This is a genomic window from Hyphomonas sp. (assembly GCF_041398465.1).
GTDB lineage: Bacteria > Pseudomonadota > Alphaproteobacteria > Caulobacterales > Hyphomonadaceae > Hyphomonas.
Map to the genome: position 1 here is coordinate 112,636 of NZ_JAWKUS010000002.1, position 461,373 is coordinate 574,008.

Consider the following 461,373-nt stretch of genomic DNA (forward strand, 5'->3'; position numbering starts at 1 on the left):
CACCGCGTTCGTTGAAGACGGCGCCCAATTGGGCACGGACGTCACGATTGGCCCCTTCTGCCATGTCAGCGCGAACGCCGTGATTGGTGATGGGTGCAAACTCCACTCCCACGCCGTCGTCGCGGGTCACACTAACCTGGGAAGAAATGGTGTCCTGTTTCCCCACGCGACGCTCGGGTGCAGCCCGCAGGTGATCGGCTTCGAGAGTACGCCGGAATCCCGTTTGGAAGTGGGCGAGAACTGCACTTTCCGTGAATACGCGACCGCTCATGCCGGGATGCCGAAGTTCGGTGGCCTGACGAAAGTCGGTGATCATTGCTACATCATGATCGGAGCCCACATCGCTCATGACAATGTTATCGGCAACCATGTCGTGATGGCGAACAATGTATCCTTGGCCGGCCATATCGAGGTTGGAGACCATGTTTGGTTCGGGGGGCTCGCCGCAGTACACCAGTTCTCTCGTATCGGTCGAAATGCTTTCATCGGCGGCGGCGCGATTGTGGTGGAGGATGTCATCCCGTTTGGCTCCGTTGTCGGGAACCATGCGAAGCTTTCCGGACTCAATATGGTCGGGCTTAAGCGGCGCGGGTTTGACAAGAGCCAGCTGATGCAGATCCGCAGCGCCTATAAAGCGGTATTTTTTGGAGAAGGTCTGTTCAAGGAACGTCTGGCGAAAGCTGCGCAAGATTTTGCGGATCAACCGCTCGCCATGGAACTTATTTCATTCATTCAGGCAGGTGGCGACCGGCCGATCTGCAAGCCGGCCTGACAGATGACGACACCGCTGGGACTGATCGCTGGACTGGGAGAACTTCCCGTCGCCATTGCGAGCAACGCCACGGCAAGCGGCCAGGGGGTTTACGTGCTTCGCTTGAAGGGGTTCGAAGAGCCTGCGCTTGCAGAATATCCGGGTGCGGTAGTTGGTCTTGGAGAAATCGGCGGCGTGATCGATCGGCTTAAGGCTGCCGGCTGCAAGGATGTTGTCTTCGCGGGGATCGTCAAGCGTCCGAACTTCAAGGACCTCAAACTGGATATGCGCGGAGCGATGCTTTTACCCAAGGTGGTCTCCGAAGCGCGCAAGGGTGACGACGCGTTGCTAAAGGTGCTCGTCAAAGAGTTCGAAAAGCACGGGTTCAATGTCATCGGGAGCGAAGAGGCCAACAAGACGCTGCTGGCACCATCCGGATTGATCGCAGGCCCGGCGCCGACGGAAGATCATCTTGCCGACATACGCGCTGCAGCAAAGGTGGCCTCCGCCACAGGTGCGCTGGACATCGGTCAGGGCTGCGTGGTTTGCGACGGGCTCGTCCTGGCGGTTGAGGCTCAGGAAGGTACGGACGAAATGCTGAAGCGTTGTGCGACGCTACCAGAAGAAATCAGGGGCAAGGCAGGCGCACGCCGCGGTGTTCTCGTCAAGCGGCCCAAGCCGGATCAGGAGCGCCGCATCGACTTGCCGACGACAGGAGTGTCTACGATCGAGCTCGTAGCTGCGGCAGGGCTCGCCGGGCTCGCGGTGGAGGCCGGAGGAGCATTGCTCCTTCGCCGCGTGGAAATGGAAGCGGCAGCAGACCGTCTTGGTGTCTTCATTTACGGTTTTTCGCCGGACGAGGTCTCGTGAGCCCGTTGCGTTTATTCATGGTTGCAGGCGAGGCGTCGGGAGACCTTCTCGCGCGGGAAGTTGTCGAGGCGATCCGTCAGAAAACGGAAGATGTGGAGTTCGCCGGAATCGGCGGTCGTGAATTGGCCTCTGTTGGCATTCAATCACCGTTCGATATATCGCCGCTTTCCATCCTCGGCTTTGCTGAAGGTATTCGGGCCTATGGCACGGTCGTGAAGCTCGCAGATGCAGCTGCCGACGCCATTGTTGCGTTCAAACCCGATGCCGTGGTGTTGGTGGATTCCTGGGGCTTCATGTTGCGTGTGGCGCAGCGGGTTCGGGCAAGGGCTCCTGAAATCAAACTGATCAAGCTGATCGGTCCCCAAGTGTGGGCGACACGGCCGGGTCGGGCAAAGACGCTGGCTGCCACGGTCGATTACCTGCTCTGCATGCATGATATGGAGGCACCATTTTATGCACCCTACGGCCTGCCAACAACGGTCATTGGCAATCCCGCCTTGTCGCGGAACACGCCTGGTGATGGACAGAAGTTTCGTGCCGCGCGGGGTATCGGTTCTGACGACAAAGTCTGTCTGGTCTTGCCTGGTAGCCGCAGGAGCGAGCTCGTCAAAGTCGCGCCAGCGCTGATTGATGCTGCGAAGCGTGTGGCGGCTTCGGTGTCGGGTATCCGGATTGTCATTTCACCTGCAGGAAACATGGCTGATGCATTCGACGCCGCTTTTCCGGATGTGTCCGACTGGGCCGAGGTACTGCACGCACCGGAGGAGCGTTATGACGCTATGGCGGCTGCCAATCTTGCGCTCGCCTGTTCGGGTACCGTAACGAGCGAACTCGCCATGCAGGGGGCGCCCATGATCGTGGCATACCGAACCGGCTGGCTGACTTGGGCATTGGCGCGTGGGCTGCTCTACAAGAAGCATCATATCACGCTACTGAACATCGTTTCTGACGATCAGGAAATCGTGCCGGAATTCGTTCAGACCAAACAAAAGCCTGAGCTGATCGCGGACACCGCAATCAGATGGCTGAAAGATCCAAAGCTACTGGACAGTCAGAAGCAAGCACAGAACGAGGCGTTAGTCCGGATGCAGGGTGAGGGGCATTCTTCTGCAGACATAGCCGCAGATGCCATTCTGTCAGTCGCCAGGGGGCAGGCTGTGCTCCCGCAGGAATGAGAAATCGATATATTTCTTGAGGTGCCAGACCCAGCGGCCTTTCAGGGTAAATCCGAACTTTTCCGCCACGGCTTTCTGCTCACCCAGGCTGACGAGCTTCAGATAGTCGGACTGGGGATGGAATTGGGATAGCGGAGCGTTTTCGGAGTACCGGCGGATATTCTCTGCGATGACAGGACCGGCGCGCACTGCGAACACTCCCGCAGGTGCCAGAGGATCCGGCTTGAAGTAAGAGGTGTCACCGGCGGCCCAAATTTGCGGGTGGCTGGTCGATCGAAGGCAAGCATCTACTTCAATGCGGCCGTGATCTGTTCTTAAACCTGTTTCGCCAATCCATTCATGCGGAGCGGATCCGGCACAATTCACCACGAGCGCGGCTTCGGCTTTTATGCCGGATGAAAAAGTGACCGTTCGGTTGTGCACGGATCGAACATGAGTTTGCAGAAGTGTTTCGATTCCGGCGCTTTTGAGGGAATCGCCAAGTTGCTTGCGAAGTGCGGGCGAACTGCTTCCGGAAATCTTTTCTCCTGCATCCACAAGGAGTGTCCGCGGTTGCGGAATACCTTCCTGACGGAGGCAATAATGAATGGCTAAAGCGACTTCAACGCCGGCAAGGCCAGCCCCGACCACAACAATCGTCGGCGGTGCGGTTCCGGATTTTATCTGCTCAAGTGACGATTGCCATCGTTGCAGAAACGGCGCGATCGGTCGGATAGGGACAATTTGGTTATGACCTATTTCTAGACCCAGAGGCCGGATGCCAGACCCTATATCAAGGCTCGCCAAATCATATGGAATGATCTTTCCTGACGCGAGGCTGGCTGTGCAAGCTTCCGGATCGATCATGTTGATCCTGTCCAGCACGAACTGAACACCTGCGGCGTCACATAGCGGTTGCAGCGGGACGGCAATGCCTTCGGCCGGCCAATGACCAGCAATCACGCCGGGCAGGGCGCCGCTGTACAGATTGTGGGTCGTTGGAGAAACAAGGGTCAGCCGGATGCCGGGCGGGGGCGGGCTCTTTGCAAGATTGCGAAGGGCAACTGCATGGGCATGTCCGCCGCCTGCAAGCAGGATATGTCGAGGTTCTGCGGTCAGCGTGCCCACCATGACTGCAAAGCATTCGCGATGTTCAGTGATGCTTCTCGTGCTTTCGCTGGTGCGCGGTAAGCAACGATCGCAGAACCTTCGAGGGCGCCCTCATCCAAAGGGTCCATTGGCCAGCGGGCACCGGCGACGAAACAATCGTCTAGCTCAGTCAGGTACTCACCGAACTCGATTTCACGACCATCCTTGAAGAGCGGCAGCCACAGGACGAGCATGCCCTTCGGCCAGCGCTTGAGTGCACGTGGTGTCCACAAAGCGAGTGCGTCGATATCGCGGCTGGTCTCGTAACTTGGATCGACAAAGCAGACCATGCGTTCATTGCTGCGAGGCGAAAGCTTCAGCGCGCCGGAATAGCCGTCGGCATGTTTGACCTGTAGCCGAGGGTCACTCTCAAGCGCTTTGACAAGTTCCCTGTTTTCGGTCGGGTGTTTCTCGAAAAAGATCATGCGGGAAGATGCGGGCAAAATCTGCTGCGCCAGCGCGGGTGATCCCGGATAGTCTGCCCGACCGCGCTCCTTCACCAACTCTAACCAAGGCTGAACAGGTTTCGGAGCGCCATCGGCCAATAGTGACAGGACTCCATCCACCGCTTCTCCGCCTTTGGTGGCCTGTTCTCCATCCAGATTGTATCTTCCGCGTCCTGAATGGGTCTCGACATAAAGCGTGTTCGGAGACTCTTTGGCAACGGCCCCCAGTATGGCATGCAAAACAGCATGCTTCAGGACGTCCGCCCGATTGCCTGCGTGAAAGCCGTGCTGGTAGGAGAGCATTCCTGAAAGTTTCCGGTAGAGGTGGCTGTCTGCCGGCAAGAACCGGCAGACAGAATAAGATCATTTCCCGTCGAGGCTGGCCTTGCGGATGGCTTCGAATTCATTGCCGGGATACCAGGTCGGCCACGCGTCTGACTGGGCGATGGATTTGCCGACTTCGAAGAGTGCCGTGACATCTTCCACATTGCCGGAGAGATCCCAGTCGTCGGAGTACTCGTCCATGGGCTTGTGGTAGCGTTGCTCATTATAGGCTTGGGCAATGGCTTTGCCTGCCGCGATGCCGCCGTCCAGCTTGTCTTCACCGCCGTCTGCATACAGCATCGGAACACCGCGCTTCGCGAGTGAGACATGATCGGACCGATAGAAAGAACCGGCTTCAGGTTTCGGGTCTGGCTTCACAACGCGGTCTTGGGTGGTGAGATATTCGGTCAGCATGTCTTCCAGTTCGGAAGCACCGTAACCGACAACGACCATATCATGCGTACGGCCGACAGGGAGCGATCCATCCATGTTGATTCCGGCCACGATCTTGTTCAGCGGCACGGTCGGATGCTGGGCAAAATATTCGGAGCCGAGCAGGCCGGATTCTTCAAGTGTGACGGACAAGAACAAGACCGAACGGTCGACCGGCTGCGAAGCCATGGCCTCGGCAATCTCCAGCAGCGCGGCCGAGCCAGTCGCGTTGTCCACGGCCCCATTGAAGATCTGATCCTGGTAGAAGTCCTCACCTGGCGCTCCGGTCTTCTCGCCGGACTTCTTGCCGAGGTGATCCCAGTGTGCGGTGTACAGAACGTATTCGTCAGGCGTAGTTTTTCCCGGCAAGACGCCGATCACGTTGTGGCTGGCGAGTGGTTCGATTGATTGGGTTATTCCGCCCTGTGCCTTGATGCCTGTCAGCGGAACAGGCTTGAAACCACGTTCCTTTGCGGCGTCTTTCAGGGTCTGGAAATCCAGCCCGGCGGCGCGGAAGAGTTCCTCGGCCTTGTCGCGGGTGATCCAGGCTTCCATCGTGGTGCGGTCTGCACCGCCATCCGTGCGAACGAGGTCCGACTGAGCGCCTGACCAGGAGTTTTCGACGACATCCCAGCCATAAGCTGCGGGTGCCGTTTCATGCACGATGATCGCGGCAGTTGCATTTTGCCGTGCGGCCTCTTCGAACTTGTAGGTCCAGCGGCCATAATATGTCATGGCTTTGCCCTTGAAGAGGGCCGGATCCTGGGTCGCGAAGCCCGGATCATTGACGAGCATGACCACCGTTTTTCCGGTGAAGTCCTGACCGTCATAATCGTCCCAGTCGTATTCCGGCGCGACGGAACCGTAGCCGACGAAAACCACGTCGCTCGGATCGAAGGAAAGCTCGGTTGCGTTCTGGCGCTTGGTCCAGATGACACTGTCTTTTTTTAACGTGGTGGGGATTTCGGTGCCGTCGTCGGTGCTGAAGCTGAGGTAGGATTTCTCCGGATCGATGGTCTGGTTCACCATCTTCACTTCCTGGAAAAAGCTACCGTTCTCGCCGGCAGGCTCAAGACCGACGCGGGCCATTTCGGCCGCGATCCAGTCTGCAGCGGCTTCGCCGGTTGGGGTACCCGGGCCGCGGCCTTCGAACGTATCGTCGGCCAGAGTCTTGATCCGCACGGCAAGGTCTTCTGCGGTAATGTCCGCCACCGTACTTTCGGGGAGCGGCAATAGCAGATCCGGTGCAGGCGCGTTATCCACCGCTCCGGTGGTCTCGACTTCAGCGGCCTGCTGCCCACAGGCGGCCAACGCGAACAGTGAGGCTGCCAGGAACAGCTGCTTCATGAGATTCTCCCTAAATTCCGCACTTGGGGGTGTTGCACGTGGCCGGGCAGGGGGCAAGCTTGTGCCTCACGGGAGAGGAATCCACTCATCCCTATCGCCCGGAACTTTCGGAAAGCGGTCAGATCCACCCGAACCAGCCGATTTTTGCCAATCTTGTTTGGCTTCGTCGATGAGGGCCTGGTTGCTGGCAACGAAATTCCATTCGAGCTTGCGCGGGCCATCCATGGCCGCACCGCCGCAGATCACGCCTTTCGTGCCGGGCTCGAAGCGAATGGCGACATCGGCGTTGCTGGCCAATACGAGCATCTGGCCTTCGCTGAACGTCTCGCCGTCGATCGTGGCGCTGCCGCAAACCAGATAGATCGCACGTTCCTCGGCGAGCGTGTGCGGCAGGATCAGGTTGGCAACGGCGTCTACCTCGAATGCCACGTACAGGATCGGCCACGGAAATTCGACGGGCGAGACTTGTCCGAATGCCTCGCCGGCTAACACTCGCATTCGAACGCCCTTGTGTTCGAACTCCGGCAAACTGTCTGCCGGGTGGTGGACAAAGGCCGGCGGTATGTCTTCATGCGTTTTTGGCAGGGCGACCCAGGTCTGCAGGCCGTGCATGCGCTGACCGGTTTGGCGTTCCGGTGCAGGGGTTCGTTCAGAATGGACGATGCCGTGACCGGCGGTCATCCAGTTCACGGCGCCGGGACGGATAACGAGGTCTGTGCCGAGGGAGTCTCGGTGTTCGATGGCGCCTTCGAACAGATAGGTGACGGTGGACAGGCCGATGTGCGGGTGCGGGCGTACGTCGAAGCCTTCGCCAGGGGCGTATTTCACCGGACCGAAATGATCGAAAAAGACGAACGGACCGACCATACGCTGTGCATGGAACGGTAAAACCCGCCGAACACGGAATCCCCCGCCCAGATCGCGTGCTCTTGGTTCAATTCTCCGCGAGATCAGTTCGCTCATGTTCATCGCTCCTTTTCGCGGCCATAATCACCGTCAAATATGATCTCATGAGCCATGATCTCCAGCCCTTGATCGAGCAGATGCGCAATTGCCGTCTCTGCGAAGCGGATATGGAGCGCGATCCAAACCCGATTTTTCAGCTGTCAGCCGACGCCAATATACTGATCGCCGGTCAGGCCCCTGGTAATCTCGCTTATACCACAGGCACGCCTTTCAACGATCCGTCTGGTGATCGCCTGCGTGATTGGATGGGCGTCTCGAAAGAGGAATTCTATGATGCTTCGAAGGTCGCCATGTTGCCGATGGGATTCTGCTTTCCGGGATATGACGCGAAGGGCGGCGACCTGCCGCCGATGAAACGGTGCGCAGAGGTCTGGCGCCAGCGGGTGATGGACCAGCTCCAGCAGATTGATGTGATCCTGCTCGTCGGCGGGTACGCCCAACGCTGGCATCTTGGTCACCGCGTGGAAAAGACACTCACCGCAACAGTGGCGAACTGGAAATCATATACGGGTGATCTCATGTTTACGTTGCCGCATCCAAGCTGGAGGAACACCGCATGGCTGAAGCGCAATCCCTGGTTCGAGGCAGACGTTCTGCCCGAACTCAGACGCGCGGTCCGGTCAGCCTTGTCCGAAAACTGAAAGCATTATCGATATTGCTCGTGACCTCATGCGCCACACCCGAAGTGCAGGAACCGCTCTCCATGACGCAAACCGTGACATCAGACCTGCTCGTTGAGGAGAACGCGTTCATCTCATTTGATGGCGCAAGGCTCGGTCTGACCTACTGGGAGGGTCAACGCGAAGGGCCAGCGGCGGGACATGTGGTTGTCGGTCTGCACGGCATGAACGACTACGCCAACGCTTTCCATATGGCAGCACCTTATTGGGCTACGAAAGGCGTGACCGTTTATGCTTATGACCAGCGCGGATTTGGGCGTTCGCCTGAGAGGGGAATCTGGCCGGAAGAGGAGCTGATGCGCGAGGACCTCCGTACCGCTGTCGACCTTGCCAAAATGCGCCATCCTGATGCGAAGATCACGGTAGTAGGTATCTCCATGGGGGCGGCCGTTGCGATGTCGGCCTTTGGGTCAGACCGCCCGCCAGCCGCCGATCAGTTCATTGCGTCTGGACCTGGCCTTCGAGGCTGGGGTGCTATGAACATGACCTACCGGGCAAGTCTCTGGATGTCCGCTCATGTCCGACCCGGCTGGATTGTGCAGCCACCACGGCGTTTCGTCCGGATCGAGCCATCAGACAATATCGAAATGCTGCAGCGGACCTGGTCGGATCCGCTGATGATGCCGACGAACCGTATCGATCAGGTCTATGGGCTGGTCTCGCTGATGGAGCGGGCGCATGAGCGGGCCCCGAGCCTTCCACAGAGCCTGCCGACGCTCATGTCGTATGGGGCGAATGATTATGTGGTGCCAGTGAGGGGAGTGCAACGAACCGCGAAGGTGCTGCCGTCGCACGTCCGGACGGTCTACTATGAAAAGGGCTTTCACATGCTGCTCAGGGACCTGCAGGCGCAGACGGTACACGACGATTATCTGGAGTTTATGCTGGATCCGGAAGGAGTTTTGCCTAGCAGGGCTGCCGAATGGCCGTTTCGCTAACGCTTTCCACAGCGGAACGCCTCTTGCAGCACTGCCTGCGTGGACAAATATCAGCCATTCTGCCAGTTCTGGCAGAGTAGAGATTCCTTTTATCGACGCCCGAGGCCCGACTTATGTCAAATCCGTATCAGACTGCCCTGAACCTCGTCCCCATGGTGGTGGAGCAGACCAGCCGTGGCGAGCGGGCCTTCGACATTTTTTCGCGCCTTTTGAAGGAGCGGATCATCTTCGTGACCGGCGGCATCGATGACGGCATGGCCGCGCTCATCACGTCGCAGCTGCTGTTCCTCGAATCGGAGAACCCGAAAAAAGAGATCGCCATGTATATCAACAGCCCGGGCGGTTACGTTTCGTCCGGATTGGCGATTTATGACACAATGCAATTTATCCGCTGCCCGGTGTCCACAGTATGCATCGGTCAGGCCGCCTCGATGGGCTCGCTCCTGCTGGCGGCAGGGGAGGCGGGCGCCCGTTTTGCGCTGCCGAATGCCCGTGTGATGCTGCACCAGCCGTCTGGCGGTTACTCCGGTGTCGCGACCGATATCGAGCGCCATGCCGAGGAAATCATTGATCTTAAGCGGCGCCTGAATCAGATTTACGTCAAGCACACCGGTCAGGAGTATGACGTTATCGAGCGAAAACTCGACCGGGATACGTTCCTCACCGCTGAGGAAGCTCAGGAATTCGGCATCGTAGACAAGGTGTTCGAACGCCGGGCTGCCGAGGATGAGAAATAGTCGGGGCGTCCCCGCGCATTGCGGCCTGGCACTTGCAGTGCCGGCCAATGCCCATATTGTTCTGTTAAGGAACTGGGTTTGGGCGTTTAAAACCACGTTAAGCCTTAACCGGCATTGAGGATGGCATGACCAAACAAAACGGCTCAGGCGACTCCAAGAACACGCTTTACTGCTCGTTCTGCGGCAAAAGCCAGCATGAGGTGAAAAAGCTCATTGCTGGACCGACCGTGTTCATCTGCGATGAATGCGTTGAACTCTGCATGGACATCATTCGCGAGGAAAACAAAACCTCGCTGGTTCGCTCACGCGAAGGGGTGCCGACGCCTCAGGAAATCTGCGACGTGCTGGACGATTACGTCATCGGCCAGACCTATGCGAAGCGCATCCTGTCGGTCGCCGTGCACAACCACTACAAGCGCCTGTCTCATGCCGGCAAGACTGACGGCGTCGAACTGTCGAAATCCAACATCCTGCTGGTCGGTCCGACCGGGTGCGGCAAGACGCTGCTCGCCCAGACGCTGGCGCGCATTCTGGATGTGCCATTCACGATGGCCGACGCAACGACGCTTACCGAAGCCGGTTACGTCGGTGAGGATGTCGAGAACATCGTCCTGAAACTGCTCCAGTCGGCCGACTACAATGTCGAGCGCGCTCAGCGCGGCATCGTTTATATCGACGAGATCGACAAGATTTCCCGCAAGTCTGACAATCCGTCCATTACACGCGACGTGTCGGGCGAGGGGGTTCAGCAGGCCCTCCTGAAGATCATGGAAGGCACTGTGGCGGCTGTTCCGCCTCAGGGTGGCCGTAAGCATCCACAACAGGAATTCCTGCAGGTCGACACCACGAACATCCTGTTCATCTGTGGCGGTGCGTTTGCTGGTCTCGATAAGATCATCTCTGCGCGCGGTGAAGCTGCGTCGATTGGTTTTGGTGCGGCTGTGAAAGATGCGGAAGACCGCGGCGTCGGCGAAGTCCTGCGAGAAGTGGAGCCGGAAGATCTTCAGCGCTTCGGCCTCATCCCGGAATTCATCGGCCGTCTACCAGTCATCGCGACCTTGGAAGACCTTGACGAGAAGGCGCTCATCCAGATCCTCACCGAGCCGAAGAACGCCCTGCTCAAGCAGTACCAGCGCCTCTTCGACATGGAGAACGTCCAGCTCACCTTTACCCCGGACGCCCTCACAGCTGTCGCTCGTCGCGCCATCACGCGGAAGACCGGCGCGCGTGGCCTGCGCTCCATCATGGAAGGCATCCTGCTCGACACGATGTTCGAACTGCCGAACCTGCGCGGTGTTGAGGAAGTGGTCATCAGTGGCGAAGTCGTCGAGGGCAACGCCGAGCCGCTCTACGTTCACGCCAAGAAGAGCCAGCCTGAAGCCGGCTGATCTGGCCGCCGACAAATTGGAAAAATAAAAAGCCCCGGTCGTCAGGCCGGGGCTTTTGTTTTGTGCACCGGAATACAGGGCGGAGCAGGCCGCGGCTGAGTCTGAAATTTGAAACGGTAAGGGCCGGTACCTTTCGGTACCGGCCCCGCCTTCCCCCGTGTGTCGGGCTATTTGATCGGATGAGCGATCAGTATTTGTAGTACATGTCGAACTCGACCGGGTGAGGGTGCAGTTCGTATTTCATGTTCTCTTCCATCTTCAGATCGATGTAGGCGTCGATCTGGTCGTCGTCGAAGACGCCGCCCTTCTTGAGGAATTCACGGTCAGCGTCGAGTGCCGCCAGGGCTTCGCGCAGAGAACCGCAAACCTGCGGGATGGTTTTCGCTTCTTCCGGCGGCAGGTCGTAGAGGTCCTTGTCCATGGCGTCGCCGGGATGGATCTTGTTCTCGATGCCGTCGAGGCCAGCCATGAGCAGGGCTGCGAAGGCGAGATACGGGTTTGCCATCGGATCCGGGAAGCGGGTTTCGATACGCTTGGCTTTCGGGTTGTCGCCGAAAGGAATACGGATCGAGGCCGAACGGTTGCGAGCCGAGTAGGCCAGCATGACCGGTGCTTCGTAGCCCGGCACCAGACGCTTGTAGCTGTTGGTGGACGGGTTGGTAATCGCGTTCAGAGCCTTGGCGTGCTTGATGATACCGCCGATGTAGTAGAGGCAGGTCTCGGACAGGCCTGCATATCCGTCGCCGGCGAACAGCGGCTTGCCGCCATTCCAGATGGACTGGTGCACGTGCATGCCCGAGCCGTTGTCCTTGTACATAGGCTTCGGCATGAAAGTGGCCGTCTTGCCGTAGGAATGAGCGACGTTCTGGACGACGTATTTGTACAGCTGAAGGCGGTCAGCCATCACGGTCAGGGTCGAGAATTTCAGACCGAGTTCGTGCTGTGCCGGAGCCACTTCGTGGTGATGCTTTTCCGGGTCGAGGCCGATATCAGCCATGACGGACAGCATTTCGCTGCGCATGTCCTGTTCGGAATCGATCGGCGGCACCGGGAAGTAGCCACCCTTAGGACCAGGGCGGTGGCCCATGTTGCCCATCGGGTATTCCTTGGCCGTATTGATCGGCAGCTCGGTGGAGTCGAAGGAATAACCGGTGCTGTGCGGCTCAACGCTCCAGCGAACGTCGTCGAAGACGAAGAATTCAGCTTCCGGACCGAAGAAGACCGTATCGCCAACGCCGGACTGCTTCACGTAAGCTTCGGCTTTCTTGGCGGTCATCCGCGGGTCGCGGTTGTAGGCCTGGCCGCTGATCGGGTCCAGAACGTCACACATCACCGCGAGTGTGGTTTGCTGGAAGAACGGATCGATGATCGCCGACGCCGTATCCGGCATCAGAAGCATGTCCGACTCGTTGATCGACTTCCAGCCAGCGACGGACGAACCGTCGAACATCTGACCATCTACGAAGAAATCCGCGTCGACCATGTCCTTGTGGAATGACACGTGCTGCATCTTGCCGCGCGGGTCAGTGAAACGAAGGTCCACGTACTGGACGTCTTCGTCCTTCATGATCTTCATGAGGTTTTCAGCCATTGAAAATGCCCTCCATCAATATGTTGCTGAATCTTGTTGTCTTTTTCGCTGGATCAAAGCGCCGTTTCGCCGGTTTCGCCGGTACGGATCCGAACAGCGTCGATAATATCCGAAACGAAGATTTTGCCATCACCGATCTTGTCGGTGTGTGCGGCTTTCTTGATCGCTTCGACGGCACCGTCGACGGCGCTGTCGGCCAGGACGATCTCGATTTTGAGCTTCGGCAGGAAATCGACCACGTATTCTGCGCCGCGATAGAGTTCGGTGTGCCCCCGCTGACGACCGAATCCTTTTGCTTCGATGACGGTCATGCCCTGCAGGCCAATCTCCTGCAGTGCCTCTTTCACATCGTCGAGTTTGAACGGTTTGATGATTGCCTCAATTTTTTTCATGGCCCGTGTTCTCCCAGCCGCTGAGTGTCTGTCTGTAGACTCCGGTAGGCGGCTTCCCGTGCCTAGGCGAGACATTCATGCGTGTCAGGTGGCATGAGGTTAAGGCGTGGTCGATTATTGTGCGCCGATGCATCAATATTGGGCATCAGTTTTCTGCCGGGAAGGGCATATTGTTGAAAATCCGGCAGGCCCAATCAGGGGAATGTGCTGTGACACCGGTGGATCGCAACGTAAATGAACTGGCGTTTCGCGAATCCCGGCTGGCCGAATTCCGTTCAGATGGGCTGCGTGAGGTTCAGCTTCATGCCGCTCAAGGCGTAGGCATCCGGGGCAGAACAGCAAGGCCCTTGCTTCGTTGCGGTCCGATCACGTTTCGCGGAACTGGAGCATACGGGCCGAAATCCCGAGGTCTCGCTGCTTAACATCTATGGGTCGGTGGTCTATCAGCGGTCTGGCAACGAACGGGGCAGGGCTTAGTTACCAGCCCACCCGGCACGAACGAACAGAGGGCACCATCATGATCTATCTCGTCCGTCATGGAGAAGCGGCGGCGAGTTGGGGCAATCACCCCAATCCGGGTCTCAGTGATCTTGGCCACAAGCAGGCAGAAGCGGCGGCCACTGCGCTTGTTGACCTTGGCGCCCGGAGTGCTGTCAGCAGCCCGATGCAGCGGTGTCGCGAAACGGCTGCGGCTTTCGAAAGGCTCGCTGGCGTAACAGCGCAGATCGAGCCTGTGGTGTCGGAGATAGAAACGCCGGAAGGCGTGGGAGACCGGGTCGAGTGGCTGCAGTCCTACATGGCTGGTACCTGGGATGCTGAAGGTGCAGCACATGATGCCTGGCGCAAAAAGATTGCCCAGGCGCTGGCACTGCTGCCGGACAATACGGCCGTTTTCTCTCACTTCGTTGCAATCAATGCCGTGGTCAGCCTGATTGATCAGGATTCCCGCACCACCGTGTTCAAGCCGGGCCATTGCTCGATCACCAAAGTGGACTTCAGTGGCGCGGTTCCGCGCGTCATCGAATACGGGAGCCAGGCCGCGACTCGCGTGCTATGAGCCCGCCATGGGCAGACCGATACTTACACCGCAGGAAATGCAGGCCGCCGAACAGGCGATGTTTGCAAAGGGGCTCGACAGTTTCGAGCTGATGCAGCGCGCTGGCGATGCCGTGGCCGAGTTCGTCCACGCGAACTGGCCGGAAGGGTCGATACAGGTTCTATGCGGGCCGGGCGGCAATGGCGGCGACGGCTTTGTGGCTGCAGCCAAGCTGTCGAAGCTTTGGCGGGATGTGAAAGTCTACTGCATGGTCCCGGTCGCCGAACTGACCGGCGATGCGGTCAAGGCTGCTGCCTTGTGGGACGGCCCGGTCGGCACGTTGGAAGAGGCGGTGGAGGCGCCGCATGACCTTGTTCTGGATGGCCTTTTTGGCGGCGGCCTGACCCGGCCTCTTGAGGGGACAGCCGCGCAGCTGGCCCAACGCGGCGGTCGTGTTATCTCGATCGATGTGCCCTCAGGCATCTGCGGACTGCGGGCAAAGCCACTCGGACCATGCTTCATTGCGGAAGGGACAGTAACCTTTGCGGCGCTCCGTCCTGCGCACGTACTCCGACCGGCTTCCGCCTATTGTGGCAACGTCCTGGTCGCTGACATCGGCGTGCCCGTGCAGACGCGGCTCATGGAAAACAGCCCGATGCTGTGGCTGCGCATGCTGCCGCAGCCCGGCATGGCAGATCATAAGCACAGCCGCGGGCACCTGAAAGTGCTGAGCGGGGGTGTTTCATCCACTGGCGCAGCGCGGTTAGCAGTCCGCGCGGGTCTTCGGATTGGTGCAGGGCTCGCAACGCTGCTGACACCGCCTTCGGCGCTGATGGTCAATGCCAGCCAGCTGACGGCAGTGATGGTGAAGCCCGTCGACGGGGCCGAAGCGCTTTCCGAGGCGATCAAGACGGCCTCGGTCGTCATTGCCGGGCCGGGCGCCGGCATTACCCCTGCGACGCGCGCCAATATCGAGACGATCCTGAACGGGCCAGGGCGGGCTGTGCTCGATGCGGATGCGCTGACTGTGTTTGAGTCACAACAGGATGAGCTGTTCAAACGCCTCCGCCCGACAGACCTGCTGACCCCTCATATCGGCGAATTCAACCGCCTGTTCGGAGACCTGCTGGAGACCGCGACAAACAAGGTCGAAGCCGTGCGTCAGGCGTCGGTCAAAGCCGGGTGCACCGTTCTCCTGAAAGGACCGGACACAGTAATCGCCCAGCCGGATGGCGGCGCTGTCGTCAATATTCACGCCACGCGCTGGCTCGCCACGGCTGGTTCGGGCGACGTTCTGGCAGGCTTTGCAGGCGGCCTGATGGCGCAGGGGATCGACACGCTGGTCGCGGCCAGCATGGCGGCCTGGATCCATGGCGAAGCAGGCCGGCGAGTCGGGGCGGGCCTGATCTCGGAAGACCTGGAGCGTCAGGTGCCAGACATCCTGAGCGCGCTGCATGGCGAGATCGGCTGACGCAGGTGGTGGATAAGTGGCCGCTCAGGCAATGTAGAACACCATGTATACACCATGTAGGGACCATATATAGCGCGCCTTCCGGTGCAGTGCCCCGTTGTGCCCGCGCGCGTGCTCGCTTAAGTGTGCGCCCGGAACGCGGATGTGGCGGAATTGGTAGACGCACTGGATTTAGGTTCCAGCGCCGCAAGGCGTGGAGGTTCGAGTCCTCTCATCCGCACCATTCACTCGCAGTGAGCGCATCGCACTCAGCCCCATACCGCAAACCTTAGTCGGTGCCCGCGAGAATTTGCCCGGCAATATCTACGAGGGACGTCGGGATCTCCGGGTGAAATACCGTGTCGTCGATGCATTCGACTGGCACAATCAGGCGCAGGCTGTTGGTCAGGAAAACGGTATCGGCTGTTTTCAACGTCGCGAGGTCCAGGCTTTCCTCGACAGCCTTGAAGCCTGCTGCGGCGGCGTGCTCCAGAATCCAGCCTCTCATCACGCCGGCGACTACCCCGTCGGTCAGAGGGGGCGTGATCAGGCGGTCGTCATACCGGGCGAATATGTTGGCAATCGAGCTGCAGGCGACGCGTCCGTCTGTCGTGCAATAGAGCGCATCATCGAAGCCGTCAGCCCGGGCCTGCCGTTGGCCGGCCACGGCATCAGTGTAGGCGAGGGTTTTGTGGCGAGCGGAGGGCGCCGTCGGATTGCGCCGGATCGTGCTGACGCCGAGGCGTACGGGCTGTGCCGGCCAGGTCAGCGGTTGGGATGAAAAGCTCGCAAGCAGCGTCGGCTTTTGCCCGGCTGGGCCTTCGAGACCGCGTCCGCCCGGTCCGCGGGTCACGGTCAGCCGCAGCGCGCCGGTTTCGCCTGGCGACAGCGCGCTGTCGGCGAGTGAATCCAGATCGGCGCGCGATACAGCAAGACCAAACGCATCGCAGGCATTCAGCAGGCGCTCGATATGCCGTGTACGCAGGATCATCCGGCCATCGATGATGAGCGATGTGTCGAATACGCCATCGCCCAGCAGCAACCCTCTGTCGCTGAGGTCGAAGGGTTGGACGGCCTCGCTCGAAGAGACGGCTTGTTGAAGGCGGATGACTGGCATCACTTGCTCCGGCAGAGTTTGAGGAAATTGCCAAGCACGGCCTGGCCATGTTCTGTGAGAATGGATTCAGGATGAAACTGGATTCCGAATACGGGATGCTCCGTGTGCGACAGAGCCATGATCGCGCCGTCGGGGGCGGTGGCATCGACCCGCAGCCCTGTGGCAGCAGGGTCGAGATTGCAGACAAGGGAATGATAAAGCCCCACTCTCAGCGGCGCGGGCAGGCCTTCAAACAGGCGCTCGCCATTATGCGTGAGGCTTGCGGTTCGGCCGTGCACCGGGGTTTCGGCGTGTTGCACAGATCCACCATAGGCAACCGCAATTGCCTGATGGCCAAGGCACACGCCGAGGATGGGAATGTGAGGGCCGAACGCCTGAATGGCGGCGACGGATATGCCAGCCTTGTCAGGGGCGAACGGGCCCGGAGAAATGACGATGGCTTCCGGACGCAGGCGCTGGATGTCTTTGAGAGTTAGTCTGGCGCTGTCCGCAACCTCAACCCGGGCGCCCGCAATTGTCAGGCAGCGCGCCAGATTGAAGACAAAACTGTCCCGGTTGTTCAACATCAGGATCATCAGGAGACCAGCGGCACTGAATTGCGCGAAAGGATCCGTTCTGCCTTCAACTGAACTTCGGCCCATTCCGCTGCGGGCTCGGAGAGCAGCGTCAAGCCCGCGCCCGACCAGTAGCGTGCACCCGACGGCAGAAGCTCGATCGTCCGGATCATGATGTTGAAATCGCAGGCCCCATCAAATCCGATATAACCGAGGGCACCACAAAATGCGCCGCGGGCAGCCGGCTCGAGGTCGTCGATGATTTCCATCGCCCGTGATTTCGGCGCGCCTGTTACCGAGCCTCCGGGAAATACTGCGGCCAGCAGGTCAATTGCGTCGCGGCCCGGCTCCAATCGCCCATCCACCGCGGAGACAAGATGGTGCAGGTTCGGCAAGGTCTCGACACGGCACAGATCTGCAACGGTGACAGACTCCGGCAAGCAAACGCGGGAGAGATCGTTGCGCATAAGGTCAACGATCATGATGTTTTCCGCCCGGTCCTTTTTCGATCGGGCCAATGCTTCCGCAATCTTGCGGTCCTGCTGCGGGTCAGTTGCGCGTCGCGCAGTGCCCTTGATCGGTTCGGCCCGGACATGACCTTCCGGGTCCATTTTCACCAGCCGTTCGGGAGACAGGCTCAGCAGCGTGCGCGCGCCAAATGTGCCGAAAGCGGAAAACGGCGCTTCGGTCTGTGTGCGCAGCCGGAGGTAATCGCGGAATGGGTTACCGGAGGCCTCGGGCGGGCGGGTCCACAGGCTCGCGATATTCGCCTGGTAGACTTCACCATCCCTGATCGCGGTCTGCACCTGCCTGACGAGTCCGGCATAATCCGTCTGGTTCGGAGCGGGCGACCAGTCATCGCCGCGCTCGCCGGATCTGGATTCGGTCAGGGGGGCCGTGCCGAGCGTCTGTTCCAGCGCGGCAATCCGTTTGCGAGCCAGATCATTGTCAGGCGGGACGCCGGGGGCCGAGAGGCCGGAGGCGTATACCGAGAGCGTCCTGTTCAGGTGATCGAAGGCGAGAACCGTGTCGTACAGTGCGAACGCGACCGTATCGGCAAGGCTGGGCGGGTGGCGCGACTGGAAATCGGGGACCCAGATATTGGCAGCATCGTAGCTGATATAGCCGATCGCACCGCCCTGGAACGGGGCCCCTTTGTCCAGCACTGTGGACCGGAAACTGTCTTTCCATGCCCGGAATGCCGCTTCAAAGCCGCTGTTTCCGTCCGCCTGTGGCCAGCGGAAATCGGAAACGGGCGCCGCTGCCATGTAGGAGTAACGCCCCGAAACCTGGCCGCCGCCCGCACTGTCCAGCCACACAAATCCCGGCATTTGGTGCAGAATCCCGGCGATTTCAGCGGGTTCTCTCCAGCGCAAGTCCTGATGTTCCAAGCAACCATCCACGTTGAGGGTTGTGATCCGGGGCTTTTAGCTGGGTCACCAATTGCTGTCATGCATTGTGCGCAATGCGGCGCAATGGGCCGGCGCGGATGAGCCGATCTGACGGAGACCGCAGGCGTGTCTGTTTTCGTCCCGGTATCGGGCTGGATGGGTCCCGGGCTGCAAGACGCGGCGGTACGTAAACACCCTTGGCTTACGCCCGCTGCGAAACCCGCAGAACCCGCGTGGACAGGGCGTTTTCCGTGTGACATAAGCCGCCCCTTCAGACACAGATCAGATGGCTGCCGGAAGGGCATGACCGTGCCTGATCGCCAGAACGGATGAATGAACCGATGGAAGTGACCCAGACAAAGGCAGAAGGTCTCAGCCGCACCTTTGCCGTCAAGGTATCTGCGAGCGAACTGCAGTCGAAGCTCGATGCCCGGATTGAAGAAATCCGCCCGACCATGAATCTCAAGGGCTTCCGCCCGGGCAAGGTGCCTGCGTCGCACGTGCGCAAGATGTTCGGTCGCGACCTGATGGGCGAAATCATCGACAAGACCGTCAACGAGACCAACCAGAAAGCTATTGAGGACGCAGAACTGCGCCCCGCCAGCCAGCCGGATGTGCATCTGGAAGGCGAGATCGAAGACGTCGTGAAAGGTGAGGCCGACCTCGCCTATCACATGCATGTCGACGTGATGCCTGAATTTGAGCCTGTCGACGTGAAAACGCTGAAAGTCACCCGCCCGGTCGCCGAAGTGGCAGACGAGCAGGTCGACGAGGCACTGAAGAACCTCGCAGAGCAGAACAAGCAGTACGAGCCGCGCGGCAAGACCGCGAAGGCCAAAGACGGCGACGCGGTCGTGATCGACTTCGTCGGCAAAATCGATGGCGAACCCTTCGATGGCGGCACCGCTGAACAGCAGACCGTCGTGCTCGGCTCCAACCGTTTCATTCCGGGTTTCGAAGAGCAGCTCATCGGCGTGAAGACCGGCGAAGAGAAGAATCTCGAAGTCAGCTTCCCGGAAGACTACCCGTCACCGGCTCTGGCCGGCAAAGCGGCCGTTTTCGAAACCAAGGTGCACGAAGTGCGCGGTCCGAAGGAAGCCGAGATCGACGACGAGTTCGCCAAGGGCCTCGGCATCGAATCGCTCGAACAGCTGACGGGTCTGATCAAGGACCAGCTGAAAGGCGAGCTGGACCAGGCTTCCCGCAACAAAGCCAAGCGCGACCTTCTGGACCGCCTCGATGAAGCCCACAGCTTTGATCTGCCGCCGAACATGGTCGAAGCCGAATTCGGCCAGATCTGGGACCAGCTGCAGCGTGAAATGGATGCCGGCCGTGTCGACGATGAGGACAAGGAAAAGTCCGAAGACGAGTTGAAGACCGAGTATCGCGCGATCGCCGAGCGCCGCGTGCGCCTTGGTCTCGTCCTGGCTGAGATCGGCCGCGTCAACAACGTCCAGATCACTGAGCAGGAAGTTCAGCAGGCCCTGATCCAGGAAGCCCGCCAGTATCCGGGGCAGGAGCGTCAGGTGATCGAGTTCTTCCAGAAGAACCCGAACGCGATGGCTCAGCTTCGCGCTCCGATCTATGAGGACAAGGTGGTCGACTACATCCTCGGTGAAGCGGATGTGACCGACAAGACGGTCTCCCGCGAAGAGCTGTTCAAGGAAGACGAAGAGTAAGCCTCTTCCGACCTCACAGAAATTTAACGACGCCGGGCCCCAAAGCCCGGCGTTTTGCTGTTCAAGACCGGTGGGAACCGGTTGGTAAACCGCCTATTAACCGTGCCGGGCGAAGGTGCTTCGAATCGTTAATGAGGGGTTTCGGTTCTAATGAGCGTACAAGCCATCCGGCCGCAGCTGACCGAGCAGGATATTCATCGCCTTATGAAGGGCGAAACACCCGAGCAACGCGCTTCGGTGGCGCACCGTTTGTGCCGCCGTATCGCGCTCGACGTACTGAGCGAAGACGAGCAGAAATACGCCGAAGAAATCATGGCGATCCTCGCGGACGACGCGGCAGACCTCGTGCGCCGCACGCTTTCTGTCACGCTGCGCAATTCGCCAATCCTGCCGCGTGAGATTGCGCTGAAACTGGCGCAGGATATCGAGGCTGTCGCGATTCCGGTGCTGCAGGATTCACCGGTTTTTACTGAGGAAGACCTGATCGAGCTGGTCTTGTCCGTCACCGCGGCCAAGCAGGCCGCGATTGCCGCGCGGGACAATATCTCTGTCACCCTGACGGAAGTGATTTCAGAGCACGGGCAGGTGGATGCCGTCCGGGCGCTGGCATCGAACTCCCATGCAGAATTCACCGACCGGGCCTATGATGACACGCTGCGCCGTTTTGGCAGCGACGAGATCGTCCAGAAGGGCCTGATCCGGCGGGAATTTATTCCGACCCATATCGCAGAGAAGATGGTCTCGCTGGTTTCCGGCCAGCTGTTCGACATGCTGGTGAACCGCCACGAACTGCCGGCGCAGATGGCGATCGACCTGGCGGCGGGGGCACGCGAGCGGGCGACGATCGACCTGGTCGAGCAGGCCGGGCGTTCAAATGATCTCGTGCGGTTTGTGTCGCAGCTGAACCTCAATGGCCGTCTTAGCCATTCGCTGATCATGCGTGCGCTCTGCTGCGGGCAGATGCCGTTCGTGGAGCATGCTCTGGCGGAACTGTCGGGCGTCGCCCACCAGCGTGTCTGGCTGATGATCCACGATGCGGGACCGCTAGGCCTGCAGGCTGTGTTCGACCGGGCGGGCCTGCCGCGCAAGATGCTGCCCGCGTTCAAGGCAGCCGTGAATGTCTACCACGAGACCGCCTATGATGGCGGGTCGAATGATCGGGCCCGGTTCCGCGCCCGCATGATCGAGCGCGTGCTGACGCAGTTCCAGGCGATCCCGAAGGATGACCTGGAATACCTGCTCGACAAGCTTGATTATTATTCGGAGATGGCTGCGGCCGAAGAGGCAGACGACGCCGATACAGACGCCGCTTAAGCGTCTGCGCGCAGGCGGGTACCGGCAGAGATGCCAAGGCGGGACAGCACGTCCGCGTCACGCCAATTCGCATTTTCAGCGATCACGAGAATGCCGGCACCAGCGGCGGTCTCGCAGGCGTCCATGAGCTGATCGCAATCGAGGTTGCGGGCATCGATGCGCAGCGTGTCGATCAGGAGGCGCATGCCTTCGGCGAGCGGTGTCTGCCAGGATTTGCGCATGTCGACGGATACGCGGAAGCCGTGGCGGCGGAAATGAGCAATGCGGCTGGTGCAGTCGGCCGGGTCCCCGGCGAAGGCCGTGTCGGTAAACTCGAGGCAGAATTCCTGCTGGCAGAACACGCTGCGGCGCACGCGGGCATCGCAAGCCAGCGCTGTGTCCGGATTGGCCAGCGCGGCGACCGGTGCCGGTACGATGATCGGGCGATGGTCGTGGTGGAATTCGTGTGCGACGCTGGAAATCTCGCCGATCCGGTCAGCGACCCACTTGGCGGAGTTCGTTTCACTCTGGCGGCCCCGGGCCGGGCCGAAGGAGGGTCCGTCCTCGAAACAGAAGGGCAGCTCAGCTGTCATGCCGAGAGCGTCACCCGTCGCCAGGTCCAGAACCGGGTCAAAGCGGACAGCCGGCGTGGGAAGGGTTTGGACGGAAGTGTTTGCCCAGGTCTGTTTCATCATGTCCCGCTCGTGTGTTGTGTTGGTCTTGCTTTCCCTAGGGGCTGAGGCTGAAGATCACGCGTAAGAACAGAGGCACATTTCGATAAAATTTGCCCGATAGGGGGAACCACCATGGACAAAACGCCCGCTGAACCGAGGCTTTCCGCCACAATCCTGATGCTTCGCGAGGCCGCCTCCGGCCCGCCGGAAGTGCTGATGGTGAAGCGGCATTACGAGATTGACTTCGCGGCTGGCGCACTGGTGTTTCCGGGCGGCAAGGCAAGCGCCGACGACTCGCGCACGGAGTGGGATGCCTACACCGATGGCGACTATGGCCCTGTTCAGCAGGATGCACGTATCGCGGCGGTTCGCGAGGCGTATGAGGAAAGCGGCCTGCTGTTGGCGCGCCCTGCCTCAGCCCGTGGACCCGGTGCAACGCTGGTAGGGCCTGACATTGCAGAAAAGCTGGCGCCACATCGCCATGCGGTGGACAGAGGCGAAATGAGTTTCCTCGATCTGATCCGTGAACATGATCTTGTGCTGGCCCTCGATAGTCTCGTGCATTTCGGTCACTGGATCACACCGATCATGATGCCGAAGCGTTTCGATACGCATTTCTACATTGCCCCGGCCCCGGAGAACCAGGTTGCGGCCCATGATGGACGCGAGACGACGGACGCCGTGTGGCTGTCCGCCGAGGAAGCGCTGGCTCAGGAAGCCGATGGTCGGGCAACCATCATATTCCCGACACGGATGAACCTGAAGCGCATGACGATGGCGACGTCCGTCTCAGATGCGCTGGCACGTTTCGGGTCTATGGACGTGCCGACCGTGCTGCCGAAGCCGGGCAAGAATGATGAGGGGCAGGCGTGCCTGTTCATCCCGAAAGTAGAGGGCTACGGCCAGACGGTGGAACTACTGTCCAACGTCAAAGTCTAGGGCCGTCCGTTAAAGGATAAATTTGGACAGATCGGCATCGGCGGCGAGGCCGCTGACGCGTTCGTTCACATAGTCCGCCGTGATGGTGACGGTTTCGCCCTTCTTCTCGGGCGCGTCGAAGCTGATCTCGTCCAGCAGCCGTTCCAGAACGGTCTGCAGGCGGCGGGCACCGATATTTTCGACGCTGTTGTTCACAGCCTCTGCGAGATCGGCCAGCCTGTCGATCGCGGCGTCTTCAAACACCAGCGTCACGCCCTCGGCAGCCATCAGGGCCTCATATTGGCGGATCAGGCTCGCTTCCGGCTCGACCAGGATGCGGCGCAGGTCGTCTCGGGTCAGGGCATCCAGTTCAACGCGGATCGGCAGGCGGCCCTGTAGCTCTGGCAGCATGTCCGACGGCTTGGAGACGTGGAAGGCGCCGGAGGCGATAAAGAGGATGTGGTCCGTCTTCACGGCGCCGCGCTTCGTCGAGACCGTCGTGCCTTCGATCAGGGGCAGCAGGTCGCGCTGGACGCCTTCACGGCTGACATCTGCGCCGCCACGCTCTGACTTGGCAGCAATCTTGTCGATCTCGTCGAGGAACACGATGCCGTCCTGCTCCACCGCGTTAACGGCTTCACGGGTAATGCTTTCCTCGTCCAGCATCTTGTCGGCTTCTTCGTCGAGCAGGGGTTTGTAAGCCTCTTTCACGGTGGTGCGTACGCGCTTGGTGCGTCCGCCCATGGCCTTGCCCAGCATGTCGGAGAGATTGATCATCCCCATCGAGCCGCCTTGTCCCGGCAGGTCAAACATCTGCATCGGGCCACCGGTCTCGGGCATGTCTATGTCGACTTCCTTGTCATCCAGTTCGCCGTCTCGCAGCTTGCGGCGGAACACTTCGCGCGTGGAGGACTGCGCCTCCTCGCCGACAAGCGCATCCAGCAGACGCTCCTCGGCCGCGTCCTGCGCGGTTTGCTGGACTCCAGCCCGCTTCTGTTCGCGGATCATGCCGACGGCACTCTCAACGAGGTCGCGGATGATCTGCTCCACATCACGGCCCACATAGCCGACTTCCGTGAACTTGGTGGCTTCGACCTTCAGGAAGGGCGCATTGGCGAGACGGGCGAGGCGGCGGGAGACTTCCGTCTTGCCGACGCCGGTCGGACCGATCATCAGGATGTTTTTCGGCGTGATCTCGCCCTGCAGGTTTTCCGGGGCCTGCTTGCGGCGCCAGCGGTTGCGCAGGGCGATGGCGACCGCGCGTTTCGCGCCGGTCTGGCCAACGATATGGCGATCAAGTTCAGCGACGATTTCGCGGGGAGTGAGTTCAGTCATGTGGTCTTGTGGTCCGGTCAGATGTCGAGCGTTTCGACCGTGAAATTTGCATTGGTGTAGACGCAGATGTCGGCGGCGATCTGCATGGCCTTGCGTCCAATGACTTCTGCATCTTCCTCATAATCAATGAGGGCGCGTGCAGCGGAAAGGGCGTAATTCCCGCCGGAGCCGACGGCCACGACATCGTATTCAGGTTCCAGCACGTCACCGGAGCCGGTGAGCACGAGCGTGACTTCCTTGTCGGCCACGATCAGCAGGGCTTCTAGTTTCTGCAGGTATTTCTCGGTACGCCAGTCCTTGGCGAGTTCGACGGCGGCGCGGGAGAGCTGGCCGTTATGGCGCTCCAGCTTTGTTTCCAGCCGCTCGAACAGCGTGAAAGCATCTGCCGTGGCGCCTGCGAATCCTGCCAGTATCTTGCCGTCGGCGAGGCGACGCACCTTGCGGGCGTTGCCTTTCATGACGGTCTGACCCATGGACACCTGCCCATCGGACATCATGACGAGTTTATTGTTCTTGCGAACGGCCAGAATGGTCGTGCCATGCCAGCCGGGTGAAGTTGTATCGGTTGCGCCAGTCATGCCGGAGATGTGGACGATCAGGCCGTCTGGTGCAAGGAGTCGGCTGGGCCGTAATGTCGGCACGTTTTGTCACATAAGTGTCGCGGCACTCCAGTATGGGGGCACAGCTGACAGTTGAATGGAGACTGGATGCTCTCGCAATTGAGCCACCTGCCAATGGACTTCCTGCTTCTCGCGGCGGCAGTGACTCTCGCATCCTTTGGATTCATTGCAGGACGCCTGCGCGCGGAGCAGTTTTCCTTTCCAGGTGACATCCACCCCAACTCCCGGCCGAACGCGCACGGTTACTTCGTCCTGATGTGGAGCCTGGTGCCGGTCGTGCTGGTCGCGCTTGGTTATATTTTCTTTGGTGAGGGCACATCCCGCGCCATCCTGCGCAGCGAGCTGCCGGACGGGTTTTCGATCCTGACATCTGGCGAGCTGACGACCTATCTGGATACAGTTGCCCGTGCGGCTCGCATTCCGGACTTCCTCAGCGGGGAGCACGTTTTCGATACGGTCACAGAGCGGTATGGCGAAATTCGGGGGACGGTGAACATCTTCACGCTGGTCTTTGCGCTGGCCCTGTCTGTCGCAGGCATGTTCCTCTCCCGCCGTTGCCTGTCACCGGGTTTCCGGGCGCGCCAGCATGTCGAAAGCGGAATTGAATGGTTCCTGTTCCTGTGCGCGGCGCTCGCCATTGCAACTACTGTTGGCATTGTGGCGTCGCTCGTTTTCGAAAGCCTGCGTTTCTTTGCCGAGGTGCCGGTGTGGGATTTCCTGCTGGGAACGCGCTGGAACGCGCAGACAAGCGCTGAATTCGGCGCGCTGCCGCTGTTTTTCGGCACCTTCATGATCTCTTTCTTCGCCATGATGGTGGCGGCCCCGATCGGCCTGTATGCCGCGATTTACCTGTCGGAGTATGCGAGCGGGCAGGTGCGGTCGATCATCAAGCCGGTTCTGGAGGTGCTCGCCGGAATTCCGACCGTCGTCTACGGCTTCTTCGCTTTGCTGGTCATCGCACCGGCCGTGCGGTCTATCGCGTTGTGGATCAATCAATTGCTGATCGCGTGGGGCTTTGCCGACGGAGCTGTCCTCGCGGCCCAGCCGACGAGCGCGCTCGCCGCCGGGATCGTTATGGGCATCATGGTGATCCCCTTTGTCTCGTCGCTATCCGATGATGTGATCCGCGCTGTGCCGCAGTCGCTGCGGGACGGAGCCTATGCGATGGGCGCGACCAAGGCGGAGGCCGTGCGCCAGGTTGTGGTACCTGCAGCGCTGCCAGGCATCATCGCAGCCTTGTTGCTGGCAGTTTCGCGCGCCATCGGTGAGACGATGATCGTGGTCATGGCAGCAGGTCAGCGTGCGCGGATCTCACCTGACCCGACTTCGGACCTGACGACCATTACCGTCCAGATCGTGTCCCTTCTGACCGGGGAATCCGAGTTCGACAGCCCGAAGACGCTGTCGGCTTTTGCGCTGGGCCTTGTTCTTTTCGTCGTGACTCTGCTCTTCAACCTTGTCGCCATCAATGTCGTGAAGCGGTTCCGGGAAAAGTATGAGTGATCCGGCCGTCTCCCCATTCGCCAATGAAAGGGCGTTGAAACGGCTGCGGCGCCGACGGGCGGCAGACCGTCGTTTCAAATGGTATGGGCGTATGGCCATCGGCTTTGCGCTCGCGGCGCTGGCACTGTTGTTAGCCTCGATCACCACACAGGCCATGTCGGCCGCAACTTATCATGTCGTGACGTTCAATCTTGACCTCGAGAAGGAAACATTCGGCGGACTGAAGCCGGACGATCCGCCACCGGTGGACAAGGTGTATGGCCTGGTCCGCGCTGACCTGCTGGCGCAATTCCCGGAAACTGCCGACAATCCCGTGCTGCGCCACGACCTGACCGAGCTGATCACCCGGCTGGCTGTTTTGCCCGTTTCCCGGGACATCGTACGCAATCCGCGTAGTGTGGGGACTGTGCGCGAGGTGGAACTGCCTTTGTCGGATGACCTGGACCTTTACCTGAAAGGGGCCAATGCCCGGCATCTGACCGTTCCGATCGGACGCGTCAGCGCGGAGGAAAAAGATGGCATCCTGACCCTAACGGCAGAGGGCGCCTACAAACGACTGATCGCGGCGGTATCGCTGGAGGGCATGCTGGCGCCGGAGGCGCTAAATACCGGATCCATCCTGATGACGGCCGGCCAGTCGACACTCAAAGTCTCCACGCTTGACCCATCGCGCATCACTGGCTCCCTCCTGACCGGAAACCTGCAGGATTTCGGGACTTATCCCGTGCGAGCCCGATTGATCACATCCCCGGAATCGGAACGCACGGTCAGCGACCAGCAGATCGCCTGGCTTTTGGCGCTCAAGGCTGAAGGCCGGGTATCCCGCGTGCCGCACTGGAGCCTGCTGACGCATACGGACAGCACCCAGCCGGAACTGGCCGGGGCGCTGGCTGCGATCATGGGCTCGTTGCTGACCCTGCTGGTTACGGCGTCGATGGCCATTCCGGTCGGGATTCTTGCTTCCATCTACCTCGAAGAATTCGCAACGCGAAACCGGGTGACCGACCTGATCGAGGTGAACATCAACAATCTCGCCGCGGTGCCTTCCATCGTGTTCGGTTTGTTGGGGGCTGCGGTGTTCCTCGGCGCCTTCGGCCTGCCGCGGTCCGCGCCGGTGGTAGGCGGGCTGGTTCTGGCCCTGCTGATCCTGCCGGTGGTCATCATTGCATCCCGCACAGCCCTTAAGGCCGTGCCCCAATCGATCCGGGACGCAGCCCTTGCCATTGGGGCCTCCCGCATGCAGACCGTGTTTCATCACGTCCTCCCGCTGGCGGCGCCGGGCATGCTGACCGGGGCCATTCTGGGGATGGCGCGGGCGCTGGGTGAAACGGCGCCGCTTCTGCTGATCGGAATGGTCGCGTTCGTGGCGGAGGTGCCGCGCAGCCCCACCGACGAGGCGACCGCACTGCCAGTGTTGATTTATTCCTGGGCGACACAGGCCGAGCGGGCCTGGGAGCCGATGACGGGCGCGGTCATTTTGATCCTGCTCGCCTTCCTGATAGCGATGAACGGCGTGGTTGTGTTCCTGCGCCGGAAGTTCGAGCGGAGATGGTGATGGACGGAACCCTCGGGAACGAGACGACGATGGAGAAGGGCGTCCTGCCGGACGCGCCTGAGGCCTCCGTACGCATGTCGTGCCGAAACATCGATGTTTTCTATGGAGAGAAGCAGGCGATTTACGATGTCTCGCTCCAGATTGCAGATCGTTCGGTGACCGCCCTGATCGGGCCATCCGGTTGCGGCAAGTCCACCTTCCTGCGCTGCCTCAACCGGATGAACGACACGATCGAAGGCTGCCGTGTCGAAGGCGAAATCATGATGGAGGGGAAGGACATCAACTCCCCGGCGATTGACCCTGTCCTGCTTCGTTCACGCGTCGGCATGGTGTTCCAGAAGCCCAACCCGTTTCCGAAATCGATCTATGAGAACATTGCCTACGGCCCCCGCATCCATGGCTTGGCGCAGGGGCGTGAAGACATGGATGAGATCGTCGAGAAGAGCCTCCGCCGTGCGGGTCTCTGGGAAGAGGTGAAGGACCGCCTGAACCTCGCCGGCACCAGTCTCTCCGGCGGGCAGCAGCAGCGGCTCTGCATCGCCCGGGCAATTGCCGTGCGGCCGGAAGTGATCCTGATGGACGAGCCGTGTTCCGCCCTCGACCCAATTGCCACGGCACGTATCGAGGAACTTATCGATGAATTGCGCAAGCGCTATTGCATCATCATTGTGACCCATTCCATGCAACAAGCTGCGCGTGTTTCTCAGCGTACGGCTTTTTTTCATCTCGGCTCTCTGGTTGAGGTGGGTGACACTGATCAGATTTTCACAAGTCCCCGTTGGTCTGCCTCCCGAAAAGTGGTCCGTTATTTGAGTTAGTTCCGGCTTCAGATATGGAGCTGAGACATGGGCAAGAGAGCCAAGCCTGAAGAGATTATTGCGAAACTGCGGGAGGTGGAGGTTCGCCTCGCTCGCGGTGAAACTGCAGCTTCGGCGGCGCGCGCCGTCGGTGTGACCGAACAGACCTACTACCGCTGGCGCAAAGAGTATGGCGGCCTGCAGGTCGACCAAGCCAAGCGCATGAAAGATATGGAGAAGGAAAACGCCCGGCTTCGGCGCGCAGTCTCTGATCTCACGCTGGACAACCAGATCCTTCAGGAAGTCGTGCGGGGAAAGTTCTAAGCCCTTCGCGTCGTCGTGCTGCAGTCGATCACGTGGTGGAAGAGCTTGGCGTCTCCGAACGCCGGGCTTGCCGTGTGATCGGCCAGCACCGTTCGACCCAGCGCAAGCAGCCCATACGGCGAGATGATGAGGACGCCCTGACATCGGCGATTATCCGCCTGGCCGAACGGTTCGGCCGGTATGGCTATCGCCGGATCACGGCGCTCCTCAGAAATGATGGCTGGCATGTGAACGAGAAGCGGGTTTACCGCATCTGGCGACGGGAGGGGCTGAAAGTGCCGATGAAACAACCAAAACGCGGTCGTCTCTGGCTGAATGATGGCTCGTGTGTGCGGCTGAGGCCGGCGCACAAAGGCCATGTCTGGTCCTATGACTTCGTGCAGGACCGCACCCATGATGGACGTGTGTTCCGCATGCTGTGTGTGGTCGACGAGTTTACACGGGAGTGCCTCGCCATCCGAGTCGAGCGAAAGCTGAACTCACGGGATGTCCTCGACACGCTGGGTGAGCTGTTCGTTCGGCATGGGCCGCCGGAACACATACGCTCTGACAATGGCCCTGAGTTCATTGCAACAGCCCTCCGTGACTGGCTGGCACGTATCGGCGTGAAGACGCTCTATATCGAACCGGGAAGCCCATGGGAAAACGGATACTGCGAAAGTTTCAACTCCAAGCTCCGGGACGAGTTGCTGGCGAGGGAAATCTTCTTCGATCTCAGGGAGGCCCAGATCCTGATCGAAACCTGGCGGCGGCACTACAACACCGCGCGCCCGCACTCTTCTCTGGGCTACCGGCCACCCGCTCCACAAACCATCTTGCCCGCGGCGTTCATACCGCCTTACTGTGAGGAGGTAGCGGCATGAACGCCGCTACGTGAAAACCGCCGGACTAACAAAACCGGTGGACCACCCCTGTGGGGCAGAGCAGCGGCTGCTTTGGACGCATCGACCCCCGGCTGGGCCTTGGCGGCCGAGAGGCCGCCCGCGAGGCGCTTCTGAAGCTCGGCCCGGTTGCCGACCAGCGGATTCATAAGGGCCTGGTTTTCCTCAACCGTCGTACCGCGCTTGCCTTTACCGTAGACGTCCATGGCGAAGGCTGCATAGCCGAGTTCGTTGACGACGCGGCCGGCTTTCTGGATCTCGTTGTCGCTCAGGCCGCCCCAGGCGTGCGCGATTGCCACGACTGGCAGATTGGTCTTGCCTTCGGGGGCCAGGAAGTAACCTTCATAGGTCTGGCCATCAACGGTGTAGTCGACTGCGCTCATGTTGAAATCCTCTCTTTCTGTTGGGGCATTCATAGAGAGGCTGGGCCACGCCAATCAAGGGTGTTGGCAAGGGCGATGGTGATTAGTATGCGGATTCTAGACTTTTTCCTTATCTCTGGCGTCATGGACAAACCCGTAAGGAGTCATTCCCATGGCTAAAGACAAAAAAGCGAAAGCCAAGAAGGCGAAGAAATCCGACGCTCGCGTAAAGGCAGAGCAGCTCGGCAAAGCCATCGAGGCACAATCGGCCGAGATGGCGCACAAGATCTGGCTTGCCGGCGTTGGCGCCTATGGCAAGGCCTATGACACCGCACTTGCAAACGCGAATACGTTCAACAAGCAGTCGACAGAACTGTTCGACGAATTGGTGAAGCGCGGCGAAAAGATCGAGACTGACGTGAAGGCCCGCTTCGCGGACGATGAACGTGTCACCAAGGCGACCAAATCCGTTGCCAAGGCAAATGCGGCAGCCCGCCAGTTTCAGGCTGAAGCGTACGACCGCTTTGAAGCCCGCATGGAACGCATGCGCGACCTGCTGGGTGTAAAGCAGATGAGCGAGCGATCCGCGAAAATCGCCTCGAAGATCGAAAAGCTTGAGGATGAAGTGGCCGAGACGGTTGCGAAGTCGAAAGATCGCCTCAGCAAAGTGGACCTGAAGGCTCGCATCGCGCGCCTTTCGGCGGAGATCGAGGCTGTTGCTGGTGAAACAGGTGCGGACCTCGCCAAGACGGCCAAGAAGGCTGCGGGCAAGACCAGCAAGGCCATGAAGGCCGCCGTGGCTGTGCCGGAAGCTTCCGACGATCTCTCGCAGATCACCGGCGTTGGCCCGGCGATGGTGAAGAAGCTGAACGATGCCGGTATCTACGGCTTCGCACATCTGGCGTCACTGAAGAAAGCCGAAGCTGAAGCGCTCGACGCGAAGATCGGTGCCCGTGGCCGCGTAATCCGCGACGAGTGGGTCAAGCAGGCCAAGGCGCTCGCGAAGAAGTAGGAAGTAACAGGGCAGGCGGCTGAAAAGTCGCCTGCCGCTATTTCCTGTTCGCCTCGTAGTGCGTGATCATTTGGGAGAGGGCGTCGAAGCCGTTCTCGCCCATGTACGGTACGATCAGGCACATGACCTGGAACACGGTCTTGTGGATCAGATCGGCGCCATCAAGTTTGCTCCGGTTCATGGCGTCCGCTTCCAGCCAGAATGTCAGAGACATCATGATTTGGTCGGTCAGGGCGTCGCTGAGGCGGGGATCGATGGTCAGGACGTCGGCTTTGCCGAGATCGGCCAGGACATTGTGGATCGTGGTGCGCTGTTCAGCGACGAGAGTGCGAAAGCGGCTGGCAAGGTCAGGATAGCGGTCAAGCAGGACGCCGAGGTTCCGGTAGAAAAAGCGGAAATCGTAGATTTCTTCGAGGATGATGTAGAGATAAACCCAGTTGTCTTCAATCGAAGTGACCCGTCCGCGGGAGCCGCGCAGGATGACTCGCATCTCTTCTTCGAAGGCATCGAACAGGGCCCGGATGATCGCGTCCTTGCCCTTGAAATGGTAGTAGAGATTGCCCGGGCTGATGCCCAGCGCATTCGAGATGTCGACAGCCGTCTGCTGGGCTTCCCCTTCTTCATTGAAGAGAAGCAGGCTGACATGGAGGATGCGATCGCGTGTCTTCATCGGCTTGAAGACGGAGTTTGACACGCAATTCTGACTATGGAACGAATTTTCTTTCAAAGTTTACAAGTAACTCTTTCCTCGAATGAAAGAGAAAAAAGATAAACAACAGCCAGCGGGCGGCGAATACATGCTCTCTGGAAGTCTCGGGGAGGGACTGATGACGACGCCGAAGGATGAAATCGCCCGAAGTGCAGCTGAGACGACACTTTCGATGAATCCGCTGATGGGCGGGATCAACCGCGAGGAATTGGTGGGCGCCGTGGCGATGATGCTGCGCTCGACGATGACGAACCCGGTCACCAGCGCCAAATCTGCGGCGAAGATCGCGAAGGAAAACGCGGAAATTCTGCTGGGGAAATCCAAGCGAAAGGCGGATCCGAAGGATCGCCGGTTCCGCGACCCGGCCTGGGAGCACAATCCGTTCTACAGGCGCGGCATGCAGGCCTATCTCGCGACACAGGAACACCTGAATGACTGGGTGGCCGACCTGAAAATGTCTGAGCTGGAGCATGCGCGAGCGAAATTCGTCATGGGCATGATCACCGATGCGCTGGCGCCAACCAATTCCCTGATCGGCAATCCGGCGGCGACTAAGCGCGTGGTCGACTCCGGCGGGCTGTCACTGCTGAAAGGGCTGAAGAACGCTTACACTGACCTGACGAAGAATGGCGGCATGCCGGCCCAGGTCGACAAGCGGCCGTTCAAGGTCGGCAAGAACCTGGCCGTTTCCGAAGGGCAGGTGATCTGGAAGAATGAGATGCTGGAGCTGATCCAGTACGCGCCGACAACGGAAAAAGTGCACCGGACGCCGATCCTGATCATTCCGCCACAGATCAACAAATATTATGCGATGGACCTGTCGCCGATGACGTCCATGGTCCAGTTCCTGCTCGCCATGGAGCAGCAGACATTTGTTGTGTCCTGGCGAAACCCGAAGCGCGAGCATGCGGACTGGGGCATGCAGGAATATGTCGACAGCCTCATCCAGGCGAGTGAAGTCGTCCGTCAGGTGACGAAGTCCAGGAAGATCAATGTTTCGGGGGCCTGTTCCGGCGGCATCACGACGGCTACGCTTGCGAGCTTGTTTGCCGCTGCAGGTGATGACCGCATCAATTCGATCACCTTCATGGTCTGTGTGCTGAATCCGCAGAAGGAAGACAGCGAGCTTGGCCAGATCGTGTCGGATGGCAGCCTCGAAATCGCACGTGCCTATTCCAAGAAGAAGGGCATTCTGAAGGGGGATGACCTCGCGCGCATGTTTGCGTGGATGCGCCCGAACGACCTGATCTGGAATTATGTCGTCAACAACTACCTCATGGGTGAGGACCCGGCGCCGTTCGATGTGCTCTACTGGAACAACGATTCGACAAACTTGCCGGCTCAGCTGCATTCCGATTATCTCGACATGGGGCTGAACCAGCCCTTCGACCATCCGGGCGAGTTCGAAGTGGCCGGTCACATGCTGGATATGTCCAAAGTGAAGGCGGATGCCTTCATTGTTGCCGGGCTGACGGACCACATCACGCCATGGAAGGCTTGCTACCGGACCGCTGGTTTGCTGGGGTCGAAGAATGTGGAGTTCATCCTGTCGTCTAGCGGTCATATCCAGTCTCTGCTCAATCCGCCGGGAAACCCAAAAGCGAAAATGTTCCGTAATCCGAATATTGAACCGACTGCAGACGAATGGGCGGCCGGGGCGACCGAAGAGGCAGGCAGCTGGTGGCCAGTCTGGGGCGAGTGGCTTAAGGCGCGCTCAGGTACAGTAAAAACTGCGCCCAAGGCTTGCGGGAACGAGACTTTCCCGCCTCTCTATCCGGCACCGGGCCGTTACGTCTTCGACGAATAGCCGGGCAAGGTAACAGCGGAAGTGTCAGGCATGCCGGAAAAGCGCCCACAGATTACGATGCAGGATGTCGAAGGTATCCAGCTGCGGACGGCATTCTGGCCGGCCAAACTGGCAAATGACAACCTGCCGCTGCTGTTTTTCAATGGTATCGGGGCAAACCTGGAGCTGACGCAGGGCCTCGGCGACATGTTCCCGGACCGCGACATCATCACGTTCGATGTGCCGGGGGTCGGCAAGAGCCCGGTAACGCAATGGCCGTACCGTCCGTGGATGCTGGCCCGCTGGGCGCGCAAACTTCTGGATCAGTTTCATATCGATTCAGTCGACGTGATGGGCGTGTCATGGGGCGGGGCGCTGGCCCAGCAATTTGCTTTCCAGTACCGCAATCGCGTGGGCAGGCTGATCCTGTGCGCCACCAGCGCCGGTATGACGATGGTTCCGGGGCGACCGAAGTCGCTCTCGAAAATGGTGGACGCACGCCGCTACTCTGATCCCGAATTCATGCGGGACAGTTTCAGCACATTGTATGGCGACGCAGTGGACGGAGAAGTCGGGCGTCACATCGACAATCTGCTACCGCCGCATCCCCGCGGATATTTCTATCAGCTGCTGGCCTTCATTGGATGGTCCAGCCTGCCGTTCATTCGCTTCCTGAAGATGCCGTCGCTGGTGATCATGGGGGACGAGGACACGATCGTGCCGGTGGCGAACGGTCACATACTGAAGCTGGGCTTGCCGAACTCACGCCTGCACATCATCGAAGGTGGCGGGCATCTGTTCCTTGTATCGCGAGCCGCCGAAACTGCGGTTATCATTCGCGAGTTTCTGGATACGGAAGAAATTCTGGCTGAAGCGGCCTGAAACGCTCAGGCGTTTGCGACTTTCAGCGCCACGCGCTCTTCAAGCGCTTCGCAGACAGCATCGGCAATCGACTGGCCGTCGCTGCCCTGACCGATCGAATTGAAGGCGGCCCGGCAGGCCTCGACATGAAGATTGATCAGCGCGGCGTTTTCGCCAGGCCGGGTGTCGCCAAGCAGGCGGCTCAAGGATCCGCAAAGCCGGGCAATCGCCGGATAACCGTATGAGTTGGCGGCCCCCTTGATGTTGTGGGCTGCGGTGAAGACGGCACGGTAATCTTCTGCTGTGGCGCCCGGTTCACGGGCAACGCTCCAGGCGCGGACGAGTTCGTCGAGGTCACCGCGCATCCAGGTCTCGAACTGACTGGAAAGGGAGTCGACAGCCTCTTCCGCAAGGCCGCCCAGAAATTCTGTGTCGGCGGGTGCGGTGTTTGCAGGCTCGGTGATGGTTGCTGCGGGTTGGGGCGTCCGGACCGGCTCGGCTGATTTGATCACACGGCTAATGTCGATGGCGACTTCGGCGGTGTTGGCATTCGCAGATTTACGCCGTGTCGGCAGGGCGGTCAGCAGATTCTTGAACATCGGGCACTCCTGAGCGCCCAATTAACCGTCCAAGCCTTAAAAAAATCCTAGGAAATCAGAAGCCGAACTGTTCCCGAAGAATTCGCTCATCGAGGGCGTGGCCGGGATCGAACAACATGGTGAGGCGTTTGCTGCGATCTGCTTCGACACGTACTGTCGCAATGTCACGGACTTCCTGATTGTCGGCCGCTGCGGCAACTGGGCGGCGGTCCGGTGCGATGACTTCGATGGTGACTTTTGCATCGTGGCGCAGAAGTGCGCCGCGCCAGCGGCGAGGCCGGAATGCGCTGACAGGCGTGAGCGCCAGAAGATTTGCACCAATCGGCAGGATCGGGCCGTGGGCCGAGAGATTGTAGGCGGTCGAGCCTGCCGGTGTGGCGACCATGACGCCATCGCAGGAGAGTTCCTCCATGCGCACCTTGCCATCGACCGTAATGCGCAGGCGGGCTGTCTGGGCCGTCTGGCGGAACAGGGAAACTTCATTGATCGCCAAGGCGTTGTGTTCCCGCCCCTGGATATCCGTGGCGACCATCCGGAGCGGCACGATCTGGGCGCGTTCCGCTGCGTTTACGCGTTCGACGAGGCCATCTTCCCGGTATTCGTTCATCAGGAAGCCGATTGTGCCCCGGTTCATGCCGTAGACGGGTTTGGAATCCCCGAACCGCCGGCGTAGTGAATCCAGCATCGCGCCATCACCGCCAAGCGCAACAACGACGTCGGCATCGGTTTCGCTGTGTTGACCATATCGCTGCACAAGGGACGGCAGAGCTTCCTGGGCTTCAGGGCGCTTGGAGGCGAAAAAGGCAAAACGAAGAGAACTCATCGGGCCCATGTGGTTGATGTTCCGTTGCGGCGTCAAGGAGTTGGATTGCAAGTGATTAGCCATACGTGACGCGGGCGTCACCATGATAGTAGCGAAGCCCGGTCATTTGGGCTAAGTTACCCCCGTAGAACAAAGGGAGATAGAGAGATGGCAGACGGCAACCAGACGGTCGACATGCGCGGTTCGGTGAGTGCGGAAGAGTGGCAGGCGCGCGTGGATCTCGCGGCGCTATACCGTCTGACAGCCATGTATGGCTGGGACGACATGATCTTCACCCACATCTCCCACCGCGTGCCGGGACCGGATCACCACTTCCTGATCAATCCCTATGGCTATTTCTTCGAGGAAATCACCGCGTCTTCGCTCGTGAAGGTCGATCTGGACGGCAATGTCGTTCAGGAAACCGATTCCATGATCAATCCGGCCGGTTTCACCATCCATTCCGCAGTTCATGCGGCGCGCGAAGACGCGAAGGTCGTAATGCACGTTCATACCGATCAGGGCGTTGCAGTGTCGGCCCAGAAAGAGGGCCTTCTGCCGATCAGCCAGACGGCGCTCGCCGTGCGGGCAGACGTGGCCTACCATGACTATGAAGGCATTGCGCTGGATCTCGACGAGCGGGAGCGGCTCGTGGCCGATCTGGGCCCCAAAAAACACTCAATGATCCTGCGCAATCACGGTACGCTGACCTGCGGCGAGACGGCAGCGATCACATTCACGCGGATGTTCTTCCTCGAGCGTGCCTGCAAGATGCAAGTCATGGCGCTCACGGCGGGCCGTGACGGCGTTCTGGAGTGCGATGACAGCCTCAAGGACAAGGTGGCAGGTCAGGGCGGCATGACTGAAAACAGCAATGGCATGTCCATGCTGACGGAAAAGCTGGTCTGGCCGGCGCTCCTGCGGAAACTGGACCGCGAATATCCGGGCTATGCCTCCTAGGTAGTCTCACGGATGCGACAAAAACGGCGAAAGCGCTATCAGCCCATTAAATGTCGTGCCGGAAGCGTCTAAGTAAACTTCCCGGAGCTTATAAGGGATAAGCAGATGAAACACCTGAAGGCCTTCGAGGATGCCCTCGGCACTATTCATTCCGAGGGACGCTACCGGGTCTTTATCGACCTCCAGCGTCACAAGGGGCGTTTTCCGAAGGCCACTGCGCGCTTCGAGGATGGCGAGCGCGAGGTGACGATCTGGTGTTCCAACGACTACCTCGGCATGGGGCAGGACGACGGCGTGATTCAGGCCATGCACGAAGCGATTGATAGCTTCGGGGCTGGTTCAGGCGGTACGCGCAATATTTCTGGCACGACACGCTTCCACGTCGATCTCGAACGGGAACTGGCGGACCTGCACCAGAAGGAAGCGGCGCTGCTGTTCACGTCTGGCTACGTGTCCAACGATGCGACACTGTCGACCCTCGGCAAGATCATGAAAGACCTGATCATCTATTCCGATCAGCTCAATCACGCCTCGATGATCGAAGGTATCCGCCGTTCAGGCGCAGATTACCGTGTGTTCCGTCACAACGACGTCGATCACCTGCGCGCCCTTCTTGAAAATGACGATCCGGACCGTCCGAAAGTGATCGCGTTCGAAAGCGTCTACTCCATGGATGGCGACTTCGGCCGCATGAAGGAAATCTGCGACCTGGCAGATGAGTTCAATGCGCTGACCTATCTGGACGAAGTGCACGCCGTAGGCCTCTACGGCAGCCAGGGCGCAGGCGTTGCCGAAATGCTCGGCCTGTCCGACCGGATCGACATCATCGAAGGTACGCTCGCCAAGGGCTATGGCGTGATGGGCGGTTACATCGCTTCCAAGGCGACTGTGATCGATGCCATCCGCTCGATGGCGTCCGGATTCATCTTCAGCACGTCGACGTGCCCGGTGATGGCCGCAGGCGCGCTGGCCAGCATCCAGAAGCTGCGCTCTGATGAAGGCCGCAAGCTACGCGCGATCCATCAGGCAAAGGCAGCCGAACTGAAGCAGAAATTCCGCGATGCCGGTCTGCCGGTTATGGAATCGCCGTCTCACATCGTGCCACTGCTGGTTGGTGATCCGGAGCGTTGCAAGGCGCTGTCCGACACGCTGTTGTTCGACTTCGGCATTTATGTGCAGCCGATCAACTACCCGACCGTGCCGCGAGGTACCGAACGTCTGCGGTTCACGCCGAGCCCGGTGCACGATGCGGTCATGATGGACGAGCTCGTTGAGGCGATCCTCGCCGTCTGGAAACAGCTCGGTCTCGACAAAGCCGCCTGATAAGGCGCTGAAAACGTTGAAGGTTATTGCAGAATAGGCGCCTTCTGGCGCCTATTTCTTTTTCTTGCCGAGCCCGATGTTTTTGGCGTGCTTTGAGCGGAGCTTGGCGTAGTTTGGCGCAACCATCGGATAGTCCGCCGGCAGGTTCCATCGCTCGCGGTACTCCTCCGGCGTCATCGAGTACCGGGACCGCAGGTAACGCCGAAGCATTTTGAGCTTCCGGCCGTCTTCCAGGCAGATCAGGAAGTCCGGCGTGATGGATTTCGATATCGGCACAGCGGGTGAAAGGGCTTCGGCACCGCTGGTCGCTTCCTCTGACAGGGAAGAAATTGCATCATGCACGGACCGGATAAGACCTGGCAGTTCTGACGCTGGAACTGTATTGTTGGAGACAAAGGACGAGACGATTCCTGTCGTCATGCCCAGCACGTCAATCTGTTTCGGGTCACCCATCTTGCCACCACCGTTATTGTTATAATTCTACGGTAATTCGAAGCACAATGTCATGAAGAGCACGGGAAGACCAGAAGAACGTAAGTATTTGAGCGCGAGTACCGGTGATACATCAAACAAGATTGAGAAAATCTGCCGACTGCTATGCGGGATTGTCCAGTTGCGAGCGCGCGCCTCTGCGCGTAAACAGCGCTCGGAAAGCAGGAGATTCCCATGGCAGATACCGCCCAGACGCAACGGTTCGATAGCAGCGGTTTCTTTTCGACAGGTCTCGAAGAGAGCGATCCGGAAGTTTTCGCTGCAATCGGCAAGGAGCAGGGGCGCCAGCAGCACGAAATCGAGCTGATAGCTTCTGAAAACATTGTCTCCAAGGCAGTTCTGGAAGCACAGGGATCAGTCCTCACCAACAAATATGCCGAAGGCTATCCGGGCCGCCGCTATTATGGTGGATGTGAATTCGTCGATATCGCTGAAAACCTCGCGATCGACCGCGCAAAGCAGCTCTTCAATTGCGAGTTTGCCAACGTGCAGCCGAACTCCGGCAGCCAGGCCAACCAGGGTGTCTTCCAGGCTGTTCTGAAGCCAGGCGACACCATACTCGGCATGAGCCTTGATGCTGGCGGTCACCTGACCCATGGCGCCCCGCCTAACCAGTCGGGCAAATGGTTCAACGCCGTTCAGTACGGCGTGCGCCGCGAGGATGATCGTATCGACTTCGAGCAGGTCGAGCGCCTGGCCAAGGCGCATCGGCCGCAGCTGATCATCGCCGGCGGCTCGGCTTATCCGCGCGAGATCGATTTTGCCAAATTCCGCGCCATTGCCGATGAAGTCGGTGCAGTCTTTATGGTCGACATGGCGCACTTTGCAGGCCTCGTGGCAGGCGGCGCCCACCCGAACCCGCTCGACTTTGCGGACGTGGCAACGACCACCACGCACAAGACGCTGCGTGGCCCGCGCGGCGGCATGATCCTGACCAATGACGAAAAGCTGGCCAAGAAGATCAACTCGGCCATCTTCCCCGGCATTCAGGGCGGCCCGCTGATGCATGTGATTGCGGCGAAGGCTGTCGCGTTTGGAGAAGCGCTGCGCCCGACGTTCAAGGAATATGCGGCACAGGTCGTCACCAATGCACGCGCCATGGCAGCCGCGGCAAAGGCAAGCGGGCTGGACGTCGTTTCCGGTGGCACTGATACGCATCTCGCATTGATCGACCTTCGCCCGAAGAAGGTGACCGGCAAGGATGCAGAGGCGGCACTCGGCCGCGCCTACATCACCTGCAACAAGAACGGCGTGCCGTTCGATCCGGAAAAGCCTACGATTACCAGTGGTATTCGTGTCGGTTCACCGGCAGGCACCACACGCGGTTTCGGCGAAGAGGAATTCACCCAGATCGGTAACTGGATCGGTGAGATCGTCGATGCCGTCGCCACGGGTGATAGTGCGTCAACGGAAGACCGTATCCGCGAAGAAGTCAAAGCGCTGACGGCGCAATTCCCCATCTATGGTGGCCTGGGAGGCTGATCCGGTTTGCGTTGTCCTTTCTGCGGGTCTGAAAACACATCGGTAAAGGACAGCCGTTCGGCTGAAGACGATACCGCTGTGCGCCGCCGCAGGGTCTGCGAAAGCTGCGGCGCCCGCTTTACTACATTCGAACGGGTCCAGCTGCGCGAAGTCACCGTTGTGAAGCGAGATGGAAAACGTGTGCCGTTCGACCGGGAGCGGCTTGCGAGGTCGATCACGATCGCTCTCCGTAAACGGCCGGTCGACCGTGAGCAGATCGACCAGATGGTGTCCGGCATTTTGAGGAAGCTCGAGAGCGCGGGCGAACCGGAAGTCGCATCCAATGATGTTGGTGAACTGGCGATGGAAGCGCTGCGTATGGTCGATCCTGTCGGCTATGTTCGCTTTGCAAGCGTCTACAAGGATTTCCGGGATCCGAGCGATTTCGCCCAGTTCATCGAAAAGGCAGCACTCGAGGACGAAGAGGACATGGGAGGCGAATGAGCGGCGTGCGGGTCACGCTGAAGCTTGCCACCTCGCTGGACGCACGCATTGCCCTCGCTGACGGTACGAGTCAGTGGATCACTTCCAGTGAATCCCGCGCGCGGGGACATCAGCTGCGGGCATCGCATGATGCGATCCTGGTTGGGATAGGTACCGTCCTTGCCGATGACCCATTGCTCACCGCTCGCACGGTGCCGATGCCGAAGAAGCAGCCGGTGCGCATTGTGGCTGATTCCAATGGGCGCACGCCGCTCAGCTCTCGCCTGGTGCAGTCTGTGTCCAGCGGCCGGGTCGTGGTGGCGACCAATGGTCAGCCGCAGGATTTCCTGACGCGGAGCGGCGTGGAAGTCTGGCGTTGCGGAAATGGCGTGCGGATGGATGTGCAGGATTTATTGCGCCGCGCCTCTGCGGAAGGCATTTCCTCTCTGCTGATTGAAGGCGGCGGGACTGTGGCTGCAAGCTTCATCCGCGCTGGCCTGGTCGACGAAATCGCATGGTTTGTCGCGCCTATCCTGATTGGTGGCGACGGATTGCCGGCTCTGGGGGGGCTCGGCCTGCAGACCCTGTCAGATGCGACACGGTGGAAACCTGTCGCGACGGAACGCATTGGGGATGACGTTCTGAACACTTATGTTCGTTTTTAGCAAAAGTCGCCCGAAGGTCTTCCCATGTTCACAGGTCTCGTCACTGATGTTGGCACTGTCCGCAAGGCGGAGCACCGTAACGGCCTGACGCGGTTTGAAGTCGAGAGCGGCTATCCGCTGGAAGACATCGCGATGGGCGCGTCGATTATGCACTCCGGTGTCTGCCTGACTGTGGTGGATATGGGGCAGGGTGAACGTGGCGCCTGGTTCGCCGTTGAGGCGGTTCCTGAGACGCTCGCGAAAACGGTTTTGGGCGACTGGAACGAAGGCGCCCGCGTCAATCTGGAGCAAAGCCTTAAGCTGGGCGACGAATTGGGTGGCCATTTCGTGTTCGGTCATGTCGATGGTGTCGGCGAGATTGTTTCCATCGTACCGGAAGGCCAAAGCCGCCGGATCACGATACGTCCGCCGGCCGATCTGGCGAAGTATTTTGCGACCAAAGGATCTGCAGCGGTGAATGGCGTTTCGCTCACCGTGGCGGACGCTCTTTCAAATGGCGACTTTCAGGTCGCCGTTATTCCTCACACATGGGAGGTGACCACGCTGGCTGAACTGCAGCCGGGCAGCCGTGTGAACCTTGAGATAGATATGCTGGCACGGTACGTCGCCCGCATGATTGGTGCCGATGCACCTGAAGGGCAGTGAAACAATGTCAGACGACTTCAAACACGCGATCTCCTCGATCGACGAAATCATCGAAGACGCCCGTAATGGGCGCATGTTCATTCTGGTGGACGCAGAAGACCGGGAAAACGAGGGCGACCTCATCATCCCGGCGAATTTTGCCACACCGGAGCAGGTCAACTTCATGGCGCGCCATGGGCGGGGGCTGATTTGTCTCGCCATGACGCAGGAGCGTGCCCACACGCTGAACCTCGACATGATGACCCGGAATAACCGGGAGAGCATGGGCACCGCCTTTACCGTTTCCATTGAGGCCAAAGAAGGCGTGACGACGGGAATCTCCGCGCACGACCGCGCCAAGACCATCGCCGTCGCCATCGACCCGACCAAGGACTACGATGATATCGTCTCACCCGGCCACGTTTTCCCGCTGGTCGCCAAGGATGGCGGCACGCTGGTCCGCGCAGGGCATACCGAGGCAGCCGTCGACATCTCCCGTATGGCCGGCCTCTATCCCGCTGGCGTGATCTGCGAGATTATGAATGAAGACGGGTCCATGGCCCGCCTCCCGGACCTCGTCGCGTTCGCGCAACTGCATAATCTGAAGATCGGCACTATTGCTGACCTGATCGCCTGGCGCCGCCAGAATGATCGTTTCCTTGAGCGCCGTGTCGAGGCGCCGCTGGAGTCAGCCTATGGTGAAGGCTTCCGTACGGTGTGCTTCCGTAACGTGCTCGACAATTCCGAGCACATCGCCATCGTTCACGGCACAATCAAGCCGGAATCGACCACGCTGGTCCGCGTCCACCGGACTGACGTGCTGGCGGATATCCTGGGCGAGCAAGGCCCCCGCCAGGGCTTGGTCGAGCGCGCGATGCGGATCATTGCCGAAGCAGAAGAGCCGGGCGTTGTCGTGTTCGTAAATACGATGCAACCGAACGCCATTGCAGAGCGATTGGGCCTGAAATCGGCCAGCCCGAAGGATGCGACCACTCCGCTGCGTGAGTACGGTGTCGGTGCGCAGATCTTGCGCGAACTGGGCGTACGGAAAATGATCTTCCTGTCTGACACGCAGCCCACCCGCGTAGCAGGGCTTGACGGATATGGCATGACGATAGAGGGGTGGCGCCGCCTCAATGAGGAGACAAACTGATGGCTGACCGGGTTCTGATTGCGGTTTCGCACTATTACAAACATATTTCCGAAGAGATGCTGGCTGGCGCGATGGAAGTGCTGGAAGCTGCCGACGCGAAAGTCACGGTGATGGAAGTGCCGGGTGCTTTCGAGCTTCCGGGCGTGATTGCCATGGCAGCAGACTCGGGACGTTTCGACGGTGCCGTCGCCCTCGGCTGTGTGATCCGCGGTGAGACGACCCACTACGACTATGTTTGCGGCGAGAGCGCGCGGGGCCTGATGGACCTGATCGTGAATCGCCGTCAGGCGATCGGCTATGGTATTCTGACCGTAGAGAACGAGGCGCAGGCGCTGGCCCGTGCAGACCGCAAACGCGGTAACAAGGGTGCGGATGCGGCCAATGCCTGTCTCTCCATGATCAAATTCCGCAAGGAACTCATTCGTTGAGCGATCAGAAATTTCCGTTTGAAGTCACTCGCGCGCGCCGGGCTGGTGCGCGCCTCGCGGCCGTGCAGGCGCTCTACGCGATGGAGCAGACCGGCAAGTCGGCGCGCGAGACCATTCGTGCCTTCATGGAAGACAAGCTTGGCATCGGTCCGAATGAGGAACCGGTGGAAGAGGCCGATCCGGATCTCTTCAAGTCCATCGTCAACGGCGTGGTGGACAATCAGGCAGCGATCGACAAAGCGATCCTGAAGCGCCTTGCGGCCGGTTGGAAGCTGACCCGTCTCGACGCCACAATGCGTGCTTTGCTCCGCGCAGGTGCCAGCGAGTTCATCGTGCACCAGCATCTCTCCCATGCCGTTATCATGGATGAGTATGTGTCCCTCGCGCACGACTTCTTTGAAGAGTCAGAGGCTAAATTCGCCAATGCCGTGCTGGACAATGTCGGGCAGGATCTGCGCGCCTAATCGAATGCGCGTGCCCAGGTCCTGACTTCATCGACAAAGAGGGTGGGTTTTTCCATCGCTGCAAAGTGACCGCCTTTCGGCATGTCACGCCAGTGCACGAGATTGTACGCCCGTTCGACCCAGCTTTTTGGCGGGGCCGTATAAACCTTTTCTCCCGGGAAATTGGCGAATCCGGTGGGTGTCTCGCAGCGGACGCCTTCCGGAAGCTGTACGCCGCCTTCTTGGAAGAGGGCATTATAATACCAGACGCTGGTCGCGACGGCGTCGTTGACGAGGTAAAGCATGACGTTCGTCAGAAGCTGATCCTGTGTGTAGACGGAGTAAAGGTCACCGTCTCTAAGATCTGACCAGCCATGGAATTTCTCGATGATCCAGGCGGCTGCTCCCACAGGTGAGTCCATCAGGGCCATGGCGAGTGTCTGGGGTTTGGTTGCCTGCTCCATGAAGTAGGCACCTTCAGCTTGCATGGCTCCTTGCATGTGCGTCAGCCAGTTGCCTTCTTCCTCCGTGGCCGGAGTGGGAGGCGTCGGACGAAAACCGATCATGTTGAGGTGAATGGCCCGGCAACCGCCTTTCTTGTCGTGCGCGCTATGGTTCATGCCAAGCCATGAAGTCACCAGTCCGCCCCAGTCACCTCCCTGCGCCAGGTAGGTCTTGTAGCCGAGCACGTCGCGCATCAGCTTGTCCCATAGCCCAGCCGTTGCGCGCTGGCCCATGGGAGAGGCAGGCTTCTCCGAAAAGGCATAACCGGGCAGGCTGGGAATGACGATGTCGAAAGCGTCAGCCGCATCGCCGCCATGGCGGGAGGGGAAGGCGAGCGGTTCGATTGCGTCCCAGAACTCGAAGAACGAACCCGGCCAGCCATGGGTGAGAAGGAGTGGACGCTTGCCCTCGGCTTCGCCAACCACATGAACGAAATGGAGTTCCATGCCGCCGACATCGGCCTTGAAGCTCGGATATTTGTTGAGCACGTCTTCTTGCGCGCGCCAGTCATAATCGTTCAGCCAGTATTTGCAGAGTTCCTGCAGAACCGGCGTCGACATGCCGTAGGCAAAGCCTTGCTCATTCTCTGGGGCCGGAAACCAGCGATATGCAGCGACCCGTTCTCGGATGGCGGCGAGTTTTGCGTCGGAAATGGAGATATTGAACGGGCGTATCTGGCTCATGAGCGTCCTCCTGGAAGGCGGACCCTAACGTGAAGGCTCAACCAGCGCGAGCGGTGCCCCGGCGTCAGATTGAAAAGCTGGTTCCGCAGCCGCAGGCCGCTGTGGCGTTTGGATTGTTGATCTTGAATGCGGCGCCGATCAGCTCGGTCGAGAAATCGATCTCGGAGCCATTCAGGAATTCAAGGCTCATTTCGTCGATCAGGACTTTCGCGCCGTCGCGCTCCACCATCACATCGTCTGAATTTGCCTCAGAGGCGAAATCGAACTTGTAGGAAAAGCCGGAACAACCGCCGCCTTCTACGGAAACGCGCAGAAAGGCTGCACCGTCCTGTTTGGCCAGAATCGCATTAATGCGCTTGGCAGCCGAGGCGGTAAGGGTCACATCAGGGGCTGTTGTCGTGCTCATAGGCCATAGATAGGGGCGTTTGGACCAATGGAAAAGAGAGCGGTGTATGCGACGCGCCACGAAGACAGCCGGGGACGCTACCATGACGAGGCACCGTCTGCCACGCGCACACCGTTTCAGCGCGACCGCGATCGTATCATTCACTCTACCGCTTTTCGCCGCCTGAAGCAGAAAACACAGGTCTTTGTGGCGCATGAAGGCGACCATTTCCGCACCCGCCTGACGCATTCTCTTGAAGTGGCGCAAATTGCACGAAGCATCGCGCGTACGCTGGGGTTGGACGAGGACCTCGCCGAAGCCATGGCCCTGGCCCATGATATTGGCCATCCGCCATTCGGGCATGCCGGGGAGGATCAGCTGGATGCCTGCATGGAGCCGTTTGATGGCTTCGATCACAATGCGCAGACACTGCGCGTAGTGACCCGGCTGGAGGTGCGTTACCCGAATTTTGATGGGCTCAACCTGACCTGGGAAATGCTGGAAGGCCTGGTGAAGCATAACGGCCCGCTGATTGACGCTTGTACCAGTGTGGTGGACCTGCCGGCGGCTTTCCGGGAATTCTCCCGCATCGAAGACCTGGAGCTGGACCAGTTTGCCGGGCCGGAAGCCCAGGTCGCTGCGCTGTCGGACGACATCGCTTACAACAATCACGACATTGACGATGGCATCGCTGCGGGCCTTTTCACCATCCAGGAGCTCATGGAGCTACCCATCGTCGGAGACGTCTTCCGTGGTGTGAAACTGGAATATCCGCACCTGACGGATCGGATGGTCACATACGAAGCCGTGCGCCAGCTGATCGGCATCTGGATCAATGACCTGGTCGATGAAACCCGTCGACGGGTGAAGCGCTTGCAGCCGGCCAGCGCGGCGGAAGTGCGCGCTCTGGGCGAGCCGCTGATTGGTTTCAGCGACGAACTTGCTGACAAGCAGCGGGCACTCCGCGCGTTCCTGTTTGAGCGGATGTACAAGCACTACAAGGTGAATCGCATGCGCTCGAAGGCGAAGCGGATCCTCGCCGAGCTGTTTGAAGGATTTGCTGCTGAGCCGCAGACCTTGCCGTCGCCGTGGCGGGAGGCGGCAACGCAAGCCGATGCGTTCCGCCGGGCACGCATCGTGTGCGACTACATAGCCGGCATGACGGATGGCTATGCCATCGAAGAGCACAGGCGGCTCTGCGACCTTACCCGGCTGGCATAGGGCGACTGATTCCGCTGCAGTAATTGGGGAAAATCCCTTGAATCGCCGGGTGCAGGAGCGGTCCCGTTCAATTGCCGTTAACGAAACGCGCCTAAAAATTAACCTCAGGAAACAGGACTGAAGGGGCGTTTCATGAGTCGCTACCGTTACGGCGCCGATGAGGCTTCACCATTCGAAGATGACTATCGCGGATTCGACATCCGTGATGATGAAACCGCGCGTGGACCTCTGATCCTGGCGCTCGCAATCGGCGTCTTGCTCGTGTTTGGCGCGGTCGTCTGGAACACCTACCGGCAGGGCGTGCGCTCCAATGGGGCGGGCCTGCCAAGCGTGATAGCAGATGCCCAGCCCTACAAGCGTGTTCCGGATGAGCGTGGCGGCCTGGAGGTGCGGGATACTGACAAGCGCTTCTACGACCAAATGGATGCGTCTGAGCGCGTGCCTGATCTCGCCAATCTCGACAATGGCGATGGATCGGACCTGTTGCAGGGTGGACCGCCCATCGATTTGCGCCCGAACGACGACGATATGGACGGCAGCGATCCTGACAATGGCATGCCGAACTCGGTGGCTGACGAAGTTGCAGAGCTGGCGGATCTCAGCCGTCCGGACCGGAGAATCGAATCGGAGCCGCTCGCACCGATGTCGGTCACCCGCGCGCCGCCACCGCCACCAAGAGACATGTCACCTCAATTCGCCTTCAGTGAGGGTGGGCTGTACCTGGTACAAGTTGCGGCATTCCGCACTGAGGACGCTGCGGAAGCCGCGTGGCGCAAATCTGCGGCTGCACACCCGGATCTCTATCGGGGTGCCGGAAAACACATCCAGCGTGCCGATCTCGGCGCCAAGGGTGTGTTCTACCGCTTGCGTGTTGGTGGCTTTAGCCAAAAAACGGAAGCGGACGCCTTCTGCGACGCGCTGAAGGCGCAAGGCGACAACTGCATTGTGGTGACCGGATAGTGGCGAAGGCCTGTATTCTCAGCGTATCAGGACCCGTTCTGACACAAGGCGAAGCGGACCTGTTCAGGACGCAGAATCCCTGGGGCGTGATCCTCATGGGCCGTTCCTGCGTGTCGAGGGACCAGGTGCGCAGGCTGGTCGCCGACATCTGGGACGCCACAGGCCGGGCAACACTGATCTTCATCGACCAGGAAGGTGGCCGCGTGGCGCGGCTCAAAGCACCAGAATGGCCGCTTTTTCCGCGTGGGGCGGACTACGCAGCAATTTACGGAAAAGACCCTGAGCTGGGCCGTGAGGCCTGCTGGCTAGGACACCGGCTGATTGCATCGGAACTTGCTGGCCTGTCCATTCACGCCGATTGCTCGCCAGTCGTGGATCTGCCTGTCCCGGGGGCGCACGACGTCATCGGCGACCGGGCATTTGGGACGCAGCCCGAGCAGGCCGCCGACCTCGCCAAATCGGCAATCGCCGGTCTCCACGCGGGTGGCGTCGCGAGCGTGATCAAGCACATTCCCGGGCATGGCCGGTCAATGGCGGACAGCCATCTTGAGCTGCCGCGCGTGACGGCCGGAGACAATGAGCTGTCGAAGGATTTCGAGGCCTTTTCCCGGGTTGCCGATGCGCCGATGGCTATGACAGCGCATATTGCGTACGAGGCTTACGACCCGGGCAAGGCCGCGACTGTATCCCGCTACATGATTCAGGAGATCATACGGGGCCGAATCGGGTTTGATGGGCTTCTGATGACCGATGATCTGGGGATGAGGGCACTGGGCGGCAGCCTCACCGATCGCGCGCATGCGTCGATCGCTGCAGGTTGTGACGTGCTGTTGCACTGTTCCGGCTTTCTGAAGGATCCGGCAGACATCCTCGCTGAAATGACGGAAGTCGCCGAAGCAGCGCCGGTTCTGAACGGGCGCTCCGCCGAGCGAGCAGAGGCTGCTGACGCCATCGCGAAACAGGCTGAACCGCTGGAGCCAGCTACCGCCTGGAAGCGGTTCCACGAACTGTTCCCGCATGTGGGGGCAGGCGTATGAGCTCTGATACCGTCACAATGGAGACGCTCTCTTCCGACATGGAAGAGGCCGATATTCAGGATATCTTCCGTGTTGATGTCGGTGGATATGAAGGCCCGCTGCACCTGTTGCTGGAGCTCACCCGCCGTCAAAAGGTCGATTTGCTGCATCTCTCCATGCTCGAATTGGCAGAGCAATATCTCGTATTCATCGAAGACGCGAAAAAACGCCGGATGGATCTTGCCGCCGATTATCTGCTGATGGCCTCCTGGCTGGCCTTCATGAAATCCCGGCTCCTTCTTCCGAAGCCGGAAAAGCTGGAAGAAGACGAGCCGACGGGCGAAGAGATGGCGGCGCGCCTCGCCTTCCGACTGAAGCGTCTGGACGCCATGCGCGATGCGGTGAAGGAACTGCAGAACGGTCCCATCCTGGACAATGTCGTCTTCCTGCGCGGTATGCCGGAACAGCCGAAGGTTATCCGCCACACGGAATGGAACGCGAGCCTCTACGAGCTGACACAGGCTTTTGGCGCAATCCGTGACCGCAAAGAAAAAGAACGTCCTCACGTGATCGAACAACAGATGGTCCTGCCGCTGGAATTGGCACGGACAACGCTCCGTCAGCTCCGAGGACAGTTGGCACAGTGGTCTTCGCTTGACGAAATCAGCCTGACCATGACGGATGTTGACCCGGAGCTGCCTACTCGGTCGGTTACGGCGAGCGTTTTCTCCGCGGCGCTGGAACTTGTGCGCGATGGTGAGGTCGATGTCCGGCAGGACACCCATTTCGCGCCGCTGTACCTGCGAAATGCGCAAAACCACCCGCAAGGGGGCGGCCATGCAGATGTTTGAGAAGATTGAGATGAACGACGAAACGCCAGCCGAAAAGAAACCGAGCGCGGTCACGCAGCTCGCGCTGGCTTTCCGCCGGTCGGAAGAGGCGCTGCATGACGACATGACCGACGCGCTGGCCGAAGCCGTGCGCCGGGCGGAAGCTGTGCTGTTCGCAGCCGGAGAGCCGATGTCGGCAACGCAGATCGCCGAGATCCTGCCGCACGGTGTAGAAGCCGCCGAAGTGCTCATGACCCTGCGGGCGCTTTATGTGAACCGCGGCGTGAACCTCGTGGAAGTGGCGGGCAAGTGGCGATTCCAGACCGCGCAGGACCTGTCCTACCTGTTTGTGGAAGAACGTCAGGTCCAGAAAAAACTCAGCCAGGCGGCACTCGAGACACTCGCGATTATCGCCTATGGCCAGCCGGTGACGCGAGCGGAGATCGAAGCCGTACGCGGGGTTGCAGTTTCCAAAGCGGTAATCGATACGCTGATGGAAACCGGATGGATCAAGATCAAGGGGCGCCGTAAGACGCCTGGCCAGCCGCTGACCTATGGTACGACCGATACGTTCCTTGAGCATTTTGGCCTCGAAAGCCTGAGCACACTGCCGGGCAAGGCGGATCTCGAAGCCGAGGGCCTTCTATCCGACGTAATTCCTGACGGCTTCCAGATGCCGGACGAAGAAGCGCTCAGCGAAGAAGAGCTGTTGGTTGATGCCGGCGGCGATACCGAAGAGATAGAATCTTTCGTCACAGACTTCATGGATGATGCTCCGGATGAAGAGGATGTTGAGGCAACAGCTGAAACGGTCCCTGAACCGGAAGATGTCGTGGGAGGACCGGGTGAGGATGAAGACGACGGCATCAGCGTCTTTGCCTATACACGCGCGCCCGTCCGGTCCGGGGAAGACGAACAGGAATTCGACCGTGATAATATCAAGGCGGCCGTAATGCGCCTCCGCAAGGAAGAGCGGACACCGGAACAACCAATCTCCGAGTGGACCGACGACGATTAGGCGTCAGCCGGTTACTTCAAAACGGAAACGACGTTCATCGTCGAACATTCCGAGGATGTCCTCTTCCTGCGTGCCGGCGCCGATATTGTGGATCACATATGGATGGCCGGAAGATGTCCGCCTGTCCGAAACGATCCCGATATGGGGAAGGCGTCCACCTAAACGCATCGTATACAGATCACCAGGCTGCCAGCCATCAAGTGTGCCGGGCAAGGGCAAACTGGCACCTTGTCGTTCGAAATAGCGCTCAAGATTCGGGACTCGGCGGTGATCGATGTTCCGGTCCGGACGGCTAAGGCCCCAGATCGTGGGATAGTCCACAAACGCGGCTTTCATGTCGTCATGGACGAGCACTTGCAAATCGACGTCAAAAGCATCTCGATAGGCGCGGATGACAACATCGGTGCAGACGCCGGTTGATCGGGCAACGTCCCCCAACGGATAGTTGAGGCTGGCATAGGCGGCATCATAGGTGCGCGTCACGCCGATCTGGGATCGGGCTGCTTTCGAGAGCCGCGCCTCGAATGGCAATGACCGCTCTCCGAGCGTATCCGGCAGGAGCGGCAAAGCCACAATGGAGGCGAGCATGGACCGGCGCGTTTGCATGCGCAGATCAGATCAGGCAGTTCCGGCAGGATTGCGGCGAAATCTAGAAGCCGTGAAACTCGGCGATTTCGTCAATGTCGGCGCGTTCGGCCCGCAATGAATTAACCGGATGTGCCCTGTCCGGCTTTCCGACGGCGACACCGCACCAGATCATTTCGGTTGGAGCGAGTTTGAAATGCTCTTTCAACGCCGGGCGCAGCACACCCCAGCATTCCTGGAAGCAAGTCCCCCAGCCGCGCTCTTCTGCGAGCAGGGCGAGGGTCTGCAGATACATGCCTGCGTGCCCCCATTGTCCGTGACCCATGCGCTCGTCGATCACCAGGAAAACGGCAAGCGGGGCGCCGAAGAAGCGGAAATTGTTCGAGAACCAGGCAAGACGCGCGGCGCGGTCCTCGCGCGGAATGCCGAGGGCCTCATACATCATCTCTCCGACGCGCCGGCGGCGGGCTTCATACGGCTCCCACAGGTCTTTCGGATAGATCGGCCGGTCTGTCTTCTGGCCACGGGGATCTGCAGCCAGGATCGGCGCCGCCATGCCGATGACATCGTCCTTCGCCTGTCCGGTCACGGCGATCGTGCGCCAGGGCTGGACGTTGCCGCCGGACGGCGCGCGCTGGGCCTGAGTCAGCCATTCGCGGACTTCGGCTTCGGAAAGTGCATCGGGCAGGAATGCCCGGGTCGAAATGCGCTGGTCGACTGCTTTGGAAACGTCCATGAAAAACCTCCCATCAGGATCTGAAGGGAGGTCTAACGGCTTATCGCCGGGTCAGCCAACAGGCTTGTGGCCCGGACCTATTTTTTCGGGTGCAGGATTACCGGCATCCAGGTGTAGCCGTGGACAAAGGCACCCGCGGTGTAGGAGGGCTCGTCCAGAACTTCGATATGATCGAAGCGTTCCATCAATTCCTGCCAGAGGATCTGCAGCTGAAGCTCGCCAAGACGATTGCCGACGCAGCGGTGAATTCCGAAGCCGAAGGACAGGTGGCGGCGGGCGTCTGCACGGTCGATGATGTAATCGTTCGGTTTGTCCCAGAACTTCTCATCGCGGTTGCCCGAGATGTACCACATGGCGACCTGCTCACCCTTTTTGATGAGCTTGTCGCGCAGCTGGACATCTTCCAGAGCCGTGCGGCGCATGAAAGCCAACGGCGTTTGCCAACGGATCGTTTCCGACACCATGTTCGGGATAAGGGAAAGGTCGCCCTTAAGCTTCTCGAACTGTTCCGGATACTTGTTCAACGCCCAGACCGAGGCCGTCATCGTATTGCGGGTCGTGTCGTTGCCGCCGACGATCAGAAGGATCACGTTGCCGAGCAATTCCATCGGCGTCATGTTCTTCGTCTTCTCGCCGTGCGCGAGAAGGCTGATCAGGTCGTTCTTTTGCGGGATGGCCTGGCGTTCCTGGTAGATCTGCATGAATGTCGTCAGACACTCGAGCATCTCGCGCTTCCATTGCTCTTCGCCGCCGGGACAAATGTCCGGGTTGTTCATGTTCGTAACGACATCCGACCAGCGAGTCAGCTGGCGGCGGTTTTCGAAGGGGAAATCGAACAGGGTGGCGAGCATCATCGTGGTCAGTTCGATGGAGACCGTGTCGACCCAGTCGAAGGGCTTGCCAACCGGCAGGCTGTCTAGCAGGCCCTGTGTCCGCGAGCGGATGAGTGGCTCGTACTCTTTCAGCATGTTTGGCGCGACGGCCGGCTGGACCGTCTTGCGCTGTTCGGAGTGACGCGGTTCGTCCATGGCGATGAACATCGGCATCTCGAAATCCTCGAGTGGTTCGCCGAGCGTGATGCCGCCATGCTCCCAGCTGGAAGAGAAGCGCTTATGGTCGGTATCCACCGCCATGATGTCTTCATAAGTGGTGACCGACCAGTAGGGGCCGACGAAGGAGTCGGGCGTGTAGTGCACCGGGTCTTCCTTGCGCAGGCGGTCGAAACGGTCCCACATTTTGTTCTGGCGCCAGACTTCCGGGTCCACGACATCAAGCGTTTTCAGGTCGAGGCTGGATGCCGGCGGTACTTCTTCGCCAATGCGGAGATAACCTTCATGAAGGGGATCCCGGTCGGAAACTTTCGGCCGTTCGAGGGCCGGATGGTCGATGGAATGAACGGTATCGGCAGCCATTTAATATCCTCCTTTTACCGGTCTCCCTTGGCACCGGTCTGCTCGCTTGGAATCTTTATACCACGGTCGTTTTGAAAAAACCATGACGCTTGCGTCATTTTTATGCGGTGTGGCGTTCAAGTCGCGCTTTGTGGAGGGCGGTTTTCATGGCGTCAGCCAGGGATTTGCGTTCCGGGACGGTCAGGAAGCGACCTATGACCCATCCGGTGCGGCCATGTTCAATACGCAACCACGAATCAGGACGGAGCGGCTCGTCGAGTTCCACACGTGCAAATCCGGCCGGGAGGGAAACGCGTTTTTCGGTCCCGTTAGCCTTGCGATGCATCATGTCGACACTGCTGGCCGTAATGCGAATCCGGGTTTCCTCGCGCTGTTTCCGAAATGACCAACGGAATGCGAGCCAGATGGCCAGAGCATCCAGACCGAAGAAGCCGATCACCGGAATGGCGCCCATGGACAGGAAAGCCATGCCGGTCAGGAAACTGACAGCACCGACAATGCCCATAACAACAGCGAAGCCGCGTTCCGACAGGGAGCGGTTTGGCGTCAAAAGCGCGTCAAAATAGATGATTTCATCGGTGTCGGGCATCAGGAACAATACTTATCACGCTCTTGCCCCGCCGGAAGCGGCCTGACAGACAATTTGCATGACAGAATCGCCGCAGAAGAACCCTCCCTCGAAACCCAGGAAAAAGCGGGCCGCCCGGACGCTTGGACCTGAGAAGACGGAGAAGATCTTCGCCGCGCTGGCGCATGACCGGCCGGACCCGAAGACCGAGTTGGAGTATTCCAATCCTTTCACCCTTGTCGTGGCTGTGGCGCTTTCGGCACAGGCGACCGATGTCGGCGTGAACAAGGCGACCCGGAAACTATTTGAGATCGCGGACACGCCGGAAAAGATGCTGGCGCTCGGCGAAGAGGGGGTTGCCGATCATATCAAGACGATCGGACTGTGGCGCAATAAGGCGAAGAATGTGATCGCCCTTAGCCAGAAGCTCATCGACGATTACGGCGGTGAGGTGCCGCGAACGCGCGAAGAGCTGACGACTCTGCCTGGTGTAGGCCGCAAAACCGCAAATGTTGTCATGAATGAAGTGTTCGGCGAGCCGACCATTGCGGTCGACACGCACATTTTCCGCGTCTCCAACCGGACTGGGCTGGCGCCTGGCAAGACTCCGGACGATGTTGAGGCGGGTCTGGAACGCGTGACGCCACCTGAATGGAAAAAGGGCGCGCATCACTGGCTGATCCTGCACGGGCGGTATGTCTGTAAGGCGCGGACACCCGAATGCTGGCGGTGTGTGATCGCTGAATGGTGCAAATACTCGCCGAAGACTCCTGATCCCGCTACGGTTTCATCGCTCGGGCCAAAAGCACCGAAATCAAGAAAGAACAAATAGATGCCGATCCGCTCGCCTGGGTGAGGCGTATGAAGGCGTGTATTGGCGAAGATTTACATCCGAACACGGAAGTATTGGGTGAAAGAATATTTAAGTGCGCATTTACGACAGGATGCGATGCTTGAAGAGGTGGAGTGGCCGCACGAATCGCTGGCCTCCAGTTCGCCTCATTTTCGCTACGCTTGCGTCACGCCAAGCATGAAGAGCGAACGAAAGAATAAGGGAAGTAGCAATGAAGTATATTATCTGCGCGGCAGCGGGCGTTGTTCTGTCAGCATTGGTCTTGTCCGCTCATGCGGAAGATGAACGGGTCGAGGGCTGGTCCGGCGAAGGTGCACTCAGCGCCGGTATGACAAGCGGCAATACGGACACGCGTGATATCGGTTTGACCTTCGATGTGGATCACATCACAGGCAAATGGGATTATGGCCTTCAAGGTCAGGTCGATTATGGCGAGCAGGACGGCCTCGAGAGCCGAAACCGAGCCTTTCTTGGCGCCAATATCGACTACGCGATCAGCGACCGCGTTTTCTCGTTCGCTCGCGCTTCCTATGAGGTCGACCAATTTACCGGCTTTGACAGCCGATCCTTTGTTGGTGGCGGTCTCGGCTATCGCTTCCTCGGTCTGGACCCTGTGACGTGGGTTGTGCGTGGCGGTCCGGGTGTGAAGGTGGACGAGGTCAAGCGTGTCGTGACGGTGGACAATCTCGGCGCGCCTCTGGTCATTCCGGCAGAAACGGTGACGTCGGTCGGTTTTGTTGGCAAGTCCAAGTTTGCCTGGGCGCTCAACGACAAGGTCGAACTCTCGAACGTTACCGACATCCTCTATGCGGAAGAGTCGACGCAGATCAGTAATGGCCTCGCGCTGACCGCGCAGATCAACGGCTCGCTTTCAGCCCGCTTCGGATTCGATACGCGCTACGATACGAATCCGCCAGACGGCTATGAGACGACCGACACCGCGACCAAGATCGGCGTCGTTTACAAATTCGGCAAGCACTAGACGGGCGCAGTTTCCAGACGCTTCTTCACGGCCTCGGCGATCATGTCGCCGAGGCGCGGGCCTTCGACGGGATAGAGATAAGGCTCGATCGCTTCGAGCTCCATCAGCACGAGGTGACCATCCTCGCCGCGCACCATGTCGACACGGGCATAGAGCGGCGCTTCATCCAGCATGGCGATGATGGCCGAGGCATCGTTGAGGTCTTCCGCAGGCGGATCGACTGGCGTTTCCTTGCCGCCATATTTCGACTGGATGCGATAGTCACCCGGCACGGCGCGTTTCACCAGCGCGTGGCAGAAATCGCCGCCGATGAAGATGAAACTGTATTCACCTTCGCTCTGGATGGAGGGCAGGAAAGGCTGGACCATCATCGGGTGGGGCATGTCTGGTACGGCGTCCCCGGGTTTCAGGCGATGCTGGCCTTCGGCACCGGCACCAACCTGGCGCTTGAAGACGAGGTCTTCGGCCTGCAGCATCGCGAAGGCCGCAGCTATATTTTTGGCGTCGGCTTTGTCCAGCCAGACAGTCGGTATGATCCGCGCGCCTTTTGCTTCAAGTTCCCGCAGATAGGATTTGTGGATGTTCCAGCGGATGAGGCTGACCGGATTGTAGAGCCGGGTTTTGGATTCGATCCGGGCGAGAGCTGACAGGAACTCATCCTGCCGGTCCCAGTAGTCCCATGTTGTGCCGACAATTGCGGCGCCGTAGCTGCTCCAGTCGGCGTCTGAATTGTCCCAGGCGATGTCTTCGATCGTCATGCCGCGGGCCGCGAAGGCCGGACGCAGAGAGTCCATCATGAGATCATGTTCGAATGCATCCTCCCGCCGGTTCGGAGAACTGGGAAGGGTGACCTGGGAAGCGATGTAGGCGATTTTCATGGCCGCGCATTTAGCACGCCTGCCGGTTGCGTCCAGCGCCTGCCTCTGGCAATGGCGCCGGGGTACTCAGCAGGAGAATCCGAATGGTGGAAGTCCGTTACGATGTTGTAGGCCTCGGCAATGCGATCGTGGACGTCCTGTCCCGTGCGGACGAGGTCTTCCTGGCTGAATGGGGCATTCACAAGAATGCGATGAACCTGATCGAAGAACCGCGCGCACACGAGTTGACCGAAGTGGCCAAGGATCCACTTTACACGTCCGGCGGAAGCGGTGCGAATACGATTGCCGGTCTCGCCAGCTTCGGGGCCTCTGCGGCCTATATCGGCAAGGTGGCGGACGACGAACTTGGCGCCCAGTTCAAGCGTGAGATGGAAGCCGGCGGTGTGCCGTTCCCGACCCCGCCGCTGACAGATGGTCCTGCGACTGCGCGCAGCATCATCTTCGTGACGGAAGATGGTCACCGCTCGATGAATACCTTCCTCGGCGCTTCCGTGCTGTTCTCCAAGGAAGACGTCGATGCAGATGTCGTGAAAGCGGGCGGCATCCTTTATCTGGAAGGCTATCTGTTCGACAAGGATGAAGCCAAGGAAGCGTTTATCTTTGCTGCGGAGACCGCAAAGGCATCGGGCCGTAAGGTTGCGCTGACCCTGTCGGACCGTTTCTGCGTTGACCGTCACCGGCCGAGCTTCCTGCAGCTGGTTCGGAACAATGTGGATATCCTCTTTGCGAACGAGGAAGAGCTGCTTGCGCTCTACGAGACGGAAGATTTCGACGCGGCGATGGCCGCGCTGCAGGCGGACACTGCCGTGGCAGCGGTGACACGCAGCGAAAAGGGCTCGGTCGTCATTGGAGACGGGGAACCGATCGCGGTCGAAGCCGTGCCTGTGAAGGAAGTCGTTGATACGACTGGCGCGGGTGACCAGTACGCGGCGGGTTTCCTGTTCGGTATGTCACGCGGCTTGCCGCTGGCGACCTGTGCGCGTCTCGGCCACATCGCGGCAGCGGAAGTGATCAGCCATTTCGGGCCGCGCCCGGCGGTCTCCTACAAGGTGCTGGCCGATGCGGCAGGCATCTTCGTCTGAGCCTGAGACATTTGTCCCAGCACCTGCGGCGCCGGTGAGGGCGCTTTGTGGATGGGTTGGATTTGCAGGGATGTGAATCGGCGTCAGGTTTCCGGCAGAGGCAAGGTTCCCAGACCGCCCTCAGCCGGGCGAAGGCCGGGATTTAGTGCGGCAAGCATCACACGCAGTGACTCTGGATCCCTGCCTGCGCCAGGGTGAGCGGAGATTGAGAGGGTGGTGATGTGGGTAGGGGCGTAGGCCTTTCCGTTGCAGGCGTCCGCGAGGCGGGCATTTGAATATGCGGCGGGCTGCAAGTGCACCCGCCGTTTCTTTTGCCCCGGAATCCAGTCGATCGAGGCCAGGAAAACCCGGCCATTCGGGCTGACGCTCCAATGATACTTCACACCCTTCCCATAAGCTGCGCGTATGGCGGCGCGAAGCATCAAGATCTGGACCCAGATCAGGGGCCAGAAACAAACAAGATGGGCCGGGAAGCCGGCGGGTGGCGAGAGGAGTGACATCGTGCGCACTATACGTCAGTGAGCGGAGGTGCCGGACAGGTTTCTTTTTGCGGCAATGACTGCTGCAGGATGGGGAGGCTGAAGTGGTGGACAGAGTTTGCCGCAGACACCTGCGCAGGCAGGTATTTGCGGAGAGTTGGTTTCTTTAGAGCGCCGGGTCCCGGATATTTGCGGTGCAAATTCCGGGATGACACGTGATTGGCGCAGGATCACATATGACTGCGCCATGATCATAACGGACTTAGCCGGATTATGCCGGACGATAGCGGATCAAGCGGTTAGCGCCTCGGCGGCATAGTCCAGCCGGTCATGCCCGAAGAACATTTCGTCGCCTACGAAGAAGGTGGGTGAACCAAAGGCGCCGCGTGCCAGGGCGGTGTCGGTGTTGTCCTTCATGATCGCCTTGTTTGTTTCGTCGCCGGCGAGCGCTTTGATTTCGTCGAAGTCGAAGCCTTCCGCGTCGCACATCGCCTTCAGCGAAGTATCGTCATCCGGTTTCAGGGCTTCCGGCGTTTCCCACATGTGGCTGAAGCAGGCGTCGATGAAGCGCTGTTGCTTGGCCGGATCTCCAGCAAGGCCGATCGTGGCGCGCAGCAGGTCGCGCGTGCTGACCAGCGGGAAATAGGGGTTCATGCGAACCTGGAGGCCGTAGCGCTTTGCGCAGCGCTGCAGGTCAGCCAGCATGTAGGTGTTCTTGGCTGGCACCATGCCTGGCGGACGGTTGCCGGTGCCTTGCATGATGGCACCTAGGAACATGGGCTTGATTTCGACGGGCGCGCCGGTGCGTTCCTTCAGCTGTTTCACTGCTGCATTGGCAATGTGGGAATAGGGGCTGATATAGTCGAAATAGAACTCAAGCGCCTTGGTCATCCGGTCCTCCATAAGTTTCATTTTGGAACTAAGGCAAATCAGGTTAGGCATGCAAGTATGAAATGGACAGAACTCTCGGATAATTGGTGCCCGGTCGCGCGAACGCTTTCTGTCGTGGGCGACCGGTGGACGCTGCTGATCCTCAGGGATTGCTTCCTCGGCCTGTCGCGGTTCGAGCAGTTCATTGAGTCGAGCGGCATGACCCGGCACATTCTCGCCGAACGCCTGAAGCGGCTTGTCGAGGCGGGCATCCTGGAACGGCGGCAGTATTCGGCCGGGCCGAAACGGTATGACTATGTCCTGACGGAGAAGGGGCAGGAGCTTGCTCCGGCACTCATGACTCTGAAGGACTGGGGCAAGAAACACATGCCGGTGCGCCGGTCGACGAACGCCTGATCTCGATCAAGCTTCTGCGAGGTCGACGGCTTTCTTCTGCACAGACCCGTAGTCGATCTTGCCGGTGCCAAGCACGGGGATCTCATCAACATGATAGACCCGGCGCGGGACTGAGATTTCCGGTACGCCATGGCTTTGCGCCCAGGCAAGGATCTCTTCGCGGTTACAGTCGGGACAGTCGCTGAGCAGGATGATCTGCTCGCCCTTGCGCGGGTCTGGCATGGCGACGGCCGCGTGGAGATTGTCTGGCCAGATGGCGCTTGCGCAGTTCTCAACGACAGCGAGCGAGACCATTTCGCCGCCAATCTTCGCGAAGCGTTTCACACGCCCCATGATGCGGATGAAACCGTCCTCGTCGATGGCGACGACGTCTCCGGTGTCGTGCCAGCCATCGTCGGGGGCTTCGAGTACGCCGGGAGCGGATGGGCGCAGATAGCCCATCATGATGTTCGGGCCCTTGATGTGAAGTCGGCCACCTTCCGGGATGCCGTCCACCGGCAGGAGGCGATGATCCATGTCTGCCATCAGCACGCCTACTGTGCCGGGCTTGTTGCGTTCCCACTGGTTCGCCGCGACGACGGGAGAGGCTTCGGTGGCACCGTAACCTTCCAGGATTTCGATTTCGAACTTCCGGCGGACCAGGGCGCGCGTTTCGTCTTTCACGCGTTCAGCACCGCAAACGGCGAGACGGATAGAGCTCATGTCGCCATCGGCTCCAACGCGAGCGTATTGGGATATGAAGGTATCCGTCGCCAGCAGGATCGACGCACCAGTCTCGCGGATACGTTTCACGATCTCGCGCGGTTGCAGCGGCGAGGGGTGGAAGATGACCGGAATACCAGCGATGAGCGGCAGGATCGCGCCTACGGTCAGTCCAAAGCAATGGAACGTCGGCAGCGGGTTGAACAACTTGTCCGTATTTACGTCGAGGCCGATATGGGCGCGGACCTGCTCGACATTTGCCATGACGTTCTCATGGCTCAGCACGACGCCCTTGGGCTCACCTTCGGTGCCGGACGTGAAGAGAACGACGCCGGGGCTCTTGTAGCGCGCCTTGCGTCGGATCAGGTTGGGGGCCAAGGGGCCGATCACAGCTGCAAGCTTGTCCTTCAGAGAAAGGTTCTCGCGAACGTCTTCCAGATAGATGATCTCGGCAACGCGGGAGAGGTCTTTCACCAGGGCTTCGAGTCCCGCAATTTCGATAAATTTTCGTGCAGTCACGATTTTTGTAATTTCGGCTGCACGCATGGCAGCTTTGAGGTTCCGGGAACCCGCGGTGAAATTCAGCATTGCCGGTACGCGATTATATGCCGACAGGGCGTAAAAGCCGATCACGGCACCCGCACCGGTCGGCAGCATGATCCCCACCGATTCGCCGGCTTTCGTCTTGGCAGCGAGCGCGGAGCCCAGTCCGAACGCGCCGCGCAGCACGTCCTTGTAGCTCAGCAGCCGCTCTTCGCCGTCGACCATGTCGTAGATGATCGTCTTGTTGCGGCCAAATTCGCCCGCAGCCCGCATGAGGGCGGCAAACAGGTCAGTGCGGGTTCGCGCAGGGCGATACGGCAATGGTGCCGGGATCGGTAGCGTGGTCATAAGCGGCTCTGGTTTCCTCGTGGGCGGTTTCCGCCTCACATGTTTGTAACATTCTGTAGCCAAGCAGCCAGAGAGCGGCAAACATTGCAAGTTTGCATGCGCAGATTGCAGTCTCTTCGACTTGAGTTCGGCCGCGGGTGAGGCCATGTTCCGGCGATGGCAAATCTCATTGATCTCAAGGGCGAAAAGGCCCGCGTGCGGCACCCGGAGAAGCAGTCCCGGCCGGACAGTCCGGTTCAGCGCAAACCGGAATGGATCCGCGTAAAGGCGCCGGGGTCCAAGGGGTATTCCGAAACCCGCGAGATCGTGAAATCCAAGGGCCTGGTCACGGTGTGCGAAGAGGCTGGCTGCCCGAATATCGGGGAATGCTGGGACAAGAAGCACGCCACGATGATGATTCTGGGCGAGGTCTGCACCCGCGCCTGTAGCTTCTGCAACGTATCGACGGGCAAGCCGCCCGCCGGGGTCGACGAAGACGAACCGCGCCGCGTGGCCGAGGCTGTCGCGGAAATGGGCCTCCAGCATGTCGTCATCACATCGGTCGACCGGGATGACCTGGTCGATGGCGGCGCGATGCACTTCGTCAACACGATTGAGGCAATCCGTGCCGCCTCTCCGGGGACAACGATCGAGATTCTGACACCGGATTTCCTTCGCAAGGATGGCTGGGAGAAGCGGGTCATCGATGCGAAGCCGGACGTGTTCAACCACAACCTCGAAACGGTGCCGCGTTTGTACCTGTCGATCCGGCCGGGCGCGCGTTACTTCCATTCGCTGCGCCTCTTGCAGAAGGTGAAGGACCGCGATCCGAACCAGTTCACCAAGTCCGGCCTGATGGTTGGCCTCGGCGAGACGAAGGAAGAGGTCATGCAGGTGATGGACGACATGCGCTCCGCCGGCGTCGACTTCCTGACCATCGGCCAATACCTGCAGCCGACCCGCAAGCACGCGCCCGTCGACCGGTTCGTCACGCCGGATGAGTTCCGGTCCTACGAAGAGATTGCGCGCGCCAAGGGCTTCCTGATGGTTTCGGCAACACCGCTGACGCGCTCGTCTCACCATGCGGGTGAAGACTTTGCCCGGCTGCGTGCTGCGCGTGAGGCGCTGAACGCCGGTAAGTCCGCCTGATCGCATGGCGCGGTTTTCCAAATCGGTCCGGCTGCCCTACACGCCAGAGCAATGCTTTGATCTGGTGTCGGACATCCGCCGCTATCCCGATTTCATCAAATGGATCACCGCGATGCGCGTCTCGGAGGAGGCTGCGCTGGGTGATGGGGCATCTTCCTGTCTCGGCGAAGCTGTGATCGGCTTTAAAGGTTTTACCGAGCGGTTTTCCACCCGTGTCACAAAAACACCTGCGGCTGGGAACGTGATCGCCTCGCTGGTGAAGGGTCCGTTCCGCCGCCTGCGGGCTGAGTGGAAGATCACGCCCCAGGACCGGGGCACGGATGTCCGCCTCGATATCGACTACGATTTCAAGAACCCGTTCATCGGCATGCTGGCGGCCGCCAACCACGATCTTGCCGTTACCAAGATACTCGACGCTTTCCTTGATGAGGGCCGCCGGCGTTTTGCGGCGCCCTCATCGCCGATTGCAGATACCTAGCTCATCTGGAACTGGATCAGTTTCAGAGCACATTCCACTGCGGCCATACGGACTTCCGTCCGTCCAATCTCGCCGACCTGAAGCATCTCATGGACCACGGCCCGGTTCTCGCGAGCGCAGGCAACGTGGACCGTCCCGACCGGCTTCATGCGCGTTCCGCCACCAGGGCCAGCGACTCCTGTGATCGCGACGGCGATGTTCGCCCGACTGGCTTCCAGCGCGCCCTCAGCCATCATGCGGGCAACCGGTTCCGATACCGCGCCATAGTCTGCCAGCGCGTCTCCTGGCACACCGAGCATCTCTTCCTTGGCGCGATTGGAATAGGTGATGAAGCCGCGGTCGAACACGGTCGACGAGCCGGGAATGTCAGTGAACAGGGCAGCCACGAGGCCACCGGTACAGCTTTCAGCCGTGCAGATCTTGAGGCGCGCCTGTTCGGCGTCGTCGAGGATCAGCATGGCGAGATTACGGAGTCGGTCTGGGAACATGACGTTGACGTTATGCCTACATTACTTGCCGGTGAAGACGGGATTGCGCTTTTCGATGAAGGCGGCTGCGCTTTCTTTTGCATCGGCAGTCTGCATCAGGCGGCGGATTTCCGTGATCGCCATCTTGCCGACGTCGCGCCATGGTGGATCGACCGTCTCCCGGAGGCCTTTCTTGATCGCCTGCACGGCCAGCGGCGGGTTGGCAGAGATCTTGTGGGCGAGGGCGAGTGCGGTAGGCATCAGGTCTTCATGCGGGACGACACGGGAAGTGAGGCCGATCTCCTTCGCTGTCGCGGCGTCGATGACGTCGCCCGTGAACAGGAGTTCGCAGGCTTTCTCCCGGCCAACCAGCTGGACAAGGCGGCCGAAGCCGGGGGCATCGCAAGTCAGACCTCGCGTGACGAAAATCTCGCCGAACCGGGCTTTCTCGGAGAAGACGCGAATATCAGCCATGATGGCAAGCTCCGCGCCCCAGCCAAGGGCAAAGCCATTCACGGCCGCGATAACCGGAATGTTGGTGTTGAGGAGGGCATCTGCTGCCGGTGTCAGACCACCCGTTTTTTTCGCACGTTCCACCATCTCTGGAGTGGTCGGGGCGCCCTTGGAAAGAATCTGCTTCACGTCATCACCGGAACAGAAGGCCCTGTCTCCCGCGCCCGTGATCACAATGGCCCGAGCATCCGCATCGCGCACGGCGTCTTCAAGCGCCATATAGGTCGGATAGTCGAGCGCATTCATCGCCTCCGGCCTGTCGAGTGTGAGAATTGTGACGTGGCCGTCCTGTTCGATTTTCAATCCACCGGACATTTGCGTCCTCCCTTTTTGCGAAGGGGAGCACGCGCAGGGCGATTTGCAAGAGGGGACGCGGCGTCAGGCCAATGGCGCGAGGACGGCGACAGCCTCTGCCGCGATGCCTTCGCGCCGACCGGTGAAGCCGAGGCTTTCGGTCGTCGTTGCTTTGACGCTGACTGCCTCCAGAGACAAGCCGAGCAGCTCCGCAGTCCGAACGCGCATCGCTTCCCGGTGAGGTTTCACCTTGGGTGCTTCGCAAATGATAGTGATGTCGCAACTGGAGAGCGCGTACCCAGCCTCTTCTGCCAGCAATTGTGCATGTTTCAGGAAGACGCTGCTGTCTGCGTCTTTCCATTGCGGGTCTGAAGGCGAGAAGTGGTCCCCGATATCACCCAGCGCAACCGCTCCGAGGATGGCATCTGTCAGCGCATGCCAGGCCGCATCCGCGTCGGAGTGGCCCTTCAGTTTGGCCGTATGAGGGATTTTTACGCCACAGAGGGTGACGTGGTCGCCCGGTTCGAAAGCATGGACATCGAAGCCCTTGCCCACCCGGGGAACGGACTGAACAGGGGAGAGCAATCTGGCCATCAGGTCGAAATCCTCAGCGTAGGTTATCTTGTGAAGGCGTTCATCACCCGGCACCAGCGTAATGCGTGCACCGGCGGTTTCCACGGCTTCGAGGTCATCGACGAAAGAGTCGGGTGCCTTCAACGCCGTGCGGATAGTGCCGAGCCGGAAGGCTTGCGGCGTCTGGACCCGGTAGAGCCCCTCTCTGGGCACGGTCGACAAATGACCGGCAGCCTGAGTTTTCAGCGCATCCGACACGGGCAAGGCTGGCGCTGCCGCATCGTAATCCGACAAGGCGGACACGAGCGAGTCGATCATAGCGAGATGTAATCCTGGACGGGCGGCGTCATGAATAAGGACTGGCGCGCCATCGGCGATCGTCAGAACCTCAATTCCTGCGCGAACGGACGCCGTCCTGGTCTCGCCGCCGCATACGACTTTAGTCTTAGATGGAAAGCTGGTTGCGATTGTCAGGTCGTCTACAACGACCACCAGTTCCAGAAGGTCTGGATGGTCAAGGAATGTGTCGACAGACCAGTCGATTACGCGCTTCCCAAGCAGCATTTCCCACTGCTTGGGGCGCTCAAGACCTGTGCGGGCACCTCTGCCGCCGGCGACGATGATTGCAGCGAATCCGGTCATGAGCGCCTTCTAAGGCACCTGTTGTATCTATGCCATGCTGTTTCAGCTTATGCAGCTTCGGGTTGCTGCTTATGTTTTGTGCACTTGCGAAGTTTCAAAAAGGTGCAAGAATGAACAAATGGTTAGTTTCGAGGCACCCAAGGTCTGGTTAGCGCCCATGTCAGGCGCAACGGACGCCCCTATGAGGCGGCAGGCGGTATATTTTGGCGCTCCGGCAGTGGTGTCGGAGATGGTTGCCGGGGAAATGCTCGCGACGCAACGCCCTGATGTTGTGCGTCGCACATGCAGGCACGAAGGCGGCGGGTACTGGATCGTCCAACTCGCTGCTCGACGGCCGGAAGATATGCACCGCGGTGCCGAATTGCTCGCCGAGAGCGGCGTCGATGTGATCGACATCAATATGGGCTGTCCATCCCGACAGGTGACGGGCGGCCAATCAGGTTCGGCGCTCATGCGTGATGTTTCGCTGGCGAGTGACATCATGGATGCTGCGATTGAGGGTGCCGGCGGACGGCCTGTTACCCTGAAAATGCGTCTCGGTTGGGACGACACAATGCTGAATGCTCCCGAGCTTGGTGCGATTGCGGAAGCCAAGGGCATCCGGATGTTGACGGTGCATGGCCGCACCCGGTGCCAGTTCTATAAAGGAGCTGCGGATTGGGCTGCCGTCCGGGAGACGGTTGAGGCAGTCAGCCTTCCCGTCATTGTGAACGGCGATATTCGTTCCGTGGCGGATGCGCAGCAGGCGCTGGAATGCTCCGGGGCGCATGGTGTCATGGTGGGCCGGGCGGCTATGGGACAGCCCTGGCTGGCTGGCGAGATCGCTGCCGCCCTGGATCAAGCCTGCTGGCATGCGCCCTCCCGCTCCGAAAAGCTTTCATCCTTGTGCGAGCAGATCGAGGATTCCGTTTCGTTGTATGGTCCGAAACTGGGTGTTCTGACGGTACGCAAGCATGTCTCTGCTGCCATCGATACGCTGGATCTTCGCATGGCTTCGTCGGAGCGCCGGCGCATGCGCTCTCAACTCTGTCAGATTTCGGACTGGCAGGAACTCATCGCCGCTCTGCGGCAAGTATATTTGAAACCCGACCTCGTGGAGGCCGTCTGACATGCCGGTGGACACTTTGCTGGACGCACGCTCTCTAGCTGATCTTTCTCCTGTTGCCTTGCTCGTTATCGACGACAGGCGGCGTATTGTGGATGGAAATCCGGAAGCCGAAACGCTTTTCCAGCTTTCCCGCAGATCCCTTACGGGCAAGCCCCTCAGTGAGCTGATTTATCATGACTCGTTGATCTGGGAGTTGCTGGACCGCGCCCAGCGACAGGTGGGTGATATTGCTTCGCCGGGCACGCCTGTGACGGGTCCATCGATCACGTCGCGGCTCGTTTGCGACGTCTGGGTTCGAACCACCGGTGACGAAGGCTTTGTCATTGCGTTGGTCGAGACCGCCGTTCGCGAAGGGAACGATTCTTCGGCAGGGGTTGCGGGATTTGGCCGTATCCTTGGGCACGAAGTGAAAAACCCGCTCGGCGGCATAATAGGGGCTGCGCAATTGCTGGAGCGCCAGGGCGTTGAAGGGCAGTCGGAATTGCTGGCAATCATTCGCGATGAAGCGCGAAGGATTGAGCGTCTGGTCAACCGCTTGTCCGCATTCGAACTTTTCTCCGCGCCGCGGATGAAAGAGTTCAATATCCATGCGCTGCTTGACCGGGTGATTGCATCCGAACGCGTGGCAATCGGCGAGAAGGTAGATATCAAGCGCGATTTCGACCCATCACTGCCGGAATTGCTGGGCGATGAAGATCACTTGCAGCAAGCCTTCCAGAATATCATTCGAAACGCAGCTGAAGCGGCCCAGGAGGGTGGTGGCGGACAGGTAACGATCCGCACGGCTTATGCCACCGGGCTGGCGTTCAAGCGGTCCCGGTTCGGCGTCGGTCTCCAGCGCGCCATGCTGGTCACGGTTGAAGACAACGGCCGCGGTATTCCCCGCGAAAAGCTGTCGCGCATTTTCGATGTTTTCCAGAGTTCCAAATCCGGCGCACGCGGATTGGGACTTTCGGTTGTGAAAGAAGTCATCACCGCCCATGGCGGCCAGATCCGGGTGGACAGTGAGCCGGGCACAACCCGTTTCACTGTTCTTCTGCCAATTCGTACAGGAGGCCTTAATGGCTGATAAGACCGTTCTTCTTGCTGAGGACGATGCCAGCATCAGGCTGATCGTGAACCAGACGCTTGTTGCGGCTGGCTATGAAGTCCGCGCGACCAGTTCTCCGGAAGCGCTGGAGCGCTGGGTACGGAATGGCGAAGGCGATGTGGTCGTCACCGACGTGTATCTTGGGGATGCGTCGATCTTTGACCTGTTGCCGTCGATGCGTCTGTCGCGTCCGGAGTTGCCGTTCATTGTCATGAGTGGTCAGAACACGATCCTCACAGCAGCCAATGCCGCCCAGCACGGGGCGTTCGATTACCTTCCCAAGCCGTTCGATATCGATGCATTGACGAGCCTGGTTCAGCGCGCACTGAAGGCGCCGCCGAAAACCTCGGTACGGTCCATCAATCCGGAATCTCAGAAAGCCATCAGCGATGCCGGCCTGCCACTGATCGGGCGGTCTGATGCAATGCAGGAGGTCTACCGGATCATCGCGAAAGTGATGAATACAGATCTGACGGTCCTCATCGAAGGTGAGAGCGGAACCGGCAAGGAGCTTGCGGCACGCGCGATCCACCAACTCGGTTCAGCAAAAGACGGCAAATTCGTTGCCCTCGACCTCGCAGCGTTGCCGGCGGCCGAGATCAATCGCCAGCTATTCGGTGCAAATGGGGAGCCGGGCGCTGTGCATCAGAAGGGCGGCACGCTTTATCTCGACGAGATCGGCGATTTGCCGGCCGAGGCGCAAACCCAGCTTGTGAAGTTCCTGCGCGACGCGAATGGCGCCCGCCTGATCGCATCCACCCGGCGCAATCTGGGTCGGATGGTCGAAGAAGGAACTTTCCGCGAAGATCTCTACTACCGTCTGAATGTCGTGCGACTGGCCATGCCACCGCTCCGGCTGCGCAAGGAAGATATACCGGAACTGGCCCGGGCTTTCCTGATCCGAGCCCAACGTCAGGGCCTCTCGGCGAAGAATTTCGACAAGTCTGCGATTGACCTCATCATGGCCTATGATTGGCCGGGTAACGTGCGTGAGCTTGAGAATCTCGTCCTGCGCCTCGCCGTCCTCAGCCCGGATGACACAATCACGCTGCGAGACGTGGAACGAGAGCTGCGCGCAGGCGCGAGCGAGCAGAAAGGCGCGAGCGGCGGCTTCGAGAAAGATATCGAAACGCTGCTGCACCGGCACATCATGGGCGATCTCATTTCCAGCCGGGAAGACGAGGAAAGCACCGTTTACTCCCGGGTAATCGACCAAGTGGAGCGGCCATTGATCCGCCTTGCGCTGTCGGTTACCGCTGGCAACAAGGTCAAAGCAGCGCAGCTTCTGGGCATGAATCGTAACACGCTGCGGGCGAAGATTAACGCACTCGGCATTGCAGAAGAGTGATTGACCATTGCCAGAACTGTGGCTCTAATGCATCACTGTTGCCGTAGAGGCACGATTGTGTGATCTTGGAGCAACGGGCCGGGGGGCCTGTACAGAGCCGGTAGATTGTCGAACCCGTTAAGCCAGCATGCACCGAAAGCGAGTTGGGCCCTTTTCGAAGGGCTCTTCATCATTGCGGCGCTCGTTGCGGTGTTCGCCACCTTCATCACGATCGCGGGCGTAAATCCGGACAACCCGACGGCAGGCTCGACACCGTGGCTGCTGGCGCTCAACCTGGTCCTGATCATCGCGCTTGCTGCGATTGTGATCCGCGAATTTCTGGCAATCCGAAGCCGCTCACGCGAGGCAGGCGAGGGGCGCCTCGCGCAACGCTTTGTGATGCTGTTCGGATTTTCCGCCCTGGTGCCGTCGATGGTCGTCGGCATTTTCCTTGGTGCCGTCGTCACCCGCGGACTGGACAACTGGTTCGGCGATACGGCCGAAGCGGTGATGGAAAAGAACAAGCAGATCTTTCAGGACTATGTCGACAACTTCAAATCCTCGTTTGATGTGGATGTCCGCCTTGCAGCGCTGGACGTCGAAAACTTTGCGCGTGATGTGAAGTCACAGATGGCCGCCGAAAACGGGGGGCAGGCGGTGGAGAGTGACGCGTTTGCCGCCAATGCGTCAGCGGCCCTGTCTGAGGGTTTGCGGCAGACGCTCGCCTACCGGGAATTTGTCACGATTTCGATCGTGAGCGCCGACGGACAGGAAATCATCGCAGAAGAGAATGCCGGCACGCCTGTGCGCTTGCGCCCGCCACCCGACGCATTCGACGAAGCCCGTAGCGGCGAAGTCGTCACCACTCTCTATGAGCCCCAGGGTATCGGCACCGCCCTCATCCGGATTTCCGAGCCTGTCGATGGCTACGTCTATGCGGCCAAACCATTCGACCGGAACCTTTTCGCGATGCTTCGGGACGCCGAGGACCAGTTGGCTCAGTACAACAATGCGAAGCTACGCAGCGGACGCCTGCAGACCATCTTTGCGATTGGGTACGCCCAGATCACCGCACTGATCCTGTTGCTGGCCGGACGGCTAGGACTGGAGGCGGCCGGGCGAGTGACCGGCCCCATCGGGCGCCTGGCGTCAGCTGCTCATACGGTACGTGATGGGGATCTGACGGTGCGTGTCCCAGTCAGTGGACCAAAAGACGAAGTTTATGCGTTGAGTCAGTCATTCAATGCGATGACGGAACAACTGTCCGAGCAACGAAACGCTCTAATTCGGGCCCGTGAAGACGAAGAGGATCGCCGCCGTTTCGTGGAAACGCTGCTGGCCGAAGTCAGCGCCGGCGTGATCCGAATGGGCGCGGACATGACAGTGACGCTCGCCAACCGTTCAGCAGGTGATCTGCTCGGAATTGAAGAAGTGCAAGCCGGCGAAGCGCTGGAAATGGTTGCACCCGAATTCGAGCGCTTTGTACGCGATACGCTGGAGCGGAATTCTCCAGTCGATGCATCCATTGAAATCAGCAGGAATGGGACCACCCGACACATCCGCCTGAAGACGGCGCCAGACCCGGCGGGTGGATGCGTTCTGACGTTCGATGACACGACGCGCCTTATCAATGCACAGAGACAGATGGCATGGCGCGATGTTGCCCGGCGCATTGCCCATGAAATCCGCAATCCGCTTACTCCGATCATGCTGTCGACCGAACGCCTGCGTCGCCGCTATGCCAGCAAGATTGATGACCATGACGGCGTGTTCGAGAAGTGTATCGACACGATCCTTCGTCAGGTGGGTGATATCGGCCGTATGGTCGAGGAGTTTTCCAGCTTTGCCCGAATGCCGAAACCGAGTGTTGCGCCGTTCGACATGAAAGACCTTCTGCAGGAAGCCAGTTTCTCGCGAAGCGTCGTCAATCCTGACATCGATTTCGAATTCAAAAGTGTCGCTGAATCCACCAGCTATTCTGGAGATGAGCGTCTTATCGGGCAGGCAATCGGCAACTTGTTGAAAAATGCTGCTGAAGCCATTGAAGGCATGCCTGAAGAGGCGGATGTGCAGGGCCAGATAAGGATCGCGCTGAGCGGTGACGAGCACGGTTTGGAAGTGACCATCGAAGACAATGGTCCCGGTTTTCCTGAAGATGTGCGTGAACGCCTGCTTGAGCCTTATGTGACGACACGTGAGAAGGGTACAGGCCTCGGTCTTGCCATTGTGAATCGCATCATTGCGGACCATGGTGGCTCCATCTCGCTGCAAAACCGTCTCGATGGGTTGCGCGGTGCCAGGGTGCGTGTCTGGCTTCCGCCACATGATCAGTCCAGAGAACAAGTTATACCAACCGGTGAAGATATGGCCGGTGTCAATCCGCATTCCCCACAGACAGTCCGCGTAGAGGAGCCAACGCCATGGCGTTAGATATTCTGGTTGTTGATGATGAGCCTGATATCCGGGAATTGATTGCCGGAGTGCTGGGGGATGAAGGATATTCTGTCCGTACGGCGGCGACAGCCGAGTCGGCGCTTGAGGAGGTTCGCACACGGACCCCGCGCCTCGTGGTGCTTGACGTCTGGCTTCAGGGCAGTGGCATGGACGGGCTGTCGCTGCTGAAATACCTGAAATCAATTGATCCGCTTCTGCCCGTCATCGTGATCAGTGGGCATGGCAATATCGAAACTGCTGTTGCTGCCATCCGACGCGGAGCCTACGATTTCATTGAAAAGCCTTTCAAGACAGATCGCCTTTTGCATCTGATCGACCGGGCCATTGAGTCGGCTGCGCTGAAATATGAAAATGCGACACTCCGCAATCGTGCAGGAGACGATGAGCGCTGGATTGGGCATAGTCATGCCGCTGCGAACCTTCGAGCGGCGATCGAAAAAGTTGCCCCAACCAATTCTCGCGTCATGATCACGGGTCCAGCTGGCGTCGGCAAGGAACTCGCCGCGCGCCTCATTCATCGCAATTCACTGCGCGCGAATGGCCCATTCATCGTGGTCAACGCAGCAACTATCGCTCCGGACCAGATGGAAATTGCCCTCTTCGGTGAAGAGGATGCTCAAGGACGTACGACTCGTATCGGTTTGTTTGAAAAAGCTCATCTTGGCACCCTTTTGCTTGATGAGGTTGCCGACATGCCCCCGGGGACGCAAAGCAAGATCCTCCGTGTTTTGACGGAACAGCGTTTCCAGCGTGTGGGTGGTCGGTCGGACGTTAGCGTAGATGTGCGTGTAATGTCTGCCACAACGAAGGATCTGAAACAGGAAATCGAGGAATCCCGGTTCCGGGAAGACCTGTACTATAGACTGAACGTGGTTCCGCTTCGTGTGCCTTCATTGGCTGAGCGTCGCGATGACATTGCGGATCTTGTGAACTACTTCATAGAAAGGATCGCGGATTCTTCGGGGCTCACGCCGCGGACATTCTCTCAGGAAGCCATGGCGGTGCTGCAATCGATGGATTGGCCCGGAAACATCCGGCAGCTGCGCAACGTGGTTGAGCGGATCCTGATTCTTTCGCCATCAGACTCCAGCCGTCCGGTGAGCGTTGATGAGCTTCCGCGAGATGTTGGCAGCAATGTTCAGACGTCCAAGGCCGGATCAGCTGACCTGGTGGGACTGTCGCTCCGCGATGCGCGTGAGCAATTCGAACGAGAATATCTGGCCCTGCAGATCACAAGATTTAATGGAAACATCTCGAGGACTGCCGAATTCATTGGAATGGAGCGCTCAGCGCTCCATAGAAAATTAAAGGCTTTGGGCGTAGCGTCCGGGGCGAGTCGGCAAGATAGCTGATGCCAGCGGAAGGCTGAGGAATGCGCGTTCTTATCTGCGGGGCTGGCCGGGTCGGACACGGCATCGCGCGGCGTCTTGCGCGCGAAAAGCACGACATCACCATCATCGATGAAGATCCGGACCTGGTCGACCAGGTTTCGACGGACCTCGATGTGCGAGGTTACACGGGCCACGCGGCACACCCGGACGTGTTGAAACGTGCCGGTGCGGCCGATTGCGAAATGATTATCGCGGTCACGCACTTCGACGAAATCAACATGGTGATCTGCCAGATCGCCCACACGCTCTTTTCGGTTCCCTTCAAGATCGCGCGTGTGCGCGACCAGTCATATATTGATCCGGCCTGGAAGAACATTTTCTCCCGCGAAGGCTTACCGATCGACATGGTGATTTCACCGGAGGTCGAGGTTGGTGAGGCCATCCTGCAGCGCCTCCGGACGCCTGGCGCCATCATGTCGGCGACTTTCGGGCGAGGAAAAGTCCGCCTATTGGGCCTGGAAATCGCCGAGAACAATCCGCTGCTCGATACCGCCGTAGATCAGATCCGAGGGCTGTTCCCGGACCTCTCAGCGCGGATCATTGGCATCGGGACCGGGGATATTGTCCGCGCTCCAAAAGGCAGCGACGTGCTGAAGCCGGGTGACCGCGCCTACATTGCCGTACTCGACACCCACGCCGAGCGGTTGACCTCCATCTTCAACCGCAACGTCGAACGGTCCGACCATATCGTGATCGTCGGCGGCGGGAATGTCGGCCTTTATGTTGCCCAAACGCTGGAACGGGAAAGCAATAAGCGAATCCGTCTTATCGAGAATGACCCTGAGCGTGCGAACACCGCAGTGGCAGGGGTGAAAAGGTCCATCGTGATCCAGGGCGATGGATTGAACCCGGATATCCTGACCGAAGCAGGCGCCTCGAAGGCCGATTTCGTCGTCGCGATCACCAACGATGACAAGACCAATCTCCTGATCTCCAATCTTGCCAAGCGTGCAGGGGCCAGACGAACATTGGCGCTGGTCAATGCAACAGAACTGGCAGGGCTCGCACGCGACATGCGCGTGGATGCCGTGCTCGACCCGCGTGCGCTGACCGTATCCCAGATCCTTTTGCGCATGCGCCGTGGGCGCATTCTTGGCCTGCAATCGCTGGAAGACGGGCAGGCGGAAGTGGCAGAGGGGGTGACCCTCGAGTCTTCATCCCTGATTGGAAAGCCGACCGGCTATGATGATCTTCCAGATGGCGTGACGGCAGCCGCTATCGTGCGTGGTGACGATGTCATTATTGCCGGCCCTGAAACGATTGTACGGACAGAAGACCGGCTGATCGTGTTCTATGAGGAGGAGATGGTCCGGAAAGTGGAGAAATTCTTCCGCGTCAGTCCGGACTTCTTCTAGGCCCATGAATTACGCGTCCGTCGTCCGTATCCTGGCCCTCGTGATGCTGATCCTCGCGGCCTCCAGTGTGCCTGCAATCCTTACGGCGCTGGCTTATGGAGAGAATGAGCAGGTTTTCGCGTTCCTTGCCATGGTGCTTGGAATTAGCGTCATCGGTACGAGTATTCTGTTCCTTACTCCTCGCCCTCGCCAGAAGTCCCGTCCTTCGGATGCTCTGGGCCTTGTAATCCTGTGGTGGTTCCTGGCGCCCGTGGCGGCCTGCCTGCCATTTGTTGTGGGCGTTCAGAACGCCTCTTTGCTTCAGGCAATCCATGAGGCAGCGGCCTGCCTGACCACGACAGGTCAGTCTGTCATCGCGGTGGAAGGAAATTTGTGGCCCGCCAGTCTGATTGTTTGGCGCGGCACCCTTCATGTACTGGGGGGCGCGGCATCCATCATCATGGCTGCCAGTGTGCTGGCAGCGCTCAATCTGGGTGGTCCGGGAATTCACCGGAGTGTGCTTTTTGTCATGCCGGAGACCAGTTTCTTCGATGCTGTTCCAAAAGTTGCGCGTTCAGTCCTTCTGATCATGGTGGTTTCGATCACAACTACGGTTCTGGCGCTGGAACTAGCCGGCGTATCCGCGGGGCGCGCCCTGTCCGATGCTGTGAGTGTCTGGACCACCGGCCTGGTAGATCCGGCGCCATATGGCCGAGCAAATGCCGGTGCGGTTGCTGACGTAATTCTGGCGATAGGTCTGACAGGGGGAGCGCTGGGTCTGGCAATCGCGCTGCCAATTCGGGAACGTCGATTTCTGAAGGTGTTTACAGACCCCGAGACGCGCGTTTTTGCCTTTTTGGTCTGCATTTTCACAATCATGGCAATTTTGTCAGGCCTCAGTTTTCTCGAGTCGCTCGGCTGGTCGATTTCGGCACTCGCAACGTCCGGACTACCGCTGGGCAGCGCGGATACGTGGGACAAGGTTCCATTGCCGGTGTTCGTGTTGCCGGCGCTGATCGGTGGCTCGGCTTTGTCAGCGGCTGGCGGCGTCAAGATCGCGAGATTGATCGTATTGTCCCGCCGCGCGGGCGTGGAATTCCGGCAGCTGGGCTATCGGCGTTCGGTTCTGGGGTTTCAGTTCCGGGACAGGGAAATGGACGAACGGAGTGTGATTGGCGTTTGGGTCTACCTGATAGCCTACATCCTGACTGTTTTCCTGGTGATGGTCGGGTTCACCTTTACCGGACTGCCATTTGAGTCATCCATCAGACTGGCGATTGGCTGTCTAACCAATTCCGGCGGCCTTGTTGTCGGCCACGTCGCACAGCTCGACCAAGCTGCCTCTATTTTAGCCATTTTTTCCATGCTGCTGGGCAGGTTGGAGATTCTGGCGATCATTCCTGCTATTTCTATCAGTTTCTGGCGGGGGTAGATGGGGTTGGCCCTTGCGAAACCCCTTCAATCCAGTTAGCCCGCGAATATAACAAGAACAACAGGACTAACCTGCTATGTCGGCTGAGAAAAAACAGAACCTTCAGGATGCCTTCCTCAACGCTGTTCGCAAATCGCGTACGCCTTTGACGGTTTTCCTTGTAAATGGTGTGAAGCTGCAAGGTGTGGTCACTTGGTTTGACAACTTTTGTGTGTTGCTGCGGGGCGATGGCCGCCCGCCGCAGCTTGTCTACAAGCATGCCATTTCCACGATCGCTCCGAGCGCGCCAGTACAGCTCTTCGATGAAGAGATGGACAAGGATTAAAGCCTTTTGGGCGACAAGCTGATTGATCGGCTCCCAGCTCCGGAAATTGCCGGTGCGATCATCCCCTGGTTCACTCCAGCAAATCGACCGTCAACAGACCGGCTGGAGGAGACCGCTGGTCTGATTGAGGCATTGGGCTGCCAGCTCGCGTTTCTGCGAGCCGAACATGTCCGGCAGGTGAACTCCGCACAACTTCTGTCAGGCGGCATCCTGAACCGCTTCGCCGAGGACCTGGAAGCGCATGATTGCACGCTTGCAGTGGTCGATGGTGCCCTGACGCCGGTTCAGCAGCGGAACCTCGAGAAAAAGCTCGGCGTCAAGGTCATTGATCGGACAGGCTTGATCCTCGAGATCTTTGGCCTTCGTGCACGAACAAAGGAAGGCCGCCTTCAGGTCGAGCTTGCGCGCCTCTTGTACGAACGGTCGCGGCTTGTTCGGACATGGACCCACCTTGAGCGCCAGCGGGGTGGCGGAGGCTTCCTGTCCGGTCCGGGCGAGAGCCAGCTGGAAGCCGACCGGCGGATGCTGGACGACAAGATCGTGCGCCTCAAAGGCGATCTGGACGATGTCCGCCGCACTCGCGCCGTTCAGCGGGCTGGCCGCCAGCGGACCGGTAAGCCGGTCGTCGCGCTTATCGGGTATACCAATGCCGGCAAATCAACGCTCTTCAACCGTCTGACCGGTGCGGATGTGTTCGCCAAGGACATGCCGTTTGCCACGCTGGACCCGACGATCCGGCGCCTTGACTTGCCGACGCTCGGCGAGGCAGCGCTCATCGACACGGTCGGCTTCATTACTGACCTGCCCACGCACCTGATCGACAGTTTCCAGGCCACGCTCGAAGAGGCGATGCAGGCCGATCTGCTGGTGCATGTCAGGGACCGCTCCAGTCCCGCTGACTTGGAACAGGCAGATGATGTGATGCGCGTTCTGGAACGGCTGGAAAAGGAAACCGGGTTGCCATTGCCGCCTATGATCGAAGCCTGGAACAAGGCAGATCTATTGCCGCCAGACCGGGCAGAAGCACTCGCATTGTCGGCTGCATCACAGGAAGAGCGTCCAGCTGTGCTGCTTTCCGCGACTACCGGGCAGGGGGTAGATGCGCTGTTCGCTGCGATCGAACGCGGATTGCTTCGCAGTGCCACAAAGGTTCGAATTATTTTGAAGCCTCAGGATGGGCGTGCCCGAGCCTGGTTGCACCGGAATGGGGAAGTGCTGGACGATGAGCTGCAGGATAATGCCATTTCGTTGATGACAGTCCGACTCAGGACAGACCGGCTTGGACAGTTTCAGTCGGAATTTCCTTCAGTTCAGATTGAGCCGGCTGACTAGGCTGATCGTTCGTCTTTCTTCACTGCTTGCCAGAGGCGTTCCTGAGAATCGAGATCGAGATCAGCGAATTCGTCTCCCTGATTGGTAGCCAATGCTTCCATGGCGCGGAACCGTCTTTCGAACTTCGCATTGGCCTGGCGAAGGGCGACTTCAGGGTCGACGCCCAGACGTCTGGCAAGGTTTGCGGCAACGAACAGCAAGTCACCGATCTCGTCCAGGATCTCCTCGGGTTTGCCTGATGCGATGGCTTCTTTCACTTCCAAAGTTTCTTCTTCCAGCTTTACGAAGATGTGCTCAGCTTCCGTCCAGTCAAACCCTGTGCGGGCTGCGCGCTTCTGAAGCTTTTCGGCACGAAGCAGCGCAGGCAGAGACAGCGCGACACCGTCCAGCGCGCTGGTTGGTTCTGCCCCCTTCGCTTTGGCGGCTCTTTCTTCGGATTTCACGACCTCCCACGCCACGATCTGGTCATCGGCGGTACGGTCGTCGGCGTTTTCGAAAACGTGCGGATGACGCCTGATCATTTTTTCATTGATGGCGGCAGCCACATCCGCTGCTTCGAAAGCTCCATCTTCTGCCGCCATCTGACTGTGGAAAACGACCTGAAAGAGAAGATCCCCCAACTCTTCTCGAAGTTCCGGCATGTCGTGGCGCTCGATAGCATCTGCAACTTCGTAAGCTTCTTCGATAGTATAGGGGGCGATCGTTTTGAACGTTTGTTCCAGGTCCCAGGGACAACCGCCTTCGGGACTGCGCAAGCGAGCCATGATATCGAGCAGACGAACGAATTCCTCTGCGGCGCGTTGATGACGGGACGTGTCTGGTGGAGCCATGAGGCTGCTCCTGCTGATTTCACGGGGCCTAAGTAGACCACAAGGGGCCACGGACGTGGCGATGATGACTTAGCCGGAATGGATTGACTTTCCCGGCGGTGCAAGAGACGTGAAGGCATGCGACCTGTATTCTGTAGATCGATCAAGCCTATGACGGGACGTCGTACATGAAAGACCGCACGATCCTGATTGGCATCGACTGGGGCGCCTCAACATTTCGCGCCTGGGCATTTGATGAAGAAGGGGACGTCATTGGCGGTATTTCGGTACCGGATGGGATTCTCACGCATTCGGGCGACGCCGTCGGGCGATTGAAGTTCCATATCAATGAGTGGCTGAGCGAGTGGCCGGATGTGCCGATCATCGCCTGCGGTGGAATTGGTGGAACCCAGGGTATTCACAAGACAGATCACCGCGCTGTTCCCATGATGATCGCAGACCTTCCCAAACATCTCGTTCAGTCGAACGGCATCCACATCGTGCCGGGGCTAAAGCAGGCTTCGCCGCCAGATGTGATGCGGGGTGAGGAAACTCAACTGTTCGCACTGGATGATCCGATCGGTGCGGTATGTATACCCGGAACCTACACGAAACATGTAACTGTGGAGCATGGACGCATTCTGGGCTTCACGACCGAGATGACCGGAGAATTGCGAGCTTTGCTGCTGGCTAATGGCGGCCTTAAAACACCGGCTGATGTGGAGCAGGAATTTAGCGAATCGGTGTTCCGTGAATGGGTGGAGTATTCCCTGGACACCGATGATGCCGCATCTCCTTTTGCTGTCCGTGCCGCAAGGATGACGGGTGTTCTGGATCCGAAATATCATGAAACTGCTTTGACAGGTTTGCTGATCGGCGCAGACATTGCGGCCCATTACGACCCTGGTGATGAGCTTACATTGGTCGCTGATGGAGCCGTCCTTGAATCGTATCGATTGGCGCTCGATACGCTGGGGGCCGAGTTTGAAGAGTGCTCAGCTGAAGAAGCAACTCAGGATGGCCTGTTTGAACTTGCTGAAGAGGCGGGATTGATTGGATGATGCTGGCGCCGGAATGCGTTGCCCCAACAGGGTGTGTGCTGGGTGAAGGCCCGGTGTGGAGCGAAACCGAAGGCTTCCTATGGTGGGTCGACATCAAGCGTGCAAAGCTTCACCGTTACAATCCTCGCACTGGTAATACGCGCCGGTATGATCTTCCGGTGCGGGCGAGCGCCTTTGCTCTTTACCAGGGTAGCTTCCTTATGGTCGGGGATCAGGAGATTGGTGTCTATGATCCGTCCACAGAGGTCTATGACCGTGTTTGCGGCATTGAAGGCGAGCCGGAGGGAAACCGTGCCAATGATGGCGGCGTGGCGCCGGATGGCTCGTTCTGGTTCGGGACCATGGATGATTCTGAGAAAGAAGCTCGCGGCAACTACTTCCGGTATGGCGCAGACAAGTCGCTCACCCAATTGAGATTGCCGTCCGTGATGGTGACCAACACGATGCAGTTTTCTCCTGATGGGCGCACTTTCTACACCTGTGACAGCGCCGAACAGGAAATCCTCGCCTACGATTTTGATCCTGAAACGGGCACTTTGAGCGGCCGGCGCGTGTTTGCCTCTACTTATGAATTTGGTGGATTTCCAGACGGCTCGGCAATCGATTCGGAGGGGTGTCTCTGGACATGCCTTTGGGGAGCGTCGCGGGTGGTCAGGCATACGCCAGAAGGGGAAGTAGATCAGGTCATCATTCTCGCTGCTCCGCGGCCTACGAGTGTCGCTTTTGGCGGGCCGGATTACAGAACGATGTTTATTACGACCGCTAGATCCGGGATGACTTTCCCCCAGTTGGATGCGCGTCCGCTGTCCGGGAGCCTGTTTTCGGTTCAGGTTGATGTTCCGGGGCTACCTGCGCGCGAGTTCGGACAATCGGCGACGTAAGTGGGCGAGAATTGCCCGCTTGAAAAGCCGGATCCGGTATCTCACATGCCTTCACATTGAAATTGGTGTAGTTTAGGCGTGGACGTAGCGGCTCAAAACCGCTAACCCCCCGCTTTTCAAGAGAGTGTCGGAATGGCCGATAAGGTTAAGAAGAAACGGGTCGGGCCCATCACGTTCCTGCGTCAGGTACGCGCGGAAGGGAACAAGGTGACCTGGACGTCGCGTCAGGAAACGGTTCAGGCAACGATCTTCGTTGTCGTGATGTCGGTTCTTATCGCGCTCTTCCTGTTTGCCGCCGATTTCTTGATCAACCTGTTTGTTAAAGCGATCACCGGCCTTTAGAGGCTTATGACCGACCGATTTCAAGGAGTGCGCTGGCCCCATGGCTGAAGCGAAATGGTACATCGTCCATGCTTATTCCAACTTCGAAAAGAAGGTGGCGGCAACGATTCTCGAGCAAGCCCAGCGCAAGGGGCTGTCTGATCTGATCGAGGACATTCAGGTTCCGACCGAAGAAGTGGTCGAAGTCGCACGCGGCAAGAAGAAAACCGTCGAGCGCCGGCACTTCCCTGGTTATGTGCTCCTGAAGACGGTCATGACCGACGATGTGTACCACCTCGTGAAGGACACGCCGAAAGTGTCGGGCTTCCTCGGCGCTGAAGGGGGCAAGAAGCCGCTTCCGGTCCGCCAGCGCGAAGTGGACCGCATTCTCGGAACTGCGAGCGAATCGGGGGCCGATCGTCCGCGTCCGAAAATCTCGTTCGAAGTCGGCGAGCAAGTCCAGGTCAATGATGGCCCGTTCCAGGGCTTCGAAGGCGCTGTCGAAGAGATCGACGAGGCCAATGGCCGTCTGAAAGTCACCGTTTCGATCTTCGGGCGTGGAACGCCGGTGGATCTGGAATTCGAACAGGTCACAAAAGTCTGATCCTGTCGCGGGATTTTGGGCGCGAACGTCTGCCGGTTGCGCTTGAATCCTCTGAACATGGGTTGTATTTGCCAACCCCAGTGCCGCCTTAGCTCAGTCGGTTAGAGCGCTAGATTGTGGATCTAGAGGTCCCCCGTTCGAACCGGGGAGGCGGTACCATTTCTTCCGGGCATTTTGCTGCGATACCCTATATTTTCAGAGATCGATTGAACGTTTTTCTGTCGCGGGCGTAATTTGACGAGCTAGACGCAATCTGTTGCAAAAGGGCCGCGGTAGGTAGGAAATCCCTGCTGTTCCGGGGCTTTCTCTCTCAAAAGGGGCTCGCGGCGAGAGTAAATAGAGTTTAAATCAGGAATCATCGGGTTTGTTGCCCGTTTGAACCTGCGGCCGAGGACAATCCCGTCAATCGGCACACAAAAGGGGATAGAGTATGAAGAAAACTCTTATGTGCGCGACAGCCGCGGCCGCTTTCGCGACTGCCGGTCTCGCCGCTCACGCGGAAGAAGGCTGGTACGGCCGCGCCGATGTCCAATATGGATTCTCCGGCGATCTGGACCATGACCCGGAGGGCAAGAACCTTCCCGGCACGCTTGAAGGCAGCTCGGACGCCGACGAGGACCTTGGCGGTCAACTCGGCCTTGGTTACAGCCTGAGCAACGGCTTTCGTTTTGAAGGTACGCTTGGCTTCCGCGGTGGCGACCTTGATGTCCCAGCCACATTCGGCCCAGGCGTTGTCGGTGTAACCTCCGATCCGCACGGCACTGTGCAGGTCGCTGATCTCATGCTGAACGGCATCTATGACTTCAATCGCGGCGGTAGCCTCCAGCCCTATATCGGGCTTGGTGTCGGCGCTGCGCGTGTAAGTGCCAAGGCCAGCAACATCAACGTTGGAACGACGGGCAGTTTTGCTGCTGCAAACGGTTTCAATGGCGACGACACAACCCTGGCATATCAGGGCCTCCTCGGCCTTGGTTACAAGGTCTCTGATCGTCTGACGCTGGATCTCGGCTACAAATACTTTGTTGCTGACGACCTGCGCTACGAAGCCAATCCGCTGGATAGCAACCCACGGTATGACGCGACCCTTACGGAGCACCTGGCAACGGTAGGCCTCCGCTACGCATTCGGCGCAGCTCCGCCACCTCCGCCGCCTCCGCCGCCGCCACCTCCGCCTCCGCCGCCACCTCCGCCGCCACCGCCACCTCCGCCGCCGCCGCCGCCTCCGACAGAGGTTTCGACCGCTCCGGAAGTCGTGTGCTCGGATCTCGGCCAGAGCTTCGTGGTGTACTTCGAGTGGGATCGTGCAGATCTGACGAGCCAGGCTTCCGCCGTGATCGATCAGGCTGTCGCGAACATCCAGTCTGAAGCAAGCTGTGCTACCAGCTCGGTCAGCATCGCGGGTCACACCGACACGTCGGGTGCCAGCGCCTACAACCAGCGTCTGTCTCAGCGCCGCGCTGATATCGTTGGTCAGGCTCTGATCGCCCGCGGCATCGATGCTTCTCTCATCACCGAAGAAGCCAAAGGTGAAACCGATCTGGCTAAAGCAACGCGCGATGGTGTTCGCGAGCCGCTGAACCGCCGTTCGGAAGTTGTGATCACCGTTCAGTAAGACGGTACACAAAAGAAATCAGGAACGGCCCGGCCTTGAGCTGGGCCGTTTTTGTTTTGGCCTCCAGCGCAGGCCTTGCCGGAATTCGTTTCCTGTGAAACCAAGAGCCATGATTGATCTGAGCACTTTGAGCCATGAAGATGAGGCGGCGCGAGAACGTCTCTATTCGCGCGCTTCCAACATGATTTCCCAGACGCAAAGCTGGGCATCCATCAACACAGGCAGCTGGAACGTCGAGGGCTTGCGGAAGCTGGCGCCTATCCTGGTAGATGCGTTTTCAGAGCTTGATGCTGAGGTGCGCCTTGAAGCAGGTGATCCGTTTGAGGCGGTGAATGATGCAGGTGAAACCGAGGCGACTGAAACCTCTTCGGTTATACGTGTCTCCGCCCGGCCAGACGCGCCGGTTCAGGTGATCATGTCGGGGCACTATGACACTGTCTTCCCGCCTGGAACGTTTGAAACGATTCGTGATTTAGGTGACGGTCGTTTGAATGGTCCCGGATTGGCGGACATGAAGGGCGGTCTCTGCATAATGCGAGAAGCGCTGCTGGCGTTTGAATCTGGTCCGCTGAAACACCGGCTTGGATACCAGATTGTCATCACACCCGACGAGGAGATTGGAAATTTCGCCAGTGCCCGCGCGCTAACTGAAGCCGCACGGTCGGGTGCGCACATCGGCATGACCTACGAACCATGCATGGACACAGGGGCCATGTCCGGTGGACGAAAAGGGTCTGCTGTTTTCGATATTGTCTTGCATGGCCGTGCCGCTCACGCTGGACGGGCGAAGAATGAAGGCCGCAGTGCGATCGAAGCAGCTGCTGAACTTGTGGTCGGACTCGAAGCGCTAAACGGTCTTCGAGATGGCGTAACCCTAAATGTTGGCTCCATTGATGGTGGAGGGCCGGTGAACATCGTGCCCGATCTTGCGATCGTACGGTTTGGCGCACGTGCTCCTGATGCAGATGCGGCGGCTTGGGCGACTGAGGAAGTTCAACGCCTGTTCGCCAAGGCAACAGCGCGGGATGGAATTCATGGCCATCTGCATGGCGGCTTCTACAGGCCACCAAAGCCTCGCAATGCCGCCCAGCAGGCATTGTTCGATGCAGTCCGGGAGACCGGGCAGGCGATCGGTCTTGATCTGGTATTCGAGGACACCGGCGGTGTCTGTGAAGGGAACAACATCTTCGCGGCAGGTGTTCCAAACGTCGACACGCTGGGTGTTATGGGCGGGCGTATTCATTCCAACGAGGAATATGTGCTTACGGATAGCTTTTCAGAACGGGCAACATTGTCGGCGCTACTTCTCAACAGACTGGCAGATGGCCGGCTGGACGGCGCAGCCATCAAAGCGCTGATGGATCGCTGACCATGGCAGAAAACTATGTGATGCGCCCTTCGCGGCTCGGCGATCTGCAATCGCTGATCGAACTGGCCGAACTGTCCGGACCCGGATTTACGAGCCTGCCAGTTGATGTGCCAATCCTTCGGGAACGTTTGCAGAAGTCAGATGACGCCTTTCTTGGGCGCCTCCATCGCATAGAGTACGGCAAATATCTCCTGATGATGGAGGATGCTGGTACGGGTGAAATTGTCGGCTGCTCCGCGGTGAAAGCAGGCACCGGCATTGACCAGCCATTTTTTAATTATCGTGTCATAACATTGGCGCAGGCAAGTCAGGCCGCAGGAAACCTCCGTTTTGACATGGATGCGCTGGTCCTAACCAACGAATATGTGGGGTATACGGAGGTCGGAACGCTATTCCTGAAGCCAGAGCACCGTGGTGGTGGAGCAGGGCGCCTGGCAGCTCAGTCGCGTTACTTGCTCATGGCAGCAGCGCCTGAGCGTTTTGGCGACAAGGTGCTGGCAGAGTTGCGGGGCGTGGTGGACAATGAGGGACGCTCACCATTCTGGGAATGCCTCGGCCGGCACTTTTTTCGAATGGATTTCACCGAAGCGGACAGGCTATCAGCTACCACCGACAACCAATTCATCCTGGACTTGATGCCGAAGTACCCGATCTATGTAGACCTGCTTCCCCCCGAAGCTCGTGAAGTTATCGGCCGGTGCCATTCCGACGGTGTGGGGGCATATAAACTGTTGCAGTGGGAAGGATTCGAATTTGACCGGACAGTCGACATCTTCGACGGTGGGCCGCTGGTCACTGCCCAGCGCCGCCATATCCGAACAATACAAGAAAGCCGCTGCGTGCGGTTCGAAGTCGGTGACGTCGCTGATGACCCGGACGCAAAGCAGGGCCTCGCGACAAGCGATACGCTTTCGGAGTTTCGGGCGAGTCTCGCAAACAGCATTCTGAAAAATGAGGACACCGCTGTGATGAGCTCTCATACGCTCGAACTTCTCAAGCTGAAGCCGGGAGCAGAAGGCCGGATCTGGCAACGGAGCAAGACGTGATGGATGGTGCATATATAGATGGCCGCTGGCAAACCGGGCATGGGGCGCATTTCCAGAATTTCTGCCCCGCCACCGGTGACGTGGTCTGGGACGGACAGGGGGCAGATGAGTCGGATGTTCAGACTGCGGTAGCATCCGCCCGAAAGGCTTTCCAGCATTGGGCCAGCTTGCCGCAAGGTGATCGGACTGCGGTGCTCGAACGTTATGCCGACGAAATCGCAATGCGTTCAGACGCAATTGCGGAAACCGTCAGCCGGGACATGGGCAAGGTGCTCTGGGAGTCGAAGGCCGAAGCCGCGACCATGAAAGCCAAGGTCGCGGTCTCAATCGCCGCGCAGGTGGAACGGGCCGGCACAAAATTCAGTGCAGCGGCATTCGGTTCTTCACATCTCACGCATCGGCCGCATGGAGTCATGGCCGTCTTCGGTCCGTTCAACTTCCCCGGACACCTTCCGAATGGACATATCGTTCCGGCATTGCTGGCCGGCAACACATGCGTGTTCAAACCATCAGAGCTTGCACCAGGTGTCGCTTACCACATGGCCGAAGCCTTTGCCGCAGCGGGCCTTCCGGAAGGATGCCTGAACATCGTTCACGGCGGACGGGAGACTGGTGGCGCTCTACTGAACTCTGATATTGATGGGCTTTTGTTCACCGGATCAGCTACAACCGGTGTGTTCTTCCACAAACATTTTGCCGGGCGTCCGGAAGTTATTCTTGCTCTCGAAATGGGCGGAAACAATCCGCTGATCATCTGGGATCCTGCAGATGTTGATGCTGCGGCTGATATTGCTGCCCAATCGGCGTTCCTTACGAGTGGCCAGCGCTGTTCATGCGCAAGACGTGTCATTCTGCCGGAAGGGGCATGGGGAGATCAGGTCGCAGAGGCAATCGTTGCCCGGGCCGAAGGGCTATCCATTGGTGCCTGGAACGAAGATGGCATGTTCATGGGGCCGTTGGTTTCGGAAAAGGCTGCCGTGAACGCCGTTGAATTTCAGGCCATGTTGGTCGCTCGCGGAGGGCGGGCATTGAAGGAACTGAAGCGTCTGGACCGTGGTGGCGGCTTCGTATCGGCGGGTGTAATCGATGTCAGCGATGCGATCGATATTCCGGATGAGGAATTGTTTGGTCCGGTGATGCAGATCACTCGCGTGGCCGATTTTGAACAGGCGATCATCAGGGCGAATGCAACCCGCTACGGCTTGTCCGGTGGTCTTGTCAGCGATGATGATGCGCTCTGGGTGAAGGCTCATCATGAAATGCGGGCAGGTATCCTGAATAGAAACCGGCCAACTGCCGGGGCGAGTGGCTCCATGCCGTTTGGCGGGCCTGGCCTTTCCGGGAACTTCCGTCCAGGGGCTTACTACGCAGCAGACTATTGCGCTTGGCCGCAAGCGAGCCAGGTCTCTGACAAAGCGGTTCGGATGAGCGCGCAGGGGTTCCCGAAGTGAAGGCCAGAGAAGTCAACTTTGATGGTCTGATCGGCCCGAGCCACAATTACGGCGGACTGTCTGACGGAAACCTTGCAAGTTCCCGCAATGCCGGTGATGTCTCCAATCCTAGAGAAGCAGCTCTGCAGGGGCTCGAGAAAATGCGTACCCTGTTGAAAGCAGGCCTCACGCAGGGGCTTCTTCCGCCATTGCCGCGTCCAAATTTCGACTTTCTTGTTTCTGCCGGGTTTCATGGCAGTGACCGGCAGATCATTGAGCAGGCCGCCGCACGGGCACCGCGCTTGTTGAAAGTCGCCTATTCAGCCAGCAGTATGTGGACGGCAAATGCCGCTACCATCTCTCCAGCGGCAGACACGCAGGACAAGCGTCTTCATCTCACGGCTGCCAATCTTTCCACGATGCTGCATCGCTCTACAGAGCATCCCGACACAACCGCATCTCTTCAGGCCATTTTTGGTGATGACGAGCATTTTGCCATACATGCGGCGTTGCCGATGCATGCGGACTTTGCCGACGAAGGCGCAGCGAACCATGTCCGCCTGTGCGCGGCGCATGGTGATCCCGGTGTGGAGTTGTTCGTCTACGGCCGTGAAGCGGGAGAAAGCACAGCAGGTTTTCCAGCGCGGCAAACAAAACTGGCAGCGGAAAGCATCGCGCGAGCCCATGGTCTGTCGTCAGACCGGACTGCTTTCATCCGGCAATCTTCTGAAGCTATCAATGCAGGCGCCTTCCACAATGACGTGGTTTGCGTCGGTGCCATCGACACACTGTTCTTCCACGAGGCAGCTTTTGAGGACACAGCTGGCACGCTGCAGAGTTTACAGAAAGCCGCAGACGGTTTGTTTGAACTGAAACCTGTCATGGTCCCCACTTCCGAGGTTTCTCTCGAAGACGCCATTCGATCCTATTTGTTCAATTCACAACTGCTCGTCATGCCTGGAGAGTCACGCCTGGTTCTTGTTGCGCCGACAGAAGTTCAGGAAACAAATTCGACGCGAGCGTACTGTGAGCGATTGGTCAGTGGCAACGGGCCGATTGGCCGGGTTGAATATGTCGATGTCCGGCAGTCGATGAGGAATGGAGGCGGACCCGCCTGCCTACGCCTGCGGGTGGTTATGACGGATGAGGAAATTGCTGCCTGCCACCAGGGTGTATTGCTGAATGAGGAACGCATTGACTCTCTGCAAGCAATTGTCCGGAAGACCTACCGTGATCGGCTTGCGCCGGAAGACCTCGCAGATTTGTCATTTGCCGATGAGTGCCGAACTGCACGAGAAGCATTGCTTGATGTGCTCGATCTGAAGGAACTGGCATGATCCGTCTCTACGATTACTGGCGCTCTTCAGCGGCTTACCGCGTGCGCATCGCCCTGAATATCAAGGGCGTTCCGTATGAGCAGGTGTCGGTGAATCTCGCTCCGGGGGCTGACGAGCAGAAATCGGATGACTATCGTGCCGTGAATCCACAAATGCGGGTGCCTACGCTCGAAGTAGGAGGGGCGCGGGTCGGTCAGTCTACGGCGATCTTCGAGTGGCTGGAGGAAACCTATCCAGATCCCGCGATCTTGCCTGCCGATCCGTGGGAACGGCTTGAGGCGCGATCATTCGCAAACACGATTGCTTGCGATATCCACCCTTTGAATAATCTTGCAGTCTTGTCGACGTTGAGAAGCGAGTTTGGCGCCGACGACACCACAGTTACACGCTGGTATCATGATTGGATCCGGCGCGGGTTCGAAGCGTTGGAAAAGTTCGCCTCTGGTCAGGACAATGGCAGCTTCCTGTTCGGTGATTCCCCGACGATCGCGGAGATTACTCTTGTCCCGCAGATCGCAAACGCGCGCCGTTTTGATATGGACCTTTCGGCCTTTCCAGCGCTTCTGAGGCTGGATGCTGCCTGCATGGAACTTGATGCCTTCAAAAAGGCATCGCCCCAGGCAAACAAACCCACCTAGTCGCGATTGTTCTTCGTTTCGCGCCGCTCGTCGGTGTCACCCGGGCGGCGGATATCGACGATTTCGACTTCTTCCAGGTCACCGAGCGGTTCGGCCATGGGGGAGGCATTCGCTTGCAGCCATTCCTGGAACGCTGCTGCTGAAGCTCCAATGTCAGACTCCGGCGCGAGAACCGCAAACCCGCCATCCCGAACAGTTGTCACGTCCCGCACGCAATCTCCGCTCTCATTCAGATAATCCGGGCAGTAGGTTTCAACCGGCTGGTCGGGATTTTCCGTAAGCGCCAGAGAATCCGGATTTTTGCCTACGCGGTAAAAGCCACCAAAGCGTTCCGTGAGGTCCGGCTCGAACTGGATTTCAGCGAGCAAGGCGTCAGGCAACGGGGTATCTGAGGCGATCACCAGGGCGCGGCCATGATTGTGCTTTCTGAGATAGATCAGAAAGGCACGGGCCAGGTCGTCACCTTTTGCGTCGGCGCGGTAAAGGGGGGCATACACCGGGCCAATGGCGGAGAGACCATCTTCGAGCATACGTCCCTGGAGGCGCGCTTTTTGTTCTTTCTTGTCGAGTTGCTTTCCGGTGCGGCCCTGCAATTCAGAAGCGCTGTCCACGAGAAAGACATCGATTGCCCAGCCGTCCTGCCAGACGGCCGGCGGCGTTTCTTTGGGAATGACGGCCCAGCTGGCATAGTCAGTATAGCTGAGTGGATTCACTTCGATAAAAGGTGGCGGGGATATCACGGTCCGCCAAAGCCAGGCGCCCAATCCAGCAACAATAATTGCGGATGCGATCCATAGAGCAGGTTTCTTCATTGTGGCGTGTCCGGTTGCGGTTGCGGCTCAGCCACGTGATTGCAACGCGAGAGCCAGCCCTGAATAGCGAGGTTGGTCGACAAACAACTGCGCAATTGTGGTGGTTTTTAGGTGGTCCAGCAGGCCGTCTGTGGAAAGGTCCATCTCTCCTGCCTGAATGCGGGCACACAGGTCCCGGTTGAGGGCGTCCAGAGTCGTTTCCCGATCGGCATCGAGTAGGGCGACCAGCCGTGCCTTCTCCTCGACTTCGGCGCCGGGCCGTTGCTCAAGTTCACGCAGGATTGTCGCCAGAACATTGGAGGCGACCCGGGCATGAAACGCCGCGTGCCCGGTCAGCTGGGGCGAGGCCGTGTCATCGATGAAGCGTTTCACGGCTTCGACGAGTTCAGCCGTTGAGGGGGCGTCATGCATGTCAGCGCACTCCTTCCAGCAGGTTTACGAGGTCGATCTCGGTTTCCGAAACCCGGCGGCCGATGGCGGCCCGCTCAACGCTCGGGTCAGCGCCTGAGCGGAAGGCCTCGTACATGGTCATGCACATGATGCCCCATTTCAGGCTACCCATCATCTCCCACCAGTCGATATCCCGCGGAGTCAATTTGGGACCGCCTGCAGCAGCATAGGCGTCCAATAGGTCTGAAAGTTCGCCGAATCCGCCAACGCGCTTGTCGGCATGTCCGAAACGCCAGGAATTCACGCAAAGCCAGGCGATGTCTTCGCGCGGATCTCCGATATGGGCGAGTTCCCAATCGAGGACAGAGGCAAGACCAGTCTCGGACACCATCAGGTTACCGAGGCGGAAGTCTCCGTGCACCAGGACGACGGGCAGCGCTGCTGGAGCGTTTGCTTTCAGCCAGGAAATAGCCAGTTCGAACACCGGACGGGGCAAATTGTACGCCCGGTAGATCGATTCATATTTTTCGAGCTGAGTTAGCCCGTCGCTGACCGGCAAATCCGGCAGTGTATCGAGCGGAATAGAGTGGATACCGGCAAGCGCTTCGCCGCATTGGCGGGCGAGCACGTCACGCGCACCGGCAAACTCGTCGTCGCGCAGGATCTTCCGGCCCAGCGTTTCGCCGTCGATGCGGTCCATCACGAAAGCCTGGCCAAGCTCAGGATCGTCCTCGAACACGCCGAGAACCGGAGGGACCGGGACGCCCGCTTTCGCGGCGTGGGTCAGAAGCGTCGCTTCCATTGCCAGACCGATGGCCTGAGACGACCGGGCTGCTTCCACTCCGCCCGGCGCCCGCCGCAGAATCATGGGCATTTCCTGACCGCCACTGGAGACGTTGAAAGCCCACGTTTCCTGGCTTGCGCCGCCGGAAAGGCGCTTGAGACCGCTGACTTTGATGCCGGAACCGAATTTACCTGTGGCCCAGGCCTCTAGCGCGCTTGTGATCTGTTCGTTACTTCCCATCTTCGCCACAATTGCAGGGAAGAAAGGTCGCGCCAAGCTCTTCCCTTGCGAGAGCATGACGCGCGGTCGGGAAGGAGTTTCATTAGATGGCCAAGAAGCCAAAAAAGGACATGGGCATTCTTGAGGTGGAGAAACTGCCTCGAGTGAGTGCCTGGGCCTGGCTGCGTGCGCGCTTCTTTGCCGGGATGGTAATTGCGCTCCCGATCGTGGTGACGTTCGCGATCCTGCAATTCTTCATCAATTACATCGACCAGCGCGTTGTTCCGATCCTGCCGGAATCCCTGAGGCCGGAAACCTATCTGAACTACGCGGTTCCGGGATTTGGCGTCATTGTGCTGGTCCTGTTCCTCACCATACTCGGTGCGATCACCACCAACCTGCTCGGCAGATCAGTCGTCGTGATCACGGATCGCGTGCTGAGTCAGATTCCGATTGTCAGAACCGTCTATTCTTCCTTTAAACAGCTCGTCGATGTCTTCGCGAACAATCCGACGGAACAGTTCCGTGAGTGCGTGCTGATCCAGTTTCCCAGAGCGGACAGCTGGTGTCTTGGCTTTGTCGCCGCCCCGGCGAGGGGCGAAGTCAGGACGCACCTCAGCGAAGAATATATCGGTGTGTTCGTGCCGACGACGCCGAACCCGACCTCGGGCTTCATCATGTTCGTGAAGGCCGAAAACACGATCAAGCTGCACATGAGTGTTGAAGAGGGCGCGCGCATGATCCTGTCGGCTGGACTTGTTGTCCCTGAGCATCCCGATGTGAAGGCCGCAATCGATGCGGCGAACAGCAAGGCTCCTACGACAGAGTCCGGGGAACCATCAGCTCCCGCGCCAGACGGAGCGCCCGGCCCCGAACCGACTCAAGATCAGGATCCGAATTGACGAGGGCTTCGGCATCCTTCGCCGCAATGGCGAGGAGCGCCGCGTCCTTCGACAAGTCGATCACCCGGTAGTCGGTCGCGCCTGCCTGACGCAGGCCCAGAATGTCACCCGGCCCCCGCAGTTTGAAATCCGCTTCAGCGATTTCAAAGCCATCATTGGTGCGCCGTAGCGTCTCGATCCGTTCGCGGGCCATATCACCTAGAGGCGGGCGATAGAGCAGCAGGCAATAGGAAGGCTTGTCGCCGCGGCCCACGCGGCCTCTCAACTGGTGGAGTTGTGCGAGGCCGAACCCTTCCGCCCGCTCGATGACCATGATTGTCGCTTCCGGCACATCGACACCGACTTCGATGACGGTCGTTGCGACCAGCACGCGTGTGGCGCCGGTCCGGAAGTCTTCCAGAGCTGAGTCTTTTTCCGCAGCTTTAAGGCGTCCGTGCACCAATCCCACGGGCACTTTCAACTGCTTTGACAGCATCGCATGGCGCCCAACAGCGGTGGAGTCGTCATCGTCGATGTCCACTTTCGGGCAAACCCAGAACACCCGTTCGCCGCGTCCGATGGCGCGTCCGACGGCATCGACGACTTCGTCCATGCGCGTGTCGGGAATGGCACGCGTTTCAACTGGTTTTCGCCCGGCGGGCTTTTCGTCGAGAATGGAGACATCCAGGTCGCCGTTCACGGCCTGCGCAAGCGTTCTCGGGATGGGAGTCGCGCTCATGACCAGCATGTGCGGGCTCTCGGCCTTGCCGGCGAGTTTCATGCGGTCAGCCACGCCAAACCGATGCTGCTCATCCACAATCACCAGTCCGAGGTTCCGGAACCGGACAGCTTCCTGGAAGAGGGCGTGCGTTCCGGCGACAATCTGGATGGAGCCATCGGCAAGCCCCATCAAGGTCGCTTCACGGACCGTGCCTTTGTCGCGTCCGGAGAGGGCTGCGACCGTATAGCCGAGAGGCGATAAAAGTCTGGTCAATGTTTCGTATTGCTGCCGCGCCAGTACTTCCGTTGGCGCCATGAAGGCGGACTGAAAGCCCCCAGCAGCCGCTTGAACGGCTGCCATCGCACCCACAAGAGTCTTGCCCGCACCAACGTCGCCCTGGAGCATCCGTCTCATCGGAGACGTTCCGGCCATGTCCTCGGAAATTTGATCCGACGCCCGCATCTGAGCGCCGGTTGGTGCAAATGGCAGGGACCGTATCAGTTCGGCGATCCGTTCATCGGCGTGAGGAATGGAAGGCGACGAGCGGCGTTTGCGCGCCATGCGGGCGAGCGCGAAGGCGCTCTCCCGGGCCAGCGCTTCGTCATAGGCGAGCCGTTCCCGCGCCAGCGCGAATTTCTCTTCGTCATAGGTTTCGGGCGTGTGCAGCCATTGCAGCGCTTCCTTGAACTCCGGCCATCGCTTGGCTTCCACCAATCCGCTGTCGGCCCATTCCGGCAAGTCGTCCGGCACGCGCCCGAGGGCCTGTTCGGCAAAACCATGCACGCGTTTATTCGTGAGGCCAGCCGTGAGCCCGTAGATCGGCTCCACAGCGGGCGGCAGGGGGCCGCGCGCGGGATCCACAATGTAATCCGGATGGGTCATCTGGCGTTCGCCGCGGTAATCCTCGATGCGTCCGGAAACGACACGCTCCTTGCCCATTGGGAACTGACCCTGCAGCCAGCGTCCGTCTGCCCGAAAAAAGGCAAGTGTCAGAAAGCCGGTTCCATCAAACAGCTGGATCCGATGAGGCGACTTGTCATTGTAGGGTGGGTGATAGGCGTGGACCTCACCTTTCACCGTTGCGACTTCCCCGAACTCTGTCTCGTCAATCGAAGCACGGACCCGCCTGTCGACCCAGCGCTCAGGCAAGTGAAGCAGGAGGTCCCAGACGTGCTCTCCGCCGACCAACCGCTCCAGAGCCGGCTTCAGCTTCGGCCCGACGCCCGAAAGGGAATCCAGAGGCTCGAACAGGGGGAAGAGTCGCTCGTCTCGCATTGAGGCGAACCTAAGCTGCGCCCCTCGATGGCACAACGCCGCTTTGATCCGGGGAGGAAAAGCCTTATGTCATTCTTCAGACCAAGGAGCCGCCCATGGATGCCCGCCGCCGCAAACTGAAGTTCCGTGCATGGCGCAGGGGATTCCGGGAAATGGACCTTCTCATGGGCAGCTTTGCGGACCAGCACCTTGATACCTACGGCGAAACCGAACTCGACCAGTTCGAGGCGCTTTTGAACCTGCCAGACTGGGAAGTTTATGCCTGGCTGGTGGGCCAGGCTGACGTTCCGGAAGATCAGAGCAGCCCGGTTCTGGACCAATTGATCGCATTCAAGTACGCCGCGCAGGCCGGTTGAGCAGACGCTTCGGCATCCGGGCTCACGGCCTAACTGCGTCTGAAGGTCTGGCATGACACCTGTCGAACTCCTGAAATCCCTGAGTGGCCCGGCAGCGCTGGGCGGCGCACCATTTGGTGCGGACCTGATGGCCTTCATCCCGGCGCTTCAGGCGCGCGGCGGTATCGGGGTGTATGTCGCCCGCGACGACAAGACCGCAGCAACCGCCCGGCGGCTTGTGGAATTCATCGCACCACGTCTGGACCAGGTGGACCTGCCGGGGTGGGATACGCTTCCCTATGACCGGGTGAGCCCGACCGCCAGCGTCGCCGCCCGTCGCTGCGCCGCGCTTGCGCGCCTGTCCCGCTACGAAGCCAGCCAGGGGCCGCTTCTGGTGGTCACCACGGCGACATCCATCGTTCAGCGGGTGCCTCCGCTCGACACAATGCGGCGGTCTTCCTTCTCGATGATCGCGGGCCAGACCGTCAGTCAGAAGGAGTTGAATGAATACCTGCTGGTGAACGGTTATGTCCGCGCCAGCACCGTGCGGGAGCAGGGCGAATACGCGATCCGTGGCGGGATCATCGATATCTTCCCACCAACGGCAGGTGAACCGCTCCGCCTCGACTTCTTCGGCGACACGCTGGAAACAATCCGCACCTTCGACACGGAGACCCAGCGGTCCACAGGCGACACGCGGTCAGTCGCGTTCGCACCAGTCAGCGAGATCCTGTTTGACGATGATGTACTCAGCCGCTTCCGCGAGAAGTACCTCGATGTCTTCGGGCCACCTTCTGGTGATCCCATGTATGAGGCCGCGCGTGCATCGATCCGCAGGCAGGGCGTGGAAGCATGGCTGCCACTGTTCCACGCATCGCTGGATACCTTGTTCGACTATATTGGCGCTGATGCGTTGATCGGCTTCGGACATCTTTCGGGGGAGGCTGCAGCGGAGCGCCTCGCACAAGCCACCGACTACTATCAGGCAAGGCTCGAAGCCGGCGGCGGTGATGCCAGCGCAGCGAAGGTGCTGGCACCTGAACAACTTTATCTCGATCCGACGGAATTGGAGCAGGGGCTCAGCGTCCGTGCTGTCGCCCGGTTCAATCCGGCAGACCCCGCGCCAGGGCACTACGACATGGAAGTACGCCGTGGCCGCGACTTCGCGCCTGAGCGGATGATGAGCCAGGAGAACATCTTCGAAGCGACGATCACGCACACGAAGGATCTCCAGAAATCCGGACGCCATGTCGTCTTCGCGGCGTGGTCCACCGGCTCAGCGGACCGCCTGATCAACGTGCTTGCCGATCATGGCCTCGAAGATCTCGTCCAGGTGCATTCTCTGGAAGCCGCCCGAAAGGCAGAGACCTCGGTTGTCGAGATACCGCTGGAAACCGGGTTCGTCACTAAAGACCTCGCCATCATCTCGGAAGCGGACATTCTGGGGGACCGCCTCGCGGCACCGCGCCGCAAACGGAAGACCGCGAACTTCATCACCGACGCTGCCACGCTCAACGCGGGCGATCTTGTCGTACACGTCGATCACGGCGTCGGGCGCTATGTGGGCCTGAAGACACTCGAAGTCACCGGCGCGCCGCACGATTGCCTCCAACTGGAATATGCGGGTGGCGACACGATCTTCCTGCCGGTCGAGAACATCGATCTCATTTCCCGGTATGGATCGGAAGAGGCCGAGAGCCAGCTCGACAGGCTTGGCGGAGCGGGCTGGCAGAACCGCAAGGCCAAAGCCAAGAAACGCATTCTTGAAATGGCGGCCGAACTCATGGCCATTGCCGCCGCACGTGAGTTGAAGCGAGCTGATGCGGTCAATGCCGGGCAGGGTATCTACGAGGAATTCGCCGCACGTTTCCCGTATGAGGAAACCGACGATCAGTTGAACGCCATTGAAGATGTTCTCGGGGATCTCGGCTCCGGCAGACCGATGGATCGTCTCGTCTGCGGCGATGTGGGTTTCGGGAAGACCGAGGTTGCCTTGCGCGCCGCTTTCGTCGCGGCGATGAGCGGCAAACAGGTCGCCGTCATCGCACCGACGACGCTTCTGGCTCGCCAGCACTTCAAGACATTCGAGGAACGCTTTGCTGGCTGGCCGCTTAAGGTTCGACACCTCTCACGCCTCGTCAGCTCGAAAGAGGCCTCGGAAACCCGCGAGGGCCTGACAAATGGCAGTGTGGATGTGGTCGTCGGCACCCACGCGCTGCTTGCCAAAACGATTGAATTCAAGCGCCTCGGCCTGCTGATAGTAGATGAAGAGCAGCGCTTTGGCGTGAAGCACAAGGAACGCCTCAAGGAACTGAAAGCCGACGTGCACGTACTGACTTTGTCGGCAACTCCGATTCCGCGGACCTTGCAAATGGCGCTCACGGGGATCCGTGACCTCTCCATCATTGCTACACCACCCGTCGACCGCCTTTCGGTGCGGACCTATATTACCGAGGAAGATACGGTCACACTTCGAGAAGCGCTGCTGCGGGAGAAATACCGTGGTGGACAAGCCTTCTTCGTGGCGCCGCGCATCCAGGATCTCGACAAGCTCGAACGTTTCCTGTCGGAGAATGTGCCGGAAGTGTCCTTCATCGTCGCGCACGGCCAGATGGGCGCCGGCGAACTGGAAGACATCATGACGGCCTTCTATGAAGGCAAGTACGATGTATTGCTGTCGACGACCATCGTTGAAAGTGGCCTGGATATTCCGCGTGCGAACACTCTGATCATCCACAGGGCGGACATGTTCGGTTTGGCGCAGCTCTACCAGCTGCGCGGACGGGTCGGACGGTCGAAGCTTCGCGCGTATGCCTATTTCACAACGCCGAGAGACAAGGTCATCACCGAAACGGCCGACCGCCGTCTTCGCGTGCTCCAGTCGCTCGACAGTCTCGGGGCTGGCTTCCAATTGGCAAGTCACGATCTCGACATGCGGGGATCTGGTAACCTTCTGGGCGACCAGCAATCTGGCCATGTCCGGGAGGTCGGTGTGGAGCTCTACCGGTCCATGCTGGAAGATGCCGTGAATGCGCTGAAAGCCGGCGCACAGGGCGATGAGGACGTCGCCGACGACTGGTCGCCGCAGATCAATATGGGTGTCGCGGTCCTGATCCCGGAGGACTATGTCGAGGACCTCTCGATCCGGCTGTCGCTGTATCGCCGCCTGTCCGAAATCTCGACCAGCCAGGAGCGGGAAGGCTTCGCGGCAGAACTGATCGACCGCTTCGGGCCGTTGCCAGACCCGACGAAGCAGCTGCTCGAAGTCACCGCCATCAAGGTGCAATGCAAGATGCTCGGCATCGAGAAACTGGACGCAGGAGACAAGGGCGCTGTTTTCGCGTTCCGTCAGGATACGGTGCTCGACCCGGCCAGGTTGATGGAGATCGTCCGGTCGCGCCCGAACGTGCTGCGCCTGCGCCCGGATTCGAAACTTGTGCATTCCTTCACAGGCGGAGACGCGCCGACGCGGCTCGGCCGGGTCCGTGCGTTTCTGAAGGAACTGGAAGCTGCTGCCGGGCTGGTGAGCGCCTAGGCAGCGTATTCGCGGGTGTAGGGGCCTGAAAGGCCTTCGGCGAGGAGCGTGCCTGCCGTATGGTAGGATCTCTTCTCAACGACCCGCCAACTGAGACGCAAACCCTCAAAATCCGATTTGCGAGCGAGCGCTGTCATGAGGCGCTCCGCCAGCCGAACAGCACCCCGATAGGGCGTCAGAGGTGCGGAGACGATGACTGTGCCACTGCCAAAATGAGCAATGCAGTCGGTATCCCGAACACAGGCGCGCGTTACACGCGCAAACTCAGGCAGCAGCGAGATGAATTCCTCATCCAACTTTATGGTCAGCACACAGAGCGGTTCGCCGCGATCCGACGATAGAGATATCTGACGGTCCAGGTGGGACTTGATGAAATCCCGATGGAACAGGCCGGTATGGGGATCCACCGATGGTGTCGCCTGAAGCTGTGTGGGCAAGACCGGAGCACAGGCTGCATGATTGGTGATCGCGCGAGAAATTCTTCCAGCCAGCGCTTCGGCATCGCCGGACTGTTCGACAAGGTCGGTGCTGACCATCAGCGCGTTGAGGTGCGCTTCGGAGAGATCAGCGCCAGGTTGGGTCAGCACAAACAACGGTGTGCCCGACAGCAATCCCTCGGCCCGGCTCCAGTCGACATGATTGGCAGCATCTCCGCCACTGGGGGTCAGGTCAGCAAGGACGGCGGAAAAGCGACCTGACTTCAGATAATCCGCGGCGGTACGCAGGGTGAGCGCCGCCGTGACAGAAATGTCGTGTCCCTTGAGTGCGGCACGCAAGGAAAAGAAGCCCACGCCGCCGTCCCCAAGATAGAGCACCTCAGGCCGCCGTTCAGGCGTAGGCTCTATGTCGCTTGCACCGAAGGTCTCGGCGGTCTCCAAGCGAATTCTGAATTCTGCTGTGCGGGCCTGACGCCGGACGAGCGAGGTCAGCCGCGCGCGTAGCATGTCCAGGTCGCTGTCCCGGCTGACGATCAGCGCATCAACGCCGTCGGCGATTTGCGTATTGCTCGTCAAAAGCACGAGTGGGCGCCGTTCTGCACCTTCACTCAGTTTGATGTCGCGATCACGCAGGCCTTCAGGAAGGCTTTCCATATCGATCAGGAGGGGCTCAGTCGCGTCGAAATCGATCGGATCGCTGGCCGGGTAGGCGCGCATGCCATTTGCGCGAAGCCGGGCCAGAATCGTCTCCAGACGGGGGCCGGAGGCCGCCACTTCGATAGGAGGATCGAGGAAAGACAGATCAATCATACGCAACTCTGGAATCGCCGCGTCGGGCGACGTCGGGGTACCCCTTCCTTTTGGGGCGCACCGCCTTAATGATCTGCTAATACCGAGATTACGGCTTAGAAAGGGAGTTTGGAGATGGCTCAGGGACCTCTCAGCGGAGTTAAGATTGTAGAGTTTGCTGGAATTGGCCCGGGGCCTTTCTGCGGCATGCTGCTTTCAGACATGGGTGCTGACGTGATTCGCATCGATCGTCCGGGTGATGGCCGTCCCGGCCGCGCGGCTGACGTCACGGGCCGCGGGCGCCGCTCAATCGGTCTCAATCTGAAAGACCCGGCTGATATCGAGACCGCACTGAAGCTGTTGGAGAAAGCTGATGGCTTGATCGAAGGCTTTCGCCCTGGCGTCATGGAGCGTAACGGCCTCGGGCCGGATGTGGTGCTCGCGCGCAATCCGAACCTCGTCTATGGCCGCATGACCGGCTGGGGCCAGACCGGTGCACTTTCGCACTCGGCAGGCCATGACCTGAACTACATTGCCATTACAGGCGCATTGCATGCCATGGGCGACGGCGAGGGCCGTCCACGTCCGCCGCTGAACCTGGTGGGTGATTATGGTGGCGGCGCACTCTACCTCGCCATGGGCCTGCTGGCCGGCATTGTGAGCGTGAAGAACGGTGGCAAGGGTCAGGTGATCGATGTTGCCATGTCGGACGGTGCAGCTTCACTGGCAGCCATGTTCTACGGCATGCGTGCCATGGGCGTCTGGACTGACGACCGTGAAGCCAACATGCTCGACGGCGGCGCACACTTCTACGACACGTATGAATGCGCAGACGGCAAATGGGTCTCCATCGGTTCCATCGAGCCTCAATTCTACGCCATCCTGCGTGAAAAGGCGGGTCTGACCGATTCCGCCTTCGACGCCCAGATGGACCGCTCAAAGTGGCCAGAACTGAAACAGAAGGTCATGGACGTCATCAAGACGAAGACGCGCGATGAGTGGTGTGAGATCATGGAAGGCACGGACATCTGCTTTGCTCCGGTCCTCTCGATGGCAGAAGCGCCGAACTACAAGCACAACACCGACCGCCAGACGTTCGTGGAACTGGAAGGCGTGGTCCAGCCCGCCCCGGCACCGCGCTTTTCTGCCACGCCGTCCGCCATCCAGCGCCGGCCGGCAGGGCTTGGTGAGCACACGGACGAGATTCTGAAGGACTGGGGCGTCTCCAAATAATGAGCGCCCTGCCGGGAACGACAGGCCGGCGCCGCATCTATCTGATGCGGCACGGCTTCGTCGATTACACTTCCGAAGAAGTCCGCCGGACGCGGGATCCGTCGATTGTCAGCCTGACCCCGGAAGGGGAGGAAGAGGCGAGGTCGGCAGGCGTCGCCTTGTCGGAGGTTCACTTCGATCTGGCGATCTGTTCCGGCCTGAAGCGCACGCGGCAAACTGCGGAGATCGTCCTGGCCGAGCACCCGGACGCGCCAGAACTTGAAGTAGAGGAACGGTTTCAGGAGCTGAGGTCGGGCCAGTACATCAATTTCAATTCGGCCGAACATCTCGCAGCGACCATGACCTTCCTGTTTGAGCAGGCTGGAGAGCCGGACGCAGAATTCCTGCCTGGAGGGGAGAAATTCTCGGATGCGATGGTCCGCATCATGGATGGGCTGACGGACCTGTTGAGAAGGCCCGGTTGGGCGACGGCTCTGGTCGTCGCGCATGAAGTGGTCAACCGGATGGTGCTAGCCTCGGTGATCGGTGCGCCACTCGGTGCCAGTGCGGGCTTCGAGCAAGACACCGGTTGCGTCAACATCATCGATTTTGACCTGGTGCCTGATGAATCGGGTAATCGGACCAAGATTGAGCGGGGAATGATCAAGGCGGTCAATCTGACGCCCGCCAACTATCTCAAAAACGGCATGAACCTGCGGAGCGTGGAGGCTATCTTCACACGCGCGGACGCAGATTCGTAAAAGGGTTGTGAAACCTGGGGCCCCACTCGCCTGAAAGGTGAATGGAAGACAACGGTAGCCAGGTCATCCTGTTCAGACTCACTTCGCTAGAAATATCGATGTCGGCCGGGAGCCTCGGCTGCTTGCAAAGGCATCAGGTCGACGTCCTTCTTGCTAAACCTTAGCCGCTCCTTCGGGAGCGGCATTTTTCTGCTGCTTGAATTCTTGCCACGCTGTCATGAACCTCTACGGTTCGCCCAGCATTGGAAGGAAAGACTCATATGCGCAAAACGCTCCTGGCTGTTTCAGCCCTTGCCCTTCTGGGCGCCTGCGCCCCGAAAGCCGCTGAAACGGAACCTGCCGCGCCTGCAGAAGTGGCTGAGGCCGCAACACCAGAAGAAATTCACGAACGCCTGATGGTTCTGGATTCGCACCTCGATACCCCTGCGAACCTGTCCAAGCCTGATTTTGACATCATGGCCGACAATCCGAGCGAACTTGGATCGGTGCAGGTGGACGTACCCAAGATGGATCGGGGCGGCCTGGATGGCGGATTCTGGGTTATCTTCACCGCCCAGGGCCCTCTGACGGACGAATCCTATGACGCCGCGTTCAAGGCGGCGTCGGCGCGTCAGGACGAAATCCTGAAAATGGTCGCCGACCACCCGGATACGTTCGAACTGGCATATACCGCGGACGATGCTGAGCGGATCGCAGCCTCTGGAAAGAAAGTCGTGCTGCAATCGATCGAGAACAGCTACCCGCTGATGCTCGATGTCGATAACTTGCAGACTTTCTATGACAAGGGTGTTCGTATGGTGGGCTTGATCCACTTCCGCGACAACCAGTTCGGCGGCAGCGCGACGGATTTCACCAGCCCCGAAGATACAGGCCTCACCGACCTTGGTAAGGACCTCGTCCGCGAAGCAAATCGCCTTGGCATGGTGATAGATGGGTCTCACTCCTCCGACGCGTCGGTGAAGGACATGATGGAAATCTCCACGACCCCGATCGTGCTGACCCATACGGGCCTGAAATCGGTTTATGATCACCCGCGCAATATTCCAGATGAGTTCCTGGAGGAAATTGCGGCGCAGGGCGGTGTTATCCAGATCAATGCCTACGGAACCTACCTCGAAGCATTGGAGGACACGCCTGAGCGCCGCGCCGCGCTCGAGGAGCTGCAGTCCGAATTCGAAGGCGTGAACCCGTTCATAGCCGATGACGAGACCCGGGCGCGCTACATGGAAAAGATGCAGGCTCTCAATGCTGAATTCCCGCCGCCGCGCTCGACCTTCGAGAAATTCATGGAGCACATGCTCCGCGCGCTGGAGCTGGTTGGTCCGGATCATGTCGGCATGGGCGCTGACTGGGATGGCGGCGGTGGCGTGACGGGCATGGAAGACGTGTCCTTCCTGCCGAAAGTTACCGAGCGCCTGCTCGCGGAGGGCTATACCGAGGAAGATCTGGCAAAGATCTGGGGTGGCAACCTGATGCGCGTGATGCGTCAGGCGGAAGCTGCGAAGGAAACAGCGGAATAGGGCGAACCGGCCGGGCTGAAGAAAAGCCCGGCCGGATGCCGCTCAAGCCTTGCAAAGTCCGATTCGGCTCTGTATGACGCGCGTTTCCAATTCACATGTGCCATCTGGCGCAACAACTCCGGATACCTGTCATGGCAGTCCCAAAGAGTAAGAAATCGAAGTCCCGCCGTGGCATGCGCCGCGCGCACGACCGTCTTGCGATGAACACCTACATCGAAGATGCAAACTCCGGCGAGCTGCGCCGTCCGCACCACATCGACCTCAAGTCGGGTGAGTATCGCGGCCGCCAGGTCCTCGAGCCTCGCGACGATATCTAGCATTTAGCGGCTGTTGCGCTTTCGGGCGCACCCGACTAAGGCTTCAGGCGCCTCCTGCCAGCGGGTAGGGGGCGCCTTGCATTTTGGCCAGATAAAACACGGAAAGCCTGACATCCATGAGCGAGATCATTGACATCCACGCCCGCGAAATCCTCGACAGCCGGGGCAATCCGACCGTCGAAGTCGATGTGACCCTGGACGACGGTTCCACGGGCCGCGCCGCTGTGCCATCAGGTGCCTCCACCGGCGCCTACGAGGCCCATGAACAGCGCGACGGCGACAAGGATCGCTACCTCGGCAAGGGCGTGCTGAAGGCCGTTGATGCCGTGAATGGCGAGATCTGCAACGAGCTGACCGGCCTCGACGCCACCGACCAGCGCATGCTCGACATGCTCATGATCGATCTCGACGGCACGGACAACAAATCCCGCCTCGGCGCTAACGCCATCCTCGGCGTATCGCTCGCGCTCGCCAAGGCGGCTGCCGAATATTCCACGATGCCGCTCTACCGCTATGTCGGCGGACCGAACGCCCGTGTCCTGCCGACGCCGATGATGAATATCATCAATGGCGGCGCGCACGCAGACAATCCGATCGACATCCAGGAGTTCATGATCATGCCGGTCAGCGCGGAGAGCATGTCCGACGCAGTCCGCATGGGTGCTGAGGTCTTCCACGCCCTCAAGAAAACGCTCCATGACGCCGGTCACAACACCAATGTCGGCGACGAGGGCGGTTTCGCCCCGAACCTGGCTTCCACTGACGAAGCCATTGGCTTCATCATGAAGTCCATCGAGAAGGCTGGCTACACGCCGGGCGAGGACATTGCGCTGGCGCTCGACGCCGCCTCCACCGAGTTCTTCAAGAACGGCAAATATGAGCTGGCCGGCGAGGGCAAATCCCTCGGTTCCGACGAGTTCGCGGCCTACCTGGCCGATCTCTGCGCCCGTTACCCGATCGTTTCCATCGAAGACGGCATGGCTGAAGATGACTGGGATGGCTGGATTGCCCTGACCAATTCCATTGGCGACCGCGTTCAGCTGGTTGGCGACGACCTGTTCGTGACCAACCCGGACCGCCTGTCCATCGGCCTCCAGAAAGGCGCCGCAAACTCCATCCTCGTGAAGGTCAACCAGATCGGCACGCTGTCTGAAACGCTGGACGCCGTGGAACTCGCACATCTGCATGGCTACACGGCCGTCATGTCCCACCGTTCGGGCGAAACTGAGGACTCGACCATTGCGGATCTCGCCGTCGCGACGAATTGCGGCCAGATCAAAACCGGTTCGCTGTCGCGCTCCGACCGGATCGCCAAGTACAACCAGCTGATCCGAATCGAGGAAGAGCTGGGCCCGGTGGGCATCTATGCCGGCCGCTCGCGTATCAACGCTGAATAATGGCTGTTGAGGGCGGCTCGTTGCGGGCCGTCCTCACCCTCTCTTAACCAAAACACGCCAAGCTTTAACCCATGACCTCCCGACTCGAGGCCTTGGGCCTTTGCCTTGTGATTCTCTACTTTGCCTACCACGCCTTTGCGGGGGAGAAGGGCCTCGGCCGTTGGACCGATGCGCAGATAGAGCTGCAGGACCGCAAGGCGGAGCTGGCGAAGATCAATACCGAAATCGAGCATCTGCGTGGTGATATTCGACGCGTCACCCGTGGCTCGGAAGACCGGGACTATATGGAAGCGCTGGCCCGTGAGAAGCTGGCATTTGTCTATCCGGACGAGATCATCCTGCTGGCTTCGGACAGCACCTCTGCAAAATGACATAGCTCGCCGGGCTTGCCCTCACGGAACTGCCCCCACATAACGGGATAAAGGCAGGAGGAACCATGGCCAGCAAGCCCAAGAGTACCAAAAAAGCACCCACTAAGGCTTCCAAAGCCGACATGCTGCACTTCTACCGCGAGATGCTGCTGATCCGCCGCTTCGAGGAAAAAGCCGGCCAGCTCTACGGCATGGGCAAGATCGCGGGCTTCTGCCACCTCTATATCGGACAGGAAGCTGTCGTGACCGGCATGCAGGCCTGCCTGAAAGAGGGCGATCAGGTCATCACCGGTTATCGCGACCATGGCCACATGCTGGCCTGCGGCCTGGACCCCAAGGGCGTCATGGCTGAGCTGACCGGCCGGATCGGCGGCTTGTCGAAAGGCAAGGGCGGCTCGATGCACATGTTCTCCAAAGAAAAGAACTTTTTCGGCGGCCACGGCATTGTTGGCGCGCAGGTGCCGATCGGCACGGGTCTGGGCTTTGCCAACAAGTATCGCGGCAACGATCATGTCTCTGTCGCCTATTTCGGCGATGGCGCCTCGAACCAGGGCCAGGTCTATGAGTCCTTCAACATGGCGTCGCTGTGGGACCTGCCGGTCATCTATGTGATCGAGAACAACATGTACGCCATGGGCACGAGCGTTGAGCGTGCCTCTGCCGAAACCGAACTCTACAAACGCGGCATCTCCTTCGAGATCGAGGGTGAAGAAGTGGACGGCATGGATGTGCTGGCCGTGCGCGAGGCCGGTGAGCGCGCCGTAAAATACGCGCGTTCCGGCAAGGGGCCCTACATTCTCGAAATGAAGACCTACCGCTATCGCGGCCATTCCATGTCCGACCCGGCGAAATATCGCAAGCGTGAGGAAGTGGACGATGTCCGCAGCCATCACGACGCGATCGACGGGCTGAAAGCGCAGATCCTGGAAGCAGGTTATGCCGACGAGGCCGAACTCAAAAAGATCGACAACGAGATCAAGGCCATCGTGAAAGAGGCTGCAGACTTCTCGCTCGAAAGTCCGGAACCGGACCCGAGCGAGCTGTGGACCGACGTCCTGAAAGAGGTTGAGAGCGCGTGACGAGAGGAACTGGCCGGTTCCCCGCGCATTCGGCTTGTGAGGCCCCGGCGGGCCGAGGGAGGAGCAGTGTGATGACTGACAACCTGATCAGGGTTTCAGCTGGCGGCGCCGTTAGCGGCTACGCGCACGACAAGACAAAATACAATTTCAGTTCCGGAGCCTTTTGATGTCCGTTGATATTCTCATGCCCGCACTGTCTCCGACGATGGAGGAGGGCACACTCTCGAAATGGCTGAAGAAGGAAGGCGACCAGATCTCTTCCGGCGATGTCATTGCCGAGATCGAGACCGACAAGGCCACGATGGAGGTCGAGGCTGTCGATGAAGGCGTCCTGGCAAAGATCCTTGTTCCCGCTGGCACGGAAGGCGTGAAGGTCAATGAAGTGATCGCCGTCCTCGCCGAAGATGGCGAAGACGCCAGCACAGTCACCGCGAAGAAGGCTTCCGGCGGCAGCGCGGCACCAACTCCGGCGGCTGAGCTAGCGCAGGAAGCCCAGGTGCAGGCTCCTGTTCAGGCCCCGGCTCAGTCGGAGGCCGCCGCCGCGCCAGTTGCCGAGATCCTCTCGGACCCGTCCATTCCGGAAGGCACCACATTCACCGAAACTTCCGTGCGCGATGCCCTGCGGGACGCCATGGCGGAAGAGATGCGCCGCGATGAGAACGTTTTCCTGATGGGGGAAGAGGTTGCGCAGTATCAGGGTGCCTACAAGGTTTCCCGCGAACTTCTGCAGGAATTCGGCGCGCGCCGTGTGGTCGATACGCCGATCACGGAGCATGGCTTTGCCGGCCTTGGCGTCGGCGCAGCCTTTGCGGGCCTCCGGCCGATCGTCGAATTCATGACCTTCAACTTCGCCATGCAGGCGATTGACCAGATCGTGAACTCCGCCGCGAAGACGCGCTACATGTCCGGCGGGCAGATGGGGTGTCCCATCGTGTTCCGCGGGCCAAACGGCGCCGCTTCGCGTGTGGCGGCTCAGCACAGCCAGGACTACTCCTCCTGGTATGGTCATATTCCGGGCCTGAAGGTTGTCGCGCCTTATGATGCGGCGGATGCCAAGGGCCTGCTGAAAGCGGCAATCCGCGATCCGAACCCGGTTATCTTCCTTGAGCATGAATTGCTCTACGGCCACACCTTCCCGGTGCCGGACCTTGACGATTATGTCCTGCCGATCGGCAAGGCCGCGATCAAGCGTCAGGGCACGGATGTCACGCTGGTCGCCCATTCCCGCATGGTCGGTTTCGCGCTGGAAGCCGCCGAGAAGCTGGCGGAGCAGGGGATCGACGCCGAAGTTGTGGACCTTCGCACCATCCGCCCGCTCGACACAGACACCGTGATCGAGAGCGTAAAGAAGACGAACCGCATCGTATGTTGCGAGGAAGGCTGGCGCTTCATGGGCGTCGGCGCGGAGATCGCCGCGACCGTCACGGCCGAGGCCTTCGACTATCTCGATGCCCCGCCGGCACGTGTCTACCAGAAAGACGTGCCGCTGCCCTACGCCGCCAACCTCGAAGCCCTGAGCCTGCCGAACGCCGACGACATCGTCGAGGCGGCGCTGAAGGTGTGCTATGTCTGAAAACATGCCATATCGGACCGGAGCATATTTGATTGAGCAGGTGATCAGTTGCGGTTGGTGCGACGGTGAACTGACTGCCATTGTGGATGTTGTGTCTGCTGAGCAAAACGCGGGTTATACGGGACCGCAGGTGCTCAAATGTCAGGACGTTCAGTACATTACTTTTGCAGAAGAGGCGGTCGCCGACCGGGCGGACCTCTTTGTGGCAGAGGAAAGCGCAAAAGTATTTGAGGGCTTGTCTGGTCTATGCGTGTCTAGTTCAAGCGCCCTCCTTGAGCGTCTGAAGCGGGGCAGGGATTTCGGTGAGTACGTGGACTTCAGTGCAAGGCACTACGTAGTACGCGCGCCTTATAACAGTTTTGAATTCGTCTCTCCAAAAACACCAATCTTGGCAGGTTTCCATGCCGATTAACATCACTATGCCGGCGCTCTCTCCCACGATGGAAGAGGGCACACTGTCCAAATGGCTCGTCAAGGAAGGGGACACGATCTCCTCCGGTGACGTCATCGCCGAGATCGAAACCGACAAGGCCACGATGGAAGTCGAGGCCGTGGACGAAGGCACCGTCGCGAAGCTCCTCGTCCCGGCCGGGACCGAGGGCGTGAAGGTCAACGCCGTGATCGCCGTCCTGGCGGAAGACGGTGAGGACGTTTCCTCGGTCAGCGTGCCTGAGACGAAGGCCGCTCCGGCCCCTGCGCCGAAGGCTCCGGAAAAGCCCGCTGAAGACATGCCGAAGTCCGATATAGTCATGCCCAAGTCCGATATGGTCATGGCGAAGTCATCGGAAGTCGCCGCTAATCAGGCCAAAGCCCCCCTGGCGACGACGCCTCTGCCGAGCGCCAACACAGCCGACGGACGCATCAAGGCAAGCCCGCTGGCGCGCCGGATCGCGGACATGAAAGGCATCGACCTTTCCGCAATTTCCGGCACTGGCCCGCGTGGCCGGATTATCAAGCGCGATGTCGAAAATGCGAAACCGGCAGCCGCGCCTGCTGCAGCATCTGCAACAGCGCCGAAGCCGGATGGCCTGATCCTGCCGCAGGTTCTGGACGACCGCATCTATGCGCCGGACAGCTATGAGCTGAAGCCCCTCGACGGCATGCGCAAGACGGTCGCGCGGCGCCTCACCGAGAGCTTCATGCAGGTGCCGCATTTCCCGCTCAACATCGACCTCAACATCGACCGGCTGCTTACCTCGCGATCTGCAATAAATGCTGCAGCAGAGAAGGGCGTGAAGATCTCCGTCAACGACATGCTGATCAAGGCCGCCGCGCTTGCCCTGATGGACGAACCGGACTGCAATGCCAGCTATACTGACAAGGGCATCGCCTACCACAAGCACGCCAATGTCTCGGTCGCTGTGGCCATCGACGGGGGCCTCATCACGCCGGTGATCTTCAAGGCCGAGACCAAGGGCCTCGCCGAAATTTCCGAGGAAATGAAGGACTTAGCCGCCCGCGCCCGGGACCGGAAACTGAAGCCGCAGGAATATACCGGCGGCACATTCAGCATTTCGAACCTCGGTATGTTCGGCATCAAATCCTTCGCCTCCATCATCAACCCGCCGGAAGGCATGATCCTGTCCGTAGGCGCAGGCGAGAAACGCGCTGTCGTCGATGCCAAGGGCAACGTCACCGCCGCCACGATCATGACGGTCACGCTGACCTGCGACCACCGCGTCATCGGCGGCGCAGAAGGCGCGAAATGGCTCGCCGCCTTCAAACGCTACGTGGAGACGCCGGAGGCGATGCTGCTTTGATATGGCGGAGGCTGCTGTTTGTTGCTTACGCCATCATAGCGCTTTCGCCGGCGCTGTATCTGGTGCTCAGCCAGTATGAAGGCTGGCTTGGGATATTCCGGCCTGAAACAACAGAGTGGCTGTGCGGTAGGACAGGGCGTTTCGACCTCAATCCTTTCGACGCCGCCGCTCTTGGCACGTACTATCTCTTGCCAACATGGCTTCTGATAAGTGGCACGTTCGGAGTGATCGCCTGGAAGCTGGTCAGGATGAACGGATGGGTCGTTCTGGCATTGTTTGTTTGCGGTGCCGCCATGGGCGCTTTCATGTTGTTCGGTGCCGGATGGATGAGCGATCGGTACGAACACGTGCTCCAACGACAATGCGAAATATACGGATAAGGGAGAACTGAATGTCCACCCAATACGACCTCATAGTGATCGGTTCCGGCCCCGGCGGCTATGTCACGGCGATCCGCGCGAGCCAGCTCGGCATGAAGACGGCTATCGTGGAGCGCGAGGCGCTTGGCGGCATCTGTCTCAACTGGGGCTGTATCCCCACCAAGGCGCTGCTGCGTTCGGCCGAAGTGCTCTACCTTGCCAAACACGCCCGGGATTTCGGACTCGTCATCGACAAGGCGGACTTTGACCTTCAGGCGGTGGTGAAGCGCTCTCGCGGCGTGGCGAACCAGCTGTCGACTGGCGTGAAGTTCCTTATGAAAAAGAACAAGATCGACGTGATCGAAGGCACTGCGCGGCTGGAAAAGGGTGCGCCTGCCCCGAGAGTGATCGTGAAGGGCAAGGACGGGAAGGACACATCCTACCAGTCCAAGCACGTCATTCTCGCCACCGGTGCCCGGGCCCGCGACATCCCGCAGGCGGGTCTCGTGGCGGACCACAAGCTGATCTGGACCTATCGCGAAGCCATGACGCCGGACGTGATGCCGAAACGCCTGCTGGTTATCGGCTCCGGCGCGATCGGGATCGAGTTTGCGAGCTTCTACAACGAGCTCGGTGCCGAAGTGACCGTGGTGGAGGTCATGGACCGCATCCTGCCGGTTGAGGACGAGGAGATCTCGAAGCTCGCCGAGAAGGAATTCAAGAAACAGGGCCTGAAGATCCTCACCGGCACACAGGTGGCAAACCTGAAGGCGGGCAAGGATACCGTCACGGCTGAAATCACCGGCAAGGACGGCAAGAAGGAGACGCAGGAATTCGACCGCGCCATCCTCGCCGTCGGGATCGCCGGCAATGTCGAGAATCTCGGCCTCGAAGCACTCGGCGTGAAAGTCGAGAAAACGCACGTCGTGGTCGACGGCTACGGCAAGACAGGCGTTCCCGGTCTCTATGCCATCGGTGACCTCACCGGGCCGCCCTGGCTGGCCCACAAGGCGAGCCATGAGGGCGTGTCATGTGTCGAAGCCATTGCCGGGAAGGGACATGCCGGACCGTTTGACGCGTCGAACATTCCGGGCTGTACCTACGCCCATCCGCAGGTGGCCAGTGTCGGGCTGACCGAGAAGGCTGCCAAGGAAAAGGGCTACGACATCAAGGTCGGCCGCTTCCCGTTCCTCGGCAATGGCAAGGCGATTGCCCTCGGCGCGCCGGATGGACTGGTCAAGGTAATCTTCGACAAGAAGACCGGAGAGCTGTTGGGTGCCCACATGATCGGGGCCGAAGTGACGGAACTGATCCAGGGCTATGTCATCGCGCGACAGGGCGAACTGACCGAGGAAGATCTCGCTCATACCGTCTTCCCGCACCCGACCATTTCGGAAACCATGCACGAAGCCGTGCTGGATGCCGAAGGCCGCGTCCTGCACATCTAAAGGCGGCTACAGCGCCTTTATTGCCCTGATAGCGCCTGTCCTGTTACGCAAGAGGCTGGTGAATCTTGCAGGGGTAGCAGATGATTGGACGAGTGCTTGCCGGATGGGCTCTGGTGGTCGGGGTGGCTGCTTGTGCGCCTGCCTCCGCGCCGCATGAGGAGGTCGAAACCGTGACGGAGGCGGCGTTGGAATTGCCTGCTCCACGCGATGGTATCGTAACAGACCGCTTCGCGCGTCTCGCACTCGCCTGTGTGCACAAGCAATATCCGAACAAGATCAGCCATTTGCTGAATTCGGATGCGGATGTGGCGACGCCGCGGGACCTCTATCCTGCGTTCTATGGCTGTTTCGACTGGCACTCTTCCGTGCACGGGCACTGGCTGCTGGTGCGCATCCTGAACACCGACCCGGAAACGCCTTATCGGGATGCCATCGTTTCGGCCCTCTCGGAGAGCTTCACGCCTGAGAACATTGCTGGCGAACTCGCATATTTCCAGGGGGCAGACCGGGCGAGCTTTGAGCGGCCATATGGCCAGGCCTGGTTCCTGCAGCTGATGACGGAACTTCGTGAAGCGGACTTCCCTGAAGCGGCACAGTGGGTGGAGACGCTGGCCCCACTGGAGGACTTCATTGAGGGGCAGACATCTGCCTGGCTCGACAAGCTCGTCTATCCGATCCGCATCGGAACACACAATCAGACGGCCTTCGCCTTCGGTTTGATGCTCGATTGGTCGGATACAGCGATGCGTCCGCAATTCCGCGAGAAGCTCGCTGCCAAGGTGCTGAGCTTCCACGAAGCGGATGTGAACTGCCCGCTGGCTTATGAACCGTCGGGCGAGGACTTCCTCTCGCCGTGCCTTATGGAGGCGGACCTCATGCGCCGCGTGATGGGGACGGAGCAATATGCCGCCTGGCTCAGCCTGTTCCTGCCGCAGATTCCTGTGAATGGGAGTGGTGATTGGCTGGAGCCTGGCATGGTGCTCGATCCGACCGATGGCAAGCTGGTTCACCTTGATGGTCTCAACCTTTCCCGCGCCTGGGCATTGGAAGGTATCGCATCCGCCCTGCCGGCTAGCGACCCGCGGCGCCCAGCATTGCTGGCTGCCGCAGCGCGCCACAAGGAAACCGGTATCGCTGCTGTGAGTGACAAACATTATTCCGGCAGCCACTGGCTTGCCAGCTTCGCGACCTATCTTGAAACTCGCCGGGGCATACGCATCGAATGAAACTGCCTTTCGGCCCCGGTGCGCTCGTCGCCGCAGCCTTTATCGGGCCGGGCACCGTTACAGCGTGCACACTCGCCGGGGCCAATTTCGGATACGCACTGATCTGGGCGCTCGTCTTTGCAACTTTTGCAACGATGGTGCTGCAGGACATGTCGGCCAGGCTGGGCATCGCCGGGGGCATGGGGCTGGGGGAGGCGCTGGTAGCGCCGGGAACGCCAGTCTCGCTGAAATGGCTGTCCATGGTTCTGGTTCTTGCGGCCCTTGCGCTGGGAAATTCAGCCTATGAGGCTGGGAACCTCTCGGGAGGGGCGCTTGGGGCTGGTGCCGCCTTTGGCTTGCCCGCGGAGCGGCAACGCTGGCTCGTCTGGGCCCTGGCTGCCCTGGCAGGGGCATTTCTGCTGAATGGCCGATACAAGGTTCTTGAAGGGCTGCTGATTGCACTCGTCCTGCTGATGAGCCTGGCCTTCGCTGGAAGCCTTTTCCTCGTGCGACCAGAGCTGGCAGCCATGATCAGCGGATTACGGCCCAACCTGCCGGAAGGCAGCCTGCTGACGGCGATCGCCCTGATCGGGACGACGATCGTGCCATACAATTTGTTCCTGCATGCCTCCTCGGTCAGGGAAAAATGGCCGAAGGGGGGGGCTTCTGCCATGAAGGCGGCCAGCTCGGATACGCGGGTCTCGATCGGGCTTGGTGGATTGATATCGATCCTCATCCTTTCCACGGCAGCCGCGAGCCTGTTCGGATCTGGTCTGGTCATTCAGGGGGCAGCCGACATGGCGGCCAGCCTGGAACCGGCATATGGGCCCTTTGCTCGCCTGCTCGTAGGGGTGGGCTTGCTTGCTGCCGGTCTGTCTTCAGCGGTAACGGCCCCGATCGCGACTGCCTATGCTGTTTGTGAGATGACTGGATTGTCCAGAAAAGGCCGGGCGTTTCGTGGCATCGCGCTGGGTGTGCTGGCGATAGGGACGCTCGTGGCATCCCTGGGGTTGAAGCCGGTGAACCTCATCCTCATTGCACAGGTCGCAAATGGCATCCTGCTCCCAATTGTAGCGGTCTTCCTTATCGTGACAATGAATCGCCGGTCTATTCTGGGAGCCAATGTGAACGGCCTGTGGAGCAATCTTCTGGGGGGAGGTGTCGTCCTGATCGCAACAGGGTTTGGCCTGCGTCTGGTTCTGCGTGCATTCGGGGTGTGGCCGTGAAGAACCGGATTTGCCTCAATGCCGATGTCGGTGAATTGCCTGGGTCTGAAGGACGCGCACTGGATCGTGCGATCCTGGATGTTGTCACGCGCTGCAGTATCGCTTGCGGTGGGCATGCCGGAGACGAAGATACAATGGCCGCGACGATCCATGCAGCACAATCGCGAGGCGTGCTGATTGGTGCGCACCCATCCTATCCAGATCGAGAGGGATTCGGTCGCTCAAGGGCTAATGTCAGCAATGAAGAATTGCAGCAATCGCTACTGTCGCAAGTGCGTATGCTGAAATCGATCGCGCGCGAGCGGGATGTCACTGTTTCGCACCTGAAGCCTCATGGCGCGCTCTACAATGACGCCGCCAAAAGCGATGCCCTGGCTGAAATGGTAGTGTCTCTGTGCGTCCATATGGGTATTCCGGCATTGATAGGACCTCCGGGGTCTTTGTTGGAAACATACGCAAGGCGGGAGGGGCTGGAATTCATAGCGGAAGCCTTTGCTGACCGTGCTTACGAAGCTGACGGAAGCCTTACCGCAAGGTCCATGGAAGGTGCGCTTCTCGTGGATGAAGCAGAGCAGATAGCTCAGGTCATGCGTCTGATCATTTCAAAAGAGGTCATCGCACGGACAGGGGAGCGCGTAAGTGTAGAGGCCGGGACTGTGTGCCTGCATGGTGATACACCCGGAGCGGCGAGATCAGCTTTCTTGCTGAAGGAAGCCTTGCTTGCACGCGGAATTTCAATTGAGGCATAAATGATTGAATGCCGTTTGTTTCTACTCGGCGACGATGCGGTCGGGGTGCAACCTGCGGACAGACAGCTGAGACATGCTCTCGCACTATCTTTGCGGGAGACATGTGAGTGGGTTGATGTCGTGCCGGGCAAGGAGTTCATAGCCGCGCAATTCAATCCTTTCGATATACGGCCGAGCGAAGCCATCCGCAAAATGGAAGCGTGGCTGTCGACCTTTCAGGAAAAGGCTGACAGTTCATATGCACCAGTCGAGCTGCATCTGGACGTGTCCAATGACTGGGCGCCGGACCTTAGGGCTCTGGCGGTGGAAAATAATCTGTCAGAGGAAGAGTTTCTCGAGAAGGTAGTCCAGAGCGAGCTGGTTATCGATATGCTGGGGTTCATGCCCGGCTTTGCCTATGTCGAGGGTATTGACGGGGCGCTTACAGGTGAACGGCTCGCTGTGCCACGCCAGCGGGTGGTGGCCGGTTCAGTCGGGTTCGTCAGCGGGCAACTAGGTCTTTATGGACTATCCGGACCGGGCGGCTGGCCAATCATTGGACGTTTGCGCGAGACACTCTTCGATCCAGCAAGGGAAGATCCCTTTCTGCTCAGGGAGGGCCAGCTCATACGTTTGAAGCTGGTGGGAGTCTGAGATGTCTTTCACCGTTCTGCAGGCGGGCATTCAGTCTACGTTGCAAGAAGCCCCGCGGCGCGGTGTGCGGTATATGGGGGTCCCGGCATCCGGGCCAGCTGACACGCTGTCGATGGCGCTCGCCAACAGGCTTGTGGGGAATGCAGCATCTGAATGTGCACTGGAGATCCCTTATGGAATGATCTCCTTAAAGGCCATGACAGATCATATCGTTGGTATTGCTGGGGCTATAGCCGCGATAGATGTTGATGGTCAGCCGGGGCTTATGCACCGGACATTGAAGATCAAAGCCGGACAGACTCTCAACATAGGCGCGCCGGAGTATGGCTTGCGTGTTTATGTGGCAGTATCCGGTGGCTTTGCAGCTGACACTTTTTTGGGAAACAGATCGACTTGCCTCCCTGCCGGGTTCGGCGGCCTGAAAGGGAGGGCATTACGCAAAGGCGATGTGTTGAATACCCAAAATGGGGGAGGGGGCGGATCTGCAATTCTGGAAACACCCATGAAGATGCGGCAGGTGCTTTCACATAGTTTCGCGCTTCGGTGTGTGCCCGGGCCGGATGAAGGCCGGATCCCTGACTGGGAACACAAGCAAGACTTCAAGGCCACACGCAGGGCGGATCGGATCGGGATTGAGATCGCCGGAAGCTGGCCAATGCTTAAGGGGGCTGGTCTCAAGGCAAGCGCGCCAGTGTTTCCGGGCGCAATACAGCTCACACCGTCAGGAACGGCTTTTGTGCTTTTACCAGATGCCCAGACGACAGGTGGATATCCGCACGTGTTGCAGGTCGCGCTAGCCGACAGGCATTTGCTGGGGCAAATCCGTCCGGGTGACAATATTCGCTTTTTGAAACGCAGCGCGGAAGACGTGGCACATGATTTGCGCCTGAAGCAGACCTTTTTTAAGGACTGGTTGCCGGATCTCTCCCTCTAAAGCGGTTCGTCCTCATCAATCAGGATACGGTTCGCAGAGCCGATTGGGTCGTCGAATTGGCCGGAGCGGACAGCCCAGATGAATGCGCCCAGACCAAGCAACCCCATGAACAGGGCGATCGGGATGAGGAAGAGGATGCCGCTCATATTATTTCCCTTCGGAAAAAGCCGCCAAACGGATTGCGTTTAGCGATACAGCCACAGACGAGAAGGACATGGCAAGCGCGGCGACAAGGGGGGTGGCATGACCTGTCACGGCAATGGGGATGGCGACGAGGTTGTATAGTGCGGCAAACGTGAAGTTCTCAAGCATCACGCTCCGCGTGCGCCGAGCAAGTTTCAGCAGGACTGGCAAGGAAGTGATGCCGCCGGAATACACTGCATCACTGGCGGCCTGACTAATGTCTATAGCGGTACCAGGCGTAACCGACGCGTGTGCGAGGGAAAGCGCTCCGGCATCATTCAGGCCATCGCCAACCATGAGAACTTTGTGGCCTTGCTCCCTCAGAACTTCCAGATGGGCGGCCTTGTCACGCGGGGAAGCAGCCGAGGTGTACCGGGACACGCCGAGCTCTCTGGCGACTTCGGAAACACGCTCATTCGTATCGCCGGAGAGGATTTCGGTTTCATAACCGGCTTTTTCCAGTTGCCGGATTGCATCCTCTGTTCCGGGAATGAGGCGGTCTGCGAACTCGAGCGCAACCGGCGTTTCATCGCCGCGCTGCAGGTAGAGATTGCGCGTGTGTGTATCGCCGCTGTCTACACCGATCCAGCGGCCAGACCCTAGGCGCCACAGGACGCCATCTATCGTTGCTTCCAGACCGCAGCCAGGAATTTCCTGTACGTTTGACGCGACAGGCCCCGAACCCGCAGCATCCGAAATGGCGCGCGAAAGAGGGTGACGGCTTGAGCGTGCCAATAAGGCTGCGTCCGAAATGGTGCGCTCATCTGTGGCATCACTGAGTTGCGGTACACCCAGAGACAGAGTGCCGGTCTTGTCCAGAACAATCCGGTCAACAGATGCGAACCGTTCAAGCGCATCGCCCGATTTTAGGAAAATGCCGAGTTGAAACAACTTGCCCGCCGCAACGACATGCGCCACCGGCGCTGCCAATGCGAGAGCGCACGGGCAGGTGATGATAAGCGTCGACACCGCAATCAGGATCGATTCACGGAAACCGGCACCCGCAAGCATCCAGCCAATAAAGGTCAGTGCGGCTGCAGAATGTACAAATGGTACATATAGAGCCACGGCCTTGTCAGCGATTTTTCGGTAAGCCGACCGCCTTTGCTCGCCTGCGTCCAGCATGCGGCCAATATCCGCAAGCAGGGAATCCGAAGCGCGCGACAACGCCTTCGCCTGGACTGGGCCGGACAGGTTCACTGCACCCGCATAGATACGCATGCCTTTCGACAAGAGGTGAGGGGCGCTTTCCCCGGTAACCAGGCTTTCATCGAGTTCGCAGAACTCATCGTTGAGCGCCATGTCGACAACGGCTCGCTCGCCTTGAGCAAGGAGGATCGTATCACCCGGGGCGACCACGCCGGGGTTCACCTTGATCGCATTCCCATCGCAATCGATGCGGGTCACGGCACGGCTGGACATGCCGGCGAGATCGTTTGCGGCTGAACAAGCCCTGCGTCTTACGCGGGCTTCCAGGAAGCGGCCGATCAAGAGGAAAAAGATCAGCATTGCGGCCGCATCGAAATAAGCGTGTTCGCCGCCGCGTATTGTTTCGACGACACTGACCGTAAAAGCGAGGATGATAGCCAGTGAGATAGGCACATCCATATTGGCGCGTCCGCGCTTCAGAACGGACCAGGCAGAGCGGAAGAATGGGCGTCCTGAGAAAGCGACAGCCGGAAGGGCAATCACGCCAGAGATTGCGTGCATGATCTGCTTGGTGTTGGAACCCATCTCTCCGGCCCCGGCCCAGACAGAGACAGACAGCAACATAATGTTTGCCGCAGCGAATGCTGCCACACCCATTGCCAGCAACAGCTCGCGTTCTTCCTTGCGCTGAACTTCGTCTGCATCAGTCTCCGCAGCAGCGCTTACACCATATCCGAGACCGGAAACCGTTTCGGCGATGTCGGAAGCGGGCAGGGGGCCCTGCCAGGTAACATTGAACTTGCCAGTGGAGAGATTCAGGCGCGCCTCTGAGACGCCATCCAGCGCACCCACAGACTTTTCGATCTTTGCGAGACAGCCCGCACATTTCGCACCCGAGACGTGAAGTTCCAGATGTTGGGATTTCCCGCTTTTCTGGACGAAGGCAGAGAGGCCTCCGAAGGGGCTATCTTGATCCGCCGCATCACCAAGGGACCAGTCACGCGTGTGCGCGAGAACGTCCGCCGAACTCATGGGATGATCAGTTTCTTACTCGCTGAGAACTCCACCGCTTCGGTGCCGTAGGGGACATTGGCATGAACGCGTGCTTCCCAGACGCCTTTTTCCAGAAGACTGACGTCAGCGAAGTAGTCGCCTTCTGCTCCACGTTGCAGAGTGATCGGCTGGTCTGCTGCGCCCGTAACGGTACGACGAAGTTGCGCGTCAATATCTGTCACGTTGAGGGGCGCACCGGCCCGGTCAAGCAAGCGGATGACCAGACGGTCTCCGGAGTCCGTAGGTGTCAGACCGATTTGAGCCGACCAGCCTTGCTCTTCCTGGATCCTGCGCGCTGAGATCGCATTATTATAATGCAGTCCTTGCAGATACGACTTGTGCTCGTCCTCACCCGGAAAAGAGCTCAGTGCCGCCCAGAGGAAAATACCATTCACGATGAACATGAAGCCGAAGAAGATGCACATCAGCATAAAGACGTGCCATCCAGTCAGGCGAAATGGCTTACGGCTCATGGCTGCGGGCATCAGTTTGCTCCCTGGAACACGGCGGTGGCATCTTCGACCTCTCCGGTCGCGAGATCCCGCACCAAGACAGTATAGTCGACACGAGGTTCCTTGTCGTCCGCGTGTCGTGTGACGAGCATGCGGAACCGGTCAACACCGTGCGCACCAAGCTCCAGATCGACTGTACCGTCAGCGTTTGTCTCCAAGCCGATCATCTGCAGGTCAGCACCATCCAACCCCTCGATTTCGATAGCCACATGGCGTTTCGAGGCAGCTTTATTGACAAGCTTCAGGGTGTAGCCGTTGCGGACATTCCCATCGGACAGGCGGACGAATGGCGGTGAGCGATCTTTCAGGACGTTCACTTCGAACGTGGATTTATTGAAGTAACCGAAAGCGACCATGGCTCCGATAAGCAGCATGAGTGCCGAATACAGCATGGTGCGGGGACGCAGGATCTTATACTTTGGCTTGCGGCCCGCAACGCGCTCGCCGATGGCAAAATCTGTATCGTAGGCGATGAGCCCGGTCGGCCGGCCGATCTTTTTCATGATGTCGTCACAGGCATCGATGCAGAGAGCGCAATGGATGCACTCCTGCTGCGCACCGTCACGGATATCGATACCCATTGGGCATACTTGTACGCATTGCTTGCAATCAATGCAGTCGCCTCGGCCCTCCCAACTCTCACCTTTGCGATGTGGGCCACGGGGTTCGCCGCGATCATAGCGATAGGTAACGTTCAGAGCATTCTCATCCGTCAGAGCGCCCTGAATACGCGGCCAAGGGCACATATATGTGCAGACCTGCTCGCGCATCCATCCTGCCAGGAAGTAGGTCGTGAATGTAAGGATGCCCGCGAAGAAGTACGCAGTAAGCGGCGCTTCGCCAGTGAACCAGCCTTTGGCGACAGTTGGTGCATCATGCCAGTAAAGAACGAAGGCGCCACCGGTCCAGAAGGCAATTATGAGCCAGACAAGGTGCTTGCCCAATTTGCGCCAGGCCTTGTTGAAAGACCAGGGCTGAGCGTCGAGACGCATGCGGGCTGCGCGGTCCCCCTCAAAGGCACGTTCAACCCAGATATAAAGGTCTGTCCAGACAGTCTGAGGGCACGTGTATCCGCACCATGCCCGGCCGAACAGAGAGGTCACCAGGAACAGGCCCAGCGTTGCCACAATGAGCAGGCCAGCCAGATAATAGAGTTCCTGCGGCCAGATCTCGAACCAGAAGAAATAGAATTTCTCGCCTGATAAATCCGCGAGAACCGCCTGATCGGGAATACCTTCCCCGCGCGGCCAGCGTATCCAGGGCAGGATGTAATAGATGCCCAGGGTGACGGCCATCACGACCCACTTGATCGTCCGGAACTTGCCATGCGCGAGCTTCGGATAGATCTGCTTGCGCCCTTCGTAGAGTGAAGGTGGGGGCGCATTAGATTTTGTGTGGTCAATGACGGTTGTCATATCCTGGGCACCAAGTAATTAGAGAAATATACTTACTCACCACCACCGAGTGAGTGCACGTAAACTGCTAGTGCCTTGATGGTGGCGTCATCAAGACGACCCTGCCAAGCCGGCATATGGGAGTTACGAGCATTCGTGATGGTCGCGCGGATATCGTCCGGGCTCGAACCATAGAGCCAATCAGCATCCGTCAGGTTAGGAGCCCCGACATCCCTGGAACCCTTCGCATCCATGCCGTGGCAGCTGGCGCAGTTCGATTGGAACAGGCTTTCACCACTTGCAGCCATACCGACATTCGCTTCGTGACCGCTGACACTGAGGACATATTGGACCAGGTCGTCGATCTGAACAGAAGTCAGCAAGCCATCTCTCCCAAATGCAGGCATTGCGGAGAAGCGGGTGTCCGCATCTTCTTCATGCCGGATGCCGTGGCGGATCGTTTGCTCAATACCATCCAGAGTGCCATCCCAAAGCCAGACATCGTCTGCCAGCATCGGGTAGCCTTTTGCTCCCCGGCCACCAGCACCATGACACGTAGCACAGTTATCCCCGAAGGCACTTTCTCCCATCGCCATCGCAAATTGCTGCAGGTCCAGATTGTTCTGGATGTCCTGAAGCGATGCAGTCAGCAGTTCGGCTGAAGCCGCGCTGCGTTCAGCGTGAAGAGTGGCGACACTCTCGGCCACGGCGGAACGGTCAGACATTCCAAGCACGCCGGGTGTGTTGCGACTCCCGAGCCCCGGCAGCGATGGCAGGGCGGGCATGGCGATCATGTACAGGATGGCCCAGAAGATCGTGCCATACCAGACATACAGCCACCAGCGGGGAAGGGGGTTGTTCAGCTCCTTGATGCCGTCCCAGGAATGGCCGGTTGTTTCCACACCGGACAGGACATCAACTTCCTTGTCGGTCTCACTCATCTCCAGGTTCCCCTTCATCGAGCGGCCAATGGGCCGCTGCTTGGAATTTTTCCTTGTTCGACGGCCACAGCGCGTAGGCGACTGCGACAGCGAACATCAGAACGAAGAAGCCCAGGCCCCATGTCTGGGCAAACTTTGACAGAATCTCATACATAGCCCTGCCCCTTACCTGCGGTTGTCCAGGTCGTCGGCCTCATAGGTGGAGAAATCCACCAGAGTGCCGACCATCTGAAGGTATGCGACAAGGGCGTCGAGCTCGGTCACCTTGTCAGGATTGCCATCATAGTCCGCAATCCTGACCGTCCCTTCGCGGCCAGCGGCCTCTTCATAGCGGGCGACGAGTGCATCCTGTGCATCGTAGTCTGCATCTGGATCGGCCTGAGCGATGAGATCCGCCTTGGCGTTCTCGATCATCTCGTCGGTGTACGGAACCCCTTCGAAACGAAGCGCCTTCAGGTGGTCGCCAATCGTTTCAAAGTGAAGCTTGTTGTCGGCCAGGAATGCGTAAGGTGGCATCACCGATTCCGGAACCATGGATTGCGGATCCTTCAGGTGATCCACATGCCAGGCATCAGAATACTTGCCGCCTACGCGGGCAAGGTCGGGACCTGTCCGCTTGGAGCCCCATTGGAATGGGTGGTCGTACATGCTTTCCGCTGCCAGCGAGTAGTGGCCGTAGCGTTCGACCTCATCTCGCAGAGGACGCACCATCTGCGAGTGGCAGACATAGCAGCCTTCGCGGATGTAGACGTTGCGACCGGCCAGTTCGAGCGGCGTGTACGGACGCATCCCTTCGACCTTCTCGATGGTATTTTCGAGATAGAAGAGTGGTGCGATCTCCACGATACCGCCGATCGCGACGGTGACGAGGATGCCGAGCGTGAGTGCCAGAGAATGACGCTCAAGCGTTTCGTGCTTTTTCATCAAGCCCATCAGTAAGTCTCCTATTCAGCGGGCTGAAGCGTCGCGGTGGCAGGAACATCAACCGGGCGGGTGCCTTCAGCGGCAGCGCCGTGGCCGAGAGCCGTGCGGACGAGGTTGTAGGCCATGATTAGTGCGCCGGTGAGGTAGAGGCTGCCACCCACTGCGCGGATCACATAGCTGATGTGCTTGGCTTCGACGGTCTCAATGAAGCTGTACTCCAGGAAGCCGTACTCGTTGTACGCGCGCCACATCAGGCCTTCGAGAATGCCTGCGAAATACAGGGCAACGATGTAGAAAAGAATGCCGATCGTTGCGAGCCAGAAGTGCCATTCTACAAGCCGTAGCGAGTACAAGGCAGGCCGTTTCCAAAGCCACTGCGTTGCACAGTAAAGTGCACCGAAGGAGATGAAGCCGACCCAGCCCATCGAACCCGAGTGCACGTGGGCGATGCCCCATTCTGTGTAGTGCGACAGGGCATTGACGGCCCGGACGCTCATCAGAGGACCTTCGAAGGTCGACATGCCGTAGAAGGCGAGTGCGACGACCATCATCCGGACAACCGGGTCAGTCCGCAGACGATCCCAGGCACCAGACAGCGTCATCACGCCGTTGATCATGCCGCCCCAGCTAGGCATCCACAGCATTACCGAGAAGGTCATGCCCAGCGTTTGCGCCCACTGCGGCAGAGCCGTGTAGTGCAGGTGGTGCGGACCCGCCCAGATGTAGATGAAGATCAGCGACCAGAAGTGAACGATCGACAGACGGTACGAGTAAACCGGCCGCTGAACCCGCTTCGGAATGAAGTAGTACATGATGGCCAGGAAGCCCGTGGTCAGGAAGAAGCCCACGGCATTGTGTCCATACCACCACTGGGTCAGTGCGTCCTGAACCCCACCGAAGAGCTGGTAGCTCTTGGAACCGGTCAGTGTAACTGGCAGCGTGAGGTTGTTCACGATGTGCAGCATCGCAATTGTCACGATGAAGGACAGGTAGAACCAGTTCGCCACATAGATGTGAGGCTCTTTGCGTTTCCAGATCGTTCCGAGGAAGACCAGAAGGTAGGCCACCCAGACGATGGTCAGCCAGAGGTCGGCATACCATTCCGGTTCAGCGTATTCCTTCGACTGGGTAACGCCCATCAGATAGCCGGTGCCGGCAATCGCGATGAAGAGGTTATAGCCCCAGAAAACGAACCACGGCCACATGCCGCCGGCCAGACGTGTCCGGCAGGTACGCTGAACGACGTAGAAACTGGTGGCGAGCAGGACGTTTCCGCCGAACGCAAAAATGACCGCTGATGTGTGCAGCGGACGAAGCCGTCCGAAGTTCGTCCAGCCAAGCTGTTCGAAGTAGAAAATATTGGGGAAGGCCAGCTGGAGGGCGATGATCAGCCCGACCAGGAAACCGGCAATGCCCCAGAACATGGCAGCCACGACACCAAATTTTACAATCGTGTCTTCGTAGACCGTTTGATCGAATGGATCCCGGTCACCAAGGCTGCCCGCCCAGAGTGCAAGTGCCAGAAGGCCGACCACGGCGAGGCCGAGGAACAGCCAGGCATGGGCGCCCATAAGCGGATCGGCAGCGTGGCTGGCGATCAGCAACGCCAGGATGGCGAAGATGCTGGTAAATGCCGCGACACTGCCAATGCTGGCAAATGCCGACGACCGTCTTGTTTGTAACGTGCTCACGTTATTGACCCCCTGCGAGTCGTTGGAATTCTGGCGCCTAATTGCCGGTGTCGACTTCGAACCGGTATACGGTATTCTACGGATGGGCTTCGCTGTCGCATCCGCCTAGTTCACGAAGCGTATTGGAACATACTCGAAGGAGCAAACAGATGACAAAATGGCTAATGGCGGGAACAGCCCTTCTCGTGGCCGGCTTGTTGAAGATCTGGCAACATACCAGCGCTCCTCTGACTCTTCAGGACTATCTCGCGTTTCGATGCGGATCTGCGACAGAGGCGCATGGGGACACATTCCTGACTTTTGCAGGCCATTGCTGGGGCTGTCCGGTTGCAGCAGGTGGAGCGGCTATGATCATTTATGCTGCTGTTATGATCATGACATCGTCGCGCCGTGCGCCTGTGCCGGTTCGCAGATAGGCACCTCTAACACCTCTTCCGGCACGGCTTTCGGGATATGAAAATTTGACCGATCTCACCGGCGATGCAGAATCAACTGAACTAGAAGCGCTCCAGCTCCACTTACGGTCAATCCTGGCATCCGTGCCCGATGGAATGATTGTGATCGATGAGCAGGGCAAGATTCTGGCGTTCTCCAGCGCCGCTGAAAAACTGTTTAATTACAAGGCAGAAGAGGTAATTGGTCGAGATGTAAGCCTGCTGATGGGCGGGCACGATGAGGCCAATCACCAAGCCTATGTCAACAACTACCTCGAGACTGGCAAGCGCCACATCATTGGGGTCGGCAGGGTCGTGTCTGCAAAGAAGTCCGACGGCACGATCTTTCCAATCGACCTGAAGATTGGCGAAGCGAAGGTGGGAGAGCACTACCTCTTCACCGCCTTCGTGCGCGATCTTTCTGACCAGCGCCGCAATGAATTGCGCATGCAGGAAATGCAGGCGGAGCTTGTGCATTTCTCGCGGATGAGTGCTGTGGGCACGATGGCTTCGGCGCTGGCGCATGAGTTGAACCAGCCTCTGACCGCTGTGGCGAACTATCTGGAAGCGGCGCGCGATTTGCTCGAATCCGATTCGAAAGATGCGAAGGAAATTCTACACGAAGCCCTGGATGAGGCCTCCCGCCAGGCGGTCCGGGCTGGCGAAATTGTGCGCAAGTTGCGCGGCTATGTGTCTCGAGGAGAGATAGATGCGCGGTCAGTCCCACTTGCTCCGTTGCTCATTGATTCGATCGCGCTTGCTCGAATCTCTGGCGACATGGCGGATATCCCGATCGACAAGGATATTGAGCCGGAACTCGGCGCCGTGCTCGCAGACCCAATTCAGGTTCAACAGGTCGTCATCAATCTGCTGCGGAATGCAGCTGAAGCGCTGACCGGTTCAGATGCGCCAAGAATACGGGTGAGTGCGCACAAGGGACCGGAATCGTTGGTAACGGTGGAAGTCTGCGACAATGGTCCTGGTATGTCTGATGAGGTTCGAAAGACCCTGTTCAAGCCATTCATGACGTCCAAATCCCAGGGAATGGGACTTGGGCTCTCCATTTGCCAGACAATCGTGGAGGCTCATGGCGGCAAGATTGAAGCTGTTCCGGCCGAGCACGGTGGAACGTGTTTTCGGTTCACACTGAGGCGTGATACGGCTAGTTCATCCTTATGAGTGAACAAAAACTGATCCACCTCGTCGATGACGACGACGCCGTACGGCACTCGGCCAGCTTCATGCTGCGCCACGCCGGATTTGCCGTGAAAACGTATACGGATGGCGTGGCTTTCCTGGAGGTCGCGGAAGAGGCTGCTGCTGGGTGTATTCTGCTGGACGTGCAGATGCCTAGAATGGACGGACTGGAAGTCCAGGAACAGCTGAACGCTCGCGGCGTTGCCATGCCGGTGATCGTACTGACGGGGCATGGGGATGTGAACGTCGCCGTAAAGGCCATGAAGGCTGGCGCCGTCGACTTCGTCGAAAAACCGTATGAAAAACAAACGCTTGTTGAAGCGCTCAATCGCGCTTTCCAGCGTCTGGAAGAGCGCTCACAGCGCGATCTTCTGGTTGATGAGGCGCGCGGCAAGATCGAGCATCTCACGCCACGAGAACGCGAGGTTCTGGAAGGCCTTGTTGACGGCCACACCAACAAATCGATTGCCGATTCGCTCGATATTTCGCCGAGAACGGTTGAGATTCACCGTGCGAACCTGATGGAAAAGCTTGGTGCGACGAGTCTTTCCGGCGTGTTGCGGATCGCTTTTGCCACCGGTATCGGGTTCGAAGGCAAGGTTACGGACTAGTACCTAAAGACAGCATACAGGCCATGCGCCAACATGCAGGCTCGATATTCCTGTTGTTGGGTGGCCATGTCGAACGCTTTGCTGAACAGACCGAAAAACGTAGCTGTCATTGACGACAGCGAAGCTGTCCGTCGCTCACTTGGCGTACTTCTTACGGCTCGTGGATATGCTGCCATGGGCTTTGCCGGAGGCGCAGAGTTTCTGGAATCACCGCTTCGCAGGTCATTCGATTACCTCCTCATAGATTACAAGATGGAGGAAATGTCCGGTGTCGATGTTCTTCACTCTCTAAGGGGAGAGGGGGTCAACACACCGGCGGCGATGGTCTCGGGCTGGGAAACATCAGGGCTGGAACGCTTGGCGTTGGACGCTGGCTTCACCGCGTTCATCCGGAAACCGATGCTGGATCATATTTTATTCTCGCTCATTGGGCCGCCGAACAGTGGGGAAGGGGTGCCCCGTCGAGCTCCAAAAACCAAGGGCGCCGCTTAACAAAACCTTTCTAGCGCTTCTGGACACCGCAGCAGCCAACGAACCAATGATGGGTCGAAAGTCTCCTGACGATGGTCACAAGGGCGACCTTGATTTCGTCGTGCCCATAGCCGCGGTCTATAAGACCTTGAAAAGTCAGGCTCTTTATATCCCCAAGTCGCATAATCATCATTATGGGAAATCATAATGATGGGCAGATTGGCTTGGCTTACCGGATCTCGACCACCATGCCGTCGAAGCCTGGCTGGACTTGCTCCGGCAACTCCCCCTTCAAGGTTTCGTAATCCAGATCCACGTGCATATTCGTCAAAATGGCTGTTCGAGGTCTCAACTCAGCGATCCAGTCTAGCGCCTTCGCCACATTCGCGTGCGTCGGGTGATCGGTGTAGCGCAATGCATCAATGACCAGCGTGTCCAGCCCCTTAAGCGCAGACTTTGTTGCGTCGGGAAGCCCGCTGACGTCGTTACAATACGCGAAGTCCCGTATTCTGAAGCCGAGGCAGCGGATACGGCCGTGCTCCATGTCGACCGGCAACAATTCAATCGGCCCGCCCGCGCCCGAAATCTGGAAAGGCTGGTTCGGTGAAATGTCCGGCTGCAGGTCCAGAATGGGCGGATAGCCGCCCTTGCCTACAAAACAATATTCAAACCGCTTTGTCAGAATCTCGCGAGTTGCCGCGTTCATGAATGTGGGCAACGGGGCGCGCTGACGAATGACGAGCGGTCGTATGTCATCGATGCCGTGTACTTGATCGGCATGTTCATGCGTATAGACCAGCGCATCCAGGTGCGTGACCTTAGCGTCTAGGAGCTGTTCACGAAGGTCCGGTGACGTGTCTATCAAAACCGACGTTACGCCGCCTGATGCGCCGTCTTTCTCGACCAGCACGCAGCAACGACGGCGCCGGTTCCTGGGCTCATTTGGGTCGCATGCGCCCCAGTCACCACCGACTCGAGGAACGCCGCCCGATGAACCAGTCCCAAGGAGCGTGCACCGGAACCCTGCCTTGTTCATTGTAAAACCTTGCTGAACAGCCTGATCGCATTGGCTTCTGTCACTTGCTGGACTGCTTCGAGGGGCATCGATTTCAATTCCGCCAACGCTTCTGCGACATGCGTGAGATAGGCTGGTTCGTTGCGCCGGCCCCGCATCGGCACTGGCGCAAGATACGGACAATCCGTTTCCAGAATAATCCTGTCCATCGGTACCTCAGCAATGACTTCGCGCACTTCACGCGCACTTTTGAATGACAGTATTCCGGACACGGAAACGTAGGAGCCAAGTGCGAGCGCCCTATGGGCGAGCTCATGCCCGCCAGTGTAGCAATGCAGAAGTGGCTGGAACGCGCCGCTGACAAACTCCTCTTCGAGAATGTCTGCCATAAGAGTATCGGCTTCTCTTGTGTGCAGAATGAGCGGCAAACCTGTTTCGCGTGCCGCCTGAATATGCTTTCGCAAACTAGCAACCTGATCTTCCTCGGCGCTGTAGCCGTAGTGGAAATCAAGACCCGTCTCACCAATTGCGATGACTTCAGGGTTGGCCGCAGCCTCCACAAGGTCGCTTACTTGCAGGTTCTTGTAGTCATTGGCGTGATGTGGATGTACGCCTGCCGAACACCAAATGTCACCATGCGTTTTGGCGATTTCGAGTACCGCTGGAAAATTGTCGAACCGGTCACAGATTGCGAGAAACCGGCTCACTCCGGAAATCCTGGCCCGCTCAAGAACTTCCTCCAGATCGTCAGCGAACGTCTCGCCGTGCAAATTTACGTGCGTATCAAACATGTTTGCGACCTAGCTTCGTCCAGGTGCGGACACTAGTCCTGAAATGAGCTTTGCCGCTGCCTGCTCCGGATCCATGTTCAGCTCATCTGTTTCGCCGATGAGTTTGACGGCATTCAGCCAGACCCGGGCTCGTTGAGGCGCATCGATCGCTGAGTGGGCCAAAGCGGAAAGAACCTCATCCCGAAATGCTGCGAACGAGGAACCGTCTGCTCCTGCCGCCTGTATAGCTCGTGTGACGATCGCATCGTTCGGGCGCGGCATCGACTTCATGAGTGTTCGAGCTGCGTTCGTCGCGATGCGGCACGTCTCTGACGAACGCTCAACAGCGAGGCCCGGTCGCCCATGCGGGAACTCTGTCGGTTCGCCATGAAATTCCAGCAGCTGCAAAGCGGCGGCCATTTCCTGTTTAGTCAGGGGATGGAGTCGAAGTGTCCGGCACCGGGATCGGATCGTCGGCAATACTGGTTTTGAGCCGTGATTGATCAAGAACATGATCGCCGCGCTCGGTGGCTCCTCCAGCGTCTTGAGAATGGCGTTGGAAGAGTTGCGGTTCAACTCGTCTAACGAATCCACTATGCCGACGCGCCATCCGCCGAGCGCTGGACGATAGGTGAAAAACTCGTTGAAAGCGCGGATTTGTTCGATCGAAATGTCCTGCTTCAACTTTCCCTTGTCATTTTGTTCCCGCGTCAGGATACGCAGATCCGGATGCCCGCCGGAGAGGCATCGTGACATGACTGGATCATTGGACCCTGCATCAAACGGTGCCTCTGCCGGACCTCGTGCACCCAGTAGCCAGGCTGCGCAACGCAAGGCGAAGCGCGACTTGCCGATGCCCGATGGCCCTTCGATCATCCATGCGTGATGCATCCGTCCACTTGCCGCAGCCGACGCGAAAGCAAGTTCCGCTTCTGAATGACCGAAGAGCGGCAATGCGGCGGTCATGATGTTGCACCTTGCTTTGCAGCGAGCAGCCGGTTTTCAATTGCTTTCCACGCTTGAGCGGAGACTTCTTTCGCGCTCCGGGATGCGTCCAGTAATACGCAACGGTCCGGATCGCCCCTCGCGACGTCGACAAAGGCTTGCCGCACAGCTTCATGGAAAGCCTTGTCTCTCAGTTCAAAAGCATCAGCTAATCCGCCGCGTTCGGCCCTTCGGTGGGCGGCCTGTTCAACAGGCGCATCCAGCACCAGCGTCAAATCCGGAGAAGTGTCACCGAGCACGGACCGTTCCAACATTTTCAGAACTTCGACGCTGACCCCGTTCTGGACACTCTGATATACCCGCGTGGAGTCCGCAAACCGATCACACAAAACCCAGCTTCCAGACGACAACGCTGGACGGATCTTTTTCTCGAGATGGTCCGTGCGCGCTGCATTCATGAGGAGTGCTTCGGCCATGGATGACCAGACCTGATCCTCCGGCGGATGCAGCACAAGGTTACGTATCGTTTCAGCTAACTCGGTGCCTCCGGGCTCTCTGGTTACAACGACCGAACGTCCCGTCGACTCCAATTTGTCTCGCAATGCCTCAAGCAGTGTCGACTTTCCGGTGCCTTCACCGCCTTCAAGCGTTATGAAGTGTCCACGGTTCACGACTGGCTTTCGCTGCCTCCCAGCATGTGGCTGAGGCCTTCGATTGCTCGTCCGAAGAAACCGAGTTTCCCGACATCCGCATCGGCCACCACCGGAGCTTCCACAGGCTTCTGTCCGGCGATCGTGATCACCAGTTTGCCAACTTCGTCACCCTTTTTGACGGGGGCTTCAATGGGTCCCGGCAGCACAATTTCTGCCTTGGCTTTCTCCATGCTGGCCTTGTAGCCGGCAACTTGCAGTTCACCGCCCAATTTGACCGGTACTTTCTGGCTCTCGCCAAGCAAGACCGAGACTTCAGGCAAGTCAACGGACTCGGGCGTCAGCGTTTTCAGATCGAAGCTGTTAAACGCAATCCTCATCAGCCGTTCGCCTTCAGCTGCGCGAGCGGCCATGGAAGGCAGTCCATTGATCACGATTGTCCTGCGAACGCCGTCACGAACAGCCGAAGCCGTCAGACCATAGCCAGACACTTCAAGATGGCCGGTCTTCACGCCGTCAGCACCAGAAACTTCCAGAAGAGGATTCCGGTTCGCCTGGGTAAAATCGCGCCAAGTGTAAGAGGGCAGCGAATACCAGGCATAGTATTCGGGGTAGTTGTCGATTGTCAGCTTCGCGAGCTTTGCGAGGTCTTCGGCTGAAATAACGTGGCCGACGGCCTCCAGACCGGTGGCATTCAGAAAATTCGCGGAGTTGAGGCCTAGCTCATGTGCGAGATTTGTCATGCGCTTGGCAAAAGCTTCTTCCGAGCCAGAGATGTTTTCTGCGAGTGTGATACAGGCATCGTTCCCGGACATGATGATGATGCCGTGGAGCAATTCTTCGACTGTCGGCGTGTCTTTGGGAGCGAGTCCCATCGTGGAGGTGCCGGACGGGAAGCCGCCTTTACGCCAGGCGTTTTCGCTGACCGTGAACTTGTCGCTCATGGACAGTTCGCCGCGCCGGACCATTTCAAAAACCGTATATGCGGTCATCATCTTGGTCATCGAGGCAGGGACCATCGGTTCTTCACCGTCCTTGGAGAAGAGAATGGCTCCTGTTTCGTTGTCCATGATGACGGCATGGCTTGCTGGCGTGTCCAGTATCTGAGCGTTCGCCAGACCGGCCAAGCCTGCAAACGCGAAAGCTGCTGCGGCGACAGTGTTCCGGGTGATCTGCGGCAAGTTCATGGAAGGGGCCTCCAACGTTCTGTTCGGAGGCCGGAATCAAATCCGGCCCCATTTCCGATTACACAGGAAAAAGGGCCGGTTTGTGGTCTGGGTCAATGGTGGGCCGTGAGGTTATTCACCGACAACGATGCGTCCTCGCGAGATGCCCGCATAAGTGAGATCCTGCTGTGCTCGTTCGGCTTCGGAACGATTCAGCAGAGGTCCGACACGGACCCGGAAATAGTCAGCGCCGTTCACGCGCGCCGGTACGATCGTCACCGGCAGGGATGCCTGGACCTGGTTGCTGAGAGTCTGGGCATTCGAGATATCGGTGAAAGAGCCGATCTGCACGAAGTAGTCAGCAGCCGCTGTGGTGGTCTGGGGCGCATTGTAGGAGTAGTCAGGTTCTGCCTGGCGAGGAGTTTGTACCGGCGCAGGATCATACGTCACCGGAGTCAAATATTCCGCCGCATCGGAAGTGGCATCCGTCATCATTTGAGGCGCCGGAGCTGGTGCTGGCTGAGGTATGGCGACAGCGGGAGCGACTCCGAGATATCGAACACGAAGCGTGGCCTTCCCTGCCCCGGACATGCCGAGCTCGTTCGCCGCGCGTGGAGAAACCTGCAATGAGGCGCCGTCTTCAAACGGGCCTCGGTCGTTCACGCGAACGACAACTTCCCTGCCGGTCTCCATATTCACGACCTGGATCAGGCTCGGCAGTGGCAATGTCGGATGAGCTGCCGTCATGGCATTCGGATCAAACGTCTCACCATTGGCTGTGGGCAGGCCGTTGAATTCCGCGCCATAAACAATCGCGACACTGGTTTCGTCAAAAACCGGAACCGGCTCACCGGATACTGCATAGGATGCGGCCGGGGTCAGGTTACGTGCTGCGGGCCGGAATTGCTGAGGCGTTACGATGGGTGCAACAGCAATGGGAGCCGGCGCCGTTACCGGTTGAAGGCTTGGCAAAGCTTCGCTTTCCACCGCGGACACGGAACGCTGAGCTTCGATACGGTCCGCAGCAGCGCGGGCATCAAAGCTGTTCGGGCTCGCACCGGAAATGGAAGAATAGGATGGAGCGGGGGTCTCGATGCTCGCATATTCGCGGGCGGCCGGTTCCGAATAATCGCTCCCCTGCTCTGTGGTCACGCCAGCGCTTCCAGCCGTGCTGACGGAGCCCGGATAGCTGAACTGAATGCGAGCCTGTTTCTTCAGCTTCGCATCAGGTGTGCGGCTTGGTTCGATGTACTGAGGTTTGCCCTCCGGATAAGGCGACGTTCCGGTGGCATAGACAATCGGTGCCGGATCGCGCTTGCCGGCATAAGCCGGAGCTGCGAGGGCAAGTGCAATCGCGCCGGCGAGCGCCAGCGACGGAAAATGCAACGATTTCGATGCGGTAGAAACGGTCTTCAAGGTTCACCTCATTCTGAGCTGCGGGTCATGTGATGACCCTTTGGGACGGCTTTTCTGCCCTCCAGCGAACCCTCTGTAGCATAGTGTGGTGCAGGCCTTATGAACCTCACCTGAAGGATCCGAAGAATACGGTTACCGCTTGTTTACGGGTTTGCAACAACAGCCGCCCGTGACGAGAGTCCGCCCGGCGGACCAACTCGATTAAGCGACTCAGACAGGAAAATGGCGGAGGAGGAGGGATTCGAACCCCCGGAACCGGTAAAGGCTCAACGGTTTTCAAGACCGCCGCATTCAACCACTCTGCCACTCCTCCGCAGCAAACGGCTGTTTTCACGATCCGGGCCCGGCAGGCAAGCCCTCTTCTGCGCTCACCCTGCCCGGCTCACTCAGCGGAAGGTCTGGATATTCCTTCCGGACTGTCCGAAGGTTCTCGGGAAAACGACATAATATCCGGAGGAGTGAGCCCATGCTCGAGGGCATCAAGGTCATCGAATACGCAACCTATATGGCGGCCCCTGGCGCAGGATCTATCCTCAGCGACTGGGGCGCGGATGTCGTGAAAGTAGAACCTCCCGGCGGAGACCCGATCCGCCTTTTCTTCCGGACGATTGGTACTGACATCCAGGATAATCCGGTCTTCGACTTCGACAATCGCGGCAAGAAGTCGATTGCTATCGATACGTCGAAGCCGGAAGGCCAGAAGCTGCTCCGGAGAATGGTGGAAGAAGCGGATGTGTTCCTCACCAATGTCCGCCCCGGCGGCCTTGAACGCTCAGGCCTCAGCTATGAGGAACTGAGCAAGGTCAATCCAAAACTCGTCTATTGCTCGCTCACCGGCTACGGCCTTGAGGGGCCGGACGCCGACCGGCCGGGCTTTGACGTCGCCAGCTTCTGGAGTCGCACGGGCGTTGGCGCCCTGACCGTTCCAAAGGGGCAGGAACCCTTCCCGCTCCGTACAGCTTTTGGGGACCACACAACATCCATGGCGACGGCAGCGGGCATCTGCGCCGCTCTGGTCGAGTCAACGCGAACTGGCAAAGGCCGCCTTGTGGAGTCGTCCCTCTTCCGGGCCGGTCTTTATTCCCTCGGGTCCGACTTCGCGATCCAGCTTTTCTTCAACCGGGTTGCCTCAACGAAGGGTCGGCACGAACAGAACGTGCCCATGACCAACTTCTTCAAAACAAAGGACGAAAGCTGGATTTGTATCGTCCAGCGCCAAGGCGATGTGGACTGGATCCCGATGTGCAAGGTGATCGGCCGCGAAGACCTGATGGAAGATCCCCGCTTCACGACCTCCAAGGCCCGGCGTCAAAACGGCGCTGAACTGGTCGATATCATCGATGCCGGCTTTGCTCAGTTCACGAAGGCGGAGATATCGGCCCGTCTCGATCAGAATTCGATCGCATGGGCGCCTGTGCAGACTTTGGCAGAGGTCGCCGACGATCCGCAAACTCAAGCTGCAGGAGCAATCGTTCAAGTGCCCAGCAGCAAGGGTGACGGATCGACCTTCCCTTCCCCGGCTTCACCTGTCCGGTTCCCGGGCGCCGATGACGGCCCGAAAGGACCGTCACCGAAACTGGGAGAGCATACGCGAGCCGTACTCGAAGGGCTTGGATTGCCCGCTGGCGACATCGATGCGCTTTATGCCGATGGCGTGGTGAAGTAGCGCCTATTCGCCTTTGAATTCAGGCGTACGCTTTTCGAGGATGGCGTTGACACCTTCCATATGATCGTCGGTCTCGTGCATCAGCGCCTGCGCAGCGGCGGACATTTCCATAATCGTGTCATAGGAGGTCGTCGCGCCCTGACGCATCAGCGTCTTGGCGAGACGCAGGGCCTGCGGCGGCTGGCCCGCAATGCGCTTCGCCAGCGACATGGCTTCATCCATCAGCTGGTCTGCCGGCACAACTTGGGAAACGAGGCCCCACTCGCATGCCGTCTGGGCGTCGATGACGTCGCCTGTGAACAGGAGTTGCGCCGCGCGGGATGAACCGATCAGCCGCGGGAGCAGCCACGCACCGCCATCGCCGGGGATCAGACCGAGCTTCAGGAAGGTGACGCCCATTTTGGCCTTTTCGGAAGCAATCCGGATATCCGCCATACAGGCAACGTCACAGCCGAGGCCGATGGCCGGGCCATTGATAGCCGAGATCAGCGGGACCTCGAGATTGTAGAGCGAGCGGACGATGACGTGGATATTCCGGCGGTAGCCCTCGCGGATGTCGTGCGGTTTGCCACCAAAGGCGCCGGTCTTATTCTGCATCGCCTTCACGTCACCGCCGGCAGAGAATGCACGGCCAGCGCCGGTCAGGATCGCGCAGCGGATATCCGGGTCTGCAGTGATTTCCGCGCAAGCCGCGGCGATGGCCTTTCCGTCGCCATCCTGACCGAGCGCATTCATCGCGTCCGGCCGGTTAAGCGTCATAATGACGATGGGACCCTGTTTTTCGAGTGTGATGACCGACATCCGGTTTGCCTCCAATTTTGCTGGCAGGAGAACTGACAGCCCCCGCCCGACTTGTCCATGACTGCCCGTGCGGCGATGTCGTTCAGGCGCCGGATACCGAGCCGACGCGGCCTTACTGAGACGCGATCCTGTAGCGCGATCCTGGCGCTGGTGGATCATTCCGGCCGCCCGCGAAACACTGCGCCTTCGACATCCAGTCTGTCGCCACCGGCCCGGTGACCTTCAGAGAGGTGTCCTGAACGTTACGCGTCTGGGTGACGACTTGGCAGAACTCCGCCGCGCTGCCTTCAATCTTGTTGGCTTCGTTATCCTCTCCAAACGTCCAGATTGCCCCGGAAGGCGCAACCAGTTTGACGAAAGGCATCGGCCCCGGTGGCTCCTCTTTTCGGACCAGGTAAGTCCAGCCGTAAGTATTCACCCCAAGCACCGCGATGTTGCGGATCCGATCAGCATCCTCCCGGTCGATGCCGAGCACATCATAGACTTCCTGCCCATGAGCCCAGGTCTCCATGAGCCGAGCAGTTATCGAAGACCGCGCACTCATGCTGGGTCCAACCCATTTCAGACGGACTTTCGGGTCGGCAGAGGAGAACACCCCGGCGGTTTTCTGTGCTTGCGCCCACCAGGTTTTGAGAAGCTGAGCACCGGCGGCACCGTCCACCGCCCCAAACTCCCGAGCACGCATACCTTCCGCAGCAACGGCTTCGAACTCTGTTTCGAGGCGAGCTTCATCTGCTAGCTGAAGCTCAGCCATCCAGTTCCAGAAATGGAGGTGGCGGAGGACATCATTGACGGACCACGCCTTGAACTGGGTGACTTTGTCGAAGTCACTGTCCGGTTTTGATTCAAGCAGAGCATGAAGCGCCCGGCTTTCTTCCAGAAAATCGTCGGCCTGTTCCATTGAGTTTCCTCCCGGCACTTTCCTAAGCCGGGACCACAGCAATGGCTACAGGGTCAGCGCGTGAAAACGATAGAGAATGTGACCGGAACATCCGGCGTGATGCCGGGCAGGTTCGCAAGTTCACGCAGTTTCTCCACGCCAGCGTCCAGTCCGAAGTCTGCGGCATTGACGATGATTGGCACGGGCGTTCCGACCTGAACCTTGTCTGCCCCGATCCGGGTTACCAGCAGGTCAGTGTCGATTTCCTGCGTTTCGCCATGCAGGTTCAGGGTCGCAGTGACCGGAACATTCACAGCATCGCCGACAGAGAGATCCGTGAAGACAGCCGGGTCCAGTTTCGCTGCCACTTTCGCTTCAGGATAGGTGCCTGTCTCGAACAGGAATTCACGCATGCGCTCGTTACGAATGTCGATATTGGTCTCGACAGTGGCGAGCGGGATGTCGATCTCGGCATCACCGTTGGCCGTCACCCTACCGGAGAGGCCATTGAATGTGTGCGCCTCCGCCAGGGTTCCCGATTTCACGGTCACAAACGAAAACCGGGACGCGGCGCCATCGACGGTCCAATCGCCATCAAGTTTGGACATCGCGGCAGGAGCCGGTTGTGAACATGCCGCAAGACTAAACGCGGCGGCGGCAAGGAGAGGGCGCATCAAGACGGTTTTCATTTGTAGCTCCTGTCGTGAACTCAGGTGTTCTCGAATGTGGGACATCGAAACAGAAGTGCCAGAGTCGGCCAACACTTGCGTGGCTTACAATTCTGCAAACCGACGGAAAGCCTCTGTTTCAGGCGGAACCTATTCCTCGATCGCCTTGATCATATCGACACGGGTCGCATGCCGGCCACCTTCGAATTCGGCATCCAGAAAGGCATCGACAATGTCGAGTGCGAGGCCTTCGCCAATCACCCGCGCGCCAAGGGAGAGCATGTTTGCATCATTATGCTGGCGGATCATACGGGCCGAGAATGTGTCGCTGCAGACACCGCAGCGGATGCCTTTCACCTTGTTGGCCGCCATCATGATGCCCTGCCCCGTGCCACAAACGACGATGCCGAGGCGGCAGTCACCGGATGCGATGCGCTGAGCGGCAGCTTCGCCGTGTATCGGATAGTGGGTGCTTTCAGACGTCATCGGTCCGATGTCGATCACTTCCCAGCCGCGGGTCGCGACGTGTGCCGCAATCGTCTTGCGAAGTTCGATGTCAGCGTGGTCGCTGGAAATGACTATTCGTTTGTTGGCGCTCATCGGGAAATTGCCCTCTATTCCCACTCGATCGTGCCGGGCGGCTTGGATGTCACATCGTAGACGACGCGGTTCACGCCCTTCACTTCGTTGATGATCCTTGTCGCGACACGACCGAGGAACTCATGCTCGAAGGGATAATAATCCGCCGTCATACCATCGGTTGAGGTCACGGCGCGCAGCGCGAGAACTGCTTCGTAAGTGCGTTCGTCACCCATGACGCCGACTGTGTTCACCGGCAGCAGGACGCTGAAAGCCTGCCAGATCTCGTTGTACAGCCCAGCCTTGCGGATCTCTTCGATATAGATCGCATCGGCCTTGCGCAGCGTGTCTGCTTTCTCGCGCGTGATCTCACCCGGAATACGGATGGCGAGGCCCGGCCCCGGGAACGGATGCCGATCGACGAAGGCATCCGTCAGGCCAAGCTCGCGACCAAGCGCGCGGACCTCATCCTTGAACAGCTCACGAAGTGGTTCGACCAGCTTCATGTTCATGCGTTCCGGCAGACCGCCGACATTGTGATGGCTTTTGATCGTCACGCTTGGGCCGCCAAGAGCTGAAACGCTCTCGATCACGTCAGGGTAGAGCGTGCCCTGCGCGAGGAAGTCTGCGCCGCCGATCTTCTTCGCCTCATCTTCGAAGACATCGATGAAGAGACCGCCGATGATCTTTCGCTTGCGTTCTGGGTCCGAAACGCCCTCCAGCTTGCCGAGGAAGAGTTCCGACGCGTCCACATGGACGAGCGGAATGTTGTAGTGCTCGCGGAACAGGTTCACGACCTGGTCGCTTTCGCCAGCGCGCATAAGGCCGTGGTCAACATAGACGCAAGTCAGCTGATCGCCGATGGCTTCGTGGATCAGGACTGCCGCAACCGAGGAATCGACGCCGCCGGACAGGCCGCAGATCACGCGCCCCTCCCCGACCTGATCGCGGATCTTCTGGACCGCTTCGGCGCGGTAGGCGGCCATCGTCCAGTCGCCTTTCAGGCCCGCGACGCCGTGCGTGAAATTGCGGAGCAGCTGGCGGCCGTGTGTTGTGTGGACGACTTCCGGGTGGAACTGGGTGCCGTAGAAGTGCCGTTCGGGGTCCGCGATGACCGCATAAGGTGCACCGGGAGACTTCGCGATGACGCCGAAGCCGGATGCCATTTCCGCGACATGGTCGCCATGGCTCATCCAGACCTGCTCATGGTCGCCTGCGTGAAAGAGGCCGTCCAGGAATGGATCATCAACAACTTTCTCGATGAAGGCGCGGCCGAATTCGCGGCTTGTGCCACCTTCGATGCGTCCGCCCAGCTGGTGCATCATGAGTTGCTGGCCATAGCAGATGCCCAGCACCGGTACGCCGGCTTCATAGACCGCCTGGTCGGCCATGGGAGCCCCGTCCCAATAAACGCTGGACGGGCCGCCGGAGAGGATGATGGCCTTCGGGTCATACTCTGCCAGAAACGCGGCATCGACCTTGTTGAAGGGGTGAATTTCGCAGTAGACGCCGCTCTCGCGAAGACGCCGGGCGATCAGCTGAGTCACCTGGCTTCCAAAGTCGACGATAAGGGCGCGTTCGTGTCTCTGGTCAGTCATGGCGCCGCTTAGCCGAGGATGAGAGATTCGTCCACAACCAGTTGCGGCTTTTGCGGCCTCTACGCCTTCCTGAGCACTGCGAAGAAGAAACCGTCGGTCCCTGCCCGCCGCGGGGTCAGCCGGACCGAGCCTGATGGCCCCTTGAACTGGCGGACCATCGCCGCGCCTTCACCGGTCAGCAGGCCGGAGGCGATCGCAGCTTCGGCGGCATCTTCCTCACTGAAATCGGCGTTGCCGGAAAGGAATTCCGCGACCCGATCCTCGTCCTCTTCCATGAGGAAGCTGCAGGTGGCGTAGACCAGCCGCCCGCCGGGTTTCACGAACTCGCTGGCCTTGGCGAGAATGTCAGTCTGTTCCTGCTGGCGTTTTGCGAGCTGTCCCGGTTTCAGGCGCCATTTGGCGTCCGGCCGGCGGCGCCAGGTTCCGGTGCCGGTACAGGGTGCGTCAACGAACACCAGATCCATCAGGCCCCTCAGGTCTTCGAGCTGTGTCGGTTCCGACGGATGGACCAATTGTACATTGTGGGCCCCTGAGCGTTTCAGGCGCGGGATCAGCGCCGAGAGGCGCCGCCCATCAATGTCATACGCGAAGATCTGCCCTTTCCCCTGCATCTGAGCCGCCAGAGCAAGCGTCTTGCCGCCGCCGCCAGCGCAATAGTCCAGCACCTGCTCGCCAGGTTGAGCGTTGGCGGCCGCCGCCGCGATCTGGGAACCGGCGTCCTGCACTTCGACCCAGCCTTTGGAATAGGCCGGAATGCTTTCAAGGCTCGCCTCGCGCTGGGACGGATCGCGGGCCGGAATATGATAGGCGTTGTGGAGCAGCTTCGAGGACTCTGCCTTCGCGCTTTTCAGCGGTGCCGCGGCCTTCTCTGCATCCACTTTCAGCGTGTTGACCCGCAAGTCCACATCCGCGCGGACGGCCATGGCCTGGGCTTCGACAGCGGCCTCTTCCCCGAAGACGCGGGCAAGGTGGGGCGCCAGCCATTCGGGATAGTCGCCTTGCACATGTGGCGGTGCGGTCGGGTCCGGCGCCATGACGAGGCGTTCTCGCTCCTGCAGGGTCAGCTTCGAGGGAGCGTGCTCTTCATCCATCGCCGCGTCGATCTCGCGGATGTTCCAGCTCCAGGCATGCGCCAGCGCGCCGAGGACCAGGCCGCGCGGGCTGTCGTCGCCCATGACGTGGGCGATGGAGTTCTTCTTGCGCAGTGCGTCCAGAACCAGCCCGGAAACCCAGGCGCGGTCCTTCGCGCCGGCATAGCGGGCACGCTTGCCCCAATCCCGCGCCGCGGACTTCACCGGCTGGTGACGGTTCAGGACGTCAGTAAGAACGTCGATGGCTGCCGCGATACGTCCGCCGTTGCGCATGATTATGTGCTCCTTTTGGGGAGGGCTGTGTTAGCGTCTCAAAAAACATAATGGAACCGGAAAGGGCGGAAGATGCTGGAGATACACCTCCCGGAGGGGCTGAGGCAGGCCGGCGACGCTGACTGGCGCCAGATCGGAGACATCACGGGCGAAGCCTTCGAGACCGATCCGGTGAACCTCTGGATCTTTGGCCGCACGCGGGCCTTGCGACCAACTTTTTCCCTGCTGGCACAGGCGATCTACCTCAAATACGGCATCTGCCACCTGGCCGGGGATGGCGGCGCGACGATGTGGATCGAGTCTCAGAACCGGCGGGAACTCGGCCTGGGCCCGACTTTACGCTTGTTGCCGACACTTTTGCTGAAAGGGTCTCAAGGGTCGGTTTTTCGTGCCCTGAAAGCCGGCAAGGAAATGGACGCGCATCATCCGAAAGAAAAACACCTCTATCTCTTCACCATCGGCACGCGAAAGGCGGCGCGGGGCAAAGGGCTTGGCAAGCTGATGATGGCACCAATGAAGGCCGCCGCCGACAAGGCCCGCCTGCCCTGTTACCTCGAAAACTCGAACCCGCAGAATACCGGCTTCTACCGGAGTCACGGCTTCGAGCGGATGCAATTGTTCGAAGTGGGCCCCGGCAGCCCACCGATGGAAGCGATGTGGCGCGAACCGCGTGACGCCCAGCACAACTAACCGGCGCGGGCCCTGCCCGTCCGGCGAATTAATTTTGGATAAGGGGTGGGATCAGCTGCTGTCATTCCACCGATTGAAGGCCTCCGACAGCAACATGGGCAGCCCAGCCGCCGCGGCGCCCAGTTCGGGTTTCAGGCGATAAGTCGGGATGGGCGCGCAGAGCGGACGCGGCGCCCCTGCCCGGCGGCGGCGTTCCATGACGCGGGCGACACGCAGGGCATACTTTTCCGGATGACGCAGGATGCGGGCGAGCGCCTCAAACCGGCGCATGAGGCTGGCAACCGCCACAGGCCCGGTCGCGCCCGGCCCGCCTTCCGGAAAACCGGGGCCGTCCGGGGTGTAGAATTGTGTCTGGCCGCTCAGCGCAATGCTGAATGGGATCTGGGCTTTGGTGACGACGGGCTCGCCTTCGCATTCTGCGGCTTTCCGTTCGCGCACCTTCACCGGATCCAGTGTCAGGCCAAGTGCCATCAACATGATCAGACGGCGGAGGATGATCGCCAGTTGTTTCACATGCGTCCGGAACCGGCGCGCTGCGATGCGCGGAACGGTATCAGGGCTCTGGGTCAGCCCGGCATCATAAGTGGCTTCCGCCAGGCTGATGCGGAGCTGCTGAAGGGTGAAAGAGATGAAATCCGAGGCCATACGCGGAAATTATCGCGCGGTCGTATCCGGTTGGATTGGGTGGTGGATTAGTTGACCTCGTCACTCGCCCGCCGATCCAACCTCTTGCTGGCGGATCGCTTCGAGATTGGCGTCGTGGTCTGCTCGGCCGAGCCGGTAGAAATACAGGAAGCTGGCGCCGCCGATATACAATGCCATCAGGATCGGAATGTACCAGATCGCCAGCGTGTTGATCACGTCCTGCGGCACCTCGCCCGGCCTCGCCTTTTCGGGGAAGCCGACGAAGGAAAGCAACAATCCGGCGGCGAAAACGCCGATGCCAGAAACACTCTTCTGCATGAAACTGTTTGCTGAATAAAACAGACCTTCGGCGCGCCGCCCGGTGCGCAGGCTGCTGTCGTCGACGACATCGCCAATCATCGCGTGGACAAGAATGGCTGAGGACACGCCGCACAATGAGTACACGGCGCCGATTGCGAAAACGGCTGGAAGAAGGCGCGGATCGCCGTTCTCAAAGAACAGTCCATTGAGACGCAGGATAAAGGGCAACGCGCCCATCACTACGGCGAGCACGGCCAGTACGAAGGCGGCATTGCGCTTGCCCATCAGACGGGACGCCATAGGCGCGAAAGCCAGCCCGAGGCTTGCAGCAACGATGTATTCAAGCGACAGGAGCGCCAGTTGGGTATTGTTGAAGCCCCAGAAGAATGTGCCGAAATACAGCGCCAATGCGGATGTCACGCCGATTGCCGAGTATTTCAAAATACCGAAGCTGAGGATCGCAAGGAAGTTCCGGTTGGAAAACGTCCGCGCCATCATTGCCAGGGTCTGGAATGCGCTTTTCCGTTCGTCGCTGTTCGGCTGAAGGCGAAGATATTTGATCCTGTTGTGCGTACCTGCGGTCGATGCCACGACGGAAAAGAACATCAGGCCGCCGCCGAACAGGCCGAAGGCGAGATAGGCTTCGGGGTTCAGCTGGCCAATCGGATACGCCTCGGTCGGACGCATGAAGTAGAACAGCGTAACGAATGAAAGCCCGATGCCGCCCAGATAGCCAAAGAAATAACGATAGCTGGCGATTGCCGTACGGTCGTCATAGCCAGGCGCAAGTTCGGGCGCGAGCGCGGAACTCGGGATTTCATAAAGCGTGATGAAGGTTCGCACTGCGGTGGCCAACACAACGAGATAGACGAAGAGCGCGCCGCCCTCGAGGCCCGGTGGCGGGAACCAGAGCAGGATGAAGGACAGTGAGGCCGGAATGGCCGACGCATACATCAACGGATGCCGCCTGCCCCAACGCGTGCGGAGCTGGTCGGAAATCTGGCCAACGATCGGATCCGAAATCGCGTCGAAGACCAGCGCGACCATGATCGCCGCAGAGACGAGCGCCGGCGGCGCGCCGATGATGTAGTTGTAATACCAGAGCAGGTACGTCCTGAACGCGATGTCCTTGACGCCATAGGCGATGGATCCGAAGCCGTAGAAAAAGCGGGTGGCAAATCCTAGTTTTGGCGGGGCGGCCGGGCTGGTCACCGTCATCGGCCACCCATTCGGGTGTGTGTCAGCGCAGTGCCGATGGTTCGGCGCAGCAGAAATGCGTCCATCGAGTTTCCGTCCCCTGATAGTCTTTTTTGAAAGACTATGGGGAATGACGGCGCTGTGGTCCAGCGTTTCTGGAGAGCGCCTTACCCGCGCGAGAGCGAGTAGTTCGGGCTTTCACGGGTCATCTGGACGTCGTGGACGTGGCTTTCCTGCAGGCCCGCGCCGGTGATCTGGACGAACTCGGCCTTCTTGTGCAGCTCGTCGATATCCTTGGCACCGACATAGCCCATCGCGGCGCGCAGGCCGCCCACCATCTGGTGGATGATCGGGGCGAGTGGGCCCTTGAACGGCACCTGGCCTTCAATGCCTTCCGGCACGAGCTTGTCGGCGGCGGCGTCCTTCTGGAAGTAGCGGTCAGCCGAGCCGCGGGCCATGGCGCCGAGGCTACCCATTCCGCGATAGGCCTTGTAGGAGCGGCCCTGGTAGAGGAACACCTCGCCCGGCGACTCTTCGGTGCCAGCGAACATGGAACCCATCATCGCGGTGGCTGCACCGGCGGCCAGCGCCTTTGCGAAGTCGCCCGAGAACTTGATCCCGCCGTCAGCGATGACAGGCACACCGGACGACTGAGCTGCATTGGCGCAGGCCTCAATGGCGGTCAGCTGGGGCACGCCAACGCCAGCGACGATGCGCGTGGTGCAGATGGAGCCCGGGCCGATACCGACTTTCACGGCGTCTGCGCCTGCATCGATCAGCGCCTTGGTGGCTTCGGCGGTGGCGACGTTGCCCGCGATGATCTGGACGGCGTTCGAGATTTTCTTGGCGCGGAGCACGGCCTCGGCCACAGCCTTGGAGTGGCCATGTGCCGTGTCGATGATGACAGCATCAGCACCCGCTTCGATCAGGGCCGCAGTTCGCTCATAGCCAGCATCGCCGACCGTGGAGGCGGCAGCGACGCGCAGGCGGCCGGCTGCGTCTTTCGCGGCATTCGGGTTCACAGCGGCCTTGTCCATGTCCTTCACGGTCAGGAGACCGAGGCACTTGCTGTCCTTGTCGACGATAACAAGACGTTCGATCCGGTGCTTGTGCAGCAGGCGACGAGCCTCTTCCGACGGGGTCTCCATCTCCACCGTGACGACGTCGCGCGTCATCAGGTTGGCGACCTTCTCGTTCATGTCTTCAGCAAAGCGCGTGTCGCGGTTCGTGATGATGCCGACGACTTTGCCATTGTCTTCCACCACCGGAATGCCGGAGAAACCGGTGCGCTTCTTGAGCTCGTTAAGTTCGCCCAGCGTTGCGGTCGGCGCGATGGTGATGGGGTTCATCACGACGCCGCTCTCGTATTTCTTGACCATGGCGACTTCACCGGCCTGCTCGTCGACCGAGAGGTTACGGTGGATAACCCCGATACCGCCGGCCTGCGCCATGGCAATGGCGAGGCGGGCCTCGGTCACCGTGTCCATGGCCGCCGAGATCAGCGGAATGTTCAGGGGGATGGTCTTTGTGAGGAAGGTTGAGACGTTGACGTCGGCGGGAAGGACCTCGCTCGCGCCGGGCTGGAGAAGCACGTCGTCAAAGGTGATCGCTTGTCGGATTTTCATGTGGGGAGCTCCCTTTTCGGCCCAATAAGGGAGTCGCGCGGTCTTGAAAAGGGGGTAGCCTGTCTCTAATGCAGGGAGACTGAGTTTCGGGGGAAGAGTTTCGTGACAAAGAGCCCGCTGGCGAAGGCCGCATTTCCTCTCGCATTGACGCTGTTCCTTGCGTCTTGCGGAGTGGAAACGCCCGCCTCGCCCGGTTCTTCGAACGACACAGCCAATCTTGAAATTCCGGCACGTGGAAAACCTCCCGCCAGCGAGTCATTCTACGAACCGGTCATGCAGCGCCTCGATGAGGATATGCAGAACTATGTACAGACCGGGAAAGTCGCGAACCTTGCTTACGCCCTGATCAAGGACGGCGAATGGGTGCGGACCGGCTACTTCGGTACCCGCACGCTGGGCGGGTCTGATCCGCTTGATGAACACACGATCTACCGCGTCGATTCGCTGACCAAGGTCGTCACGGCAGTGTCCCTGCTGATGTTGATGGAGGAAGGCAAATTCAGCCTGGACGATCCCATCACCCGTTTTCTGCCGGAACTGGAAAACCTGAAGGTGACCCGCTCCTTCGAAGCTGGTGGCGGCGGAGGGCTGCGACCCGCTAATCGTGCGCCCACCATGCGGGAATTACTGACCCATACAGCCGGCTTTGCATATGGCGGCGGCCGGACAAACTACGCCAATCAGGTATTCCTTCAGCGGGACGTCGATGACGCCCCGACGGGCGATGAATATGTGAAACGTATCGCCGAAGTGCCGCTGATGTACCAGCCCGGCACTGCCTGGTCCGATTCCGCCGCATCGGATCTTCAAGGCATCATCATCGAGCGCATTTCAGGCGAGCGTTTGGGCGCATTCATGAAACGCCGCATCTTCGATCCGCTGGGCATGGTCGATACAGGGTTCTCGGTTACAGAGGCCCAACGCTGGCGGTTAGCCGATCTCACTGCCTGGGCGCCCGGACAGCCCCTGACCCCCGTTGAAGGACCGCATCAGGCGATGGATGCGGATCAGATTCCCCGAGACTCTGGAGGCCATGGCCTGGTCTCGACCATCTCAGACTACGAAATTTTCGCCAAGATGTTGCTCCAAGAGGGCACGTTTGAAGGACAGACCCTTCTGAGCCCGGAATCGGTTCGCCTGCTCCGCACAAGCGCCACAGAATTCACACATCCGGAAACCGGCTTTCCGATCCATGAGCCGTTCAGGGGGACCGGCTTTGGTTACGGTGTCGCTGTGGTCAAAAATACAATCCGGTCGGGCCTTGGCGCGCCGGAGGGCACTTATTTCTGGGATGGCGGAACCGGCACCTGGTTCTGGATCGACCCGTATCACGACATCATCTTCATCGGCATGTCTCAGAACCTGTCGCCCTATCCGGTGATGCCGCGGAAAACCGCGATGACGGATGTCTACCACGCCCTGTTCACCGACTATTTTCCCTCCAATCCTGTGGTGGAGGGAGACACGTTCGAGTGACAGTCCGCCCATCTGATCGCCGGCATTGACCCATCACGCAAACCTCCCATAGAGAATTAGTTACAAAAGAAATTAATTGCTCTGGGAGGAGCGCATGTTGAGGTTGTCGGACTACGGGATGTCCCGTGAGCGGGGGTTTCTTGCGTCATTTGATCCAGGAGCGGTGGAATTACCCCCTTACCTTGATGTGGCCCGGGAAATGGCGCTGTCGATTCCGCAGATGATCTGCACCGGCAGGGTTCGCACCTTGCTGGAGCGCCTGCCCCAGATCGATCTGGAAGAATTCTGTGCGACAGCGAGCGAGGCTGAACAGCGGATCGCCATGCTGCACTATTCCTTTATGGTGCAGACCTATGTCTGGGGTGAGCTTGAAGCTCCGCGCGCGCTGCCTGCCTGCCTTGCGGTGCCGATTTGGCAGCTCGGCAAGAGCCTCGGACAGCCGCCCCTGCTGCCCTACTCCTCTTACGCGCTCGAGAACTGGACCCTGATAGATTCGACCGGGCCCATCGATTTGTCGAATGTGCGTATCCTCCAGCACTTCGACGGCGGCATGGACGAGGCATGGTTCATCCTCATCCATGTCGCCATTGAAGCCCGTGCCGGCGAAATGCTGGACGAAGCGCCAAACTTGATCGGGGCTGCCGACGATTCAAATTTTGCCGAGGCGAAACGTTGCCTGTCGGTGATGTCTGAAGCCTGGGACGACATCAATGCGATCTTCGACCAGATGCCCGAACGATGTGACCCCTATTGCTACTTCCACCGGGTCCGGCCGTGGATTCACGGCTGGAAGGACAATCCTGCTCTGGGCGATGGCCTGATCTATGAAGGCGTTGAAGAAACCGGCGGCGCCCCACAAGCCTTCCGTGGACAGACGGGTTCGCAGTCTTCCATTGTGCCGGCCATGGATGCGTTGCTGAGTGTCGGACATGCCGCCGATCCGCTACGCAGCTTCCTGGACGAACTGCATGCTTACCGTCCGCCCGCTCACAGGCGGTTCGTTGAAGATCTTCGCTCGGCGAGCCGGGTCCGAGATTTTGTTGAAAACAGCGGCGATGCAGATCTGAAAAAACTCTACAACGACAATGTCTCGAAACTCGCGCGTTTCCGGACCCGCCATCTCGAATATGCGGCGAGCTATATCAACAAGCAGGCAAGCCATAGTGCCGGAAACGATCCGGATGTCGGTACCGGCGGAACTCCGTTCATGAAATACCTCAAGAAACACCGGGATGAGGCCGAGGCGCACTTGTTGGCCGTCTAGATCTCAATCGATGCAGATCGAGAGACCCGCCCTTCCGTTCTCGACGGATGTGTAGCATCCGAAGGGGGAGTCGTCGGTCTGACAGACCCCTTGCACAGGCGTGCCAGGCTCAACCGAGCCCGCATCACCGGCCAACAGGCAGCTACCAATACAATCGGCACTATCGGAACAAGCCTCGCCCGCATCCGCAAACGTCTGAATGCATTGCTGCCAGCCGAGCCGCCCTGCCCGCTGAACAACACCTCCCACCGCTTCGCACCGGGCACGTTCCGCGGGTGTCGCGAACTGTGATGCGAACTGGATGCGCTCATAAGGAGGCAGAGAGCTGCCAAAGTCAGGATTGGCGGCGTGATAGTCACGTAGAGCGCTGCAGGCGGCGACCGCTGCGATCGCCGCCCCGATAAGAACCAGTCGCTCGGGCTTCATCCAGGAAACCGTTCAAAAGACGGGATGCCCTCGGGAAGGTGATGGAAGCTTGGCGCATCGGCAGTCTGCATAACCACCTGAGGCTGGCCGAAGATGCTTGTATCGTCGAGTGACCCGACTTTGAGGATGACCGCGTCCGGTAGCGCCGGAGAGCGGGTCAGGATGTGCGTGCCGCAATTGCCGCAAAATTCTCGCGTGACCGCATGATCGAGGTCGCCGCGTTTGAACTTCTTTGGTTCGCCCTTTGTGTAGCGGAACCCCGCGGCGGGCATGGCCATGAAGTCATTCGCCTGGCCGCCGGTGATGTACTGGCATTCCCGGCAGTGGCATTCGCCCTTCATCACGGGTTCGCCGTCTGCTTCATACCGGATTTCGCCGCAGTAACATCCGCCAGTCGTGGTCATGTATCTTCCTCCCGATGTGTTGCCATCATTGTGAAACGTCAGGTGTCACGGCGCAAGCGCCAGTTAATTGGAACCAAATGCGGACCTTGCGTATAGGTTCAGTGGAGGGAGTTGTAGCGAAAGAACGGGAAAGCCTGCTCGTATGTCTGCTGCCAGCTCATTCTGCCGACAAATCACCGGAACCTCAGACGTATCCGTAGATGATGCGATTAGCCGGGCGCTTTCTGTAGCACGGGATGGCTATGGTGAGCCTGATTGGTTCGACGTTGTCACTGCACGAGGCTTCATCTCGAAGGGGCATGTGACCCACTATCAGGTAACCCTGAACCTTGGGTTCGAAAACACTAGCAAAAACAGAGCGACAGACGACTTTTACTTCCACCGTGCCTGCGGTGGAGTGCGGCGGCCGCGCAATCATCACACGATTGAAACCCGCCTGTAATTTCTCATTATAATTGAATTCGGTCTCGTGGCGTAGTGTGTGCCATATCTGGATACCCCGCCAGCTTACCATCGCTTGTGTAGTTCAACAGCGTAATTGGCCGAAACTTCATCAGGTGAATGCCTCAACAAAAAGGGTGAGTTCCTCTCGTTCAAGCTTAGTATGGCCTGGGAATTGCCAGTTGTTTGGGCAATTCGTGTCTATTTTGGAAGCAGGTTGAAAAGCGTGCGGGGCCTCGGTCGTCTAAAACTCTCTTCTATTGCGCTGATTGACTACGTCAGCTCAGCAAATCTCAGAAACAAACTGCTGATCAACGGTTTCTGGCGGAGCGGCACGACCTGGCTGCAACAGACTCTGGTCGATGCACTGAATGCAAAATCCCTTTTTGAACCTTTTTCCCCGGCGGCGGGCCACAAATGGGACCAACTGAGCCATACGGTCTCGGAAGCGAGCCGAAACGTCTACATGCCTCTGTCGGCGAACTGTCTCACTCCACGGGACCGGATGACGCTGTATCTCGCCCTGAAAGGCGTGGGGACGCATGGCTACACCCATTTCCTTCGAAGTGCGCACTCTCCGGTCTGGTCCAAAAGCCTGATGGTCAAGTCCACTCAGCTGGGATTCGTGCTGGATGAGATAGCCCGCAACCGTACGCTCCCGATTATCCACATCCGCAGACACCCGGCAGCTGTCTATGCCAGCTTCAAGGAAACCGACTGGTCCTGGAGTATTCAGGATGTCCGGCTGGATCAGAATTACAGCTTGCAGGACTTCACCAAAGGAACAGTGGAATACGAACGCGCGGAAACCCTGCTCAGGTTTGACCAGTCGCCCGCACACCGGATGGCTGCGTTGTGGAGCCTCAGCGAACGCGCCGCACAGCAGAGCATCCGGTCCAACCGGGCGCAATTTGTGAGCTATGAAGATATCGTCAGCGAAGGCGCCGCTATCCTGAACCGGCTACAGATTTCATCTGTGAATATCCAGTCCAATGTCACAGCAAGTCCGGTGACCAATATCGGGCGTGAAAGCCTGACGGTGAAAGAGCGCCTGAATGACTGGACTTCCCGCCTTACGCCGTTCGAAATAGACTGCATACGATCTGTCTGTCAGGAACTGTTCCCTGACAACGGGTATTTCCAGAACAGTGCCCATCCGATCGGTGAGAGAAGATTCAGGACAGGCTGACCGAACATCATTCCGCCCTATCCTTTAAAGCCTTTGGCAACGACGAATATTTCCGGGCTACCGGATCGGCTGGCAGGCGGCTTGATGTGCTTCACGCTGGTGAAGTTCGCCTTCAGCAAGTCCAGCACTTCCTTCGTTGCGCCGCCCTGGAAAACTTTTGAACAAAAGGTCCCACCTCTCGCGAGATGTTCAACTGCAAAGGCTGCAGCCATCTCGACCAGTGCCACAGTTCGCAAATGGTCCGTTTGCCTGTGGCCGGTGGTGTTCGCGGCCATATCGGACAACACAAGATCCGGTGCGCCGGTCAGCCCTTTCATCAGCTCCGCCACATCATCCGGATTGTTGATATCGCCCTGCACGATGTGGACACCAGCTAAAGGTTCGACCGGCAGGAGATCGATGCCTGCGATCTCGCTCGCGCCCTTAATCTGGGCAACCTGCATCCAGCCTCCGGGCGCGCAACCAAGGTCGACCACGCGTTGCCCACGGTGGAACAGGTTCAGCTTATCGTCGATCTCCAGCAGCTTGTACGCTGCGCGGGCGCGATAGCCTTCGGATTTGGCCTTCTGGACATACGGATCCTGCAGCTGGCGTTCGATCCAGCGCTTTGAGCTTTCGTTCTTGGCGCGATGCGCGATGATCTTGCGCTCTCCCATCCGCCGTCCGGACGTACCGCGTTTGTCGGAAGGGCCTTTCCAGCGGCGCTTTTCGTCATCCGTCATGGGGACACCTCTGCTGAGGGGCTGTTATTATCTTTCGGCGTCCCGGATGCCGTTTCGGATTCCTTGGGCTTACCGGACCGGCGGCGGTTGCCGTGCTTTCTAGGGCCCTTGCCACCATACATCATGGACAGCAACAGACCTTCCCGCAGCCCCCTGTCACCGACGCGGAGGCGGTCTCCGGGGAAAGCATCCCAGATGGATTGCATGATCGCACAACCCGACAGCATCAGGCTGGCCCGCTCTTCTCCGATCGTTGGCAGCGTGGCACGCCCTTCGAGCCCAAGATCGCGAAGCAGTTTCACAGCCGCGTCTGCCTCATCCCGGCTCATCCAGCTGCCATCGACCTTGTCGCGCCGATAGCGGTCGAGTTTCAAATGCACGCCTGCGAGACAAGTCACCGTGCCGGAAGTGCCAATCAGGTGAGAACCATCCTGGCCCATCGCCCGGCTGACGCGTTCGGTCCCCTTCCAGGCACGGATCACTTCGCCGCAATGATCCAGCATCGCAGGAAACGCTTCTTCCTCCGGCAGATGCCCGAACCGCTCGTGAAGGGTAACAACGCCGAGCGGCAGGCTGGTCCAGTCCTGGATAGGAGCGCGCTTTACCAGGCCATGCGACCCGCCTTCGCGAGCTACTTTCGCATTCACCCAGGAAAGTTCCGTCGACCCGCCGCCGATGTCGACGACCAGAACCGTCTTCGCATCTTCAGCCATCAGGTCATGACAGCCAATGGTAGCCAGACGCGCCTCTTCCTTTGCGTTGATGATCTTGAAGGTGAGGCCCGTTTCCTCATGGACGCGGCGGATGAAGTCCGGCCCGTTTTCGGCCTGGCGGCAGGCTTCGGTTGCGATGCAGCGAACCCGGCCGACACCGTGGTTCTTGAGCTTGCGGCGGATGGCCTTCAGCGCGTCCAGCGCACGCTCGATGGCCGCGTCCGACAGACGCCCCGTTTCGTGGAGCCCCTCCCCAAGACGCGCGATCTGCGAATGCGAATCAACGACGCGGAAGGACTTCCCCCACGGCTCCGCCACGAGCAGGCGGCAATTGTTGGTTCCAAGGTCAACGGCCGCGTAAAGCGGTCCTTTGCGCCCTTTGCGCGAACTGCGCCGGTTTCCCCGGTGGTTCGCCGCTTTTTTGTCTGCCATGATGTGGCCCAAACTGAATTCTTGGGGCAATCTCTACCACAGGAGACGTAAATGACCAGTAGACGTGGCCTGTTTGGATGGTTGATCGGGGGACGCAGCCGCAAGCGCACGCCGTCCGCCGATACTCCCTATGTGCTGGACCGTCCGGTGGACCGGAATGTCAGCTACAATGCCGTTTCCACGTTCACGGCAAAATACCAGATCGGCCAAGTTGTCCGCCACCGGCACTTCCCGTTCCGCGGAATCATCTTCGATGTGGATCCGCAATTTGCGAATACAGATGAGTGGTACGAGGCCATTCCGGAAGAGGTGCGCCCCCGCAAGGACCAGCCCTTCTATCACCTGTTCGCCGAGAATGAGCGTACGCACTACATCGCCTACGTCTCCGAACAGAACCTTGTGCCGGATGACTCGGCCCAGCCGCTCAGCCATCCAGACATCCACGAATGGTTCAATGTCACGTCCCGCGGCACGTATGAGCTGAAAAAGGGTGTCGCCAACTAGGCGTCAGTTCGTTGACCCGTCGGCCCGGCCACCATTTTCGAGAATGTGGATAACTTGATCCCAATGCTCGAGCGCGTTCGTATCGCCCTGCGCCGCAACTTCAGCAGCACGCAGCGTTGCGATCACCGCCGCATCCTCACCATACTGGGCGAAGAGCTGCGCCGCGATCCGGGCGGGTTCACTCATGCGTGTTGGCCTTGGCTCGTGCAATTGCCGCCGTTGTGGACTGCCCGTCGAGCGTCGGCACGATATGCACCGTACCGCCGCGCGCGAGCACTACATCTGCTCCGACAATCGTGTCGAGCGTGTAGTCTCCGCCTTTGACAAGAAGGTCCGGCTGCAAGGCCTCGATCAGCGCTGCGGGCGTGTCTTCGTCGAACACGACCACCGCATCCACAGCGGTAAGTCCCGACAGGACGCGCGCGCGGGATTCCGCATCATTGACTGGGCGTGTCGGTCCCTTGAGGCGCTTAACCGAAGCATCTGAGTTCAATCCGACGACCAGTCGGCCGCAGCGGCTCTTCGCTTCTTCGAGAACTTTGAGGTGTCCGGGATGAAGGATGTCGAAACAGCCATTGGTGAAGCCGACAGTCAGGCCGGCATCGCGCCAGATCGAGATCTGGGATAGCGCTGTTTCCAGCGGGATATGACTGACGCCGCCATGGTCCAGACCCATTTCGAGAGCGCCACGCAATTCGTCGGCAGAAACAGTCGCAGTACCGGATTTGCCGACGGCAATACCGGACGCAGCGATTGCGAGATCGACTGCCTGGCCAAGTGTTCCGCCGCCTGCAAGACCCAGTGCCAGCGCGGCGATGGACGTATCGCCGGCGCCTGACACGTCATAGACTTCACGTGCTTTCCCGGCCTTGTGAGTGACTTCGCCTTCCTTCGAGATGAAAGACATGCCTTTCGCTGCCCGGGTCACGACTACCGCCCTGGCTGGCAATGCGCGCGCTGCAGCTTCCAGCGCAGCAGCGGCCTCCTGATCGGTTTCGGTGGGCATGCCGAATGCATGCGCGAGTTCGTGGCCGTTCGGCTTGATCAGGTCGACTGCGCCGTAACGACTGAAGTCCCGCCCCTTCGGATCGGCAATCACTGGAATGTCGAATGCCTTACCCGCATCCAGCGCGGCCTTGATCACACCATCCGACATGGCGCCTTTGGCATAATCGGACAGGATTATGAGGGAAGCTTCCGCTGCGACCTGATGGATCGCGGAGACGAGTTCGCTTTCCACGTCCTGGCCTATACCTGCCACCTCTTCCGCATCGACACGCAGCAATTGCTGAGAACCTGCGACGAAGCGCGTTTTCAGTGTCGTCGGGCGTCCGCGCATGGCGATGAGGTCCGCTTCGACATTCGGCAGCTTTCCCAGAAGGGATGCAAGTTCGCGGCCTTCGGCGTCATCGCCGACTACGCCGATCAGAGCGGTATGGAGGCCGAGTGAAGCGAGGTTACGCGCAACGTTCCCTGCTCCACCCGGCATAGACGCCTCACGCGTGCGGCGCATGATCGGTACCGGCGCCTCAGGTGAAATGCGGGAAACGTCCCCATAAACGAAGCGATCAAGCATGACATCGCCGATACAGACGATTTTCCGCCCGGCCGCCTTGGCGATCAGGTCTATGAGGGATGCACGCGCCATCAGCCGCGCGCCATCCCGGTCAAAAGGGAATCGAACATGCTCTACTCCGGTTTTTCAAAGGATATAGCCGCTGGCGGGGACACGTAAAAGGCGAAGCCGCATGCAGGAGGCATCCAAACGGTACAGCGGTACGTATTCCATTTGAAACTGCACTCATCAGGAAGATTGCCCTGCCCGCCTCATCTGCCCCTATAATCGTCTGGTTCCGGGAGGACCTTCGCCTTTCCGATAATCCGGCGCTTCACGCAGCAGCCAGGCAAGGGCGCCCGGTCATCTGCCTGTACATCCATATGGATGGCAGGAATGGAGAACGCGCCCTGGGCGGGGCCTCCAGGTGGTGGCTCGACAAATCCCTGAAAGCGCTGTCGCGCGATATTGAAAAGCTGGGTGGACAGCTGACCGTCCGGGCAGGCGATGGCAGCGCCTGCCTGGACGCGGTGATCGAAGAAACCGGCGCCAATGCCGTTTACTGGAATCGGCGTTATGGTGCGGTAGAGCGCGAAACCGATGCGACAGTGAAATCCCGCCTCAAGGACCGGGGCACTGATGCGCAGAGCTTCAACGCCCGCCTGCTGGTGGAGCCATGGGTGCTGAAAACCGGTTCGGGTGGATTCTACAAGGTGTTTACACCATTCTGGAAGGCTCTGCGCGGCTGTTACGAAGCACCTGCCGCCCTGCCCCGGCCGGAGAACCTCTCCGGACCGACGCCCGACACGCTTGGGATCGATGAGCTGAGCCTGCATCCCAAAAGTCCCGATTGGTCGACGGGGTTTGATGCAATGTGGCAACCAGGTGAAACCGGTGCACACGACCGCCTGAAGGCATTTCTGGATGGACCGGTCGACGCCTATCCGAGCGAACGCGATATTCCGGGTAAGGAGGACGGCACATCCGGCCTGTCACCGCATCTGCGATTTGGAGAAATAGGACCGGCTCAGATCTGGCGCGCGACACGAGCAGCGATGGAATCTGGCCGGGTCAGCGAAGACAGCGGCTGGAAATTCCTTTCCGAAATTGCCTGGCGCGAATTCTCTTATGTCCTGCTCTATAACCGGCCGGATTTCGCCGACGCCAACTACAATTCCGATTTCAACCACATGCCTTGGCGCACCGACAAGTCAGCGCTGAAAGCCTGGCAGACCGGTCGGACGGGGTACCCGATCGTGGACGCCGGCATGAGACAGTTGTGGGCGACTGGCTGGATGCATAACCGTGTCCGGATGATCGTCGCCTCCTTCCTGACCAAGCACCTTTTGCTGCACTGGCGAGATGGCGAAGCGTGGTTCTGGGACACGCTGGTGGATGCTGACCCAGCCTCCAACCCCGCCAGCTGGCAGTGGACCGCCGGATCGGGCGCCGATGCAGCGCCTTATTTCCGCGTGTTCAACCCGATCACACAGGGCGAGAAATTCGATGCGAACGGCTCCTATGTGCGCCAATGGGTGCCAGAAATTTCCGATCTTCCGGACAAGTACCTTCACGCTCCCTGGACGGCGGACAAGCAAGCCCTGTCAAAAGCGAACGTCCGGCTTGGCGAGAATTATCCAGAGCCGATTGTTGAGCACAAGGCCGCCCGGGAACGCGCTCTGGGCGCCTACGAAACCTTAAAATCTCAACGTGCAAACGCTTAGGTCAGAATTGCGATGAAGCAGGATTTTCCGGAAACAGTTGGATTCAATGCCTCATTCTGGCAAACTGGGCCGAGTTCCCTGTGGCCAGAGGGAGAGACCATGACTGGGACGATAACCGCTTCGCCCAACTCGATCCGGACGCTGAAAAACGTTCCGGCGAGTTTCAGGATTGCCTGTCTCGCGCTCCTGAATACACAGCATGGAACACTGGAGTTCAGACTTCCGGATGACCGGCAGCTCGTGTTCCGGAACAACCAGCCAGGCCCTTACGCCATTGTCTCCGTACACGATTATAATTTTGTCAAGCGCGCCATGGCTGGCGGGGATGTCGGTTTCGCTGAAGCCTATATGGATGGCGATTGGTCTACGCCCGACCTGACCGAAGTCCTCCGTTTCTTCTCCGCGAATTTCGAGGCAGCGGGCCGGCTGGCCGTCGGCGGCACCATTGTGCGCTGGGCGAACATGGTCCGCCATGTCTTTTCCAGCAGGAACACACGCGAAGGCGCCAAAAAGAACATAGAGGCGCATTACGACCTCGGGAATGATTTTTACGGCCTCTGGCTCGACCCCTCCATGACGTATTCTTCTGCCGTCTTCGAAAATCCAAACATGAACATGGAGCAAGGCCAGCAGGCGAAATACCGGAACATCTGTGATCGGATCGGCGCAGGTCCGTCGAGCGAGCTTCTCGAAATCGGCTGCGGCTGGGGCGGCTTCGCGGAGTTCGCCGCAAAGCAGCGTGGATCAAAAGTGACCTGCCTGACGATCTCCCCGTCCCAACGCGACTATGCCATGGAACGGATGCAGCGGGAGGGCCTCAATGAGCGTGTTGAAATCCGTCTCGAAGACTATCGTGACCATACCGGAAAGTACGACGGGGTTGCCTCCATCGAAATGTTCGAAGCCGTCGGTGAATCCTATTGGCCAAGCTACTTCTCCAAGATCTTCGAAACCTTGAAAGACAGCGGCAAAGCTGCATTGCAGATCATCACCATCGATGACGATTTATTTCCCCGCTACCGAAAGCGTGTCGATTTCATCCAGCGGCATATTTTCCCGGGCGGTATGCTTCCAAGCGAGAAAGCGCTGAAAGAGCAATTCCAGCTTGCGGGCCTTCGCCATGATGGCGTGACTTATTTCGGGCAGGACTATGCCCGCACCTGCCGCGAATGGTCCCGCTCATTCAATAATGCCTGGGACCAGATCGCAAATCTCGGCTTCGACGAACCGTTCCGGCGCATGTGGAACTTCTACCTAGCCTATTGTGAGGCAGGGTTTGAAGGCGGCCGGATCAATGTCGGCCAGTTCCAGTTGTCGAAAGCCTGATCAGACCAGACGGCTCTGCTTCACGGCCGCATCGATAAAGCTCGCGAACAACGGATGCGGCTGGAACGGACGGGATTTCAGTTCCGGGTGGTACTGGACGCCGATAAACCAGGGATGGTCTGGAATCTCGAAGATTTCCGGAAGCGTGCCGTCCGGTGACATGCCGGAAAAAAGACCGCCAGCCTTTTCGAGCGCGTCGATATAGGCCGCGTTGACTTCGTACCGGTGACGGTGGCGTTCGGAGATGTCGAGCGTGCCGTAGATCTCAGCGACCTTGCTGCCTTCTTTGAGGCGAGCCGGATAAGCGCCGAGGCGCATAGTGCCGCCCTTGTCACTCTCCGCGGTGCGGACCTGCTTTTCGTTGCCCTGGGTCCACTCCTCCATCAGGCCGACGAGCGGGTTCGGTGTCGAAGGATTGTTCTCGGTCGTATTGGCATCTTCGATGCCTGCCATGTGGCGTGCAGCCTCGATAACTGACATTTGCATGCCGTAGCAGATGCCGAAGCACGGCACCTTGCGTTCCCGGGCAAAGCGCGCCGCGCGCATTTTTCCGTGGGCACCACGTTCGCCGAAACCGCCCGGCAGAATGATGCCGTGAACGCCTTCCAGTATGTCTAGCGGACGATGCTCGTCATCGAACTCCTCGGAATTGATGAGCTTCACCGAGACTTTTACGTTGTTTGCGAGGCCGCCATGGCTGAGCGCTTCCGCGACAGACTTATAAGCGTCCGGCACATCAGTGTATTTGCCGACGAGGCCGATGCAGACCTCGCCATCCGGATTGTGGATGGTCGTCGCGATCTTCTGCCAGCCAGACAGGTCCGGCTCAGGCGCATCGTCGATCCGGAAATGCGCAAGCACTTCCTTGTCCAACCCCTGCTCGTGATAGGCTTCCGGTACGTCATAGATATGCCGGACGTCACGCGCCTCAATCACGCTGGATGGGCGGACGTTACAGAAGCTGGCGATCTTGCCCTTCTCGTTCTCCGGGATCGGCCGGTCGCAGCGGCACAGCAAGACTTGCGGCTGGATACCGATCGAGCGGAGTTCCTTCACCGAATGCTGTGTCGGCTTGGTCTTCATTTCGCCGGCCGCCGGGATATAAGGCAGCAGCGTCAGGTGGATGAAGCAGGCGCGATCCGGGCCCAGCTCCTGCCCAAGCTGGCGAATGGCCTCGAAAAACGGGAGGCCTTCGATGTCACCCACCGTGCCGCCGATCTCGCAAAGCACGAAGTCAACGCCCTCACCCGGATCGGAGAGGACGAAGTCCTTGATTTCATTGGTGACGTGCGGAATGACCTGAATGGTTGCGCCGAGATAATCGCCCCGGCGCTCTTTCTCGATAATATGCTTGTAGATCCGCCCGGTCGTGATGTTGTCCGACTGGCGGGCCGAAACGCCTGTGAAGCGTTCATAGTGACCGAGGTCCAGATCCGTTTCAGCGCCGTCATCTGTCACGAACACCTCGCCATGCTGGCGGGGGCTCATCGTGCCTGGATCGACGTTCAGATAGGGGTCGAGCTTTCGAAGTCGGACGCCGTAGCCACGAGACTGCAGCAACGCACCGAGTGCGGCGGAAGCGATACCCTTGCCAAGGGAGGACACCACGCCGCCTGTAATGAAAATATAGCGGATCATGGGAACACCCTGATGCCGTGATTCGGTTTTGACTGGCGCACCTAAATCATAGGCGCACGCGAATTATTGGGGATTGCCACTTTCAGGTGCGGTGACTTCCGGTTCCGGCTCAGCCGCGGCTTCCCCCTCACCTTCCGTTGCATCTGCAGCGCTTTCAGGTGCAGCCACGCTTGCATCCGACAGACCGGCCTGACCAGACAGCAAAGGTGCTGAAGGATCGAACAGGTCTGTCGGGGTGCCCGGCGCAGGTGCAGAGTCTTCCGGTGCCAGCACGCGCTCGATATCCGACCGGTTGTCGCCTTCGCGATTGGCGAGTGTGGTCAGCGCGAGACTGGTGATGAAGAAGATCGCCCCGAAAATGATTGTCGAACGCACCACAGCGCCAGCCGCGCCGCGGCCCGACAGAAGCGAGTTCGTACCGCCACCGCCGCCGCCGATCCCAAGACCGCCGCCTTCCGACTTCTGAACCAGCACAAGCCCGATCATGACCAGGCAGGCCAGGATGTGGATCACGAGGATAACGTTCTGCATGACAAATCCGATACGTTTCGTCCAAGGCGCCCGCATATAGGGAATGCGCGCGCAGGCCAAGTGCCGCCTTCAGTCAGAATGGCAAATCAGGCTTTTGCGTAGATGGCGAGGAAGTCCGCCGCCTTCAAGCTCGCACCGCCAATCAGGCCGCCATTGACGTTTTTAACCGCCAGCAAATCACCTGCATTGTCCGGTTTCATGCTGCCGCCATAGAGGATTGGAATGAGATCTGCTTCCGCTCCGTAAACGTCTGTCAGGCAGCAGCGCAGGGCATTGTGCATTTCTTCAACCGCCTCGACAGTGGCGACATTTCCCGTCCCAATGGCCCAGACAGGCTCATAGGCAACGACGATCGATTCTGCTGGGGTATTGGCCGGAAGTGAGGCGCGAAGCATGTTGGTAACGACATCAATCGCTTCGCCGCTGTCTCGCTCTGCAGCTGTTTCACCGATACAAATAATCGGCGTAATACCGGCACGAAGCGCGGCGGCAGCTTGCGAAGCAACGATTTCGTTCGTTTCACCGTGATCTGCGCGGCGCTCGGAATGTCCTACAATTACGTAGGAAGCCCCGGCATCAGCCAGCATTTCCGCGGAAACATCGCCTGTATGGGCACCCTTTTCATTGGGATGGCAGGTTTCGCCGCCGATCTTGAGATCCGACTCTCTTGCCTGGTCGGCGGCCTGCATCAAAAGTGTGGCCGGAACGCAGATCAATGCCTCCACATTTTCCTTGGCCGGTGTGACGCCACCAGCGATCGCGACGATTTCAACCAACGAGGCGCGAAGCCCGTTCATCTTCCAGTTCCCGGCAATAAGTGTCCGTGCCATCAGCGTTACCTATCTTGATTGACTTTGCCGGGTCGCCTAGCAAGCACTGAGCCATCCTGCAAATAGTTGAAAGTACTAGCCTCATGCTCGCGCTGATGAAACGCCTGACCCAATCGATTCTTGGCAAGTTCATTGCCATGATCATCATTGCTGGCATGGCGTTCTGGGGCGTGGACCAGATCTTCAACCAGGTCCGCAACGGACTTGGATCTGACCTCATGGCAGCGGGAAAGTCTTCCGTAACAGTCGAAGCATTCGATCGGCGAATTGAAGTGATGCTGCGGAATGTAAACCAGCAAAACGACAATCCGATCACCAAGGACCAGGCTGTCGAGCGCGGTATGGTGGATCAGATTTTCCAGCTTGAACAATCTCAGACGACTCTTCTCGGATTCGCCTCGAAGATCGGCGTCGTCCCCTCGACGGACGCCGTTTTGGCGGAACTTCGCAAACAGGATGCCTTTAAAAACCCGCTGACAGGCGAGCTTGATCTCGCGACCTATCAGCGCGTTCTGGCGCAAAACCGGTTTTCCCAGACAGAGTACGAAGATCAGGTCAAAAGCGACCTGACCCTTCAGGCGCTCCAGACCGGCACTTTCGCAGGCCTGATGCCACCAGACGTCCTCAAAGCGGTCCAGTCCCGGTATCTCGCTGAATCCCGCGATGTCGCCTGGTTCATCCTGGACGGGACTGATGTGCCGGAACCAGCCGCCCCGACCGAAGAAGAAGTGTTGGCATTCTACAATGAAAATCTCGACGCCCTGAAACAGCCCGAACGCCGTGCGATCGACCTCGTGAAAGTGTCCGCCGACGATTTCCTGAGCCAGGTTGAAGTGACGGAGCAGGAAATCGCGACGATCTACGAGGCAGGTAAATCGGAGCGCTACTCTGAGCCCGAACAGCGGACCTATGTCGAATTGATGTTCGATTCCCGCGATGCCGCCCGGGATGCTTTCGGCGCACTGGCTGGCGGAGACGACCCCTCGACTTTGCAGGGCGTTGTTTCCAGAGAATCCAAGACCTCCCTGGCCGACGATGTCAATGACCCGCTACTGCGCGATGCGATGTTCGGTCCCGGCAAGCAAAGTGGCGCACTTTTCGGACCGAAAGATATGGGCGACGGCCGGTGGCTGATTGCCCGGCTCGTTTCGATCCAGCCCGGCGCTGTCTTCCCGATTGAAACTGTGTCTGAGGAAATCCGCACGGGCCTCGCACGTGAACGCGCAACACTGCTCCTCTACGACAAGCTCGAAGCACTCGACCGGTCGATCAATGCAGGCTTCGACCTGAACCAGATCGCCGGAGAACTCGGCGTTCCGGTCATTTCCTTCGAACCGGTTGATCAGAATGGGTACACAGAGGACGGCCTGCCAATGATCGGCCTGCTCGATGCAGGTGACGCCTTCAATCAGGCTTTCAGCATGAATGTCGACGACACGTCGAACCAGTATACCAAGGATGACGCGACTTACGTCGTCTCCACCCGAAAGATCGTCCCGCCTTCCACACCGGAGTTTGACGAAGTCAAAGATGACGTGCGTCAGGCGCTGATCATGCGCAATGGAGGAGAAGCCGCACAGACTGCGGTCAAGGCGATCAAGGGCAGGATTGAAAGTGGAGAATCTTCGCTCGAAGCAGAGGCCCGTGCGGTGAGCTCCGAAATCGAGACGCCACCATCGTCGGTCACCCGGATGAATGCTGAAGACAGCGGACTGCCGAATTCTGCAATCGGTGGCATCTTTTCCGGCAAAACAGGCGAAGTCTTCACCTACCCGAACCGCACAGGCGACAAGTACATGATCGTACAGCTCAAGGCTGTAAACGATCCGTCTGCGGCTGACCTGGCCGCGGCGGCTCCAAACGCATCGAGCGCGCTGATCTCGTCCCTGGATTCCGACCTGGCCGAAGCCATGGAGTCCGAAATGGCCGGTGCGGTGAAACTCCGGGTCAACAACGCAGCTTACAACGCCTACAAAGCGTCGATCACGACAGACCAATGAGCCAGGCCAAGCTGATCGTTCGCCGGCGCATCGGGGATGTCGAAACGCCCGTAGGCGCCATGTTGAAGCTGGGTGTCGATGCACCCGGCAGCTTCCTGTTTGAATCAATCGCCGGCGGGGAACGTCTTGGACGCTTCTCTTTTATCGGCGGTGCGCCGCAAGTTTGGTTCCGGATTCTGAATGGCGTTCCGGAGACAGCAACCTCATCCGACTTCTCCGATGCGAAACGTATCGACGGCACGCCGGTTGAGGCACTAAGGGCTTTCGTCTCGTCGGCACGGGCCGACACAGACGAGGATTTGCCGCCGATGGCATCTGGCGCGTTTGGCTACGTCGGGTACGACATGATCCAGCACGTCGAGCCTGTTTCAATCACCAAACCTGCTGCACTCAACGTACCTGAAGTACTCCTGGTGATCCCGAAAGTCGTGATCGTGTTTGACCACATTTATCAGGAACTGCTCCTGATCGGTCGGATCGAGAATGGCAATGAAGACGAGATCAACCGGCAACTGGACGAGATTGAACAACAGCTCCAATCCCTTCCCGTTCTGCCTCCTGCAGATCAAGCAGCCGAGCCGGTAGACCTGACCTCAAATACGAGCAAGGAACGCTATTTCAACATCGTCGATAAATGTCGTGAATACATCAAGGCCGGCGACATCTTCCAGGTCGTGCCAAGCCAGCGTTTTTCCACGCCGTTCACCAAGAAATCGATCAGCTTCTATCGCGCGCTTCGCCGTCTGAATCCTTCCGCATTCATGTTCCACATGAACTTGGGGGATGTTAGACTTGTTGGGTCCAGCCCCGAAATTCTGGTGCGCGTGCGGAACGGACGTGTCGCGATCCGGCCGATCGCAGGCACCCGCCCCCGCTCAGGTGACCCCGTAGAAGATGCAAAACGGGCGGAAAGCCTGTTGAACGATCCGAAGGAAATCGCGGAACATCTAATGTTGCTCGACCTCGGACGCAATGATGTGGGCCGTGTCGCGGCCTATGGAAGTGTTCAGGTTACGGAACAATTTATCGTCGAGCGCTACAGCCATGTGATGCATATCGTCAGCCATGTTGAAGGCGATCTGCGCGATGGCCTAGACGCCGTGGACGCCCTCTTCGCGGGCTTCCCAGCAGGCACTGTTTCTGGTGCACCGAAGATCCGTGCCATGCAGATCATCGATGAGATGGAAACGAACTCACGTGAGATCTATGGCGGCGCAGTCGGCTATTTTGGCTGGAATGGCGATCTCGACACATGCATCGCACTGCGTACAGCGGTCCTGAAAGACGGCCAGCTTCACATCCAGGCAGGCGGCGGTGTCGTGCTCGATTCCGATCCCCAGTACGAATATGACGAGACCCAGCATAAGGCTGGCGCCCTGAAGCGCGCCGCCGAGCTGGCTGCAGCTTACGAGTTCGACCAATGAGCCGGAAGAAAATCCTCGTCATAGACAACTATGACAGCTTCACCTGGAACCTCGTCCACTATCTGGAGGAGTTGGGGGCTGACACAACGGTCGTTCGCAATGACGAGATGACCGTGGAAGAAGCGCTTGCCAGCGGGGTGGACGGAATTCTCCTCTCTCCTGGCCCCTGCACGCCCAATGAGGCCGGAATCTGCGTGGATCTGATTCGGAACGCGCCAAATGATCTGCCCATTCTCGGCGTATGCCTGGGACACCAGTCCATCGGTCAGGCTTTCGGCGGCAAAGTGATCACCGCGCGGGAAATCCGCCACGGCAAGCTGTCAGACATTCACCAGACAGGTGGTGATCTGTTCGAGGGCCTGCCTGAGACATTCCGCGTTGTCCGCTACCATTCTCTGGCGGTGAAACCGGAAGACTTGCCGGAAGACCTTGTGGCCGATGCCTTCACCGATGACGGTGAAATCATGGCCCTGCATCACAAGTCCCGCCCGGTCTACGGTGTCCAGTTCCACCCGGAAAGCATCCTGACAGAGCACGGACACGCGCTGCTAAAGAACTGGCTCGACAAGTTGTGAGGAAACACAGGCATGGATGACTTGACTGCACAAGCTGAAGCCCTCCTTGCCGATATGAAACCCCTATCGCCGAGCGCAGCTCCGGGACAGAACATGCTGCCGCCCAATACGCGGCGAGACATTGAGGGCAAGTACGGCGCGTCTCCGGTCTGGCGCGCGGGCGACGCTCCGGCCACACTGTTTGTTCACGGATGGGATGACACCCACCGCGTCTGGCGGCAATTTGCGATGGATTTTATCCAGAACCAGCGCCCTGCGATTTTGATGGATCTGCCGGGTCATGGGGCTTCTGGCATAGAATCCGCCGGATGGGCGGTGGCTGGCACATCAGTCCGCGAGGTCTGCGACGCTGAAGGTCCGATCGATACGATCATCGCGCATTCGTTCGGCTGTATCGCAACTCTCCGAGCCGTCGAACTGGGTGCAAAGGCAGACTATCTCGTACTCATCGCCCCGCCCCTGAGCGAGGGTAAGGGCGGGTTCCAGGAGCGGCAGAAAAAGAAGGGCTACAGCGACGAGGTCATCGCACGCGCCGAGCAGCTGCACCTCGAACGCACTGGCCTGCCCCTTTCCCGCACCAATTTTCTCCGCGTTGTGGAAAGCTTCTCCGGAAAAGTTCTCATAGTTGGTTCGCATGCCGATTCGGAGTGCCCTCTGGAAGCCATGGAAACAATGGCGGAAGGCCTGCCAAACGTTACAGTTTATGCCGTCGACACGCTGGGCCACCGAGAACTGGCGCAGGATCACGGCATTCTCGCAGACGTGTTGGACTTTCTGGGCTATTGAGCCTCCGCTTCAAGACCGCTATCGGTTTCGGTCCATGACAGACACATCACTCTCCTTAGCGCTTAAAGCGCTGGCACGCCGTGAACCGCTTGATGATGCCACGCTGACTGGCGCGTTCGATGCGCTGCTTTCCGGAGAGGCTGCACCGGAGGAAATCGGAGCGTTCCTGATGGGACTGGCGGTCCGAGGTGAAACCGCTGACGAGCTGACAGCCGGCGCGACCATCATGCGCCAGCATGCCCGGACGGTCACGACAGGCGGCCCCCTGCTCGATACCTGCGGCACGGGAGGACTTCCATGGAAAAGCCTCAACACGTCTACAGCAAGCGCAATCGTCATTGCTGCGGCGGGTGGCCGTGTCGCCAAGCACGGCAATCGCTCCGTGCCGCCAAAAACGGGTTCGGCCGATGTGCTGGAATCCCTCGGGGTCAATCTTGAGATCAGCGAAGAGGAATTCCTGAACTGCCTGGACGGCGCGGGCGTTGCCTTCCTGTTTGCACGCAATCACCACAGCGCGATGCGCCACGTAGCACCCGTTCGCGCCAAACTTGGCATCCGCACCATATTCAACCTGCTCGGCCCGCTCACAAATCCGGCGGGCGCCTGTCACCAGGTGCTGGGTGTTTTCGGGCCGGAATGGGTGCGCCCTATGGCCGAAACGCTGGGGCGGCTTGGCACGGAGCGGGCGTGGGTGGTGCACGGCCTCGACGGTATCGACGAACTGTCCATCGCAGGGCCGAGCAAAGTTTGCGAAGTGCGGGAAGACGGAACGCTGCGCGATTTCGAGGTACACCCTTCAGATGCCGGACTTGAAACACATCCACTTTCCGCACTCGAAAGCGAAGACGTTACAGGGAATGCGTTGGCGATCTCCGAGCTTCTGGATGGACATGAGACGCCATTCCGGACGACTGTCCTTTTGAATGCAGCAGCTGGCCTGCACGTCCACGGCAAAGCCGCCGACCTGAAGGAAGGTGCAGCCATGGCCGCCGATGCTATCGATTCCGGCAATGCCAAGCAGACACTGCAGAAGCTTGTAAAGCTCTCTCGGGGCGAGACGCTCTAATGCCGACCGCGCTCGACAGAATTATCGACTACAAACGCGAAGAAGTGGCTCGACTGAAACAGCAGGCGAGCTTCTCCGAATTGGATGCCAGGGCGCGTATTGCTGGCCCTGTGCGGGGTTTCTCCACTGCCCTGTCTACGGTCGCCAATACCGACCAAAATGCATTGATCTGCGAATTGAAGCGCAAAAGCCCCTCCGCCGGCGAGATCCTTCTGGGCGCCGATCCGGTCGAGATCGCAACGGAATATGAAGCTGGCGGCGCCGCGTGCCTTTCTGTTCTGACAGACGGACCGAGCTTTGGAGGCAGTCTGGCCGATTTCAAAGCCATCAGGGACGCCGTCAAAATTCCCATGCTGCGGAAGGACTTCATGATCGACCCGATCCAGATTGCAGAAGCGCGCGCCTGGGGCGCCGATTGTGTACTGGTGATCATGGCCAGTCTTGACGATGTTCTTGCTGCCGACCTCACCAGTTGCGCCATGGACTATGGGATGGATGTGCTGGTTGAAACGCACAATGAAGCCGAACTGGAGCGCGCGCTGCGCCTTCCATCCCCCCTGATTGGGGTAAACAATCGCGATCTCAAAAGAATGGTGACTGACCTTTCGACGACCGAGCGGCTCGCCGCTCTCATCCCCGATGACCGGCAACTGGTGGCAGAGAGCGGGATCTCTACACCCGAGCATATCGAGCGCTTGCGAAAAACCGGAGCCCGGCGCTTCCTGATAGGGGAAAGCCTGATGAAACGCGGCCCGCATCGGCAGTCGGCCGTCACGGAGATGCGGACAACCGCCGACGATTGACCCGAACAGTGAACACATGTAGAACACATGTGAACAAAGATTCGGACCAGAGGCGGCCCAACATGTTGACTAGCAAGCAAAAAGAGCTCCTGCTCTTCATCAATGAGCGTATCAAGGAAACGGGCGTGTCCCCTTCCTTTGACGAGATGAAAGAGGCCCTCGATCTTGCCTCCAAATCCGGCATCCACCGCCTCATTACTGCGCTCGAGGAACGTGGCTTCATCCGCCGACTGGCACACCGGGCCCGCGCTCTGGAAGTTCTGAAATTGCCAGAGTCTGCTGTGGCAAGTTCCACACCTCGCGGACGCAAGGACTTCCGCCCTGCTCTTGTATCTGCCGGGCGTCCTGCTCAGGAAGCCTCGTCACGCACTGTCCCCCTGATCGGCCGCATCGCCGCTGGCTTGCCGATTTCAGCGATCCAGCAGGACAATGGGCACGTGAACGCCCCCGACGGCCTGTCCGATAGCGAAGAACATTTTGCCCTCGAAGTTCAGGGCGATTCGATGATTGATGCCGGCATCCTGGAAGGCGACATCGTGATCTGCCGGCGTACGGAATCGGCCAGTACCGGCGACATTGTTGTCGCGCTGATCGACGGCGAGGAGGCAACACTCAAGCGTTTGCGGCGTAAAGGCGCGTCTGTTGCGCTGGAAGCGGCTAACCCGGCCTACGAAACTCGTATTTTCGGGCCAGACCGCGTCGCGGTTCAGGGACGGCTGGTGGCGCTGGTCCGCCGCTATGACTGATCACAGGCGCGCCAGGGCCGATTTCCGCATTCGGGCGCATACTGAAGAACCATTCCGTTTCGGCCTGAAATCAACGTAGCGCCCCCGGCGCTACGGATATTGAGCCAATCGAGATCAATCGTTTGACCATCGATACTGATTTTGATCGATGCAGCTTCTGGCGTCCGTCCGCTGTTGAGGGTCACGGTTCCGTTCGAAGACTGCCCCCTAACCGTTGCGACACTGCAATTTGAACTCAGGCACAGCGGAGCTGATCCGGCTTTCGCGTATCGAAGCGGTGACAGGCCTTCACCATCCACGAACTCATATCGAACGATTTCCCCGCGTTCATTCCTCAGAAAGACTTCGCCTGATGGCGCCCAGTGAAGAACGACATCTGGTGCCTGCATCCACAGTATAACCGCAGGCGCGATCAGCAGGCCTGCGAGCAAGATCCTGGCCCGGCCTCTCGCAGCCATGGCACAGCCGATCGCCAGCGCGCTCAGAACCAGGGTCGAAATCGGCATCGATTTTGGCAGAGTGACAGCTGCGTTGGGCAGACCGGCCACCCAGTTCGCAACCGCCAGAACAGCTTCCAGCGATAAGCCGAACAGCCTGAGCCCAATATCCCCGAAACCGAAAGGCGTCAGTATCAGAGAGAGCGCCGCTAGTGGGGCACTGACAAAGGATATTATGGGCATGGCCAACAGATTGGCGAGCAATCCAAAGCCTGCCAGCCGGTCAAAATGGTAGATGGCAAAGGGCGCGGTAGCGACACCTGCGATGAGAGATGTCATGAACAATGATGCCCAGGTGTAGGACACCGAACTCATGACCCGCTCCTGTTCCGCGCGGTGGCGCGACCAGGCGTCGTAAGTTGCAATCAGGGCGCCGGATGCCACAAAAGACATCTGGAAACCAGGGGTAACCACACTTTCCGGCTGCAGGATTACGACCAGGATCATAGCGATGGCATAGGAGCGCAAGCTGAGCGCGGCGCGGTCCGCAAGTACGGCTCCGAACACCACAGCCGACATGATGAATGCCCGTTGTGTCGAAACACTGGCGCCTGAAATGACCAGGTAAGCAAAACTCGCGATCAGCGCTGCCACCGCCGCAGGTTTCTGCACGGCAATGCGCAGAGCCAATGGTTCTATCAAGGCCAAGAAACGCCAGACGATCAGGAAGACCAGGCCGCCCACCATTGCCATGTGCAATCCGGAGATCGCGAGCAGATGAGACAGACCCGAAGTGCGCAAAGCCTCTTGGTCTTCAATGTCCATGAAGCTGCGGTCTCCGGAGACAAGAGCCGCTGCGAAGCCGCCAGCCCGGTCGCCGGCCGCCCGGTTTACGTGTTCCGCCAGACGTCGCCGGAACGCTGAAATATCTAGCCCGAGCTCTTTCCTCATCCCGATTGGCGCACCCAACGCCCCGCCCCGGCACCGGCCCATGACATAGCCGACACCACCTAATTGTTCGAACCAGGCCTGACGGCGAAAATCATAATCACCTTGGAGCGATGGTGAGGGCGGTGGCCGAAGTTGCACGAAGCACCTCACAAATCGGCCAGGTGCCACCTGAAGATCCAGACGATGAGTCACGCGGACATATTTCGGCGTTTCCTCAACACTCAGGCCGGACAAGGCGTGGACCTCTATGCGCAAGCGATCCCCTTTGGCGCCCGGCTCCACTTCCCTTACCCAGCCCTCCAACATCATCGGACGGGATTGGGTTTGTATAACTGGAGCATCGACAACAGCAGTCCGGAAGCATGCAGCAGTAAAACCGCCTGTGATGCCAAGCAAAACCAGCGCCGGGACGCTGAAAACCGACATCCACCAGACCGATCGGATAATGGCAAAGCAGGCTGACACCGCCAGCGTGATCAGGAAGCAGTGCCAAAGTACCGGTTCAATCATCAGCGAAAAATAGGCAACAACTCCCGCACAAAGCGAAAAACCGAGCAGCAATGGCCGCGTGTCAATTTCCGCGATCGACCAAAGGCTGGCCCACATCGCTGCAATAGCTGGCGCCAGCCCCTTGCCTTCCGGAGCAACCTTGTGTTTCTGCCAGCCGGGACGCCTCAATTGCAGCATCAACCGGAGCCCTCACGAGACATGGACGTCGTCACGCGATTTGCCCCCTCTCCCACCGGCATGCTCCACATTGGCGGCGCGCGTACGGCACTTTTCAACTACCTTTTCGCGAAACACAACAACGGGAAGTTTCTTCTCCGTATCGAAGACACAGACCGGGAACGCTCGACGCCGGAAGCGACCGCAGCCATCCTTGAGGGCATGGAATGGCTCGGCCTGACACCAGACGAACCGCCCTTGATGCAGTTCGAGCGAGCCGGGCGACATGCTGAAGTCGCCGAAGAGATGATCCGGCGCGGCACCGCGTTCAGATGCTATGCCACGCAGGAAGAACTGCAGGCGCGGCGTGAGCTCGGGGAAGAGAAGCGCCAAGCCGCAAAGGTTGAAGGCATTTCTGAAGAAGAAAAAGCCGCGCTTCAGGCTGAAGCACACGCGCTGCTCGCGCCTTACAGGTCTCCTTGGCGCGATGGGGCACCACCTCCCGCGCCGAATGCGCCCTGCACCGTGCGTCTGCGTGCACCAGACGATGGCGAACGCGTGCTGGAAGATGGGGTTCAGGGAACGGTCCGCATCCAGGCGAGCGAACTGGATGATCTCATCCTTCTGCGCGCCGATGGCACCCCGACCTATATGCTCGCCGTTGTGGTCGACGACCATGACATGGGTATCACCCACATCATCCGCGGTGACGACCATCTGCGAAATGCTTTTCGCCAGATCCCCATCTTTGAGGCCATGGGATGGGAAATCCCATCGATGGCGCACGTACCGATGATCCACGGGGCCGATGGCGCCAAGCTATCCAAGCGCCACGGGGCTCTTTCGACGCTGGCCTATCGTGAGATGGGCTATCTGCCTGAAGCCATGCGCGCCTATCTGCTGCGGATCGGCTGGAGCCATGGCGACCAGGAGATCTTTACCGATGAGGAAGCGGTCGCGGCTTTCGACATCTCCGGAATCAACCGGGCGCCTGGCCGGCTGGATCTCGACAAACTCGGCCAGGTGAACTCGCATTTCCTGCGGCTGGCTGATGATGAGCGCCTGTTTTGCCTGCTGAGGCCCCTTTGGGAGGCAAATGGTCCAATCGGTGACGCGGAACCGCGGCTTAAAGCAGCCCTGCCCCACATGAAAGACCGTGGCGCAACCCTGCCCGAACTGGCGCAGGCTTTTGCATTCATGCTGGCCGAAAGGCCTTTGGATATGAACAAAAAAGCCCGGAAGGCTGTCTCCGGGGAGGGGCTTGACCGTTTGCGCGGTGTGCGCGACGTACTCCAGCAGCTGCCAGATTGGACGGCAGAACAGATTTCTGTGACGATATCTGATTATTGCACTGCAAAAGGCCTATCTATGGGGCAGATAGGCCAACCGCTACGCGCTGCACTCACAGGCGGCCTTCCTGCACCGGATATTGCGCCGGTATTGGAGTGGCTCGGCCGCGAAGAGGCGCTTGGGCGAATTGAGGATCAACTGGCGCCGGACACTTCTCCGGGCGCCTGAGAAGCAAGAAGGGTTTGAAGGTAAGGCTGATGGAAAACAAGACGAAACCGAACGGCACCGCGAAGCTGGAAGTTGCCGGTAGCACCTATGACCTGCCGGTCCTTTCCGGAACGCATGGTCCTGACGTGATCGATATTCGCCGTGTTTACGGTGAATCGAACCATTTCACGTTTGACCCGGGCTTCACCTCCACTGCCAGCTGCGAAAGCCAGATCACTTTCATCGACGGTGATGAAGGCATCCTGCTGCACCGCGGATATCCGATCGGCCAGCTGGCTGAACAATCGACCTTCCCGGAAGTCTGCCACCTGATCCTGTACGGCGAACTGCCCACGACTTCGGAACTGGAAGTCTTCAACGACACAGTCAAGCAGCACACCCTGCTCCACACGCAGATGGACCGGTTCTTCGAGGGCTTCCGGCGCGATAGCCACCCGATGGCCATGCTCACCGCGACAGTGGGCGGTCTTGCGTCCTTTTATCCCGGCGCGATGGATAGTGAAGATCCAGCGGAACGCCGCCTGAGCTCGATCCGCTTGCTGGCCAAGATGCCGACGCTTTGTGCGCGCATTCTCAAGTACAATCTGGGCCAGAAGTTCGTCGATCCGCGCAACGAGTACTCGTATGCCGAGAATTTCCTGAACATGTGCTTCTCGGTGTCTGCCGAGGACTACAAAGTCGACCCGGCCATCGCCAAAGCAATGGATCGCTTCTTCATCCTGCACGCTGACCACGAGCAGAACGCTTCGACGTCGACGGTGCGTCTTGCCGGCTCGTCGGGCGCTCACCCGTTTGCAGCTGTCGCAGCTGGCGTGGCCTGCCTCTGGGGCCCGAGCCATGGCGGAGCCAACGAGGCCTGCCTCAACATGCTGCACGAAATCGGCAGCGTCGATCGCATCCCGGAATTCATCGAAAAGGCCAAGGACAAGAATGATCCGTTCCGCCTGATGGGCTTCGGCCACCGCGTCTACAAGAACTACGACCCGCGCGCGAAAGTAATGCGCGAGTCGGCACACGAAGTGCTGGACCTGCTCGGCCTCAAGGACACCCCGATCCTCAAGGTTGCCATGGAGCTGGAGCGCATTGCTCTCGAAGACGAATACTTCATCGAGAAGAAGCTCTACCCGAATGTCGACTTCTACTCGGGTATCATCCTTGATGCGATGGGCTTCCCCAAGCAGATGTTCACCGTTCTGTTCGCCCTCGCCCGGACTGTCGGCTGGGTGGCTCAGCTGAACGAGATGATCGACGACCCAACCCAGCGGATCGGTCGTCCACGCCAGATCTACACGGGCGCCGCGATGCGGGATTATGTGCCGCTTGAAAAGCGCTGAGGCCCGCAAAGTTGATCAAGGATACGCCACTTGCTTGTCAGCAGGTGGCGTTTTCTTTTCTGCCTCTCATGAGAATTTACCCCGTTCCCTTCTGCCCCGACTCCTTGCTAAAGGCTGCGCCATGAAAACCGCTGTGATTGTCTTTCCAGGTTCGAACTGCGACCGTGATGCCCACGACGCCCTCCTCAAGGTGACCGGTAAGGCTCCGGCCATGGTCTGGCACAAGGACGGGACGATCCCGGAAGGCACTGATCTCGTCATGGTGCCGGGTGGCTTTTCTTACGGCGACTACCTCCGCTGCGGGGCGATGGCAGGGAATTCACCAGTGATCTCGCAATTGAAGGCTCACGCCGAACGCGGCGGGTATGTGCTCGGAGTTTGCAACGGGTTCCAGATACTTTGTGAGACGGGGCTGCTCCCGGGCGCGCTCATGCGGAATGCATCGCTTCACTTTGTGTGCAAACCGCAGCCGCTTTCGGTCGAAAGCTCCAACACAGCTTTCACCAGCGCCTACAAGGGACGCAACGAGGTGATCATCCCGATCGCCCACCACGACGGTAACTACTTCGCAGACAACACGACGCTCGATCGGATCGAGGGCGAAGGCCATGTGGCCTTCCGCTACGCTGTCGGAAGCAACCCGAATGGATCTGCCCGCGATATCGCTGGCATTCTCAGCCACAACGGCCGGGTTCTGGGCCTCATGCCGCACCCGGAACGGGCAATCGGTGGTCACGAAGGCGGTGACGACGGTCTCGGTCTGTTTGAAAGCCTGCTCAGCGCCGCCTGAGTTGGAATCCACGACGTCCCCAACACGTCCCCAGATCACAATGTCGGCAGTTCCCGGCTCGCCCTTGCCCGCAAGGCTTGAGGCAAGGGGATCATGACACATATCATCCGCTCATCTGGAGGACCCGCATGGCAAAACACGCAGAACTCATAGCGCGCCTGCCAAAGGCCGAGCTTCATCTTCATATCGAAGGCAGCTTCGAACCGGAAATGATGATGGCGCTCGCCGAGCGGAATCGGATCGAGATTCCTTTCAAGACACTTGAAGAAGCCAAAGCGGCATATGACTTCGCAAACCTTCAGGAATTTCTGGACCTGTACTATCAAGGCATGAACGTGCTGCGGACCGAGCAGGACTTCCATGACCTGACCTGGGCTTACCTGAACCGCGCGAAGGCCGACAACGTCCGGCATGTCGAAATGTTCTACGATCCGCAGGCGCATACTGAGCGTGGTGTGCCGTTTGGCATCGTGACCGACGGCATCTTGTCGGCTCTGGAGAGAGGTGAAAAGGAACTAGGCATTACATCAAAGCTGATCATGAGCTTCCTCAGACACCTGTCTGAAGAGGACGGCTTTGCTCTGCTGGAAGAATCAAAACCCTGGCATGACAAGTTTGTGGGTGTCGGCCTCGACAGTTCGGAAGTCGGCCATCCGCCGCTCAAGTTCGAGCGTCTCTTCGCCAAATGCCGCGAACTGGGATTCAAACTTTGCCTGCACGCAGGTGAAGAAGGACCGCCTGCATACGTCCGGGAGGCCCTCCTGGACATCGGTGCTGACCGGATTGATCATGGAAACCGCGCGATGGAAGATGAGGCGCTGATCGATATCCTGCGTGACACGCAGACACCGCTCACCAACTGCCCGCTGTCTAATCTTGCCCTATGCGTGATCGATGATCTCAGGAAAAGCCCGGTCAAAAAACAACTGGAGGCCGGACTTCTGGTAACGGTCAACTCGGATGACCCCGCATACTTCGGCGGTTACATCGGCAAGAATTACGAAGCAATTGATACAGCATTGGACCTTACGAACGAACAGCTGGTTCAATTGGCCAAGAATAGCTTCAAGGCTTCGTTCCTGCCTGATGAGGCGAAAGAGCGCCTTATCCGGGAAGTAGAACTCGCATAGTTCAGCGCGCTAATTTTCTCCCAAAGCCAAGCTTTTCAAGCGCTTCAACGGCACCCAAAGATAGTTTTTGCATCTGCTAAGCACATTTTTAGATCAGCTAAAGTGTGATCGATCCGTCACACTTTGGCAATGATATAGGATATTCAGGCAAGATTCTTCCAATTCCTTCTGTTTTGGCGACACAATCGGCATTAACTGGCCTCGTGAGGTTAAAAAACAGACAGGAGCATAATATAATGACCAATTTGAAGTCATTGCTTGTTACGGCGTCTTCCATTGCCGTCGCAGCTGTGGTCTGCCTCCCGAAAAGTGGTCCGTTATTTGAGTTAGTTCCGGCTTCAGATATGGAGCTGAGACATGGGCAAGAGAGCCAAGCCTGAAGAGATTATTGCGAAACTGCGGGAGGTGGAGGTTCGCCTCGCTCGCGGTGAAACTGCAGCTTCGGCGGCGCGCGCCGTCGGTGTGACCGAACAGACCTACTACCGCTGGCGCAAAGAGTATGGCGGCCTGCAGGTCGACCAAGCCAAGCGCATGAAAGATATGGAGAAGGAAAACGCCCGGCTTCGGCGCGCAGTCTCTGATCTCACGCTGGACAACCAGATCCTTCAGGAAGTCGTGCGGGGAAAGTTCTAAGCCCTTCGCGTCGTCGTGCTGCAGTCGATCACGTGGTGGAAGAGCTTGGCGTCTCCGAACGCCGGGCTTGCCGTGTGATCGGCCAGCACCGTTCGACCCAGCGCAAGCAGCCCATACGGCGAGATGATGAGGACGCCCTGACATCGGCGATTATCCGCCTGGCCGAACGGTTCGGCCGGTATGGCTATCGCCGGATCACGGCGCTCCTCAGAAATGATGGCTGGCATGTGAACGAGAAGCGGGTTTACCGCATCTGGCGACGGGAGGGGCTGAAAGTGCCGATGAAACAACCAAAACGCGGTCGTCTCTGGCTGAATGATGGCTCGTGTGTGCGGCTGAGGCCGGCGCACAAAGGCCATGTCTGGTCCTATGACTTCGTGCAGGACCGCACCCATGATGGACGTGTGTTCCGCATGCTGTGTGTGGTCGACGAGTTTACACGGGAGTGCCTCGCCATCCGAGTCGAGCGAAAGCTGAACTCACGGGATGTCCTCGACACGCTGGGTGAGCTGTTCGTTCGGCATGGGCCGCCGGAACACATACGCTCTGACAATGGCCCTGAGTTCATTGCAACAGCCCTCCGTGACTGGCTGGCACGTATCGGCGTGAAGACGCTCTATATCGAACCGGGAAGCCCATGGGAAAACGGATACTGCGAAAGTTTCAACTCCAAGCTCCGGGACGAGTTGCTGGCGAGGGAAATCTTCTTCGATCTCAGGGAGGCCCAGATCCTGATCGAAACCTGGCGGCGGCACTACAACACCGCGCGCCCGCACTCTTCTCTGGGCTACCGGCCACCCGCTCCACAAACCATCTTGCCCGCGGCGTTCATACCGCCTTACTGTGAGGAGGTAGCGGCATGAACGCCGCTACGTGAAAACCGCCGGACTAACAAAACCGGTGGACCACCCCTGTGGGGCAGAGCAGCTCAGGAGAGCAATGAAGCAGGTTCCAGCGAATTGCGTCAGGGCCAGGTCGTTGTGACCGGTACGCGCACCGCCAACCGGACAGCGCTGGAAACTGCTGTTCCGGTCGATGTGTTCCCGGTTGAAGAACTCACGGAAACTGGTCGAGTTGAACTGAACCAGATCCTCAGCACCACCGTTCCGAGCTTCAACTTCAATCAGACCGCCATCAATGACGGCACCGACATCATCCGTCCGGCGACCCTGCGTGGCCTGTCGCCCGACCAGACACTGGTTTTGGTGAACGGCAAGCGCCGCCACTCCTCTTCCCTGGTGAACATCAACGGGTCTGTGGGCCGCGGTTCTGCCGCGGTTGACCTGAACTCCATCCCGACAAGCGCCATTGGCAATGTTCAGGTCCTGCGTGACGGCGCATCCGCTCAGTACGGTTCCGACGCTATTGCTGGCGTGATCAACGTCATCCTCCGCGAAGACGATCATGGCGGTGGCCTGAATGTTCGTTACGGCGCCAACGTCTCTGATCCGGAAGGCCTGAACCGCAGTGAGATCGACGGTCAGACGACCACGATCGGCGGCTGGACCGGCTTTGGCCTCGGCGACAGCGGCTTCCTGACGGTGTCGGGCGAGTATTCCCTTCGCCAGGCATCGAACCGCGCTGGCCTCGACCCCCGCCAACAATTCCCGGACGATCCGGCCTATGCTGAAGACGAACGCAACTTCCCACGCCTGAACCACCGCTATGGCAACGGCCGCGCTGAGAACGTGAGTCTCTTCTTCAATTCCGGCTACACGCTGGACAACGGCGTTGAACTCTACGCGTTCGGTGGTCTTCAGGACCGTGAGGGTGAAAGCCCCGGCTTCTACCGTCGTGCGCTCGATTCCCGAAACGTGCCAGAAATCTATCCGGCCGGATTCCTGCCTGTCATTGGCGGCGACGTGACCGACTACTCGCTCGGCGGCGGTTTCCGCGGCGTAGCTGGCGGTTGGGACTATGATGTCAGCGCGGTTTATGGGTCGAACGAGCTAGACTACTCGGTCAACAACTCGCTCAACGCTTCCATCGGGCCGACCAGCCAGACGTCCTTCAATGCGGGCGCTCTGTCGTTCGACCAGGTGACTGTGAACGCAGATTTCGTGAAGACGTTCGACAACCTCCTGCCGGGTGAAACGTCGTTGGCTTTCGGTGCCGAATATCGCGACGAGACCTTCGAAATCACGGCCGGCGAACCTGCTTCTTATATTCAGGGTCCTTTCCCGGCCGCCGCTGGCAGCCAGGTGTTCCCGGGCTTCACCCCAGAATCCGAAGTGGACGAAGGACGTGACGCGGCCAGCATTTATGGCGAAGTTGAATGGGTGCCGAACGATCAGACTCTCATCTCTGCGGCGGTGCGCTACGAAGACTATTCCGACTTTGGTGATGCCGTGACCGGCAAGATTGCCGGTCGCTATGATTTCACTGACCAGGTTGCAGTCCGCGGTGCCATCTCGACCGGTTTCCGTGCCCCAAGCCTGCAGCAGCAGTACTTCACGGCCATCTCCACCAACTTCATTGATGGTGTGCCGTTTGAAGTCGGAACCTTCCCTGCCACCTCGCCGGCAGCAGTCGCACTGGGCGGCGGCCAGCTGGACGCCGAAGAATCGACCAGCTACTCGCTGGGCTTCGTTCTGACGCCCACGCCGGATTGGTTCGTCACCATCGACGCCTATCAGATCAATATCGACGACCAGATCTTCCTCACGGAAAACCTGGGCGGAACCGACGTTGATGCAGTGCTCGCCGCAGCTGGTGTGACCGGTGTTCAGCGCGTTCGCTTCTTCCAGAACGGCATCGAGACCGAATCCAAGGGTGTCGACATCGTGACGAAGTACGCGTTCGACTTTGGCAACCTTGGTACGCTCGACGCGTCTGCGGCGTTCAACTATTCCAAAACGGAAGTCACGCACGTCCCGGACAACACGGTCATCCCAGACCTGACACTGTTCAGCCGTACCAATACACTGACGCTGGAAGAAAGTGCGCCTGAGACGAAATTCATCCTCTCGGGCAACTATACCTACCAGCAGGCGGATTTCGTCCTTCGTGCGACGCGCTTCGGTGAAGTGCTCGTGCCGTCGAACAACCCGGACAACGACTTCACTTTGGATGCTGACTGGATCATCGACGCATCCGTGAATTTCAACGTCACGGACAAGTTCAGCATCGGTATCGGTGCAGACAACCTGCTCGACGAGTACCCGACGATGACGCCCGATGGCCTGAACTTCAACGGCATCTTCCCGTATTCGAGCCGCAGCCCCTTCGGCTTCTCGGGCCGCTTCGTCTACGCTCGCGCCAGCTACAACTGGTAAGTGCCGCTGCTCGTCTTCGAGACGGGATGAGTTGAAATCAGTACGGGCCCGCCTTTCATCAGGCGGGCCCGTTTTTCTCGTCCGCGCCCAATCTCAGGTCTGCCGATGCTTTGATGGCAATAGACGCTGGCGACTCGTGGCAATTGCCGCTAAAGCCCGGCCATGACCGATACAACTGCGATCCTCGACTATCTCACCGCCGAGCAGGACGAAGCTGCCGGCCTTGAACATGGCATCAAGGCAGACGAATGGGAGCGGCTGGTCACCCGGCTGAACCGCAAGCCCAATCTCGTTGAATTGGGCATATATTCGGTGATGTGGTCAGAGCACTGCTCCTATAAATCCTCACGCCGTCATCTCTCGAAATTCCCGACAAAAGGCGCCCGCGTCATACAGGGTCCGGGCGAGAATGCTGGCGTCATCGATATCGGCGATGGTCAGGCCGCCATCTTCAAGATGGAGAGCCACAACCATCCTTCTTACATTGAGCCCTATCAGGGCGCGGCGACAGGCGTCGGTGGTATCCTACGCGACGTGTTCACGATGGGAGCGCGCCCGATCGCGCTTGTGAATGCCCTGCGTTTCGGTTCGCCGGATCACCCGAAAACCCGTAGCCTGGTGGCAGGTGTTGTTGCGGGCATTGGCGGTTACGGCAACTGCGTTGGCGTTCCGACCGTGGCCGGCGAGACGCAGTTCGATGAAGGCTACAACGGCAATATCCTCGTGAATGCGATGGCCGTCGGACTCGCAGATCAGGACAAGATCTTCTACGCGCGTGGCGCCACGCCCGGGAACCCGATCTTCTATGTCGGCTCGAAGACCGGCCGCGACGGCATTCACGGCGCGACCATGGCGTCGGCAGAATTTTCCGAAGGCGATGAAGAAAAGCGTCCCACAGTTCAGGTTGGCGATCCGTTCACAGAGAAGCTGCTGATTGAAGCTTGTCTGGAGCTTATGGCGACCGATGCCATCCAGGCGATCCAGGACATGGGGGCTGCGGGCCTCACCTCTTCTTCGGTCGAGATGGCGGCGTCCGGCGGGGAGAATGGCGAAGGCATCGGCGTGGAGATGGACCTCGACAAGGTGCCTCAACGCGAGGAAGGCATGACTGCCTATGAGATCATGTTGTCGGAAAGCCAGGAGCGCATGCTCATGGTGCTTTACCCGGACAAGATCGAAATCGCCAAGGCGATCTTCGACAAATATGACCTCGACGCCGAAGTGATTGGCGAAACGACGGATACTGGGCATCTCGTACTGAAGCAGTTCGATAAAGTCGTCTGCGATATACCGGTGGCTCCGCTTGCCGATGATGCCCCAAACTACGACCGTCCGTGGAATGAACCGCCCAAGCGCGCGGCGTTCGACATTTCAAGACACCCGGAACCCGCTGATTACAGCGAAGTTCTGATGAAGCTGATGTCTTCTCCAGACATGGCATCCAAGCGCTGGGTATGGGAGCAGTACGATCGCCATGTGATGGGCGACACGGTCGACAGTTCCCAATCCGGAGGCGATGCAGCCATCGTCCGTGTGCACGAAACAAACAAGGCGCTTGCCATCTGTTCCGACTGCAACCCGCATTACGTGGCTGCGGATCCGTATGAAGGCGGAAAGGCAGTCGTGGCAGAAGCCTATCGCAATCTTTCATCGGTCGGCGCGACACCCATTGCGATCACAGACAACCTCAATTTCGGCAACCCGGAAAAGCCGAACACCATGGGCTATATCGTGAAGGCGATTGAAGGCATGGCCGAAGCCTGCCGCGTGCTCGACTTCCCGGTCGTTTCCGGGAACGTGTCGCTTTATAATGAAACTGATGGCGTCGCCATTCCGCCGACCCCCGTTGTGGGAGGTGTTGGCCTGATCGAAGACCTGTCGAAAACGGCAACGCTGAAAGGCGCGCAGCCTGGTGACGTTTTGATCCTCGTCGGTGACACGACCGGGCATCTCGGAGCGTCGCTTTATGCGCGGGTGTGGCTGAACCTGAAGGGTGACACGCTCGGACCGCCACCAACAATTGATCTCGATCTTGAGAAGCGCCATGCCGCGTTCGTGCGCGACCTGATCGAAAAAGGCATGGTTCACGCGGTGCATGACGTCAGCGATGGCGGCGTTGCTTGCGCTGCCACGGAAATGGCGCTGGCCGGCGCTATCGGTCTGACCGTATCGCTTGACGATGTGGGGACGGATGAAGCCCGCGCCACCGACATGTTCTGCGAAGCTCAGGGGCGTTACCTGCTCGCGGTTGATCCTGCGGCACAGGGGGAAATCGTTGCCTTGGGGAACTCCCTGAAAATCAACGCTGGTTGGTGTGGCAAAGCAGGTGGAGACAAGCTGACGATCGTCGCCGATCCTGTCAGTAACCGTGTCCTCGCCGATCTGCCTCTCGCAAAACTGAGAGCGGCTCACGAAGGCTGGCTGCCGTCCTACATGAACTCTGTAGACTGACCTTAGGGCTCAGTTACTGCATTTGCCGCTTCGTTGGTGAGCGTAAGATCCAGGGAATCGAGTTCCCGATCGGCGGCAATCGCGGCCATGACCAATGTGTCCGCTGAATGCACAAAGAAGTCTATCGGGATCAGATCAAACTCATCTGTAGGCTTATGATAGTCCGGGTAATCCTCGACACCGAAATACAGGAACGGGATACCTGCTTCAAAAAATGCAGCCTGATCGGACAACATCGTCCAATCATCATGGCCCTGCTCCGGACGATCATGGCCCATCAGCAATTTCACTGGCGCAGTGGCTGCAAGCTGCTCAACAAACGAGACCAGGCCGGGGCTGTGATAAGTGCCAGAGACATAAAGTTCATCCGTATCTGAGCGGCTGACCATGTCGAAGTTCAGGTTCAGCGCGACCCTGTCCATATCCACTTCACCAGACCGTACGAGATTGCGGGATCCGAGCGCGCCGGGCTCCTCTCCATCGACAAGTGCAAACAAGATGTCGTGCTCAGGCTTGTGCTCGGTGAACCATGCTGCCACTGCAATCAGTGCCGCAGCGCCCGAAGCATTGTCGTCGGCACCATTGTAGATTTCGCCGTCGATCACACCGAGATGGTCAAAGTGAGCCGTTATGGCCAGCATCCGCCCCTCACCCGGTGTCTTCCCTTCGATCACACCTATCAGGTTCGTTCCCTTGATTGGTGTAGAGTCTTTCGCACCCGGTTGAGGCAGCACCGTGAAAACATGTTCGTAGGAATCCCCGATCTTGGTGAGCTTCAGGGTCTCGAACCGCTTTCGAAGGAAACCGCGAGCGGCTTCGTTACCCGGCGTGCCAATGGCCCGCCCTTCCAATGCATCATTGGACAGAACTTCGGTCAGGTGCAGCAATTCCCCGACATCGACATACTTGCTCTTCGGCAGCTCTATCGTGACTACAGCTGGCTCGTGTGACGTATTCAGGAACCAGAACAGACCCAAGGCCAGAAATGCAAACAGGCCGGCCGCGACCGTCCAGATATTCTTCCTCATGAGGGGGCCCTTTCGTCGCCGGGCCGGACGGTAGGATCAGGCACCCAACCGCGCAAGGCGTCCACTGCTGCGCTTGACGGAACCGCCAGAGCAACCCAACTGAGCCCGGCAATCGAGGAGAACCCCATGGGCATGTCGCGCGAAATTCTGATGGAGCACCTGACGGAAGCCTTTCCGGAGGCGGAAATCATCCTGACCGATCTCGCGGGCGACAATGACCATTGGCAGGCAGAGATCGTCAGCCCGCAATTCGCCGGCGTTCCACGCGTCAAACAGCACCAACTCGTCTATGCTGCCCTCAAAGGAAAGATGGGCGGGGAGCTCCACGCGCTGGCTCTGAAAACACGCGCACCCTGACGCGCAGCGCCCCGATTGACCTTACGGAGGGTTCACGGTTTTCTCCGCCCCAATCGGAGGAGACCATCCATGAAAAGAATCACCCTTTCCGTCAGCGTCGTCGCGCTTTGCGCCGCATTGGCATCCTGCGCGGCCGACACGACGCCGCCCCCAGAAGCCACACTTACCGACGCACCGGTAGTCGATGAAGCCGCCGCCCAGATCGCGGAAGCAACAGCATTCGTCGCGCGGGCTGAGGCTGAACTGGCCGCGCTAAACAAGGTCACAGCGCTCGCCTATTGGGCCAATGAGACAAACATCACGGACGAGACGGACGCCGCAGCGGCAGAAGCTGGCGCGAAGATGACCAAGCTCGCCGTGTCTCTCGCCAATGAATCCAAGCAGTACGATGTCGCCATCATGCCTTATGATGTTGCCCGCAAGATCCGCATTCTTCGTAGCGGCATCACCATTCCGGCGCCGTCCCGTGAAGGCGCAGCGGAAGAGCTTTCCACTCTCATGACGGATCTGAACTCGACCTATGGCAAGGGCAAGTTCGAGTACAAGGGCGAGATGATCAACCTGGATGAGGCGTCGACGATCATAGAGACGTCCCGCGATCCGGAAGAGCTGAAGGCCGTCTGGGAAGGCTGGCGCACCGTGTCGCCGCCGATGAAGGACGAATACGCCGAGATGGTCGCCCTCGCCAATGAAGGCGCGCAGGAACTCGGCTACCCGACCTTGGACAAGATGTGGCTGTCAAACTACGACATGCCGCCGGAAGAGATGGAAGCGGAAGTCCAGCGTCTCTGGGGCCAGGTTGAACCGCTCTACGAGCAGCTGCATTGCTATGCCCGTTCGAAACTCAACGCGACCTATGGCGATGACGTCCAGCCAAAGACGGGTCCGATCCGTGCTGACCTGCTTGGAAACATGTGGGCTCAGCAATGGTCGTCAATCTACGACATCGTGAAGCCGGACACGACGCCCGTCAGCTATGACCTGACCACCCGCCTGAACGAACAAGGCTACACGCCGGTGAAGATGGTGGAGACCGGCGAAGGCTTCTTCACGTCCCTTGGCTTCGACCCGCTGCCGGAAACCTTCTGGGAGCGATCGATGATCACCCGGCCAGAGGGCAAGGAAGTCGTCTGCCATGCATCGGCATGGGACCTCGACGATGAAGACGATGTGCGCATCAAGATGTGCACCGAAATCAATTCAGAGGACTTCTTCACCGTCCACCACGAACTGGGGCACAATTTCTACCAGCGCGCCTACAAGGACCAGCCATATCTTTACAAGAATGGCGCACATGATGGCTTCCACGAGGCCATCGGTGACTTCGTCGCCCTGTCGATCACGCCGGAATACCTGGAACAGATCGGTTTGATCACCGAAGAGGAAAAGCCCGGCCCGGATGCCGACACCGCCCTGCTGATGCAGACGGCGCTCGACAAGATCGCCTTCCTTCCTTTCGCCCTGACGGTCGACAGCTGGCGCTGGGATGTCCTGAACGGCACGACGGCACCAGAAGACTACAACAAGGCCTGGTGGGACCTGCGCCTGAAGAACCAGGGCATCGTGCCGCCCGGTCCGCGCCCAGCTGACGCGTTCGACCCCGGCGCCAAGTATCACATCCCCGGAAACACACCTTACCTGCGCTATTTCCTGTCCTTCGTGATGCAGTTCCAGTTCCACAAGGCCGCCTGTGAGCAGGCTGGCTGGGACGGCCCTCTGCACCGCTGCTCGATCTACGGCAATGAGGAAGTCGGAGCGCGTTTCAACGAAATGCTGGAAGCCGGCATGTCGCGCCCCTGGCCGGAAACGCTGGAGAAATTCACCGGCACCCGCGAAATGGATGCAAGCGCCATGGTGGAGTATTTCGAGCCTCTGACCGAGTATCTGGACGAACAGAACGAAGGCCAGTCCTGCGGTTGGGACTAGGTTTTACCTGAATGGCATGGGGCGGCACGCTTGACGCCGCCCCTGATCCACCACACATCACGGGAAATCCGGAGACACGACCATGACCGACCAAGCCACGCTCGATGCCATCAATCAGGCCGTAGAAAGCAATGACGTCGTCCTTTTCATGAAAGGCACGCCGACCTTCCCGCAGTGCGGCTTCTCTTCCGTCGTGGTGCAGGTGCTGGATTATCTCGGTGTTGAATACGTCGCGACGAACGTTCTGGAAAACCAGGCCGTCCGCGAAGGCATCAAGGTCTACTCTGAATGGCCGACCATTCCTCAGCTCTATGTGAAGGGTGAGTTCGTCGGCGGCTGTGACATCGTCAAAGAAATGTTCGAAAGCGGTGAGCTGCGCGATTTCATGAAGGACAAAGGCATCGAGCTGGAAGACGCCTGATCGTCTACGCGAAGAAAAACAGCCCGATCAGGATCAGGATCGGGACCAGCGACATCCCGAACAGATTGCGCGTGAAGGCGTAAGTGCCGATCCATTTGTCGATTTCCGGATCGCCACTTTCGGCGGTCGTGGTCACCATCTCGACATTGTCGCCCTTGATGACCGTATCGTCCGACAGGATGTACTTCTGTAGCGACCCTTCGAGCAGCAGCGCGCCGAAATAGAAGAGGCCGCTGAAGCTGATACTGGCGAACGCGAAGGCCATGACAATAGGCGCGACCTCCGGCTTCCGGAATTGCCCCATCAGCCAAAGTGACACCAGCAGCACTGTGGCACCGACAATGAGGGCCACAATCTGAATGAGCCTCAGACGCCTGAAATTCGGCTTGGAATCCTGTTTGTCGGTCATGCGGTGCGTCCTTCCGCTTTCCTGTCCCACACTTTCAATATAGCAGAGCGGCCATGGACACGACCACCCGACCCGCCCCGATCCGCCCGACGCAGCCGAAAGTCGGCATTGTTTCGCTCGGCTGCCCGAAAGCGCTTGTTGATTCCGAGCGGATCATCACGCGCCTGCGCGCAGAGGGATACCAGATCGCGCCGGACTATTCGGGCGCCGACCTTGTGCTGGTGAACACGTGCGGATTCCTCGACAGCGCACGCGACGAAAGCCTTGAAGCAATTGGTGAGGCCATCGAAGCCAACGGCAAGGTAATCGTAACCGGATGCCTCGGCGCAGAGCCTGACGTGATCGAAAAGGCCCACCCGAAGGTGCTCGCGATCACCGGCCCGCATCAGTACGAAGACGTGATGGCCGCCGTGCACACACACCTGACGCCGCCACACAATCCGCATTTGGACCTTGTGCCCGAGGCTGGCCTTCGCCTGACGCCGCGCCACTATGCCTACCTCAAGATCTCTGAGGGCTGCAACAACCGCTGCAGCTTCTGCATCATTCCGAAACTTCGCGGCGATCTCGTTTCCCGGCCGATCCATCATGTGCTGACGGAAGCCGAACAGCTGGTGAAAGCCGGTGTGAAGGAGCTTCTCGTCATCAGTCAAGATACGTCCGCTTACGGCCTCGATGTGCGCTACAAGCCGGAATCCTGGCGGGGAACGGAATACGAAACCCGTTTCCTCGATCTCGCCAAAGGCCTGGGCAGCCTCGGTGTATGGACTCGGATGCATTACGTTTATCCCTACCCGCATGTTGATGCTGTCATCCCCATGATGGCGGAAGGTCTGATCACGCCTTATCTGGATATTCCGTTCCAGCACGCTTCGGCGAACGTGCTGAAAGCGATGAAACGCCCTGCGAAACAGGACAAGGTTCTGGAGCGCATCCAGCAATGGCGCCGAGATGTGCCGGACCTCGCGATCCGCTCCACCTTCATCGTCGGTTTCCCGGGGGAGACCGAGGAAGACTTCGATATCCTTCTGGACTTCATCCGCGAGGCGAAGATCGATCGCGCGGGCTGCTTCCAGTATGAGAACGTCGCCCACGCCGATAGCCGCGCCCTGCCCGGTCACGTTCCGGACGAAGTGAAAAAAGAGCGCTGGCACCGCTTCATGAAGGTTCAGGCGGAAGTTTCGGCCACGCGCGCGGAGGCGCAGGTCGGCACCGTACAGGACGTCATCATCGATGGTGCCGATGAAGAACCCGGCATGATGATCGCCCGCACGAAAGCGGATGCACCGGAAGTCGATGCGGTGGTTTACCTGGAAAACGCCGCCCATTTGAAACCGGGCGATATCGTGCCGGCGAAAATCACCGGCGCCGACGATTACGACCTCTACGCCACGCCCGCCTGAGCACGCATCCGCTCGCCCGCTTCGCGTGCCTCGGCCCGTCTCGCATCCATCAGCTTGGACATGTGGCCATTGTAAGTCGCAAGCGTCGCCGCTTCTGCCAGCTCGGGACGTCCTCCTGCAAATGGCGGCGCCGGGGCATATTCGTAACCGAGCGTCAGCGCCTTCGCATACGCCTCCCCGGCAATCTCTGCGACCATTGTCAGGGCGAAGTCTATACCCGCGGTCACACCTCCGCCCGTGAACGTGTTCCCGTCTCGAACGACGCGACCTTCATCGACGATGGCATCGAACTCCGTCAGCAGCTCTCGCCACGCCCAGTGGCAAGCCGCCCGCTTGCCCTGGAGCAAGCCTGCTGCACCCAGTATGAGCGAACCGGTACAGACCGAGGTGACATATGTCGCGCCTCGCCCAAGGCGGCGCACCTCCCCTACAAATTCTTCATCGAGCGCAACTGACGTGGCCGTGACACCGCCGGGAACGCAGATCAGATCGCAATGTTCGATCTCCGACAGTTTCGCCGTTCGTCCGATGACAAGATTGCCTTCGGCGACGACCTCGCCTCCGCGACGGCTGGCGATCATGGTTTGAGCACCGGGTAGTCGGCACAAGACCTGGTGTGGTCCGGTAAAGTCCAGATGAGTCATGTCATCGTAGACGGCAAACACGGTTGTGAACGACTTGGTCATGGCGGCCTCCTTGCTGGCCGGTCTTTTCTCGACTAAAGACGCGTTGGCAGAAAGGACAATGTTCCCATGATTACCGCCAACACGAGAACCCGCGAGATTGGTGTACTTGTCTTTGAAGACTTTCAGCTTCTGGATGCGGCTGGCCCCATTTCCGTTTTTGAAATGCCTATGCGCGGAATATCGCCTCCCCCATACAAGCTGAATCTGTATTCTTTGCCTGGAGGCCTCGTCCGCGCATCCGGTGGTATCAGCCTTCACACCGAAAAACTCCCGAATGGACTGACTCTGGATACATTAGTTGTGTCGGGCGGCGAAGGTACTCGACAAGTCATGCGAAACGAGGCCTTCCTGAATGCAATCAAGGACATATCAAGCCGGACACGGCGGACAACGTCCGTCTGCTCCGGGTCCATTCTTCTCGCCGCGGCGGGTCTTCTCTACGGCCGACGCGCCACCACACACTGGCGCCGTTGCCCGGACATGGCCCGGCGTTTCCCGGACGTGACCGTCGAGGCCGACCGGATATTCGTTCAGGACGGCAAGTTCTGGACCTCAGCAGGTATTACTGCCGGGATCGATCTTGCCCTCGCGCTGGTCGAAGATGACCTCGGCACTGAAGTCGCACGCCGTTCTGCTCGCGAGTTGGTGGTCCATCACCGCCGGCATGGCGGCCAGTCGCAGTTCTCTGTGATGCAGGACGTAAAGCTAGTGTCCGGTCGTTTTGATTCCCTCATCGACTGGATTCGTTCCCATCTTTCGAGCGAACTCAAAGTCGAGCAAATCGCTGAAAAGGCTGGTATGAGCCCGCGGAATTTCGCGCGCGTTTTCCGGTCCGAGACCGGAACGACGCCTGCTCGGTTTGTCGAAAAGCTGCGCCTGGAATCCGCCCGGCAACGTGTTGAAACCTCTAGCATATCTCTGCAGCAGATTGCTCAGGACACCGGCTTTGGTGACGCTGAACGAATGCGAACTGCCTTTGTCAGAACATACGGCCAGCCCCCAATGGTTTTGCGCCGCCAAGGGCAGGCTTGATCCAAACAAAAATGCAGATCGCGTCAAATTTATCGAATTTCGACGATTGACATATCGTATTTCGATAATTCATAGTTCTCCTGTTCAAGGAGATCATGCATGAAACGCCCAGCCACCTGTTTCGCCGCGTTGCTTATATTGGCCACGCCAGCCGCTCTTGCCGAAACCAAATCTTATCCAGCCCAGCCGTTTTCCGAGATCGAAGCGGGCGGACCGATCGATGTGATCTATGAGCGGGCTGCAACACCTTCTATTGTCGTGGAACAGGCCGAAAATGACTTCAGCGACATCTACCTGGATTTCGATGGGGACACGCTCATCGTCTCCCGCAACAGCGTCCGCAACCGCTCCGGCTGGTTCAACAAGGTCAGCATCAACACGAAAAACGACCGGAAGATCATCAAGGTCAACGGCAAACGCGTTCCCTACTACATCGTCCGAGTTTCCGGCCCGGATCTCGATGGCGTTGAAGTGAAAAAGTCCGCCAAGCTGACAGCGAATGGCGTGGAAAGCGGCTCATTCAAAGGCCACGCGTCCTCCAGCGGGGATCTCGAACTTAACGGCAGTGCCACCGAAGCAGAACTCCACGCATCGTCGAGTGGAGACATTCTCGCCGCCGGATTCCGTGCAGAGTCGTTGGACATTCAGATATCATCAAGCGGCGATGTCGAAGCCACTTCTTCCGGCACGGGACTTGTGCAGGTTGAAGCTTCGTCCAGCGGCGATCTCGAACTCAATTCACTGGGCGCCGCCGAATTCCTGATTCAGACCTCTTCCAGTGCTGATCTTGAACTGAAAGGCCAGTGCGCAAGCATCAAAGTCGAAGCGTCCTCCAGTGCTGATGTGGACGCAAACGACCTCACCTGCCGCTCAGCAGATGTAACGGCGTCCAGCAGTGCTGATGTCAGCGTCACAGCCACAGATTCGATTGTTGCGCGCGCTACCAGCTCTGGAGACATCTATGTTTCAGGTTCTCCGGTACATCGCGACATAACCAGGTCCAGCGGTGGCGACATCGATTTCGGCAGCTAATCTGAAGGACAAGAACCATGAAGAAGCCTCTGATCTTTTCCGCCCTTTTTGCAGCAACTGCATTTGCGGCATCAGCAAATACAACTGAAACATATGACATTACCGGTTTTGACGAACTCGACATCTCTGCGGGCGTGGAAGTGATCTATGAAAACGCCGCCGATTACAGCGTCGTCGCGGATTTCCGCCGTGGTGGTCCCGAAGACATGAAAATTCGGAAGGACGGCGACCGGCTACAAATCTCCCGGAAAATGAAATCCGGTTGGGGAGACAAAGTACGCGTAACGGTTCGGGTATCGTCCCCGGAACTCAATGCCATTGAAGCCAGCTCCGGGTCATCCATTGAAGCTTCTGGCATTCATGCCAACGAATTCGTCCTCGAAGTCTCTAGCGGCGCTTCGGCGGAATTGTCCGGCACGTGCGGCAATCTGGACTTGAAAGTCAGCTCTGGCGGCAATGCTGATGCGAAAGACCTGCATTGCCGCTCCGTTTCAGCCGCAGCTAGCAGCGGTGGCTCAGCCGACGCTTATGCCAGCGAAAGCGCGACCGGCAAAACGTCGAGCGGCGGCAGTATTGATATCTGGGGCAATCCGCCGGACCGCTCGGCCAATCACTCCATCAGCGGTGGCAGCACGGATTTCCACTAGGAAAAATCAAAATCCTCAAGCCGGTAATCTGTTTGAGGCCAGCTGAGGTTCATGTCTTCCAGCGCGCCGCGTACCAGACGAGCGATCATGGCATTGCGGCGCGTACGGCTGTCCGAAGGGATGATGTACCAGGGAGAATGTTCCGTCGAACACCGGTGCACAGCCGTTTCGTACGCCGCCATGAAATCTTTCCAGAGCGCCCGGTCATCAAGGTCGGCCGGATTGAATTTCCAGTACTTGTGTTGCTCCTCAAGGCGCTCACGCAGCCTGATCCCCTGTTCCTCGTACCCTATGTTCAGCATGCATTTGATGATCGTAACGCCATTTTCGGACAGGTGTTTCTCAAACGCATTGATCTGCTCGTAGCGCTTCTCAACATCTTCCGGACTGGCAAAGCCCCGAACTTTTACAACCAGCACATCTTCATAATGGGACCTGTCGAAGATCCCCACATGCCCTTTCCTCGGGACGGCATTGTGGACCCGCCAGAGATAATCCCGTGCCAATTCGTTTGAACTCGGCGCTTTAAATGCCTTCACTTCCATACCGAGCGGCGTGGTCTCCGCGAAAACGGATTTGATCGTGCCGGACTTCCCTGCCGTGTCCATTCCCTGCAAAACCACCAGAATCGACCGTTTCTTTTCGGCGTAGAGAATATCCTTCAGCTCATTGATAACAGCGGCGTCCTTTTTCAGGCTGGTTTTCGCGAGGGATTTGTCCTCGAACAGGGTCCGGTCGGCACTGTTGCGTTTGGAAAGGTCAAACGGCTTCCCCGGCTCCGCGACAAGATATTTGCGGACATCGGAAATGCTGGGAATGCTCATTGAATTGACTCTCCATAGAAAAAGGCCGCTCCAGTCTGGCGCGGCCTATTCCGTAGTTCAAGAAACTTGGACGTCTTACGACGAGTAGAATTCGACCACCTGGGCCGGTTCCATCTTCACCGGATACGGCACGTCAGCCAGTTCCGGAACGCGCATGAAGGTTGCGCTCATCGCTTTCGGGTCGACCTCAACGTAATCCGGGAGATCCCGTTCCGGGCTGCCCAGAGCCTCAAGCACGAGAGCCATATTGCGCGATTTCTCGCGGATCTGGACCACATCACCCGGCTTCAGGCGGACAGAACCGATGTTACAGCGGCGGCCGTTGACCATGACATGGCCGTGGTTGACGAACTGGCGAGCTGCAAAGATCGTTGGCACGAACTTGGCGCGGTACACGACGGCGTCGAGGCGCGATTCCAGCAGGCCGATCAGGTTCTCGGCGGTGTTGCCTTTGATCCGTGCGGCTTCTTCGTAGATACGCGCGAACTGTTTCTCGGTGAGATCGCCGTAGTAGCCTTTCAGCTTCTGCTTCGCCATGAGCTGCATACCGAAGTCGGACGTCTTGCTGCGGCGGTTCTGGCCGTGCTGCCCGGGCTTGTAGTTGCGCTTGTTGACGGGGGACTTCGGACGGCCCCAGATGTTCTCACCGACGCGACGGTCGATCTTGTACTTCGCGCTGTGGCGACGTGACATGGTAGTACCTCAATGTCGACGCGGACCGGTGGGCAAGCTCATCCTGCCCACGATTTCAACGGCGGTTCCGCACCATCCCGTACTGAAGCGGCGGGTAAAACACCAAACCAGTGCTTCCGTCAAGCGGCGTACCTGCTACAGGTACTGTAACAACAACGGGAGGAATACATGGGCTTACTTGATGGTCGCGTCGCCATTGTGACGGGAGCTGGCAGCGGCATAGGCCGGGCCGCAGCGGTGGCATTGGCCAAAGAAGGCGCCGCGATCTTCGCGACTGACATTGACCAGGACGGACTAAAACAGACCTACGACATGATTATGTCTGGCGCTGGCCGGATCGAAACCATGCTTCAGGACGTTACGGACGAGGCCCTTTGGGACACTGTGATCGCCGAAACCGAGTCGAAACTCGGCAAGCCGTCGATCCTGGTCAACAATGCCGGCATCGCGGTCGGCGGTCCAATTCCGGACTTCTCTCTCGATGACTGGAAGAAGCAGATGTCTGTAAACGTCGACAGCGTCTTCCTGGGTACCCGCGCGGCAATTCGCGCGATGAAGGACACTGGCGGCTCGATCGTGAACTTGTCTTCCGTCGCTGGCCTGCGTGGGGCGGCAGGGCTCAGCGCCTATTGCGCCTCCAAGGGCGCAGTGCGCCTGTTCACAAAGGCTGCTGCGGTAGAGTGTGCCCGCGCGGGCATGGGTATCCGGGTGAATTCCGTCCATCCAGGCATCATCGATACGCCGATTTGGCAAAAGTCCATTGTTGAAGGAATGCCGCCTGAAATGACGGCAGGCGGCGCAAATGCGGTCGATCCCGAGATGCTGGGTGCAGTAGCCTCTCCAATGGGCCGGGCCGGTGACCCTTCGGAAGTGGCAGACATGATAGTCTATCTCGCGTCGGACAAATCCAGTTACGTCAATGGACAGGAATTGGTCGTCGATGGCGCCATGACTGCAGGCGGGTAAGGCGAGACATTCGCAACTTAAGCGATAACGCCCTCAGAAATTCTGAGGCAATATGGGTCGGCGGCGTCGATCTATTGCCGGCAAACACCGCGTTGTTCCAACCCGGCATTGGTAACTGTCGCAGTTTCCGAAGAAATCATTCAAAGCGATAATTGGTTCGGCCGTGCAATATGCACGGCCGAATCACGCACTTTCCTTGCTGTGGTCCGTCGACTCAGGCCCTAGTTCTGAACGGAAATCGTTCAACGAAGCCAGAAGGACATGCTTAATCTTCGCCAATCTGTCGTTTTGGTGTCAGATCTTGCACGTAAAAAATGAAAAACTTTGCGCTGACAGGAACTGAGAGATAAGCCAGACGTGTAGAAAATACTGCAGGTTCGAAGATACAACCAAAACGGACCTACGGCTGTCTGATTTTGAAAAGCGGGTTTTCTGCAACGGGCGTATTCCGTTCGTATAGTTTTAACTAGCGACTGCGTAGAATTGTGCAGTGAGATGGCAAGAAGTGTCTTGGATGATGAACGTGTGCACCACGATCATTGAAAGCCCGCGCCTCCCGGTCAGCCTTGAGCTTTCGGGAGATGAGGTCAAAGCTGTAGCCGGCACTGACGGACAGTCGTCATGCACCGCGACCTTGCCGCCGATTTATCCCGAATGGCTGGGTGATCGAGCCTTTTCCGCGACGCACGGCGCGAGATTCAACTATGTCGTCGGAGAAATGGCGCGGGGCATTGCCACGCCACGTATGGTTGTCGAAGCCGTGCGCGCTGGCTGTCTTGGGTTCTATGGCAGCGCAGGACTGCCTCTGACTGAGATTGAGCGTGGATTGCGTGAGATCAAAGCGGCGCTGTCCCCCGACCAGATCAGCTGGGGCGCAAACCTGATCCATACCCCGCAGCAACCAGGCTATGAAGCCGACGTAGTAGACCTCTTCCTGAGGGAGGGAGTGCGGCGCGTCTCGGCATCCGCCTACATGCGCCTCTCCCCTGAAATCGTGCGTTACACTGCGCTCGGTCTTCAGCGCGGTCCAGATGGAAGGATCCTCCGGACGAACCATGTCTTTGCAAAGGTTTCCCGGGCCGAGGTCGCCGAACAATTCCTGGCCCCCGCACCAGACGCAATCCTCAAACAGCTCGTGGAAGCAGGCGCCATAACAGGAGAGCAAGCGGACCTCGCCTCAACCGTTCCAGTCGCTGCAGAAATAACCGCGGAAGCGGATTCCGGCGGGCACACCGATCGACGATCGGCTGCTCCGCTCTTTTCTTCTATTTGCGCGGCCCGGGACCGTGTCGCCACAAAGACCGGCATAGACCCGGACATTATCCGCATTGGGCTGGCCGGCGGAATTGCGACCCCTCATGCCGTCGCCGCAGCGTTCAGCATGGGGGCAGCCTACGTCCTGACGGGATCCATCAATCAGGCCGCTGTGGAATCTGGCCTGTCCCTTCCCGGTCGACAACTTCTAGCGAAAGCAGGCCCGGCAGACGTCGCGATGGCGCCTGCCGCCGATATGTTCGAACAGGGTGTCGAGGTTCAGGTTCTCAAACGCGGGACCCTCTTTGCCATGCGGGGCAAGAAACTGTTTCAGTTTTACCGCTCGGGCGCTGCCTTCGAGACACTGGATTCCAATGACCAAGCCTGGGTGGAAGATGTTCTGGGCGAGCCGTTCGAAAGCGCGTGGCAAGCGACACGCGAATACATCCGGACAGTGAACCCCAAAGAGGCTGAGCGAGCCGAAGCTGACGGAAATAAACGCCTGGCCCTGGTCGCAAGGCGCTACCTGTTCTCCGGCGCCCAACTCGCACGCGAGGGCAACCCGGCCCGTTTGGCAGACTACCAAATATGGTGTGGCCCGGCACAAGGCGCATTCAATGAATGGGGGGACGGCACCTTCCTGGAAGACATTTCCAATCGCACAGTAAGCCAGATAGCCTGGAACCTGATGGAGGGCGCCGCGCGCATTACCCGCGCAGCCCAGCTGCGCGCAGTCGGCGTCGCCGTTCCACCCTCTGCATTCAATTACATCCCGCAACAATTTGCTGAATCGGAGGCTGCGTGATGCCGAAACAGACCGCTGCGCCTGTCGCCATTGTCGGTCTTGGTGCCGTATTTCCCGGGCGTGGAGACGTTACGGGATTCTGGCGCGACCTGTTCGAAGGCCGGGATCTGATCAGCGATGTTCCGCCCAGCCATTGGCTGATCGATGACTACTATGATGAAGACCCAAAAACCAAAGACCGGACCTACGGACGGCGGGGTGGCTTCATCAACCCCCTCGCATTCGATCCGCTCTACTTCGGCATCCCCCCCAAAGCGATGGAAGGAACGGATACGGCGCAACTGCTCGCCCTGATTGCTGCGCAGATGACGCTGGAAGATATCGAACGTGACTCAGACGGCATGATCGACAAGTCACGTACGAGCATCATTCTCGGCGTTGCATCTGCAACTGAGATGACTGCCCATATGGCGGGACGGCTCCAGCGCCCCGCCTGGGTGGATGCCATGCGCCAGGCTGGTTTGCCGGAAAGCCAGGTTCAGGACATCGCGAAGCGGATCGAGGACCATTATGTGGACTGGCAAGAAGCCACATTCCCGGGTCTTCTGGGCAATGTGATCGCTGGCCGGATCGCAAACAGATTTGACCTGACCGGCAGCAACTATGTGACCGACGCAGCCTGCGCCTCCAGCCTCTCAGCGCTGCAAATTGCATTACACGAACTAAGGTCAGGCGACAGCGACACAGTTCTCACGGGCGGCGTGGACGCCCTGAACGACATTTTGATGTACATGTGTTTCTCCAAGACGCCAGCCTTGTCGCCGTCCGGAGATTGTCGACCGTTTTCAACTCGCGCAGACGGCACAATGCTCGGAGAAGGCATCGGCATGCTCGCTCTGCGGCGTCTGGACGACGCCGAGCGGGATGGAAACAAGATCTACGCAGTCATCAAGGGTCTGGGTGGCGCGTCTGATGGCAAAGGAACGGCGATCTACAGCCCGGTTCCACATGGACAAGCGCGGGCACTGGTCCGCGCATATGAGCAGGCCGGATACGATCCGTCTACAGTCGACCTTGTTGAAGCGCACGGCACGGGCACCAAGGCCGGGGACAAGGCCGAGATCGAAGGCCTGCACCTGGTATTCGGGGAATATGCCGGTGAAGCCCCCTGGTGCGCTGTTGGTTCCGTCAAAGCGCAGATCGGACACACAAAAGCGGCAGCTGGCTCCGCAAGCCTAATCAAGGTAGCCCATGCCCTGAGCCGAAAGGTGCTGCCCCCGACCATAAAGGTGGAAGAACCGGCAGAAGCCATCAAAAGCAGCCCGGTATTCTATCTCAATACAGAGGCCCGCCCCTGGATATCTTCCAAGAATCGGCCCCGCAGAGCATCAGTAAGTTCGTTCGGGTTCGGAGGAAGTAACTTCCACGTCACACTGGAAGAATACAATGGTCCGAACGCGGCAAAGCCCTGGCGTTCCCTGCCGTCCGAATTGTTTCTTTTCTCCGCAGAAACCGAGGCAGAACTTGCGACGCAGATTGAAGCGTTTCGGTCCGGACTTTCGGAACAAGCATTCGCTTTCCGCGCCTCCGAAACGCAATCGGCGTTTGACCCTGCAGCGCCGGTCCGGGCGGCGATCGTTGCGGAATCCCCGGAAGATTTGGCCACCAAAACAACAAGCGTGGCCGACGTCCTGAATAGCGGTGAGATTGGCAAACGCCCCTTGAAAGCCGGCTGCCATGTGTCGCTGGAGCCGCCCACAGACGGCAAGATCGCTTTCATGTTCTCTGGCCAAGGCAGTCAATATGTCGGCATGGGCGCCGACCTGGCAATGGCGTTCCCTGAAGCCAGATCTGTCTGGGATGAAGCAGCCAGCCACAAACGTGCAGGCGAATTAAAACTGCACAAACTGGCCTTCCCTCCAGCTGCATTCGACCAGGTAAAACACGGCGACCAGACGGATCGCCTGAAAGCCATGGAGCATGCCCAGCCAGCGATCGCAGCTGTTGCACTGTCACATCTCTCGCTACTGTCACAGGCAGGCGTCAGAGGTGACATGGCTGCCGGGCACAGTTTCGGTGAAATCATGGCGCTGCATTATGGCGGCGCGATGAACACAACGAGCGCGCTTTCGGCTGCGGTGGACCGCGGTGCCCTGATGGCCGAAGCGGCTCAGTCCAGTTCCGGGTCCATGATGGCCGTTCAGGCAGCATCAGAAGACATCGGAAGCGTCATCTCCCGCTTTGGTCCGGACCTTGTACTCGCAAACGACAACGGCCCGAGTCAGGTTGTCCTGTCCGGTCCGACTGACATTGTAAACCGTGCTCTGGAAATGTGCGCCGAGGACGGATTGAAAGCGCGCCTCCTGCCCGTGGCGACTGCCTTCCACTCAAAAATCGTTGCCTCAGCAGTTGAACCGTTTGCAGCGGCGCTCAAAAAGCTGCGCCTGCGTAAACCATCTCTTCCCGTCTACGCGAATGCGACGGCGGAGCCTTACGCCTGCACCGGAACACAACTGCCCGAAGAAGTCGCCAATCAACTCGCCTCGCCGGTCAGGTTCAGAGAATTGGTCGAGCGTTTGTACAAGGACGGCGCCCGGATTTTTGTCGAGGTTGGTCCGGGTTCGGTTGTTTCCGGCTTGGTGGATGATGTCCTCGGCTCCCGTCCACACAAAACCGTTTCAATCGACAACAAACGCGTCAATGGCGTGGCTCAGTTTCTGTCCACATTGGGCGCATTGTCCGTTGCGGGTGTCTCTGTGGATTTCGCCACGCTTTTCGAAGGCCTGCCGGCCGAGCCGCCCCGTCCCGCTCCTTCGAAACATGCGATCATGATCTCGGGGGCCAATTACGGCAAACCCTACCCGCCCCCTGAAGGCGCCGCAGGGAAAGCTGCCCCCAACCACGAGCAGCGCGCCAGAACGGTTACCGATACGCCGCTTCGATCAGAAGATCGGTATCAAGAAACGCCCCTTCCCCAAGCTTCAATCACATCCAGTCCCCAGGAACCTGTCATGCCGGATTCATCCTACTCCTCGTTCCCATCCATGCCTTCTTACGAGCCGACCGGATCGACCGGTGAAACGCCAGCTGAGCGGGTGCTGATGGAAGTGTCGCGCCGGCATTCGGAATTCATGAACATGGCTTCGTCGGCACATGCTGCGTATCTGAATACCGTCTCTCAGGTGATGGCCGGGACGGCAACATCGGTTTCGCAATCGACCAAAGCCCTTGCCATGCCTGCAGCAGCTCCTGTTGCGCCAGTAGCTCCGGCACCACGACAATCTGAACCAGAAGTCGCGGTGGCTTCCGTTATTTCAAGTCCAATAGTCGCGCCTGCCAGAAAACCTGCCGCCCCCAAACCTGCACCCTCGCAGGAAATGGCACCTCCGCCAGCGGCCCTTCCGAAAAATCCTTCTCCTCCTCCGACGAATTCCGCCTCCCCAACCAAGGCACAGGAGTTGGATGCTGTTGCGCTTGTCCGGGGCATCATTGCGGAAAAGACCGGTTATCCGGAAGACATGCTCGACGTCGATATGGATCTTGAAGGGGAACTTGGAGTGGATTCCATCAAACAGGTGGAAATCCTCTCGACGATCCGGGAACAACTTCCTGATCTTCCGGAGATTGATCCCGAGCGTCTGGTAGAACTTCGCACCATTGGCGCCATCGCAGATATGGTTTCCGGTTCTGGCGAAACGCCACAGCCTGTACAGGCGAAACAAGCAGCGCTGATTCCTGCTCCGCCAGCTCCGGCTACGGCCCAACCAGGCATCACCACTGAAAACGGAACAATCACGCCAGATATCGTCAGAGAACTGATCGCGGACAAAACCGGCTATCCCAGCGATATGCTGGAAGATGACATGGACCTTGAAGGGGAACTTGGCGTCGATTCCATCAAGCAGGTCGAAATCCTGTCTGCACTTAGAGATCAATATCCGGACCTGCCGGAAGTCGATCCGGAAGTGCTTGTAGAACTTCGGACAATCAGGGCAATCGCAGATTTTTTTGCCTGAGGGGCGGCACGCCTGAACCGGCGGTCCGTCCCGGCGCAATAGACGCAGGGAATGCACCATATCTGAATGCCGTGCGGGTGCTTCAGTCCGTACGTATCGCCGGGTATGACCGAATACCTGATCTGGAGCGGCTTGGACCTATCCAGATCACGAATGCAGAACCGGAATTTGCCAAGGCCGTTCGCGATGCAATCGAAGCACATGGTGGGGCCGCCAGCATTGTCTCAGCCCCCCAAAGATCCGGCTTGTGCCTTTTCACCGAAGGTTTGCTGGAGAATCCGCCCGCCGAACGGCACTATCAGGCGCTACAGGCAGCATTGCTGCCCGACCGAAACACACATGCGATTATGCTGGAGCGTGCATCAAACGACGCCATTGATCAAATCAGCGGCCTATCTGGCCTTTGCCGGTCCATCAGAATTGAGCGACCAGGGACGCATATATACGCCCTCTCATTCCGCTCCTCACAAACCAATGTTGAAATTGCATCTCTAATTGTTAGTGCACTGAGTCTTCCAAGCGACGACTACACGCTAACTGAAGCTGGCGTTTATCGAGACTCTCCGGCCGATGAAGATGTCTTTCCACCATTGGCGCCTCTACGTGCTCCGGCTTCCACCGTGTGGCTTGTGACCGGCGGTGGCCGGGGGGTCACGGCGGACTGCACCATCGAGCTTGCCAAGCGCACTGGTGGTAGTTTCATTCTGCTCGGCCGCTCAGAAATCGTAGCGTGGCCATCCTGGCTGGAGCCGCAGTCAGAGCTGAAAGCACTTCGTGGCACGTTGGCCAGGAATAAAAATCATCCGGATGTCCCGAACACGCCTGCAGAGATAGATCGTTTCGCCCGAAAACTTTTGGCGAGCAGTGAAATTTCATCAACCCTGAAGGCCATTGAAGCTACAGGCTCAAATGCCAAATACGTTCAGGCCGATATTGGGGATAAGGAAAGCCTTCGTAGTGTACTCGCCAAGCAGGTAAGTATATCTGGCGCGATCACCGGATTGGTTCACGGTGCCGGTGTCTTGTCGGACGGACTGGCAGACAGGCTTGATCTCAAAAGCTTCGAAACGGTGTTTGCTCCTAAAGTAATTGGACTTCAGACCATTCTTTCCTGCCTGGATTTGCAAGCCCTTCACCATGTGGGCCTTTTCTCTTCTGCATCTGCAGTTTTCGGGAATGAGGGCCAGGCGAACTATGCTGCTGCGAATGCGTGGTTGAACAATGTCGCTGTTCAACTGGCTGCCGAATTGCCCAACACTCAGGTGAAGTCCTTCTGCTGGGGGCCCTGGCACGGCGGAATGGTCGACGATGCCCTGGCCCGTATGTTTACGGAGCGCGGTATCGGGCTCATTTCCCGACAAGAAGGCGCTCGTATTTTTGCCGACCAGCTTCTGCATTCCGTGCACGATCAGGTTCGTTTTGTAATTGGTGACGAATGGGGCAGTGCATGACCCTGTTCGAACCGATAGCAATCGTCGGACAGGGGTGTGTTCTGCCAGGTGCGCACTCACCCGAAGAATTGACCGAGATTGTCGCGGAACGCCGGATTGTCTATGGCCCGGTTGCACCTTCCGAATTGGGGCTCTCTGGTGACGCAGCAAAAAGGCTTCCTTTCGTATCTGGTCGTGTGAGGGGATTTGATCAGGTTTTCGATCCCGATCGTTTCCGTATCAAGTCTGTTCCAGTTGTTGAGATGGATCCGGTCTGCAAATGGCCTTTGCAGGCTGCAATGGATGCGTGGGAGGACGCCGCCCGTCCGAAAGTGAAGCCTTCAGCACTCGGTGTTTTCGTTGCCAATCTCTCATATCCATCCGCGGGTCATGTTGCTTTTGCTTCCCGGATTTGGGGAGGCGAACCGCCCCCCTCCCCGCATTTGGCTTTGAACTCAGCCCTTCCATCCCGTCTGATCGCAGAAGCACTGCGCTCCACGGGCCCCTGCTTTTCCCTCGATGCCGCTTGTGCGTCCTCGCTCTACGCGATCGATATCGCTTGCAGAAAACTACAAACGCGGCAGATCGATTGCGGTGTCGTTGCTGGTGTGAATGCCGCCGACAACCTCATCCTTCATATCGGCTTCGATGCTTTGAATGCGTTGAGCCCGTCTGGCAGATCCCGCCCCTTTATTAAGGGTGCTGACGGTCTGGTGCCATCCGAAGGCGCTGCCGCGCTGGTGCTGAAACGTCTCAGTGATGTGCATCCTGGTGAGCGAGTGCACGGCGTCATTCGAGGCAGCGGCCTTACCAACGATGGCCGCCGTAAGGGTCTTCTTGCGCCTGCGTCCGAGGGGCAAACAGACGCAATGAACCTCGCACTGGACAGCGGCGGCATTGATCCGAGCACGATCCAGTACCTGGAGTGCCACGCCACCGGTACCGCTATTGGCGATGGCGTCGAAATTTCGTCGATCAATTCTGTGTATGCAGACCTGGAGCATTTGCCTGTTGGATCACTCAAGGCAAATACCGGACATCTGATAACAGTTGCCGGTCTCGCGAGTGTACTTAAACTTACAGGTGCGATGGCGCAGGAAATTCTGCCGGCCACTCCGTTGGATGGCGAACTGCTGGATCGACTCCGCAATTCAAATGTTGAGGTTCAATCCAGCCAGAGCACCTGGGAAAGCGGGCTTGCTCCAAGGCGCGCAGCGATCAGTAATTTCGGTTTCGGGGGCAATAATGCCCATCTGATCCTCGAACAGCACCAACCTGCAACTCGATCAGGCCGCAACAAATCGTTCAAGCCATCGGCTGCGCCAGACATAGTCGTGTGCGCCGCAACCCTGATGGCTGGCAGTGATAGAACCACGAATTCCGTCCTGAGACGGTTTATGAACCAACCGGTCACTGCTGCAGGAAAATTGGAAACTATTGGCGCCGACGCTGCGAACGCAAGGACACCGCCCAAGGACCTGACGCAGGCCGAACCGCAACAATTGGCAATTCTGTCCACCGTCAGTGAGGCATTGGACAGAGTTTCTCCCGTTAAGAATGAGCAGGCAGGTGTTTTTGCAGGCATGGCATGCGCCGCGGACTCTGCACGATGGGCGCTGAGGGAAAGAGTATCGTCTTCCGGGCAAACCCCGGATGATATCGCTCCAAAACTCGATTCCGCCATGGTGCTCGGCGCTATGGCAAACATGGCAGCGAACCGCATTACATTCGGCCGAGACATTCGTGGGATGGGCTATTCCGTCTCTGCAGATGAAGCGAGCGGACTCGCTGCACTGGATCTGGCGGTCGATGCTTTGCGCTCGGGGCGCCTGAAGATGGCGATTGTGACGGCCGCCGATTTTGCTTCCGATCCGGTGCGCGCCAAAGCCTTACGCACCTTGTACGGAATAGAAAATCCCGGCGATGCTTCCGCAGCGCTCATTCTTAAACGCCGCGAAGATGCAGAAGCTGCAGGTGATCCTATTCTTGGGTCAATCAAGTCCATTGACTGGAAGAATACAAAGACTTCTGGCGACATCAGTTTATTCACTGCGCTTTTCGGCGAAGCGCCGGTGGCAAACGCCCTTGTTGAGGTCGCCCTCCATTTTCTCCTGAATGCACACAGTCAAAAGACGACTCCGGAAGGGGCGGTACCGACGCTGTCCTCTTCTCGTAGGGCTGCCCGGATTTCCGTACCGAGCGGCTTGGCAAATGCAGGTGCATCCGCATCGCTGGCGCTGTCACCGCCTCTGGTGCTGCCCGACCCTCTGAGACCGACACCGCGACTGATCCACGTCGCTTCAGACAGTCGGATAAAACTCGTGGAATTTCTGCAAGCAGGCCATGAAGGCGGCCAGGGCAAGTTCAGAATTGCGCTTGTCGCTTCAAGTGAAGATGAGATCTCACGCTTGCGCACAAAAGCAATACGGGAACTCTCAAAAGACCAAGCACCTGACGGTCCGGGCATCTACTACGGTGAAGGTGAACCTCAGGGCCAGCTGGCATTCATGTTTACCGGCTCGGCCGCGGTCTATCCAAGAATGGCAAGACGCCTTCTGATGGCATTTCCAGCGATCCGGAAGAAGCTGTCGAAACTGTCTCGCGCTGAAGAGATCTCTTCATTGCTATCGCACGCGAACTTGTCCGAATTTGAACAGCTTTGCGCTGGCACACTTGTCAGCCAGGCCCACGCCATTCTTTGGCTCGATATCCTGAACGTGAAGCCTGACGCAGCCATAGGTCTTTCCCTCGGCGAGTCCAACGCGCTGTATTCGTTCGGGTACTGGAAAGATCCGGGTGCTCTTCTCGATGAGATATCCGAAGCCGCAATGTATGAGCGGCATATCGGTGGTGAATTTGAAACGGCCAGACAAGCGTGGGGCCCGAACGTTCCAACGGATTGGACCAACTGGCGCCTGCAGGCTCCGGTTGGTGATGTTAAGGCCGCACTTCCACGGCACCCAGGCGTCGAAATTACCATCATATACACGGACGAAGACTGCATGATCGGCGGCCCGGCCGAGGCGTGTCGCAAACTTTGCGATGAATTCGGTAGTCGATCTGGCGTGAAGATGAACCAACACCTCATCGTCCATGCCAAAGCGATGCGGCCATTTGCCGAGACGTGGCGGCGCTTGCATACGCGGGAGGTGCATCGGGGGTCGAATGTCCGGCTATATGCGAACGCCATTCACGGGGCTTATGAGCCAGAGACGGACATCGTCGCTGATATGCTCACCCGGCAGGCCGTCGACACAGTGGATTTTCCAAAAACTGTCCGCCAGGCATGGAAAGACGGCGTGCGGACGTTTCTGGAGTTGGGGCCACGGGACACATTGACCGCCAGCCTTTCCAGTACCCTGAAAAACAAGCCTTTTAAAGCGATCTCGACGGACCGGATCGACGCATCGGACCTTGGCCAGATCGCACATGCTGCAGCGTTCCTGTTCGCCGACGGCCGAGAAATCAATCTGAAACCGTTGCTTGAAACCCTCACCGCCGCTCAGAAAAACGAGGCCGCGCCCGCCGGCCAATGGAACGCGACCAGACCGGTACCTTATCCCATGCCAAAGATTGTCAAAGACCGACCAGGCCCTGTGCAGGGTGGTCTACCGCCTGCTCCCAGACTGCGCATACCGGACTATGCCATGACTATACCGTGCCATCAGGGCACTCAGGCATGCCGGCGGCCGGAGCCTGTTCCAGGCAAATGTGCCGAGCCGCCGCAAAAGGTGGTGAGCGGCACAACTGCGCTGAAGCGCCGGGTGCCGACCGGACCGAAGCGCAGCCGGCAAGACATCGAAGCCTCCTCCCAAGGAAGCATGTCAGACTTTTTTGGTCCTGCGTTCCAGGCGCAGGATTCGTATGCCCGGCAAGTCAGGTTGCCGGCACCGCCCCTCCTTCTGGTCGACCGGGTCACCGGCATTGATGCCGCCCCCACGGAAGAAGCGGGTGGCATAATCTGGACCGAAACGGACCTCTCCAATCATACTGACTTTGTCCATGATGGCCGGGTCCGTCCGGGACCGCTCATCGAATGCGGACAGGCGGACCTAACCCTGATCGGATGGATGGGGGCCGATCTGCGCAACAGGAGTGAGCGGGTTTACCGCCTGCTTGGCTGTGAAATCACTTTCCATGAGGGCGGTCTTCCGAGCATCGATGACACGCTGGGCTTCCAGATCGAGATCACCGGACACGCAGAACTGGGTGGAGTCCGGATGTTCTTCTTCCAGTATGACTGCCGCACGGACAACCGGCTGGCCTTCTCCGTCCGCAACGGACAGGCTGGCTTCTTCACTGATCAGGAACTGGCCAATAGCAAGGGCGTCATCTGGGACGCCGCCAAAAATGCGCCTCCGACCGCTGAGCCGGCTGAATTCGAACCTCAACGTGTCAGCGCGAAGCGGAAATTCTCCGAAGACGATGTCATCGCTTTCCGAAACGGCGACGCCTTTGCCTGTTTCGGCGACGGGTTCGAGCTTTGTGCCGCGCACTCCAATCCACCGCACATCCCGGGCGGAAAACTCGCCCTGTTTGACGATGTGATCGCGTTCGACCCACAAGGCGGACCGTGGAAGCGGGGCTATCTCCGCGCCCGTGCGGCCACGCCCGCCTCCACCTGGTTCTATGACGGGCATTTCCATAACGATCCCTGCATGCCTGGCACGCTCATGGCGGAAGCGGCTGTGCAGGCACTTGAATTCTACGCGGCCGCAGTGGGCCTGACAGTCGAGCGGGACGGCTATGTCTTCGAGCCGGTGCCGGAACACACGGCGAAGTTCGTATGCCGCGGCCAGGTCATTCCGGACAAGGACCACCAGGTCACTTATGAGGTCTTCATTGATGAAATCATCGATGGGGAAACACCGGAGATCTATGCCTCTCTGTTGGCGCGCTCCGACGGACACAAGGTGTTCCATTGTCCGCGCTTTGGCATTCGCCTGCGCCGGAACTGGCCGGCGGCGCGTGTTGATGCACACCCCCTGCTGATCGGACCGGAGCAGGAAAGCCGCGGCGACCAAGCCGCCCTGCTCGACTGCGCCAATGGCGCGCCTTCGGCCGCCTTCGGCGAGATGTACCGGCGCTATGATGATCAGGGCAACGTACCCCGCCTGCCGCAGCCGCCCTACCACTTCATTTCGCGCGTGACGTCAGTCACCACCCGCCCGGCCGAGGAAACCCTCGGCGCAACGATGACGGCGGAATACGATATCCCGCCGGACGCATGGTATTTTGACGACAATGTGAATGGCACGATGCCATTCGCCGTCCTCTGCGAAATCGCGCTGCAACCCTGCGGATGGCTGGCGAGTCATTCGGGCTTTGCGCTGGTCGGCACGCTTCGCTTCCGCAACCTCGAAGGCGACGGCTTCCTTCACATGGAAGTCGGCCGGAACGATGGCATGCTGAAGATCCGCAGCACGCTGACCAATATCGCAAAAGTTGGCCCGATGACGCTGGTGTCCTTCGATGTGGACGTCACAACCGGAGACGGCAGAAAAGTTCTGGACCTGAAAACCCAGTTCGGCTTCTTCCCGCCGTCATCCCTTGTCCGGCAGGCGGGCCTTCCGCCGAAACCCCACTTCACCGAAGCGTTCGACCTGCGCCCGGCGACCATGCAGATCGGCATGCAGGAACCGCGCGCATCCGGCCGGATGAAAATGATCGACGAGATCGACTTCTGCGACCCGGACGGTGGCGAAGCCGGTCTCGGACTGATCCGCGCACAGCAATACGTCGATCCGTATGCATGGTATTTCAAGGCACACTTCTATCAAGACCCGGTACAACCCGGATCCCTGGGTCTGGATGCGATGATACAGGCCTTGACCCAGCTCGTCTGGAAAAAGGGCCTGCACAAAGGCTTGGCACGCCCCCACCTGACCACGCTTGCACCAAATGCCCCAATGAAATGGAGCTATCGCGGACAGGTCACGCCTGAGAGGAAAACCGTGACCAGCGTCATGGAAATCCTGAGCATTGAAGAACGTCGCGATGATATCCTGATTACAGCACGAGGCAGTCTGTGGCGCGACGGGCTCCGCGTCTACGAGGTCGGCCCCATGAGCGTGTCACTGAGAGACCTTGGCTAGACAGCCAGGGCCCTCGTGACAATCAGCTGGCCCGTCTGAAAGGTCTGAACTTCCAGTTTGAGCCCATCCTGCTCCTGAGAGAAGCAGCTTGTCTCACCAGTGATGTAGGCGGACGGCAACCGTGTGCGGCGTGCGCCCCCTTTCAGACCCGTGCCGATGGCTTTGAGAATTGCTTCCTTGGCTGTCCAGCAGCGCAAGAAGGCGATTGGTTCGACTTCGTGGGCCACAGCCGCCCGAATGACTTCAGCTTCGTTGTCTTCGGCCATCATGCTCAACATCGGTTCCCAACCCACAGGTCGGACAAGCTCTACATCGATACCGACGGCGCCGGTTCGGGACAGTGCGAGCCCGTTCAGACCTTCACTGTCGGAAAAGCTGATGAAGACATCCGGAAAGTCTGGCAGAAACGGCTTTCCCATTTCATCGTGCGCGATGAGAACGTCGGCAGATTCCCTGCCGAGCAAACATGCGAGCAATTGGCGTCGCTCGACGATGCTGGCTGTGAGCAAATCGCATTTATCCGATGACAGGAGGCGCCCTACGCGGGACCTCTCTGAATCTGACAGGGCCGATGTATCCGCCAACTCGGGGCGTGATCGCCAGACCCATGCCCCTTCAGCACCATGAACCGGTGCATGAGACCCTGCTATGGCTTGAAGCGCTTCGAGCATCGTTCCGACTATTAGGGGGCCTCTTCGGCCCTGACCAGACCTGACGGTGGTCAGAGCCATAGAGGGGCTCGTTCACTGATCAGGACTGATGGCGGAATTGGAACGATCAAACAAAGTCGCGTTGAGGAGCGTTGGCTCAATCATGGTATAGCTTGCCGCCTTGCCCCGAATAAGCGTTTTGTCGGTCGCGACAAATCCCATGCTGGCAAGACGCTCGCCGATGCTATCGACCAGATTTTCCGGACAGCCGGTATAAAACAGAGCGACCCGGTCGGCATCTGACAGAGCCGCCTCAATGCCTCCCTCGACGATCAAGCCACCGCCAAGGAATGCATCCTTCTCCTGGGTGGACGCCTTGCGATATTCGGCCATCGACATTTCAACGGTGCGCCAGAATAGTGGTCCCGGATACCGGATCGTCGCGTCGGTGAATACGCCATAGATCGTAGCATCCGGACGCGCCTCCCAGGCTGCCGCGGCTGAGTAGTCATAGCATGTAATGACCGGGGCATCTTCAAAGCCGTTTGCGTCGGCATAAGCGAACGCCGCCTTGTAATCTTCCTGTTTCGCATGGTGGAAATGTTCGTTGATGGCAGAGCCGGTTCCGAGCGATGCGAACGCAACCAGAAGCGCCACTTTCACCCTCAGGTCCCGCAGGGCTGTCACGGTATATCCGGCGCCAAGCACGAGGCCCAGGCTCACTGGAACAAACATTCGGACATGGGCGATCGGGTTGAGCAGATGTAGCAGCGTGATAATCAACGGGTAGACGATGACCATGCCGGCAATGCAGAGCGCGAGTGACTTGCGATCATGTCGCCACGACAGGATCGCCCCGAGTGTTCCCCGTCAGCGACTGTGAGACAGATCGGCCAAATTGCTTAAGGAGGATTTCTGGCACATCGTAGCCCGCCAAGGGAGCGAAGATGAGACAGAAATCCGGGCCGGAAGGATCGGCCGAAAAACATGTGAAAGAGATACGCCGTAAGACCCGGCGCAAATTCTCTGCCGAAGAGAAGATCCGCATTGTTCTGGAAGGCCTGCGCGGAGAGTATTCGATTGCCGAGTTGTGTCGGCGTGAGGGGATCGCCCAGGGCCTTTATTACACCTGGTCGAAGGAATTCCTCGAAGCGGGAAAGAGGCGGCTCTCCGGCGATACCGAGCGCCAGGCGACGTCCGGTGAGGTGAGCGGCTTGAAGCGCGAGATGCGGGATCTGAAGGAAGTAGTGGCCGACCTGACGCTGGAAAACCGCATTCTGAAAAAAAGCGTGATCGGGGATGGGGAGGATACCGAATGAGGTATCCCGCATCCGAGAAGCTTGAGATCATCCGGCTGGTCGAGCAATCGCACCAGCCGGTGAAGAAGACGCTGGAGCAGATCGGCGTGTCGCGTCCGACCTTTTACAGATGGTATGATCTGTATCGCCGGTTCGGTGAAACTGCTCTCGAAGACCGGCGTGGTGGCTCTGGCCGCGTGTGGAACCGCATCCCGAATGATGTGCGCGAGCAGGTGCTCGAAATGGCGCTCGACCGACCAGAACTTTCTCCCCGCGAACTGGCGGTGACGTTCACCGACGAGAGGCGCTACTTCGTCTCTGAGGCCAGTGTTTACAGGCTTCTGAAGGCGCATGACCTGATCACCAGTCCGGCCTTCATCGTGATGAAGGCGGCAAATGAGTTCAGGGACAAGACGACTGCACCCAACCAGCTCTGGCAGACAGACTTCACCTATCTGAAAGTGATCGGCTGGGGATGGTTCTATCTCTCCACCGTGCTTGATGACTTTTCCCGCTACATCATCGCCTGGAAGCTCTGCACCGGCATGGCGACGAGCGATGTTGAGGATACGCTCAACCTGGCACTGGAGGCTTCAGGACTCGATGAGGCGAATGTGGTTCATCGTCCGAGACTACTCTCAGACAACGGACCATCTTACATCTCTGGCGACCTGGCTGAGTATCTTGCCAGCAAGGGCATGGCGCATACACGCGGGGCGCCTTACCATCCCCAGACGCAAGGAAAGATCGAGCGCTGGCATCAGACCCTGAAGAACCGCATCCTGCTGGAAAACTACTTCCTGCCTGGAGACCTTGAAGCGCAGATCGACGCCTTCGTCGGCTACTACAACCATCAGCGCTATCACGAGAGCCTGAACAACCTCACCCCAGCAGATGTCTACACCGGGCGCGGCCAGACCGTCCTGCTCGAACGCGAAAAAATCAAAAGGAGGACGATGAAACTGCGGCGCTTGCAGCACGCCCAATCCGCTGCTTAACTCAAACCCAGATGCGCCAGACCCTCCTTAAGTCAGGCAGCCATCTGCCTCAAAATACCTGACGACGGACACTTCCAGCTTATCCGTAAGCATCCTGTCATTTCCGGTATCGGCGCTGCTGGCGTGGTAGCAGGTTGCGTTCTCAGCCTCCTGTTTGCCGGATACGAAATAAGTCACCGTGAACTTCCAACCAACAAATTCTGGTGGAAAGTCGACCGGAAGATTCAACACACATTTTTCGGTGGCCTACCCGTTAAACTGGGCGACACGACATATAATTCAGCCCTGATTCTGCTCGACTCTCATGTCGACCCGGTGGAATTGGACGTGGAGCGTCCGAAACAGGAAACCAATTTGATGTCGTTCTCCGGCGGAGGCATGACCTCGTTTGGAAACGACCTTTTGCTACTTCCCTACGATGGGATCATCTATAAAGCCCGACCGGATATGAGCGCCCAGCGCACTGCGATCCGGGCACCGGATACCCACCGGGACGAGTTCCGTGCGCTGTCAGAAACGGAAGCGTATAAAGACTATCACTTTGACCTCTATTACATTCGCTACAATGATCTGAAGTATTTCGAGGCCGGTGACCAACGAGGCCTCCTTGCGTCCTACACGGAGTATCACTCCGACGGTGAATGCGCGACGAATACGCTCGCACGGCTCGATTTCGCCAGCAGTGCGACAACGATTGATGACGTCACAGCGGAACCGAACGACTGGGAGATTGTTTATCGGTCCTCCCCCTGCCTGAAACTTAAAAAGCGCCTGTCCGCACTGGAAGCCCACATGGCCGGCGGACGCATGGCGATTACCGGTCCGGAAACTGTTTATCTCACCAATGGTGACTACCACATGGATGGGATGAGATCGGATGGTCATGGCATCGCGCAGGACCCCGAGAATGAACTCGGTAAGGTCATGCGCATCAACTACCTGACCGGAGAGAGCCAAATCGTTTCAATGGGCCACCGGAACATGCAGGGCATCGCCGCCTTGCCAAACGGTGATGTGTATGTTGCCGAACATGGTCCGCAAGGCGGAGATGAACTCAACCTTATCAGAGAAGGAGCCAACTACGGTTGGCCCAAAGAATCTTATGGTCTGACGTATTCCAGCGGAAAGCTGCCTGAATCAGACTCCTTCGGCCGCCATGATACTTATACGCCACCGGAATTTTCCTGGCTTCCCTCACCGGCCATTTCTTCGATGATCTATATCAAGCCGTCCTTTCATGATGCCTGGACAGGCGATCTGTTGATTGGGTCGCTGATAACCGAGTCATTGTGGCGAGTACGGTTTGCCAATGGAAAGCCTGTCTATTCCGAGCAAATTCCAATCGGCTCACGCATCCGGTCTCTCTGGCAACATTCGAATGGTCAGATTGTTCTCTGGACAGACAATCATGAGCTTATCTGGCTGACAGCCCGTGACATCGGGGGCTACGCGCCAGTTCTGGATGAGTATGTGAAATGGCATGGCATCAGCCCGGCGACGGCAAATCGCCTTGCCGCCTCGGTTGAGCGCTGCGCGGAGTGCCACTCCTTTCAGATGGCCGCCAATTCGCGTTCACCAAGTCTGGCTCGCATCTACGGCGAACGGATTGCTTCATCATCTTATGCAGGCTATTCCGACGCCCTTCGCACGAAAGGCGGTCGTTGGACGGACGAGAACCTGGCGGACTTCCTGACCGATCCCCAATCATTTTCGCCAGGCACGACAATGCCAAATGTGATGGAAGGTGATCGTGCGACAGCCGAAGATGTGGTCAAGTTTTTGAAATACTACAATGACAAATTTTAGATGCCTGCCTTCGGAAGCCCCTCAATAGCCACCCGGGTTATTCATCTGTTTCACAGACCGGACTTTCATTGAGATTGCCGATATCGAGGACGGGCGCTGCTTCGAGGTTTTCGGCGTCGAGCAAACTGGTTACTTGCTCCAGAACGGTAACGAGCATGGCTTGCTGCCAGTCAGGCAAAGCGTCGAAGCGAGTCGAGAACACTTCATGCAGAGGGTCAGGAGAGCTGACGAGCGCATTCTGACCCGCTGGCAATAAGCGCAACCAGACGCGACGTTTGTCTTCGTCACACTTGCGCCGGGAGATAAACCCTCGCGCCTCGAGCTTGTCGATCAGGCTGGTGATTGTGGCGTGATTCAACTGGGTGGCCTCGGCGAGATACCCTGCTGAAACTTCAGGGTACTCAGTCAGGATTCGCAGAACGCTCAACTGCGAGGGGGTCAGTCCAGCCATTCGGGCAAGTCGCTTTGACGACAATTCCGTCACCCGCTGGATCCTGCGCAGGGCAATAAGCGCGTCTTCAGATCGTTTACTCAATGTCTTGAACCTAAAAGGGCGCCAGGCGTGGACCGAGAGCAGTTTTCAGAGGCTCAAGGTGTGCCTCAAATGGGCGCCACTGTTCAAGCCCGCCTTTGTTAATTGGGCGCCTCACTTGCTCTGAGCTTGCCGTTCGCACTGCCCGCTCGGTCTGATGGAAGTTTACGCAGCGCTCATCAAATGGCAGGTCGCAATAATCCAGCAAGCGCCGCACCTGCCCTTCCAAATCGTTCAACACGTCTTCATGTTGCACACGTAGAATGCGGCCCGCCGGCAGGACCGTATCCCAATGCTCCATCAGGTCTACATAGGCCCGATAGTATGCGCCGATGTCTTCCAGGCTGTAAGTAAATTCCTGCCCCTCGGCGAAGAGCTGTTTGAATCCAGACCAACAACAATCCATCGGATTGCGCCGCGCATCGATGATCTTCGCGTTCGGCAGGATCAGTTGGATCAGGCCGATATGGCGGAAATTGTTCGGCATCTTGTCCGTGAAAAAGGGTGCGCCCTGCCGGTGGATTCGAGTGTTTTCGATATAATCTTCGCCAAGCGCGCTGAGTTCCTCGGCGGACATATCGTGCAGGATGCGGGGATAGCGATCCCGGTCGGTAATCTGGCTGCGCCCGCGCAACCTGTGCGCCAGAGAAAGAATGTTTGGCAATTCCAGCGTGCCATCGACGTCCGGGTGGGAAGCAAGGATTTGTTCGATGAGTGTCGAGCCCGCGCGCGGCAGACCGACGATGAAAATCGGGTCCGGGGCCGGACAGCCCTTCCCGCTTTGGGTTTCGAACAACGATGCGGTGCAATGCGTTTTTTGCGCTGACAGTTCGGCCTGCATCTGTTCGGTCGTGTATCGGATCGTCTGATGCTTCAGCGCATTGCCGCTGGCATAGGCAGCAAAGGCTGCGTCATGAGCCTTCTGGTCTTCCCGTGCCTTGCCAAGGGCAAAGGCAATATGAATACGCGACATATGATCAAGGTCCGGCGAGGCCGCCTGCGCTTCCATGACGGAAAGTTCTTCGTCGGTGAAGCGATACGTCTTGAGATTTGCGAGGCCGTACCAGGCATCGCCATGGCCGGGCGCAACTTCCGCAGCACGCCGGTATGATGCAATGGCGTCTTCCGTGCGGCCATAGGTCTTCAAGGCATGGCCGCGAGATACAAGCGTTGCCGGATCGTCTGGCAATACTTTCAGGACACGGTCAAAATATTTCAGTGCAGTCTCATAGTCCCCGGCCTGCATGCTCTCGATGGCATAGTGAGACTGAAAGACCGGATTGTCCGGATCGCGGGACATCAGGAAATTCGCCTGGTCCAGCGCAGCTGCGAATTTCTGCCGTTTGCGCAACACCTGGATGTAGTCGAGGCGGAGCTGAATGTTTTCCGGATTGAGCTCGACCGCGCTTTCCAGAAGAAAGTCTGCATCCTCCTGCACCCCGAGACGCGAACCGATATCGGCGAGCAGGCGCATGCCCTCAACGTGCGTGGGATTGCGCTGCAGGAAGAGGCGCGCGATTTCCTCCGCCCGGAAAATTCGGCCTTCATGAATGTGATTGGTCACCGCCAGCAACTCGCGTGGCAGAGACCGAAGCCGTTGCGCCTGAGCGAGGGCACTATTGGCTGCATCGGGATTGCCGCCCGCGGCGAGCAGGTCCGCCTTGGCCTTCCAGCTGGCAATGAGGGACGGATTATAACGGGTGGCACGCTCGAATGCAGTCAGGGCGCCGGCATTGTCGCCCAGCTTGCGCCGGAGATGACCTTCCTCCTGCCAGGCGCGTCCGTAATCCGGCGAAACGGCTTTCAGCTCGGCAAGGTGGGTGAAAGCGTCGTCATGACGGTTTTCATAACGTGCGCAGACCGCAGCCATGTAGAGGGCGTCCCGGTGCTCTGGCTGCTGCGCCAGAACATCTGCAGCGATCTTCGACGCGGTCCGGAAATCGCCAGACTGGATCGACTTTTGCGCCTGCTGCAGGGCAGCCTCAGGTGTGGCCAGTTCAGTCATTGCGTCGGGGCATTCCTCAATATGAAAACAGCGCCCTGAACCTGTCAGGGCGCTGCTTCTGGATCAAGTCTCCGGCTGTCCTAGTAGTCGTAGGAGAACCGGAAGCCGATCGTCCGCGGCCGCATCGGCGTGATCCGCTCACGGTCGTAGACATAGCTTCCGCTGAGGGCCGCATACTCATTCGTCAGGTTCGTGGCGAAGAGTTCGGCCGTCCAGTTGTCGCCCGTCACACCCGCCGTTGCGCTCAGCGTGGTGTAACCATCAAGCTTCATCTTGTTGATCTCGATCACGTCGGTGAAGGAATCATCCGAGATCACGACTTGCGGCATGACGTGCGCACGCAGGTTCTGGCCTGCGATCTGCTGCTCCAGATCCCACTCATAGCGGACACGAAGGTTGCCCTGGTAGGATGGCGCGAAGGCCAGATCGGATCCTTTGACCACATCATTGGTCGGAACCAGAACTTCCGTGATTTCCGTATCCAGGAAGGAGAAGGCACCGGCAACGGTCAGGCCGTCAATGGATGCCGGCGCCCAGGTGAAGTCACCTTCAATGCCCTGGATCTCGGCGTTGGCCGCGTTATCGGAGAAGAACAGGTTCACGATCGACGGATCGAAGATCGTGGTCTGCAGGCCGTCGACTTCGACAAAGAATGCCGAACCATTGAAGCGCAGCGAATTGTCGAAGAGCTCGGTTTTCCAGCCGATTTCATAGTTCTTCACTTCATCGGTATCCACGGCGTAAGGAACGACGTAGCCACCAGGCCCCGCAGTGCCGCCCGGACGGTTCAGCAGACCGGCACGGAAGCCTTCCGAATAGGTTGCGTAGAACAGCGTGTCGGCAGTCGGCGTCCACTCACCCGTGACCTTGTAGATGAAGCCGTCAGTGGCCGCCTTATCCGGGTTACCCGCCGGTCTATTCGGGCCATAGATGTAGGAGATATTGGTGCCGAAGACCTGTTGGTCGCCATCCGCCTCGGTGACGTAGAGATTGTAGAAGGACGAGTTTGCACTGCCTTCCAGGTCCACCTCGACATCATAATAGCGTGCGCCGAGCGTTACCGAGAACTGATCGGAGAGATCGAATGATGTTTCGCCAAAGATGCCGAACTGCTTGTCCGTCCGCTTCACGTCATTGCGGAAGATCACACCTTCCGGGAACGGTCCCGGCTCACTGTAATAGCCTGGGGCAGCGCTGCCGATCGCACCCGTGACATCGGTGTTGGTCAGCGGATAATTCGGAACGAAGCCGATCGTACCATCCGTGTACGCAACCTGGGTCGAGCCCGGATAAACGAAGTCATTGCGCTCAGCGAGTTCAAGATCGCTGAAGAAGCCGCCGAACGTTGCGCGCCAGCGATATTGTTCCGGCGTGTTGAAGCGAAGTTCGTGCGTCTGCACCTTGGTTTCGCTGTGCGAGTTCACGAACAGGTCCGGCGCATAGCAGGTACCCGTCGGGGCACCGGCCGGATAAGTGACTGAGTAGTCGCAGATATAGTATGGCAGGTACTGGCCAACGAAGAGGTAGTCAGAGTAGTCGACCACCTGGTCCGTCGTGCGCTCCGTGTACGCGCCGGTGTAGAGGGCTTCCAGCGCGCCGAGGCGCCCGTTCACCGTCCAGGCGGTGTTGCTGAACTTGTCCTCGGTGTTTTCCGGGGTGAAGCGGACGATATCGTAGTCGTCCAGCTCCGGATCAGCCGAGAATACGCCTTCTGCATCAATCTTCTGCTGCGAGTGCTGGAGCAGGATGTCCCAGTCTTCGTTGACTTCATATAGGCCGCTCAGGCGGAAGCCCTGATAGGTCACGTCGTTGATGTCGTTTTCAGCAATATTGCTGTTGTTGGCTGCGATGAAGGTCACATCGGACAGGTCAGCACCGGCCTGGAAGCCTTCGCGCTGCGCACTCACCGGAACGCCGTTCGACCGGACTGTGCCAGCCGGGCGGAAGCGTCCGGATTCTTCAGCGGTCAGCGTGCCGCCGACATTGTCGATATAACCGCCTTGCGTGTCCGCGTAGACCACGCCCCGGACGGCAAACTTGTCGTTGACCGGAATATTGATCATCACGTCGACGCTGTTGCTCATCTCACCGCCATCGGTAAACGAGGTCGACGCGTTGAAACCGGCATCGAAGCCGTTCAGCGACGGCTTGTTGGTGATCATGCGGACCGTACCGGCCTGCGAACTGGCCCCGAAAAGCGTGCCTTGCGGACCGGAAAGAACTTCCACGCGCTCAATGTCGGCAGCGTAAACGTCGAGGTTGCGCCCTGGCTGAGCCAGCGGCTGCTCGTCGAGATAGAAGCTGACGTTCGGAGCAAGACCAGCGACACCTGCAACCGTCAGGTTCGGAGTTGTCGATGCGAGGCCACGGATGTAAATCGTGTTCTGGCCAGGGCCGGCACCACCTGCGGTCACGCCGGGAAGCTGGATCAGATAATCGTTGAAGCTTTTCACGCCGAGCGCTTCAAGCTCCTGCTCGCCAAGAGCGGTCACGGCGACAGGAATACTTTGGGCGCTTTCCGCACGCTTGGTCGCGGTCACGGTGACAGCCTGGAGACGCTTCACCTTGGCCGCTGGCTCTGCCGGTGCAGTTTCCTGCGCTTGCGCATGCGATGCGACGAGGCCGGCGATCGCCATCAGCGACGCGCCGTACTTTAACTTCTTCATATTCTTCCCCTTGGGTCAGCTCCAGCCGGCGCGCACATGAAAACGGCGCGCAGCGATAGAATCGTGGCTGCTCGATGGCTCAGGGCTACTTTGTTATTTCGATCTTCGAAAGGCTTTTAGGTGAGCAGAACTCAGAATTAGCTGAAATATGTTACACAAAGTCCACATAATGCGGCCTGTCTTGGCCTTGACCTGCATTACGATCATTTGACTATCGACGTAATTGCGGCAATAGCCGCGTATGGCTCAAGATTTCGACCCAAGCGCTACTGGCACTGAAACGCCCGATACAGAAACCCCCGAAGACGAAGCACTCTTTGTGTACGAGATCGACTACGAAGTCGGCCAGGACAATGTCGAGATCGCAGGGCTGGATGTTCACAATCCGGTCTTTTTCCTAAGCGCCGGACTGATCGTCCTGTTCGCCGCGATGAGCCTCATTTTCCCGGATGCCGCGACGCACTATCTGACCGCTGCGAAAACCTGGACGCTGCAACGCGCCGACTGGCTATTTGCGATCACGCCGGTCATCGTTTTCGCGTTTGCGCTTTATCTCACCTTCAGCAAGCTCGGCCGGATCCGGCTCGGTGGTGCGGCTGCCGAACCTGAGTTCAAGACTCATTCCTGGGTGGCGATGCTATTTGCGGCCGGGGTCGGCGTGGGCTTCATGTTCTACGGTGCTGCTGAGCCGCTGGCCTATTACACGGACTGGTACGGTACGCCGCTGAATGTTCCGCCAAATACTCCGGCAGCGGAGCGGCTTGCCTTCAGCGCGACCATTTTTCACTGGGGTCTCGCACCTTGGGCCATCTACGCAATCGTCGGGCTGGCCCTCGGCTTTTTCGCGCACAACAAAGGGCTTCCACTCAGCATCAGGTCCGCCTGTTACCATGTGTTCGGTGAGCGAGTCTGGGGTTGGCCAGGTCACATCATTGACATGTTTGCGGTTGTTTCGACTGTGTTCGGGCTTGCAACAACGATTGGCATCGGCGCCACGCAGGCGACGAGCGGGATCGCTTATCTGTTCGGGTTTGAACCCAACCGCTACCTTCAAATCGCTCTTATCGCCTTCATGACTGGGCTCGCAGTTATCTCGGTCCTGCGCGGCATGGACGGGGGGGTGAAATTTCTCAGCAATGTCAATATGAGCATTGCGTTCGCCCTTCTGATCTTCGTGGTCATTGCCGGACCAACAATCCTCATTTTCACTGGTCTCGGCCAGAATCTCTGGGCCTACATCACCGACACGCCGGCTCTTACGAACTGGGTGGATCGACCCGATATTCTCTGGTTCCATGACTGGACTATATTCTACTGGGCCTGGTGGATTTCCTGGTCACCTTTCGTTGGCATGTTCATTGCGCGAATTTCGAAAGGCCGGACTGTACGGGAATACTTTGCCGTTGTGCTGCTCGCACCGTTCACAATCTGCGTGATCTGGTTCACCGCATTTGGAGAAACCGCACTCACTCTCCATCAGTCCGGCACAGGTGAGCTCGCAGGCGGCATGAGCAGCGCCTCACTCGTCCTGTTCCAGATGCTGGAAGATCTTCCGATTGCGGAGATTACGTCTGTCGTCGCGATATTCCTGCTAATTGTCTTTATCGTGACATCGGCGGATTCAGGCGCACTTGTGGTCGACACAATTACCAGTGGCGGTAAGACTGATGCGCCGGTGGCGCAGCGTGTGTTCTGGGCCTGCATGCTCGGTCTCACTGCGTCGGCACTTTTGTATGGTGGCGGAACAGACGTGCTTCAGTCCCTGCAAGCAGGAACCATTACCGCCGCATTGCCGTTCACTTTCATTCTGCTGGCATGTTGCTTCAGCCTTTACCTCGGCTTGCGGGATGAATGGAATGCAATGCAGGACGCGAAAGATGGCGATCAAGAGCCGAACTAGAAACTCTGGACGAATGAGCCGTCGCCGCTTGACTGATATAGACTGCATCCAAAGAACGTGAGCGAGTGAAGACGCCAGTTATTGTGACAGGCTCCACAGCGCAGTTTAGGAACGTCTTGTTTCTCCAGATTATTGACCTTTTGGAGAATGTGAACATGGGGCGATTTCGACCCAATTCTGGCAGTCTCCCGGATGATGAATTTCCTGAACACACTGTTTATATTCATTTTTTGGAAAACGAGAGGCGTGGCGGAGAGGAAGGGATTCGAACCCTCGATACGCGTAAACGTATACGCCCTTAGCAGGGGCGCGCCTTCAGCCACTCGGCCACCTCTCCAGCGCGGACTGCCGGTCTATTGAATGGATGGCATAATCGCAAGCCCTCATCGTCTTATCGGCTGCGGTTGTTGGGATATCGCCTGAATCCAGGAGCGCCAGTCACCTGCCAATCACTGTATCCAGACCCCAGTCCTGTGATAGTTACGTATTCCCGTATGAGACTGCGCGCTTAGGCAGGAAAAATGACCGAATACTTCAAACCCGTCCCGTTCCCGCTCTGGCAGGAAAACAAGAACGCCTTCGCCGACGCGCTGGGCCGCTCATTTCGCGAAACCGGTTTCGCCGTGATTTCGGACCATCCGGTGTCCCAGGACATCATTGACGCGAACCTGAAAGCGACCAAGGACTTCTTTGCGTTACCTGAAGAAACGAAGTTGAAATACGATGGCCGCGCAGGCGGCGGCCAGCGGGGTTACACCGCATTCGGCGTCGAAAATGCCAAAGGCAAGGCTGAGGCCGACCTGAAGGAATTCTGGCATACTGGGCGCGCGTTGCCGGAAAACTCGCCTTACCGCACAACCATGGCCGACACGCCTTCCGTCCCGGAAGTGCCCGATTTCGATTCCGCGACCCGTGGCCTCTATGATGCGCTTGATACGTTCGGACGCCAGCTACTGCGTGCCGTCGCGCTTCATCTGAAGCTTGAGGAAACCTGGTTTGAGAACAAGGTGGACGTCGGCAATTCCATCCTCCGCCTCCTTCATTATCCCCCGCAAACAAATCCGCCGCCTGAAGGCTCCGTCCGGGCAGGTGCGCACGAAGACATCAATGTCATCACCCTTCTGCTCGGCGCCGAAGAGGCCGGACTGGAAGTAAAACACCGGTCAGGGAAATGGCTCGCCGTCAGTCCGCCCCCGAACGCTTTGGTGATCAATTGCGGAGACATGCTGCAGCGACTGACTGCCGGGGTACTGCCATCAACGACGCACCGGGTTGTGAACCCCTCACCGGAACGCTCCCGCTTCCCACGCTACTCGACGCCCTTCTTCCTGCACTTTAATCAGGATGTCATGATCGAAGCTCTGCCGGGCTGTGTGGCAGAGGGCGGCAAGGCTGACCCGCCGATCACCGCGCAGGACTATCTGATGGAACGCCTACGCGAAATCGGGCTCGTCAAAGCCTGACGCCGTCGATAATCCGTAATCTGAATTAATTTCAGATCAATCCGGCGAGCGGTGAGCTTGGATCAGCGTACATCTTCTTAGGCATACGTCCGGCGAGATAGGCTTCCCTGCCAGCGATAACGGCGTGTTTCATGGCTGACGCCATCAGGATCGGATCCTTGGCAGCGGCGATGGCTGTGTTCATCAGCACGCCATCACAGCCAAGCTCCATCGCAATTGCCGCATCGGAAGCCGTGCCAACCCCGGCATCAACGATCACCGGTACGCGGCTCTGCTCCACGATGAGCCGGATGTTGACCGGGTTCATGATGCCCAGCCCTGAACCGATCAGGGAGCCTAGCGGCATGATTGCGCAGCAGCCCGCCTCTTCGAGCATTTTCGCGTAAACCGGATCATCGGAGCAGTAGACCATGACTTCGAACCCGTCAGCGATCAGGGCCTCGGCGGCTTTCAGCGTTTCTGGCATGTTCGGGTAGAGCGTTTTCTGATCCGCCAGTACTTCCAGCTTGACCAGGTTCCAGCCGCCGGCCTCACGCGCGAGCCGCAGGGTGCGCACGGCTTCTTCCGCCGTGAAGCAGCCTGCCGTATTCGGCAGATAGGTGAATTCGTCCGGCTTAACGAAGTCGGTGAGGCGCTCCTCGTTCGGATTCGACAGGTTCACCCGTCTAAGCGCCACCGTCACGATCTCCGCGCCAGCTGCGCGCGCCGCATCCGCATTCTGCTGGTAGGAGGCATATTTCCCGGTGCCCACGATAAGACGCGAAGCATAGGATTTTCCGGCAATGATGAGAGGATCGTTCAAGGGATAATTCCAATTCTGCAGAGGGAACTTTCGTACAGGATGGGCCCGTCAGCCGCCACCGACGAACTGCACGACTTCGATGCGGTCACCGTCTTCAATGATCGTCGCGGCATGCTTGGATTTTGGAACAATTTCAAGGTTTCGCTCAATCGCGACTCCCCGAGAATCGCGGCCGTCATCCGCCGACACCAACGCGACAAGCATCGCCACAGTCGTGCCAGGCGCAATTTCGCGGGCTTCCCCATTCAGCGTTATCTTCATCCGCTGCAACTCCGTGCGTAAGCAGGCCTTGCCTTGCCCGGCGTTACAGCGCAAGACAACACCCCATGGTGAAGCCGATATATGTCCTCGGGGGCCCGAACCTCAACCTGCTCGGAACGCGGGAACCGGATATTTATGGCCGGGATACGCTCGAAGACATCCACAACCGCCTGAAGTCGCAGTCTGGCGACACGCCGATAGAGGCGCGTCAGACCAATTCCGAAGGCGAGTTGGTGACCTGGATACAGGAAGCATCCCGGGAAGCTGCTGCCGTAATTCTCAATGCCGGTGCCTATACGCACACGTCCGTCGCACTTCATGATGCGCTGCGGGCCTGCAGTGTGCCGGTGGTCGAAGTCCACTTGTCGAATCCCGCTGCTCGCGAGGCGTTTCGGCAGGTGAATTATGTTGCGCCTGCTGTGAACGCATCGATTGCGGGCCTTGGCGCCTATGGTTATGAGCTTGCCCTGATGGCCGCGCTTAAGCTGTCGGGAAAATAAGGGACGATAGATTCCATGAGCACTGGCAAGAACAAGCTGGATACCGGACTTGTCCGGGAACTCGCCGCCATCCTGCGTGAAGCAGATCTCGGTGAGATTGAAGTTGAACACGAAGGCCTGCGCGTCCGGGTCAGCAAACCCGCTCCACAGGTGGTGCAAGCCGCAATGGCCGCGCCGGCCCCTGTCGCAGCTGCCCCCGCCCCTGCTGCTGCACCCGCTGCAGCGGCTCCGGCAGATGCAGCTGCAGACACCCCGGACAACGCCATTAAATCGCCGATGGTCGGCACCGCCTACCTCTCCCCGGAACCCGGCGCCAAAGCGTTCGTTTCCGTTGGGGACAAGGTGAAAAAGGGCGACACGCTGATGCTGGTCGAGGCCATGAAGACCTTCAACCCGGTTGAAGCGGACCGCGCTGGCACGGTGAAGGCGATCTATGTCACCGATTCCCAGCCTGTCGAATTTGGCGAGCCGCTCATTCTGATCGAATAGCATGACCGAACAACGCACCATCCAGAAGGTCCTCATCGCGAACCGCGGTGAGATCGCGCTGCGCATCCATCGCGCCTGTAAGGAAATGGGTCTCGCGACCGTTGTCGTGCATTCCGAGGCCGACCGGGATGCCATGGCAGTCCGCCTGGCCGACGAAAGCGTTTGCATCGGTCCTGCCCCATCCTCTCAGAGTTATCTGAAAAAGTCGCAGATCCTTGCTGCTGCCGAAATCACAGGCGCCGATGCAATCCACCCCGGCTATGGCTTCCTTTCGGAAAACGCCCAGTTCGCCGAAATGGTGGAAGCACATGGCCTCGCCTTCATCGGACCAACGGCTGAGCATATCAGGATCATGGGCGACAAGATCGCTGCCAAGCAGGCCATGATCGATGCGGGTGTGCCCTGCGTGCCCGGTTCGGATGGCGCCGTGACCTCCATCGCTGACGCCAAGAAAGCCGCCAAGAAGATCGGCTTCCCGGTTCTGGTGAAAGCATCTGCCGGCGGCGGTGGCCGCGGCATGAAGCTGGCCAAGACGGAGGCTGACCTCGAAAACGCGGTCCGGACTGCCAAGACCGAGGCCAAAGCGGCCTTTGGCGACGATGCGGTCTATCTGGAAAAATATCTTCAGGGCCCCCGCCACATCGAAGTTCAGGTCATAGCGGACACGCATGGCAACGTGGCTCATCTTTGGGAGCGCGACTGCTCGCTGCAGCGACGGAACCAGAAGGTCTTCGAGGAAGCCCCCTCACCGGAGCTGAACCAAGCCCAGCGCGAAGAGATCGGCATGATCTGCGCGAAAGCCATGGAGAAGCTCGGCTATCGCGGCGCCGGCACGATCGAGTTCCTCTATGAAGATGGCCGCTTCTATTTCATCGAAATGAACACCCGTCTTCAGGTGGAGCATCCGGTGACCGAGATGATCACGGGCATCGACCTGGTCCGCGAGCAGATCCGCATCGCCGAAGGCAAGCAACTCTCTTTCAGCCAGGAAGATGTCCTTCTTGTCGGTCACGCAATCGAGTGCCGGATCAACGCCGAACACCCGGAAACCTTCGTACCGTCCCCGGGCCTCATTACGGATTTCCATGCACCGGGCGGCCCCGATGTGCGCCTCGATAGTGCTGCTTATGCAGGCTACCGCATCCCGCCGCATTACGACTCCCTGATCGGCAAGCTGATCGTCCATGGCCGGACACGCCGGGAGTGCCTGATGCGGCTTCGACGCGCCCTGTCGGAAATGGTCGTTGGCGGTGTCTTCACGACGTTGGATCTGCACCGGCGTCTCGTAGAAAACGAAGACGTCCAGAACGGTGATTACAATATTCACTGGCTGGAGAAGTTCCTCGCGGAAAACAAGCTTCCCGCAGAGGGCGGTCCAGGAGAACAGGCCTGACGCGACGCAGCGCCTGATAGACACCGGACCCGGTACATCTCCATATAGGGACCATGTCTGCTAGGTTCGGCACAAATGATCTTCTGGCCTGCTATCGCCGGGGCGTGTTCCCCATGGGTGATGCACGTGATGATCCGAACTTGTTTCTGGTCGACCCCGACATGCGGGGGATACTGCCTCTGGATGACTTCCATATCCCCAAGCGCCTGCAGCGCAGGGTGAAGCAGGAACCTTACCGTGTCACCGCCGACACAGCCTTTTCGCGCGTAATGGAAATGTGTGCCGAAAGCGCTGATGGGCGCGAAACGACCTGGATCAACTCGACGATTTTGAACCTCTACAGCGCTCTTCACCGCGAAGGGCACGCACATTCAATAGAATGCTGGGATGAAACCGGGGCGCTTGTGGGCGGCCTGTATGGCGTCGCCCTAGGCGGGGCATTCTTTGGCGAAAGCATGTTCTCTCGCGCAACAGACGCCTCGAAGATCGCGCTGGTTCACCTGGTCGCCCGCCTGATTGAAGGCGGCTTTACCCTGTTGGACGCGCAGTTTCACAACCCGCATCTGGAACAGTTCGGTTTGATTGAAATCCCACGGGCTGACTTCAAGCGACGCCTTAAGACCGCGCTGGAAATGAACGCAGACTTTTACTGCGGGCGCTCCGGACCGTCCGGCAGCTTCACCGGGTCAGGCGCTGTGCAACGGATCACCCAGATGTCGTAGACGGGATGTTCCAAGGCGCTCAGCCCCGGCGATGACGCAAACATCCAGCCGGAGAACAGTTCCGGATTTTCCTCGCTCACTGTGTCCACATCATTGGCGTCCACTGCGGCATCCATGGTTTCCACGGCGACGGGTTGGGTGGAAAAGATTTTGAGGAACGCAGCGCTTTCGGGCGCCTCTTCAGGAGGCGTCTGGTAGCAGACTTCCAGTTCCACCTTCAGCGATCCAAACACGACAGGCTGCCCGACGACGACCTCGATATCGGTGGACCGGCCGGTGATCTTGTCGAGGGCACGCAGGGTGGCCTTGTCTTTCTGAACATAAGTTGCGGCCTGCGCCGCCCCTACCAATCCAGCGACAACGGCTGCCGCAGCAAGCACTCGAAGCATCACTGATCTCCATCCAGAGGATAAGCATCCTCAACAGCCGATGCAGGCTCCGACACTGTACCGGTATCACCGCCACCGCTGCCGCCACCGGACGCGAAAGACGCAAACAGGGTCAGCAGGTCCACGCTGCCGCGTGTATACTGGATCTCACCAGTGCCATCCTGCGGAATGTTGTCAAAGCTGCCACCTGGTTCCAGAGCCACATAGGCACCTCCCAGAAGGCCATCCGTCGAAATGCGCGCATCAGAGTCGTCAGGAAGCTGCCACTTCTTGTCGAGGCTCATCGTCATGATGGCTTCGAAGCGCTGCGGATCGCCTTCGATCGCTTTGACAACGCCAGCTTTCACGCCCGCGATACGGACATCTGCACCGCGCTCAATACCGCTGATATTGTTGAAGCGTGCTTTCAGTTCGTACCGGTCTGGCCCCGCGGAGGCATCACCACCGCGCGCGATTGCGAACCAAAGGAAAACGCCGGCGACTGCGACCACAAACGCACCCACCAGAGTTTCGAACATCGACTCACGCATCAGGCGACCATGCTTCGTAGTCGCCAGTCGCTTTCTGGCGATCACCACCGCCCGACAGACTGCCCTTCGGCTTGGTTGCCCAAGGTGTGCCGGTCATATTCGGCTTGTGATCAGTTTCCCATTCCCGGCGGGTAAGCGGAGATTTGGTCGGCGGTTCATCTACAGTGTGATGCAGCCATCCATGCCAGTCAGCAGGAACCTTGGAAGGTTCAGCGAGGCCTTTGTACATCACATAACGGCGACGCCGGCCCTCAATGGAAGGTTTCCGTTCTTCGTAGTAACGGTTGCCATATTCGTCCGTGCCAACAAATGTGGAACGGCGTCCGATATCGAACGCGGCGCCGAGCGTATGTCCGCTCCACCAGGTAAAGAGTGTCTTCAGCATCGTAGGGCCTGTTCTGCCGTGTGTTGGTGACCGCAATATGGCGGCTCAGGGGCAACTAATCCATAGCTCTGCCGCAGGCAATGCGCCGCAATCCCTCTTATGCGCAGGGGACCGGAATTGTTGCCTACCGCTTGCCCCCACCGTCCTCAAGCGTCACGCTTGTCCAAGTGATTCGCTGGGGAGATACGGCATGGATGAGATGCGGGCTAAGGAAATCCTGACGGCGGCCGAATCGGATGGTTTGCTATCGGAGCGGACGAGGCTGGCGGAGATATTCCGCGGCGCGGGCCATCATGCCCGACCGCTGACCCCGGAATCGCTCAAGGCAACGACTGCAGCCTGCTCTGCCGCTGCGCTTGTTGGCGTATCACAGCTTGCTTCGGCGGAGATTCTTGAACGATTCGATGATGCACCTCGCAATGCCGATCTGGCCGAGGCGCTTGCTGCCGGGCTACCTCAGGATGTGCTGGAAGAAGCGTTAAGACAGCCCGGAGGGTTCCGACGTACCGCAGATGCCCTGCGAGCCGCTGCAATGAATGCAACTGCGCCCGCACCAGCGGTGTTCCAGCCCTCAACATTAGACCCCGTCCTGGAACAATTGCTCGTCGAATCGCTTCTGGAGGGGGCTGAAATCATCCTGGCTCAGGAGCCGCTGCCATCGGCGAGTGTGCCTGCGAGGCTCCTCGATATCGCCATGTCTATCGGTCCGGATGGGATCGAAGCGGACTATCTTTTTGAGGCGCTAGAAGCTGCAGCGGAAGAGATGCCGGACGGCGCCATCGTCATTGCCGGCCTTTCTGCAGCCGTCATGTCTCTCGGGATCGACTACGCATCACCTGAAGGCGCCGTCGCTGCAGCCGCTCTCTGCTCGCTGGTCAAATCCGGCGCGACCGGTGCAGCTTTTCCAGCCGCTCAAGCGAAGACACTGAACCTCGCGGCCCGGAAGGCTTGCGGCAAGCGGTCCTGCAGCGTGCTGGTCTTACCGGTCGCAGATCTCGGGGCATTCCTTCCGGATTGTGAAAGCCATGGCACCGCGCCGCTGGCGACCGTGCTCGCATATGGCGACGAAACGCCAACGCTCTCCCGCGCCGGGCGCCTGGGCATCGCCCATCATGCGCCTGAACGCCTGCCGATGGCTTTGGAGCGGATCGCCGCGTCAGGGGAATCGGATCTCGACCGCGCACTCGGGCTGGACCGGCTGCGTGACCGTGGCTTTACCGATGTCGCAATCGACAAGGTCTCACGCGCGCTCGGTGAAGGCCTGCCGTTGAATGCTGCTTTTTCCCGATGGGTGCTCGGTGATGAAGTCATTTCGAGTGACCTGAAGCTCGCGCCGGAAGAGTTCGACGCGGACGGTGGCGGGCTCCTTTCTGCCATTGGTTTCTCACGCAAAGACATCCTGGCGGCTGAAACAACCATCTCGGGCGAAAATGGCGACGCGACCGCAGAAATCATGGCGGATTGCGGCCTGCAGGTCGGCGCCACTCCGGAAGCGGAAATCGCATTTGCGGCAGCATGCGCCAAAGCCCTGGGCGGGAATGTCATCGTCTCGGTCGATGGCCGCGGTGGCCTGGACATGGCGGAAGCAGCACTTGAAGCCGGCTTGTCCGTGCAGCTGATCGGGCATCGCGCTCCTCCGGACGACGAAGTTCGCGAGCGCATGGAGCACATCACTGCTCTGGCCGAAGAAATCGCTGTGGAAGCGGACACCCCAACGGCGTATTCCCCAAATTTGATGGGTGGCGAAGGCGCCGCTCGCACCCGCCTGCCCGACCGCCGCAAAGGCTACATCCAGAAAGCATCCGTTGGGGGGCACAAGGTGTACCTCCACACAGGCGAGTTTGAAGACGGCTCACTGGGTGAAATCTTTATCGACATGCATAAGGAAGGTGCCGCCTTCCGAAGCCTCATGAACAATTTCGCGATCGCGACTTCGATCGGCCTGCAGTACGGGGTGCCTCTCGAAGAATTCGTCGACGCCTTCGTGTTCACACGGTTTGAACCAGCTGGCGCTGTCACCGGGAATGACCGCATTACGCGCGCGACATCGATTCTGGATTACATCTTCCGCGAATTGGCCGTTTCCTATCTCGGCCGTGACGATCTGGCCGAGGTTGATGTGACTCATGACGGTCTTGGCCGGGGTGCCGGCGATGCCACCCGCACCGAACCCGCCCCCTTCACCGAAGAGGCCGCCCAGATTATTTCCCGAGGCTTCTCCCGGGGACAGCTGCCCGACAATATCGTCATTCTGGACCGGAAACGGGCCCAAAAACTGGCCGATGAGGAAGCCGAAGCTGCAGAAGCAGCCGCGGAATCAGAAGAGACCGAAGCGCTCAACGCCCCCGATTACCTGGGAGATGCCTGTCCCGTTTGCGGCAGCTTCACGCTCTTCGAGATCAGCGAAGACGGGGATATCGAGTGCGATACTTGCGGCGAAGAAACCCGGAATCAGAAGTAATTCCGCCTGATTTGGCCCCTGCTTTGCTCATGGCAAATCTGCAACACCTGTGGCTTTGAAACAGTCGTTACAGCTTGTTCAGTTTTGGCACGCAAAACAAAACGGTATCCAATTAGACATGAACCGAGTTTTGCTCAGCCTTGCGACGCTTGCCTCTGTGACCGCTTTTGATGCGGCTGCGCAGGAGCAATCCCAGCCGAGCCAACCGGTCGCTTGGGCACCGAGCTATGTTGGGTCGTGCGGTGGCTGCAACCTGTCAGGCCGCAACCTGACGGGCTGGACGCTCAGCGGGGCCAACTACCGTGAAGCTAATCTCGAATATGCTTTCATGCGTGGAACGCAGGCCAAGGAAACCAATTTCGAAGGGATCCAGGCGACTGGCGCAGACATGCGCGCCGCCGTGCTGACTTCAGCGAAATTGTCGGGTGCGAATCTGGTCAATGCGCGCCTGCAGGCAATTCAGGCTTCTGGCGCGGAATTCAAGCAAAGCATCCTCGTTGGCACCAATCTCCAGAAAGCCATGTTGGTCGGCGCGAATTTCGCTGCGGCCAATCTCGCAACGGCGGCTCTTGAAGGCGCTGATTTTTCCGGTGCCAACCTGACCAACGCTGATCTCAGCGGCACGATCATGATGTCCGCCATCTTCAATGGTGCGAACCTGACGATGTCAAAGCTCGACGGTGCAAATGTCCAGGGTGCTTCGTTCAAGGATGCCCGCTTCGTCGACGCCAATCTCACCGGCCTCATCGGCTGGCGGTACGCGGACTTTGAAGGCGCGTGCGTTTCGCAGGCTACGCTTCTGCCAAGCGGACTGAGCCTGCCCGACTGCGATTAGGTCCGATTTTTCAGGGATGACAGAAAGCCCGCCGGGATCGTGATCCCGGCGGGCTTCTGATTCAGGACTTCACTTGCGGTGCGAGCCGGATGTTGAGTTCGCGCAGCTGGCGTTCATCCACCGGACTTGGCGCGCCCATCATGAGGTCGCGGGCCTGACCGTTCATCGGGAACAGGGTCACGTCACGAATATTCTCGGCGTCTGCGAGCAGCATCACGATGCGGTCCACCCCAGGCGCGATACCGCCGTGCGGCGGCGCACCGTGGCGGAAGGCGTTCAGCATGCCGCCAAATTCGGCTTCCACAACTTCCGGCCCATAACCCGCCATTTCAAATGCTTTCAGCATCAGTTCCGGACGGTGGTTACGGATGGCCCCGGACGACAGCTCAATGCCGTTGCAAACGATGTCGTATTGGAAGGCTTTGATGTCGAGGATCTCATCGTCCGTCTTGGCCGCCTCCAGCGCTTCCATTCCGCCTTGCGGCATCGAGAAGGGGTTGTGGCTGAAATCGATTTTCTTGTTGTCCTCATCCCATTCGAACATCGGGAAATCGACGATCCAGCAAAAGCGGAACACACCCTGCTCGATAAGCTCCAGGGTTTCGCCGATCTTGTTCCGGGCCGCCCCAGCCAGCTTGTAGGCATCGGCTTTCTTGCCGGCAGAGAAGAATACGCCATCTCCAGCGCCAAGACCCATTTTTTTGAGCAATGCGGCGAGGTGGTCAGGAGCAAACCCTTTAAGGGCGGGATCCTGGCTGTCGACACCGCCAGCATCGGAGTCCTTCAGGCGAGCATAGCCAAGGCCGGGCGCCTGCATTTCTTTTTTGGCCCATTTGTCCATGTCGTCGAAGAACTTGCGGGACTTTTCAGCCGCAGCTTTGGGCGCAGGAATGGCGATGACCTTGCCGCCACCCTTGATGATCTTTGCGAAGATGCCGAAGCCCGTCTTTTCCTCGTCAACGAAGAATTCGGTCACATCGACCAGCTCCAGCGGGTTGCGGAGATCGGGCTTGTCGGATCCGTATTTCGCCATCGCCTCGGCATACGGGATGTGCGGGAACGGCTCCGTCGGCACGGTGCGGCCTTTGCTGTCCCAATCCGCAAACTCTTCGAACACACCGCGCATGACCGGTTCGATTGCGTTGAACACGTCGTCCTGAGTCACAAAACTCATTTCGATATCGAGCTGGTAGAATTCGCCTGGCGAACGGTCTGCGCGCGCATCTTCGTCGCGGAAACAAGGCGCAATCTGGAAGTAGCGATCAAAGCCCGACACCATCAGCAGCTGCTTGAACTGCTGCGGCGCCTGCGGCAACGCATAGAACTCGCCCGGATGGAGGCGTGACGGCACGAGGAAATCGCGCGCGCCTTCCGGGCTGGAAGCCGTCAGGATCGGGGTTTGGTATTCCGTAAAGCCCTGCTCGACCATACGGCGGCGCAGGCTTGTGATCACGTTGCTGCGCAGGGTCATGTTCTTGTGGAGCGTTTCCCGGCGAAGGTCGAGATAACGGTGCTTCAAGCGGATATCTTCGGGATAATCGGGCTCTGCAAACACCGGAAGCGGGAGCTTCTCAGCCGCGCTTTCGACGATCAGCGTCTCAGCGGGGAGCTCCACTTCGCCCGTAGGCAGTTCGGGATTCACGGCCTCGGCATCCCGGGCGATCAGCTTGCCGGTCACCGTCAGGACACTCTCAGCCGTCGCACGCTTGGCGTCTTCGTAGAAAGGAGCGTTCGGATAGACCACAACCTGCGTCAGGCCGTAGTGATCGCGCAGGTCGATAAACAGGGCGCCGGCATGCTCGCGGCGGCGATGCAGCCAGCCGGACAGCTTGACGGTTTCTCCCACATGGGTCTTGCGGAGCTCTCCGCAGGTATGGGTGCGATAGGCGTGCATCGGATCAGTCTCCGGAAAGGTCGGTCCAGTAAATATGAACGAGAGGCATTAGCCTCTCGCAATTGTTCTGGCGATGCGATACGCAAGCCCGCGATGACTGACAACACCCTGACTCCCATTACTGAGCAGTCGGCCCTTGAAGATTTCTGCGGGAAACTGGCCGAAAGCGATTTTATCTGCGTCGATACCGAGTTTCATCGGGAAACGACTTATTGGCCGGAGCTGTGCCTCGTTCAGGCCTCAGCCCCCGGTGTCGAAGGCTTGATCGACCCCCTGGCGGAAGACCTCGATATCGGTCCCTTCCTGAACCTCATCGCTGCGGACAATCGTGTGAAGGTGTTTCATGCGGCCCGTCAGGATATCGAGATATTCAACAGGTTGATCGGCCATCCGCCCGGCCCGATCTTCGACACGCAGGTGGCCGCCATGGCGCTCGGCTATGGCGACTCGATCTCCTACGACAATCTGGTCCAGCGGGTCCTGCGGCGCCAGATCGACAAATCAAGCCAGTTTACCGACTGGATGCGGCGCCCGCTTTCCCAGAAACAGCTCGTATATGCGCTCGGCGACGTTACACACCTTCGCGATGCTTACCTGATCATGCTGGAAAAACTCGAATCGAGTGGCCGCCTTCCATGGGTTCAGGAAGAAATGGCGGATCTGGAAGATCCTGCCAAATACGACACCGATCCCGACAAGGCCTGGCAGCGCCTGAAACTGCGTAACCAGAAAAAGGACTATGCGGCCCTGATCGTCGCTGTGGCAGCCTGGCGTGAGCAGTTGGCGCAGGAACTCGACAAGCCCCGCCGTCGAATCCTGAAAGACGACGCCATCCAGGAGATCGCCAGCCAGAAGCCCCGCAGCGAGAATGACTACAATCAGCTCCGGGCCGTCCCGAACGGCTTTATCCGCTCCAAGCATGGTCAGGGCCTGATGGATGCCGTGCAGGCTGCGCTGGACAGTCCAGGTGATTTCGCACCGGAACTGGAGCCTCGCCGCCAGAACGCTCAAATCCCGGCCGGAGCACCAGAGCTTCTTAAAGTGCTGTTGAAGCACGTGTCGGAAGAAAACGATGTCGTTCCACGGCTGATTGCCAATGCAGCAGACATCGACCGCATCGCTCGCGGAGAGACATCGGACGACATCGCGGCGATGAATGGTTGGCGGTATGAGATGTTCGGCCGCAAGGCGCAGGCACTGCTGTCTGGCAAGCTGGCAGTGTCTTTTGAAGGCGGTCAGGTCCGTCTGTTCGATGTCTGAATTAGCTGATCACGATTTCCGGCTGCAGGCGCAGGGCATTTGCCGTTTGCGCGAGGCGCCGCGAAACAGTTTCGGAAATCATGGCTTCATCGGCTTTGCCAACGCTCAGGCATAGTTTCTCTCCGTCTCTCGAGAGCTTCGCCCGGCGCAGGATCGGCCCCGACCGGCCGGAAAACACTGCGCCGAGGCGCATCGCGCTGCCAAGTTGCTTCGCGCGTTCGGCCTGCGGCTCAGACGTCAGACCGACATATTCACTCGGACGCTTGAAATCCTTCTGGTACCGGCAGCCAACGGCGTATGCGATCATTGCACGTTCGGCATGAGTGACACCCGCATAGGGTGCTCGCAGCGCCTGATCGTATGCCATCAGCGCCCGATGATCGGGATGAAACCGCCCGGCACTGTCCGACATCATGCAGGCTGCCTGTTCAATCCGTACATCGGCTGCGGGCGAGCCAAACAGATCCGCCTCGGGCGCGAACGCTGGCGCGATGAAATCATGGAGTGCCTGGCCAAATGCGATCTGGTTGTGATCCAGGCGCACGAACGCGATGACGCCGTCCAGAAGCGGATCCGACACCGCTGCACCCGTAAGATCGGTCAGCACTCCTTCCCTCAAACCTGCTGATGAAATGGACACTCCATCCAGCTTGCTGATCGAGAGCAGCTCTTCCAGCACGATCGCGGCAATCGGCAGGTGCTTTGCGCGCCGCTTGTCGATCGACTCGAGCATGGAACGGGATGCAGAATTCGTGAGCGAGTCGATGCAGAGCTTCGCCGTCCGGGCGATCTGCCCCTGGTTCATCTGGTAGCCGTGCAGCACCTGCAGGGCATAGTTTTCCATTTCCATGTTCACCTTGGCGAAGGTCCGCCAGGCACCGCCAACGGCAAAGAAGCGCCCCTTGGCGCTAGCAAGCACATCAGATTTCTTGAGTTCCGAGCGGATGGCCTTCCGAAGCTCCTTGGCGTCGCTGGCAGACTCCATCAATGACAATGGACCGAGCATCAAGCTCTCCCCTTTGCCTTTGCTCTTCCCGACCTGCATGAATTCCAGGCTGGAACCGCCAAGATCGCCGATAACGCCCTGCGGTTCATGAAAGCTTGTTTCGACACCAAGCGCCGACAGACGGGCTTCATCCTCTCCGGAAAGTACCGAAACGGGCCGGCCGAGCACCCGGTTCGCCTTGCGGATAAAATCCGGCCCATCTTCGGCGGCCCGTACGGCAGCAGTGGCCACCGCCACAAAGTTCCGCAAATTGAGCGCTTTCAGGATCGCCCGGTATCGCGCCAGTGCCGAGAGTGCAGACTCGCGGCCGGGCGTCGACAGCTTTCCCGTCTTGGACAGCCCTACACCCAACCCGGCCATGACCTTTTCGTTGAATGTTGGCAGTATCGACCCACCTAGCACGTCGAAGATCACAAGGCGTACCGAGTTGGAACCGATATCGATGATCGCAGCCCGGTGCGTATTCGGGAACGGCATCAACCCTTGCTCCCCTTGGGCTGAAGCCGCGGAGGAAGACTGACTTCAAGAGCACTTCCCCTGCCTGAAAGGCTGGGATTGTCCATGAAATAGTGGTGGGCAGAAAAGCCGGAGCCATTCGCTTCCGGCTGGGCTCGTTCATAAGAGCCATCTTCACGCATGAGCCAGCTCTGCAGCTCATCATTCAGGTTCGCAACCATGATCTGGTTCATGACCTGACGATGAACAGTTGGGTTTTCTACGGGCACAAGCGCTTCGACGCGCCGGTCCAGATTTCGCGGCATCCAGTCTGCAGAAGATATGAAAACTTTTGCCTTGGGCGATGGCAATGCCTCACCATTTGCACAGCAGAGAATACGCGAGTGTTCGAGAAACCGCCCCACGATACTCTTGACACTGATGTTATCTGAAACGCCAGCTAACCCCGGGCGAAGGCAACAGATCCCCCGCACAACCAGATCGATCGGAACACCGGCCTGACTGGCCTTGTAAAGGGCATCGATCACATCGCCATCCACCAGCGAGTTCATCTTGGCCCAAATGCCGCTTGGCTTGCCCTTTTTGGCAGCACTCGCCTCTGCCTCGATCAACTTGATGAGGTTTGATTTGAGGTTCAGCGGAGACATGGAAATCTTTTCGAGTTCCGGGCCGACTTCCGGAGGCTCGCGATAAGCCGTTACAAAGTTGAATAGGCGATTGGCATCTCGTCCGAGCGCGGGATCTGCCGTGAACAATGACAGGTCGGTGTAAATCTTGGCGTTTACGGGGTGGTAGTTGCCAGTTCCGAAATGCGTGTAGGTACGCAACTCGCTACCTTCGCGGCGAACCACGAGAGATACTTTTGCGTGGGTCTTGTATTCGATAAATCCGTATACGACCTGCACTCCCGCTCGCTCCAGATCACGGGCGAGCCGCAAGTTGGCTTCTTCATCGAAGCGCGCCTTGATCTCAACCAAGGCGGTGACGTTCTTGCCGTTCTCTGCGGCCTCGACAAGCGCCGCAACGATGGGTGAGTTGTTGGTCGTCCGGTAGAGCGTCTGCTTGATCGCGACGACTTGAGGGTCGGCTGCAGCTTGTCGGATGAACTGGACAACGACATCAAAGCTTTCGAATGGGTGATGGACAAGAATATCCTTCATCCGGATTGCAGCGAAGCAGTCGCCCCCCATTTCGCGGATGCGTTCCGGGTAGCGCGGATCGTAAGGCGGGAATTTCAGGTCCGGTCGGTCGTCGACAATCAGTTCCGAAAGCTGTGCCATCCCCAGGATGCCGTCATACAAAACGACGTCCGCATTCTCAGCACCAATTTCCCGTGTGATGAATTCCCGCAGGTGTTCCGGGGCACTGGACTGCATACGCAAGCGGACGATACGCCCGCGACGGCGTTGTTTCAGAAGCACCTCAAACTCACGGATAAGGTCTTCGGCTTCTTCCTCAATCTCGATATCGCTATCGCGCACGATACGAAAAAGGCAACGGCTTTTTTCCTTGTACCCCGGAAACAGGTCTCCAACGAAAAGGCCGATCACATCTTCCAGTGGAATGAAGCGGAGTGCGCTCTTCTGCTTGCTCGGCAGGCGAATGAAGCGGCGCACGAATGCCGGAAGCGGCACAATCCCGATGTGCCCTTCGTCACCATGTTTGGATACGAGGTCCAAGGCGACGGAAAACCCGAGGTTCGGAATGAAAGGGAACGGGTGAGCCGGATCGACTGCCAGCGGAGTCAGAACCGGAAATATGTGACTTCGGAAAAATTCGTCCAGATCGGACAGGTCTTTCTTGGTGAGATCTCCTGCAGCAAGGACGTGAATATTCTGGGCCTCAAGCTCTTCCTTGAGTTGCCTCCAGCGTGATTGTTGCTCCGCGATCAGTTTGAGCGACAGCTCCTCGATCTGCTCGACCTGGACAGCAGGCGTCAGGCCTTCCTGACTCGGCTTGGTCACGCCAGCGCGAACCTGTTCCCGGAGGCCAGCATAGCGGACCATCTCGAATTCATCGAGATTGCTGGCGGAAATCGAAAGGAACCGCAGGCGTTCCAGCAACGGATGGTTTGGATTGGCGGCCTCTTCGAGAACCCGGCGATTGAACTCCAGCCATGAAAGTTCGCGGTTCAGGAACCTGTCGGGAGATGCCATCATCTGTTTCGCCGTCTTGGCCAGCCCTTCAGCCATAGAAAACCCCTTTTCGGCCCCGGTCGTTTCAGCTCGATGACGGCTCATCTGGGGCCGCCAGCCCCATCGCCTCCAATACCTCTTTTGCCAGAGGAACAGAAGGCGCGCGTCCTGTCGTTGTGACACCGTGACTTAGCTTTTCAGCGAACGCCTCGATGGTTTCGTAGGTCAGGTCAAGACGGGGCGCCAGATAGGCGATCACTTCCGGCTCGAGCTTCAGGTAATGCCGTGCTGCAGCCGCCTTCAACCGGCCGACCAGCATGGCTTCATCCGGCGGCAGGATCTCCACGATGGACATGGAGTTGAGGCGCGATTTCAGGTCTGCGGATGTCACCGGCCATTGGGAAGGGCTGCTCGCGGCAGACAGCAGCAACCGGCCGCCTTCCTTGGAAATCTGGTTGATCAAGGTGAGCAGCTTCTCGTTCGCGGCCACCTTGTCCGCATTGTCGACTGCGACGAACTTCCCCGCGAGTTCGTCCATATTCGCGGACTTCAGCTTCGAAATTGCACCTGCGTCGAAATAGATGCCGTCCGTTTCCACACACCATGCCTGCAGAAGCGCCGTCAGACCGGATCGGGGCGGACCCGTCACACAAAACACGGGTGTCGGCCACTTGGACGGCTGGCGAACGATGCTGACAGCAGCCTGATTGGCTGGCGTGACGACCAGTTCGCCAAATCGCAGAGGCCCCGCCGGAAAGGCGAAGCTCATCTGGTCTGGCTGTCCGGTCGGTAAATTGGGCCGCTTGCTCACGGAACTCCTGCAGCTGAAACTGCCGAACGGAGCACCCAGCCCGCGCGCGGCTCATCTCCGAGTGCCACACCCCGTTGCAACAAGTCGTTCTGCAGGCGCTGCGGATCGCCGAGATAGGCAAACGTAACGACGGCACCATCGCGGGCGACCGCAGTGGTCCGGAAATCCGAAACCAATGGTGAGCGGGCCAGTGCCCCGCGCAACGTGTTCCACTCTGCCAAAGAGGTGTAGCGAACCGTTGCTTTGGCCTGCGTTCTGTCACCGCCTCGAATGATAGAGGCCCGCTTCCAGTTTTCTTCCAGAATTTTCACGGTCGAGCTCACCGCATCCTCAAGTGTCGGTGCAGGCAATGTGATGCCGATCACTTCCGTTCCGGCGGTGGTGACGATCGATACACTGACGCGCCACGCGCCTTCGCGGCCAATCAGTTCGGCCAGAATGGCACGGCGGGCGCGCAGGCTCCCGGCTTCCGGCGAAAGCGCGTACCAGTCGCTGCTACTCGTGTAACCGCTAAGATTGGATGTTACATACGGCGCGAGTGAACCTGCGTTGGCGGGACCGAGCGCTTCGTGCCAGGCTTCTTCCAGCTCCGCATACGATGCCAGCGGGACCATGAGGCTCAGAGGCGCCTGCGCATCCACATAAGGGACATTCAGGCCGTCAAGATGAGCCCGAACCATACGCGGATTGTACACAACGCGAAGGATGCCCTTATACCGGCCGGCGCCTGCGGTTTCTTCTTGCACGTCGACGGCAGCGGAGAGCCTGTTGGCGAGTTCACCGTCCACGGGAACACCTCCAGCAGCGATGCGGTCTTCAGCGAGCGTGATCTTGTCGACGAGCCGACGCGCCCCTTCGAGGCGGGCCGCGGCCATGGCCTGCTCCCGCGCCTGTATGAGCGTGGGGGCGACTTCATCGACCTCGAGATCAGGGATCGTGTAGACGTCCTGCGTGTCCGCAGCAGCACAGAAAACCGCAAACAAGGCTGCGAGCGTGGAAGCAAGAAGCATACGAATCATGGTCAGAGACCTCCTCGGTTGGCGACCTTGTAGCAAGTCCGGTCCGGGGCTGGAACCGCGCAGGGCACTGGCAGAGTCGAATTCCCCATGCTAACGCGCGAGTCATCATGAGCGACCCTTCCAAGACTTCCCTTTCTTACCGCGACGCTGGTGTCGATATTGAGGCAGGCGAGCGGCTCGTCGACGCCATTGGTCCCCTCGCCAAAGCGACCCGTCGCGCCGGCGTCATGGGAGGCCTGGGTGGCTTCGGCGCCCTGTTTGACCTCAAAGCGGCCGGCTATTCCGACCCGATCCTCGTCTCCGGCACTGACGGCGTCGGTACGAAACTGATGCTGGCGTTCGAAACCGGTATCCACAACACGGTCGGCATCGACCTGGTGGCGATGTGCGCCAACGACGTTCTGGCGCAAGGCGCCGAACCCCTGTTTTTTCTTGATTATTTCGCCACCGGCAAGCTCGAGGAAGGCATCGCCGAGGCCGTGATCTCGGGCATCGCCGAAGGCTGCCGCCAGTCCGGCTGCGCGCTTGTGGGCGGTGAAACGGCCGAAATGCCGGGTATGTACCCTCCCGGCCACTACGATCTGGCAGGCTTTGTCGTTGGCGCGGTAGACCGCGACAAGGTGCTGCCGCACATGGAAACGATGGCCGCGGGTGACCTCCTGATCGGCATCGCCTCGTCCGGGCCCCATTCCAACGGCTATTCGCTGATCCGCCGGATCGTGGAGCGTGAGGGCCTTTCTTATGATGCGGCCTCGCCCTTCTCCAACACGACACTGGGTGAAGCGCTGCTGACGCCGACGCGGCTCTACGCCGGCGTCGCCCTGCCGCTGATCCGCAAAGGCGTGGTCAAAGGCCTGGCTCACATCACAGGTGGCGGCCTCACTGAGAATACGCCGCGCATGTGCCCGGATCATCTGGTCCCGGTCATCGAGCGGAAGGCCTGGACGCCTCCGCCAGTCTTCGAATGGCTGCAATCTGCAGGTAACGTTACAGAAGACGAGATGCACCGCACCTTCAACATGGGTATCGGCGTCGTCTTCGCGGTTGCGCCGGAAGATGCTGACACGGTGTGTGCGGTGCTTCAGACAGCAGGTGAATCTCCCGTCATTCTGGGGCGTCTCGCCGAGGCATGAGACGCCTGAAGCTTGCCATCCTGATCTCTGGCCGCGGCTCGAACATGGAGGCGTTGCTGGAGGCGGCGGCGGATCCGTCCTACCCCGCAGAGCCCGTTCTCGTCGCCTCAAACCGGCCGGATGCAAAGGGGTTGGAAACGGCCGCTTCTGCAGGGATTGCTACAGCATCCGTCGATCACAAGGCCTATGGCAAGGACCGGGAAGCCTTCGAGCGCGCGCTTGACGCAGAGCTTCAAAAGGCGGGAACGGAGATCATCGCGCTGGCCGGTTTCATGCGCGTGCTAACCCCCTGGTTTGTGAACAAATGGGAAGGCCGGATGATCAACATCCACCCCTCACTTCTCCCTAAATACAAGGGGTTACATACGCATCAGCGGGCGATTGATGCCGGCGATGCCGAAGGCGGATGCTCGGTTCACTGGGTGTCTGCCGGGGTTGATGAGGGCAAGGTGATCGCGCAGGCGGCGGTGCCGATCCTGCCTGGTGATACCGAGGATACGCTTTCCGCGCGCGTCCTGGTCGAGGAGCACAAGCTCTATCCGCGCGCCCTGGCGATGGCTTGCGAGCAGATTTTGGCCGACTAAGCCGGACCAAAGAAAGAGCCCGCCGGATCACCGGCGGGCCAATTCGGACTAAATCGGATTATAACGGACTATACCGTGCTTCAGCCGGCGATGTCGGCCTCGGAGAAGAATTGCGCGATTTCGATCGCGGCGTTCTCGTCGGAGTCCGAACCGTGAACCGAGTTCTCGCCAATCGATTTTGCGTAGAGTTTACGGATGGTGCCTTCGGCGGCGTCGGCCGGGTTCGTGGCGCCCATCACTTCGCGGTATTTCGCGACGGCGTTCTCGCCTTCGAGAACCTGGACGACCACCGGGCCGGAGGTCATGAACTCGACCAGTTCACCAAAGAACGGACGTTCGGAGTGGACGGCGTAGAAGCGCTCGGCCTGTGCCTGAGTCATCTGGATGCGGCGCTGGCCGATGATGCGCAGGCCAGCCTGTTCGATGACGGCGTTCACGGCGCCGGTCAGGTTACGCTCGGTCGCGTCGGGCTTGATGATGGAGAATGTGCGCTGGACAGCCATTGGAGGTTCCTGTTGTGCGGAAATTGGAGTGTTGGGCGGGCCTATAGCGGCGCCCGCCCGAAGGGGCAAGGACAGAGCGCCGCGCTTGCGCACTCTTTCCTCAGGGCGTAGGGCCGGGCCAGTCCTTCAACCGGAAAGTTACCCAGATGAGCGCCCTGCCACCCTGCCCGAAATGCCAGTCCGAATTCACCTACGAGGACGGCGCCCTGCTGATCTGCCCGGAGTGCGGTCACGAATGGTCTGCCGATGCGGCTGCGGCCTCGGACAAAAAAGTGGTGAAGGATTCGAACGGCAATCCACTCGCCGACGGCGACACAGTCACCGTGATCAAGGACCTCAAGATCAAGGGCAGCTCGCAGGTCGTGAAACGCGGCACCAAGGTGAAGAACATCCGCCTCGTCGATGGCGACCATGACATCGATTGCAAGATTGACGGCATCGGCCAGATGGGCCTCAAGTCCGAGTTCGTGAAGAAGGCCTAGGCGCCCGCCTCTTTCCAGCCGCCGCTTCCGGTCTGTTGGAAGTAGCGCGTGACGAGGCCGGAATCCTTGGCGGCCTTGAAGGCTTCGCGGGCGGCGTTGCGGGCGTCCATATCGCCATCGTCGAACATCATCATGCAGCGCGTGTAAGGTGCGTCGACCGGCGCCTTCACACCGTCCATGAGGAATAATGCCGCCGCGCCGTTCTTGTTGTCTGCCTTGGCGGCGATCAGCACCGGCTGGCGCGAGGCATCGAGCCCCGGCGCCTCGGCCTGGCCATGCGGCAGGAACGAACTGTCATCATAGGTCCAGAGGGCCGCATCGAGCGCGGCCCGCCGGTCGGCGTTCGGGCTGACGGCCAGCACACGCCAGCCGACTTCGAGGCATTTGGACATGAGGGGCGCCGCCGCCTGTTCCAGCGTGGTGCGGGAGAGGTGGTAGAACCACCATTCCGGCTTCGGCGCCTCGCTCAAATCCTAGCCCTCGTAATTGTCCGCGATCCAGCGATCCAGAAGGCGCGGGCCGTAGCCGGAAGCCCAGCTGACATCCAGGGCCGGCTTCTCGCTTTCAAGCCAGGCAGCACCTGCGATATCGAGGTGAGCCCATTTCACGCCGTCCTTTACGAAGCGCTTCAGGAATTGCGCGGCGGTGATCGAGCCAGCTGCCCGCCCACCGATATTGCGCATGTCAGCGAACTTCGACTTGAGCAGTGCGTCGTATTCCGGCCCCATCGGCAGGCGCCAGACGCGCTCACCTTCGGTGAGGCCAGCCTTGGTCAGCTCATCCGCCAGATCGTCGCTGTTCGTAAACAGGCCCGCATGATGGTGGCCGAGCGAGACAACGATGGCGCCGGTCAGCGTGGCGAGGTCCACGATGGCTTTCGGCTTGAAGTGTTCCTGCGCGTACCAGAGCACGTCACACAGAACGAGACGGCCTTCGGCGTCGGTGTTCTGGACTTCGATGGTCTGGCCGGAGGCAGACTTCAGGATGTCGCCCGGGCGGATGGCGTTGCCGTCCGGCATATTCTCGACAAGGCCGATCAGGCCCACGGCATTCACTTTCGCCTTGCGCTCGGCCAGCGCCTTGATCGTGCCGGTCACAGCGGCTGCGCCGCCCATGTCGCCGCGCATGTCTTCCATGCCCGGGCCCGGCTTCAGCGAGATGCCGCCCGTATCGAAGCAGACGCCCTTGCCGACCAGGATCACCGGATCCTCGCCTTCCTTGCCGCCATTCCATTTCATAATGCCAAGCTGGCTTTCACGGACAGAGCCCTGCCCGACGCCCAGCATCGAGTTCATGCCGAGCTTGGCGAGTTGCTTCTCACCGAGGATTTCTACTTCGACACCGATCTCGGCCAGTTCCTTGATCTTCGCCGCAAAACTTTCGGGATAAAGGTCATTCGGCGGCATGTTGACCAGATCACGCGCCAGGGCAGTGCCTTGTGCGGCGGCGTCCAGCGGCGCGAAGGCGGCCTTTGCAGCTTTGGTGTCTTCCACAACGAAAGAGACTGACGTCAGGCTCGGCTTCTGGTCCGGCTTCAGCTTGGTGAAATAAGTGTCAAAGCGATAGGCAGCGAGTTTCGCGCCGACGCCCATCCGGGCGGCGTCTTCGGCGGAACCGGAATGGATTGCCATGGATTTGAAGCCGCTCATATTGAACGCCTTCACCAGATTGGCGCCAAGGCCTTCCAGGACGCGGGCATCCCGCTTCTTCGGCTTGCCGCCGCCGATCAGCACGGCGCGGCGCGCTTCGGCGCTCTTGGGCAATACGATCACAGCCTGCTGGTCTTTCTTTCCCGTGAAACGGCCATCGATGGCCGCGGTCAGAAGTCCGCCCGTTGAGTCGTCGAGCGCAGCAGCTGCCGCCGGCAGTCCGCCATCTTCATCGACGATAAATGCAAATACGTCAGCCTTGGCGGCGTCAGTGAAGGTGATTTTCATGTGAGGAATCTCCGTTTGAGACGGAAACTAAGCATCGACGCGCGCAGCGCAACTCGTTAGGCAGGGAAAATATGCCCGTTAACTGCCAGTTTCTGCTTTATTTCCCGGCACGTGACACACGATGACGAAAGTCCAGTCATACCTGTTCTATGAAGTCCTGCGGGCGGTCGCGATCATTGTCGGTGGCCTCGCCCTGCTGGCGCTTCTGGCACAGGGCCTCTCGCGAACCGATCTGATCCTCGAAAACCGGCAATCGGCGCTGACCTATTTCTACATCGTCATGCTGGGGTCGCCCCAGATCGTCGCTCTGCTGACGCCGCTCGCCCTGTTCGTTGCCGGTGTCTGGTCCCTCAACCGGATCCACAAGGACAGCGAGATCGTCGTGGCCCAGGCCGCAGGCATGACTCGGTGGCAGATCGCGTCGCCGATCATGCGGCTGGCCGTGCTATGTATGATTGCCCATCTGGGTGTGAACCTTTGGGTTCAGCCAATGGCGCAACGTGCCATGCGGGAAACTGTGGCTGTGGCGCGGGCAGACCTCGCCGCCGCGCTGATCCGGCCGGGCCAGTTCACGACCAATGGAGACAAGCTGACTTTCTATGCGCGTGAACAGGTGGGCGGTGAGCTGCGCGGGGTCCTGATCTCCGACATGACCGATCCGGTCTATCCGACCGACATTCTCGCCCGGAGCGCGGCACTGGTCGAAGTGGACGACCGCCCGACCCTTCTGCTGCGCGACGCCATCAGCATGCAGCTGGACGAAAACCAGCAGCTCGCCATCCTCGAATTTGCCCAATACCCGTTCGACCTCAGCGAATACATGAAGGAAGATTCCGATCTCGCGCTGAAGGCCTCGGACAAATTCCTGCACGAACTCTTCTTCGTCGACCGGACGAACTATTTCGAATTACGCGATGCTGACACCTTGCTGGCCGAGGCGAACACACGCCTGACTTCGCCACTGCTGAACATCGTCATGGCCCTCATCGCCATTATCGCTGTGCTGGGCGGGGATTTCAGCCGCAAGGGCTATGGCAGACGGATCGCGATTGCATCCAGCGCCGCAATCATGGTCCTGATCGTTCAGCTGGCGGCCCAGTCCGCTGCGGCCGATGATCCGGCCATGAACGCACTTCAATGGATCCTGCCGATCAGCATCATGTCAGGCCTCAGCTATATTTATTTCTCCCGCGGGCGGCACCTTGGCCGTGTGGAGCGACCGCAGATAGACCTGTTCCGCGGCGCAGGAGGAGCTAGCGCCTGATGCCGTTCGGATCCCGCATCCAGTTCTATATCCTGCGTGAGTGCCTGTCCGGCCTGGCGCTGGTGCTCGGCATCCTGTTGATCGCCATCCTCATGATCGATGTGGTAGAGCAGCTTCGCACCGTCGGCGGCGATGTTAGCCTCAGTCTGCTGGGCGCCCTGCAGCTCTCCATGCTCAAGCTGCCGCAGATCATGGAGCAGACCCTGCCATTTGCGCTGCTGGTCGCGTCCATGATGGCCTTCACGCGGCTGAACCGCCGCTCGGAACTGTCGATCATCCGAGCGAGCGGCATCTCAGCCTGGCGGTTCCTGGCGCCGGTCATCGTTCTCGGGCTGATCGCGGGCGTTTTTACCACGACCGTTCTGAACCCGATTTCGGCCAGGCTGACGGAATCCTTCGAAGTCACGCGAGCGCAGATCCTCGACAAGGGACGCACGGCGATGGCGGTGTCTGATACGGGTGTCTGGCTCCGTCAGGGCGACGACACCAGCCAGATCGTGATCCACGCCCAGCATGTCGACCAGGGCGGCGTCGTGCTGCGCAATGTGAAGATGATCGAGGAAGAACGTCTTTATTCCGGCAGCCAGCCGACGAGCGACTTCGCCTTCGCCCGCCGTATCGATGCCCAGCGCGCCACGCTGCGCGATGGCTTCTGGCAGCTGGAAAACGTTATCGAGAACATTCCGAACCAGCCGCCGGAGCGTAAAGCGAACCTCGCCATTCCCTCCTCGCTGGATGCCGTGACCCTGTTCGACAAGTTTGCATCGCCGAACACAATCGGGTTCTGGCGCCTGCCCCGTTTCATCCGTCAGACCCAGACCGCCGGCCTCGACGCGTCACGCTATCGCATGCGCTGGCATGCCCTGATGGCGACACCTGCCCTGTTCGTCGCAATGGCCCTGATCGGTGCCGTCGTCTGCCTGCGTCTGCAGCGCATGGGGGGAACATCGCAGCTCCTCGCGATTGGCGCGCTGGCGGCTGTCGGGCTCTATTTCTTCACCCAGTTTTCGACCAGCCTGGGGGCCACAGGTGCAGCGCCGCCTATTGTTGCAGCGTGGAGTCCACCGCTTTTTGTGCTGTTCTGCACGCTGGCTTACATCGCCTACCGGGAAGACGGCTGACGCGCATCCAGCCTTGACATGGCCTCGCCGACACGGCCATCACTCGCGCCCTTGAAGAGGTTACCTGCATGAAACTTGTCGTCGTCGAGTCGCCCGCGAAGGCCAAAACGATCAACAAATACCTCGGCAAGGACTATAAGGTCCTCGCCTCCTACGGGCATATCCGGGACCTTCCCTCGAAGAACGGTTCTGTCGACCCGGATAATGATTTCGAGATGGTCTGGGAGGCTGACTCGAAGTCTTCCAAACGTATTTCAGACATCGCAAACGCGCTGAAAGCAGCCGACACGCTGATCCTCGCGACCGACCCCGACCGTGAAGGCGAAGCCATTTCCTGGCACCTGATCGAAGCGCTGAAGAAGCGCCGCGCCCTCAAGAAGGACGTCGCGGTCGAACGGGTCGTCTTCAACGCCATCACCAAGAATGCCGTCACCACAGCGATGGAACAGCCGCGCCAGATCGATGCCGAACTGGTCGATGCCTACCTCGCCCGCCGGGCGCTCGACTATCTCGTCGGATTCAACCTATCGCCGGTCCTCTGGCGCAAACTGCCTGGCTCGCGCTCTGCCGGCCGGGTGCAGTCTGTCGCCCTGCGCATCGTCTGCGATCGCGAGAACGAAATCGAGATGTTCAAGCCGCAGGAATACTGGTCGGTCGCAGCCGATCTTCGTGCGCCTGACGGCACGGATTTCCAGGCGCGCCTGCATGCGCTCGATGGCAAGACGCTCAAGAAGTTCACGCTGGGCGACAAGGGAGAGGCCGACAAGGCACTCGAGGCGGTTCGCGTCGGTGGCTATTCCGTAAACTCGGTCGAGGCAAAGCCCGTCAAGCGGAACCCCGCCCCGCCCTTCATCACCTCGACCCTGCAACAGGAAGCCTCGCGTAAACTGGGCTTCACAGCGAAGCGGACCATGCAGGCCGCACAAAAGCTCTACGAAGAAGGCCGCATCACCTATATGCGTACCGACGGCGTGAACATGGCTGAAGAGGCCTATGTCGCCGCCCGCTCCATGATCCAGTCGAACTATGGCGCCCGCTACCTGCCGGAGAAGACGCGCTATTACTCTTCCAAGGCTAAGAACGCCCAGGAAGCGCACGAAGCCATCCGTCCGACAGATTTCAATCTCCGTCCGGAACAATACAGCGGCGACGATGACCTGCGGAAACTCTATACGCTGGTCTGGCGCCGGGCTGTTGCCTCCCAGATGGAAGCAGCGATCTTCGAACGCACGACGATTGACCTTCTTTCCAAAGACCAGCGCGCACAACTCCGCGCGACAGGCCAGGTCCTTGTGTTTGACGGCTTCATCAAGCTCTACACTGAAGGTCATGACGCCGGCGACGATGACGATGATTCCGAAAACCGTCTTCCCAAGATGGCTGAGGGCCAGCATGCGGACCTGCTGAAAGCGGACGCGACACAGCACTTCACCACACCGCCGCCGCGCTACACCGAGGCCTCGCTCGTCAAGCGGCTCGAAGAACTCGGCATTGGCCGTCCTTCGACCTACGCGTCCACGCTGTCCACGCTGGAAGATCGCGGTTATGTCCGCCTCGAGAACAAATCCCTGATCCCGGAAGACAAGGGCCGCCTCGTCACGGCCTTCCTTGAGAATTTCTTCCAGCGCTATGTGGAATACGATTTCACCGCCGGCCTCGAAGAGAAGCTGGACATCATTTCCGACGGAAAGCTCGACTGGAAAGCCTTCCTGCGAGATTTCTGGAAGCAATTCGCAGACGATATCGGCCAGACGAAAGACCTGCGCGTCAGCCATGTGCTCGATGCCCTCAATGAGGCCCTGGCCGTGCACGTATTCCCTGACCATGACGCAGACGGCAATGTAATCGAACAGCCGCGTCTCTGCCCCCTCTGCAAGGAAGGCGAACTGTCCATCAAGGTGGGCCGGTTTGGCGCGTTTGTCGGCTGCTCGCGTCACCCTGAGTGCAAATACACCCGCCAGTTCTCGTCCGACGGCGAGGAAGCCGGCTTTATCGATCCGGATGGCAATGAACTCGGCATTCACCCGGAGACGGGAGAAATGGTCTGGCTGAAAAGCGGACGTTTCGGCCCATATGTCGAGATGGCCAATGGCGAGAAGCCGAAACGCTCCTCCCTGACCAAGAACGACACGCCGCAGACGCTGACGCTGGAGCGGGCGGTAGAACTGCTCTCACTCCCGCGCGAGGTTGGTCCGCACCCGGAAGATGGCGAGATGATCTATGCGAACTTCGGGCGTTTCGGGCCTTATGTTCAGCACCTGAAGACCTATGCGAACCTCAAGGATCCGGCCGACGTCTTCAACATCGGCATCAATCGGGCGGTCGCCCTGATCGAGGACAAGAAGGCACGCGGCTCCAAGCGCGGCGGCGCAACGCCGCTGAAGACGCTGGGCGATCATCCGGACGGCGGCGCCATCGAGGTCTATGAAGGCCGCTATGGCCCTTATGTGAAGCATGAGAAGACCAATGCGACCTTGCCGAAAGACATCACGCCGGACGCCGTGACGCTGGAACAGGCCATTGAGCTGATCAACGCCAAGGCGGCCAAAGGCGGGAAAAAGAAAGCCCCGGCCAAGAAAAAGGCGCCCGCGAAGAAAAAGGCACCAGCCAAGAAAGCCGCAAAGTCGGACGAAGGCTGAGCCGGACTCCGGAAAACCAACAGGCCTGCGCCCCTTGCGGCCCTTTCGTTTCGGATGCTTAATATTCCGTGTTGTCAAAACACGGACGCTCGGCATGTCCGGTACAGAGAAATTCTTCTTTCTCGGGGCGGTGACGCTCGCAGCGCTTGTGATGTCTCAAGCATCGCAAGACAATGCTGTGCTCGCTTTGAACACGGCTGTATCGCTCCCTGAGGAAATGCCTGATGACGGCAACCCCTCACCACCCCTGACGATCCTGACCGTCTCGCCTTCCAAAACAGGATATCTGGACCACCTCTCAGCCTGCCCTGGCATGTCGACAGCCCATGCAGCTGATGTCGGTCCGGATCTTGAGGTGACGGACTTCAAACCCCTTGTTCTGGCCGCAGGTAAAGTTCGACTTGCGACCGCTCCGGTTGGTGGCGGATGCTTCTCGTCGGCTTACGGCATGCGGAATGGCCGCCTGCACAAGGGCGTTGATTATTACAGCGATAAGCCAGTTCCTGTTTATGCGGCGGCAGCCGGCCGGGTGCGTACCCGATCCTATCGCAATGACTATGGCAACATGCTCGTCATCGACCATGGCGACGGCGTCTATACGCGCTATGCACACCTGGAATCCTTTGCCGGAGTGGACGTTGGCGACCTTGTCGGACCCGGAGACCTGCTTGGAATCATGGGCAACACCGCGGGCTACAAGATCCCCCGCCACCTTCACTACGAAGTGCTGACCGGGACGTGGAAGCCCCGCCTCGGCTCATTTGCGCTGCAGCCCGCGGACGTGATGTCGCTTCCTGCGGCTGACGACTAGGAACCATTACCGCAAATCCTGCGCGCAATCCGGTACGATTCGCCTTATATGGCGGTCATGACATTCCCTGACCGCCAGACTGTTCTGGACTTTCTTCGCGAAAACCCCAGCGCCACCACCAAGCAGGAAATCGCCCGCGGCCTGAAGCTGAAAGGCAAGGAACGCGCGACCCTGCGTGAAATCCTGAAGGAAATGGAGGGCGACGGCACGCTGGAGCGCACCGGAAAACGCGCCTGGGCACAGGCGGACCGGCCGCCACCCACAGGCGTCGTTGAATTCACCCATATCGATGACGATGGCGAGCTGATCGGCAAGTCAGTTGGCGACAACGGCCTGTTCGGGCCGGAAATCCGCTATGCTGGCCCGTCCGGCAAGCCGAAGGCCAAGGCCCCAGCCGTGGGAGACCGCGCGCTGTGCAAGATCTCCGAGCGCGATGGCGAATGGTTGGGCCGCGCGATCACCGTGTTCGAGAAGAAACTCTCCGACAAGCTGGTCGGCCTCTACAGCCAGACCACCCGGGGCGGGAAGGTCGTTCCCTCCTCCCGCAAGGAGAAGCGCGAGTTCGTCATCCAGGAAGCGGACCGGAACGGTGCAGAGGAAGGCGATCTCGTCATTGCCGAGCCGAAACCCGTCGGTCGCCGCCAGTATGGCCCGGCGTTCGGGATTGTGACGGAAGTGATCGGCCATATCACCGATCCGCGCTCCGCCAGCCTGCTCGCGATCCACGCACACGATATTCCCACCGAATTTCCGGAAGCGGCGCTGGAACAGGCGCGCGATCCGAAGCCTGCTGCCGCGGAACGGGAAGACCTTACGGCCGTCCAGCTGATCACCATCGACCCGCACGACGCCCGCGACCATGACGATGCGGTCTGGGCGGAGCAACTGGACGATGGTTGGCGCGTGATCGTCGCCATCGCCGACGTGGCGGCCTATGTCACGGAAGGCTCGCCGTTGGACAAGGAAGCGCTGAAGCGCGGCAACTCCACCTATTTCCCGGACCGGGTCGTGCCGATGCTGCCGTTTGAACTGTCGGCAGACGAGTGCTCCCTGCGCGAGAACGAGCTGCGCCGCTGCATGGCGGTGGAGATGGTCTTCGACAAGTCCGGCACCAAGCGCTCCCACCGCTTCATCCGTGGCATGATGAAATCGGCCGCAAAGCTCTCCTATGAAGAGGCCCAGGCCGCAATCGACGGAAAGCCGGGCGGCAAGGCAGAGGAACTGCTGGACAGCGTCCTGAAGCCGCTCTGGGGCGCCTATGCGGCCCTGTCCAAGGCGCGTGACAAGCGCAGCCCGCTGGACCTTGATCTGCCGGAACGCCGGATCGTATTCGACACCGAGGGCGAAATACAGGGCGTCATCGCCAAGGAGCGCCTTGAAGCTCACCGCCTGATCGAAGAATTCATGATCCAGGCGAACGTTGCCGCCGCAGAAACGCTTGAGAAGGCCAACAGCCCGCTCGTCTACCGCGTCCACGATGTACCGACCGAGGCAAAGATCGCCGCCTTCGCCGAGTTCCTCCAGACCATCGATATCAAGTGGCATATCGGGGATCGTCCGCAGACGCACCGCTTCAACAAATTGCTCGAAGACATTCGTGGCGGCGTCTACGACGAGATGGTCACACAAATGGTTCTACGCTCACAGGCGCAGGCCATTTATTCCGAGGAAAACCTCGGCCATTTCGGTCTGAACCTCGCCAAGTATGCGCACTTCACCTCTCCGATCCGGCGTTATGCCGACCTGATCGTCCATCGGGCACTGATCCGCGCGCTGAAGCTCGGCCCGGATGGGCTGAGTGACCAGAACGCCGTTCGGCTGGAAGAGATCGCAGAGCACATCACGACCACCGAGCGCCGGTCCATGGCCGCCGAGCGCGAAGCGACGGACCGCTACCTCGCCATCTTCCTGGCAGACCGGGTCGGTGCGGAATTTGAGGGCCGGATTATGGGTGTGACCGGTTCTGGCCTGTTCGTGGCGCTGGCGGGTTCCGGCGCCGACGGTTTCGTGCCGATCTCGTCCATTTCCGACGATTATTGGGTACTGGACCAAGCTGCGATGGAGATCTACGCCCGCGGCAGCGGCAAGACCTATTCCATGGGCCAGACCGTGCGGGTGCGCCTGAAAGAAGTGACGCCTCTGCAGGGCGGCCTGTTGCTGGAGATGCTATCCGAGCCGCAACCAGCTCCAGCAGGCCGCGCAGCGGCACGCAAGGCGGCAGATGCCGGCTCACGTTCCCCTCGCGGCAGGGGTGGACCTCCACGGCGCGGCAAGCCCAAATTCAATAAAAAAACGCTGCCCAAGCACAAGCGGAGGAGCCGGAAGTGACCCCTGACGGCGAAAAAACAATACAAGACAGCGGCACCCAGCTGATCGGTACGGCTTTCGACAAGGAAAGCGACGACGAGGTCATTCTGAAGAATCAGCGCTCCCCACGCCCGAAGGATGCCGCGACCCTGATCCTGATCCGCCGCGATGCTGCAAAACCCCGGGTGCTCATGGGAAAGCGCTCAGGCGGGCACGTCTTCATGCCGGACAAGTATGTTTTTCCCGGCGGCCGGGTGGACCCGGATGATGGCCGCGCCGTGTCCTGGTGTGAGCTGAAGCCCGACGTTGAAGCGAAGCTGCGGATCAGCGCGCGGCGCCAGCCAAGAGCTTTTGCCCTCACCGCGATCCGGGAAACATTTGAGGAAACGGGGCTTCTCGTGGCGCGCCCCGCCGAGATGCCAGTTTCAGCGCCAAGAGGTTGGGACCGGTTCCATGAGCTGGATGCCGCCCCCCATCTCTCCCCGCTCACCTTCATCGGACGCGCGATCACGCCGCCCTACCGGCCACGCCGCTTCGATGCGCGATTCTTCATGGCCGACGCAGAAGAGGCCCTGATCGACGAACGCCCTCCGGTCGACGGCGCCGAGTTGTCAGACCTGCAATGGGTCACGCTGGAGGATGCCCAGAGCCTCGACCTGCCGAGCGTCACGCGCTTCATGCTGGGCGAGATCGATGCCCGGCTGAAAGCCAAGGACTACAAGGAAGGCCCGCCTTTCCTGCGCTGGACCCGTTCCGGCCACAGCACGGAGCGCCTCTAGACATCACTCCGCTTTGTAAGCTTCCAGTTCGATCTCGATCATGAATTCCGGCAGAGCCAGCCGCTCAACCTGAGCCCAGGTGCCGGTCGGAAACTGCTTCGTGAAAAGCGTGCTGCGATAACCCGACACTTCCAGGAAGCTGTCCATGTCGGTCGTGAAGACGTTCTCAACAACCACGTCGTCAAACGTGTACCCGTAGTGGCTCAGGACCTTTTCGAGGTCGGAGTACACGTTCTTCATCTGCTGCTCCATGTCCCCGACAGCCGTCGGATTTCCAGCATCGTCCATACTTACGGCGCCCGAAATCTTCAGTTCATGTCCAATTTTCACAGCGTGAGAGTATCCGTAAGCCGCCTCCACTTCCGGACGTAGCAGAAAATAGTCTGGTTCAGATTCCACAACAGGAACAGCTTCCGCCACTTCCCGCACAGGAAAACTTTCTGCCGTTGTGCATGCGCCGACAAAGCCCAGCGCAATGGCCGATACGGATACCGATTTCAAAAACGCATACTTCATCGCTGTCCCCTATTTTTGTAGTATGTCCCATAGCTTTAGCCGCAATTCCGGCTGACGCGACAAAAATAGAAGGTTCGCCAGCGGGTCGCTCTATCGAACCGCCTGCTTTCAGCAGATATCGATGGCTTGACTTAGCCCCCGCAGCCCGTCATTAAGCCGCTTTCCGATTTCAGACGCTAGCACAAGCGAGCCCGCGCCATGGCAAAACCCGCCACCATCAAGATCCGCCTCAACTCGACGGCTGACACCGGCTTCTTCTATGTGACGAAGAAGAACCCGCGCAACATGACCGAGAAAATGGTCCAGCGGAAATACGATCCGATTGCGAAAAAGCACGTCGAGTTCAAAGAAGGCAAAATCAAGTAATCACTCGATCCTTTTGGACTTTTGAAAAGCCCGCTCGTGACCCGAGCGGGCTTTTTCATTGGACCTCATCCCGGTGCAGATAACGCGTCTTGCGGATCGCCGGAAACAGGAAGGCCCATGCCGCCGCCACGCCGATGGCAGCTGCCCCGCCAGCGACGACCGTGAACGCAGCGCCGAGGAAGTGCGCCATGAAGCCAGCCCGGGCTTCTCCCAACTCGTTCGAAGCACCCAGAAAGACCGAATTCACTGCATTCACCCGGCCGCGAACGTCATCCGGCGTCCAGAGCTGCAGCAGGATCTCGCGGATATAGACCGAGACCATGTCGAAGGCGCCGATCAGTGCCAGCGCGAGAATCGACAGCCACGCAAGCGTCGAAGCGCCGAACACCATCGTCGCGAGGCCGAACAGTGCCACACAGACAAACAGGATGATCCCGGCATGATTGCGAATTGGAAACGCCGTGATGATCCCGATCATCAAAACCGCTCCGACACCGGGTGCCGCCCGCAGCAAGCCGAGGCCTGATGGCCCAAGCTCCAGGATGTCCCGCGCATAGATCGGAAGCAATGCCACCGCCCCGCCGAGCAGGACCGCGAACAGGTCCAGCGAGATCGCTCCCAAAACTACCTTCTCCTTCCAGACATAGGAGAAGCCGCCCAGCAGCGTTTTCAGCGTTGTCGGTTCCTTGGAGCTTTTCTGTACGGGTTTCGGAATGGTGAGGATGGTTGCCCCAGACACCAGGAACAGAGCCACAGCCGTCCCGTAGGCGATGGGCGCACCGATCCCGTAGATCAAGCCGCCAAGGACCGGACCGAGGATGGACGCGAGCTGCCAGGACGCGGTGATCCAGCCAACCGCATTGGCGAAGTCCTCCTTGGGTACCAGATTCACGGCCAGGCTGGACGAGGCCGGTGAATAAAACGCGCGGGCGATCCCGAATACAGTCAAAGCCCCGAGTACCCAGAACGGATCGAAATGGCCGGAGAGCGCGAGGCCCAAAATGGCCAGCGCACACCCCATCTCTACAAAGACTGCGAACCCCATGACGTTCCGGCGACCGAACCTGTCCGCTGTCACCCCAGTGACAACGACCAGAATCAGGGCTGGCAGGAACTGGACCAGCCCGATCCAGCCGAGCAGCGCGGCGTTCTGGGTCTGGTCATAGATTTGCCAGCCTACTGAGACTGAAACGATCTGGGCGCCAAGCGACGTGCAGAACCGCGAAAAGAAATAGCGGCTGTAGGCTGAATGCCGGAACGCGGAAAACCTGTCGGTCACGCCTAATCCCCTGAGCTGAGCGCCGTCTGTGGAGACAGCCGATCCCCAAGTCAATCAGGCGGCTGTGCTCTCGACCCGGTTCCGGCCAGTGGTCTTCGCCTGGTAAAGCGCCTGGTCAGCCCGCTTGGTCAGGTCGGCAATCGTATCCTGCTCACCGGAAATGGTGGAGACACCGACGCTGACAGTGATCTGGATACGAAGCCCGGCCTTGCCCACGATAAACGGGGCCACTGCAACGGCCCGGCGGATGCGTTCAGCAGCGGCGCAGGCCAGGTCCCCCGGCGTTTCCGGCATGATAACAAGGAACTCTTCACCGCCCGGACGGCAGACGATATCCATCGGGCGGACATTCTCGCGCAACCGGCTGGCGATCTCCTGAAGCACCTCATCTCCGGCGTCGTGGCCGTAGGTGTCATTCACGGATTTGAAGTGATCAATGTCTGCCATCATCACAGACACAGGGCGCCCGCCCATGACCGATCGCTGCATAAACTGGTGCAGCTGGCTCATCATGTAGCGGCGATTGTAGAGGCCAGTCAGCTGGTCGATGACCGACAGTTCCAGCCCCTTGTCCACACGGTTGCGGAGCATCTCAATATAGCGTGCGCGACGGGCTTGCGTGCGTACACGCACCAACAGCTCCTGCTTGTCGACGGGGGTCAGGATCACATCGCTGGCGCCGATCTCGAGCCCCTTGGCGGCCCGCACCCGGTCATCCGGATCGCAGATGAGAAGGATGGAGACAGCGCGAGTCGATTCCGTGACTTTGAAATGCGCGCAGAGTTTCAGCGCGTCGAAGGATTTGCTGGGCAAGGACAGGATCATGAGGTCCACGCCAAGGCGGGAAAGGTCCCCCATCGTACCGGCTTCGGCCAGCGTGACGACGGTGTGGCCCGCCTCTCGCAGGACAGCTGCGAGTCTTGCGGATGCCCTGGGATTGTCGTCGACTATGAAGATGCGTGCAGGCTTGTCGGAATCGTCCTTGCCGATTTCGTGGTCGAGCCCGCTGCCGAGGCCGTTGGCCTGCCTCTGGCGCAGTTCCGAAGCCACCGCATTGTAGCGCATCAGCGCGCCGACACGGGACATCAGGGCAAAATCGTCTACGGGCTTTGTGAGGAAGTCCTCCGCGCCGGCTTCAAGCCCGCGAACCCGGTCTTCGGTATCGCTGAGGGCGGTGACCATGACGACCGGGATGAAGGCCGTGGTAGGATCGTCCTTGAGGCGCCGGCAGACTTCGTAGCCATCCATGCCGGGCATCATCACATCGAGCAGGATAATATCCGGCAGCTCCTTGCGCGCGACCTCAAGGGCCTGCGGGCCATTTTCCGCCTGGATGACCGTGTAGTACTGAGCTTCGAGCTTCGCCTGCAGGAGACGCCTGTTGGCTTCGATGTCGTCTACAACCAGGATCCGCGCGCTCATGCTGCTTCCTTCGGCATGAGCGATTCCACGGCCTTGATGAAGGTCATGATCTGGATCGGCTTGGAGAGATAGCCTTCACACCCGGCTTCGCGCACGCGCTGCTCGTCGGCGCGCATGGCAAAAGCCGTGACTGCAAGCACAGGAATGTGGGCTACTTTCTCGTCGTCTTTCAGCCAGCGCGTAATATCCAGGCCCGAAACCTCCGGTAGCTGGATGTCCATGATGATGAGATCCGGCTGCTCCCGCCGGGCGATCTCGACCGCCTTCGCGCCATCCCTGCACTGGTAGGTTTCATAGCCGTAGGCATCCAACAGGTCGCAAAACAGGCGCATGTTGAGTTCATTATCCTCAACAACCAGCACTTTTCTGGCTTTTGCGTCTGCCATTTTTCCCCACGATTACGAGCGATTCGGAACGGACCTTACCGTACCAGACCAGCTATACGGCAAAAGCTTAACGGGTGTTTACAGGTCACTTCAGATTGCCGCCAGCTGCGGAACATGGCATGAACATATGATCATGAGCCTGTTATGCCGGGACTGTTTTCATTTTGACCATACCGATGCTGAAGCCTGCCCCAGCTGCAGCAGCCGTCGTATTGTCTGCCATCCGGCACTCCACAGGCTGGGCATTGCCCATATCGATTGTGATGCCTTCTTTGCGGCGATCGAAAAAAGAGACAATCCGGACCTGAAAGACAAGCCGGTGATCGTCGGCGGCGGCGAACGCGGGGTGGTGCTGACCTGCTGTTACATTGCCCGCCTGTACGGAGTCCGCTCGGCAATGCCCATGTTCCAGGCCCTGAAGCTCTGCCCGGAAGCGACGGTCGTGAGACCCAGCCGCAACAAATATTCGGAAGCCGCCGCCATTGTGCGGGAGAAGATGGAGGCGCTCACTCCGCTGGTGCAGCCGGTTTCGATTGATGAGGCCTATCTGGACCTGACGGGCACGGAAGCCATCCACAAGGCACCGCCAGCGGCATCACTCGCCAGATTGGCGGCGGAGATCGAGGACGCGCTTCACATCACTGTTTCCGTTGGTCTCTCCTCCAACAAATTTCTCGCCAAGACGGCCAGCGAGCTCGACAAGCCGCGCGGCTTCGCGGTGATCGCGCCGGAAGAAGCTGAAGCGATGCTGGCGCCCCGCCCCGTCGGTTTCCTCCACGGCGTGGGGCCCAAATTCGCGGCGAAGCTGGAACAGGATGGTTTCGAAACGGTCGGCGATCTCCAGAAAGCCGAGCTCAAGGCGCTGATCGGCCGGTATGGAGAAACGGGCATGTGGCTGAAGCGCGTGGCGCATGGCCAGGACAATCGCCCCGTCCGCACAGACGAGGAACGCAAGTCCGTGTCCACGGAAACGACCTTCCGGTCGGATACTGCGGACCATGCCGCGCTGGAGGACCAGCTCTGGAAACTTTGCGTCAAAACGTCAGACCGTGCCAAGCAAATCGGCGTCGTTGGCGCTGTGATCACACTCAAACTGAAGACGTCTGACTTCAAACCCCTCACACGCCGCGTTTCCCTGACCGAACCGACCCAGATCGCACAGTCCATCTTCCGCGCAGCCAGACCGCTGCTCGCACGCGAAGCAGACGGCCGCCGGAAATACCGGCTGATCGGTATCGGGCTCTCGGAGCTTTCTGACCACCGCGCCGACGAAGCCGACCTGCTGGACCCCCGTATCGCGCGGCGCGCCGCTGCTGAACGGGCCTCGGATGCAGCACGGGCCAAATTCGGCAAGCACGCAGTCATGACCGGGCGGGCCGCCCGGATGGACCATGAACGAAAGGAATAGGCGCCGGACGCTTGCGGCTCGCGGCGGTGTGCGGCAAGTCTGCTGCAGCTGATATCAATCCGGAGAATGATCCATGAGCACCCCTGAAGACCGCCTCGACGCCCTCGGCATCGCCCTGCCCGAACCGATGAAGCCGGTCGCCACCTATGTGCCTTACGTCATGACAGGGAACCTTCTCTTCATCTCCGGACAGGTAAGCGCCACGGCGGAGGGCCGGATGCTCGGCCGCCTCGGCGAAAACATGGAACTCTCTGCGGGCCAGCAGGCCGCGCGGCAGTGCGGGATCAACATCATCTCGCAGTGCAAAGCAGCCCTTGGCGACCTCTCACGCGTGAAACAGGTCGTGAAGCTGGGCGGGTTCGTGAACGCCGATCCCGACTTCAAGGATATCCCGCAGGTTATCAATGGCTGCTCCGATCTGATGGTCGAGGTCTTCGGCGATGCCGGACGTCATGCTCGCTCGGCAGTTGCCTGCCCTGTCCTGCCGCTAGGCGTGGCCGTGGAAGTGGACGCCGTGATCGAGTTCACCGACTAAGCATGGCCACACCGTTCGACCCCCGCAAATTCCGCTATGCGCATCGCGGCCTGTGGTCGGTGAACGGTCCGCCTGAGAACTCGCTGGAGGCCTTCCGGTGTGCTCGCGCTGCCGGGCTGGGCATTGAATTTGATGTCCGTCCGGCGCGTGATGGCACGCCAGTGGTTTTCCACGACGACACGCTCGACCGGATGACAAAACGCGCCGGCAAGACGGAGGACCTGAATACAAAAGAGCTTGGCAGGTTGTCGCTTGCCGGAACGTCGGAACATCTTCCAACGTTCATCGAACTCCTGCGAATCTGGCCCTACCAACTGCCATTGCTGACCGAGCTGAAAATCGACGGAAAGACCGATCCGGAGGCATTCGCCCGCCGGGTCGGAGACCGTTTAGCGCATTGGAAAGGCTTCGCGGCGGCGATGAGCTTTTCCGAAATGGCGGTGCGCGCCCTGCCAATGGGATTAATGCGCGGCCAGCTGATCGGTTCGACCTCCAAGGTTGGTGAAGAAGCATTCGATGCTGTGCTCGAGCGGGCGATCGCCGACAGGATCGATTATCTTGCTGTCCACACATCCGACATCGAGCGCGCCGCGCTGAAATCCCAGGGCAGCAATTTACCCATCGTTGTCTGGACGGTCCGCAGCGATGACGAACTCGACCGCTGCAGGGAGCACAAAGCCGCTGCGATTTTCGAACATATGGACCCGGAACTAGTCTCGCAGCGCCTCAGCACCTAGATTGAAGCCATGGACGAAACGAACTTCCGCATCGACATCGTCACAGGGCTCGCGGACGTCGACCCGGACGAGTGGAATGCCGTTGCCAATCCGCCCGGTCTCCGCCGCGATCCGTTCCTGAGCTGGGAATTTCTGGAGGCGCTTGAAAGCTCAGGCGCTGCAACCCCTGAAACCGGATGGATCCCACGCCATATTCTCGTGAGAGATGCGAACGATGTATTGCGCGGTGCCATGCCACTCTATGGCAAGACCCACTCGCGCGGAGAGTTCGTGTTCGATCACTCCTGGGCCGATGCCTTCGAGCGCGCAGGCGGGGCCTACTACCCGAAACTCCTGAGCGCTGTGCCTTTCACGCCCGTGACCGGCCGCCGGCGTCTCGCCGCGCCGGGGCCGGATGAAGCCAAGATCAAATCTCTGCTGCTGAATGCTGCCGTCAGCTTTGCTGAGCAAAACAAGCTCTCGTCCGTTCACATAAATTTTCTCGAAGAGGACGACGCCCAGTCCCTCATGCTCAACGGCATGCTTTGCCGGACAGACCAGCAGTTCCACTGGTTCAATCAGGACTATGAAAGCTTCGACGATTTCCTGGCGGAACTGTCCTCATCCAAAAGAAAGAACCTGCGGAAGGAACGTGCGAAGGCGCAGGAAGGGCTCGATTTCGTGCATGTGCGCGGAGACGACATCACCGAAGACCATCTCGACCGGTTCTTTGAATTCTACATGGACACGGGCAACCGGAAATGGGGCTCGCCTTACCTGACCCGGAAGACCTTCTCGATCCTGCGGGAGCGGATGGCGGACGACATGCTGTTCGTGTTTGCGATGGAGGATGGCGAGCCGATTGCGGGCGCGTTGAACATGATCGGGTCGGATACGTTGTATGGCCGCTATTGGGGGACGATCGATCCGCGCCCGATGCTACACTTCGAAACCTGCTACTATCAGGCCATCGATTACGCCATCGCGCACGGCCTGCGCGTGGTCGAGGCAGGCGCGCAAGGCGGGCACAAGCTTGCCCGCGGATATGTCCCGGTACTGACTTACTCCGCCCACTGGATTGCACACCCCGGCCTACGGGACGCGGTGGCGGACTACCTGGAACGCGAACGCGCCGCTGTCGAGCACGATCTGGACTACCTGAATGAGCGAACGCCGTTTAAGAAGGGCGAGTAGCCCCCCTTCACTTTGAGCAAATCCCCAGAAACGAAGAAGTAACGATGACCCTTCACGACACTTACGACCCCAATAATATTTTCGCGAAAATTGTTCGCGGTGAAATGCCCAGCATCAAGGTGTATGAGGATGACGTGGCCCTCGCCTTCATGGATGTCTTTCCGCAAAGCGAAGGGCACACACTGGTCATTCCGAAACTGGTCGAAGCCCGGAACTTCCTCGATATGCCGTCAGATTATCTCGGCCAGTATATGCTGAAGGTGCAGAAAGTGACCCGCGCTGTCGAGAAGGCCCTGACGCCGGACGGCCTGATGGTCAGCCAGTTCAACGGCGCGCCTGCCGGGCAGACCGTCTACCACCTGCACTTCCACATCATCCCGCGCTGGGAAGGCAAGCTGCTCGGCCGCCATGCCGAAGGCGGCATGGCGAAACCGGAAGAATTGGAACCGATTGCAGAAAAGATCCGCGCCGCGTTTTGAAGTCTACAGACCGAGCTTTGCTTTCAGGATATCGTTGACGGCTTTCGGGTTGGCCTTGCCGCCCGAAGCCTTCATCACCTGACCGACGAACCAACCCATGGTCTTCGGTTTTTCCTTCACCTGAGCCACCTGCTCCGGGTTGGCGGCGATGATCTCGTCGACAACCTTCTCGATGGCACCCGTGTCCGTCACCTGCTTCAGGCCATGCTTCTCGACGATGTCCGCCGGCTTGCCTTCACCGGCAATCATCCGCCCAAAGACGTCCTTTGCGATCTTGCCGCTGATCGTGTCATTCGAGATGAGCTCGATCAGGCCGCCAAGATCGGCCGCTGAAACCGGGCTGTCTGCCAGTTCCAGGCCTTCCTTGTTGAGATATCCGAACAGTTCCTGCGTCACCCAGTTAGCGGCGAGCTTCGCATCGCGTCCCTTGGCAACTTCCTCAAAGAAGGCAGCCTTGTCTGCTTCCGCTGTCAGGACGCCGGCATCGTAGCGGGTCAGGCCGTAGTCCGCCTCGAAACGCGCACGCTTTTCATCTGGCAGTTCCGGCAGGGTCGACCGGATTTCCTCGATCCATGCTTCTTCGACTTCCAGTGGCAGCAGGTCCGGATCCGGGAAATAGCGGTAATCGTGCGCATCTTCCTTGGAACGCATGGACCGGGTCTCGCCCTTGTTCGGATCGAACAGGCGGGTTTCCTGATCTACTTTGCCGCCGGCTTCGATGATCTCGATCTGGCGGCGGGCTTCATACTCGATCGCCTGCTGGATAAAGCGGAACGAGTTCATGTTCTTGATTTCGCAGCGCGTGCCAAGATGGCCGAAGTCACCCGTTTCGCGGTATTTCTCGTACTGCCCGGGCCGGCAGACGGAAACGTTCACGTCGGCGCGGAGGTTGCCCTTCTCCATGTCGCCGTCGCAGGTGCCGAGCGCGATCACGATGGCCCGCAGCTTCTTCACATAGGCAGCTGCCTCAGCAGGCGTACGGACATCCGGGCGCGAGACGATTTCCATCAGCGCCACGCCGGACCGGTTCAGATCCACATAGGTGGAATTCGGGTCCATGTCGTGGATGGATTTGCCGGCATCCTGCTCCAGGTGCAGGCGCTCGATCCGGCATGGGAACGTGTAGGCTTCGCCACCATGGGCAGGCTCCACATCCACTTCGATTTCGCCTTCGCCGACGATCGGGTGCGCAAACTGGCTGATCTGATAGCCCTGCGGCAGGTCAGGATAGAAATAGTTCTTCCGGTCGAACCGGCTGTAGTGGTTGATCTCAGCCTTGAGACCGAGCCCCGTCCGGATCGCCTGCTCGACGCAGAATTCGTTGATGACAGGCAGCATGCCGGGCATCGCCGCATCGACGAGCGAGACATTGCAGTTCGGGTCAGCACCAAATGCCGTCGCAGCGCCGGAAAACAGCTTCGCATTGGAGGAAACCTGAGCGTGGACTTCGAGGCCCATCACCAGTTCCCAGTCACCTGTGTCGCCCTTGATTGTGTATGGGGTGCGTACAGACATGCTTTCCTCGATTGTTCGCGGCAGAATCCGGTCCTTTTAGCCCCCCGCAGACGGACCTGTCGAGCCGTGCTGACACTGTACAAACCAATGAAATATCCGGTTTCGTGGACATCCCTAAAACTAAGGGGTTTTCCTTAGCCGCAATGTGCGTCAAATTTGCACCACTGCTTCGGGAGGAAGCGAGAAGGGGAAATAAAAATAATGCTCTTCAAGATGATCATTGACGGCGCCAGCGAAGACGAGCGTCACATTGCGCAGGGTTTTCTGCGCCACATCATTGCCGGGTTCGCGATTGGCCTGATTTTCGGTGGCACCATGTTTGGCGCCCTTTTCCTGACGCTCGGCAATCTGGACATGAACATTCCGATCCTGTTCATCCTAGCCATGCTGCTACAGTTCGGCCCGATTGGCGGCCTGATTGGCGCAGGTATCCACGTGACCCGCATTGCGGATCGTGGCGAAAAACCGGCTGATGAAGATGAAGGACCACGCGGCGGCACGAAGGCGCCCGTTGTCACCGCCAAGGATCAGGCCACTTCAGGCCGCAGGAAACCACCTAAAGCTTCCCCTGTTCCTTCGCTTGCCTGACACGTTCTGCCCGGGCGGCCATCCGGTCCTTGATCGGGGCAGCCTGGGAGACACGCGTTGCCGGAGCCTCATCATCATCGGACTCTAGCTCAGCGGCCGGTTCAGGCTCTGCTTCCAGCTTCCCCTCAGCGACCAGCTTTTTGCGGCGTGCCGCGACGCGTGCAGCTCTAGCCGATTGGGCAGGTGAAACTTTCGGCTTCAGGAAGCTACGCCCCTCGCCCACAGATGCATCCTGCCTCCGCTCACGGCGTTTGAGCACGCCGTCGATACGCCATGCGACGTAGGCAGCGACGGCCACAGCCGCCAGCCATAGCGGGGTGGACTTGGAATCCATCAGGCTGAAATCAGCCTGCATAGTCGCAGTCGCAATCATCCCGACCGAGATGACCAGCATGATGCCAAACAGTACAAGAAAGCGGTTCATGGCCCGAAGCCTACCACCACTTCTCCGGTCTGGCCACGAAACCAGCTGCGCGTTCAAGTTCACCGCCAACGCGGAAACAGGCAGATTCGTCCAGAGCCTTGCCGATCACCTGCAGGCCCAGCGGCAGGCCGTCGGAAGACAGGCCCGCAGGCACGGAGATGCCCGGCAAGCCAGCGAGGTTCGTCGTCACCGTGAACACGTCGTTGAGGTACATCTCGACCGGATCGCCGCTCTTTTCCCCGAACGCGAAAGCCGGCGACGGACAGGTCGGCGTCACGATCGCATCGCAGCTTTCAAACGCATCGACAAAGTCGTTCAGGATCTTGGTACGTACCTTCTGAGCACGCAGGTAATAGGCGTCGTAGTACCCGGACGAGAGCACGTAGGTACCGATCATTAGGCGACGTTGCACTTCACGGCCGAAACCTCCGGCGCGCGTGGCTTCATAGGTCTGGGTCAGATTGTTGCCATCCACACGGGCGCCGTAACGCATGCCGTCATACCGCGCGAGGTTCGATGAGGCTTCGGCGGGCGCCACGATGTAATAGGCAGGAAGAGCGTATTTCGTGTGAGGTAAAGTGATGTCGACAATCTCGGCGCCGGCAGCTTTCAGCCATTCGATGCCCTTGTTCCAGAGCGCATCGATTTCTTCAGACATGCCGTCCATCCGGTATTCCTTCGGAATGCCGATACGCATGCCCTTTACGCCTTTGGAAACGTCCGTGCGCCAATCCGGCTGATCGACTTGAAGCGAAGTCGAATCCTTCGGATCATGGCTGCACATGACGTCCAGCAGGATCGCAGAGTCCTCGACCGTCTTTGCAATCGGGCCTGCTTGATCCAGCGACGATGCGAAGGCCACCATGCCCCAGCGGCTTGCGCGGCCATAGGTTGGCTTGATGCCGACTGTACCGGTGAAGGCGGCAGGCTGGCGGATGGAACCGCCTGTGTCGGACGCTGTCGCTGCGAGGCAAAGGTCGCCTGAGACAGCTGCCGCGGATCCACCGGACGAACCGCCCGGTGTCAGACCGGCATTGTCGCCCTTACGGCGCCACGGGTTGATCGGCGGTCCGAACCGGGATGTCTCATTGGAAGAGCCCATGGCGAACTCGTCCATGTTGAGCTTGCCCAGCATGACAGCACCCTCGTCCCACAGATTCTGGGTTACGGTGGACTCATAAGTCGGGGTGAATTCGCCGAGGATGTTGCTGCAGGCCGTCGTGCGGACGCCCTTGGTGCAGTAGAGATCCTTCACGCCGATGGGTGCGCCTTCGAGCTTGCCACCCTCACCGCTTGAAAGGCGCGCATCGGCCTTGTCCGCCATTTCCAGCGCCTTTTCCGGCGTCTCGACAACATAGGCATTGATGATGCGCGAGGCCTCGATGGCCTGGATGAAGTCCTGCGTGATCTCCCGGGACGAGAATTTCTTCGCCTTCAGGCCGTCCAGGGCGTCTGCAAGGGTCAGCTTCGTCAATTCGGTCATCGTAGCGGGTCTCCGGCAATTCTGCCCGCCTGCTATGACGGCTTGGGCTGAAAGTTCAAGTCTCTGTGAGAGTGCTTGTCAGGCAGATATCAGTTCGTCACACCATTGTGAGACTGGATTTGACCAGAAGGAGATTGCCATGCGCCTTAGTCTCACCTTTGCCTCCGCGATGCTTGTCCTCGCCGGTTGCGCCTCCACTGACGGTGCGGAGCGAAAGCCAACCGGCATTGAGAAATATGCCGATGACCCCCGCTTGGGTGAAGAAGTCGACCGGATTTGCTTCGCAAACAATATAGACAGCTTTGGGAACAACACCCGGGATACGTTCACCGTCAGGGAAGGACGCGACCACTACCTGATCGAAGTCTTCGGCACCTGCACACCGCTGGAACATGCCGTGACGATGCGGATCGGGGCGTCGACAGGCTGTCTGACCAATGGTGACAGCGTAATCGTGTCTGATTCCCTGACAATTCGCCGGGACCAGCCCTTCAGCACTGCCCGCTGTGTGGTAAAATCCATGCACAAATGGGATCCCAAGGCAGAAAAAGCTGATGACACAACCGACACTGACTCAGCAGAATCTGACGCGCCTCCAGAAGAATCCTGATTGATTACGGAGACTTCGCCACCGAAGCGGTGTGAGCCCTACTCGACCGACTTTGGCACAACGAAGAAGCCATCTTCGGTGCGTGGAGCGTTGGCCAGGATCTGGTCCGGAATGTTGCCGTCGGTCACCACGTCTTCACGCATCGGCAGCGTCGTCTCAACCACGGAGGTTAGAGGTTCCACGTCGGAAATATCGACTTCGTTCAACTGATCGATCCAGCCGAGGATGCTGTTCAGCTCACCGGCCAGTTCGTCAAGGTGCGCCTCATCGACTGCGATCCGCGACAGGCGGGCAACCTTGCGAACATCGTCCTTGGTGACACTCATGGGAACTCTCCGGAATTGCTGCCGCCCGAATACGCCATAGGCAACGCCCCATCAAGGCGCTATGTGGGCAGCCCATGCCAGTCGTTGATGCCGCCGATTTCCCTGCTGCCGGACCTTTGCTCGGGCTCGACCCCGGGACGAAGACGATCGGCGTGGCCTCCTGCGATGCCCTGCGCATGATAGCCAGCCCTGTTGAGACCATTCCGAAAGGGCGGAAACTGGCGCCTGTTCTCGAGCGGCTTTTTCACTTGTATGATGACCGCTCTGCTGTTGGACTGGTGCTCGGCCTGCCGCTCAACATGGACGGCAGTGAAGGCCCGAGGGCCCAATCCGTCCGGGCACTGGCCTGGAACATCCTCAAGCATCGCGACGTGCCGATTCTTCTGCAGGATGAGCGCCTCTCAACCGCAGAGGCTGAATGGGCGATGCTGGAAGCTGATCTGTCCCGCAAAAAACGCGCGGAACGCATCGACGCCTCAGCGGCAGCCATCATCCTGAAATCGGCATTGGAACGTCTGGAGCGCGACACATGAGCGGCTTTCTCTATGCCCTGCTTCCGGTCATCGCGATCGTGACGCTTGGCCATGTGCTATCAGTCCGGAAATGGATTCCGACCGAAAGCTGGCGCGCGATTGAGCGGCTATCCTACGTCGTCCTGTTTCCAGCCCTGATCGTCAGGACGCTTGCAAACGCGCCATTTGAGACTGCGCCGTGGCGATTGGCCGGAGCGTTGATCCTGGCACAATTCGCCCTGGCAGGTGTCGGCCTACTGGGACGCTACCTTCCCGGTATGCCTCGCCCAGCTGTTGGGTCAGTCATCCAGTCGAATGTCCGCTGGAATACGATGATCGGCCTGTCGATTGGCAGCCTTCTGTTCGGTAAGGAAGGCCTCGCCCTCGTGACAATCGCCGCCGCCGCCATGATCCCGACAGCGAACGTCCTCTCGGTATACGCCCTGATCGCGCATGCCGACCGGCCTCACGGGCCTGCACCAAAGCCGTTGCTCGCCCTGGTCAAGAATCCGATTGTCATCGCCTGTGTTGCAGGCCTCGGCCTCGCCACCGCCAACATCGAGCTGCCGGAACTGCTGGACGACAGTCTCGGGATTCTAGGCGACGCAGCGCTGGCGCTCGGCCTTCTGTCCGCAGGAGCGGGTGTAGACCTCTCAGCTCTGCGCCGCGCCGGTCCTCGCACTTTCGGCTGGTCCCTGGTCAGGCTGGTCGGTCTTCCAGTTTTTGCGGTCGGATTCGGCATGGTGCTGGGCCTTTCAGGCATCCCACTGACCATTGCCGTGATCTGCGCAGCAACGCCGACGGCGACGTCGTCCTATATTCTGGCCCGCGAACTGGGCGGCGACGCACCGCTTGCGGCGAACCTAATCGCTGTGGAAACGGTCCTGGCAATGGTCACCATGCCCCTGCTCTACTTGGCCGTGATGCATCTTCCCGCTGCCTGAGGACTTGAAGCCCGGCAGAATCGGGCCTAAACCGCCAAAAATCGAAAGGGCCTCCATGACACGGGCGGCATATCACTACAGCTTCGATCATGAGCACTTGCTCAGTATTGAAGGGCTTTCTCCTCTCGATATCACCCATATTCTTGATCTCGCAGACAACTATGCCGAGGCCACGCGCGCCGGCATCCGTCCAGACCCCGTCCTGAAGGGCAAAGTGGTCGTGAACCTGTTCTTCGAGAACTCGACACGGACTATGAGCAGTTTCGAGATCGCCGCCCGCCGCCTGGGCGCCGACGTGATTTCCATGCCCGTAGCCGCCTCCAGCGTGAAGAAGGGTGAAACGCTGATCGACACGGCAATGACTCTGAACGCCATGAAGCCCGATGCGCTGATCGTGCGCCACTCCGCCTCCGGCGGGCCGAAGCTTCTGTCGCGCAAGGTCGACTGCGCCGTGATCAATGCCGGCGACGGCACGCACCAGCACCCGACACAGGGCCTGCTCGACACGCTGACCATCCGGCGCACCAAAGGCCGGATCGAAGGTCTGAAGGTCGTGATCTGCGGTGACATTGCCCACTCGCGTGTCGCTCGGTCCACCACGCAAGCGCTGCACCTGATGGGCGCAGAAGTTCACCTCTGTGCGCCGCGCACGCTGCTGCCCTCCGGCACAGACACCTGGGGCGCTGCCAGTGCGACCACCGACTTCGACAAGGCGCTGAAAGGCGCTGATATCGTCATGATGCTGCGCCTGCAGCTGGAACGGATGGACGGCGCCTTCCTCCCAAGCCGGAGGGAGTATTTCAGCTTTTTTGGCCTCACCAAGGAACGGCTCGCTCTCGCCAAGCCCGATGTCACTGTCATGCATCCCGGTCCAATGAACCGCGGTATCGAGATCGAGAGCGCGATTGCAGACGGGGAACAGTCTGTCATCACCGAACAAGTCGAAATGGGCGTCGCTGTGCGTGAGGCCGTGCTCCATCTTCTGGCGGGAGGCCGCGCATGAGCCTCAGCATCTACAATGCCCGCATTCTGGACCCGGCCAGCGGCCTCGACGAGACCGGTGCAGTCTTTATCGACCGCGGCAAGGTGAAGGAAATCTCCGCCGGCCAGACAACCGCGCATGCGGATGCCAAGGCCTCCATCGACGCAGGTGGCCTTTGCCTGGCCCCCGGCCTCGTCGATCTACGCGTAAAGACCGGTGAACCTGGCGTTGAGCAGAAAGAAACACTGGCCACGGCGTCGCGGTCGGCTGTGGCGGGCGGCATTACCAGCTTCGTCGTGATGCCGGACACCACGCCCGTGATCGACGACATGGCGCTGGTCCGTTTCATCACGGAACGAGCAAAGACGAGCGCCGCCGCCCGGATCTACCCGGCAGGTGCCCTGACGACCGGACTCAAAGGCGAAGCCATGGCCGAGATCGGCCTGATGGCCAATTCCGGCGCGGTTATCTTCACTAATGGCGATCTGCCCGTCGCCAATGCCTCGATTCTCAAGCGGGCGATGGCTTACGCAGCCAGCCTCGGCGCAACGATAATGTCGCGTCCGGACGAACGCGCGCTCTCTGGATCCGGCGTCATGAACGCCGGCGAACTTGCCGGACGCATGGGTCTTTCAGGCATTCCGATAGAAGCCGAATGGATCGGCGCCATGCGAGACACTGCGCTGGCCGAAGCGACCGGCTGCACACTGATCATGGACCAGGTCTCGACACCCCGAACCATCGAGATAGCGAACGCCGCCCGGGAACGCGGTGCAAAGGTGTTCACAACCGCTGCCGCCCACAGCTTCTTTTTCAATGAGCTGGATGTTGGCGACTACCTGACCTACTGCAAGGTCAATCCACCTTTCCGTGACGAGGCAACACGCCTCGGACTCATCGATGCCTTGAAGCGCGGTGAAATCGATGCCGTCGTCTCGGCGCACGATCCTCAGCCGCCGGAAGAGAAACGTCTTCCATTTGGCGAGGCGGCCTTTGGCGCGGCAGGACTGGAAACTGTGCTGCCCGCAATGCTCAGCCTGGTTCATGACGGCCCGCTCAGCCTGTTGGAAGCACTCGCGCCAGTGACTTGCCGCCCGGCGGACATGCTCGGACTTCCTCAAGGCCGTCTCGCGGCAAACGCTCCGGCCGACCTCGTCCTGTTCGATCCCGGCAAGCCGTGGCTATGCGAACGCGAATATTTGCGCTCCCGTTCGACCAACTCCCCCTTCGATGGCCGCCGGCTTCAAGGGCGGGTCCTTCGAACTTTCGTGGCTGGTGAAGAAGTCTTCACGCATGAAAGCATCGCCTGAGAAGGCTTGCCCGCGCGCAATTCCCTGCCTACCACTTAAACGTGTTTTCGGAGTCTGCGTATGGCCGCGTATCTCGCATTTCCAATTGCCGCGTTGATCGGTTACCTGGCCGGTTCGATCCCGTTTGGCCTGTTGCTGACCCGCGTAGCTGGTCTCGGTGATATTCGCGCGATCGGTTCCGGAAATATTGGCGCAACCAATGTCCTGCGGACTGGCCGAAAAGACCTGGCGCTGGCCACTTTGCTTCTGGACAGTCTTAAAGCTGGTCTCGTCGCGATGGGGTTTGGCGCTTTCGGCGGGCAGGAGATGGTGCTTGTCGCCGGAGCCTCTGCGTTCGTCGGGCATTGCTTCCCGATCTGGTTGGGCTTCAAAGGCGGCAAAGGTATTGCGACCTTTGCTGGCTTGTTGCCGTTCGTCTCGCTCCCCGCCTTCTATGTGGCTGCACCGGTCTGGTTTGGCATCTTCGCGATCACGCGCATTTCGTCTCTGGCAGCACTCACCGCTGCGGTTCTCGTCGCCCCGGGTGCGTGGGCGGTGGAGGAACTCCTGCACCGGCCGCACAACTGGTTCATCCTCTGCGGGCTTGCGGCCCTGTCCGCTTTCGTCTTTTGGACCCATAGAGCGAATCTAGGCCGCCTGCTGAAAGGTACGGAACCGCGGTTCGGTAGCTCTAAATCGAAACCCGACGCATGATGTCTGACGGCGAACGGCTGGACTGGATCCGCCTTGCCAGAACGCACGGCATTGGTCCCGTGAGCTTCTTTCAATTGATCCGCCGGTTCGGAACGGCAAGCGCCGCTCTGGCAGCTCTGCCGGAGTTATCGGGCCGTTCGCGCAAGGCTCGACCACTTCAGCCGCCTTCCGTCGAAGATATCGAGCAGGAACTAAAAGCAGCACAACGCTACGGCGCCAGAATTGTCCTGAGTTCGGAACCGGATTACCCGCCCCTCCTGAGGAACCTGGAGCCACCACCGCCAGTTTTGACCCTTCTCGGCGATGCAAGCCTCGCAGCACGCCCGACAGTCGCTCTGGTGGGAGCTCGCAACGCCTCGGCTGCCGGACGCAAGATTGCGCGGGATATGGCAGCAGACCTGGGCCGAAATGGCTTTTCCATCGTTTCCGGACTAGCCCTCGGAATCGATGGGGAAGCTCACGCAGCCAGCCTCGAAACCGGCACAGTCGCCGTGTTAGGAGGCGCGATTGATCATGTTTATCCCCCACAGCACCAAAGGCTCTATGCTGAAATTGCTGCCTCCGGCCTCATCGTGTCAGAAAGTCCCTTCGGATACCGGGCCAAAGCACAGGATTTCCCCCGCCGCAACCGCATCATCACCGGCATGTCCATGGGGGTCGTCGTCGTCGAAGCTGCTGAACGGTCCGGATCACTGATTTCGGCGCGCGTGGCCGGTGAACAGGGTCGTGAGGTAATGGCGGTACCGGGTTCACCGCTCGATCCCAGAGCTGCCGGTACCAATAGCTTGTTACACCAGGGGGCAACGCTGGTCCGCCACGCTGATGATGTCCTCGACATTCTGGCAACACTCGACCGGCGAGGTGTTGCAGCGCCACCCCCACGGCCATTCGAGTACGACCCGGATGCTGGAGAACCGAGCGAATCGGAACTCCAGCGGGTCACAGAAGCGCTTTCTCCGCATCCCATGCCAATTGATGAAATCGCCCGTGCCAGTGGCCTGCCTGCCGCACGATGCGCCGCTATTCTTCTCGAACTGGAACTCTCCGGAGAAGCCCAGACTCTGCCGGGTGGGCTGGCTGCAAAGGCTTTTTGAACCCTGCGCCAGCTGTGGCCATGCTGCACCGGATCGTGGCTGAAAAAACGCTGATGCGCGCTCGGTGGCTGGACGATGCTGAGGACAGCCTCTAAGCCTCAGAAACCGAGACAGAATTCCGTATTGCTTAGCCGGCACAGCCGGGAACAAAACCGAGGTAGCCTGATTTGGCCAATTGGTATCACTACGCTGCAGCCTTGGTGCTGGCCGCCGCGCCGAATTTCGGAGCGATGGCTGAGGAGAGCACAATCGCTCCTGATACCGCCACGACATCCGAGCAAGTGGTCCTGGAAGCCGACTATGTCTACGAACTGCGAGATGAGAACTCGATCGTTGCCGAGGGCAATGTCGAAGCCTTGTATGATGGACGGATTCTTCGGGCAGACCGGCTGATCTACAACCGTACGACAGAGCGTGTTCGGGCCACCGGGAATGTTGTCATCATTGAACAGGACGGCACACAGCAATTCTCCGACGAAGTCGAAGTCGGCTCCAACCTGTCAGACGGATATGCTATCGGCTACTCTGCGCGACTACCGGATGGCTCCACAATCGTTGCAAATTCAGCGATCCGCCAGCCAGATGGCATAAACGCGATGGATCAGGTCATATATACGGCCTGCCCAATCTGCGAAGCTAAAGGCCAGACGCCGACCTGGTCACTGCGGGCGAGGCGCGCAGTTCTCGACCAGGAAACGCAAATGATTTCCTATCGGGACGCCGTGCTCGAAGTCATGGGCATTCCGGTCTTCTATTTCCCCTACCTGGCCCACCCGGACCCAACTTCCGAACGCCGGTCGGGCCTGATGATCCCATCGGCAGGCTTTTCGTCCAAGCTCGGCGCGTTCTACCAACAACCCTATTATTGGGCGATTTCAGATTATTCGGACCTGACCATAGCGCCGATGATCACCGAAAACGTCAATCCGATGCTGGAGCTCGATTACCGGAAACGGTTCTATTCCGGCGCTATCAAACTCAATACCAGCCTGACCCGTGAAAAGGACTTCGATAGCGACGGCGTGAAATTCGGCGAAGAGAAGTGGCGCGGGCACCTCTACGGAAGCGGTCGTTTCGCTGTTACCAGCCAATGGCAATGGGGTTTCGGCGTCGAAACCCAGACCGACGACCTTTACGATCGCCGCTACGACCTTGATGGGCAAGGTGACAAGCGCGGCATCTATCTGAGTCAACCGCGGCGTCTTCTGTCCCAGCTTTATGCGGTCGGACAGGGAGATTCCTACTATACCGACGTTTCCCTCATCTCGATCCAGGGCCTTCGCGAGGGCGATGCGGATGGCAGCCTGCCGACCGTGACACCGCTGATGTTCAGCGAAAAATACTGGGATCTCGGCGACTACGGATTTGCCAGCGTGAATGCTTCGACCGCTATCCTTCGTCGCGATGTGGGCTCTGACAGCCAGCGTGTGAGCGTCGGCACGGATTGGTCGGCCTACAAGATCTTGCCAGGCGGCTTTACTTTCGAACCGTTCGCAGAGTTGCGTGGTGATTACTACGAACTCGACAAGAATACCGCAGGCGAGGACAGTGCCTCCCGCCTGGTCGGGAATGCCGGAACCCGTATCGCCTACCCGATGATCCGTCCGGGCAAGACCGTCGATATCATGCTGGAACCGGAAGTCATGGCGGCGTGGGGCACCTCAAACTCGAACGACCCGATTATTCCCAACGAAGACGCCTTGCTGTTCGAAATGGACGAAACAGTCCTGTTCGATGCGAACAGCGTCGCCGGATACGACCTCTACGAAGGTGATGGAAAAATCTCGGCCGGCCTGACCGCGAGAGCAGTTTGGAAAGACGGTCCAGAGCTTTCAGCCACATTTGGCCGCAGATGGCGGTCCCGGTCGGACGAGGCGTTCAACAATGTCTCCAATCTGGATGGAACAGCATCTGACTGGATGCTTGCAACAACTGCAGATTTCGGAAAGTTGCTGCGCGTCGATACGCGCGTGCGCCTGGACGATGACGGCATGCAGCTGAACCGGATCGATACTCGTATCACGACGCAGACGAAACGTTGGCGTGCCTCCGCACAGTACTACAAACTAAGCGAGCGATTGAACCCGATCGGCAGCGGTGAAGATGAAGGCGTCTTCCTGATGGGCGAATTCCGAGTGACTGACCGGTACTCGATTGTGTTTAACCAGCTGCGGGACATCTCCGACAATCGGAACGCAAGACGGGATTTCGGAATCGCCTACGAAGATGAATGTTCGCGCCTGGAACTCGTCTACAGCCGGACCGAGTTGCAGGACCGTACGCAGGGACCTTCGGAAAACATCCAGATCCGGTTTTCGCTCAAGACACTCGGCGAGTTCGGATCGAGTGAGTTCGATTGATTCGCCTCCGCCGCCCTTAAATCGCCGTGAACCCTAAATATCCGTAAGTTAACAGGGCGGACTGCGAGCCCGCGTTGCGCCATACTTCAGGTTTTGTATGGTCAAGTTGAATACTTGCCTGCCGGTTCGCAGGTATGAATTGGAGACCACTGATGGTTCGCAAACTCGTCGCCGCCGCTGTATTTCTGGCCCTCCCTTTTGCTGGATTTGCAGGTGCGCAGGAGGCCGCCCCGGACGACGGCAGCCTGACGCTGGAAGGCGTGGCTGCTGTGGTCAATGACCAGCCGATCTCATTCACCGATGTGCGCGATCGGGCTCGGATGCTTCTGCTCAGCCTCGGCGGCCAACAACCGACCCAAGAGCAAGTCCAGCAAATCACCGGCCAGGCGCTGGAGCAGCTGATCGATGAACACCTTCAGCTGGACAAGGCTGCCGAGTTCGACCTGGAAATCAGCAAGGAAGAAATCGACGGCGCGGTCGAAGGCATGGCAGCTCAGTCAGGTATCACAGCCACAGACCTGAAGTCGCAATTGCTGGCGGCCGGCATCGATCCCTCCAGTCTGGAAGAGCAGATGCGGGCTGAAATCGCGTGGAACCGCGTGATGAGCGGACTTTACGGTTCAAGAATCCGTATTTCCGACAATCAGGTCGATGACCAGATCGAACAGCTTCGTGCTGCTGCGAAAAAAACCCAGTATCGAATTTCCGAAATTTTCCTGTTCGCCCCCGATCCAGAGACGCGTACCCAGGCGGAGGAAGCAGCCCGGTCTATCCTTGAGCAGCTGCGAGCTGGCGCTGATTTCCGCGTAGCAGCTCAGCGGCTTTCCTCTGCACCAACGGCAGCGACGGGCGGCGATATGGGGTGGGTGTCGACCTCTGACCTTTCCCCTGAACTCGTCCCGGCGATCGAAGCGGCAGCAGGTCCCGGTGTGCTGGACCCGATCGTCGTCGACAATGGCGTCTACATCCTGTTCATCCAGAACAAGCGTGAGCCGGCGGAAGCCGTGACCAAAGTGGACCTCATCCGTCTGGTCACCCGTGATGCAACCGATGAAAACCTGAAAGCCGCAATGGATCGCATTACCTCCTGCGATGATGTGCAAACCGTCGCCAACACAACCACAGGCCTTCGCACCCAGCCGCTCGAAGATATCAATATCGATGAGCTGGGTCCCGAGGGGAAAGCCATGGTGGAAAATGCGGAGATCGGGAAGCCGACGGACATCTTCGCTGTCAACGGCGGACTTGGCACGATGTATGTTTGCCGCCGCGAGGAAGGCGCCGAAGCCCTGCCTTCGCGGGATGACCTGAAAAACAGCCTCAAGGGCCGCGAACTGAACATGATTTCAGAGCGCGAACTGCGGAACCTGCGCCGCGACGCAACGATAATCTACCGCTAAGACTTGCACCCGCGCCCATTTGGCGCGACATCCCGCGCGTGAGCGAACAGATGCCCCTCCCTCCCCTTGTCCTGTCAATGGGCGATCCCGCTGGCGTGGGGCCGGCCATCACGGCGGCAGCGTGGGCATCCCTGCAGACTGATCCGTCTGTCGCATTCTACGTGATCGGTGCACCGGAGTTGTATCGCGACCACTGCAAAGTTCAGGTAATTTCCTCGCCAGCAGAAACAATTGGCGTTTTCGGATCGGCACTCCCGGTCCTGCCCATCGGGGTCATGCCCCATGTAGACCCCGGCAGACCGGACCCGGCCACAGCGGCCGCCATCATCTCCGCAATCGAAACCGGCGTGGCCCATGTCCGCGTGGGCCAGGCTGCTGGCCTGGTGACCAACCCGATCAACAAGGCTCTGCTATACGGCGCCGGTTTCAGGCATCCGGGTCATACGGAATTCATTGCAGAATTGTGCAGACCGGAGGATGGCGAACCGCTTCGCCCGGTCATGATGTTGACCGGTGGCGGCCTGAGGGTTGCTCTTGCTACCATTCACCAATCCCTTGCCAGTGTGCCGGGCAGCCTGACGCAGGATAGCCTGATCGAACTCGGCACCATCGTTCATACTGCCCTGCAGTCGGATTTCGGGATTGCCACTCCCCGCATCGCGTTTACAGGCCTCAATCCTCACGCAGGTGAAAGCGGCGCGCTTGGTCGCGAAGAGATCGACATCATCAATCCGGCGGCAGAAACACTCCGATATCGGAATATCAATATATCCGATGCACGACCTGGCGACACTGTTTTTGCCGAGGCCCTGTCCGGCGCCTTCGATGCGGTGATCGCCATGACACATGATCAGGGACTGATCCCGGTAAAGACTCTCGACTTCTGGGGCGGCGTGAATATGACGCTTGGCCTACCAATCGTGCGCACCAGCCCGGATCATGGAACGGGCTATGAGGCAGCTGCCGCCGGCACGGCCCGGCCAGACAGCCTGATTGCAGCGATCCGGTCCGCGGTCATGGTCGCGAGGAACAGGCAAACCAAATGAATGATCAGAACGAACCCGAACTGACGCAGGCACCGGCACGCAAGGCACTGGGCCAGCACTTCCTGTTCGACCCAAGTATTCTGCACCGGGCTGCAACAGCGGCAGGTCCCCTCCAAGGACGTACCGTAATAGAGGTTGGTCCGGGTCCTGGCGGTCTGACACGCGCCATTCTGAAGGAAGGTGCCGCAAAGCTGATCGCTGTGGAAACAGATCCGCGCTTCGCCTCCGCCTTGCACGAATGGCCTGAGACGCAGGATGGCCGCCTGACCGTCATTGAGAAGGATGCGCGCAAGGTAAGATGGGAAAAGGTTCTTACCGAACTCGGCGCAGAAACGCCTGTTATGATCATCGCTAATCTCCCCTACAATGTCGGGACAGTCCTTCTGATCGACTGGCTCAAAGCCGGCGCGTGGCGCGGGGAAATGGCACTGATGTTCCAGAAGGAAGTCGCACAGCGCATCTGCGCCGAACCGGGGACCGAGCACTACGGCCGACTTGCGGTGCTCGCCCACGCCGTGACCCAGCCACACATCGCCTTCACCCTTCCGCCCGGCGCCTTCAAACCGCCGCCAAAGGTAGACAGCGCCGTGGCCGTATTGGAGCCGCTACCCGAGAGCGAGCGCTTCCCTTATCTGGACAAGCTGGAACAGGTCGCCGGCGCAGCATTCGGCCAACGCCGGAAAATGCTGCGCGCAGCCCTCAAGCCGTTTGCCAAGAAGCATGGACTGAAATCGGATGAGTGGCTCAAAGGCCTCGGCATTGATCCTACGGCCCGCGCAGAGACCCTGACACAGGATGAATTCCGCCGTATGGCAGAATCGCTGGTCAAATAGAAACGGCGCTCCGGTTTCCCGAAGCGCCGTTCCAAAGAGCTCTCTCGACGACTTAGATGTCGAAACGATCCGCGTTCATCACCTTGGTCCAGACGGCAACGAAGTCGTTCACGAACTTCTCCTTGTTGTCGTCCTGAGCGTAGACTTCCGCATAGGCCCGCAGGATCGAGTTTGATCCGAACACGAGGTCTGCACGCGTCGCGGTGAACGCGGTCTTTCCGCTCTTGCGTTCGACGATGTCGTAAAGGTTGGAGCCTTTCGGCACCCACTTGTAGGACATGTCGGTCAGGTTGACGAAGAAGTCATTTGTCAGTGCACCAACCTTGTCAGTGAACACGCCATGCTTCGTGCCGCCGTGGTTCGTGCCGATCACACGCATGCCGCCGAGCAACACAGTCATCTCTGGTGCGGTGAGGCCCAGCAGTTGGGCCCGGTCGAGCAACAGCTCTTCCGCAGTCACGGCATAGTCCTGCTTCATCCAGTTGCGGAAGCCATCGGCCAGCGGCTCGAGGACGTCGAAGGAAGCGGCGTCCGTCTGCGCATCGGCCGCGTCGCCGCGGCCGGGAGAAAACGGAACCGTCACGTCGAAGCCAGCTGCCTTTGCGGCCTTCTCGACACCAACATTACCGGCGAGCACAATCACGTCGGCAACACTGGCGCCCGTCTCCTTGGCGATCCCTTCCAGCGCGTCCAGCACCTTGGCGAGGCGGACCGGCTCGTTGCCTTCCCAGTCCTTCTGTGGAGCGAGCCGAATGCGGGCACCATTGGCGCCGCCCCGCATGTCGGAGCCGCGATAAGTGCGAGCGCTATCCCAGGCCGTTGCCACCATGTCGCTGACGGAGAGGCTGCTTGCGGCGATCTTCGCCTTCACGGCAGCGACGTCGTAACTGGAATTCCCGGCGGGCACAGGATCCTGCCAGATCAGCTCTTCTTTTGGCACGTCCGGACCAACCCAGCGGGCTTTCGGCCCCATGTCGCGGTGGGTCAGCTTGAACCAGGCGCGGGCGAAGCAATCGTCGAAATACGCCGGATCGGCCATGAATTTCTGGCAGATTTGGTTGTATATCGGGTCGACTTTCATCGCCATGTCGGCATCGGTCATCACCGGCATGCGGCGTACGGACGGATCCGACGAATCCACCGGCATGTCTTCTTCCTTGATGCCAATGGGCTTCCACTGGTTCGCACCGGCAGGAGACTTGGTTTTCTCCCACTCATAACCGAACAGCAGCTTGAAATAGCCCATGTCCCACTTGGTCGGGTTGGTCGTCCATGCGCCTTCGACACCGGACGTAACGGCGAGATCGGCCTTGCCGTTCATGTTCGGGTTCAGCCAGCCAAAGCCCTGGTCTTCGATCTTGCCGCCTTCAGGAGCCGGGCTCAGCGCGCCCGCATCGCCGTTGCCGTGCGCCTTGCCAACCGTGTGGCCACCGCAGGTGAGCGCCGCGGTTTCCTCGTCGTCCATGGCCATGCGGGCAAAGGTCTCGCGCACTTCCAGCGCCGTTTTCGCGGGGTCGAGCGTACCCTGCACACCTTCCGGGTTAACGTAGATGAGGCCCATTTGCACGGCAGCCAGCGGGTTCTGGAGCGTGTCCGGCTTGGCGTTGTCGTCATAGCGGTCGCGGCCCAGCCAATCCTTCTCGGCGCCCCAATAAGTGTCTATTTCGGGATGCCAGATGTCCGGACGTCCGAAGGCGAAGCCGTAGGTCTTCAGACCCATTGATTCGTATGCGATCGTTCCGGAGAGGAGGATCAGGTCGGCCCATGACAGCTTGTTGCCGTACTTCTTCTTCACCGGCCAAAGCAGGCGGCGCGCCTTGTCGAGATTGCCATTGTCCGGCCACGAGTTCAGCGGTGCAAAGCGGATGTTGCCGCCGCCACCACCGCCGCGTCCATCCGCAAGCCGATAAGAACCCGCAGAATGCCAGGCGAGACGGATCATAAGGCCGCCGTAATGGCCGTAGTCCGCTGGCCACCAGTCCTGGCTGTTGGTCATCAGATCGGTGACGTCTTTCTTGACGGCTTCGAAGTCGAGCTTCCTGACTTCCTTGCCGTAGTCAAAATCAGGCCCGAGCGGGTTCGTCTTCGTGTCCTGCTGGTGAAGGATGTCGAGGTTCAGCGCATTCGGCCACCAGTCCATCACCGTGCGGCCTACGGCCGTCATGCTGCCGTGCATTACAGGGCACTTACCGCCGCCCATGTCATTGCCATCCATTGTTTTCTCCCTATTGCTCAAGCGCTTTGTCAAATCCGAAACATGGCGTGCCGGGCACACCGCAAATACTCGAGCGATACCTCCATTTCGGTGAGTCACCTCTTTGGGGTTATCGCGCAGGAAAACCCTACGCCTGACAGGCGAATAGGACCAATTGATTGCTTGAGGGGTTGCTATTGATTTTGACTATAGTTTGTTTTTCACAACAAAAACAAAGGCCCCGGGGCATATGCTCCGGGGCCTCCAAATAAAAATTCATGTTGCTTACATGCCGGCGAGGACTGCCAGCAGCAACAGTGCCACGATATTCGTGATCTTGATCATCGGGTTCACAGCCGGACCAGCAGTATCCTTGTAGGGATCACCGACCGTATCACCCGTCACAGCGGCCTTGTGGGCTTCGGAGCCCTTACCGCCATGATTGCCGTCTTCGATGTACTTCTTGGCGTTATCCCAGGCGCCGCCGCCCGAGGTCATCGAGATGGCGACAAACAGGCCGGTCACGATCACACCCAACAGCATGGCACCGACGGCTGCGAACGCAGCGCCCTTGCCCGCGATGGCAAAGATCACGCCAAACAGCACCACTGGCGACAACACCGGCAGAAGTGACGGTACGATCATTTCCTTGATCGCAGCCTGGGTCAGCAGGTCGACGGCGCGGCCGTAATCCGGCTTCACCTCGCCCTTCATGATGCCCGGCATTTCGCGGAACTGGCGGCGAACTTCCTCCACCACAGCCTGCGCAGCCCGGCCAACAGCCATCATCGACATGCCGCCGAAGAGGAATGGCAGGAGGCCGCCGAACAGAAGGCCGACCACGACGTACGGATTGGCAATCGAGAAATCGACCGTCACGCCAGAGAAGAATGATCCTTCTGCGGCACGGGCCGAGAAATACTTCAAGTCTTCTGAATACGCCGCGAACAAGACGAGCGCACCGAGTCCGGCAGATCCGATTGCGTAACCCTTGGTAACTGCCTTCGTGGTGTTACCCACAGCGTCGAGCGCGTCCGTCGTGTCGCGCACTTCAGAAGGAAGCTCCGACATTTCGGCGATGCCGCCCGCATTGTCCGTCACCGGACCAAATGCGTCGAGCGCCACGATCATGCCCGCCAGGGCCAGCATGGTCGTCGTTGCGATGGCAACACCATAGAGGCCTGCGAGATTGTAGGTAGCAATGATGCCCGCAATGATCGTCAGCGCCGGAAGCGCCGTCGACTCGAGCGACACGGCAAGACCCTGGATCACGTTCGTGCCGTGACCGGACTCCGACGCTTTGGCCACCGACCGCACCGGACGGTACTTCGTCTCAGTATAGTAAGCGGTGATGACCACGATCAGGCCGGTCACCGCAAGGCCAAGCAGGCCGCACAGGAACAGATCCATCCCGGTGATTTCACCCGAGAAACCCAGCGCTGCGGCTGCGCCGTCCAGCGGACCGAAACCGGCAGGCAGAACCTGGCTGATCACCAAAGCCAACGCACCGATCGACAGAACACCAGTGACGATCAGACCTTTGTAGAGCGCGCCCATGACGTCAGTCTTGCCGGGGCCCAGATTGACGAAATAGGTCCCGACGATCGAAGTGATGATGCACACGCCGCCAATGGCGAGCGGGAGCAGCATCAGGTCACCGAGATAGCTGGCATCCGCGAAATAGATCGCACCAAGAACCATGGTCGCGACAAGCGTCACGGCATAAGTCTCGAAAAGGTCAGCGGCCATACCGGCACAGTCGCCGACATTATCGCCGACGTTATCGGCGATGGTCGCGGCATTGCGCGGGTCATCTTCCGGAATACCGGCTTCGACCTTGCCGACCATGTCGCCGCCGACATCCGCACCCTTGGTGAAGATACCGCCACCGAGACGGGCAAAAATCGAAATCAGGGAGGCGCCAAATCCGAGCGCCACCAGCGAGTCGATAATCTCCCGCTTCTGGTGTTCCTCAGACAGGCTGAGGCCCATGACCATGGTCAGGAAGCCGTAATAGAGAACGATGCCGAGCAGTGCGAGACCAACCACGAGCATGCCGGTAATGGCACCTGATTTGAACGCCATCTTGAGACCGGCATTCAAACCGGACCGGGCGGCTTCCGTCGTGCGGACGTTCGCCTGAACCGAGACTTTCATCCCGATAAAACCGGCGGCGCCAGAGAGAACGGCCCCGATGACGAAGCCGAGCGGAGCTTCCCAGCTCCGGAATGCAACGCCGAGCAGAACGACGACAACCACGCCAACGATGGCGATGGTCCGGTACTGGCGGCCAAGATAGGCGTTCGCGCCTTCCTGAATTGCCGCAGCGATTTCGCGCATTCGCGCGTCACCCGCGGGGGCGGACTGGATCGAACGGGCCTGAATGAACCCGTACAAAACCGAGATTACGCCCGCTGCGAGAGCGAGATAATACCACATGAACCTTGTTTCCTTCCCTAGCCAAAACGAACCGGTTTTTCCCGGTTTCTTCCTGAGCTTTCTTTATTATGGGTACTTTGCTGCCACCCCCTGACGTTACGTGCAAGATGCCTCACGTTTCGAGCGAGTCAGGCAAGACCCGGTTCAGCCATGCTCGAAGCCGAGAGTTTCCGGTAGGTTAACGACAGCTCCATTCTCAATCGCCGTCAGGCCGCTTCCGGCAGCGAATGTACCGATGCAGGTAACCTGAAACGACCTTTCCCTTGCGTAATCTATAATCTGGCGAGAGGCCGACTCAGGTGCCGAGAACAGGACCTGGTAGTCATCGCCCCACGACGCCAGCGCCAGACGCTCCTCAAGGTCCGCTACTTCGTCTGCGAAGGGTACAGCGGTGAGATCGACTGTGACCGACAAGCCCGAGGCTTCTGCAAGCATGCGGGCATCACCCAATAGTCCGTCGGAGACATCCATTGATCCAGTCGCGCAATTGCGTAACAGCCCGGTGATCTCCAGCGGAGCGAGCGCTGGCTCCCGATATGCAGTGATATGAGAGTCATCCAGGCGTCCTTCCCGGAGCGCGCGATAACCGAGACACGCCGCCCCGACCTCTCCGGTAACCCAAAGCTCATCTCCGGCCTTTGCGCCACTTCGGCGGATAGGACCTTCGGGCCCGCATTGGCCCGTCAAGGTCAAGGACAGGAACAGGCCCTGTGGGCTCGACGTCGTGTCGCCCCCAACAAGTCTGGCGCCCCACTTGGCCAGTTCCTCACCGAGCGCGGCCGCAAATCGGGCCAGTTCCGTTTCGGGCCGGTTGTTCGGCCAGCCCAGCACCAGCAGGGCTTCAAGCGGCCGCGCGCCTTTGGCCAGCACGTCCGACACGTTGGACCTGACGAGCTTCCGGGCCACCGTCTCGATCGGGTCGTCAGGAAAGAAATGGACACTTTCAACGAGAGCATCGACGGTGGCGATCAACGGGCCACCAGCAACCGAAAGCTTTGTCACATCATCCCGCAAGGCATCCGCCCCCGGCCCAGTGGCCAGAGGCTTGAAATATCGGGAAATCCAGTCGCGTTCGCCCACGCCTAATCGGTTGCCTGTTCTGCCAGCGGGCGCTTCATACCATCCAGAACCACGCCCCATACAGGGATGGATTCCCAATCCGCCCCCGCCGTGTCCAGAGGGTTCGCTCCGAGAATGGTGAAATCAGCTCGCTTGCCGGGTTCAATAGAACCTATTTCCGCTTCCAGCCCCAGGACCCGCGCCGCATCCAGCGTAATGGCTTCAAGCGCTTCATACGGACTGAGCGCCATCTCGGATTCGTAGACACTGCCGTCACGCGTCGCCCGGCTTATGTGCACGCCTGCCGCGCGTAACGGGTAGGGTGGTGCCAAGGGTGCATCGCTGTGCACCGCAACCGGTACGCCAGCAGCGGTCAACGCTCCCAACGGGGATATCCATTTTGCCCGGACATCGCCGAGTGGCCCGGCATACTCATTCGCCATGTAGAAGACATAGTGACTGGCCGCGGAGAGCTGCGCGCGCAGGCGGCCGGCCGCTTCCACCTGTTCGGGCGAAAACAGGCCACCATGTTCGATGACGAAACTGTTGCCGGGGCCGTCATCGCCTTGCCTCAATGCCTCCAACGCTTTCAGCGTGGCACCCTGCGCTGCATCACCATTGGAATGGATATTCACGCTGAGCCCTGCATCCCAGTAAGGCTGAATAGCTGGGACAATACCATCCGGTCCAGCCACCCACAGGCCTTCCGACCCTTTCGACTGGCCAGACAGGTAGCCCGGCGGTGAAAGGCGCATCGTCTGGCTATAGAAGGCGCCGTCGGTGAAAAACTTCACGCGCGGCAGGACGGGCGCCGGCGTTTGCCGGTCACCGCTGACCATGTCGAGGACGGCCTGAACCTTGCCGTCTCCAAACGTACGCTCGAGCGAACGGTATTCAGGCACGAGGTAGAGATGATACCCCGCGGCCTCCGCGCTACCCCAGTTGGACCGGATATTTGCATCCTCCATTTCCCACCCGAACAGGCCATAGGCCATCTCGGCCGTCGTCGTGACACCGGCCTGGCGCAGCATGGATGAGAATCCGTGGAATCCCGCCGTTACATTCTCCGGCGCGAGGATCACTCCCGCATAGGCCTGGATCACCAGCAGCGCGGCATCCTCATAGATACGTCCGGTCAGCTCGCCGTTTTCATCGAGATCGACCCCGTGGAAAGACTGTGCCAGCGTCGGCGTGAAACCGGCCGCTTCGATGGCCGCGCTATTGAGATAGAAATCGTGCGAGGAATAGTGCCACACAATGAGCGGCTGATCCGATGTAATCCCGTCGAGGTCATTCTTGGTCAGATCGCCATGCACCAGATTGTGATAGCCGTACACGACGACCGGTGAATCCGGTTCTGAGTCCGCCACGATATCTCCAAGCGCGCGAAGAAAAGCCTCCCGATTCGGCAGACCAGCTTTCATTCCGTGAGGCGTTGCCATCGGCCATGGCGGCGTGATCGGCAGATTGTACTGGAGCGCCCCCAGAACGACATGCACATGCGGATCGACAAGTCCCGGCACGATGACGGCATCGGTGAATTCAGTGTCGACCGTCGCCGAAGGCATCGCCGCGATCAGATCAGCCAGGGGTCCGACGGAAACTATTCTGTCACCGGAAACTGCGACCGCCTCCGCTACCTCACCCGCGTCCACTAAAGTAATGATGGCCTTCGCAGGGTAGATTACGACACCCTCGCCTGCAGCCGGATCCTGCTTCGATGGCGCAACGCACGCTGCAACAATAGTTGCAGCGATCAACAGCATTCGCTTCATGGAGCCCTCCTCCCTGTATTTTGCAGAGAAGCGTGGCGCGCCTCGAGTGGCAATGCAAGCGGGTTCAGAGACCTTCGCGACCGATGGCGTAGAAGCGGTCGGCTCGCTGGCGACGCAATTCGGCTGGGGACAGACCGTCCAGCTCCTTCAACGCCTTTTCCAGCGCTTTGGACGCCGTTGCCATGGCCCGTTGCGGATCGCGATGCGCGCCGCCGACTGGCTCTTTCACCACGTCGTCGATTACTTTGGTACGCAGCAGGTCCGGAGCAGTGATCTTCATCGCGTCCGCCGCATCCTTGGCTTTGGCCGCATCGCGGTAGAGAATAGAGGCGCAGCCTTCCGGCGAGATCACCGAATAGATCGCATGCTCCATCATCAGGACCTTGTTCGCAGCGGCGATACCAATGGCACCGCCCGACATACCTTCACCGATGATCAGTGTCACGAACGGCACGCCAAGCGTCAGGCCGCGCTGCGTACCGCGCGCGATGGCTTCAGCCTGGCCACGTTCCTCACCGCCCTTGCCGGGATAGGCCCCGGACGTGTCCGGAAAGCTGAGAACGGGAAGGTTGAACTTCTCGGCGAGGTCCATGAGGCGCACGGCCTTCCGGTATCCTTCAGGATGAGCCATGCCGAAATTGTGCTTCAGACGCTTCTCGGTCGTGCGGCCTTTTTCATGGCCCATGATCACAACCGGACGGCTCTTGAACCGGGCAAGCCCCCCGATCACCGCTTCGTCGTTTCCATAAACCCTGTCGCCAGCCAGCTCTTCGAAATCCTCGAAGACATTCTCAACGAAATCGCTGAAGTGCGGCCGATCTGGATGGCGCGCGACCTGCGTCTTCTGCCAGGCGCTGAGATCGGAATAGGTATCCTTCAGAAGTTTCTGGGACTTGGCCTTCAGCTTCGTCAGTTCGTCGGAAAGAGACGGACCATCCTTGCGGCCCGACAGCGTTTCCAACTCGGCGATCTTGGATTCCAGTTCCGCCAGCGGCTTTTCGAATTCGAGATATGAAACTTTCATGGCGCGCAAACTAGCAATCACAGACTGACTCGCCTAGTGCCGAGATCAGAAGAGTACGCCTTGCATTTTCGCAATGGCGGGCAGGATGAGAACGCCCAGAAGCACCGGAAAAACGAACAAAATCAGAGGCAAAGTCAGTTTTGCTGGCAAAGCCATGGCTTTTTCTTCTGCCATCAGGATACGGCGCTGGCGCATATCTGCCGAGAAGATCCGCAATGTGGCACCCAGACTGGTGCCCATTTCCTCCGCCTGGCGCAGCATTGTCGCCAGCGATCCGGCTTCCTCGAGGTTCATCCGGTCGGCAAAGGAGCGCCATGCCTTTTTGCGTGATTTGCCGGCGCGCAGCTCCAGCGACAGGGTTTTCATGTGTCCCGCAATGATCGGATGGCGCAGTTCAAGTTCCTCACCCACGCGCTGAACGGAAGCATCGAGGCTGAGCCCTGCTTCAACGCAGGCCACCATGAGGTCCATCATGTCTGGAAAACCGAGCGAACACTGGCTTTGCCGGGCCGAAATCAGGTGATCCACATAGAAGGACGGTCCCACCAATCCCACGATCAGCAACCCCACACTGGTGAACAGCGGAACGGTCGGCGGAAAGTTGGCGAGATAGGGCAAAGCAAAGAGCAGCCCAACCTGAGGCGCAATCACGCAAATGAGACGCGCAAGATAGTACTGCCCAACGGCGCTACCATGCGTCAGCCCCGCAAGCGCCAACCGCGCCCGCGCTTCGTTGACCTTTTCTTCGTCGGTGGGAGCAACCTTGTTGGAGACCTGCAAAACCAGATTGTCCACAGGACTAACATGTTTGTGCGGCTCCATGAACCGTGTGCCCCGTCGTTCCAGACGGCGTTCAACTTCTTCCTTGGCCTTGGCATTTCGCCAGATCGACAAGAGACCCGGCACTGCAACCGCGACCGCAATCGCCAGCATGGTTGCGGGTAACCAGATTTCAGAGAGGGGAAGATCGTCAAGCATGGCTCCCCCTTACATTTTGAAATTGATCATTTTGCGCATGACCATGTTGCCGATGAACATCCAGATGAACAGACCAGTGAAGGAATAGCGGATCAGCGGCTTGTCGATGACATCTCCGTAGAATTCCGGGCGCAGGAGATGAATGGCCAGCATGACAATGAAAGGTGCAGACGTCAGGATCATGGCGGACGTACGCCCCTCCGATGAAGCCGCCCGCACTTTCAGGCGCATGGTCTGCCGTTCACGGATGGTCGTGGCGAGTGCCTTCAGAAGTTCAGTGAGATTACCACCGGTTTTCTCTTGCAGGCGCACTGTCGCCGCAAAGAGTTCAATATCCGGATCTCCTGCCCGCTCCGCCATGCGCTGGACAGCGTTTGTCAGCGACATCCCGTATGAAACCTCATCCGCGGCCATGCCGAATTCCGTTCCAATCGGATCGGGCATCTCACGCGCCACGAGTGCGACCGCAGTGGCAACGGGATGACCGGCCTCCAGGCTTCGGCAGGCGATCTGCATCGCGTCGGGAAGCTGTTGCGCAAGCTTCTTCATGCGCTTTCCGCCAACCATTTTGAGCGCGATCAGCGGCCCAAGCGCGAAGATCGCAACAATAATTCCACCCGCGGTCAGAACTCCGCCAACCATTTTGAAGTAGACAAACCCAGCCAGCAGGCCACCTCCTCCGGACATGGCAAACCAACGGGCTGGCTGGTATGGCAGGCCGGAACGCACGACCAGCTGATTGAACCATTGCATCGGCATCGCGAAGTTGCCGAACTCGTCCAGGCCGCGGCTCTTGCGCAGCTCGATCATGGCTTCGTTCGTGCTTTCGAAGCGCTCCTTGAACTGAAGACGCTGGTTTACAATCCGCTGCGTCTGCGCTGTCGTGAACAGGCTCATGACTGCCTGCAGCGCCAGGAATACCGCACCGACCGCCATGATCATTGGGATCATGAACGTCAGGCTGATATTGGTCAGATCGGGCAGTCCGAACACGGTGCCCCTCCTAGAAGCGCGTCGACGGATCGAACATGCCGGGCGGCATGTGCACCCCGCGGCGCTCCATCTCGTCCAGGAATTTCGGGCGCAAACCCGTCGCTGCGAAGTGGCCTTCCACCTTGCCTTCATCCGTGGTGCCGGTGCGGACAAACTGGAAAATTTCCTGCAGCTGCACGACTGAGCCTTCCATGCCGGTGACTTCAGCAATGGACATCACGCGACGCGACCCGTCCGACAGGCGGGACGCCTGCACGATGAAATTCACAGCCGATGCGATCTGGCCTCGGATGGCATGTTCCGAAATTTTCATGCCGCCGATCATCACCATCTGCTCAAGTCGCGTCAGGGCATCCCGGGGGTTGTTGGCGTGAATGGTCGCCATGGATCCTTCGTGGCCGGTATTCATGGCCTGAAGCATATCGAAGGCTTCCTCGCCGCGAACCTCGCCCAGGATCACCCGGTCTGGACGCATACGAAGCGCGTTTTTTACGAGCTCGCGTTGGCGGATTTCACCCTTGCCCTCGATATTCGGCGGACGAGTTTCCATTCGGGCGACGTGCGGCTGTTGCAGCTGCAATTCAGCGGCATCTTCAATCGTGATCATCCGCTCGTCCGGGCTGATCGCCGACGACAAGGCATTCAGCAACGTGGTCTTACCGGATCCGGTACCCCCGGAAATCACGGTTGAGGCCCGGCACTTCACCGCACCAAGAATGAAATCTGCCACAGGGCGCGGAATGGCGCCGAATTCGACGAGCTTGTCGATGGTCAGCGGCGATTTGGAAAACTTCCGGATTGAGACCAGAGGGCCGTCGATGGCAATCGGCATCACCGCTGCGTTCACGCGGCTTCCGTCGGCAAGACGGGCATCGACCAGAGGCTGGCTTTCATCAACCCGGCGCCCGACTGCGGAAACAATACGCTGCACGATCCGCAGAAGGTGTTCATTGTCAGCAAACCGCACCGGCGCGATCTGTAGTTTGCCGTGGCGCTCGACATAAACCTGGTCGCAGCCATTGATCAGGATATCCGCGATGGAGTCATCCTTGAGCAATGGCTCGATCGGACCAAGACCAGTCATCTCGTCCATCACCGCGTCCGCGAAGCTGGCCTCTTCGGCTGCCGACAGGGCCATGTCTTCTTTTTTGATGATGTCCGCAATGATGCCCCGCACACGCCGACGCAGGGTCTCATCGTCCAGCTTTTCGAGTTTGGACAGGTCCAGCTCGTCGATCAGCTTCGCGTGAATCTTCAGCTTTGCATCAAGTTGGTCAAATCCGCCTGTTTCCGCCTTGGCGCGCGGTGGCGCTGGCGGTGCAGCAGGCGCTGACGTTTTTGTTTCTGGCTCCGGCGCTACCGGTGCAGGTGTAGAAAATCCAAAACGGCTCATCCGCGGCGTCTCCGCTTTCCTTCCACCGGGATTGCGGCCTGAGCCTCTTCCGGCAGCATCATCTGAACCAGTTTTCCAATGTCGGAGACCAAGGGACTCTTCTGGACGACTTCCGCAATGGGACGACCAAGATTGACGGCCGTCCGCGCGGCATCCCAATCCGAAGTGATCGTCGAGTCGATTTTCCGGTCGATGGCACCTTCCGCCTTATCGAGCGCAAATTCAGCCCGCAGACGTTTCTTTTGGAACATGCGGTTCAGCACGAGTTTGGCCGGCGCCCGGTCACTACGCAGCACATCTGTTTCACGTGCCATATCGGCAGCTGCGTGAAGGCTGGGCACTGTCAGCTCACTAATCACGATCGCTTCGTCGACAGCGCTGAGGACAGACTTCGTCCAGGGCATCATGTGACGCGGCATATCGACAATTGTGAATTCAAACATTCCACAAGCAACATCCAGAAGCCGCAGGATCGCTGGTTCCGAAGCGAGCACATCGCCGTCCGGGTTGCGCGGCGCGGCAATGATCGAAACACCGCTTTCGTGCTGGTAACACCAGGCCGCGAGCAACCGGGGGTCAAGACGCTCCGGAGCGGCTGAAAGGGCGGACAAATCCAGCTTCGGCACAGCCTCAAGGAAGGACGTCGTCATGCCGTCAGCGACATTGAGATCAACAAGGCAGACGCGTCCCGGACCGAAACGGCGAGCGAGTTCGAACGCACTTTCAATTGCGATCGTTGTTACCCCTGCGCCTCCAACCGCGCCCCGGAAAGCCCAGCACACACTGGACCCACCAACACCGCCATTCGCTGTATCTCGGAACTTTTCGACAGCTTCAGCAATGTCTTCCGGGCTGGAAGACACCGGAAGCACGTCAGAAGAGTCAAGCTTCATGAGGGCACGGACCATATTGCCGGGAATCTGGTCTGACAGGACGATCACTGCGGTGGAGGGACGGTCGACTGCCAGCTTCAGCAAAAGCTCGTCCCATCCGGGCACGCCCTGCTCGAGTAGCATAACACCTCCGCCAAACTTCATGGCGGCTTCGGATGCAGACATCTGGCTGAGATCCGCCAGTTCCACACAAAGCGGCTGCAAAGCGCCCAGACGGGTATCACTCACGAGAGCGGCAAGATGCGGAATAATATGGTCCGATCCTGCGCGAGGCGCATTCGCTGGTGCTGGTTGAGTCATTTTAGGAAGTCTCCCCGCTACCGCTCACGCCTGAAGGTTTCAATTCCTTGCGCTTACCTTCGTTCAGTGCCCGAACGGCATTGGCGGCGCGCACCCCGGATGCGGACTGATTGGATTCGGAGTTAGGCACCGTCACGTCGCGGATCGACTGCTCCGCGATATTGGCTGCGTTCGCCCCACCAAGCAGGTACTGGTCCTGATAGTCATGCGATGCGCAGGCGGGCAGAATACCCAGCAGCAAAACTGGAAGACCGTATTTGAGATTTTTCATGTTCGTCATTCCCATCTTCTCAATACCCGTCTGGCGGGATTGCAGTCTTATCCATCAGGAAAAACTCCGACTCAGACGGTGCGCCAAACGCATCAAGCGGAGACGCAAGCATGTCCGGATGCGCCGCCGGCTGCACGAGTCGCGGAGTCACGATGATGACCAGTTCGCTCTCATTGCGCTGGTAGCGCTTGGACGAGAACAGCGAGCCCAGCACCGGCACATTGCCGAGCCATGGCGTCTGCCGGACATCGTTGGAATAGTCGTTCTGCAGAAGTCCTGCGACGGCGAACGCCTGACCATCTCTCAGCTCGATCGTCGTATCGGCACGGCGCACCGAAATGCCCGGGATCTCGATATTGGATGCGCGAATACCGTTGGCACGATCAAGCGCTGACACTTCCGGACGTACTCGCAAGTTCACCAGCCCATCGCCGAGAACCGTCGGGGTAAAGTCCAGTCCAACGCCAAACTTTTTGAATTCGACTGTGATTTCGCCTTCACGCTGCGCCACCGGAATCGGGAATTCGCCGCCGGCCAGAAAACTCGCTGTATCGCCAGACAAGGCAACAAGGTTCGGTTCAGCCAGCGTGCGGATGACGCCCTTTTCCTCAAGCGCCCGCAGCTGAACATCGACATTGCCGCCGCCGATGTTAGTGAACAATGCGACGGTTTTCTCCGCCAGACCGGAAACTGTTCCGGACTCGGTCGATGTCACAACATCATTTGCGTCGATGGAATTGCCGAAGCCGATTTCTTTCACGGCGCTGCGGCTGGCTTCCAGGAAGCGGACTTCAAGAAGCACCTGCTGGCTTTGCCCGATGGAGAGGCCGTTCGCGACGCCGCCCGGCACATACCGCTCGGCGACCTGCAATGCCATTTCGGCAGCGGCAGCCGTGGTCACTTTTCCGTCCAAGAAAATCCCGTCATGTACGGGATAGACCTGAATGTCTTCACCTGGGAGCAGATTGGAAAAATCGGTCCGTAACTCATCGAGGCCAAGCTCGACCTCAACATTGATCAATTCCGCAATCTTTCCGCTGGCGCCGTAGATCAACACCGTGGTCGACCCGGGCTGCTTGCCGCGCAGGAAGAAGGATTGGTTCGATGTCGCCATCGCTTCGGCAATTTCAGGATCTGCCACAACAAGCGTCGTAAACGGTGCATTTGCCTCAACCACGGCAGAGCGCCCCTTTTCGACCACCAGCATATCATCGGTTGGTGCCGCCGTGCGCTGCGTCCAGGCAGCCGCCTGCAGCGTGGTGAACATCATGGCCAGGCAACCGGCCAGCATCATGCGATTGAAATGTCCCATCAGTCCGTCACCTTTTTCGGGGGATTGCCCGGGCTAACCGGTGCAGAAACCTCCGTTTCCTTGTTACCGTTGATGACGCGCACCTGTGTCGTTGTAGGGGCTCGCCGGCGTACAACGGGACGCACAACCGCGGGCTTCTTGGCTTCTTTCTGCGCTGCAACGACCAACTCCGCCTCTTCATCACGTCCAATCAGGGCAAGACCAAGGGCGCTGCGCTGGCTGGCAGCGCCGAGTGCCAAAGATCCTTCAGGCGTCACTTCCAGAGTCACTGTATTGGACGGTATCGCGCCTTCGAGGTTCGGATCGAACGTCTGGTCGACTGCGAGCACCGTCACATTCTTCAGTACAGGGCGGGCGATCAAATCACCGGAAATCCGCATGTCCTCACTGCCGCGCGCATACGCGCTGCCCCGGCCTTCCCGAGGAATGAACTCATTGACGTCCACCCTGTCACCCGGAAGGACGAAGCCTGAAACACCTGTATCGCTCCGTACGACGATCGAAACCGCACGCATGCCGGGTTTGATAGATCCCGCGAGTGTGAGCGTTGCACCACTCAGGTCGAGCTTGTTGACGTTCACCGGCTCGCCTTCGATTATAAGCCCACGTGAGTAGGCTTTTTCAGGCAGCGACTGCGTATCGCTCAGTGTGCCCTCGGGGACGATATTTTCCGGCCACTCAACACGTTTCAACATCGAGGAATCCAGAAGTTCTCCGGTTTCGATCGTTCGTGCAGCGACCATAACGCTTGCCATTGAGACGGCAGGAACGCCTGTCTCGGCTTCCGCCCGCGTACGCGCATCCGACATGTAGTAGCGTCCAAGCATGACGGCACCGGCGCCCAGCACGACAGACAAGCCCAGACTGATTAGGGGTGTTGTTTTCATGGCTCCCTCACAGCGCCTTTCTGGCGCGATGTTCCGTGTGTCATGGTTACGACGGAGACGGTAAGGTCTCTTGAAGACGTGCAGAAAAATCTCGGAATCTGCCGGAACGGCGCGTTAACCAAGAAGCAAGGTCAATTAACCTGCTGCAAACCATAAGTTTGAAGTTGGAAGCATTGGGATCACACGGCTCGAAGTCGCGCCCAGGGTGAGCGCTCGTTCCATCCGTTGGCGTATCAACAGATCAGGCTCAGGCGCCCATCAGGATTTTGGCATACTCGGCTGCGTCAACATTGCCGCCGCTGATGACAACACCGACTGTGCTGCCCTTCATTTCATCTGGCAGACACGCAAGCGCTGCAGCCAGCGCAGCGGCACCGCCCGGTTCGGCAACGATCCTGAGGTAGCGGAACGCGGCGCGCATGGCACCTTTTGCCCGTTCATCGCTGATTACCAGGCCGCCAGCAAAAAGCCTGTGACCAATGGCGAACGTCATATCGCCCGGCGCCTGAGTCAGGATCGCATCGCAGATCGAGCGGGTGCCCGGCGCATTCTTCTCAACGCGCCCGCTCTTCAGAGACCGGGTCCAGTCGTCATGTCCTTCCGGTTCAGCCACCCAGACGCGCGTATCCGGGGAGACGCCTTCCAGGGCAAGCGCAATCCCTGAGGCAAGTCCCCCACCACCAGCAGGAGTGATCAGGTGATCCAGCGTCTCGCAAGCGTCTTCCATCTGGGCTGCAAATTCGAGCCCCGCGGTTCCCTGCCCGCTAATGATGTGCGGATCGTCAAAGCTCGGCACTACGATGGCGCCACGCTCAGCAGCAATCTGCTCGGCAATCTCTTCGCGGCTTTCGGTGTTGCGGTCATAGAGCCGGACTTCGCCGCCATCGGCCTTCACCCCCTCGACTTTTACCGCGGGCGCGTCCGCCGGCATCACAATCAATGCCGGCATACCCAGGAGACGCGCCGCTCTCGCAACGCCCTGCGCATGATTGCCAGAGGAGAAGGCAACGACCCCCGCCTCGCGCTGGGCGTCTGGGATCTGCAACAGCCGGTTCGTCGCGCCCCGGATCTTGAAGCTGCCTGTTTCCTGCAGGCATTCGGCCTTCACAAAGACGCGTGCACCAGCCAGCGCGTCGAGCGCGTCATGCCGCAATACAGGTGTGTTGCGGACGAGGCCTTTGAGCCGTTGCGCCGCAGCGATCACATCAGAATGAGTTGGAAGGGAATCGGAAGCCATGGCGCTCCATAGCGCGCCATGGCTTCCGGTAAAATCACATTAAAGGTCCGCGGCGAACTTCTTGACGAGTTCGCGCGCACCGGCGCCGGTTTCTTCATTGTCGAGGGCATGCGCGAGGACCGCTTCGAAATAGCCGACCTTGGAACCGCAGTCATACGGTGCCCCTTCGAATTCATACGCGTAGAAAGCCTGGCTCTCCATCAGCGTCGCCATGGAGTCTGTCAGCTGGATCTCGCCGCCGGCGCCTTTGCCCTGGTTTTCGAGGAGATCGAAGATTTCCGGCTGAAGGATGTAGCGGCCGGTGATGGCCAGGTTCGACGGCGCAGATTCGACCGGCGGCTTCTCGACCATGCCCGACATGCGGATCAGACGGCCATCACGCTCGACCGGCGCGATCACACCGTAAGACGACACGCGCTCTTCCGGCACCGGGTCCACGGCAATGATGTTTCCACCTACTTTGTCGTAGGCATCCACCATTTGCGCCAGGCAGGACGGCTTGCCCTTCACGATCACGTCCGGCAGCAGCACGGCGAACGGTTCGTTGCCAATGATGTCCCGCGCGCACCAGACCGCGTGACCAAGGCCAAGCGGCTTTTGCTGGCGCGTGAAGCTTGCGGCGCCGGCCGGCAGGCGACTTTGTTCGACCTGCTTGAGAATGGCATCTTTCTTCTTTGCGACGAGCGCTTCTTCCAGCTCGTAGGAATGGTCGAAATAGTCTTCGATGGCGCCTTTGTTGCGACCGGTGACAAAAACGATGTGCTCGATACCGGCTTCCAGCGCCTCATCGACCACGTACTGAATCGCGGGGCGATCGACGACCGGGAGCAATTCCTTCGGGATTGCTTTCGTTGCCGGCAGCACACGTGTGCCAAACCCGGCGACCGGCAGGACAGCCTTTTTTACGCGCATATCAAATCCAATTCTCGTGTCTCAGGTGAATACTGCTCTAATCGATAAGCAAATTACCTGCCAAGGCGCCCCAACATGCCAGCGTGAAGCGAACGCTGGGAATGCGTCAGTTCATTGTAAGCAGGTAGAGACCTGCCAGAGACAGCGACAGGCATAAAACAGCCAATGTAGCCAGCGCGCCCCGGATGGGTATGCGGTTGGCTTGATGCAGCCGTTCAGCGAGGTGTGACTGCAGCTTCCTGGCGGGCGAGCCCGCCCCATGGACCTTCAGATCACCGAACTGCCAATGATTCCCGTCCCGGCCTGTCGGTTCAGGCCGAACGAGATCCTCCGCATCGGATTCCGGATGGTGGTGTTTCGGGACTTTGAGGGCGGACACGGCAACCTCCTGCAGATTGCCGTCCCTTCTGCCACGCCAGTCACTAAGGCTTGGCTAACGCCGGTTAAAAGAATGGACTGTTCAATTTCTACAGCGGCAACAGCAGGTGACCACCGTCAACGACGAGATTGGCGCCCGTCATGTAGCTTCCGGCATTGGACGACAGCAGCAACAGCGCGCCATCCAGCTCATGGTGCTCGCCGAAGCGCTTCATCGCGATGCGCTTGCGCATTTTGTCGCCCGCATCGGAGTCGAGATATTCAGAATTGATATCGGTCTTGTAGTAGCCGGGCGAAATGGCGTTCACGCGGATGCCGTATCGGGCGTTTTCCAGTGCCATCTGCTTCGTCAGGTGCTCGACACCTGCCTTGGAGACGCAGTAAGCCGTCGTCATCATTTGCGGCTGAAGGCCGGTGATAGACGCGATATTGATGATCGAGCCATGCACGCCCGCGTCGATCATGGCGTTCGTCCCATGTTTGCCGACCCGCCAGACACCGTTCAGGTTGGTATCGATCACTGCGTTCCAGTCATCCTCGCTCTGGTCCCGGAACCAGGTGTCACGCGACATGCCGGAATTGCTGACGATGATGTCGCAGGGGCGGCCGAGGGCTTCCTTGATCTCCGCGAACGCACCGCTGACGCTCGCATCAGAGGTCACATCCATCTCAACTGGCAGGGCCCGGCCGCCGGATTTGCTGATCTCTTCTGCCAGCGATTCCAGCCGGTCCATGCGGCGCGCAGCCAACACGACATCAGCGCCGGCCTGAGACAGAACCTTCGCAAAATGCCGCCCCAAACCGCTCGATGCGCCGGTCACCAAAGCCGTCCTGTCAGCAAGACTAAACAAATCCATGCCCCAAACTCCTCATTTCGCACTTGCACAACGCAAGATTCTGTCGCTACTCCTAGCATCATGAAAATATCAGTGCTGAGGGAACGACGTTCTGGTGAGACCCGTGTGGCGGCTACACCAGAAACGGTCAAGAAGTTAGTGGCCTCCGGCCACTCGGTTACAATTGAGTCCGATGCCGGCAAGACTGCCGGGTTTCTGGATTCGGCCTATGAGGAGGCCGGGGCATCCATTGCGAAGGATGCTGCCGCTGCTGTCCAGGGGGCAGATATCGTCTTCAAGGTCCGCGGACCTGAAGAAGGCGAGATCGCAGCCCTGCCGGACGGCGCGGCCCTGATCGCCCTCATGGAGCCTTTCGCGATGGACCCGAAGGTCATCGCCGGGCTCAACGGCAAAAAGATCGCGGCGCTCTCGATGGAGTTCACGCCGCGCATCACCCGGGCGCAGAGCATGGATGCTCTTTCGTCCCAGTCCAACCTCGCCGGCTATCGTGCCGTAATTGAAGGCGCGCAGATCTTCGGACGCGCCATGCCGATGATGATGACCGCCGCCGGCACGGTCGCCCCCGCCAAGACCTTCATCATGGGAGCTGGCGTCGCCGGTCTCCAGGCGATCGCCACCGCCCGCCGCCTTGGCGGCGTGGTCACAGCAACTGACGTCCGCCCGGCCGCCAAGGAACAGGTCGCCTCGCTCGGCGCCAAGTTCATTGCGGTTGAGGACGATGAGTTCAAAGCGGCAGAGACCGCTGGCGGTTATGCCAAGCAGATGTCGCCCGAATACCAGGCCAAACAGGCTGAACTGACGGCCAGCCACATTGCCAAACAGGACATTGTCGTCACCACGGCCCTGATTCCGGGCCGTCCTGCGCCGGTCCTGATCACCGAGGACATGGTGAAGAGCATGAAGCCGGGGTCGGTGATCGTCGACATGGCGGTTGCCCAGGGCGGAAACTGTCCGCTGTCTAAACCGGATGAGATCGTCGATGTCGGCGGCGTGAAAGTGGCCGGGTTCTCCAACCTGCCCGCCCGCCTGCCAGCGGACTCCTCTTCGCTATACTCCAAGAACCTGCTCGCCTTCCTGCCGCTCGTGACGGCTGAAGACGGCAGCCTCAATCTCGACACCGATGACGAAGTCGTCGTCGCCATGCTCCTGACCCGGGGCGGCGAAACGGTGAACGAAAGGATCCAATCATGAAACGCGCACTCCTGACCCTCGTCGCGGCCAGCTTTGCGCTGCCCGCCTTTGCCGATGGCGGTGGCATCGATTCCACCGTCTTCCTGGCTGCAATCTTCGCGCTGGCTTGTTTCGTCGGCTACTATGTTGTGTGGAGCGTCACCCCGGCCCTTCACACGCCGCTGATGGCCGTGACCAACGCCATCTCCTCCGTGATCGTCGTCGGCGCGCTCGTCGCCGCAGCCACGGTGGGCCTGAACTCCGACAACTGGGTCTCCAAGATCCTCGGAACCGTCGCCGTCGCGCTCGCCAGCGTGAACATTTTCGGCGGCTTCCTCGTCACCCAGCGCATGCTGGCCATGTACAAGAAGAAGGGGGACTAATTCATGGACTCCTTCCACTCCACCTGGGCGCCGCTGCTCTACCTGGCCGCCGGCATCCTTTTCATCCTCGCCCTGCGCGGGCTTTCCAGCCCGGCCACCAGCCGCGCAGGCAACCGCAACGGCATGATCGGCATGGCTATCGCCGTTGGCACAACGCTGGCCCTGCTCTGGGGCGATCTTGATCTCACCACCTGGGGCTTGATCCTCAGCGGCGTTGCTGTTGGCGGCGTAATCGGTGCGATCATCGCCCGCCGCATCCCGATGACGGCGATGCCGCAGCTTGTTGCGGCCTTCCACAGCCTCGTCGGCATGGCCGCCGTGCTTGTGGCTGCCGCTGCCTTCTATTCACCCATCCAATTCGGCATCGCCGGTGATGTTGGTATCAAGGGCGCTTCCCTGATCGAACTCGGCCTCGGCTCAGCCATCGGTGCCCTGACGTTTACCGGTTCGGTCATCGCCTTTGCGAAACTGAACGGCAACATGAGCGGCGCGCCGATCATGCTGCCTGCCCGGCATCTTCTGAACATCCTGCTCGCCGCTGGTGTCGTCGGCCTGCTCGGCTACCTGATCGCGGTGAATGGCCAGGCACCCTGGGCGTTCTGGGGTCTCACGGTGCTGGCACTCATTCTCGGTATCACGCTGATCATTCCGATCGGCGGGGCGGACATGCCGGTCGTCGTGTCGATGCTGAACTCCTATTCGGGCTGGGCAGCCGCGGCGCTCGGCTTCACGCTCGGCAATTTCGCCCTGATCATCACCGGGGCGCTGGTCGGCTCCTCGGGTGCGATCCTGTCCTACATCATGTGTAAGGGCATGAACCGGAGCTTCATCTCGGTGATCCTCGGCGGCTTCGGCGCAGACGATTCTGCGGCAGGCGCCGGCGGCCCGGCCGTTGACCGGCCGTTCAAGAAGGGCTCTGCCGACGACGCGGCCTTCATCATGAAGAACGCCTCCAAGGTCATCATCGTGCCGGGCTACGGCATGGCGGTGGCGCAGGCCCAGCACGCCCTCAAGGAAATGGCAGAGCTGCTGAAGGAAGAAGGCGTCGACGTGAAATACGCCATCCACCCGGTCGCAGGCCGTATGCCGGGGCACATGAACGTGCTGCTGGCCGAAGCGCAAGTGCCGTATGACGAAGTGTTCGAGCTGGAAGACATCAATTCCGAATTCTCGACCGCAGACGTCGCCTTCGTCATCGGCGCCAACGACGTGACCAACCCGTCGGCCAAGACGGATAAGACCTCGCCGATCTACGGCATGCCGGTCCTCGACGTCGAGAATGCCCGCACCGTGCTGTTCGTGAAACGCTCCATGGGCTCCGGCTATGCCGGCGTTGATAACCCGCTCTTCTTCAACGACAACACGATGATGTTGCTCGCGGACGCCAAGAAGATGGTGGAAGATATCGTCAAGTCGCTCTAAGGCGCCTTGCAATCACCTTGAAGAGCCACGCAGTTCCGCCAGGCGCTGCGTGGCTTTTTCGTCCGGGAAACACACCTGGTCCGGCTCGTCCGCGCGAAGCGATTCCGCAAGCAGGGAGACCGGCAATCCATCAAACTCCCAGCGCGGTGCAATGTCTGACAGGGGGTCCAGCACAAAGCGCCGCTCAGACAGCCTGGCGTGCGGGATGGTCAGCGTTGGCGTATCGATGTCGACACCCTCCATCATCAGGATATCGATATCAATCTCCCGCGGCCCCCATCGTTCCCGCACCTGTCGTCCAAGCGCCTTTTCTATCCGCTTGCATTCAGCCAGCAGATCGTGCGGCGTCAGGCTTGTTTCTATCTGCACACAGATATTGAGAAAATCCGGCTGCTCCATCACGCCCCACGCCTTGGAACAATAAACACGCGACATCATTCCCAGGGTCACGCCGTCCGTCTCTTCCAGCAATGCAAGTGCGCGGGCCAGATACGCTTCCCGGTCGCCCAGATTGGTACCCAGTTCCAGATACGCTTCAGCCATTACGACTACGCGTGATGACGACGCCAACGTGATCAACGAAATGACGGATAGGCGCCGATGGCTTGCGGACAGTCACCGTGATCCGCTCCACCAGCGGCTGGTCTTCCAGCACAGCCAGCGCGATCCGCTCGGCAAAGGTTTCGATCAGATTGAACACCGTCTCGCCAGACAGGCGCTCGGCGAGGTCGCAAAGCTCACCATAGTTGACCGTCTCAGCCATATCGTCATTGCGTGCCGCCTGCGGCTTCAGCTCGCACTCCATGTCGATATAGAATTTCTGCCCGAGGGACTTCTCGGCCTTGTGGACGCCGTGAAAGCCATGAAGGCAGAGATTGGTCACGAATACGCGGTCGGTCATTTGGCTTTCTCTATTGCTTCCAGCATGTTGAGGGCGTCCCGGTGGGCGGCGACATCGTGCACACGCAGGATGGATGCGCCGCGACGGAGACTGTCGAGGTTTGCGGTCAAAGTCCCAACCAGACGGTCGCCGACGGGATTTCCCGTCAGGCGCCCGATGAAGGATTTCCGCGAGACACCGACAAGGACCGGGCAACCGGTGTCCACCAACACGTCCAGATGGGCCAGTACGCCGAAATTCTGCTCATAGGTTTTCCCGAAGCCCACGCCAGGATCGAGAATGATGTGTTCACGCGGTATGCCGTGCGCCTCAGCCATACCGAAGCTGTCCCGGAAGAAAGCCGACATATCGTCCCTGAGATTGATCGATGCGTCTGCTTCGCCGCGATTGTAGGTGACGACGATCAGGCTGTGCGTCTCCGCCACGGCACGCGCCATATCCTTGTCGCGGGTCATGCCCCAGACGTCATTAATGATCACGGCGCCGGCCTCGGCTGCCTGCCGCGCAACGGACGCCTTGTAGGTGTCGATGGACAGCGGCAGCGCGCCTGAGGCTGCCAGAGAGGCAATTGCACCCGAAACGCGGCGCCATTCCTCGGCGGCATCCACATTCTCGGCACCCGGCCGGGTCGATTCCCCGCCAATATCGATAATATCCGCCCCATCGAGGCGCATCTGTTCGGCATGCTGGACGGCATTGGTCAGGCCGTAATGCGCGCCGCCATCGGAGAAGGAATCAGGCGTCACATTGAGGATGCCCATGAGCATGGCCTGCCCGCCTGACAAGCGGTGCAGCAGTTCTTCCCTGACTGTCTTGCGAACGACGCAGTCCATCTTTGCTTCTCGCGCTCAAACAGCGCGTATATCAGGCCTGCCCCACGCAGCAAACCAAGCGTGCAGCGAAGCTTTGTCGTTCGCCAGAACCAGCGCTATGTTGTGGTCAAGACAACAGTTCAAAGGGAGACTGAGAGGAGAAAATGGTGTGCCCTACAGGGTTCGAACCTGTGACCTACTGATTAAAAGTCAGTTGCTCTACCAGCTGAGCTAAGGGCACGCCAGAGCGGCCCATTTAGAGAAGGGTTTGAGGCGGGTCAACACCCGCCTGCACCCAATCGCCACAAGTCGTCACATTTATCCACTCAAACTGAAAACATGAGATATTCCACGCTCCTCCTGCCCGCGCTTCTACCCGCCCTCCTGCTGGCCTCAGCCTGCGCCAGTAGCCCGGAACCTGCCCCTGCGGAAAACCCTGCCGGATCCGACGGCGTGGTCCAGAACACGGAATCTGCTGCGGGCACCGCCTACACCCAGACGAAAGACGGGCTTCCGGATGCCGCGATGTCCCCGCTGGAGGACCTGAACCTCAAACGGGACCCGATTCCCCCGATCCTCCAGAGCATCAAGAGCCCCTACGATGTGCCCGAGGATATCAGCTGTTCGGAGATCACCCTGCTTCTGTCTGAACTGGACGCAGCCCTCGGCCCGGACTGGGACACCGACGATCCTGACGAACGGCTGCGCACCGAGAAACTGGCTGACGAGGCGTCCGACGCGGCCTTAGACACGATCTCGTCCACCGCCAGCAGCCTGATTCCCTTCCGCAGCCTGGTGCGGCGCGCGACAGGCGCCTACGCCTACCAGAAGAAGTATAACCGGGCCTACAAGATCGGTGCCCAGCGCCGGGCCTATCTGAAAGGCATCGGCCTTGCCCGCGGATGCCCGGAACCTGCCCGGCCAGCGATAATCGAGCCTGAACCTGAAATGACGGTCTACAAAGGCGACGCGCCGGACTAGCCGGCAGCGTCCTCTTCGGCCCTCGGCTTGGACTTCGTCGACGCCCAGGCGGTCTGCAGCTCTGCCCGCAGAGCTTCGAAGCGGCCTTCGGCAATCGCCGCGCGGATCTCCTGCATCAGCGCCTGGAAGAAGGCCGTGTTGTGCCATGACAGCAGCATCGGCCCCAGATACTCCCCCGCCCTGAACAGGTGGTGGTAGTAGGCCAGCGGATAGTCTCGGCTGGCCGGGCAATCGACACGTTCGTCCAGCGGGGAGAGATCTTCTGCGAACTTCGCGTTCTTCACATTGATGGGCCCGGCCCACGTCCACGCCTGTCCGTGACGGCCGGACCGGGTCGGCAAAACGCAGTCGAACATGTCGATACCGCGCGCGACACTCTCGACGAGGTCAATCGGCTTGCCGACACCCATGACGTAACGCGGCTTGTCATCCGGCAGGTGCGGCACCGTCATGTCGATCGTCTCGCACATCTGTTCATGCCCTTCGCCCACGGCGAGGCCGCCCAGCGCGATGCCGCCGAAACCTTGCGAGACGACACCTTTGGCTGAACGCTCACGCAGATCGGCGAAATTCGAGCCCTGAATGATGCCGAAAAGGGTCTGGTCTTCGCGCTCTCCGAATGCGTCGAGGCTACGCTCGCCCCAGCGCAGGGACAGTTCAAGGCTCTCTTCTGCCTGCTCATGCGTGCACGGATAATCCGTGCATTCATCCAGCTGCATGGAGATGTCGGCGCCCAGCAGATCTGCCTGGATCTCGATGCTGCGCGCCGGTGTCAGCCGGTGGGTCGATCCGTCGATATGACTCTGAAAGGTCACCCCATCGGCGTCCATCTTGCGCAGCTGTGCGAGACTCCACACCTGGAAACCGCCACTGTCAGTCAGCATCGGGCCGCTCCAGTGCGCGAACTTGTGAAGACCGCCGAGACGATGCACGCGCTCGGCGCCCGGGCGCAGCATCAGGTGATAGGTGTTGCCGAGAATGATATCGGCCCCGGCCCCTTTCACCTGATCCATATAGAGCGCCTTGACCGTACCTGCGGTGCCCACAGGCATGAAAGCCGGCGTACGGATATCGCCGCGCGGCGTCTTCAGCACGCCCGTGCGTGCCTTGCCCTCGCGGGCCTTGATCTCAAACGGAAAGGTCGTCATGGGCGGCGTATAGGCGAGCTTTACGCCCCGGCAAAGCCCGCCTTGCACGCACCTGGCTCAGCGCTTTGCAATCACCAGCGACTGAACGGCGCGCCCGAACGGACCATGCTGATCCGACAGCTCCCCGAAGCCAAGCCCGCGCCCATCCGGACTGATCCAGGAATTGGCTTCCAGCTTGATCCATTCCCCCACCGGCTCGCGGACGAAATGCAGCGTCAGGTCGGCGTTGATATAGGTCCATTCCTGAAAGTTCAGGGACGAGCCGAAACCGTTGCAATAGTCGCCCGTCGCGGCCGCCCGCATGAGCGGTGTCGTCGCCCGCGTATCCAGGAACGGCCGTTTGATGTGAAACCAGACCGCTTTGCGGGAGGTGGCATTCGGGTCTTCCGTGCGCATTTCCACGGCGGTGTTGAACCCGACCGAGAGCGGGAATTCGAGCGGTGTCTCCGGTATCTGGCTGGCAATATCCGGCATCGCTACCTCAGCCGGCAATTCCAGTTCCGTCTTGCGAATCCGCAGGGCGGCCGCGCGGACCACCTGTTTGCCATTTGCCGAGAGAATGATTTCCGAGGTCTGAATGTTCCGGCCTTCGCGGGTGATGTTGACCTCGATATCCAGCGGCCCCACCGGTACCGGCCGTTGCAGGTCGATGGTCAGGCGCGTCACCGACATCGGCACTTCGCTGGGCAGGTCTTCGACAATGCTGGCGATCAGGGCCGACGGCGCGCCGCCATGCAGCATGCGCGGGTCCCAGGGGCCTGCACCATTCTCCGTCGCGATGACGGAATCCTCTTTCCGATAAAAATAGGGTTCCAATATGTCTTCCTTCCAAATCCGGCCCGAACCGCATCACCGCAACCGCACCTGACGTGACGGCGGTCAATTGATTTCAGGAGGGCCGCAAAACTGAGGCGAGCCCGCCTTCACGCGCTCGCCTCCAATCTCAATCACATTCGCTGTAAAGCGGTAGAATTGCCGCCTCAGACGAACGCAGCGTTCCGGCGAATGTTCGTTGTCTTGGCCTGGCAGAATTCCAACAGGCCGTGCTCGGCGCCTTCACTGCCGATGCCCGACTGTTTGGCGCCGCCAAACGAGGCGTGCGGCGAGAGGTGCTGGGTCTCGTTGATCCAGACCGTACCGGTTTCCAGCTGGTCTGCGATTTCCTGTGCCTTGGCGAGGTCGGCACTCCAGACAGACGCGCCGAGACCGTAGATCGTGTCATTCGCGCGGCCGACGACCTCGTCCAGATTATCGAACGACATCAGCGGCAGGACCGGGCCGAACTGCTCTTCCTGCACGATGCGTGCGTCTTCCGGCGGATTGTCGAGGATGGTGACCGGCACGAAATAGCCGGGTGCTTCCGAGGCTTCGCCACCGATCAGGAACTTGTAGCCCTTGTCCTTGGAATCCTGGATCAGGTCCAGCACGCGCTGGTATTGTGCCTTGTTCTGGATCGGGCCGATTTGCGTGCCCTGCTGGGAGCCATCACCGACCTTCACGGTCTTGGCGTATTCGACCAGCGCCGCCTTCAGCGGCTCGTAGATGTCTTTGTGAACATACATGCGCTTGGTTGCGATACAGATCTGTCCGGTGTTCTGGAACGCGGCCCAGAACAGCTCCTGTGCGATGGCTTCGACATTCACGTCGGGCATCACGATGGCTGCGTCATTGCCGCCGAGTTCCAGCGTGACCTTCTTCAGCTCTTTCGAAGCGCCTTCCATCACCTTGCGGCCGGTCTGGGTCGATCCGGTGAAGCTGATCTTGTCGATGCCGGAATGCCCGGTCAGCCACGGGCCGAGCCGGTCGTCGCCCGACACCACGTTCAGCACGCCGGCCGGAACCACGTCGCGGATCAGTTCACAGAGGCGCAGCGTGGTCAGCGGCGTCGTCGGCGCGGGCTTCAGCACGATGGTGTTGCCAGCCAGCAGAGCCGGCGCCAGTTTGAACGCGGCCAGAATGATCGGGAAGTTCCAAGGCACGATGGCCGCAACCACGCCGATCGGCTCGTAGCGGGTGACCGTGTAGCGCTCGTCATCGTCCTGCGAGACGACTTCCGGAATGTCCAGCTTCGCCGTTTCAGCGAACCAGTGCGCACCGCCCAGCACGTCGCCCATGGCCTGCTCGAACGGCTTGCCCTGCTCCCGGGTCAGTAGCCGGGCGAGTTCCTCGCCGTTCTGTGCGATCACGCCGGCAATCGCCAGCATCACTTCCTTGCGCTTCTCGATCGGCGTCTTGCGCCAGGCAGGCAGCGCGGCACGCGCGGCGGCGATCGCTTCGTCCAGCTCGGCCTGCGTGCAGTTCGGTGCTTCGGCAAAAACCTCGCCCAGCGCCGGATTTTCGACACCGAAAGATTCGGTGCCGGCGACGGCTTTCCCATTGATGGTCATCGTGAATTTCATGTCGGCACTCATGGCGCTGGCCTCTCTGTCCTGCTTTTGGTGTTTCCTCGGGAGGAACCCTATCAGAACCAGCCCGCCGGAACAGCGTGAAAACAATGACATGTCGGCTTTTCGCCACGTCAACCGGCGGCCCTTAGTCCGCTATGATCCGTTATGGTCCGACATGATCCGGAGAAGTCCGGTGTGGACGATCATTGGTCAGGGTATGATCCGGCTCAGACGTCCGAAAACACGGGGCATCACCGCCAGCCGGCCGATCATTCGCCCGGCACCTGAATTCGTGCACGCCAGAAAAGCAATGCCCATTGGACATACCGCATTTCGCCTATAGTTTTGATTTCTGGACAAAAACAACGTTGCCGCAGGCAAACCATGCCCCGCAAAAACACCGGTGCCCGGCCGGCCACGATCATCGATGTTGCCCGCGAGGCGGGCGTTTCCTTCAAAACAGTCAGCCGCGTGCTGAATGGGGAGACGAATGTCCGGGCCCAGACCCGCGAGCGGGTCATGAGCGCGGCAAAAGCGCTGGACTACCGCATAAATCACAACGCCCGGAACCTGCGCGCCCGGCAGAGCCGCACCATCTGCCTGCTCTACGCAAACCCGTCCCGGAACTATATCGGCGAGGTGCATCTGGGCGCACTCCAACGCTGTCAAACCGAAGGCTACAGCCTGATCGCCGAAGAACGCTCCACCGACACAAATGCCATTCTGGCACTGCGGCCGGATAACCGGCTGGCTGGCGTGATCCTGACACCGCCCCTGTCGGACGATCCGGAACTGATAAAGCTATTGCGCGAGCATGCTGTGCCATTCGTAAGAGTCGCGCCATCGAAGACCAGTGAGCCGGGCCGCGACGTCGCGATCGACGATCGTGCTGCGGCCCGGGAGATGACGGAACACCTCATCGGCCTTGGCCACAAGAACATCGGATTCATCTGCGGCCCCGTCACCCATGAAGAGGCCAGCGTGCGGCTCCAGGGTTACAAGGATGCGCTGGAACAGGCAGGCATATCCTTTGATCCGGAACGGGTTGTGATGGGCAACTTCACCTTCGATTCCGGCATCTCCGCAGCCGATCAGCTGCTGGATTTGCCAAAACGGCCAACTGCGATCTTTGCATCAAATGATGACATGGCGGCAGGCGTCATCGCCGCCTGCTACCGCCGCCGCATCCAGATCCCGCAGGAACTGTCCGTGGCAGGTTTCGACGACACACCTCTGGCGGCGACCATCAGCCCCTCGCTCACGACCATCTACCAGCCGAGCCGCGAACTCGCCTCTGAAGCTGTGGGCCTCCTTCTCGAGGAAATCGCCGCACCCAGCGAAACGCCACAGCGGCGCTTGCTGGACTACAAGCTGATCGCGCGGGATTCGACGGCACCTCCGCTTGTGTAAAGCTCGCGCAATTCCTGTTTCCAGTCTCCCGGTCCTGTTGTAAGTCGCCCGCATGACCAGCATTCGCCCCCTCCCGCACATCGAAAAAACGAAGCCCTATGTCCCCGGCGGCAAGCTGCACGGAAGCAAGGACCGCGTCGTCATGCTGGCGTCGAACGAGAACCCGTTTGGGCCGAGCACCAAAGCAATCGAAGCGATGCAGGATGTGGCCCGGCAAGTTCACGTCTACCCGGATCCGGATTACGGCGCACTTCGTCAGGCGATTGCGGACGCCAAGGGCATCAGTGATGTTTCCCGCGTGGCAGTGTCGGCCGGTTCGGATGAAATCATTCACCTGCTGACGCAGGCCTATGCCGGCCCCGGCGATGAAATTCTGTTCACGGAGCATGCGTTCTCCATGTACGCGGTTTCTGCGCTGGGACACGGGGCAAAACCGGTGACAGTTCCGGAAACCGACTTTACCGCCGGTTTCAACGCCCTGCTCGGTGGCGTAACCGAGCGGACGCGTATCCTGTTCCTCGCCAATCCGAATAATCCGACTGGCACGATGATGCAGGTCGAGGAACTAGCTCGCCTTCAGGATGCGCTGCCTCCACATGTTCTGTTTGCAATCGATGGCGCCTATGCCGAATATGTCGGCGAGGCCTATGAAGCCGAGATCCGCGACCTGGTCGACCGGCGTTCAAATACGGTGATGATCCGCACCTTCTCAAAGATCTATGGTCTGGCCGCCCTGCGCCTGGGCTGGGGATATTTCCCGACGGACATTGCCGAGACCTTCCAGCGCATCCGGCCGCCGTTCAATATCAACGCGTTCGCCGTGGCCGCCGGCATCGCGAGCATCGGCGATACCGATTTCATCGAGCAGAGCCGAGACCACAATACCAAGTGGCGCGCGATTTATGTCGAGCGCCTGAATGCGATGGGACTGCCGACGCCGGAATCGCTGGCGAATTTCGTCATCCCGGATTTCGGGACTGCCGAACGGGCAGCAGCGGCGAATGAATTCCTGAAGCAGAATAACGTTCTGGTCCGGGCGGTCGGCGGTTATGGCATGCCGAGCCGGCTACGGATTTCGGTCGGGTCGGCGGAAGACAATGAAACGGTTCTCGGCTTGCTGGAAGCGTTCACCGCGTCACACTGATATTGTCGATCAGGCGCGTGCGGCCCATCCAGGCCGCGCCAAGAAGTCTGGCAATCGAACCAGCAGGCAGCGGCGCGTCCGGCAGATCCTGCAGCGTGGCGGGATCGACCAGAGACACATAGTCGATCTTGCCGAACCCGGACCGGACCAGGAGGTCCCGCGCCTCGCTTAGCGCGACCGACGGCAGCTCACCCGCCGCGAGCCGAACGGATGCCCGGTGCAGTGCCGCCTGCATGGCGCCTGCGTTCCGGCGTTCTTCCGGTTTCAGGTAGAGGTTCCGGGATGACTGCGCGAGGCCGTCTGCATCCCGGGCTGTGGCAGCGCCAATGATTTCTATGGGAAAGCCAAGATCCCGTACCATGCGGCGAATGATCTGAAGCTGCTGGTAATCCTTCTCGCCGAAAACGGCGGCATCCGGCTGGACGTGCAGGAACAAGCGCGCAACGACTGTCGCCACACCATAGAAGAAGTGCGGCCGGTAAATGCCGTCCAGCAGGTCGGACATCTCCTCGACCCGCACATTCGTGACGGAACCTTCGGGATACATCTCATCGACCGTGGGAAGATAGGCGAGATCGCAACCCACCGACGCGAGCTTTGCCAGATCGGCGTTCTCGTCTCTTGGGTAGGTGTCAAAATCCTCGCCCGGCGCGAACTGAGTCGGATTCACGAAAATGCTCGCCACGATTCGGGTGGCTTTTTCTTTTGCCTTTTCAATGAGGGACAAATGTCCGCCGTGCAGCGCCCCCATTGTGGGGACAAAACCCACCGTTTCGCCCGCCTGCTTCCAGGCCCTAACCTGTTGAAACAGTTCACTTCTGGTACGTACGGTGGCGGTAAGGTCACCTGTCTTCGAATTCACTTTCAATTCGCCCCGGCTCCGGATTGTGTAAACGCGTTGTTAACCTGTTCGGAGGAATTTTAAAGCCATGACACAGCGCATCCTTTCTTCCCTGAAATCCTTCGTGCTGACGGCAGCGTTCCGCATGTCCGCCAGCGAGTCGCGTCTCCCTGGCGACGGTGTTCCGGAGCCGCGTACCCGGCACTTCGATCCGGAAATGGAAATCGACGAATGGATGTTCGACCGCGATGGAAACCCCGTCACGGAGTCCGCCGCGCTATATGCCCGCGAAACGGCCCGCGTCTCCGGTGCCTTGTCCGGTCTTCGCTCCCTGTTGACCCAGATAGCCATGCACGCCCCGCAGACCGAGGAGCTTCCTGCAGAAGCCGCCTTTGGACCGATCATGTCCGACGACCTTCTTTTCGACGGCGAACCGATGCCTGCACAGTTTGGTATCCTGGCCGAAGACGATGACCTGTTCGACGAGATGCCGACACGCCGTAGGGCTTGGAGCGACTCACAAGACATGCCACGTGTCGCCTGAGCTTTTCGCTGACTTAACCTGACTGACTGAAACTGGAGCTTTCTGACATGCCTGATGGATTCGCGCCTACCGCACTCGTGGGTGGCCCGGACCTGTCGGTCCCCCAGAAGGATGCCCGCGTCATTGTCGTTGGCAACGAAAAGGGCGGCGCCGGCAAGTCGACGGTTTCCATGCACCTTTGCGTCTCCCTGATGCGGATGGGCAAAGCAGTCGGCGTGATCGACCTTGATGTGCGTCAGCGGTCGCTGACCCGGTATCTCGAAAATCGGCTGCGCTGGATGCAGTCGACCGGCTCGCGTCTCCCGATGCCGGAGATCGTGCGCGTGGATGCGTCGACCGAACGCGATCTCGACCGGGCCGAAGCGGAAGAAACCCACCGGCTCGTGTCCAGCCTGCAGCGCCTGAAGAAGACCTGCGATTTCATCATCATCGACTCGCCCGGCGGTGACACTTTCCTGTCTCGCTCGGCGCATATGCATGCCGATACGCTGATCACGCCGCTGAACGACAGTTTCGTCGACTTCGATCTGTTGGGTGACGTGAATCCGCAGACGCTGGAAGTGATCCGGCCGAGCTTCTATTCGGAAATGGTCTGGTCCTGCCGGAAGAAGAAGGCGCAAACCTCGCGCCGTCCGATCGACTGGATCGTGATGCGTAACCGCATGTCACCGCTGGCGGCGCGGAACAAGGAACGCGTCGGCGAAGCGCTCGACAATCTTTCCAAACGGATCGGCTTCCGCCTGGCACCAGGCCTGTCCGAGCGCGTGATCTACCGAGAGCTGTTCCCCGCTGGCCTGACCCTGCTGGACCTGACGGAAAAAGGCTCGAACGTCTCCTTCACGATGAGCCATGTTGCGGCCCGTCAGGAGATGCGGGACCTGATCATCATCCTGCAGCTGCCGGAACTGACCGGCGCTGAAATTACTTTCTGATCTGCCACCTGACTGACGCGAGGTGAGGCCAGCCTGGTGCTGGCCTTCTTTGATTTTCGGCGTCACTCTGCCTCTCAAAAGATACCGGGAGGACGGCACATGGTTTTCAACAATACCGATTGGGTGTGGCAGGTTCGGGAAGATATCCTCGAGCCCGAACGCGAGATCGTCGATCCGCACCACCATCTCTGGCCGAGCGAAGATATGGGCTACCGCGTGCCGGATCTGCTTGCCGACCTGACCAGCGGGCACAACGTCGTGCAGACCGTCTTCATGGAATGCGGCGCCGCTTACCGGAAGGATGGACCGGACTATTTGAAGCCAATTGGCGAAACAGTCTTTGTGACTGAATCTGCAGCGGCAATGAAGGCGAAGGGCGGACCTTACATCGCTGCGCTGGTGGCCCATGCCGACCTCCGTTTACCGCTGGCGCAACTGGACGAAGTTTTGGATGGCCACGTCGAAGCCTCGAAGGGGTTGTTCAAGGGCATCCGCCATGCCGGTTCACGCGATGCAAGCGGAGCGACGCTCCGCATCCCGGGCCACGCACCGCCGCGCCTCTACGCCGAGCCTGACTTCCGCCGTGGTGTGCAACACCTTGGTGAACGCGGCTTCACCTATGACACATGGCATTACCACCACCAGAACCGGGACTATCTGGACCTGGCTAGGGCCTGCCCCGGCACAACCATGATCCTCGACCATTTCGGCACGCCAATCGGCGTTGGGCCCTATGAGGGCAAGCGCGACGAAATCTTCGAGGCCTGGAAAGACGATGTGGCCGCGATTGCCGAATGCCCGAACGTCCATGCCAAGATCGGTGGCCTCGCCATGCCCGACAATGGCTTTGGCTGGGACAAGCGAGACATTCCTCCGACATCTGACGAGGTCGTGGAACAGCATGAGCGCTGGTACGATCACATGATCAAATGCTTCGGTCCGGAGCGCTGCATGTTCGAGAGCAACTTCCCGGTCGACCGCTGGTCGCTGAACTATGTGGTCTACTGGAACGCCATGAAAAAGATCGCGGCGAAGTATCCGGAAGCTGCAAAAGCGGCGATGTTCGCTGGAACGGCTCGAAAGGTCTACTCAGTCCCGGCGGCATAAGCCTGCCGGGACCAAATCGGACCGACCTCAGGGAGACGCTATTTCTTGGTGGCGCAGGTCTGGTTATAGGCTTCGTAGTCGGCGTTCAGGGAGGTGACGGCTTCCTGGAGGCCCAATTCCATGCGCAACAAGTCCGCCTTGGCAGCCTCATAGTCCGCCTTGGCAACGTCGGCAGCCTTCGCATGCTTCTTTGATGCATTGCGCATGACTTCAACATCGTCCCAGGCTTCACCTTTTGTCTCCACGATTTCGGCCTGAGCGTCGCGTGCAACTTTCAGCTTCACGACCTCTTCCTGCTTCGGCTTGAACGTGGCCGACATCGCCTGGCACCGGGCAAGTTCCTTGGCCGACACCGCCGCATCCGCCGCAGCAACGGGGGCAGCAAGCGCAAAGATGGCAGCAATCAACAGTCGGTTCATGGAAGGTCCTCTCTCACCAGTTGCCTGCACCATGACCTTTGTCACCTGAAGCCTTACTGAACGTTACTGCCCTGAAATTGCCCAGATTGCTGGCTCCGGTCACACCTCTGGCATCGCCTGCCCGCTTCTGCGGCGGCGGTTCTTGTTGGTGACATCGATGATGTGGAACACGGCAGCGAAGTCCTCCAGCAGCTCCCGCAAGCGGCTCGGACTGTCGAGCGGCGTGAACATGCTACCTGGCTCAAACAGATTGCCGCCCTGCAGGGTGATGTACATCTCGCCGCCGTCGAAACAGCATTTCAGTTTCCCGCCGTGGAACGTCTTCTCCAGGTTCACCAATTCCTGCATCAGGTCCGGCGTAAGCAGGTAGCGGGATTCCACCTGATCGGTCGTGTAGACCTCGAATATCTTTTCGAATTCAGGGTCCTCGAGGGATGCGCGCTTCAGGCCGTTGCCGCCGCCGAACCGATTGAAGAAGCCCGCATCCCGCGTCACCAGCGTCCGGCCATAGAAGGTCTTGTCGAAGTGAAAGCGCAGGCACTGGCCCCGGAAAACGGTGACCCATCGCGTCGTTGTCCGGCCTTTGGAATCGGTGGACCGGCGCTTTTCTTCGAGATGGGCTTCGAACAGTTCAAACTCGACATTGTCTCGTGTTCCGGTCAGCCGGTCTTCGTAGCTCGCGCGATCCCAGCTGGGCACGATGCCGACTTTTTTGTGCTCATAGATCGATGCGACCTCGCCGGGTTCGGACTGAAAATTCAGACCCAATTGGCGCACGACCGGCTGAACGAGCAGTTCCTTGGCTTCCTTTCCGAATTGTTTGAGCTGCTGCCCACCCCAGGCCACAAGACCGAACCCGACAATGACCCCGAGGAACGGCCCGAAGACAGATTTGAATCCAATAAAGCCAACAAGTGCGATCGCCAGGCCAAGCCCTATGCCCACATAGCGATACTTCCGCGCTTTGCTGACTGCTTGCTCCCGGTCAAGTTCGCGTGCCTGCAGAACTGGCCGGATCTCGTTCTGGTAAACAGCCGCAAAACCGGCAAACTCGTCCCGCAGGCCATCCATGGCCTCCAGGATCGCGGGGTCGATCTCAGGCTGGTCGTTCATATGTGCGTCCCGCAAACAGTGAGAGAGGCCACTTAAGACCGGTTCGGCAGATGCGCCAAGGCGCTCACAGTTTCAGTCGCAGAAGGAATTCAAGGTCTCGGTGCTCGCCCACGGGAAACAGGAATTCCGCCACCTTTTCCCAACCGAGCCGGGCATACAGTCGCTGGGCGCCCAGATTATCCGAATAGACGCTCAGATACATTTCAGGCGCTTGTCGGCTGCGTGCCCAGACAAGCGCCTCATCTATGAAGCGTGATCCGATACCGTGTCCCTGCAAAGCCTCATCGACATACACCCGCTTCAGCTCCAGAGCCCCCGGTTTGGGGTCCGGCGCCGGCAGGCTGAGCGGGCTGCAAAGCAAATAAGCTTTCATTGCGCCGTCGCCTGCCTCGCACACACGAACCAGGACATCCGGATCTGCAATCCAATCTCGGTAAAGATCCGGATTGTGGGATTCTTCGAGAAACAGGTCGAGGTTTTCCGCGCTGTAGAGATGCCCGAACTTGTCGGTGAACGTCTTCCGCGCGAGCGCCGTCAATGCAACGACATCGTCCGCCATTGCATCGCGAAAAACGAGGGTCTGCGAAGTATCAGGCGTCATCGAGTGTCGTCATGTCTTCAACAGTCAGCTTTAGCGACGCCGCGGGCATGATCTCTTTCAGTTGCGAAACTGACGTCGCGCTGGCGATCGGTGCCGTGACCGATGGCTTGTGCATGAGCCAGGCCAACGCCACTTGCGCCGGTGTGGCACCGTGTTTCGCACTGACCAAGTCGAGGGCTGCCAGCACTTTCAGACCACGGCCCGCCAGAAGCTCCTTCATCCGCATGCCGCGCGGGCTCTTCTTCAGATCGTCTTCGTTCCGGTATTTGCCCGTCAGAAATCCGCTGGCGAGCGAAAAGTACGGGATGACGCCCAGACCGTAACGCTGGCAAGCCTCTTCCCGTTCGCCTTCGAACTCCTCCCGAACGAGAAGATTGTAATGAGGCTGCAGGACCTCATACCGCGCGCGATCTCCTCCTGCCGCGTTCATCGCAGCATCAAGGCCCGGACCATCATAGTTTGAAACCCCGCAGGCACGAACCTTGCCGGCCTTGATGAGCCGTTGGTGCCCTTCCAGCGTTTCCTCGATCGGCGTTTCAGGATCCGGGAAGTGCGAGAAATAGAGATCGATGTGGTCAGTCTGCAAACGCTTCAGTGAGGCTTCACAGGCCTGCACGATATAATCCGCCCGCAAGCCCTTGCCGCCTTCGCCCATATCGGAACCGACCTTGGTTATCAGAAGAGTCTTTTCGCGCCGGCCACCCCCTTGGGCGAACCATTCACCGATCACGGTTTCCGACTCACCGCCCTCATGTCCGGGGATCCAGCGGGAATAGACGTTCGCCGTATCGACCGCGTTGAACCCGCCATCCAGAAAGGCATCCAACACTTCGAATGAGGTAGCGCGGTCTGCGGTCCAGCCAAATACGTTGCCGCCCAGTACCAGCGGTGCGGTCGACAGGCCTGACTTACCAAGTGGCCGTGTTTCCATGACTATTCCTCCATTTCGGTTTCATCCCCATAGATCGCGGTCCATGATCCGTCGGCGTCGATCCAGCCGCGATACATGCCTTCGCTGTTGAAGACGAAATCGACATTACCATTGCCGTCGATGAGGACCACACCGCCGTCACCGCCAAGCTCTGCGACTTCATCCAGTGCGACCTGTGCTGCCTTTCCAACGCTTTCACCGGCAAGTTTGACCCGGTCGCAGATCGTCTTGGCAACTCCGACACGGATGAAGTACTCGCCATGACCGGTGGCGGACACACCGCAGACACCGTTCTCGGCGTAAGTCGCCGCACCGATGAGTGGGGAGTCTCCGACGCGTCCGGCAGTCTTGGCCGTCATCCCGCCAGTCGTCGTCGCAGCAGCGATGTTGCCGTCAGCATCAATGGCGACGGCGCCCACCGTACCGTGCTTGTCAGCAGCTGTACGTGACAGGGTCTCCAGCACGCGCTCCAGCGATTTGCGGCGGCGCTCTGTATCGAAATAGGTATTTGGGACGATCTCCAGTCCCTGCGCTTCGGCAAACGCATCCGCGCCAGGACCGGCAAACATGACATGCTCTGAATTGTCCATCACGGCGCGGGCGGCGAGGATCGGGTTCTTCACGATGGTGACCCCTGCAACTGCACCTGCATTGCGTGTGCTGCCGTCCATGATTGAGGCATCGAGCTCATGTGTCCCGGCGGCGGTGAACACTGCACCCTTGCCGGAGTTGAAAATCTCATTGTTCTCCATCGGGATGACAGCTGCTTGCGCCGCGTCGAGGGCGCTTCCACCATTGCGGAGCACTTCGGCGCCAGCTTCCAGCGCTTCCTGCAGGCCTGCTCGGTAAAGCGCTTCCTGTTCCGGTGTCATCGAACCGCGCGTGATCACGCCAGCCCCGCCATGTATGGCCAGGCGCCATTGCTGTGTTTCCGGTGGCTCAGCGTTCACAGGCGAAACCTGGCAGCCTGCGAGCAATATCGCAGCTGCCGCGAGAAGCGGCCGAAAAATCATGGGAATGCCTCCTGTCCATCTGACAGCAGGTTGGACTTGAAGGTCAGAGGCCTTCAAGTCCTTTTCGTGCCGCAGCCAGCTTTTCGCGCCGGGCTGCCCAATCGACGAGACGCTGGCGGTTCTCTTCAACAATTTCTTCCGGTGCACGGGCCACGAAGTTCTCGTTAGAGAGCTTCTTCTCGGTGGACGTAATGTCCTTCTCGATCTGGCCGAGTTCCTTGTCGAGTCGCTTGCGCGCTTCTTCGACGTCGACGAAATCTGCGATCTGCAGCGCTGCGATTGTCTCGCCGAACACGGCCGTCACGGCGCCTTCCGGTGTTTCATCGGTGAAAGCGATGTCTTCGATGCGGGCAAGGCGTTTCAGGACATCCTCATGCCGCATCGCGCGGTCTTCGATCTCTGTCCCGGCCTTGACCAGCGCCAGCGGGATCTTCGCCCCAGCCGGCACGCCCAGATCGTTGCGCAGCGAGCGCAGCTCCGTGATCAGGCCGATGACCCAGTCGACTTCCTGCGTTGCCGCTTCGTCATGGAAGCCGGTAAAGGCCGGCCATTGCTGGCCCATGAGGAAGCCCTGCTCGGCCAGGCGGCCAGGCGCGCGGCGGTCCCACAGTTCTTCGGTCACAAACGGCATGAACGGGTGCAGCAGCTTCAGCGTCTCGTCGAGGACGTAGCCGCAAACCTTGCGCGTCTCGGACTTGGCCGCGTCATCCATCCCGCCGAGCAGCGGCTTGATCAATTCGAGGTACCAGTCGCAGAACGTGTTCCAGACGAAGCGGTAAATCGCGCCTGCGCCGTCGTCGAAGCGATAGTCTTCGATGCCCTTGCTGACGTCGGCCACGCATTGGGTCAGCTCGCCGAGGATCCAGCGGTTTACGGGGCTCTGGATTTTATCGAAGTCGATCTCGCCCGGCGCGCCGCACTCGTTCATCTCGGCGAAGCGGGCAGCGTTCCAGAGCTTGGTCGCGAAGTTCCGGTTGCCTTCGACCGCCTGCTTGGAAAGGCGGATGTTGCGGCCCTGCCCGGCCATACGGCCCATCGTGAAGCGCAGCGCGTCGGCGCCGTATTCATCGACCAGTTCCAGCGGGTCCATCACATTCCCTTTGGACTTCGACATCTTCTGGCCCTTCTCGTCGAGGACCAAGGCATGGATGTAGACATCCTTGAACGGAACTTCGCCCATGAATTCGAGGCTCATCATCATCATCCGGGCAACCCAGAAGAAGATGATATCGAACGCAGTGACCAGCGTTGCGGTCGGGAAGAAGGTTTTTAGATCGTCCGTCTGGTCCGGCCACCCTTGCGTCGAGAACGGCCAGAGGGCGGATGAGAACCAGGTATCGAGGACGTCCTCTTCCTGCTTCAGCTCAACGCCTGCGCCAGCCATGGCTTGCGCTTCTTCGGCAGACGCGGCGACGAAAATTTCGCCTTCTTCGGAGTACCAGGCCGGGATCCGGTGTCCCCACCAGAGCTGGCGGGAGACGCACCAGGGCTGGATGTTTTCCATCCAGTTGTAATAGGTCTTCTCCCAGTTTTCCGGGACGAACTTCGTCTTGCCGTCGCGCACGGCTGCAATAGCCGGCTGGGCCAGCGTCTTGGCATCGACATACCACTGGTCCGTCATCCAGGGCTCGATGACGACGTTCGAGCGGTCGCCGAAGGGCTGCTCGATCTTGAGGTTCTCGATCTCCTGCAGCAGGCCGGCCGCTTCGAAATCCTCGACGACCTTCTTGCGCGCATCAAACCGGTCGAGCCCGCGGTACGCTGCCGGAATGCCCGCCGCATCGGCCTCTTCGCCATCCACGATGGCAGCAACAGAGTTCAGGATGTTGAGCGGCGTATGGCCCGCGCGCTTGCCGACTTCGAAGTCGTTGAAGTCATGCGCAGGGGTGATCTTCACAGCACCGGAACCCTTTTCCGGGTTTGCATATTCGTCCGCAACGATCGGCACGCGGCGGCCGACAATCGGCAGCTCGACGAACTTGCCGACAAGGCCTTTGTAGCGCTCGTCATCCGGGTGCACGGCAACGCCGGTATCGCCCAGCATCGTCTCCGGGCGTGAGGTGGCGACGACGATATAGTTCCGCGTCTCCGTGCCGGTGACGTTGCCGTCCTCGTCCTTGACCGGATGCTCATAGGTCACGCCATGGGCGAGCGGGTAACGTAGGTGCCAGTAATGGCCGTTCACCTCGCGCTGATCGACTTCGAGATCCGAAATCGCCGTCTGGAAGTGCGGATCCCAGTTCACAAGCCGTTTGTCTCGATAGATCAGGCCCTTGTTGTAGAGATCGACGAACACTTTCGTGACGGCCTTCGACAGGCCCTCATCCATGGTGAAACGCTCGCGGCTCCAATCGCACGAGGCGCCCAGGCGCTTCAGCTGGTTCACGATGGCGCCGCCGGATTCGGCTTTCCAGGCCCAGACGCGGTCGACGAAGGCCTCGCGGCCCATCTCCCGGCGGCTCATATTGCCTTCCTGGGCCAGCTGGCGCTCGACCACCATCTGCGTGGCGATGCCCGCATGGTCCGTGCCCGGCTGCCAGAGGACGTTCTTGCCGCGCATCCGTTCGAAGCGGATCAGAACGTCCTGCAGCGTGTTGTTCAGCGCGTGGCCCATGTGGAGCACGCCGGTCACGTTCGGCGGCGGAATTACGATGGAATAGGCCTGCGCAGATGTGTCACCGGAGGGCTTGAAGCAGCCTTTGGTCTCCCATGCCTCATACAGGCGGGGTTCGGCTTCAGCGGGGTCAAATCTTTGGTCGAGCATCGTTTCGGGCGTATTCCAGATAAAAAGAAAAGGCGCGCCGGTGGCGGCGCGCCCTTCCCTATAAACAATTTGGCGGGAGAGGCTAGCGCGCCATGCGGGAGATCCGCTGTACCTCGGCTTCAACCTTCTCTTCAACGATGGAGGCAAGGTTGGCATCGAGCCATTCCTTGATCATCGGGCGCAGCAGCTCGCGGACAAGGCCTTCGAGCGTATTGTCGGTGCCGAGGTCCATTTTGGAGATGAGCTTGCCGAGCGCACCAGCCGCAGCGTTTGCGGTGGACTCGTCAGTCAGAGAGGCGCTTTCGTAAGCAGGCGATGCAGACATGGGTTTCTCCACAGGCGCAGGTGCGGGAGCCGGAGTTGGTGCGGGAGCCGGTTTAACCGGAGCAACCGCAACAGGCTCCGGAACGGGTTCTGGTTCCGGCTCAGCTTCATATTCGGCGGCACGTGACGCGCTGAGCAGGGATTCGAAGCTCTGGGCAGGCTCAGGAGATGCCTCAGGCACTTCTTCCTCAGCGAAGTCCTCGATTTCGAAGGCTTCCATCTCCAGCTCAACGGCCTCTTCCTCGAAAGTTTCCTCGCGGATGTCTTCGTCGAACATCACCTCTTCGAGGCTGACATCGTCTTCCTCGTCGTTGGCGATCTCAGGCTCCGGTTCAGAGGCCGACGCTGGCGCCGCCGCGTCATCGGATATGATCTTACGGATCGACGCGAGGATTTCCTCCATCGTCGGTTCCTTATGTGCTTCGTTGGCCATCAGAGCCCCCTGATATGCTTTCGCGTCGTCGAATCTATTTACGATCGCTAAGGCGATTGGGTTAACAAAGACCTGACAATGTTAACCTCTTCCGGGACCGGTAGCTATGGTTGCGCAAGCTGACCAGTCGCCCGAAGCAGCTGATGCGCCGCCACATAGGCATCCCGTTCAGCCTGAACCAGTGCGAGGCGGGCCTCGAACAGCTGCTGTTCCTGGTTGAGGACGTCCAGCGTCGTTCGAACGCCGACCGACAGCTCTTCCTTGGCCCCATCATAGGCGATTTCGGCCGCATCTACCTGACGCTTGGAGGCCTCGATCGCCCGCAGGGTCGCGTCATAGCCGTACCAGGCGGAGGCGACTTGCGCCCGGATCGACCTGTCCAGCGCATCGATCTGGCGGCGCGCCTGATCCCGGCGAAGGCGAGCGGCCTTCGTCTGGCTTTTCACCAGTCCCCCCGTGAGGATCGGGATAGATCCCTGAACCACGCCGGAAACCGATGATTGCTGCACGTTCCGGGTTTCAAATCTTGAATACTGGGTCTGCGCCGTACCCACGAGGTTCACGGTCGGGCGGCCCTGCGCCTTGGCAGCTTCAATCGCTTCCATCGCTGCCCGTTCGGAATGGCGGGCCGCGATCATGTCGGGATTGGCTTCAAGACCCAGCTGAGTCGCCTGCTCAAGAGATTCCGGAAGAGACGGCACCGCCGGCGGAGGTGCCAGGTCGCCGGGCGTGAGCCCGGTCAGGAAGGAGTAGTTCGCAAGGCTGGTCTCGAGTGCAGCCTCGGCGCCGGCGAGCGATGCGCGCGTGCCTTCGAAATTGGCGCGGGCGAGCGAGACGTCCGTCCGGGTGACAACGCCAACCTCGAAGCGGTCTTCTGCTGCACGAAGCTGCTCTGTCGATACCTCGACATTGTTCTGGCGGATGGAAACTGTCTCCCGGTCGCGGCGGACATCCATATAGGCCGTGATCACCTGCAGGATCAGATCCTGCACAGCCGCATCATACTGGGCGTCAGCTGCACCGATTCCCGCCTTGGCCTGACGGACACCCGCCGAGATCCTGCCGCCCGTATAGATCGGCTTGGTTGCCTGGACTTGCGAGGAAAAGGCCCCGGAATCACCATTGCTGATGCTGAACGGCGAGTTGGTGTCGGTATATTGGTAACCAGCCGAGCCACCGAGCGTCACCGTGGTGCGACCGCCAGCACGCGCCTGTTCCAGCGATTCCCGTGCGATGTCCGATTCGACGCGCTGCGATTCCAGCTGCGGATTGGACAGGATCGCCGAGGAAACGGCATCCCCCAATGTCTCGGCCGACACATTGCCGGTCACCAGCAGGCCGGCAAGCGCACTGCCCGCGAGGATGCGAAACTTCAGGGTCATGATAGGCTCCTCAGATGCCGTAATTACAATTACAGACCTATATATAGGCCGTGCGGCCACAGAGAACAGTGTTCACTTTTCCGGGGAGTTAACGATAGCGCCCTGCGCCCCGAAAATCAGAACACAAATGCCTTTTTGCGGTCGAATTGTGCGAATTTCGGCGGGAACGCATCGAAGGCGTAGCGCGAAGACACGGTATCACCGGCTTTGGTGTAGACACGGCCGCGGCTGGCACCGTCCTGCTCCAGCTCGACAACCGCCAGACGGCCACCCTCTGACAGTTGGTCTTTCCAGGCTTGCGGCACGGTTTCGACCATGCCGCAGACATAGATCGCATCAAACGGCCCCTGATCCGGCAAGCCGTCTTCCAGCTTGCCTTCAACGGCAACGGCGCGGTCAAAACCGAGAGAGGCGAAGCGTTCGGACATCGCATCAACGAGCTCGGCCGTTTCTTCCAGCGCGATCACCGTCTCTGCCAAGTGGCTGATCAGGGCGGTCTCGTAGCCAGCGCCTGCACCAATAACCAGAACGATGTCGGTTGGCTTGATTCCAGCGGACTTCAGCAGTTTGGCGGTATCCCGCGGCGTCCAGAGCGCGCGGCCTTCCGACGTCTCGATCTCGAGTTCGGAATAGGCAACCGGTTTGCGGGTCGCCGGGACGAAAGCCTCACGCGGGGTATTCATGAAGGCGTGGACGAATTCAGGATCCGACACGTCGTTCGGGCGGATCTGGCTGTCGACCATGATTTCACGGGCGGCTTCGAAGTTCATGGGCTTTCGCCTTTCGGGCTGCGTATGTTCCTCTTCGAGAGCCCTTTAACATGCAGCTTCATACATGCAATCGGCGATAAACGCGCACAGGCATGAAAACGGCAGATTGCACGCCGCGCGGAAGGTTGCTAGGAGGCCTGCTTCCGGCATGGCCCTGTGGCGGAGTGGTGACGCAGCGGATTGCAAATCCGTGTACGCCGGTTCGATTCCGGCCGGGGCCTCCAGACCTTCCTCAAGCGACCAAATCCCCTGTATTCATGCGGTTTTTCCGCAGGTGTTTTGGTGTGCCGGGATAAAATCCCGAACATTGACGAAGAAATTCGAGTTTTCGGCAAGTCGTTTAGGTCGCGTTAACCATTTCCGCTGATTGTTGATCCTGTCTTCTCTTGGAGACACCCACCATCACCCAACGCCTCGGCGGGAGACATGTCTCCCGCCCTTTTTTTGTGCGTTTTTCTGATGTGATCTGAAAGAATTGTGCCGTTCGCAGCAACAGAGGGCTTGAACCGGTGGAGCGGTCTGGTAATAGCCCCTCTCCGGCTGTTCCGCGATAGCTCAGTTGGTAGAGCAGGCGACTGTTAATCGCCCGGTCGTAGGTTCGAGTCCTACTCGCGGAGCCACCTCTTCCCTAGAGACCTATCCAACAGTTTGCGGCGCCCGGGCACCGTGCAGAACACCATGTAAACGCCATTTATACACCATGTATAAAGGCGCCCGAGAGACCGCTTCCTGGCCCGATACGCGCCCCAGGCCTATTTCCACCAGGGGTACCCTTCCGGCATGTCGGATGAGACCTTTCCAGGAAATGCAGGCGGGCGTTTCTCCAGGAAGGCCGTGACACCTTCTTTCACGTCCGGAGATGAACCGAGCGTCAGGGCGAACTGGCCGTCCACTTTCAGCAAATCAAACGGGTGCGCCGCAGGCCCGAAACGCCAGAGCAGCTGGCGCACGAGCGCAACCGAAACCGGCGCCGTGTTCTGCGCGATCTCGGCAACGATTCGCTTGGCCGCGGGCAGAAGCTCCTCTGGCGGGTGAATTTCGCTGATCAGGCCACCTTCCAGCGCTTCCTCCGCCCCGAACACACGTCCTGTCATGCACCAGCGCAGGGCCTGAGGCAGGCCGACCAGCTGTGGCAGGAACCAGGCACTGCCCGCTTCCGGCGGCAGGCCGCGCTGCGCAAAGACAAAACCGAACTTCGCCTTCTCGGACGCGATCTTGATGTCCGTCGGCAGCACCATCGTGATGCCAACACCGACGGCCGCGCCATTGAACGCTGCAATCAGCGGCTTCTGGCAGGCATACATCGCGCCGATGAAGCCTGCCCCGTCCCGGTCCTTGCCGGGTTCGGCCGTTCCGAAATTCTTCGCGCCCGTGCCGCTCTTCGTGTCGAAGGCGTCTGCGCCATCGGAAATGTCCGCACCTGCGCAGAAGTGCCGGCCCGCGCCCGTGATGATGATGCCGCGAACGTCATCATCTGCATCACAGGCGCGGATTGCGTCGGCGAGTTCCAGCCCAAGCTGGTTCGTGAACGCGTTCAGTTTTTTCGGGCGGTTGAGGGTGATGATGGCCGCAGGGCCATCCTTCTCAAGAAGCACCTGCTCGTAAGCCATATCACCCTCCCCGCTTATTTGACCATCGACTCGAGGCGGCCCCGAATAATCTTCTCGGCATCGGCGACGATCCGGTCGATCAGTTCCTCGACGCTCGGGATGTCGTGGATCAGGCCCTGGATCATGCCGGCCGACCAGATGCCGCCATCCGTGTCGCCCTCGTCCATCGCCTTGCGGCCGCGGACACCGGCGACTAGATGCTGGACATCCTCAAACTTCGCACCGCCCTTGCGCTCAATGGCAACCACTTCGTCGGACACAGCGTTCTTCATCACGCGCGCTGTGTTGTGCAGCGTACGGAAGATGAGGTTCGTGGCGCGCTCGTCATTCTCGACCATCTGGCGCTTGAAGGCCTCATTGATCGGCGCCTCTTTCGTGACGCAGAAACGCGTGCCCATGTTGATGCCGTCGGCACCGAGGGCCAGCGCTGCAGCGAGGCCGCGTCCATCGCCGAAGCCGCCTGAAGCCAGCATCGGCACTTTCACCTTGTCGGCCGCTGCCGGGATCAGGATCAGGCCCGGAATGTCGTCTTCGCCCGGGTGGCCAGCACATTCGAAACCGTCGATGGAGATCGCGTCAGCGCCCATCCGCTCGGCCGACAGCGCGTGGCGTACAGCGGTACATTTGTGGATAATCTTGATGCCGTGCTGCTTGAAATGGTCGATATGTTCCTGCGGCTTGTAGCCTGCGGTTTCGACAATCTTTACGCCACCCTGAATGATGGCATCGCGGTATTCCGCATACGGCGGAGGCTTGATGGCCGGCAGGATGGTCAGGTTCACGCCGAACGGCTTGTCCGTCATTTCCTTGGTGCGCGCGATTTCCTTCGCCAGGTCTTCGGGCGTCGGCTGCGTCAGCGCCGTCAGGAAGCCGAGGCCGCCCGCATTTGCGACCGGCGCGACCATTTCGGCATAGCCGACCCATTGCATGCCGCCCTGCGCGATCGGATGTTCGATCCCGAAAGCCTCGGTGAAGCGTGTCTTGATTGCCATTGTGTTCCTCCTTGAGCCGCGTCTGGCGGCCATGTTGATGTTCAGTTGCCTCGTGTTCCGGTCCTACAGGCGCAGCTGTCCCTTGGCGAGAATGTTACGCTGGATCTCATTCGAACCGGCATAGATAGAACCCGCCCGATCATTGAAATACTTTGCCGAAGACGTGACAGCACTTTCCGGACCGACCAGGGGGGCATTCGATGGCGGCGCGGTCGTCACCGGCCCGCCCGGGCTGGTGTGGTGCGGCTGGAATGGCTGCACATAGACACCCGCCAGCTCAATCGCGAGTTCGGTAATATGCTGGCTGAGTTCGGTGCCGCGGATCTTCATCATCGATCCCTTGAGCCCCGGCGTGCCGCCACCAGCCAGCTCCGCCATCAGCTGCATTTCAGCCGCTTCGAGCGCCATGGCGTCTGCCTCGGCGAGGCTGATCTTGCGGGCGAAATCCGGTGTCAGCAGTTCCTGCTCTGCTGCATGACGGCGCAGCGCCTCCAGCCGGGCGATCAGGCGCGGGCCATAGGCATTCCCGCCCCGCTCGAATTCGAGCAGGTATTTCGCAACCGTCCAGCCATTGTTGACTTCACCGACTACATTTTTCTTCGGCACACGGACATCTGTGAAGAACAGCGAGTTCTGGATGTGCTCGCCCGAGGTCATCACGATCGGGTCGACACGCACGCCGGGCGAATTCATGTCAATCAGGATAAAGGTGATACCCTGCTGCAGCTTTCCGGAGCTATCCGTACGTACAAGGCAGAAACACATGTTGGCCATATGACCGTGCGTGGTCCATATCTTCTGGCCATTGCAGATGAAGTCGTCTCCATCCTCGACGGCAGACATGGTGAGCGCCGCAAGGTCTGAGCCTGCATGCGGCTCCGAATAGCCCTGGCACCAGAAATCCTCGCCTGAAAGGATGCGCGGCAGGTAGTAATCTTTCTGCGCCTTGGAGCCATGGCCGATCAGGGCCGGGCCACACATGCCGATACCCATGGGCGACAGCGGCGGCGCGCCGGCGCGCGCCATCTCCACGTCGAAAATGTAGTGTTGCGCGAGGCTCCAGTCACAGCCGCCATATTCAACGGGCCAGGACGGGGCGGCCCATCCCTGGTCGACAAGGATCTTCTGCCAGGCAAGGCCGATCTCCTTTTCGGCATAGACACTGGTCATGCGCGAAGCGTAGCGGCGAAGGTCTTCGGTCAGATTGTCAGCGAGGAAATCCCGCACTTCCTCGCGGAAGGCTTCCTCATCGGGCTTGAAAGCAAGATCCATGAGTTTGCGCCCCTATTCGGCCGGGATGGTCTGATGCGTACGAGCCTCAAGGAGGCGCGCGCGCTCGGCATCGCTTTTCCACAGGAAGGACCGCGGCAGGCCGAGGCGCTCGCTGGCATGGGCAGCGGGCGAAGACGGGTCAGGGATCCGCTCGGCGGTCTTGGCCATCATCTTCACAGTCATCTCGCCCTTCCATTGGAGGTTATATTCCGGGCCGAGTTCCAACCGTTCACGGACGGCCGGCGGCAGGATGGCCACCGCCGCATGAACGAGCGCGCTCTGCAGGCCTTTCGGCACGCCCGGCGCGGCGCGGCCGGAGCACATGATGTCGAGAAACTCGGTGTTGATCGGATGCGGTTCGAAACGCGGCAGCAGCTTCTGCATCATCGCATCGAAGTCTTCCAGCGAACGGATCGGGTTTTGCACGCCATAGAGCCGAGCGACGGGCACGCCTTCTTCGAAGAAGCGCTTCTTGTCGGCATCGGAGACCGGCTTCACGAAGCGGTCATAGGCCGTCAGGAAGCCGAAGCTCGCCGTGGCGCTGACCCAATCGAGCAGTTCGACATCGAGCGCCTTGTAATGCTCTCCGGACGGTGTCTGCCCTTCGACCCGGGCATGCATGTTGGTGACGCCCTGAATGACCCGCCGGGCGGCATTTTGCGGGCCGTAGACACCGACCATGGCAGCCGTACCGGTGCGCTTGGATCTGCCGATCGGGTCTGTCTTGAACACGGAATGATCCCACACGCCTGAGCGTATGCGCGCGTCGGCGAATTCGAGGAGCACCGCTGCGACGCCGCCAATGGCGAGCGCAACCGGGTTCTTGAAAACCTGCCAGGAAACGGAATCCGGACCGGCAAAAGCCGGTTCACCGGGCGGATTAAGGTAATCCACTTTCCAGCCGAGATAGGATTTGATCTCTGACATGGCTTCCTCGCCTTACGTTTTCGCAAGCGTAACCCAGCCATCGGAAGTCAAAAAGGCCGTACCCGGCGTCAAGCGAACGCGCCGGAAATCCGGGCCCAGAGGCGGAAAAGCAGCCAGCAGGCCCCTGCCAGTCCAAGCGCCGCGAGGATCAGGACGAAACCGTCCCGCGCGGTCAATGCCAGGCCGAAAAGGAATACGGTCAGCCCCGGCAGCACCGGACCGAACGGCACCAACCCCAATGGAATGGTCAGGATGGCCGCAGCGATACAGATCAGCGCCACGAACGGCGCGAACAGCGGAGACGTCAGGAAAGCCAGCCGCGGTTTCAGGAAACGATCCACCTGGCAAACATAAGGATCGGCCAGTTTGATGCCCTGCAACAATGCCTCTCGCGGGAATTCGATTTTCAGGAAGCGCGATGGAATCCACGGAAAAGGCCGCCCGATCAGGATCTGACCGGCGATCAGGAGCGTGATGATCCCGACCAGCCAGGTTGCCCCCGGGATGATGGTGAGGGGGCTGAGCGCCAAAAAGCCCAGCAGCAGCAGGATGGGACCATAGGATCGCCGCCCAACCGCATTCAGCATGGCCCGTACGGTGACCTTGTCGCCTTCGGTATTCGTCTCCAGGCTGTGCAGCAGCGAAGACAGATTATTGACCGTGGCCATACGGCCCTCCCAGTGATGTCTCGGCAATCAACTCCAGGACAGAACGCTCAACACTCGATTACGTTCACGGCGAGGCCGCCCTGTGATGTTTCCTTGTATTTGGAGGACATGTCCATGCCGGTCTGGCGCATCGTTTCGATCACCTGATCCAGCGATACGCGGGCCTGATCGACCGAGTGCAGCGCGAGACGTGCGGCATTGGCAGCCTTCACGGCGCCGATGGCGTTGCGTTCGATACAGGGGATCTGGACGAGGCCGCCAACAGGGTCGCAGGTCAGGCCCAGATTGTGCTCCATGGCGATCTCCGCAGCATTGCATACCTGTTGCGGATTGGCGCCCCAGACTGCCGCAAGCCCGGCAGCCGCCATGGAACATGCCACCCCCACTTCGCCCTGGCAGCCCATCTCTGCACCGGAAATTGACGCGCGCTGCTTGTAGAGCAGACCGATCCCGCCGGCCGTCAGCAGGAAGCGGCGCAGGCGAGCGGTCTTGTCCTCAGCGTCGGCGCAATAATGGCGGATGACGGCCGGTATGATCCCGGCGGCGCCATTGGTCGGTGCGGTGACGACCTGTCCGCCGCTGGCATTCTCTTCATTCACCGCCATGGCGTAGACATTCAGCCAGTCGAACAACTGTTCGCGTTCATTCGATTGCGGAGCGTCCTGCAGCTTTTTCCAGAGGCCGGGCGCACGGCGGCGTACATTCAGCCCGCCGGGCAGAGTTCCTTCGCGGGCAAGCCCCCGCTCGATACAGGCGAGCATGACGTCTGCAATCCGGTCAAGAGAGGCTTCCGTCTCGGCACGCGGGCGCATCGCATCTTCATTGGAGAGGATGATCCCGGCGATGCCCGATTGGTGCGCGGCACAAAGGTTCAGCAATTCTGCTGCGGACGTAAACGGGTGCGGTACCGAAGGGCCCACCGGCAGGATATCGTCCTCGACCGGGCGCTGCAGCTGGCGCTCCGTCGCAATGAAGCCCCCTCCGGTCGAGTACCAGGTCTCATCCGACAGGATGTCGCCCTCCGGTCCGAACGCACGCAGACGCATGCCGTTCGGGTGGAGCGCGGGTAGCACATCATAGGCGAATACGATGTCCGCTGCCGGGTCGAACGGAATTGCGTGTCCGTCCGGCAGGGTGAGCTGGCGGGAGGCTTCGAGAGCGGCGACGTCCCGCTCCGCGGCGTCGGGTTCCAGCGTCTCCGGCTCGAAACCCAGCAGGCCCAGCATCACGGCCTTGGGCGTTGCGTGCCCTGCCCCGGTGAGCGCGAGCGAGCCTTGCAGTTCGACCTCGATGCGAACGACGGCGCCCAGGTCTTCCGTGAGGTCCGTCAGAAACCGGTTCGCGATGCGGATCGGGCCGACGGTGTGAGAACTGGAGGGGCCAATTCCGACTCTGAACAGGTCGAGGATAGAAAGCATTCTTCACCGGATCGTTTCTGCGGGGCCGGTCTTCCTGCCCCAAGGTCAATTCCGGGGCAAGTTTAACCCGCAACGATCACAGAGACGTTTCGTCGTGAGAATAGATCCAGTCGAGGCGCGAGCGGACAAATCCGGGCGCCGCGCGGGCGGCCATTGCCATGGGCACGTACGAGCCGAAACGCGTAATGGGATTGCCACGGTGGTACAGTTTGGAATTGGCGCGCGCGCCCTCCTGCACGCGGGTCACGCGCGGCTTGCGACGGGCCTCATAGGCCGCGAGCGTTGCCGGAATATCCGCCTCGGTTTCAAGGCAAGCCGCCAGCGCCCAGGCATCCTCGATCGCCATTGCCGCGCCCTGCGCCAGGAAAGGCAGCATCGGATGGCAGGCATCGCCCAGCAGCGTCACACGGCCATCGCTCCAGGTCGGCAGCGGTTTGCGCCCGTAAAGGGCCCATCTGTTCATCGAGTCAGCGGCTTCGATGATCGCGGTGACGGAGGGGTGCCAGCGTTTGAAATCCTTCAGCGCCTGCTCTTTCGCGCCGGTCGCCGTCCAGGATTCGTCGCCCGGTGTCTTGTGTTCCACCACGCCGACGAAATTGGCGAGGCTGCCCCGGCGCAGCAGATAGGTGACTGCGTGCCGGCGTGGCCCTACCCAAACGGCTGCTGTCGGCGGCGGCGCATGATTGCCAAGTGCGGTGACAGGCGCGGTTGCCCGCCAGGCGAGGCAGCCCGTGAACTCCGGCTTGTCCGGGCCCAGCATCTGGTCGCGCACGGCTGAGTGAATGCCGTCAGCGCCGACCAGCAAGTCCGCCTCGATCACGGCACCGCCAGCGAAGTGCGCGGCGACCTTATCGCCCCGGTTCTCGTACCGCTCAATCCGCTGGCCGAGGATCAGCGAATCCGGTGCTCGTGCAACCAGTTCCGCGCGCAGGGCTTCGATCAGATCTGCCCTGTGAACATGAATGTATTCGGCGCCCCAGCGGTTCATCGCCGCCTTGCGCAGAGGGATGGTGAATATCTTCCGCCCGCTTCGCCCCCAGCGCATCTCGGCGGCCTGCGGGCGGAACGCATCCGTCATCACCCGCGCGCCAACGCCCAGCGCGTTCAGAACCTTCATCGCATTTGGGCTGAGCTGCAGGCCGGCGCCGACTTCACTGATCACGCCTGACTGTTCCGCGACGGTGACGGTGTGGCCGCGCTTTTCAAGCGCCAGAGCAGCCGTCAGCCCCCCGATTCCACCGCCGACGACAAGAACGTGCATGATCAGCCGGCTCCGTGCTCAGGGAGAATCAGCGACCCCGGCCGGGGTCATCCTTGCCGCCAATCAGAACGAAACGGCGGTCGCAGTATTTGCACTCGACAAAGTCTTCGTCGCCCATTTCGTACCAGACGCGCGGATGGCCAAGGGCCCCGCCGCCGCCATTACAGGAGACCTTGTGGCTTTTGACCATCACGACTTCGGGTGGGTCGAAAACATCGCGCTCGGTAGACATTGGATCGCCTATTCAGTCCTGTAAGTTGGCCCCGGCTTGTTCACCGGGTCTTACAGCCCTACCTAGAGCGCACCAGTGGACCGCGCAAGCACCGCCATGCCGCAGGAAAGAAGGACTGGATGACTGACCAAAACGCCGCCCCGGAATACGCAATTGAAGTCGAAAACCTGCAGAAAGTGTACGCAGCCTCCGGCCGGATGCCGGAAAAGCACGCCCTGAAGGGAATCAGCCTGAAAATTCCGCGCGGATCGATCTTCGGCCTGCTGGGGCCGAACGGAGCCGGCAAGTCGACCTTCATCAACATCCTGGCGGGCCTTGTGAACAAGACCTCCGGTACGGCCCGCATCTGGGGGCTCGATATCGACGAATACCCGCGCCAGAGCCGCGCGGCCATCGGGGTTGTGAACCAGGAGATCGTTGCCGACCCCTTCTTCACGCCCTTCGAGATGCTGGAACTGATGGCTGGCTTCTATGGCGTGCCAAAAGGCGAGCGCCAGACCGACGAAATCCTCGCCGCTGTGGGCCTCGACGACAAGAAAGACGCCTATGTGCGCCAGCTGTCCGGCGGCATGAAGCGGCGCCTGATGGTGGCCAAGGCCCTCGTTCACAATCCGCCGGTCCTGATCCTGGATGAGCCGACCGCCGGCGTGGACGTGGAATTGCGCCGCTCGATGTGGACCTATGTGCGCGAGCTGCACGAACGCGGCACGACGATCATCCTGACGACTCACTATCTGGAAGAAGCCGAAGAGCTCTGCGATTCCATTGCCATCGTGAACCATGGCGAAATCGTCGCCTGCGAACCGACGCCGCAGCTCCTGTCCCGCCTCGACTACAAGACTCTGGTCATCTCTCCGAAAGAACCCCTGGCAGACGTGCCTGATGCCCTGTCGGCGCTGGACGCAAAACTCCGCGAGACCGGCGAGCTGGAGATTACGTTCCGGACCAGCGAAACCGGAATCGGCCGCCTTCTGGAACAGGTTCGTCAGGCCGGAATCGGAATCGGGGATCTCGTCACCGAGACCCCCGACCTTGAAGACGTGTTCCTGGCGCTGACCAGCGAGCCAGCCTAGGGCTCGCTGTTCGGCGGATCAGGCCGACTGCTTGATCCAGTCGGCAATCGCCTGCTTGCTCATCGCACCGAGATGCGTGGCAGCAACCTTGCCATCCTTGAAGATCATCAGCGTCGGCATGCCGCGAACGCCGTATTTCGAGCCGGTCATCGGGTTTTCGTCGACATTGATCTTGGCGACTTTGACCTTGCCGGCCATTTCTTCGGCGACGGCCTCCAGATGCGGAGACATCTGCTTGCAGGGGCCGCACCATTCGGCCCAGAAATCCACAACGACGGGGACATCGGAATCGGCGATGACACCGTCAAACTCGTCGTCTGTTACATCAATCGCTGCCATGGCGAACTCCTCAATTTCGGTTCAACAGACTGCTAGATAGGGACTCCCGGCACAAGTCAAACCTCGCTGCCAGCACGGTTTAGTGAGGCTAAAAGCATCTCTTCCGGCAGCGGCATCAGTTTTGGCCCGTCTGTCCAGCAGAGTGCGGCGCGGACATGGAGTTTCTCGTAGGCCTCTTTCAGCACAGCCCAATAGACCGCCATCTGCAACATATAGCTATCCCCGACACCCTCCGGCGTATCCGGCGCAGGCTGGTCCGTCTTGAAATCGACGATCAATACTTCCTTGTCCGACACGACCAGCCGGTCGACCCGGCCATTGATCACCACGCCCTCCGGCAAATACTTTTTGGAGGTTCCGATGATCGCCGCTTCAGCCCGGCCGCCGGGCGCGAACACGCCCGCCATGGCCGGATCCTGCAGCACGCCCAGTGCTGCCGACAGCATCTCTTCCCGCTCGGCCTCATCAAGCGAGGCATCCCGCGCGAGGAAATTGCGCCCGGCAGCCTCCCGGTCGGCTTCCGCGACATCCGGCAGGTATTGCAGCAGGGCGTGGATGAGGCGGCCGCGCTTCAGGCGAGCTTCGCGCCCCTCCCCGAACGGCGCCATGACCGGCATGTCACGACCGAGCAGGCTGGTCGGTGCGCTGAACTTGCGGCGCGCGGTGACGGGCGTGTCTTTCACCTGCTCCAGCGCCCAGCCAGGATAGCCAGCTTTCGCCTCGTCTGCCTGGCTGCCTTTCGGCACCATCACCGGCGCCACGCCAAACCGCCGGATTTCGTCGCGAGCCTCGCCCTCGGCCGGGACCAGCTTGTCCATCGCGTTCAGGCAAAGCGAATACCAGGACCGGTCATGGTAACCGCCCGAACCATCGCGGCCAAACCAATGGCCCGCGATGATGAGCCGGTCCTGCGCCCGGGTCAGGGCGACGTACAGCAAACGGCGGTGCTCCTCCTCTGCGCGTGCGTCGGCCAGCGCCCGCGCGGCGGTAACTTCCGCGAGTTCGCCATCCCTGCGAGGGGACCAGACCGGTACACCATCAATCTCGTGGACACGCCCGCCGGACGGTTTCGGCGCACTGGTCGTGTCCGGCAAGATGACGACCGGCGCCTGCAAGCCCTTGGCGCCGTGCACGGTCATCACGCGAATTTCGCGCTCTGGTGCGGCGAGGTCGCGTTTGATCTCCACTTCACCCGCTTCCATGCGCGCGACGAAGCATTGCAGCGAGGCGGGTTCAGTCGAGTCAAAAGCGATGGCTTCTGCGATCAGCGCCTCGACTGGATCACGCGCCGGATGGCCAAGGCGGGCGTTGAGTTTCTCCCAGCCTGTCGTACCGTCCGCTCCAGGAACATCCAGAACGGCTGTGAGAAAGTCGAACGGCGGCAGGTGGGCGTTATCGATCAAACCCTGCAGGAATTCCGCCGTTACCTGGATATCCGGATCTGTACTGGCCTGCACGCGTTGCCACAGCGTCTCACCACGCTTGCGGCCGTTCGCCAGCTCGAACAGGTAGCGGTCGTCATCGACGAGGCCGAGGAATGGCCCTCGCAGGATCTCGGCCAGCGTCAGGTCCCGCTCAGGAAGGGCCGCGAAGCGCATCAGGTTCAGGCAGTCCTGCACGCCGATATGGTCGCCCAGTTTCAGCCGGTCGGCGCCCGCCACAGGCAGGCCTTGCGCCTTCAGGGCACCGATCATCGCATCGAAGAGGCCGCCGGTGCGTCCGCGCACGAGGATCAGGATATCCTCCGGACGTACAGGCCGCTGGCCCCAGCCGCCGTCTGTCTCAGCCCAGATACTCTCGCCCGCATCGATCATCGACCGCACGGCCTTCGCCACATCTGTGGCAAGGCGGGCCTTCGGCGAAGATGAGCGCATCGCGTTGACCGGCCGGGCCCAGGCGTCTTCCTCTTTTTCCTCCTCCTTTGGCGGAATAGGCCACAGTTCTATGGAGCCGTTCTGGTTCGACCGCCATGAAACGTGGTGCACCAGATTGCTTTCTTCCGGCGGCACGTCAGCCGGCGCGTTCGGAATGGGGGGCGCCTCGTTCCAGACCGTGTCGACATATTCCAGCACTTCCGGCCCTGACCGGAAGGACATTTCCATCGTCTCTTTCAGGAGGTCCGAATTGCGGGACTGGAACTGATGATACTGCTTCAGCAGCTGGGACGGGTCCGCACCCTGGAAGGAATAGATCGACTGCTTCTCGTCACCGACGACGAACAGGGTGCGCGGGTCCTGCGCGCGTTCGATGCCCTGCCCGGCATCGAATTCCCCGGTCAGCGCATCGACGAGTTCCCACTGTGTCGGGCTCGTATCTTGCGCTTCATCCAGCAGCAGGTGCGAGAGGCCGCCATCCAGCTTGTAGAGCACCCAGTCGGACATGCCCGTGGCTGTCAGAAGGAAACGCGTGTGTTCGATCAGGTCATCGAAGTCGAGCGCCGCACGGGCGCGTTTCAGTTCCCGGTAGCGTTCCAGCGCCGGCAGGCCGACACGGATCATGGCGGACGTGCGCGTGAAGGCGGCGGCCCGGTTGAGCCGGTCCTCCAGCTCCACCATCCGGTGCGCTTCCTCGCCGAGGCCGTCCTTCATCTGGAACAGACCAGCGACAAGCGGCGAGGCGTTGCTCATGCCCTTCGTGTACGGATTGGAGGCGCGGAGGTCACCGCTCGCCGTGCGGAAGACGGACCGGTAGAGCGCCCAGCGCTCGCCCGCATCTTCGGTGGCGAGAACGGCCATCAGCTTTTCGCCCGTGGCCAAGTCGGTCTTGGCGCCTGTCAGCAGCAGTTCAGCCACCGTGCGGATATCGGCTTCTGGCAACGCTTCGCCCATGGCGAGGTCCAGCAGTTCTGGGACGGATGCCTCCGGCGCGTTCAGGCGGTCCCGTAGGTCATCATCCATTGTGCCAAGATCACCATCATGGTGTTCAGCAAACCGAAGAACCGCCGTGCCGATGCTGCGCAATGTATCCAGCGCCAGCATCGCGCCCTCATGCCCGCCTTCGAGGGCGAGCAGGTCGAGCAGATCCGGCATCGCTTCCTGCGCCGCCATGACGGCTTCGCTGCGCGCCTCGTTCCAAAGGGCGAAGGCATCATCTTCCTCGATCTCCGTAAAGCCGGGGAAGACGCCTGCCTCCAGCGGAAAGCGCCGCAGGACACGCGCACAGAAGGCGTGGATTGTCTCGATCCGCAGGCCACCGGGCGTCTCAAGCGCATTCGCGAACAGAGCCCGCGCGACCTGCAGGTCTTCGGCGTTATAGTCGCTGACCTTACGGCCCTGCAGCTGGGCGAGCTTCTTCCGCAGCGGATCGTCTTCCATCACAGACCACTGGCCAAGCGTCTTGAAGAGACGAGACAGCATCTCGCTGGCCGCAGCCTTCGTATAGGTGATGCAGAGAATGGAGTCTGGCTTCGCGCCGGGGCGACCGTCCGGACGGCGCAGCAGCAGGCGCGCAACGCGGTCGATCAGCACCTTGGTCTTGCCGGACCCGGCATTGGCCATGACGAATGCCGAGTGCATCGGATCGGCCGAGCGGGCCTGGACCTGTACGGCCTTGCGGAAATCCTCCGTGTCCGGCGACTGCACGATGTCACTCATCGCCGCCCCCGTCTTCGGTGTCGCCCGCCCATTCCGCCCGGCGGGCGAGGCGGTTGTAGCCATTGTCGTATTTTACGAACTGGACGCGTGGCGCGGAAAGGAAGGCCGAGTCATCCTCGCGATAGGCTGCGATCAGGCGCAGCAATCCCTCTTCCGCCGTCTTCGCCAATTCGTCCGGCGTTGCCTGCAGCGCCCGGCTCTGGCCGATCACGCGGGCATCGGGCTTCGCCTTGAAGGCCACATATTCGAGACCGGACACGCTGCCCCCGGGGATGCCTTCATAGCCGCCCTTGCCCGCGATCAGCGCCTGCAGCGGCATTTGCTGGCTAAGCTCGGCGGCGATTTCCTTGTCCGAGGGCGGGTTGCCCGTCTTGAAGTCGATCACGATCAGGCTGCCGTCGGGCTGCCGCTCGATCCGGTCGGCCATCGCGGACAGGGTGAAGGGGGCGCCGCGAATGTCGAAGTCGAGACGGCCCTTCACTTCAAGCTTCGGCTTGCCGTCGACCCGGCGCTCAGCCCGCCAGCCGAGATACCATTCCGACATCTGCTCCAGAACCGCCCGGCGCGCGGCGAGCACGGCCTCCGGTTCTCCTGCGGCAGAGAGATTTGCCATCAGCAGTGAGACGAGATGCGCCGCCGTCTTCGGCGCGCCATCTTCCTCGAAATCCTCCAGCGCCTTGTGGATCGCCGTGCCGCGCGGCGCAGGGCCAAGTTCAGCATTCATGGGATCGACGGTTTCGAGCTTCAGGACCTGCTCGGCCCAGATCGCATACGGGTCGCGCTGCAGCACATCGACCCGCGTCACAGACAGTTTCTGCGGCCAGCCTTCCGGGCGGCGGCGCGGCTTCGGCTCAACCGGGAAATCCTTGTCCAGCGTGTTCGTGCCGCGATCACGCAGGGCGAGCGCCCATTCGAGCGGGTTATCCCCATCCGGCGAAAGAGCATCCTTCGCTGCATCGCCGAGCGCGCCTTCGGCCAGCGTCTTCAGGCGCCACACCCAGCGGGAGGCCACAGCAGGCGCATCGTTACGGCGGAGGGCATGCAGCATCGTCACTTTCGGCGCGCAGGCAAGCTGGGCAAAGTCGTGCGCCGACAGGCCGACCCGGTCTTCCGGATCGCTGATGCCCAGCTCCTTCCGGAAGCGGCGCGGCAGAAAGGCATCGGCCGGCGGTCGCTGCGGCCAGACATCCTCGTTCAGACCGGCGAGGATAATATGGCTGGCAGACTGCAGCCGCGCTTCCAGCGGCCCCCAGATAGCGAGTCGGGGATGTTCGGAAACGCCGGCGCTGACCGTCCGCCGGGCGGCGTCCGCCTCGATCAGCTCCGCGAAGGCATGCGGCGGCATCGGGGCGAGATAGTCGGCAAGGTCCGCGACATGCTCCATCATCGTCGTTGCGGAGCGGCCGTCTTCGCCAGCCCAGGGAAATGGCGTCTGACTGACGCGGGCTGCGAGTGCAGCGATACGCTCGGCGATGTGTCTACCTGGCATCGGCCCGGCAGCGGAGAAGTCTGCGTCTGTCTCCCGGAAAGCCGTTGCAATCTCTTCGACGAGCGCGATGGCGATACCCTGCTCTGCGTCTGAAAAACCGGCATACTGGTCGATCTCCCTCCGGTGACGGACGGAGTGCTCCAGGTCTTCGAGGGAACGCCAGTTGCGCGCACCGCGCAGGAAATACCGGTCGAGCGTATCGGCGCCTTCGAACCCGCGCACAAAAGGATGTTTCAGGACGGCGCTCAGGATCACTGGCTCTGCCGGGTCCAGCACCCATCGGGCGCAGAGGCCGATCAGGCTGCCGGCGGTCGTCTGGCCGAGCGGGCTGCCGGAGGATGGCGGAACGTCCAGCCCCCAACGCTTCAGTACACCGCTGACCCGCCGCGCGAGCGTTGCATCCGGCGTGACGAGGGCAGCGGTCTCGGTGGGATGTTCCATTACCTGGCGCAGCAGCAGCGCAGCTGTTTCCGCCTCTACGGCTTCGTCCGGGGCTTCAATGACTGTCAGGCCATCGAGCGCAGAGAGGGCAAAGTCCTCTTTCTGGGTACCGAGCGAAGCCGACAGTGTGTCGAGCGTCCGGCGCCAGTCGGCCGTGGATTCCGCCGGGGCCAGCGCCTCATGGATCATGCGGCGGCGGGCTTCGGCTTTTCTCGCGCCGTCCGTGCCGGGCCAGACTCCGACGTCTGACGGGGCAATGCCAAGGTCGCGCAGCGTGTCAAACAGGATATGCTGCGGGTGACTGACAGACCCCGCGATGACTTGGCGGGCCTCTTCGTCAGCAAGCATGTCGAGGCCCGGCAGCACGACCAGTCCCTGAGGCAATTCCATCGCCGCTTTCATCAGGATACGGCCGGCTGGCGTCGCACCGGTGGAGCCCGCGATCAGGACAGGCGCTGTTGGCGGCTCTTCTGCCCAGCGCTGCGCAACGATGCGGGCGGCGGCGATATCCCGCAGGAACGGATCACTCTCTCCGTTTTCTGCCAGCCATTCCGGCCAGCTTTCCGATATGATCTTCAGGAATTTGACCGACTGTTCCCAGTGCCGGGCCAGTTCTGCCGATCCGGCGAGATCCGGCAAGCTGGACCAATCGACATTTTCGCTAAGCGCAGCCTGCTCCATCAGGCGGCTCAGCTCCTGCGCCGCAGCCAGTGCGGAGGCAGCGGGCAGCTCGATACTGTACGCCCTGCCATAGAAAGCCTGAACCAGTTGGGTCAGCGCACCGAGGCGCCGCGCGGGCGACATGGCGGGAGGCAGGCCAGCGCGCGAGGCGTCAACGGACGGCGCTTCATCCGTTTCGATATCGCCCAGCGTGCGGATATCCGGCGGCAGGATCGGCTTCTGGCCGCCCGCGTCGTAAAGCACCCGCGCCAACACCCGCGCAGAGCGCCGGTTCGGCACATAGATGATGGCATCGGCCAGCGCGTCGGGCTTGTCTTTGAGGCCAGCTTCCTCCGCCAGCGTTCTTGCCAGTGCGCGAAGGAAATCCGTTCCCGGAGGAATGGTGTAAACGCGGGAGGCGCCGGAGAACAGTCCGCCGCTATCCGCCATGGCAGGCCAGCCACATTTCGGCATCCTTCAGCGCCTGAGGATCACCGACATGCAGCCAGAACCGGTCCAGCAACACACCGTGCAGGCGCTTCTGCTCAATCAGCGGCGCCCAGACGCGCAGCGCGGAGAAGCGTTCGATGGGTTCACTGTCATAGAGCTGGGGCCGGATGATGCGCAGACCGCAGAAAGCATAAGGCGCGCTCGGCGCGTCGCCACGCCGGGTCATGCTGCCATCCTCGTGGCGGAAGAAGTCGCCCGGCCCGCCGAAGCCCAGCGTGCGGCCCGTATCTGCAACCAGCAGCAGGGCGTCCATCGCAGACGGATCGAACGTCTCTGCAAGGGCATGGATCGGCTCAGCGCCTGACGGTTCCCAGAAGGCATCCGTGTTGGCGACGATGATCGGGTCCTCGCCAAGCAGCGGCCGCGCCTTGGCCAGTGCGCCACCCGTCTCCAGCACCTCGCCCCGCTCGTCGGAAATGATGATCTCGATATCCGTGCGGGCTTTCACATGCGCTTCGACCTGATCGGCCAGGTAATGAACGTTGACGATCGCGCGCTGCACACCGGCGGCGACAAGCGGGTCCAGCATCCGGTCAATCAGCGCCTTGCCGCGAACTTCGATCATCGGCTTCGGGCAATCATCGGTCAGCGGGCGCATGCGTGTGCCAAGACCGGCGGCGAGCACCATGGCGGTGTGCGGAACTGGCACGCTCATTCAGAAGCCCTCGAAAACAAATGGGGTCGTCCGCCGCACGAAGGCGTTCATGTCCTTAAGCGCGGGATGTGACAGATTTCGGGCAAGAATGGCGAGCTGCCGCGGCTGGAAAAGGCCGTAGCGCGGTTTGCCATCACGGTGCTGGAGGCGGGAGAATATACCGGCAATGCGCAGGGCGTTCAGCGCGCCGATCACGGAAAGGCGCTCGTCGAAAGCCTCGCGCGACTTTCCGGTATGATCGAGGTAGTGCCGGATGGCGGCTTCGGCTGCCTCCGGCGAGACGGCCCGGCGCGCGTCCTGCGTCAGCATCGCCATGTCCCAGGCGTCCCAGCCGCGCACGGCATCCTGGAAGTCGAGCAGGCCGACTTCGCCATTGCCCAGCCAGAGCAGGTTCTCCGCATGGAAATCCCGCAGCGTGAAAGTGCGCGGGAACTCCATCGCCTGCGCGATCAGTTGGTCGCGCACCTTTTCCCACTCTTCCCGTTCGGCGCCTTCCAGCGCGCCGCCGCCCTGTTCCGCGCGAAGCCAGTCGGCGTAGAGGTCCGCATTCGAGACCAGCGCCAGCCGATCGAAATCGAGGATCGGCCAGACGTCGGCACCATTGGTGAGGACACCGGGCGCATCCTGACGATGCAGTTCAGCGAGAATGTCCGCGGCGGTCACATAGGCGGTGTGCTCATCGACACCTCCGGCCTCGATCTGGCGGGCGATTTCGAGATTCTCTCCGAAATCCTCGATCAGGGCGAAGCCGTGCGCGCTGTCATGCGCGATGATTTCCGGGGACCGGAAACCGCGATGGCGCAGATAATCTGCGATCAGGACGAAGGCATCCACGCGGGATGCCGCGAGGCGCGTCGAGGCGTTCCAACCCATGGCGATGCGGGTTGCATCGTCGGCGTCCGGCGGACACGCGCCATCCTCCACATTGGGCGCGTCCATCAGCATCGCCCGCGTGCCGTCCGGGCGGACCAGGCGGATATAGCGCCGGGTCGACGCGTCCTGCCCGAGCGGAAAACGCGCCGCGTTCTCCCAGCCCACACGGGTCAGGAAGGCGTTCATGTCTGCCGCGCGGCCTGCGTCGTCAAAACCCATAGAGTCGTGTCTGCCAGCCTTCGCCGCGCGGTTCCAGTGTCACGCGCCGGCCTTCCCCAAGGATTTCGATGGTCACATCCAGTCGCCATGCCGGCAGGTGGTCACCCGCCCGGTCCGGCCACTCGACGAGGGCGATACCGTCCTGCGTTTCGTCCCAGCCCAGTTCGACCACCTCGTCGGGGGATTTCAGGCGATAGAGGTCGAAATGCCAGATCGGCAGCGGTCCGGAATCATACAGCTGAACGAGCGTATAAGTCGGGCTTGGTACGTCCATAGTCCCGCTATAGTCCGCTATAAGCCCACGTGAGAACGTGGTTTTCCCGGCGCCGAGCTCTCCATGAAGGGCGATCACGTCCCCCGCCTGAAGCAAACGGGCCACACGTGCCCCAACGTCACGCAGGGCAGTCTCGTCTGGACATTCAAGAATCACTGTCATCTCATGCATATAAAGGCGCTGCGCTAATTCGTGCCATGGATTCACGGCGCCTTGCACTGTAACCGGGCTAGATATAAAAGACTAAAAACGTGACGCATGCGTCATAAATAAATTCCGGCCTTGAGGGAGGTACCAGTTTGGATCTTTCAGACGCATCGCAGATCGTCCTGATCGGCGGCGGGCAAGCTGCCGCGCAAGCCGTGCAGTCCCTGCGGATGGGAGGCTATACTGGCAAACTGGTGCTCGTGGGCGACGAACCCGCCCTGCCTTACCAGCGCCCGCCCCTGTCCAAAGCCTACATGAAGGGAGAGTTCGCCGAAGAGCGCCTCTTCTTCAAGCCGGCTGCCTGGTACGAGGACAATGGCGTCGAACTGATCCTCTCCACCCGCGCCACGAAGATCGACCGCGCGGCGCAGGTCGTGGAACTCGAACACGGCGCGATGCTGAATTATGACGCGCTGATCATTTGCACCGGATCCCGCCCGCGTCCGCTGCCCGTGAAGGGCGCGGACCTTGAAAACGTTTTCGATTTGCGGGGCCTGGCCGATGTCGACCGGATCCAGCCGAACATGGTGTCCGGCCGCAAGCTGGTGATCATCGGTGCCGGATATATCGGGCTGGAAGCTGCTGCGGTTGCCCGCCAGATGGGGCTGGAAGTCACCGTGCTGGAAATGGCAGAGCGCGTTCTGGCACGCGTCACCAGCCCGACCATGAGTGCGTTCTACGAAAAGGAACACCGCTCACAGGGCGCCACGATCCTGACCGGCGCCCGGCTCGATCATCTCGAAGGCGAAGACGGAAAAGTCTGCGCCGCGGTTTTGGCGGATGGAACGAAACTGCCCGCGGACATGGTGCTAGCGGGCATCGGGATCCTGCCGAATATCGAACTGGCCAAGGATGCGGGCCTGACCATCGACAACGGTATTGCGACAGACCGCGACGCCCGGACATCCGATCCGCGCATCTTTGCAGCGGGCGACTGCGCCAGCCGGCCGCTCGTCCACTATGGTCATACGGGCCGCCTTGAAAGCGTCCACAACGCAATCGAACAGGGCAAGCTCGCTGCCGCTGCCATCCTGGGCAAACCGCGCCCGCCCGAGGATTGCCCGTGGTTCTGGTCCGACCAATATGACTTGAAACTGCAGATCGCCGGCCTCAATCAGGGCCACGATGAAATCGTTGTTCGCGGCAATCCGGATGACCGGAAATTTGCCGTGTTCTATCTGCGCAACGGCACGCTCATCGCTGTCGACGCGGTGAACAGCCCGCCAGAATTTCTGGCGTCCAAGAAATTGATCATGACAGGCGCAAAAGTTGCACCTGACATGCTCAAGGATACATCCATATCAATGAAAGACATCGCTGTGGCCGCCGCCTCAGCCTAAGGAGACCAAAAAGCCGATGCCGAAGATTACCTATGTCGACCACGATGGCACCGAACGCACTGTCGAGGCGAAGAACGGCGAGTCCGTAATGGAAGCCGCTATCAAGAACTCAATTCCAGGCATTGATGCTGACTGCGGCGGCGCCTGCGCCTGTGCGACCTGCCACGTCTATGTGGACAGTGCCTTCATGGACAAAGTGGGCGAACAGCAGGAAATGGAAAAGTCGATGCTCGACTTCGCCGAGAACGTTCAGGAGAACTCCCGCCTGTCCTGCCAGATCACTGTTTCTGACGATCTGGACGGCCTGCGCGTGACCACGCCGGAAAGCCAGCACTAGGCTCTTCACAATCTGAAGATTTTGCACCCCGGCCTGCCAGGCCGGGGTGTTCCATTTCTGCCGCCGTTCCCCTAGCGGTACGGGTTGGTTCCGAAAAGGAATGCGTCTAGGCAAAGGGTGAACTCTGCCGATATGGACAAGTGTCATGAACTATACTGATCTCATCGCCTCCATCGCCTATGGTGCAGACAACACGTCTCGCGTCACCGTGCCGGAAGGCTGGATGCAGGGCCGCACCACCTATGGCGGGTTGACGGCTGCCCTCTGCCTGAAGGCTGCTCTGCCTCTTGCAGGTGATCGTCCACTGCGGTCAGCGCAAGTCGCCTTTGTCGGTCCGGCATCCGGCGAACTCGTATCGGTTCCGACTGTGCTGCGGGAGGGCAAGAACACGGCCTTCATCTCTGTCCGCATGACCGGGCCGGAAGGCATCGTCGCCGAATGCATCTTCGCCTTCGGCACGGCGCGGGAATCGAGCCTCGACTTCTCGAACATGATCGCACCGGTCGTCACACTGCCGGACGAGACGAAACAGTTTTTCCCGGATGAACGGAAGCGCCCGGCCTTTTCGCAGCACTTCAATGTTCGCCTCGCGAAAGGTGGGCGCCCGATCAGCGGAGCGAAGGATGGCGAGATTGTTCTCTGGCTACGCCACAGAGACGAAGCGGCACCGATGGATGCCGTCACCCTGCTGTCGATTGCGGACTCGCCACCGCCCGCCGCCCTGTCGATGCTGACGGTGCCGGGCCGTATCAGCTCCATGACCTGGATGGCGGAATTCCTGACGGACGACATTTCCACCGAAGGCGGCTGGTTCCTTGCCCAGCATATCGCCCAGACGGCGCAGCAAGGCTATTCCAGCCAGGCTATGCGCCTCTGGAATGCGAAGGGCGAGCCGATGATGGTCGGCCGCCAGACAATCGCGGTATTCGGCTAGCGCCTATTCGTCTTCCGGTGGCGTCGTGTCGTCGATGATCGGGCCATGGCCCATGCCGATGTCGACCGGGCCCTGCTCGATGAATTCAACCATTTCGCGCGGCACAGTCCCGGCTGGGCAAGCCGCGACGACTGGCTGGGCGTTGCCGATGGCCGGCAACCGGGCGTCCACACGCTCGACCGGCTGGGATCGGACAACAAGGCTGAACAGGAAGATTGCCGCAATGGCGGCACCAATCGCAGCGATCGTCCAGTTGCCATAGACCGGATCTTCATCCGGCTGAACCACCGTCTTCGGCGCTGTCCGGGCACTTGCCGAAGCTCGCGCGACGGCTGCGGAGACACCGGTCGTGGGCCGGGTTACAGACGAACCGTTCCCATTGCCGTTCTGGATCGTCGTGGCGGCCTTTGTCGCGGCTTCAGCGGCTTCCTTGGCGGGTTCCGGCTTGATGCCGAGCGCCTTTTCGCGCTTTTGGCGCTCTGCGATCGCAAGCGGATCGTCGGCATGCGCTTCGAGCCAGGCTTCCCGGCCCTCATCATCCTTCGAACCGAGTTTCATCCAGGCGCGCAAGTCCGACCGGCCCGTGCGGTCGGCAAGTTCCTCGACCAGCTTGTAGAAGCCTTCCGGCATCTTGCGGGAAGTGAAGCCCTCCAGCGCGAAGCGCTTGCCCTTTCGGTAAGGTTCGTAAGGGATCGTCTTGTCGATACCGGCATGCACCAGCATACCGTCACGAGAATTGCCGACAGCGGCCGCTGCCCGCACCCAGTCATTCTTGACCGAATTTTCGGACCACAGGACCAGCATATTGCCGGATTTTCCGGCGTCGCGCGCGTCCTTCGCGTCAAAAATATCGTCCTCCGTTTGTTTCTGATTGAAACGAACGGTGAATTTCAGCGAGCGGAGACGACGGGCGATCAGTTTCGCCATGTCGAAGTCTTCCGGCACAGTTACGAGAAAGACGTCATAAGCCATGCATTTTGCCTTGCATTTCGCGGGCCAACCTTACCCAAAGCCCCTCTCTTGAACACCCAATTCCGCTGTCAGGAGAGAAAACCGCCTGTTTTTCCTGCGGGAATAGGGCTATGGCCCCCTCGAAATCTAAGTTTAAGGAGGCCGGAATGGGCTTCAAATGCGGGATTGTGGGCCTGCCGAATGTTGGCAAATCCACGCTTTTCAACGCTCTGACACAGACTGCTGCGGCTCAGGCGGCGAACTATCCGTTCTGCACGATCGAGCCGAACGTGGGCGAAGTTGCCGTTCCGGAGCCGCGTCTGACCGAACTGGCCAAGGTTGCAGGCTCGAAGGAAATCATTCCAGCTCGCATGAATTTCGTCGACATCGCGGGTCTCGTCGAAGGGGCGAGCCAGGGCGAAGGTCTCGGCAACAAGTTCCTGGCCAACATCCGCGAAACCGATGCCATCATTTACGTGCTGCGCTGCTTCGACAATGACGACATCACGCATGTTCGCGGCACCATCGACCCGGTCGCCGACTTCGAAGTCGTCGAGACCGAACTGATGCTGGCGGACCTCGAAAGCCTCGAGAAGCGCAAGCAGAACGTCATCAAGAAAGCCAATTCCGGCGACAAGGAAGCCAAGGCGCAGGTCGCGCTGATCGACCTCGCCCTCGATGAGCTTAAAGAAGGCCGCCCTGCCCGCCGCGCCGATGTCCCGAAGGATGACATCAAGGCCTGGAACATGCTGCAGCTGCTGACATCCAAGCCGATCCTGTTCGTCGCGAACGTGGATGAAGCGAACTCGGCGACGGGGAACGACTACTCGAAGCGCGTGGAAGAACGCGCCACCGCAGAAGGCGCTGGCTGCGTCGTCATTTCGGCTCAGATCGAGTCTGAACTTGCAGTGCTGGACGAACCGGACCGGACCGAATTTCTTGAAACGCTGGGATTGGAAGAGCCGGGCCTGACCCGCCTTATTCATGCAGGCTACGACTTGCTGGACCTCCAGACCTATTTCACAGTCGGCCCGAAGGAAGCCCGCGCCTGGACGATCCGCAGGGGTTGGACAGCGCCGAAAGCGGCTGGCGTCATTCACGGCGACTTCGAAAAAGGCTTTATCCGTGCCGAGACGATTTCCTATGAGGATTACGTCGCGTGCGGGGGCGAATCCGGCGCCAAGGAAGCTGGCAAGATGCGGGCCGAAGGCAAGGAATACATCGTGCAGGACGGCGACGTCATGCACTTCCGGTTCAACGTGTAGCCGTCAGCCGACGCGATCAATACCTATTCGTCGCTCTCCGCCTTGTCGTGGAGCGGCGTGAGCGTCCACGCGAAAGCGATGAGCGGCTGGTCCATGTCCCGCTCTTCCCAGAGGATCTCAGCGATCCGCTCGATGTAGCCGTTGATCTCCTGGAGGGATTCCCGGCTCGGCCGGTTGATCAGCCGGAAGAAACCGAGATTGCGGCCTGGCCCCTCCAGTTGGGCATCCGGGTGTGTCAGCCCCTGGACAAAATCCCGGTGCGCCTGCCGGCTTACCGCGCCAACCGTCCGGGCGATGGTTTCGAAATTTTTGGGATCCGCGAGGGCCTTTTGAAGGCGCATGCGCGGAGCACGCGCCGCATAGAGAACTTCCGTTCGGCGGTTCGAGACCTGCGTGCCAGCCTCCACGATCAGACCCGCCTCCAACAGCATATTGATGTGATAGTAAATCGAGGACGGCTGCCGCCCCATGGAAGTCGCCAGCTGCTTGATCGACATCTCGCCATTGCCGACAAGGTGGTCGACAACATCCATCCGCACCGTCGATGCCAGGCATTCAAGCTGGTCCTTCCGGAGGACCCAGTATGTGTCCTGGTCTTCCGCCCCGCTCATGCTGCTTGATCCTGCCATTCAACAAATTCCCATTTTCCTAAAGCCCCTATAGTCACAAGGTACTCCGGTCACACCACCCCGATAAGGCAATATAACGCCGGGTTCCATACTTCGGGAGATTTTGACACCTGCATACCTTTCCCCAAGGTCATGAGGTTTGCCGCCTTGCCCGACTCTTTCCCTTGTGGCGTTCTGCCGTTCAGAGTCACCAAAATAAGGTGGCCGGAGGAGCGTGATATGAAGTTTGAACTGGACGAAGAGCACAGGATGCTTGCCGATCTCGTCCAGCGCTTCGTGCGGGACGAGCTGATGCCGCTTGAAGGCGCCGTGCTTGAGCGCGAAGCCAATGGCCAGGGCGCCTACCTGACACCCGAAGAACGGCAGCGGCTGGACAAGGTTTCCAAGGATCTTGGTCTCTGGAGCCTCGATGCTCCGGAAGACGCTGGCGGCATGGGCATGCCTCATGTCGCCCTGGTGGCCGTCAATGAAGCGCTCGGCTCCACCGTCGCGACATACACTCTGCCACCGGACTCACCGAACCTGCGCATGCTCATGACGAGCGTGAACGAACAGCAGCGCGTGGCTTACCTGGAGCCCTACGCGCGTGGTGAAACCATCTCAGCCATCGGCATTTCCGAACCGGGCGCAGGCGCCGATCCAGCGGGAATGCTCACACGTGCGGTTCGCGACGGGGATGACTGGATCATCAATGGCCGCAAAATCTGGATCACGCGCGCGGCGGAAGCCGATTTCACCATCCTGATGGCGATCACCGACAGGGAAAAGAAGGCGCGCGGCGGTATGTCGGCGTTTCTGGTCGATCGCGACACACCCGGCTTCAATGTCCTGCGCCGCATACCGATGCTGGGCGGTGAATTCACCTATGAAGTGGCGCTGGAAGATTGCCGGGTACCTGGCTGGAAATTGCTCGGCGAGGAGGGTCAGGGCTTTGGCCCGATGCAGGTACGCCTCGGTACCCGCCGGATGGAAATGGCGGCCTGGTGCATCGGTGCAGCCCAGCGCGCACTCGACATGATGCGGGAATATGCTCCGCAGCGAAAAACGTTCGGTCATAAGCTGTCGGAGCGTCAGTCGATCCAGTGGTGGGTCGCCGATGGTGCGGCCAAGATCCATGCAGCGCGCCTGATGGCATATGACTGCGCATGGAAGATCGACCAGGGCCGCGATGTGCGCACCGAGATCTCGATGATCAAATACTACGCCACAGAGATGGCGCAGGAGATCATCGACAATGCCATGCAGTGCTTCGGTGCCATGGGCATGACGAAAGAGATGCCGCTTCACTTGCTCGCCGGCCGCGTGCGCAACATGCGCATCTATGACGGCCCGTCGGAAGTGCACCGGATGGTCGTCGCCCGGAACCTTATGGATACCCGCCCATGACGCATACAATCGCCGTGCGCGAAGTCGGTCACGTGACCGAAATCGTGTTCTCCAACCCACCGAACAACCACGCCAATGTGGCGCTGCTGCGTGAGATCGGGGAAGTCCTCCTGACACTGGACGCGCAACCCGACTGCCGCGCCATTGTGCTCGCTTCAGAGGGGAAAGCCTTCTGCGCCGGGGCCGATCTTGCAAACGATGAGCGGGGCGGTGGGGTCGGCGGATCCGGCGATGACCCTGTGCGGGAATTCTATGATCAGGCCCTTCGCATATATGAAGCAAAGAAGCCAATCGTCGCCGCGATCCAGGGGGCAGCAGTCGGTGCCGGTCTGGGCCTGGCCGTTTCAGCCGATTTCCGGATAGCTGCACCTGAAGCGCGGTTCGTTGCAAACTTCACCCGGCTTGCTTTCCACCCAGGCTTCGCGCTCAGCGCGACCCTCCCCCGCCTGCTGGGCCCGCAGAAAGCCGCGCTGATGCTGCTGACATCCCGGCGCATCAAAGGCGAAGAGGCCGTCGCAATGGGCCTCGCCGATGAGTTGGTCCCGCTGTCGGACGTCAGGAATGCCGCGCACAGACTGGCCGCGGAGATCGCCGAGGGCGGGCCCCTGGGCGTGCTGGCAACGCGCAAGACCTTGCGCACCGGACTATATGAAACAGTTCGGGACACGCTGGCCCATGAACATGAAGAACAATGGAAGCTGCGCGCGACAGAAGACCATCAGGAAGGAATCCTGTCTGTCGCCGAACGCCGGCCCGGCAACTTCAAAGGCCGCTGACATGCCGGGCTCCTTTTCACACCGCTCAGCTTCCGTACCTGTTGTCGCAGCCGACAAGAGGTCATTGATGCCGCTGTTGTGTGTCGCTAGTCTTTTCACCGGAGGAAGCCGGCAAATATGAAACCAACAAATACGAGCAATCCCGACTACTTTCACAAAGTCGTCGATTGCCAATGGGCCTGCCCGGCACACACACCGGTCCCGGCCTACATCCGGCTCATCGCGCAAGGGCGTTACAGCGACGCCTACCTGCTGAACAGGGATTCCAATGTCTTTCCAGGCATCCTTGGCCGGGTCTGCGACAGACCGTGCGAACCGGCCTGCCGACGCACTCGCGTCGATGGAGAACCAGTAGCAATCTGTCGCCTGAAACGTGTGGCAGCGGACCATCGCGACGACGTGACAAGCCGCCTGCCGCAGAAGCCCGAGCAGACGAATGGCAAGCGGATCGCACTGATCGGGGGCGGCCCGGCGAGCTTCACGGTAGCGAACGATCTCGCGCCTCTTGGATACGAATGCACCATCTTCGAAAAGCTGTCCGAACCCGGCGGCCTGATGCGCGCCAACATCCCGGCCTTCCGCCTGCCTGAAAAAGTGCTCAATGAAGAGCTCCAATACATTCTCGACATGGGCGTGGAGCTGAAGCTCAACTCACCGGTTTCCAGTATGAAGGCGTTGCTGGATGACGGTTGGGACGCCGTCTTCGTAGGCACAGGCGCTCCGAAAGGCAAAGACCTTAATCTCCCCGGACGCGAAGACGCCGACGCGAACATCCATATCGGCATCGACTGGCTGGAATCGGTCGCATTCGAACACATTGATGCAATCGGCAAGAACGTCCTGATTATTGGAGTCGGCAACACGGCTATGGATTGCTGCCGCACATCAATCCGTCTTGGGGCGGACAATGTGAAGGTCATGGCCCGCAAGCCCCGGAACTTCTTCAAGGCTTCCGAATGGGAACTTGAGGACGCCGAGGAAGAAAACATCCAGATCGTCGTGAACCACTCGCCAAAAGCCTTCGTGACCGAGAATGGCAAATTGGTCGGCATGACGTTTGAGCTGATGGAATATGATGTCGACGACAAGGGCGAGATCACCGGCCAGCGCGTGATCGGCGAAGAGACACTGCCTTGCGATGACGTCATTCTCGCCATCGGGCAGGAGAATGCCTTCCCATGGATCGAAAAAGATGCCGGCATCGAGTTCGGCAAATGGGATGTTCCCGTCGTCGACGAGCAAACCTTTGAATCGACCCGCAAAGGCGTCTTTTTCGGAGGCGACTCCGCCTTCGGCCCGAAAAACATCATCTGGGCGGTCGAGCACGGCCATCAGGCCGCAATCTCGATCCACCGGCATTGCCAGGGTCTCGACTTGCGCGACCGTGCGCCTCGCGAAGTCGAGCTACAATCCGCCAAGATGGGCATGTTCGAATGGCGTTATTCAAACGCCTTCACTGCCGCTGAGCGCCGCGAGATGGAACACGTCGCTTTGGTGGACCGTTTCCAGCGCCTGAACATCGAAGTCGAACTTGGCTTCAATGCAGAACAGATCGCCGTTGAAGTGCAGCGCTGCCTGAACTGCGATGTGCAGACAGTGTTCGAAGCCCCACTCTGTGAAGAGTGCGACGCCTGTATCGATGTGTGCCCTGTTGAATGCCTCAGCATCACGCCGGACGCCGACAGCGAAGCCGAACTTCGCGCGTCATTGACCCAGCCGGAGGCTCCGGAAGAGCAGTCTCTTTACGTATCCAGTCCTCTGCCGCTCACCGGCCGGGTGATGATCAAAGATGAGAATGTCTGCCTGCATTGCGGCTTGTGCGCCGAACGCTGCCCGACATCCGCTTGGGATATGAAGGAAGGCGTAATCAAAATCCCGCATGCGGATGACCAAGTGGAGACCGTGGCATGAACGGACCCGGCATCAATGATTTCACCCTGCGCATTGCAACGGTGAACGGCACAGGATCGGCCAGCGCAAATGGTTTGTTGATGAAAGCCATCTTCAGGATGGGTGTGCCGGTTGTTGGGAAGAACGTCTTCCCATCCAATATTCAGGGTCTGCCGACCTGGTACGAAATCCGCGTCACAGGAGACGGCTATGCCGGCCGTGACAGCGAGACTCATTTCGTCATCGCGATGAACCCGGAAACGTATGCAGATGACCTGGCGGAGCTCGCCCCCGGCGGCGTTCTTCTCTACGACTCCACATGGCCGCGCCCCCAGCTCCTGTCCCGTCCGGACGTGACAGTGATCGGCGCACCGCTGTCGGCCATGTGCAACGACGCATTCAAGGCGGCGCGCTCGCGCATCCTGATGAAGAACATGGCCTATGTCGGCGCCGCCGCAGCCCTGCTGAACCTTGATCTCAGCGTGATCGAGCAGCTGGTCACGGAAATGTTCGCGGGCAAGGAAAAGCTCATCCCGCTGAACATGCAGGCCGTCGCACTCGGCCACGACTACGCCAAACAGAACTTCAAATGCCCGCTGGACTTCCGCGTCAGCCCGCTGGACAAGACCAAAGGCAAGGTGATGATCGACGGGAATACGGCCGCCGGTATTGGCGCCGTCTTCGGTGGCGCAACCTTCGGCGCCTGGTACCCCATCACGCCGTCCACTTCCCTGATGGACTCATTCCAGAAGTATTGCGAAGAGCTCCGCGTCGATCCGGAAACCGGGCAGAACAATTTCTGCATCCTTCAGGCTGAAGACGAATTGGCTGCCGCAGGTCTTACCATCGGCGCAGCGTGGGCCGGTGCCCGCGGCTTCACGCCCACCTCTGGCCCCGGCGTTTCCCTGATGAGCGAATTCATCGGCTTCGCATACTATACCGAAGTACCGCTCGTGATCTGCGACATCCAGCGGGTTGGCCCATCAACGGGCATGCCGACACGGACGCAGCAGTGCGACATTCAGCTTTGCGCTTACGCATCTCACGGCGACACGCGCCACCTCGTGCTGTTCCCTGCCGACCCGGGAGAGTGCTTCGAGTTCTCGGCCAAGGCGCTGGATCTCGCCGAACGCTTCCAAACCCCGGTCTTCTTCCTGTCCGATATCGACATCGGCATGAATGACTGGATGGTCGATGAGCTGACCTGGCCGGAAGACTATGTGCCAGACCGCGGCAAGGTGCTGACCGCCGAGCAACTCGAAGAGGTCGATGCCTTCTATCGCTACCTGGACGTGGATGGCGATACGATCCCTTATCGGACCCTGCCCGGCATTCATCCCAAGGGCGCCTATTTCCTGCGCGGTTCCGGCCACACCAAGCTCGGCCGCTACACGGAAAAAGGACCGGAATACAAGGAAGTCGTCGACCGGCTTTACGAAAAATGGAAACGCGCTGCTGCCTTCATGCCCCAACCGGTCGTGAAGACCGCAGGCCGCCCGGCCCGTTACGGCATGATCGCCATCGGAAGCTCTGACGCCGCCGTAACCGAAGCTCGCGATCGTCTCGAGGCCGCAGGTGTACCGGTCGATTATATGCGCATCCGCGGGTTTCCTTTCAGCGACCATGTTGCGGCGTTTGTTGAAGCACACGAGGAAGTCTTCGTCGTGGAGCAAAACCGTGATGCTCAGCTCATGAACCTGCTGATTACGGAAACCAGCGCCGCGAAGGAAAAGCTGGTGCCCGTGCTGCACTATTCCGGTGAACCACTGAATTTCCGTTTTGTGTTCGAGGCTGTGGAAACTGCCCTGAAAGTGAGGAAGATCGCATGACCTCCTTCGTCAAACCAAAGATCCGCAGACTGAACGAGCCAACCAACGCGCTCGGAAAATCACGCGCGGATTATGATGGCGCAATGTCCACGCTGTGCGCCGGTTGCGGCCATGACAGCGTGACCGCTGCCCTCGCCCGCGCCTTTTACGAGCTTTCGACAGACCCGAAAGATGTGGTGAAGGTGTCCGGCATCGGATGCTCGTCCAAGACAACCACCTATTTCCTGAAAGACGCCCACGGCGCCAACACAGTCCACGGGCGCATGCCGTCCTTCGCCACCGGCGCAGCAGCAGTCAACAAGAACCTCACCTATGTCGGTGTGTCGGGTGACGGGGACAGCCTGTCCATTGGACTTGGCCAGATGGCACACGCGATCCGGCGCAATGTGGACATGATCTACATGCTGGAAAACAACGGCGTATACGGACTGACAAAAGGCCAGTTCTCGGCGTCGAGCGATATCGGCTCCAAGGCCAAGAAAGGCGCGACCAATATGTTGCCGCCGATCGATCCGGCCATCATGGCCCTCTCCATCGGTGCAACTTTTGTGGCGCGCAGCTTCTCCGGTGACAAGGCTCAGCTCGTCTCGCTGATCAAGGCAGGCATAGCGCATCGCGGTTTTGCATTGATCGACGTGATTTCGCCCTGCGTCAGCTTCAACGACCACAAGGGCTCCACCAAGTCCTACGCTCACACTTACCAGTATTACCACAAGGCTGTTCACGCCGATTACGTTCCACCGAGCGAGGAAATCACGGCGGCCTATGATGAAGGCGAAAGCATGCCGGTGGAGCTGCATGACGGCGGCACCATCATGCTGCGTAAACTGGATGCGGACTATGATCCGACCAATCGGGCGTCGGCTATGGAAAAACTGATGCAGAGCCAACAGACGCAGGAGATCCTGACTGGCCTGCTCTACATTGATGAATCCCGTCCTGCGATGGCCGAACACAAGAAACTGCCCGAGACACCCCTGCACTCGCTGCCCTACGCAAAACTCAATCCGGGTGCCGACGCACTGCGCAAGCTTCAGGAGGAGTTCCGCTGAAATCTCTATCGGGCTGGTAAGCTTCGTACGGCCTGCTAGACTTGCCACACCTGTTTCATTCAGGGTGGGAGAGAAAAGTGCGGAAACTCCAATTTTTGCAACCACTTGGTGGCCTGTGCATGCTAGCGCTCGTCGCCTGCGCGGGGGCTGCCACGGCCCAGCCGGAATCGTTTCCGGACGAAGATCCGAGCTGGCCGCGCACCGAGTTTTCCATCTCTGACGACGAGGCAGGCACAAAGGGCTTCAACACCCAGCCTGCCCGGAAGGAAGATTGGCCGTTCTTCGCCGCCCTGCGAGGTACGCGGAATGGGTTGGTCACGTATGACTGTGGCGGCACAGCAATCTCCGCGAATTGGATCCTGACCGCCGCGCATTGCGTCGAAGGCGCCACAAGAAATTCTGCGACCGGCCGTTGGGAACGTCCGGGATCAGGCGCGCTCCAGCTCGTCCTGGGTCAGAAAGACCTGAAAACGGTCATCCCGGCCAACGTCTACAACGCAACGGATGTGCGTATCGCCCCCAATTTCACGCGCGGTGGAGAGAACAAGGTTCCGGTAAACGATATCGCCCTCGTGAAGCTGGACCGGCCATGGACCGGACCGGTCGTCCGCCTGTCGGCCAGCAACGCCTCCGACGTCGATCGCTTTTTCGGGCCAGCCTATTTCGCCGGGTTCGGTAAAACCGACATGCGTCAGACAGAACCTCAGCGCTACACGTCCACGGAGGGCCCGTTCGCAGCGTATACGGATATCCTGGGCAACGCCATGATCCCGACCCGAAACCCGGAAGCCTGCCGCAACGACTATCAAGTCGAAGCTTATGACAGTGCAGCAATGATTTGCGCAGGATATGACACCGGCATCATCGATTCCTGTCAGGGTGATAGCGGCGGACCTCTGATCGCCAGGGATTTCGCTGGCCGGGTCTACCAGATCGGTATCGTCAGCTTCGGTGAGAGCTGCGGCGTCCGAGGGAAACCTGCCGTCTACACCCGTGTGTCGGGCTTCAAGGAATTCGTCCAGTCCGTCGTCCCCGATGCCGCTTTCGTTGACGCGAAGCCGGAAAAGACGGTGTACATGACGAAGGCTGGTCTGGAGAACCTGATGCGGACCCTCCAGCCAGCGGACGGCAAGGTGAGCGTCCGCATCAACGATGGCGGATCTGAGTTCCGCTCAGGAGATCGGGTCCGTATCTTCATCGACCCATCCATAAAAGGTCGCCTGTGGGTGTTCGATCTCGATCCGTCCGGCACAGTCAGCTGCCTGTTTCCTTGCAATGCAAGCGAAGTGGAAACGGCGATGGTGGAACCGCAGCAATCCATTGTCCTGCCGCCCGGCGGGGTATCTATCAGCGTCGCGCCTCCGTCCGTGCCGGGAGACAGCACACTGGCGGCGTTTGTGCTGCCTGAACGCATGGCGCTGATAGGCGACACGTTGCCGGATCTCAGCCGAACCAAAGGACCGATACGGACGGTCTGGCAGTCCTATTCGGACATTCTCGTCTTTGAGGTACGCGACGCGATGTCCGATGCGCCATCGACAGATCCCTTCGCCAATACCGGCATGGGCCTGCTAACTTACAGTGTCAGCGAATGAAGGATCTCCTGATGAAACTGATCCGTCCCTTCGTGTTGGCCACCGGCATCATTGCGTTGGTCTCCGCCTGCCAGACGGCGCCGGATGATACACCGAGCGCAGCGCAGCTCGCCTGGTCATCGACGCTCGACGCCGATGCCAGGGCATCGGACCGCATCGTGAATGGCGACCGCTCCACACTGGCGCAATGGCCCTACATCGCTGTTTTACGTCATGAATCCCGTAGCGGACGGCTGCAGTATTTCTGCGGCGGCACTTTCATTGCACGGCGCTGGGTGCTGACGGCAGCGCATTGTTTTGAAGGGGAATCCCGCAAGGTCGAGGGCCGTTGGGAATGGAAGTCACGGGCCCAACTGGAAGTCGTCGGCGGTACCGACGACCTCGGCGCGGGCGATGAAGCCGTGTTTGAAGTGGACGCCGTCATGATCCATCCGGACTATAAGCCGACTATGGAAGTCTCACCGGGCGTCTGGGAAGGGTCGGAAAATGACCTTGCCCTTGTCCGCATCGGGCGCTCATGGGCCGGCCAACTGGCGCGGCTCTCGTCCGGCGGGGCATCCGACAGCGACGTAAATGGCGCGCGGGCCTTCGTGGCCGGGTTTGGCAAACAGGCAGACAGAGGCGCAGCCGCCCGGCTGGAAACATTCCGCATCGGTGCCAGTGACAGATCCGGTCAGGCCGGATCGCGCTATCTCTATCACGCCATGCTTCCCATGAAGCCTCCGGAGGTCTGCGGCGCGCAATATGCAGACCTCGCCTATGATGGCAGCACACAGATTTGTGCAGGCCGGAAGTTCGGCGGTGTGGACAGTTGCCAGGGTGACAGCGGCGGCCCGCTGGTCGCGCTCGATGCGAGCGAACGCACATACCAGGTCGGCATTGTCAGCTTTGGTTTCGAGTGTGCCGCGGCAAAATCGGAGGGTGTTTACACACGCGTCTCGCCTTATCGGGAGTGGATCGAAACCACCGCACGCGGCGCCATGTTCGTTGATGCCCAGCCGGAACAGGTGTTCGTCGCAACCGCAGAGACCATGGAAGCCATGGCGCGCGTGCTCAGTCCGACGAGCGACCGCCTCGATCTGAATGTGACTCAAGAGGGTGAAGGCACAAATGCTGCGCTGAAGATATCCGTCACGCCCAGGATCGATGGACGCCTCATCGTATTCGAACTTGAGAATTCAGGCCGGATAAACACCTATTTCCCGAACGACCGGACACCAGAGGAAAGTGCGATCGTCAAAGCCGGGCAGACCATCTCCCTACCCGAAGTGCCATGGATGGTTATTCCGCCCGCAGAAGACGGCGCGAAGATATATGCCTTCGTCATTCCTGAGGGTGTCGCCTTTGCAGGTGATCTGTTGCCGACACCAGCGAGAATGCGAACCGTCGCGGAAGAAGAACAGCCGGAGCGTGAGCCGGTCGACTTTGCCACCCGAATGCTAACGGAAGTCGCCAACCGATCGAGCGAGGGCGGTCTGGCAGACTGGGCCGCAGCGACCGCGACCTACTGATCGTCGGCCAGCTCTTGTTCCAGCAGCTCTTCGATGCGTACGCCTGCTTCTTCCAGCAAGGTTTCAGCTTCATCGATCTTGTCTGAAGGCAGCGGGCCGCGCCAATTGAAGCGGTGTTCAATGTCAAACAGGGCATCTTCCACATCATCGCGCGCGGAGATCAGATAGTCTGAACTCGTGCCGTCGTCGGCGAGCGTCCGGCGCAGATCCAGTACCGCGCGGCGCAGGGCGCGTTCGAGGCCCCGCTGTGCCACCAGTTCGTCGGCACGTTCTTCTTCCTCGTCGCGGCGCGTGCCTTCCTTGTCGATCTGCTTGCGCAGCTCTTCCTCGGCGGCTCCCTGAACGGCATTGGAACGGAGCAGTGAACCAACATCAGAGAGCAGCGGGTCACCGCGCTTCAGCTCAAGTACGTCCACGAACAGGTTGAAGATGCCTGAGTCACGGTCGACACCGGAATAGTCGAGCGGCATCCACCCCGTCTCAAGAGCGGTCGCGGCAGCGCCGGAAATGTACTGGCCACGTTTCAGCTCCGGGAATTTGAATACACCGCGCGCAAAGCCGGAAGCGTCGTGAAACTCCACCGCACCTTCGGGAGTGAACTGGACATAGGTTCGCGGCTCAGGACGTTCGAAATCGAGGACCAGCAAATAATCACGAGAGTCGTATCGCGCCTGCCTCTCGAAATCATTTGAGACAACCTTGAGCAGTTCGGCGTTGAAATATCCGGACAGTTCCTCATCCGGCACCAGACGGATCTCTGCGTAGAAGGATGGCCGGGACACGAGGCCGAGGCGATTCCATTCCGCCAGGAATTCCGGCGGCGCGTTGCCGAAGGATGGCCCGGACGGGTCGAAACCTTCTCTGATCACGTGAACGCAGGCGACTTCCCGGTTGAACTCCATCATATCCGGGCTGGTAAACAGCTTGCCGCTGACAACGCCGGTGCTGCGGTCGATCTTGGGCGCACCCATCTGCTGGAGCCAGGCTCCGACAGAATCGAAAGCCAGCATGCCTGCCTGCAGTGCCAGCTCCTGCCCGAAACCGAGCGTCCGGTCCCCCGGTCCCCGCGTATCTGGCGGCAGACAAGTGTCGTCGAGCATAACCCTCAGGTCTGACCCCATACCGTCGGACACCACCGGCGGGCGGGTATTGATACTTCTCGTCAGACATCCCGTCAGCGCAGTGCATGCGCCAATCATTGCCGTGAACGCGAGCACGCTGCGTCTTCTTCCCACGACCGACTCCTCACTCCAGACCGGCCGAATTCGTGACCGGGTACGCCCGTCTTTCCCCTGAAAATTCAATTCACAACAGATTTAAGGCCACGGCAACAGGAAGCATGCGCAGCGCCGCATCATTCCGGCCGGGTGCGGCTTTTCTGACGAAAAGCTTCAAACCCCGCTGTCGTGAACTTCACCATGTGCTCGTAGGCATCTGTCAGGTCGCTGGAACGGCATAACCCGCCAGAAAGGTGGTCGATCCGTCCGGTCTGGGCGAAAGTCAGCGTCAGGACCCCCGACAAACAGTGATAGGCCCAGTAAAGGTCGCGATCTTCCATTCCGGGCAAGGCAAGGCGGAACGCGTCCATGAAACGGTCGACCAGCGGATCGAAGAATTGCGTCATCAACACACCTCCCCATTCCGGGGAGTTATTCACGTACGCAATCAGCGCGTAATAGTTCTTCCAGCCTTCTTCCTGAACATGATCGCCTGTCAGCAAGGGGCCCAGATAGGCTCGGATGATCGCGTCGACCGTCGGTGACTGACCCGTATCCTTCAGACATTCATCAAGCTGGTTCAGACGCAGCTGGTTCATGATTTCGGCACGGCGTACCAGAACGGCATCGAACAAATCCCGCTTCGGTCCGAAATAGTAGTTCGGAAGCGCCAGATCGACTCCGGCACGCCTGGCGATGGTGCGCAACGTCACGCCGTCATAGCCATGTTTGGCGAACTGCTCCTCTGCCGCATCGAGGATCGCTGTGCGTCGGTCGGGCCGTGCTTTGGACGTCGTTCCCGTCATGAACTGCTCCTACCCCTCAAGCCCGGGCACATCAATCGGGGGCAAGGTCAGGTCCAACCCAATCGGAGCCGTCCCAGCCATACCAGTGCGATGGCAAGCGCCAGGAACGGACCGAATGGCATCATCCCCGTGGGGCGGCGTCCCAGCAGCGTGAGCAACCCTGCAAAAACGAGCCCCGAGCTGCTGGCAATGAGAACGATCCATGGCAGGCTCATCCAGCCACACCAGGCACCGCCGGCGGCGAGCAGTTTCGCGTCGCCACGCCCGAGTCCGTTCTGTCCGCGGAGCGCAAGGTATCCCTTCTCGACGATCAGGAAGAAAAGGTATCCGGCGATGGCGCCGATCAGGGCGGTCCAGATATCCCCTGTAAAATACCAGAACTGGATCACGCCTGCCCCGATCAGCGGAAGGGTCAGACGGTCGGGCAGCCGCAATGTACGTATGTCGATCCAGGCAAGCGCCACCAGCGCTGGCAGGAGCACTAAGCACCAGAGCAACACGTCAATCGTCATGAACGCCCGTCCCCTTCACGGCTGCGACAGCCAGCCCGCAGCATAGAAGGATTGGTCCCAAACGAAAACGCCCGGGCACAGAGCCCGGGCGAATTGAGAGTCGCTTGGAAATTGCCTCAGAGCGACGAAGATATAGCCGGGCCTCTCAGCGTGTAGACATTGTTCCCGAGCTCTACATCCATCTGGAGATAGCCTTCGGAAATATCCGGCACAGACGCGGGCATCTTGCTGCCGATGCCGCGCATCAGCGTTTCTCCACTTGCTGAGACCACAGACCAGCCAACAGGTTCGAACTTGTCGCTGTAACTTGCAGCCAGGTTCGTCCGCGGTACGGCAGTCATCGGAACGGGCGTGTTCAACTGACCATCGACGCGGGCGAAGAGCTGGACGACATAAAGGACGCCGTTTGCTTCAACTGCAGCGACACCCATGTGATCGAACTCGTTGCGCACGATGTTTGCCGCGTTCATCTCGTCCGCCATGATGACCTTCTGGACATCCTCCGCCGACGCGCCGGCTTTGACGATGACGATGTTCGCACCAAAAGCGCCGAGCAGAGCGCTGCGTTCGATCATCCGAACGCGGTCGAGGTGAGACCGGCCCTCAAGGTCTGTATGGGAGGCATAGCCGCGCACAGCCATATCGAGGGCATGTAGCCGGGCTGCTTCGCTCAGAGAGCCGAGCGATGACAGCTCTGCCTCGCCCTGGCTGGCACGCTGTTCGCCCGCCAGACCCATAAGCTGGTCTGCCATGACCGTATCGGTTTCGACACCATTGACGCCTTTCAGGCAGGCATTTGCTTCCTGCTGGAAAGCCGCCGGTGTGACGGCGTACCCGTTGGAAAGGTCGCAGGCGGCGCCTGCCTCTGCGAAGGAAGGACCGCTCAGAGCCGCAAGGGCCAGCGCCGAAACGGACAGGAATTTGTAGGTGTGACGTAACATAACTGTCACATTACGCAGTGTGACAGTTGTGTGTCAATACTGTCCATTATTATGGATATTTTGTGTACTGTAGTAGTTATTACAGAAAACAGTAAGTCACTCAGGCTGGCAAGCGGTCAATCCTGTAAGCGGCGTTATGATTTCCCAACCTTCAGCATTGTTGTAGATCAAACGCGCGAGCGGCACACGGCGCCCGCCTTCTATCTCTTCTCCCGGCGAAAGAGTCAGTGACACAGGATTTCCATCCGGCTTTCTGAACGCCATGCGAGTTAGAAATTGTCCAAAAACATCGCCTTCCTGCGAATCAATCGTGAGCGCTTGCCTGCGGCCATCCAGGATTGCTTCCGCTGTTGCTTCCCCGGCCGTGAAGAACAGGACGAAGTGCCTTGGCTCGTCACGGGTCCACAGGAAGAGACCGCACTTTCCAGGTTTCAATGTCTGCGCCGGCAAGGCGTACTCGACTGGTTCTGCAGTAATTGAAGGTGCGTCGGTCACGGAGGGGGTGCCTGACGAGGCGCAAGCGCCGAGGAAAGCCAGACCGGACAGAAGGATGTACCTACTCACTGAACGCTCTCCCCATTCGACAGGCGCTGCATGTAAACAAACCGGCCCGCCTCATTGGTAAAGCCAGCAAGCAACAGAGCATTCGTCTGATTCTCGGGTACATCCCAAAGCTCCAGCCGGCCATCGCCTTGCAGGGATGACTTCGCCGAAATACGTGTCCCATCCGCCGCCTGGCCCTCGACCGAAACGACAATCTCGCCATCGACACAGGAAAGAGACCCGTCGAGATCCGGCCAGTTCGCTCCATAAACAGCGGATATCCTGGACAGCGCATCTGTCGTCACATCCCCGCTGGCGGCCCGGCAGCCCGACGCATTGGCGTCAATCGAAACATTGGACAGACGCAGGGAAACATCCTGCGCCGGAAACAGGGTCGAGATACGTGTGGCATCGAACGTGACCGCAGCGCGCCCCTTGCGGATCTTGACGCTCGAACCAGACAGGGTCGCAAGAGCGGACCCCTGCCCCATCGGGCCACTCCAGCGGATGAGGTGACCGGGTTGGCCTTGCACCATGCGAAGCAGACTGAAGTCACCCTGAACCGCACCCACAGGATCCCCCCGCATCGCGAGACCTGTCACCTGTCCATGAAACGCTGTGCCGCGAGCTTGTTGCCAGGAAACGCCCTGCTGAACGATGCCCGATCGCTTCAGGATGAATGACAAGGGTGCATTTGCGGCAAGCGTGAAAACGAACACGGCAATGAAAACCATGAGAAGAAGCAATCTTCGCATTACTGCGCGCCTCCCCGGAACTCAAAGCTGGCACGGACCGTACCGCCCGCATCGGCAAAGACAGAGGCCTGGGCCGGCTCGGCACCCAGCTCGCGCTCGGCCGCTTCCAGCCAGGCAAACAAGGGCTGCACGGAAACCTGATCGAACTGGATTATGATCGCGCCGCGCTCATTCGATTGCAAACGTGATACAGAAATACCACGGCGCGCAGCCAACTCGACCAGTCTCGAGCGCAGGTCCTGCACCGCGAGGCTGGACGGGCCGGATGCCGTCCCGGCATTCGCCACCGACCGCGACCCAGAAACCGCATCCAGCGTTCTCGACGCGACCTCCAACGAAGCGGACGCGCTTTCTTTGGCAGCCAGCAGTGGGCGAACAATCAGCAGATTGGAGAGCAAGACGGCGATGAGCAGGCCGGCAACCAGGATCAACAGGCGCTCGCGAGCGGAACGGGTGGACCAGTATTCGGTCATGATGCCACCTCAAGTATCATGTCGCCAACAACACGTCCGTCTTCAACCCGCGCATCTCCAAGACGGACAGACAATCCGCCAGCCTCAATCGCATTCTTGAGTGTCTCGTCATCGCCAAAGGCGCCATAGACGAGTTTCGCCTGCAATTGACCTGCATCGGCGTCATAGCGAAGGCTGGACAGGCGAACGCCTTCTCCATTTTCCAGCGCGGCATAGAGAACTCCGGCCATTTCCCGGAACCCGGCGGCGGGCCTCTGCATCTCGCCTGAGCGACCGCGTACCGCAGCAAGGATGTTCGAAGGCACAGGCTCGCCGGGGTACAAGGCCGCAAAGCTTGCACGGGTCTGGCGGTCCAGCACGGTTTCCAACTGGTTCATCGCGCGGATGCTGGCAAACGTGTAGATGCCCCAGGCCAGCGCACATGCGGCGGCAAGGCCGGCCAGAAGTCGGAATCGTTTCAGGTCGATTGGCAATTCTGCTTTGCGGGCAAAATTCGCCTGGCGCAGGTCGATTCCCAACTGGCCGGATGCAGAGCAACGGGCGAGCGCCAGCAAAGGATCGTCGGCCCGCTCGGCCTCCTTGCCCGCGCGTTGCATCAGTGCAGAGACGAGTTCTGCCGGCAGCGTCTTGTCGATTGCGAATTGGTGTTCTTCGCTTGCAACCAGTATGCGCTCACCGAGGTCCAGCGGCGCGGAACCCGCTTCGAGGAGTGTAACGTCGGGAACCAGACGGGCATCTTCCAGACCCGCTTCCTTGAGGCGTTGCATCCAGTTTTCCATCACCTGACGAGACACCATGCAAACGGTGCCCTGCCCCCCGGCATGGCCGCGCGGATCAATCGCGACATGAAGATTTTCGACAGGCACAGCGATGTCGTCTTCAACGGCAAAGCGCGCGGTGCGAAGCCAGTCCGACCGGCGCGCGCCGACAAGCCGCACAGCCGCAAGTGTCACTTCCGTCGACGGCACGACAACTGTCACTTCGTCAGACGATGCCGGCTTTTCATTTGGCGTCAGCAGAGTGATGTCGCCAGAACTGATGACCGCGAAACGCCACGGTTCGCCGTCTGCTGGCAGAAGCGCGATGAGATGGCGCGCCATTAGAGTTCCCTCCGTACCAAGGAGACCAGGGATACGTTCCCCGCTTCGGAGCGCCGGTAAAGCGCGTCAAATTTCGAAATCATGCCGCCCGTTCCGACGCTGATATCCGCCGACAGGTAGTTGGACGCCAGCGAAATCGCCATTTCATTGCGTGCGTCCGGCGCGATCTTCATGATCGCGTCCTGCTGCCCGAAGCCCTCTTCATTCAGCCAACCGCCTGCCGGGCGGGTGTCGATCACCCCCCTCGCATCGGCGAGTGACAACTCATTGGAGTACAACGCAACCAGCAACGGGGCCTGATCAATGGTCAGCGTGTTTATATTGAGCACGGACTGTTCAGTTCCCGGACGCAAGCAGACCAGCCCCGCGATCCGCGCAACGACTTCGGCATCATAGCCGGCAATTGCCTTCAATTCGCTGATACTGCGCATCTTCATATTGGCCGTGCGATAAGGCTCGGCTTGTGAAGCGTAGTATCCGTCTTCTGCTCCATAGGTGCGCGTCGAATAGTCGGCGTCCACCCAGTCTGCCAGCTTTTGAGCGAGAGATTCTGCCTCCGCATCGTCAAACTCAGCCGCGACCAGAAGATCGTCATATGCCTGGAGCGCCTCGTCGCTGACCTCACCATCACCTGCTCTGTTGAACAGAGCATTCAGATTGAAGCAGTTCGATGCTTCGGCGGCCTGCACGACGATGACACCATTGCCCGCCGGCAGGGTTGTGGGCTCAGCGAACAAGTCGGACTCACTGTTCAGCGCGCCCTGGTTTACTGACAGCGCCTTGGTGAGATAGGTGGCAGCCGCTTGCGCTGCCCCTCTTGCAGTCCAGAAGGTTTCGGCACGTCCGGAAGAAGACTTGATGATAAGCACGGACCGCGCAAGCGCGTCGGTTGCGGTGATTGCCGCGACCGACATCAGCATGACAATGACAAGGACGGACAGCAGGCTTGCGCCGCGGTCCTTTTCGACCCCACGCATCAGCCGCCCCCTCCCACGAGAAAGAGTTCTGTGAGTGCGTCCTTGTCGGTGTATTCCAAGGTCAGCTCGATTGCGGCTGGCAGCTCCGTCCGCCCAGCTCGCCATTCCGGCAACCATTCCCTGCCATTGAAATAGCGTGCCGTCATGCGCGACAATCCCGTGGCGAGCACCCGGTCGACATGGGGCGTATCCGCAGCCGGATCCGGACGGAGCCAGGCCCGGCGGGTCAACGCACCGTCCCGGAACTGATATTCCACTGCGAGAAGCGAGGCCCGGTTATCGTCCGGAACCGGATGGCTCCAGCCATCACGCACGAAAGCCACGAACGGCGCGGAAGTGTATTCCGGCCGCCCGGCATCACCAGCCAGCGTCTGGATATTCGCGAAATCGTCGCGCATGAGTGTATGAGCCAGTTCGATTTCACTGACACTCTCAGTCGTCTTGCCAAGACGATCAGACGCCCTGACCGTGCCGATGAGCAGCGTAGAGCCCGCGACGGCAATCATTGAAGTCAGTGCCAGTGCGACCAGCATTTCGATCAGTGTGAAGCCGGCATCCCGTGTCATGGCATCACCTGAACCAGCGTCTCACGCATGGCGAGCTGCTGTCCGGTTGTCGCGTCCGAAACCGTCACGCGGATTCCTGCGAGGCCACTCTCGTCACGGATTTCAATGTCCCGGACCCAATCGAATGATTGGCCGCGCTGGACACCTTCGCCTGATGCAGACCCCGCCCTGAGCGTCGCCGGGTCGGCAATAGCTTCGACAAGCCTGTTGTCCGCCTCGATCCGTGCGAGCGACAAGCTGCGTGTATGCCTCGCATTCGCCGTCGTCTCAGTGACCAGATGCGCGAGCCCGATCGCAGCGATGGAAAACACCAACAGCGCCACGAGCACTTCTGCGAGAGTGAAGCCGCGATCCATCATCGTGCCGCCTGTCCGGGCAGGTCGAAGTCATGCGTCCGGACACCTTTGGAAAGACGCACACCAGGTCCGGACACGATACCGGAAGCATCCATGACGATCTGAGGGAGCGCATCTTCCGACTTTACCTCAACGTTACCCAGCACACTGATGGTTACGCCACGAGACACTTTCTGGTTCGCCGACTCTACCGGCAACCAACGACCATTGACCCGGGCATAAACCGTATAGGTGTTCTTCTCGATGCGAATACCCTGAGCCTGCCCCCGGCTGATCGCCTGATCCAGGGTACGGGTCATAACCTGTTCGAACTGGTCCGCTTCAGATTCCAATGCATCAGGACGCGACGGCATAGCCATCACGACCATGGCGCTGGCGAGCGCCATGATGAACAGGGCGACCATGATCTCCACGAGAGAGAAGCCGCCATCCTGATGCATACGACTATACAACGACCTGCCTATTCCCAGTTGCCGATATCGTCAGCCGTCCCCGCCTTGCCATCAGGACCAGACGAGTAGAGGTCATATGCTCCGCCAGAGCGCTGGCCGGGCATGTCATAATTGTAGGGGTTTCCCCACGGATCATCGCGCAGGCGCTTGACGTACCCGCCCGGCCGGTAGGTCGCGATGTCCGCACCTGCGGGAGGGGTCTTCAAGGCGGCGAGCCCGACTTCCGCGTTCGGATAGGAGTACATGTCGAGGCTGTACATTTCGAGCGCACTTTCGAACGCCGCGATATCCGCGCGGACTTTGCCGACGCGGGACTGTTCGCCGACGGGTGCAACGTTGATGATCACCAGGGTCGCAAGCAGGCCCATGATGAAGATCACCACCATCAGCTCCACAAGGGAAAAACCGGCATCTTTCCGGCGGCGGGCTTTGTCATTCTTCCTGACTGGCATCATGACTTTGTCTCCTATGACATGGCGAGCGTGTTGAGTTGCAGGATCGGTAGCATGATCGACATTACGATCAGCCCGACAATCCCGCCCATCAACACGATGATAAGCGGCTCGGCCAGCGCCAGCAGCGCAGCAGAGCCCGTTTCGAATTCCGTATCCAGAAAGTCCGCAGCCCGGTTCATCATGCCGGACACATCACGGCCAGCCTCACCGCTGGTGACCATGTGGACCATCATTGGCGGGAAAACTCCCGTGGCAGACAGGGCACTGGACAAGGAGCCACCTTCGCGAACCCGTTCAGCAATAAAATCCGTCGCATCCGAAATCACCGTATTGTTGGCCGCTCCTTTTGCGCCTTCCAGTGACTCCAGGACCGTCGCGCCGGACGCTGAAAGCGTTGCGAAAACCCTGGCGAAACGTGCTGCGGCGACCGTGCGGGTCTGAGGGCCGATCAGCGGCAAGCGCAAGACAAACTGGTCAAGGCTTCGCCGCATGGCTGGCTGGCGCAGGAGCCGCGCCCCGATGAAGGCCGCTGCGGCAATGGCCAGCAGGATCAGAAGGCCATACTCGCGAACGCCGTTGGACAAAGCGATCACGATGCGTGTCAGCATCGGCAGCTGCGCATCGAACAGGTCAAACTGCTCCACCAACCGAGGCACGACGACCACCATGAGCGCAATCACCATCCCCATTGCCATGACAGTAAGCAACGCCGGATAGATCAGCGCAGCACGCACTTTCTGACGGAGTTGATAGCTGCGCTCCAGATAGGTCGCGAGGCGTTCCATGATGTCACCCAGCTTGCCGGACATCTCCCCTGCAGCCGTCACGGCCCTGACAAGCGGTGGAAATGCATCTGGCGCAAGCGCCATGGCTTCGGACAGACGCGCACCTTCAACAACATCTGCGCGGACCGTATGCACCGCTTTCTGAACGCTCACCGGGTTCTCGCTGCCCGCGCACGCACCCAAGGCCTGCTCGACGGCCAGGCCAGACTTGAGCAGCACGGACAATTGTCGGACGAGGAGCACACGTTGCTTGTCACTGAGACGGCCACGGCGAACGGTGACCTTCGACGGCTTCTCTGCGACTGGATCGACGTTGAGAACGCTCAGGTCTCGCAGGCGCAGTTCTTTGCGTGCCGAACGCGCACTGTCGGCAGAGATGATGCCCGAACGGCGCTTGCCGTCAGCATCAAGCGCGACGTATTCGAAGGCGGCCATTACTGGCCTCCCTTGCGGCAGGCGCGCAGGACTTCTGCGACGCTGGTCTCCCCCGAGAGCACATAGCGGCGCGCATTGTCGAGCAGACGGTCGTGGTGCGCGAACGCCGCCTGATCGATTGCGTCTTCCGATGCCCCATCGCCCAGCATGTTGCGGATGTTCCGATCCGCAACCAACAGTTCATAAACCCCGAGACGACCGGTGAAGCCGGTTTGGCCGCAGGAGATGCAGCCCTGCGGGTCATAAACCGTCAGGTCAGTCTCTTCCGGCAAGGCGAGCGCTTCGCACTCTGCGTGCGTTGCCTCGCGTGCTGTCTTGCACATGGGACAAAGCTTGCGCACCAGACGTTGAGCCATGATGGCGCGGAGTGTCGAAGACAGTAGGTAATCTTCTACACCCATGTCGCGAAGGCGCGTGATCGCGCCGGATGCAGAATTCGTGTGCAGGGTCGAAAGCGCAAGCCGCCCGGTCGAGGCAAACTCGAATGCCACTTCTGCTGTTTCGGAATCCCTGATCTCGCCAACCATCACAACGTTTGGGTCTTGCCGCAGGATGGAGCGGAGCGTCGCCGCAAAATTCAAGCCCACCTTGTGGTCCATCTGCGTCTGGCTGATGCCCGGCAAACCATATTCGACCGGATCTTCCAGCGTCATGATGTTGTCCCGGCCAGTGTTCAGGCGCGACAAAGCGGAATAGAGCGTAGTGGTCTTTCCCGATCCGACCGGCCCCGTAACCAGGATCACGCCGTTTGGTTGGCTGAGCGCTTCGGCGAAGCGCTTATATGTGTCTTGATCCATTCCGAGGTCGGTCAGATCCAGCAATGCGTTCTTCGTATCAAGAAGTCGCAACACAACACGCTCGCCGTACCGGGTCGGAAGCGTGGCAACCCGCACATCGATAGATTTTCCGCCCGCCGACAAGGAGATCCGGCCATCCTGCGGGAGGCGCTTTTCCGCAATATCCAGACGCGACATGACCTTGATGCGGGAGACAATTGGCGCCGCCAGTTTCCGCGGCGGGGTGAGCACCTCCACGAGGTCTCCATCGATACGGTAGCGGATGGAAAGTGTATCTTCGAACGGATCAATATGAATGTCGGACGCCCGCTGCTTCATCGCCTCATGAATAAGACCGTTGATCAGACGAATAACCGGGGCATCATCCTGACCTTCGAGCAGGTCTGCCGCCTTGGGCAGATCGTCGATCAGGCTTTCCAGTCCGCCACGTGCATCAACGGCAGCGTTGACGCTTTCCCCGGACATGGCGTCGGCTGCGAACACGTCCGCCAGCGTCCGCTCATACGCATCACGGTCAAGCGACTCCAGTTCGAAACTGGACCCGAGCGCACGCCGCGCCTCCAGCAAAACAAGTGGATCTGCGCCTGCTCGCACACCAAGCGTCAGACTCTCCCGTCCGGGCAACACAACAACACCTTTGTCCTTCGCAAAGGCATAGGTGAATTGCTGGATGGCGGGTGCGGTTGTCATTGTGGCGGCGGGCTCCCGAGCACCTGAGTGACGAAGCGGTCGAGAGATTCACCGCTGTCGCCATCACCGCTCCACAATTCCTGAGCGCGGAGATAACGATAGGACCGGGATGTCGCTGCGCGCGCGTCGTCACGACTGCGCACAATTGTGGGGCGGATGAACACCATCAGGTTTGTGCGGCCGAGCCCCTTGCCCTCTGACCGGAACAGGCGGCCCGCCACCGGGATATCGCCAAGCACCGGCACTTTCTCGTTGGTTATGCTTTCGGTCTGTTCCACGAGGCCACCCAGCACAATGATTTCGCCGTTGTCTGCGATGACGCTCGTGCTGATCTTCCGTGTATTGAAGATCAGATCCGTGCTGGAGCCCGTCGTGATCGCCTGAGCGATATTGGACACTTCCTGCGTGATATCGAGCCTGATCGTATCATCGTTCGAAATCCGTGGCGTGACATCCAGCCCGACACCGACATCCCGGCGTTCTACCGTGCGGAACGGATTGGAGTTGGAATCGCCCAGCACTTCGCCCGTTGCGACCGGCACTTCCTGGCCGACCAGCAGCGATGAGGTACCATTGTCCAGCGTCATGTTGAACGGCTTGGACAGGATGCGGGACTGAGTGTCGTTTTCGACTGCCGTCAGGATCGCGCCGAACAGCGTGTCTCCGTCCTGCCCGCCGACGCCGATGCTGAGACCTGACAGGCCCAGAAGCGAGTTGATGGCCGCTTCCGAAAATGGATTGGTCTCTGACGTTCCCGTGCCGAAAGGCGTGCTGGAGCTGAGAGCCCCTGCGAGGGCCAGCATGCTGGGGGCAGAGCGGGAATAGTTTGTCGAAACAAATGGTACGGTGGAGTCATTCGTTCCGGACACAAGGAACTGCAAGCCAAGTTCCCGTGCGGTATCGTCAGACATTTCAACGATGATCGCCTCGACCAGCACCTGAGCCCGCCGCCGGTCCAGATCGGTGACGATCCGCTCGAGCGCGCTCAGAGTTTCCGGCGGTGCGCTGATGACCAGGGAGTTGGTTGGTTCGTGATGCGCGATTGTCGTCGTGGCATCCGGCTCTCCACCAGCTGCGCGGCGCGCATCCATCGCTGTCGCCATTTGCTGAAGCACGGGGACGAGATCTACTGCGTTCGCATTGTTCAGCGGAATGACACGCAAAGTGTCTTGCGTGCGATCATGCGAGTCCAGTTCACGGCTGACTTCCACAGCCCGGCGCACGAGCGCATCATCTCCCCTCAGAACGATGGCATTACCGGTATCGGAGGCCACAGCCTGAAAATTCACACCATAGGAGTTCTCTCCCGGTGGTATCGAAAGGCTCGTCAGAATGGTCGCCATCTCACGCGCCGGAATATTCTTCAGGCTGATCGTCTGCGTAATGGATGGGTCGGAGTCGATTTGCTTCAGCATCGCGCGCAGGCGCGGCAGGTTCGACGCATAGTCAACGACCACCAGCGTATTCGACGCATTATTGGCGACAACCTGCCCCTGCTCCGCGATCAATGGCTTGATAACCGCAGCAACGTCACGTGCCGAAGAATGCTTGAGAGCGAAAATCTCGGTCGTGAAGGTGTTGGACCCGCTCACCGATGTGCTGGCATCCGACACAGCCTGGCGTTCCGGCACGATGCGGTAAGTGGACCGGCCTGCCGGTACGGCGGTGAACCCGTGGACCCGCAGCGCAGAAAGGAACACGTCAAACACCTGGTCACGCGTCAAAGGCGTGGACGAGGATACCGTGACGCGCTTCGTACGGGCATCGGGATGAACAATGAAGGTGTATCCGGTGACGGTCGACACATCGGCAATCAGGGCTGAAAGCTCCACATCATCAAAGTTCATGATGTGGCGCGACGGCTCCGGACTACTTTCACCAGCCAGGGCAAATGCACTCGGCGCAGCCGCAGCGAAGAGCGCAGCAGAGAGGACGGATTTGAGTTTCATGAGCTACGGGTTCTCCGGCAGCGTGAATATCTGATCGATCTGACGACCATTACGGTCAATTCTGAGGCGGACTTTCCTGGATGACGAAAGCTTCATGGCGAGCTCTCCCGGGCCGGTCGCGCCGATCGAGACACCATCGACAGAGAGGATGATGTCTCCGGACTTCAGGCCGGACAGCTCCAGCAATGCCGCATCACCCCGGCTGCTGATTTCGTATCCAACAAAATCCTGTCCGCGATGAACGGGATTGATCGCAAGATTGGCGAGGAAATCGCTTGCCGTTGTGCTGATCAGGCCATCATCACCGGCCGCATTGCTGCCGGAAGTTCTGGGCTCTGGATCGCCGGGCGAAGACAAGACCGACAGCCGGTCCGCGCCGCTCGACATCAGCAAGGCTTCAATCTGGCCGTCCTTGCGCAAGGTCACGCGATCTCCATACACCCGGTCGAGCACCACTCCGTCGAGAATGGTCTCACCTGGCGCAAAAATGCTCAGCCGGTTGTTCGGCATCACAATCATCGCAACACCCGTGCCATCTGCGGAGGCGCGGACACCTTTAAGCACCAGATTGAGATTGGTTTCGGGCGCTTCCTGCACATCTTCGACAGGTTCCGCCATAAGAGAAAAGGGATTGGACGTTACCAGCAAGGTCATGTCACCGACGAGGGTTTTCCCCGCTGGTTCACCGTCAACATTCGACCGCAGGACCATTGGCTGCTGTCCCAACACAGCCCCGCCTGGCTCCACAATCAACCAGCCGATTTTTGCAAGGATAACGGCCAGTCCCGCAATCAACAGCACCTCGGTAACCATAATCGAGGGCCCGGCAAAACGGAGGAGCCCGCGGCGGATATTCTCCACCGCGGACCCCCCAGTCAGCATTCTGGATCTCGATCCAGTCAAACGATCAGAACCTCCGTTTGAGGCCGACGCTGAACACCGTGTCCTGCTTGTAGGTGTCTACGTAGACCCGGTCAGAACCGTATTCCTGGTAAGCCTCATAGCTTTCACCAAACAAGTTCTGGATATTCAGCGAGAACTCATAGTCTCCACTGCCCATATTGAAGCTCTTGTTCCAGACAAAGTCCACTGTCATTGGCGGCTGCTCGAGGAAAGCCGGGACGTTGCGAGCCAGGATTTCGCCTGAACGGATTCTTTCCGAGACATAGTTCAAGAGCAGGTTGTATTCGGACTGCGCACTCTCGTTAAGCAGACCGATCTGAAGATTGAACAAGTGCTCCGATTGTCCCTGCATCCGGCGGCCATCCTGAATTCGCCCAGCAGCCGAGGCCGTGCCGCGAACCGGATTGAGATTGGTGCCGATATTAATTGCGACATCGCCGTCAGCGCTGACGGAAGAATCTGACCAGGTGTAGTTCGCCTTCACCTGAAGCTCCCGCTCGTCGAAGAACGACATGTTGGTCCATTGATCCATCGGCAGGATCTGTTCGTATTCAACTTCGAAGCCGTAAAGCTCCGCCGACGGGGCATTGATGAAGCTGGTCTGCAGGGTCTCAGCCGGAACCAGGATCTCTTCAATCGGGTTCGTGATGTCCTTGTAGAACAATCCGAACGTCGCAAACTGATCACGTGCAAAATAGTATTCCGCCCGCAAGTCATAGTTCTTGATCGAAGCGTTCTGCAAATAGGGGTTACCGAAGAACGTCACATCGGTTTCCGAGTTGTTGAACACAGCCGGCGCAAGTTCGCGGAACTGCGGGCGTGTCAGCGTCTCGGAGTAGCCGCCACGCACCTGGATTTCATCAAGCGGGTTCCAGGTGATGGTCACGGCCGGGAACCAGTCCTGCTCGTCAATCCATGCTTCGGTATAGTTGTTCGCGAGATCCATACCGATCGTACGGGTATCGATCGCCTCGATGGCATCTTCGAAGCGGGCACCAATGGCAGCACGAATGTACGGTGTGACCTGCGTATCGATACCAACATATCCGGCGTCGATTTCCAGCGTCGCGACGTAGAGCTGCGGGAAGCCGTCGCTTTTGATCTCCGACACTGAGCCGGCACCGCCTGTCTGGAAGAGATAGGCATAGATATAGTCGAGCCGGTTTGTACCGATGCCGTCAGGCCCATCCACACCACCAACACCGTTGATGTCGTAAATGATCGACGTCGCTTTACGGTCATTCTCGGTATATCCGTAACCGAACTTCAGTTCCGTTTCGCAGAACAGGAAACAGTCGCCAAGGCGGTCAAGAGGAAGGGTGAAGTCGATACCGAAGTCGGTCGTGTCGTCATAAATTGTGCTGAACTGTACGCGGTTCGCACTTGGGCTGCTCGAGAGCGCCAGGCCACCATCGCTACCAATGCGGTAGATATTGCTGAGTTGGTATGGCGCGTCGCGAAGGGCTTCGGAATAAGAACCGCGCCATTCAACTTTCAGGTCGTGCAGGCCCGGGAAGAAGTGCTCGCCTTGCACCTGTGTCGACCACAATTGCCGCTCGATCCAGTCCAGGTAATCGGTGCGAAGACGCGAGCCTTCCTGGTTGAACCCGTCGAGCCCCGTGCTGATAATACGCGCTTCCTTTTCAGAGGAACGGGTAATCAGGCCAGTGAATTTGATTTCGTGATTATCGAACAGGTCGAAGCCCAGGGTCGCAAGCCCGTTCAAACCAACCGTATTCTGAGTCGAATCCCGGGTGAATTTCTGGTTGGGCACCAGCGTGTCCGTCCCTGCATCGACCGAGGCAAAGCTGCGCTGGCCCTGCTTCGTCTGCCAGTTGTTGGAATAACCGGCGGAAGCCGTGAATCCGATGGACAGGTTTTCATTTACATCGAACCGTGTACCGCCTGAAATGTCGGCGCCACCATTCGGAGGAACCTCACCGCTCTGCATGACGAGAAGCGAGGAATTACCGGTCAACTCCTGGCCAAACTCGCGCGTAAGTCCGTTCGCGATCGACGGACGATCACGTGAACCATCATCAAAGCCGAGCCAATCGGTATCGCTACCATCATACTGCAGCCCGTCCTTGAGAGTGGTCTGCATATCGACGGATGCCTTGACGCCGACCGTCAGGAACGGCTCATCAGGGATCGCCTTGGTGCGCAGATCTACCGTACCGCCGCCGAATTCACCGGGAAGGTTCGGGGAATATGTCTTCTGGACGAGAACGCTTTTCAGCGTTGAAGTCGGGAACAGGTCCAGCGGAACAACCCGGCGGAGCGGCGCAGGGCTTGGCAATGGCGAGCCGTTGAGAAGTGCCGTGGAATAACGTTCGTTCAGACCCCGCACATAGATGAATTCATCTTCAGCGGTCGCAATACCGGCCACACGGGCAAGCGCCGCCGCCGCGTCTCCGTCACCCTGCAGGTCGAAATCCCCCGCATCGATGAGGGCGGAAACTTCTGACGTGCTGCGCTTTTCATCCGGAATGAACTGGCCGCGGACAACAACGGTTTGTTGGCGGGATTCAGCATCGTCAGTGGCGGCAGGAGCGGGCTGCTCTTCCACTGTGGCTGCGGGATCTGCGGGGGTCGCGTCCTGGGCCAGTGCGGGAGAGATCCACGCCAGACAGGCACTCGTCAGAAGGACTGAGCGGGCAGACATGAAACGTTTCATCTTGGTTTTCCTGAATGCGAAGCCGGAGCAGTCGCATAAAAAGTGGCTGTGAATGCAATTAAGGTGGAGCAGCAGGAATGCGCTGCTCCACCCAATTGCCGCCCAACAATTAGTTGGCGCTGGTCAGGTTTCCGGCCTGGTCGATCGACCAGCCGAGGTACCATTTGTCGTTGGCATCCTTGACGGCGCCAATGTAGTCAGTCGGTTCCAGGTTACCGATGCCAGTCACGTCGAACACTGTGACCGCATTTTCATTGGCACCCGGAACAACACCCGGACGGCCCGAGCGGAAGGTGAAACCGCTCATTGTGTTCGCTGCAGAGTCCACAATGTTTTGCGCGGCTTGCTCAGTCGTGCTGGTGAACATCGTCGGTTCCGTACCGTCGGCTGCGAAGGTTGCAGCATTTCCGGAGAGGAAGATCGACTGCAGGTTCAGCGTACCGCTGTCGGCGTTGGCGATGGTGATGGAGTCATCAACATCGAGGCCGAACTCGTGCCATCCGAGGACGATCATGTTCGCAACCGTACCGGCCATACCGCGGCGCAGCTTCACGCCGATCTGATCGGTCGGTTCACCACCGGAAATAACCGTCAGGTTCGAAATCCGCGGCGTGGACACCGGGGTCGAGGCGTTGGCTTTGTCGAGGTTGTCACCTTCAAGACCGTTCGGGTCATTGGACACACCACCGGTCGCCGACGCGACGCCACCATAGGCGATGCCGTACTGCAGCGAACCCTGCCAACCATCGGTCCAGTCGAACTGGTCGTCACCACAGCCGGTTGCCAGCAGGTGCTTCGCGCTGACTGTGCCGCCGAACCACTCATAGCAGTCGTCGAGGTTGTTGTAGACCTGCACGTATTCGACTTCCGTGCCCGAACCGACACCCTGGAATGCAATGCCGTTCAGTTCGTCGTCGTTCGTGAGGCGGACACCGGCGTACTCGACACGCGTGTAGAAGAGCTGACCGGAGTCATCGTCGGAAGTTGCGCCGCCGAAGAAGCCGGACGAACCTTCACCAGATTTTTCGCAGCCAACCGTACCACCGGTCGCAGCAGCATCTGCACAAGCGTTGATCGGAGCGCGGCCGTTCAGGATAACGCCGCCCCAGATGCCTTTGGTGTCCTGATCGAACGTACCAGTGCCGTCGACCTTGCTTTTCGCCGTGAAGACAACCGGACGGGAAGCCGTACCGTTCGACAGGATTTTCGAACCGCGCGTAATGACCAGGTAGTCGTCATTGTTGGCGCCGAGCACGGTGACGCCTGCGTCGATCGTCAGCGTGGCGCTTGCCGAACCAGCGGCCGGAGCGGCCGGGTCTGCACCCTGGTCCACACCGATGAAGACCGCGCCGTTCAATTCGTAGACAAGCTGGTCGCCATTGGTCAGGTGGATATCGCTGGTGATGGCGCTCGCACCGCTGATTACGCAGAGCTTCTTGCCGTCCAGCGTACCGTTCTGGGTCGTGTTGGTCGGGCAGTTAGCTTCGGTTACCGGGAACAGCGTACCCGGCTGAGCGAAGGACGCCCAGTTGTTGGAGACGGTTTCTGTCGGCGCGAAAGCACCAATGTAATCCGTTTGGGTGAAGAAGGAGTCGCCCCACAGCAGCGAAGATACCGGAATGTTCAGTTCTTGCTGGCCCGGGAAGAAGCCGTCGGTCAGCGTGTTGTTGGCCGTCCGGATGTTGGCGGATGCCGGGAAGCTCGGCGGCGGATCCGTATCGGTGTCGAAGTTCGCCGTATTGTCGAGCAACCAGCTTTGCAGAACCAGATCGCCTGCAGTGTAGTTGTCGAATGTTTGCGTATTGTCGATGTCGAGGCCCGTCGGGAAGTCCACGACGATCATGTTCACGAGGTTACCCATCGTGCCGCGACGCAGCAGGACGCCCTGATGGTTGCCGGACTGGCCAACCATCGTCACGTTCGAGATGCTCGGATCAGAGAACGGAGTGGCTGCGTTCGCGTTGTTCAGGTTGTCGGCTTCGATGCCGCGCGGGTCTTCCGAAGACGGGTTGGTCGAATTGACGACTGCGAACTGCAGCTTGCCGGTCCAGCCATCCGTCCAGTCGATATTGTCGTCGCCTGCGCCGGTCGAGATGAAGTACTTCACATTGACCGTGCCGCCGAACCACTCAACCGAGTCATCGAGGTTGTTGTGGACCTGGATGTGATCGACAGTCGTGCCGGAACCAACACCCTGGAAAGCGATACCGTTCAGCTCGTCATCCGTGGTGAGACGCGAACCTGCATACTCAACCGAAACGTAGCGCAGGGTACCGGAATTGTCGCCAGCCTGGTCGCCACCGAAGAGACCGGAAGAACCTTCGCCGGATTTCTCACAATCAGCCGAACCGCCCGTCGCGGTCGCATCAGCACAAGCGTTGATCGGCGCGAAGCCGTTCAGGACCAGACCGCCCCATTGTGCGGTCGTCGAATTGGTCGTGATGGAAGTGCCGGTTTCTTCGTCGTTGACCTTGGCGCGCGAAGTGAACCGGATCGGATTGCTCGCGGTGCCGACAGCCTCAATTCTCGAACCACGCGAGACAACCATGTAATCGTCGGTCGCAGTCGCCGTGCCACCTGCCGATGCGCCGAAGAAGCGGACACCTTCGCCAACCGTCAGCACGGCCGGGGTGCCAGCGTTATTCTTGTTGTCAGAACCGATGAATACCGGGCCGCGGATCGCAATCGTCGTATTGGCCGGGATGGTGATGTCGGTGGTGATGATCGTGGAGCCTGAATCACTGCCGATCGAGCAAACAAGCACATCGGAGAAACCGTCAGCGGCAACAGAAGCCAGCGAGGTTTCGGACGTGCCGGTCGGGCAGCCGGCGGTCGGAACAAGATCAATCGTCGCTGTCGCAGCCGGTGGCGGTGACGGCGGCGGAGGGCTGACTGGAGTCGAAGGTTCGCCGGGTGACGAAATCGTCGTGTCCGAGCAAGCTGCCAGCGTCAGGACGGCAAGGCTCGCCATCGTCGCCAGCTTCAGTGATTTGCGGATTTTCATGAAACTTCCCTCTAAGACCCCCAGGCGGAGCCGCTGTGTGTCGGTTGTCGGACGTACGCGAAGCCCCAGAATCCCCGTGGGAGACTCCCGCCGCCGCGGTGGCTTATGGCAGCGTTGATTTACGGTTACGAAACGGTTTGACTAACTTTTTGTGACAGCCACGAAAGGTTCGAGATTAACGCCAGACATACCGGAAATAATTGCGGTCTTTGGCCTGCAACAGCGCTCGACAACCCGAACTAAGCACCTGATTAAGTACAGTTTTCCGGCACAATCTGCAGGTTTTACGTCTACGTAAATTTACTGTTCCGTCAGTCCGGCCAATGCCTGTTCCATGGGAATTTCCATCAGCACCCCGTCGCGCGAAAAGAACAATGTCTGTCCATCTCCGGACAGTCCCGGACCAAATTCGTTCGCTTCTGAATTCAATGGGGGCCCCGGATTCGCAGGTGTGCTCCATGTGCCGTCTGCGCCACGCGTACTGGTCCAGATGTCGGCTCCGCCCTCTTTCGGCGTCCGGTGCGAATAGAAAAAGATACGTTTGCCGTCCGCCGTGATCACCGCATGATCGTCCGTCCGGACGTCATTCAGGTCTGTCAGAAACTTCGTGACCTTCCAGGCGCCGGATTCGTCCTGATGAGCTTCGCCCAGGCCATAACCGAACCCATCCATCTCTGGCCGGTTCGACACGTAAATCATCGTACCGTCTTCGGCGATCGACGCGATCGTCTCGTTTGCGCCGGTGTTGATATCACCCGCAATCGGTTCGGCATCACCCCAGGAATCGCCATTCCATTCGACACGCCAGATGTTCAGGTCCTTGCCTTTAAAGGGTGGCGGCATTTCCGCGTCGGTCGCGAAATACAGAGAACCGTCAGCTCGGCTGAAGCTCGCACCCTTCATCCGCTGACGGGCTGGCAGGTCCATCCGGACCGGGTCTGTCCAGGAATTTCCCTCTTTATGCATCTCGTAGAGCCAGGCTTCGTCACCACTCTCCTTGGTGTAGATGCGGATCGTGCCATCCAGACTCTCGGTCATGGAATATGCATGATTGCGATGATCGGGAGCTTCCGCGCCCGGGAAGATTTCAGCAGGACCGGATGGTGTCGCCTTGGAACAAGCCCCGAGCGCGCAAACTGCGGCGACAGCGACGGACACGATTCTAATATTCATCATCTTCCTCATGTGAGAAGGCCAACCGGCACTTCCAGGGCTTCCGCCAGACGTTTGGCCGTTTTCAGGCCGAAGGGCATTCCCCGCTCCATCGCGGAAATATGGTTTGCGCGAATACCGCACCGATTACTCAATTCCCTCTGGGTCATGAGGCGGTATTGGCGCAATGCACGGATAGGATTCTCGCCGGCTTCAATCTGCTTGAGAACGTCTTCTGGAACGTCAGGCTGTGCAAGCTGCGCGGCAGAGGCCTGTTGCGTCTCGAGCTCACCTATCCGCTTTTCCAGGTCATTCACCAGCTTTTCGAGATCGAGGATCTTGAGCTCCAGTGAATATACGAACTGATCGTCGATCGGCATCGGTTTGTCCCAGCTAAACGCCGGCATCCTTAAAAGGCCAAGCCAATAGTTTGATGTCAGATGTATGAAGGTTCCAAGACGGCTGCACCTTGGCCCCTGCGCCCCCGCCGTGCCGCGTCAGGTTTCTCGTCCGGCAGAGAATATCCGGCAATTACAAATATGTAACAGCATTGACAGAGATGGACTTCGCACTTAATTGACTGACCAGTCAGTTATTTGAGGCGTTCCGATGCGCAGGGCCAGATCTGATGAAGCGAAGGATGAACGCCGGCAGGCACTGCTGGCTGCCGCGCTGGATGAATTCTTCGAAAAAGGGTTCGCTGCGACCCGCATGGACGACATCGCCAGCCGGGCCCGGCTCTCGAAGGGGTCGCTCTACCTCTACTTCGACTCGAAAGAAGCGATGTTCCACGGGCTGGTCGAGTCATTTGCATCGCCCAACCTGGAACTGATCGAGCGGATAACGCACGAAGCGCCGACCCTGAAGGATGCCTTGCACGGCATCCGCATGTTTGCGCCGAACCTGATCCGGCAAACGGAACTGCCCCGCCTGATCAAAGTCCTCGTCGGAGACAGCCAGCTCTTCCCGGATATGGTGAGAGCCTACCGGGAAGAACTGGTCGACCGCGTCTTGTCCATGGTCTCTTCGCTTTTGCGAAGAGCGGGTGAGACCGGCGAAGCCAGGATCGAGAACGCCGAACTCACCGCGCGGCTTGTCATGGCACCGGTGATATTCAGCGCCCTTTGGCAAGGTGTCTTCAACCAGAAATCCGAAGCCGAAGTCGACCTCGACCAGCTATTCCACATCCATGAGCAGATGTTGCTCAGGGCCCTCCAGATTGAGACCACGCAATGACACAAGCGTTTGATATACGTGTACTGATCGCTGGTATCGTACTGTCCGGACTCGCCGCCTGCAGCCCGAGCGACGAGCCGGTGAACCTTGGCTACATCGAAGCGGACTGGACCTATGTCGCCGCCCCGGCCGCCGGACGAATCGTCGAACAGCCCGTAAAGGAAGGCGACCGGATCGAACAGGGCGACTTCCTGTTCCGCCTCGACAGCACCGCAGAAGAGGCCGCTGTGTCGGAGGCGAGCTCGCGGCTCAGCCAGGCGGCCGCCCAGGCCAATGACCTCAGCACCGGCGCTCGCCCGCCGGAAATCAAACGGCTTCAAGCCCAGCTCGCCGCCGCGAAAGCCCGCCTTGTCAAAGCCACGAGCGAGCGCGACCGGATCCTGCCACTCGTCGAACAGGGCTATGCTCCGAAGTCCCAGCGAGACACGGTCGAAGCGGAATTCGATGCGGCGACTGCCGCGGTCCATGCCGCCGAGCAAGATTTGAAAGTCGCCGCCCTGCCCGCCCGCGATGCGACCCGCGAAGCCGCTAAGGCCGCCACGCAATCCGCTGAAGCGGCCAAGGCAGCCGCCGAATACCGGCTAAATGAACGCCGGACCATCGCCCCGGCGAAGGGCCGCATCGAGGAAGTCTTCTTCCGCACGGGAGAGTTCGTGACCCCTGGCACGCCAATCATCGCCATCCTACCGAACGACGGACTCAAGGCCCGGTTCTATGTTCCGGAAACGGACATTTCGAAACTGAAGGTCGGCGAAACGGTTTCCTTAACAGCCGATGGCTTGCCGGCCCCGGTCAAGGCAGAGATCACCTTCATCGCCCACGAAGCGGAGTTTGCGCCGCCGGTGATCTATGCACGCCACTCCCGTGAAAAAATGGTCTTCATGGTTGAAGCCAGAGTGCCGGCAGACATCGGCCTGCATCCGGGCCTGCCGGTGGAGGTGAACTGGTAATGTCCGGCGACTACGCCATCGACGTTCACGGGCTGGTCAAACGCTTCGGCAGCAAGACAGCCGTCGCCGGTGTCGACATTCAGATGCCAAGCGGAGAGGTCTGGGGCTTCCTCGGCCCCAATGGATCCGGCAAGACGACGACCATCCGGATGATCTGCGGCCTGCTACGTGTCACCGAAGGGACGGGCCAATGCCTCGGCTATGATATCCAGCGCGACGCGGCGCGAATCCGGGAACTGACAGGGTACATGACCCAGAAATTCTCTTTCTGGAGCGACATGACGATCCGTGAAAATCTTGAATTCGTCGCCCGGATCTATCGCCTGCCCCACATCCGGCAGACCGTTGACGAGACGCTCGAAACGCTTGGCCTGACACACCGCCAGCACCAATTGTCTGGTGCCTTGTCCGGCGGCTGGAAGCAACGCCTCGCCCTCGCCGCCGTGACGATGCACGATCCGAAACTCCTCCTGCTGGACGAGCCAACCGCCGGGGTCGACCCGCAGGCCCGGCGCGATTTCTGGGACGAGATCCACCATCTCTCTTTGAAGGGTATGACGGTTCTGGTGTCGACCCACTACATGGACGAAGCCGAGCGATGCGACCGGATCGTCTACCTCGCCCATGGCGAAAAGATCATCGAAGGCCGCGTGCCAGACGTGATTGACCGCTCCGGTCTGCTGACCTTCCGTAGTGAAGGCGAAGGAGTCCGCCGTCTCGCTGACGACATCAGGAATGAACCCGGCGTCGAACACGTCGCCTATTTCGGGTCGGCCCTGCATGTGAGTGGGAAAGACCGCGCCGCCATTCAGGCGGCGCTTGCAAAGCACCAGGCACCGGATGTCAGCTGGAGTGAAGTCCGCACCAGCCTGGAAGACGCCTTCATCGCCCTCAGCGCAGAAGCGGGCGAAGACAAAAGGGTGCATGCATGAAAAGCCTGCTCCGGTCCTTTGGTCGCATCTGGGCTGTTTTCATGAAGGAAACGGTCCAGATCCGGCGAGACCGCATGACCTTTGCGGTGATGATCGGCATACCAATCATGCAGCTGATCCTGTTCGGCTACGCAATCAACATGAACCCAAAACACCTTCCGGCTGCACTTCTTGTGGAGGAACAAACACCAATTGTCCGCACCATGATCCAGTCGCTCAGAACGTCAGACTATTATGACTTCGTGATGCAGACCGACGACCCGCGCAAGACAGGCGACCTGCTCGCCCGGGGTGAGGTCGCCTTTGTTGTCTCCATTCCGGCGGGCTTTACGCGCAAACTGATCAGGGGCGAACATCCACAGCTTCTGATCGAGGCGGATGCCACCGATCCCGCCGCCGCTTCCGGCGCTGTCTCGTTCGCGCAGACGATCCTGAGCGATGCGTTGCGGCACGATCTGAAAGGCCCGCTCGCCAACCTCGCGGGCGGGCAGCCGCCCTTCGACCTCGTTGTCCATCAGATGTACAATCCCGAGGCCAAGACCAGCTACAACATCGTGCCCGGCCTTCTGGGTGTCATCCTGACCATGACGCTGGTGATGATCACGGCCATCGCCATGACCCGCGAGTCCGAACAGGGCACCATCGAAAACCTGCTGGCCATGCCGGTTCAGCCAATCGAAGTCATGTTGGGTAAAATCCTGCCTTATGTCGTGGTGGGTGCCGGACAGACGGTGCTCATTCTGTTGGCCGCGCGGCTTCTCTTCGACGTTCCTTTTATCGGAAATGCGTGGATCCTGTTCCTGGGGGTTTCTGTTTTCGTGCTGGCGAACCTCGCACTCGGTTTCACCTTCTCGACCATCGCCCGCACACAAATGCAGGCCATGCAGCTGACCTTCTTCTTCTTCCTGCCGTCGATCCTCCTGTCGGGCTTCATGTTCCCTTTCCGCGGCATGCCGGAATGGGCCCAAACCATCGGGGAGGTCCTGCCACTGACGCATTTCCTGCGCATCGTGCGCGGTGTGATGCTGAAAGATACCAGCCTCGCCCAGCTGCAAAGCCCGATCCTTGCCTTGTGCCTGTTTACCGCGGTCGCTGTCAGTGTCGCGATGCTTCGTTATCGCCGGACACTCGACTAAGGCATTTTACCCCTTGTACGGATGAAGCCTTCCGTCCCGGCCGCGCAATGCCCGGCCTTCCGGTGTTTCTACAATATCGGAGGATGCTGCGTTGGCCTTTGAGACCCCGCCCGGAATGTCGATGACATAGTGCGGTAAACCCAGTCCTGACACGCGGTCTCTCAGAGCGGAATACAGCGCCTGCCCCTCTTCCACACTGACCCGGAAATGCCCGGTGCCCGGCGCGAGGTCAGGATGGTGCAAATAGTAAGGACGAATGCGCGCGGCCACGAGCGCCTGCATCAACTCGACCAACGAGTTCACTTCATCATTCACACCGCGCAGCAGGACTGACTGGGACACGAGCGGAAAGCCGGCATCGGCGAGGCGTGCGGCGGCAGCCTTCGTCTCTGGCGACAATTCTTTCACATGATTGATATGGATCGAGACATAGACCGCTTTGCCGTCGGCCTTCAGCGCCTTCACAAAGTCGGGTGTCACCCGCGCCGGATCGGCGACCGGCATGCGCGTGTGCCAGCGGATAACTTCGACATGAGGAATTTCGGCAATCGCCTGGGTCAGGGCAGCCGCGCGCGCCGGGGACAGCATGAACGGGTCCCCGCCCGTCAGGATCACTTCCCGGACACCCGGCTGCGTACGGATATACTCAAACGCGGCTTCCAGTTCTGCGGGCGCCAAAGTCTCGCCAATCCCCGGCCCGACCATTTCGCGGCGGAAGCAGAAGCGGCAGTAAACCGGGCACACGGCGACCGGCTTCAGCAACACGCGGTCGGGATAACGGTGAACAATGCCCGGTACCGGCGTATGCGCTGCATCGCCAATCGGATCGGCCAGTTCTTCCGGCGTCCGGACCAGTTCCTCCGGGCGTGGCACGAACATGCGCGCGATGGGATCGTGCGGGTCCGACCGGTCGATGCGGTTCGCCAGAAACGGCGTCACCGCAATCGCATAATAGTCCGCAACGGGTGCCAGCGCAGCGGCCTCTTCCTCTGAGACCAGCCCGGCCTCATGCAGAGCCTCAGGCGTGATGATGGGCCGGCTCATGTCTCGACCGGCGTCCACTGGACATCATGGATCGAGCGCGCGCCGGACGCCAGCATCACCAGACGGTCGAACCCGAGCGCGACACCGCAGGCATTCGACATCCAGTCCAGCGCCTCAAGGAAGTCCTCGTCTATGGGGTAGCGCTCGCCATAGAGTTCCTGCTTGAGGTCCATATCCGCCTCGAAACGCGCGCGCTGCTCCTCGGCATTGGTCAATTCATTGAACCCGTTCGCGAGTTCCACGCCGCAGGCATAGAGCTCGAACCGCTCGGCAAAGCGCGGATCGTCCGGGCAGGCCCGAGCCAGCGCCGCCTCGCAGATGGGATAGCGGTGAAGCACCGTCAGGCGCTCATCGCCAAGGGCGGGCTCGATCAAGGTGACGAGGACGGCTGAAAAAATATCGGACCAGGAGGCGTCATCGGGAACGCCCACTCCGGCATCGCGGGCGGCACGCAGAAATCCGTCCCGGTCATCCAGTAGTCCGTTTAAGTCCGTTTTAGCATGGCGCTGGAACGCCTCAGTCAGCGTGAGATACTCCGGAGTCATGCCCGGATCGCAGGTGCGGCCGCGCCAGGTGAGCGCCTCGCGCCCCGTCGCTTCGAGCGCAGTCCGGCAAAGCGTGACTGCATCCCACATGACCTCCGTCAGGCGCGCGCCGGTGCGGTACCATTCGATCATCGTGAACTCAGGTGAGTGCAGAGGCCCTTGCTCACGGTTCCGGAAAACCCTTGAAAAATCGACGATTTTCTCTTCACCCGCGGCAAGAAGCTTCTTGCAGGAAAACTCCGGCGAGGTGTGCAGGTAGAGCGGGCTCTCCCGCCCCTCATCCGTCCGGAATGTGGTCTCGAACGCGTGGAGATGGGTCTCGTTGCCCGGCGAGACCTGCAGGGCCGCACATTCGACCTCGAGAAATCCCTCTCCGGCGAACCAGTCCGACAGCGCCCGGCGGACCTGGCCGCGCTGCAACAGGAACGGCCGGCGGTCCCTGTGCCGCGCCGGATGCCACCATTTCCCGTCAGTCATCTGCCCTGTCCAATATCCGGAAGCGTCGAAATATGTGAACCGGCGCTTGGCGAAACACGCAAGTGCCGGTATGGCGAACCCCGATCAGGCGCTCCGGAGCGGAGCGCTCTATAGCACCGGAGCCAGTCCGGGCAACTCGGGAACATCTCATGGCCGTTGAAATTGCAGCGAACATCCGCCGGGGCAACATCGTCGAGCACACCGACGGTCAGCTCTATTCTGTCCTCAAGGCTGAATCCTTCCGCCCGGGCAAAGGCACGCCAACCACCACGATCGAGATGCGCCGCATTTCGGACGGCATCAAGATCGTCAACACCTACAAGACGACAGACAAGCTGGAAAAGGCCTTCGTCGAGGACATTGGCTACACCTATCTCTACCAGGACGGCGACAACTACGTCTTCATGCACCCGGAAACGTTTGAGCAGGTCTACGTGGCTGGGACCATGCTGGGCGACAATGCTGCGTTCCTGCAGGAAAACATGGAAGTGAGCCTGCAGATGTTCAATGGCGAGCCGGTCTCCGCCACCCTGCCAGCGCGTATCACGGCAACGATCGCAGAAACCGAGCCGGTCGTGAAAGGCCAGACAGCATCGAGTAGCTACAAGCCGGCGATCCTGGACAATGGCGTCCGCGTGATGGTGCCGCCGCACATCGACGTTGGCACGCGCATCATCGTCAACACCGAAGACAACACCTATCTGGAACGCGCGAAAGACTAAGTCTTCCAACGCTTTACTCAGACCGAGAAAGTGCCGGCCCCTGTGCCGGCACTTTTCTTTTGTGCGCCGGTTTCCGCCCGCGTGAGCCGAATTGACTCAGGCGCAAGAAAAGAACAAAATAAGAACAAATGGATATCGCGACCCTCAAAGCCAGAGGCCTGATCCGGCCTGTCACAGCTGCCCCGACGCAGCCAGACGCCTTTCCTTTCGGGTTGGGCAGCCATGGCGTGCATGAGGTGGCAGAGACGGCTTACGGCCACTGGGCGGCGGCGACAGGCTTCGTCCTTGGCATGCTGCATCCGACACAGAAAGGCGCCTGCCTGTGGATCTGCCAGAGCAACGTTTCCCGGGACGCCGGGCATATCCCCGCAGCCGCCCTGCAGCAGATGACCGGCGGGCGGGAGCCGCGCCTCTGTATCGTCGTCCACAAATCCGCTGAGGCCCTCTGGAGTGCCGAGGAAGGCATCATGTCCGGCGCCGTCCGTCATGTCGTGGTCGAGCTTGAAGAGGCGGATTTCACGGCAACCCGCCGCCTGGCCCTGGCGTCCGAGAAGCATGGCGTCCCGGTCACCCTCCTGCTGCCGCACACCTGCAGCGGCGCGACGGCAGCCGCCACCCGCTGGCGGGTCGGCACACAGCTTTCGGCGATGAATCGTCACGATCCCCGCGCGCCCGGCCAGCCGCGCTACCGCGCCGTGCTGGAACGTTGCCGCAGTGCCCCCGCCGCCGTGGGGCAGGCTTTTGATCTTGAGTGGAACGATGAGACGCTATCTCTCCATATGGTTTCCGGAATGGCCGCTGGACCGGCTGCGCCGCACCCGGCGCCGTCCTTCGCCACAAGGCACGGACACCAACGCAGGGCCGGCTGAGCCACAACCCTTTGTTCTTTATGAGAAATCGACCCACGGTCTGGCCGTCGCAGCAGCGAATGCCCCAGCCATGGCAGCTGGCATCCATGCCGGGCTGAGCCTCAAGGATGCCCGCAGCGCCCTGCCGGGCCTTCTGACCGAACAGATCGACCGGGAGAGCGATGCCGCCGCCCTGCTGGCCCTTGCGGACTGGATGGTGCGCTTCTCTCCCCTCGTGTGCACCGATGGAAACGACGGGCTGTTGCTGGAGACGACGGGGTGCGACCACCTTTTTGGCGGCGAGGCCGGCATGGCGGCGGCCTTGTCGGTGCGGGTGGCGGAGGCCGGCTATGGCCACCGCCTCGCCTTTGCAGGGACGCCCGGCGCGGCCTGGGCGCTGGCCCGGACCGTAGCGGAGGATGGGGCGCCGGTGATCCTGCCACCGGGGGCGGAGCGGACGGGGCTGGCGGCGCTTCCGGTGTGGGCGCTGCGGCTCTCCGGCACCGTTCTGACCCTGCTGCGCCGCTTCGGCCTGACGCGGATCGGGCAGCTCTACGGCATTGATCGCAAAGCACTTTCCCGGCGCTTCCAGTCCCGCGAGGCGGTGGAGGCGGTGATGCTGCGGCTGGATCAGGCGCTGGGCGTGCGGGCCGAGCCGTTTGCGCCGCTGCGCGCGCCGCCGGACTATGCCGCCCGCCTGCCCTGTCCCGAGCCGCTAAGCGACAGCGCCGGGATCAGCGAGGGCCTCAGCCGCCTGACAGAGGAGCTGTGCGCGAAGCTGTCGGCCCATGGCCTCGGCGCGCAAGGCTTTGTTTTTCATGCATTTCGCTCCGATGGCGAGACGCGCAGCCTGACCGTCAACATGGCCCGCCCGGTGCGCAAACCGGCCCACATCCTGCGCCTTTTCCGGGAGCGGCTGGACCGGATCGACCCCGGTTTCGGCATCGACCTCCTGCTGCTGGAGGCCCTCAGAACCGCCCCGATGGAGGCCGGAAGCCAGCCATTATCCGCTGACCTTGCCATGACTATAACGGACTTAGGCATGCTTTCCGCGCTCTCCGACCGGATCCAGGCACGACTAGGCGAGGGCCGCGTCATGATCATCCAGCCGGAGGCCCGCCACACGCCGGACATGGCCGAGCGGCGCGTGCCTTTCACCGGCCAGCTGCCTGAAGACACCCCGCCGCCCCCTGACACGCTGCCGGGCCTCCGCCCCATCCGCATGCTGGACCGGCCGGAGCCGATCGATGCCGTCGCTGAGGTGCCGGACGGCCCGCCCCTGCGCTTCGTCTGGCGCCGGGTGGTGCGGCGCGTAGTGAAGGCCGACGGGCCGGAACGGATCGCGCCGGAATGGTGGACCCATCTGCCAACACCCGGCGGCGGCGCGCAGGCCGTGCCCCGCGCGCGGGACTATTACCGCGTCGAGGACGAGCACGGGCACCGCTACTGGATCTTCCGCGAGGGGCTCTATGATGACGGGCGCGGCAACCATCCAGACTGGTTCATGCAGGGGCTGCTGGCATGACCGGTTATGCAGAACTCGCCGTGACGACGAACTTCTCCTTCCTGCGGGGGGCGAGCCATGGTGCCGAACTGGTGCAGCGGGCCGCCGAACTGGGCCTCTCGGCGATTGGCGTCGCGGACCGCAACACGCTGGCGGGTGTCGTGCGGGCGCATACCGCCGCGAAGGAGGCCGGGCTGAAGCTGCTGGTCGGCGCGCGGCTGGTGCCCGTGGAAGGGCCGGAGATCCTCGTCTACCCGATGGACCGGGCCGCCTATGGCCGCCTGTCGCGCCTCCTCTCCGAAGGCAAGATGAAGCCGGACGTACCGAAGGGCGAATGCCATTTGACGATGGAGACCATCCTTGCGGCCAGCGAAGGACAGGTGCTGATCGTCATGCCACCCGCTGTTCCGCCTGCTGAGTTTGCCGATACGCTGCGCGAGATCGCTGCCGCCACGCCGGGGCGCACTTACCTTGCGGCGCGTTATACCTATTCCGGCCGCAACCGGGAGCGTATCGCCCGGCTGGAGGAAATTGCCGCCAGTGCGAGCGTGCCGCTGGTCGCCACGAATGACGTGCTCTACCACGCGCCGGACCGCCGCCCCTTGCAGGACGTGCTGACCTGCATCCGCGAGCATTGCACCATCGACACCGCCGGTTACCGGCTGGAAGCGAACGCGGAACGCCATCTGAAAAGCCCCGCCGAAATGGCCCGCCTATTCCAGGGTTTCGAAGCGGCTATCGCAAGCACACAGGAAATCGCGGATCGCTGCCATTTCAGCCTCGATGAACTGGCCTATGAATATCCGGACGAGCCGGTGCCGCGCGGGGCAACACCCCAGAGCCACCTGACAAAGCTGACCTGGGAAGGCGCGGCCAGCCGCTACCCGGAGGGTATCCCGGAACAGGTTTCCCGGCAGCTGGAAGAGGAACTCGCCCTGATCGAGGAGCTGTCCTACGCGCCCTATTTCCTGACCGTGCACGACATCGTCGCCTGGGCACGCAGCAAGGACATTCTCTGCCAGGGGCGCGGCTCTGCGGCGAACTCCGCCGTCTGCTACTGCCTTGGTGTCACCAGCGTCGACCCGACGCTGACCAAGCTTCTGTTTGCCCGCTTCCTGTCGCGGGAACGGCGGGAGCCGCCGGACATCGATGTCGACTTCGAACACGAACGCCGCGAAGAAGTCATCCAGTATGTCTACGGACGGTATGGCCGCCACCGCGCCGCCCTGACAGCGACGGTAATCTCCTACCGCTCCCGCTCCGCCGTCCGCGAAGTCTGCAAGGCACTCGGCCTCAGTGAGGACATTTCCAGCGCGCTGGCCAATGGTGTCTGGGGCAGCTGGAACGATGCCATGCCGGACAAGCGCATCGTCGAAGCGGGCCTCGACCCGCGCAGCCCGCTGATCCGCCGCGCCATCCTGCTGACCCGGCAGCTGATCGGGTTCCCGCGCCACCTGTCCCAGCATGTCGGCGGCTTCGTGCTGACACAGGGGCCGCTCACCGAAACCGTACCCATCGGCAATGCGGCGATGGACAAGCGCACCTTCATCGAATGGGACAAGGACGACATCAACGCGCTCGGCATCATGAAGGTGGATGTGCTGGCGCTGGGCATGCTGACCTGCATCCGCAAGGCGTTCAACCTGCTGGAAAGCCACAAGGGCATCCATCACACGCTGGCCAGTATCCCGCCGGACGACCAGCCGACCTATGACATGCTGTGCCGGGCCGACAGCGTTGGCGTGTTCCAGGTGGAGAGCCGCGCGCAGATGGCGATGCTGCCGCGCCTGCGCCCGCGCGTCTTCTATGATCTCGTGATCGAGGTGGCCATCGTGCGCCCCGGCCCGATCCAGGGGAACATGGTGCACCCATACCTGCGCCGCCGGAACGGGACGGAGCCTGTGCGCTTCCCGAGCCCCGCCCCCGAACATGGCCCGCCGGACGAACTGGAGCAGATCCTGGCGCGCACCAAAGGCGTGCCCCTGTTCCAGGAACAGGCGATGCAGATCGCCATCGACGCGGCAAAGTTCACGCCCGACGAAGCGAACGGCCTGCGCCGTGCCATGGCGACGTTCCGCCACCTCGGCACGATCCACAACTATGAGGAAATGCTGGTCTCCCGCCTGATCGAGCGCGGCTATGATCCGGTCTTTGCCCGGTCCTGCTATGAGCAGATCAAGGGCTTTGGCGAATATGGCTTCCCGGAAAGCCATGCGGCCTCCTTCGCGCTGCTCGTCTATGTGTCCTCCTGGCTGAAATGTCACCACCCGGACATTTTCTGTGCCGCCATCCTGAACAGCCAGCCCATGGGGTTCTACGCCCCTGCCCAGCTGGCGCGGGATGCGCAGGAGCATGGCGTCGAGATCCGCCCGGTGGATGTGAACCATTCCGACTGGGACAATACGCTGGAACCGGTGGACGATGAGGCCGGCCTGTTCGCCGTGCGCCTCGGCTTCCGGCAGGTCGACGGGATGAGGCAGGCTGACATGGAGCAGCTGATGCTGCACCGGGGCAGCGGCTATGCCAGTCCGGACGCGCTGACCCGGCGGGCGCGCCTGACCCGGGCGGTGCTGGAGCGGCTGGCAGCGGCGGATGCCTTCCGCTCCATGGGCCTGTCACGCCGCGATGCCCTGTGGAAGATCCGCGGCGATGCGCCGGGCCATGCCCTGCCGCTGTTCGCGGCGGCCGACCTCGCCGAACAGGGCGCGGAGGCGGATGTGGAGCTGCCGCAGGTTCCGCCCTCGGAGCATGTGCTGCAGGACTACCAGACGCATCGCATGTCGCTGAAAGGCCATCCGATGCACTTTCTGCGGAATGCGCATACGCGGCGGGGGATCGTCTCCACCGCCGAGGCGACCGCGCGCCGGAACGGCCAGCGGGTGGAGACGTCCGGCCTTGTGCTGGTGCGCCAGCGGCCCGGCTCTGCCAGCGGGGTGGTCTTCGTCACGCTGGAAGACGAAACAGGGATCGCGAACCTCGTCGTCTGGCCGCGCGTGCTGGAGCGGTTCCGCCCGGTCGTGATGCGCGCGCGGATCCTGCATGTGGTCGGCCGGGTCCAGTCTGCCGACAATGTCACGCATATCGTGGCTGAGCGGCTGGTCGACTGTACAGAGGATCTTTCCCTCCTGTCGGAAGACGTGTTGCGCGATCCGTTGAACGGGGTGCTGGCCCGCCCGGATGAGGTGCGCCGCCCCGTCCTGCCACGCAAGGGACCGGCCGGGCGCCCCTCCGGTGGACGTCATCCGCGCAATGTCCGTGTCATCCCGCCGAGCCGGGATTTCCACTAACCGCGAGCCCGGTGCCTGCCCGTTTCGGTAGCAGCCCTACCCGTCAGCAGCCTCGAAAACGGGTGCGACATTTCGAAACCATTTTTGCGACTAATTCTCATTTACATATTGGCGACAGCCCGATATTGCGAATGAGTTGCAATATCGGAGACAGGTATGAAACTGACGACACAGACCGCCATGGGCCTCGCCCTGCTGTTCGGGGCGCTCCCAGCCATCGCGCAAGAAACTGAAGCAGATGCTACACAGTCCGAAGCGGTGGAACTGGGCGCAATCGACATTGAAGACACGCGCGCGCCGATGCCCGCCTATCGCGGTTTCATTGCTGAAGACAGCGGCCTGTCGATCATCGACAAAGAGTCCCTGACCGGCCTGGAAGACGGTTCCGGCGACGCCATGGACGCCCTCCGTCTGATGCCGAACGTCAATTTCGACGTGAACCATTCCAGCGCCGACCGGGACAACCTGCTGGACCTGCGCCCGGCCGATATCTCCATCTCCGGCGGCCAGACCTATGACAACGCATTCCGTATCGACGGCGTCGGCGTGAACAGCGTGATGGACGTCACCAACGATAATCCGCAGAGCGTCTTCGATGTCGCGGGCGCATCGGCCCAATCGATCTTCCTCGATCCGTCGCTGATCGGAAGCATTGAACTGCGCGATTCCAATATCTCGGCCCGCTATGGCGAGTTCTCCGGCGGTGTCGTCGATGTCGGCATCCGCGATCCGAAGGACAAGTTGGGTGTCAGCCTGCGCTACGGCTACGAGAGCGACGAGATGCTGGATTACATCACCGAGGACGGCGCCGACCTCGACAGTGCCGATCCGCCGCCGGAATTCACCAAGTGGCGCCTGCACGGCACGGTCGACGCGCCGGTGAACGACCAGCTGCGCTTCCTCTTCGGATTCGGCCGCACGGTGGCCGACGTGACCTATCCGGTCAGCGCCAGCTATGGCGACAATTTCCGCGGCTTCCAGTCGACCTCTGACAATTATCTCGTCAAAGGTATCTATGACTTCTCCGACACGCTGCGCTTGACCAGCAGTCTGGTCTACAGCCCGTACGAAAGCGAGTCTGCGGCGGCGGCGGGTATCGAAAATCTCGTCACCAGCAAAGGCGGCGGCCTGACCTTCAAGACCGAACTCGACGGGCAGAATGGCGAGTTGGACTGGCTGGTCCGCGCATCCTATGTCGACTCCGACACCAGCCGAGAAGCCCCACCGGTCCAGTACAACTGGAGCGCCGAAGCCCCAAGCATCAACTTCTGCTCCGGCAGTAGCTGCACGATCGGTGGCATAGGCAATCTCGACCAGACCCAGCGCGACTATGCGCTGGAAGGCGAAGCGAGCCACCCACTATTCGGCGGGACATTCGATTTCGGCGGTGGGGTGTCTTACATCGACGCGCACAAAGGCCGCGATCAGGAACTGCGCATGTATTCACGCTGCGTCTATGATCCGGATACGGTCTGCGCGGACCCAAGCGAAACATCCTGTATCGATGGCGAGATCGCCGCGACCCAGTACAATCTGTTCCCGGCTTTCGACGCAAATGCCGAAATCCTGCAGGGCGCGCTCTGGGCGGAGCAGGCAAACACCTTCGGCCCGGTGGACGTGCGGGCGGGCCTGCGTGTGTCGACTGACGACTATTTGGATAACACGAACATCGCACCGCGGCTCAGTGCCGTCTGGAACATTCGCGATGATGTGCAACTGACAGCCGGTGCAAACCGCTACTATACGCGCAACCTTCTTGCCTATGCCATCAGCGAACAGGAGCCGGACCTCTATCTCTATCGCCGCACCGGCACTTCGGACGGAAGTGATCTCGTCTTCAGCCCGGACGATTGGAGCCTTTACCGCTGGAGCGTCCTGACCAGCTACCATGATGCGGACCTCGACACGCCCTATTCCGATGAAGCGACACTCGCGCTGACCTTCCCGGCCTTCCGGAACCTCAACGGCATTGGCCGGCTGAAAGCGGTGCAACGGTGGCACCGCGACCAGATCGTTGCCCGGCCAACAGAAACGGTCGAACAGAACGATGAAAACGGCGATCCCTACACCCGCCGCGTTCATTATCCTTCCAATGAAGGCAAGACCGATTATGTCGGCCTGTCGGCGGAGTGGGTCGGCACCTGGCGCAATACATCCTTCACGCTCAATGCGGCATGGTCGGAGACCTACAACAATGCCGACGACGAAGGCCTGTATTTCGACGAATACGATCCGGAAGAACTGCTGCTCGACCTGATCTATTATCAGGGTCAAATCATGCCACTGGCCCAGTTGCAGGACGAAGCGTATCGCGAGAATTTCGCAACGCCCTTTACGGCGAACGCGGCTGTGCGTTCAACATGGCTCAATGAGGCGCTGGATACGACGTTCTGGCTCTACTGGAAGGATGCGTATGAGACGATCGGCGATACGGGTGAAAACGAAACCATCGACGGCTCATCCTACGATGTCTACGATATCGTAACTCGCAAGGCATCCTTGCGGGCAGACCTCAACGCCACGTACACGATCCCGAAATTCAGCCGTGGACGTGTCCAGCTGGAAGCGCGGGTATCGAACCTGTTCAACACCCTGCCGCACCCCGACGTCACGAGCAGCAATCCCTACCAGCTCGGCCGCGCCGTATGGCTCGGCATCAACTACGTCTACTAGGGCTAAGCCTGGTTGACATGAGACACCCGTCCAACGGCAAGCTGGGCGGGTGTTTTCAGTTCAGCGCGTACCGCATTTCCGTCCGATATGTGCGGGCCGTCCAGTCTGCCTGATCCGGCGCGGGAGGATAAGGCACTGCCGAGCCCAGCTGGCTGAGCGCCGCCTTGTCGAGCCGGCGGCTGCCGGACGATGCCAGAAGACGGCATTTGATCAGCTGCCCATGCCGCCCGATGACAAACTCCACACCGACATTTCCCTCCTCACCCCGCATCCGGGCAGCGGGAGGAAAAGTCTTGAACCGCGCAAGATGCCCGAGCACGATGCCATCATAACTGACCTGCATAGCCTGGTAGCCTGCTTCGGCAGCGTCACCGTCCGTGTCCTGATCGGAGTCTGAGGCAGTGCCGCTCTTTCCGGCACTCCCGGCGACAGCCGCCAACTGGCTGACAGACTCGGCGGGCTCAGGATCCGGAACTTCCGCCTGCTCCGCCTGCACCTCGGGTTTCGGCACCGGGATAGGTTCGGCGACCGGTTCAGATACCGGTGGCTTTGGCATCGGTTCAGGCTTGGGCGGAGATGTTTCCCGTTCTGTTTCAGGCACTTCCTGTGTGGCAGTCTCAGCAGGCTGTCCGGCGGACGCGCCACGGGAGCCGAGCGCCACGCGGAGCGATGCTTTTTCGACCGACGCCGTCTCCTGCCCGGACAGGTACACCAGCGCCCCGCCTGCACCGGCAATGTGCATGACGCCCGACGCTGCGACGAGGACCGAGAAGGGAGAGACCCGGTTCATTCGCCCCGCTTCTCCGTCGAGATGTCGACCGCCTTGGCGCCCGCCTCCGTCGCGATGTCCATTGCATCGATCAGCCGCTGCGAACTCGCCGCAGCGTCGATAGCGATAACAAGCGCCTGGTCTTCATCCCCGGACATGGCCTGCTTCAGCGCCTGTCGGACAATCGTCACGTCATCATATCGCTGCCCATCCAGAACCCATGTGCCGCCGTCTGCTTCCGGGGCTTGTAGCACCAGAGCCTCGCCTTCGCTCGGCACCGCTGCGCTCGCCTCCGGTAGATCAACGGTGACAGCGTACTGCGCAGTATTTGCCGTCAGCAACAGGAACACGATCAGCATGAAGACGACATCGATCAGCGGGGTCAGGTTCGGCAGAACGTTGTCGTCCGCAGCCGTGTCGTCGGGCATGGCATTGATCATGTCCGCTCGCCCCGCATATCAGCCGCAAGCGAAAGGCTGGTCAGCAGGGCCGCGGCATCCGCCATCCGGTAGCGGATGCGGGACCGGAACCAGGCATGGCAGACGAGGCATGGTATTGCGATGACAAGGCCGATCACTGTCGTAATCATGGCTTGCCATAAGCCGCCAGCCACGATGCCCGGCTCAACCGGTCCGCTCGTCCCTTCCAGCGCCTGAAAGGCAACCATCAGGCCAATCACGGTGCCAAGAAGGCCCAGGAGCGGCGCCAGCCCGGCGACCGTCGTCAGGCCGGTCAAGCGGCGCGACAACTCCCGTCCGGCCGCCTGCAGCTCGAGGCTCGCAGCTTCTTCGCGCAAATATTTGTCTGCATGCAGATTTTCGCTCAGCACGCCTGCGGCGGCGCCGTAGAATGGGTACGCAGCTTTCACCTCGGCCAGCGCAGCCGAGGCACCCTTCTCAGATGCCGTGCGCCGGACGGACTGCTCTGCCTGCCGGCTCAGCCCCTTCAGGCGCGCCAGCGCCAACGTCCTGTCAGCGATCAGGGCCAATGCAATGACAGAGCAGGCAAAGAGCGGCACCAGAACGATACCGGCTGGCTGCATGAGAACGGTCAGGAGATCAGACATGGGAGAGGATCACAGGGTTTCGAGATAGGCCACCAATGCATTCCGCTCGTCGGAGGTGAGGTTCAGCTTTGGAAGCAATTCACTGGTTTCCGGAAACAGGGGGTCGTCCTCCATACCGGGACGCGGCCATGGCCGGGCGCCCCCCGCATTGTAGAGGTTCACGATGCCCAGCAGGCTGGGGAACAGGCCGTTGTGCATGTAGGGGCCTGTGCGGCGAACATGGCGCAGGCTGGGCGTCTTGAACTCGCCGACCGCGTCAGGCGCTTCCGTCAGCGCGTAGCGGCCAAGGTCTTCATACTTGCGACCGTAATAGGTCAGCCCGATATTGTGGAACGCGTCATCCGTGAGACGCGGACCGGAATGGCAGGTCATGCAACGCGCCTTGGTGCGGAACAGGTGCAGGCCGAACAGTTCCTGATCGGTGAACCGGTCCCGGTCGCCTGCCAGGAAGAGATCGAATTTCGTCCGCCGGGTGAGGGTGCGTTCGTACGCGGCAAGCGCGGCGGTGACGTCTGTCATGGCGATTGTGCCTTCGCCAGTGATCTGCCGGAAACGCTCTACATAGTTCGGGTCGGTATTCAGGGTGTCGATCAGCGCAGCTTGTGACTCTGCCATCTCGATGGGATTGGAGATGGGCATCATCGCCTGGTGTTCCAGGCTCATGGCGGCGCCGTCCCACATGAAGATCGGCTGATCCGCCTTGTCGAGAAGGGTCGGCGCATTGCGCTTGCCCTGCTGGCGGTCATGCCCGACGGAGACGCGGATGCCATCGGTGAAGGCAAGGTCTGGATGGTGGCAGGATGCGCAGGCGATCTGGCCCGAGGCGCTGAGGATCGGATCGAAGAAGAGCTTCTCCCCCAGCATCGCCATGAGGTTCGGCCCGGTAGCGGCTGGCCGCTCCAGAGCGGCCATTTCCTCGAAGGGCGTGTCGTTGGTGGTCTCCGCCTTGGGCCAGGTTTCGATCGCTCCCGCATAGGCGGCGCGCAGATCTGCCCCTTCAGTACAGACCTGCGGACCACATCCGAGTTCTGTCCCACCGACAGGTTCCGAAACCTCGGCAGCCTTGCAGGAAACGGCCAGCAGGCAGCCCACGGCCAGCATAGCGGCGCGGTAGAACCCGGCACGAGATGACGATTTGATCCGCGTCAGCGACATGCCCGGCAATTCTCTCTCTGCTTCGCACCAAGTTATCAATAATGATTATCATTCTCATATTTGTTTTGCTTGTCACGCGCAACAATCGTCGCAGGGTCTTAGCAGCTATCGCGCACACGAAATGCAGCCTGCAGCGACGGATTCCGCCCCACCCGCCGTTCAATGGAAATATTGGTTCATTGATTGCGTGAATTTAGATGGCACGAAAGAAATCGTCTTCGCGGTGGGGTCTCATCGCACTTGTTGCAGCCGCGGCTGCCATTGGCGTGTACCTGTTTGTCTCAGCGTCTTCGAAGGGCGAAGAGCAGACCCTGCAGACCGTAAAAGCCACACGGGGCGACATTGAAGTCACCATTTCGGCGGCGGGAAAAATCACACCGAAGGAAGAAGTTGCCGTCGGTGCGCAGGTGTCCGGCCAGCTGGAGAAGCTGTACGTCGATGTCGGCGACAGCGTCGAGGCTGGCGACCTGTTGGCCCAGATCGATGCGACAATCGCCACAACGAGTGTGGAAGGAAACCGCGCCCAGCTGAAAGAACTGCGCGCCAGCCGGAAGCAACAGCAGGCGTCACTGAATCTCCTGAAGTCCCAGGCAGACCGCGCCGCCATGCTCTACGAAGCCGATGCCATGGCCAAAGCGGACTATGAGGCGGCGATAGCGGACTATCAGATCGCTCAAGGCAAACTTGAAGCGATCGACGCGCAGATCGAACGCCAGAGTTCCACCCTGCAGGCCGACCTCGCCTCTTTGGAATTCACCAAGATCTACGCCCCGATTTCCGGTACGGTCGTCTCGCTGGAGGCTGTCGAGGGCCAGACCCTGAACGCCAACCAGACGGCGCCGACCATCCTCACTATCGCAGACCTGACCACAATGACGGTCGAGACCGACGTGTCGGAAGCCGATGTGCTGCGGATCACCAACAACCAGCCCGCCTGGTTCACGACGCTCGGTGATTCCGAGTACCGCTGGGAAACCAGCGTCCGGCAAGTCCTGCCGACGCCGGAAGTGCTGAACGATGTGGTGCTCTACAAGGCCCTGCTCGACGTGGACAATCCGGAAGGCCGGCTGCGTACGGAGATGACGGCACAAGTGTTCTTCGTCGTCGGATCTGCGAAAGACGCCGTTCTCGTTCCGGTGACGGCGCTTCAGTCCTCGCCTCAGAGCCGCAATGGTTCAGATACAGCCATGAGCGCACCACCATCGACGCCTGCCGGGTTCCAGGCTGCGCGCGAAGCAAACCCGGATGCAGATACCGCTCTGGTCATGATTTTAGGCAATGACGGAGAAATGCTCCCTCGCCCCATTCTCACCGGGCTACGCACCCGCACACTGGCTGAAGTGATCTATGGTTTGTCTCCCGGCGACACTGTTGTCTCGGGTAATGTGGCGCCGAAGCAGGTGAGCAGCGGCCAAAGCCGCCAGATGGGGCCGCCGCCCATGATGGGCCGCTAGGAGCCAGCCATGACCTCCCCGCTCATCAGCCTTCAGGATGTGAAGCGCTATTTCGGCTCCGGCGATACGGAAGTCCGTGCGCTGGATGGCGTCACGCTCGACATCCACACCGGCGAATTCGTCGCCATCGTTGGCCAGTCCGGCTCCGGCAAGTCGACGATGATGAACATCCTCGGCTGCCTCGACCGACCGACCGCGGGCAGCTATCGCGTCCGCAGACAGGACATTGCAGATCTCGACGCCGATGAGCTTGCCACCATGCGGCGCGAAACGTTCGGCTTCATCTTCCAGCGATACAATTTGCTCGCCAGCGTCTCGGCTTCGGAGAATGTCGAGATCCCTGCGGTCTATGCAGGTTTCAGCCACGCCGAACGCCAGGAGAAAGCCGACACGCTCCTCACCCGGCTCGGCCTCGGCGAGCGCCTGGACCACAAACCGAACCAGCTTTCAGGCGGCCAGCAACAGCGTGTTGCCGTTGCACGAGCCCTGATCAACGATGCGGAAGTCATTCTCGCTGACGAACCGACCGGCGCACTCGATTCCGGCTCCAGCGAGGAACTGCTCGGCCTGCTCGAAGAGCTGCACGAAGCCGGACGCACGATTATTCTGATCACGCACGATCCGAAAGTCGCCGAACGGGCAAAGCGGGTGATAGAGCTGAAAGACGGCCGCGTCTTATCCGATATCGGCTCAGCCGATATCATTCCCCCGTCACCTGAAACCGGAAAGCAACTTCGCAGGGGCCCGTCCTTTGCCTCGCAGATCATTGAATCTGTAAAAATGGCCTTCCGGTCACTTCGGGCCAATTTGTTCCGGACAGCGCTAACCCTGCTCGGGGTGGTCATCGGTGTCGCGGCTGTTGTCGCGATGCTTGCGATTGGACAGGGCAGCCAGCAGCAAGTGATGGCCCGGTTTGAATCCATGGGCTCGAACCTCCTGTTCGTCCGTCCCGGGGCGCCCGGCACACGCATGCGGGGTGAAGCAATTGCCACCCTCACGCTGGCCGATGCCGATGCACTCAACGAACTGGACAATGTCCTCGCAGCAGTCCCCTCCCGGTCTGGCTCCGCAACCCTGCGCGTAGGCAACAATGACTACAGCACCTCCATCGAAGGCGTCTCCGCCGGTTGGCCGATCGCCCAGAACCGCGGTCTGCTCTATGGCAGCTTCTTCACCGAGGAGGATGTCGACAGGCGTGTCGGCGTCGTCGTGCTCGGCACGACAAGCGCCGGCAATCTCTTCGACAATGTTCAGGACGCCGTCGGACAATATATTTTTCTTGGCGGCGCCCCCTTTGAAGTGGCAGGTATCCTCGAAGAAAAAGGCGCTTCCTCCTGGGGACAGGATCAGGACGATGTCGCGCTGGTGCCGATCACGACTGGCATGATGCGCCTGTTCGGACAGAATTACCTGTCCTCCATCACCATCGCTGTCGACGACACTGACCGCATCGACGAAACCGAGACTGCGGCGCAGGAAATGCTGCTGGCGCGTCACGGTTCAGAGGACTTTCAGCTTCGCAACACCGCCTCCATCCTGGAATCTGTTCAGGAGACGCAGAATTCCTTCTCAATCCTGCTCGGCTCAGTTGCGTCGATTTCTCTTCTCGTCGGCGGCATTGGCGTCATGAACATCATGCTCGTCAGCGTGTCAGAACGGACGCGTGAAATTGGCGTCCGCATGGCCACCGGCGCCCGCCGGTCGGACATCATGAGCCAATTCCTGATCGAATCCCTCGTCGTGGGCGGGCTCGGCGGAATTGCAGGTATACTGATCGGCTTTGGTGTGTGCTTCCTTCTGGGCGCCAACGGCATGCCCATTGCGGTAACGATCACGCCCGCCGTGCTCGCATTCACATCCGCCATGGCAACCGGCCTCGTTTTCGGACTTCTGCCTGCCCGCAAGGCCGCCCACCTGGACCCTGTCGCAGCGCTCGCTTCGGAGTAATCCATGATCAGGAAGATCACACTTTTAACCTCCTTGTTCGCGCTGACGGCCTGCGCCTCCCTTGCACCGCAGACTGATGTGAGCACACACGGCATTTCTTTGCCTGCCACGTATGACAATGCGGCTGAACTGTCCGATGCGCGGGCTGTAGAAACTGACTGGTGGGCGACCTTCGGTTCGGACAACCTCAATGCGTTGGTGGCTGAAGCCCTCGATGCGAACCAGACTCTGGCCGGAGGCATGGCGAATGTGGACGGTGCTCGCGCAGCCCTGAAAGTTTCCAACGCGTCCCTGTTGCCTCAAGCAAGTGCCAGCATATCTGGCTCAAGTGATACCGATCGCGGGCTCGATAATATCAGCTCTTCTGGCCGCTTGTCCGCCTCCTACGAACTCGACCTGTTCGGCGCCAATGCAGCAAGCCGGGAGGCGTCCCAGGCAAGCCTCGATGCCACCATATATTCCCAACGCGCGCTGGAGCTGACCGTACAATCGGATGTCGCCTCCACCTATTTCAACCTGCTCTCCACACGGGAGCAGCTGGAAGTCGCACGCCAAAACCTTGAAATATCGGAGCGGATCTTCGAGATCGTGGAAGTGCGCTACGAGGCCGGGGCCATTTCCGGGTTCGATGTTTCGAGCCAGCGGGCACAACTCGCCAATGCACGGGCACGCATCCCGCAACTCGAATCCCAGATCGTCAGCCTTCAGACCTCTCTAGCGACCCTACTTGGTCAGGTTCCGCAGGACTACTCCGCTCCGGATGAATCCATTCTCGCTCTTGAGCTGCCGCTGGCGGACCCGAGCCTGCCGTCAGATCTTCTGCTGCGCCGGCCGGACTTGCTGCAGGAAGAAGCCAGCCTGAGAGGCGCCGACGCAAACGTGACGGTTGCCCGCGCCGCTTTCCTGCCGGGCATGGATGTCGGGGCGGCTCTGTCCAGCATCCTCAGCGGCGGCGGCGACCTGACCGGGTCGATATCCGCATCGCTGGCCCAGACAATCTTTTCCGGCGGCCGCCTCGAAGGACAGCTGGAGGGCGCGGAAGCACGCCGCGAAGCGCAGCTGGCGAGCTATCGCGGCGCTATTCTGAACGCGCTGCGCGATGTTGATGTCAGCCTGGCGTCGATCGAAGCAGATGCCCACCGGGAGGAACAGCTTCTGGTCGCGCGCGATGCATCCCAGGATGCGCTGGATGCGGCTGAGCTGCGCTACCGGGCCGGGACGGATGATCTGACCAGTCTCCTGACCGCCCAACAGTCGTATTTCACGGCATCCGACAATTATGTGCAGGGCCGCCTCAACCGCCTGACATCCGCACTCAACCTCTATGTCGCGCTGGGTGGCGGATATTGAGCGCCAGGATACCGTTCCCATAATAATTGACACACCCTATGCCAATTTATTAGGCTCTCCGAAGTCAAGGATCGGAGGCAGTGCCCATGGACGTCCGGAATGAAGTCTTCCCGTCTGACCCGGCGCGAATGGCGCAGATGATGGAGAAAGGCCCCGATGGCCCGATTTTCATGGTCAACTTGCTGAAATTCAAGGAAAAAGCCGAATATGACGATGGCCGGGAGACGGATTTGTCGGGCCGCGATGCCTACATGATCTATGGCCGCACGGTGGCCGACATTCTTCCGAAATTCGGCGGCCGGGCCGTGTTTGCAGCGGACGTAACTTTTCTGGCACTCGGCGAAGTGGAAGAGCTTTGGGATGAGGTCGCAATCGCGATGTATCCAAGCCGCGCAGACATGGTGCGGATGTCCCTGTCGGAAGAATGGCGCGACGCCGCCATCCACCGATCTGCTGGCCTCAAGGGACAACTGAACATCGAGACTGTCCTTCCGGTTGCCCAGCAGGCATCCCCATGGGCGAAAAACCTGTTGCAGGACTAGAATATGATCGTTCATGCGGTTCCCGCAGCAGCCGGAACCTTTCTTCAAGACTGATCCTGTTTAAATTGAGAGCTTGAGTGCGGAAATTTTGGACGAAAATCGGCTTGCTTACAGGGCCCGAAACATTGGCAGGGAATAAGAAATGGCGACAGACCAGAGCACGCAGGACGAAGCCCACGTCTCCGATGGCCGCCGGCTGAGGTCTGAACGCAACCGGCAGAAAATCGTTGCTGCGATGATGGAGCTGGTCCGCGAAGGCGACTACGACCCCAGCGTCGCCAGCATTGCCGAACGCGCCGGTGTGGGCCTGCGCACCGTGTTCCGCCATTTCGACGATGTCGATACGCTTTATCGTGAGATGTCCGGCCAGATGGAAGCCCGTATCCTGCCGGAAATTGCCAAACCGTTGACGGCGGAAGCCTGGCAGGACCGCGTCAAGGAGATGATGGCGCGCCGCATCCGCATCTTCGAGGACATCATGCCTGTCCGGATCTGCGCACGCGTGAGGCGCTTCCGGTCGGAATTCCTGATGGCGAACCACAAGAGGTTTGTCGCACACGAAACCGCTGCACTTTCCCTCGCACTTCCCAAGGAAGTGCTTGAGAATGAACCTCTGAAGCTGGCTTTTGATGTGGCGCTGAGCTTCGACACCTGGCGGCGCCTGCGTCAGGATCAGGAATTCTCCCGGGCCAAAGCGACCGCCACACTCGCAGCCATGCTGGATGCCCTCATCGCCGCCGCAGAATGAAGTGGACGCGCATTCTTGTGCTGGCCGTATTGGTCGCCGCTGGCTGTAGCAGATCAACTGACCGAGCGGTTTCTTCAGAGTCCTGCGGGTTGCCTCCCGACGCCTTGAACCAATTCATCCTGGTTCCATCGGGATCGTTCGAAAAAGGCAAAGACCCGGTCTATCCGGAAGAGGCCCCGACGCTCGTCCTGCACGTCGATGCATTCGAGCTGCTATCCCACGAAGTCACAAATGCGGAATTCTCCCGCTTCGTCGAAGAAGCCGGCTATGTCACCGATGCGGAACGCAGCGCAGAAGCGGGCGGAGAAGGTGCCGGATCGGCCGTTTTCCAATCCGCAGAAGGCTCCATCGGAAAGTATCCGTGGAAGCTGGTCTCGGGCGCGACATGGAAATCGCCCGAAGGTCCCGGTTCGAACATTGTCGGCCGCGACCTGCATCCCGTTGTCCATATTTCTCTGGCAGACGCCCACGCTTATGCCGCCTGGGCGGGAGGAAGATTGCCGACGGAAACGGAATGGGAATATACGGTGTCTCTCGGCCTGCCAGACCTGACACGACAGAACTCTGGCGCCTATGATGAGAACGGTCAGCCTGTCGCCAATACCTGGCAGGGAATATTTCCATTGGCCAATACGGCGGCCGATGGCTTTGCAGGCACCTCCCCCGTCGGATGCTTCGGACCCGACAAGGCGGGCATGTTTGACATGATCGGCAATGTCTGGGAGTGGACCGATACGCCGTACGGGCCCGGCACAAATACGATCAAAGGCGGATCGTATCTGTGTGCCGACAATTTCTGCCGGCGCTACCGCCCCGCTGCCCGCCAGCCGGAAGAGACGGACTTCTCGTCAAATCATATCGGCTTCCGCATCGCCCGGGATGTTGCTCCCTAGGCCATCAATTCGGCCAGTACACATATTCGTCGCCTGGCTCGAACCTGTCAGCAGCTGTCTTGTCGACCATGATCGGGCTCTCAATTGTGTAAGGGTACAGAGGCGCGCGAGCCGTCTCCCAATGCGCGTCGATGAGTGCCTGAAGTTCAGCCAGCTTTTCCGGCATGGCATCTGCTAGATTTTCCTGCTCGGTCGGATCCGTCGCCAGATCGAACAGCCAGGCTTTCTGCTGCCGGTCGTTCACCTGCAGCTTCCAGTCCCCCGCCCGCACGACGCGGTAGTACCCGCTCGACCAGAAAATCGCATCATCCTGCCGGGTGATACGTCCACTCCCCGTCGCTTCCGGGAGGAGATTTTCACCATCAATTTCGACACCGGCAGGCAATACCGCGCCGGCAATCGCTGCGAGGGTTGGCATCAGGTCGACATGCGCGACCGGCGTATCAATCGTTGCCTCAGCCGGAATGTGGTTCGGCCACGACACGAACATCGGCACACGGATACCACCTTCAAACAGGGTGATCTTCCATCCGCGATACGGCGCATTGATATCCGGCAAGCCTATATACCCCGCCCCGCCATTATCCGAAGTGAAGACGATTACGGTGTTGTCCGATAACCCCTCTTCTTCAAGCTTATCCATGATCCGCCCGACGCTCCGGTCCAACGCCCGCACCATGGCCGCGTACACCCGCAGGCGTTCCGGCTGGATGTCACCGACAGCCTCGTAGTCCTCACGGGTCGCCTGCAAGGGCGTGTGCACGCCCCAGTGTGCAAGGTAGAGGAAGAACGGCCGGTTGCGATTTGCTTCAATCACCTTGCCAGCTTCTTCCGTCCAGTAGTCGGTCAGGTAACCGCCGGGCTCGAACCAGTCGCTGTTGTTGAATGACGCCGCGTACTGCATCCGTGCCCAGAGGAACTTGTCTATGGGATCGAAGTCCAGTTTTGCATTCACAACATCCGGATCATCGCCGGGCAGATAAAGACCACTGGCCATCAACAGGCTCTCGTCAAACCCTTGCGAAGTCGGGCGGGATTCCTCGCTCCGCCCGAGATGCCATTTGCCGATATGGACCGAGTGATAGCCCGCCTGCTTCAAAAGTTCAGCAACAGTGACCTCCTCGCCCGGCAGTCCTTGCTGGTCGAACGGTGCGCCACCTTCATCTGCCTGCTTGTTCCAGACAATCGGCGGCAAGCCATTGTCCATATCATTGCCAACCATGGATACGATCCGGCCCATGCCGTTCGGCGTGGGTGTGAACTCAAAGCCCGTGCGGGTCGGATAGCGACCTGTCATCAGCATCGCACGCGAAGGCGCGCAGGTTCCCGTGCCCGCATAGGCCTGCTGGAAGATGGCACCCCGCGCGGCAAGCCTGTCGATATTCGGCGTGGGCACCAGACCACCGGCCACGCCACCCCCGAAAGTGGAGATGTCATTTATGCCGAGGTCATCCGCGACGATGAAAATGATGTTTGGCGGCCCCTCGGTCCGATTTACTTGCGCGGCAACGGGGCCCTCGTCCCAGGCGATCTCGCGATTGGGCGCCACTTCAGGCTGCTCTGAATGCTTCACAAGAAACAGGATCACGGCAGACTTGTTAAACCAGGCCAGCCCCCCCAATGCGACCAGAAGGGCTGCCAGACCGAGAGTGATTTTCTTCAGCATTTTCCCACCCGCCTGTGCCTACCCGACCAGTTCTTCGCAGCCTGTGCCTGAAAGTAGCTGCTGGACTTCGTTCCGGACATTGCCAGACAAAGCACCTGCAGTTTCGCGGAGGTGTTGCAGGCATTTGGCCTGGTACGGAAAAGTGGGCTGTGTCCAGACCTGTCCGTCGATCTCGGTTTCGAATTCCGAACGACCCGCGACCACGGCAGCCGCATTCGCCTTCAGGAAAGGCAGGTAAACGCGGCCGATTTCGCTCAACAGAGGCTTCAGGTGTTCAGCCGCTTGCTCAAGTGTGAACCAGTCGCCGCCGGAAGGCTCGACACCGGAAAGGTCTTCCATCCGGTCCAGCCAGGCCCTGACCCGTGCAGAGCGCGCGCGCGTCAGAGCTGCGGAGGTTGGCTCAACAATCGCCAGCTGCGTCAGCTGCCCATAGATCGCAAAATCTGCTGACGATGGCCGCGCCCCAAGTACATAGCCTGCGCTCTGCAACAGAGCATCCAGCAAATCGATAAAACGAAGATAACTTGTCTCGATGGTCGATGCCGTCACATCGTTCGACCCGACGACATAGAGTCGCTCTGTCTGCCGTTTACTGAACATATCTGCCATCATCTGGGCATCCGGGGCAGCAAGCGTCGGCAAGGACCAGTAGACGAGCAGCGGCGCGGCATTGTCGCGGTCCGCCTCGAAATACCAGCGATAGTGGAACATGGCCTTCGTCAGCCACTCATCCGCATAGTCCTCGATGAGTTCATTCAGGAAAGCCAGCGCCGGGTTCTCCGGAATGACGCTGCGGCCGGCATATTCTTGTTCCAAACGACGCGCGATAGGCGTGGAGTCGACGACAGCCTCCACATCACCCTTCGCATCCGGGAAATAAAAAGTCGGCAGCAATTTTACCTTGGGCTGTGGCAGACCGGGCGGCGGATTTTGATGTCCGCCCCAGAGGATTGCGTAGGGAATCCTGCGATAGCGCAGCAACGCCAGCATCTTGCGCGTATAAGGCGACCCCGGCGCGCCCATCAGCTTGAGACGGTTTTCTCCTGCGGTATCCATGTTTCCTCCCCGCCCCTGATCAGGGCTATAATATATTTATTGGCACCCTTCCTGCCATTTGTTTCCAGGTCAATAGCAGACTGCGAAGTCAGCGCCGGAAGAGGCGCCGAACTATGTACACGAAAACGCCGACCATCATGATCACCCCGGCGAGGAGGACGAGCATCTGCGGCCAGTAGGCCTTGAACTGGCGCGCCATCGTGTTGCGGGTGATTTCCTTCAGGGAGCTGTATCCCTCCGGCACCTCCAGAACGCCGACACGCTTGCTGTAGGCCTGGTATTCTTCAAGCATGTCCGCAAACACATCCGGCTTTTCCGAACTCAGGTCCGTTGTCTCACCCGGGTCATGCTCGATATCATAAAGCCGCCAGTGCCCGTCGCCATGAGGCTTCTGATTACGGGTAATTTTCCAGCGGCCCTTCAGGATGGCCGAATTCCCGGAGACCTCCATCCCGATCACATCGTCTGGCTGATACACAGCCGACTGCGCCCCGGACAGGATCGGGTCGAGACTGCGCCCGGTGATCGCATCGTCCGGCGCATCGACACCCGCATATTCCAGCAAGGTGGGTGCAATATCCGTCACGACCGTGCGGGCGTCGATTGTTTCACCCTCCGGCACACCAGGGCCCGCCATGACCAGCGGCACGCGAATTCCACCTTCCGACCCGAGGAATTTGAACATGTTGTTCGGGGAGGCCGCCGCAATCGCCCATTCCGGACCGATGAACCCCCAACTGCCCTCTTCTCCAATGCCTTCGATCCCGATGTGATAGCCGTGCATCTTCATCCAGATCTTCAGGCGGAAGTCTTCATCACCGCGCGAAGGCTCCGGACCGTTATCCGATGTGACGACAAAGATCGTATTGTCGTACTTTCCGGTCTGCTTGAGATGTTCGATGAGGCGGCCAATCTCGATATCCATGGCTTCCATCATGGCGGCATTGACCTGCATACGCGCGGCGTAAAGTGCCTGGTCGTCCGGAGACAGATCAGTCCAGGCGCGCATCTCTTCCGGCATGTCGGCAAGCAGGGCGGTTTGGGGGATCAGCCCGATCTCTTTCGCCTTCTGCCAGCGGGCTTCCCGGAGCGCATTCCAGCCCTCGTCATAGACACCGTCGTATCCGGCAGTCAGTTCCGGAGGCGCCTGAACCGGGATATGGATCGCCTGGAAAGGCACATAAGCGAAAAAGGGCTGACTCTGATCACCCTCATCCAGATAGTCGATCATGTGATCGACGATCATGGTTGAGGAATAGAACGAGTCCGGCAGGTTCGCAGGTTGTCCGTCCTCATACCACGGCGCTTTCTGGTAATACGGCATGTAGGGCTTGGCGGACCAGTTGTCGGCACCCGACGCATCCAGTGCCAGAGACCGGTCAAATCCGTGTGCATTGGGCAGATCACCCGCGCCACTTCCGAGGTGCCACTTGCCCGACATCAAAGTCCGGTAACCTGCAGCTTGCAGTCGGTCAGCCAAAGTCAGGATTCCCGGCTCGAGATGCATCGTGTAGCCGGGTTGGCCAACATGCTCTTTCGGGAGGACCTCAGGAATGGTGGCAATACCTGTCATATGATTGTCCATGCCCGTCAGGAGCATGGCCCGAGATGGCGAACAGAGCGGCGAGGAATAGTGCCGCCGGAACATGGCCCCGCGTGCGGCGAGTGCATCAATGTTCGGCGTCCGCGCCTCCCCGCCATAGACGCCAAAATCCATCAGGGCGGCATCGTCCACGAGGATCAGCACAATATTGGGACGTGCGTCTTCGGACTGGGCAGACGCCCCCAGACCGATCCCGAAGAATGCGATGACTGCGGTGAGCCCCCCACCCAGCCATGCGAAACATTTCCGAACGAGATGACCCGCTGTCCGATCCGGCATTTCCACCCCTGACTCATATAATGACATTCCAACTGTCATTATATGAGTCTTTTGTCAAATTCCGGGGGTGTGGGCCGGAGCGAACAACGGGGCTAAGATCTGAAATTCAGAACGTCAGGCTGCAGGTCCGCTGGTCTGTCGTCGGTCACCCCAGTTGGATGCGGCGCGCCCGAGGCTCACCCCCGGAACCTGACGCTCGGAACCGCGCCGGTGATACCGCGCGCCTTTGAGCACGAGCTTAAACGCCTCCCAATGAATTCCGGCAATCACACCAATCGTCATGAACGGAAACTTTGCGAGTAGTCCGATCGTAGTCCCGGCAGTAACGGAACACGCCTTACCGGCGAGGTGAGCTGACATCCGCTTCTCTTCACCATGCTGGTAGGATATCGCGAGCGCTACATTCTCTGAAGGCGGTTGCACAGTGAATTCATACTGCCCGCGCTGATCAAAAAACGGAGAAACGTAGAAAGCCTTTTCACACTCATGCCTGCAAAGGCCTTTTTTCTGGTCTGCAGCACACAGATAGAAGTGCCGCTCTCCGAACGTATTGCCCACCTCGTAGAGAATATGGTGGAGATCGCCTGCACGATCACGCAGGAAGTAGACCGAGATCGGATTGAACACATAGCCGAACATTCTCGGCAAAGTGAGAAGTTCAATGGTGGCCACATCGTCCTGAACACCCTGCCGGGCGACAAATGCACGAACCCAAGCCGCCAGATCCGTCGTCTCGCCTTTGCCATGATCCAGCGGGTCAAACCGGACCAGTCCCCGCTTCCCGATTTTCAGTAGTTTGGTAAGGCGGCCAACCTCTTCCAGCCGATCCAGATCCAGAAGCAGGTAAGCAATGCGATAGCGCAGCACATGGGTGATCTTGCCGAACCGCCGATGGCTCACCTGACCGACATAATACCGTGCTGGGTGATTCACGCTGACACCGGTCTGGCCACGGCTCGCGAGAGGCGTTCCTGTCCCATATCGAACACCCATGGGCGTTTCCAGTTACTCATGAGTTCCGCGACAGCGAGTCCCGACTGAATTCCGTCCTCATGGAAACCATATCCCTGCCAGGCACCACAAAACCAAGTGTTTCGGCGCCCCTGAATGGACCAGATTTCTCTTTGCGCAGCCATTGCTGCCCCATCGAACACCGGATGATTATAGACGAACTCGCGCTCCACCTTATCGACAGCCGGATCCTTTTCCGGATTCAAAGTAACGAAATAATTCGTCTCCGTTTCCAGTCTCTGCAGCCTGTTCATCCAGTATGTGACCGAGAGTTCCAGCGAGTCGCTGCGCTTCGCCCGGTAGTTCCATGCGGCCCAGGCGGCTTTGCGCTCCGGCATAAGGCTGTCATCCCGGTGGAGGATCACACGGTTTGGCTGCGTACGGAATCGAGAAATTATGTCTGCCTCTGCGTCATCAGCATCATCTAGAAGGGCAAATGCTTCCGGTGCGTGGCAGGCGAATACGACCTCGTCAAAGTCCTCTTGTCGTCCGCTTTCAAAATGAATTCTCGCGCCTTCGGAGGTCCGTGTGACGGACCTTATCCCTGCATTGCAAATGATCCTGTCCGCAAAACCTTTCGTCAGCGGCGCCAGATATGATGCGCTGCCGCCCTCGACGGATTGCCAGGGGAATTGCGGACGAACGCTGACGAGGCCGTGATTGACGAAAAAACGCGCAAGGCTCGCCGCCGGGAAGTCCATGATCATCGAAACCGGACAAGACCAGATGGCGGCCGCCATCGGCAGCAAGTGGTAATCCACAAACGCCGTTCCATACCCTTCCTCTCTGACATATTCGCCGATCGACCGCCCGCGATTGCACTGAGCCAGATCATGCGAGGCGGCATGGAAACGCATGATATCCTTGAGCATCAGATAGAAACGCGGGCTTGCCATGTTCCGGCGCCACGCGAACAGGCCTTCCATGCCGTGGCTGGCATATTCCATCCGCTCGTCCGGGATCGACACAGAGAAATTCATGCGCGTCGGATTGGCACTCACACCAAGATGTTCGAATAGCGCTGTCAGATTCGGGTAATTCGGCTCATTGAAGACAATGAACCCGGTGTCGACCGGAATCGGCCCTTCAGGAGCGTTCACAGTTACCGTCGCCGTGTGGCCACCAATCCGAGCGTCTTTCTCAAACACCGAGATGTCGCATGTATTCTGCAGGGCCCACGCTGCGGAAAGCCCCGAAATTCCCGTTCCGATGATCGCAACTTTCGGGCGGCGGCCTCCAGAAGCGTCCGCAGGACGGCGGATCGCTGGGGCGGCGACATCAAATGGCATGAGCGTTCTCCGGTTTTGCTAAAAGAGATACGCAGCAGCCAGCCTGCCGGATTGAATGATCCAGTCAGCCAGCATTTGCGTAAAAGCAGCAAAGGAGGCGATAATGCGATCTGTGACGTCCGCTCAGTCAGGAGCCATGCATGGCATCAGTTCGAAAAGCCCGGCCAAAGTGAGCGCCCTCCCCGGCCGCTCTGCTCTGGACGGCGAGTTGATGTCTCGCGTGGTCGGCTCTGCTGATCGCGAAGCTTTCAACACGCTGGCTGTCCATTATGCCCCGCGGCTCAAAGCCTGGCTGATGCATCGCGGCGAAGGGGATGCAACGTCCGAAGACATTGTTCAGGATGTTCTTGCTGCCGTCTGGCAGAAAGCCGCCAGCTATGACCGCTCGAAAGCCAGCTTCTCAACCTGGGTCTTCCGTATGACCCGCAATCGCTGGATTGACTACAAGCGCAAGCATGACCGGCTGCAGCCGACTGCGCCACAGGACATGATAGACCTGGCTGACGAGCCGGAAGATTCGCCGCATGTCGGGCTGGAAGAAGCCGAAGCCGCGCAAGCCGTCAGGGAAGCGCTCGCAACCCTGCCGCCAGAACAGAAGCAGATGCTCTACCTCGCCTTTTTCGAGGGCCTGTCCCACAGCGCAATTGCAGAACGGACAGGTATCGCGATCGGGACGGTGAAAAGCCGGATCCGGGCGCCCCTGAAGAAGCTCAGAACAACACTTGAAGCCTACCGAAAGGATGAACCATGAACTCGGCACCCTCCCTGCCGAACACGGTTGATGACGACTGGCTGGCCATGCAGTCAGCGGGATCGCTCTCGCCGTTCAAACAACTCCTGTTGACCTGCCAGGCGGATATCAATCCCCGCTTGAAGAAAACCTTTGACTCGAACGACCATGTCGCCGGGGCGCTGCTGGAAAGCGCGAAACCGGCGGCGCTTTCGGGCGACTTCCTCTCGCGGCTGAACGCTCGTCTGGATACAGAGCAGGCAATCCCACCGGCCGCGGACGCAGATACGAACCTTATCAACGAAGACGAACCGGAATGGATGCCCGCACCGCTCGCTGATTACGTGCGACGCAGCGGCCGCCGCCTCAGGTGGCGGAGTGCCGGCCTCGGCGTCCAGCAAGCACGGCTTGGCCGTAGCGACCGCGGCGAGCGCCTCTACCTGCTACGCGCAAGGCCTGGGCTTCCTGTTCCGCGCCATTCGCATAGCGGTCAGGAGTGGACGCTGGTTCTGGCAGGCGGATACAAATCCGGATCCCGGCAATTCGTCCCCGGTGACATTCATCAGGAAGACGAAGGCTGCATGCACGATCTGCGCATTGACGATGATGGCCCGTGCATCTCGCTCATCGTTGACGAAGGCAAGCTGCGATTTGAAAATCCCCTGCTACGGCTTCTGCAGCCCGTACTTGGAATTTGATTTGCGGTAGTTTTCTGCCAAGCCACAAAAAAGCGAGGCGGAGTAAACCGCCTCGCCCTGATTTGAACTGTTTATGCTCCAGACGGGAGATGTCAGCGTCCCGGAACCGGGACGCTACCTCACATCAGGCGCCGACGATGGCCGGAAGCGCTTTGCAGAAGCGCTCCACGTCTTCGATCTTGCCGGTCGAGACGCGGGTCCAGTCGACATAGTCCATGTATTGTCCGCGGACAGAGATCTTCTGCTCGGCGAACGCTTTCTGGACGTCGTTGGCAGCCTTGCCGGACTTGAAGAAGACGAAGTTCGTCTGAGACGGCAGGTATTCCAGGCCCAGCGTGTCGAGCGTCGTCGTGATCATCTCACGTGCTTCTTTGACCTTCGCCTTGGAGAAAGCGAGGAACTCTTCGTCATTGTAGGAGCCTATCGCGGCAGCATACGACGTGCACGGCGACCAGGACATGGCAGTTGCCTGGATCTTCTGGGCAACTTCCGGGGAAGAAATCGTGTAGCCCATACGGATACCGGCCATGCCGTAGATCTTCGAGAAGGTGCGCGACACGATCACATTCGGATTGTCCTTGATCAGGCCAATGCAGGTGTTGCCTTCCGGATCGTCAGCCAGCTCCATGTAGGCTTCATCGACCAGAACCATGGTCTTGGACGCCATACGCGTTACAGCAGCTTTCAGTGTAGCAGCGTCTGCCACGAGGCCCGTCGGGTTGTTCGGGTTGCAGAGCTGAACGAGCCCGGTTTCAGTCGTGACTTTCGCCTCGATGCCTTCGAGGTCGGTCGTCATGTCCGCTTTCAGCGGCACACGGTCGATGGTCGCCATGCCGAGGCGGGCGGCGTAAAGCGCCGTCGTATCCCAGAACAGACGCGGCGCAACGATCGGACCCTTGGGGCCATAAATCATGGCAATCGCGGACAGCGCTTCACCCGAACCGGTGGTCAGGGCGATCTGCTCAGGCGCCACGCCATTTTTCTCGGCGATCATCGTCGCGAGCAGTTTCACGGCATCCTGGGAAGCATAGTAAGCGCCTTTTGATCCGGCATACTCGATCATCTTCAGAGCAGATGGTGCCGGGCCGTAGGGGTTTTCGTTACGGGACAGGAGCGCAACGCCTTCCGGCGGGCCGAGGAGGTACGGGTTCTCAACAGCGACCTTCTCAGGTGGGAAGGCTCCCTCCGTGGTTTCTGCGATCGCGGATGCGCCCGATGCGCAGGCCGTCGCGCCGGCGACACCGAGGCCGGTCGCGCCAGCCAGAAGAAAACGTCTGGAAATATCGTAAGCCATATTCTGATTTACCTGTTGCCTTGGGGTTGTGAAGAAACTGGTTCCTTTGAGTTTCGCGAAAATGCGAACGTAAGCGTTATCCTGTCAGAGTATTGTACAGGACTATTGCCGACGTTGCGACGAGATAGATGCCAAAGACCCGCTTCAGGGCTTTGGCATTGAGACTGTGAGCGGCTTTAGCCCCCAATGGAGCGGTCAAAAACGACATGGTCGTAATGGCGGCGACAGCAATTAAATTGACATATCCGACCGATCCGAACGGGAGGTTTGGCACCCCCTGCCCGAGAATCGCAAATCCGATTGCGCCTGGCAGGGCGATGATGATTCCGAAGCCGGCGGCGGTTGCAACCGCCTGGTGTATAGGGCGCCCGCAGGCTGTCATGACCAGGACGGCGATTGTTCCGCCACCGATCCCCAGTAGCGCCGAAAACCCGCCGAGAAATGTTGCGATCGACCAAAGCGCAATGCCTTGTGGCATGTCGCTGGCAATCGGCTTCTTGGGTTGAAGAACGGGCGCGATGAAATGCAGCCCCATGAAAAAGACGCCAAGGGAAAACACCCACTTCAGGGACCGGCCATCCATGTAGCGCGCGAGCACCAGACCCAAGAGAACGCCAACGATGAGCGGTGGCGCCCAATCCTTGATGATCTTGAAATCGACCGCGCCATGCGTGTGGTGCGCATGCACAGATCTGGCAGAAGTGACGATGATGGTCGCGAGTGATGTACCGATGGCCACATGGGCGATCAGTTCCGGCTCAACACCGAAATAGGCAAATACGAGCAGGAGCGCCGGAACGACAACGAACCCCCCGCCGATGCCGAATAATCCTGCGGCAAATCCCGCCGCCAAACCTGCCGCCATAAGAACGCCGATCATCTCGGCGACGTACAAGTAGTCTACTTCGTTGCCAGACATACTTCTCTGCGTTTCCTGTTCGAGGCTTGTTGAACCGCCTCTTCCAAATAGAGCAAGGAGGGATAGCGATATCCCTCCTCACAAATTTTCGCCTGCCCCCAAAAGGGGCAGGCGAGCTTTGTTTCTGATCAGAAATTGGCGAGCAGTTTGACGTAGTAGTAGCCACCCTGCCAGTCGACGATTGTACCGGAAGGATAGATCCGGCCGCAGCAGTTGTCGCCGATCTCATCTTCGTCCGGATACTGGTCGAAGGCGTTACGCGCACCGAGAGAGATCTTCACAGCTTCTGAAACCTGATAAGAGCCCTCAAGGTCGACCTGAACCACAGCACCGTAATCCTGATACCGGAGCGGCGAGCCGCCGGTATTGGAGTTCGTGGATTCACCGTAGTAGTTGGCACGAGCCAGGAAGCTGTACGGACCAACATCGTGGGTGACCGAGAAAACTCCGCGCCATTTCGGATCGTAGTTGACGAAGTCATACTGGTCTTCTGCGTTGAACAGAGAACCGACATCACTATCGAACTCGGTCTTGTTGTAGTTCATGGAAGCCGTGAACTTGGTCGAAGAACCATTTGCCCAGTCCTTGGAGTAGGTACCAACAACGTCCACACCCTTGGTGCTCGTGTCGAATGCGTTGGTGAAGTAGAATACCCCGCCAATCGATTCGGCACCGACAACACCTGCGCCAACCAGGGCGAGATAGTTGTCGTATGCAACGCCCGCCGTCGGATCGGTCGACACGTCCTGCGTGGAGATTGCGTTCACGCGATCTTCCAGGTCGATCTGGTAGAAGTCGACCGTCAACGAGAATGCGTCGAAGGAAGACGTCATACCCAGCGTATAGTTGGTGGACTTCTCTGGCTTGAGTGGTTCTGCACCCAGAGCACCCGCAATCGGGCCACCAGCCGGGAACAGACCGGTTGCAACCGGGAAGCCGTTCGGCAGGCGAGTCGACACGTTGGTCGTACCCTGCTGACCCGGTGTCGGAGCGCGGAAGCCCGTACCGACCGAGCCGCGGACGGCGAACATCGGCGAGAACTCGTAGCGGCCAGCCACTTTCCAGACCAGTTCGGAGTCGAAGTCAGAATAGTCCTCGAAACGCAGGGCACCTTGCAGGAACAGGGCGTCCGTAACGTCGGCACTCAGATCACCGTAGAGCGCATAAGAATCTCGGGTATATTCACCAGAGTAAGCTGGCGAGTAACCCGGGAAGCCGTTCGATCCGACACCAAGGGCCTGGTAAACCGGGTCGCTGCTATCGGCACAATCCAGCGTCGAACCGTTCGCGATGACAGCGTCACCAGCAGCAGTCGGCACACCCGCATCACAGAAGCCCCAAGGATCCGGAAGCGAATATGGCCCATCAATGTATGACTCGTAGCTGCCGCCAACCAGTTCGTAGGATTCGTCCATGTAGCTGGCACCGAAAGCGAAGAGCAGCGGGCTGGCGAGACCGACTTCAAACTCTTTCGAGAAGTCTGCCTGCAGCTGCATCTCTTCGTTGATCAGATCACCCGGATGGAAAGAGGTCGGGGACATGTCACCCATCGACGGGTTCACCGTGTTCTTCAGCGTGTACTTGATCTCGTTGTGACCAAGGCGGCCGCTGAAGTCATAAGTGATGCCGTTGTCCCATTCACCGCGGGCGCCGACAACACCGGAGTAGTCGATGACGTTACCGAAGAAGCGCGGCGTGAAGCCGCCTGGGAACAGGTAAAGAGAAGACCAGAGCGAGCCGTCTTCAAGACGGATGTTCTCGATCGTGCCATTGCCCGGATAACGATAGAAGAAGCTGCCGTCTGCTTCGGAGTTCGAATAGTTACCGAAGCCATAGAGCTCGACATCACCGATCGTGTAACCAGCATTGACGAAAGTACGGAACGCTTTCGCATTCGGCTGTCCCCACGGCTGGACCACGCCCGAACCGGCATAGTCTGCGCTATCAAGACCCGCGATGAAGCTATCCAGGTCGAAACCTGCAATAGACGTATCGCCCGGATTGAAATCGGGGCTGTTGGGATCGACGCAAGCCCAGCTTTCGCAGTACTGCTCGCCCCGAAGGGTCATATCCGCCTTCGAGTATTCAGCGGACACGTTGACGAAGCCATTGTCACCAAGACCGAGGCCGAAGTTGCCGGCGAGCGTCGTATTGAAGCCATCACCCTCGTAATACTGACCGAAGTCAGCACTGATCGAGCCGCCTTCCGGTGAGTCTTTCAGGATGAAGTTGATAACGCCGGCGATGGCGTCAGAACCGTACTGAGCCGCAGCGCCGTCGCGCAGGACCTCAACGCTCTTCAGAGCGATGGCCGGAATAGTCGCAATGTCCGGACCCTGAGTACCGGAACCACCGATGGAGACCAGAGCGGCGCGGTGGCGGCGCTTGGAGTTAACGAGAACCAGCGTCTTGTCAGTTGGCATGCCACGCAGCTGTGCCGGGCGAATGAACGTACCGCCGTCAGAAATCGGCTGGCGTGACAGCGAGTAAGACGGGACCAGCGTCTTGATGATGTCGTTGGCGTCCGTGAACGGCACATCAGTGATTTCATCACCACTAAGCACATCCACAGGCACCGGTGAATCCATTACGGAACGGGCTTTACCCCGCAAACCGGTGATGATGACTTTTTCCTGGACAGCGGTTTCATCTGCTGCCGGTTCATCATCCGGCTCTGCGTAAGCCACCCCCCCGGTGACCACCATACCTACGACCGCGGATGACACGGCAGTTTTCAAAAAAGAACTAAATCGCACTTTGTATTCCCTTTCCGCAGCGAAACCATCACTCTCTTTAACGGTTCCGTCTGCCCCCTGTTGTCGAGCACACACCAGCTTCCCCCATTGAGCAGAACGCCCAAGGCACTGATATCCTGAGGTGTTGAGTCGGCCCGCCATTGAGCCGCTTCCATCAGCAGACCGCGCAAAATACCGCCTTTGGCATTCTGTACCTGCTGACTTGCCTACCAAGCTGTCCTGCGCCTCCGGCAAAGCCAATTCGAAACATGTGGCCGAAGATGTTGAATCGTTAACCCGTCACGCTTTTGTGCACTGCACACCAAACAACGCCCAAAGTCTCAGCACTCAGAATGCAGAAATCGGGTTCCAAAAGATCAGAGGTTTCATGGAAAAATCGCGAAGATTGCGAGAATGTTTTCTGCAATCTCCCGCATCGTTTTTCCCTGGGTCATCGCCATGCGTCGCATGGAATCATAAACTTCCTGCTCCGGGAGACCGCTTTTCGTCATCAGCAGGCCTTTTGCCCGCTCAATCGTTTTTCGCGCAGCAAGGTCTTCCTGCGATTTCTGCAACTGGTCTCTCAGAGCAAGGGTCAGAGCGTGGCGCTCTTCTGCCACATTGAGGATGGCCGGAATACGTTCCGGCTCCAATCCATCAACGATGAATGCACTGACCCCGAGTTTCAGAGCCCGGCTCATATCCTCCCTGGAACCACGGTCGACGAAAACAAGAACGGGTACCGCCCTGAAACGCCGCATGGCCAGAAGTTCGGTCAACAGTTCAAGATCTGCGGTAGGTGAAGCCAGAATGATCGCACTCGCACCCATCAGCTTCAGACGCCGGATTTGCCAATCCGGGTGACCTGTAATTTCGGTCTGATGGGGCTGTTCGCCCAGCCCGTTTGAAATATGTGCGGCCCGAATTTCATCACTGGCAAGAATCAGGATCTGGCCGTCCCAACTCGTGGTGTCTGACGACCGGGCGGGTTGCTGCGCCTCATTCAGCAACGCTGTACTGTGGGATTTCTCTGCAGCCATGTTGTTCCGGGCTCTCTGCCAGCACATTCAAACCATTGATGTCGCTTGAATTTTGGGAACAACCGCGCGGAGTCCAAACAGATCATTTGTAGAAGGCGTCACATATTGGCTGTTTGTGATCGATCCTGTTACGCCGATGAACAAATACCCGGCAGGAATACTCTCATGGATAAAATGCAAGCCACTGCATCACCGTCCAATTTACAGGCGACATTCAGGTTGATCGATCGAAACCGCCGGATCTGCAGGCATATGCCCAGCCAACCATCCGGTCTGCCGAACTGTCCTTGACCAGTCAAAACGGCACTTCAAAAGTCCCACACGGGAACGGTATCGCATCGAGGACATCATGAAACGTAGAGACTTTCTGGCGACAGGAACGGGCCTGGGTGTAGCTGCCCTGACGGGGTGCACAAGTACAGCCACAGGGTTTGCGCCACCGCCCACCACTGGAGATGCGCTCGTCCAGTCAATGGACGCACCGATGCGACCAATAAAGTCGTCCATGAGCCGCGTGACACGTACCATCGTCGGCCTTCGCCCATTCCGGAAACCCGGTCCGCGTCTGGAAGCCGTGAAGGTCGGGTCCAAGAGTGTCGTGCACAATTACGGTCATGGCGGCGGAGGTGTTTCCTTATCCTGGGGCGTCGCCGAACTGGCTGTTGCACTTACCAAGGAAACGCGCAGCGAACAGGTCGCCGTGCTCGGCTCCGGCGCAATCGGCTTGTCGACGGCTATTTTGCTTCAGCGCGCTGGCGCACAAGTCACAATCTACGCCAAGGATTTTCCGCCCTACACGACGTCGAACGTCGCCGGCGCCATGTGGCACCCAGTGACTCTATTCGAGAATGACCAGGTCTCACAGGAAACCATGGCGATGCTCGACCTCGCTTCCCGCATCGCCTTCAACCGGTTCATCCGGTTTGCGAATGATCCCAAATATGGCGTCTACTGGATCCGTCAGTTCTCACTCAGCAACCGCCCAATGAGCACGATCCGTCCCTATGTCGGCGGAGACGCGCTCTACCCGGGCCTGAAGCGTAACCAGCCCGGAGGCCCATTCGGCTTCCCGTTCTATGACGGGTATTACACGCTGATGATCGATCCCGACATTTACCTGCGGGCGCTGGTAAACGATTTCCTTGCCGCGGGCGGCCACATGAAAGAGATGGCCTTCGAGACCGAAGCCGACCTTGAGAAGCTACCTCAGTCCAGCATCGTGAATTGTATGGGACTGGGTTCCGGAAAAGTGTTCGGAGACGAGAGCATCATCCCGGCGCGCGGACAGTTGAGCTTCCTGCTGCCTCAGAACGACATTGAGTATGGCTATGCCGGATCTACGGATGACTATGGCCTGCTTTATTCGTTCCCCAGAAAGACTGGTATCCTCCTCGGCGGATCGGTCGACAAGGGCGACTGGAGCCTCGAACCCCGGGCGGACGAAATCCGCCGCATGGTCGACGGACATGCCTATTTGGCCTCCAAACTGACATAGCGACCACCCAGACCAAATTAACAGACGCCTTTCGCCGGGTCTTCGCTCTGAAGGCCCGGCATTTTGTGTGTGCAATCTTCTGAAGCCAATCCGGCCACCGTCTCAGCGCTTTGACGCGACCGGTCAAAACTGTGTCGTCCGGCGTCAATACCAGACCAGACCCAGGGCGTAGTCAGAACTCAGCTCATTTCTGGAGGGACAGACGCCCCCTCCCTCCGGAACAAGCGGAAACCAAACGCCCACTTACGGAGATCATAATGTTCACCTCGCGCCTCCCTTTGAAACTTGTCCTGGCGTCTGCTGGATTTGCAGCCCTGCTTTTCACCCAGCATAACGCCGCTGCCGAAACGGCTCGCGCAGCCACAGCAAAAATGCCGCCCGTCAATGACGGACTGCCCATGCCGGGCTTCAAGATCGATCCGGCGACGACGGCTCTCGTCATCACGGATCCGCAGAATGACTTCCTCTCGCCGGATGGTGTCACCTGGGGCGTTGTCGGTCAGAGCATCACCGAGAACGGCACGGTCGAAAACCTCGAAGCCCTGTTCAAGGTGGCCGGTGAAACCGGCATGCCCGTCTTCGTGTCTCCGCACTTCTATTTCGAGCACGACCACAAATGGGAATTCGAAGGCACGCTCGAAACGCTGATGCACAGCATCGGCATGTTTGACCGCCCGCACGCCCTCACCCTGGAAGGGTTCGAAGGCTCGGGCGCCGACTGGCTCGATCGCTACAAGCCCTACATCAATGACGGCAAGACCGTTGTGACCAGCCCGCACAAGGTCTACGGCCCTGAAACCAATGATCTCGTCCTTCAGCTTCGCAAGGCCGGTATCTCGAAGGTCATCCTTGGCGGCATGTCGTCAAACCTCTGCACCGAATCCCACATGCGCGAGCTGATCGAACAAGGTTTCGAAGTGATGGTTGTCACCGATGCAACCGCAGGCGCGATCACGCCGCTCTATAACGGATACGACGCCTCGCTCACCAATTTCCGGATGATCGCCAGCGCGGTCGACAACACCGAGAATACGGTGAAAGCGATCAAGGCGGCTTACGGGAAATAGCTCCCCCATCCACGTCTCACCCCGCGTGGATGTCCGGCAGCCCGGCTGATGGCTTCCCCCTCCCTCCCCCGTCAGCCGGGCTCTTCCGGGCCGCCCCTTAGTCATCCGGTCAATAGCAATCAGGACACGCGATATGCCCGCGCAAGAACTACTGCCTCCGCTGGAGCCGCGCCCCTGCCCGGCGCCCGTCTTCTGTACCCTGATTGTAATTGTCCGTCTGGAGCTGACAGTCCGAGAAGCTCCAGACACCCACCACCTGCTGGTTGCCTCACCGCATCGGCAGGCCCTCTCCCCACCGAGCCAGTGGCTCCAACCTCCCGAAAAGGAAAATGAAATGTCCCGTACCATTACACTCTCCGCCATGGTGATGGCTGCTGCCATCGCAGTCGCCCTGCCTGCCGCCGCCGAAGACGAATACAACGTCTCGACCGGCATCACGACCGCCGGTGTTCCGCTGGGCCTGCACGGCGTCGATGCCGTTGCCCTGACGACGCTGAACGCTGTTGCTGAGGGTGACGCGCAATACACAGTCGTCGAAGACGGCGTGGCCTACTATTTCGCATCCGAAGACTCGGCCAACAAGTTCAAAGCCAATCCGGCAATGTATGCGGCCCAGTATGGCGGGTTCTGCGCTTATGCCGTCGCACTCGGCAAGAAGTTCGACGGCGACCCGCAATATGCCGACATCGTCGATGGCAAGCTCTACCTGTTCGTGAACGCCGAGATCTTCGAGAAGTACAAGAAGGACTCCAAGCGCATTCTGGCTAAAGCTGAGCGCACCTGGCCGCGTATCGAACACAAGGCCGTGGGTGACCTGTAATCTTCAATTCGGGCGGCTGGACACACTCTCCAGCCGCTCAAGCTTTTCTCCCAACACAAGAGAGCAATCCGATGAGACCGCCCCTGCCGCCCTTCACGGCCGTAACCGCAACAGAAAAAGTCCGCCTCGCCGAAGATGGCTGGAACAGTCGAAATCCTGAAAAAGTGTCCCTCGCCTATACCGAAGACAGCGCCTGGCGAAACCGGGACCTGTTCGTCACGGGCCGGGCTGAAATCGTCCGCTTCCTGACGGAGAAATGGCGGAAAGAACAGGAGTACCGCCTGATCAAGGAATTGTTCGCCTTCTCAGGTCATCGCATTGCCGTCCGCTATGCCTATGAATTTCACGATGCCAGCGGACAATGGTATCGCGCCTATGGCAACGAGAACTGGGAATTCGACTCTGAGGGCCTGATGCAAAAGCGCTATGCCAGCATCAACGATCTTCAAATCAGCGATGCCCAACGCCTGTTCCACTGGCCGCAAGGCCGGCGCCCGGACGATCATCCGGGGCTCAGCGCACTGGGTCTCTGATCAGGATCAGGCGTCTTCCAAAACCGGTGCTTCAGCCGGTGCCAGACGGATCAGATAATCGAATGCGGAGAGGGCTGCCTTGGCCCCTTCGCCCATCGAAATAACGATTTGCTTGTAAGGCGTCGTCGTTGCATCACCGGCGGCAAACACTCCCGGAAGCGAGGTCTGGGCCCGCATGTCGGTCACGATCTCACCACGTTCGCTGAGCTCGATGCTACCGCGCAGCCATTCCGTGTTCGGCACGAGGCCGATCTGCACGAAGATACCTTCCAGCGCCACTTCGTGCAGCTCTTCAGTGTTCCGGTTCTTGTAGGTCAGCCCCTTCACCTTGGCACCATCGCCGAGCACTTCGGTCGTCATCGCGGAGGTGATGATTGTAACGTTCGGCAGGCTGCGCAGCTTGTTCTGGAGCACAGCATCAGCGCGCAGCTGCGTATCGAATTCGATCAGAGTGACATGCGCGACCAGGCCAGCGAGATCGATAGCCGCCTCCACGCCGGAGTTGCCGCCGCCAATCACAGCCACGCGCTTACCTTTGAACAGCGGGCCATCACAGTGCGGGCAGTAGGCCACGCCCTTATTGCGATACGCTTCTTCGCCCGGCACGCCCATCTGCCGCCAGCGGGCGCCCGGCGCGAGGATGAGGCTGCGGGTCTTGAGGCTGGCGCCATTCTCCAGAACCACTTCGTGCAGACCGCCTTCTTCCTTGGCCGGGACCAGTTTCGAAGCAGTCTGGAGGTTCATCACATCAATGTTGTATTCCTTGATGTGCGTTTCCATGGCCGTCGCAAGCTTCGGGCCTTCCGTATACGGCACGGATATCAGGTTTTCGATGCCCATCGTGTCGAGAACCTGACCGCCAAGACGTTCCGCTGCGATACCAGTGCGGATACCTTTCCGGGCAGCGTAAATCGCGCCAGCCGCTCCGGCCGGGCCGCCGCCGATAACAAGCACTTCGAACGGCTCTTTCTGAGAGATCTTGGCCGCCATTTTTTCCTGCGCGCCGGTATCCAGCTTGGCGAGGATCTGTTCGACTTCCATACGGCCGGAACCGAATACTTCGCCGTTCAGGTAAACCGTCGGCACCGCCATCACCTGGCGTGCATCGACCTCACCCTTGAACAGGGACCCGTCGATAGAAGTATTCCGAATGTTCGGATTGAGGACCGCCATCATGTTCAGGGCCTGAACAACGTCCGGGCAGTTCTGGCAGGACAGCGAGAAATAGGTTTCGAACTCGAAATTGCCTTCGAGCGATTTGATCTGCTCGATCACTTCCGGTGCGACCTTGGGCGGGTGTCCGCCGACGTGAAGCAACGCAAGCACGAGCGATGTAAATTCGTGGCCCAGCGGCAGGCCGGCAAAGCGCAGGCTGATCTCCGCATCAGGCGTTGTGATCGCAAAGGAGGGCGCGCGCGCGTCTTCGCCGCGCTTCCAGCTGACCTTTTCGGACAGTTCGGAAATTTCCTGCAGGAGCTCTTCGAGGTCACGGCTACCCTTGCTGTCATCCAGGGCGGCCACGAGTTCCACCGGGCGCCGGATGTTTTCCATATAGGCTTTGAGCTGGGTCTTCAGATTGGCGTCCAACATAAGTCGTCTCCTGCGAAAGTCGCGGACGCGCCGGCTGGCAGCGCAAGTTCCTGCGGGGATAGAGGGAGGAAAGCCGGCTGGCCGTGGAGTTCACAGCCAGCCGGATAACGGAATAGCGGTGGCTTAGATCTTGCCGACCAGTTCCAGCGACGGGGCGAGGGTTTCCGAACCTTCTTCCCATTTCGCCGGGCAGACCTGGCCCGGGTTCGCGCGGACGTACTGAGCCGCTTTGACCTTGCGAACGAGTTCAGCCGCGTTGCGGCCAACACCTTCACAGGTCACTTCGATCACCTGGATTACGCCGTCCGGATCGACCACGAACGTACCGCGGTCTGCGAGGCCCATGTCTTCGCGCATATTGTCGAAGTTGCGGGTGATGGCGCCGGTCGGGTCACCCAGCATGTAGTATTCGATCTTGCCGATGGCCGGCGAGGTTTCGTGCCAGGCCTTGTGGCTGAAGTGCGTATCGGTCGACACGGCGAACACTTCGACGCCCATGCCCTGCAGCGCGGCATACTCGGACTGCAGGTCTTCCAGTTCCGTCGGGCAGACGAAGGTGAAGTCTGCCGGGTAGAAGAAGAAGATTGCCCACTTGCCCTTCACGTCGGCATCGCTGACCGACTCGAATTTGCCTTGCTTGAATGCTTCGGCCTTGAAGGGTTTAATTTGCGTATTGATAAGGGACATTGTGGCTCCGTCTGTTGTTGCTTGCCGGGACAAATCCAATACCTGTCCGAGATGGCTTGCCAATAAATACTGGTGGGACAAATCGCGCGCTTGTCTTTGATCTATGCGCTTGAAGTCCCGCGACTGACGTTTCCTTCGCCCTGTGTTCTTTTCTATAATTATTCTAAATTTGGAAACAAGGGCCGCCCCGCGAGCGGATGCAGACATTCCACAATCTGCTGCATTTTCTTGAAGAATCCGGGGTGAGGAACCACCCGGCCTGCCGGGAAGCCCGCAAATGGGTCCAGCCTGATGAACGGAATCACTGACCTCGCGCCTCAAAGCGGGCCAGCGATTCGAAATATCCCCGCCTCCCGCTAGCCGACTGCACAAACCGCACGCCACTCGACGTCTGCGACATGCAATGTTGACCGAAATTTGGTCCACCACACCGAATGCAGCAAACCCGGCCAGTTTTCCCTTTACGCCCACACTGCTACACCTACCACGGACACAAAAACGGAGGGTACGATGGAGGGAGCGACCAGGCGGTACGCATTGGCGATGATCGGCGCGACAGCAGGCAGCGCCGCACTCTATTCCGCGATGAAAGCCATGCATCACGTCCAGCCCTCTTCCTATAGAGGGCCGATCAAACTCGACGGAGACCCGAAAGGCGCAAAAGTCCTTATCCTCGGCGCCGGTCTTGCGGGCATGGTTGCCGCTCTCGAACTGCGATCAGCCGGCTATGATGTCGAAGTTCTGGAATACCGCGAGAAAGCAGGCGGCCGCTGCTGGACGCTGCGCGGCGGCGACACTTACACCGAGATGGGTGGAGCAACCCAGCACGTCTCCTTTGAAGGAGACAACTACATCAATCCGGGCCCATGGCGCATTCCTTATGATCACCACGGCGTCCTGGACTATTGCCAGCGTCTTGGCGTTCAACTCGAACCGTTCGTCCAGCAGAACCACAACGCCTATCTCCACAACAGCAATGCCTTCGGCGGCAAGCCGCAGCGCTTCAAGCACATCGCCACCGACTATCGCGGGCAGACGTCAGAGTTGCTGGCAAAGGCGGTCGACCAGAACCGGCTGGACGACATGCTTACCTCTGATGACAAGGAAGCCCTGATCGAATCCCTCCGCGCGACCGGTGCGCTCGACGGCACGAATTCCTACAAGAAAAGTGGCTATACGAGCATGTATCGCGGCTATGGAAAGCCGCCGGGTGCCGGGTTCGATGGTGCACCTTCCCCATCAGATCCGATCAGCTTGTCCGAAATCCTGAAATCGAACCTCTGGCACCGGCTCGCCGACGCCGACCTGCTCGATCACCAGATGCCGATGTTCCAGCCGGTCGGAGGCATGGACATGATTGCGCAGGCCTTTGCGCGGGAAGTCGGTGATCTGATCCGTTTCAACTCCAAAGTCGTCTCACTTCAGCAGGACGACAATGGCGTAAAAGTTGCCTACGAGGATACCCGCACAGGCGACACGCTGACGGCGGAGGCGGACTGGTGCGTCTGCACCGTACCGTTCTCGATCCTGGGCCAGATGGACCACAATCTTTCGCCGGAACTCACGGCGGCGGTCAACGACGTCTTCTATCGTGGCTCAGCCAAATGGGGCCTCGAATTCAAACGGCGCTTCTGGGAAGAAGATGAAAAGATCTATGGCGGGATCAGCTACACTGACCTGCCTATTGAAATGATCTCCTATCCTTCCGGCGGTCTGTTCACCAAAGGGCCGGCCGTTTTGCTGGGCGGATACACATGGGATGACGCACAAGCCTATGAATTCAATGCCATGCAGCCGGAAGACCGGATCAAATGGGCGATCGAGTTCGGATCCAAGATCCACCCGCAATACCTGGAAGAATACAAGACCGGCGTCAGCGTCGTCTGGCACAAGGTTCCATGGGTGCTCGGTTGTTTCGGCATCTGGCGGAACAAGGAAACCCACTACGCCAACGCGGTAAAAATCGACAATCGTGTTGTCTGCGCAGGCGAGCACGTGTCTTATCTTGGTGCCTGGCTGGAAGGCGCGATCGAGTCTTCTCTCGACGCGATCGGCAGACTGCATGACAAGGTGATCAACGGATGAAACACCAAGCCACCACCACCCGCACCGTTCTGACCGCTCTCGCATTCGCGGCCACCGCATTCAGCATACATGCTGATGAAGGCATTCCTGAAATCACCAGCTTCGAACCAACGCCTCTGGAGAAAAAGATCTTCGATGGCCCGGGCGTCACCGTGACGAGCGGCGAGGAAATCTACTCCACGCTTTGCGCAGGGTGCCATATGCCCAAGGGCGAAGGCGCCGTTGGCGGCGGAATGTACCCCGCGCTCGCAGGGAACGAGAAGCTTGAGTATCCCGATTATGCTGTCTTTATCATCCTGAACGGCTACAAAGCGATGCCGTCCTTCGCGCATACGCTTTCTGACGAGCAGGTTGCCGCTGTCGTCAACTATCTGCAGTCCGGGCTGGGCGGCAATACCTACGAACCGGCCGCGACGACCGAACAGGTCGAAATCAGCCGGCCTCAATAATCAGATTACGGAGTGAAACCCATGCGCCTGACCGCCCCTCTTCTTTCCATTGCCGCCATCGCGCTTGGCGCCTGTGATGCCGCAGACAGCGAAGTCATCCGCCACAAGATCCCCGGCTCGGACTTTCCAATCCTCCAGGCTGTCGAAGTTCCTGCCGACGCAACGCTGGTTTATCTGAGCGGTGCCGGCCCGACCGTCACGGATGAAACAGCGGAGCCGAGATCGCCGGCGGCCTATGGCGATATCACCACACAAACCGAAACGACGCTGGCGACGATTGAATCCCGCCTTGAGGGGCTGGGCCTCACAATGAGCGACGTCATCAAGATGCAGGTCTACATCGTGGCCGCACCGGGTGAAGACTCGCTCGATTTCGGCGGCTTCATGAAAGGCTATGTGAAGTATTTCGGGACCGAAGAGCAGCCTAACCTGCCGACTCGCTCGGTGTTCGAAGTTGCCGGGCTTGCCAACCCTGGGTGGCTGATCGAAATCGAAGTTGTCGCCGTCCGCGACTAGGCAGACCGGCTCCGGCGTCAAACTGACGCCGGAACGCAGCCTCTGCGCACTAACTTGCCCCTACGCAAGTCATTTCCTTGGCCGGGAAGGCATGTATGATCCCCAAAAATTACATTGGGGAGAGCCATGCACTACGCAGAACTTCTGAAAGCGCGTGAAGAACTGACCGGACCGGGCGGTGACTTCGAGATCGTTGAAGCCGACGTGCTCGGCAACAGGCTTCGCGTGTACAAGAATGCCCCGTCCAGCATTCGGGAAGTCTGGGCGGCCACCAAGGAGTTCGCCGACCGTACCTATCTGGTCTATGAGGACGAGCGGCTCACCTACGCCGAAGCCCATGAACAGGTAAACGCGATTGCCGCCTGGCTGTTTGACCAAGGCGTCCAGCCGGGCGACCGGATCGCCATTGCGATGCGCAACTACCCTGAATGGCTCCTCATCTATTGGGCCGCCACGTCTGTCGGAGTCACCGTCGTAGGCATGAACGCCTGGTGGACCGCCGAAGAGATGGCCTACGCCCTGAAAGACTCCGAGCCCAAGGTATTGTTTCTGGATGCCGAACGGCTCGAACGGGTCAAGGACGAGCCGGACCTGACGGGTTCCATGACACTTGTCGGCATCCGGATACCGGACCTGCCACCCAACATTATACCGTGGAGCGATGTCATCGCCCATGGCGGTGATATGCCGGACGTCACGGTCGATCCGGACTCGGACGCCTGCATCTTCTATACATCCGGCACGACCGGCTTTCCGAAAGGCGCACAGCTAACCCAGCGTGGTTGCGTCGCTAATCTCATGAACATGCTGTATGCCGGAGCGTCCACAGCACTGGCCGTACAGCGCGCTACGGGTGTCGAGCCTCCGGTAGATCCGCCCCCGCCCGTAGGGCTGCTGACAACACCTCTCTTCCACGTCACCGCAAACAATTGTGGAGCATATGCGACGACCGCGGTCGGCGGCACGATCGTTCTGATGTACCGCTGGGATGCTGGCGAAGCGCTGAAGATCATCGAACGCGAAAAGGTCACGAGCCTGGGCGGCGTGCCGGTCATGGGGAGAGAACTGATCAACCACCCGGACTTCGCCAAGACCGACACATCCAGTCTCGTCCAGCTTTCGGGCGGCGGGGCACAAGTACCGCCTGATTTGGTCCACAAGATCGAATCCACAATCGCAACGGCCCGCCCGGCCACCGGTTATGGCATGACAGAAACGTGCGGGATCATCACGTCCGTGTCTGCAGACTTCTTCGTCGACAAGCCGGATAGCGCCGGACCGGCCATGCCCAATTTCGAAGTCAAATGCGTCGATGAACTGGGCGACACCGTTCCGCCCGGTGAGCTGGGTGAACTCTGGGTGAAAGGCTCCTCCGTCATCAAGGGCTATATCAACCGACCTGAGGCGACCGCTGAATCGATCACGGACGGCTGGCTGCACACCGGTGATATCGCCCGGATCGACAAGGATGGCTTCATCTTCATCGTCGACCGCAAGAAAGACATGGTGCTGCGCGGAGGTGAAAACGTCTACTGCGCCGAAGTCGAGTCTGTTGCCTATACTCACCCGGCCATCGCCGAGTGTAGTGTCTTCGGCGTGCCGGACGACCGGCTAGGCGAAGAGGTTGGCATCGCCATTGTGTTGAAGCCCGGCGAAAAGCTGACCGCGGATGAATTCCGGGCTCACTGCGCCGCGACGATGGCGAAGCACAAAGTGCCCCGCTATGTCTGGTTCATCGCAGACGCCCTGCCCCGCAATGCCAGCGGCAAGTTCGTCAAACGCGACCTGCGCGATCGCCTCAGCGCGGAACTCCAGAACGCCGGGCAATAATCAGGCGCAATAATCTTTTACAGGGCGGCGGAGACCACGCCGCCCTGCACAATTTTGTGCCGGACATTGGCAGCGCGTTCGCTATGGATGGCCTCATCTTCGGCAACCATTCCGAACGCGCTTCTGGCAGATCAGCCTACCAGCTGAAAGCCCCGCGAACGAACCATGTCCCTCCGGTAAAACCAAATGGCGCGAAAGTATTGTACATGTTCGATCCGTTCGTCTCTCCAGGTTCACTGATTTGCTCTGGATATGTGTTGAGCAGATTGTTGGCACCCGCATAGATGGTGAAATTGTCGGACAGGGCATATCCGACTTCCACGCCAACGACCCACTCCGGGTCAACATCAAAGTCCTCTTCCGGATTGGTCGCATTTCGGACCATGTATCGACCAAAGCGCGTGGTGCGCGCATTCGCCCTGAACCGGCCCCGCTTCCACCCGAGGCCAATACTGATCTTCGAGTCCGGGATCGCATCGGTTAGCGCGGCTTGTTTACTCTGATCGAATATAACGATATCCCCCAGCGCCTCCAGCTCTGGCGGATTTTCGACGATGACCACAATGTCCGTCTCATTCCTGTTGAGCCCGCCAATGATCTCGAAGTCGCCATATTCCGTATACACCCGATAAGTAGCAACTACGTCCACACCTCGTGTACGGGTGTCGATTGCATTTGTATAGTATTGCCCGCTGATGCCGGATGAGAGCCCGTTGGCCACCAACAGCGCCTGGACCTGTTCACCAATCGTGGTGATTCCGTCGGCGGATAGCCTGGTGTCCAACGGTGAGAAGGTCGACGTAACCACAATCCTGTCATCCAGATCGATCTGGTAAGCGTCCACCGTCACGGACAGGTTCGAACGCGGCGTGAAAGCAAAGCCGAAACTGGTATTCCGGGACGTCTCTGGTTTGAGGGGCGATGAGCCGAGCGCGCGGGCGGCGACGGAATTAACCGGCAAGTTTTTCAGAAGCAGAAGCTCGGTTACGCCATCGCCGTCCAGATCCCTGAACTGGCTGGTCGTTGAAGAATAAGCCTGCTGCGCGAGAGACGGCGCTCTGAACCCGGTGTTGTAGGACGCCCGAAGTGCAAACCAGTCGGTGAGTGCGTATCTCCCACCAACCTTGTAAATCAGCTCATCACCCGCATCGTCGTCGAAGTTTTCGTATCGCACGGCGGCATTCAGGAACAAGGTCTCCGACGGGCTCCAGCCCAGTTCGCCGTAAGCACTCAAATTCGCGCGATCTAACCCGCCCGCATCATCGGGCCGAAATCCGGGGGTCGCCTGGGCTCCAGGTGCAAGCGGTTCACCCGCGAAAGGTTGCCCGGGCGGGCGAACATTGGTCTGCCTCCCGAAAAGTGGTCCGTTATTTGAGTTAGTTCCGGCTTCAGATATGGAGCTGAGACATGGGCAAGAGAGCCAAGCCTGAAGAGATTATTGCGAAACTGCGGGAGGTGGAGGTTCGCCTCGCTCGCGGTGAAACTGCAGCTTCGGCGGCGCGCGCCGTCGGTGTGACCGAACAGACCTACTACCGCTGGCGCAAAGAGTATGGCGGCCTGCAGGTCGACCAAGCCAAGCGCATGAAAGATATGGAGAAGGAAAACGCCCGGCTTCGGCGCGCAGTCTCTGATCTCACGCTGGACAACCAGATCCTTCAGGAAGTCGTGCGGGGAAAGTTCTAAGCCCTTCGCGTCGTCGTGCTGCAGTCGATCACGTGGTGGAAGAGCTTGGCGTCTCCGAACGCCGGGCTTGCCGTGTGATCGGCCAGCACCGTTCGACCCAGCGCAAGCAGCCCATACGGCGAGATGATGAGGACGCCCTGACATCGGCGATTATCCGCCTGGCCGAACGGTTCGGCCGGTATGGCTATCGCCGGATCACGGCGCTCCTCAGAAATGATGGCTGGCATGTGAACGAGAAGCGGGTTTACCGCATCTGGCGACGGGAGGGGCTGAAAGTGCCGATGAAACAACCAAAACGCGGTCGTCTCTGGCTGAATGATGGCTCGTGTGTGCGGCTGAGGCCGGCGCACAAAGGCCATGTCTGGTCCTATGACTTCGTGCAGGACCGCACCCATGATGGACGTGTGTTCCGCATGCTGTGTGTGGTCGACGAGTTTACACGGGAGTGCCTCGCCATCCGAGTCGAGCGAAAGCTGAACTCACGGGATGTCCTCGACACGCTGGGTGAGCTGTTCGTTCGGCATGGGCCGCCGGAACACATACGCTCTGACAATGGCCCTGAGTTCATTGCAACAGCCCTCCGTGACTGGCTGGCACGTATCGGCGTGAAGACGCTCTATATCGAACCGGGAAGCCCATGGGAAAACGGATACTGCGAAAGTTTCAACTCCAAGCTCCGGGACGAGTTGCTGGCGAGGGAAATCTTCTTCGATCTCAGGGAGGCCCAGATCCTGATCGAAACCTGGCGGCGGCACTACAACACCGCGCGCCCGCACTCTTCTCTGGGCTACCGGCCACCCGCTCCACAAACCATCTTGCCCGCGGCGTTCATACCGCCTTACTGTGAGGAGGTAGCGGCATGAACGCCGCTACGTGAAAACCGCCGGACTAACAAAACCGGTGGACCACCCCTGTGGGGCAGAGCAACGCCGTATGACGAGCTTTCGGATTCCTCTGGTTCCAGTTCTGAGTTACCCGAGCGAAGGCTGGCAACCGTCACACCGAGTGTTGCACACTGGCTGTAGTCTGTGATCCGGTTCTGGATGAGAGCCGCCTCACACTGAATATAGTCCGGATATCCATTGACGCGTTCCAGAAGCGGAGTGTTCACCACTTCCAGGTTCGGCGCCTTGAAGCCTTCCGACCATGATCCACGGAAGCGGAGACCGTCGATGACGTCCCAGGACATTGCGACTTTCGGCTTCGAAACCGAGCCAACATCCGAATAGTCTTCGTAACGCGCCGCAGCTTGCAGATCGATCGCCTGAACGAACGGGATATTCATCTCCGGCGAAACCAGCGGCACTGCGACTTCGAAATATGCCGAGGAAACGTTGCGGCTACCCGAGACATCCGGCGATGGGCTATGCCCCATTAGGCTGGAGTCTGAGACCAGCGCGCCAGTGATCTGGTCATAGTAAGGCAGCGAACCATCCTGGTGCGGATCGCGGTCATCTTTATAGGTTTCTCGGCGGAACTCGACACCCCCCGCAACACCGATATCACCGGCCCATATCGAGAACAGATCAGCTTTGGAGACCTTGAAATCAGCCAGAGCCAAGGTTGTCTTGTTCTCACGAACCTGAGTGATGCGGAAGCTGTCTATCGTCTCCGCGGAATTGCAATCCGGTGCGCCGACATCCGGAATAGCCGGGTCACCACCACAGAACGGATTGTATGCAGTGGCATCCGTACGATTGATCGCCCGTTGGAACAGACGCGAATCGTATCCGTCAGCAGAGTCTTTCACTGTTGCTTCAGTGTAGAGGATTGCGGAATCCCAATCCCATCCGAACGCATCACCTTTTGCGCCAGCCAGAAGCCTCATCTGCTCGTTGTCTACGGTAACGTCACGTGTGCCCGCATCCACAGCGCTATAGGAGTTGATCACAAGATCGACACCCTCAACCGGGACATTGGCGCTCAGGCCATCGATGCGGTTCGCTGAACCGACGGGGCCCAGCGGGTTCCAGTATGCGTCTGCAGCGATGTAGATCGGCCCCGAACCAAGCGAACCACTGGAAGCGATGACGGCTTCAGAGGTCGCGGTATAGTATCCGGCTTCGCCGTACACACTCAGGCTGTCAGATACGTCATAGTTGACAAAGCTGAACATGTTGAAGCGATCGACTGCCGGGAGCATAGTCAGGGTGTCGAACGTCTCCAGATCATCGTGGCGCATATCTCTATATGCCGATGTGAAAATGCTGCCGCCGCCGTAGCAGATGTCACCACCCAGATCATATTGACAGCCAGCGCCGAAGTCTGCCGGCTGAACGTGGAACGTGCCCGCTGCATCGGTAAACGGCGTGCCGTTTGCGCTGATTTGGCCAATGGAGGTATCGATGGGCGTGAACTGGCCCCAGGGGCTGGTCCAGGTCGAACGGTTGTCCCAAGCGACGCCAGCCCAGTTGGTGCCATCAGTCAGCGGGCGCATATCCGCTAGGTTCGTGTAGTCCTGGTCGGAACGCAGCAGGGAATCCCGCGTCGTGCCGCCCAGATAAACAGAGATATTACCTTTGCCGTTAGCGAAATCCGTCCCGTAGAGAATATCCCCGGTGAATTCCGTCAGGTTGGTTCCTTCGGCCATACCATATTGAAGGTTCACATCGAGACCTTCAAAGTCTGACCGGAGAACGTTGTTCACAACACCCGCAACAGCATCGGAACCATACAGAGCGGCAGCGCCGTCTTTCAGGACTTCGACTCGTGCCAGCCCCTGAACCGGAACAGCGTTGACGTTGTAACCAAAGACGGGTGTCTGGTTATCGGTCTGCGAAGTCGGGTGAACGACGGAACGCCGGCCATTGATCAGGAGCAGCGTGTTACCCTGAGCGAGACCGCGCAGGCTGACCGTTGACACGTCGCCTCGAGCTGCGTTCGAGTTACCACCGCCAAGGTAGGTACCGTTGAAAGTAATATCGCCAGCAGACGGAACGGTACGGAAAAGCTCTTCCGCAGACACAGCTCCGGTTGCTTCGATTTCGTCAGGCGAAACTACCGAAACCGGAAGAGCACCTGAAACTTTGGCACCCGCAATCTGGGAACCGACAACCAGAACCTTTTCCATCTGAGCGGTGTCGTCTTCCGCCTCCTGGGCCAACGCCCCCTGCGACAGCACGCCGAGCAAAAGTGCGCTCGTAGATACCGTCATTGCACAACGCCGCATGAAGCGCCCCGACTTCGCGACTTGCGCCACGCCGGTCTTGTCCATCGACCCCGTTAATCCTCTGGATTTCATTTCTTGCTGACTCCTGAGCTTTCGTTTTCCCGCAAGCTTCCCCTTTGCCGGCAGACCCCCTGCCGGACATTCGCGCATCGCTTGCACCCGCTGGCACGATCGAACGTGACCAGAACTTTTAAATCTGTATTCGGATATTCAAGAGGTCGCCGTTGACCTCACACCTTGCTCATCCTTGAGCAATCTCAAGGCTAGCTGCGAGCCTCTCTTCGCACACGCAAAAAAGAAAATTTCTTTCATTTTTATGTCAAGTGCACACAAATGCTGCACCTGCGCAGGCAATCCCACCACCCACGGATCACTCAACTTATCTAAGACTGGAAGACAAAAAGAGCGATCGCGAAAGTCGCGATCGCTCTTCTGATATTCTGTACCCTCCCTATACCGAACGACCACACCGACGAGTCGCCAGATTGATGCTAGAGCTCAGAAAAAACTGACATTATCCAGCTCAAACCAAGCAGCATCACCGCCCGGTCGCTTGATCAAAAATCGCACATCAACGATTCCCTCGCCACTCCACTTCGCATTCTCGGCAGGAGGCATTAAGTCCTTGAACGGAACTCTTATGGATTGCCAAACTTCTCCGACCTCGAATTCGTGCGTCCAGCGCCCCTCGGTCGTTGACACAGCAAATGCATAAGGTTTCTCATCACCACGCATGTCAAAAGCAACACCATTGTACGGTGTCCCATCCGCAGGCTGAACGAAACCTGCATTCATCGGGATTGCGATACCAGCTCGCGCATCCTCACGCAGCGCAAGATCCGCAGACAGGTGCATAACCCCACCTCGCTCGGCGTCATCGCGGATCTCGAAAACCTGCCAGCTGCGCTCCATTCCACCGTCGGGATCGCCGACAACGAGCGTATCTCGCGACGAACGACCATCTTCGCGATCAAAGTCGTCGATCATTGCACTTGTGATCCTGGAAGACGCCATCACGGTCGCAGCAACCGGCGCGGGCGCCCCTTCCCCAAATACCTTCTTGCCACCAACAAAGGTATATTTTGTATTGTGCAGATCGGAAATATTCTCCCATGGTTTTCCGGCGATCAGGACGGCATCCGCATCCTTGCCGACCTCAATCGAACCACGTTGGTCATAAACACCAACGGCGCGCGCACTGTTTGATGTTCCCGCCATCAGGGCCGCCTTTGCTGGGAGACCGGCGCGCACCATCAGTTCCATTTCGGAAAGCGAAGAATATCCATGTGGCGTGCGCGGCATACCCGCATCGGTACCGAGCGCGATCAGAACACCGCCTTCATACAACGCCTTCATGTTGTCCAGACCAATCTGAAACCGGAGCTGGCGCGACTTGAAGGATGGGTGCTGCCGCTCAAACTCCGTGGTTTCCGCCTTGTCGGGATTGTAAACCGCGAGCGTACCCGCATAAGCCGTCCCATGGCTTTTCAGCGCATCAATCGTTTCCTGATCCACATGCGCGTCCAGCACCGAGTGCGCAATCACATCCACACCAGCGCGGCCGGCTAGTTCAGCCCGGTCCTTGGTCACTGTGTGGGTAAGGATTTTCAAACCATGCGAATGCGCTTCTTCGACCAGCGCAGTCAAAGTCGGTTCGTTCATGCTGGTATTGTCAACGCCGGAGCCATAGCGCCACCCGTCGGTGAATACCTTGATCACATCAGGCTTGTAAGGAAGCAGCTCCTTCACCGCCTCGGTCGCCGCGTAGGGCGTGTTGACCCATTTAGTGGTGCTTTTGTCAGACCAGTCTGCACCATGCCCATTGGTCGTGCTCATGCGCGCGGCAAAATTCACTCGCGGCCCTGGCAGCGATTCCAACCACTCGCGCCGTGGCGCAAAGGCTTCCGGCGGCTGGGCAAAATCATAGACCGAGGTCACACCCGTTTTAGCATATTCTTCTGAGATCTGCGGTGTCGTCGCTGGCTGGCCGATTGGCGTGTAGTGAACGTGCAGATCGAAGAATCCCGGCAGAAGAGACAGGCCACTTCCATCAATTGCAGGCACACCTTTCGGCGCAGGGCCGGCTGCTTTGTCGACTGCAGAAATGAGACCGTCATCGAACATAACGGTCGCCTTGTATGGGTCTGCACCCGTGCCATCGAATACGGTTACGCCAGTGATCGCCAGGTCCTGGGCAAACGAAGATCCGGCGACGCACGCCGCCACGAGGCACGAACTCAAAAACCTGCTGACCATACTTTTCTATTGCCCTTTTAACGTCGCCTATGAATCAAGACGCTTTGAAGCAGGTTTCTATCCAGATCCATCGGCTTTTTTTCTCATATTTTTCCCCTCCCCTCTCGCTTCCACCACAGGTCGACCATCCAGGACATAAAGCGTTCTGACTCTTAGGGTTTATGAGCATCCTATCAGTCTCTTCTCTCCGATGGACGGTCATTGGCGCTTCATGAAAAACAACAAAAAGTCTTGTAATTGTATCGCTATAAACGAGACCAGGGATACGGATGGCGTAGACTTGTCGCTTCGCCTGGGCTTATCTGTCATGGAAATGTAGCAATTCCTCCCTCACGTTCTGCGCGAACGAGGGCGAGCAAGGGTCTGAGGATAAATGATGCCTGAAGCGGGTCAGGAGTCAGGTTTGACCAATCAAGCGCCATCGGACGGCTCTCCTCAGGCGCCGGCCGCTGTTGAGCTGGAAACCAAGGTTTCCCCCTCGCAGGATCGAGCGCGAAACACGTTCGAAACCATCCTTGCTGTCACAGGCGACCTGCTCTCAGAGGTCGGCTTCGAGCGCCTCTCAACTAACATGGTCTGCAAGCGCGCGGGCCTAACGCCTCCTGCACTCTATCGGTACTTCCCGAACAAGTACGCCATTCTTCATGAACTTGGCCGGCGCCTCATGGAAGCACAGGACCAGGCTGTCTTCGACTGGCTGCGCAAGGGCGGTATTGATGCGAAGTCTTTCCAAGCTTCCGCCGACAGCATTCTCCGTATCCAGAAACGCGTGAACGAAATCACGAAATTATTTCCTGGCGGCGCATGGGTTGTCCGAGTGATGCGCGTCATACCGGTTCTTAAAGAAGTCCGTCTGGAATCCCGGGATCTCGTAAGCGCTGAAATCCTTGCAGCCCTGCGCAAGAACCTGCCGGACATTCCGGAAGACCGCCTGGAAATGGCGACCAAACTGACAATGGAGCTGATGTTTTCAGCAACAGAAATGGCGCTTGAAAACCCGGAACGGGAAGACGAGATCACGCAGGAAGTCAGCTTCCTTGTCGCAAGCTATCACGCGCGCCTGCGAAACGGCGCCTGAGCGCCGTTTCGATTCACCCGCTTACTTTTTGCCGTCTTCCATCGCTTTCTCCATTTCGCTGAAACGGTGCGAGACATGAGGCAACACATCCCGGCCGACAATGCTGACCAGGATTGCGGCAGCGCCTCCGAACACAAAGCCGGGTACGATCTCGTAGATAGTCTCCGAGAGGGATTTTCCGTCGATCTCGACAGGCGCGTACAACCAGAACAGTACCGTCACGGCGCCAACGATCATACCGGCCAGCGCGCCATCGCGGGTAAGGCCCCGCCAGTAAAGGCTGAGAAGGATGATCGGCCCGAATGCAGCGCCGAAGCCCGCCCAGGCATTACCGACAAGCGACAGGATGTTGCTGGAGCGGTCAAACGCCAGAGCAATCGCAACGAGCGAAACGACGAGGACCGATATCCGGCCAACGGCGACCAATTCCTTCTGGCTCGCGTCCTTGCGCAGGAAGGTCTTGTAGAAGTCCTCTGTCAGGGAACTCGAAGACACGAGCAACTGAGACGAAATCGTGCTCATGATCGCCGCCAGAATCGCCGCCAGGAGGAACCCGGCTACCAGCGGATGGAACAGAATTTGGGACAAGATAATGAAGATCGTTTCCGGATCATCGACAGGCATTCCATGAGCATATGTATAAGCATACCCGGCGATACCGGTCAGCACGGCCCCGACCACTGTGACGACCATCCAGCTCATCCCGATGTAACGCGCAGTCGCAATATCCTTGAGGGAGCGTATCGCCATGAATCGAACGATGATGTGGGGCTGACCGAAATAGCCGAGCCCCCAAGCGAGCAATGAGATCACTCCCATCACGGTCATGCCCTTCGGCCACATGCCGAAATAGCCAGGATCAACAGACGCTGCAGCGGAAGCCCAGTCGCCCTCATTCTTCAGGACGATGAAAGAGACGATTGGAACGAGAATCAGCGCCACAAACATGATGCAGCCCTGAACAAAGTCAGTAAGGCTGACGGCCAGAAACCCGCCGAACAGCGTATAGGCCACCACAACGCCGGCCGTCAGGAACAGGCCCACGCGATAATCGAGACCAAACGAGGCCTCGAACAGCTTGCCGCCGGCAACAACGCCTGCAGATGTATACAGTGTAAAGAAGATGACAATCACAACCGACGACAGAACGCGCAGAGCGCGCGACTTGTCATGAAAGCGCTTCTCGAAGAAATCCGGAATTGTGATCGCGTCATCCGCGAGTTCTGTATAAACGCGCAGACGAGGCGCAACGAACAGGTAGTTCAGATAAGCACCAATCACGAGCCCAACGGCGATCCAGGCGGCACTGAATCCCGACACGAAAACCGCCCCCGGCAACCCCATGAGCATCCAGCCACTCATGTCGGATGCTCCTGCGGAGAGGGCGCCAACGGCAGGGTGTAATTGACGCCCGCCAAGCATATATTCGGAGACGTCACTGGTGGACTTCCGGTATGCGTAAAGGCCGATGGCCAACATCAGGATAAAATAAATCGCAAGAGAGATCAGAGCTTCGTAGTTCATAGGCTCACTTTTTCAGGTGTTCGTATTTGACTTGCGCCGACCGGGCTGACGAGTTCGACGCGATGACAGCACTTTCAAAGCGGGAGCGCAGTCAGGAGGACCACGCAGGCTCAATTTTTGGCGTCATTGCCACCCCCCCTGACGAAAAGCTCCAAGTTTATCGCAACTCAACAGTGCGGTTGTAAGCGGCTTGCGTCGTGGCAAGCAACAGTTTGGAGAGTTCGCCATTCCCGTTCAGTTCTTTTAGCCCGGCTTCGGTCGCACCAGCCTTGCTGGTAACAGCGTTCCTCAAATCAGCCAGATCATCTTTTGACTGGCTCGCCATCTCTACCGTTCCGGCTATCGTGTCCAGCACGAGCTTTCGGGATTGAGTGTCGTCAAAGCCCAACTCTTTCGCAGCTTCCATGAATGCGCGAGCAATCTCGAAGACAAATCCGGGCCCACTTCCCGCAATCGCGGTGAACCTGTCTAGGCCATCCTCCTGCTCGACTTCCACGACAGAGCCGGCTGCACGCATCATCGTCCGAGCCCGCTCTTTGACCTCGTCCGGAGCCTTGTCATTGAACAGCAACCCACTCACGCCCTTACCAATGCTCGCAGGCATGTTCGGCATGACACGAATAACCGACCGGGCACCGACGATCGATTCGAGCCGTTCACAGGAAACGCCTGCAGCAATTGAAAGTGCGGGCGCATCTTCCCGAACATGGGCCAGGTAATCCGGAATGACGTCAGCGATCATCTGCGGCTTTACGGCGATAATCAGAAGATCAAATGGGCCGCCTTCAATGTCTGCTGCCGACTTGAACATCCGCACACGCGAATCCGGAAACGTCGCAACCGGATCGACAACCGAGTAAGTCATACCCGGAACATCCACCCAACGGGACAGCAATGACGCGCCCATATTTCCACAACCAACCATCAATACGTGCATGGGTCCTCCGAATCTCATTGCCCCGCACATAGGCTGATCTTACTTTGAATTCAAATTTTCTACTGCGGTTTCCTTTTGTTTCCCGCCTGCTGACGGAACAAATAGGGACAACAGACTGTTAATTTAGGGAGATCTTCGGAGCCTTCACCACGAAATGGACCTCCAGACTGTTACTTTGTGCTCTAATCGAGTTGCGATCCACTCCAACGCAGCCTAGGTCGTAGCCCGAGGAACCAAGGGAGCCCTGTGTGCCTAAATCTAAGCGTATCGTCATCAAGATCGGATCGAGCCTGCTCGCCAATGAGGAATTGCTGACGCCCCGGTGGGCGTTCATCCAGCAATTGCTCAACGATGTGAAAACGTTGCGTGATGAAGGATATGAAGTCGTTATATGCTCGTCAGGCGCCGTAGCTCTTGGACTGAGCACGATTGGCGAGACACCCGAAACGGCAGGTTTGCGGGACAAGCAGGCAGCGGCCGCATGTGGCATGCCCATCCTGCTGAACGCCTACAAGCAGGTCGCCCATGAATACAGCTTCGACATCGCGCAGGTGCTGATCACGCTGAAAGACCTTGAAGACCGGCGCCGTTTCCTCAACACCAAGAACACAGTGCACAGGCTTATCCAGGCCGGTATCACTCCGATCGTCAACGAAAACGACTCCATAACCACCGAGGAAATCCGCGTGGGCGACAATGACCGGCTCGCCGCGAAGGTTGCACAGATGGTTCAGGCCGAAACGCTCGTCATTCTGACATGCGTGGACGGCCTTTACGACCGCAACCCGGAAGAGCCGGGCGCGCAGCTGGTCGAAACGGTGAACGACGTGAACGAGTTTCTGGAAGTCACAAAGGGCGTCAGCAATCTTGGCAGCGGTGGTATGCTGACGAAGATGCAGGCAGCCAACATGGCCCAGAATTCTGGCTGCACCACGATTATCGGGAACGGCGAAGCCGAACATCCGGTCACTTCCCTGCTCGACGGGTCCCGTAAACACACGAAGTGCATTGCGCACGACAAACCAGCAACTGACTGGACGACGTGGCTTACAGATCGCCTTCAGATGGCTGGCAGCATTGTCGTTTCGGACACGGCAGTTGATGCGCTTTGCCGTGGGGAGCGCGGACTACTGCGTCAGGACATTCAATCAATTCAGGGCGCATTCGTCCGGGGTGACGTGCTTCACATATATGATGAAGCAGGCAATGAACGTGCCCGCGGGTTGTCGAATTTTACTGCGGAAGAAACGCTCATTCTCGCGCGCAACAAGGAAATTCCCACCAAGCAATTGCTTGGTTTTCAAACGAACGCGACCATTGTCAGCCGCGACAACATCGTTGTTCTCGATAACCGGCACATCCAGTGGGATACCCCACCGGAAAACGAACTGGAGCAAATCGAGGATCGCTAGGTATCGGCCTCGCTGATATCACCGACTTCCAGAATGGGCGCGGCATCAAGATTGTCCGCATTCATCATGAATGCAACTTTCTGCATGCTGGAAACCAGCTGTGATTTTTCCCAATCGGCCAACCCCTCGAAAGTTTCCAGAAAACCTTCCTGAAGCAATTCCGGAGCATTTATCAGGCGGCGCTTGCCTTCTTCAGTAATCACGACCTCAAGGCTCCTCCGGTCGTGCTGGTTGCGTTCTCGCACAACCAGTCCTGCGCGCACCAGTCTGTCAACTATGGAGGTGATTGTTGCCTGAGACAAATGAACCTGCCGCGCGATGTCACTGGGTTTGGCGCGCTTGTCCCCCGCCACGCTCTGGAGAACCAGGAGCTGCGGCGCCGTCAGCCCGGTATCCTTCGCCAGCTTCTTGGAGTGCATATCAATGGCGCGAGTGATCTTCCGAAGCGCGATCAGCAGGTCATGGTATTGGCTCATGGCTTCATGCAATAGCCCGCTCGCGGCGCTTGTCCAGATCGTGGTGCCATACTCTGCTTTTGAGTATCTTATGCGTCAATTGACTGATGTATCCGGTCAGGACGTTGTCAGCTTTTGCTGATAGAATTCTCCGAAACCTTGGACTCCGGACCCGCATGCGGACACTGATCATCGAAGACAATCGCGAACTGGCGAACCTCTTGGCCGAACGCCTTGGCGCGCGCGGAATCGACAGCGACATCGCCGGTGGCATCGCCGAAGCAGACGATCACATGGCGGTCGGGACATTTGACGTGATCATGCTGGATCTCGGCCTGCCGGACGGTGACGGGATCGACTGGCTGCGAGGCCTGCCCGCTGACCGCCCGCCGGTTCTGATCCTGTCCGCCCGCAGCACACTGGACGATCGGGTGACCGGTCTGGACACCGGGGCAGACGATTATCTGGTGAAGCCCGCCGAAGTCGAAGAGATCGCCGCCCGCCTGCGCGCCCTGATCCGGAGGCCCGGCAAGCGCGATCCGGTTGTCCTGACGGTTGGCGACGTAACCTTCGATACAACCAGCCGACAGGCGGAACTTGCTGGCCGGCCGCTCGCCATTGGGCGCAAGGAAGCTGACTTCCTTGAAATCCTGTTGCGGAATGCGGGCAAGGTCGTACCGCGCGAGCGAATTGAAGGCGCCCTTTACAGCGCCGCAGATCCGGTCACGCCGAACGCGCTCGAAGCTGTCGCATCCCGTCTGCGCCGGAGACTGTCCGAAGCAGGCGAGGACGACATCCTCCACACGGTGCGTGGAGTGGGTTACCTGTTTGGGAACCGGAGGACATCATGAATTCCATCGCCGGCAGACTGCTTCGCGGCCTCCTGATTTCAAGCCTTGTCGGAGGTGTCGTGCTTACCGTTATGGTGATCTACGAATACGGACTGCTCAGCCCGAATCCGCCTCCACTCTGGCGAACCATCCGGGAAATCACCGAACACGTGCTCGTGCCCTTCGGGGTGTTCCTGCTCCTGTTCGGATTCGGCGCACTGCTGGTCGTTCGCCGGGTTGAGCGCCAGCTCAAAGCCATCGCCGGAGATGTAAGAGAAGCCGCGCAGGAGCTCCGAAGCTACCAGATGCCACCCGATGCGCTGCCAAGCGAGCTCACCCCGTTCACCGAAGCGGTGAATGAACTCACCAGCCGGCTTGCAGCCCATGCGCGGCGGCAAGAGGCTTTTGCCGCCGACGCGGCCCATGAGCTGAAAACACCTCTCTCCATCCTTGCGCTTTCCCTGGACAAACTGCCCGCAGAAGACGCCGCGCCATTGCGAGCCCAAATTCACGCGCTTTCCGATATGGTCGACCAGTTGCTCCTGCTCGCGCGCAGCAATGCGCCGGATACCGCACAGCGCCGGAACCTGATTGAGCCAGATGTGCTGGCGCGCCGCGTCGTCGCGGAACTCGCGCCTGCCGCAATCCAGGCAGGCCGGGAGCTGTCGGTCGAAACCGATCTTCCCGCACCCTTTCGCGGGCTGGAAGAAGCAGTGGCAGCCTCGCTTCGGACCCTGATCGTCAATGCCCTGCGCGCCGCGCCAGAAGGCAGCGAAGTCATCGTCCGGGCAGGCCCCGGCGCAAACCTTGCCGTCATTGATGGCGGACACGGCCTGACATCGGATGAGCTCGAAAGACTCAAAGCGCGCGGCATCCGTGCAGACCGGGCACCCGGCGGCGAAGCGGGTCTCGGTTTGGCAATCGCGGACCGGATCGCAGACTCCCATGGCGGTGAGCTTGTCACCTGCCTGCCCGAAGTATCCGGTCTCGCGCTTCGCTTCCCCGCTGCCCGCCCTGCCTGAAAATTCAGCACTCAGGCGCCTGCATTCGCGCATGCCGCCCATGCAGATGCGCGATTTACCGTCAGGATAACGTCAGTCAGGGCTGTCAGAACGCCGTCATGGACAGAAACCACGACACGGCGAGAAGACGATGGTGAATTGGGTATTGCGCACCGCGCTGGCGGTAACCTCCCTGGCAATATTGGCTGAACCGGCACTTTCACAGACGGTTGAAGTCTCTGCCGCCAGCCGGAAGGCACTCGGCATTTCGACCGAGATGGTTCGCACCGAAAGCGCCATCGAGGGCACACGGACTTTCGGGACGGTCATTGCGCCACCGGGAAACTCTTCCCCCGTCGCCAGCCCGTTCGAAGCGGTTCTGCTGGAGCCTCTGGTTATTCCTGGCATGCAGGTGAAAGCCGGAGACCCGGTCGCCCTGCTCTACAGCCCCGAATACGAAACGGCCCGCGCGGAACTGGAATCCGAGCGCATCATGGCAGAGCATATGGATCACCTGCTCGAGCGCGTTACCGAACTTCGCGAGCTTGGCCTGCGCTCAGCCCAGGAAGCGGATGAAGCAGAGCATGACGCGAAGACCGCGCACCTGAACCTCGCTGCCTCCCAGCGCCGCCTCAATGCCGTTCGCGGCACAGGAGAAGCCGGCCGCTTCAAGCTCGTTGCCCCTGCCACCGGCACCGTCGCCAACGTGTCAGTAGGCGCAGGAGAAGCTGTTGGCATGTCCGAACCGTTTCTCTCGATCTTTGACGGAAAGCGCTACTGGCTGGACGTCGCCGTGCCCGAACGCGCGGCGAACAATTTCTCCCTCGGCTCAAGCGTTTCCCTTTCGGGGGCCGCCGATAAAGGCACTGTGGTCGCGATCGACCCGACAGTCGATGCCCGCCTGCAATCTGTCCGGATAAAGATCGAACTGCCAGCCTCGACTCCCTGGCGCCTCGGCCAGTTGGTCAACCTTTCACTCGATTCAGCCGGGCAGGAAGACAACCTCATTGTCCCGGCCCGCGCCATTGTCCGTATCAACGGCACTGACTGCGTCTTCGTTGACACCGGCGACGGATTCCGCCGCATGGAAGTCCGCGTGGTGACGCGCAGCCGCGAAGACGCGGTGCTGAGTGGCGGCGTCTCCCCCGGAGACCAGGTTGCCGTCTCCGGCCTTGCCGCGCTCAAGAACCTCGCCGAAGGAGTCTGAGGACCGTGCTGGATCGCCTTGTCTCCTTTTCGCTGACCCAGCGGATCTTTATCCTGGGTGCAGCGCTCCTGCTGGCGGTGTCGGGCCTTTACGCCTCCGCCAAACTGCCAATCGACGCTTTCCCCGAGATTGCCCCCACTCAGGTCAAGATCATCCTCAAGGCGCCAGGCATGACGCCGGAAGAGGTCGAATCCCGCGTGGTCCGGCCACTGGAAATGGAACTGCTCGGCATTCCCGATCAGACGATCATGCGCGCCAAGGCGAAGTATGCGATCGCTGACATCACGATCGACTTCAAGGAAGGCACTGACATCTACTGGGCGCGCCAGCAGGTCTCCGAACGCCTGACCGCGGTCAGCGGCGATTTCCCCGAGACGGTTTCCGGCGGACTCGCGCCGATTTCCACCGCCTTGTCGGAAGTCTTCATGTTCACAATCGAGAGTGACAGTCTCTCGCTGGAAGAGCGCCGCTCCCTGCTCGACTGGGTGATCCGCCCGGCCCTGCGCACTCTGCCGGGTGTTGCGGATGTCAATGCCCTAGGCGGCCGGGTACGGACATTCACCATCGCTCCTGATGAAGCGGTGATGGCGATGGCCGGCATCAGCCTCGACGATATCCGCACCGCACTTGAGAACAACAACCGGAATGATGGCGCGGGCCGGATGTCCGAAGGCGAAGAGGCGCTTGTCGTTCGCTCCATCGGCGCAACCGAGAACGAGAACGACATCGGCGCGCTGGTCGTCCGCGAAACGGATGGCCAGGTCCTTCGCCTGCGCGACATCGCCACCGTTCAGCTTGGAAGCCTCACCCGCTATGGCTCCGTCACCCGGGACGGCACGGGTGAAGCCGTTGAGGGCATCGTTGTCGCTCTCAGGGGCGCGGATGCCCGGATAGTCGTCAAAGGCGTGGAAGACAAACTGACCGAATTGGAAAGCAGCCTTCCGGAAGGCGTGAAGATTGAAGTCTTCTACAATCGCTCTGACCTCATTGAAAAAGCGGTTTGGACGGTGACTGAAGCCCTGCTCATCGCCGTCGTCCTGGTGATCGTACTTCTCGTCGTTTTCCTTGGGGATCTTCGCGCCGCTTTCGTTGTGACGTTGATCCTGCCAGCATCGGCTCTGGCCACCTTCCTGCTGATGAAACTGTTCGGTCTGTCGGCGAACCTGATGAGCCTCGGCGGCTTGGCCATCGCCATCGGTATGATCGTCGATGGGGCCATTGTGGTGACGGAAAATGCAGTGGAACGGCTTCACGAAAATCCGAAGTCCAGCAAGCTGCACGTAATCTACCGTGCGGCCTCCGAGGTCGCCCTGCCGACCGCTTCGGGCATTTTCATCATCTGTCTTGTGTTCGTTCCACTGCTCACGCTTCAGGGACTGGAAGGCAAGCTGTTTGCACCTGTGGCTCTGGCGATCGTGTTTGCCTTGGGCTCGGCCTTGTTGCTGGCCTGCACGCTGATCCCTGTGCTCGCATCATATCTCCTGAAGTCTTCGGGCACTCATGAAACCTTCCTGATGCGTATACTGACACCCGCCTATCGCAGCCTGTTGAACCGCGTGCTCAATACGCCCGTGATCGTTTATGCGGTTGCGGCGATCAGTGTCGTGTTTGCCGCCCTCGCCTACTCTGCGACCGGCAAGACTTTCATGCCGACGATGAACGAAGGCTCGGTCGTGATGCAGCTTGCTGCCCTGCCCTCCATCAACCTCAACCAGAGTGAGGCCGACGCCATGCGCGCACAGGCCGCCATCCTGGAAAAGGTTCCGGAAGTCAAGCACATCGTCGGCCGGATTGGTTCTGACGAGCTCGGCCTTGACCCGATGGGCCTGAATGAAGCCGACATGTTCCTCGAACTTGCGCCGCGCGAAGAATGGCGGGGCCCGGATACGGAATGGCTCGTGGGCGAAGTCCGCAATGTCATGGACGATTTTGTCGGCATCGAATCCTCTTTCACCCAGCCGATTGAAATGCGTGTCTCCGAAATGCTGACCGGTTCCCGGGGTGACCTGGCCGTGAAGATCTTCGGCCCGGACTCCAATGAACTGGCCGACCTGGCCGGCCGGGTCGAACAGGCAATCTCGACCGTTCCCGGCGCATCGGACGTGTTCACCGCGTCCAATGACGTCTCCGAATACCTGCAGGTGGATATCGACCCGATCCAGGCTGGGCGCCTCGGCCTCGACGTTATCACCATCCAGGACGAACTCCGCTCGCGGCTGGAAGGCGTGATGGCCGGTGAAGTGATTGAACCGGGCCGCCGGACGCCGATCATCATCCGCAATGACCAATCGGCAGGCAGCGCGGCGCATGACTTCGGGAACCTGCTGATCGTGAACGCCGCTGGCGAGATGGTACGGCTCTCCGACGTGGCCACGGTCTCACGAGTTGCAGGACTTGCCTCCGTCGCGCGTGAAAATGGTTCCCGGTACGCGGTGGTACAGGCCTTTGTCTCTGGCCGCGACCTGGTTGGCTTCGTGGCCGATGCGCAGGCTGCTGTGGACGCGATGGGTCCGCTGCCGGCCGGATATACGCTTGAGTTCGGAGGGGAGTTCGAGAACCAGCGCCGGGCCTCGGCCCGCTTGTCCCTGATGGTGCCGCTGTCTCTGGGCCTGATCTTTGTCGTCCTGTTTGGCACGCTGAGATCCATGCGACAGGCGCTGTTGATCCTGTTGAATATCCCCTTCGCACTGGTTGGCGGGATCATCGCGCTCAGCCTTTCGGGCGAGTACCTTTCAGTTCCGGCATCTGTGGGCTTCATCGCCCTGCTCGGCATCGCCGTGCTGAACGGGCTGGTTCTGGTCACCTGCTTCAACGACCTTCGCGCACTCGGTCTCGATACGGAGCAGGCCGTTCGTCAGGGCGCTGAGCGCCGGCTTCGCCCCGTCCTCATGACCGCCGCCGCTGCCGCCCTTGGCCTTGTCCCGCTCCTGTTCGCCCATGGCCCGGGATCGGAACTCCAGCGTCCGCTGGCGATCGTCGTGGTCGGCGGGCTCGTCTCATCCACCATTCTGACACTGTTCCTTCTGCCGGTGCTCTACCGCCGCTTCGGTGTCGACCGCACGCCTTCGGGTGTGCCGCAAGGAGAGGTCAAATGGATTCGCCCCTACGCAAACTGACGCTCGTCTGCCCCAGAAGCATCGAGCCCACCCTGCTCGACACGCTAGACGGACTGGACCCGCCGCTGCCCGGCTATACCAGCCACGACGGCCTCGGCCGCGGCAGCTCCATGGACCTCGCCTCCACCGCAGAGAAGGTGAAAGGCGCGATGAAGATCTTCACTGTGCAGATGGTCCTGCCGGAGAATGTCATACCAATGGTTCTGGAAGCCGTTCGCCAGGCCTGCCCGCGCCGCCAGATCTCTTACTGGATCGAACCCATACTCGATTTTGGACGCCTCCAATGAAACTTCCTCTTATTGCCGCTGCCCTCGCCGGCACGCTTTTCCTCGCCCAGCCCGCCGCCGGGCAAACCGATCCGGTTGTGGACCTGATGGAACAGGCGATCCGCACAAGTCCGGCATACCAATCCGCAAGAGCGGATGTAGACCGGGCGAATGCCTCCGCCAATCGCATCGCCTCCGGACCGTATGAGTTCGAGGTCAATGCCAGCGGCGGCCAGCGGAAGATCGACGATCCGCTCGCCTCCGAAAGCCGGTACACGGAATGGTCTGCCGGGATTTCCCGCACCGTTCGCCTGCCGGGCAAACGGCAGGTGGACTCCAGTCTGGCGCAGCTGGAGATCGACCTTGCCGGAACCGGGCTCGACCAGTCCCTGTTTGCCGAGCGCGAAATGTTCGCGGCGCTGTGGAGCGCATGGCGCCGGTCCGATCTCCTGTCGGAATCCTCCGCTTCCCAGGCCGCGGAAGCACAGCGGATTGCCGAGCTGCAGCAGATCGCCGTCGACAAAGGCGCAGAACGCCAGATCCGGGCAGATCAACTGGCCGCCGAAGCAGGCTTGCTGCAGCTGCAGGCCGAACAGGACAGCACAGCGGCGAAGGTTGCCCGCGCTGCGCTTGTGGCGCGGTACCCGGATCTCGTTTTTCCAGAGCGGACGACGTCGCTGGATGTTTCGGGTGACATGATCGATCCGCTGTTTGAATCTGATATCGAGACTATGCCGGCTTATCGCCGCGCGGGCCTTGTTGCCGAACAGGCCCGGCTGAAGGCCCAGCGGGCGCGGATGGAGAAGCGTCCGGATCCCACCTTCGGTCTCGATTTCGGCAACGAGTTCGGCGGCGCCGAAACCAGCGTCATGGCGCGGGTCAGCATTCCCATTGGCGGCTCGGCCCGGCGTGCCTATGCGCAGGAAATGTCCGCCAGCGCCACCGTTGCGGAACTCGACCGGGTGACCGCCCAGCGCGAGGCCTTCCAGGCGGTGCAGTCTGCCCGGCAGTCCCTTGGCGCTTCGATGACGCTTTATGAGAAGTCCCTCGAAACGGCTGAGTCTTCCCGGAAGATCCTGGAAACGATCCAGAAGGGCTATGAGTATGGCGAGATCACGATCACCGAATTCCTGAACGGCCGCCGCGCTTACATATCGGCGGAACGGATGGTGGCGGAACAACGTGCCCGGCTGGAAAGCGATGTGCTTCATCTACTGGCGCTCACAGGTGGTCCGGAGACGGAGTAAGCGTATCCGCCAGCACATTCGCCCGGAAGCGCGGGGCGCGTTCCGGCAAAAGTCCTGATTTTGGAGAGACCTCAGCCCGTATCGGGATCCGGCCAGGCCTTCAGCGCTTCGATCAGCTGAACGGTGAGCCCGCCCGAGACGAGGGCCACGGCAGCCAGCATCCGGTGCGTGTTCGGGATGGGCGGCACATGCGGCCGGGCTTCGCCAGCCGCCTGCCAGCGCTGGATCGTGCGGGCCAGGCATCTCGCCCGGCGCTTGTGATGTTTCATCGTGTCCAGCATGGCCTGCCACCGCGCGATCAGCGGCGCGGCGGGGACGGGTCCGGGCACGGGCAGCATCACCGGGCCTTTCAGGAAGTGTGGGCAAGGCCGCGATGGCGCAGGCACCATGGTGAAGATGTAGCGGTATTCGGCGTCGGGAGTCTTCGGCGCGTAATAGTTGCTGCCGATGCGCGGCTTCAGCGGCGCGAGATCCATCTGCAGCGCCAGCAGGAAGATCAGACGGCGGAGCAGCACGGCCAACCGTTTCAACTCCGCGCGCACACGCCGGTTCACCGATTTCGAGATCGTTTCAGGCGTCTTGTAGAGATCGACATTCACGCCCGCCTTCGCGATTGCGCGGGCGAGCGTGTTGAAAGCCTGAGAGAGGTAAGCGGTGCGGTCTGTCATGGCGGGGAGAGTGGCACGGAGGCTTATCCGACGAACTCACCCCTACCCCACTTGCCGAAGATGCCTGCCTGCGCAGGGGTCTGCGGGGGTGGAGAAATGGTCCTGACCTATCCATTCTGACATGCGCATGACCAGCGGCGCACAAATCATGTCTCCGGCATGATCATGCATGACCAGCCATGACTATACCGGACTATAGCGGATCAATCGCCTTCTTCGGAGCGGCGGGCGGCTTCGCGGAGGCGGGCGAAGAGGATGGCCGGGTCTTCTTCCGAAACGTCGGCATCCTCAGGCGAGACATATTGCTCGTCGTCTTCATCTTCTTCAGCGAGCACCGGTTCGAAGGGGTCTTCCTCCGCAACGCCTGCCGCGGCCTCGCGCTGGATTTCAAATGCCTCTTCGATATCGTCATCATCCGCGTCGTGTGCATCGGAGCGGAGGCGTCCGATCACGGTCTCTCCGCCCACCAGCGATTGGCCGGGCCAGATCAGCTTGCCGGAGCTGACCGGAATGTAGAGGTCGCACCAGCCGCCCAGACGGCGCGTGCCGCACGGTTTGCCGAGGCGGGCAATGTCACCGGCATTCATGTCGATCTCGATGCGCGGGCCGAAGCCGCCGGAGGCAAGCCGGATGCCGACCTGCTGGCTGTGGCTTTCGAAGCAGAGCCAGGCACGCGCGAGGCCCTCATCGTCTGCCCGCATGGCAATCGGGATAGACGAGTCGCCCTCCTCCAGCGTGACATGTTCCAGGCTGCCGGAAATCGGCGTGTAGATCTTGTTGGTAGAAACCGGCGCCGACGAAATGCGCACACGGGTGACCACAGGCGTGTGGAAGCGCAATTCCGGCGGCGCCTCCATCTGGGTCACTGAAACGACGATGCCGTCACACGGCGCAACGATGCCGCTCGCCAGTTCCGGCGGGGTCCGCTGGGACCAGCGCGTGGCCAGCAGGGTTGCACCGAACGCGATAAAGCCGAGCCAGAAAAGCGGCGCCCACAGCCAGCCGAGCAGCAGCGCACCGAGGAACACGGCAAAGGCCACGACGATGCCTTCGATGTCGAAACCGCCACTCAGCCAGGGCGTGGACTTGTGCTCCAGGTCATCCATGATTCAGAACGCTTTCTTTTCAGCCCTATTCGGCCGCGAGTTCGAGATTCGCACTGCGGGCCTGTCTTTCCCACATATCAGCATATTTCCCGTGCTTTGACAGCAGGGTCGCGTGGTCGCCCCGCTCGATTACCTGACCGGCTTCCAGAACGAGGATTTCGTCGGCGGATTTCACCGTGGACAGGCGGTGGGCCACCATCAGCGTGGTGCGGCCCTGGGAGGCTTCGTCGAGGGCTTCCTGAACGGCTTGTTCGGTGGCGCTGTCGAGGGCAGAGGTCGCCTCGTCCAGCACGAGGATCGCCGGATCGGAGAGAATGACACGGGCGATGCCGACGCGCTGTTTCTCGCCGCCGGAAAGTTTCAGGCCGCGCTCGCCGACGCGCGTGTTCCAGCCATCCGGCAAAGCATCGATGAAGTCCAGCAGCTGCGCCCGGCGGGCAGCGTCGCGCACTTCCTCGTCCGTCGCATCGGGCCGGGCGTAGGCAATGTTGCTGCGGATCGTGTCGTTGAAGAGGACCACGTCCTGCGGCACAAGGCCGAGCGCGCGGCGCAGCGATTCCTGTGTCAGGTCCCGCACGTCATGGCCATCGACCAGCACACGGCCGGATTTCACATCGTAGAAGCGGAACAGGAGTTTCAGCAGGGTCGACTTGCCTGCGCCGGATGTACCGACAAAGGCGATCTTCTTGCCGGGTTCCAGATCGAAGCTGATGTCCTGCACGCCGACGGCGCGGCCTTCGTGGCTGAAGGAGACGTTCTCGAACTTCACGCTGCCGACCGGATGCGCAAGCTCGATGGCGTCAGGCGCGTCGGTGATTTCGGGCTTCATGTCGAGCAGGCCGTAGAGCTTTTCGAGGTCGACCGCGCCCTGCTTGATCTCCCGCCAGGCCCAGCCGAGGATGTTCAACGGCGCATAGAGCGACAGCATCATCAGCATGACCGCCGTCAGGTCGCCGATCTGCATCGTGCCGTTGATGACGTTCCAGGCTGACAGGACCAGCACCGCCGCAAGGCCGGCATTCATCACGAAGGCCTGCGTGGCGTTCAGGATGTACATGGACCGGACGGTCTCGACATAATGGTGGTTGTAATTGGCCATCGCCTTGCCGAAGCGGGCGGTTTCGCGGCGCTCGGCGGCGAAGGATTTCACCGTTTCGAAATTGGTGAGGATATCGACCGAGGTGGCGCGGAAATGCGTGTCCGCCTCGTTCATCTTGCGGCGCTGGCGCACACGCCATTCGGTGATGATGACCGTGGCGACGACATAGACCGCGATGGTGGCGACCGCGATCAGCGACAGCTTGTAATCATAGGCGAGGCCGAGTGCGATGGAGGCCAGGATCAGGCGCACAAAGGTGGGCCCGATATTGAAGGCCAGGAAGCGGATCAGGTAGTCGATAGCGCTGGCGCCGCGCTCGATCACCCGGTTGAGCGCGCCGGTGCGGCGGGTCTGGTGGAAGTTCAGCGACAGCATCTGGGCATGGCCGAACGCGTCCACACTGGCGAGGCGCTGGGCATCCTGGCTGACCGGGGAGAACAGCCAGTCGCGCAGCTGGGGCATGGCGCCCGCGGCGAAGCGCACACCGATCCCGAAGGCGAGCCAGATGGCCGCTGTGCCGAAGGCTGCCGCAGCGCCGCCGGACGGGGCGACCTGGTTGATCGCATGGCCAACGACCAGCGGCGAGACAACTTCCAGCACGGAGGCGCCGAGCGTCAGCACGATGGCGATGGCGATCACCGGGCGCCACTTCGCCAGTTCCGGCCGCCAGAGCAGCTTCAGGATACGCGAAATCGACGGGCCGAGGCCGCCATCGGCGCTTTCGATCTTGTCGTGGTTCTGGCTGGCGTGCGGAGGACTCATCCATCTGGATATGGGGCCGTTTGAGCCCGCAGGAAACCCGGAAGCGCGGCTTTGGGCCTGAAATCGCCTGAATTTCGCGCTGGCGCGGGCAAAAGGCGCCCCATATGAGGGAAGGAATGAGAAAAGAAAACGAGGTTCAGGGGATGTCGAATTTGCGGTCGGTCTGTGTGTATTGCGGCGCCTCCAGCGAGGTGCGCCCGGACTATATCGCGCTGGCCGAACGGCTGGGGCGGGAGCTGGCCCGGCGCGACATCCGTCTGGTCTATGGCGGCGGCGGTGTCGGCCTGATGGGCGCCTGCGCCCGGGCGGCACACGAATCGGCGGGCGACGTGCTCGGCATCATGCCGCGCTTCCTGCTGACCAAGGAGATGATCTACGAGGATGTGGAGCACCGCATCGTCGAGGACATGCACACCCGCAAGCAGATGATGTTCGAGGAGTCGGACGCGTTCATCGTGCTACCGGGCGGCATCGGCACGCTGGAAGAGGCTGTCGAGATCCTGTCATGGGCCCGCCTCGGCCTGCACGCAAAGCCGATGGCCTTCCTGGACGAGGACGGCTTCTGGACGCCCTTCTTCGAGCTGATGGGCCACATCATCGACGGCAAGTTCACGCCGGAAAGCTTCCGCGAAGCGCTTGTTCACAGCGATACACCGGAAAAGGCGATCGATGCGCTGTGCGACCGGATCGTGATGCTGGGCCAGTGAGGCCCGGCGGTCAGACGCCGGTAAAGCCCTGCACTTCCTCGACCGCCTTCTTGGTGAAGTCCATGCCGAGCGACAGGACGAGTGCCGAAGCGATGAAGATCGACGAATAGGTACCGATAAAGATACCGAAGATCAGCGCAAAGCTCATGCCCTGCAGCACCGGGCCGCCAAGGAAATAGATCGCGCATAGCGAGATCAGCGTCGTGCCGGAGGTCAGCAAGGTACGCGACAGCGTCGTGTTCAGAGCGAGGTCGATGACCTGCCGGTCTGGCATCTTCTTGTACTTGCGGCGGTCTTCCCGGATGCGGTCGAACACGACGACCGTGTCGTTCATGGAATAACCGATGATGGTCAGCAGGGCCGCGATGGACGTCAGGTTGAACTCGATCCGCAGCAGCGCAAACATGCCGAGCGTGATGATGACGTCGTGCGCCAGCGCTGCGATGGCACCGACAGAGAACTGCCACTGGAAGCGGAACCAGATATAGACGAGCATCATGGCCAGCGCGACGACCAGCGCCGTGATCCCGTCCGTGAACAGCTCTTTCGAGACTTTCGGACCCACCGAGTCGTTGCGCAGGAAATCACCGTTTTCGACGCTGAGATCGAAGGCCTCGGAAAGCGTGCGGACGATCAATTCGTTCGTCGCGCCGGAGGCACGCTCCGCCTTCTGCTCGTCCGTCAGCGACTGGAAGTCATCGCCCAGGAGATCCGGAGGCGCTTCGCCGAATTTCACCACGACGATCTCGCGTCCGTCCGTGCCGCTGGCGCTATTGACCTCGGCATTGATCGGCATGGCGGCACGGACAGCCGGCACGGTGACCGCATCGGTCTTGGCCAGTTCCATCACGGTGCCGCCGGCAAAGTCGACGCCAAAGTTCAGACCGCGCGTTCCGAGCAGGAACGCCGAAGCAGCAATCAGGATCATCGAGAACAGAGCCCCCGCAATCCGCAGGTTCATGAAGGGGACGTTCGTCCGTTCGGGCCAATACTTGATCAGCATCGCGTCTCTCCTGCCCCTAAATTCCGAACCGCTTGGGTTTCAGCAGTTTCATGTAACCGACCGTGATCATCCGGGTAACGACATAAGCGGTGAACACCGACGTCACGACACCGATGGACAGAGTCACGGCAAAGCCTTTCACCGGGCCGGAGCCCAGAAGGTAGAGGATCATTGCCGCGATGAGCGTAGTGACGTTCGCGTCCATGATGGTCGACAGAGCGCGCTCATAGCCAGCCTGCGTCGCTGTCCAGGGCGAGCGGCCCTCTCCCTGCTCTTCACGGATCCGTTCGAACACCAGCACGTTGGCATCCACGGCCATACCGATGGTCAGGATGATACCCGCGATGCCTGGCAGGGTCAGCGTGGCGCCGACGCCCGAAAGCCCGGCAAAGATCAGGATGATGTTCGTGGCCAAAGACAACACGGCGAAAAAGCCGAGCACGCCATAGACCATGACCATGAACACGGCCACGGCAGCGAGGCCGATCAGGGCGGCCGAATAGCCGGCATTGATCGAGTCCTGCCCGAGCGTCGGGCTGACGGTCCGCTGGTCGAGGAATTGCAGCTTGGCCGGCATTTCGCCTGCCTCGATGATGGCGGCGAGGTCGATGGCTTCCTGCTGGGTAAAGTTACCGGTGATGCGGACGTTACCACCCGGGATCGGCTCGTTGATGTTCGGGGCCGACATGACGTGATCGTCCAGCACGATGGCGAACTGCTTGCCGGTGTTCTTGGCCGTTGTTTCGTAGAACTTGCGGGCACCGTTGCCATTCAGGCGGAAGGTGATCTGCGGACGGTTCTGTTCGTCAAAGCCCTGCGCCGCATTGGCGACATCAGAGCCGACGATCTCCGGAATATTGTTGACCAGCAGAGGCCCTGTCTGGTCACCGGTCAGAAGACGGTAACCCGGCTTCACGGCGCCAGCCTGTGCGGCCTGGATCGCTGCGGGGCTGGAATCGACCAGATTGAAGGTCATCCGGCCATCGCGGTTCAACAGGTCCTTCAGGCGCTGCGGATCCGGTTCGCCCGGGGCCTCAAGGATGATGCGGTTGATACCCTGCGGCGTGATCGAGATTTCCGACACACCTTCCGGATCGACGCGGCGGCGAACGATGGTCATCGTCTTGCCGAGCGCGTCCTTCAGCAGGGCTTCTTCAGCTGCCTGCGGGACGGTGATCGTGATTGTGTCCTTACCCGAGATGCGCATTTCATACAGCTGCGCGCCGCCAATGACGCCGCCGACGGGGCCGTTCAGCTTCTGCAAGCGCTTCAGCGCATCTTCGGTTCGGTAATTCCCATCAGTATCCGGGCGGGTCAGGCGCACGACCAGTTCCGTCCCTTTGACTTCCGGCAGGTTGAAGATCCGGTCCGAAGCCGGCGTGGTCAGCGCTGAGGACACATCGCGCGACAGCACGTCCAGCCGGTTGGCGACCACTTCATCCGACTCGATTTCCATCATCAGGTAGACGCCGCCCTGAAGGTCCAGCCCCAGATTGACGCCTTTCTTCGGCATCCAGCCCGGCGCACCGGACATGTTCGCCACGTTCGGAAGCGCCAGGATGACGCCCCATAGAAGAATTACAGCGATCAGGCCGATCTTCCAGGGTGGAAACTGAAGCATGTGGGAATCCTTGAATGGCCGCGCCGGGGGCGTCAGGCTCAGTCGTTGGGCCTAGTCGTTTGCGGCGACCGGTTCGGCCTTGCCGCGCACCTCGATGACCATGGTCTTGATGACGCGAACCTTCACGTTCTCGCCAAGGTCGAGGGAAATTTCGTCGTCGAACACCTTGTTCACCTTGCCGACGAGACCGCCGGAGGTAACCACCGTGTCACCGCGCTTCAGGGCCGTCAGCATCGTGGAGTGCTTCTTGGCGCGCTGCTGCTGCGGGCGGATCAGCAGGAAGTAGAAGATGGCAACCAGGCCGATCGGCATGATCAGCAGTTCGAACAGGCCGCCGCCCGGACGGGCGCCTGCTTCCTGGGCTGCTGCCGGAAGCACCGACAGGACCGCTCCGATAAGCAGCGCTACGTGCTTGTTCGCCATGATTTTCCTCGCTTCTGGCCCCTGAAAAAGATACGCCCCTATAGCTGTGGCCGCGGGGATTGGCAAACAAGGGCTGCAGGCGCGAATTCGCAGTCAGAGCGCCTGTGAAGGGCCCTCACGCAACAGCGGCAACGCATGCCGGAAACCTAAACGCTCGCGTTCACCATTTTCGTGCAGGCGCATCAGGACCTGCCCGTCGGATGTGGCCACCGGCGCGACCAGAACACCGCCCTTGCCGAGCTGGCCCAGAAGGACGTCGGGAATCTCCTTTACGGCCCCTGCCAGCAGGATGCGGTCGTAGGGCCCCCGCTCCAGCCAGCCGAGCAGGCCGTCGCCGCTGCGCACCGCCAGGTTGGAGAGTTCAAGGTCCACAATTCGCCGCCGGATCGCCTCCGTCAGCATGTTGAAGCGCTCTATGGCGAACACGTCTGCGGCCAGCTGTGCCAGCAGCGCGGCGGTATAGCCGGACCCCGCACCGACCAGCAACACACGGGAATTATTACCTTTTCTGAGATCCAGCGCCTGAATCAGCTGACCCGTGGTGACCGGGCGTGGGATGATCTGTCCGCACGGAATCGGCACCATGGCGTTCTCGAAGGCGAGCTGGGACAGGGCCGGATCGTCGATGAAAGCGGCGCGGTCGATGGTTTCCATGGCCTGCAGCACGCCGTCATCGGTCACGCCCTCCTGCCGCAGGTGGAGGACGAGCCGGGCTGCTCGAAAGGGATCGGCGATCAGGCCTGCCATGACTCCCGGAGCTTTTGGAGGAACGCCTCGTGCGTCAAGTCCACATGTAGCGGAGACACCGAAACATAGCCCTCATAGATCGCTCTTAAGTCAGTTCCTTCGTCAGGCTTCGACAATTTGCCCTTGTAGCCGATCCAATAATAATCGTTGCCGCGCAAATCCTCGCGCCGGTCTGTGTGGATGATCGACTCATCGCGGAAGCCCTGCCGGGTGATTTTCACGCCGCGGACGTCCTCCGGCTCCACGTCCGGGAAATTCACGTTCATGACCACATCGTCCGGCCAACCGATGTCGAGCAGCGGACGCAGCGTCTTTGCGCCCCAGGTCCGCGCCGTGTCCCATGGCAGGGAGCCGCGGTCCCGGAAATTCTGGGACTGGCTGAGCGCAATCGACGGAATGCCCAGCTGCATTCCGAACATGGCCGCCGCGATCGTGCCGGAAAAGCTCGTATCCTCGGCGATGTTCTGGCCGCGATTGACGCCGGAGAGCACAAGGTCCGGCTTCTCGGGCATCAGGTCATGCGTTGCCAGCAGCACACAGTCAGACGGCGTGCCGGTGATCGCGAAGGCGCGGGCGCCGACCTTGCGGGTACGCACAGGATGCGTCAGCGAGATCGCGCGGCCCTTGCCGGACTGTTCCTCTTCAGGCGCGGCAATCCAGATATCGTCCGAAAGCTCCTTGGCGATCTCCTCCAGAACCGACAGGCCGGGGGCATTGATGCCGTCATCATTCGTGAGGAGGATTCTCACGAGATCACCTCAAGGCCGCCGAGGTACGGGCGCAGGGCTTCGGGGACGGTGATGGAGCCGTCTTCGTTCTGGTAATTCTCGATCACGGCGACCAGCGTGCGGCCGACCGCGAGGCCGGAACCGTTCAGCGTGTGCACGAATTCCGGCTTCGCACCGGCTTCCGGGCGGTAGCGCGCGTCCATGCGGCGGGCCTGAAAGTCCCCGCAATAGGAGCAAGAGCTGATCTCGCGATAGGTGTTCTGCGATGGCAGCCAGACTTCGAGGTCATAGGTCTTGCGCGCCCCTGCTCCCATGTCGCCCGTGCAGAGCAGCATGCGGCGGAACGGCAGGTCGAGACGCTTCAGCACTTCCTCGGCGCAAGCCGTCATGCGCTCCAACTCGGCAAGGCCTTCTTCTTCGTTCGCGACGATGGAGACGAGTTCCACCTTGTTGAACTGGTGCAGGCGGATCATGCCTTTCGTGTCCCGCCCGGCACTGCCCGCTTCCGAACGGAAGCACGGCGTGTGCGCCGTGAAGCGCTTCGGCAGCTCGCCCGACTCGATAATCGTCTCACGGACGATGTTTGTGAGAGACACTTCTGCCGTCGGAATCAACCAGTGATCCGCTGTCGTCTTGAACAGATCTTCGGCAAATTTCGGCAATTGCCCTGTGCCGACCAGCGCCTGGTCCTTCACCAGAAGCGGCGGCGAGCATTCCGTGTACCCATGTTCGAGGGTCTGCAGGTCCAGCATGAAGGATGCGAGTGCACGCTCCAACCGGGCGAGCTTGCCCGAGAGCAGCACGAAGCGCGCGCCGCTCATCTTGGCGGCGGTCTCGAAATCCATCATGCCGAGGGCTTCGCCGAGGTCGGCGTGGTCCTTAGGCCCATTGATGCCTTTCGGCGTGCCCCAGCGGTGCTGTTCGACATTGCCTTCTTCGTCCTGGCCTTCCGGCACATCGTCCAGCGGCAGGTTCGGCAGGCCGTAGAGCAGCTCGTTCAGCTCGCCCCGGGCGGCCTCTTCCTGCTCGGCGCAGGCTTCGATCGTGTCTTTCGCTTCAGCCACAACCGCGCGCAGGCGCTCGAACTCCGCCTCATCGCCAGACGCCTTCGCCTTGCCGATCAGTTTGGACGTTTCATTGCGCAGCTTTTCGGCTTCCTGCTTGTCGGTCAGGGCCGTACGCAGGGCGCCGTCGTGGCGGTGAATATCGTCCACCGCATTGCCGAGGCCCGGCTTGCGCCGGTTCCAGGCCTTGCGGAAGGCTTCAGGGTTTTCGCGGATCGCGCGGAGATCAAACATCGTGGCGGGCCTTTGATGACTTTTAGGGTCTTCTTCAGCCCCTGCCTCTAATCCGCTGCGGCAGGCACGTCCACTCGCGTTTCAGCCGCAGCCGGCTTTTCTGCCGGCTTCCCGGCGGCAGCCTCGGTCACTTTTTCCGGCGCCTTCCCATTCGTTTTCTCAGGAGGCTTCTGCTGAGCCGTCTCCTGAGGCGGTTCCGGCCTTTTTGGCGGCGGGGCCAGCGGCGACGGCACGCCGACCATGCGCCCACGGCGGCCGCGCGCCCCGCGAACCCGGCACACGATCCGCACAGTCTTGTCGGCGAGTTCCGTGACCTCGATGTCCGGGTTCTCTTTCGACAACTTGAGCATCATCGTCTTGAAGTTCTTCTGGCCGAGCCACGGCTTCACCCGATTGCCATACTTGGTCTGGAAGCCTTCCATATCCTCCAGCGCGCGGATCACCTTGTTGCGCGGCAATGGCTGATCCGGTGTGCGGGCGCCGAGTTGCATGACGATATCTGCGGCAAGGCGCATCTGCAGGACAGCTTCCGGTGTGCCATTTGACTTCTCGGTCCGAACCGCGTCGCGGACTTTCTTCATCAGGGGCGAGCGGCGCTCTGCCTGCTGGCGCAACGGGGCAATGACCGGCGGATCTGAGCGCAGCTTGTACCATTTGCGCGGCGTGCGCTCGTAATCGAACGCCGCCTTCAGCGCACCAATATGGATCACCCCATCGGCATGTTGAGAGTAGAGTTCATAGGTCGGGTCGGTTTCCTTGCCCGCAGTCACAACACGCAGACCATCGAGCTGGAGCCGGTTCACCACGGGCACAAAATCGGAATCCGTGGTGAGGATGACCATCTCGTCGATACCGCGCATCTCGTGGCGCAGCTCAATCGCATCCATCGTCATGACGATGTCGGCCGAGGATTTGCCTGAAGCGATCTTTGTCTTGGCGTGGGCCCGGCAGTCGAACGTCTCAAAACCCGCTGCCTGAAAGGCATCGCGGTGAACGTCATACTGGCTGTTCCAGTAGACGCGCTTGGAAACGAATTTGCGCCGGCGTCCCTTCTCCGACAGCGCGCCATCGGTCAGCCACAGAAGCCATTTCGGCAACGTGTCGACCAAGGCCATGCCCGTGGCGGCGAAAATGTTATCGAAATCCACGAGCAGTACGCTCTTCAGGCGCGCCACAGTCTACTCCTTGCTTCTCAAGGCCAGGCTCATTTGTAAGGTTCTACATCCGCGCGGTCTTTTCAACCGCGCCGGACAGCGAGACGGTCATTCCGCCGCGGAAGCAGCCTCCCGCTCGGCTTCTTTCTTCTCGATCATCCGCACGCTCAGGATGCCGATTTCATAGAGGAACAGCACGGGTGCCGCCAGCAGGATCTGCGAGATCGCATCCGGAGGCGTAAAGAGCGCCGAAAATCCAAGAATGCCGACAATGGCAAACTTGCGCCCTTTCGACAGGCCTTCGGAGCTGACAACGCCAATCTTGCCCAACAGGGTGAGGATCAGCGGCAGCTGGAACGAAATGCCGAAAGCCAGCATCAGCGCCATCACAAGCGACAGGTAGTCGGCCACCTTGGGCAACATGGTGATGTTGGCAACTTCGCTGTCGGTCAGCTCCATGCCCACGGTGAAGCGTGCGAGCATCGGCAGCATGACATAATAGACGAAAGCCGCCCCGGCGGAGAACAGCATCGGCGCCAGGACGAGGTATGGCCAGAATGCGCCGCGCTCATTCTTGTAGAGGCCGGGCGCCACGAAGGCATAGACCTGCCAGGCGACAAAGGGGAACGCCACGAAGATGCCTGCGAACAGCGCAAGCTTCAGCTTGGCGAAGAAGAACTCCATCGGCGCGGTGTAGATGAAGTCCAGCTTTGCGCCGCGGATCTCCTGAGCCATGCGGGCAAAGGGATCGAGCAGGAATTCATAGATGGCCTGCGCGAAGAAGAAGCAGCCGATCGTCGCGACCGCCAGTGCCAGCAGGCTCCAGATCAGCCGGGAGCGCAGCTCGGTCAGGTGCTCCAGCAGCGGCGCGCGGGAGGTTTCCACCTCATCCACGATCTCGGGCTGTTCGTCCTTGGGGGGCGTGTGGCTCATGCCGGATCCCCCTTCGGTTCTGGTTCCGTGCCGGCCTCGGGCTTCGCGTCCGGTTCGGCTGTTGCCTCAGATGTCTCCGGCGCCGATTGTTTCGCGAGCTTTTCAGCCGCTTCAGAGCGCGACTGCGCCATGACGGCCGAGTTCACATCCTTCTCATAGTCGGAAAGGTCGCTGGTCGCCTGTTTCAGCGAATTGGAAATCTTCAGTTCCTCGATTTCCTTGCGCAGGTCTTCCAGCTCGCTCTGACGCGCGATGTCGTCAAAGGCAGCCTGGAATTCGCGCGCCATGGCGCGGCCCTTGCCCACGAACTGGCCAAGACGGCGCATCATCATCGGCAGGTCCTTTGGACCGACGATAATCAGGGCCGCAACGGCCAGCACCATAAGTTCGGTAAAACCGATTCCGGGCAGCATGGGGTGCGCCCTCCGTCAGAGCTCAGGACGAAGCCTTGGTTTCGTCCTTCTGCGGCGTGACATCGACCATGTCGTCTTTGTTGACCGCCTTGGGTTCGTCCTCGTCCTTGAGGCCCTTGCGGAAGGCGCCGATGCCTTTGGCCATGTCGGTCATGATGCCGGAAATCCGGCCCCGTCCGCCAAACAGAAGCAGCGCGACGATCACAACGATCAGCATTTGAATCCAGCTGGGGGCCATGCCGGGGGTCTCCTTGAAGTTTCAGGGAGTATAAGGGCCGTAACTGGCTGGAACAATGGGGCGAAGCTGCTTAAAGGTCAGCGCATGCGTATTGCCACTTGGAACGTCAATTCGATCAAAGCGCGCTTCCCGACTGTGCAGGAAGTGCTGCAGAACATCGATTGCGATGTCGTTTGCCTTCAGGAACTGAAGTGCGAGACGGATGCCTTTCCCTACATGGAACTGGAAGAAGCCGGCTGGAACTGTGCCGTGCTGGGCCAGAAATCCTATAATGGCGTGGCCCTTCTCTCGAAATATCCGCTGGAGGATGTGACCAAAGGCCTCTCCACCATGGAGGACGACCAGGCCCGCTTCATCGAGGCGCTGGTCATGGCCGAGACACCTTTCCGCGTCGGCGGGCTCTATCTGCCGAACGGCAATCCGGCGCCGGGGCCTAAATTCGACTACAAGCTCGAATGGATGGAATGCCTGCTGGGCCATGCCCGCGAGCGGCTGAAGGCCGAGGAGCCTTATGTCCTCTGCGGCGACTACAACACGATCCCGACGGCCGTGGATTGCTGGGACGAGACCAAATGGGCCGATGATGCCCTCGCTCTGCCCGAAACGCGCGAAGCCTTCCGCCGGATCAAGAACCTCGGCATGGCGGACGCCTTCGAGATCACCGACGGCCGCGCCCACCAGTACACATTCTGGGACTATCAGGGCGGCGCCTTCCAGAAGGATCACGGCATCCGGATCGACCATTTGCTGGTCTCCCCGCAAGCCGCCGACCGGCTCCAATCCGTCGAAATCTACCGCAAGGCCCGCGCGCTGGAGAAGCCGTCAGACCATGTGCCTGTGATTGGCGTGTTCGAGGACTAGTTCACAGAGCCGTAGGTCGCGCCGGCGTCGTTGAAGTAGGCGCGCCAGAAGCCTTTCACGTCTGCGACCGGCAGGTCATAGATCTGGCGGGGGACGACGCGGGCGACGACGTCGACGCCTTCGAGCTTCGGCTTCGTCTCGGCCAGTTCCGATTCCAGATAGGCGTCATAGTCGGCGCCCTTCTTGTAGAAGGAGAAGCCGCCGGAATGCTGCATCAGGTCTGACACGAGCACGACGCGGCGCCCGGCCTGTTGTGGCTGGAAGTCTGCGCGGTCGGAGATGGAATAGATCGCTTCGCTGAGCGGTGAGCTCGGCTGCTCCTTGTCCATCAGCGCTTCTTCCACCGTGCCGACCAGCGGCTGGTAGAATTTCTTCTGCCAGGACTGTTCGATCATTTTCGGGTTCTGCGTGATCGGGTTCGCCGCCGCTGCGCTGCCCGGCGAGCAGGACGTGTACAGAACTTTTGGGTTGTAAGGCGACGCCGCATTGGGAACCATCACGCTCAGCTTGCCGAACTTCGGCAGAGCGCGAGCCTCTTCGTTCACAAGCTCACGTACCCAGTCCATGTCGTTCGGATTGAAGGGGTCAGACTGGTCGATCAGCAGGATCGTGTGCGCCGGGTCCTTGTGATCCAGACGGCAGCTGGTGTCCGGCGCCACGGCCGGCGGCTGGCTGAAAGCGACCAGCGCAAACAGGCCGAACACGCCGGTCAGCATGGCACCGATGGTGCCACGCCAGAACCAGGGACCTCGAGTACTCCTGCGACGTGCCATGACCGGTTATCTCCTCAGGCGCGGCGGGCCTGGTCAACAGGCACATGGGTGGAACCCTTGACCTGTTTGACCTCACGGACCTTGCCGATTTCTTCGACGACTTTCTTCTCGATGGAGGACAGGCCCTGCTGGACCTGCTGGATGTGCTGTTCCAGCCATTCACGGCAGATGTTCAGCGCCGTGATGTTGTTGTCGATGGTCTTCATCGCGGCCTGCGCCTGCTCACGCTCCTTGGCCATCTCGTAGGACGGCAGCTGCGGCGTGACGATCTCGTCAAAATAGGCCGGGCACGGGGCCTGGTCGCCAAGGCGATCGCGGTTCGCATTACGAGCCCGGCGATGCGCCTGACGGTACGCCACTTTCAGGCTGCGCTCCTGATCGGCGGCGCGGGACGCAATCGCGATGGCGAAGTCACGGCGGGCATCGAGCAGGTTCATCGCCTTCTCGATCTCGCGCTTGGCGGCGACGTGGCGCGACTGCTGGGTCTCGAACCACTGGCGGCAATTGGTGAAGTAATCCGACAGGTCATCGCGCACAGCATTGCGGACCTGCTGGCGGCGTTCATAGGCCTTGCGCTCCTTGCGCCACACGCGGCCATAGCCCGGATAGCGGTCGGAAATGCGGTCATAGCCTTCATAGATGGCAAGCCCGAAAACCGTCAGCCCCATGAACAACAGGCCGAGCGCAATAAAGCTGTCGAGCGCAAAGATGTTCGGGAACATCGACTTGAACACTTCGGTCGGCGAGATGGAGAAGAGCGAGAACGCCCCCATCTCTCCGGCAGCGTCCGCTGCAATTAGACCGGTCTCCACAGCGTCGCGGAAATGCGCGACGAAGAAGTTCAACAGCAGGCCGGCCACAATGCAGACCGTCGCGATCGTGCCGCCGAAGATTCGCCAGCCGATATTGGCGTGGTTGAAGGCGTAACGCAGGCCGAAGAAGCCGGCGACAACGCCCACGCTCACGTTCACGGCGCTGACGCCGAAGGCGATCATCATGCCGCCGATCAGGCCGTTTGCCTGCGCATCCTTGAACAGGAGCGCATTGAAGCCGCCTTCCAGGATCATGATGAAAACGAGAATCGCAATCGCCTGTTCGACATTCTTCTTGATGTCCGGCGTGCGGTCACCGATCCGGTCGCCATGACGGGCGCGGAACTGCTGCAGTTCGATAATCGCTGCAGAGTGCGATTCCTTCGCCTCCGTCGTGTCGTCCGTCTCGTAGTGGCGGTATTCGTTTTCTTCCGACTTGATCGCCTCACGCAGCTGGTCGGGATGAATATCGATGGGTGTATAGTCGGCAATATAGTTGCGGACCGTCGCAGAAGCCGTGGACATCCATGTGCCGAGGCCGCGGCGCACTTCCTCGGCGCGCTCAGCGATCATCTGCTCGCGCTCGCTCCACTGATCCTGTGTGATGGCCTCGGACACGGGCAAGCCGTCCTGGGCATCGGCCTTGGCATCCTTGCGGGTCATATGGCGGCTGATTCCAAGCTCGCCCTTGGCGCGCTTTCCTTTCAGGCCATGTTCGGCCAGGTCATTGCGAAGCTCCAGCGGCTTCACCTTGGTCTGACAACCGACATCTGCGCCCCAGCGCACAGTGTTCTTCGCCATAACGCATCCTCATTAACAATACGGGCAGGAAAATTAACTGTCCGCAGAATGGGCTGGAGTGGTTACTGATGCGTGAACCACTTTCTGTTATGTGCAATTCGTAATGTTGATCAGAGCGCGTCGGTCAGAACCGAGAAGAACTCATCGGCTGACTGGTAGATCACGGACATGTCGCCGGACGACAGGTAAGCGACCGGAGGAAGGCCAAGCCGCTCTGCTTCGTGCTCGACGCCGGTCTTCCAGCTGGACGTCGTCTCGGTGCCCGAAACGGTTATTGCCGGGACGTCCCTGAAGCAGCCATCCGACAAAATCGGGTCATCAATCAGGGCATTAGCCAATTCGAACATGAATGTTGGCACATCCAGGCGCGCCTGCAGCATGGAAATGGCTTCCGACATCAGTTCGGAATTGTTCCGCAGGAAAGCGATGTCGCCAAGGCTCTTGCGCCACAGATTCTCGAAGACCCAGGTCTGCCCGAAAACGCCCCACGAACTCTTCAATGCCATCAGCGACAACCGCCCGCCAGCCGGACTGGTAAGGGCCTGCTCCAGCGCTTTGGCGATCCATTCCGGCTGGAACTCGCCCATTTGATCGTAGTTGAAAGCGCAATTTGAGAAGACGCTGAACGTGACTCGCGAATCTCCGGACAGGGTCACGCGTTCGCAGATGGGGTTCGAGCAGCCGAGCCCGACCAGAACCACATCTTCAAGGCCCATTTCCCCGATAAAATTCCTGATCAGGCTGGCCTGGGCATCCAGGTCAGTCAGCGGCGAATTCGCGCCAAAGCCCGGACGGCGAATGGAAATGACGCGAAAACCTGCTGAATTGGCTGTGCGGCAAAAGATTTCGGTCGGCCAGCTGCACATTTCCAGAGACTGCAAGACGATCAGCGGCCGCAACTCCGGCGCGCCATCAATCATGTACTCCAGGGACGTCAAGCCATCCTGATAATGATGTACGTCCCGGCCAACAGGGTCGACGGACGCCGGCCAGGCAGGACCCACGCGCTGATCCATTCCAAAGACGCGCTTGAAAACGGGCATGTTGATCATCCACGGCAACCATCAGACTGAACGCAGCCGGATTTCCGTGCCCGCGAATCGTCGGCATTTTACGTATCAAAGCAGTCTGCTGAAGTCCTACTGAAAAAAATCAGTCCCATTTCGCGCGCCGCAAGCGTGAAGCACCGCACCGAAAACAGGCGTGAGCGCTTTCAATAGTTCGCCGAAAATTACCAATCCTCAGATTGTTATCGAAGCGGGCGGGCGAGCTTCAACTCCCCGCCCGGATGGCTCGGCCAGTCGCTTGTTTTCCGGGGAGCATAGTCGATGCCCGGCACGCTTTCGAAATATGGATTGCCGTCTTCCGGCAAGACGAGCGCAGTCAGTTCGCCGCCATGAACCGCGGCCGTATCGATGCCGGTGGCATGGCTGAAACAGGCAGGTCCACTCAGCCACGGTTGATGGCCGAAAACGACATGGCCGAACCGGCCATCGTAAACCTCCGCCCAGAACGGGTCGCCCAGCTGATTGTCCCCCAACGCAAGGTACTCTCCGGTTTCTGACGAAACATATCTTGTTCGAAGCACCTTGCGAAACGCCTTGGCCCGTTTGCCATGCCACTGCTGCGCCTCTTCC

At 59.7% G+C, this 461,373-nt stretch carries 419 protein-coding genes and 7 tRNA genes (2 of these 426 cut by a window edge); 215 read left to right on the forward strand and 211 right to left on the reverse strand.

The features are described from left to right. The 3 genes in view from lpxA to R3C98_RS07190 are tightly spaced (at most 17 nt apart) and all read left to right on the forward strand, a layout consistent with a single transcriptional unit that may run on beyond the window. Positions 1 to 772, forward strand: partial view of an acyl-ACP--UDP-N-acetylglucosamine O-acyltransferase gene (gene lpxA / locus R3C98_RS07180; protein ID WP_371313439.1) — the 3' portion only. The gene continues 20 nt to the left of window position 1, outside the view; only the last 772 of its 792 coding nucleotides appear in the window; its start codon lies beyond the left edge, outside the window; its stop codon occupies positions 770 to 772. A 3-nt stretch (positions 773 to 775) separates the two neighbouring features. After that, the gene (locus tag R3C98_RS07185; RefSeq protein ID WP_371313441.1) at positions 776 to 1,621 is read left to right on the forward strand and encodes an LpxI family protein; all 846 of its coding nucleotides are present in this window, start codon (positions 776 to 778) and stop codon (positions 1,619 to 1,621) included. 17 nt (positions 1,622 to 1,638) lie between these two features. Then, entirely contained in the window at positions 1,639 to 2,796 is a 1,158-nt protein-coding gene (locus R3C98_RS07190; protein WP_371314015.1) for a lipid-A-disaccharide synthase, read from the forward strand. Here R3C98_RS07190 and R3C98_RS07195 read toward each other — a convergent pair. The 4 genes from R3C98_RS07195 to R3C98_RS07210 form a co-directional block, all read right to left on the reverse strand. Continuing rightward, the gene (locus tag R3C98_RS07195; RefSeq protein WP_371313442.1) at positions 2,758 to 3,906 is read right to left on the reverse strand and encodes an FAD-dependent oxidoreductase; all 1,149 of its coding nucleotides are present in this window, start codon (positions 3,904 to 3,906) and stop codon (positions 2,758 to 2,760) included. The two genes, R3C98_RS07190 and R3C98_RS07195, sit on opposite strands and share 39 nt — an antisense overlap. Further along, positions 3,891 to 4,673, reverse strand: a complete 783-nt coding sequence (rlmJ, locus tag R3C98_RS07200; protein WP_371313443.1) for a 23S rRNA (adenine(2030)-N(6))-methyltransferase RlmJ — start codon at positions 4,671 to 4,673, stop codon at positions 3,891 to 3,893. Before rlmJ ends, R3C98_RS07195 begins: the two co-directional genes overlap by 16 nt. 60 nt (positions 4,674 to 4,733) lie before the next feature. Then, the gene (locus R3C98_RS07205) at positions 4,734 to 6,473 is read right to left on the reverse strand and encodes a M28 family metallopeptidase (RefSeq protein ID WP_371313444.1); all 1,740 of its coding nucleotides are present in this window, start codon (positions 6,471 to 6,473) and stop codon (positions 4,734 to 4,736) included. Between the two features lie 66 nt (positions 6,474 to 6,539). Then, positions 6,540 to 7,436 carry a pirin family protein gene (locus tag R3C98_RS07210; RefSeq protein ID WP_371313445.1) on the reverse strand — a complete coding sequence of 299 codons (897 nt, stop codon included), beginning with the start codon at positions 7,434 to 7,436 and terminating at the stop codon, positions 6,540 to 6,542. Between the two features lie 47 nt (positions 7,437 to 7,483). On the opposite strand from R3C98_RS07210, the gene R3C98_RS07215 reads away from it, so the two are divergent. From R3C98_RS07215 to clpX, 4 genes are all read left to right on the forward strand, one after another. Beyond that, positions 7,484 to 8,080 carry a uracil-DNA glycosylase family protein gene (locus tag R3C98_RS07215; protein WP_371313446.1) on the forward strand — a complete coding sequence of 199 codons (597 nt, stop codon included), beginning with the start codon at positions 7,484 to 7,486 and terminating at the stop codon, positions 8,078 to 8,080. A gap of 62 nt (positions 8,081 to 8,142) precedes the next feature. Then, positions 8,143 to 9,057 carry an alpha/beta fold hydrolase gene (locus R3C98_RS07220; RefSeq protein ID WP_371313447.1) on the forward strand — a complete coding sequence of 305 codons (915 nt, stop codon included), beginning with the start codon at positions 8,143 to 8,145 and terminating at the stop codon, positions 9,055 to 9,057. Positions 9,058 to 9,170: 113 nt separating this feature from the next. After that, a complete protein-coding gene (locus tag R3C98_RS07225; RefSeq protein ID WP_371313448.1) occupies positions 9,171 to 9,794 on the forward strand; it encodes an ATP-dependent Clp protease proteolytic subunit in 624 nt (207 codons plus the stop codon). Between the two features lie 125 nt (positions 9,795 to 9,919). After that, on the forward strand, positions 9,920 to 11,182 hold the full coding sequence (gene clpX, locus R3C98_RS07230) for an ATP-dependent Clp protease ATP-binding subunit ClpX (protein WP_371313449.1): 1,263 nt from the start codon (positions 9,920 to 9,922) through the stop codon (positions 11,180 to 11,182). A 187-nt stretch (positions 11,183 to 11,369) separates the two neighbouring features. On the opposite strand, the gene glnA is transcribed toward clpX, so the two are convergent. Then, on the reverse strand, positions 11,370 to 12,773 hold the full coding sequence (gene glnA / locus R3C98_RS07235) for a type I glutamate--ammonia ligase (protein WP_371313450.1): 1,404 nt from the start codon (positions 12,771 to 12,773) through the stop codon (positions 11,370 to 11,372). A 53-nt stretch (positions 12,774 to 12,826) separates the two neighbouring features. After that, positions 12,827 to 13,165, reverse strand: a complete 339-nt coding sequence (locus R3C98_RS07240) for a P-II family nitrogen regulator (RefSeq protein WP_034765007.1) — start codon at positions 13,163 to 13,165, stop codon at positions 12,827 to 12,829. Positions 13,166 to 13,682: 517 nt separating this feature from the next. Between R3C98_RS07240 and R3C98_RS07245 the strand changes: the two genes are divergently transcribed. The 3 genes from R3C98_RS07245 to R3C98_RS07255 all read left to right on the forward strand — a co-directional run bounded on the left by R3C98_RS07245 (position 13,683) and on the right by R3C98_RS07255 (position 15,895). Continuing rightward, a complete protein-coding gene (locus R3C98_RS07245) occupies positions 13,683 to 14,222 on the forward strand; it encodes a histidine phosphatase family protein (RefSeq protein WP_371313451.1) in 540 nt (179 codons plus the stop codon). A 7-nt stretch (positions 14,223 to 14,229) separates the two neighbouring features. Then, entirely contained in the window at positions 14,230 to 15,672 is a 1,443-nt protein-coding gene (locus R3C98_RS07250) for an NAD(P)H-hydrate dehydratase (protein ID WP_371313452.1), read from the forward strand. 138 nt (positions 15,673 to 15,810) lie between these two features. Further along, positions 15,811 to 15,895: transfer RNA gene (locus R3C98_RS07255), tRNA-Leu, on the forward strand. A 45-nt stretch (positions 15,896 to 15,940) separates the two neighbouring features. Here the strand turns inward: R3C98_RS07255 and R3C98_RS07260 are convergent. The 3 genes from R3C98_RS07260 to R3C98_RS07270 are packed head-to-tail and all read right to left on the reverse strand — an operon-like array spanning position 15,941 to position 18,725. Further along, entirely contained in the window at positions 15,941 to 16,768 is an 828-nt protein-coding gene (locus tag R3C98_RS07260) for an aminotransferase class IV (protein WP_371313453.1), read from the reverse strand. Next, positions 16,768 to 17,343, reverse strand: coding sequence for an aminodeoxychorismate/anthranilate synthase component II (locus R3C98_RS07265; RefSeq protein ID WP_371313454.1), 576 nt, complete (start codon positions 17,341 to 17,343; stop codon positions 16,768 to 16,770). The genes R3C98_RS07260 and R3C98_RS07265 overlap by 1 nt, the downstream gene beginning before the upstream one ends. Next, positions 17,343 to 18,725 (reverse strand): anthranilate synthase component I family protein, encoded by a 1,383-nt coding sequence (locus tag R3C98_RS07270; protein WP_371313455.1) that lies wholly within the window; start codon positions 18,723 to 18,725, stop codon positions 17,343 to 17,345. Before R3C98_RS07270 ends, R3C98_RS07265 begins: the two co-directional genes overlap by 1 nt. A 329-nt stretch (positions 18,726 to 19,054) precedes the next feature. Between R3C98_RS07270 and tig the strand changes: the two genes are divergently transcribed. Both tig and R3C98_RS07280 read left to right on the forward strand, forming a co-directional pair. Next, entirely contained in the window at positions 19,055 to 20,392 is a 1,338-nt protein-coding gene (gene tig / locus R3C98_RS07275; RefSeq protein ID WP_371314016.1) for a trigger factor, read from the forward strand. Between the two features lie 150 nt (positions 20,393 to 20,542). Beyond that, positions 20,543 to 21,706 carry a DUF2336 domain-containing protein gene (locus R3C98_RS07280; RefSeq protein WP_371313456.1) on the forward strand — a complete coding sequence of 388 codons (1,164 nt, stop codon included), beginning with the start codon at positions 20,543 to 20,545 and terminating at the stop codon, positions 21,704 to 21,706. Here the strand turns inward: R3C98_RS07280 and R3C98_RS07285 are convergent. Continuing rightward, positions 21,703 to 22,380 (reverse strand): EAL domain-containing protein, encoded by a 678-nt coding sequence (locus tag R3C98_RS07285; RefSeq protein ID WP_371313457.1) that lies wholly within the window; start codon positions 22,378 to 22,380, stop codon positions 21,703 to 21,705. The two genes, R3C98_RS07280 and R3C98_RS07285, sit on opposite strands and share 4 nt — an antisense overlap. A 111-nt stretch (positions 22,381 to 22,491) precedes the next feature. On the opposite strand from R3C98_RS07285, the gene R3C98_RS07290 reads away from it, so the two are divergent. Beyond that, positions 22,492 to 23,298, forward strand: coding sequence for an NUDIX hydrolase (locus R3C98_RS07290; RefSeq protein ID WP_371313458.1), 807 nt, complete (start codon positions 22,492 to 22,494; stop codon positions 23,296 to 23,298). 9 nt (positions 23,299 to 23,307) lie between these two features. Here R3C98_RS07290 and hslU read toward each other — a convergent pair whose 3' ends face one another. Together hslU and hslV are read right to left on the reverse strand one after the other, a co-directional pair. Beyond that, positions 23,308 to 24,612, reverse strand: coding sequence for an ATP-dependent protease ATPase subunit HslU (gene hslU, locus R3C98_RS07295; RefSeq protein WP_371313459.1), 1,305 nt, complete (start codon positions 24,610 to 24,612; stop codon positions 23,308 to 23,310). Between the two features lie 17 nt (positions 24,613 to 24,629). Then, positions 24,630 to 25,190 carry an ATP-dependent protease subunit HslV gene (hslV, locus tag R3C98_RS07300; RefSeq protein WP_371314017.1) on the reverse strand — a complete coding sequence of 187 codons (561 nt, stop codon included), beginning with the start codon at positions 25,188 to 25,190 and terminating at the stop codon, positions 24,630 to 24,632. 129 nt (positions 25,191 to 25,319) lie between these two features. Here hslV and pstC point away from each other — a divergent pair, with 129 nt between their 5' ends. The 4 genes from pstC to R3C98_RS07320 all read left to right on the forward strand — a co-directional run bounded on the left by pstC (position 25,320) and on the right by R3C98_RS07320 (position 30,274). Beyond that, on the forward strand, positions 25,320 to 26,735 hold the full coding sequence (pstC, locus tag R3C98_RS07305) for a phosphate ABC transporter permease subunit PstC (protein WP_371313460.1): 1,416 nt from the start codon (positions 25,320 to 25,322) through the stop codon (positions 26,733 to 26,735). Beyond that, entirely contained in the window at positions 26,728 to 28,290 is a 1,563-nt protein-coding gene (gene pstA, locus R3C98_RS07310) for a phosphate ABC transporter permease PstA (RefSeq protein WP_371313461.1), read from the forward strand. The genes pstC and pstA overlap by 8 nt, the downstream gene beginning before the upstream one ends. Positions 28,291 to 28,319: 29 nt before the next feature. Further along, the gene (pstB, locus tag R3C98_RS07315) at positions 28,320 to 29,108 is read left to right on the forward strand and encodes a phosphate ABC transporter ATP-binding protein PstB (RefSeq protein WP_371314018.1); all 789 of its coding nucleotides are present in this window, start codon (positions 28,320 to 28,322) and stop codon (positions 29,106 to 29,108) included. Between the two features lie 27 nt (positions 29,109 to 29,135). Beyond that, a protein-coding gene (locus R3C98_RS07320) for an IS3 family transposase (RefSeq protein ID WP_371312552.1) occupies positions 29,136 to 30,274 on the forward strand; the annotation gives its coding sequence in 2 pieces (ribosomal slippage) (positions 29,136 to 29,394 and positions 29,394 to 30,274; 1,140 coding nt in all). Here the strand turns inward: R3C98_RS07320 and R3C98_RS07325 are convergent. Further along, positions 30,250 to 30,675: a dienelactone hydrolase family protein gene (locus R3C98_RS07325; protein ID WP_371313462.1), complete on the reverse strand. Its 426-nt coding sequence runs from the start codon at positions 30,673 to 30,675 to the stop codon at positions 30,250 to 30,252. The two genes, R3C98_RS07320 and R3C98_RS07325, sit on opposite strands and share 25 nt — an antisense overlap. Before the next feature lie 151 nt (positions 30,676 to 30,826). Here R3C98_RS07325 and R3C98_RS07330 point away from each other — a divergent pair, with 151 nt between their 5' ends. Beyond that, on the forward strand, positions 30,827 to 31,666 hold the full coding sequence (locus R3C98_RS07330) for a phasin family protein (RefSeq protein ID WP_371313463.1): 840 nt from the start codon (positions 30,827 to 30,829) through the stop codon (positions 31,664 to 31,666). A 37-nt stretch (positions 31,667 to 31,703) separates the two neighbouring features. Here R3C98_RS07330 and R3C98_RS07335 read toward each other — a convergent pair whose 3' ends face one another. Further along, a complete protein-coding gene (locus R3C98_RS07335) occupies positions 31,704 to 32,360 on the reverse strand; it encodes a TetR/AcrR family transcriptional regulator (RefSeq protein ID WP_371313464.1) in 657 nt (218 codons plus the stop codon). Positions 32,361 to 32,493: 133 nt separating this feature from the next. Here R3C98_RS07335 and R3C98_RS07340 point away from each other — a divergent pair, with 133 nt between their 5' ends. Both R3C98_RS07340 and R3C98_RS07345 read left to right on the forward strand, forming a co-directional pair. Next, positions 32,494 to 34,182, forward strand: coding sequence for an alpha/beta fold hydrolase (locus R3C98_RS07340; protein ID WP_371313465.1), 1,689 nt, complete (start codon positions 32,494 to 32,496; stop codon positions 34,180 to 34,182). Between the two features lie 30 nt (positions 34,183 to 34,212). Then, on the forward strand, positions 34,213 to 35,043 hold the full coding sequence (locus tag R3C98_RS07345) for an alpha/beta fold hydrolase (RefSeq protein ID WP_371313466.1): 831 nt from the start codon (positions 34,213 to 34,215) through the stop codon (positions 35,041 to 35,043). A 5-nt stretch (positions 35,044 to 35,048) separates the two neighbouring features. Here R3C98_RS07345 and R3C98_RS07350 read toward each other — a convergent pair whose 3' ends face one another. Further along, positions 35,049 to 35,621 carry an Hpt domain-containing protein gene (locus R3C98_RS07350; RefSeq protein ID WP_371313467.1) on the reverse strand — a complete coding sequence of 191 codons (573 nt, stop codon included), beginning with the start codon at positions 35,619 to 35,621 and terminating at the stop codon, positions 35,049 to 35,051. Positions 35,622 to 35,676: 55 nt separating this feature from the next. Continuing rightward, positions 35,677 to 36,528 (reverse strand): NAD kinase, encoded by an 852-nt coding sequence (locus R3C98_RS07355; protein ID WP_371313468.1) that lies wholly within the window; start codon positions 36,526 to 36,528, stop codon positions 35,677 to 35,679. A gap of 63 nt (positions 36,529 to 36,591) precedes the next feature. Between R3C98_RS07355 and R3C98_RS07360 the strand changes: the two genes are divergently transcribed. Both R3C98_RS07360 and hemA read left to right on the forward strand, forming a co-directional pair. Continuing rightward, positions 36,592 to 37,383 (forward strand): class II aldolase/adducin family protein, encoded by a 792-nt coding sequence (locus tag R3C98_RS07360; RefSeq protein ID WP_371313469.1) that lies wholly within the window; start codon positions 36,592 to 36,594, stop codon positions 37,381 to 37,383. A gap of 105 nt (positions 37,384 to 37,488) precedes the next feature. Next, positions 37,489 to 38,706 carry a 5-aminolevulinate synthase gene (gene hemA / locus R3C98_RS07365; RefSeq protein ID WP_371313470.1) on the forward strand — a complete coding sequence of 406 codons (1,218 nt, stop codon included), beginning with the start codon at positions 37,489 to 37,491 and terminating at the stop codon, positions 38,704 to 38,706. 51 nt (positions 38,707 to 38,757) lie between these two features. Here the strand turns inward: hemA and R3C98_RS07370 are convergent, their stop codons facing one another. Next, positions 38,758 to 39,159, reverse strand: a complete 402-nt coding sequence (locus R3C98_RS07370) for a MucR family transcriptional regulator (RefSeq protein ID WP_371313471.1) — start codon at positions 39,157 to 39,159, stop codon at positions 38,758 to 38,760. Positions 39,160 to 39,372: 213 nt separating this feature from the next. Between R3C98_RS07370 and glyA the strand changes: the two genes are divergently transcribed. From glyA to nusB, 7 genes are read left to right on the forward strand one after another with little or no spacing between them, the layout of a single operon-like run. Continuing rightward, positions 39,373 to 40,680 carry a serine hydroxymethyltransferase gene (glyA, locus tag R3C98_RS07375; protein ID WP_371313472.1) on the forward strand — a complete coding sequence of 436 codons (1,308 nt, stop codon included), beginning with the start codon at positions 39,373 to 39,375 and terminating at the stop codon, positions 40,678 to 40,680. 6 nt (positions 40,681 to 40,686) lie between these two features. Beyond that, the gene (gene nrdR, locus R3C98_RS07380) at positions 40,687 to 41,163 is read left to right on the forward strand and encodes a transcriptional regulator NrdR (RefSeq protein ID WP_371313473.1); all 477 of its coding nucleotides are present in this window, start codon (positions 40,687 to 40,689) and stop codon (positions 41,161 to 41,163) included. Beyond that, positions 41,160 to 41,807 carry a RibD family protein gene (locus tag R3C98_RS07385; RefSeq protein ID WP_371313474.1) on the forward strand — a complete coding sequence of 216 codons (648 nt, stop codon included), beginning with the start codon at positions 41,160 to 41,162 and terminating at the stop codon, positions 41,805 to 41,807. Before nrdR ends, R3C98_RS07385 begins: the two co-directional genes overlap by 4 nt. 24 nt (positions 41,808 to 41,831) lie before the next feature. Then, on the forward strand, positions 41,832 to 42,452 hold the full coding sequence (locus R3C98_RS07390; protein WP_371313475.1) for a riboflavin synthase: 621 nt from the start codon (positions 41,832 to 41,834) through the stop codon (positions 42,450 to 42,452). A gap of 4 nt (positions 42,453 to 42,456) precedes the next feature. Then, positions 42,457 to 43,584: a 3,4-dihydroxy-2-butanone-4-phosphate synthase gene (ribB, locus tag R3C98_RS07395; RefSeq protein WP_371313476.1), complete on the forward strand. Its 1,128-nt coding sequence runs from the start codon at positions 42,457 to 42,459 to the stop codon at positions 43,582 to 43,584. Then, a complete protein-coding gene (ribH, locus tag R3C98_RS07400; protein WP_371313477.1) occupies positions 43,584 to 44,012 on the forward strand; it encodes a 6,7-dimethyl-8-ribityllumazine synthase in 429 nt (142 codons plus the stop codon). Before ribB ends, ribH begins: the two co-directional genes overlap by 1 nt. Next, entirely contained in the window at positions 44,009 to 44,476 is a 468-nt protein-coding gene (nusB, locus tag R3C98_RS07405; protein WP_371313478.1) for a transcription antitermination factor NusB, read from the forward strand. The genes ribH and nusB overlap by 4 nt, the downstream gene beginning before the upstream one ends. Here the strand turns inward: nusB and R3C98_RS07410 are convergent. Together R3C98_RS07410 and erpA are read right to left on the reverse strand one after the other, a co-directional pair. Further along, on the reverse strand, positions 44,473 to 45,642 hold the full coding sequence (locus R3C98_RS07410) for an epoxide hydrolase family protein (protein WP_371313479.1): 1,170 nt from the start codon (positions 45,640 to 45,642) through the stop codon (positions 44,473 to 44,475). The two genes, nusB and R3C98_RS07410, sit on opposite strands and share 4 nt — an antisense overlap. 64 nt (positions 45,643 to 45,706) lie before the next feature. Continuing rightward, entirely contained in the window at positions 45,707 to 46,048 is a 342-nt protein-coding gene (gene erpA, locus R3C98_RS07415; RefSeq protein WP_371313480.1) for an iron-sulfur cluster insertion protein ErpA, read from the reverse strand. 27 nt (positions 46,049 to 46,075) lie between these two features. Here erpA and R3C98_RS07420 point away from each other — a divergent pair, with 27 nt between their 5' ends. The 5 genes from R3C98_RS07420 (at position 46,076) to scpB (ending at position 51,072) form a co-directional block, all read left to right on the forward strand. Then, entirely contained in the window at positions 46,076 to 47,248 is a 1,173-nt protein-coding gene (locus tag R3C98_RS07420; RefSeq protein WP_371313481.1) for a deoxyguanosinetriphosphate triphosphohydrolase, read from the forward strand. A 132-nt stretch (positions 47,249 to 47,380) separates the two neighbouring features. Continuing rightward, on the forward strand, positions 47,381 to 48,208 hold the full coding sequence (locus R3C98_RS07425; RefSeq protein WP_371313482.1) for an SPOR domain-containing protein: 828 nt from the start codon (positions 47,381 to 47,383) through the stop codon (positions 48,206 to 48,208). After that, on the forward strand, positions 48,208 to 49,245 hold the full coding sequence (gene nagZ / locus R3C98_RS07430) for a beta-N-acetylhexosaminidase (protein WP_371313483.1): 1,038 nt from the start codon (positions 48,208 to 48,210) through the stop codon (positions 49,243 to 49,245). The genes R3C98_RS07425 and nagZ overlap by 1 nt, the downstream gene beginning before the upstream one ends. Next, positions 49,242 to 50,075 (forward strand): ScpA family protein, encoded by an 834-nt coding sequence (locus tag R3C98_RS07435; protein WP_371313484.1) that lies wholly within the window; start codon positions 49,242 to 49,244, stop codon positions 50,073 to 50,075. Before nagZ ends, R3C98_RS07435 begins: the two co-directional genes overlap by 4 nt. Further along, positions 50,068 to 51,072, forward strand: coding sequence for an SMC-Scp complex subunit ScpB (gene scpB / locus R3C98_RS07440; RefSeq protein ID WP_371313485.1), 1,005 nt, complete (start codon positions 50,068 to 50,070; stop codon positions 51,070 to 51,072). Before R3C98_RS07435 ends, scpB begins: the two co-directional genes overlap by 8 nt. 3 nt (positions 51,073 to 51,075) lie before the next feature. Here scpB and R3C98_RS07445 read toward each other — a convergent pair whose 3' ends face one another. From R3C98_RS07445 to R3C98_RS07460, 4 genes are all read right to left on the reverse strand, one after another. Beyond that, positions 51,076 to 51,678 (reverse strand): DUF1287 domain-containing protein, encoded by a 603-nt coding sequence (locus R3C98_RS07445; RefSeq protein WP_371313486.1) that lies wholly within the window; start codon positions 51,676 to 51,678, stop codon positions 51,076 to 51,078. 43 nt (positions 51,679 to 51,721) lie between these two features. Next, positions 51,722 to 52,393, reverse strand: a complete 672-nt coding sequence (locus R3C98_RS07450) for a nitroreductase (RefSeq protein ID WP_371313487.1) — start codon at positions 52,391 to 52,393, stop codon at positions 51,722 to 51,724. 77 nt (positions 52,394 to 52,470) lie between these two features. Beyond that, complete coding sequence (locus R3C98_RS07455) at positions 52,471 to 53,805, reverse strand: cytochrome P450 (RefSeq protein WP_371313488.1); 1,335 nt, start codon at positions 53,803 to 53,805, stop codon at positions 52,471 to 52,473. 100 nt (positions 53,806 to 53,905) lie between these two features. Beyond that, positions 53,906 to 54,394, reverse strand: coding sequence for a DUF2244 domain-containing protein (locus R3C98_RS07460; RefSeq protein WP_371313490.1), 489 nt, complete (start codon positions 54,392 to 54,394; stop codon positions 53,906 to 53,908). Positions 54,395 to 54,452: 58 nt separating this feature from the next. On the opposite strand from R3C98_RS07460, the gene nth reads away from it, so the two are divergent. Together nth and R3C98_RS07470 are read left to right on the forward strand one after the other, a co-directional pair. Further along, on the forward strand, positions 54,453 to 55,205 hold the full coding sequence (gene nth / locus R3C98_RS07465) for an endonuclease III (protein ID WP_371313491.1): 753 nt from the start codon (positions 54,453 to 54,455) through the stop codon (positions 55,203 to 55,205). Positions 55,206 to 55,437: 232 nt separating this feature from the next. Further along, positions 55,438 to 56,208, forward strand: coding sequence for a YdiY family protein (locus R3C98_RS07470; protein ID WP_371313492.1), 771 nt, complete (start codon positions 55,438 to 55,440; stop codon positions 56,206 to 56,208). Here R3C98_RS07470 and R3C98_RS07475 read toward each other — a convergent pair. After that, the gene (locus R3C98_RS07475; RefSeq protein WP_371313493.1) at positions 56,205 to 57,086 is read right to left on the reverse strand and encodes a RimK family alpha-L-glutamate ligase; all 882 of its coding nucleotides are present in this window, start codon (positions 57,084 to 57,086) and stop codon (positions 56,205 to 56,207) included. The two genes, R3C98_RS07470 and R3C98_RS07475, sit on opposite strands and share 4 nt — an antisense overlap. Positions 57,087 to 57,169: 83 nt before the next feature. On the opposite strand from R3C98_RS07475, the gene R3C98_RS07480 reads away from it, so the two are divergent. Continuing rightward, the gene (locus R3C98_RS07480; RefSeq protein WP_371313494.1) at positions 57,170 to 58,168 is read left to right on the forward strand and encodes an adenosine kinase; all 999 of its coding nucleotides are present in this window, start codon (positions 57,170 to 57,172) and stop codon (positions 58,166 to 58,168) included. Between the two features lie 770 nt (positions 58,169 to 58,938). Here R3C98_RS07480 and R3C98_RS07485 read toward each other — a convergent pair. Continuing rightward, on the reverse strand, positions 58,939 to 59,538 hold the full coding sequence (locus tag R3C98_RS07485; protein ID WP_371313495.1) for a 2-hydroxychromene-2-carboxylate isomerase: 600 nt from the start codon (positions 59,536 to 59,538) through the stop codon (positions 58,939 to 58,941). A gap of 57 nt (positions 59,539 to 59,595) precedes the next feature. Here R3C98_RS07485 and R3C98_RS07490 point away from each other — a divergent pair, with 57 nt between their 5' ends. Next, on the forward strand, positions 59,596 to 59,934 hold the full coding sequence (locus R3C98_RS07490; protein ID WP_371313496.1) for a winged helix-turn-helix transcriptional regulator: 339 nt from the start codon (positions 59,596 to 59,598) through the stop codon (positions 59,932 to 59,934). Between the two features lie 6 nt (positions 59,935 to 59,940). On the opposite strand, the gene R3C98_RS07495 is transcribed toward R3C98_RS07490, so the two are convergent. Further along, positions 59,941 to 61,527, reverse strand: coding sequence for an AMP-binding protein (locus R3C98_RS07495; RefSeq protein WP_371313497.1), 1,587 nt, complete (start codon positions 61,525 to 61,527; stop codon positions 59,941 to 59,943). Between the two features lie 156 nt (positions 61,528 to 61,683). On the opposite strand from R3C98_RS07495, the gene lipA reads away from it, so the two are divergent. Next, a complete protein-coding gene (gene lipA, locus R3C98_RS07500) occupies positions 61,684 to 62,655 on the forward strand; it encodes a lipoyl synthase (RefSeq protein ID WP_371313498.1) in 972 nt (323 codons plus the stop codon). 4 nt (positions 62,656 to 62,659) lie between these two features. Further along, entirely contained in the window at positions 62,660 to 63,133 is a 474-nt protein-coding gene (locus R3C98_RS07505; RefSeq protein WP_371313499.1) for a type II toxin-antitoxin system RatA family toxin, read from the forward strand. Here the strand turns inward: R3C98_RS07505 and R3C98_RS07510 are convergent. The 3 genes from R3C98_RS07510 to R3C98_RS07520 form a co-directional block, all read right to left on the reverse strand. Further along, positions 63,130 to 63,621 carry a CinA family protein gene (locus R3C98_RS07510; RefSeq protein ID WP_371313500.1) on the reverse strand — a complete coding sequence of 164 codons (492 nt, stop codon included), beginning with the start codon at positions 63,619 to 63,621 and terminating at the stop codon, positions 63,130 to 63,132. The genes R3C98_RS07505 and R3C98_RS07510 overlap by 4 nt on opposite strands. A gap of 21 nt (positions 63,622 to 63,642) precedes the next feature. Then, positions 63,643 to 64,428 carry an enoyl-CoA hydratase/isomerase family protein gene (locus R3C98_RS07515; RefSeq protein WP_371313501.1) on the reverse strand — a complete coding sequence of 262 codons (786 nt, stop codon included), beginning with the start codon at positions 64,426 to 64,428 and terminating at the stop codon, positions 63,643 to 63,645. A gap of 63 nt (positions 64,429 to 64,491) precedes the next feature. Continuing rightward, positions 64,492 to 65,622, reverse strand: a complete 1,131-nt coding sequence (locus R3C98_RS07520) for a bifunctional 2-C-methyl-D-erythritol 4-phosphate cytidylyltransferase/2-C-methyl-D-erythritol 2,4-cyclodiphosphate synthase (RefSeq protein ID WP_371313502.1) — start codon at positions 65,620 to 65,622, stop codon at positions 64,492 to 64,494. Positions 65,623 to 65,779: 157 nt separating this feature from the next. Between R3C98_RS07520 and R3C98_RS07525 the strand changes: the two genes are divergently transcribed. The 9 genes from R3C98_RS07525 to hflX all read left to right on the forward strand — a co-directional run bounded on the left by R3C98_RS07525 (position 65,780) and on the right by hflX (position 77,415). Further along, the gene (locus R3C98_RS07525) at positions 65,780 to 66,730 is read left to right on the forward strand and encodes a tRNA dihydrouridine synthase (protein WP_371313504.1); all 951 of its coding nucleotides are present in this window, start codon (positions 65,780 to 65,782) and stop codon (positions 66,728 to 66,730) included. 1 nt (position 66,731) lies between these two features. Beyond that, positions 66,732 to 67,799, forward strand: coding sequence for a nitrogen regulation protein NR(II) (locus R3C98_RS07530; RefSeq protein WP_371313506.1), 1,068 nt, complete (start codon positions 66,732 to 66,734; stop codon positions 67,797 to 67,799). Next, on the forward strand, positions 67,792 to 69,168 hold the full coding sequence (locus tag R3C98_RS07535) for a sigma 54-interacting transcriptional regulator (RefSeq protein WP_371313507.1): 1,377 nt from the start codon (positions 67,792 to 67,794) through the stop codon (positions 69,166 to 69,168). Before R3C98_RS07530 ends, R3C98_RS07535 begins: the two co-directional genes overlap by 8 nt. Before the next feature lie 105 nt (positions 69,169 to 69,273). Continuing rightward, positions 69,274 to 71,577 carry an ATP-binding protein gene (locus tag R3C98_RS07540; protein ID WP_371313508.1) on the forward strand — a complete coding sequence of 768 codons (2,304 nt, stop codon included), beginning with the start codon at positions 69,274 to 69,276 and terminating at the stop codon, positions 71,575 to 71,577. Beyond that, the gene (locus tag R3C98_RS07545) at positions 71,568 to 72,953 is read left to right on the forward strand and encodes a sigma-54-dependent transcriptional regulator (protein ID WP_371313509.1); all 1,386 of its coding nucleotides are present in this window, start codon (positions 71,568 to 71,570) and stop codon (positions 72,951 to 72,953) included. The genes R3C98_RS07540 and R3C98_RS07545 overlap by 10 nt, the downstream gene beginning before the upstream one ends. Before the next feature lie 20 nt (positions 72,954 to 72,973). Beyond that, the gene (gene trkA, locus R3C98_RS07550; RefSeq protein ID WP_371313510.1) at positions 72,974 to 74,347 is read left to right on the forward strand and encodes a Trk system potassium transporter TrkA; all 1,374 of its coding nucleotides are present in this window, start codon (positions 72,974 to 72,976) and stop codon (positions 74,345 to 74,347) included. Between the two features lie 4 nt (positions 74,348 to 74,351). Next, positions 74,352 to 75,758 carry a hypothetical protein gene (locus R3C98_RS07555; protein WP_371313511.1) on the forward strand — a complete coding sequence of 469 codons (1,407 nt, stop codon included), beginning with the start codon at positions 74,352 to 74,354 and terminating at the stop codon, positions 75,756 to 75,758. A 76-nt stretch (positions 75,759 to 75,834) separates the two neighbouring features. After that, positions 75,835 to 76,083, forward strand: coding sequence for an RNA chaperone Hfq (gene hfq, locus R3C98_RS07560; RefSeq protein WP_371311594.1), 249 nt, complete (start codon positions 75,835 to 75,837; stop codon positions 76,081 to 76,083). Between the two features lie 6 nt (positions 76,084 to 76,089). After that, positions 76,090 to 77,415, forward strand: a complete 1,326-nt coding sequence (hflX, locus tag R3C98_RS07565; protein WP_371313513.1) for a GTPase HflX — start codon at positions 76,090 to 76,092, stop codon at positions 77,413 to 77,415. On the opposite strand, the gene mazG is transcribed toward hflX, so the two are convergent. Continuing rightward, positions 77,412 to 78,245 (reverse strand): nucleoside triphosphate pyrophosphohydrolase, encoded by an 834-nt coding sequence (gene mazG, locus R3C98_RS07570; RefSeq protein ID WP_371313514.1) that lies wholly within the window; start codon positions 78,243 to 78,245, stop codon positions 77,412 to 77,414. The genes hflX and mazG overlap by 4 nt on opposite strands. A gap of 167 nt (positions 78,246 to 78,412) precedes the next feature. Between mazG and R3C98_RS07575 the strand changes: the two genes are divergently transcribed. The 11 genes from R3C98_RS07575 to maiA all read left to right on the forward strand — a co-directional run bounded on the left by R3C98_RS07575 (position 78,413) and on the right by maiA (position 88,523). Further along, positions 78,413 to 79,285, forward strand: a complete 873-nt coding sequence (locus tag R3C98_RS07575; protein WP_371313515.1) for a 2-dehydro-3-deoxygalactonokinase — start codon at positions 78,413 to 78,415, stop codon at positions 79,283 to 79,285. Then, entirely contained in the window at positions 79,282 to 80,166 is an 885-nt protein-coding gene (locus R3C98_RS07580) for an SMP-30/gluconolactonase/LRE family protein (protein WP_371313517.1), read from the forward strand. Before R3C98_RS07575 ends, R3C98_RS07580 begins: the two co-directional genes overlap by 4 nt. A gap of 132 nt (positions 80,167 to 80,298) precedes the next feature. Continuing rightward, entirely contained in the window at positions 80,299 to 80,508 is a 210-nt protein-coding gene (gene secE / locus R3C98_RS07585) for a preprotein translocase subunit SecE (protein WP_035584909.1), read from the forward strand. A 40-nt stretch (positions 80,509 to 80,548) separates the two neighbouring features. Then, complete coding sequence (nusG, locus tag R3C98_RS07590) at positions 80,549 to 81,091, forward strand: transcription termination/antitermination protein NusG (RefSeq protein WP_371313518.1); 543 nt, start codon at positions 80,549 to 80,551, stop codon at positions 81,089 to 81,091. Positions 81,092 to 81,173: 82 nt separating this feature from the next. Then, positions 81,174 to 81,250: transfer RNA gene (locus R3C98_RS07595), tRNA-His, on the forward strand. A 271-nt stretch (positions 81,251 to 81,521) separates the two neighbouring features. Next, complete coding sequence (locus R3C98_RS07600) at positions 81,522 to 82,703, forward strand: OmpA family protein (RefSeq protein ID WP_371313519.1); 1,182 nt, start codon at positions 81,522 to 81,524, stop codon at positions 82,701 to 82,703. Between the two features lie 109 nt (positions 82,704 to 82,812). Beyond that, positions 82,813 to 84,072 (forward strand): hydrolase, encoded by a 1,260-nt coding sequence (locus tag R3C98_RS07605; protein WP_371313520.1) that lies wholly within the window; start codon positions 82,813 to 82,815, stop codon positions 84,070 to 84,072. Positions 84,073 to 84,074: 2 nt separating this feature from the next. Continuing rightward, the gene (locus tag R3C98_RS07610) at positions 84,075 to 85,118 is read left to right on the forward strand and encodes an arginine N-succinyltransferase (protein ID WP_371313521.1); all 1,044 of its coding nucleotides are present in this window, start codon (positions 84,075 to 84,077) and stop codon (positions 85,116 to 85,118) included. After that, a complete protein-coding gene (astD, locus tag R3C98_RS07615; RefSeq protein ID WP_371313522.1) occupies positions 85,115 to 86,569 on the forward strand; it encodes a succinylglutamate-semialdehyde dehydrogenase in 1,455 nt (484 codons plus the stop codon). Before R3C98_RS07610 ends, astD begins: the two co-directional genes overlap by 4 nt. Further along, positions 86,566 to 87,885, forward strand: a complete 1,320-nt coding sequence (locus tag R3C98_RS07620; RefSeq protein WP_371313523.1) for an N-succinylarginine dihydrolase — start codon at positions 86,566 to 86,568, stop codon at positions 87,883 to 87,885. Before astD ends, R3C98_RS07620 begins: the two co-directional genes overlap by 4 nt. Continuing rightward, the gene (maiA, locus tag R3C98_RS07625; protein ID WP_371314019.1) at positions 87,885 to 88,523 is read left to right on the forward strand and encodes a maleylacetoacetate isomerase; all 639 of its coding nucleotides are present in this window, start codon (positions 87,885 to 87,887) and stop codon (positions 88,521 to 88,523) included. Before R3C98_RS07620 ends, maiA begins: the two co-directional genes overlap by 1 nt. Here maiA and R3C98_RS07630 read toward each other — a convergent pair. From R3C98_RS07630 to R3C98_RS07640, 3 genes are read right to left on the reverse strand one after another with little or no spacing between them, the layout of a single operon-like run. Next, the gene (locus R3C98_RS07630) at positions 88,520 to 89,335 is read right to left on the reverse strand and encodes a hypothetical protein (RefSeq protein WP_371313524.1); all 816 of its coding nucleotides are present in this window, start codon (positions 89,333 to 89,335) and stop codon (positions 88,520 to 88,522) included. The genes maiA and R3C98_RS07630 overlap by 4 nt on opposite strands. A gap of 27 nt (positions 89,336 to 89,362) precedes the next feature. Beyond that, a complete protein-coding gene (locus R3C98_RS07635; RefSeq protein WP_371313525.1) occupies positions 89,363 to 89,746 on the reverse strand; it encodes a DUF6285 domain-containing protein in 384 nt (127 codons plus the stop codon). 1 nt (position 89,747) lies between these two features. Next, positions 89,748 to 90,749: a phosphotransferase family protein gene (locus R3C98_RS07640; protein WP_371313526.1), complete on the reverse strand. Its 1,002-nt coding sequence runs from the start codon at positions 90,747 to 90,749 to the stop codon at positions 89,748 to 89,750. A gap of 86 nt (positions 90,750 to 90,835) precedes the next feature. On the opposite strand from R3C98_RS07640, the gene R3C98_RS07645 reads away from it, so the two are divergent. Next, positions 90,836 to 91,630 carry a DUF502 domain-containing protein gene (locus tag R3C98_RS07645; RefSeq protein ID WP_371313527.1) on the forward strand — a complete coding sequence of 265 codons (795 nt, stop codon included), beginning with the start codon at positions 90,836 to 90,838 and terminating at the stop codon, positions 91,628 to 91,630. Here R3C98_RS07645 and recG read toward each other — a convergent pair. Then, positions 91,545 to 93,605 carry an ATP-dependent DNA helicase RecG gene (recG, locus tag R3C98_RS07650; protein WP_371313528.1) on the reverse strand — a complete coding sequence of 687 codons (2,061 nt, stop codon included), beginning with the start codon at positions 93,603 to 93,605 and terminating at the stop codon, positions 91,545 to 91,547. The two genes, R3C98_RS07645 and recG, sit on opposite strands and share 86 nt — an antisense overlap. Before the next feature lie 95 nt (positions 93,606 to 93,700). Here recG and R3C98_RS07655 point away from each other — a divergent pair, with 95 nt between their 5' ends. Both R3C98_RS07655 and mfd read left to right on the forward strand, forming a co-directional pair. Then, the gene (locus tag R3C98_RS07655; protein ID WP_321489631.1) at positions 93,701 to 93,961 is read left to right on the forward strand and encodes a succinate dehydrogenase assembly factor 2; all 261 of its coding nucleotides are present in this window, start codon (positions 93,701 to 93,703) and stop codon (positions 93,959 to 93,961) included. A 52-nt stretch (positions 93,962 to 94,013) separates the two neighbouring features. Beyond that, positions 94,014 to 97,475 carry a transcription-repair coupling factor gene (gene mfd / locus R3C98_RS07660; RefSeq protein WP_371313529.1) on the forward strand — a complete coding sequence of 1,154 codons (3,462 nt, stop codon included), beginning with the start codon at positions 94,014 to 94,016 and terminating at the stop codon, positions 97,473 to 97,475. Here mfd and R3C98_RS07665 read toward each other — a convergent pair. Then, positions 97,472 to 98,722 (reverse strand): hypothetical protein, encoded by a 1,251-nt coding sequence (locus R3C98_RS07665; RefSeq protein ID WP_371313530.1) that lies wholly within the window; start codon positions 98,720 to 98,722, stop codon positions 97,472 to 97,474. The genes mfd and R3C98_RS07665 overlap by 4 nt on opposite strands. A 114-nt stretch (positions 98,723 to 98,836) precedes the next feature. On the opposite strand from R3C98_RS07665, the gene R3C98_RS07670 reads away from it, so the two are divergent. The 17 genes from R3C98_RS07670 to R3C98_RS07750 all read left to right on the forward strand — a co-directional run bounded on the left by R3C98_RS07670 (position 98,837) and on the right by R3C98_RS07750 (position 115,245). Further along, on the forward strand, positions 98,837 to 99,934 hold the full coding sequence (locus R3C98_RS07670; RefSeq protein WP_371313531.1) for a CaiB/BaiF CoA transferase family protein: 1,098 nt from the start codon (positions 98,837 to 98,839) through the stop codon (positions 99,932 to 99,934). After that, positions 99,934 to 100,674 (forward strand): histidine phosphatase family protein, encoded by a 741-nt coding sequence (locus R3C98_RS07675; protein ID WP_371313532.1) that lies wholly within the window; start codon positions 99,934 to 99,936, stop codon positions 100,672 to 100,674. Before R3C98_RS07670 ends, R3C98_RS07675 begins: the two co-directional genes overlap by 1 nt. Positions 100,675 to 100,934: 260 nt before the next feature. After that, positions 100,935 to 102,194, forward strand: a complete 1,260-nt coding sequence (locus tag R3C98_RS07680; protein ID WP_371313533.1) for a dipeptidase — start codon at positions 100,935 to 100,937, stop codon at positions 102,192 to 102,194. A 131-nt stretch (positions 102,195 to 102,325) separates the two neighbouring features. Next, positions 102,326 to 102,511, forward strand: coding sequence for a 50S ribosomal protein L32 (gene rpmF, locus R3C98_RS07685; protein ID WP_035582709.1), 186 nt, complete (start codon positions 102,326 to 102,328; stop codon positions 102,509 to 102,511). 116 nt (positions 102,512 to 102,627) lie between these two features. Next, positions 102,628 to 103,908 (forward strand): phosphopyruvate hydratase, encoded by a 1,281-nt coding sequence (gene eno / locus R3C98_RS07690; protein WP_371313534.1) that lies wholly within the window; start codon positions 102,628 to 102,630, stop codon positions 103,906 to 103,908. A 71-nt stretch (positions 103,909 to 103,979) separates the two neighbouring features. After that, positions 103,980 to 104,279, forward strand: a complete 300-nt coding sequence (locus R3C98_RS07695) for a septum formation initiator family protein (protein WP_371313535.1) — start codon at positions 103,980 to 103,982, stop codon at positions 104,277 to 104,279. Positions 104,280 to 104,344: 65 nt separating this feature from the next. After that, positions 104,345 to 105,358, forward strand: a complete 1,014-nt coding sequence (gene pdhA / locus R3C98_RS07700; RefSeq protein ID WP_371313536.1) for a pyruvate dehydrogenase (acetyl-transferring) E1 component subunit alpha — start codon at positions 104,345 to 104,347, stop codon at positions 105,356 to 105,358. A gap of 166 nt (positions 105,359 to 105,524) precedes the next feature. Further along, the gene (locus R3C98_RS07705; RefSeq protein WP_371313537.1) at positions 105,525 to 106,931 is read left to right on the forward strand and encodes a pyruvate dehydrogenase complex E1 component subunit beta; all 1,407 of its coding nucleotides are present in this window, start codon (positions 105,525 to 105,527) and stop codon (positions 106,929 to 106,931) included. After that, on the forward strand, positions 106,924 to 107,343 hold the full coding sequence (locus tag R3C98_RS07710) for a hypothetical protein (protein ID WP_371313538.1): 420 nt from the start codon (positions 106,924 to 106,926) through the stop codon (positions 107,341 to 107,343). The genes R3C98_RS07705 and R3C98_RS07710 overlap by 8 nt, the downstream gene beginning before the upstream one ends. Further along, entirely contained in the window at positions 107,333 to 108,691 is a 1,359-nt protein-coding gene (locus R3C98_RS07715; protein WP_371313539.1) for a pyruvate dehydrogenase complex dihydrolipoamide acetyltransferase, read from the forward strand. Before R3C98_RS07710 ends, R3C98_RS07715 begins: the two co-directional genes overlap by 11 nt. Continuing rightward, positions 108,637 to 109,071, forward strand: a complete 435-nt coding sequence (locus R3C98_RS07720) for a hypothetical protein (protein WP_371313540.1) — start codon at positions 108,637 to 108,639, stop codon at positions 109,069 to 109,071. The genes R3C98_RS07715 and R3C98_RS07720 overlap by 55 nt, the downstream gene beginning before the upstream one ends. A gap of 11 nt (positions 109,072 to 109,082) precedes the next feature. Beyond that, on the forward strand, positions 109,083 to 110,498 hold the full coding sequence (gene lpdA / locus R3C98_RS07725) for a dihydrolipoyl dehydrogenase (RefSeq protein ID WP_371313541.1): 1,416 nt from the start codon (positions 109,083 to 109,085) through the stop codon (positions 110,496 to 110,498). 80 nt (positions 110,499 to 110,578) lie between these two features. Then, complete coding sequence (locus R3C98_RS07730) at positions 110,579 to 111,724, forward strand: DUF2891 domain-containing protein (protein WP_371313542.1); 1,146 nt, start codon at positions 110,579 to 110,581, stop codon at positions 111,722 to 111,724. Further along, positions 111,721 to 112,929, forward strand: a complete 1,209-nt coding sequence (locus R3C98_RS07735) for an Nramp family divalent metal transporter (RefSeq protein WP_371313543.1) — start codon at positions 111,721 to 111,723, stop codon at positions 112,927 to 112,929. The genes R3C98_RS07730 and R3C98_RS07735 overlap by 4 nt, the downstream gene beginning before the upstream one ends. Then, a complete protein-coding gene (gene pxpA, locus R3C98_RS07740; protein ID WP_371314020.1) occupies positions 112,926 to 113,678 on the forward strand; it encodes a 5-oxoprolinase subunit PxpA in 753 nt (250 codons plus the stop codon). The genes R3C98_RS07735 and pxpA overlap by 4 nt, the downstream gene beginning before the upstream one ends. Continuing rightward, a complete protein-coding gene (locus R3C98_RS07745) occupies positions 113,679 to 114,311 on the forward strand; it encodes an allophanate hydrolase subunit 1 (RefSeq protein WP_371313544.1) in 633 nt (210 codons plus the stop codon). Between the two features lies 1 nt (position 114,312). Next, complete coding sequence (locus R3C98_RS07750) at positions 114,313 to 115,245, forward strand: biotin-dependent carboxyltransferase family protein (protein WP_371313545.1); 933 nt, start codon at positions 114,313 to 114,315, stop codon at positions 115,243 to 115,245. On the opposite strand, the gene ccoS is transcribed toward R3C98_RS07750, so the two are convergent. From ccoS to ccoN, 8 genes are read right to left on the reverse strand one after another with little or no spacing between them, the layout of a single operon-like run. Beyond that, a complete protein-coding gene (gene ccoS / locus R3C98_RS07755) occupies positions 115,242 to 115,391 on the reverse strand; it encodes a cbb3-type cytochrome oxidase assembly protein CcoS (protein WP_371313546.1) in 150 nt (49 codons plus the stop codon). The two genes, R3C98_RS07750 and ccoS, sit on opposite strands and share 4 nt — an antisense overlap. Before the next feature lies 1 nt (position 115,392). Next, positions 115,393 to 117,609 (reverse strand): heavy metal translocating P-type ATPase, encoded by a 2,217-nt coding sequence (locus R3C98_RS07760; RefSeq protein WP_371313547.1) that lies wholly within the window; start codon positions 117,607 to 117,609, stop codon positions 115,393 to 115,395. Beyond that, complete coding sequence (locus R3C98_RS07765) at positions 117,606 to 118,115, reverse strand: FixH family protein (protein ID WP_371313548.1); 510 nt, start codon at positions 118,113 to 118,115, stop codon at positions 117,606 to 117,608. The genes R3C98_RS07760 and R3C98_RS07765 overlap by 4 nt, the downstream gene beginning before the upstream one ends. After that, complete coding sequence (gene ccoG / locus R3C98_RS07770; RefSeq protein WP_371313549.1) at positions 118,115 to 119,557, reverse strand: cytochrome c oxidase accessory protein CcoG; 1,443 nt, start codon at positions 119,555 to 119,557, stop codon at positions 118,115 to 118,117. The genes R3C98_RS07765 and ccoG overlap by 1 nt, the downstream gene beginning before the upstream one ends. Positions 119,558 to 119,589: 32 nt before the next feature. Then, complete coding sequence (gene ccoP / locus R3C98_RS07775; RefSeq protein WP_371313550.1) at positions 119,590 to 120,477, reverse strand: cytochrome-c oxidase, cbb3-type subunit III; 888 nt, start codon at positions 120,475 to 120,477, stop codon at positions 119,590 to 119,592. Further along, positions 120,470 to 120,631 (reverse strand): cbb3-type cytochrome c oxidase subunit 3, encoded by a 162-nt coding sequence (locus tag R3C98_RS07780; protein ID WP_034763853.1) that lies wholly within the window; start codon positions 120,629 to 120,631, stop codon positions 120,470 to 120,472. The genes ccoP and R3C98_RS07780 overlap by 8 nt, the downstream gene beginning before the upstream one ends. Before the next feature lie 11 nt (positions 120,632 to 120,642). Next, positions 120,643 to 121,410 carry a cytochrome-c oxidase, cbb3-type subunit II gene (gene ccoO, locus R3C98_RS07785; RefSeq protein WP_371313551.1) on the reverse strand — a complete coding sequence of 256 codons (768 nt, stop codon included), beginning with the start codon at positions 121,408 to 121,410 and terminating at the stop codon, positions 120,643 to 120,645. 11 nt (positions 121,411 to 121,421) lie between these two features. Next, positions 121,422 to 123,092, reverse strand: a complete 1,671-nt coding sequence (ccoN, locus tag R3C98_RS07790; protein WP_371313552.1) for a cytochrome-c oxidase, cbb3-type subunit I — start codon at positions 123,090 to 123,092, stop codon at positions 121,422 to 121,424. 461 nt (positions 123,093 to 123,553) lie between these two features. Here ccoN and R3C98_RS07795 point away from each other — a divergent pair, with 461 nt between their 5' ends. From R3C98_RS07795 to R3C98_RS07805, 3 genes are all read left to right on the forward strand, one after another. Beyond that, a complete protein-coding gene (locus R3C98_RS07795; protein ID WP_371313553.1) occupies positions 123,554 to 124,705 on the forward strand; it encodes an ATP-binding protein in 1,152 nt (383 codons plus the stop codon). After that, complete coding sequence (locus R3C98_RS07800) at positions 124,702 to 125,334, forward strand: response regulator transcription factor (RefSeq protein WP_371313554.1); 633 nt, start codon at positions 124,702 to 124,704, stop codon at positions 125,332 to 125,334. The genes R3C98_RS07795 and R3C98_RS07800 overlap by 4 nt, the downstream gene beginning before the upstream one ends. A 66-nt stretch (positions 125,335 to 125,400) precedes the next feature. Beyond that, positions 125,401 to 125,826, forward strand: a complete 426-nt coding sequence (locus tag R3C98_RS07805) for a response regulator (protein WP_371313555.1) — start codon at positions 125,401 to 125,403, stop codon at positions 125,824 to 125,826. Positions 125,827 to 126,034: 208 nt separating this feature from the next. On the opposite strand, the gene R3C98_RS07810 is transcribed toward R3C98_RS07805, so the two are convergent. The 7 genes from R3C98_RS07810 to R3C98_RS07840 form a co-directional block, all read right to left on the reverse strand. Beyond that, complete coding sequence (locus R3C98_RS07810) at positions 126,035 to 126,841, reverse strand: MBL fold metallo-hydrolase (protein WP_371313556.1); 807 nt, start codon at positions 126,839 to 126,841, stop codon at positions 126,035 to 126,037. Continuing rightward, entirely contained in the window at positions 126,838 to 127,611 is a 774-nt protein-coding gene (locus R3C98_RS07815; protein ID WP_371313557.1) for a TatD family hydrolase, read from the reverse strand. The genes R3C98_RS07810 and R3C98_RS07815 overlap by 4 nt, the downstream gene beginning before the upstream one ends. Positions 127,612 to 127,620: 9 nt before the next feature. Further along, positions 127,621 to 128,556 (reverse strand): DNA polymerase III subunit delta', encoded by a 936-nt coding sequence (locus R3C98_RS07820; protein ID WP_371313558.1) that lies wholly within the window; start codon positions 128,554 to 128,556, stop codon positions 127,621 to 127,623. After that, positions 128,553 to 129,206, reverse strand: a complete 654-nt coding sequence (gene tmk, locus R3C98_RS07825) for a dTMP kinase (RefSeq protein ID WP_371313559.1) — start codon at positions 129,204 to 129,206, stop codon at positions 128,553 to 128,555. Before tmk ends, R3C98_RS07820 begins: the two co-directional genes overlap by 4 nt. Continuing rightward, a complete protein-coding gene (locus R3C98_RS07830; RefSeq protein WP_371313560.1) occupies positions 129,203 to 130,372 on the reverse strand; it encodes a D-alanyl-D-alanine carboxypeptidase family protein in 1,170 nt (389 codons plus the stop codon). Before R3C98_RS07830 ends, tmk begins: the two co-directional genes overlap by 4 nt. Positions 130,373 to 130,483: 111 nt before the next feature. Further along, on the reverse strand, positions 130,484 to 131,767 hold the full coding sequence (locus R3C98_RS07835) for a septal ring lytic transglycosylase RlpA family protein (RefSeq protein ID WP_371313561.1): 1,284 nt from the start codon (positions 131,765 to 131,767) through the stop codon (positions 130,484 to 130,486). 223 nt (positions 131,768 to 131,990) lie between these two features. Next, positions 131,991 to 132,080, reverse strand: a tRNA-Ser gene (locus R3C98_RS07840). Between the two features lie 153 nt (positions 132,081 to 132,233). Here R3C98_RS07840 and R3C98_RS07845 point away from each other — a divergent pair. Continuing rightward, entirely contained in the window at positions 132,234 to 133,433 is a 1,200-nt protein-coding gene (locus tag R3C98_RS07845; RefSeq protein WP_371313562.1) for a CaiB/BaiF CoA transferase family protein, read from the forward strand. 3 nt (positions 133,434 to 133,436) lie between these two features. Here the strand turns inward: R3C98_RS07845 and R3C98_RS07850 are convergent, their stop codons facing one another. From R3C98_RS07850 to R3C98_RS07875, 6 genes are all read right to left on the reverse strand, one after another. Then, positions 133,437 to 134,234: a crotonase/enoyl-CoA hydratase family protein gene (locus tag R3C98_RS07850; protein WP_371313563.1), complete on the reverse strand. Its 798-nt coding sequence runs from the start codon at positions 134,232 to 134,234 to the stop codon at positions 133,437 to 133,439. Positions 134,235 to 134,346: 112 nt separating this feature from the next. Beyond that, entirely contained in the window at positions 134,347 to 135,135 is a 789-nt protein-coding gene (locus R3C98_RS07855; RefSeq protein WP_371313564.1) for a TIGR03084 family metal-binding protein, read from the reverse strand. A 53-nt stretch (positions 135,136 to 135,188) separates the two neighbouring features. Further along, on the reverse strand, positions 135,189 to 135,803 hold the full coding sequence (locus tag R3C98_RS07860; protein WP_371313565.1) for a YceI family protein: 615 nt from the start codon (positions 135,801 to 135,803) through the stop codon (positions 135,189 to 135,191). A 129-nt stretch (positions 135,804 to 135,932) separates the two neighbouring features. Continuing rightward, positions 135,933 to 136,382 carry a ribose 5-phosphate isomerase B gene (gene rpiB / locus R3C98_RS07865; RefSeq protein ID WP_371313566.1) on the reverse strand — a complete coding sequence of 150 codons (450 nt, stop codon included), beginning with the start codon at positions 136,380 to 136,382 and terminating at the stop codon, positions 135,933 to 135,935. Between the two features lie 14 nt (positions 136,383 to 136,396). Beyond that, positions 136,397 to 137,959 (reverse strand): glutamine-hydrolyzing GMP synthase, encoded by a 1,563-nt coding sequence (gene guaA / locus R3C98_RS07870; RefSeq protein WP_371313567.1) that lies wholly within the window; start codon positions 137,957 to 137,959, stop codon positions 136,397 to 136,399. Positions 137,960 to 138,018: 59 nt separating this feature from the next. After that, on the reverse strand, positions 138,019 to 139,323 hold the full coding sequence (locus R3C98_RS07875) for an RsmB/NOP family class I SAM-dependent RNA methyltransferase (RefSeq protein WP_371313568.1): 1,305 nt from the start codon (positions 139,321 to 139,323) through the stop codon (positions 138,019 to 138,021). 72 nt (positions 139,324 to 139,395) lie between these two features. Here R3C98_RS07875 and R3C98_RS07880 point away from each other — a divergent pair, with 72 nt between their 5' ends. Beyond that, a complete protein-coding gene (locus R3C98_RS07880) occupies positions 139,396 to 140,013 on the forward strand; it encodes a GNAT family N-acetyltransferase (protein WP_371313569.1) in 618 nt (205 codons plus the stop codon). A 51-nt stretch (positions 140,014 to 140,064) separates the two neighbouring features. On the opposite strand, the gene R3C98_RS07885 is transcribed toward R3C98_RS07880, so the two are convergent. The 3 genes from R3C98_RS07885 to guaB all read right to left on the reverse strand — a co-directional run bounded on the left by R3C98_RS07885 (position 140,065) and on the right by guaB (position 143,780). Continuing rightward, entirely contained in the window at positions 140,065 to 140,658 is a 594-nt protein-coding gene (locus R3C98_RS07885; protein WP_371313570.1) for a hypothetical protein, read from the reverse strand. 60 nt (positions 140,659 to 140,718) lie between these two features. Next, on the reverse strand, positions 140,719 to 142,176 hold the full coding sequence (locus tag R3C98_RS07890; RefSeq protein WP_371313571.1) for an MFS transporter: 1,458 nt from the start codon (positions 142,174 to 142,176) through the stop codon (positions 140,719 to 140,721). Positions 142,177 to 142,322: 146 nt separating this feature from the next. After that, on the reverse strand, positions 142,323 to 143,780 hold the full coding sequence (guaB, locus tag R3C98_RS07895; RefSeq protein ID WP_371313572.1) for an IMP dehydrogenase: 1,458 nt from the start codon (positions 143,778 to 143,780) through the stop codon (positions 142,323 to 142,325). Positions 143,781 to 143,882: 102 nt separating this feature from the next. On the opposite strand from guaB, the gene R3C98_RS07900 reads away from it, so the two are divergent. Continuing rightward, positions 143,883 to 145,256, forward strand: a complete 1,374-nt coding sequence (locus tag R3C98_RS07900) for a serine hydrolase domain-containing protein (protein ID WP_371313573.1) — start codon at positions 143,883 to 143,885, stop codon at positions 145,254 to 145,256. A 94-nt stretch (positions 145,257 to 145,350) separates the two neighbouring features. Further along, a complete protein-coding gene (locus tag R3C98_RS07905; RefSeq protein ID WP_371313574.1) occupies positions 145,351 to 146,520 on the forward strand; it encodes an indoleamine 2,3-dioxygenase in 1,170 nt (389 codons plus the stop codon). 3 nt (positions 146,521 to 146,523) lie between these two features. On the opposite strand, the gene R3C98_RS07910 is transcribed toward R3C98_RS07905, so the two are convergent. Together R3C98_RS07910 and R3C98_RS07915 are read right to left on the reverse strand one after the other, a co-directional pair. Continuing rightward, on the reverse strand, positions 146,524 to 146,946 hold the full coding sequence (locus R3C98_RS07910) for a hypothetical protein (protein WP_371313575.1): 423 nt from the start codon (positions 146,944 to 146,946) through the stop codon (positions 146,524 to 146,526). Further along, the gene (locus R3C98_RS07915; RefSeq protein WP_371313576.1) at positions 146,943 to 147,350 is read right to left on the reverse strand and encodes a GFA family protein; all 408 of its coding nucleotides are present in this window, start codon (positions 147,348 to 147,350) and stop codon (positions 146,943 to 146,945) included. Before R3C98_RS07915 ends, R3C98_RS07910 begins: the two co-directional genes overlap by 4 nt. A 142-nt stretch (positions 147,351 to 147,492) precedes the next feature. Here R3C98_RS07915 and R3C98_RS07920 point away from each other — a divergent pair, with 142 nt between their 5' ends. Next, on the forward strand, positions 147,493 to 147,792 hold the full coding sequence (locus tag R3C98_RS07920; protein WP_371313577.1) for a dodecin family protein: 300 nt from the start codon (positions 147,493 to 147,495) through the stop codon (positions 147,790 to 147,792). A 96-nt stretch (positions 147,793 to 147,888) separates the two neighbouring features. Beyond that, positions 147,889 to 148,980 (forward strand): sulfotransferase, encoded by a 1,092-nt coding sequence (locus tag R3C98_RS07925; protein ID WP_371313578.1) that lies wholly within the window; start codon positions 147,889 to 147,891, stop codon positions 148,978 to 148,980. Positions 148,981 to 148,997: 17 nt separating this feature from the next. Here the strand turns inward: R3C98_RS07925 and R3C98_RS07930 are convergent, their stop codons facing one another. Then, positions 148,998 to 149,702 carry an RlmE family RNA methyltransferase gene (locus R3C98_RS07930; protein ID WP_371313579.1) on the reverse strand — a complete coding sequence of 235 codons (705 nt, stop codon included), beginning with the start codon at positions 149,700 to 149,702 and terminating at the stop codon, positions 148,998 to 149,000. Further along, complete coding sequence (locus R3C98_RS07935; protein WP_371313580.1) at positions 149,699 to 150,847, reverse strand: Ppx/GppA phosphatase family protein; 1,149 nt, start codon at positions 150,845 to 150,847, stop codon at positions 149,699 to 149,701. Before R3C98_RS07935 ends, R3C98_RS07930 begins: the two co-directional genes overlap by 4 nt. A gap of 147 nt (positions 150,848 to 150,994) precedes the next feature. Between R3C98_RS07935 and hspQ the strand changes: the two genes are divergently transcribed. Next, the gene (gene hspQ / locus R3C98_RS07940) at positions 150,995 to 151,351 is read left to right on the forward strand and encodes a heat shock protein HspQ (RefSeq protein ID WP_371314021.1); all 357 of its coding nucleotides are present in this window, start codon (positions 150,995 to 150,997) and stop codon (positions 151,349 to 151,351) included. Between the two features lie 3 nt (positions 151,352 to 151,354). Here the strand turns inward: hspQ and R3C98_RS07945 are convergent, their stop codons facing one another. Both R3C98_RS07945 and rfaE2 read right to left on the reverse strand, forming a co-directional pair. Further along, the gene (locus R3C98_RS07945; protein ID WP_371313581.1) at positions 151,355 to 151,537 is read right to left on the reverse strand and encodes a hypothetical protein; all 183 of its coding nucleotides are present in this window, start codon (positions 151,535 to 151,537) and stop codon (positions 151,355 to 151,357) included. Then, entirely contained in the window at positions 151,530 to 152,999 is a 1,470-nt protein-coding gene (rfaE2, locus tag R3C98_RS07950) for a D-glycero-beta-D-manno-heptose 1-phosphate adenylyltransferase (protein WP_371313582.1), read from the reverse strand. Before rfaE2 ends, R3C98_RS07945 begins: the two co-directional genes overlap by 8 nt. 194 nt (positions 153,000 to 153,193) lie before the next feature. Here rfaE2 and R3C98_RS07955 point away from each other — a divergent pair, with 194 nt between their 5' ends. Continuing rightward, positions 153,194 to 154,630: a deoxyribodipyrimidine photo-lyase gene (locus R3C98_RS07955; protein ID WP_371314022.1), complete on the forward strand. Its 1,437-nt coding sequence runs from the start codon at positions 153,194 to 153,196 to the stop codon at positions 154,628 to 154,630. A gap of 99 nt (positions 154,631 to 154,729) precedes the next feature. After that, entirely contained in the window at positions 154,730 to 155,956 is a 1,227-nt protein-coding gene (locus R3C98_RS07960) for a class I SAM-dependent methyltransferase (protein WP_371313583.1), read from the forward strand. On the opposite strand, the gene R3C98_RS07965 is transcribed toward R3C98_RS07960, so the two are convergent. From R3C98_RS07965 to tpiA, 3 genes are all read right to left on the reverse strand, one after another. Continuing rightward, positions 155,957 to 157,594: a CTP synthase gene (locus R3C98_RS07965; protein ID WP_371313584.1), complete on the reverse strand. Its 1,638-nt coding sequence runs from the start codon at positions 157,592 to 157,594 to the stop codon at positions 155,957 to 155,959. Between the two features lie 63 nt (positions 157,595 to 157,657). Next, on the reverse strand, positions 157,658 to 158,125 hold the full coding sequence (gene secG, locus R3C98_RS07970; protein ID WP_371313585.1) for a preprotein translocase subunit SecG: 468 nt from the start codon (positions 158,123 to 158,125) through the stop codon (positions 157,658 to 157,660). An 86-nt stretch (positions 158,126 to 158,211) separates the two neighbouring features. Further along, positions 158,212 to 158,955: a triose-phosphate isomerase gene (gene tpiA, locus R3C98_RS07975; RefSeq protein ID WP_371313586.1), complete on the reverse strand. Its 744-nt coding sequence runs from the start codon at positions 158,953 to 158,955 to the stop codon at positions 158,212 to 158,214. A 95-nt stretch (positions 158,956 to 159,050) separates the two neighbouring features. Between tpiA and R3C98_RS07980 the strand changes: the two genes are divergently transcribed. From R3C98_RS07980 to lexA, 7 genes are all read left to right on the forward strand, one after another. Further along, positions 159,051 to 160,955: a SurA N-terminal domain-containing protein gene (locus R3C98_RS07980; RefSeq protein WP_371313587.1), complete on the forward strand. Its 1,905-nt coding sequence runs from the start codon at positions 159,051 to 159,053 to the stop codon at positions 160,953 to 160,955. Then, positions 160,952 to 162,379, forward strand: coding sequence for an anthranilate synthase component I (gene trpE / locus R3C98_RS07985; protein WP_371313588.1), 1,428 nt, complete (start codon positions 160,952 to 160,954; stop codon positions 162,377 to 162,379). The genes R3C98_RS07980 and trpE overlap by 4 nt, the downstream gene beginning before the upstream one ends. Continuing rightward, on the forward strand, positions 162,376 to 162,954 hold the full coding sequence (locus tag R3C98_RS07990) for an aminodeoxychorismate/anthranilate synthase component II (RefSeq protein WP_371313589.1): 579 nt from the start codon (positions 162,376 to 162,378) through the stop codon (positions 162,952 to 162,954). Before trpE ends, R3C98_RS07990 begins: the two co-directional genes overlap by 4 nt. Before the next feature lie 12 nt (positions 162,955 to 162,966). Further along, complete coding sequence (locus R3C98_RS07995; RefSeq protein ID WP_371313590.1) at positions 162,967 to 163,740, forward strand: alpha/beta fold hydrolase; 774 nt, start codon at positions 162,967 to 162,969, stop codon at positions 163,738 to 163,740. A gap of 34 nt (positions 163,741 to 163,774) precedes the next feature. Then, positions 163,775 to 164,806: an anthranilate phosphoribosyltransferase gene (gene trpD / locus R3C98_RS08000; protein WP_371313591.1), complete on the forward strand. Its 1,032-nt coding sequence runs from the start codon at positions 163,775 to 163,777 to the stop codon at positions 164,804 to 164,806. After that, entirely contained in the window at positions 164,806 to 165,609 is an 804-nt protein-coding gene (gene trpC / locus R3C98_RS08005; RefSeq protein WP_371313592.1) for an indole-3-glycerol phosphate synthase TrpC, read from the forward strand. The genes trpD and trpC overlap by 1 nt, the downstream gene beginning before the upstream one ends. 62 nt (positions 165,610 to 165,671) lie before the next feature. Continuing rightward, complete coding sequence (lexA, locus tag R3C98_RS08010) at positions 165,672 to 166,355, forward strand: transcriptional repressor LexA (protein ID WP_371313593.1); 684 nt, start codon at positions 165,672 to 165,674, stop codon at positions 166,353 to 166,355. Here lexA and R3C98_RS08015 read toward each other — a convergent pair. Further along, positions 166,346 to 168,430: a ComEC/Rec2 family competence protein gene (locus R3C98_RS08015; protein ID WP_371314023.1), complete on the reverse strand. Its 2,085-nt coding sequence runs from the start codon at positions 168,428 to 168,430 to the stop codon at positions 166,346 to 166,348. The two genes, lexA and R3C98_RS08015, sit on opposite strands and share 10 nt — an antisense overlap. 21 nt (positions 168,431 to 168,451) lie before the next feature. Here R3C98_RS08015 and gltX point away from each other — a divergent pair, with 21 nt between their 5' ends. The 7 genes from gltX (at position 168,452) to purL (ending at position 179,540) form a co-directional block, all read left to right on the forward strand. Beyond that, positions 168,452 to 169,927, forward strand: coding sequence for a glutamate--tRNA ligase (gene gltX, locus R3C98_RS08020; protein ID WP_371313594.1), 1,476 nt, complete (start codon positions 168,452 to 168,454; stop codon positions 169,925 to 169,927). 29 nt (positions 169,928 to 169,956) lie between these two features. Continuing rightward, complete coding sequence (gene gltA / locus R3C98_RS08025; RefSeq protein ID WP_371313595.1) at positions 169,957 to 171,261, forward strand: citrate synthase; 1,305 nt, start codon at positions 169,957 to 169,959, stop codon at positions 171,259 to 171,261. 121 nt (positions 171,262 to 171,382) lie between these two features. Further along, a complete protein-coding gene (gene purQ / locus R3C98_RS08030) occupies positions 171,383 to 172,051 on the forward strand; it encodes a phosphoribosylformylglycinamidine synthase subunit PurQ (RefSeq protein WP_371313596.1) in 669 nt (222 codons plus the stop codon). Positions 172,052 to 172,179: 128 nt separating this feature from the next. Further along, the gene (locus R3C98_RS08035) at positions 172,180 to 173,181 is read left to right on the forward strand and encodes an adenosine deaminase (protein WP_371313597.1); all 1,002 of its coding nucleotides are present in this window, start codon (positions 172,180 to 172,182) and stop codon (positions 173,179 to 173,181) included. 357 nt (positions 173,182 to 173,538) lie between these two features. Beyond that, positions 173,539 to 174,677 (forward strand): IS3 family transposase gene (locus R3C98_RS08040; RefSeq protein ID WP_371312552.1). Its coding sequence is split into 2 segments (ribosomal slippage): positions 173,539 to 173,797 and positions 173,797 to 174,677, totalling 1,140 coding nucleotides; the frame shifts between segments, so codons are not numbered across the junction. Between the two features lie 96 nt (positions 174,678 to 174,773). Then, the gene (locus R3C98_RS08045) at positions 174,774 to 177,089 is read left to right on the forward strand and encodes a TonB-dependent receptor plug domain-containing protein (RefSeq protein ID WP_371313598.1); all 2,316 of its coding nucleotides are present in this window, start codon (positions 174,774 to 174,776) and stop codon (positions 177,087 to 177,089) included. Between the two features lie 162 nt (positions 177,090 to 177,251). Continuing rightward, a complete protein-coding gene (gene purL, locus R3C98_RS08050) occupies positions 177,252 to 179,540 on the forward strand; it encodes a phosphoribosylformylglycinamidine synthase subunit PurL (protein ID WP_371313599.1) in 2,289 nt (762 codons plus the stop codon). Between the two features lie 2 nt (positions 179,541 to 179,542). Here purL and R3C98_RS08055 read toward each other — a convergent pair whose 3' ends face one another. Next, on the reverse strand, positions 179,543 to 180,568 hold the full coding sequence (locus R3C98_RS08055; protein ID WP_371313600.1) for a M20/M25/M40 family metallo-hydrolase: 1,026 nt from the start codon (positions 180,566 to 180,568) through the stop codon (positions 179,543 to 179,545). A gap of 126 nt (positions 180,569 to 180,694) precedes the next feature. Here R3C98_RS08055 and R3C98_RS08060 point away from each other — a divergent pair, with 126 nt between their 5' ends. The 3 genes from R3C98_RS08060 to grxD all read left to right on the forward strand — a co-directional run bounded on the left by R3C98_RS08060 (position 180,695) and on the right by grxD (position 183,272). Then, positions 180,695 to 180,925 carry a BolA family transcriptional regulator gene (locus tag R3C98_RS08060; protein WP_321489710.1) on the forward strand — a complete coding sequence of 77 codons (231 nt, stop codon included), beginning with the start codon at positions 180,695 to 180,697 and terminating at the stop codon, positions 180,923 to 180,925. 69 nt (positions 180,926 to 180,994) lie between these two features. Beyond that, positions 180,995 to 182,851, forward strand: coding sequence for a M2 family metallopeptidase (locus R3C98_RS08065; protein WP_371313601.1), 1,857 nt, complete (start codon positions 180,995 to 180,997; stop codon positions 182,849 to 182,851). A gap of 82 nt (positions 182,852 to 182,933) precedes the next feature. Further along, positions 182,934 to 183,272 (forward strand): Grx4 family monothiol glutaredoxin, encoded by a 339-nt coding sequence (gene grxD / locus R3C98_RS08070; RefSeq protein WP_371313602.1) that lies wholly within the window; start codon positions 182,934 to 182,936, stop codon positions 183,270 to 183,272. Between the two features lie 4 nt (positions 183,273 to 183,276). Here the strand turns inward: grxD and R3C98_RS08075 are convergent, their stop codons facing one another. Then, positions 183,277 to 183,681: a hypothetical protein gene (locus tag R3C98_RS08075; protein WP_371313603.1), complete on the reverse strand. Its 405-nt coding sequence runs from the start codon at positions 183,679 to 183,681 to the stop codon at positions 183,277 to 183,279. A gap of 53 nt (positions 183,682 to 183,734) precedes the next feature. On the opposite strand from R3C98_RS08075, the gene rimO reads away from it, so the two are divergent. Then, positions 183,735 to 185,084 carry a 30S ribosomal protein S12 methylthiotransferase RimO gene (gene rimO / locus R3C98_RS08080; RefSeq protein WP_371313604.1) on the forward strand — a complete coding sequence of 450 codons (1,350 nt, stop codon included), beginning with the start codon at positions 183,735 to 183,737 and terminating at the stop codon, positions 185,082 to 185,084. Here rimO and R3C98_RS08085 read toward each other — a convergent pair. Then, entirely contained in the window at positions 185,066 to 185,770 is a 705-nt protein-coding gene (locus R3C98_RS08085) for a DJ-1/PfpI family protein (protein WP_371313605.1), read from the reverse strand. The two genes, rimO and R3C98_RS08085, sit on opposite strands and share 19 nt — an antisense overlap. A 66-nt stretch (positions 185,771 to 185,836) precedes the next feature. Between R3C98_RS08085 and R3C98_RS08090 the strand changes: the two genes are divergently transcribed. From R3C98_RS08090 to R3C98_RS08100, 3 genes are all read left to right on the forward strand, one after another. Beyond that, complete coding sequence (locus R3C98_RS08090) at positions 185,837 to 186,802, forward strand: GlxA family transcriptional regulator (protein WP_371313606.1); 966 nt, start codon at positions 185,837 to 185,839, stop codon at positions 186,800 to 186,802. Positions 186,803 to 186,901: 99 nt separating this feature from the next. Beyond that, on the forward strand, positions 186,902 to 187,834 hold the full coding sequence (locus R3C98_RS08095; protein WP_371313607.1) for a GIN domain-containing protein: 933 nt from the start codon (positions 186,902 to 186,904) through the stop codon (positions 187,832 to 187,834). 17 nt (positions 187,835 to 187,851) lie between these two features. Next, on the forward strand, positions 187,852 to 188,481 hold the full coding sequence (locus R3C98_RS08100) for a GIN domain-containing protein (protein WP_371313608.1): 630 nt from the start codon (positions 187,852 to 187,854) through the stop codon (positions 188,479 to 188,481). On the opposite strand, the gene R3C98_RS08105 is transcribed toward R3C98_RS08100, so the two are convergent. Together R3C98_RS08105 and rpsD are read right to left on the reverse strand one after the other, a co-directional pair. Further along, positions 188,478 to 189,305 carry a PPK2 family polyphosphate kinase gene (locus tag R3C98_RS08105; RefSeq protein WP_371313609.1) on the reverse strand — a complete coding sequence of 276 codons (828 nt, stop codon included), beginning with the start codon at positions 189,303 to 189,305 and terminating at the stop codon, positions 188,478 to 188,480. The two genes, R3C98_RS08100 and R3C98_RS08105, sit on opposite strands and share 4 nt — an antisense overlap. Positions 189,306 to 189,380: 75 nt before the next feature. Further along, on the reverse strand, positions 189,381 to 189,998 hold the full coding sequence (rpsD, locus tag R3C98_RS08110; RefSeq protein WP_371313610.1) for a 30S ribosomal protein S4: 618 nt from the start codon (positions 189,996 to 189,998) through the stop codon (positions 189,381 to 189,383). Positions 189,999 to 190,166: 168 nt separating this feature from the next. On the opposite strand from rpsD, the gene R3C98_RS08115 reads away from it, so the two are divergent. The 5 genes from R3C98_RS08115 to R3C98_RS08135 all read left to right on the forward strand — a co-directional run bounded on the left by R3C98_RS08115 (position 190,167) and on the right by R3C98_RS08135 (position 204,504). Further along, positions 190,167 to 190,964, forward strand: coding sequence for an SDR family NAD(P)-dependent oxidoreductase (locus R3C98_RS08115; protein WP_371313611.1), 798 nt, complete (start codon positions 190,167 to 190,169; stop codon positions 190,962 to 190,964). Positions 190,965 to 191,478: 514 nt separating this feature from the next. Beyond that, a complete protein-coding gene (locus R3C98_RS08120; RefSeq protein ID WP_371313612.1) occupies positions 191,479 to 193,023 on the forward strand; it encodes a PfaD family polyunsaturated fatty acid/polyketide biosynthesis protein in 1,545 nt (514 codons plus the stop codon). Next, positions 193,023 to 196,979 (forward strand): beta-ketoacyl synthase N-terminal-like domain-containing protein, encoded by a 3,957-nt coding sequence (locus R3C98_RS08125; protein WP_371313613.1) that lies wholly within the window; start codon positions 193,023 to 193,025, stop codon positions 196,977 to 196,979. Before R3C98_RS08120 ends, R3C98_RS08125 begins: the two co-directional genes overlap by 1 nt. 77 nt (positions 196,980 to 197,056) lie before the next feature. Next, positions 197,057 to 198,430, forward strand: coding sequence for an SDR family NAD(P)-dependent oxidoreductase (locus tag R3C98_RS08130; protein ID WP_371313614.1), 1,374 nt, complete (start codon positions 197,057 to 197,059; stop codon positions 198,428 to 198,430). Then, positions 198,427 to 204,504 carry a beta-ketoacyl synthase N-terminal-like domain-containing protein gene (locus R3C98_RS08135; protein WP_371313615.1) on the forward strand — a complete coding sequence of 2,026 codons (6,078 nt, stop codon included), beginning with the start codon at positions 198,427 to 198,429 and terminating at the stop codon, positions 204,502 to 204,504. Before R3C98_RS08130 ends, R3C98_RS08135 begins: the two co-directional genes overlap by 4 nt. Here the strand turns inward: R3C98_RS08135 and R3C98_RS08140 are convergent. Together R3C98_RS08140 and R3C98_RS08145 are read right to left on the reverse strand one after the other, a co-directional pair. Further along, complete coding sequence (locus R3C98_RS08140; RefSeq protein WP_371313616.1) at positions 204,501 to 205,013, reverse strand: 4'-phosphopantetheinyl transferase superfamily protein; 513 nt, start codon at positions 205,011 to 205,013, stop codon at positions 204,501 to 204,503. The genes R3C98_RS08135 and R3C98_RS08140 overlap by 4 nt on opposite strands. Before the next feature lie 234 nt (positions 205,014 to 205,247). Further along, positions 205,248 to 205,955, reverse strand: coding sequence for an alpha/beta hydrolase (locus R3C98_RS08145; protein WP_371313617.1), 708 nt, complete (start codon positions 205,953 to 205,955; stop codon positions 205,248 to 205,250). 146 nt (positions 205,956 to 206,101) lie between these two features. On the opposite strand from R3C98_RS08145, the gene R3C98_RS08150 reads away from it, so the two are divergent. Further along, positions 206,102 to 207,450, forward strand: a protein-coding gene (locus R3C98_RS08150) for an IS3 family transposase (protein ID WP_371313352.1) whose coding sequence is annotated in 2 segments (ribosomal slippage) — positions 206,102 to 206,435 and positions 206,435 to 207,450 — 1,350 coding nt in all. Because the reading frame shifts where the segments join, the coding sequence is not laid out codon by codon here. A gap of 327 nt (positions 207,451 to 207,777) precedes the next feature. After that, entirely contained in the window at positions 207,778 to 209,256 is a 1,479-nt protein-coding gene (locus tag R3C98_RS08155) for a PQQ-dependent sugar dehydrogenase (protein ID WP_371313618.1), read from the forward strand. A 37-nt stretch (positions 209,257 to 209,293) separates the two neighbouring features. Here the strand turns inward: R3C98_RS08155 and R3C98_RS08160 are convergent, their stop codons facing one another. From R3C98_RS08160 to R3C98_RS08170, 3 genes are all read right to left on the reverse strand, one after another. Further along, positions 209,294 to 209,707 (reverse strand): MarR family winged helix-turn-helix transcriptional regulator, encoded by a 414-nt coding sequence (locus tag R3C98_RS08160; protein ID WP_371313619.1) that lies wholly within the window; start codon positions 209,705 to 209,707, stop codon positions 209,294 to 209,296. A 94-nt stretch (positions 209,708 to 209,801) separates the two neighbouring features. After that, entirely contained in the window at positions 209,802 to 211,793 is a 1,992-nt protein-coding gene (locus R3C98_RS08165; RefSeq protein WP_371313620.1) for a sulfotransferase, read from the reverse strand. Between the two features lie 80 nt (positions 211,794 to 211,873). Continuing rightward, positions 211,874 to 214,459: a TonB-dependent receptor gene (locus R3C98_RS08170; protein WP_371313621.1), complete on the reverse strand. Its 2,586-nt coding sequence runs from the start codon at positions 214,457 to 214,459 to the stop codon at positions 211,874 to 211,876. Between the two features lie 241 nt (positions 214,460 to 214,700). Between R3C98_RS08170 and R3C98_RS08175 the strand changes: the two genes are divergently transcribed. Further along, the gene (locus tag R3C98_RS08175; protein WP_371313622.1) at positions 214,701 to 216,359 is read left to right on the forward strand and encodes a BCCT family transporter; all 1,659 of its coding nucleotides are present in this window, start codon (positions 214,701 to 214,703) and stop codon (positions 216,357 to 216,359) included. A 247-nt stretch (positions 216,360 to 216,606) separates the two neighbouring features. Here R3C98_RS08175 and R3C98_RS08180 read toward each other — a convergent pair. Continuing rightward, positions 216,607 to 216,696, reverse strand: a tRNA-Ser gene (locus R3C98_RS08180). Positions 216,697 to 216,880: 184 nt separating this feature from the next. Here R3C98_RS08180 and R3C98_RS08185 point away from each other — a divergent pair. Further along, positions 216,881 to 217,822 (forward strand): isopenicillin N synthase family dioxygenase, encoded by a 942-nt coding sequence (locus tag R3C98_RS08185; RefSeq protein WP_371313623.1) that lies wholly within the window; start codon positions 216,881 to 216,883, stop codon positions 217,820 to 217,822. Positions 217,823 to 217,853: 31 nt separating this feature from the next. Here the strand turns inward: R3C98_RS08185 and R3C98_RS08190 are convergent, their stop codons facing one another. Together R3C98_RS08190 and thiS are read right to left on the reverse strand one after the other, a co-directional pair. Further along, the gene (locus tag R3C98_RS08190) at positions 217,854 to 218,624 is read right to left on the reverse strand and encodes a thiazole synthase (protein WP_371313624.1); all 771 of its coding nucleotides are present in this window, start codon (positions 218,622 to 218,624) and stop codon (positions 217,854 to 217,856) included. A gap of 48 nt (positions 218,625 to 218,672) precedes the next feature. Then, positions 218,673 to 218,885 (reverse strand): sulfur carrier protein ThiS, encoded by a 213-nt coding sequence (gene thiS, locus R3C98_RS08195; protein ID WP_371313625.1) that lies wholly within the window; start codon positions 218,883 to 218,885, stop codon positions 218,673 to 218,675. A 65-nt stretch (positions 218,886 to 218,950) separates the two neighbouring features. On the opposite strand from thiS, the gene R3C98_RS08200 reads away from it, so the two are divergent. From R3C98_RS08200 to aat, 4 genes are read left to right on the forward strand one after another with little or no spacing between them, the layout of a single operon-like run. After that, entirely contained in the window at positions 218,951 to 219,385 is a 435-nt protein-coding gene (locus R3C98_RS08200; protein WP_371313626.1) for a type II 3-dehydroquinate dehydratase, read from the forward strand. A 15-nt stretch (positions 219,386 to 219,400) separates the two neighbouring features. Continuing rightward, positions 219,401 to 219,874, forward strand: a complete 474-nt coding sequence (accB, locus tag R3C98_RS08205; protein WP_371313627.1) for an acetyl-CoA carboxylase biotin carboxyl carrier protein — start codon at positions 219,401 to 219,403, stop codon at positions 219,872 to 219,874. 1 nt (position 219,875) lies between these two features. Further along, positions 219,876 to 221,267, forward strand: coding sequence for an acetyl-CoA carboxylase biotin carboxylase subunit (gene accC / locus R3C98_RS08210; RefSeq protein ID WP_371313628.1), 1,392 nt, complete (start codon positions 219,876 to 219,878; stop codon positions 221,265 to 221,267). Positions 221,268 to 221,320: 53 nt separating this feature from the next. Continuing rightward, entirely contained in the window at positions 221,321 to 221,989 is a 669-nt protein-coding gene (gene aat / locus R3C98_RS08215; RefSeq protein ID WP_371313629.1) for a leucyl/phenylalanyl-tRNA--protein transferase, read from the forward strand. Here aat and R3C98_RS08220 read toward each other — a convergent pair. Genes R3C98_RS08220 through R3C98_RS08230 form a run of 3 tightly spaced genes read right to left on the reverse strand, consistent with a single transcriptional unit; the run spans position 221,914 to position 223,293 of the window. After that, positions 221,914 to 222,378, reverse strand: coding sequence for a DUF2155 domain-containing protein (locus R3C98_RS08220; protein WP_371313630.1), 465 nt, complete (start codon positions 222,376 to 222,378; stop codon positions 221,914 to 221,916). The two genes, aat and R3C98_RS08220, sit on opposite strands and share 76 nt — an antisense overlap. Then, positions 222,378 to 222,908: an outer membrane lipid asymmetry maintenance protein MlaD gene (gene mlaD, locus R3C98_RS08225; RefSeq protein WP_371313631.1), complete on the reverse strand. Its 531-nt coding sequence runs from the start codon at positions 222,906 to 222,908 to the stop codon at positions 222,378 to 222,380. The genes R3C98_RS08220 and mlaD overlap by 1 nt, the downstream gene beginning before the upstream one ends. Further along, on the reverse strand, positions 222,901 to 223,293 hold the full coding sequence (locus R3C98_RS08230; RefSeq protein WP_371313632.1) for an NADH:ubiquinone oxidoreductase subunit NDUFA12: 393 nt from the start codon (positions 223,291 to 223,293) through the stop codon (positions 222,901 to 222,903). The genes mlaD and R3C98_RS08230 overlap by 8 nt, the downstream gene beginning before the upstream one ends. Before the next feature lie 190 nt (positions 223,294 to 223,483). Here R3C98_RS08230 and R3C98_RS08235 point away from each other — a divergent pair, with 190 nt between their 5' ends. After that, positions 223,484 to 225,754 carry a TSCPD domain-containing protein gene (locus R3C98_RS08235; RefSeq protein ID WP_371313633.1) on the forward strand — a complete coding sequence of 757 codons (2,271 nt, stop codon included), beginning with the start codon at positions 223,484 to 223,486 and terminating at the stop codon, positions 225,752 to 225,754. Positions 225,755 to 225,803: 49 nt separating this feature from the next. After that, positions 225,804 to 226,589, forward strand: a complete 786-nt coding sequence (locus tag R3C98_RS08240) for a pentapeptide repeat-containing protein (RefSeq protein ID WP_371313634.1) — start codon at positions 225,804 to 225,806, stop codon at positions 226,587 to 226,589. A gap of 61 nt (positions 226,590 to 226,650) precedes the next feature. Here the strand turns inward: R3C98_RS08240 and aspS are convergent, their stop codons facing one another. Next, complete coding sequence (aspS, locus tag R3C98_RS08245) at positions 226,651 to 228,483, reverse strand: aspartate--tRNA ligase (protein ID WP_371313635.1); 1,833 nt, start codon at positions 228,481 to 228,483, stop codon at positions 226,651 to 226,653. Between the two features lie 93 nt (positions 228,484 to 228,576). On the opposite strand from aspS, the gene rnd reads away from it, so the two are divergent. Then, entirely contained in the window at positions 228,577 to 229,743 is a 1,167-nt protein-coding gene (gene rnd / locus R3C98_RS08250) for a ribonuclease D (protein WP_371313636.1), read from the forward strand. 1 nt (position 229,744) lies between these two features. Here the strand turns inward: rnd and R3C98_RS08255 are convergent, their stop codons facing one another. Genes R3C98_RS08255 through R3C98_RS08270 form a run of 4 tightly spaced genes read right to left on the reverse strand, consistent with a single transcriptional unit; the run spans position 229,745 to position 235,170 of the window. Further along, positions 229,745 to 231,226 (reverse strand): Ppx/GppA family phosphatase, encoded by a 1,482-nt coding sequence (locus R3C98_RS08255; protein ID WP_371313637.1) that lies wholly within the window; start codon positions 231,224 to 231,226, stop codon positions 229,745 to 229,747. After that, positions 231,226 to 233,397: an RNA degradosome polyphosphate kinase gene (locus R3C98_RS08260; protein WP_371313638.1), complete on the reverse strand. Its 2,172-nt coding sequence runs from the start codon at positions 233,395 to 233,397 to the stop codon at positions 231,226 to 231,228. The genes R3C98_RS08255 and R3C98_RS08260 overlap by 1 nt, the downstream gene beginning before the upstream one ends. Positions 233,398 to 233,425: 28 nt before the next feature. After that, positions 233,426 to 234,151, reverse strand: coding sequence for a hypothetical protein (locus tag R3C98_RS08265; protein WP_371313639.1), 726 nt, complete (start codon positions 234,149 to 234,151; stop codon positions 233,426 to 233,428). Next, on the reverse strand, positions 234,148 to 235,170 hold the full coding sequence (locus R3C98_RS08270) for a hypothetical protein (protein ID WP_371313640.1): 1,023 nt from the start codon (positions 235,168 to 235,170) through the stop codon (positions 234,148 to 234,150). Before R3C98_RS08270 ends, R3C98_RS08265 begins: the two co-directional genes overlap by 4 nt. Before the next feature lie 107 nt (positions 235,171 to 235,277). Between R3C98_RS08270 and purM the strand changes: the two genes are divergently transcribed. Together purM and purN are read left to right on the forward strand one after the other, a co-directional pair. Next, the gene (purM, locus tag R3C98_RS08275) at positions 235,278 to 236,303 is read left to right on the forward strand and encodes a phosphoribosylformylglycinamidine cyclo-ligase (RefSeq protein ID WP_371313641.1); all 1,026 of its coding nucleotides are present in this window, start codon (positions 235,278 to 235,280) and stop codon (positions 236,301 to 236,303) included. Next, positions 236,300 to 236,887, forward strand: coding sequence for a phosphoribosylglycinamide formyltransferase (gene purN / locus R3C98_RS08280; protein WP_371313642.1), 588 nt, complete (start codon positions 236,300 to 236,302; stop codon positions 236,885 to 236,887). Before purM ends, purN begins: the two co-directional genes overlap by 4 nt. Before the next feature lie 80 nt (positions 236,888 to 236,967). Here purN and ndk read toward each other — a convergent pair whose 3' ends face one another. After that, positions 236,968 to 237,390: a nucleoside-diphosphate kinase gene (ndk, locus tag R3C98_RS08285; RefSeq protein WP_371313643.1), complete on the reverse strand. Its 423-nt coding sequence runs from the start codon at positions 237,388 to 237,390 to the stop codon at positions 236,968 to 236,970. 146 nt (positions 237,391 to 237,536) lie between these two features. Between ndk and R3C98_RS08290 the strand changes: the two genes are divergently transcribed. Continuing rightward, the gene (locus tag R3C98_RS08290; RefSeq protein WP_371313644.1) at positions 237,537 to 237,872 is read left to right on the forward strand and encodes a zinc ribbon domain-containing protein YjdM; all 336 of its coding nucleotides are present in this window, start codon (positions 237,537 to 237,539) and stop codon (positions 237,870 to 237,872) included. Here the strand turns inward: R3C98_RS08290 and R3C98_RS08295 are convergent. Next, a complete protein-coding gene (locus tag R3C98_RS08295) occupies positions 237,869 to 238,342 on the reverse strand; it encodes a DNA polymerase III subunit chi (protein ID WP_371313645.1) in 474 nt (157 codons plus the stop codon). The genes R3C98_RS08290 and R3C98_RS08295 overlap by 4 nt on opposite strands. Before the next feature lie 3 nt (positions 238,343 to 238,345). Beyond that, positions 238,346 to 239,809, reverse strand: a complete 1,464-nt coding sequence (locus R3C98_RS08300; RefSeq protein ID WP_371313646.1) for a leucyl aminopeptidase — start codon at positions 239,807 to 239,809, stop codon at positions 238,346 to 238,348. A gap of 121 nt (positions 239,810 to 239,930) precedes the next feature. Here R3C98_RS08300 and R3C98_RS08305 point away from each other — a divergent pair, with 121 nt between their 5' ends. The 6 genes from R3C98_RS08305 (at position 239,931) to R3C98_RS08330 (ending at position 248,730) form a co-directional block, all read left to right on the forward strand. After that, positions 239,931 to 241,073: an LptF/LptG family permease gene (locus tag R3C98_RS08305; protein ID WP_371313647.1), complete on the forward strand. Its 1,143-nt coding sequence runs from the start codon at positions 239,931 to 239,933 to the stop codon at positions 241,071 to 241,073. Further along, on the forward strand, positions 241,073 to 242,194 hold the full coding sequence (gene lptG / locus R3C98_RS08310) for an LPS export ABC transporter permease LptG (RefSeq protein ID WP_371313648.1): 1,122 nt from the start codon (positions 241,073 to 241,075) through the stop codon (positions 242,192 to 242,194). The genes R3C98_RS08305 and lptG overlap by 1 nt, the downstream gene beginning before the upstream one ends. 68 nt (positions 242,195 to 242,262) lie before the next feature. Then, positions 242,263 to 244,833, forward strand: coding sequence for a type I DNA topoisomerase (gene topA / locus R3C98_RS08315; RefSeq protein ID WP_371313649.1), 2,571 nt, complete (start codon positions 242,263 to 242,265; stop codon positions 244,831 to 244,833). 94 nt (positions 244,834 to 244,927) lie between these two features. Beyond that, positions 244,928 to 245,644, forward strand: a complete 717-nt coding sequence (locus tag R3C98_RS08320) for a M23 family metallopeptidase (RefSeq protein ID WP_371313650.1) — start codon at positions 244,928 to 244,930, stop codon at positions 245,642 to 245,644. Between the two features lie 57 nt (positions 245,645 to 245,701). Beyond that, positions 245,702 to 247,972, forward strand: a complete 2,271-nt coding sequence (rnr, locus tag R3C98_RS08325) for a ribonuclease R (protein ID WP_371313651.1) — start codon at positions 245,702 to 245,704, stop codon at positions 247,970 to 247,972. Continuing rightward, positions 247,969 to 248,730 carry an NUDIX domain-containing protein gene (locus R3C98_RS08330; protein ID WP_371313652.1) on the forward strand — a complete coding sequence of 254 codons (762 nt, stop codon included), beginning with the start codon at positions 247,969 to 247,971 and terminating at the stop codon, positions 248,728 to 248,730. Before rnr ends, R3C98_RS08330 begins: the two co-directional genes overlap by 4 nt. A gap of 3 nt (positions 248,731 to 248,733) precedes the next feature. On the opposite strand, the gene R3C98_RS08335 is transcribed toward R3C98_RS08330, so the two are convergent. Beyond that, entirely contained in the window at positions 248,734 to 249,246 is a 513-nt protein-coding gene (locus R3C98_RS08335) for a RidA family protein (protein WP_371313653.1), read from the reverse strand. Between the two features lie 198 nt (positions 249,247 to 249,444). On the opposite strand from R3C98_RS08335, the gene rpmG reads away from it, so the two are divergent. Then, entirely contained in the window at positions 249,445 to 249,612 is a 168-nt protein-coding gene (rpmG, locus tag R3C98_RS08340; RefSeq protein WP_045655784.1) for a 50S ribosomal protein L33, read from the forward strand. A 55-nt stretch (positions 249,613 to 249,667) separates the two neighbouring features. Here the strand turns inward: rpmG and R3C98_RS08345 are convergent, their stop codons facing one another. Genes R3C98_RS08345 through R3C98_RS08355 form a run of 3 tightly spaced genes read right to left on the reverse strand, consistent with a single transcriptional unit; the run spans position 249,668 to position 252,699 of the window. Further along, positions 249,668 to 250,891 carry an MFS transporter gene (locus R3C98_RS08345; RefSeq protein ID WP_371313654.1) on the reverse strand — a complete coding sequence of 408 codons (1,224 nt, stop codon included), beginning with the start codon at positions 250,889 to 250,891 and terminating at the stop codon, positions 249,668 to 249,670. Between the two features lie 54 nt (positions 250,892 to 250,945). Continuing rightward, positions 250,946 to 252,313, reverse strand: coding sequence for a PleD family two-component system response regulator (locus R3C98_RS08350; RefSeq protein ID WP_371313655.1), 1,368 nt, complete (start codon positions 252,311 to 252,313; stop codon positions 250,946 to 250,948). Continuing rightward, positions 252,310 to 252,699, reverse strand: coding sequence for a response regulator (locus R3C98_RS08355; RefSeq protein ID WP_035582534.1), 390 nt, complete (start codon positions 252,697 to 252,699; stop codon positions 252,310 to 252,312). The genes R3C98_RS08350 and R3C98_RS08355 overlap by 4 nt, the downstream gene beginning before the upstream one ends. A gap of 133 nt (positions 252,700 to 252,832) precedes the next feature. On the opposite strand from R3C98_RS08355, the gene R3C98_RS08360 reads away from it, so the two are divergent. The 5 genes from R3C98_RS08360 (at position 252,833) to R3C98_RS08380 (ending at position 257,031) form a co-directional block, all read left to right on the forward strand. After that, the gene (locus R3C98_RS08360) at positions 252,833 to 254,107 is read left to right on the forward strand and encodes a DNA polymerase IV (protein ID WP_371313656.1); all 1,275 of its coding nucleotides are present in this window, start codon (positions 252,833 to 252,835) and stop codon (positions 254,105 to 254,107) included. 73 nt (positions 254,108 to 254,180) lie between these two features. Beyond that, complete coding sequence (locus R3C98_RS08365; RefSeq protein WP_371313657.1) at positions 254,181 to 254,642, forward strand: RidA family protein; 462 nt, start codon at positions 254,181 to 254,183, stop codon at positions 254,640 to 254,642. Between the two features lie 2 nt (positions 254,643 to 254,644). Next, positions 254,645 to 255,379 (forward strand): glycerophosphodiester phosphodiesterase family protein, encoded by a 735-nt coding sequence (locus R3C98_RS08370; protein ID WP_371313658.1) that lies wholly within the window; start codon positions 254,645 to 254,647, stop codon positions 255,377 to 255,379. A 9-nt stretch (positions 255,380 to 255,388) separates the two neighbouring features. Further along, positions 255,389 to 256,552 (forward strand): GNAT family N-acetyltransferase, encoded by a 1,164-nt coding sequence (locus R3C98_RS08375; RefSeq protein ID WP_371313659.1) that lies wholly within the window; start codon positions 255,389 to 255,391, stop codon positions 256,550 to 256,552. A gap of 44 nt (positions 256,553 to 256,596) precedes the next feature. Further along, the gene (locus tag R3C98_RS08380; RefSeq protein ID WP_371313660.1) at positions 256,597 to 257,031 is read left to right on the forward strand and encodes an HIT family protein; all 435 of its coding nucleotides are present in this window, start codon (positions 256,597 to 256,599) and stop codon (positions 257,029 to 257,031) included. A 3-nt stretch (positions 257,032 to 257,034) separates the two neighbouring features. On the opposite strand, the gene gatB is transcribed toward R3C98_RS08380, so the two are convergent. Next, complete coding sequence (gene gatB / locus R3C98_RS08385; RefSeq protein WP_371313661.1) at positions 257,035 to 258,546, reverse strand: Asp-tRNA(Asn)/Glu-tRNA(Gln) amidotransferase subunit GatB; 1,512 nt, start codon at positions 258,544 to 258,546, stop codon at positions 257,035 to 257,037. Between the two features lie 201 nt (positions 258,547 to 258,747). Between gatB and R3C98_RS08390 the strand changes: the two genes are divergently transcribed. Beyond that, positions 258,748 to 259,134, forward strand: coding sequence for a hypothetical protein (locus R3C98_RS08390; protein WP_371313662.1), 387 nt, complete (start codon positions 258,748 to 258,750; stop codon positions 259,132 to 259,134). Here R3C98_RS08390 and R3C98_RS08395 read toward each other — a convergent pair. Next, positions 259,103 to 259,558 carry a hypothetical protein gene (locus tag R3C98_RS08395; RefSeq protein ID WP_371313663.1) on the reverse strand — a complete coding sequence of 152 codons (456 nt, stop codon included), beginning with the start codon at positions 259,556 to 259,558 and terminating at the stop codon, positions 259,103 to 259,105. The two genes, R3C98_RS08390 and R3C98_RS08395, sit on opposite strands and share 32 nt — an antisense overlap. 10 nt (positions 259,559 to 259,568) lie before the next feature. Continuing rightward, positions 259,569 to 261,041 (reverse strand): Asp-tRNA(Asn)/Glu-tRNA(Gln) amidotransferase subunit GatA, encoded by a 1,473-nt coding sequence (gatA, locus tag R3C98_RS08400; RefSeq protein WP_371313664.1) that lies wholly within the window; start codon positions 261,039 to 261,041, stop codon positions 259,569 to 259,571. 139 nt (positions 261,042 to 261,180) lie between these two features. On the opposite strand from gatA, the gene R3C98_RS08405 reads away from it, so the two are divergent. Next, on the forward strand, positions 261,181 to 261,651 hold the full coding sequence (locus tag R3C98_RS08405) for a DUF6491 family protein (protein WP_371313665.1): 471 nt from the start codon (positions 261,181 to 261,183) through the stop codon (positions 261,649 to 261,651). A 38-nt stretch (positions 261,652 to 261,689) separates the two neighbouring features. Here R3C98_RS08405 and gatC read toward each other — a convergent pair whose 3' ends face one another. Next, the gene (gene gatC / locus R3C98_RS08410) at positions 261,690 to 261,977 is read right to left on the reverse strand and encodes an Asp-tRNA(Asn)/Glu-tRNA(Gln) amidotransferase subunit GatC (RefSeq protein WP_371313666.1); all 288 of its coding nucleotides are present in this window, start codon (positions 261,975 to 261,977) and stop codon (positions 261,690 to 261,692) included. 74 nt (positions 261,978 to 262,051) lie between these two features. Here gatC and ruvX point away from each other — a divergent pair, with 74 nt between their 5' ends. The 10 genes from ruvX (at position 262,052) to rsmA (ending at position 273,151) form a co-directional block, all read left to right on the forward strand. Next, positions 262,052 to 262,510, forward strand: a complete 459-nt coding sequence (gene ruvX, locus R3C98_RS08415; protein ID WP_371313667.1) for a Holliday junction resolvase RuvX — start codon at positions 262,052 to 262,054, stop codon at positions 262,508 to 262,510. Continuing rightward, positions 262,507 to 263,433, forward strand: coding sequence for an AEC family transporter (locus R3C98_RS08420; protein WP_371313668.1), 927 nt, complete (start codon positions 262,507 to 262,509; stop codon positions 263,431 to 263,433). Before ruvX ends, R3C98_RS08420 begins: the two co-directional genes overlap by 4 nt. Positions 263,434 to 263,488: 55 nt before the next feature. Continuing rightward, positions 263,489 to 264,436: an aspartate carbamoyltransferase catalytic subunit gene (locus tag R3C98_RS08425; protein WP_371313669.1), complete on the forward strand. Its 948-nt coding sequence runs from the start codon at positions 263,489 to 263,491 to the stop codon at positions 264,434 to 264,436. Next, positions 264,433 to 265,725 (forward strand): amidohydrolase family protein, encoded by a 1,293-nt coding sequence (locus R3C98_RS08430; RefSeq protein WP_371313670.1) that lies wholly within the window; start codon positions 264,433 to 264,435, stop codon positions 265,723 to 265,725. The genes R3C98_RS08425 and R3C98_RS08430 overlap by 4 nt, the downstream gene beginning before the upstream one ends. Positions 265,726 to 265,785: 60 nt before the next feature. Further along, positions 265,786 to 266,418 (forward strand): glycerol-3-phosphate 1-O-acyltransferase PlsY, encoded by a 633-nt coding sequence (gene plsY, locus R3C98_RS08435; RefSeq protein WP_371313671.1) that lies wholly within the window; start codon positions 265,786 to 265,788, stop codon positions 266,416 to 266,418. Next, a complete protein-coding gene (gene dprA, locus R3C98_RS08440) occupies positions 266,415 to 267,512 on the forward strand; it encodes a DNA-processing protein DprA (protein ID WP_371313672.1) in 1,098 nt (365 codons plus the stop codon). The genes plsY and dprA overlap by 4 nt, the downstream gene beginning before the upstream one ends. Positions 267,513 to 267,679: 167 nt before the next feature. Then, complete coding sequence (locus R3C98_RS08445; protein ID WP_371313673.1) at positions 267,680 to 269,872, forward strand: LPS-assembly protein LptD; 2,193 nt, start codon at positions 267,680 to 267,682, stop codon at positions 269,870 to 269,872. 152 nt (positions 269,873 to 270,024) lie between these two features. Beyond that, the gene (locus R3C98_RS08450) at positions 270,025 to 271,272 is read left to right on the forward strand and encodes a SurA N-terminal domain-containing protein (protein ID WP_371313674.1); all 1,248 of its coding nucleotides are present in this window, start codon (positions 270,025 to 270,027) and stop codon (positions 271,270 to 271,272) included. Between the two features lie 50 nt (positions 271,273 to 271,322). After that, entirely contained in the window at positions 271,323 to 272,318 is a 996-nt protein-coding gene (gene pdxA / locus R3C98_RS08455; RefSeq protein WP_371313675.1) for a 4-hydroxythreonine-4-phosphate dehydrogenase PdxA, read from the forward strand. Next, entirely contained in the window at positions 272,315 to 273,151 is an 837-nt protein-coding gene (gene rsmA / locus R3C98_RS08460; RefSeq protein WP_371313676.1) for a 16S rRNA (adenine(1518)-N(6)/adenine(1519)-N(6))-dimethyltransferase RsmA, read from the forward strand. The genes pdxA and rsmA overlap by 4 nt, the downstream gene beginning before the upstream one ends. A 52-nt stretch (positions 273,152 to 273,203) precedes the next feature. Here the strand turns inward: rsmA and katG are convergent, their stop codons facing one another. The 16 genes from katG to R3C98_RS08540 all read right to left on the reverse strand — a co-directional run bounded on the left by katG (position 273,204) and on the right by R3C98_RS08540 (position 292,053). Continuing rightward, entirely contained in the window at positions 273,204 to 275,366 is a 2,163-nt protein-coding gene (katG, locus tag R3C98_RS08465) for a catalase/peroxidase HPI (protein WP_371313677.1), read from the reverse strand. A 264-nt stretch (positions 275,367 to 275,630) separates the two neighbouring features. Further along, a complete protein-coding gene (locus tag R3C98_RS08470; protein WP_371313678.1) occupies positions 275,631 to 277,784 on the reverse strand; it encodes a sodium-translocating pyrophosphatase in 2,154 nt (717 codons plus the stop codon). 144 nt (positions 277,785 to 277,928) lie between these two features. Beyond that, positions 277,929 to 278,864 carry a thiamine-phosphate kinase gene (thiL, locus tag R3C98_RS08475; protein ID WP_371313679.1) on the reverse strand — a complete coding sequence of 312 codons (936 nt, stop codon included), beginning with the start codon at positions 278,862 to 278,864 and terminating at the stop codon, positions 277,929 to 277,931. Between the two features lie 2 nt (positions 278,865 to 278,866). Beyond that, positions 278,867 to 280,618, reverse strand: coding sequence for an amidohydrolase (locus R3C98_RS08480; protein WP_371313680.1), 1,752 nt, complete (start codon positions 280,616 to 280,618; stop codon positions 278,867 to 278,869). Between the two features lie 64 nt (positions 280,619 to 280,682). After that, on the reverse strand, positions 280,683 to 281,642 hold the full coding sequence (locus R3C98_RS08485; RefSeq protein ID WP_371313681.1) for an acetyl-CoA carboxylase carboxyltransferase subunit alpha: 960 nt from the start codon (positions 281,640 to 281,642) through the stop codon (positions 280,683 to 280,685). Between the two features lie 45 nt (positions 281,643 to 281,687). Continuing rightward, positions 281,688 to 282,464, reverse strand: a complete 777-nt coding sequence (locus R3C98_RS08490; RefSeq protein ID WP_371313682.1) for a type II secretion system F family protein — start codon at positions 282,462 to 282,464, stop codon at positions 281,688 to 281,690. A 165-nt stretch (positions 282,465 to 282,629) separates the two neighbouring features. Continuing rightward, complete coding sequence (locus R3C98_RS08495) at positions 282,630 to 283,613, reverse strand: type II secretion system F family protein (protein WP_371313683.1); 984 nt, start codon at positions 283,611 to 283,613, stop codon at positions 282,630 to 282,632. 10 nt (positions 283,614 to 283,623) lie between these two features. Next, positions 283,624 to 285,006: a CpaF family protein gene (locus tag R3C98_RS08500; protein ID WP_371313684.1), complete on the reverse strand. Its 1,383-nt coding sequence runs from the start codon at positions 285,004 to 285,006 to the stop codon at positions 283,624 to 283,626. Beyond that, positions 285,003 to 286,199: a CpaE family protein gene (locus R3C98_RS08505; protein WP_371313685.1), complete on the reverse strand. Its 1,197-nt coding sequence runs from the start codon at positions 286,197 to 286,199 to the stop codon at positions 285,003 to 285,005. The genes R3C98_RS08500 and R3C98_RS08505 overlap by 4 nt, the downstream gene beginning before the upstream one ends. A 1-nt stretch (position 286,200) precedes the next feature. Continuing rightward, on the reverse strand, positions 286,201 to 286,479 hold the full coding sequence (locus R3C98_RS08510; protein WP_371313686.1) for a hypothetical protein: 279 nt from the start codon (positions 286,477 to 286,479) through the stop codon (positions 286,201 to 286,203). A 10-nt stretch (positions 286,480 to 286,489) separates the two neighbouring features. Beyond that, complete coding sequence (locus R3C98_RS08515; RefSeq protein ID WP_371313687.1) at positions 286,490 to 287,782, reverse strand: type II and III secretion system protein family protein; 1,293 nt, start codon at positions 287,780 to 287,782, stop codon at positions 286,490 to 286,492. Further along, entirely contained in the window at positions 287,782 to 288,669 is an 888-nt protein-coding gene (gene cpaB / locus R3C98_RS08520) for a Flp pilus assembly protein CpaB (protein WP_371313688.1), read from the reverse strand. The genes R3C98_RS08515 and cpaB overlap by 1 nt, the downstream gene beginning before the upstream one ends. A 247-nt stretch (positions 288,670 to 288,916) precedes the next feature. Then, complete coding sequence (locus R3C98_RS08525; RefSeq protein ID WP_371313689.1) at positions 288,917 to 289,906, reverse strand: threonine/serine dehydratase; 990 nt, start codon at positions 289,904 to 289,906, stop codon at positions 288,917 to 288,919. Between the two features lie 39 nt (positions 289,907 to 289,945). After that, a complete protein-coding gene (gene galU / locus R3C98_RS08530; RefSeq protein ID WP_371313690.1) occupies positions 289,946 to 290,818 on the reverse strand; it encodes a UTP--glucose-1-phosphate uridylyltransferase GalU in 873 nt (290 codons plus the stop codon). Positions 290,819 to 290,924: 106 nt separating this feature from the next. Next, positions 290,925 to 291,197: a hypothetical protein gene (locus R3C98_RS08535; RefSeq protein WP_371313691.1), complete on the reverse strand. Its 273-nt coding sequence runs from the start codon at positions 291,195 to 291,197 to the stop codon at positions 290,925 to 290,927. Between the two features lie 88 nt (positions 291,198 to 291,285). Further along, positions 291,286 to 292,053 carry an SDR family NAD(P)-dependent oxidoreductase gene (locus R3C98_RS08540; protein WP_371313692.1) on the reverse strand — a complete coding sequence of 256 codons (768 nt, stop codon included), beginning with the start codon at positions 292,051 to 292,053 and terminating at the stop codon, positions 291,286 to 291,288. 60 nt (positions 292,054 to 292,113) lie between these two features. Between R3C98_RS08540 and R3C98_RS08545 the strand changes: the two genes are divergently transcribed. The 3 genes from R3C98_RS08545 to R3C98_RS08555 are packed head-to-tail and all read left to right on the forward strand — an operon-like array spanning position 292,114 to position 295,028. Then, positions 292,114 to 293,244, forward strand: a complete 1,131-nt coding sequence (locus R3C98_RS08545; protein ID WP_371313693.1) for a Re/Si-specific NAD(P)(+) transhydrogenase subunit alpha — start codon at positions 292,114 to 292,116, stop codon at positions 293,242 to 293,244. Continuing rightward, entirely contained in the window at positions 293,238 to 293,606 is a 369-nt protein-coding gene (locus R3C98_RS08550; RefSeq protein WP_371314024.1) for a proton-translocating transhydrogenase family protein, read from the forward strand. Before R3C98_RS08545 ends, R3C98_RS08550 begins: the two co-directional genes overlap by 7 nt. 3 nt (positions 293,607 to 293,609) lie before the next feature. Continuing rightward, positions 293,610 to 295,028: an NAD(P)(+) transhydrogenase (Re/Si-specific) subunit beta gene (locus tag R3C98_RS08555; protein WP_371313694.1), complete on the forward strand. Its 1,419-nt coding sequence runs from the start codon at positions 293,610 to 293,612 to the stop codon at positions 295,026 to 295,028. A gap of 12 nt (positions 295,029 to 295,040) precedes the next feature. On the opposite strand, the gene folK is transcribed toward R3C98_RS08555, so the two are convergent. The 4 genes from folK to R3C98_RS08575 all read right to left on the reverse strand — a co-directional run bounded on the left by folK (position 295,041) and on the right by R3C98_RS08575 (position 296,982). Then, complete coding sequence (gene folK, locus R3C98_RS08560; protein WP_371313695.1) at positions 295,041 to 295,571, reverse strand: 2-amino-4-hydroxy-6-hydroxymethyldihydropteridine diphosphokinase; 531 nt, start codon at positions 295,569 to 295,571, stop codon at positions 295,041 to 295,043. Beyond that, positions 295,564 to 295,929, reverse strand: a complete 366-nt coding sequence (gene folB / locus R3C98_RS08565) for a dihydroneopterin aldolase (RefSeq protein WP_371313696.1) — start codon at positions 295,927 to 295,929, stop codon at positions 295,564 to 295,566. The genes folK and folB overlap by 8 nt, the downstream gene beginning before the upstream one ends. After that, complete coding sequence (gene folP, locus R3C98_RS08570) at positions 295,926 to 296,762, reverse strand: dihydropteroate synthase (protein ID WP_371313697.1); 837 nt, start codon at positions 296,760 to 296,762, stop codon at positions 295,926 to 295,928. Before folP ends, folB begins: the two co-directional genes overlap by 4 nt. Before the next feature lie 144 nt (positions 296,763 to 296,906). Continuing rightward, positions 296,907 to 296,982: transfer RNA gene (locus R3C98_RS08575), tRNA-Lys, on the reverse strand. Between the two features lie 98 nt (positions 296,983 to 297,080). Here R3C98_RS08575 and R3C98_RS08580 point away from each other — a divergent pair. Continuing rightward, a complete protein-coding gene (locus tag R3C98_RS08580; RefSeq protein ID WP_371313698.1) occupies positions 297,081 to 297,722 on the forward strand; it encodes a hypothetical protein in 642 nt (213 codons plus the stop codon). Here R3C98_RS08580 and tgt read toward each other — a convergent pair. From tgt to R3C98_RS08595, 3 genes are all read right to left on the reverse strand, one after another. Continuing rightward, positions 297,719 to 298,870 carry a tRNA guanosine(34) transglycosylase Tgt gene (gene tgt, locus R3C98_RS08585; RefSeq protein WP_371314025.1) on the reverse strand — a complete coding sequence of 384 codons (1,152 nt, stop codon included), beginning with the start codon at positions 298,868 to 298,870 and terminating at the stop codon, positions 297,719 to 297,721. The genes R3C98_RS08580 and tgt overlap by 4 nt on opposite strands. 57 nt (positions 298,871 to 298,927) lie before the next feature. After that, a complete protein-coding gene (locus R3C98_RS08590) occupies positions 298,928 to 299,686 on the reverse strand; it encodes a thioesterase family protein (RefSeq protein ID WP_371313699.1) in 759 nt (252 codons plus the stop codon). 164 nt (positions 299,687 to 299,850) lie between these two features. Continuing rightward, a complete protein-coding gene (locus R3C98_RS08595) occupies positions 299,851 to 301,281 on the reverse strand; it encodes an aldehyde dehydrogenase family protein (RefSeq protein ID WP_371313700.1) in 1,431 nt (476 codons plus the stop codon). A 360-nt stretch (positions 301,282 to 301,641) separates the two neighbouring features. Here R3C98_RS08595 and R3C98_RS08600 point away from each other — a divergent pair, with 360 nt between their 5' ends. Together R3C98_RS08600 and hisC are read left to right on the forward strand one after the other, a co-directional pair. Further along, positions 301,642 to 302,667, forward strand: coding sequence for a LacI family DNA-binding transcriptional regulator (locus tag R3C98_RS08600; protein ID WP_371313701.1), 1,026 nt, complete (start codon positions 301,642 to 301,644; stop codon positions 302,665 to 302,667). 52 nt (positions 302,668 to 302,719) lie between these two features. After that, positions 302,720 to 303,811: a histidinol-phosphate transaminase gene (gene hisC / locus R3C98_RS08605; RefSeq protein ID WP_371313702.1), complete on the forward strand. Its 1,092-nt coding sequence runs from the start codon at positions 302,720 to 302,722 to the stop codon at positions 303,809 to 303,811. On the opposite strand, the gene panC is transcribed toward hisC, so the two are convergent. Further along, positions 303,795 to 304,673, reverse strand: coding sequence for a pantoate--beta-alanine ligase (panC, locus tag R3C98_RS08610; RefSeq protein WP_371313703.1), 879 nt, complete (start codon positions 304,671 to 304,673; stop codon positions 303,795 to 303,797). The genes hisC and panC overlap by 17 nt on opposite strands. Positions 304,674 to 304,740: 67 nt before the next feature. Between panC and R3C98_RS08615 the strand changes: the two genes are divergently transcribed. From R3C98_RS08615 to R3C98_RS08625, 3 genes are all read left to right on the forward strand, one after another. Continuing rightward, the gene (locus R3C98_RS08615) at positions 304,741 to 305,196 is read left to right on the forward strand and encodes a hypothetical protein (RefSeq protein ID WP_371313704.1); all 456 of its coding nucleotides are present in this window, start codon (positions 304,741 to 304,743) and stop codon (positions 305,194 to 305,196) included. A gap of 47 nt (positions 305,197 to 305,243) precedes the next feature. After that, positions 305,244 to 306,128: a division plane positioning ATPase MipZ gene (locus R3C98_RS08620; RefSeq protein ID WP_051600135.1), complete on the forward strand. Its 885-nt coding sequence runs from the start codon at positions 305,244 to 305,246 to the stop codon at positions 306,126 to 306,128. Positions 306,129 to 306,227: 99 nt separating this feature from the next. Next, positions 306,228 to 307,235, forward strand: coding sequence for an amidohydrolase (locus tag R3C98_RS08625; RefSeq protein WP_371313705.1), 1,008 nt, complete (start codon positions 306,228 to 306,230; stop codon positions 307,233 to 307,235). Positions 307,236 to 307,273: 38 nt separating this feature from the next. Here the strand turns inward: R3C98_RS08625 and R3C98_RS08630 are convergent, their stop codons facing one another. The 9 genes from R3C98_RS08630 to R3C98_RS08670 all read right to left on the reverse strand — a co-directional run bounded on the left by R3C98_RS08630 (position 307,274) and on the right by R3C98_RS08670 (position 316,985). Next, positions 307,274 to 307,654: a hypothetical protein gene (locus R3C98_RS08630; RefSeq protein WP_371313706.1), complete on the reverse strand. Its 381-nt coding sequence runs from the start codon at positions 307,652 to 307,654 to the stop codon at positions 307,274 to 307,276. A gap of 99 nt (positions 307,655 to 307,753) precedes the next feature. Continuing rightward, positions 307,754 to 308,767, reverse strand: coding sequence for a DUF3137 domain-containing protein (locus R3C98_RS08635; protein ID WP_371313707.1), 1,014 nt, complete (start codon positions 308,765 to 308,767; stop codon positions 307,754 to 307,756). Positions 308,768 to 308,831: 64 nt separating this feature from the next. Then, positions 308,832 to 309,368 carry an N-acetyltransferase family protein gene (locus R3C98_RS08640; RefSeq protein ID WP_371313708.1) on the reverse strand — a complete coding sequence of 179 codons (537 nt, stop codon included), beginning with the start codon at positions 309,366 to 309,368 and terminating at the stop codon, positions 308,832 to 308,834. Beyond that, positions 309,358 to 310,299: an aldo/keto reductase gene (locus R3C98_RS08645; protein ID WP_371313709.1), complete on the reverse strand. Its 942-nt coding sequence runs from the start codon at positions 310,297 to 310,299 to the stop codon at positions 309,358 to 309,360. The genes R3C98_RS08640 and R3C98_RS08645 overlap by 11 nt, the downstream gene beginning before the upstream one ends. Positions 310,300 to 310,301: 2 nt before the next feature. Beyond that, positions 310,302 to 311,312: an isoaspartyl peptidase/L-asparaginase family protein gene (locus R3C98_RS08650; RefSeq protein WP_371313710.1), complete on the reverse strand. Its 1,011-nt coding sequence runs from the start codon at positions 311,310 to 311,312 to the stop codon at positions 310,302 to 310,304. A gap of 43 nt (positions 311,313 to 311,355) precedes the next feature. Continuing rightward, positions 311,356 to 314,076: a valine--tRNA ligase gene (locus R3C98_RS08655; RefSeq protein WP_371313711.1), complete on the reverse strand. Its 2,721-nt coding sequence runs from the start codon at positions 314,074 to 314,076 to the stop codon at positions 311,356 to 311,358. 82 nt (positions 314,077 to 314,158) lie between these two features. Further along, on the reverse strand, positions 314,159 to 314,833 hold the full coding sequence (locus R3C98_RS08660) for a PopZ family protein (RefSeq protein ID WP_371313712.1): 675 nt from the start codon (positions 314,831 to 314,833) through the stop codon (positions 314,159 to 314,161). 104 nt (positions 314,834 to 314,937) lie between these two features. Further along, positions 314,938 to 316,215 carry a TolC family outer membrane protein gene (locus tag R3C98_RS08665; RefSeq protein ID WP_371313713.1) on the reverse strand — a complete coding sequence of 426 codons (1,278 nt, stop codon included), beginning with the start codon at positions 316,213 to 316,215 and terminating at the stop codon, positions 314,938 to 314,940. Between the two features lie 116 nt (positions 316,216 to 316,331). Continuing rightward, positions 316,332 to 316,985 (reverse strand): protein-L-isoaspartate O-methyltransferase, encoded by a 654-nt coding sequence (locus R3C98_RS08670; RefSeq protein ID WP_371313714.1) that lies wholly within the window; start codon positions 316,983 to 316,985, stop codon positions 316,332 to 316,334. A gap of 150 nt (positions 316,986 to 317,135) precedes the next feature. Between R3C98_RS08670 and R3C98_RS08675 the strand changes: the two genes are divergently transcribed. Both R3C98_RS08675 and R3C98_RS08680 read left to right on the forward strand, forming a co-directional pair. After that, positions 317,136 to 317,209 (forward strand) — tRNA-Cys (locus tag R3C98_RS08675). Between the two features lie 320 nt (positions 317,210 to 317,529). Further along, a tRNA-Asn gene (locus R3C98_RS08680) sits at positions 317,530 to 317,605 on the forward strand. Between the two features lie 132 nt (positions 317,606 to 317,737). Here R3C98_RS08680 and R3C98_RS08685 read toward each other — a convergent pair. The 8 genes from R3C98_RS08685 to R3C98_RS08720 all read right to left on the reverse strand — a co-directional run bounded on the left by R3C98_RS08685 (position 317,738) and on the right by R3C98_RS08720 (position 325,365). Further along, positions 317,738 to 318,595: an enoyl-CoA hydratase-related protein gene (locus R3C98_RS08685; RefSeq protein WP_371313715.1), complete on the reverse strand. Its 858-nt coding sequence runs from the start codon at positions 318,593 to 318,595 to the stop codon at positions 317,738 to 317,740. A gap of 14 nt (positions 318,596 to 318,609) precedes the next feature. Further along, positions 318,610 to 319,587 carry an NAD(P)H-dependent flavin oxidoreductase gene (locus tag R3C98_RS08690; RefSeq protein WP_371313716.1) on the reverse strand — a complete coding sequence of 326 codons (978 nt, stop codon included), beginning with the start codon at positions 319,585 to 319,587 and terminating at the stop codon, positions 318,610 to 318,612. A 63-nt stretch (positions 319,588 to 319,650) separates the two neighbouring features. Further along, the gene (locus R3C98_RS08695) at positions 319,651 to 320,859 is read right to left on the reverse strand and encodes an acyl-CoA dehydrogenase family protein (RefSeq protein WP_371313717.1); all 1,209 of its coding nucleotides are present in this window, start codon (positions 320,857 to 320,859) and stop codon (positions 319,651 to 319,653) included. A gap of 12 nt (positions 320,860 to 320,871) precedes the next feature. After that, entirely contained in the window at positions 320,872 to 321,786 is a 915-nt protein-coding gene (locus tag R3C98_RS08700) for an oxygenase MpaB family protein (protein WP_371313718.1), read from the reverse strand. A 68-nt stretch (positions 321,787 to 321,854) separates the two neighbouring features. Further along, positions 321,855 to 322,454: an exopolysaccharide biosynthesis protein gene (locus R3C98_RS08705; protein WP_371313719.1), complete on the reverse strand. Its 600-nt coding sequence runs from the start codon at positions 322,452 to 322,454 to the stop codon at positions 321,855 to 321,857. A 47-nt stretch (positions 322,455 to 322,501) separates the two neighbouring features. Then, complete coding sequence (locus tag R3C98_RS08710; protein ID WP_371313720.1) at positions 322,502 to 323,872, reverse strand: L-serine ammonia-lyase; 1,371 nt, start codon at positions 323,870 to 323,872, stop codon at positions 322,502 to 322,504. 76 nt (positions 323,873 to 323,948) lie between these two features. Then, positions 323,949 to 325,133, reverse strand: a complete 1,185-nt coding sequence (locus R3C98_RS08715; RefSeq protein ID WP_371313721.1) for an FAD-dependent monooxygenase — start codon at positions 325,131 to 325,133, stop codon at positions 323,949 to 323,951. A gap of 28 nt (positions 325,134 to 325,161) precedes the next feature. After that, positions 325,162 to 325,365 (reverse strand): zinc-finger domain-containing protein, encoded by a 204-nt coding sequence (locus R3C98_RS08720; protein ID WP_371313722.1) that lies wholly within the window; start codon positions 325,363 to 325,365, stop codon positions 325,162 to 325,164. A 119-nt stretch (positions 325,366 to 325,484) separates the two neighbouring features. Between R3C98_RS08720 and R3C98_RS08725 the strand changes: the two genes are divergently transcribed. Continuing rightward, entirely contained in the window at positions 325,485 to 326,438 is a 954-nt protein-coding gene (locus R3C98_RS08725) for an ABC transporter ATP-binding protein (RefSeq protein ID WP_371313723.1), read from the forward strand. Positions 326,439 to 326,456: 18 nt separating this feature from the next. Here the strand turns inward: R3C98_RS08725 and trxA are convergent, their stop codons facing one another. From trxA to tsaE, 6 genes are read right to left on the reverse strand one after another with little or no spacing between them, the layout of a single operon-like run. After that, entirely contained in the window at positions 326,457 to 326,777 is a 321-nt protein-coding gene (trxA, locus tag R3C98_RS08730; RefSeq protein ID WP_371313724.1) for a thioredoxin, read from the reverse strand. 56 nt (positions 326,778 to 326,833) lie between these two features. Beyond that, positions 326,834 to 330,370, reverse strand: coding sequence for a double-strand break repair helicase AddA (gene addA / locus R3C98_RS08735; RefSeq protein WP_371313725.1), 3,537 nt, complete (start codon positions 330,368 to 330,370; stop codon positions 326,834 to 326,836). Continuing rightward, positions 330,363 to 333,410, reverse strand: a complete 3,048-nt coding sequence (gene addB, locus R3C98_RS08740) for a double-strand break repair protein AddB (protein ID WP_371313726.1) — start codon at positions 333,408 to 333,410, stop codon at positions 330,363 to 330,365. Before addB ends, addA begins: the two co-directional genes overlap by 8 nt. Beyond that, the gene (locus R3C98_RS08745; protein ID WP_371313727.1) at positions 333,400 to 334,125 is read right to left on the reverse strand and encodes a nucleotidyltransferase family protein; all 726 of its coding nucleotides are present in this window, start codon (positions 334,123 to 334,125) and stop codon (positions 333,400 to 333,402) included. The genes addB and R3C98_RS08745 overlap by 11 nt, the downstream gene beginning before the upstream one ends. Then, positions 334,126 to 335,217 (reverse strand): aminoglycoside phosphotransferase family protein, encoded by a 1,092-nt coding sequence (locus R3C98_RS08750; protein WP_371313728.1) that lies wholly within the window; start codon positions 335,215 to 335,217, stop codon positions 334,126 to 334,128. It abuts the gene before it with no gap. Continuing rightward, the gene (tsaE, locus tag R3C98_RS08755) at positions 335,207 to 335,653 is read right to left on the reverse strand and encodes a tRNA (adenosine(37)-N6)-threonylcarbamoyltransferase complex ATPase subunit type 1 TsaE (RefSeq protein WP_371314026.1); all 447 of its coding nucleotides are present in this window, start codon (positions 335,651 to 335,653) and stop codon (positions 335,207 to 335,209) included. Before tsaE ends, R3C98_RS08750 begins: the two co-directional genes overlap by 11 nt. Before the next feature lie 137 nt (positions 335,654 to 335,790). Between tsaE and R3C98_RS08760 the strand changes: the two genes are divergently transcribed. The 3 genes from R3C98_RS08760 (at position 335,791) to R3C98_RS08770 (ending at position 338,309) form a co-directional block, all read left to right on the forward strand. Further along, on the forward strand, positions 335,791 to 337,038 hold the full coding sequence (locus tag R3C98_RS08760) for an NAD(P)/FAD-dependent oxidoreductase (RefSeq protein ID WP_371313729.1): 1,248 nt from the start codon (positions 335,791 to 335,793) through the stop codon (positions 337,036 to 337,038). A 16-nt stretch (positions 337,039 to 337,054) separates the two neighbouring features. Beyond that, positions 337,055 to 337,375 (forward strand): 2Fe-2S iron-sulfur cluster-binding protein, encoded by a 321-nt coding sequence (locus R3C98_RS08765; RefSeq protein ID WP_371313730.1) that lies wholly within the window; start codon positions 337,055 to 337,057, stop codon positions 337,373 to 337,375. Between the two features lie 145 nt (positions 337,376 to 337,520). Next, complete coding sequence (locus R3C98_RS08770) at positions 337,521 to 338,309, forward strand: thioesterase family protein (protein ID WP_371313731.1); 789 nt, start codon at positions 337,521 to 337,523, stop codon at positions 338,307 to 338,309. Between the two features lie 3 nt (positions 338,310 to 338,312). Here the strand turns inward: R3C98_RS08770 and R3C98_RS08775 are convergent, their stop codons facing one another. Beyond that, entirely contained in the window at positions 338,313 to 339,281 is a 969-nt protein-coding gene (locus R3C98_RS08775; RefSeq protein WP_371313732.1) for a hypothetical protein, read from the reverse strand. 146 nt (positions 339,282 to 339,427) lie between these two features. Here R3C98_RS08775 and ychF point away from each other — a divergent pair, with 146 nt between their 5' ends. Next, positions 339,428 to 340,525, forward strand: coding sequence for a redox-regulated ATPase YchF (gene ychF / locus R3C98_RS08780; RefSeq protein WP_371313733.1), 1,098 nt, complete (start codon positions 339,428 to 339,430; stop codon positions 340,523 to 340,525). 23 nt (positions 340,526 to 340,548) lie between these two features. On the opposite strand, the gene R3C98_RS08785 is transcribed toward ychF, so the two are convergent. Then, complete coding sequence (locus R3C98_RS08785) at positions 340,549 to 341,154, reverse strand: ArsR/SmtB family transcription factor (protein ID WP_371313734.1); 606 nt, start codon at positions 341,152 to 341,154, stop codon at positions 340,549 to 340,551. Positions 341,155 to 341,373: 219 nt separating this feature from the next. Here R3C98_RS08785 and R3C98_RS08790 point away from each other — a divergent pair, with 219 nt between their 5' ends. From R3C98_RS08790 to R3C98_RS08820, 7 genes are all read left to right on the forward strand, one after another. Beyond that, positions 341,374 to 342,540 (forward strand): acyl-CoA dehydrogenase family protein, encoded by a 1,167-nt coding sequence (locus R3C98_RS08790; protein WP_371313735.1) that lies wholly within the window; start codon positions 341,374 to 341,376, stop codon positions 342,538 to 342,540. Continuing rightward, positions 342,537 to 343,316 (forward strand): enoyl-CoA hydratase/isomerase family protein, encoded by a 780-nt coding sequence (locus tag R3C98_RS08795; RefSeq protein ID WP_371313736.1) that lies wholly within the window; start codon positions 342,537 to 342,539, stop codon positions 343,314 to 343,316. Before R3C98_RS08790 ends, R3C98_RS08795 begins: the two co-directional genes overlap by 4 nt. A gap of 117 nt (positions 343,317 to 343,433) precedes the next feature. Continuing rightward, the gene (locus tag R3C98_RS08800; protein ID WP_371313737.1) at positions 343,434 to 345,227 is read left to right on the forward strand and encodes an FAD-dependent oxidoreductase; all 1,794 of its coding nucleotides are present in this window, start codon (positions 343,434 to 343,436) and stop codon (positions 345,225 to 345,227) included. Further along, complete coding sequence (locus tag R3C98_RS08805; protein WP_371313738.1) at positions 345,224 to 347,035, forward strand: 2-oxoacid:acceptor oxidoreductase subunit alpha; 1,812 nt, start codon at positions 345,224 to 345,226, stop codon at positions 347,033 to 347,035. Before R3C98_RS08800 ends, R3C98_RS08805 begins: the two co-directional genes overlap by 4 nt. Next, complete coding sequence (locus R3C98_RS08810; RefSeq protein WP_371313739.1) at positions 347,032 to 348,087, forward strand: 2-oxoacid:ferredoxin oxidoreductase subunit beta; 1,056 nt, start codon at positions 347,032 to 347,034, stop codon at positions 348,085 to 348,087. Before R3C98_RS08805 ends, R3C98_RS08810 begins: the two co-directional genes overlap by 4 nt. A gap of 119 nt (positions 348,088 to 348,206) precedes the next feature. Beyond that, on the forward strand, positions 348,207 to 349,682 hold the full coding sequence (locus R3C98_RS08815) for a trypsin-like serine protease (protein ID WP_371313740.1): 1,476 nt from the start codon (positions 348,207 to 348,209) through the stop codon (positions 349,680 to 349,682). Positions 349,683 to 349,693: 11 nt separating this feature from the next. Beyond that, entirely contained in the window at positions 349,694 to 351,193 is a 1,500-nt protein-coding gene (locus R3C98_RS08820; protein ID WP_371313741.1) for a trypsin-like serine protease, read from the forward strand. On the opposite strand, the gene R3C98_RS08825 is transcribed toward R3C98_RS08820, so the two are convergent. The 21 genes from R3C98_RS08825 to R3C98_RS08925 all read right to left on the reverse strand — a co-directional run bounded on the left by R3C98_RS08825 (position 351,187) and on the right by R3C98_RS08925 (position 373,118). Next, positions 351,187 to 352,428: a hypothetical protein gene (locus tag R3C98_RS08825; RefSeq protein WP_371313742.1), complete on the reverse strand. Its 1,242-nt coding sequence runs from the start codon at positions 352,426 to 352,428 to the stop codon at positions 351,187 to 351,189. The genes R3C98_RS08820 and R3C98_RS08825 overlap by 7 nt on opposite strands. Before the next feature lie 119 nt (positions 352,429 to 352,547). Further along, complete coding sequence (locus R3C98_RS08830; protein ID WP_371313743.1) at positions 352,548 to 353,216, reverse strand: TetR/AcrR family transcriptional regulator; 669 nt, start codon at positions 353,214 to 353,216, stop codon at positions 352,548 to 352,550. 47 nt (positions 353,217 to 353,263) lie between these two features. Then, positions 353,264 to 353,728 (reverse strand): A24 family peptidase, encoded by a 465-nt coding sequence (locus R3C98_RS08835; RefSeq protein WP_371313744.1) that lies wholly within the window; start codon positions 353,726 to 353,728, stop codon positions 353,264 to 353,266. Between the two features lie 116 nt (positions 353,729 to 353,844). After that, positions 353,845 to 354,669: a CAP domain-containing protein gene (locus tag R3C98_RS08840; protein WP_371313745.1), complete on the reverse strand. Its 825-nt coding sequence runs from the start codon at positions 354,667 to 354,669 to the stop codon at positions 353,845 to 353,847. A gap of 96 nt (positions 354,670 to 354,765) precedes the next feature. Then, entirely contained in the window at positions 354,766 to 355,164 is a 399-nt protein-coding gene (locus R3C98_RS08845; RefSeq protein WP_371313746.1) for a hypothetical protein, read from the reverse strand. Positions 355,165 to 355,229: 65 nt separating this feature from the next. Next, positions 355,230 to 355,967 carry a type II secretion system protein N gene (gene gspN, locus R3C98_RS08850; RefSeq protein WP_371313747.1) on the reverse strand — a complete coding sequence of 246 codons (738 nt, stop codon included), beginning with the start codon at positions 355,965 to 355,967 and terminating at the stop codon, positions 355,230 to 355,232. Then, positions 355,967 to 356,440 (reverse strand): type II secretion system protein GspM, encoded by a 474-nt coding sequence (gspM, locus tag R3C98_RS08855; RefSeq protein ID WP_371313748.1) that lies wholly within the window; start codon positions 356,438 to 356,440, stop codon positions 355,967 to 355,969. The genes gspN and gspM overlap by 1 nt, the downstream gene beginning before the upstream one ends. Next, positions 356,437 to 357,540 (reverse strand): type II secretion system protein GspL, encoded by a 1,104-nt coding sequence (gene gspL / locus R3C98_RS08860; RefSeq protein WP_371313749.1) that lies wholly within the window; start codon positions 357,538 to 357,540, stop codon positions 356,437 to 356,439. Before gspL ends, gspM begins: the two co-directional genes overlap by 4 nt. Continuing rightward, positions 357,540 to 358,517 carry a type II secretion system minor pseudopilin GspK gene (gene gspK, locus R3C98_RS08865; RefSeq protein WP_371313750.1) on the reverse strand — a complete coding sequence of 326 codons (978 nt, stop codon included), beginning with the start codon at positions 358,515 to 358,517 and terminating at the stop codon, positions 357,540 to 357,542. The genes gspL and gspK overlap by 1 nt, the downstream gene beginning before the upstream one ends. Next, on the reverse strand, positions 358,517 to 359,083 hold the full coding sequence (gene gspJ, locus R3C98_RS08870) for a type II secretion system minor pseudopilin GspJ (protein WP_371313751.1): 567 nt from the start codon (positions 359,081 to 359,083) through the stop codon (positions 358,517 to 358,519). The genes gspK and gspJ overlap by 1 nt, the downstream gene beginning before the upstream one ends. Then, positions 359,080 to 359,442: a type II secretion system minor pseudopilin GspI gene (gene gspI, locus R3C98_RS08875; protein ID WP_371313752.1), complete on the reverse strand. Its 363-nt coding sequence runs from the start codon at positions 359,440 to 359,442 to the stop codon at positions 359,080 to 359,082. The genes gspJ and gspI overlap by 4 nt, the downstream gene beginning before the upstream one ends. Further along, entirely contained in the window at positions 359,439 to 359,891 is a 453-nt protein-coding gene (locus tag R3C98_RS08880) for a type II secretion system protein J (protein WP_371313753.1), read from the reverse strand. Before R3C98_RS08880 ends, gspI begins: the two co-directional genes overlap by 4 nt. Positions 359,892 to 359,899: 8 nt before the next feature. After that, complete coding sequence (gspG, locus tag R3C98_RS08885) at positions 359,900 to 360,346, reverse strand: type II secretion system major pseudopilin GspG (protein ID WP_371313754.1); 447 nt, start codon at positions 360,344 to 360,346, stop codon at positions 359,900 to 359,902. Between the two features lie 11 nt (positions 360,347 to 360,357). Continuing rightward, positions 360,358 to 361,566, reverse strand: a complete 1,209-nt coding sequence (gspF, locus tag R3C98_RS08890) for a type II secretion system inner membrane protein GspF (protein WP_371313755.1) — start codon at positions 361,564 to 361,566, stop codon at positions 360,358 to 360,360. Next, positions 361,566 to 363,053, reverse strand: a complete 1,488-nt coding sequence (locus tag R3C98_RS08895; protein ID WP_371313756.1) for a GspE/PulE family protein — start codon at positions 363,051 to 363,053, stop codon at positions 361,566 to 361,568. The genes gspF and R3C98_RS08895 overlap by 1 nt, the downstream gene beginning before the upstream one ends. Beyond that, on the reverse strand, positions 363,050 to 365,002 hold the full coding sequence (gene gspD, locus R3C98_RS08900; RefSeq protein ID WP_371313757.1) for a type II secretion system secretin GspD: 1,953 nt from the start codon (positions 365,000 to 365,002) through the stop codon (positions 363,050 to 363,052). The genes R3C98_RS08895 and gspD overlap by 4 nt, the downstream gene beginning before the upstream one ends. A gap of 3 nt (positions 365,003 to 365,005) precedes the next feature. Then, entirely contained in the window at positions 365,006 to 365,884 is an 879-nt protein-coding gene (locus R3C98_RS08905; protein WP_371313758.1) for a type II secretion system protein N, read from the reverse strand. A 25-nt stretch (positions 365,885 to 365,909) separates the two neighbouring features. Then, a complete protein-coding gene (locus R3C98_RS08910) occupies positions 365,910 to 368,582 on the reverse strand; it encodes a TonB-dependent receptor domain-containing protein (RefSeq protein ID WP_371313759.1) in 2,673 nt (890 codons plus the stop codon). A gap of 109 nt (positions 368,583 to 368,691) precedes the next feature. Beyond that, positions 368,692 to 371,586 carry a hypothetical protein gene (locus R3C98_RS08915; protein WP_371313760.1) on the reverse strand — a complete coding sequence of 965 codons (2,895 nt, stop codon included), beginning with the start codon at positions 371,584 to 371,586 and terminating at the stop codon, positions 368,692 to 368,694. A gap of 300 nt (positions 371,587 to 371,886) precedes the next feature. Next, positions 371,887 to 372,762 (reverse strand): hypothetical protein, encoded by an 876-nt coding sequence (locus R3C98_RS08920; protein ID WP_371313761.1) that lies wholly within the window; start codon positions 372,760 to 372,762, stop codon positions 371,887 to 371,889. A gap of 5 nt (positions 372,763 to 372,767) precedes the next feature. Further along, positions 372,768 to 373,118, reverse strand: coding sequence for a helix-turn-helix domain-containing protein (locus R3C98_RS08925; RefSeq protein WP_371313762.1), 351 nt, complete (start codon positions 373,116 to 373,118; stop codon positions 372,768 to 372,770). A gap of 229 nt (positions 373,119 to 373,347) precedes the next feature. On the opposite strand from R3C98_RS08925, the gene R3C98_RS08930 reads away from it, so the two are divergent. The 4 genes from R3C98_RS08930 to R3C98_RS08945 are packed head-to-tail and all read left to right on the forward strand — an operon-like array spanning position 373,348 to position 376,992. Further along, positions 373,348 to 373,974, forward strand: a complete 627-nt coding sequence (locus tag R3C98_RS08930; protein WP_371313763.1) for a TetR/AcrR family transcriptional regulator — start codon at positions 373,348 to 373,350, stop codon at positions 373,972 to 373,974. Next, positions 373,971 to 374,924, forward strand: coding sequence for an HlyD family secretion protein (locus R3C98_RS08935; RefSeq protein WP_371313764.1), 954 nt, complete (start codon positions 373,971 to 373,973; stop codon positions 374,922 to 374,924). The genes R3C98_RS08930 and R3C98_RS08935 overlap by 4 nt, the downstream gene beginning before the upstream one ends. Continuing rightward, positions 374,924 to 375,856, forward strand: coding sequence for an ABC transporter ATP-binding protein (locus tag R3C98_RS08940; RefSeq protein WP_371313765.1), 933 nt, complete (start codon positions 374,924 to 374,926; stop codon positions 375,854 to 375,856). Before R3C98_RS08935 ends, R3C98_RS08940 begins: the two co-directional genes overlap by 1 nt. Continuing rightward, positions 375,853 to 376,992 carry an ABC transporter permease gene (locus tag R3C98_RS08945; protein ID WP_371313766.1) on the forward strand — a complete coding sequence of 380 codons (1,140 nt, stop codon included), beginning with the start codon at positions 375,853 to 375,855 and terminating at the stop codon, positions 376,990 to 376,992. The genes R3C98_RS08940 and R3C98_RS08945 overlap by 4 nt, the downstream gene beginning before the upstream one ends. Positions 376,993 to 376,998: 6 nt before the next feature. On the opposite strand, the gene R3C98_RS08950 is transcribed toward R3C98_RS08945, so the two are convergent. Both R3C98_RS08950 and epmA read right to left on the reverse strand, forming a co-directional pair. Continuing rightward, positions 376,999 to 378,036 carry a lysine-2,3-aminomutase-like protein gene (locus R3C98_RS08950; RefSeq protein WP_371313767.1) on the reverse strand — a complete coding sequence of 346 codons (1,038 nt, stop codon included), beginning with the start codon at positions 378,034 to 378,036 and terminating at the stop codon, positions 376,999 to 377,001. Next, positions 378,033 to 379,058: an EF-P lysine aminoacylase EpmA gene (gene epmA, locus R3C98_RS08955; RefSeq protein ID WP_371313768.1), complete on the reverse strand. Its 1,026-nt coding sequence runs from the start codon at positions 379,056 to 379,058 to the stop codon at positions 378,033 to 378,035. Before epmA ends, R3C98_RS08950 begins: the two co-directional genes overlap by 4 nt. Before the next feature lie 149 nt (positions 379,059 to 379,207). Between epmA and efp the strand changes: the two genes are divergently transcribed. From efp to R3C98_RS08980, 5 genes are all read left to right on the forward strand, one after another. Continuing rightward, positions 379,208 to 379,780, forward strand: coding sequence for an elongation factor P (efp, locus tag R3C98_RS08960; protein ID WP_371313769.1), 573 nt, complete (start codon positions 379,208 to 379,210; stop codon positions 379,778 to 379,780). 128 nt (positions 379,781 to 379,908) lie between these two features. Continuing rightward, entirely contained in the window at positions 379,909 to 380,649 is a 741-nt protein-coding gene (locus R3C98_RS08965) for an ImuA family protein (RefSeq protein ID WP_371313770.1), read from the forward strand. Continuing rightward, positions 380,540 to 382,153: a DNA polymerase Y family protein gene (locus R3C98_RS08970; protein ID WP_371313771.1), complete on the forward strand. Its 1,614-nt coding sequence runs from the start codon at positions 380,540 to 380,542 to the stop codon at positions 382,151 to 382,153. Before R3C98_RS08965 ends, R3C98_RS08970 begins: the two co-directional genes overlap by 110 nt. Beyond that, positions 382,150 to 385,419: an error-prone DNA polymerase gene (locus tag R3C98_RS08975; RefSeq protein ID WP_371313772.1), complete on the forward strand. Its 3,270-nt coding sequence runs from the start codon at positions 382,150 to 382,152 to the stop codon at positions 385,417 to 385,419. Before R3C98_RS08970 ends, R3C98_RS08975 begins: the two co-directional genes overlap by 4 nt. A gap of 156 nt (positions 385,420 to 385,575) precedes the next feature. Next, positions 385,576 to 388,092, forward strand: a complete 2,517-nt coding sequence (locus R3C98_RS08980; protein ID WP_371313773.1) for a hypothetical protein — start codon at positions 385,576 to 385,578, stop codon at positions 388,090 to 388,092. Positions 388,093 to 388,147: 55 nt separating this feature from the next. On the opposite strand, the gene R3C98_RS08985 is transcribed toward R3C98_RS08980, so the two are convergent. Genes R3C98_RS08985 through R3C98_RS09000 form a run of 4 tightly spaced genes read right to left on the reverse strand, consistent with a single transcriptional unit; the run spans position 388,148 to position 391,082 of the window. Then, entirely contained in the window at positions 388,148 to 388,882 is a 735-nt protein-coding gene (locus tag R3C98_RS08985; RefSeq protein WP_371313774.1) for a TonB family protein, read from the reverse strand. Continuing rightward, the gene (locus tag R3C98_RS08990) at positions 388,879 to 389,301 is read right to left on the reverse strand and encodes an ExbD/TolR family protein (protein WP_371313775.1); all 423 of its coding nucleotides are present in this window, start codon (positions 389,299 to 389,301) and stop codon (positions 388,879 to 388,881) included. Before R3C98_RS08990 ends, R3C98_RS08985 begins: the two co-directional genes overlap by 4 nt. Next, on the reverse strand, positions 389,298 to 389,927 hold the full coding sequence (locus R3C98_RS08995; protein ID WP_371313776.1) for a MotA/TolQ/ExbB proton channel family protein: 630 nt from the start codon (positions 389,925 to 389,927) through the stop codon (positions 389,298 to 389,300). The genes R3C98_RS08990 and R3C98_RS08995 overlap by 4 nt, the downstream gene beginning before the upstream one ends. A gap of 9 nt (positions 389,928 to 389,936) precedes the next feature. After that, a complete protein-coding gene (locus tag R3C98_RS09000; protein ID WP_371313777.1) occupies positions 389,937 to 391,082 on the reverse strand; it encodes a cytochrome-c peroxidase in 1,146 nt (381 codons plus the stop codon). Positions 391,083 to 391,279: 197 nt separating this feature from the next. On the opposite strand from R3C98_RS09000, the gene R3C98_RS09005 reads away from it, so the two are divergent. The 6 genes from R3C98_RS09005 to R3C98_RS09030 all read left to right on the forward strand — a co-directional run bounded on the left by R3C98_RS09005 (position 391,280) and on the right by R3C98_RS09030 (position 398,016). After that, positions 391,280 to 392,536: an efflux RND transporter periplasmic adaptor subunit gene (locus tag R3C98_RS09005; RefSeq protein WP_371313778.1), complete on the forward strand. Its 1,257-nt coding sequence runs from the start codon at positions 391,280 to 391,282 to the stop codon at positions 392,534 to 392,536. 9 nt (positions 392,537 to 392,545) lie between these two features. Further along, the gene (locus R3C98_RS09010) at positions 392,546 to 394,483 is read left to right on the forward strand and encodes a MacB family efflux pump subunit (protein ID WP_371313779.1); all 1,938 of its coding nucleotides are present in this window, start codon (positions 392,546 to 392,548) and stop codon (positions 394,481 to 394,483) included. 3 nt (positions 394,484 to 394,486) lie between these two features. Then, positions 394,487 to 395,833, forward strand: coding sequence for an efflux transporter outer membrane subunit (locus tag R3C98_RS09015; RefSeq protein WP_371313780.1), 1,347 nt, complete (start codon positions 394,487 to 394,489; stop codon positions 395,831 to 395,833). A gap of 86 nt (positions 395,834 to 395,919) precedes the next feature. Further along, complete coding sequence (locus tag R3C98_RS09020; RefSeq protein ID WP_371313781.1) at positions 395,920 to 396,375, forward strand: DUF1330 domain-containing protein; 456 nt, start codon at positions 395,920 to 395,922, stop codon at positions 396,373 to 396,375. 142 nt (positions 396,376 to 396,517) lie between these two features. Next, a complete protein-coding gene (locus R3C98_RS09025; protein WP_371313782.1) occupies positions 396,518 to 397,123 on the forward strand; it encodes a TetR/AcrR family transcriptional regulator in 606 nt (201 codons plus the stop codon). Between the two features lie 104 nt (positions 397,124 to 397,227). Then, positions 397,228 to 398,016 carry an SUMF1/EgtB/PvdO family nonheme iron enzyme gene (locus R3C98_RS09030; RefSeq protein WP_371313783.1) on the forward strand — a complete coding sequence of 263 codons (789 nt, stop codon included), beginning with the start codon at positions 397,228 to 397,230 and terminating at the stop codon, positions 398,014 to 398,016. A gap of 4 nt (positions 398,017 to 398,020) precedes the next feature. Here R3C98_RS09030 and R3C98_RS09035 read toward each other — a convergent pair whose 3' ends face one another. The 5 genes from R3C98_RS09035 to R3C98_RS09055 all read right to left on the reverse strand — a co-directional run bounded on the left by R3C98_RS09035 (position 398,021) and on the right by R3C98_RS09055 (position 404,920). Then, a complete protein-coding gene (locus tag R3C98_RS09035) occupies positions 398,021 to 399,682 on the reverse strand; it encodes a sulfatase (RefSeq protein ID WP_371313784.1) in 1,662 nt (553 codons plus the stop codon). An 18-nt stretch (positions 399,683 to 399,700) separates the two neighbouring features. Further along, entirely contained in the window at positions 399,701 to 400,738 is a 1,038-nt protein-coding gene (locus R3C98_RS09040; RefSeq protein ID WP_371313785.1) for a glutathione S-transferase family protein, read from the reverse strand. An 88-nt stretch (positions 400,739 to 400,826) separates the two neighbouring features. Continuing rightward, complete coding sequence (locus R3C98_RS09045; RefSeq protein ID WP_371313786.1) at positions 400,827 to 402,620, reverse strand: arylsulfatase; 1,794 nt, start codon at positions 402,618 to 402,620, stop codon at positions 400,827 to 400,829. Positions 402,621 to 402,734: 114 nt separating this feature from the next. After that, positions 402,735 to 403,553 (reverse strand): DUF1365 domain-containing protein, encoded by an 819-nt coding sequence (locus R3C98_RS09050; RefSeq protein ID WP_371313787.1) that lies wholly within the window; start codon positions 403,551 to 403,553, stop codon positions 402,735 to 402,737. After that, the gene (locus R3C98_RS09055; RefSeq protein WP_371313788.1) at positions 403,550 to 404,920 is read right to left on the reverse strand and encodes an NAD(P)/FAD-dependent oxidoreductase; all 1,371 of its coding nucleotides are present in this window, start codon (positions 404,918 to 404,920) and stop codon (positions 403,550 to 403,552) included. Before R3C98_RS09055 ends, R3C98_RS09050 begins: the two co-directional genes overlap by 4 nt. Positions 404,921 to 405,023: 103 nt before the next feature. Here R3C98_RS09055 and R3C98_RS09060 point away from each other — a divergent pair, with 103 nt between their 5' ends. Together R3C98_RS09060 and R3C98_RS09065 are read left to right on the forward strand one after the other, a co-directional pair. Further along, positions 405,024 to 405,671, forward strand: a complete 648-nt coding sequence (locus R3C98_RS09060) for a sigma-70 family RNA polymerase sigma factor (protein ID WP_371313789.1) — start codon at positions 405,024 to 405,026, stop codon at positions 405,669 to 405,671. Continuing rightward, a complete protein-coding gene (locus R3C98_RS09065; protein ID WP_371313790.1) occupies positions 405,668 to 406,348 on the forward strand; it encodes a cupin domain-containing protein in 681 nt (226 codons plus the stop codon). The genes R3C98_RS09060 and R3C98_RS09065 overlap by 4 nt, the downstream gene beginning before the upstream one ends. Positions 406,349 to 406,472: 124 nt before the next feature. Here R3C98_RS09065 and R3C98_RS09070 read toward each other — a convergent pair whose 3' ends face one another. The 4 genes from R3C98_RS09070 to R3C98_RS09085 all read right to left on the reverse strand — a co-directional run bounded on the left by R3C98_RS09070 (position 406,473) and on the right by R3C98_RS09085 (position 412,336). Further along, on the reverse strand, positions 406,473 to 407,642 hold the full coding sequence (locus R3C98_RS09070) for a histidinol-phosphate transaminase (RefSeq protein WP_371313791.1): 1,170 nt from the start codon (positions 407,640 to 407,642) through the stop codon (positions 406,473 to 406,475). A gap of 76 nt (positions 407,643 to 407,718) precedes the next feature. Continuing rightward, positions 407,719 to 408,561 carry a sulfite exporter TauE/SafE family protein gene (locus R3C98_RS09075; protein ID WP_371313792.1) on the reverse strand — a complete coding sequence of 281 codons (843 nt, stop codon included), beginning with the start codon at positions 408,559 to 408,561 and terminating at the stop codon, positions 407,719 to 407,721. Positions 408,562 to 408,689: 128 nt separating this feature from the next. Beyond that, on the reverse strand, positions 408,690 to 411,266 hold the full coding sequence (locus R3C98_RS09080; protein ID WP_371314027.1) for a TonB-dependent receptor plug domain-containing protein: 2,577 nt from the start codon (positions 411,264 to 411,266) through the stop codon (positions 408,690 to 408,692). A 416-nt stretch (positions 411,267 to 411,682) separates the two neighbouring features. After that, entirely contained in the window at positions 411,683 to 412,336 is a 654-nt protein-coding gene (locus R3C98_RS09085) for an ANTAR domain-containing response regulator (protein ID WP_371313793.1), read from the reverse strand. A gap of 349 nt (positions 412,337 to 412,685) precedes the next feature. Here R3C98_RS09085 and R3C98_RS09090 point away from each other — a divergent pair, with 349 nt between their 5' ends. The 4 genes from R3C98_RS09090 to R3C98_RS09105 all read left to right on the forward strand — a co-directional run bounded on the left by R3C98_RS09090 (position 412,686) and on the right by R3C98_RS09105 (position 416,251). Beyond that, positions 412,686 to 413,831: an FAD-dependent oxidoreductase gene (locus R3C98_RS09090; RefSeq protein ID WP_371313794.1), complete on the forward strand. Its 1,146-nt coding sequence runs from the start codon at positions 412,686 to 412,688 to the stop codon at positions 413,829 to 413,831. Between the two features lie 371 nt (positions 413,832 to 414,202). Beyond that, complete coding sequence (locus tag R3C98_RS09095) at positions 414,203 to 414,898, forward strand: isochorismatase family protein (protein ID WP_371314028.1); 696 nt, start codon at positions 414,203 to 414,205, stop codon at positions 414,896 to 414,898. Positions 414,899 to 415,232: 334 nt separating this feature from the next. Beyond that, the gene (locus tag R3C98_RS09100) at positions 415,233 to 415,718 is read left to right on the forward strand and encodes a YHS domain-containing (seleno)protein (protein ID WP_371313795.1); all 486 of its coding nucleotides are present in this window, start codon (positions 415,233 to 415,235) and stop codon (positions 415,716 to 415,718) included. 71 nt (positions 415,719 to 415,789) lie between these two features. Continuing rightward, positions 415,790 to 416,251, forward strand: coding sequence for a DUF1348 family protein (locus tag R3C98_RS09105; RefSeq protein WP_371313796.1), 462 nt, complete (start codon positions 415,790 to 415,792; stop codon positions 416,249 to 416,251). Positions 416,252 to 416,257: 6 nt separating this feature from the next. Here R3C98_RS09105 and ahpF read toward each other — a convergent pair whose 3' ends face one another. Further along, positions 416,258 to 417,841: an alkyl hydroperoxide reductase subunit F gene (gene ahpF / locus R3C98_RS09110; RefSeq protein ID WP_371313797.1), complete on the reverse strand. Its 1,584-nt coding sequence runs from the start codon at positions 417,839 to 417,841 to the stop codon at positions 416,258 to 416,260. Positions 417,842 to 417,964: 123 nt separating this feature from the next. Then, the gene (gene ahpC / locus R3C98_RS09115; RefSeq protein WP_371313798.1) at positions 417,965 to 418,528 is read right to left on the reverse strand and encodes an alkyl hydroperoxide reductase subunit C; all 564 of its coding nucleotides are present in this window, start codon (positions 418,526 to 418,528) and stop codon (positions 417,965 to 417,967) included. Positions 418,529 to 419,038: 510 nt separating this feature from the next. Between ahpC and R3C98_RS09120 the strand changes: the two genes are divergently transcribed. The 4 genes from R3C98_RS09120 to R3C98_RS09135 all read left to right on the forward strand — a co-directional run bounded on the left by R3C98_RS09120 (position 419,039) and on the right by R3C98_RS09135 (position 423,408). Further along, complete coding sequence (locus R3C98_RS09120) at positions 419,039 to 420,613, forward strand: flavin monoamine oxidase family protein (RefSeq protein ID WP_371313799.1); 1,575 nt, start codon at positions 419,039 to 419,041, stop codon at positions 420,611 to 420,613. Continuing rightward, positions 420,610 to 421,062 (forward strand): cytochrome c, encoded by a 453-nt coding sequence (locus R3C98_RS09125; RefSeq protein ID WP_371313800.1) that lies wholly within the window; start codon positions 420,610 to 420,612, stop codon positions 421,060 to 421,062. The genes R3C98_RS09120 and R3C98_RS09125 overlap by 4 nt, the downstream gene beginning before the upstream one ends. 21 nt (positions 421,063 to 421,083) lie before the next feature. Then, entirely contained in the window at positions 421,084 to 421,578 is a 495-nt protein-coding gene (locus tag R3C98_RS09130) for a RidA family protein (RefSeq protein ID WP_371313801.1), read from the forward strand. Positions 421,579 to 421,704: 126 nt separating this feature from the next. Further along, complete coding sequence (locus tag R3C98_RS09135; protein ID WP_371313802.1) at positions 421,705 to 423,408, forward strand: class I adenylate-forming enzyme family protein; 1,704 nt, start codon at positions 421,705 to 421,707, stop codon at positions 423,406 to 423,408. 136 nt (positions 423,409 to 423,544) lie between these two features. Here the strand turns inward: R3C98_RS09135 and R3C98_RS09140 are convergent, their stop codons facing one another. Further along, positions 423,545 to 424,804, reverse strand: coding sequence for a TonB-dependent receptor domain-containing protein (locus R3C98_RS09140; RefSeq protein ID WP_371314029.1), 1,260 nt, complete (start codon positions 424,802 to 424,804; stop codon positions 423,545 to 423,547). A gap of 11 nt (positions 424,805 to 424,815) precedes the next feature. On the opposite strand from R3C98_RS09140, the gene R3C98_RS09145 reads away from it, so the two are divergent. Beyond that, positions 424,816 to 425,954, forward strand: a protein-coding gene (locus R3C98_RS09145; RefSeq protein WP_371312552.1) for an IS3 family transposase whose coding sequence is annotated in 2 segments (ribosomal slippage) — positions 424,816 to 425,074 and positions 425,074 to 425,954 — 1,140 coding nt in all. Because the reading frame shifts where the segments join, the coding sequence is not laid out codon by codon here. On the opposite strand, the gene R3C98_RS09150 is transcribed toward R3C98_RS09145, so the two are convergent. Together R3C98_RS09150 and R3C98_RS09155 are read right to left on the reverse strand one after the other, a co-directional pair. Further along, positions 425,930 to 428,332, reverse strand: coding sequence for a TonB-dependent receptor domain-containing protein (locus tag R3C98_RS09150; RefSeq protein WP_371313803.1), 2,403 nt, complete (start codon positions 428,330 to 428,332; stop codon positions 425,930 to 425,932). The two genes, R3C98_RS09145 and R3C98_RS09150, sit on opposite strands and share 25 nt — an antisense overlap. A gap of 426 nt (positions 428,333 to 428,758) precedes the next feature. Continuing rightward, positions 428,759 to 430,384, reverse strand: a complete 1,626-nt coding sequence (locus R3C98_RS09155) for a CIA30 family protein (RefSeq protein ID WP_371313804.1) — start codon at positions 430,382 to 430,384, stop codon at positions 428,759 to 428,761. A 535-nt stretch (positions 430,385 to 430,919) separates the two neighbouring features. On the opposite strand from R3C98_RS09155, the gene R3C98_RS09160 reads away from it, so the two are divergent. Then, entirely contained in the window at positions 430,920 to 431,594 is a 675-nt protein-coding gene (locus R3C98_RS09160) for a TetR/AcrR family transcriptional regulator (protein ID WP_371313805.1), read from the forward strand. 21 nt (positions 431,595 to 431,615) lie between these two features. On the opposite strand, the gene putP is transcribed toward R3C98_RS09160, so the two are convergent. Then, on the reverse strand, positions 431,616 to 433,118 hold the full coding sequence (gene putP, locus R3C98_RS09165; RefSeq protein WP_371313806.1) for a sodium/proline symporter PutP: 1,503 nt from the start codon (positions 433,116 to 433,118) through the stop codon (positions 431,616 to 431,618). 157 nt (positions 433,119 to 433,275) lie between these two features. Beyond that, positions 433,276 to 433,983 carry a pyrroline-5-carboxylate reductase family protein gene (locus tag R3C98_RS09170; RefSeq protein WP_371313807.1) on the reverse strand — a complete coding sequence of 236 codons (708 nt, stop codon included), beginning with the start codon at positions 433,981 to 433,983 and terminating at the stop codon, positions 433,276 to 433,278. A 320-nt stretch (positions 433,984 to 434,303) separates the two neighbouring features. Here R3C98_RS09170 and proB point away from each other — a divergent pair, with 320 nt between their 5' ends. Beyond that, positions 434,304 to 435,467 (forward strand): glutamate 5-kinase, encoded by a 1,164-nt coding sequence (gene proB, locus R3C98_RS09175; protein ID WP_371313808.1) that lies wholly within the window; start codon positions 434,304 to 434,306, stop codon positions 435,465 to 435,467. On the opposite strand, the gene R3C98_RS09180 is transcribed toward proB, so the two are convergent. After that, the gene (locus R3C98_RS09180) at positions 435,464 to 435,943 is read right to left on the reverse strand and encodes a MarR family winged helix-turn-helix transcriptional regulator (RefSeq protein WP_371314030.1); all 480 of its coding nucleotides are present in this window, start codon (positions 435,941 to 435,943) and stop codon (positions 435,464 to 435,466) included. The two genes, proB and R3C98_RS09180, sit on opposite strands and share 4 nt — an antisense overlap. Positions 435,944 to 436,098: 155 nt before the next feature. On the opposite strand from R3C98_RS09180, the gene R3C98_RS09185 reads away from it, so the two are divergent. The 6 genes from R3C98_RS09185 to R3C98_RS09210 all read left to right on the forward strand — a co-directional run bounded on the left by R3C98_RS09185 (position 436,099) and on the right by R3C98_RS09210 (position 443,589). Continuing rightward, positions 436,099 to 436,773, forward strand: a complete 675-nt coding sequence (locus R3C98_RS09185) for a response regulator (protein ID WP_371313809.1) — start codon at positions 436,099 to 436,101, stop codon at positions 436,771 to 436,773. Further along, positions 436,770 to 437,774, forward strand: a complete 1,005-nt coding sequence (locus R3C98_RS09190) for a sensor histidine kinase (protein ID WP_371313810.1) — start codon at positions 436,770 to 436,772, stop codon at positions 437,772 to 437,774. Before R3C98_RS09185 ends, R3C98_RS09190 begins: the two co-directional genes overlap by 4 nt. Positions 437,775 to 437,904: 130 nt before the next feature. Next, the gene (locus R3C98_RS09195; protein ID WP_371313811.1) at positions 437,905 to 438,960 is read left to right on the forward strand and encodes an efflux RND transporter periplasmic adaptor subunit; all 1,056 of its coding nucleotides are present in this window, start codon (positions 437,905 to 437,907) and stop codon (positions 438,958 to 438,960) included. 5 nt (positions 438,961 to 438,965) lie between these two features. After that, positions 438,966 to 442,076, forward strand: coding sequence for an efflux RND transporter permease subunit (locus R3C98_RS09200; protein WP_371313812.1), 3,111 nt, complete (start codon positions 438,966 to 438,968; stop codon positions 442,074 to 442,076). Continuing rightward, positions 442,052 to 442,363, forward strand: a complete 312-nt coding sequence (locus R3C98_RS09205) for a DUF3240 family protein (RefSeq protein WP_371313813.1) — start codon at positions 442,052 to 442,054, stop codon at positions 442,361 to 442,363. Before R3C98_RS09200 ends, R3C98_RS09205 begins: the two co-directional genes overlap by 25 nt. Further along, complete coding sequence (locus R3C98_RS09210) at positions 442,360 to 443,589, forward strand: TolC family protein (RefSeq protein WP_371313814.1); 1,230 nt, start codon at positions 442,360 to 442,362, stop codon at positions 443,587 to 443,589. The genes R3C98_RS09205 and R3C98_RS09210 overlap by 4 nt, the downstream gene beginning before the upstream one ends. Before the next feature lie 71 nt (positions 443,590 to 443,660). On the opposite strand, the gene R3C98_RS09215 is transcribed toward R3C98_RS09210, so the two are convergent. From R3C98_RS09215 to R3C98_RS09225, 3 genes are all read right to left on the reverse strand, one after another. Further along, positions 443,661 to 444,257 carry a hypothetical protein gene (locus R3C98_RS09215; protein ID WP_371313815.1) on the reverse strand — a complete coding sequence of 199 codons (597 nt, stop codon included), beginning with the start codon at positions 444,255 to 444,257 and terminating at the stop codon, positions 443,661 to 443,663. Positions 444,258 to 444,460: 203 nt separating this feature from the next. After that, positions 444,461 to 445,363: a phosphatidylserine decarboxylase gene (locus tag R3C98_RS09220; protein ID WP_371313816.1), complete on the reverse strand. Its 903-nt coding sequence runs from the start codon at positions 445,361 to 445,363 to the stop codon at positions 444,461 to 444,463. Positions 445,364 to 445,388: 25 nt separating this feature from the next. Continuing rightward, on the reverse strand, positions 445,389 to 447,224 hold the full coding sequence (locus R3C98_RS09225; RefSeq protein ID WP_371313817.1) for an ABC transporter ATP-binding protein/permease: 1,836 nt from the start codon (positions 447,222 to 447,224) through the stop codon (positions 445,389 to 445,391). A gap of 116 nt (positions 447,225 to 447,340) precedes the next feature. Here R3C98_RS09225 and R3C98_RS09230 point away from each other — a divergent pair, with 116 nt between their 5' ends. Then, entirely contained in the window at positions 447,341 to 447,931 is a 591-nt protein-coding gene (locus R3C98_RS09230) for a TIGR00730 family Rossman fold protein (protein ID WP_371313818.1), read from the forward strand. A gap of 10 nt (positions 447,932 to 447,941) precedes the next feature. Here R3C98_RS09230 and secF read toward each other — a convergent pair whose 3' ends face one another. The 10 genes from secF to R3C98_RS09280 form a co-directional block, all read right to left on the reverse strand. Continuing rightward, a complete protein-coding gene (secF, locus tag R3C98_RS09235) occupies positions 447,942 to 448,934 on the reverse strand; it encodes a protein translocase subunit SecF (RefSeq protein WP_371313819.1) in 993 nt (330 codons plus the stop codon). Positions 448,935 to 448,950: 16 nt separating this feature from the next. Beyond that, on the reverse strand, positions 448,951 to 450,555 hold the full coding sequence (gene secD / locus R3C98_RS09240; RefSeq protein WP_371313820.1) for a protein translocase subunit SecD: 1,605 nt from the start codon (positions 450,553 to 450,555) through the stop codon (positions 448,951 to 448,953). A gap of 51 nt (positions 450,556 to 450,606) precedes the next feature. Further along, on the reverse strand, positions 450,607 to 450,978 hold the full coding sequence (yajC, locus tag R3C98_RS09245; protein ID WP_371313821.1) for a preprotein translocase subunit YajC: 372 nt from the start codon (positions 450,976 to 450,978) through the stop codon (positions 450,607 to 450,609). A 93-nt stretch (positions 450,979 to 451,071) separates the two neighbouring features. Beyond that, on the reverse strand, positions 451,072 to 451,725 hold the full coding sequence (locus tag R3C98_RS09250; RefSeq protein ID WP_371313822.1) for a protein-L-isoaspartate(D-aspartate) O-methyltransferase: 654 nt from the start codon (positions 451,723 to 451,725) through the stop codon (positions 451,072 to 451,074). Continuing rightward, positions 451,713 to 452,474 (reverse strand): 5'/3'-nucleotidase SurE, encoded by a 762-nt coding sequence (gene surE, locus R3C98_RS09255; RefSeq protein ID WP_371313823.1) that lies wholly within the window; start codon positions 452,472 to 452,474, stop codon positions 451,713 to 451,715. Before surE ends, R3C98_RS09250 begins: the two co-directional genes overlap by 13 nt. Beyond that, positions 452,471 to 453,751, reverse strand: a complete 1,281-nt coding sequence (serS, locus tag R3C98_RS09260) for a serine--tRNA ligase (protein WP_371313824.1) — start codon at positions 453,749 to 453,751, stop codon at positions 452,471 to 452,473. Before serS ends, surE begins: the two co-directional genes overlap by 4 nt. A gap of 47 nt (positions 453,752 to 453,798) precedes the next feature. Further along, positions 453,799 to 454,926 (reverse strand): NYN domain-containing protein, encoded by a 1,128-nt coding sequence (locus tag R3C98_RS09265; protein WP_371313825.1) that lies wholly within the window; start codon positions 454,924 to 454,926, stop codon positions 453,799 to 453,801. Positions 454,927 to 455,013: 87 nt separating this feature from the next. After that, positions 455,014 to 455,838, reverse strand: a complete 825-nt coding sequence (gene tatC, locus R3C98_RS09270) for a twin-arginine translocase subunit TatC (protein WP_371313826.1) — start codon at positions 455,836 to 455,838, stop codon at positions 455,014 to 455,016. After that, a complete protein-coding gene (gene tatB, locus R3C98_RS09275) occupies positions 455,835 to 456,251 on the reverse strand; it encodes a Sec-independent protein translocase protein TatB (RefSeq protein WP_371313827.1) in 417 nt (138 codons plus the stop codon). Before tatB ends, tatC begins: the two co-directional genes overlap by 4 nt. 22 nt (positions 456,252 to 456,273) lie before the next feature. Further along, entirely contained in the window at positions 456,274 to 456,489 is a 216-nt protein-coding gene (locus R3C98_RS09280) for a Sec-independent protein translocase TatA (protein WP_371313828.1), read from the reverse strand. Between the two features lie 84 nt (positions 456,490 to 456,573). Here R3C98_RS09280 and xth point away from each other — a divergent pair, with 84 nt between their 5' ends. Beyond that, positions 456,574 to 457,350, forward strand: coding sequence for an exodeoxyribonuclease III (gene xth, locus R3C98_RS09285; protein WP_371313829.1), 777 nt, complete (start codon positions 456,574 to 456,576; stop codon positions 457,348 to 457,350). Here the strand turns inward: xth and R3C98_RS09290 are convergent. From R3C98_RS09290 to R3C98_RS09305, 4 genes are all read right to left on the reverse strand, one after another. Beyond that, positions 457,347 to 458,123, reverse strand: a complete 777-nt coding sequence (locus R3C98_RS09290) for a hypothetical protein (protein ID WP_371313830.1) — start codon at positions 458,121 to 458,123, stop codon at positions 457,347 to 457,349. The two genes, xth and R3C98_RS09290, sit on opposite strands and share 4 nt — an antisense overlap. A gap of 14 nt (positions 458,124 to 458,137) precedes the next feature. Then, on the reverse strand, positions 458,138 to 459,736 hold the full coding sequence (locus R3C98_RS09295; protein WP_371313831.1) for a hypothetical protein: 1,599 nt from the start codon (positions 459,734 to 459,736) through the stop codon (positions 458,138 to 458,140). Positions 459,737 to 459,846: 110 nt separating this feature from the next. Next, positions 459,847 to 460,779, reverse strand: a complete 933-nt coding sequence (locus R3C98_RS09300; RefSeq protein WP_371313832.1) for an alpha/beta fold hydrolase — start codon at positions 460,777 to 460,779, stop codon at positions 459,847 to 459,849. Positions 460,780 to 460,985: 206 nt separating this feature from the next. Continuing rightward, positions 460,986 to 461,373 carry the 3' end of a metallophosphoesterase family protein gene (locus R3C98_RS09305; RefSeq protein ID WP_371313833.1) on the reverse strand. It continues 431 nt past the right edge of the window, so only the last 388 of its 819 coding nucleotides appear in the window; its start codon lies beyond the right edge, outside the window — the gene reads right to left on this strand; its stop codon occupies positions 460,986 to 460,988.

Coding starts and splice junctions, on each gene's coding strand:
- R3C98_RS07185 (WP_371313441.1), top strand. CDS start 776: ATGACGACACCGCTGGGACTGATCGCTGGACTGGGAGAACTTCCCGTC.
- R3C98_RS07190 (WP_371314015.1), top strand. CDS start 1,639: ATGGTTGCAGGCGAGGCGTCGGGAGACCTTCTCGCGCGGGAAGTTGTC.
- R3C98_RS07195 (WP_371313442.1), bottom strand. CDS start 3,906: ATGGTGGGCACGCTGACCGCAGAACCTCGACATATCCTGCTTGCAGGC.
- rlmJ (WP_371313443.1), bottom strand. CDS start 4,673: ATGCTCTCCTACCAGCACGGCTTTCACGCAGGCAATCGGGCGGACGTC.
- R3C98_RS07205 (WP_371313444.1), bottom strand. CDS start 6,473: ATGAAGCAGCTGTTCCTGGCAGCCTCACTGTTCGCGTTGGCCGCCTGT.
- R3C98_RS07210 (WP_371313445.1), bottom strand. CDS start 7,436: ATGAGCGAACTGATCTCGCGGAGAATTGAACCAAGAGCACGCGATCTG.
- R3C98_RS07215 (WP_371313446.1), top strand. CDS start 7,484: ATGAGCCATGATCTCCAGCCCTTGATCGAGCAGATGCGCAATTGCCGT.
- R3C98_RS07220 (WP_371313447.1), top strand. CDS start 8,143: ATGACGCAAACCGTGACATCAGACCTGCTCGTTGAGGAGAACGCGTTC.
- R3C98_RS07225 (WP_371313448.1), top strand. CDS start 9,171: ATGTCAAATCCGTATCAGACTGCCCTGAACCTCGTCCCCATGGTGGTG.
- clpX (WP_371313449.1), top strand. CDS start 9,920: ATGACCAAACAAAACGGCTCAGGCGACTCCAAGAACACGCTTTACTGC.
- glnA (WP_371313450.1), bottom strand. CDS start 12,773: ATGGCTGAAAACCTCATGAAGATCATGAAGGACGAAGACGTCCAGTAC.
- R3C98_RS07240 (WP_034765007.1), bottom strand. CDS start 13,165: ATGAAAAAAATTGAGGCAATCATCAAACCGTTCAAACTCGACGATGTG.
- R3C98_RS07245 (WP_371313451.1), top strand. CDS start 13,683: ATGATCTATCTCGTCCGTCATGGAGAAGCGGCGGCGAGTTGGGGCAAT.
- R3C98_RS07250 (WP_371313452.1), top strand. CDS start 14,230: ATGGGCAGACCGATACTTACACCGCAGGAAATGCAGGCCGCCGAACAG.
- R3C98_RS07260 (WP_371313453.1), bottom strand. CDS start 16,768: ATGCCAGTCATCCGCCTTCAACAAGCCGTCTCTTCGAGCGAGGCCGTC.
- R3C98_RS07265 (WP_371313454.1), bottom strand. CDS start 17,343: ATGATCCTGATGTTGAACAACCGGGACAGTTTTGTCTTCAATCTGGCG.
- tig (WP_371314016.1), top strand. CDS start 19,055: ATGGAAGTGACCCAGACAAAGGCAGAAGGTCTCAGCCGCACCTTTGCC.
- R3C98_RS07280 (WP_371313456.1), top strand. CDS start 20,543: ATGAGCGTACAAGCCATCCGGCCGCAGCTGACCGAGCAGGATATTCAT.
- R3C98_RS07285 (WP_371313457.1), bottom strand. CDS start 22,380: ATGATGAAACAGACCTGGGCAAACACTTCCGTCCAAACCCTTCCCACG.
- R3C98_RS07290 (WP_371313458.1), top strand. CDS start 22,492: ATGGACAAAACGCCCGCTGAACCGAGGCTTTCCGCCACAATCCTGATG.
- hslU (WP_371313459.1), bottom strand. CDS start 24,612: ATGACTGAACTCACTCCCCGCGAAATCGTCGCTGAACTTGATCGCCAT.
- hslV (WP_371314017.1), bottom strand. CDS start 25,190: ATGACTGGCGCAACCGATACAACTTCACCCGGCTGGCATGGCACGACC.
- pstC (WP_371313460.1), top strand. CDS start 25,320: ATGCTCTCGCAATTGAGCCACCTGCCAATGGACTTCCTGCTTCTCGCG.
- pstA (WP_371313461.1), top strand. CDS start 26,728: ATGAGTGATCCGGCCGTCTCCCCATTCGCCAATGAAAGGGCGTTGAAA.
- pstB (WP_371314018.1), top strand. CDS start 28,320: ATGGAGAAGGGCGTCCTGCCGGACGCGCCTGAGGCCTCCGTACGCATG.
- R3C98_RS07325 (WP_371313462.1), bottom strand. CDS start 30,675: ATGAGCGCAGTCGACTACACCGTTGATGGCCAGACCTATGAAGGTTAC.
- R3C98_RS07330 (WP_371313463.1), top strand. CDS start 30,827: ATGGCTAAAGACAAAAAAGCGAAAGCCAAGAAGGCGAAGAAATCCGAC.
- R3C98_RS07340 (WP_371313465.1), top strand. CDS start 32,494: ATGACGACGCCGAAGGATGAAATCGCCCGAAGTGCAGCTGAGACGACA.
- R3C98_RS07345 (WP_371313466.1), top strand. CDS start 34,213: ATGCCGGAAAAGCGCCCACAGATTACGATGCAGGATGTCGAAGGTATC.
- R3C98_RS07350 (WP_371313467.1), bottom strand. CDS start 35,621: ATGTTCAAGAATCTGCTGACCGCCCTGCCGACACGGCGTAAATCTGCG.
- R3C98_RS07355 (WP_371313468.1), bottom strand. CDS start 36,528: ATGGTGACGCCCGCGTCACGTATGGCTAATCACTTGCAATCCAACTCC.
- R3C98_RS07360 (WP_371313469.1), top strand. CDS start 36,592: ATGGCAGACGGCAACCAGACGGTCGACATGCGCGGTTCGGTGAGTGCG.
- hemA (WP_371313470.1), top strand. CDS start 37,489: ATGAAACACCTGAAGGCCTTCGAGGATGCCCTCGGCACTATTCATTCC.
- R3C98_RS07370 (WP_371313471.1), bottom strand. CDS start 39,159: ATGGGTGACCCGAAACAGATTGACGTGCTGGGCATGACGACAGGAATC.
- glyA (WP_371313472.1), top strand. CDS start 39,373: ATGGCAGATACCGCCCAGACGCAACGGTTCGATAGCAGCGGTTTCTTT.
- R3C98_RS07385 (WP_371313474.1), top strand. CDS start 41,160: ATGAGCGGCGTGCGGGTCACGCTGAAGCTTGCCACCTCGCTGGACGCA.
- R3C98_RS07390 (WP_371313475.1), top strand. CDS start 41,832: ATGTTCACAGGTCTCGTCACTGATGTTGGCACTGTCCGCAAGGCGGAG.
- ribB (WP_371313476.1), top strand. CDS start 42,457: ATGTCAGACGACTTCAAACACGCGATCTCCTCGATCGACGAAATCATC.
- ribH (WP_371313477.1), top strand. CDS start 43,584: ATGGCTGACCGGGTTCTGATTGCGGTTTCGCACTATTACAAACATATT.
- R3C98_RS07410 (WP_371313479.1), bottom strand. CDS start 45,642: ATGAGCCAGATACGCCCGTTCAATATCTCCATTTCCGACGCAAAACTC.
- erpA (WP_371313480.1), bottom strand. CDS start 46,048: ATGAGCACGACAACAGCCCCTGATGTGACCCTTACCGCCTCGGCTGCC.
- R3C98_RS07420 (WP_371313481.1), top strand. CDS start 46,076: ATGGAAAAGAGAGCGGTGTATGCGACGCGCCACGAAGACAGCCGGGGA.
- R3C98_RS07425 (WP_371313482.1), top strand. CDS start 47,381: ATGAGTCGCTACCGTTACGGCGCCGATGAGGCTTCACCATTCGAAGAT.
- R3C98_RS07435 (WP_371313484.1), top strand. CDS start 49,242: ATGAGCTCTGATACCGTCACAATGGAGACGCTCTCTTCCGACATGGAA.
- scpB (WP_371313485.1), top strand. CDS start 50,068: ATGTTTGAGAAGATTGAGATGAACGACGAAACGCCAGCCGAAAAGAAA.
- R3C98_RS07445 (WP_371313486.1), bottom strand. CDS start 51,678: ATGCAAACGCGCCGGTCCATGCTCGCCTCCATTGTGGCTTTGCCGCTC.
- R3C98_RS07450 (WP_371313487.1), bottom strand. CDS start 52,393: ATGGACGTTTCCAAAGCAGTCGACCAGCGCATTTCGACCCGGGCATTC.
- R3C98_RS07455 (WP_371313488.1), bottom strand. CDS start 53,805: ATGGCTGCCGATACCGTTCATTCCATCGACCATCCGGCCCTCGAACGG.
- R3C98_RS07460 (WP_371313490.1), bottom strand. CDS start 54,394: ATGCCCGACACCGATGAAATCATCTATTTTGACGCGCTTTTGACGCCA.
- nth (WP_371313491.1), top strand. CDS start 54,453: ATGACAGAATCGCCGCAGAAGAACCCTCCCTCGAAACCCAGGAAAAAG.
- R3C98_RS07470 (WP_371313492.1), top strand. CDS start 55,438: ATGAAGTATATTATCTGCGCGGCAGCGGGCGTTGTTCTGTCAGCATTG.
- R3C98_RS07475 (WP_371313493.1), bottom strand. CDS start 57,086: ATGAAAATCGCCTACATCGCTTCCCAGGTCACCCTTCCCAGTTCTCCG.
- R3C98_RS07480 (WP_371313494.1), top strand. CDS start 57,170: ATGGTGGAAGTCCGTTACGATGTTGTAGGCCTCGGCAATGCGATCGTG.
- R3C98_RS07485 (WP_371313495.1), bottom strand. CDS start 59,538: ATGACCAAGGCGCTTGAGTTCTATTTCGACTATATCAGCCCCTATTCC.
- R3C98_RS07490 (WP_371313496.1), top strand. CDS start 59,596: ATGAAATGGACAGAACTCTCGGATAATTGGTGCCCGGTCGCGCGAACG.
- R3C98_RS07495 (WP_371313497.1), bottom strand. CDS start 61,527: ATGACCACGCTACCGATCCCGGCACCATTGCCGTATCGCCCTGCGCGA.
- lipA (WP_371313498.1), top strand. CDS start 61,684: ATGGCAAATCTCATTGATCTCAAGGGCGAAAAGGCCCGCGTGCGGCAC.
- R3C98_RS07505 (WP_371313499.1), top strand. CDS start 62,660: ATGGCGCGGTTTTCCAAATCGGTCCGGCTGCCCTACACGCCAGAGCAA.
- R3C98_RS07510 (WP_371313500.1), bottom strand. CDS start 63,621: ATGTTCCCAGACCGACTCCGTAATCTCGCCATGCTGATCCTCGACGAC.
- R3C98_RS07515 (WP_371313501.1), bottom strand. CDS start 64,428: ATGTCCGGTGGATTGAAAATCGAACAGGACGGCCACGTCACAATTCTC.
- R3C98_RS07520 (WP_371313502.1), bottom strand. CDS start 65,622: ATGACCGGATTCGCTGCAATCATCGTCGCCGGCGGCAGAGGTGCCCGC.
- R3C98_RS07525 (WP_371313504.1), top strand. CDS start 65,780: ATGTCAGGCGCAACGGACGCCCCTATGAGGCGGCAGGCGGTATATTTT.
- R3C98_RS07530 (WP_371313506.1), top strand. CDS start 66,732: ATGCCGGTGGACACTTTGCTGGACGCACGCTCTCTAGCTGATCTTTCT.
- R3C98_RS07535 (WP_371313507.1), top strand. CDS start 67,792: ATGGCTGATAAGACCGTTCTTCTTGCTGAGGACGATGCCAGCATCAGG.
- R3C98_RS07545 (WP_371313509.1), top strand. CDS start 71,568: ATGGCGTTAGATATTCTGGTTGTTGATGATGAGCCTGATATCCGGGAA.
- trkA (WP_371313510.1), top strand. CDS start 72,974: ATGCGCGTTCTTATCTGCGGGGCTGGCCGGGTCGGACACGGCATCGCG.
- R3C98_RS07555 (WP_371313511.1), top strand. CDS start 74,352: ATGAATTACGCGTCCGTCGTCCGTATCCTGGCCCTCGTGATGCTGATC.
- hfq (WP_371311594.1), top strand. CDS start 75,835: ATGTCGGCTGAGAAAAAACAGAACCTTCAGGATGCCTTCCTCAACGCT.
- mazG (WP_371313514.1), bottom strand. CDS start 78,245: ATGGCTCCACCAGACACGTCCCGTCATCAACGCGCCGCAGAGGAATTC.
- R3C98_RS07575 (WP_371313515.1), top strand. CDS start 78,413: ATGAAAGACCGCACGATCCTGATTGGCATCGACTGGGGCGCCTCAACA.
- R3C98_RS07580 (WP_371313517.1), top strand. CDS start 79,282: ATGATGCTGGCGCCGGAATGCGTTGCCCCAACAGGGTGTGTGCTGGGT.
- secE (WP_035584909.1), top strand. CDS start 80,299: ATGGCCGATAAGGTTAAGAAGAAACGGGTCGGGCCCATCACGTTCCTG.
- nusG (WP_371313518.1), top strand. CDS start 80,549: ATGGCTGAAGCGAAATGGTACATCGTCCATGCTTATTCCAACTTCGAA.
- R3C98_RS07600 (WP_371313519.1), top strand. CDS start 81,522: ATGAAGAAAACTCTTATGTGCGCGACAGCCGCGGCCGCTTTCGCGACT.
- R3C98_RS07605 (WP_371313520.1), top strand. CDS start 82,813: ATGATTGATCTGAGCACTTTGAGCCATGAAGATGAGGCGGCGCGAGAA.
- R3C98_RS07610 (WP_371313521.1), top strand. CDS start 84,075: ATGGCAGAAAACTATGTGATGCGCCCTTCGCGGCTCGGCGATCTGCAA.
- R3C98_RS07630 (WP_371313524.1), bottom strand. CDS start 89,335: ATGAAGAAACCTGCTCTATGGATCGCATCCGCAATTATTGTTGCTGGA.
- R3C98_RS07635 (WP_371313525.1), bottom strand. CDS start 89,746: ATGCATGACGCCCCCTCAACGGCTGAACTCGTCGAAGCCGTGAAACGC.
- R3C98_RS07640 (WP_371313526.1), bottom strand. CDS start 90,749: ATGGGAAGTAACGAACAGATCACAAGCGCGCTAGAGGCCTGGGCCACA.
- R3C98_RS07645 (WP_371313527.1), top strand. CDS start 90,836: ATGGCCAAGAAGCCAAAAAAGGACATGGGCATTCTTGAGGTGGAGAAA.
- recG (WP_371313528.1), bottom strand. CDS start 93,605: ATGCGAGACGAGCGACTCTTCCCCCTGTTCGAGCCTCTGGATTCCCTT.
- R3C98_RS07655 (WP_321489631.1), top strand. CDS start 93,701: ATGGATGCCCGCCGCCGCAAACTGAAGTTCCGTGCATGGCGCAGGGGA.
- mfd (WP_371313529.1), top strand. CDS start 94,014: ATGACACCTGTCGAACTCCTGAAATCCCTGAGTGGCCCGGCAGCGCTG.
- R3C98_RS07665 (WP_371313530.1), bottom strand. CDS start 98,722: ATGATTGATCTGTCTTTCCTCGATCCTCCTATCGAAGTGGCGGCCTCC.
- R3C98_RS07670 (WP_371313531.1), top strand. CDS start 98,837: ATGGCTCAGGGACCTCTCAGCGGAGTTAAGATTGTAGAGTTTGCTGGA.
- R3C98_RS07675 (WP_371313532.1), top strand. CDS start 99,934: ATGAGCGCCCTGCCGGGAACGACAGGCCGGCGCCGCATCTATCTGATG.
- R3C98_RS07680 (WP_371313533.1), top strand. CDS start 100,935: ATGCGCAAAACGCTCCTGGCTGTTTCAGCCCTTGCCCTTCTGGGCGCC.
- rpmF (WP_035582709.1), top strand. CDS start 102,326: ATGGCAGTCCCAAAGAGTAAGAAATCGAAGTCCCGCCGTGGCATGCGC.
- eno (WP_371313534.1), top strand. CDS start 102,628: ATGAGCGAGATCATTGACATCCACGCCCGCGAAATCCTCGACAGCCGG.
- R3C98_RS07695 (WP_371313535.1), top strand. CDS start 103,980: ATGACCTCCCGACTCGAGGCCTTGGGCCTTTGCCTTGTGATTCTCTAC.
- pdhA (WP_371313536.1), top strand. CDS start 104,345: ATGGCCAGCAAGCCCAAGAGTACCAAAAAAGCACCCACTAAGGCTTCC.
- R3C98_RS07705 (WP_371313537.1), top strand. CDS start 105,525: ATGTCCGTTGATATTCTCATGCCCGCACTGTCTCCGACGATGGAGGAG.
- R3C98_RS07710 (WP_371313538.1), top strand. CDS start 106,924: ATGTCTGAAAACATGCCATATCGGACCGGAGCATATTTGATTGAGCAG.
- R3C98_RS07715 (WP_371313539.1), top strand. CDS start 107,333: ATGCCGATTAACATCACTATGCCGGCGCTCTCTCCCACGATGGAAGAG.
- R3C98_RS07720 (WP_371313540.1), top strand. CDS start 108,637: ATGGCTCGCCGCCTTCAAACGCTACGTGGAGACGCCGGAGGCGATGCT.
- lpdA (WP_371313541.1), top strand. CDS start 109,083: ATGTCCACCCAATACGACCTCATAGTGATCGGTTCCGGCCCCGGCGGC.
- R3C98_RS07730 (WP_371313542.1), top strand. CDS start 110,579: ATGATTGGACGAGTGCTTGCCGGATGGGCTCTGGTGGTCGGGGTGGCT.
- R3C98_RS07735 (WP_371313543.1), top strand. CDS start 111,721: ATGAAACTGCCTTTCGGCCCCGGTGCGCTCGTCGCCGCAGCCTTTATC.
- R3C98_RS07745 (WP_371313544.1), top strand. CDS start 113,679: ATGATTGAATGCCGTTTGTTTCTACTCGGCGACGATGCGGTCGGGGTG.
- R3C98_RS07750 (WP_371313545.1), top strand. CDS start 114,313: ATGTCTTTCACCGTTCTGCAGGCGGGCATTCAGTCTACGTTGCAAGAA.
- ccoS (WP_371313546.1), bottom strand. CDS start 115,391: ATGAGCGGCATCCTCTTCCTCATCCCGATCGCCCTGTTCATGGGGTTG.
- R3C98_RS07760 (WP_371313547.1), bottom strand. CDS start 117,609: ATGAGTTCGGCGGACGTTCTCGCGCACACGCGTGACTGGTCCCTTGGT.
- R3C98_RS07765 (WP_371313548.1), bottom strand. CDS start 118,115: ATGCCCGCAGCCATGAGCCGTAAGCCATTTCGCCTGACTGGATGGCAC.
- ccoG (WP_371313549.1), bottom strand. CDS start 119,557: ATGACAACCGTCATTGACCACACAAAATCTAATGCGCCCCCACCTTCA.
- ccoP (WP_371313550.1), bottom strand. CDS start 120,477: ATGAGTGAGACCGACAAGGAAGTTGATGTCCTGTCCGGTGTGGAAACA.
- R3C98_RS07780 (WP_034763853.1), bottom strand. CDS start 120,631: ATGTATGAGATTCTGTCAAAGTTTGCCCAGACATGGGGCCTGGGCTTC.
- ccoO (WP_371313551.1), bottom strand. CDS start 121,410: ATGGGCTTGATGAAAAAGCACGAAACGCTTGAGCGTCATTCTCTGGCA.
- R3C98_RS07800 (WP_371313554.1), top strand. CDS start 124,702: ATGAGTGAACAAAAACTGATCCACCTCGTCGATGACGACGACGCCGTA.
- R3C98_RS07805 (WP_371313555.1), top strand. CDS start 125,401: ATGTCGAACGCTTTGCTGAACAGACCGAAAAACGTAGCTGTCATTGAC.
- R3C98_RS07810 (WP_371313556.1), bottom strand. CDS start 126,841: ATGAACAAGGCAGGGTTCCGGTGCACGCTCCTTGGGACTGGTTCATCG.
- R3C98_RS07815 (WP_371313557.1), bottom strand. CDS start 127,611: ATGTTTGATACGCACGTAAATTTGCACGGCGAGACGTTCGCTGACGAT.
- R3C98_RS07820 (WP_371313558.1), bottom strand. CDS start 128,556: ATGACCGCCGCATTGCCGCTCTTCGGTCATTCAGAAGCGGAACTTGCT.
- R3C98_RS07830 (WP_371313560.1), bottom strand. CDS start 130,372: ATGAACTTGCCGCAGATCACCCGGAACACTGTCGCCGCAGCAGCTTTC.
- R3C98_RS07845 (WP_371313562.1), top strand. CDS start 132,234: ATGCTCGAGGGCATCAAGGTCATCGAATACGCAACCTATATGGCGGCC.
- R3C98_RS07850 (WP_371313563.1), bottom strand. CDS start 134,234: ATGTCGGTCATCACACTCGAAAAACAGGGTCCCATCGTCATTATGACG.
- R3C98_RS07855 (WP_371313564.1), bottom strand. CDS start 135,135: ATGGAACAGGCCGACGATTTTCTGGAAGAAAGCCGGGCGCTTCATGCT.
- R3C98_RS07860 (WP_371313565.1), bottom strand. CDS start 135,803: ATGAAAACCGTCTTGATGCGCCCTCTCCTTGCCGCCGCCGCGTTTAGT.
- rpiB (WP_371313566.1), bottom strand. CDS start 136,382: ATGAGCGCCAACAAACGAATAGTCATTTCCAGCGACCACGCTGACATC.
- guaA (WP_371313567.1), bottom strand. CDS start 137,959: ATGACTGACCAGAGACACGAACGCGCCCTTATCGTCGACTTTGGAAGC.
- R3C98_RS07875 (WP_371313568.1), bottom strand. CDS start 139,323: ATGCGCAACGGCGGACGTATCGCGGCAGCCATCGACGTTCTTACTGAC.
- R3C98_RS07880 (WP_371313569.1), top strand. CDS start 139,396: ATGCTGGAGATACACCTCCCGGAGGGGCTGAGGCAGGCCGGCGACGCT.
- R3C98_RS07885 (WP_371313570.1), bottom strand. CDS start 140,658: ATGGCCTCGGATTTCATCTCTTTCACCCTTCAGCAGCTCCGCATCAGC.
- R3C98_RS07890 (WP_371313571.1), bottom strand. CDS start 142,176: ATGACGGTGACCAGCCCGGCCGCCCCGCCAAAACTAGGATTTGCCACC.
- guaB (WP_371313572.1), bottom strand. CDS start 143,780: ATGAAAATCCGACAAGCGATCACCTTTGACGACGTGCTTCTCCAGCCC.
- R3C98_RS07905 (WP_371313574.1), top strand. CDS start 145,351: ATGTTGAGGTTGTCGGACTACGGGATGTCCCGTGAGCGGGGGTTTCTT.
- R3C98_RS07910 (WP_371313575.1), bottom strand. CDS start 146,946: ATGAAGCCCGAGCGACTGGTTCTTATCGGGGCGGCGATCGCAGCGGTC.
- R3C98_RS07915 (WP_371313576.1), bottom strand. CDS start 147,350: ATGACCACGACTGGCGGATGTTACTGCGGCGAAATCCGGTATGAAGCA.
- R3C98_RS07920 (WP_371313577.1), top strand. CDS start 147,493: ATGTCTGCTGCCAGCTCATTCTGCCGACAAATCACCGGAACCTCAGAC.
- R3C98_RS07930 (WP_371313579.1), bottom strand. CDS start 149,702: ATGACGGATGACGAAAAGCGCCGCTGGAAAGGCCCTTCCGACAAACGC.
- R3C98_RS07935 (WP_371313580.1), bottom strand. CDS start 150,847: ATGGCAGACAAAAAAGCGGCGAACCACCGGGGAAACCGGCGCAGTTCG.
- R3C98_RS07945 (WP_371313581.1), bottom strand. CDS start 151,537: ATGAGTGAACCCGCCCGGATCGCGGCGCAGCTCTTCGCCCAGTATGGT.
- rfaE2 (WP_371313582.1), bottom strand. CDS start 152,999: ATGGCGCGTGCATCCCTCATAGACCTGATCGCCAAGGCGGCCGGGCGG.
- R3C98_RS07960 (WP_371313583.1), top strand. CDS start 154,730: ATGACTGGGACGATAACCGCTTCGCCCAACTCGATCCGGACGCTGAAA.
- R3C98_RS07965 (WP_371313584.1), bottom strand. CDS start 157,594: ATGATCCGCTATATTTTCATTACAGGCGGCGTGGTGTCCTCCCTTGGC.
- secG (WP_371313585.1), bottom strand. CDS start 158,125: ATGCAGAACGTTATCCTCGTGATCCACATCCTGGCCTGCCTGGTCATG.
- tpiA (WP_371313586.1), bottom strand. CDS start 158,955: ATGGCACGGACACTTATTGCCGGGAACTGGAAGATGAACGGGCTTCGC.
- R3C98_RS07980 (WP_371313587.1), top strand. CDS start 159,051: ATGAAACGCCTGACCCAATCGATTCTTGGCAAGTTCATTGCCATGATC.
- trpE (WP_371313588.1), top strand. CDS start 160,952: ATGAGCCAGGCCAAGCTGATCGTTCGCCGGCGCATCGGGGATGTCGAA.
- R3C98_RS07990 (WP_371313589.1), top strand. CDS start 162,376: ATGAGCCGGAAGAAAATCCTCGTCATAGACAACTATGACAGCTTCACC.
- R3C98_RS07995 (WP_371313590.1), top strand. CDS start 162,967: ATGGATGACTTGACTGCACAAGCTGAAGCCCTCCTTGCCGATATGAAA.
- trpD (WP_371313591.1), top strand. CDS start 163,775: ATGACAGACACATCACTCTCCTTAGCGCTTAAAGCGCTGGCACGCCGT.
- trpC (WP_371313592.1), top strand. CDS start 164,806: ATGCCGACCGCGCTCGACAGAATTATCGACTACAAACGCGAAGAAGTG.
- lexA (WP_371313593.1), top strand. CDS start 165,672: ATGTTGACTAGCAAGCAAAAAGAGCTCCTGCTCTTCATCAATGAGCGT.
- R3C98_RS08015 (WP_371314023.1), bottom strand. CDS start 168,430: ATGCTGCAATTGAGGCGTCCCGGCTGGCAGAAACACAAGGTTGCTCCG.
- gltX (WP_371313594.1), top strand. CDS start 168,452: ATGGACGTCGTCACGCGATTTGCCCCCTCTCCCACCGGCATGCTCCAC.
- gltA (WP_371313595.1), top strand. CDS start 169,957: ATGGAAAACAAGACGAAACCGAACGGCACCGCGAAGCTGGAAGTTGCC.
- purQ (WP_371313596.1), top strand. CDS start 171,383: ATGAAAACCGCTGTGATTGTCTTTCCAGGTTCGAACTGCGACCGTGAT.
- R3C98_RS08035 (WP_371313597.1), top strand. CDS start 172,180: ATGGCAAAACACGCAGAACTCATAGCGCGCCTGCCAAAGGCCGAGCTT.
- purL (WP_371313599.1), top strand. CDS start 177,252: ATGACCGATACAACTGCGATCCTCGACTATCTCACCGCCGAGCAGGAC.
- R3C98_RS08055 (WP_371313600.1), bottom strand. CDS start 180,568: ATGAGGAAGAATATCTGGACGGTCGCGGCCGGCCTGTTTGCATTTCTG.
- R3C98_RS08060 (WP_321489710.1), top strand. CDS start 180,695: ATGGGCATGTCGCGCGAAATTCTGATGGAGCACCTGACGGAAGCCTTT.
- R3C98_RS08065 (WP_371313601.1), top strand. CDS start 180,995: ATGAAAAGAATCACCCTTTCCGTCAGCGTCGTCGCGCTTTGCGCCGCA.
- grxD (WP_371313602.1), top strand. CDS start 182,934: ATGACCGACCAAGCCACGCTCGATGCCATCAATCAGGCCGTAGAAAGC.
- R3C98_RS08075 (WP_371313603.1), bottom strand. CDS start 183,681: ATGACCGACAAACAGGATTCCAAGCCGAATTTCAGGCGTCTGAGGCTC.
- rimO (WP_371313604.1), top strand. CDS start 183,735: ATGGACACGACCACCCGACCCGCCCCGATCCGCCCGACGCAGCCGAAA.
- R3C98_RS08085 (WP_371313605.1), bottom strand. CDS start 185,770: ATGACCAAGTCGTTCACAACCGTGTTTGCCGTCTACGATGACATGACT.
- R3C98_RS08090 (WP_371313606.1), top strand. CDS start 185,837: ATGATTACCGCCAACACGAGAACCCGCGAGATTGGTGTACTTGTCTTT.
- R3C98_RS08095 (WP_371313607.1), top strand. CDS start 186,902: ATGAAACGCCCAGCCACCTGTTTCGCCGCGTTGCTTATATTGGCCACG.
- R3C98_RS08100 (WP_371313608.1), top strand. CDS start 187,852: ATGAAGAAGCCTCTGATCTTTTCCGCCCTTTTTGCAGCAACTGCATTT.
- R3C98_RS08105 (WP_371313609.1), bottom strand. CDS start 189,305: ATGAGCATTCCCAGCATTTCCGATGTCCGCAAATATCTTGTCGCGGAG.
- rpsD (WP_371313610.1), bottom strand. CDS start 189,998: ATGTCACGTCGCCACAGCGCGAAGTACAAGATCGACCGTCGCGTCGGT.
- R3C98_RS08115 (WP_371313611.1), top strand. CDS start 190,167: ATGGGCTTACTTGATGGTCGCGTCGCCATTGTGACGGGAGCTGGCAGC.
- R3C98_RS08120 (WP_371313612.1), top strand. CDS start 191,479: ATGATGAACGTGTGCACCACGATCATTGAAAGCCCGCGCCTCCCGGTC.
- R3C98_RS08125 (WP_371313613.1), top strand. CDS start 193,023: ATGCCGAAACAGACCGCTGCGCCTGTCGCCATTGTCGGTCTTGGTGCC.
- R3C98_RS08135 (WP_371313615.1), top strand. CDS start 198,427: ATGACCCTGTTCGAACCGATAGCAATCGTCGGACAGGGGTGTGTTCTG.
- R3C98_RS08145 (WP_371313617.1), bottom strand. CDS start 205,955: ATGGTCATCGTCTACCCGTTGATTATCACGCTGCTACATCTGCTCAAC.
- R3C98_RS08160 (WP_371313619.1), bottom strand. CDS start 209,707: ATGGCTGGACTGACCCCCTCGCAGTTGAGCGTTCTGCGAATCCTGACT.
- R3C98_RS08165 (WP_371313620.1), bottom strand. CDS start 211,793: ATGACTGAACTGGCCACACCTGAGGCTGCCCTGCAGCAGGCGCAAAAG.
- R3C98_RS08170 (WP_371313621.1), bottom strand. CDS start 214,459: ATGAAGAAGTTAAAGTACGGCGCGTCGCTGATGGCGATCGCCGGCCTC.
- R3C98_RS08175 (WP_371313622.1), top strand. CDS start 214,701: ATGGCTCAAGATTTCGACCCAAGCGCTACTGGCACTGAAACGCCCGAT.
- R3C98_RS08185 (WP_371313623.1), top strand. CDS start 216,881: ATGACCGAATACTTCAAACCCGTCCCGTTCCCGCTCTGGCAGGAAAAC.
- thiS (WP_371313625.1), bottom strand. CDS start 218,885: ATGAAGATAACGCTGAATGGGGAAGCCCGCGAAATTGCGCCTGGCACG.
- R3C98_RS08200 (WP_371313626.1), top strand. CDS start 218,951: ATGGTGAAGCCGATATATGTCCTCGGGGGCCCGAACCTCAACCTGCTC.
- accB (WP_371313627.1), top strand. CDS start 219,401: ATGAGCACTGGCAAGAACAAGCTGGATACCGGACTTGTCCGGGAACTC.
- accC (WP_371313628.1), top strand. CDS start 219,876: ATGACCGAACAACGCACCATCCAGAAGGTCCTCATCGCGAACCGCGGT.
- aat (WP_371313629.1), top strand. CDS start 221,321: ATGTCTGCTAGGTTCGGCACAAATGATCTTCTGGCCTGCTATCGCCGG.
- R3C98_RS08220 (WP_371313630.1), bottom strand. CDS start 222,378: ATGCTTCGAGTGCTTGCTGCGGCAGCCGTTGTCGCTGGATTGGTAGGG.
- mlaD (WP_371313631.1), bottom strand. CDS start 222,908: ATGCGTGAGTCGATGTTCGAAACTCTGGTGGGTGCGTTTGTGGTCGCA.
- R3C98_RS08230 (WP_371313632.1), bottom strand. CDS start 223,293: ATGCTGAAGACACTCTTTACCTGGTGGAGCGGACATACGCTCGGCGCC.
- R3C98_RS08235 (WP_371313633.1), top strand. CDS start 223,484: ATGGATGAGATGCGGGCTAAGGAAATCCTGACGGCGGCCGAATCGGAT.
- aspS (WP_371313635.1), bottom strand. CDS start 228,483: ATGCACGCCTATCGCACCCATACCTGCGGAGAGCTCCGCAAGACCCAT.
- rnd (WP_371313636.1), top strand. CDS start 228,577: ATGACTGACAACACCCTGACTCCCATTACTGAGCAGTCGGCCCTTGAA.
- R3C98_RS08255 (WP_371313637.1), bottom strand. CDS start 231,226: ATGCCGTTCCCGAATACGCACCGGGCTGCGATCATCGATATCGGTTCC.
- R3C98_RS08260 (WP_371313638.1), bottom strand. CDS start 233,397: ATGGCTGAAGGGCTGGCCAAGACGGCGAAACAGATGATGGCATCTCCC.
- R3C98_RS08270 (WP_371313640.1), bottom strand. CDS start 235,170: ATGATTCGTATGCTTCTTGCTTCCACGCTCGCAGCCTTGTTTGCGGTT.
- purM (WP_371313641.1), top strand. CDS start 235,278: ATGAGCGACCCTTCCAAGACTTCCCTTTCTTACCGCGACGCTGGTGTC.
- purN (WP_371313642.1), top strand. CDS start 236,300: ATGAGACGCCTGAAGCTTGCCATCCTGATCTCTGGCCGCGGCTCGAAC.
- ndk (WP_371313643.1), bottom strand. CDS start 237,390: ATGGCTGTCCAGCGCACATTCTCCATCATCAAGCCCGACGCGACCGAG.
- R3C98_RS08290 (WP_371313644.1), top strand. CDS start 237,537: ATGAGCGCCCTGCCACCCTGCCCGAAATGCCAGTCCGAATTCACCTAC.
- R3C98_RS08300 (WP_371313646.1), bottom strand. CDS start 239,809: ATGAAAATCACCTTCACTGACGCCGCCAAGGCTGACGTATTTGCATTT.
- R3C98_RS08305 (WP_371313647.1), top strand. CDS start 239,931: ATGACGAAAGTCCAGTCATACCTGTTCTATGAAGTCCTGCGGGCGGTC.
- lptG (WP_371313648.1), top strand. CDS start 241,073: ATGCCGTTCGGATCCCGCATCCAGTTCTATATCCTGCGTGAGTGCCTG.
- topA (WP_371313649.1), top strand. CDS start 242,263: ATGAAACTTGTCGTCGTCGAGTCGCCCGCGAAGGCCAAAACGATCAAC.
- R3C98_RS08320 (WP_371313650.1), top strand. CDS start 244,928: ATGTCCGGTACAGAGAAATTCTTCTTTCTCGGGGCGGTGACGCTCGCA.
- rnr (WP_371313651.1), top strand. CDS start 245,702: ATGACATTCCCTGACCGCCAGACTGTTCTGGACTTTCTTCGCGAAAAC.
- R3C98_RS08335 (WP_371313653.1), bottom strand. CDS start 249,246: ATGAAGTATGCGTTTTTGAAATCGGTATCCGTATCGGCCATTGCGCTG.
- rpmG (WP_045655784.1), top strand. CDS start 249,445: ATGGCAAAACCCGCCACCATCAAGATCCGCCTCAACTCGACGGCTGAC.
- R3C98_RS08350 (WP_371313655.1), bottom strand. CDS start 252,313: ATGAGCGCGCGGATCCTGGTTGTAGACGACATCGAAGCCAACAGGCGT.
- R3C98_RS08355 (WP_035582534.1), bottom strand. CDS start 252,699: ATGGCAGACGCAAAAGCCAGAAAAGTGCTGGTTGTTGAGGATAATGAA.
- R3C98_RS08360 (WP_371313656.1), top strand. CDS start 252,833: ATGAGCCTGTTATGCCGGGACTGTTTTCATTTTGACCATACCGATGCT.
- R3C98_RS08365 (WP_371313657.1), top strand. CDS start 254,181: ATGAGCACCCCTGAAGACCGCCTCGACGCCCTCGGCATCGCCCTGCCC.
- R3C98_RS08370 (WP_371313658.1), top strand. CDS start 254,645: ATGGCCACACCGTTCGACCCCCGCAAATTCCGCTATGCGCATCGCGGC.
- R3C98_RS08375 (WP_371313659.1), top strand. CDS start 255,389: ATGGACGAAACGAACTTCCGCATCGACATCGTCACAGGGCTCGCGGAC.
- R3C98_RS08380 (WP_371313660.1), top strand. CDS start 256,597: ATGACCCTTCACGACACTTACGACCCCAATAATATTTTCGCGAAAATT.
- gatB (WP_371313661.1), bottom strand. CDS start 258,546: ATGTCTGTACGCACCCCATACACAATCAAGGGCGACACAGGTGACTGG.
- R3C98_RS08390 (WP_371313662.1), top strand. CDS start 258,748: ATGCTCTTCAAGATGATCATTGACGGCGCCAGCGAAGACGAGCGTCAC.
- R3C98_RS08395 (WP_371313663.1), bottom strand. CDS start 259,558: ATGAACCGCTTTCTTGTACTGTTTGGCATCATGCTGGTCATCTCGGTC.
- gatA (WP_371313664.1), bottom strand. CDS start 261,041: ATGACCGAATTGACGAAGCTGACCCTTGCAGACGCCCTGGACGGCCTG.
- R3C98_RS08405 (WP_371313665.1), top strand. CDS start 261,181: ATGCGCCTTAGTCTCACCTTTGCCTCCGCGATGCTTGTCCTCGCCGGT.
- gatC (WP_371313666.1), bottom strand. CDS start 261,977: ATGAGTGTCACCAAGGACGATGTTCGCAAGGTTGCCCGCCTGTCGCGG.
- ruvX (WP_371313667.1), top strand. CDS start 262,052: ATGCCAGTCGTTGATGCCGCCGATTTCCCTGCTGCCGGACCTTTGCTC.
- R3C98_RS08420 (WP_371313668.1), top strand. CDS start 262,507: ATGAGCGGCTTTCTCTATGCCCTGCTTCCGGTCATCGCGATCGTGACG.
- R3C98_RS08425 (WP_371313669.1), top strand. CDS start 263,489: ATGACACGGGCGGCATATCACTACAGCTTCGATCATGAGCACTTGCTC.
- R3C98_RS08430 (WP_371313670.1), top strand. CDS start 264,433: ATGAGCCTCAGCATCTACAATGCCCGCATTCTGGACCCGGCCAGCGGC.
- plsY (WP_371313671.1), top strand. CDS start 265,786: ATGGCCGCGTATCTCGCATTTCCAATTGCCGCGTTGATCGGTTACCTG.
- dprA (WP_371313672.1), top strand. CDS start 266,415: ATGATGTCTGACGGCGAACGGCTGGACTGGATCCGCCTTGCCAGAACG.
- R3C98_RS08450 (WP_371313674.1), top strand. CDS start 270,025: ATGGTTCGCAAACTCGTCGCCGCCGCTGTATTTCTGGCCCTCCCTTTT.
- pdxA (WP_371313675.1), top strand. CDS start 271,323: ATGCCCCTCCCTCCCCTTGTCCTGTCAATGGGCGATCCCGCTGGCGTG.
- rsmA (WP_371313676.1), top strand. CDS start 272,315: ATGAATGATCAGAACGAACCCGAACTGACGCAGGCACCGGCACGCAAG.
- katG (WP_371313677.1), bottom strand. CDS start 275,366: ATGGATGGCAATGACATGGGCGGCGGTAAGTGCCCTGTAATGCACGGC.
- R3C98_RS08470 (WP_371313678.1), bottom strand. CDS start 277,784: ATGTGGTATTATCTCGCTCTCGCAGCGGGCGTAATCTCGGTTTTGTAC.
- R3C98_RS08480 (WP_371313680.1), bottom strand. CDS start 280,618: ATGAAGCGAATGCTGTTGATCGCTGCAACTATTGTTGCAGCGTGCGTT.
- R3C98_RS08485 (WP_371313681.1), bottom strand. CDS start 281,642: ATGAAAGTTTCATATCTCGAATTCGAAAAGCCGCTGGCGGAACTGGAA.
- R3C98_RS08490 (WP_371313682.1), bottom strand. CDS start 282,464: ATGGAGCCGCACAAACATGTTAGTCCTGTGGACAATCTGGTTTTGCAG.
- R3C98_RS08500 (WP_371313684.1), bottom strand. CDS start 285,006: ATGAGCCGTTTTGGATTTTCTACACCTGCACCGGTAGCGCCGGAGCCA.
- R3C98_RS08505 (WP_371313685.1), bottom strand. CDS start 286,199: ATGACTCAACCAGCACCAGCGAATGCGCCTCGCGCAGGATCGGACCAT.
- R3C98_RS08510 (WP_371313686.1), bottom strand. CDS start 286,479: ATGACGAACATGAAAAATCTCAAATACGGTCTTCCAGTTTTGCTGCTG.
- R3C98_RS08515 (WP_371313687.1), bottom strand. CDS start 287,782: ATGGGACATTTCAATCGCATGATGCTGGCCGGTTGCCTGGCCATGATG.
- cpaB (WP_371313688.1), bottom strand. CDS start 288,669: ATGAAAACAACACCCCTAATCAGTCTGGGCTTGTCTGTCGTGCTGGGC.
- R3C98_RS08525 (WP_371313689.1), bottom strand. CDS start 289,906: ATGGCTTCCGATTCCCTTCCAACTCATTCTGATGTGATCGCTGCGGCG.
- galU (WP_371313690.1), bottom strand. CDS start 290,818: ATGCGCGTAAAAAAGGCTGTCCTGCCGGTCGCCGGGTTTGGCACACGT.
- R3C98_RS08540 (WP_371313692.1), bottom strand. CDS start 292,053: ATGGATTTGTTTAGTCTTGCTGACAGGACGGCTTTGGTGACCGGCGCA.
- R3C98_RS08545 (WP_371313693.1), top strand. CDS start 292,114: ATGAAAATATCAGTGCTGAGGGAACGACGTTCTGGTGAGACCCGTGTG.
- R3C98_RS08555 (WP_371313694.1), top strand. CDS start 293,610: ATGGACTCCTTCCACTCCACCTGGGCGCCGCTGCTCTACCTGGCCGCC.
- folK (WP_371313695.1), bottom strand. CDS start 295,571: ATGGCTGAAGCGTATCTGGAACTGGGTACCAATCTGGGCGACCGGGAA.
- folB (WP_371313696.1), bottom strand. CDS start 295,929: ATGACCGACCGCGTATTCGTGACCAATCTCTGCCTTCATGGCTTTCAC.
- folP (WP_371313697.1), bottom strand. CDS start 296,762: ATGGACTGCGTCGTTCGCAAGACAGTCAGGGAAGAACTGCTGCACCGC.
- R3C98_RS08580 (WP_371313698.1), top strand. CDS start 297,081: ATGAGATATTCCACGCTCCTCCTGCCCGCGCTTCTACCCGCCCTCCTG.
- tgt (WP_371314025.1), bottom strand. CDS start 298,870: ATGACGACCTTTCCGTTTGAGATCAAGGCCCGCGAGGGCAAGGCACGC.
- R3C98_RS08595 (WP_371313700.1), bottom strand. CDS start 301,281: ATGAGTGCCGACATGAAATTCACGATGACCATCAATGGGAAAGCCGTC.
- R3C98_RS08600 (WP_371313701.1), top strand. CDS start 301,642: ATGCCCCGCAAAAACACCGGTGCCCGGCCGGCCACGATCATCGATGTT.
- hisC (WP_371313702.1), top strand. CDS start 302,720: ATGACCAGCATTCGCCCCCTCCCGCACATCGAAAAAACGAAGCCCTAT.
- R3C98_RS08615 (WP_371313704.1), top strand. CDS start 304,741: ATGACACAGCGCATCCTTTCTTCCCTGAAATCCTTCGTGCTGACGGCA.
- R3C98_RS08620 (WP_051600135.1), top strand. CDS start 305,244: ATGCCTGATGGATTCGCGCCTACCGCACTCGTGGGTGGCCCGGACCTG.
- R3C98_RS08625 (WP_371313705.1), top strand. CDS start 306,228: ATGGTTTTCAACAATACCGATTGGGTGTGGCAGGTTCGGGAAGATATC.
- R3C98_RS08630 (WP_371313706.1), bottom strand. CDS start 307,654: ATGAACCGACTGTTGATTGCTGCCATCTTTGCGCTTGCTGCCCCCGTT.
- R3C98_RS08635 (WP_371313707.1), bottom strand. CDS start 308,767: ATGAACGACCAGCCTGAGATCGACCCCGCGATCCTGGAGGCCATGGAT.
- R3C98_RS08640 (WP_371313708.1), bottom strand. CDS start 309,368: ATGACGCCTGATACTTCGCAGACCCTCGTTTTTCGCGATGCAATGGCG.
- R3C98_RS08645 (WP_371313709.1), bottom strand. CDS start 310,299: ATGGAAACACGGCCACTTGGTAAGTCAGGCCTGTCGACCGCACCGCTG.
- R3C98_RS08650 (WP_371313710.1), bottom strand. CDS start 311,312: ATGATTTTTCGGCCGCTTCTCGCGGCAGCTGCGATATTGCTCGCAGGC.
- R3C98_RS08655 (WP_371313711.1), bottom strand. CDS start 314,076: ATGCTCGACCAAAGATTTGACCCCGCTGAAGCCGAACCCCGCCTGTAT.
- R3C98_RS08660 (WP_371313712.1), bottom strand. CDS start 314,833: ATGGCCAACGAAGCACATAAGGAACCGACGATGGAGGAAATCCTCGCG.
- R3C98_RS08665 (WP_371313713.1), bottom strand. CDS start 316,215: ATGACCCTGAAGTTTCGCATCCTCGCGGGCAGTGCGCTTGCCGGCCTG.
- R3C98_RS08670 (WP_371313714.1), bottom strand. CDS start 316,985: ATGAACTTCGAAGCCGCCCGTGAAATCATGGTCGACAGCCAGATCCGC.
- R3C98_RS08685 (WP_371313715.1), bottom strand. CDS start 318,595: ATGGCTTACGAGCAGGTGCTTCTTGAGAAGGATGGCCCTGCGGCCATC.
- R3C98_RS08690 (WP_371313716.1), bottom strand. CDS start 319,587: ATGGCAATCAAGACACGCTTCACCGAGGCTTTCGGGATCGAACATCCG.
- R3C98_RS08695 (WP_371313717.1), bottom strand. CDS start 320,859: ATGGATCTTGCTTTCAAGCCCGATGAGGAAGCCTTCCGCGAGGAAGTG.
- R3C98_RS08700 (WP_371313718.1), bottom strand. CDS start 321,786: ATGTCAGAGATCAAATCCTATCTCGGCTGGAAAGTGGATTACCTTAAT.
- R3C98_RS08705 (WP_371313719.1), bottom strand. CDS start 322,454: ATGGCCACGGTCAATAATCTGTCTTCGCTGCTGCACAGCCTGGAGACG.
- R3C98_RS08710 (WP_371313720.1), bottom strand. CDS start 323,872: ATGCTTTCTATCCTCGACCTGTTCAGAGTCGGAATTGGCCCCTCCAGT.
- R3C98_RS08715 (WP_371313721.1), bottom strand. CDS start 325,133: ATGCACGTTCTTGTCGTCGGCGGTGGAATCGGGGGGCTGACGGCTGCT.
- R3C98_RS08720 (WP_371313722.1), bottom strand. CDS start 325,365: ATGTCTACCGAGCGCGATGTTTTCGACCCACCCGAAGTCGTGATGGTC.
- R3C98_RS08725 (WP_371313723.1), top strand. CDS start 325,485: ATGACTGACCAAAACGCCGCCCCGGAATACGCAATTGAAGTCGAAAAC.
- trxA (WP_371313724.1), bottom strand. CDS start 326,777: ATGGCAGCGATTGATGTAACAGACGACGAGTTTGACGGTGTCATCGCC.
- addA (WP_371313725.1), bottom strand. CDS start 330,370: ATGAGTGACATCGTGCAGTCGCCGGACACGGAGGATTTCCGCAAGGCC.
- addB (WP_371313726.1), bottom strand. CDS start 333,410: ATGGCGGATAGCGGCGGACTGTTCTCCGGCGCCTCCCGCGTTTACACC.
- R3C98_RS08745 (WP_371313727.1), bottom strand. CDS start 334,125: ATGAGCGTGCCAGTTCCGCACACCGCCATGGTGCTCGCCGCCGGTCTT.
- R3C98_RS08750 (WP_371313728.1), bottom strand. CDS start 335,217: ATGGGTTTTGACGACGCAGGCCGCGCGGCAGACATGAACGCCTTCCTG.
- tsaE (WP_371314026.1), bottom strand. CDS start 335,653: ATGACAGTGATTCTTGAATGTCCAGACGAGACTGCCCTGCGTGACGTT.
- R3C98_RS08765 (WP_371313730.1), top strand. CDS start 337,055: ATGCCGAAGATTACCTATGTCGACCACGATGGCACCGAACGCACTGTC.
- R3C98_RS08770 (WP_371313731.1), top strand. CDS start 337,521: ATGAACTATACTGATCTCATCGCCTCCATCGCCTATGGTGCAGACAAC.
- R3C98_RS08775 (WP_371313732.1), bottom strand. CDS start 339,281: ATGGCTTATGACGTCTTTCTCGTAACTGTGCCGGAAGACTTCGACATG.
- ychF (WP_371313733.1), top strand. CDS start 339,428: ATGGGCTTCAAATGCGGGATTGTGGGCCTGCCGAATGTTGGCAAATCC.
- R3C98_RS08785 (WP_371313734.1), bottom strand. CDS start 341,154: ATGGCAGGATCAAGCAGCATGAGCGGGGCGGAAGACCAGGACACATAC.
- R3C98_RS08790 (WP_371313735.1), top strand. CDS start 341,374: ATGAAGTTTGAACTGGACGAAGAGCACAGGATGCTTGCCGATCTCGTC.
- R3C98_RS08795 (WP_371313736.1), top strand. CDS start 342,537: ATGACGCATACAATCGCCGTGCGCGAAGTCGGTCACGTGACCGAAATC.
- R3C98_RS08800 (WP_371313737.1), top strand. CDS start 343,434: ATGAAACCAACAAATACGAGCAATCCCGACTACTTTCACAAAGTCGTC.
- R3C98_RS08805 (WP_371313738.1), top strand. CDS start 345,224: ATGAACGGACCCGGCATCAATGATTTCACCCTGCGCATTGCAACGGTG.
- R3C98_RS08810 (WP_371313739.1), top strand. CDS start 347,032: ATGACCTCCTTCGTCAAACCAAAGATCCGCAGACTGAACGAGCCAACC.
- R3C98_RS08815 (WP_371313740.1), top strand. CDS start 348,207: ATGCTAGCGCTCGTCGCCTGCGCGGGGGCTGCCACGGCCCAGCCGGAA.
- R3C98_RS08820 (WP_371313741.1), top strand. CDS start 349,694: ATGAAACTGATCCGTCCCTTCGTGTTGGCCACCGGCATCATTGCGTTG.
- R3C98_RS08830 (WP_371313743.1), bottom strand. CDS start 353,216: ATGACGGGAACGACGTCCAAAGCACGGCCCGACCGACGCACAGCGATC.
- R3C98_RS08835 (WP_371313744.1), bottom strand. CDS start 353,728: ATGACGATTGACGTGTTGCTCTGGTGCTTAGTGCTCCTGCCAGCGCTG.
- R3C98_RS08840 (WP_371313745.1), bottom strand. CDS start 354,669: ATGTTACGTCACACCTACAAATTCCTGTCCGTTTCGGCGCTGGCCCTT.
- gspN (WP_371313747.1), bottom strand. CDS start 355,967: ATGCGAAGATTGCTTCTTCTCATGGTTTTCATTGCCGTGTTCGTTTTC.
- gspM (WP_371313748.1), bottom strand. CDS start 356,440: ATGACCGAATACTGGTCCACCCGTTCCGCTCGCGAGCGCCTGTTGATC.
- gspL (WP_371313749.1), bottom strand. CDS start 357,540: ATGGCGCGCCATCTCATCGCGCTTCTGCCAGCAGACGGCGAACCGTGG.
- gspK (WP_371313750.1), bottom strand. CDS start 358,517: ATGCGTGGGGTCGAAAAGGACCGCGGCGCAAGCCTGCTGTCCGTCCTT.
- gspJ (WP_371313751.1), bottom strand. CDS start 359,083: ATGACACGGGATGCCGGCTTCACACTGATCGAAATGCTGGTCGCACTG.
- gspI (WP_371313752.1), bottom strand. CDS start 359,442: ATGATGGATCGCGGCTTCACTCTCGCAGAAGTGCTCGTGGCGCTGTTG.
- gspG (WP_371313754.1), bottom strand. CDS start 360,346: ATGATGCCAGTCAGGAAGAATGACAAAGCCCGCCGCCGGAAAGATGCC.
- gspF (WP_371313755.1), bottom strand. CDS start 361,566: ATGGCCGCCTTCGAATACGTCGCGCTTGATGCTGACGGCAAGCGCCGT.
- R3C98_RS08895 (WP_371313756.1), bottom strand. CDS start 363,053: ATGACAACCGCACCCGCCATCCAGCAATTCACCTATGCCTTTGCGAAG.
- gspD (WP_371313757.1), bottom strand. CDS start 365,002: ATGAAACTCAAATCCGTCCTCTCTGCTGCGCTCTTCGCTGCGGCTGCG.
- R3C98_RS08905 (WP_371313758.1), bottom strand. CDS start 365,884: ATGCTGACTGGGGGGTCCGCGGTGGAGAATATCCGCCGCGGGCTCCTC.
- R3C98_RS08910 (WP_371313759.1), bottom strand. CDS start 368,582: ATGAAACGTTTCATGTCTGCCCGCTCAGTCCTTCTGACGAGTGCCTGT.
- R3C98_RS08915 (WP_371313760.1), bottom strand. CDS start 371,586: ATGAAAATCCGCAAATCACTGAAGCTGGCGACGATGGCGAGCCTTGCC.
- R3C98_RS08920 (WP_371313761.1), bottom strand. CDS start 372,762: ATGATGAATATTAGAATCGTGTCCGTCGCTGTCGCCGCAGTTTGCGCG.
- R3C98_RS08925 (WP_371313762.1), bottom strand. CDS start 373,118: ATGCCGATCGACGATCAGTTCGTATATTCACTGGAGCTCAAGATCCTC.
- R3C98_RS08930 (WP_371313763.1), top strand. CDS start 373,348: ATGCGCAGGGCCAGATCTGATGAAGCGAAGGATGAACGCCGGCAGGCA.
- R3C98_RS08935 (WP_371313764.1), top strand. CDS start 373,971: ATGACACAAGCGTTTGATATACGTGTACTGATCGCTGGTATCGTACTG.
- R3C98_RS08940 (WP_371313765.1), top strand. CDS start 374,924: ATGTCCGGCGACTACGCCATCGACGTTCACGGGCTGGTCAAACGCTTC.
- R3C98_RS08945 (WP_371313766.1), top strand. CDS start 375,853: ATGAAAAGCCTGCTCCGGTCCTTTGGTCGCATCTGGGCTGTTTTCATG.
- R3C98_RS08950 (WP_371313767.1), bottom strand. CDS start 378,036: ATGAGCCGGCCCATCATCACGCCTGAGGCTCTGCATGAGGCCGGGCTG.
- epmA (WP_371313768.1), bottom strand. CDS start 379,058: ATGACTGACGGGAAATGGTGGCATCCGGCGCGGCACAGGGACCGCCGG.
- efp (WP_371313769.1), top strand. CDS start 379,208: ATGGCCGTTGAAATTGCAGCGAACATCCGCCGGGGCAACATCGTCGAG.
- R3C98_RS08965 (WP_371313770.1), top strand. CDS start 379,909: ATGGATATCGCGACCCTCAAAGCCAGAGGCCTGATCCGGCCTGTCACA.
- R3C98_RS08970 (WP_371313771.1), top strand. CDS start 380,540: ATGAGACGCTATCTCTCCATATGGTTTCCGGAATGGCCGCTGGACCGG.
- R3C98_RS08975 (WP_371313772.1), top strand. CDS start 382,150: ATGACCGGTTATGCAGAACTCGCCGTGACGACGAACTTCTCCTTCCTG.
- R3C98_RS08980 (WP_371313773.1), top strand. CDS start 385,576: ATGAAACTGACGACACAGACCGCCATGGGCCTCGCCCTGCTGTTCGGG.
- R3C98_RS08985 (WP_371313774.1), bottom strand. CDS start 388,882: ATGAACCGGGTCTCTCCCTTCTCGGTCCTCGTCGCAGCGTCGGGCGTC.
- R3C98_RS08990 (WP_371313775.1), bottom strand. CDS start 389,301: ATGATCAATGCCATGCCCGACGACACGGCTGCGGACGACAACGTTCTG.
- R3C98_RS08995 (WP_371313776.1), bottom strand. CDS start 389,927: ATGTCTGATCTCCTGACCGTTCTCATGCAGCCAGCCGGTATCGTTCTG.
- R3C98_RS09000 (WP_371313777.1), bottom strand. CDS start 391,082: ATGTCGCTGACGCGGATCAAATCGTCATCTCGTGCCGGGTTCTACCGC.
- R3C98_RS09005 (WP_371313778.1), top strand. CDS start 391,280: ATGGCACGAAAGAAATCGTCTTCGCGGTGGGGTCTCATCGCACTTGTT.
- R3C98_RS09010 (WP_371313779.1), top strand. CDS start 392,546: ATGACCTCCCCGCTCATCAGCCTTCAGGATGTGAAGCGCTATTTCGGC.
- R3C98_RS09015 (WP_371313780.1), top strand. CDS start 394,487: ATGATCAGGAAGATCACACTTTTAACCTCCTTGTTCGCGCTGACGGCC.
- R3C98_RS09020 (WP_371313781.1), top strand. CDS start 395,920: ATGGACGTCCGGAATGAAGTCTTCCCGTCTGACCCGGCGCGAATGGCG.
- R3C98_RS09025 (WP_371313782.1), top strand. CDS start 396,518: ATGGCGACAGACCAGAGCACGCAGGACGAAGCCCACGTCTCCGATGGC.
- R3C98_RS09035 (WP_371313784.1), bottom strand. CDS start 399,682: ATGCTGAAGAAAATCACTCTCGGTCTGGCAGCCCTTCTGGTCGCATTG.
- R3C98_RS09040 (WP_371313785.1), bottom strand. CDS start 400,738: ATGGATACCGCAGGAGAAAACCGTCTCAAGCTGATGGGCGCGCCGGGG.
- R3C98_RS09045 (WP_371313786.1), bottom strand. CDS start 402,620: ATGCCGGATCGGACAGCGGGTCATCTCGTTCGGAAATGTTTCGCATGG.
- R3C98_RS09055 (WP_371313788.1), bottom strand. CDS start 404,920: ATGCCATTTGATGTCGCCGCCCCAGCGATCCGCCGTCCTGCGGACGCT.
- R3C98_RS09060 (WP_371313789.1), top strand. CDS start 405,024: ATGCGATCTGTGACGTCCGCTCAGTCAGGAGCCATGCATGGCATCAGT.
- R3C98_RS09065 (WP_371313790.1), top strand. CDS start 405,668: ATGAACTCGGCACCCTCCCTGCCGAACACGGTTGATGACGACTGGCTG.
- R3C98_RS09070 (WP_371313791.1), bottom strand. CDS start 407,642: ATGGCTTACGATATTTCCAGACGTTTTCTTCTGGCTGGCGCGACCGGC.
- R3C98_RS09075 (WP_371313792.1), bottom strand. CDS start 408,561: ATGTCTGGCAACGAAGTAGACTACTTGTACGTCGCCGAGATGATCGGC.
- R3C98_RS09080 (WP_371314027.1), bottom strand. CDS start 411,266: ATGGTGGTCACCGGGGGGGTGGCTTACGCAGAGCCGGATGATGAACCG.
- R3C98_RS09085 (WP_371313793.1), bottom strand. CDS start 412,336: ATGGCTGCAGAGAAATCCCACAGTACAGCGTTGCTGAATGAGGCGCAG.
- R3C98_RS09090 (WP_371313794.1), top strand. CDS start 412,686: ATGAAACGTAGAGACTTTCTGGCGACAGGAACGGGCCTGGGTGTAGCT.
- R3C98_RS09095 (WP_371314028.1), top strand. CDS start 414,203: ATGCCGCCCGTCAATGACGGACTGCCCATGCCGGGCTTCAAGATCGAT.
- R3C98_RS09100 (WP_371313795.1), top strand. CDS start 415,233: ATGTCCCGTACCATTACACTCTCCGCCATGGTGATGGCTGCTGCCATC.
- R3C98_RS09105 (WP_371313796.1), top strand. CDS start 415,790: ATGAGACCGCCCCTGCCGCCCTTCACGGCCGTAACCGCAACAGAAAAA.
- ahpF (WP_371313797.1), bottom strand. CDS start 417,841: ATGTTGGACGCCAATCTGAAGACCCAGCTCAAAGCCTATATGGAAAAC.
- ahpC (WP_371313798.1), bottom strand. CDS start 418,528: ATGTCCCTTATCAATACGCAAATTAAACCCTTCAAGGCCGAAGCATTC.
- R3C98_RS09120 (WP_371313799.1), top strand. CDS start 419,039: ATGGAGGGAGCGACCAGGCGGTACGCATTGGCGATGATCGGCGCGACA.
- R3C98_RS09125 (WP_371313800.1), top strand. CDS start 420,610: ATGAAACACCAAGCCACCACCACCCGCACCGTTCTGACCGCTCTCGCA.
- R3C98_RS09130 (WP_371313801.1), top strand. CDS start 421,084: ATGCGCCTGACCGCCCCTCTTCTTTCCATTGCCGCCATCGCGCTTGGC.
- R3C98_RS09135 (WP_371313802.1), top strand. CDS start 421,705: ATGCACTACGCAGAACTTCTGAAAGCGCGTGAAGAACTGACCGGACCG.
- R3C98_RS09150 (WP_371313803.1), bottom strand. CDS start 428,332: ATGAAATCCAGAGGATTAACGGGGTCGATGGACAAGACCGGCGTGGCG.
- R3C98_RS09155 (WP_371313804.1), bottom strand. CDS start 430,384: ATGTTCGATGACGGTCTCATTTCTGCAGTCGACAAAGCAGCCGGCCCT.
- putP (WP_371313806.1), bottom strand. CDS start 433,118: ATGAACTACGAAGCTCTGATCTCTCTTGCGATTTATTTTATCCTGATG.
- R3C98_RS09170 (WP_371313807.1), bottom strand. CDS start 433,983: ATGACTTACTCGGTTGTCGATCCGGTTGCGACGTTTCCGGATTCGCGT.
- R3C98_RS09180 (WP_371314030.1), bottom strand. CDS start 435,943: ATGAGCCAATACCATGACCTGCTGATCGCGCTTCGGAAGATCACTCGC.
- R3C98_RS09185 (WP_371313809.1), top strand. CDS start 436,099: ATGCGGACACTGATCATCGAAGACAATCGCGAACTGGCGAACCTCTTG.
- R3C98_RS09190 (WP_371313810.1), top strand. CDS start 436,770: ATGAATTCCATCGCCGGCAGACTGCTTCGCGGCCTCCTGATTTCAAGC.
- R3C98_RS09195 (WP_371313811.1), top strand. CDS start 437,905: ATGGTGAATTGGGTATTGCGCACCGCGCTGGCGGTAACCTCCCTGGCA.
- R3C98_RS09205 (WP_371313813.1), top strand. CDS start 442,052: ATGGATTCGCCCCTACGCAAACTGACGCTCGTCTGCCCCAGAAGCATC.
- R3C98_RS09210 (WP_371313814.1), top strand. CDS start 442,360: ATGAAACTTCCTCTTATTGCCGCTGCCCTCGCCGGCACGCTTTTCCTC.
- R3C98_RS09215 (WP_371313815.1), bottom strand. CDS start 444,257: ATGACAGACCGCACCGCTTACCTCTCTCAGGCTTTCAACACGCTCGCC.
- R3C98_RS09220 (WP_371313816.1), bottom strand. CDS start 445,363: ATGGATGACCTGGAGCACAAGTCCACGCCCTGGCTGAGTGGCGGTTTC.
- R3C98_RS09225 (WP_371313817.1), bottom strand. CDS start 447,224: ATGAGTCCTCCGCACGCCAGCCAGAACCACGACAAGATCGAAAGCGCC.
- R3C98_RS09230 (WP_371313818.1), top strand. CDS start 447,341: ATGAGAAAAGAAAACGAGGTTCAGGGGATGTCGAATTTGCGGTCGGTC.
- secF (WP_371313819.1), bottom strand. CDS start 448,934: ATGCTGATCAAGTATTGGCCCGAACGGACGAACGTCCCCTTCATGAAC.
- secD (WP_371313820.1), bottom strand. CDS start 450,555: ATGCTTCAGTTTCCACCCTGGAAGATCGGCCTGATCGCTGTAATTCTT.
- yajC (WP_371313821.1), bottom strand. CDS start 450,978: ATGGCGAACAAGCACGTAGCGCTGCTTATCGGAGCGGTCCTGTCGGTG.
- R3C98_RS09250 (WP_371313822.1), bottom strand. CDS start 451,725: ATGGCAGGCCTGATCGCCGATCCCTTTCGAGCAGCCCGGCTCGTCCTC.
- serS (WP_371313824.1), bottom strand. CDS start 453,751: ATGTTTGATCTCCGCGCGATCCGCGAAAACCCTGAAGCCTTCCGCAAG.
- tatC (WP_371313826.1), bottom strand. CDS start 455,838: ATGAGCCACACGCCCCCCAAGGACGAACAGCCCGAGATCGTGGATGAG.
- tatB (WP_371313827.1), bottom strand. CDS start 456,251: ATGCTGCCCGGAATCGGTTTTACCGAACTTATGGTGCTGGCCGTTGCG.
- R3C98_RS09280 (WP_371313828.1), bottom strand. CDS start 456,489: ATGGCCCCCAGCTGGATTCAAATGCTGATCGTTGTGATCGTCGCGCTG.
- xth (WP_371313829.1), top strand. CDS start 456,574: ATGCGTATTGCCACTTGGAACGTCAATTCGATCAAAGCGCGCTTCCCG.
- R3C98_RS09290 (WP_371313830.1), bottom strand. CDS start 458,123: ATGGCACGTCGCAGGAGTACTCGAGGTCCCTGGTTCTGGCGTGGCACC.
- R3C98_RS09295 (WP_371313831.1), bottom strand. CDS start 459,736: ATGGCGAAGAACACTGTGCGCTGGGGCGCAGATGTCGGTTGTCAGACC.
- R3C98_RS09300 (WP_371313832.1), bottom strand. CDS start 460,779: ATGCCCGTTTTCAAGCGCGTCTTTGGAATGGATCAGCGCGTGGGTCCT.